This window comes from Mycolicibacterium sichuanense, assembly GCF_033741125.1.
GTDB lineage: Bacteria > Actinomycetota > Actinomycetes > Mycobacteriales > Mycobacteriaceae > Mycobacterium.
Window position 1 is genome coordinate 804,193 of the sequence record NZ_JAWQPU010000001.1, and the last position, 456,865, is coordinate 1,261,057.

General features: G+C 67.7%; 439 protein-coding genes, 3 tRNA genes, 1 other RNA gene, 4 pseudogenes and 1 riboswitch (2 of these 448 running past the window's edge). Of the genes and pseudogenes, 251 read left to right on the forward strand and 196 right to left on the reverse strand.

Annotation, left to right across the window (positions count from 1 at the left end):
- The 8 genes in view from SBI80_RS03870 to SBI80_RS03905 are tightly spaced (at most 51 nt apart) and all read right to left on the reverse strand, a layout consistent with a single transcriptional unit that may run on beyond the window.
- Positions 1–847: the 5' portion of a vWA domain-containing protein gene (locus tag SBI80_RS03870; protein ID WP_318973087.1), read on the reverse strand. The gene continues 128 nt to the left of window position 1, outside the view; 847 of the gene's 975 nt are visible here — the first part of the coding sequence; its start codon is at positions 845–847; its stop codon lies beyond the left edge, outside the window.
- On the reverse strand, positions 844–1,821 hold the full coding sequence (locus tag SBI80_RS03875; RefSeq protein WP_318973088.1) for a hypothetical protein: 978 nt from the start codon (positions 1,819–1,821) through the stop codon (positions 844–846). Before SBI80_RS03875 ends, SBI80_RS03870 begins: the two co-directional genes overlap by 4 nt.
- Entirely contained in the window at positions 1,812–2,288 is a 477-nt protein-coding gene (locus SBI80_RS03880) for a hypothetical protein (RefSeq protein ID WP_318973089.1), read from the reverse strand. The genes SBI80_RS03875 and SBI80_RS03880 overlap by 10 nt, the downstream gene beginning before the upstream one ends.
- Positions 2,278–3,180, reverse strand: coding sequence for a DUF58 domain-containing protein (locus tag SBI80_RS03885; RefSeq protein ID WP_318973090.1), 903 nt, complete (start codon positions 3,178–3,180; stop codon positions 2,278–2,280). Before SBI80_RS03885 ends, SBI80_RS03880 begins: the two co-directional genes overlap by 11 nt.
- Positions 3,181–3,193: 13 nt before the next feature.
- Positions 3,194–4,195, reverse strand: coding sequence for an AAA family ATPase (locus tag SBI80_RS03890; RefSeq protein WP_318973091.1), 1,002 nt, complete (start codon positions 4,193–4,195; stop codon positions 3,194–3,196).
- Positions 4,196–4,246: 51 nt separating this feature from the next.
- The gene (locus tag SBI80_RS03895) at positions 4,247–5,353 is read right to left on the reverse strand and encodes a galactokinase (protein ID WP_318973092.1); all 1,107 of its coding nucleotides are present in this window, start codon (positions 5,351–5,353) and stop codon (positions 4,247–4,249) included.
- On the reverse strand, positions 5,350–6,444 hold the full coding sequence (gene galT, locus SBI80_RS03900) for a galactose-1-phosphate uridylyltransferase (RefSeq protein WP_318973093.1): 1,095 nt from the start codon (positions 6,442–6,444) through the stop codon (positions 5,350–5,352). Before galT ends, SBI80_RS03895 begins: the two co-directional genes overlap by 4 nt.
- Positions 6,441–7,229 carry a DeoR/GlpR family DNA-binding transcription regulator gene (locus SBI80_RS03905; protein ID WP_318973094.1) on the reverse strand — a complete coding sequence of 263 codons (789 nt, stop codon included), beginning with the start codon at positions 7,227–7,229 and terminating at the stop codon, positions 6,441–6,443. Before SBI80_RS03905 ends, galT begins: the two co-directional genes overlap by 4 nt.
- Before the next feature lie 154 nt (positions 7,230–7,383).
- Here SBI80_RS03905 and SBI80_RS03910 point away from each other — a divergent pair, with 154 nt between their 5' ends.
- Together SBI80_RS03910 and SBI80_RS03915 are read left to right on the forward strand one after the other, a co-directional pair.
- On the forward strand, positions 7,384–9,099 hold the full coding sequence (locus SBI80_RS03910) for a sodium:solute symporter family protein (protein WP_413232624.1): 1,716 nt from the start codon (positions 7,384–7,386) through the stop codon (positions 9,097–9,099).
- Between the two features lie 21 nt (positions 9,100–9,120).
- Complete coding sequence (locus SBI80_RS03915) at positions 9,121–9,417, forward strand: hypothetical protein (RefSeq protein WP_318973096.1); 297 nt, start codon at positions 9,121–9,123, stop codon at positions 9,415–9,417.
- A gap of 4 nt (positions 9,418–9,421) precedes the next feature.
- On the opposite strand, the gene SBI80_RS03920 is transcribed toward SBI80_RS03915, so the two are convergent.
- Genes SBI80_RS03920 through SBI80_RS03930 form a run of 3 tightly spaced genes read right to left on the reverse strand, consistent with a single transcriptional unit; the run spans position 9,422 to position 12,731 of the window.
- Positions 9,422–10,765, reverse strand: coding sequence for a glycosyltransferase (locus SBI80_RS03920; RefSeq protein WP_318973097.1), 1,344 nt, complete (start codon positions 10,763–10,765; stop codon positions 9,422–9,424).
- Positions 10,762–11,775 carry a glycosyltransferase family protein gene (locus tag SBI80_RS03925; RefSeq protein WP_318973098.1) on the reverse strand — a complete coding sequence of 338 codons (1,014 nt, stop codon included), beginning with the start codon at positions 11,773–11,775 and terminating at the stop codon, positions 10,762–10,764. The genes SBI80_RS03920 and SBI80_RS03925 overlap by 4 nt, the downstream gene beginning before the upstream one ends.
- Positions 11,772–12,731: a WcbI family polysaccharide biosynthesis putative acetyltransferase gene (locus SBI80_RS03930; RefSeq protein WP_318973099.1), complete on the reverse strand. Its 960-nt coding sequence runs from the start codon at positions 12,729–12,731 to the stop codon at positions 11,772–11,774. The genes SBI80_RS03925 and SBI80_RS03930 overlap by 4 nt, the downstream gene beginning before the upstream one ends.
- Before the next feature lie 99 nt (positions 12,732–12,830).
- Between SBI80_RS03930 and SBI80_RS03935 the strand changes: the two genes are divergently transcribed.
- The 3 genes from SBI80_RS03935 (at position 12,831) to SBI80_RS03945 (ending at position 16,011) form a co-directional block, all read left to right on the forward strand.
- Positions 12,831–13,922, forward strand: coding sequence for a glycosyltransferase family protein (locus SBI80_RS03935; RefSeq protein ID WP_318973100.1), 1,092 nt, complete (start codon positions 12,831–12,833; stop codon positions 13,920–13,922).
- Between the two features lie 103 nt (positions 13,923–14,025).
- Positions 14,026–14,640 (forward strand): class I SAM-dependent methyltransferase, encoded by a 615-nt coding sequence (locus SBI80_RS03940; RefSeq protein WP_318973101.1) that lies wholly within the window; start codon positions 14,026–14,028, stop codon positions 14,638–14,640.
- 216 nt (positions 14,641–14,856) lie between these two features.
- The gene (locus SBI80_RS03945) at positions 14,857–16,011 is read left to right on the forward strand and encodes an alpha/beta hydrolase fold domain-containing protein (protein ID WP_318973102.1); all 1,155 of its coding nucleotides are present in this window, start codon (positions 14,857–14,859) and stop codon (positions 16,009–16,011) included.
- A 51-nt stretch (positions 16,012–16,062) separates the two neighbouring features.
- On the opposite strand, the gene SBI80_RS03950 is transcribed toward SBI80_RS03945, so the two are convergent.
- Complete coding sequence (locus tag SBI80_RS03950) at positions 16,063–17,019, reverse strand: TIGR03557 family F420-dependent LLM class oxidoreductase (RefSeq protein ID WP_318973103.1); 957 nt, start codon at positions 17,017–17,019, stop codon at positions 16,063–16,065.
- Between the two features lie 155 nt (positions 17,020–17,174).
- Here SBI80_RS03950 and mbp1 point away from each other — a divergent pair, with 155 nt between their 5' ends.
- The 3 genes from mbp1 (at position 17,175) to SBI80_RS03965 (ending at position 20,366) form a co-directional block, all read left to right on the forward strand.
- Positions 17,175–17,411 carry a microaggregate-binding protein 1 gene (gene mbp1, locus SBI80_RS03955; RefSeq protein ID WP_318973104.1) on the forward strand — a complete coding sequence of 79 codons (237 nt, stop codon included), beginning with the start codon at positions 17,175–17,177 and terminating at the stop codon, positions 17,409–17,411.
- Between the two features lie 97 nt (positions 17,412–17,508).
- The gene (locus tag SBI80_RS03960) at positions 17,509–18,687 is read left to right on the forward strand and encodes an NAD(P)/FAD-dependent oxidoreductase (RefSeq protein WP_318973105.1); all 1,179 of its coding nucleotides are present in this window, start codon (positions 17,509–17,511) and stop codon (positions 18,685–18,687) included.
- A 191-nt stretch (positions 18,688–18,878) separates the two neighbouring features.
- Complete coding sequence (locus tag SBI80_RS03965) at positions 18,879–20,366, forward strand: hypothetical protein (RefSeq protein ID WP_318973106.1); 1,488 nt, start codon at positions 18,879–18,881, stop codon at positions 20,364–20,366.
- Positions 20,367–20,371: 5 nt separating this feature from the next.
- On the opposite strand, the gene SBI80_RS03970 is transcribed toward SBI80_RS03965, so the two are convergent.
- From SBI80_RS03970 to SBI80_RS03985, 4 genes are all read right to left on the reverse strand, one after another.
- A complete protein-coding gene (locus SBI80_RS03970) occupies positions 20,372–21,118 on the reverse strand; it encodes an amino acid ABC transporter ATP-binding protein (RefSeq protein WP_318973107.1) in 747 nt (248 codons plus the stop codon).
- Positions 21,115–21,942, reverse strand: a complete 828-nt coding sequence (locus SBI80_RS03975) for an amino acid ABC transporter permease (protein WP_318973108.1) — start codon at positions 21,940–21,942, stop codon at positions 21,115–21,117. Before SBI80_RS03975 ends, SBI80_RS03970 begins: the two co-directional genes overlap by 4 nt.
- Positions 21,939–22,799 (reverse strand): ABC transporter substrate-binding protein, encoded by an 861-nt coding sequence (locus tag SBI80_RS03980; RefSeq protein ID WP_318973109.1) that lies wholly within the window; start codon positions 22,797–22,799, stop codon positions 21,939–21,941. Before SBI80_RS03980 ends, SBI80_RS03975 begins: the two co-directional genes overlap by 4 nt.
- A 68-nt stretch (positions 22,800–22,867) precedes the next feature.
- Positions 22,868–23,839 carry an NADPH:quinone oxidoreductase family protein gene (locus SBI80_RS03985; RefSeq protein WP_318973673.1) on the reverse strand — a complete coding sequence of 324 codons (972 nt, stop codon included), beginning with the start codon at positions 23,837–23,839 and terminating at the stop codon, positions 22,868–22,870.
- Between the two features lie 25 nt (positions 23,840–23,864).
- Between SBI80_RS03985 and SBI80_RS03990 the strand changes: the two genes are divergently transcribed.
- Together SBI80_RS03990 and SBI80_RS03995 are read left to right on the forward strand one after the other, a co-directional pair.
- Positions 23,865–24,959 carry an NAD(P)-dependent alcohol dehydrogenase gene (locus SBI80_RS03990; protein WP_318973674.1) on the forward strand — a complete coding sequence of 365 codons (1,095 nt, stop codon included), beginning with the start codon at positions 23,865–23,867 and terminating at the stop codon, positions 24,957–24,959.
- Positions 24,960–25,021: 62 nt separating this feature from the next.
- Complete coding sequence (locus SBI80_RS03995; protein ID WP_413232625.1) at positions 25,022–25,972, forward strand: alpha/beta fold hydrolase; 951 nt, start codon at positions 25,022–25,024, stop codon at positions 25,970–25,972.
- On the opposite strand, the gene SBI80_RS04000 is transcribed toward SBI80_RS03995, so the two are convergent.
- Entirely contained in the window at positions 25,962–27,317 is a 1,356-nt protein-coding gene (locus SBI80_RS04000) for a flavin monoamine oxidase family protein (protein WP_318973110.1), read from the reverse strand. The genes SBI80_RS03995 and SBI80_RS04000 overlap by 11 nt on opposite strands.
- Positions 27,318–27,344: 27 nt before the next feature.
- Here SBI80_RS04000 and SBI80_RS04005 point away from each other — a divergent pair, with 27 nt between their 5' ends.
- Entirely contained in the window at positions 27,345–28,325 is a 981-nt protein-coding gene (locus SBI80_RS04005; RefSeq protein ID WP_318973676.1) for a TIGR03617 family F420-dependent LLM class oxidoreductase, read from the forward strand.
- Between the two features lie 46 nt (positions 28,326–28,371).
- Entirely contained in the window at positions 28,372–29,883 is a 1,512-nt protein-coding gene (locus tag SBI80_RS04010) for a flavin-containing monooxygenase (protein ID WP_318973111.1), read from the forward strand.
- On the opposite strand, the gene SBI80_RS04015 is transcribed toward SBI80_RS04010, so the two are convergent.
- Positions 29,880–30,629, reverse strand: coding sequence for a class I SAM-dependent methyltransferase (locus SBI80_RS04015; protein WP_318973112.1), 750 nt, complete (start codon positions 30,627–30,629; stop codon positions 29,880–29,882). The two genes, SBI80_RS04010 and SBI80_RS04015, sit on opposite strands and share 4 nt — an antisense overlap.
- A gap of 118 nt (positions 30,630–30,747) precedes the next feature.
- Between SBI80_RS04015 and SBI80_RS04020 the strand changes: the two genes are divergently transcribed.
- Positions 30,748–30,915 (forward strand): hypothetical protein, encoded by a 168-nt coding sequence (locus SBI80_RS04020; protein ID WP_318973113.1) that lies wholly within the window; start codon positions 30,748–30,750, stop codon positions 30,913–30,915.
- A 138-nt stretch (positions 30,916–31,053) separates the two neighbouring features.
- Here SBI80_RS04020 and SBI80_RS04025 read toward each other — a convergent pair whose 3' ends face one another.
- Together SBI80_RS04025 and SBI80_RS04030 are read right to left on the reverse strand one after the other, a co-directional pair.
- The gene (locus SBI80_RS04025; RefSeq protein WP_318973114.1) at positions 31,054–32,169 is read right to left on the reverse strand and encodes an Rv3169 family protein; all 1,116 of its coding nucleotides are present in this window, start codon (positions 32,167–32,169) and stop codon (positions 31,054–31,056) included.
- Positions 32,169–33,305, reverse strand: a complete 1,137-nt coding sequence (locus SBI80_RS04030) for a phosphotransferase family protein (protein ID WP_318973115.1) — start codon at positions 33,303–33,305, stop codon at positions 32,169–32,171. Before SBI80_RS04030 ends, SBI80_RS04025 begins: the two co-directional genes overlap by 1 nt.
- Positions 33,306–33,347: 42 nt before the next feature.
- Here SBI80_RS04030 and SBI80_RS04035 point away from each other — a divergent pair, with 42 nt between their 5' ends.
- Both SBI80_RS04035 and SBI80_RS04040 read left to right on the forward strand, forming a co-directional pair.
- Positions 33,348–33,950, forward strand: coding sequence for a TetR/AcrR family transcriptional regulator (locus tag SBI80_RS04035; RefSeq protein WP_318973116.1), 603 nt, complete (start codon positions 33,348–33,350; stop codon positions 33,948–33,950).
- 18 nt (positions 33,951–33,968) lie between these two features.
- Positions 33,969–34,310, forward strand: a complete 342-nt coding sequence (locus tag SBI80_RS04040) for a hypothetical protein (RefSeq protein ID WP_318973117.1) — start codon at positions 33,969–33,971, stop codon at positions 34,308–34,310.
- On the opposite strand, the gene SBI80_RS04045 is transcribed toward SBI80_RS04040, so the two are convergent.
- The 6 genes from SBI80_RS04045 to SBI80_RS04070 all read right to left on the reverse strand — a co-directional run bounded on the left by SBI80_RS04045 (position 34,307) and on the right by SBI80_RS04070 (position 40,852).
- Positions 34,307–34,711, reverse strand: coding sequence for a VOC family protein (locus tag SBI80_RS04045; RefSeq protein ID WP_318973118.1), 405 nt, complete (start codon positions 34,709–34,711; stop codon positions 34,307–34,309). The two genes, SBI80_RS04040 and SBI80_RS04045, sit on opposite strands and share 4 nt — an antisense overlap.
- A 163-nt stretch (positions 34,712–34,874) precedes the next feature.
- Entirely contained in the window at positions 34,875–36,359 is a 1,485-nt protein-coding gene (locus SBI80_RS04050) for an APC family permease (protein ID WP_318973119.1), read from the reverse strand.
- Positions 36,360–36,381: 22 nt separating this feature from the next.
- Positions 36,382–38,115, reverse strand: coding sequence for a phytoene desaturase family protein (locus SBI80_RS04055; RefSeq protein WP_318973120.1), 1,734 nt, complete (start codon positions 38,113–38,115; stop codon positions 36,382–36,384).
- Complete coding sequence (locus tag SBI80_RS04060) at positions 38,112–38,456, reverse strand: RedY/HapK family protein (RefSeq protein WP_318973121.1); 345 nt, start codon at positions 38,454–38,456, stop codon at positions 38,112–38,114. Before SBI80_RS04060 ends, SBI80_RS04055 begins: the two co-directional genes overlap by 4 nt.
- A gap of 29 nt (positions 38,457–38,485) precedes the next feature.
- Entirely contained in the window at positions 38,486–39,919 is a 1,434-nt protein-coding gene (locus SBI80_RS04065) for a gamma-aminobutyraldehyde dehydrogenase (RefSeq protein ID WP_318973122.1), read from the reverse strand.
- A gap of 255 nt (positions 39,920–40,174) precedes the next feature.
- Positions 40,175–40,852: a GntR family transcriptional regulator gene (locus tag SBI80_RS04070; protein WP_318973123.1), complete on the reverse strand. Its 678-nt coding sequence runs from the start codon at positions 40,850–40,852 to the stop codon at positions 40,175–40,177.
- Positions 40,853–41,125: 273 nt separating this feature from the next.
- Between SBI80_RS04070 and SBI80_RS04075 the strand changes: the two genes are divergently transcribed.
- From SBI80_RS04075 to SBI80_RS04090, 4 genes are read left to right on the forward strand one after another with little or no spacing between them, the layout of a single operon-like run.
- Positions 41,126–42,214, forward strand: a complete 1,089-nt coding sequence (locus SBI80_RS04075) for a phosphotransferase (RefSeq protein WP_318973124.1) — start codon at positions 41,126–41,128, stop codon at positions 42,212–42,214.
- 38 nt (positions 42,215–42,252) lie between these two features.
- Positions 42,253–43,566, forward strand: coding sequence for an aspartate aminotransferase family protein (locus tag SBI80_RS04080; protein WP_413232658.1), 1,314 nt, complete (start codon positions 42,253–42,255; stop codon positions 43,564–43,566).
- Positions 43,567–43,612: 46 nt separating this feature from the next.
- On the forward strand, positions 43,613–46,519 hold the full coding sequence (locus tag SBI80_RS04085) for an FAD-binding and (Fe-S)-binding domain-containing protein (RefSeq protein WP_318973126.1): 2,907 nt from the start codon (positions 43,613–43,615) through the stop codon (positions 46,517–46,519).
- Positions 46,516–48,000 carry an NAD-dependent succinate-semialdehyde dehydrogenase gene (locus SBI80_RS04090; RefSeq protein ID WP_318973127.1) on the forward strand — a complete coding sequence of 495 codons (1,485 nt, stop codon included), beginning with the start codon at positions 46,516–46,518 and terminating at the stop codon, positions 47,998–48,000. The genes SBI80_RS04085 and SBI80_RS04090 overlap by 4 nt, the downstream gene beginning before the upstream one ends.
- A gap of 22 nt (positions 48,001–48,022) precedes the next feature.
- On the opposite strand, the gene nuoN is transcribed toward SBI80_RS04090, so the two are convergent.
- The 26 genes from nuoN to SBI80_RS04220 all read right to left on the reverse strand — a co-directional run bounded on the left by nuoN (position 48,023) and on the right by SBI80_RS04220 (position 74,049).
- Positions 48,023–49,600: an NADH-quinone oxidoreductase subunit NuoN gene (gene nuoN / locus SBI80_RS04095; protein ID WP_318973128.1), complete on the reverse strand. Its 1,578-nt coding sequence runs from the start codon at positions 49,598–49,600 to the stop codon at positions 48,023–48,025.
- Positions 49,597–51,144 (reverse strand): NADH-quinone oxidoreductase subunit M, encoded by a 1,548-nt coding sequence (locus SBI80_RS04100; RefSeq protein ID WP_318973677.1) that lies wholly within the window; start codon positions 51,142–51,144, stop codon positions 49,597–49,599. Before SBI80_RS04100 ends, nuoN begins: the two co-directional genes overlap by 4 nt.
- Before the next feature lie 5 nt (positions 51,145–51,149).
- Positions 51,150–53,066 carry an NADH-quinone oxidoreductase subunit L gene (gene nuoL / locus SBI80_RS04105; RefSeq protein WP_318973129.1) on the reverse strand — a complete coding sequence of 639 codons (1,917 nt, stop codon included), beginning with the start codon at positions 53,064–53,066 and terminating at the stop codon, positions 51,150–51,152.
- The gene (gene nuoK / locus SBI80_RS04110; protein WP_318973130.1) at positions 53,066–53,365 is read right to left on the reverse strand and encodes an NADH-quinone oxidoreductase subunit NuoK; all 300 of its coding nucleotides are present in this window, start codon (positions 53,363–53,365) and stop codon (positions 53,066–53,068) included. Before nuoK ends, nuoL begins: the two co-directional genes overlap by 1 nt.
- A gap of 22 nt (positions 53,366–53,387) precedes the next feature.
- The gene (locus tag SBI80_RS04115; RefSeq protein WP_318973131.1) at positions 53,388–54,152 is read right to left on the reverse strand and encodes an NADH-quinone oxidoreductase subunit J; all 765 of its coding nucleotides are present in this window, start codon (positions 54,150–54,152) and stop codon (positions 53,388–53,390) included.
- Positions 54,149–54,745, reverse strand: coding sequence for an NADH-quinone oxidoreductase subunit NuoI (gene nuoI / locus SBI80_RS04120; RefSeq protein ID WP_318973132.1), 597 nt, complete (start codon positions 54,743–54,745; stop codon positions 54,149–54,151). Before nuoI ends, SBI80_RS04115 begins: the two co-directional genes overlap by 4 nt.
- Positions 54,738–55,970 (reverse strand): NADH-quinone oxidoreductase subunit NuoH, encoded by a 1,233-nt coding sequence (gene nuoH / locus SBI80_RS04125; RefSeq protein ID WP_318973133.1) that lies wholly within the window; start codon positions 55,968–55,970, stop codon positions 54,738–54,740. The genes nuoI and nuoH overlap by 8 nt, the downstream gene beginning before the upstream one ends.
- A complete protein-coding gene (locus SBI80_RS04130; protein ID WP_318973134.1) occupies positions 55,967–58,354 on the reverse strand; it encodes an NADH-quinone oxidoreductase subunit G in 2,388 nt (795 codons plus the stop codon). The genes nuoH and SBI80_RS04130 overlap by 4 nt, the downstream gene beginning before the upstream one ends.
- Positions 58,355–58,433: 79 nt before the next feature.
- Positions 58,434–59,762 carry an NADH-quinone oxidoreductase subunit NuoF gene (gene nuoF / locus SBI80_RS04135; protein WP_318973135.1) on the reverse strand — a complete coding sequence of 443 codons (1,329 nt, stop codon included), beginning with the start codon at positions 59,760–59,762 and terminating at the stop codon, positions 58,434–58,436.
- Entirely contained in the window at positions 59,759–60,604 is an 846-nt protein-coding gene (nuoE, locus tag SBI80_RS04140; RefSeq protein ID WP_318973136.1) for an NADH-quinone oxidoreductase subunit NuoE, read from the reverse strand. Before nuoE ends, nuoF begins: the two co-directional genes overlap by 4 nt.
- Complete coding sequence (gene nuoD / locus SBI80_RS04145) at positions 60,601–61,917, reverse strand: NADH dehydrogenase (quinone) subunit D (RefSeq protein WP_318973137.1); 1,317 nt, start codon at positions 61,915–61,917, stop codon at positions 60,601–60,603. Before nuoD ends, nuoE begins: the two co-directional genes overlap by 4 nt.
- On the reverse strand, positions 61,917–62,600 hold the full coding sequence (locus SBI80_RS04150; protein WP_318973138.1) for an NADH-quinone oxidoreductase subunit C: 684 nt from the start codon (positions 62,598–62,600) through the stop codon (positions 61,917–61,919). Before SBI80_RS04150 ends, nuoD begins: the two co-directional genes overlap by 1 nt.
- A complete protein-coding gene (locus tag SBI80_RS04155) occupies positions 62,597–63,154 on the reverse strand; it encodes a NuoB/complex I 20 kDa subunit family protein (protein ID WP_318973139.1) in 558 nt (185 codons plus the stop codon). The genes SBI80_RS04150 and SBI80_RS04155 overlap by 4 nt, the downstream gene beginning before the upstream one ends.
- A 9-nt stretch (positions 63,155–63,163) precedes the next feature.
- Positions 63,164–63,538, reverse strand: coding sequence for an NADH-quinone oxidoreductase subunit A (locus tag SBI80_RS04160; protein WP_318973140.1), 375 nt, complete (start codon positions 63,536–63,538; stop codon positions 63,164–63,166).
- 172 nt (positions 63,539–63,710) lie between these two features.
- Positions 63,711–64,106 carry an Rv3143 family two-component system response regulator gene (locus SBI80_RS04165; RefSeq protein WP_318973141.1) on the reverse strand — a complete coding sequence of 132 codons (396 nt, stop codon included), beginning with the start codon at positions 64,104–64,106 and terminating at the stop codon, positions 63,711–63,713.
- Positions 64,107–64,178: 72 nt separating this feature from the next.
- Positions 64,179–64,556, reverse strand: coding sequence for a nuclear transport factor 2 family protein (locus tag SBI80_RS04170; RefSeq protein ID WP_318973142.1), 378 nt, complete (start codon positions 64,554–64,556; stop codon positions 64,179–64,181).
- Between the two features lie 11 nt (positions 64,557–64,567).
- A complete protein-coding gene (locus SBI80_RS04175) occupies positions 64,568–64,891 on the reverse strand; it encodes a DUF6285 domain-containing protein (RefSeq protein ID WP_318973143.1) in 324 nt (107 codons plus the stop codon).
- Entirely contained in the window at positions 64,888–65,859 is a 972-nt protein-coding gene (locus SBI80_RS04180) for a phosphotransferase family protein (protein ID WP_318973144.1), read from the reverse strand. Before SBI80_RS04180 ends, SBI80_RS04175 begins: the two co-directional genes overlap by 4 nt.
- Positions 65,856–67,121, reverse strand: coding sequence for an acyl-CoA dehydrogenase family protein (locus tag SBI80_RS04185; protein ID WP_318973145.1), 1,266 nt, complete (start codon positions 67,119–67,121; stop codon positions 65,856–65,858). The genes SBI80_RS04180 and SBI80_RS04185 overlap by 4 nt, the downstream gene beginning before the upstream one ends.
- A gap of 27 nt (positions 67,122–67,148) precedes the next feature.
- Positions 67,149–67,766 (reverse strand): TetR/AcrR family transcriptional regulator, encoded by a 618-nt coding sequence (locus SBI80_RS04190; RefSeq protein ID WP_318973146.1) that lies wholly within the window; start codon positions 67,764–67,766, stop codon positions 67,149–67,151.
- 8 nt (positions 67,767–67,774) lie between these two features.
- Positions 67,775–68,692 carry a hydroxymethylglutaryl-CoA lyase gene (locus tag SBI80_RS04195; protein WP_318973147.1) on the reverse strand — a complete coding sequence of 306 codons (918 nt, stop codon included), beginning with the start codon at positions 68,690–68,692 and terminating at the stop codon, positions 67,775–67,777.
- Positions 68,689–69,894, reverse strand: a complete 1,206-nt coding sequence (locus tag SBI80_RS04200) for a CaiB/BaiF CoA transferase family protein (RefSeq protein ID WP_318973148.1) — start codon at positions 69,892–69,894, stop codon at positions 68,689–68,691. The genes SBI80_RS04195 and SBI80_RS04200 overlap by 4 nt, the downstream gene beginning before the upstream one ends.
- A complete protein-coding gene (locus SBI80_RS04205; protein ID WP_318973149.1) occupies positions 69,891–71,081 on the reverse strand; it encodes an alpha/beta hydrolase family protein in 1,191 nt (396 codons plus the stop codon). Before SBI80_RS04205 ends, SBI80_RS04200 begins: the two co-directional genes overlap by 4 nt.
- Positions 71,078–72,196, reverse strand: a complete 1,119-nt coding sequence (locus SBI80_RS04210; protein WP_318973150.1) for a homogentisate 1,2-dioxygenase — start codon at positions 72,194–72,196, stop codon at positions 71,078–71,080. The genes SBI80_RS04205 and SBI80_RS04210 overlap by 4 nt, the downstream gene beginning before the upstream one ends.
- 91 nt (positions 72,197–72,287) lie before the next feature.
- Positions 72,288–73,442 (reverse strand): acyl-CoA dehydrogenase family protein, encoded by a 1,155-nt coding sequence (locus tag SBI80_RS04215; RefSeq protein WP_318973151.1) that lies wholly within the window; start codon positions 73,440–73,442, stop codon positions 72,288–72,290.
- Positions 73,443–73,482: 40 nt separating this feature from the next.
- A complete protein-coding gene (locus tag SBI80_RS04220) occupies positions 73,483–74,049 on the reverse strand; it encodes a TetR/AcrR family transcriptional regulator (RefSeq protein WP_318973152.1) in 567 nt (188 codons plus the stop codon).
- A 242-nt stretch (positions 74,050–74,291) separates the two neighbouring features.
- Here SBI80_RS04220 and SBI80_RS04225 point away from each other — a divergent pair, with 242 nt between their 5' ends.
- Positions 74,292–75,266 (forward strand): esterase family protein, encoded by a 975-nt coding sequence (locus SBI80_RS04225; protein WP_318973153.1) that lies wholly within the window; start codon positions 74,292–74,294, stop codon positions 75,264–75,266.
- A gap of 22 nt (positions 75,267–75,288) precedes the next feature.
- On the opposite strand, the gene SBI80_RS04230 is transcribed toward SBI80_RS04225, so the two are convergent.
- The 5 genes from SBI80_RS04230 to hisN all read right to left on the reverse strand — a co-directional run bounded on the left by SBI80_RS04230 (position 75,289) and on the right by hisN (position 80,105).
- On the reverse strand, positions 75,289–76,287 hold the full coding sequence (locus SBI80_RS04230) for an acrylyl-CoA reductase family protein (protein WP_318973154.1): 999 nt from the start codon (positions 76,285–76,287) through the stop codon (positions 75,289–75,291).
- 36 nt (positions 76,288–76,323) lie between these two features.
- Positions 76,324–77,532, reverse strand: coding sequence for an acyl-CoA dehydrogenase family protein (locus SBI80_RS04235; protein ID WP_318973155.1), 1,209 nt, complete (start codon positions 77,530–77,532; stop codon positions 76,324–76,326).
- A 33-nt stretch (positions 77,533–77,565) separates the two neighbouring features.
- Positions 77,566–78,975: an acyl-CoA dehydrogenase family protein gene (locus SBI80_RS04240; protein ID WP_318973156.1), complete on the reverse strand. Its 1,410-nt coding sequence runs from the start codon at positions 78,973–78,975 to the stop codon at positions 77,566–77,568.
- A gap of 112 nt (positions 78,976–79,087) precedes the next feature.
- Entirely contained in the window at positions 79,088–79,234 is a 147-nt protein-coding gene (locus SBI80_RS04245) for a hypothetical protein (protein WP_318973157.1), read from the reverse strand.
- 91 nt (positions 79,235–79,325) lie between these two features.
- Positions 79,326–80,105: a histidinol-phosphatase gene (hisN, locus tag SBI80_RS04250; protein WP_318973158.1), complete on the reverse strand. Its 780-nt coding sequence runs from the start codon at positions 80,103–80,105 to the stop codon at positions 79,326–79,328.
- Between the two features lie 24 nt (positions 80,106–80,129).
- Between hisN and SBI80_RS04255 the strand changes: the two genes are divergently transcribed.
- Together SBI80_RS04255 and SBI80_RS04260 are read left to right on the forward strand one after the other, a co-directional pair.
- On the forward strand, positions 80,130–80,513 hold the full coding sequence (locus SBI80_RS04255) for a hypothetical protein (RefSeq protein WP_318973159.1): 384 nt from the start codon (positions 80,130–80,132) through the stop codon (positions 80,511–80,513).
- A gap of 19 nt (positions 80,514–80,532) precedes the next feature.
- Positions 80,533–80,940 (forward strand): PPOX class F420-dependent oxidoreductase, encoded by a 408-nt coding sequence (locus SBI80_RS04260; RefSeq protein ID WP_318973160.1) that lies wholly within the window; start codon positions 80,533–80,535, stop codon positions 80,938–80,940.
- A 28-nt stretch (positions 80,941–80,968) separates the two neighbouring features.
- Here SBI80_RS04260 and SBI80_RS04265 read toward each other — a convergent pair whose 3' ends face one another.
- Positions 80,969–82,333, reverse strand: a complete 1,365-nt coding sequence (locus SBI80_RS04265) for an FAD-dependent oxidoreductase (protein WP_318973161.1) — start codon at positions 82,331–82,333, stop codon at positions 80,969–80,971.
- 123 nt (positions 82,334–82,456) lie between these two features.
- Between SBI80_RS04265 and prfB the strand changes: the two genes are divergently transcribed.
- From prfB to ssrA, 9 genes are all read left to right on the forward strand, one after another.
- Positions 82,457–83,572 (forward strand): peptide chain release factor 2, encoded by a 1,116-nt coding sequence (gene prfB / locus SBI80_RS04270; RefSeq protein WP_318973162.1) that lies wholly within the window; start codon positions 82,457–82,459, stop codon positions 83,570–83,572.
- Positions 83,562–84,548: a mechanosensitive ion channel family protein gene (locus SBI80_RS04275; protein ID WP_318973163.1), complete on the forward strand. Its 987-nt coding sequence runs from the start codon at positions 83,562–83,564 to the stop codon at positions 84,546–84,548. The genes prfB and SBI80_RS04275 overlap by 11 nt, the downstream gene beginning before the upstream one ends.
- Entirely contained in the window at positions 84,545–85,099 is a 555-nt protein-coding gene (locus SBI80_RS04280) for an Rv3103c family proline-rich protein (protein ID WP_318973164.1), read from the forward strand. Before SBI80_RS04275 ends, SBI80_RS04280 begins: the two co-directional genes overlap by 4 nt.
- 41 nt (positions 85,100–85,140) lie before the next feature.
- Positions 85,141–85,830 carry a cell division ATP-binding protein FtsE gene (gene ftsE / locus SBI80_RS04285; RefSeq protein WP_318973678.1) on the forward strand — a complete coding sequence of 230 codons (690 nt, stop codon included), beginning with the start codon at positions 85,141–85,143 and terminating at the stop codon, positions 85,828–85,830.
- Positions 85,831–86,724, forward strand: coding sequence for a permease-like cell division protein FtsX (gene ftsX, locus SBI80_RS04290; RefSeq protein ID WP_318973165.1), 894 nt, complete (start codon positions 85,831–85,833; stop codon positions 86,722–86,724).
- Position 86,725: 1 nt separating this feature from the next.
- The gene (gene smpB, locus SBI80_RS04295; RefSeq protein WP_318973166.1) at positions 86,726–87,226 is read left to right on the forward strand and encodes an SsrA-binding protein SmpB; all 501 of its coding nucleotides are present in this window, start codon (positions 86,726–86,728) and stop codon (positions 87,224–87,226) included.
- Positions 87,227–87,234: 8 nt separating this feature from the next.
- Positions 87,235–88,083, forward strand: coding sequence for an EamA family transporter (locus tag SBI80_RS04300; protein ID WP_413232659.1), 849 nt, complete (start codon positions 87,235–87,237; stop codon positions 88,081–88,083).
- 60 nt (positions 88,084–88,143) lie between these two features.
- Positions 88,144–88,521 (forward strand): YidH family protein, encoded by a 378-nt coding sequence (locus tag SBI80_RS04305; protein WP_318973168.1) that lies wholly within the window; start codon positions 88,144–88,146, stop codon positions 88,519–88,521.
- 63 nt (positions 88,522–88,584) lie between these two features.
- Positions 88,585–88,952: a transfer-messenger RNA gene (gene ssrA / locus SBI80_RS04310) on the forward strand.
- 111 nt (positions 88,953–89,063) lie between these two features.
- Here the strand turns inward: ssrA and SBI80_RS04315 are convergent.
- From SBI80_RS04315 to SBI80_RS04385, 16 genes and pseudogenes are all read right to left on the reverse strand, one after another.
- On the reverse strand, positions 89,064–90,740 hold the full coding sequence (locus SBI80_RS04315) for an FAD-dependent oxidoreductase (RefSeq protein ID WP_318973169.1): 1,677 nt from the start codon (positions 90,738–90,740) through the stop codon (positions 89,064–89,066).
- 4 nt (positions 90,741–90,744) lie between these two features.
- Positions 90,745–91,008 (reverse strand): UBP-type zinc finger domain-containing protein, encoded by a 264-nt coding sequence (locus tag SBI80_RS04320; RefSeq protein WP_318973170.1) that lies wholly within the window; start codon positions 91,006–91,008, stop codon positions 90,745–90,747.
- Positions 91,005–91,457: a thioredoxin gene (trxA, locus tag SBI80_RS04325; RefSeq protein ID WP_318973171.1), complete on the reverse strand. Its 453-nt coding sequence runs from the start codon at positions 91,455–91,457 to the stop codon at positions 91,005–91,007. Before trxA ends, SBI80_RS04320 begins: the two co-directional genes overlap by 4 nt.
- Positions 91,458–91,469: 12 nt before the next feature.
- Positions 91,470–94,094 carry an ATP-dependent chaperone ClpB gene (gene clpB / locus SBI80_RS04330; RefSeq protein ID WP_318973172.1) on the reverse strand — a complete coding sequence of 875 codons (2,625 nt, stop codon included), beginning with the start codon at positions 94,092–94,094 and terminating at the stop codon, positions 91,470–91,472.
- A complete protein-coding gene (locus tag SBI80_RS04335; protein ID WP_318973173.1) occupies positions 94,076–94,393 on the reverse strand; it encodes a chaperone modulator CbpM in 318 nt (105 codons plus the stop codon). The genes clpB and SBI80_RS04335 overlap by 19 nt, the downstream gene beginning before the upstream one ends.
- A complete protein-coding gene (locus SBI80_RS04340) occupies positions 94,390–95,307 on the reverse strand; it encodes a DnaJ C-terminal domain-containing protein (RefSeq protein WP_318973174.1) in 918 nt (305 codons plus the stop codon). The genes SBI80_RS04335 and SBI80_RS04340 overlap by 4 nt, the downstream gene beginning before the upstream one ends.
- 6 nt (positions 95,308–95,313) lie before the next feature.
- Positions 95,314–95,838 carry a nucleotide exchange factor GrpE gene (locus SBI80_RS04345; protein ID WP_318973175.1) on the reverse strand — a complete coding sequence of 175 codons (525 nt, stop codon included), beginning with the start codon at positions 95,836–95,838 and terminating at the stop codon, positions 95,314–95,316.
- Between the two features lie 6 nt (positions 95,839–95,844).
- Positions 95,845–97,734, reverse strand: a complete 1,890-nt coding sequence (dnaK, locus tag SBI80_RS04350; RefSeq protein WP_318973176.1) for a molecular chaperone DnaK — start codon at positions 97,732–97,734, stop codon at positions 95,845–95,847.
- Positions 97,735–97,737: 3 nt separating this feature from the next.
- Positions 97,738–98,238: a YflT domain-containing protein gene (locus SBI80_RS04355; RefSeq protein WP_318973177.1), complete on the reverse strand. Its 501-nt coding sequence runs from the start codon at positions 98,236–98,238 to the stop codon at positions 97,738–97,740.
- A gap of 8 nt (positions 98,239–98,246) precedes the next feature.
- Positions 98,247–98,705 carry an Hsp20/alpha crystallin family protein gene (locus tag SBI80_RS04360; RefSeq protein WP_318973178.1) on the reverse strand — a complete coding sequence of 153 codons (459 nt, stop codon included), beginning with the start codon at positions 98,703–98,705 and terminating at the stop codon, positions 98,247–98,249.
- A 385-nt stretch (positions 98,706–99,090) separates the two neighbouring features.
- A pseudogene (locus SBI80_RS28205) lies at positions 99,091–99,900 on the reverse strand (ferritin family protein); the annotation flags it as partial.
- A complete protein-coding gene (locus tag SBI80_RS04365) occupies positions 99,897–100,187 on the reverse strand; it encodes an MmoB/DmpM family protein (protein ID WP_318973179.1) in 291 nt (96 codons plus the stop codon). The pseudogene SBI80_RS28205 and the gene SBI80_RS04365, both read right to left, overlap by 4 nt.
- On the reverse strand, positions 100,184–100,540 hold the full coding sequence (locus tag SBI80_RS04370) for a Rieske 2Fe-2S domain-containing protein (RefSeq protein ID WP_318973180.1): 357 nt from the start codon (positions 100,538–100,540) through the stop codon (positions 100,184–100,186). Before SBI80_RS04370 ends, SBI80_RS04365 begins: the two co-directional genes overlap by 4 nt.
- Positions 100,509–100,745, reverse strand: a complete 237-nt coding sequence (locus tag SBI80_RS04375; RefSeq protein WP_318973181.1) for a hypothetical protein — start codon at positions 100,743–100,745, stop codon at positions 100,509–100,511. Before SBI80_RS04375 ends, SBI80_RS04370 begins: the two co-directional genes overlap by 32 nt.
- A gap of 11 nt (positions 100,746–100,756) precedes the next feature.
- Positions 100,757–102,238, reverse strand: coding sequence for a ferritin family protein (locus SBI80_RS04380; RefSeq protein ID WP_318973182.1), 1,482 nt, complete (start codon positions 102,236–102,238; stop codon positions 100,757–100,759).
- A gap of 24 nt (positions 102,239–102,262) precedes the next feature.
- Positions 102,263–102,892 carry an MEDS domain-containing protein gene (locus SBI80_RS04385; protein ID WP_318973183.1) on the reverse strand — a complete coding sequence of 210 codons (630 nt, stop codon included), beginning with the start codon at positions 102,890–102,892 and terminating at the stop codon, positions 102,263–102,265.
- 296 nt (positions 102,893–103,188) lie between these two features.
- On the opposite strand from SBI80_RS04385, the gene SBI80_RS04390 reads away from it, so the two are divergent.
- Together SBI80_RS04390 and SBI80_RS04395 are read left to right on the forward strand one after the other, a co-directional pair.
- A complete protein-coding gene (locus tag SBI80_RS04390; RefSeq protein ID WP_318973680.1) occupies positions 103,189–104,658 on the forward strand; it encodes a PucR family transcriptional regulator in 1,470 nt (489 codons plus the stop codon).
- Positions 104,643–104,930, forward strand: a complete 288-nt coding sequence (locus SBI80_RS04395; protein ID WP_318973184.1) for a PucR family transcriptional regulator — start codon at positions 104,643–104,645, stop codon at positions 104,928–104,930. The genes SBI80_RS04390 and SBI80_RS04395 overlap by 16 nt, the downstream gene beginning before the upstream one ends.
- A 14-nt stretch (positions 104,931–104,944) precedes the next feature.
- Here SBI80_RS04395 and SBI80_RS04400 read toward each other — a convergent pair whose 3' ends face one another.
- On the reverse strand, positions 104,945–105,787 hold the full coding sequence (locus SBI80_RS04400; RefSeq protein ID WP_318973185.1) for an aldo/keto reductase: 843 nt from the start codon (positions 105,785–105,787) through the stop codon (positions 104,945–104,947).
- 321 nt (positions 105,788–106,108) lie between these two features.
- Here SBI80_RS04400 and SBI80_RS04405 point away from each other — a divergent pair, with 321 nt between their 5' ends.
- The gene (locus tag SBI80_RS04405; protein ID WP_318973186.1) at positions 106,109–106,831 is read left to right on the forward strand and encodes a GAF and ANTAR domain-containing protein; all 723 of its coding nucleotides are present in this window, start codon (positions 106,109–106,111) and stop codon (positions 106,829–106,831) included.
- A 27-nt stretch (positions 106,832–106,858) separates the two neighbouring features.
- Here SBI80_RS04405 and SBI80_RS04410 read toward each other — a convergent pair whose 3' ends face one another.
- The 4 genes from SBI80_RS04410 to SBI80_RS04425 form a co-directional block, all read right to left on the reverse strand.
- Complete coding sequence (locus SBI80_RS04410; protein WP_318973681.1) at positions 106,859–109,018, reverse strand: amylo-alpha-1,6-glucosidase; 2,160 nt, start codon at positions 109,016–109,018, stop codon at positions 106,859–106,861.
- Positions 109,019–109,020: 2 nt separating this feature from the next.
- Entirely contained in the window at positions 109,021–110,049 is a 1,029-nt protein-coding gene (locus SBI80_RS04415; RefSeq protein WP_318973187.1) for a glycosyltransferase family 4 protein, read from the reverse strand.
- Between the two features lie 277 nt (positions 110,050–110,326).
- Positions 110,327–110,623: a putative quinol monooxygenase gene (locus tag SBI80_RS04420; protein ID WP_318973188.1), complete on the reverse strand. Its 297-nt coding sequence runs from the start codon at positions 110,621–110,623 to the stop codon at positions 110,327–110,329.
- A 28-nt stretch (positions 110,624–110,651) separates the two neighbouring features.
- Entirely contained in the window at positions 110,652–111,218 is a 567-nt protein-coding gene (locus SBI80_RS04425) for a type 1 glutamine amidotransferase domain-containing protein (RefSeq protein WP_318973189.1), read from the reverse strand.
- A 336-nt stretch (positions 111,219–111,554) separates the two neighbouring features.
- Between SBI80_RS04425 and SBI80_RS04430 the strand changes: the two genes are divergently transcribed.
- Together SBI80_RS04430 and SBI80_RS04435 are read left to right on the forward strand one after the other, a co-directional pair.
- Positions 111,555–112,694, forward strand: coding sequence for a glutathione-independent formaldehyde dehydrogenase (locus SBI80_RS04430; RefSeq protein ID WP_318973190.1), 1,140 nt, complete (start codon positions 111,555–111,557; stop codon positions 112,692–112,694).
- Between the two features lie 79 nt (positions 112,695–112,773).
- On the forward strand, positions 112,774–113,973 hold the full coding sequence (locus SBI80_RS04435; RefSeq protein ID WP_318973191.1) for a low temperature requirement protein A: 1,200 nt from the start codon (positions 112,774–112,776) through the stop codon (positions 113,971–113,973).
- A 43-nt stretch (positions 113,974–114,016) separates the two neighbouring features.
- Here the strand turns inward: SBI80_RS04435 and SBI80_RS04440 are convergent, their stop codons facing one another.
- The 3 genes from SBI80_RS04440 to SBI80_RS04450 all read right to left on the reverse strand — a co-directional run bounded on the left by SBI80_RS04440 (position 114,017) and on the right by SBI80_RS04450 (position 115,794).
- Entirely contained in the window at positions 114,017–114,349 is a 333-nt protein-coding gene (locus SBI80_RS04440) for an Hsp20/alpha crystallin family protein (RefSeq protein WP_318973192.1), read from the reverse strand.
- 205 nt (positions 114,350–114,554) lie between these two features.
- Positions 114,555–115,007: a DUF1931 family protein gene (locus tag SBI80_RS04445; RefSeq protein ID WP_318973193.1), complete on the reverse strand. Its 453-nt coding sequence runs from the start codon at positions 115,005–115,007 to the stop codon at positions 114,555–114,557.
- A gap of 175 nt (positions 115,008–115,182) precedes the next feature.
- Positions 115,183–115,794 carry an Rv1733c family protein gene (locus tag SBI80_RS04450; RefSeq protein ID WP_318973194.1) on the reverse strand — a complete coding sequence of 204 codons (612 nt, stop codon included), beginning with the start codon at positions 115,792–115,794 and terminating at the stop codon, positions 115,183–115,185.
- 261 nt (positions 115,795–116,055) lie between these two features.
- On the opposite strand from SBI80_RS04450, the gene SBI80_RS04455 reads away from it, so the two are divergent.
- From SBI80_RS04455 to SBI80_RS04470, 4 genes are all read left to right on the forward strand, one after another.
- Positions 116,056–116,895, forward strand: a complete 840-nt coding sequence (locus SBI80_RS04455; protein ID WP_318973195.1) for an SH3-like domain-containing protein — start codon at positions 116,056–116,058, stop codon at positions 116,893–116,895.
- Positions 116,896–116,915: 20 nt separating this feature from the next.
- Positions 116,916–117,623 (forward strand): thiocyanate hydrolase subunit gamma, encoded by a 708-nt coding sequence (gene scnC / locus SBI80_RS04460; RefSeq protein ID WP_318973196.1) that lies wholly within the window; start codon positions 116,916–116,918, stop codon positions 117,621–117,623.
- Positions 117,624–117,672: 49 nt separating this feature from the next.
- Entirely contained in the window at positions 117,673–118,008 is a 336-nt protein-coding gene (locus SBI80_RS04465) for a thiocyanate hydrolase (RefSeq protein WP_318973682.1), read from the forward strand.
- 83 nt (positions 118,009–118,091) lie between these two features.
- Positions 118,092–119,444 (forward strand): FAD-dependent oxidoreductase, encoded by a 1,353-nt coding sequence (locus SBI80_RS04470; RefSeq protein WP_318973197.1) that lies wholly within the window; start codon positions 118,092–118,094, stop codon positions 119,442–119,444.
- Here the strand turns inward: SBI80_RS04470 and SBI80_RS04475 are convergent.
- The 4 genes from SBI80_RS04475 to SBI80_RS04490 all read right to left on the reverse strand — a co-directional run bounded on the left by SBI80_RS04475 (position 119,437) and on the right by SBI80_RS04490 (position 122,543).
- Positions 119,437–120,558 carry an ABC transporter substrate-binding protein gene (locus SBI80_RS04475; RefSeq protein WP_318973198.1) on the reverse strand — a complete coding sequence of 374 codons (1,122 nt, stop codon included), beginning with the start codon at positions 120,556–120,558 and terminating at the stop codon, positions 119,437–119,439. The genes SBI80_RS04470 and SBI80_RS04475 overlap by 8 nt on opposite strands.
- 140 nt (positions 120,559–120,698) lie before the next feature.
- Positions 120,699–121,547, reverse strand: coding sequence for an aminoglycoside phosphotransferase family protein (locus SBI80_RS04480; protein ID WP_318973199.1), 849 nt, complete (start codon positions 121,545–121,547; stop codon positions 120,699–120,701).
- A 38-nt stretch (positions 121,548–121,585) separates the two neighbouring features.
- Positions 121,586–121,990, reverse strand: a complete 405-nt coding sequence (locus tag SBI80_RS04485) for a DoxX family protein (RefSeq protein ID WP_318973200.1) — start codon at positions 121,988–121,990, stop codon at positions 121,586–121,588.
- Positions 121,991–122,012: 22 nt separating this feature from the next.
- Positions 122,013–122,543, reverse strand: coding sequence for a VOC family protein (locus SBI80_RS04490; RefSeq protein ID WP_318973201.1), 531 nt, complete (start codon positions 122,541–122,543; stop codon positions 122,013–122,015).
- A gap of 119 nt (positions 122,544–122,662) precedes the next feature.
- Between SBI80_RS04490 and SBI80_RS04495 the strand changes: the two genes are divergently transcribed.
- Positions 122,663–123,163 (forward strand): MarR family winged helix-turn-helix transcriptional regulator, encoded by a 501-nt coding sequence (locus SBI80_RS04495; protein WP_318973202.1) that lies wholly within the window; start codon positions 122,663–122,665, stop codon positions 123,161–123,163.
- Here SBI80_RS04495 and SBI80_RS04500 read toward each other — a convergent pair.
- Complete coding sequence (locus SBI80_RS04500; RefSeq protein WP_318973203.1) at positions 123,160–124,326, reverse strand: LLM class flavin-dependent oxidoreductase; 1,167 nt, start codon at positions 124,324–124,326, stop codon at positions 123,160–123,162. The genes SBI80_RS04495 and SBI80_RS04500 overlap by 4 nt on opposite strands.
- Before the next feature lie 119 nt (positions 124,327–124,445).
- On the opposite strand from SBI80_RS04500, the gene SBI80_RS04505 reads away from it, so the two are divergent.
- Together SBI80_RS04505 and SBI80_RS04510 are read left to right on the forward strand one after the other, a co-directional pair.
- A complete protein-coding gene (locus SBI80_RS04505; protein WP_318973204.1) occupies positions 124,446–124,928 on the forward strand; it encodes a MarR family winged helix-turn-helix transcriptional regulator in 483 nt (160 codons plus the stop codon).
- Between the two features lie 26 nt (positions 124,929–124,954).
- Positions 124,955–125,371: a DUF5313 domain-containing protein gene (locus SBI80_RS04510; protein ID WP_318973205.1), complete on the forward strand. Its 417-nt coding sequence runs from the start codon at positions 124,955–124,957 to the stop codon at positions 125,369–125,371.
- Here SBI80_RS04510 and SBI80_RS04515 read toward each other — a convergent pair.
- Complete coding sequence (locus SBI80_RS04515; RefSeq protein WP_318973206.1) at positions 125,368–125,766, reverse strand: VOC family protein; 399 nt, start codon at positions 125,764–125,766, stop codon at positions 125,368–125,370. The genes SBI80_RS04510 and SBI80_RS04515 overlap by 4 nt on opposite strands.
- Before the next feature lie 71 nt (positions 125,767–125,837).
- On the opposite strand from SBI80_RS04515, the gene SBI80_RS04520 reads away from it, so the two are divergent.
- Entirely contained in the window at positions 125,838–126,410 is a 573-nt protein-coding gene (locus SBI80_RS04520) for a TetR/AcrR family transcriptional regulator (RefSeq protein ID WP_318973207.1), read from the forward strand.
- A gap of 148 nt (positions 126,411–126,558) precedes the next feature.
- Complete coding sequence (locus SBI80_RS04525) at positions 126,559–127,485, forward strand: extracellular catalytic domain type 1 short-chain-length polyhydroxyalkanoate depolymerase (RefSeq protein ID WP_318973208.1); 927 nt, start codon at positions 126,559–126,561, stop codon at positions 127,483–127,485.
- A 4-nt stretch (positions 127,486–127,489) separates the two neighbouring features.
- Here the strand turns inward: SBI80_RS04525 and SBI80_RS04530 are convergent, their stop codons facing one another.
- Both SBI80_RS04530 and SBI80_RS04540 read right to left on the reverse strand, forming a co-directional pair.
- Entirely contained in the window at positions 127,490–128,881 is a 1,392-nt protein-coding gene (locus SBI80_RS04530; RefSeq protein ID WP_318973209.1) for an L-serine ammonia-lyase, read from the reverse strand.
- Between the two features lie 248 nt (positions 128,882–129,129).
- A riboswitch (glycine riboswitch) is annotated at positions 129,130–129,219 on the reverse strand.
- A gap of 105 nt (positions 129,220–129,324) precedes the next feature.
- Positions 129,325–130,917, reverse strand: a complete 1,593-nt coding sequence (locus SBI80_RS04540; protein ID WP_413232626.1) for a PTS transporter subunit EIIC — start codon at positions 130,915–130,917, stop codon at positions 129,325–129,327.
- Between the two features lie 136 nt (positions 130,918–131,053).
- On the opposite strand from SBI80_RS04540, the gene SBI80_RS04545 reads away from it, so the two are divergent.
- From SBI80_RS04545 to SBI80_RS04560, 4 genes are all read left to right on the forward strand, one after another.
- Entirely contained in the window at positions 131,054–131,539 is a 486-nt protein-coding gene (locus tag SBI80_RS04545; protein ID WP_318973210.1) for a PTS sugar transporter subunit IIA, read from the forward strand.
- Positions 131,540–132,325: a glucosamine-6-phosphate deaminase gene (nagB, locus tag SBI80_RS04550; RefSeq protein ID WP_318973211.1), complete on the forward strand. Its 786-nt coding sequence runs from the start codon at positions 131,540–131,542 to the stop codon at positions 132,323–132,325.
- 8 nt (positions 132,326–132,333) lie between these two features.
- Positions 132,334–133,482, forward strand: a complete 1,149-nt coding sequence (gene nagA, locus SBI80_RS04555) for an N-acetylglucosamine-6-phosphate deacetylase (RefSeq protein WP_318973212.1) — start codon at positions 132,334–132,336, stop codon at positions 133,480–133,482.
- 140 nt (positions 133,483–133,622) lie between these two features.
- Complete coding sequence (locus SBI80_RS04560) at positions 133,623–134,987, forward strand: sensor histidine kinase (RefSeq protein ID WP_318973213.1); 1,365 nt, start codon at positions 133,623–133,625, stop codon at positions 134,985–134,987.
- Between the two features lie 94 nt (positions 134,988–135,081).
- On the opposite strand, the gene SBI80_RS04565 is transcribed toward SBI80_RS04560, so the two are convergent.
- Positions 135,082–135,615 (reverse strand): hypothetical protein, encoded by a 534-nt coding sequence (locus SBI80_RS04565; protein WP_318973214.1) that lies wholly within the window; start codon positions 135,613–135,615, stop codon positions 135,082–135,084.
- Between the two features lie 14 nt (positions 135,616–135,629).
- Entirely contained in the window at positions 135,630–135,869 is a 240-nt protein-coding gene (locus SBI80_RS04570) for a hypothetical protein (protein WP_318973215.1), read from the reverse strand.
- Positions 135,870–136,126: 257 nt separating this feature from the next.
- Between SBI80_RS04570 and SBI80_RS04575 the strand changes: the two genes are divergently transcribed.
- Positions 136,127–136,297: a hypothetical protein gene (locus SBI80_RS04575; RefSeq protein WP_318973216.1), complete on the forward strand. Its 171-nt coding sequence runs from the start codon at positions 136,127–136,129 to the stop codon at positions 136,295–136,297.
- 4 nt (positions 136,298–136,301) lie between these two features.
- Here SBI80_RS04575 and SBI80_RS04580 read toward each other — a convergent pair whose 3' ends face one another.
- Positions 136,302–137,627 carry a carboxylesterase family protein gene (locus SBI80_RS04580; RefSeq protein ID WP_318973217.1) on the reverse strand — a complete coding sequence of 442 codons (1,326 nt, stop codon included), beginning with the start codon at positions 137,625–137,627 and terminating at the stop codon, positions 136,302–136,304.
- 66 nt (positions 137,628–137,693) lie between these two features.
- On the opposite strand from SBI80_RS04580, the gene SBI80_RS04585 reads away from it, so the two are divergent.
- The 3 genes from SBI80_RS04585 (at position 137,694) to SBI80_RS04595 (ending at position 140,624) form a co-directional block, all read left to right on the forward strand.
- Entirely contained in the window at positions 137,694–139,115 is a 1,422-nt protein-coding gene (locus SBI80_RS04585) for a DUF2252 domain-containing protein (protein ID WP_318973218.1), read from the forward strand.
- Positions 139,116–139,215: 100 nt separating this feature from the next.
- Complete coding sequence (locus SBI80_RS04590; protein ID WP_318973219.1) at positions 139,216–139,638, forward strand: pyridoxamine 5'-phosphate oxidase family protein; 423 nt, start codon at positions 139,216–139,218, stop codon at positions 139,636–139,638.
- Positions 139,635–140,624: an Acg family FMN-binding oxidoreductase gene (locus SBI80_RS04595; RefSeq protein ID WP_318973220.1), complete on the forward strand. Its 990-nt coding sequence runs from the start codon at positions 139,635–139,637 to the stop codon at positions 140,622–140,624. The genes SBI80_RS04590 and SBI80_RS04595 overlap by 4 nt, the downstream gene beginning before the upstream one ends.
- Positions 140,625–140,646: 22 nt before the next feature.
- On the opposite strand, the gene SBI80_RS04600 is transcribed toward SBI80_RS04595, so the two are convergent.
- On the reverse strand, positions 140,647–141,654 hold the full coding sequence (locus SBI80_RS04600; protein ID WP_318973221.1) for an Acg family FMN-binding oxidoreductase: 1,008 nt from the start codon (positions 141,652–141,654) through the stop codon (positions 140,647–140,649).
- A gap of 152 nt (positions 141,655–141,806) precedes the next feature.
- Between SBI80_RS04600 and fdxA the strand changes: the two genes are divergently transcribed.
- Positions 141,807–142,163 (forward strand): ferredoxin, encoded by a 357-nt coding sequence (gene fdxA, locus SBI80_RS04605; RefSeq protein WP_318973222.1) that lies wholly within the window; start codon positions 141,807–141,809, stop codon positions 142,161–142,163.
- Positions 142,164–142,181: 18 nt separating this feature from the next.
- On the opposite strand, the gene SBI80_RS04610 is transcribed toward fdxA, so the two are convergent.
- From SBI80_RS04610 to SBI80_RS04620, 3 genes are all read right to left on the reverse strand, one after another.
- Complete coding sequence (locus SBI80_RS04610) at positions 142,182–142,481, reverse strand: DUF4193 domain-containing protein (protein ID WP_318973223.1); 300 nt, start codon at positions 142,479–142,481, stop codon at positions 142,182–142,184.
- A gap of 479 nt (positions 142,482–142,960) precedes the next feature.
- On the reverse strand, positions 142,961–143,602 hold the full coding sequence (locus SBI80_RS04615; protein WP_318973224.1) for a 3'-5' exonuclease: 642 nt from the start codon (positions 143,600–143,602) through the stop codon (positions 142,961–142,963).
- Between the two features lie 2 nt (positions 143,603–143,604).
- Complete coding sequence (locus SBI80_RS04620) at positions 143,605–145,437, reverse strand: putative nucleotidyltransferase substrate binding domain-containing protein (protein ID WP_318973225.1); 1,833 nt, start codon at positions 145,435–145,437, stop codon at positions 143,605–143,607.
- A gap of 231 nt (positions 145,438–145,668) precedes the next feature.
- On the opposite strand from SBI80_RS04620, the gene treS reads away from it, so the two are divergent.
- Positions 145,669–147,897 (forward strand): maltose alpha-D-glucosyltransferase, encoded by a 2,229-nt coding sequence (gene treS / locus SBI80_RS04625; protein ID WP_318973226.1) that lies wholly within the window; start codon positions 145,669–145,671, stop codon positions 147,895–147,897.
- Positions 147,898–147,899: 2 nt separating this feature from the next.
- Here treS and SBI80_RS04630 read toward each other — a convergent pair whose 3' ends face one another.
- Both SBI80_RS04630 and SBI80_RS04635 read right to left on the reverse strand, forming a co-directional pair.
- A complete protein-coding gene (locus SBI80_RS04630; RefSeq protein ID WP_413232660.1) occupies positions 147,900–148,418 on the reverse strand; it encodes a hypothetical protein in 519 nt (172 codons plus the stop codon).
- 2 nt (positions 148,419–148,420) lie between these two features.
- On the reverse strand, positions 148,421–149,110 hold the full coding sequence (locus SBI80_RS04635; RefSeq protein ID WP_318973228.1) for a hypothetical protein: 690 nt from the start codon (positions 149,108–149,110) through the stop codon (positions 148,421–148,423).
- A 36-nt stretch (positions 149,111–149,146) separates the two neighbouring features.
- Between SBI80_RS04635 and SBI80_RS04640 the strand changes: the two genes are divergently transcribed.
- The 8 genes from SBI80_RS04640 (at position 149,147) to SBI80_RS04675 (ending at position 155,400) form a co-directional block, all read left to right on the forward strand.
- Positions 149,147–149,572 (forward strand): hypothetical protein, encoded by a 426-nt coding sequence (locus tag SBI80_RS04640; RefSeq protein WP_413232627.1) that lies wholly within the window; start codon positions 149,147–149,149, stop codon positions 149,570–149,572.
- A gap of 4 nt (positions 149,573–149,576) precedes the next feature.
- Positions 149,577–150,062, forward strand: coding sequence for a fluoride efflux transporter CrcB (gene crcB, locus SBI80_RS04645; RefSeq protein WP_318973229.1), 486 nt, complete (start codon positions 149,577–149,579; stop codon positions 150,060–150,062).
- Positions 150,059–150,427, forward strand: a complete 369-nt coding sequence (gene crcB, locus SBI80_RS04650; protein WP_318973230.1) for a fluoride efflux transporter CrcB — start codon at positions 150,059–150,061, stop codon at positions 150,425–150,427. The genes crcB (SBI80_RS04645) and crcB (SBI80_RS04650) overlap by 4 nt, the downstream gene beginning before the upstream one ends.
- Positions 150,428–150,494: 67 nt before the next feature.
- Positions 150,495–152,129 carry a phosphoglucomutase (alpha-D-glucose-1,6-bisphosphate-dependent) gene (pgm, locus tag SBI80_RS04655; RefSeq protein ID WP_318973231.1) on the forward strand — a complete coding sequence of 545 codons (1,635 nt, stop codon included), beginning with the start codon at positions 150,495–150,497 and terminating at the stop codon, positions 152,127–152,129.
- Positions 152,126–153,391, forward strand: coding sequence for an MFS transporter (locus tag SBI80_RS04660; protein WP_318973232.1), 1,266 nt, complete (start codon positions 152,126–152,128; stop codon positions 153,389–153,391). The genes pgm and SBI80_RS04660 overlap by 4 nt, the downstream gene beginning before the upstream one ends.
- 53 nt (positions 153,392–153,444) lie before the next feature.
- Positions 153,445–153,517, forward strand: a tRNA-Ala gene (locus SBI80_RS04665).
- Positions 153,518–153,626: 109 nt separating this feature from the next.
- Positions 153,627–154,121 (forward strand): hypothetical protein, encoded by a 495-nt coding sequence (locus SBI80_RS04670; protein ID WP_318973233.1) that lies wholly within the window; start codon positions 153,627–153,629, stop codon positions 154,119–154,121.
- Between the two features lie 154 nt (positions 154,122–154,275).
- Entirely contained in the window at positions 154,276–155,400 is a 1,125-nt protein-coding gene (locus SBI80_RS04675; protein ID WP_318973234.1) for a tyrosine-type recombinase/integrase, read from the forward strand.
- Positions 155,401–155,416: 16 nt separating this feature from the next.
- Here the strand turns inward: SBI80_RS04675 and SBI80_RS04680 are convergent, their stop codons facing one another.
- The 8 genes from SBI80_RS04680 to SBI80_RS04715 all read right to left on the reverse strand — a co-directional run bounded on the left by SBI80_RS04680 (position 155,417) and on the right by SBI80_RS04715 (position 161,156).
- The gene (locus SBI80_RS04680) at positions 155,417–156,337 is read right to left on the reverse strand and encodes a hypothetical protein (protein WP_318973235.1); all 921 of its coding nucleotides are present in this window, start codon (positions 156,335–156,337) and stop codon (positions 155,417–155,419) included.
- Positions 156,338–156,339: 2 nt separating this feature from the next.
- The gene (locus tag SBI80_RS04685; protein WP_318973236.1) at positions 156,340–156,828 is read right to left on the reverse strand and encodes a DUF2510 domain-containing protein; all 489 of its coding nucleotides are present in this window, start codon (positions 156,826–156,828) and stop codon (positions 156,340–156,342) included.
- Between the two features lie 779 nt (positions 156,829–157,607).
- Positions 157,608–158,018, reverse strand: a complete 411-nt coding sequence (locus tag SBI80_RS04690; RefSeq protein WP_318973237.1) for a nuclear transport factor 2 family protein — start codon at positions 158,016–158,018, stop codon at positions 157,608–157,610.
- Positions 158,019–158,044: 26 nt separating this feature from the next.
- Positions 158,045–158,764, reverse strand: a complete 720-nt coding sequence (locus tag SBI80_RS04695; protein ID WP_318973238.1) for a hypothetical protein — start codon at positions 158,762–158,764, stop codon at positions 158,045–158,047.
- Positions 158,757–159,494 (reverse strand): alpha/beta fold hydrolase, encoded by a 738-nt coding sequence (locus tag SBI80_RS04700; RefSeq protein ID WP_318973239.1) that lies wholly within the window; start codon positions 159,492–159,494, stop codon positions 158,757–158,759. The genes SBI80_RS04695 and SBI80_RS04700 overlap by 8 nt, the downstream gene beginning before the upstream one ends.
- A gap of 92 nt (positions 159,495–159,586) precedes the next feature.
- Positions 159,587–160,141: a TIGR03086 family metal-binding protein gene (locus tag SBI80_RS04705; protein ID WP_318973240.1), complete on the reverse strand. Its 555-nt coding sequence runs from the start codon at positions 160,139–160,141 to the stop codon at positions 159,587–159,589.
- Positions 160,138–160,683, reverse strand: coding sequence for a TetR/AcrR family transcriptional regulator (locus SBI80_RS04710; RefSeq protein ID WP_318973241.1), 546 nt, complete (start codon positions 160,681–160,683; stop codon positions 160,138–160,140). The genes SBI80_RS04705 and SBI80_RS04710 overlap by 4 nt, the downstream gene beginning before the upstream one ends.
- A 38-nt stretch (positions 160,684–160,721) precedes the next feature.
- Positions 160,722–161,156 (reverse strand): nitroreductase family deazaflavin-dependent oxidoreductase, encoded by a 435-nt coding sequence (locus SBI80_RS04715; protein ID WP_318973242.1) that lies wholly within the window; start codon positions 161,154–161,156, stop codon positions 160,722–160,724.
- An 81-nt stretch (positions 161,157–161,237) separates the two neighbouring features.
- Here SBI80_RS04715 and SBI80_RS04720 point away from each other — a divergent pair, with 81 nt between their 5' ends.
- Positions 161,238–162,383 carry an alkene reductase gene (locus SBI80_RS04720; RefSeq protein WP_318973243.1) on the forward strand — a complete coding sequence of 382 codons (1,146 nt, stop codon included), beginning with the start codon at positions 161,238–161,240 and terminating at the stop codon, positions 162,381–162,383.
- A 256-nt stretch (positions 162,384–162,639) separates the two neighbouring features.
- Here SBI80_RS04720 and SBI80_RS04725 read toward each other — a convergent pair whose 3' ends face one another.
- The 3 genes from SBI80_RS04725 to SBI80_RS04735 all read right to left on the reverse strand — a co-directional run bounded on the left by SBI80_RS04725 (position 162,640) and on the right by SBI80_RS04735 (position 164,414).
- Complete coding sequence (locus SBI80_RS04725) at positions 162,640–162,843, reverse strand: DUF3263 domain-containing protein (protein ID WP_318973684.1); 204 nt, start codon at positions 162,841–162,843, stop codon at positions 162,640–162,642.
- Positions 162,844–162,891: 48 nt separating this feature from the next.
- Positions 162,892–163,263, reverse strand: a complete 372-nt coding sequence (locus SBI80_RS04730; protein ID WP_318973244.1) for a hypothetical protein — start codon at positions 163,261–163,263, stop codon at positions 162,892–162,894.
- A 251-nt stretch (positions 163,264–163,514) separates the two neighbouring features.
- Positions 163,515–164,414 carry a LysR family transcriptional regulator gene (locus tag SBI80_RS04735; protein ID WP_318973245.1) on the reverse strand — a complete coding sequence of 300 codons (900 nt, stop codon included), beginning with the start codon at positions 164,412–164,414 and terminating at the stop codon, positions 163,515–163,517.
- A gap of 84 nt (positions 164,415–164,498) precedes the next feature.
- On the opposite strand from SBI80_RS04735, the gene SBI80_RS04740 reads away from it, so the two are divergent.
- From SBI80_RS04740 to SBI80_RS04760, 5 genes are read left to right on the forward strand one after another with little or no spacing between them, the layout of a single operon-like run.
- The gene (locus tag SBI80_RS04740; RefSeq protein WP_318973246.1) at positions 164,499–166,058 is read left to right on the forward strand and encodes a GMC family oxidoreductase; all 1,560 of its coding nucleotides are present in this window, start codon (positions 164,499–164,501) and stop codon (positions 166,056–166,058) included.
- The gene (locus SBI80_RS04745; protein ID WP_413232628.1) at positions 166,055–167,083 is read left to right on the forward strand and encodes an alpha/beta fold hydrolase; all 1,029 of its coding nucleotides are present in this window, start codon (positions 166,055–166,057) and stop codon (positions 167,081–167,083) included. The genes SBI80_RS04740 and SBI80_RS04745 overlap by 4 nt, the downstream gene beginning before the upstream one ends.
- A complete protein-coding gene (locus SBI80_RS04750) occupies positions 167,083–167,841 on the forward strand; it encodes an SDR family NAD(P)-dependent oxidoreductase (RefSeq protein WP_413232629.1) in 759 nt (252 codons plus the stop codon). Before SBI80_RS04745 ends, SBI80_RS04750 begins: the two co-directional genes overlap by 1 nt.
- A gap of 40 nt (positions 167,842–167,881) precedes the next feature.
- The gene (locus tag SBI80_RS04755) at positions 167,882–168,310 is read left to right on the forward strand and encodes a hypothetical protein (protein ID WP_318973248.1); all 429 of its coding nucleotides are present in this window, start codon (positions 167,882–167,884) and stop codon (positions 168,308–168,310) included.
- A 27-nt stretch (positions 168,311–168,337) separates the two neighbouring features.
- On the forward strand, positions 168,338–168,607 hold the full coding sequence (locus tag SBI80_RS04760) for a hypothetical protein (RefSeq protein ID WP_318973249.1): 270 nt from the start codon (positions 168,338–168,340) through the stop codon (positions 168,605–168,607).
- 69 nt (positions 168,608–168,676) lie between these two features.
- Here SBI80_RS04760 and SBI80_RS04765 read toward each other — a convergent pair whose 3' ends face one another.
- Positions 168,677–169,561 carry a LysR family transcriptional regulator gene (locus tag SBI80_RS04765; protein WP_318973686.1) on the reverse strand — a complete coding sequence of 295 codons (885 nt, stop codon included), beginning with the start codon at positions 169,559–169,561 and terminating at the stop codon, positions 168,677–168,679.
- A gap of 76 nt (positions 169,562–169,637) precedes the next feature.
- On the opposite strand from SBI80_RS04765, the gene SBI80_RS04770 reads away from it, so the two are divergent.
- On the forward strand, positions 169,638–170,852 hold the full coding sequence (locus SBI80_RS04770) for an acetyl-CoA C-acetyltransferase (protein WP_318973250.1): 1,215 nt from the start codon (positions 169,638–169,640) through the stop codon (positions 170,850–170,852).
- Positions 170,853–170,895: 43 nt separating this feature from the next.
- Here SBI80_RS04770 and SBI80_RS04775 read toward each other — a convergent pair whose 3' ends face one another.
- The gene (locus tag SBI80_RS04775) at positions 170,896–171,897 is read right to left on the reverse strand and encodes a LysR family transcriptional regulator (protein WP_318973251.1); all 1,002 of its coding nucleotides are present in this window, start codon (positions 171,895–171,897) and stop codon (positions 170,896–170,898) included.
- A 186-nt stretch (positions 171,898–172,083) separates the two neighbouring features.
- On the opposite strand from SBI80_RS04775, the gene SBI80_RS04780 reads away from it, so the two are divergent.
- Positions 172,084–172,491 carry a hypothetical protein gene (locus SBI80_RS04780; protein ID WP_318973252.1) on the forward strand — a complete coding sequence of 136 codons (408 nt, stop codon included), beginning with the start codon at positions 172,084–172,086 and terminating at the stop codon, positions 172,489–172,491.
- Between the two features lie 46 nt (positions 172,492–172,537).
- Positions 172,538–173,404 carry an alpha/beta fold hydrolase gene (locus tag SBI80_RS04785; protein WP_318973253.1) on the forward strand — a complete coding sequence of 289 codons (867 nt, stop codon included), beginning with the start codon at positions 172,538–172,540 and terminating at the stop codon, positions 173,402–173,404.
- Between the two features lie 81 nt (positions 173,405–173,485).
- Here SBI80_RS04785 and SBI80_RS04790 read toward each other — a convergent pair whose 3' ends face one another.
- Both SBI80_RS04790 and SBI80_RS04795 read right to left on the reverse strand, forming a co-directional pair.
- Positions 173,486–175,105 carry a GGDEF domain-containing protein gene (locus tag SBI80_RS04790; protein ID WP_318973254.1) on the reverse strand — a complete coding sequence of 540 codons (1,620 nt, stop codon included), beginning with the start codon at positions 175,103–175,105 and terminating at the stop codon, positions 173,486–173,488.
- Between the two features lie 220 nt (positions 175,106–175,325).
- The gene (locus SBI80_RS04795; RefSeq protein ID WP_318973255.1) at positions 175,326–176,189 is read right to left on the reverse strand and encodes a lysophospholipid acyltransferase family protein; all 864 of its coding nucleotides are present in this window, start codon (positions 176,187–176,189) and stop codon (positions 175,326–175,328) included.
- Positions 176,190–176,399: 210 nt separating this feature from the next.
- Between SBI80_RS04795 and SBI80_RS04800 the strand changes: the two genes are divergently transcribed.
- The gene (locus tag SBI80_RS04800) at positions 176,400–176,825 is read left to right on the forward strand and encodes a hypothetical protein (protein WP_318973687.1); all 426 of its coding nucleotides are present in this window, start codon (positions 176,400–176,402) and stop codon (positions 176,823–176,825) included.
- Here the strand turns inward: SBI80_RS04800 and SBI80_RS04805 are convergent.
- Together SBI80_RS04805 and pknB are read right to left on the reverse strand one after the other, a co-directional pair.
- The gene (locus SBI80_RS04805) at positions 176,822–179,734 is read right to left on the reverse strand and encodes an MMPL/RND family transporter (protein ID WP_318973688.1); all 2,913 of its coding nucleotides are present in this window, start codon (positions 179,732–179,734) and stop codon (positions 176,822–176,824) included. The two genes, SBI80_RS04800 and SBI80_RS04805, sit on opposite strands and share 4 nt — an antisense overlap.
- A 257-nt stretch (positions 179,735–179,991) precedes the next feature.
- Entirely contained in the window at positions 179,992–181,854 is a 1,863-nt protein-coding gene (gene pknB / locus SBI80_RS04810) for a Stk1 family PASTA domain-containing Ser/Thr kinase (RefSeq protein WP_318973256.1), read from the reverse strand.
- A gap of 544 nt (positions 181,855–182,398) precedes the next feature.
- Here pknB and SBI80_RS04815 point away from each other — a divergent pair.
- The 5 genes from SBI80_RS04815 to SBI80_RS04835 are packed head-to-tail and all read left to right on the forward strand — an operon-like array spanning position 182,399 to position 188,502.
- Positions 182,399–183,514, forward strand: coding sequence for a polyprenyl synthetase family protein (locus SBI80_RS04815; RefSeq protein ID WP_413232661.1), 1,116 nt, complete (start codon positions 182,399–182,401; stop codon positions 183,512–183,514).
- The gene (gene crtI, locus SBI80_RS04820) at positions 183,514–185,022 is read left to right on the forward strand and encodes a phytoene desaturase family protein (protein WP_318973257.1); all 1,509 of its coding nucleotides are present in this window, start codon (positions 183,514–183,516) and stop codon (positions 185,020–185,022) included. The genes SBI80_RS04815 and crtI overlap by 1 nt, the downstream gene beginning before the upstream one ends.
- A complete protein-coding gene (locus SBI80_RS04825; protein ID WP_318973258.1) occupies positions 185,019–185,972 on the forward strand; it encodes a phytoene/squalene synthase family protein in 954 nt (317 codons plus the stop codon). Before crtI ends, SBI80_RS04825 begins: the two co-directional genes overlap by 4 nt.
- A complete protein-coding gene (locus SBI80_RS04830; protein WP_413232630.1) occupies positions 185,969–187,501 on the forward strand; it encodes an FAD-dependent oxidoreductase in 1,533 nt (510 codons plus the stop codon). The genes SBI80_RS04825 and SBI80_RS04830 overlap by 4 nt, the downstream gene beginning before the upstream one ends.
- Positions 187,501–188,502, forward strand: coding sequence for a DUF5914 domain-containing protein (locus tag SBI80_RS04835; protein ID WP_318973259.1), 1,002 nt, complete (start codon positions 187,501–187,503; stop codon positions 188,500–188,502). Before SBI80_RS04830 ends, SBI80_RS04835 begins: the two co-directional genes overlap by 1 nt.
- Here SBI80_RS04835 and idi read toward each other — a convergent pair.
- From idi to SBI80_RS04850, 3 genes are all read right to left on the reverse strand, one after another.
- The gene (gene idi / locus SBI80_RS04840; RefSeq protein ID WP_318973693.1) at positions 188,499–189,044 is read right to left on the reverse strand and encodes an isopentenyl-diphosphate Delta-isomerase; all 546 of its coding nucleotides are present in this window, start codon (positions 189,042–189,044) and stop codon (positions 188,499–188,501) included. The genes SBI80_RS04835 and idi overlap by 4 nt on opposite strands.
- A gap of 174 nt (positions 189,045–189,218) precedes the next feature.
- Positions 189,219–189,779, reverse strand: coding sequence for a DUF4334 domain-containing protein (locus SBI80_RS04845; RefSeq protein WP_318973260.1), 561 nt, complete (start codon positions 189,777–189,779; stop codon positions 189,219–189,221).
- A 55-nt stretch (positions 189,780–189,834) separates the two neighbouring features.
- Positions 189,835–190,875, reverse strand: a complete 1,041-nt coding sequence (locus SBI80_RS04850; RefSeq protein ID WP_318973261.1) for an MBL fold metallo-hydrolase — start codon at positions 190,873–190,875, stop codon at positions 189,835–189,837.
- Positions 190,876–191,139: 264 nt separating this feature from the next.
- On the opposite strand from SBI80_RS04850, the gene fabG (SBI80_RS04855) reads away from it, so the two are divergent.
- From fabG (SBI80_RS04855) to SBI80_RS04905, 11 genes are all read left to right on the forward strand, one after another.
- Positions 191,140–191,874, forward strand: coding sequence for a 3-oxoacyl-ACP reductase FabG (gene fabG / locus SBI80_RS04855; protein WP_318973262.1), 735 nt, complete (start codon positions 191,140–191,142; stop codon positions 191,872–191,874).
- Positions 191,871–192,638, forward strand: coding sequence for an enoyl-CoA hydratase/isomerase family protein (locus tag SBI80_RS04860; RefSeq protein ID WP_318973263.1), 768 nt, complete (start codon positions 191,871–191,873; stop codon positions 192,636–192,638). Before fabG (SBI80_RS04855) ends, SBI80_RS04860 begins: the two co-directional genes overlap by 4 nt.
- Positions 192,635–193,435 carry an enoyl-CoA hydratase/isomerase family protein gene (locus SBI80_RS04865; protein WP_318973264.1) on the forward strand — a complete coding sequence of 267 codons (801 nt, stop codon included), beginning with the start codon at positions 192,635–192,637 and terminating at the stop codon, positions 193,433–193,435. Before SBI80_RS04860 ends, SBI80_RS04865 begins: the two co-directional genes overlap by 4 nt.
- 32 nt (positions 193,436–193,467) lie before the next feature.
- Entirely contained in the window at positions 193,468–194,235 is a 768-nt protein-coding gene (locus SBI80_RS04870; RefSeq protein WP_318973694.1) for an enoyl-CoA hydratase/isomerase family protein, read from the forward strand.
- A complete protein-coding gene (locus SBI80_RS04875; RefSeq protein ID WP_413232631.1) occupies positions 194,232–195,518 on the forward strand; it encodes an aromatic ring-hydroxylating oxygenase subunit alpha in 1,287 nt (428 codons plus the stop codon). The genes SBI80_RS04870 and SBI80_RS04875 overlap by 4 nt, the downstream gene beginning before the upstream one ends.
- A complete protein-coding gene (locus tag SBI80_RS04880; protein ID WP_318973265.1) occupies positions 195,515–196,048 on the forward strand; it encodes an aromatic-ring-hydroxylating dioxygenase subunit beta in 534 nt (177 codons plus the stop codon). Before SBI80_RS04875 ends, SBI80_RS04880 begins: the two co-directional genes overlap by 4 nt.
- Positions 196,048–196,299, forward strand: coding sequence for a hypothetical protein (locus SBI80_RS04885; RefSeq protein WP_318973266.1), 252 nt, complete (start codon positions 196,048–196,050; stop codon positions 196,297–196,299). Before SBI80_RS04880 ends, SBI80_RS04885 begins: the two co-directional genes overlap by 1 nt.
- Entirely contained in the window at positions 196,296–197,507 is a 1,212-nt protein-coding gene (locus tag SBI80_RS04890; RefSeq protein WP_318973267.1) for an acetyl-CoA C-acetyltransferase, read from the forward strand. The genes SBI80_RS04885 and SBI80_RS04890 overlap by 4 nt, the downstream gene beginning before the upstream one ends.
- Complete coding sequence (locus SBI80_RS04895) at positions 197,504–198,877, forward strand: OB-fold domain-containing protein (protein ID WP_318973268.1); 1,374 nt, start codon at positions 197,504–197,506, stop codon at positions 198,875–198,877. The genes SBI80_RS04890 and SBI80_RS04895 overlap by 4 nt, the downstream gene beginning before the upstream one ends.
- Positions 198,870–200,066: an acetyl-CoA acetyltransferase gene (locus tag SBI80_RS04900; protein WP_318973269.1), complete on the forward strand. Its 1,197-nt coding sequence runs from the start codon at positions 198,870–198,872 to the stop codon at positions 200,064–200,066. Before SBI80_RS04895 ends, SBI80_RS04900 begins: the two co-directional genes overlap by 8 nt.
- An 82-nt stretch (positions 200,067–200,148) precedes the next feature.
- Positions 200,149–200,880, forward strand: a complete 732-nt coding sequence (locus SBI80_RS04905; protein ID WP_318973270.1) for a nitroreductase — start codon at positions 200,149–200,151, stop codon at positions 200,878–200,880.
- Between the two features lie 74 nt (positions 200,881–200,954).
- On the opposite strand, the gene SBI80_RS04910 is transcribed toward SBI80_RS04905, so the two are convergent.
- Positions 200,955–201,392 carry a nuclear transport factor 2 family protein gene (locus tag SBI80_RS04910; protein WP_318973271.1) on the reverse strand — a complete coding sequence of 146 codons (438 nt, stop codon included), beginning with the start codon at positions 201,390–201,392 and terminating at the stop codon, positions 200,955–200,957.
- Positions 201,393–201,736: 344 nt separating this feature from the next.
- Here SBI80_RS04910 and SBI80_RS04915 point away from each other — a divergent pair, with 344 nt between their 5' ends.
- Both SBI80_RS04915 and SBI80_RS04920 read left to right on the forward strand, forming a co-directional pair.
- Positions 201,737–203,368 carry a class I adenylate-forming enzyme family protein gene (locus SBI80_RS04915; protein ID WP_318973272.1) on the forward strand — a complete coding sequence of 544 codons (1,632 nt, stop codon included), beginning with the start codon at positions 201,737–201,739 and terminating at the stop codon, positions 203,366–203,368.
- A gap of 13 nt (positions 203,369–203,381) precedes the next feature.
- A complete protein-coding gene (locus tag SBI80_RS04920; protein WP_318973696.1) occupies positions 203,382–205,109 on the forward strand; it encodes a class I adenylate-forming enzyme family protein in 1,728 nt (575 codons plus the stop codon).
- Here the strand turns inward: SBI80_RS04920 and SBI80_RS04925 are convergent.
- Positions 205,106–206,159, reverse strand: a pseudogene (locus SBI80_RS04925) (LLM class F420-dependent oxidoreductase). The gene SBI80_RS04920 and the pseudogene SBI80_RS04925 sit on opposite strands and share 4 nt — an antisense overlap.
- A gap of 164 nt (positions 206,160–206,323) precedes the next feature.
- Here SBI80_RS04925 and SBI80_RS04930 point away from each other — a divergent pair.
- The 17 genes and pseudogenes from SBI80_RS04930 to SBI80_RS05010 form a co-directional block, all read left to right on the forward strand.
- Positions 206,324–207,382, forward strand: coding sequence for a phosphotransferase family protein (locus tag SBI80_RS04930; RefSeq protein ID WP_318973273.1), 1,059 nt, complete (start codon positions 206,324–206,326; stop codon positions 207,380–207,382).
- Positions 207,379–208,356: a DUF7064 domain-containing protein gene (locus tag SBI80_RS04935; protein ID WP_318973274.1), complete on the forward strand. Its 978-nt coding sequence runs from the start codon at positions 207,379–207,381 to the stop codon at positions 208,354–208,356. Before SBI80_RS04930 ends, SBI80_RS04935 begins: the two co-directional genes overlap by 4 nt.
- A gap of 10 nt (positions 208,357–208,366) precedes the next feature.
- The gene (locus tag SBI80_RS04940; protein ID WP_318973275.1) at positions 208,367–208,846 is read left to right on the forward strand and encodes a MaoC family dehydratase; all 480 of its coding nucleotides are present in this window, start codon (positions 208,367–208,369) and stop codon (positions 208,844–208,846) included.
- Position 208,847: 1 nt separating this feature from the next.
- A complete protein-coding gene (locus tag SBI80_RS04945) occupies positions 208,848–210,056 on the forward strand; it encodes an enoyl-CoA hydratase-related protein (RefSeq protein WP_318973276.1) in 1,209 nt (402 codons plus the stop codon).
- A 3-nt stretch (positions 210,057–210,059) separates the two neighbouring features.
- Positions 210,060–211,220 carry an acyl-CoA dehydrogenase family protein gene (locus tag SBI80_RS04950; RefSeq protein ID WP_318973277.1) on the forward strand — a complete coding sequence of 387 codons (1,161 nt, stop codon included), beginning with the start codon at positions 210,060–210,062 and terminating at the stop codon, positions 211,218–211,220.
- 30 nt (positions 211,221–211,250) lie between these two features.
- The gene (locus SBI80_RS04955; protein WP_318973278.1) at positions 211,251–212,567 is read left to right on the forward strand and encodes a phytoene desaturase family protein; all 1,317 of its coding nucleotides are present in this window, start codon (positions 211,251–211,253) and stop codon (positions 212,565–212,567) included.
- Between the two features lie 189 nt (positions 212,568–212,756).
- The gene (locus tag SBI80_RS04960) at positions 212,757–213,164 is read left to right on the forward strand and encodes an SCP2 sterol-binding domain-containing protein (protein ID WP_318973279.1); all 408 of its coding nucleotides are present in this window, start codon (positions 212,757–212,759) and stop codon (positions 213,162–213,164) included.
- A 7-nt stretch (positions 213,165–213,171) separates the two neighbouring features.
- Complete coding sequence (locus tag SBI80_RS04965) at positions 213,172–214,710, forward strand: acyl-CoA synthetase (protein ID WP_318973280.1); 1,539 nt, start codon at positions 213,172–213,174, stop codon at positions 214,708–214,710.
- Complete coding sequence (locus SBI80_RS04970; RefSeq protein WP_318973281.1) at positions 214,707–215,963, forward strand: cytochrome P450; 1,257 nt, start codon at positions 214,707–214,709, stop codon at positions 215,961–215,963. Before SBI80_RS04965 ends, SBI80_RS04970 begins: the two co-directional genes overlap by 4 nt.
- A gap of 8 nt (positions 215,964–215,971) precedes the next feature.
- Positions 215,972–216,763, forward strand: a complete 792-nt coding sequence (locus SBI80_RS04975) for a coniferyl-alcohol dehydrogenase (protein ID WP_318973282.1) — start codon at positions 215,972–215,974, stop codon at positions 216,761–216,763.
- Between the two features lie 14 nt (positions 216,764–216,777).
- The gene (locus SBI80_RS04980; RefSeq protein ID WP_413232662.1) at positions 216,778–218,178 is read left to right on the forward strand and encodes an aldehyde dehydrogenase family protein; all 1,401 of its coding nucleotides are present in this window, start codon (positions 216,778–216,780) and stop codon (positions 218,176–218,178) included.
- Between the two features lie 73 nt (positions 218,179–218,251).
- Positions 218,252–219,115: an SDR family oxidoreductase gene (locus tag SBI80_RS04985; RefSeq protein WP_318973283.1), complete on the forward strand. Its 864-nt coding sequence runs from the start codon at positions 218,252–218,254 to the stop codon at positions 219,113–219,115.
- Between the two features lie 57 nt (positions 219,116–219,172).
- Positions 219,173–219,880, forward strand: coding sequence for a hypothetical protein (locus tag SBI80_RS04990; RefSeq protein ID WP_318973284.1), 708 nt, complete (start codon positions 219,173–219,175; stop codon positions 219,878–219,880).
- Positions 219,877–220,542: a cytochrome c oxidase subunit 3 gene (locus SBI80_RS04995; RefSeq protein WP_318973285.1), complete on the forward strand. Its 666-nt coding sequence runs from the start codon at positions 219,877–219,879 to the stop codon at positions 220,540–220,542. The genes SBI80_RS04990 and SBI80_RS04995 overlap by 4 nt, the downstream gene beginning before the upstream one ends.
- Positions 220,539–220,811, forward strand: a complete 273-nt coding sequence (locus tag SBI80_RS05000; protein WP_318973286.1) for a cytochrome C oxidase subunit IV family protein — start codon at positions 220,539–220,541, stop codon at positions 220,809–220,811. Before SBI80_RS04995 ends, SBI80_RS05000 begins: the two co-directional genes overlap by 4 nt.
- Positions 220,812–220,821: 10 nt before the next feature.
- Complete coding sequence (locus tag SBI80_RS05005) at positions 220,822–221,688, forward strand: HpcH/HpaI aldolase/citrate lyase family protein (RefSeq protein WP_318973287.1); 867 nt, start codon at positions 220,822–220,824, stop codon at positions 221,686–221,688.
- A gap of 20 nt (positions 221,689–221,708) precedes the next feature.
- Positions 221,709–222,191 (forward strand): annotated as a pseudogene (locus SBI80_RS05010) (CAP domain-containing protein); the annotation flags it as partial.
- A 43-nt stretch (positions 222,192–222,234) separates the two neighbouring features.
- Here SBI80_RS05010 and SBI80_RS05015 read toward each other — a convergent pair.
- The 4 genes from SBI80_RS05015 to SBI80_RS05030 all read right to left on the reverse strand — a co-directional run bounded on the left by SBI80_RS05015 (position 222,235) and on the right by SBI80_RS05030 (position 226,142).
- Complete coding sequence (locus SBI80_RS05015; protein ID WP_318973289.1) at positions 222,235–223,389, reverse strand: acyl-CoA dehydrogenase family protein; 1,155 nt, start codon at positions 223,387–223,389, stop codon at positions 222,235–222,237.
- 2 nt (positions 223,390–223,391) lie between these two features.
- Positions 223,392–224,543 (reverse strand): acetyl-CoA C-acetyltransferase, encoded by a 1,152-nt coding sequence (locus SBI80_RS05020; protein ID WP_318973290.1) that lies wholly within the window; start codon positions 224,541–224,543, stop codon positions 223,392–223,394.
- Positions 224,544–224,628: 85 nt separating this feature from the next.
- Entirely contained in the window at positions 224,629–225,309 is a 681-nt protein-coding gene (locus SBI80_RS05025; protein WP_413232632.1) for a TetR/AcrR family transcriptional regulator, read from the reverse strand.
- Between the two features lie 35 nt (positions 225,310–225,344).
- Positions 225,345–226,142, reverse strand: coding sequence for an SDR family NAD(P)-dependent oxidoreductase (locus tag SBI80_RS05030; RefSeq protein WP_318973291.1), 798 nt, complete (start codon positions 226,140–226,142; stop codon positions 225,345–225,347).
- Between the two features lie 236 nt (positions 226,143–226,378).
- Between SBI80_RS05030 and SBI80_RS05035 the strand changes: the two genes are divergently transcribed.
- On the forward strand, positions 226,379–226,570 hold the full coding sequence (locus tag SBI80_RS05035; RefSeq protein WP_318973292.1) for a ferredoxin: 192 nt from the start codon (positions 226,379–226,381) through the stop codon (positions 226,568–226,570).
- A gap of 26 nt (positions 226,571–226,596) precedes the next feature.
- On the forward strand, positions 226,597–227,853 hold the full coding sequence (locus tag SBI80_RS05040) for an NAD(P)/FAD-dependent oxidoreductase (protein ID WP_318973293.1): 1,257 nt from the start codon (positions 226,597–226,599) through the stop codon (positions 227,851–227,853).
- A gap of 30 nt (positions 227,854–227,883) precedes the next feature.
- Here the strand turns inward: SBI80_RS05040 and SBI80_RS05045 are convergent, their stop codons facing one another.
- The 3 genes from SBI80_RS05045 to SBI80_RS05055 all read right to left on the reverse strand — a co-directional run bounded on the left by SBI80_RS05045 (position 227,884) and on the right by SBI80_RS05055 (position 231,221).
- The gene (locus SBI80_RS05045; RefSeq protein ID WP_318973294.1) at positions 227,884–229,041 is read right to left on the reverse strand and encodes an acyl-CoA dehydrogenase family protein; all 1,158 of its coding nucleotides are present in this window, start codon (positions 229,039–229,041) and stop codon (positions 227,884–227,886) included.
- Between the two features lie 210 nt (positions 229,042–229,251).
- Positions 229,252–229,917 carry a TetR/AcrR family transcriptional regulator gene (locus tag SBI80_RS05050; protein ID WP_318973295.1) on the reverse strand — a complete coding sequence of 222 codons (666 nt, stop codon included), beginning with the start codon at positions 229,915–229,917 and terminating at the stop codon, positions 229,252–229,254.
- Positions 229,918–229,997: 80 nt separating this feature from the next.
- A complete protein-coding gene (locus SBI80_RS05055; RefSeq protein WP_318973296.1) occupies positions 229,998–231,221 on the reverse strand; it encodes a CoA transferase in 1,224 nt (407 codons plus the stop codon).
- A 1,046-nt stretch (positions 231,222–232,267) separates the two neighbouring features.
- Between SBI80_RS05055 and SBI80_RS05060 the strand changes: the two genes are divergently transcribed.
- The 14 genes and pseudogenes from SBI80_RS05060 to SBI80_RS05125 all read left to right on the forward strand — a co-directional run bounded on the left by SBI80_RS05060 (position 232,268) and on the right by SBI80_RS05125 (position 245,728).
- On the forward strand, positions 232,268–232,972 hold the full coding sequence (locus tag SBI80_RS05060; protein ID WP_413232663.1) for an MlaE family ABC transporter permease: 705 nt from the start codon (positions 232,268–232,270) through the stop codon (positions 232,970–232,972).
- Positions 232,969–233,826 carry an ABC transporter permease gene (locus tag SBI80_RS05065; protein WP_318973298.1) on the forward strand — a complete coding sequence of 286 codons (858 nt, stop codon included), beginning with the start codon at positions 232,969–232,971 and terminating at the stop codon, positions 233,824–233,826. Before SBI80_RS05060 ends, SBI80_RS05065 begins: the two co-directional genes overlap by 4 nt.
- Positions 233,827–233,828: 2 nt before the next feature.
- Positions 233,829–235,292, forward strand: a complete 1,464-nt coding sequence (locus SBI80_RS05070; protein ID WP_318973299.1) for an MCE family protein — start codon at positions 233,829–233,831, stop codon at positions 235,290–235,292.
- A gap of 43 nt (positions 235,293–235,335) precedes the next feature.
- Positions 235,336–236,364: an MCE family protein gene (locus SBI80_RS05075; protein WP_318973300.1), complete on the forward strand. Its 1,029-nt coding sequence runs from the start codon at positions 235,336–235,338 to the stop codon at positions 236,362–236,364.
- 14 nt (positions 236,365–236,378) lie between these two features.
- A complete protein-coding gene (locus SBI80_RS05080; RefSeq protein WP_318973301.1) occupies positions 236,379–237,764 on the forward strand; it encodes a virulence factor Mce family protein in 1,386 nt (461 codons plus the stop codon).
- Positions 237,761–239,068, forward strand: a complete 1,308-nt coding sequence (locus SBI80_RS05085; protein WP_318973302.1) for an MCE family protein — start codon at positions 237,761–237,763, stop codon at positions 239,066–239,068. The genes SBI80_RS05080 and SBI80_RS05085 overlap by 4 nt, the downstream gene beginning before the upstream one ends.
- Before the next feature lie 44 nt (positions 239,069–239,112).
- Positions 239,113–240,204 carry an MCE family protein gene (locus SBI80_RS05090; protein WP_318973701.1) on the forward strand — a complete coding sequence of 364 codons (1,092 nt, stop codon included), beginning with the start codon at positions 239,113–239,115 and terminating at the stop codon, positions 240,202–240,204.
- A gap of 2 nt (positions 240,205–240,206) precedes the next feature.
- Positions 240,207–241,670: an MCE family protein gene (locus SBI80_RS05095; protein WP_318973303.1), complete on the forward strand. Its 1,464-nt coding sequence runs from the start codon at positions 240,207–240,209 to the stop codon at positions 241,668–241,670.
- A 4-nt stretch (positions 241,671–241,674) separates the two neighbouring features.
- Positions 241,675–242,343: an Rv1363c family protein gene (locus SBI80_RS05100; RefSeq protein ID WP_318973304.1), complete on the forward strand. Its 669-nt coding sequence runs from the start codon at positions 241,675–241,677 to the stop codon at positions 242,341–242,343.
- Positions 242,340–243,008, forward strand: coding sequence for an Rv1363c family protein (locus SBI80_RS05105; RefSeq protein ID WP_318973305.1), 669 nt, complete (start codon positions 242,340–242,342; stop codon positions 243,006–243,008). Before SBI80_RS05100 ends, SBI80_RS05105 begins: the two co-directional genes overlap by 4 nt.
- 192 nt (positions 243,009–243,200) lie before the next feature.
- Positions 243,201–243,486 (forward strand): annotated as a pseudogene (locus SBI80_RS05110) (alpha/beta hydrolase-fold protein); the annotation flags it as partial.
- A 449-nt stretch (positions 243,487–243,935) separates the two neighbouring features.
- Positions 243,936–244,280, forward strand: coding sequence for a hypothetical protein (locus tag SBI80_RS05115; protein ID WP_318973306.1), 345 nt, complete (start codon positions 243,936–243,938; stop codon positions 244,278–244,280).
- Between the two features lie 104 nt (positions 244,281–244,384).
- Positions 244,385–245,251 carry an HTD2 family dehydratase gene (locus SBI80_RS05120; protein ID WP_318973307.1) on the forward strand — a complete coding sequence of 289 codons (867 nt, stop codon included), beginning with the start codon at positions 244,385–244,387 and terminating at the stop codon, positions 245,249–245,251.
- A gap of 111 nt (positions 245,252–245,362) precedes the next feature.
- Positions 245,363–245,728, forward strand: coding sequence for a DUF732 domain-containing protein (locus tag SBI80_RS05125; protein WP_318973308.1), 366 nt, complete (start codon positions 245,363–245,365; stop codon positions 245,726–245,728).
- Positions 245,729–245,952: 224 nt separating this feature from the next.
- On the opposite strand, the gene SBI80_RS05130 is transcribed toward SBI80_RS05125, so the two are convergent.
- A complete protein-coding gene (locus SBI80_RS05130) occupies positions 245,953–246,099 on the reverse strand; it encodes a hypothetical protein (RefSeq protein ID WP_318973309.1) in 147 nt (48 codons plus the stop codon).
- 340 nt (positions 246,100–246,439) lie between these two features.
- Between SBI80_RS05130 and SBI80_RS05135 the strand changes: the two genes are divergently transcribed.
- The 3 genes from SBI80_RS05135 to SBI80_RS05145 all read left to right on the forward strand — a co-directional run bounded on the left by SBI80_RS05135 (position 246,440) and on the right by SBI80_RS05145 (position 248,380).
- Complete coding sequence (locus SBI80_RS05135; RefSeq protein ID WP_318973310.1) at positions 246,440–247,003, forward strand: hypothetical protein; 564 nt, start codon at positions 246,440–246,442, stop codon at positions 247,001–247,003.
- A gap of 115 nt (positions 247,004–247,118) precedes the next feature.
- Positions 247,119–247,676, forward strand: a complete 558-nt coding sequence (locus tag SBI80_RS05140; protein WP_318973311.1) for a CsbD family protein — start codon at positions 247,119–247,121, stop codon at positions 247,674–247,676.
- On the forward strand, positions 247,673–248,380 hold the full coding sequence (locus tag SBI80_RS05145; protein WP_318973312.1) for an IF2 family translation initiation factor: 708 nt from the start codon (positions 247,673–247,675) through the stop codon (positions 248,378–248,380). Before SBI80_RS05140 ends, SBI80_RS05145 begins: the two co-directional genes overlap by 4 nt.
- Before the next feature lie 155 nt (positions 248,381–248,535).
- Here the strand turns inward: SBI80_RS05145 and SBI80_RS05150 are convergent, their stop codons facing one another.
- The gene (locus SBI80_RS05150) at positions 248,536–250,416 is read right to left on the reverse strand and encodes a hypothetical protein (protein ID WP_318973313.1); all 1,881 of its coding nucleotides are present in this window, start codon (positions 250,414–250,416) and stop codon (positions 248,536–248,538) included.
- Between the two features lie 278 nt (positions 250,417–250,694).
- Between SBI80_RS05150 and SBI80_RS05155 the strand changes: the two genes are divergently transcribed.
- Positions 250,695–252,326, forward strand: coding sequence for a metallophosphoesterase (locus SBI80_RS05155; RefSeq protein WP_318973702.1), 1,632 nt, complete (start codon positions 250,695–250,697; stop codon positions 252,324–252,326).
- Between the two features lie 15 nt (positions 252,327–252,341).
- Here SBI80_RS05155 and SBI80_RS05160 read toward each other — a convergent pair whose 3' ends face one another.
- Positions 252,342–253,448, reverse strand: a complete 1,107-nt coding sequence (locus SBI80_RS05160) for an acyl-CoA dehydrogenase family protein (protein ID WP_318973314.1) — start codon at positions 253,446–253,448, stop codon at positions 252,342–252,344.
- A 7-nt stretch (positions 253,449–253,455) separates the two neighbouring features.
- Positions 253,456–254,631 (reverse strand): acyl-CoA dehydrogenase family protein, encoded by a 1,176-nt coding sequence (locus tag SBI80_RS05165; RefSeq protein WP_318973315.1) that lies wholly within the window; start codon positions 254,629–254,631, stop codon positions 253,456–253,458.
- Between the two features lie 408 nt (positions 254,632–255,039).
- On the opposite strand from SBI80_RS05165, the gene SBI80_RS05170 reads away from it, so the two are divergent.
- Positions 255,040–255,480 carry a hypothetical protein gene (locus tag SBI80_RS05170; protein WP_318973316.1) on the forward strand — a complete coding sequence of 147 codons (441 nt, stop codon included), beginning with the start codon at positions 255,040–255,042 and terminating at the stop codon, positions 255,478–255,480.
- A 3-nt stretch (positions 255,481–255,483) separates the two neighbouring features.
- On the opposite strand, the gene SBI80_RS05175 is transcribed toward SBI80_RS05170, so the two are convergent.
- Genes SBI80_RS05175 through SBI80_RS05185 form a run of 3 tightly spaced genes read right to left on the reverse strand, consistent with a single transcriptional unit; the run spans position 255,484 to position 259,267 of the window.
- Positions 255,484–255,924, reverse strand: a complete 441-nt coding sequence (locus SBI80_RS05175) for a hypothetical protein (protein ID WP_413232664.1) — start codon at positions 255,922–255,924, stop codon at positions 255,484–255,486.
- 44 nt (positions 255,925–255,968) lie between these two features.
- Complete coding sequence (locus tag SBI80_RS05180; protein WP_318973318.1) at positions 255,969–258,788, reverse strand: MMPL/RND family transporter; 2,820 nt, start codon at positions 258,786–258,788, stop codon at positions 255,969–255,971.
- A gap of 35 nt (positions 258,789–258,823) precedes the next feature.
- Positions 258,824–259,267 carry an MmpS family transport accessory protein gene (locus SBI80_RS05185; RefSeq protein WP_318973319.1) on the reverse strand — a complete coding sequence of 148 codons (444 nt, stop codon included), beginning with the start codon at positions 259,265–259,267 and terminating at the stop codon, positions 258,824–258,826.
- Between the two features lie 239 nt (positions 259,268–259,506).
- On the opposite strand from SBI80_RS05185, the gene SBI80_RS05190 reads away from it, so the two are divergent.
- Together SBI80_RS05190 and SBI80_RS05195 are read left to right on the forward strand one after the other, a co-directional pair.
- Positions 259,507–259,980: a MarR family winged helix-turn-helix transcriptional regulator gene (locus SBI80_RS05190; protein WP_318973320.1), complete on the forward strand. Its 474-nt coding sequence runs from the start codon at positions 259,507–259,509 to the stop codon at positions 259,978–259,980.
- 57 nt (positions 259,981–260,037) lie between these two features.
- A complete protein-coding gene (locus tag SBI80_RS05195) occupies positions 260,038–260,292 on the forward strand; it encodes a hypothetical protein (protein ID WP_318973321.1) in 255 nt (84 codons plus the stop codon).
- A gap of 6 nt (positions 260,293–260,298) precedes the next feature.
- Here SBI80_RS05195 and SBI80_RS05200 read toward each other — a convergent pair whose 3' ends face one another.
- Positions 260,299–260,850, reverse strand: a complete 552-nt coding sequence (locus SBI80_RS05200; RefSeq protein ID WP_318973322.1) for a M15 family metallopeptidase — start codon at positions 260,848–260,850, stop codon at positions 260,299–260,301.
- A gap of 93 nt (positions 260,851–260,943) precedes the next feature.
- Positions 260,944–263,028 (reverse strand): FUSC family protein, encoded by a 2,085-nt coding sequence (locus SBI80_RS05205; protein WP_318973323.1) that lies wholly within the window; start codon positions 263,026–263,028, stop codon positions 260,944–260,946.
- Positions 263,029–263,128: 100 nt separating this feature from the next.
- Between SBI80_RS05205 and SBI80_RS05210 the strand changes: the two genes are divergently transcribed.
- Positions 263,129–264,157, forward strand: a complete 1,029-nt coding sequence (locus SBI80_RS05210) for a YihY/virulence factor BrkB family protein (protein ID WP_318973324.1) — start codon at positions 263,129–263,131, stop codon at positions 264,155–264,157.
- Here SBI80_RS05210 and SBI80_RS05215 read toward each other — a convergent pair.
- Both SBI80_RS05215 and SBI80_RS05220 read right to left on the reverse strand, forming a co-directional pair.
- Complete coding sequence (locus SBI80_RS05215) at positions 264,154–264,843, reverse strand: helix-turn-helix domain-containing protein (protein ID WP_318973325.1); 690 nt, start codon at positions 264,841–264,843, stop codon at positions 264,154–264,156. The genes SBI80_RS05210 and SBI80_RS05215 overlap by 4 nt on opposite strands.
- Positions 264,840–265,964 carry a substrate-binding domain-containing protein gene (locus SBI80_RS05220; protein WP_318973326.1) on the reverse strand — a complete coding sequence of 375 codons (1,125 nt, stop codon included), beginning with the start codon at positions 265,962–265,964 and terminating at the stop codon, positions 264,840–264,842. Before SBI80_RS05220 ends, SBI80_RS05215 begins: the two co-directional genes overlap by 4 nt.
- A 209-nt stretch (positions 265,965–266,173) precedes the next feature.
- Here SBI80_RS05220 and SBI80_RS05225 point away from each other — a divergent pair, with 209 nt between their 5' ends.
- The 5 genes from SBI80_RS05225 (at position 266,174) to SBI80_RS05245 (ending at position 271,813) form a co-directional block, all read left to right on the forward strand.
- Entirely contained in the window at positions 266,174–267,331 is a 1,158-nt protein-coding gene (locus SBI80_RS05225; RefSeq protein ID WP_318973327.1) for an autoinducer 2 ABC transporter substrate-binding protein, read from the forward strand.
- A 71-nt stretch (positions 267,332–267,402) separates the two neighbouring features.
- Positions 267,403–268,914: a sugar ABC transporter ATP-binding protein gene (locus tag SBI80_RS05230; protein WP_318973328.1), complete on the forward strand. Its 1,512-nt coding sequence runs from the start codon at positions 267,403–267,405 to the stop codon at positions 268,912–268,914.
- Positions 268,911–269,933 (forward strand): ABC transporter permease, encoded by a 1,023-nt coding sequence (locus SBI80_RS05235; RefSeq protein WP_318973329.1) that lies wholly within the window; start codon positions 268,911–268,913, stop codon positions 269,931–269,933. Before SBI80_RS05230 ends, SBI80_RS05235 begins: the two co-directional genes overlap by 4 nt.
- On the forward strand, positions 269,930–271,012 hold the full coding sequence (locus SBI80_RS05240) for an ABC transporter permease (protein WP_318973330.1): 1,083 nt from the start codon (positions 269,930–269,932) through the stop codon (positions 271,010–271,012). Before SBI80_RS05235 ends, SBI80_RS05240 begins: the two co-directional genes overlap by 4 nt.
- Positions 271,013–271,045: 33 nt before the next feature.
- Positions 271,046–271,813, forward strand: coding sequence for an SDR family NAD(P)-dependent oxidoreductase (locus SBI80_RS05245; protein ID WP_318973331.1), 768 nt, complete (start codon positions 271,046–271,048; stop codon positions 271,811–271,813).
- A 6-nt stretch (positions 271,814–271,819) separates the two neighbouring features.
- On the opposite strand, the gene SBI80_RS05250 is transcribed toward SBI80_RS05245, so the two are convergent.
- Positions 271,820–272,245, reverse strand: coding sequence for a nitroreductase family deazaflavin-dependent oxidoreductase (locus SBI80_RS05250; protein ID WP_318973332.1), 426 nt, complete (start codon positions 272,243–272,245; stop codon positions 271,820–271,822).
- A 167-nt stretch (positions 272,246–272,412) separates the two neighbouring features.
- Between SBI80_RS05250 and SBI80_RS05255 the strand changes: the two genes are divergently transcribed.
- Positions 272,413–272,649, forward strand: coding sequence for a hypothetical protein (locus tag SBI80_RS05255; RefSeq protein WP_318973333.1), 237 nt, complete (start codon positions 272,413–272,415; stop codon positions 272,647–272,649).
- 48 nt (positions 272,650–272,697) lie between these two features.
- Here the strand turns inward: SBI80_RS05255 and SBI80_RS05260 are convergent, their stop codons facing one another.
- Positions 272,698–273,603: a hypothetical protein gene (locus tag SBI80_RS05260; protein ID WP_318973334.1), complete on the reverse strand. Its 906-nt coding sequence runs from the start codon at positions 273,601–273,603 to the stop codon at positions 272,698–272,700.
- A gap of 293 nt (positions 273,604–273,896) precedes the next feature.
- On the opposite strand from SBI80_RS05260, the gene SBI80_RS05265 reads away from it, so the two are divergent.
- Positions 273,897–274,706 carry an adenylate/guanylate cyclase domain-containing protein gene (locus tag SBI80_RS05265; protein ID WP_318973335.1) on the forward strand — a complete coding sequence of 270 codons (810 nt, stop codon included), beginning with the start codon at positions 273,897–273,899 and terminating at the stop codon, positions 274,704–274,706.
- Between the two features lie 7 nt (positions 274,707–274,713).
- Here SBI80_RS05265 and SBI80_RS05270 read toward each other — a convergent pair whose 3' ends face one another.
- On the reverse strand, positions 274,714–276,213 hold the full coding sequence (locus tag SBI80_RS05270; RefSeq protein WP_318973336.1) for an AMP-binding protein: 1,500 nt from the start codon (positions 276,211–276,213) through the stop codon (positions 274,714–274,716).
- A 130-nt stretch (positions 276,214–276,343) separates the two neighbouring features.
- On the opposite strand from SBI80_RS05270, the gene SBI80_RS05275 reads away from it, so the two are divergent.
- Positions 276,344–276,757 carry a phytanoyl-CoA dioxygenase family protein gene (locus SBI80_RS05275; RefSeq protein WP_318973337.1) on the forward strand — a complete coding sequence of 138 codons (414 nt, stop codon included), beginning with the start codon at positions 276,344–276,346 and terminating at the stop codon, positions 276,755–276,757.
- Positions 276,758–276,787: 30 nt separating this feature from the next.
- Here SBI80_RS05275 and SBI80_RS05280 read toward each other — a convergent pair whose 3' ends face one another.
- From SBI80_RS05280 to SBI80_RS05300, 5 genes are all read right to left on the reverse strand, one after another.
- On the reverse strand, positions 276,788–277,675 hold the full coding sequence (locus SBI80_RS05280; protein ID WP_318973338.1) for a DMT family transporter: 888 nt from the start codon (positions 277,673–277,675) through the stop codon (positions 276,788–276,790).
- Positions 277,672–278,796 carry an acyl-CoA dehydrogenase family protein gene (locus tag SBI80_RS05285; RefSeq protein WP_318973339.1) on the reverse strand — a complete coding sequence of 375 codons (1,125 nt, stop codon included), beginning with the start codon at positions 278,794–278,796 and terminating at the stop codon, positions 277,672–277,674. Before SBI80_RS05285 ends, SBI80_RS05280 begins: the two co-directional genes overlap by 4 nt.
- Entirely contained in the window at positions 278,796–280,028 is a 1,233-nt protein-coding gene (locus SBI80_RS05290) for an acyl-CoA dehydrogenase family protein (RefSeq protein WP_318973340.1), read from the reverse strand. The genes SBI80_RS05285 and SBI80_RS05290 overlap by 1 nt, the downstream gene beginning before the upstream one ends.
- 79 nt (positions 280,029–280,107) lie before the next feature.
- On the reverse strand, positions 280,108–280,761 hold the full coding sequence (locus tag SBI80_RS05295; protein WP_318973341.1) for a ScbR family autoregulator-binding transcription factor: 654 nt from the start codon (positions 280,759–280,761) through the stop codon (positions 280,108–280,110).
- Positions 280,762–280,809: 48 nt separating this feature from the next.
- Positions 280,810–281,487 carry a TetR family transcriptional regulator gene (locus tag SBI80_RS05300; protein WP_318973342.1) on the reverse strand — a complete coding sequence of 226 codons (678 nt, stop codon included), beginning with the start codon at positions 281,485–281,487 and terminating at the stop codon, positions 280,810–280,812.
- Between the two features lie 406 nt (positions 281,488–281,893).
- Between SBI80_RS05300 and SBI80_RS05305 the strand changes: the two genes are divergently transcribed.
- Positions 281,894–282,832: an FAD-binding protein gene (locus tag SBI80_RS05305; protein WP_318973343.1), complete on the forward strand. Its 939-nt coding sequence runs from the start codon at positions 281,894–281,896 to the stop codon at positions 282,830–282,832.
- On the opposite strand, the gene SBI80_RS05310 is transcribed toward SBI80_RS05305, so the two are convergent.
- The 3 genes from SBI80_RS05310 to SBI80_RS05320 all read right to left on the reverse strand — a co-directional run bounded on the left by SBI80_RS05310 (position 282,779) and on the right by SBI80_RS05320 (position 287,524).
- Positions 282,779–284,572 (reverse strand): bifunctional diguanylate cyclase/phosphodiesterase, encoded by a 1,794-nt coding sequence (locus tag SBI80_RS05310; RefSeq protein ID WP_318973704.1) that lies wholly within the window; start codon positions 284,570–284,572, stop codon positions 282,779–282,781. The genes SBI80_RS05305 and SBI80_RS05310 overlap by 54 nt on opposite strands.
- A 67-nt stretch (positions 284,573–284,639) precedes the next feature.
- Positions 284,640–286,790, reverse strand: a complete 2,151-nt coding sequence (locus SBI80_RS05315; RefSeq protein WP_318973344.1) for an Rv1355c family protein — start codon at positions 286,788–286,790, stop codon at positions 284,640–284,642.
- Positions 286,787–287,524 (reverse strand): hypothetical protein, encoded by a 738-nt coding sequence (locus SBI80_RS05320; protein WP_318973345.1) that lies wholly within the window; start codon positions 287,522–287,524, stop codon positions 286,787–286,789. The genes SBI80_RS05315 and SBI80_RS05320 overlap by 4 nt, the downstream gene beginning before the upstream one ends.
- Before the next feature lie 365 nt (positions 287,525–287,889).
- Here SBI80_RS05320 and SBI80_RS05325 point away from each other — a divergent pair, with 365 nt between their 5' ends.
- A complete protein-coding gene (locus tag SBI80_RS05325; RefSeq protein WP_318973346.1) occupies positions 287,890–288,342 on the forward strand; it encodes a MaoC family dehydratase in 453 nt (150 codons plus the stop codon).
- 15 nt (positions 288,343–288,357) lie between these two features.
- Here the strand turns inward: SBI80_RS05325 and SBI80_RS05330 are convergent, their stop codons facing one another.
- Positions 288,358–289,527 (reverse strand): acyl-CoA dehydrogenase family protein, encoded by a 1,170-nt coding sequence (locus SBI80_RS05330; RefSeq protein ID WP_318973347.1) that lies wholly within the window; start codon positions 289,525–289,527, stop codon positions 288,358–288,360.
- Between the two features lie 92 nt (positions 289,528–289,619).
- Between SBI80_RS05330 and fabG (SBI80_RS05335) the strand changes: the two genes are divergently transcribed.
- The 5 genes from fabG (SBI80_RS05335) to SBI80_RS05355 all read left to right on the forward strand — a co-directional run bounded on the left by fabG (SBI80_RS05335) (position 289,620) and on the right by SBI80_RS05355 (position 294,240).
- The gene (gene fabG / locus SBI80_RS05335) at positions 289,620–290,360 is read left to right on the forward strand and encodes a 3-oxoacyl-ACP reductase FabG (RefSeq protein ID WP_318973348.1); all 741 of its coding nucleotides are present in this window, start codon (positions 289,620–289,622) and stop codon (positions 290,358–290,360) included.
- A 30-nt stretch (positions 290,361–290,390) separates the two neighbouring features.
- The gene (locus SBI80_RS05340; protein WP_318973349.1) at positions 290,391–291,584 is read left to right on the forward strand and encodes an acyl-CoA dehydrogenase family protein; all 1,194 of its coding nucleotides are present in this window, start codon (positions 290,391–290,393) and stop codon (positions 291,582–291,584) included.
- A gap of 4 nt (positions 291,585–291,588) precedes the next feature.
- The gene (locus SBI80_RS05345; protein WP_318973706.1) at positions 291,589–292,281 is read left to right on the forward strand and encodes a GntR family transcriptional regulator; all 693 of its coding nucleotides are present in this window, start codon (positions 291,589–291,591) and stop codon (positions 292,279–292,281) included.
- Positions 292,282–292,380: 99 nt separating this feature from the next.
- Positions 292,381–293,142: a crotonase/enoyl-CoA hydratase family protein gene (locus SBI80_RS05350; RefSeq protein WP_318973350.1), complete on the forward strand. Its 762-nt coding sequence runs from the start codon at positions 292,381–292,383 to the stop codon at positions 293,140–293,142.
- 45 nt (positions 293,143–293,187) lie between these two features.
- Positions 293,188–294,240 (forward strand): TIGR03857 family LLM class F420-dependent oxidoreductase, encoded by a 1,053-nt coding sequence (locus SBI80_RS05355; RefSeq protein WP_318973351.1) that lies wholly within the window; start codon positions 293,188–293,190, stop codon positions 294,238–294,240.
- Here SBI80_RS05355 and SBI80_RS05360 read toward each other — a convergent pair whose 3' ends face one another.
- From SBI80_RS05360 to SBI80_RS05380, 5 genes are all read right to left on the reverse strand, one after another.
- Complete coding sequence (locus SBI80_RS05360) at positions 294,241–294,741, reverse strand: isoprenylcysteine carboxyl methyltransferase family protein (RefSeq protein WP_318973352.1); 501 nt, start codon at positions 294,739–294,741, stop codon at positions 294,241–294,243.
- Between the two features lie 7 nt (positions 294,742–294,748).
- Positions 294,749–295,852, reverse strand: coding sequence for a type III polyketide synthase (locus SBI80_RS05365; protein ID WP_318973353.1), 1,104 nt, complete (start codon positions 295,850–295,852; stop codon positions 294,749–294,751).
- Positions 295,853–296,149: 297 nt separating this feature from the next.
- Positions 296,150–296,287: a CstA-like transporter-associated (seleno)protein gene (locus SBI80_RS05370; RefSeq protein ID WP_318973354.1), complete on the reverse strand. Its 138-nt coding sequence runs from the start codon at positions 296,285–296,287 to the stop codon at positions 296,150–296,152.
- A complete protein-coding gene (locus SBI80_RS05375) occupies positions 296,287–298,575 on the reverse strand; it encodes a carbon starvation CstA family protein (protein ID WP_318973355.1) in 2,289 nt (762 codons plus the stop codon). The genes SBI80_RS05370 and SBI80_RS05375 overlap by 1 nt, the downstream gene beginning before the upstream one ends.
- A 54-nt stretch (positions 298,576–298,629) precedes the next feature.
- Positions 298,630–300,198: an ATP-dependent DNA ligase gene (locus SBI80_RS05380; protein WP_318973356.1), complete on the reverse strand. Its 1,569-nt coding sequence runs from the start codon at positions 300,196–300,198 to the stop codon at positions 298,630–298,632.
- Positions 300,199–300,364: 166 nt separating this feature from the next.
- Here SBI80_RS05380 and SBI80_RS05385 point away from each other — a divergent pair, with 166 nt between their 5' ends.
- The 5 genes from SBI80_RS05385 to SBI80_RS05405 all read left to right on the forward strand — a co-directional run bounded on the left by SBI80_RS05385 (position 300,365) and on the right by SBI80_RS05405 (position 304,961).
- Positions 300,365–300,607: a BatC protein gene (locus tag SBI80_RS05385; protein ID WP_318973357.1), complete on the forward strand. Its 243-nt coding sequence runs from the start codon at positions 300,365–300,367 to the stop codon at positions 300,605–300,607.
- A 10-nt stretch (positions 300,608–300,617) separates the two neighbouring features.
- The gene (locus SBI80_RS05390; protein ID WP_318973358.1) at positions 300,618–301,871 is read left to right on the forward strand and encodes a cupin domain-containing protein; all 1,254 of its coding nucleotides are present in this window, start codon (positions 300,618–300,620) and stop codon (positions 301,869–301,871) included.
- 2 nt (positions 301,872–301,873) lie between these two features.
- Entirely contained in the window at positions 301,874–302,755 is an 882-nt protein-coding gene (locus SBI80_RS05395) for a ferredoxin family protein (RefSeq protein WP_318973707.1), read from the forward strand.
- Positions 302,756–302,940: 185 nt separating this feature from the next.
- A complete protein-coding gene (locus tag SBI80_RS05400; protein WP_318973359.1) occupies positions 302,941–303,954 on the forward strand; it encodes a VWA domain-containing protein in 1,014 nt (337 codons plus the stop codon).
- On the forward strand, positions 303,951–304,961 hold the full coding sequence (locus SBI80_RS05405; RefSeq protein WP_318973360.1) for a VWA domain-containing protein: 1,011 nt from the start codon (positions 303,951–303,953) through the stop codon (positions 304,959–304,961). Before SBI80_RS05400 ends, SBI80_RS05405 begins: the two co-directional genes overlap by 4 nt.
- Positions 304,962–304,977: 16 nt before the next feature.
- Here SBI80_RS05405 and SBI80_RS05410 read toward each other — a convergent pair whose 3' ends face one another.
- Positions 304,978–306,513 (reverse strand): molybdopterin-dependent oxidoreductase, encoded by a 1,536-nt coding sequence (locus SBI80_RS05410; RefSeq protein ID WP_318973361.1) that lies wholly within the window; start codon positions 306,511–306,513, stop codon positions 304,978–304,980.
- A gap of 137 nt (positions 306,514–306,650) precedes the next feature.
- Between SBI80_RS05410 and poxB the strand changes: the two genes are divergently transcribed.
- Positions 306,651–308,387, forward strand: a complete 1,737-nt coding sequence (gene poxB / locus SBI80_RS05415; protein WP_318973362.1) for a ubiquinone-dependent pyruvate dehydrogenase — start codon at positions 306,651–306,653, stop codon at positions 308,385–308,387.
- On the opposite strand, the gene SBI80_RS05420 is transcribed toward poxB, so the two are convergent.
- The gene (locus SBI80_RS05420) at positions 308,388–309,065 is read right to left on the reverse strand and encodes a winged helix-turn-helix transcriptional regulator (protein WP_318973363.1); all 678 of its coding nucleotides are present in this window, start codon (positions 309,063–309,065) and stop codon (positions 308,388–308,390) included.
- 137 nt (positions 309,066–309,202) lie between these two features.
- Between SBI80_RS05420 and SBI80_RS05425 the strand changes: the two genes are divergently transcribed.
- Both SBI80_RS05425 and SBI80_RS05430 read left to right on the forward strand, forming a co-directional pair.
- Entirely contained in the window at positions 309,203–310,021 is an 819-nt protein-coding gene (locus SBI80_RS05425; RefSeq protein ID WP_318973364.1) for a class I SAM-dependent methyltransferase, read from the forward strand.
- Between the two features lie 61 nt (positions 310,022–310,082).
- Entirely contained in the window at positions 310,083–311,141 is a 1,059-nt protein-coding gene (locus tag SBI80_RS05430; protein WP_318973365.1) for a phosphotransferase family protein, read from the forward strand.
- Positions 311,142–311,152: 11 nt separating this feature from the next.
- Here SBI80_RS05430 and SBI80_RS05435 read toward each other — a convergent pair whose 3' ends face one another.
- Positions 311,153–311,905 carry a sulfite exporter TauE/SafE family protein gene (locus SBI80_RS05435; RefSeq protein ID WP_318973366.1) on the reverse strand — a complete coding sequence of 251 codons (753 nt, stop codon included), beginning with the start codon at positions 311,903–311,905 and terminating at the stop codon, positions 311,153–311,155.
- 185 nt (positions 311,906–312,090) lie between these two features.
- Here SBI80_RS05435 and SBI80_RS05440 point away from each other — a divergent pair, with 185 nt between their 5' ends.
- Positions 312,091–312,591 carry a homocitrate synthase gene (locus tag SBI80_RS05440; RefSeq protein WP_318973367.1) on the forward strand — a complete coding sequence of 167 codons (501 nt, stop codon included), beginning with the start codon at positions 312,091–312,093 and terminating at the stop codon, positions 312,589–312,591.
- 12 nt (positions 312,592–312,603) lie between these two features.
- On the opposite strand, the gene SBI80_RS05445 is transcribed toward SBI80_RS05440, so the two are convergent.
- Positions 312,604–313,569 (reverse strand): alpha/beta hydrolase, encoded by a 966-nt coding sequence (locus SBI80_RS05445; protein ID WP_318973368.1) that lies wholly within the window; start codon positions 313,567–313,569, stop codon positions 312,604–312,606.
- A 168-nt stretch (positions 313,570–313,737) separates the two neighbouring features.
- Between SBI80_RS05445 and SBI80_RS05450 the strand changes: the two genes are divergently transcribed.
- Positions 313,738–314,316 (forward strand): TetR/AcrR family transcriptional regulator, encoded by a 579-nt coding sequence (locus tag SBI80_RS05450; RefSeq protein WP_318973369.1) that lies wholly within the window; start codon positions 313,738–313,740, stop codon positions 314,314–314,316.
- A gap of 105 nt (positions 314,317–314,421) precedes the next feature.
- Entirely contained in the window at positions 314,422–315,015 is a 594-nt protein-coding gene (locus SBI80_RS05455; RefSeq protein WP_318973370.1) for a DUF308 domain-containing protein, read from the forward strand.
- Here SBI80_RS05455 and SBI80_RS05460 read toward each other — a convergent pair.
- Positions 314,993–316,474, reverse strand: coding sequence for a cytochrome P450 (locus tag SBI80_RS05460; protein WP_318973371.1), 1,482 nt, complete (start codon positions 316,472–316,474; stop codon positions 314,993–314,995). The genes SBI80_RS05455 and SBI80_RS05460 overlap by 23 nt on opposite strands.
- A 120-nt stretch (positions 316,475–316,594) precedes the next feature.
- Between SBI80_RS05460 and SBI80_RS05465 the strand changes: the two genes are divergently transcribed.
- Positions 316,595–317,230: a TetR/AcrR family transcriptional regulator gene (locus tag SBI80_RS05465; protein ID WP_318973372.1), complete on the forward strand. Its 636-nt coding sequence runs from the start codon at positions 316,595–316,597 to the stop codon at positions 317,228–317,230.
- Positions 317,231–317,253: 23 nt separating this feature from the next.
- On the forward strand, positions 317,254–318,108 hold the full coding sequence (locus SBI80_RS05470; protein WP_318973373.1) for an SDR family oxidoreductase: 855 nt from the start codon (positions 317,254–317,256) through the stop codon (positions 318,106–318,108).
- Between the two features lie 10 nt (positions 318,109–318,118).
- Here the strand turns inward: SBI80_RS05470 and SBI80_RS05475 are convergent, their stop codons facing one another.
- Positions 318,119–319,279 carry an AAA family ATPase gene (locus tag SBI80_RS05475; RefSeq protein WP_318973374.1) on the reverse strand — a complete coding sequence of 387 codons (1,161 nt, stop codon included), beginning with the start codon at positions 319,277–319,279 and terminating at the stop codon, positions 318,119–318,121.
- Between the two features lie 165 nt (positions 319,280–319,444).
- Between SBI80_RS05475 and SBI80_RS05480 the strand changes: the two genes are divergently transcribed.
- From SBI80_RS05480 to SBI80_RS05515, 8 genes are all read left to right on the forward strand, one after another.
- Complete coding sequence (locus SBI80_RS05480) at positions 319,445–320,815, forward strand: O-antigen ligase family protein (RefSeq protein WP_413232665.1); 1,371 nt, start codon at positions 319,445–319,447, stop codon at positions 320,813–320,815.
- Positions 320,725–321,780 carry a glycosyltransferase family 4 protein gene (locus tag SBI80_RS05485; protein ID WP_318973376.1) on the forward strand — a complete coding sequence of 352 codons (1,056 nt, stop codon included), beginning with the start codon at positions 320,725–320,727 and terminating at the stop codon, positions 321,778–321,780. The genes SBI80_RS05480 and SBI80_RS05485 overlap by 91 nt, the downstream gene beginning before the upstream one ends.
- Positions 321,777–323,279 (forward strand): oligosaccharide flippase family protein, encoded by a 1,503-nt coding sequence (locus SBI80_RS05490; RefSeq protein WP_318973377.1) that lies wholly within the window; start codon positions 321,777–321,779, stop codon positions 323,277–323,279. The genes SBI80_RS05485 and SBI80_RS05490 overlap by 4 nt, the downstream gene beginning before the upstream one ends.
- The gene (locus SBI80_RS05495) at positions 323,276–324,355 is read left to right on the forward strand and encodes a glycosyltransferase family 4 protein (RefSeq protein ID WP_318973378.1); all 1,080 of its coding nucleotides are present in this window, start codon (positions 323,276–323,278) and stop codon (positions 324,353–324,355) included. Before SBI80_RS05490 ends, SBI80_RS05495 begins: the two co-directional genes overlap by 4 nt.
- A gap of 3 nt (positions 324,356–324,358) precedes the next feature.
- The gene (locus SBI80_RS05500; RefSeq protein ID WP_318973379.1) at positions 324,359–325,444 is read left to right on the forward strand and encodes a glycoside hydrolase 5 family protein; all 1,086 of its coding nucleotides are present in this window, start codon (positions 324,359–324,361) and stop codon (positions 325,442–325,444) included.
- Positions 325,445–325,576: 132 nt separating this feature from the next.
- Positions 325,577–326,902 (forward strand): YveK family protein, encoded by a 1,326-nt coding sequence (locus SBI80_RS05505; RefSeq protein ID WP_318973380.1) that lies wholly within the window; start codon positions 325,577–325,579, stop codon positions 326,900–326,902.
- A gap of 65 nt (positions 326,903–326,967) precedes the next feature.
- Positions 326,968–328,224 (forward strand): hypothetical protein, encoded by a 1,257-nt coding sequence (locus tag SBI80_RS05510; RefSeq protein WP_318973381.1) that lies wholly within the window; start codon positions 326,968–326,970, stop codon positions 328,222–328,224.
- 5 nt (positions 328,225–328,229) lie between these two features.
- Positions 328,230–329,444 carry a lipase family protein gene (locus SBI80_RS05515; protein WP_318973382.1) on the forward strand — a complete coding sequence of 405 codons (1,215 nt, stop codon included), beginning with the start codon at positions 328,230–328,232 and terminating at the stop codon, positions 329,442–329,444.
- On the opposite strand, the gene SBI80_RS05520 is transcribed toward SBI80_RS05515, so the two are convergent.
- On the reverse strand, positions 329,435–330,532 hold the full coding sequence (locus SBI80_RS05520) for a DNA polymerase IV (protein ID WP_318973383.1): 1,098 nt from the start codon (positions 330,530–330,532) through the stop codon (positions 329,435–329,437). The genes SBI80_RS05515 and SBI80_RS05520 overlap by 10 nt on opposite strands.
- An 18-nt stretch (positions 330,533–330,550) precedes the next feature.
- Positions 330,551–331,159: a TetR/AcrR family transcriptional regulator gene (locus tag SBI80_RS05525; protein WP_318973384.1), complete on the reverse strand. Its 609-nt coding sequence runs from the start codon at positions 331,157–331,159 to the stop codon at positions 330,551–330,553.
- Between the two features lie 93 nt (positions 331,160–331,252).
- On the opposite strand from SBI80_RS05525, the gene SBI80_RS05530 reads away from it, so the two are divergent.
- The 4 genes from SBI80_RS05530 to nrdE all read left to right on the forward strand — a co-directional run bounded on the left by SBI80_RS05530 (position 331,253) and on the right by nrdE (position 335,172).
- Positions 331,253–331,795 carry an NADPH-dependent FMN reductase gene (locus SBI80_RS05530; protein ID WP_318973385.1) on the forward strand — a complete coding sequence of 181 codons (543 nt, stop codon included), beginning with the start codon at positions 331,253–331,255 and terminating at the stop codon, positions 331,793–331,795.
- Between the two features lie 493 nt (positions 331,796–332,288).
- Positions 332,289–332,531: a redoxin NrdH gene (locus SBI80_RS05535; RefSeq protein WP_318973386.1), complete on the forward strand. Its 243-nt coding sequence runs from the start codon at positions 332,289–332,291 to the stop codon at positions 332,529–332,531.
- A 44-nt stretch (positions 332,532–332,575) separates the two neighbouring features.
- Positions 332,576–333,037 carry a class Ib ribonucleoside-diphosphate reductase assembly flavoprotein NrdI gene (gene nrdI / locus SBI80_RS05540; protein WP_318973387.1) on the forward strand — a complete coding sequence of 154 codons (462 nt, stop codon included), beginning with the start codon at positions 332,576–332,578 and terminating at the stop codon, positions 333,035–333,037.
- Complete coding sequence (nrdE, locus tag SBI80_RS05545) at positions 333,007–335,172, forward strand: class 1b ribonucleoside-diphosphate reductase subunit alpha (RefSeq protein ID WP_318973388.1); 2,166 nt, start codon at positions 333,007–333,009, stop codon at positions 335,170–335,172. The genes nrdI and nrdE overlap by 31 nt, the downstream gene beginning before the upstream one ends.
- Positions 335,173–335,262: 90 nt before the next feature.
- On the opposite strand, the gene SBI80_RS05550 is transcribed toward nrdE, so the two are convergent.
- Positions 335,263–335,649: a DUF5997 family protein gene (locus SBI80_RS05550; RefSeq protein ID WP_318973389.1), complete on the reverse strand. Its 387-nt coding sequence runs from the start codon at positions 335,647–335,649 to the stop codon at positions 335,263–335,265.
- Between the two features lie 28 nt (positions 335,650–335,677).
- Here SBI80_RS05550 and SBI80_RS05555 point away from each other — a divergent pair, with 28 nt between their 5' ends.
- Positions 335,678–336,406, forward strand: coding sequence for a LysR family substrate-binding domain-containing protein (locus tag SBI80_RS05555; RefSeq protein ID WP_318973390.1), 729 nt, complete (start codon positions 335,678–335,680; stop codon positions 336,404–336,406).
- A gap of 118 nt (positions 336,407–336,524) precedes the next feature.
- Positions 336,525–337,358, forward strand: coding sequence for a GNAT family N-acetyltransferase (locus tag SBI80_RS05560; protein WP_318973391.1), 834 nt, complete (start codon positions 336,525–336,527; stop codon positions 337,356–337,358).
- Here SBI80_RS05560 and SBI80_RS05565 read toward each other — a convergent pair.
- Together SBI80_RS05565 and SBI80_RS05570 are read right to left on the reverse strand one after the other, a co-directional pair.
- Positions 337,348–337,605 (reverse strand): hypothetical protein, encoded by a 258-nt coding sequence (locus SBI80_RS05565; RefSeq protein WP_318973392.1) that lies wholly within the window; start codon positions 337,603–337,605, stop codon positions 337,348–337,350. The genes SBI80_RS05560 and SBI80_RS05565 overlap by 11 nt on opposite strands.
- A gap of 247 nt (positions 337,606–337,852) precedes the next feature.
- Positions 337,853–339,037: an NAD(P)/FAD-dependent oxidoreductase gene (locus SBI80_RS05570; RefSeq protein WP_318973393.1), complete on the reverse strand. Its 1,185-nt coding sequence runs from the start codon at positions 339,035–339,037 to the stop codon at positions 337,853–337,855.
- 166 nt (positions 339,038–339,203) lie between these two features.
- Here SBI80_RS05570 and SBI80_RS05575 point away from each other — a divergent pair, with 166 nt between their 5' ends.
- The 3 genes from SBI80_RS05575 (at position 339,204) to nrdF (ending at position 342,570) form a co-directional block, all read left to right on the forward strand.
- A complete protein-coding gene (locus SBI80_RS05575; RefSeq protein WP_318973394.1) occupies positions 339,204–339,944 on the forward strand; it encodes a TetR/AcrR family transcriptional regulator in 741 nt (246 codons plus the stop codon).
- A 35-nt stretch (positions 339,945–339,979) separates the two neighbouring features.
- A complete protein-coding gene (locus tag SBI80_RS05580; RefSeq protein ID WP_318973395.1) occupies positions 339,980–341,485 on the forward strand; it encodes a flavin-containing monooxygenase in 1,506 nt (501 codons plus the stop codon).
- 122 nt (positions 341,486–341,607) lie between these two features.
- Positions 341,608–342,570, forward strand: a complete 963-nt coding sequence (nrdF, locus tag SBI80_RS05585) for a class 1b ribonucleoside-diphosphate reductase subunit beta (RefSeq protein ID WP_413232633.1) — start codon at positions 341,608–341,610, stop codon at positions 342,568–342,570.
- Position 342,571: 1 nt separating this feature from the next.
- On the opposite strand, the gene speB is transcribed toward nrdF, so the two are convergent.
- Complete coding sequence (speB, locus tag SBI80_RS05590; protein ID WP_318973709.1) at positions 342,572–343,531, reverse strand: agmatinase; 960 nt, start codon at positions 343,529–343,531, stop codon at positions 342,572–342,574.
- A gap of 44 nt (positions 343,532–343,575) precedes the next feature.
- On the reverse strand, positions 343,576–344,196 hold the full coding sequence (locus SBI80_RS05595; RefSeq protein ID WP_318973397.1) for a TetR/AcrR family transcriptional regulator: 621 nt from the start codon (positions 344,194–344,196) through the stop codon (positions 343,576–343,578).
- 72 nt (positions 344,197–344,268) lie between these two features.
- Between SBI80_RS05595 and SBI80_RS05600 the strand changes: the two genes are divergently transcribed.
- Both SBI80_RS05600 and SBI80_RS05605 read left to right on the forward strand, forming a co-directional pair.
- Complete coding sequence (locus SBI80_RS05600; protein WP_318973398.1) at positions 344,269–345,369, forward strand: FAD-dependent monooxygenase; 1,101 nt, start codon at positions 344,269–344,271, stop codon at positions 345,367–345,369.
- Positions 345,370–345,456: 87 nt separating this feature from the next.
- Positions 345,457–345,741: a hypothetical protein gene (locus SBI80_RS05605; RefSeq protein WP_318973399.1), complete on the forward strand. Its 285-nt coding sequence runs from the start codon at positions 345,457–345,459 to the stop codon at positions 345,739–345,741.
- Positions 345,742–345,745: 4 nt separating this feature from the next.
- Here the strand turns inward: SBI80_RS05605 and SBI80_RS05610 are convergent, their stop codons facing one another.
- The 3 genes from SBI80_RS05610 to SBI80_RS05620 all read right to left on the reverse strand — a co-directional run bounded on the left by SBI80_RS05610 (position 345,746) and on the right by SBI80_RS05620 (position 349,036).
- Complete coding sequence (locus tag SBI80_RS05610; protein ID WP_318973400.1) at positions 345,746–347,347, reverse strand: APC family permease; 1,602 nt, start codon at positions 347,345–347,347, stop codon at positions 345,746–345,748.
- A 217-nt stretch (positions 347,348–347,564) separates the two neighbouring features.
- Entirely contained in the window at positions 347,565–348,614 is a 1,050-nt protein-coding gene (locus tag SBI80_RS05615; RefSeq protein WP_318973401.1) for an NAD(P)-dependent alcohol dehydrogenase, read from the reverse strand.
- Between the two features lie 146 nt (positions 348,615–348,760).
- Positions 348,761–349,036 (reverse strand): YciI family protein, encoded by a 276-nt coding sequence (locus tag SBI80_RS05620; RefSeq protein ID WP_318973402.1) that lies wholly within the window; start codon positions 349,034–349,036, stop codon positions 348,761–348,763.
- Positions 349,037–349,223: 187 nt separating this feature from the next.
- Here SBI80_RS05620 and SBI80_RS05625 point away from each other — a divergent pair, with 187 nt between their 5' ends.
- Genes SBI80_RS05625 through atzF form a run of 4 tightly spaced genes read left to right on the forward strand, consistent with a single transcriptional unit; the run spans position 349,224 to position 356,213 of the window.
- A complete protein-coding gene (locus SBI80_RS05625; RefSeq protein ID WP_318973403.1) occupies positions 349,224–350,138 on the forward strand; it encodes an urea amidolyase associated protein UAAP1 in 915 nt (304 codons plus the stop codon).
- Between the two features lie 23 nt (positions 350,139–350,161).
- On the forward strand, positions 350,162–350,794 hold the full coding sequence (locus SBI80_RS05630) for an urea amidolyase associated protein UAAP2 (RefSeq protein ID WP_318973710.1): 633 nt from the start codon (positions 350,162–350,164) through the stop codon (positions 350,792–350,794).
- Positions 350,791–354,462: an urea carboxylase gene (gene uca, locus SBI80_RS05635; protein ID WP_318973404.1), complete on the forward strand. Its 3,672-nt coding sequence runs from the start codon at positions 350,791–350,793 to the stop codon at positions 354,460–354,462. The genes SBI80_RS05630 and uca overlap by 4 nt, the downstream gene beginning before the upstream one ends.
- Complete coding sequence (gene atzF / locus SBI80_RS05640) at positions 354,459–356,213, forward strand: allophanate hydrolase (protein ID WP_318973405.1); 1,755 nt, start codon at positions 354,459–354,461, stop codon at positions 356,211–356,213. The genes uca and atzF overlap by 4 nt, the downstream gene beginning before the upstream one ends.
- Here the strand turns inward: atzF and SBI80_RS05645 are convergent.
- Complete coding sequence (locus tag SBI80_RS05645; protein WP_318973406.1) at positions 356,174–356,872, reverse strand: TetR/AcrR family transcriptional regulator; 699 nt, start codon at positions 356,870–356,872, stop codon at positions 356,174–356,176. The genes atzF and SBI80_RS05645 overlap by 40 nt on opposite strands.
- Before the next feature lie 236 nt (positions 356,873–357,108).
- Between SBI80_RS05645 and SBI80_RS05650 the strand changes: the two genes are divergently transcribed.
- The 8 genes from SBI80_RS05650 to SBI80_RS05685 are packed head-to-tail and all read left to right on the forward strand — an operon-like array spanning position 357,109 to position 365,641.
- Positions 357,109–359,115, forward strand: coding sequence for a dipeptide ABC transporter ATP-binding protein (locus tag SBI80_RS05650; RefSeq protein WP_318973407.1), 2,007 nt, complete (start codon positions 357,109–357,111; stop codon positions 359,113–359,115).
- Complete coding sequence (locus tag SBI80_RS05655) at positions 359,115–359,984, forward strand: ABC transporter permease (protein ID WP_318973408.1); 870 nt, start codon at positions 359,115–359,117, stop codon at positions 359,982–359,984. The genes SBI80_RS05650 and SBI80_RS05655 overlap by 1 nt, the downstream gene beginning before the upstream one ends.
- 12 nt (positions 359,985–359,996) lie before the next feature.
- Positions 359,997–361,001, forward strand: a complete 1,005-nt coding sequence (locus SBI80_RS05660) for an ABC transporter permease (protein WP_318973409.1) — start codon at positions 359,997–359,999, stop codon at positions 360,999–361,001.
- Entirely contained in the window at positions 361,002–361,640 is a 639-nt protein-coding gene (locus tag SBI80_RS05665) for a cysteine hydrolase family protein (protein ID WP_318973410.1), read from the forward strand.
- On the forward strand, positions 361,637–363,217 hold the full coding sequence (locus SBI80_RS05670) for an ABC transporter substrate-binding protein (protein WP_318973411.1): 1,581 nt from the start codon (positions 361,637–361,639) through the stop codon (positions 363,215–363,217). Before SBI80_RS05665 ends, SBI80_RS05670 begins: the two co-directional genes overlap by 4 nt.
- Positions 363,217–364,068: an N-acyl homoserine lactonase family protein gene (locus tag SBI80_RS05675; RefSeq protein ID WP_318973412.1), complete on the forward strand. Its 852-nt coding sequence runs from the start codon at positions 363,217–363,219 to the stop codon at positions 364,066–364,068. The genes SBI80_RS05670 and SBI80_RS05675 overlap by 1 nt, the downstream gene beginning before the upstream one ends.
- On the forward strand, positions 364,065–364,598 hold the full coding sequence (locus SBI80_RS05680) for a hypothetical protein (RefSeq protein ID WP_318973413.1): 534 nt from the start codon (positions 364,065–364,067) through the stop codon (positions 364,596–364,598). The genes SBI80_RS05675 and SBI80_RS05680 overlap by 4 nt, the downstream gene beginning before the upstream one ends.
- On the forward strand, positions 364,595–365,641 hold the full coding sequence (locus tag SBI80_RS05685; protein ID WP_318973414.1) for an isopenicillin N synthase family dioxygenase: 1,047 nt from the start codon (positions 364,595–364,597) through the stop codon (positions 365,639–365,641). Before SBI80_RS05680 ends, SBI80_RS05685 begins: the two co-directional genes overlap by 4 nt.
- 16 nt (positions 365,642–365,657) lie before the next feature.
- Here SBI80_RS05685 and SBI80_RS05690 read toward each other — a convergent pair whose 3' ends face one another.
- Complete coding sequence (locus SBI80_RS05690; RefSeq protein ID WP_413232634.1) at positions 365,658–366,755, reverse strand: iron-siderophore ABC transporter substrate-binding protein; 1,098 nt, start codon at positions 366,753–366,755, stop codon at positions 365,658–365,660.
- A 203-nt stretch (positions 366,756–366,958) separates the two neighbouring features.
- Between SBI80_RS05690 and ctaD the strand changes: the two genes are divergently transcribed.
- Positions 366,959–368,704 carry an aa3-type cytochrome oxidase subunit I gene (gene ctaD, locus SBI80_RS05695; protein WP_318973415.1) on the forward strand — a complete coding sequence of 582 codons (1,746 nt, stop codon included), beginning with the start codon at positions 366,959–366,961 and terminating at the stop codon, positions 368,702–368,704.
- Positions 368,705–368,743: 39 nt separating this feature from the next.
- Positions 368,744–369,988, forward strand: coding sequence for a phosphoserine phosphatase SerB (serB, locus tag SBI80_RS05700; protein WP_318973416.1), 1,245 nt, complete (start codon positions 368,744–368,746; stop codon positions 369,986–369,988).
- A 20-nt stretch (positions 369,989–370,008) separates the two neighbouring features.
- Here serB and yczR read toward each other — a convergent pair whose 3' ends face one another.
- Complete coding sequence (gene yczR / locus SBI80_RS05705) at positions 370,009–371,463, reverse strand: MocR-like transcription factor YczR (protein WP_318973417.1); 1,455 nt, start codon at positions 371,461–371,463, stop codon at positions 370,009–370,011.
- Positions 371,464–371,526: 63 nt separating this feature from the next.
- Here yczR and SBI80_RS05710 point away from each other — a divergent pair, with 63 nt between their 5' ends.
- From SBI80_RS05710 to SBI80_RS05745, 8 genes are all read left to right on the forward strand, one after another.
- The gene (locus tag SBI80_RS05710; RefSeq protein WP_318973418.1) at positions 371,527–371,691 is read left to right on the forward strand and encodes a hypothetical protein; all 165 of its coding nucleotides are present in this window, start codon (positions 371,527–371,529) and stop codon (positions 371,689–371,691) included.
- Between the two features lie 38 nt (positions 371,692–371,729).
- Entirely contained in the window at positions 371,730–372,431 is a 702-nt protein-coding gene (gene yczE, locus SBI80_RS05715) for a membrane protein YczE (protein WP_489685599.1), read from the forward strand.
- The gene (locus SBI80_RS05720; protein WP_413232635.1) at positions 372,356–373,231 is read left to right on the forward strand and encodes an ABC transporter ATP-binding protein; all 876 of its coding nucleotides are present in this window, start codon (positions 372,356–372,358) and stop codon (positions 373,229–373,231) included. Before yczE ends, SBI80_RS05720 begins: the two co-directional genes overlap by 76 nt.
- A gap of 47 nt (positions 373,232–373,278) precedes the next feature.
- Positions 373,279–374,061 carry an NUDIX hydrolase gene (locus SBI80_RS05725; RefSeq protein WP_318973714.1) on the forward strand — a complete coding sequence of 261 codons (783 nt, stop codon included), beginning with the start codon at positions 373,279–373,281 and terminating at the stop codon, positions 374,059–374,061.
- Positions 374,058–374,705 carry an enoyl-CoA hydratase gene (locus SBI80_RS05730; protein ID WP_318973419.1) on the forward strand — a complete coding sequence of 216 codons (648 nt, stop codon included), beginning with the start codon at positions 374,058–374,060 and terminating at the stop codon, positions 374,703–374,705. Before SBI80_RS05725 ends, SBI80_RS05730 begins: the two co-directional genes overlap by 4 nt.
- A 56-nt stretch (positions 374,706–374,761) precedes the next feature.
- Positions 374,762–375,835, forward strand: coding sequence for a class I SAM-dependent methyltransferase (locus SBI80_RS05735; protein ID WP_318973420.1), 1,074 nt, complete (start codon positions 374,762–374,764; stop codon positions 375,833–375,835).
- 51 nt (positions 375,836–375,886) lie between these two features.
- On the forward strand, positions 375,887–377,014 hold the full coding sequence (locus SBI80_RS05740; protein WP_318973715.1) for a THUMP-like domain-containing protein: 1,128 nt from the start codon (positions 375,887–375,889) through the stop codon (positions 377,012–377,014).
- A gap of 62 nt (positions 377,015–377,076) precedes the next feature.
- Complete coding sequence (locus SBI80_RS05745) at positions 377,077–377,778, forward strand: esterase (protein ID WP_318973421.1); 702 nt, start codon at positions 377,077–377,079, stop codon at positions 377,776–377,778.
- 1 nt (position 377,779) lies between these two features.
- Here SBI80_RS05745 and SBI80_RS05750 read toward each other — a convergent pair whose 3' ends face one another.
- The gene (locus SBI80_RS05750; protein ID WP_318973422.1) at positions 377,780–379,081 is read right to left on the reverse strand and encodes a BamB-related PQQ repeat family beta-propellar protein; all 1,302 of its coding nucleotides are present in this window, start codon (positions 379,079–379,081) and stop codon (positions 377,780–377,782) included.
- A gap of 91 nt (positions 379,082–379,172) precedes the next feature.
- Here SBI80_RS05750 and SBI80_RS05755 point away from each other — a divergent pair, with 91 nt between their 5' ends.
- Positions 379,173–379,910, forward strand: a complete 738-nt coding sequence (locus SBI80_RS05755; RefSeq protein ID WP_318973423.1) for an acyltransferase — start codon at positions 379,173–379,175, stop codon at positions 379,908–379,910.
- 113 nt (positions 379,911–380,023) lie between these two features.
- Here the strand turns inward: SBI80_RS05755 and SBI80_RS05760 are convergent, their stop codons facing one another.
- The 3 genes from SBI80_RS05760 to SBI80_RS05770 form a co-directional block, all read right to left on the reverse strand.
- Entirely contained in the window at positions 380,024–381,271 is a 1,248-nt protein-coding gene (locus tag SBI80_RS05760; RefSeq protein WP_318973424.1) for a glycosyltransferase family 4 protein, read from the reverse strand.
- A 99-nt stretch (positions 381,272–381,370) separates the two neighbouring features.
- Complete coding sequence (locus SBI80_RS05765; protein ID WP_318973425.1) at positions 381,371–382,942, reverse strand: 1,4-alpha-glucan branching protein domain-containing protein; 1,572 nt, start codon at positions 382,940–382,942, stop codon at positions 381,371–381,373.
- Positions 382,939–383,727, reverse strand: a complete 789-nt coding sequence (locus SBI80_RS05770; RefSeq protein WP_318973426.1) for a class I SAM-dependent methyltransferase — start codon at positions 383,725–383,727, stop codon at positions 382,939–382,941. The genes SBI80_RS05765 and SBI80_RS05770 overlap by 4 nt, the downstream gene beginning before the upstream one ends.
- 208 nt (positions 383,728–383,935) lie before the next feature.
- On the opposite strand from SBI80_RS05770, the gene SBI80_RS05775 reads away from it, so the two are divergent.
- Both SBI80_RS05775 and SBI80_RS05780 read left to right on the forward strand, forming a co-directional pair.
- Positions 383,936–384,730 (forward strand): electron transfer flavoprotein subunit beta/FixA family protein, encoded by a 795-nt coding sequence (locus tag SBI80_RS05775; RefSeq protein WP_318973427.1) that lies wholly within the window; start codon positions 383,936–383,938, stop codon positions 384,728–384,730.
- A gap of 62 nt (positions 384,731–384,792) precedes the next feature.
- Positions 384,793–385,749 (forward strand): electron transfer flavoprotein subunit alpha/FixB family protein, encoded by a 957-nt coding sequence (locus tag SBI80_RS05780; RefSeq protein WP_318973428.1) that lies wholly within the window; start codon positions 384,793–384,795, stop codon positions 385,747–385,749.
- A gap of 80 nt (positions 385,750–385,829) precedes the next feature.
- On the opposite strand, the gene SBI80_RS05785 is transcribed toward SBI80_RS05780, so the two are convergent.
- On the reverse strand, positions 385,830–386,198 hold the full coding sequence (locus SBI80_RS05785; protein WP_318973429.1) for a histone-like nucleoid-structuring protein Lsr2: 369 nt from the start codon (positions 386,196–386,198) through the stop codon (positions 385,830–385,832).
- A gap of 428 nt (positions 386,199–386,626) precedes the next feature.
- Between SBI80_RS05785 and SBI80_RS05790 the strand changes: the two genes are divergently transcribed.
- Both SBI80_RS05790 and SBI80_RS05795 read left to right on the forward strand, forming a co-directional pair.
- Positions 386,627–388,111: an FGGY-family carbohydrate kinase gene (locus tag SBI80_RS05790; RefSeq protein ID WP_318973430.1), complete on the forward strand. Its 1,485-nt coding sequence runs from the start codon at positions 386,627–386,629 to the stop codon at positions 388,109–388,111.
- Between the two features lie 47 nt (positions 388,112–388,158).
- On the forward strand, positions 388,159–389,577 hold the full coding sequence (locus SBI80_RS05795) for an HNH endonuclease signature motif containing protein (protein ID WP_318973431.1): 1,419 nt from the start codon (positions 388,159–388,161) through the stop codon (positions 389,575–389,577).
- Here the strand turns inward: SBI80_RS05795 and SBI80_RS05800 are convergent.
- On the reverse strand, positions 389,493–390,485 hold the full coding sequence (locus SBI80_RS05800; protein WP_318973432.1) for an Lrp/AsnC family transcriptional regulator: 993 nt from the start codon (positions 390,483–390,485) through the stop codon (positions 389,493–389,495). The genes SBI80_RS05795 and SBI80_RS05800 overlap by 85 nt on opposite strands.
- Positions 390,486–390,650: 165 nt before the next feature.
- Here SBI80_RS05800 and SBI80_RS05805 point away from each other — a divergent pair, with 165 nt between their 5' ends.
- Positions 390,651–391,508 (forward strand): LLM class flavin-dependent oxidoreductase, encoded by an 858-nt coding sequence (locus SBI80_RS05805; RefSeq protein ID WP_318973433.1) that lies wholly within the window; start codon positions 390,651–390,653, stop codon positions 391,506–391,508.
- 4 nt (positions 391,509–391,512) lie between these two features.
- Here the strand turns inward: SBI80_RS05805 and SBI80_RS05810 are convergent, their stop codons facing one another.
- Positions 391,513–392,541 carry a sugar-binding transcriptional regulator gene (locus SBI80_RS05810; protein WP_318973434.1) on the reverse strand — a complete coding sequence of 343 codons (1,029 nt, stop codon included), beginning with the start codon at positions 392,539–392,541 and terminating at the stop codon, positions 391,513–391,515.
- A gap of 129 nt (positions 392,542–392,670) precedes the next feature.
- Between SBI80_RS05810 and eltD the strand changes: the two genes are divergently transcribed.
- From eltD to mnmA, 13 genes are all read left to right on the forward strand, one after another.
- Positions 392,671–393,759 (forward strand): erythritol/L-threitol dehyrogenase, encoded by a 1,089-nt coding sequence (gene eltD, locus SBI80_RS05815; RefSeq protein WP_318973435.1) that lies wholly within the window; start codon positions 392,671–392,673, stop codon positions 393,757–393,759.
- Positions 393,760–393,838: 79 nt separating this feature from the next.
- Complete coding sequence (locus tag SBI80_RS05820; protein WP_318973716.1) at positions 393,839–395,218, forward strand: extracellular solute-binding protein; 1,380 nt, start codon at positions 393,839–393,841, stop codon at positions 395,216–395,218.
- A gap of 14 nt (positions 395,219–395,232) precedes the next feature.
- Positions 395,233–396,192 carry a carbohydrate ABC transporter permease gene (locus SBI80_RS05825; RefSeq protein WP_318973436.1) on the forward strand — a complete coding sequence of 320 codons (960 nt, stop codon included), beginning with the start codon at positions 395,233–395,235 and terminating at the stop codon, positions 396,190–396,192.
- Positions 396,193–396,194: 2 nt separating this feature from the next.
- A complete protein-coding gene (locus SBI80_RS05830) occupies positions 396,195–397,085 on the forward strand; it encodes a carbohydrate ABC transporter permease (RefSeq protein ID WP_318973437.1) in 891 nt (296 codons plus the stop codon).
- A complete protein-coding gene (locus SBI80_RS05835; RefSeq protein ID WP_318973438.1) occupies positions 397,085–398,218 on the forward strand; it encodes an ABC transporter ATP-binding protein in 1,134 nt (377 codons plus the stop codon). Before SBI80_RS05830 ends, SBI80_RS05835 begins: the two co-directional genes overlap by 1 nt.
- On the forward strand, positions 398,215–399,351 hold the full coding sequence (locus SBI80_RS05840) for an ABC transporter ATP-binding protein (RefSeq protein WP_318973439.1): 1,137 nt from the start codon (positions 398,215–398,217) through the stop codon (positions 399,349–399,351). The genes SBI80_RS05835 and SBI80_RS05840 overlap by 4 nt, the downstream gene beginning before the upstream one ends.
- Positions 399,348–401,093 carry a D-erythrulose 4-kinase gene (gene derK, locus SBI80_RS05845; RefSeq protein WP_318973440.1) on the forward strand — a complete coding sequence of 582 codons (1,746 nt, stop codon included), beginning with the start codon at positions 399,348–399,350 and terminating at the stop codon, positions 401,091–401,093. Before SBI80_RS05840 ends, derK begins: the two co-directional genes overlap by 4 nt.
- Positions 401,090–401,554, forward strand: coding sequence for a ribose-5-phosphate isomerase (locus SBI80_RS05850; protein ID WP_318973441.1), 465 nt, complete (start codon positions 401,090–401,092; stop codon positions 401,552–401,554). Before derK ends, SBI80_RS05850 begins: the two co-directional genes overlap by 4 nt.
- Before the next feature lie 403 nt (positions 401,555–401,957).
- A complete protein-coding gene (locus SBI80_RS05855) occupies positions 401,958–403,358 on the forward strand; it encodes a hypothetical protein (protein ID WP_318973442.1) in 1,401 nt (466 codons plus the stop codon).
- Between the two features lie 92 nt (positions 403,359–403,450).
- Complete coding sequence (locus SBI80_RS05860) at positions 403,451–404,281, forward strand: GNAT family N-acetyltransferase (RefSeq protein ID WP_318973443.1); 831 nt, start codon at positions 403,451–403,453, stop codon at positions 404,279–404,281.
- Positions 404,278–405,189: a lysophospholipid acyltransferase family protein gene (locus SBI80_RS05865; RefSeq protein WP_318973444.1), complete on the forward strand. Its 912-nt coding sequence runs from the start codon at positions 404,278–404,280 to the stop codon at positions 405,187–405,189. The genes SBI80_RS05860 and SBI80_RS05865 overlap by 4 nt, the downstream gene beginning before the upstream one ends.
- A gap of 32 nt (positions 405,190–405,221) precedes the next feature.
- Positions 405,222–406,406: a cysteine desulfurase family protein gene (locus tag SBI80_RS05870; protein ID WP_318973445.1), complete on the forward strand. Its 1,185-nt coding sequence runs from the start codon at positions 405,222–405,224 to the stop codon at positions 406,404–406,406.
- A 27-nt stretch (positions 406,407–406,433) separates the two neighbouring features.
- Positions 406,434–407,510 carry a tRNA 2-thiouridine(34) synthase MnmA gene (gene mnmA / locus SBI80_RS05875; RefSeq protein WP_318973717.1) on the forward strand — a complete coding sequence of 359 codons (1,077 nt, stop codon included), beginning with the start codon at positions 406,434–406,436 and terminating at the stop codon, positions 407,508–407,510.
- Here mnmA and SBI80_RS05880 read toward each other — a convergent pair.
- Positions 407,507–408,145, reverse strand: coding sequence for a sensor domain-containing protein (locus SBI80_RS05880; RefSeq protein ID WP_318973446.1), 639 nt, complete (start codon positions 408,143–408,145; stop codon positions 407,507–407,509). The two genes, mnmA and SBI80_RS05880, sit on opposite strands and share 4 nt — an antisense overlap.
- A 46-nt stretch (positions 408,146–408,191) precedes the next feature.
- Here SBI80_RS05880 and SBI80_RS05885 point away from each other — a divergent pair, with 46 nt between their 5' ends.
- Genes SBI80_RS05885 through SBI80_RS05900 form a run of 4 tightly spaced genes read left to right on the forward strand, consistent with a single transcriptional unit; the run spans position 408,192 to position 411,160 of the window.
- Entirely contained in the window at positions 408,192–409,202 is a 1,011-nt protein-coding gene (locus SBI80_RS05885; RefSeq protein ID WP_318973447.1) for a uroporphyrinogen decarboxylase/cobalamine-independent methonine synthase family protein, read from the forward strand.
- A gap of 34 nt (positions 409,203–409,236) precedes the next feature.
- Positions 409,237–410,286: a hypothetical protein gene (locus SBI80_RS05890; protein WP_318973448.1), complete on the forward strand. Its 1,050-nt coding sequence runs from the start codon at positions 409,237–409,239 to the stop codon at positions 410,284–410,286.
- 53 nt (positions 410,287–410,339) lie between these two features.
- Complete coding sequence (locus SBI80_RS05895) at positions 410,340–410,816, forward strand: hypothetical protein (protein WP_318973449.1); 477 nt, start codon at positions 410,340–410,342, stop codon at positions 410,814–410,816.
- The gene (locus SBI80_RS05900) at positions 410,813–411,160 is read left to right on the forward strand and encodes a transcriptional regulator (RefSeq protein WP_318973450.1); all 348 of its coding nucleotides are present in this window, start codon (positions 410,813–410,815) and stop codon (positions 411,158–411,160) included. The genes SBI80_RS05895 and SBI80_RS05900 overlap by 4 nt, the downstream gene beginning before the upstream one ends.
- Here SBI80_RS05900 and SBI80_RS05905 read toward each other — a convergent pair.
- Both SBI80_RS05905 and SBI80_RS05910 read right to left on the reverse strand, forming a co-directional pair.
- Positions 411,157–412,758, reverse strand: a complete 1,602-nt coding sequence (locus SBI80_RS05905; RefSeq protein ID WP_318973451.1) for a 4-coumarate--CoA ligase family protein — start codon at positions 412,756–412,758, stop codon at positions 411,157–411,159. The two genes, SBI80_RS05900 and SBI80_RS05905, sit on opposite strands and share 4 nt — an antisense overlap.
- A 132-nt stretch (positions 412,759–412,890) precedes the next feature.
- Entirely contained in the window at positions 412,891–415,341 is a 2,451-nt protein-coding gene (locus SBI80_RS05910; protein WP_318973452.1) for a beta strand repeat-containing protein, read from the reverse strand.
- A gap of 972 nt (positions 415,342–416,313) precedes the next feature.
- Between SBI80_RS05910 and ligA the strand changes: the two genes are divergently transcribed.
- Positions 416,314–418,371, forward strand: a complete 2,058-nt coding sequence (gene ligA, locus SBI80_RS05915; protein WP_318973453.1) for an NAD-dependent DNA ligase LigA — start codon at positions 416,314–416,316, stop codon at positions 418,369–418,371.
- A 4-nt stretch (positions 418,372–418,375) separates the two neighbouring features.
- Here ligA and SBI80_RS05920 read toward each other — a convergent pair whose 3' ends face one another.
- A complete protein-coding gene (locus SBI80_RS05920; protein ID WP_318973454.1) occupies positions 418,376–419,044 on the reverse strand; it encodes an ACT domain-containing protein in 669 nt (222 codons plus the stop codon).
- Positions 419,045–419,144: 100 nt separating this feature from the next.
- On the opposite strand from SBI80_RS05920, the gene gatC reads away from it, so the two are divergent.
- The 4 genes from gatC to gatB all read left to right on the forward strand — a co-directional run bounded on the left by gatC (position 419,145) and on the right by gatB (position 423,577).
- Positions 419,145–419,444: an Asp-tRNA(Asn)/Glu-tRNA(Gln) amidotransferase subunit GatC gene (gene gatC, locus SBI80_RS05925; protein WP_318973455.1), complete on the forward strand. Its 300-nt coding sequence runs from the start codon at positions 419,145–419,147 to the stop codon at positions 419,442–419,444.
- Positions 419,441–420,925: an Asp-tRNA(Asn)/Glu-tRNA(Gln) amidotransferase subunit GatA gene (gene gatA / locus SBI80_RS05930; protein ID WP_318973456.1), complete on the forward strand. Its 1,485-nt coding sequence runs from the start codon at positions 419,441–419,443 to the stop codon at positions 420,923–420,925. Before gatC ends, gatA begins: the two co-directional genes overlap by 4 nt.
- 18 nt (positions 420,926–420,943) lie before the next feature.
- Positions 420,944–421,975: an ATP-dependent 6-phosphofructokinase gene (locus SBI80_RS05935; protein WP_318973457.1), complete on the forward strand. Its 1,032-nt coding sequence runs from the start codon at positions 420,944–420,946 to the stop codon at positions 421,973–421,975.
- A gap of 90 nt (positions 421,976–422,065) precedes the next feature.
- Positions 422,066–423,577, forward strand: a complete 1,512-nt coding sequence (gatB, locus tag SBI80_RS05940; protein ID WP_318973458.1) for an Asp-tRNA(Asn)/Glu-tRNA(Gln) amidotransferase subunit GatB — start codon at positions 422,066–422,068, stop codon at positions 423,575–423,577.
- 9 nt (positions 423,578–423,586) lie between these two features.
- Here gatB and SBI80_RS05945 read toward each other — a convergent pair whose 3' ends face one another.
- Positions 423,587–424,465 carry a glycosyltransferase family A protein gene (locus tag SBI80_RS05945; protein ID WP_318973459.1) on the reverse strand — a complete coding sequence of 293 codons (879 nt, stop codon included), beginning with the start codon at positions 424,463–424,465 and terminating at the stop codon, positions 423,587–423,589.
- A gap of 258 nt (positions 424,466–424,723) precedes the next feature.
- Here SBI80_RS05945 and SBI80_RS05950 point away from each other — a divergent pair, with 258 nt between their 5' ends.
- Entirely contained in the window at positions 424,724–425,554 is an 831-nt protein-coding gene (locus SBI80_RS05950; protein ID WP_318973460.1) for a glycosyltransferase family 2 protein, read from the forward strand.
- A 27-nt stretch (positions 425,555–425,581) separates the two neighbouring features.
- Here the strand turns inward: SBI80_RS05950 and SBI80_RS05955 are convergent, their stop codons facing one another.
- Positions 425,582–426,703, reverse strand: coding sequence for a PQQ-dependent sugar dehydrogenase (locus tag SBI80_RS05955; protein ID WP_318973461.1), 1,122 nt, complete (start codon positions 426,701–426,703; stop codon positions 425,582–425,584).
- Between the two features lie 127 nt (positions 426,704–426,830).
- Between SBI80_RS05955 and SBI80_RS05960 the strand changes: the two genes are divergently transcribed.
- Positions 426,831–427,673 (forward strand): DoxX family protein, encoded by an 843-nt coding sequence (locus tag SBI80_RS05960; protein ID WP_318973462.1) that lies wholly within the window; start codon positions 426,831–426,833, stop codon positions 427,671–427,673.
- 4 nt (positions 427,674–427,677) lie between these two features.
- Here the strand turns inward: SBI80_RS05960 and SBI80_RS05965 are convergent, their stop codons facing one another.
- Entirely contained in the window at positions 427,678–428,019 is a 342-nt protein-coding gene (locus SBI80_RS05965) for a PH domain-containing protein (RefSeq protein ID WP_318973718.1), read from the reverse strand.
- Positions 428,020–428,327: 308 nt separating this feature from the next.
- Here SBI80_RS05965 and SBI80_RS05970 point away from each other — a divergent pair, with 308 nt between their 5' ends.
- Genes SBI80_RS05970 through ilvC form a run of 3 tightly spaced genes read left to right on the forward strand, consistent with a single transcriptional unit; the run spans position 428,328 to position 431,738 of the window.
- Positions 428,328–430,178: an acetolactate synthase large subunit gene (locus SBI80_RS05970; RefSeq protein ID WP_318973463.1), complete on the forward strand. Its 1,851-nt coding sequence runs from the start codon at positions 428,328–428,330 to the stop codon at positions 430,176–430,178.
- On the forward strand, positions 430,178–430,684 hold the full coding sequence (ilvN, locus tag SBI80_RS05975) for an acetolactate synthase small subunit (protein WP_318973464.1): 507 nt from the start codon (positions 430,178–430,180) through the stop codon (positions 430,682–430,684). Before SBI80_RS05970 ends, ilvN begins: the two co-directional genes overlap by 1 nt.
- A gap of 52 nt (positions 430,685–430,736) precedes the next feature.
- On the forward strand, positions 430,737–431,738 hold the full coding sequence (ilvC, locus tag SBI80_RS05980) for a ketol-acid reductoisomerase (RefSeq protein ID WP_318973719.1): 1,002 nt from the start codon (positions 430,737–430,739) through the stop codon (positions 431,736–431,738).
- A gap of 43 nt (positions 431,739–431,781) precedes the next feature.
- Here ilvC and SBI80_RS05985 read toward each other — a convergent pair whose 3' ends face one another.
- Complete coding sequence (locus tag SBI80_RS05985; protein WP_318973720.1) at positions 431,782–433,230, reverse strand: phytoene desaturase family protein; 1,449 nt, start codon at positions 433,228–433,230, stop codon at positions 431,782–431,784.
- A 73-nt stretch (positions 433,231–433,303) separates the two neighbouring features.
- On the opposite strand from SBI80_RS05985, the gene serA reads away from it, so the two are divergent.
- The 7 genes from serA (at position 433,304) to SBI80_RS06020 (ending at position 440,175) form a co-directional block, all read left to right on the forward strand.
- Positions 433,304–434,890 carry a phosphoglycerate dehydrogenase gene (gene serA, locus SBI80_RS05990; protein WP_318973465.1) on the forward strand — a complete coding sequence of 529 codons (1,587 nt, stop codon included), beginning with the start codon at positions 433,304–433,306 and terminating at the stop codon, positions 434,888–434,890.
- Positions 434,887–435,894 (forward strand): 3-isopropylmalate dehydrogenase, encoded by a 1,008-nt coding sequence (locus SBI80_RS05995; protein ID WP_318973466.1) that lies wholly within the window; start codon positions 434,887–434,889, stop codon positions 435,892–435,894. The genes serA and SBI80_RS05995 overlap by 4 nt, the downstream gene beginning before the upstream one ends.
- 106 nt (positions 435,895–436,000) lie before the next feature.
- Entirely contained in the window at positions 436,001–436,729 is a 729-nt protein-coding gene (locus SBI80_RS06000; protein ID WP_318973467.1) for a GNAT family N-acetyltransferase, read from the forward strand.
- A complete protein-coding gene (locus SBI80_RS06005) occupies positions 436,726–437,694 on the forward strand; it encodes an amino acid ABC transporter permease (RefSeq protein ID WP_318973468.1) in 969 nt (322 codons plus the stop codon). The genes SBI80_RS06000 and SBI80_RS06005 overlap by 4 nt, the downstream gene beginning before the upstream one ends.
- Complete coding sequence (locus SBI80_RS06010) at positions 437,691–438,482, forward strand: amino acid ABC transporter ATP-binding protein (RefSeq protein WP_318973469.1); 792 nt, start codon at positions 437,691–437,693, stop codon at positions 438,480–438,482. The genes SBI80_RS06005 and SBI80_RS06010 overlap by 4 nt, the downstream gene beginning before the upstream one ends.
- Before the next feature lie 30 nt (positions 438,483–438,512).
- Positions 438,513–439,481 carry an ABC transporter substrate-binding protein gene (locus SBI80_RS06015; RefSeq protein ID WP_413232636.1) on the forward strand — a complete coding sequence of 323 codons (969 nt, stop codon included), beginning with the start codon at positions 438,513–438,515 and terminating at the stop codon, positions 439,479–439,481.
- Positions 439,482–439,542: 61 nt separating this feature from the next.
- The gene (locus tag SBI80_RS06020; protein WP_318973470.1) at positions 439,543–440,175 is read left to right on the forward strand and encodes a hypothetical protein; all 633 of its coding nucleotides are present in this window, start codon (positions 439,543–439,545) and stop codon (positions 440,173–440,175) included.
- A gap of 64 nt (positions 440,176–440,239) precedes the next feature.
- Here SBI80_RS06020 and SBI80_RS06025 read toward each other — a convergent pair whose 3' ends face one another.
- Positions 440,240–441,451 carry an MFS transporter gene (locus tag SBI80_RS06025; RefSeq protein ID WP_318973471.1) on the reverse strand — a complete coding sequence of 404 codons (1,212 nt, stop codon included), beginning with the start codon at positions 441,449–441,451 and terminating at the stop codon, positions 440,240–440,242.
- A 130-nt stretch (positions 441,452–441,581) separates the two neighbouring features.
- A complete protein-coding gene (locus SBI80_RS06030; protein WP_318973472.1) occupies positions 441,582–443,000 on the reverse strand; it encodes a hypothetical protein in 1,419 nt (472 codons plus the stop codon).
- 490 nt (positions 443,001–443,490) lie between these two features.
- Between SBI80_RS06030 and SBI80_RS06035 the strand changes: the two genes are divergently transcribed.
- From SBI80_RS06035 to SBI80_RS06050, 4 genes are all read left to right on the forward strand, one after another.
- Positions 443,491–444,273, forward strand: a complete 783-nt coding sequence (locus tag SBI80_RS06035; RefSeq protein WP_318973473.1) for a fumarylacetoacetate hydrolase family protein — start codon at positions 443,491–443,493, stop codon at positions 444,271–444,273.
- On the forward strand, positions 444,270–445,742 hold the full coding sequence (gene gltX / locus SBI80_RS06040) for a glutamate--tRNA ligase (protein WP_318973474.1): 1,473 nt from the start codon (positions 444,270–444,272) through the stop codon (positions 445,740–445,742). The genes SBI80_RS06035 and gltX overlap by 4 nt, the downstream gene beginning before the upstream one ends.
- Positions 445,743–445,859: 117 nt before the next feature.
- Positions 445,860–445,934 (forward strand) — tRNA-Gln (locus SBI80_RS06045).
- Between the two features lie 73 nt (positions 445,935–446,007).
- Positions 446,008–446,080: transfer RNA gene (locus SBI80_RS06050), tRNA-Glu, on the forward strand.
- 62 nt (positions 446,081–446,142) lie between these two features.
- Here the strand turns inward: SBI80_RS06050 and SBI80_RS06055 are convergent.
- Positions 446,143–446,844, reverse strand: a complete 702-nt coding sequence (locus SBI80_RS06055; RefSeq protein ID WP_318973475.1) for an IclR family transcriptional regulator — start codon at positions 446,842–446,844, stop codon at positions 446,143–446,145.
- Between the two features lie 86 nt (positions 446,845–446,930).
- Between SBI80_RS06055 and leuC the strand changes: the two genes are divergently transcribed.
- The 3 genes from leuC (at position 446,931) to SBI80_RS06070 (ending at position 449,898) form a co-directional block, all read left to right on the forward strand.
- Positions 446,931–448,364, forward strand: coding sequence for a 3-isopropylmalate dehydratase large subunit (leuC, locus tag SBI80_RS06060; RefSeq protein ID WP_318973476.1), 1,434 nt, complete (start codon positions 446,931–446,933; stop codon positions 448,362–448,364).
- Between the two features lie 9 nt (positions 448,365–448,373).
- Positions 448,374–448,967 carry a 3-isopropylmalate dehydratase small subunit gene (leuD, locus tag SBI80_RS06065; protein WP_318973477.1) on the forward strand — a complete coding sequence of 198 codons (594 nt, stop codon included), beginning with the start codon at positions 448,374–448,376 and terminating at the stop codon, positions 448,965–448,967.
- Between the two features lie 202 nt (positions 448,968–449,169).
- On the forward strand, positions 449,170–449,898 hold the full coding sequence (locus SBI80_RS06070; protein ID WP_318973478.1) for an HU family DNA-binding protein: 729 nt from the start codon (positions 449,170–449,172) through the stop codon (positions 449,896–449,898).
- Between the two features lie 75 nt (positions 449,899–449,973).
- On the opposite strand, the gene mutT1 is transcribed toward SBI80_RS06070, so the two are convergent.
- The 3 genes from mutT1 to cofC form a co-directional block, all read right to left on the reverse strand.
- A complete protein-coding gene (gene mutT1 / locus SBI80_RS06075) occupies positions 449,974–450,906 on the reverse strand; it encodes an 8-oxo-(d)GTP phosphatase MutT1 (protein ID WP_318973479.1) in 933 nt (310 codons plus the stop codon).
- Positions 450,907–450,972: 66 nt separating this feature from the next.
- Positions 450,973–453,147, reverse strand: a complete 2,175-nt coding sequence (locus tag SBI80_RS06080) for an RNA degradosome polyphosphate kinase (protein WP_318973480.1) — start codon at positions 453,145–453,147, stop codon at positions 450,973–450,975.
- Between the two features lie 22 nt (positions 453,148–453,169).
- A complete protein-coding gene (gene cofC, locus SBI80_RS06085; RefSeq protein ID WP_318973481.1) occupies positions 453,170–453,883 on the reverse strand; it encodes a 2-phospho-L-lactate guanylyltransferase in 714 nt (237 codons plus the stop codon).
- A 45-nt stretch (positions 453,884–453,928) separates the two neighbouring features.
- On the opposite strand from cofC, the gene SBI80_RS06090 reads away from it, so the two are divergent.
- From SBI80_RS06090 to SBI80_RS06100, 3 genes are all read left to right on the forward strand, one after another.
- The gene (locus SBI80_RS06090) at positions 453,929–454,927 is read left to right on the forward strand and encodes an NAD(P)H-dependent glycerol-3-phosphate dehydrogenase (RefSeq protein ID WP_318973482.1); all 999 of its coding nucleotides are present in this window, start codon (positions 453,929–453,931) and stop codon (positions 454,925–454,927) included.
- 4 nt (positions 454,928–454,931) lie between these two features.
- Entirely contained in the window at positions 454,932–456,035 is a 1,104-nt protein-coding gene (locus SBI80_RS06095) for a cystathionine gamma-lyase (protein ID WP_318973483.1), read from the forward strand.
- Between the two features lie 76 nt (positions 456,036–456,111).
- Positions 456,112–456,865, forward strand: partial view of a D-alanine--D-alanine ligase family protein gene (locus SBI80_RS06100; protein ID WP_318973484.1) — the 5' portion only. 386 nt of this gene lie beyond the right edge of the window; the window shows 754 of its 1,140 coding nt (coding positions 1–754); its start codon is at positions 456,112–456,114; its stop codon lies beyond the right edge, outside the window.

Below are 456,865 nucleotides of genomic sequence, written 5' to 3' on the forward strand. Positions count from 1 at the left end.
CGGGCCCGGTGGTCGCGACGGGCCGGGGCGCGGCAGCGCCGTTCGCGGGGATGGCGTCGGTGAGCGGCTGCTCGGGCGCGCGAGTGGCGTACGGCAGGTTCAACTCGGCGGCGATGCCTTGCAAGGCCGGCTCGTCGAGCGCCGAACGGGTGACGTCGGTCCCGGGCACCGGTCCGCCCTGCGCGCTGCCGTAGCCCAGCACCGCGCCGCCATCGATGGCGCCGGCCGGTGGGTTGAACTCGCGGGGCGGGGTCAGCGCCTCGGGGGTTCCTGAGCCGAGATAGAACACCAGGTTCTTCGCCTGCGGATACTGCTGCCGGGCGCCGATCAATTGATACCGCAACGTGTTCGACGCCGCACCGGCGTTGGCCTGGGTCACCGCGTCGGGTGCGGGGGCGTACGGGGTGAGCGCGGAGACCAGCGGCCGAAGACTCCATGTGTCCGCCGACAGCGGCCATTCCACGGTCGCACGCGAGGAGAACGAGACGACCGCGAAGCGGGCGCCGGGATACCGGTCGATCAGCGCGCCGACGTCCGAGCGCGCCAACGACATCCGTGACTGACCGTCGGTTTGGTCGCGCACCTGCATGTCGGGGGAGCGGTCGAGCACCACGAAGACATTCGGTGCCTCCCGGTCGGCAACCGCGGTGACGTCTTGATCGCGCGGCACCAGCACGGGGCGGGCGGCGGCGAGCACCACCAGCAGGATCACCGCGGTCTGGGCACCCCACCGCCACCTCGAGCCGCGGGTCGTCCGCGCCCGGCGCAGCGTGGCCAGGCGCGCCGCCAGCAGGATGACCGCGATCGCCGCCAGAGCCAGGGGCGGCACCACCGGTTCGAAGATCATCGGCGGGCCACCAGCGGCCAGAGTGCCAGCACCGCGGCCGCCAGCAGGGCGACCAGCAGTGGTACGTCGGGAGAGTCGACCGAGCCCGCCGAAGCGGACGCCCCTGCATCGACCCGGCTCGCGGGCGGGTGGTCGCGGATCGCCGCCAGATTCGGCGTCGCGTTGACCCCCACCGGGACCGACCGGCCACCGGTGGCGGCCGTCAGCGCGTCGAGTGTGGCCGACGGGGGACCGGTGACCAGCGCGTTGAGCTGGACGTCGGCCGTCGTCGCAAGCTCGCGCACCCGGTCGGCGGTGAACAGTGCCGGGCGCAGGTCGCCTGGCCGGCGCAGTTGCCCGGGTCCGACGTAGACGACCGAACGGCGTTGCGCGGTCCGCTGGTCGAAGTCGGGGAACCCGGTGAGGCACAACGCAAGCAGGTCCTCGACGGTCGGGGCATAGTCGACGTAGGAGACCTGCGGCGCGAACGCCGGCAGGTCGGTGCCCCCGGCGGGCCTGGCGTAGTCCGACAGCGTCTGGGCGGCGTACTGGTAGTCCCGGGTCAGTGGGATGACGCGTCGGTTCTTCGAGGTCAGCCCCACTCGTTCGGTGCCGAAGGCGCGGACCTGCTGGGCGAAGGTTCCCAGCACCGCAGCCGCCGCGGGGTCCGATGGCGGAGTGCCCACGCACAGCATGATGTCCTCGGGCTGGGCGCTACCCGATTGCCTTGCCGCCGTTGGCAAGCCAGTTGGCCGGGAGGCGGCGATGACTGCCCCGGTGAAGACGGCGAGCAGCAGGGCGACCGTCACGACGGTCGCCACGGTGCGGGCGCGCTTGGCGCGGATGTACTCCGGCAGCCGGGTCAGTCGCTCGGTGTGGGCCAGCGGGCGCAGACGGCGGCGTTCGGCATCGGTCGGCCACAGCAGGGCCGCCGCGATGCACAGCGCCAGCGCGACGCAGCCGATGATCGCGACCGGGATCCAGGTCAGGTCCACGTCGTGATCAGCTCCTCGATCGCGCTGCCGGTGCGTGCGACGTCAACCGTCGACGAGGTGTTGAACTGGGCGTCGCCGAGCTGCTCCAGCAACTCGGTGCCGGCGATGCCGCGGCGGGCGAGATCGCCGACCTGCAGATACTCGGCGGGCAAGCCGGTGGCGTACCGCAGGAAGCGGCGCAGTTCGGCGTTGAGGGCGGCCCCGGCCTGCGCCGTGGTCAGCTCGCCGCGGCGGTGGCGCTCGGCGATGGCGTGCACCGCCCGGGCGTGGCGGCGGCGCAGCAGATGGTCCCGCGCCCTGCCGAGCAGGCCGCTTCCGTCGACCCCCTCACCGGCGGGGCGGGTGGCGAGCACGACGCCGACGAACCAGAGGATGAGTAGCGCGGCGATGGCACCGGCCAGCCACCACCACAGCGGGGACGGGGCCGTCGGCGGGACCAGGTGGCGCAGCAGATCGTCATCTGGCACGGGAGTAGACCCCGGTGATGGCGGTCAGCGCAGCGCGGATGGTGGCACTGCCGCGGACGAAGCCGTGTGGCACGCCGCTGACGGTCAGGAACTCCGAGAGATGCTGGCGCCGTTGCGCTTCGGCTCGGTGGTAGGCAGCGACGACCTTCGCCCCGACGGTCGCCCCGCCAAGGACGACGCGGCCGTCGGCCACGTCGTAGCCATCCCCATCGCCATCCCCATCCCCGTTGCCGTTGCCGTCGACGTCGGCAGCACCCACCGCCGGCTGGTCGGCCACCATCGCCCACATCACGTCGTGGCGGGCGGTGAGCCGGGTCAGCACGTCGGTCAACCGGTCGTCGACGCCGGGTTCGTCGGACACCACGAAGATCAATAGTGGACGGCGGTGATGCTCGGCGACCCACTCCAGCTGGGTGACGACGCGGCTGGCGCCGGGATTCGAGGTGACGTGGTCGTGGAACCGGTGCAGGAGGTATTCGACGTGGGTCTCGCCGCGCCGCAACCGGACGTCGACGCTGCCGCGGACGTCGCCGAAGACCATGCCGATCTCGTCGGAGCGCCGCAGCGTGATCAACCCCATTGCCCCGACGAGGTGGGCGGCCACGTCGTACTTGCGCTCACCGGACGAGGCCGCGGCGGTCATGTCGCGGCCGGCGTCGGCCACCACCAGGATCCTGTGGTGCTTCTCGGTGACGAAGCGCTTGATGAGCACCTGGCCCGAGCGGGCGGTGGCCTTCCAGTCGATGTCGCGGACGTCGTCTCCGGGCACGTAGGGGCGCAGGTCGTCGAACTCCAGGCTGCGGGTGTGCACCAGCGAATACCGGCCACCGTCGAGCAGGCCGGTGGTGTCACGGCCGAAGTGTGCCCTGGCCTGGTTCAGATGGGTGCCCACGCGCCGGCCGATCTCACGGCACCCGCACGGCGCGCAGCACCGCGTCGACGACGACGTCGGGCGTGACGCGTGCGCTGGCCGCCTCGAAGCCAAGGACCAACCGATGCCGCAGCACGCGGTGGGCCAGGTGTGCGACGTCGTCGGGCAGCACGTGGTTGCGCCCGCGCAGCATCGCCACCGCCCGCGCGCTGCGGCAGAACGCGATGGTCGCGCGGGGACTGGCGCCGTATTCGACGAGCCGGGCGATCTGGGCGGGCAGATGCTGGTGCGGGTCGCGCGTCACCGCGACCAGGGTGCTGGCGTAGCGGATCAGCGCCGGATCCATGTGCACCGCACCGGCCAGGGCCTGGATGCGACGCACGTCGGCCAGGCTGACCACCGGTGAACTCTGGTGATCGCGGTCGTACAGACCGGCGTCCATCCGCGAGATCACTTCGACTTCCTCGTCGGTGGAGGGATAGTCGACGACGTCCTTGAGCATGAAGCGGTCGGTTTGCGCCTCCGAGAGCGGGTAGGTGCCCTCCTGGTCGACCGGGTTCTGCGTCGCGATCACCAGGAATGGCTCTGGAATCGGATGTTCGACCCCGGCGATGGTGGTCTGGCGCTCCTCCATGGCCTCGAGCATCGCCGACTGGGTCTTGGCGCTGGACCGGTTGATCTCGTCGAGCAGCACGATGTTGGCGTGCACGGGTCCTAGCCGGGTGGCGAACGAGTTCGTCGCGGCCTCGTAGATTTGGGTCCCGATGATGTCGCTGGGCAGCAGGTCGGGGGTGCACTGGATGCGCCGGAACGCCCCGTCGATGGACTCGGCGACGACGCGGGCAGCGGTGGTCTTGGCCAGCCCGGGGACGCTCTCCACCAGGACGTGCCCCCCGGCCAGCAGGGCGACGAGCATGGATTCGCGCAATGCGTGCTGGCCGACGACCTTGGCCGTGAAGGCCGAGCTCACCGCGGTCACGATGCGCTGCGCCTCGGCCAGGTCGTGGTGGTCGAGTGGCGATCGTGCTGAGCTCATGGGTCCTTCCGGAGACGGGTCAACGGTGTGGGTTACCCAGAACCCTCCGGATCATGCCTGCTGCGACACCGCACCGGCGCCCGCGCCGGCCTCGGTCGGGGTGATCGTCGGCGGGTGCAACCCGGCGTCGCCGACCGCTCGGCGTACGGCGTCCGCCACGTCCGGCCATCCGTCGGCGTGGGTCAGCGCGATCACGCAGCCGCCGAAGCCGCCGCCGGTCATCCGCGCCCCGAGCGCCCCCGCGCGTACGCAGGTGTCGGCGATCAGGTCGATGTGGTCGGTGGTGATCTCGAAGTCGTCGCGCATCGACGCATGCGAGGCGGTGAAGATGTGACCGACTTCGGCGAAGTCGGCGTGTTCCAGCGCGGTGACGACGTCGGCGACGCGGCGGTTCTCGGTGAGGATGTGTCGAGCCCGTCGCGCGTCGACGGGGTCGCTGATCGCGCCGAGCGCCGCCTCGCCGCGGTCCTGCACCTCGCGCAGCGATCCGACGCCAAGAGCGGCGGCCGCCCGCTCGCAGGAGGCGCGCCGAGAGGCGTACTCGCCACCGGCATGACGGTGTGGCGCATGGGAATTGATCAGCAGCAACATCACACCGGAGGCGGCGGGGTCGAAGGGAACCGGGCGGACGCTGGCGTCGAGGAAGTCGATCATCATCGCGTGCTGCCGCTGCCCGCACAGGGAGGCCAACTGGTCCATCAATCCCGTTGGCGCACCGACGTAGTCGTTCTCGGCGCGCTGGGCGAGCCTGGCCCGTTCGACCGCGCCGATCCGCAGGTCGGTGGCGGCAGCCAGGGCTCCGAGCGCCGCGCACTCCAGCGCAGCAGAGGACGCGAGGCCCGAGCCCATCTCGACGCCGCTGCTGACTGACATCGCGCCGCCACCGACACGGTGTCCGGCGCCGCGCAGCGCCCACACCACGCCGGCCACGTATGCGGCCCAGCCGGTGACGTCACCGGGCGCGGTGTCCAGGGCGATGGCGACCTCGCCGTCCTCGCGGTCACTGGAGACCACGACGACGTCGCCGCCGTCCGGCCGGAAGACGACCTCGGTACGGTCGGGCAGCGCGATCGGCAGTGCGAAACCCTGGTTGTAGTCGGTGTGTTCACCGATCAGGTTGATGCGCCCCGGTGCGGCGTAACGGATGTCGGAGGTCACGACGGATCCCGCAGCCGCTCGGCGACCGCCTCCGGGGTGACGTCGGAGATGAACGCGTCCATCGCCGATTCGGATCCGGCCAGGAACTTGAGCTTGGTGGCGCTGCGCCGCACCGACATCAATTCCACGTGAAAGTAGCCCTCCCGCTGCGTCTCGGTGTCCCGGTATTGGTGAAGTGCCGAAATGTAGGGCAGCGGGCTGGGATACAGCCGATCGAACCGGCGCAGCACCTCGCGGTAGATGGTGGCGAACGCATCGACTTCGGCAGCGTCGAGCTCGACGAGGTTGCGCACGAAGCGGTTCGGGTAGATGTGCACCTCGACCGGCCAGCGCGCCGCGAATGGCACGAAGGCGGTGAACAGCTCGTTGCGGGCGATGACGCGGACCCCGTCGGCCACCTCGCGGGCGAGGATGTCGGCGAAGAGGTTGCTGCCGTGGCGCTCGGCGTGCGCCCGCGCCTGGGCGAGCATGTGCGCCGTGCGCGGGGCCAGGTAGGGATAACCGTAGATCTGGCCGTGCGGGTGGGTCAGCGTCACCCCGATCTCCTCGCCCCGGTTCTCGAAGCAGAACACCTGCTCGATGCCGGGTCGGGCCATCATGTCGGTGGTGCGGTGGCGCCAGGCGTCGACGACGAGCCTGGCGTGGGCGGGTTCGAGCTCGGCGAACGAGGCGGTGTGGCTGCTGGAGAACGAGATCACCTCGCAGCGGCCATGTCCCGGGGCGCTGACGAAGTTCGTGCCGTCCACGGGGGGCAGGCTGAACGCTCGGCCGTCTGCCCCGGACAGGCTGGGGAAGCGGTTCTCGAAGACGACGACGTCGTAGTCGGGTGCGGGCACCTCACCACCGTCGCCCGAGGCGCTGGGGCACAGCGGGCACTGATCGGCGCTGGGCTTGTAGGTGCGGTCCTGTCGCAGCGCGGCGATGGCCACCCATTGCCCGGTCTGGCGGTCGAACCGCAACTGCGACTGGTGATCTCCGCGCGGTGGCAGCGGACGCCGGTCGGGGACCGGTGCGGCGACGTGGCCGGGCAGTGCGAAGAACAGGATGTCGCGACCGTCGGCCAGCTGCCAGCGCAGGGGCTCCGCGCTCATCGTGTCTCCACCGGTGCGATCACCAGGTCGCCGACGTGCTCCTCGACCCGCGCGCGGTCGGCGGGGACCAGGCCGTCGTCGACGATCAGGGTCTGCACGCGCGACAGTCGGGCGAAGACGCAGGCGCCGACCTCCCCGTACTTGGTGTGGTCGGCCAGCACCACGAGGCGTCCTCCAATGTCGATCAACGTCCGATTCGTTTGTGCTTCAGCGATGTTCGGCGACGTAAGTCCCGCGTCCACGTCGAATCCGTGTACGCCGAGATAGGTGGCGTCGACACGGAACGAACCGATCGCGACGTCGGCGACCGGCCCGACGAGGGCATCCGACGGCGTGCGAACACCGCCGCTGAGATAGACCGGCGGAGCATCCGAACCGTCGGTCGCCGGGTCGGTGAGCTCCTGGAAGATGGTGATGGAGTTCGTGACGACCGTGATGGACCGGCGGCCGCGCAGGTGCCTGGCGAGTTCGGTGGTGGTGGTGCCCGCGCCGATCGCGATGGTCATGCCGTCCTCGACGGTCGTGGCTGCCACGCTCGCGATGGCGGCCTTCTCGGCCCGCTGCTGAGCCGCCTTCTGCGCCGAGCGCGGTTCTTCACCGCGGTTCTGCCGCGCCACCGCCCCGCCGTGCACCTTGCGCAGCAGATTCTGCGCATCGAGGGTGTCGAGATCCCGTCGCACCGTCATCTCCGAGACGTCCAGCTCGGCGGCGAGATCGGCGACGCGAACAGACCCCACGGACCGCAACGCGCGCAGTATCGCGTCTCGACGTTCGGCGGCAAGCATCGGCGTCGACACTCCCTTCGGTGATCCCGATCGAACAGTAACAAACATGATCAACCGTTCGGAGCCGCTTCGGCCCAGATCGAAACGACGGATGTTGCGTGTTTCTGTTAGAACATGTTAGGACAGTGGTCGGGATCACTCAACGAAGGAGTTGATGGGCACGATGACCACGTTCGTGGCAGACGACGTCTTGCGGCTGAACGTCGGCGGGGTGGACTACGCGTTGATCGCGGTGTACTTCGTCTTCGTGCTCGGCATCGGCTATCTGGCCCGCAGCCAGGTCTCGACGAGCCTGGACTTCTTCCTGTCCGGCCGGCGCCTGCCGGCCTGGGTCACCGGCATCGCGTTCGTCTCGGCGAATTTGGGCGCCGTGGAGATCATGGGCATGGCCGCCAACGGCGCCCAGATCGGCCTGGCGACCATGCACTACTACTGGATCGGCGCCGTCCCGGCGATGATCTTCCTTGGCATCGTGATGATGCCGTTCTACTACGGCTCCAAGGTCCGCAGCGTGCCCGAGTTCATGCGCCGCCGCTTTGGAACCGGTGCCCACCTGGTCAACGCCATCAGCTTCGCGGTCGCCCAGGTGCTCATCGCGGGGGTCAACCTCTTCCTGCTGGCGACGGTCATCAACGTGCTCTTGGGTTGGGCCACTTGGGTTTCGCTGCTCGTCGCGGCGGCGATCGTGCTGACCTACACCGCACTCGGCGGGCTGTCGGCCGCCATCTACAACGAAGTGCTGCAATTCTTCGTCATCCTGGCCGCGCTGGTGCCGCTGACCGTCTTCGGGCTCATCAAGGTCGGCGGCTGGACGGGATTGAAGGACAGGGTCGTCGACACCGTCGGGGCGGGTGAGAAGGTGACCGCGACCGTGCACGAGCAGCTGACGACGTGGCCCGGCCAGGCGCTCAGCGGTTTCGACAGCCCGTTCTGGTCCGTGGTCGGCATCGTCTTCGGCTTGGGCTTCGTACTCTCCTTTGGCTATTGGACGACGAACTTCGTCGAGGTGCAGCGCGCGATGGCGTCGAACTCGATGTCGGCGGCGCGGCGCGCGCCGATCATCGCCTCGTTCCCGAAGTTGCTGATTCCGTTCGTGGTGGTGGTCCCGGGCATGATCGCCGCTGCCTCGATCGGCGACATGATCAAGCTCAAGTCCACCGGCGCCGGCGACGTCACCTACAACGACGCCATGCTGCTGATGATCCGCGACATCCTGCCCAACGGTCTGCTCGGCGTGGCGATCGCCGGTCTCATCGCCTCGTTCATGGCAGGCATGGCGGCGAACATCTCGGCGTTCAACAGCGTCTTCAGCTATGACATCTGGCAGCAGTACGTGGTCAAGGACCGCTCCGACGACTACTACATCGCGGTCGGCAGATACGCGACCGTGGCCGCGACGATCCTGGCGATCTTCACAGCGCTGATCGCGTCCGGCTACTCGAACATCATGGACTACCTGCAGACGCTGTTCGGGTTCTTCAACGCCCCGCTGTTCGCCACCTTCATCCTCGGCATGTTCTGGAAGCGGATGACGGCCACCGCGGGTTGGGTCGGCCTGGTCGCGGGCACCCTGTCGGCGATCTTCGTGTTCATCCTGTCCAAGGTCGGCGTGATCGACCTGCCGGGGCAGGGCATGCCCTTCCTGGCGGCCGCCACCGCCTTCATCGTCGACATCCTGGTCAGCGTCGCGGTCAGCATGGTCACCACTCCGAAACCGCGGGAGGAGCTGGTCGGCTTCGTCTACTCCGAGACGCAGGTGGACATCATGTCCGACCCCGACGAGGCGGGCCGGCCGTGGTATCAGCGCGCGGTCCCGCTCGGCGCGGTGATGCTCGTCCTGGCCATCGTGTTCAACGTCGTCTTCCACTAGCGAACAGGATCGGAGCCGAGAATGGCCGTCCCGCATACCAACAGGGTGCTGTCGCACCTGTTCGACATCCGCAACGTCATCGGTGCGTTGCTCGCCATCTACGGCGTGGTGCTGACCGTCGCCGGGTTCGTGCCCGCGGTGCTGCCCGATCACGCCGATCCGGCCGCGGCATCCAACCGGTCGGACCTCTACGTCGGCACGGACGCCAACTGGTGGGTGGGGCTGATCCTGCTCGCCGTCGCCGTGGCGTTCTTCGTCTGGGCGCTGGTGCGCCCCCTGCGCGGCGACGAGGTGCGCACCTCCGAGCCGCCGCGCTGACGGGTTACCAGGACAGGTCGGCGTCGGGGTCGGCCGCCACCAGCCCGACCTCGTCGGCAGGAGCGGTCAGCACCGTGGCGACGTCGGCGACCTCGATCGACCACCGCCGGCAACGGTGCAGGGCCCAGTTCGCCTCGACCACCAAATCCGCTGCCGCGCCGGTGGTCTGGACCCGACCCACCTCTGGCGCGCTGCAGCGCCTGAGCAGTTCGGTGAACGACGCCCTGGGTAGGACGGGACGCCCGGTCGTCTCCACCCGCAGCTGGCAGCGCCGGGCGATCGCGTCCGGCACCGGTCCGACGTGCACGCGCGGATCGTCGATGCCCAGCAGCTCGAGCAGGGTCGCGGCAGTCGCGCCGCAGAGCCAGATGCCGACGTCCTCGTGCAGCAGACAACCCATCGTCGCGACGAGGGAGCCGGCACCGTGCGCGTCGGTGTCGATCCGTACGCACACCCGGGGGATCCCGTAGCGCAATCCCGCCCGGCGGGCGACGGGATCGGGGATGAGCCGCGCCATCGCCAGCGCCTCGCGGTTCTTGGCCGTGGCCCGTTCGGAGACGTCGCGGTCACCCCAGTCGGGGCCGTCGTGCCAGGCGACCGCGTCGCGGGCATGCTGAACCACCGCGCCACCCACCATCGCGCGGTGCGCGAATTCCCAGTCCTCGCCGCCGTATTCGTGGAAGGACTCGTCGAAACCGCCGACCTCGTCGAACAACGCATGGCTGCAACACATCACGGCGCTGATGACGTAGCGGTAGGACCGGTAATCGGCCGCCAGCAGGTCGTGGCTGTCGCGGTAGGCCTCGACGAGCCAGTCCGGTTCGGACAGGATCGGTGGGCTCGACCGACCGGCCCACCAGTCCGCAAGCATGTCTGGCGTCCAACCGGTCAGGTCGGCGTGCCGTCGCCTTCCGACCGATACGGCGTCGGGTACCAGCGACGGCAAGCGCGTGACGTGCCGCAGGTATCCGGGCTCGGGAACGGTGTCGGCGTCCAGGAAGCACAGCAGCTCGGCCGAGGTCGCGGCCGCGCCGAGATTGCGCGCGGCCGCGGCGCGGAAACCCTGGTCGTCCTGGCGAACGACGGTGACCCGCAGCGTCGACGAGGTGACCTCGGGCGGGGTCGCGGACCCGTCGTCGGCGACCACCACGTCGATCAGCTCGGCCGGATGATCCTGAAGTTCGAGAGCCCGCAGCACCAGGGCCAGCCGCTCCGGCTGCTCGTAGTGGGGTACCACCACGCCCACCCTCGCGGGCCGAGACGGCATGTCGTCCAGCAGGTCCCAGCGATTGGCCGGAACGGCGAAGCGGCCGTCGGGCAGGGGCACCGGCCGCGGCGCCGAACTCACCGGTGTACCTCGGCCAGCAGACGCCGGTATCCGTCGGCAGCCTGCCTCGGCGTGGGCGAGCACACGGTGCCGGGCGCGATCCAGGTCGAGGATGGGTCGTCCAGTGCGGCACGGATCGCGGCCGACAGTGCTCCCGGTTCGTCGGCGAAGAGGTTGAGCGCACCGGGATTCCGGTCGGTCATCTCGCATGCGTACCGCGTGGCCGGCACCAGTGGTCGGCGGCCCGCCGAGATCCAGGAGTTCAGCGAGCCCGATGCCGACACGTGCCGGTGGTGCACGACCGGCACCGTCACGGCCTGCAACTGGCCCACCACCTGGTCATCGGGGACGTGCCCGGTGACGACGAAGGGCCGGTCCTGCGCGTTGGCGAGACGGGCCAGCCCGTCGATCAGGTCGTCGTGCCCGGCCGACGCTTCACCGATGGCCATCATCCGGACCTGCGGTGGTAGTCCGCGCATCGCCTCCAGGACGTCGGAGTGTCCCTTGTCGGGGTAGACGAAGCCGAACACCGCCACCGACGGAGGAGCCGGAGGCGTGCTGCGGTCGACCGCCGGCGCGGCAATGGGCAGTGGGACGACGGTGACCGGTACGTCGATCCCGATGTCGCGCAACAGCAGTCGTTCGTGGTCGCTACTGACGACGATGCCGTCGAGCAGCTCGGACAGTGCGGCGTAGGCCTGCGACCGGACGGCGTAGTTGGCGCGGTCGGTGGGCTGGGGGAGGTCGTGCAGCGTCGCGGTGACCCGGCCGCCACCCCGGTGCACGCCTGCGGTCAGGGTGCGCACGGCGTCCACCGCCTGGCGGGCGTCGGCGCCGAACAGTCGATCGGTGAACTGCAGATGCACCCCGAGGCCCGCTGGGATCGCGTCGAGGACTCCGGCGGCGTCGGAGGCGCGATGCGGCACGGTCACCACACCGCCTGCGTCGAGCGCGGCTTGCAGTTCGACGCCGAAGCGCACGACACCGTGCTGCCCCGGACCGACGATGAGGTGCACCACGGAAGGGGTCAAGGAGCGACCCCACCGGTGGGAAGGCCAAGTAGGTCGAAGGTGGTGCGGTGCCGTTCGACGGCGAGTCCGAGGAAGTCGGGGTTGTCCTGATACCAAGTCATTTGCACTCGATGTACCCACTCGGGGTCGATCGACTCCCCCTGGAACAGCCATCGGGTGCGGGTCGTGCCGGCGAGGCCGAGAGCGTCGAGCACCCGCCGTTCGAGCGGGACGAACACCGAACCCAGCAGGGGAGCGCTGCCGAGGTTCGAATCGGCAAGTCGTGCAGGCACGTCCAGCTCGCCCAGGATCCGGCGGGCCAGCTCTGCGAAGACGGTGTTGCCCGGATGGTTGATGGCGTGCGCGGCGTCGACGCCCGCCGGGCCCAGCGCGTCGGAGACGCCCACGTCGGTGTCGCGGCGTTCCCGCTCGGCGAGGGTGGCGATGCTGGCCGCGGCAACCGCGCGCAGGCGTTCCGGTTCGACGTGGACGTCCCACGGATCGTCGGGGCCGCGCCCGTCCAGGGCGGCCACGATGGTGCGCAGATCGTGATAGGGCACCGCTGGCGGGACGATCGATCGGTCCGCTGGCCGTCGCACGATGACCTGGAACGGGTAGAGACCGGCGTAGCGGATCACCGGCCAGCGCAACAGGGTCGCGGACGTGGGCAGCTCCGCGGCCAGCTGCGCCGTCCCGAGCGGCAGGTCGCGGTAGTCGGCCCGGATGGGCTGAGACAGCAGCACCGCGGTCCGTCGCAGCAGCTCGCGCAGGTGCGGTAGATCCTCGGCGGCGAGTTCGTGCACCGGTGGCACCCGCACCGTCCGGTATGGGCGGTCGGGCACTGCGTCGAGGGCGTGCCGCAGGGCTTCGGCCTGGCAGTTGCCCATCACGACCCACAGCGGCCCGGCGGCGTCGGGCGAGCCATCGGACAGGCCGTAGAAGTCGCCGTAGTGGCGGATACGGCCCAGGTCGGTCACCGTCGCGAGCGTAGCCGCTGCCGAAGGCGGGTATGGCCTCGTTGCGCGCCCCGCCGGTCCCTCGGCGATGGGCGAACCCCACCAGCTGATTGGCAAGCCGTGCTGACCGTAGCGTCGATCCCCGCCGCGCATCCCTACGTGCGCTCGGTCGTCGACCCCGCCCAGCTCAGGCTGCTCGACGACCCGGTGCCGCCGGGCGCCACCGAACCGGGCCAGTGGTGGCCGCCGCAGCTGCTCGACCCCGGTCACCTGCGCCGCTACCTCGACGGCCCAGCCCCCGGCCCGGATGTCCTGCACGTGCACTTCGGCTTCGACACCGACGGTCCGGACCGGCTGAGCGAGGTCGTCGACCTACTGGGAGCCCGGCGCATTCCCCTCGTCATGACCGTGCACGATCTGCAGAATCCGCACTTCGTCGCACAGGAGGCTCACGTCGAGCGGCTCGACGTCCTGGTGCCGGCGGCCGCCGCAGTCATCACCCTCACCGACGGCGCCGCCGCGGAGATCGCCCGCCGCTGGGGCCGCGAGGCCACGGTGTTGCCCCATCCGCACGTGCTGCCCATCGCCGCGGTCGGCGCCGCGCGCCAGGCGCGGCGGCGCCAGGTCATCGGCATTCACGCGAAGAACTTGCGCGCCAACGTCGATCCGTGGCCGCTGCTGGACCGCCTGGTCGAACGACGGGCCGACGACTGGCAGGTGCGGCTGGACCTCGACGAGGAGGCGCTTGGCGCGCCGCGGGCCGGTGAGGCCGGCAGGGTGCGCCTCGACGGGTACCGGCGCGCCGGTGTCGACGTGCGGACGCATCGCCGGTTCAGCGATCAGGAGATGATCGACTATCTCGCCGATCTGGACGTGCTGGTGCTGCCCTACCGCCACGGCACGCACTCGGGCTGGATCGAGGCCTGTCACGACGCCGGTGTGCAGGCGGTGGTCCCGGACTGCGGTCACTTCCATCGTCAGCACCCGAATCCCGTATTCGGCTACGGGATCGGCAGATTCGATGCCGAGGGGTTCGACGAGGCGGTGCGCCAGGCCGTCCTCGGGGCGCGCGCGGCGCCAACCATCGTGGACGAGGCACGCCGCGTCCATCGTGCCGAGCAGCGGCGTCGGGTCAGGGAGGCCACGGTCCGGCTCTACCACCAGGTGGTGGCCGGGGCGTGCGACGAGGTCTTGCGCCCGGGTGTCGCCTGATTGCATTCTGCGGTCGCGGGTAACTGGTTCACGCGCGCCGCGCAGTTCATCGGTGCCTCGACCGGCAGGCGGGGCGGACACCCGCTAGGAGGACGCCCCCGTCATGGGTCATCCCGCACAGGATTCATTCGCCCTCGAGGTCACCCAGTGGTCGGACATTCCCGGCTGGTTCCACTGGCGCGAGGGGCAGCAGGGCGCCGTGGCCGAATTTCCGGAGGGCAGCACGTTCGTCGAGGTGGGCTGCTATCTGGGGCGCAGCCTCTGCTCGCTGGCGGACGTGGTGCGCAGTTCGGGGCGGCAGTACACGGTCATCGGCATCGACACCTGCCGCGGCAGCGGCCAGGAGGGCCAGGGCAACCACGACGCTCACGCGCCAGCCGTCGAGCACGGCGGCGGCACGCTGGCCGGGCTACTGCACCGCAACATCATCGCCTGTGGTTTCGCCGACACCGTCGACGTGATGATCAGCTCATCGCCGCGGGCGGCGAACTTCTTCGCCGACGGATCCCTGACCTGGGTCCACCTCGACGCCAGGCACGACTACGACAGCGTCGTCGCCGACATCACCGCGTGGGCACCCAAGGTGGCCCCCGGTGGCTGGCTCTCCGGGGACGACTACGACGAGCAGTTCTGGCCGGGGGTCGTCGGCGCGGTGCGCGACACCCTGCCCGACGCCCGCCCATGGCTCACCGCGCAGTGGCACTGGCACAAGCCCTAAGCGCGAACGCGTGAACGTGGCGGACCAAACGGTTTGATCGCGCTGACGGATGGGTACGGACCCCCCAGCGCTGCAGCCAGGTCGGCGCCCGTTCTCGTTGACAGGGAGCTTCCTTGCTCGATTTCATCTGCCCCACGTGCGGTCGATTCGATTTCGACGACGCCGTTTGCTCGCCGTGCCGCACCTCCACCGACCCCGCCGGTCGGGACTGACCTCATGTCGCCAACGCGCAACGATGCGCCGGCGAGTGCCACCCGATGGATGCGACGGGCCGTCGCCGGAGCCAATCCGGTCGAGTTGGTGCTGGCCTCCACCCGGCTCTACTCCTCACTGCCGGTGATTGGCAAGCGGCTCGAGCCGTTCGCCGGCTTGACCGCATTGGCGCTGTGGGGTGGGCACTACGCTCCGGCGACGCTGCAGGCCGCGGTCGGCCGGCGCACCGCTCAGTTGAGCAATCGCGCCGCGGCCGAACTGGAACGCAACGGCGTCCGCAAGGTCCCGCCGTTCGCCAAGGCCCGTGCGCAGCGACGGGCCTTCCTGCACCGTGACTCGATTCGCTACGGCGACGACGCGGCCCAGGTCCTCGACGTGTGGCGGCTACCCGAGCTGCCGCCGGGTCCGGCGCCGGTGCTGCTCTTCGTCCCCGGCGGCGCGTGGGTGCAGGGCACCCGGGTGATGCAGGGGCACACGCTGCTGGCGCACCTGGTGCGGCGTGGCTGGGTGTGTCTGACGATGGATTACCGGGTGTCACCGAGGCACCGGTGGCCGCGACAGATCGCCGACGTCAACGCCGCCATCGCGTGGGCGCGGGCCAATGCCGCCGAGTACGGCGGCGACTCCGACTTCCTCGCCATCGCAGGCTGTTCGGCGGGTGGCCACCTGGCCGCGCTGGCCGGGTTGACGCCCGGTGACCCGGCGTTTCGCGGCGAACTCGCCGAGGACGCCGACACCACGGTCGACGCGGTGGTCGGCATCTACGGTCGATACGACTGGGAGGACAGGTCCACCCCGACCCGCAGGAACTTCCAGGACTTCCTCGAACGGGTCGTCGTGCGGCGCAGTCAATCTCGCCACCCCGAGATCTATCGGGCCGCATCGCCGCTGGCGCGCATCCACGAGGGCGCCCCGCCGTTCTTCCTCATCCACGGGGAGAAGGACACGCTCATCCCCGTCGGCGAGGCGCGCAACTTCCACGAAGCGCTATCGGCGGTGTCGCGGGAAACCGTGCGCTACAGCGAGATTCCGTGGGCGGGGCACGCATTCGACCTGGTCGACGGCGCGCACGCCAGGCGCTGCGCCGAGGAGACGACCGCGTTCCTCACCGACGTGCGCGACCGCCACCTTGCGACCCGAACGTCCACAGCTGTGTAAGAAGCCTGTGCATCAACGGAATCCGCTCCGCCCCCCGCGGAGCGCATCCCGCTATCCCTTGACTTGGGGGAGCACGTCGCGCTGCCAGGCGCTGAAGAATCCCGCCTTGTCGGGTCCGATCTGCTGGACGTAGAGCTCGTCGACTCCGGCGTCGAGGTAGGCCTTGGCGCGCTCGACGTGAAGGTCGACATCTGGGCCGCAGGCGATCGTCGACGCCACCGCATCCTCGGGCACCAGTGACATCGCCGCCTCGAAATCCATGGGCCGGGGCAGGATCTGGGCCAACTGCCCGGGCAGGCTGTCGTTGGCCCAGAGCCGGTGCGCGACCTCCAGTGCCGTGCTCGGGTCGGCGTCCCAATTGGCCTTCATACCGGCTTGCACGGGCTTGTCCCCTCCACCGGCGCCGCGGAACGCCTTCACCAGGTCCGCATCGGGTGTGACCATGCAGAACCCGTCGCCGACACGACCCGCGAACTCGGCGGCCTGCGGTCCGAACCCGGACACGTAGATCGGCACCGGCTGGTCCGGCAGCGTGTAGATGCGCGCCTCCTGCACCTCGTAGTGCACCCCGTGGTGGCTGACCTCTTCACCGCGATGGAGCAACCGGATCACCTCGATGGCCTCCTCGAGCATCTCCAGCCGCAGGCCTACCGACGGCCAGGGGTCACCGAGGACGTGCTCGTTGAGCGCCTCGCCGCTGCCGACACCGAGCACGAAGCGGCCGTCGAGCTGCACGGCGGCGGTGGCGGCGGCCTGGGCCAGGATCGCGGGGTGGATCCGGATGGTCGGGCAGGTGACCGCAGTGGAGACGGGCAGTGAGGTCGCCTCGGACAGCGCGCCGATGACACCCCAGACGAACGGGCTCTGACCCTGCTCGTCGTTCCACGGATGGAAGTGGTCGGAGATCCACAGTGCTTGGAAGCCAGCGTCTTCGGCGCGCTTGGCCTGGTCGATCAATTCCTTGGGACCGTACTGTTCGCAGGAGAGGAAGTAGCCGATTCGAGTCATGCCCGGGCACGTACCCGGTTCGGCGACGTCTACGCGCACAGGTTTGGTGCCAGAGGTTGCGGGCAACGAACTAGGCGTGGGGCGACGGGCTCCGCACCATCGAAGGCGTTCAGCCGGCAGCGCCCCGACACCGTCGAATGAAGGGAAGATCTGAAATGGCTGACGACAAGAGCGGACCGGCAGAAGGCATCAGTGGCGTCGTGGAAGGCGTCAAGGGCAAGGCCAAGGAGGCCGTCGGCGCCGTCACCGGACGCGACGATCTGCGCCGCGAGGGCGAGGCTCAGAGCGACAAGGCCGACGCGCAGCGTGAGGTGGCGAAGAAGGAAGCCGAAGCGGACAGCGCCCGCGCCGCGGCCGAGGCCAACGAGGCGCGCCAGAAGGCCGAGCAGTAGCGGATCGACCTGCCGACGCCCGGACTCCCGGTCTGCAGTGGAGTTCGGGCGCCGTGGGACGCGCACCACGCCGGGACATACGAGAACGGAAGAGACCGTGGCTGAGCCGGATCGCAAGGGATTGCTCGTCGTCGGCAGCGGCCCGGGCGGGGTGAGCGCGGCAGACGCCTTTCGGCGCCACGACCGTGACGCGCCGGTGCGCATCCTGACCGCAGACTCCGAACGACCGTACGCGCGCCCGCCGCTGAGCAAGGACTACCTGCGCGGTGACACCGACGACGTCTTCTTGCACCCCGCGGACTGGTACGACCAGCGCGCCATCGAACTACACCTCGCCACCGAGGTCGACGCGATCGATCCCACGGCGCACACCGTCACGGTCGGATCCGACGTGTACGGCTACGACGCGCTCGTCCTTGCCTGTGGGGCGGCCCCCAAGCCGCTGTCCGTGCCGGGCGGTGACCTCGCACTACCGCTGCGTTCACTCGCCGACGCTGCGCGGTTGTGTCGGTACGTCGACGACGCCGCGTCGGCGGTCATCATCGGCGCCGGCTTCATCGGCTGCGAGGTGGCTGCCTCCCTGGCGCTGCGTGGGTTGGACGTCACCGTGGTGGCGCCCGGCGACGTCCCCCAGCTCGAGCGGCTCGGTCGCGCAGCCGGTGAACGCGTGCGACGGATGGTGACCGACGCCGGGGCCCGCTACCTGGGCGGGGTCTCGGTACGCGCGGTCGAACCGGGCGTCGTGCACCTCGACGACGGGACCGGCCTGTCCTGCGACCTCGTCGTCGCCGCGACGGGTGTGACGCCGCGTGTCCGGTTGGCCGCCGACGCCGGCCTCGACGTCCGGGATGGCCGCGTCGTGGTGGGCGCCGACATGCGCACGTCGCATCGGGACGTCTACGCGGTGGGCGACGTCGCATTGGCGTTCAACGCCACCGCCGGCCGGCACATCGCCGTCGAACATTGGCAGGATGCCGACGACCACGGTGCCGTCGCCGGCGCTTCGGCGGCCGGCTCGGCAGCGGAATGGCAAGCCGTGCCCGGGTTTTGGAGCTCCATCGGCGAGGCGACGCTGAAGCAGCACGCCTGGGGGGATGGTTACCAGCGCGATCGGCTGATCGACCACGGCGACGGGTTCACCGTGTGGTACGAGTCGGCCGGCGCCACCGTTGGCGTGTTGACGTGCAACGCCGACGAGGACTACGACGACGGTGCGGACCGCGTCGCCGGGGGACTGCCGCCGCCGACTTTGCCGTCGTCGGCCGAATTGGACTGACGGGCCAAGGACCGGGCTGAGCCCAGCCGGCCGATGGTAGTGCCGCAGCTCGGACACCAAGATCATCGGCGCAGTTGGCGGGTAGTCGTGACGAGTTCACCGCGACCTCGTCCTGCGCGCTGCCGCTACCGGCCCGCGCCTGATACATTCACCCGCGGTTCCTTTGCTCTGGGGCCGTCAAGGGGGTGGTCATGGGACGGCACGCTGCGACCCGCGTCGGCGCCATGGCGTTCGCCCTCGGGGTGGGTGCCGCCGTGGTCGGTGGTGCCGGGCCTGCGGTTGCCGACGACACCGCCGGGGCCGGCGCGAGCAGCTCGAGCCAGTCGGCGCCAGAGTCGACGTCCGGGGCCAGTGCGGTTGCCGATCCGAGTACGGCGACGCCCGGTTCCGCCGGCACCGCGACCCATGCGTCGAACGTGCCGGACGTGCCCAAGATGGTCATCGGCGGTGGTACGCCAACGCGTCACGCGAGCGATCCGCCGGACGAGGACGTCGTTGAGGTTCCCAAGCAGGTCGACACGTCGCGCGACGACCCGGCCCCGGTCGTCACCCCGCCGTCCGGGCAGGCGGTCGCCGCGCGCGAGGCCGGTCCACGGGCGAGCGAGCACTCCGGCGCGGCCACCCAGCCCACGACGTCCGCTCGACCCGGCGCCGAACCGGTGGTGCCGGTGGTTCGCGCCAAGACCGACGACGCCACGGCGACCGTCCGCGCGGCGGCCCGGGCCGCCACGGTCGTGTCGTCGACACCAGCCGAGCAGCGGGTCACCGAATCACCCTCGCCGGCAACGACATCGGTGAGCGCCGCCGCGGCAACGCCGACGCAGGTCATCGTGACCCGTCCCGCCCCGAACCCGATCGACGTCGTCGCCGCAGTCGTCACCACGTTCCTGGACGCCGTCGGCTACTCGCTGGCAGCGGTGGCCAGCGGTTCCCCGATCACGCCGGTGCAGTTCGTGCTGGGCGTCCTGCAGCTGGTCAGCCGGGAACTCGACTACGCCTTCGCGCCGCACACGCTGCCCGCTGGCGTGTACACCTCGGCGCAGCCGGCACCGAACCCGGCGACGTCCGCCACCGTGCCCGACCCCGCCGACGAGGCCGCCACCCCCTACGGCGAGATCGGAAAGTGGATGCTGCTGCCCACCGGGCAGATCTCCAACTACGGGGGACTGCCGTCGGGTGGCAAGCAGGTCCTGGAGGCGGTGAACGTGATCATCCTCGACCCGGTGTCGACGACTCCCGCCCAGGCGACCCAGCGGCTGGACACCGCGATGTTCTGGTCCGGCTTCGCCGCGCAGCCCGTCCACAGCACCGGTTTCGCCGGCATCATCGACGACGTCACCTATGGCCAGCAGCCCGCGATCCCGCTGCTGGGCTTCTCCGACAACTTCTTCCTCGTGCCCAACGACCACGGCCGGATCTTCGGGCCCGACCCGGTGCAGACCAGCACTGGGTACGTGTGGAGCGGCGCGTTCAGCACCGAGACGCTGGTCCTGAACAACTGGCTACCCGCCCATGCCTACGTCTCCTCTGAGATGGCCCGCACCGCGCTGGTCACCCGGCTGCTCTCGAGCGGCCAAGCGACGTTCGTCGGCATGGTTCCCCTCGACAATGCCCATGACTCCGCGACTGCGACCACCGGCGACCACGACGGCTATGCCGTGGTGCTCCAGCTGACGTAGTCCGGTTACGACGGGTCGAGCCCGGTGAACCGCCGCAGGAACCGACGGGTCCGGTCCTGCCGCGGCTCGGTGAGAACCTGTTTGGCAGGGCCGGATTCGACGATCGTGCCGCCGTCGAGGAAGCACACCAGGTCGGCGACGTCACGGGCGAATGCCATTTCGTGGGTCGCCATCACGATGGTGCGGCCGGCGGCGGCCAACTCGCCCACCAGCGTCAGGACCTCGCCGACGAGTTCGGGGTCGAGGGCACTGGTGATCTCGTCGAGCAGCAGCAACCGGGGGTCGTGGGCCAGGGCGCGGGCGATGGCCACTCGTTGCTGCTGCCCACCGGAGAGCTTGTCCGGGTAGGCATCCGCGTGCGCGGCCAACCCGACCCGCGCCAGCAGGTCCCGGCCGCGCTCGTTGGCCTCCCGGCGGCTGGACCCGTGCACCACCCGCGGTGCCAGTGCGACGTTGGCGAGCGCGGTCATGTGCGGAAAGAGGTTGTAGGACTGGAAGACCATGCCCATGGCCTGCCTGGCCTCGTCGGCGTCGATGCGGGGATCGCTGATGTCGCGGCCGTCGAGCAGGATCTGACCGTCGTCGATCTCCTCGAGCAGGTCGACGCACCGCAATAGCGTCGACTTTCCCGAACCGGATGCTCCGATGAGTACGACGACCTGGTGCTCGGCCACGTCCAGGTCGATCCCGTCGAGTACGGGCCGATCGTGGTAGGCCTTGGTCAGCCCCCGGATGCGCAGCACCGGTGTCATACGGCGCCCTGCCGGACCGCGGAGCGCCGGGCGGCCCAATCGGCCAGTCGCGCGGATGGTACGGCCAGTGCGACGAACAGCAGACCCGCCACGACGTAGGGGGTGAAGTTGTAGGACGTCGCCGCCTGGATCTGTGCGGCACGCACCGCATCGACGGCGCCGAGCACCGAGATCAGTCCGCAGTCCTTCTGCAGTGCCACGAAGTCATTGAGCAGAGCGGGGGTCACCCGGCGCGTCGCCTGCGGCAGCACCACCAGGCGCAGGGTCCGCCGATAGTTCAGGCCAAGGGATTTCGCGGCGGCCAGCTGGGACGGGTGCACCGACTCGATGCCGGCCCGGAACACCTCGGCAACGTAGGCGGAGTAGATCAGGACCAGCGCGATGCCCCCGAGCACCACCGGATTGGACGGCATGCCGGACAGTCGCAGACCCGGCAGGCCGAACCCGACGAGGTACAGGCAGATCAGCAGTGGCAGGCCACGAAACAGATCGACATAGCCAGTTGCCAACGCCCGCAAGGGAAACCACACGGGACCGCGCAAAGTGCGGATCGCGGCAAGGCCCAGTCCGAAGATCAGGATCAGCACCTGACAGACGATCAGCACGCGGACGTTGAGCCACAACCCCTCGAGCAACGCCGGCAGGCTCTCCCACCCGACCCGAAGGTTGAAGAACGACTCCCGCACGCGCGGCCAGCCGGGCGAGGAGGTGACCGCCACCAGCAGGACCGCCGCGAACACCACGGTCGACACCAGGGCGATCAGCGTGGACCGGCGGGCCCGCGACTGCCGATAGGCCACCCGGTCCAGGGCGGCCGTGGTCACGACAGGACCGGAGCGTTGCCGGCGCCGGTGAGCCAAACCTTCTGCAACTTGAACAGCTCACCGTCGGTACCGAGGTCGTCGACGGCCTTGGACACGCAGGCCGTCAGGGGGCTGCCCTTGTCCAGCACGATGCCGAACTGCTCCTCCTTCTCCTTGCCCGGGGGCAGCTGGCCGACGATCACGCCGTCGGTCAGCTCGCTCTGCACCTCGAAGGCGGTCGGAAGGTCGAGCACTAGGGCGTCGATCTGCCCGTTGCTCAGCGCCGCCTTCGCGTCGTCGTTGTTGTCGAACACCGCGACGCCGGGATCGATGGCCTGTGCGGCGGTATAGCTGGTGGTGCCGACTTGCGCGCCGAGCTTGAGACCCTTGAGCCCGGCCAGGTCCTTGACACCGGCGGCCGGCGAGGACTTCACCGCGACGACGGCCTGGGTGACGTTGAAGTAGGGCGACGAGAAGTCGACGGCCTGCTTGCGTTCGTCGGTGATCGAGAACTCGTTGAGGTTGGCGTCGAACGTCTTCGGGCCCGGTGCGATGGCGGCATTGAAGGGCACCCGTACCCACTTCACGTCCTGGGGGGAGTACCCGAGCTTGCCGGCAACGGCGTAGGCGACGGCGGATTCGAAGCCCTTGCCGTTGGCGGGGTCGTCATCGACGAACCACGGCGGGTAGGCCGGCTGGTCGGTGCCGAAGGTGATGGTGCCCTTCGCGAGGGTGGCCAGGGAGTCCTTGGTGCACTGCTGGGCGGCCGGGGAGGACGACGACCCCGCCGACGGTTGCTCGTCGGCAGGGGCACAGGCCGTTGCGGCGGCCAGGCCAACGAGCGCCAGCATGGACATCAGACTCGAGAGGTTGCGCATGTGCGGCATCATTGCGCACCTACTCACCGGCCGCCATCGTTCCGATCAACGTGGTCGCCGATCGCGGGTCAGCGGACCTTGACCACGACCTTGCCCCGTGCGGTGCGGTCCTCCAGCGACGCGATGGCCTCACCTGCGCGCTCGAGCGGGTAGACGACGGGCTGCGGAGCAGGCACCGCGCCGGAGGCCAGCAACGGCTCTAGTTCTGCCCACTGCTCGGCGAGGTAACCCGGGTGGGTCATCGCCCAGGCGCCCCATCCGACGCCGACGGCGTCGACGTTGTTGAGCAGCAGTCGATTCACCTTCACCGTCGGGATCTCCCCGCCGGTGAACCCCACCACCAGGAGGCGGCCGCCGGGGGCGAGCGACCGCAGGGAGTCGGTGAAGCGGTCGCCGCCGACGGGATCGACCACGACGTCGACCCCGCGGCCACCGGTCAGCTCCTGCACGGCGTCCTTGAACCCGTCGGCGAGCACCACGTCGGTGGCGCCGGCCGCGCGGGCGACGTCGCCCTTGTCGGCGGTGCTGACGACGGCGATCGCGCGCGAGGCCCCCCAGGCCGTGGCCAGTCGTAGCGTCGAGGTGCCGATGCCGCCCGCTGCACCGTGCACCAGGACCGACTCACCGGCGGCGAGCCTGCCGCGGGTACGTAGGGCGCAGTGCACCGTCAAGTCGTTGAACAGCAGCCCGGCGCCCGCCTCGAACGACACCGAGTCGGGTAGCTTGAACACCCGATCTGCCGGCAGCGCAACGACTTCGGCCATCGCCCCGGTGAGCATCGTGAGCCCGGCGACGCGGTCACCGGCACGCACGTGGGCGTCGGCGGGTGCGCTGCGGACCACGCCGGCGATCTCGGCGCCCGGCACGTACGGCAGCTCCGGCCGGTGCTGGTACAGCCCGCGGCTCTGCAGGGCGTCGGGAAATGCGACCCCGGCGGCGTACACGTCGATCAGGACGCCGTCATCGGGGTCGGGTTCGTCGATGTCGACCACTTCGGCCGCGGTCGGGCCGTCGAGCCGGGGTATCTGGATGGCGCGCATCGTCACCATTTAACATCCCCCGGTGATGGATGCACGTGCCGCGGTGCTGCTCGCCGAGCGGGCCGATCCGCAGTTGGTCAACGTCCAGGTTCGCCCGCCGGTCGACGACGAGCTGCTCGTCCGCATCGACGCGGTGGGCATCTGCCACACCGACGTGAGCGTCGCGGCGCGGTGGCCCGCCCGCAAACTTCCGATGGTGTTCGGTCACGAGGGCGTCGGCACCGTGTTGGAGGCCGGGCCCCTGGCCAGGGTCGAGCCGGGCCGCCAGGTCGTCCTGACCTTCGACAGCTGTGGCGGGTGCGCCTCGTGCGGCGCCGGGCGGCCGGCGTATTGCGAGCGGTCGACGGTGCTGAACCTGCGGGGGGACGCCGCCGACGAGACGAGCGCGTTCAGCCTGGGCGGGGTGGCACTGCGAGGTGGGTTCTTCGGCCAATCCAGCTTCGCCACCCACGCGATCGTGGGACCCGCCAACGCCGTCGTGCTGGCCGAACCCCTCGACCCCGCCCTGGCGGCGCCACTTGGCTGCAGCGTGCAGACCGGCGTCGGCACCGTCCTCGGGGCCATGTCGGCAGGGGCGGACGACGCCCTGGCCGTGTTCGGGGCCGGTGCCGTCGGGATCTCGGCGGTGATGGCCGCCGGGATCGCGGGCTGCCGCGCCATCGTCGTCGTCGATCCGATCGTCGAACGGCGTTCGCTGGCAATGGAATTGGGTGCGACGGCCGCGTTGGACCCGACCGTCGACGACGTCGCCGTCCAGTTGCCGGAGCTGACCGGCGGTGGGCCCACCCTTGCCGTGGACACCACGGCGCTGCCCGCCGTCATCGCGACGGCGCTGGCGGTGCTGCGGTCGTGCGGCACGTTGGCGCTGGTGGGGTTGGGCGCCCTCAACGCGGACCTGCCGGTCGGGCTGATCATGGCCAAGGGACTGCGGGTGCGCGGCGTGGTCGAGGGGGACAGCGACCCGCAGGTGTTCATCCCGCGGCTCGCGGAGCTGGTCCGGTGTGGAGAGTTGCCACTGGAGAAGGTGGTGACGCGGTTCGTCCTCGACGACTTCGGCGACGCGTGGACCGCGGCAAAGACCGGAGCGGCCGTCAAGCCCGTGGTCGTGATGCCTGGCTGAGCGCGGCGTGGTTATGATTTCGCAGCCGCTGGCAAGGGCGCCGCGGCGGATCGGAGCATGACATGGCGACGAGGTCGAGACGGTTACCGGTGCTGGATGAGATGCCCGCGGGGCGGCCGCTGGCCGTCCAATCGGCGGACGGCACCAGGATCCACACCGAGGTGTTCGGTCCCGAGGATGGCTACCCGATCGTGCTGGCGCACGGCATCACCTGCGCAATTCGAGTGTGGGCCAATCAAATCGCCGAGCTGGCTCGCGACCACCGGGTCATCGCCTACGACCACCGGGGCCACGGCCGCAGCGGTGTGCCGCGCCGCCGCGGCAGCTACGGCCTGAACTTCCTGGCCGCCGATCTCGACGCCGTGCTGGCCGCCGCGCTGGCGCCCGGTGAGCGTGCGGTGATCGCGGGGCATTCCATGGGCGGCATCGCCATCACGTCGTGGTCGCAGCGCTACCCGCTGCGGGTGCAGCGGTGCGCCGACGCCGTCGCGCTGATCAACACCACCACGGGTGACCTGCTGCGCAACGTCAACTTCCTGCCCGTGCCCCGTCCGCTGGTCGGTGGTCGGGTGCGCGCGGCGGGTTCGCTGCTCAAGACCTTCGGGGCCGCGCCGCTGGTCCCCGGGTCGGTGCAGCAGAGCAGGCGATTGGTAGCCGCCCTGGCGGTTGGTCGCGACGCCGACCCCGCCATCGCCGACTTCGTCTACGACCTGTTCGCCGCGACGCCGCCGGCGGGCCGGGGCGGATGGGCCAGGGTGTTGGTCGATTCCCTTGGCCCCAGGCACATCTCGTTGCGCAACCTGACGGTGCCCACGCTGGTGATCGGCAGCCGCGACGACCGGCTGCTGCCCATCGGTTCGTCGCGACGGATCGCCGCGGACGCACCGAACCTGGCGAATTTCGTCGAGCTGGCCGGCGGACACTGCGCGATCCTCGAACGGCCCGACGAGGTCAACCGCCAGCTCCGCGACCTGGCCGCATCGGTGCGCGAGAACCGGCGGCTCAGCTCGTAGGCCCCAGTTCGGCGGCGATCTCGGCGGCGACTCGCCGGCCGGAGCGCACCGCGCCTTCGAGGAAACCCGTCCATTCGGTGGCGGTCTCGGTGCCCGCCCAATGGATCCGGCCCGCCGGCTCGCGCAACCACCGCCCATAGCCCGTCCACGACCCCGGCGGAACCGCCGCGGTGGGTCCGCCCGGCGCGAAGGGCTCTGCGCCCCAGCGATGGTCGACGTAGTCGATCGGGTGCCGCGCGTCCTCGCCGAAGAGTTTGGCGAAGCAGTCCAGCGCCCGCGCCCGGCGGGTCTCGGCATCCAGCGGATCGAACGTGCGCGCGTCGGTGAAGCCGAGTAGGACGCCGGGACCGTCATCACCGGGGCTGACGTCGAAGGTGATGAACACCGGCCCGTCGTCGGACAGCGCCTCGCCCGACTGGCCGGCACTGCGCCAGAACGGCATCTCGTAGGCGGCGTATGCCTTGCTCAACTGGCCCAGCGGCCAGCTCCGGGCCAGTCCGGTGTGCTCGACGGGCAACGCCGGGGTGAACGTGATGCCGGCCCGCTGTTCGGGAGCGATGGCCACGACGGCGGCGCGTGCCCGCAGCACGCCGGCACCGGTGTGCACCGCCACGCCGTCGGGGCCGTCGTCGATGCGGTCGACCACGCTGTTCAGCCGCACCGCTTCACCCAGCTCGTCGGCCATGCGCAGCGCGATCTGCTGGGTGCCGCCGGGGAAGCGATCCTGCTGCGCACCGCCCTCGACGTCGAGCATGGGTCCGATGCCACCGGCCGCCTTGACGTAGCGCACGGCGTGCAGCAGCGACACCTCGGCGGGCTCGCAGCCCCACGTCACCCGGGCCATGATCGCCATCAGGTCGCGGGTGCTCGCGCCCGCGTGCATCGAGCGCAGCCAGCCTCCCATCGTCTGCTGGTCCAGCTGGTGTGCCGTCGGCGCCGTCCACGGGTGCTCGACCGACACCTGCTTGGCCAACCGTTCGAAGCGCCACTGGATGCGGGAGACGTCGAGCAGTTCGAGGATGGACAGCTTCGGGATGGTGCTGCGGTAGGACCTCACCTTGCCGCGCCACCGGATCAGGTTCTTGCCGCGGTTGTAGGTCGGCACGGTCGGGCAACCGAGCTCGGCCGCCAGACGTCCCACCTCGGTCTGCGTCGGCCCGATGAAGGTGGCGCCGAGGTCGACGGGCACACCGGCCAGCGTGGTCGTGTGGGAGCGGCCGCCGACGCGGTCACGGCCCTCGAGAACGGTTACCTCGTAACCGAGTCCGACGAGACTGCGTGCGGCGGTCAGCCCGGCGAACCCGGCGCCCACGACGATCACGTCGGGGCCGGCTGGGATGGTCACGTGACTAGGCTCTCACGGGTGAAGGTCATGACAGCGTTGTTCGGGCCGACGGATGCGATCGAACGGGCGCACGCCCTGCGCGAGGCGGGCGCCAGTGGAGTGTTCACCTTCGAGGGGCCGCACGACGTCTTCGCGCCGTTGACGTTGGCCTCGACGGTCGGTGGGCTCGACCTGATGACCAACGTGGCGATCGCGTTCCCGCGCAACCCGATTCACCTCGCGCACCAGGCCATCGATCACCAATTGCTTGCCGACGGCCGGTTCGTGCTCGGCCTCGGGACGCAGATTCGCACCCAGATCGAGAAGCGGTTCGGCACCGACTTCGACAAGCCGGTTGCCAGGATGACCGAGCTCGTCGCGGCCCTGCGCGCGATCTTCGCGGCGTGGACCACCGGGGAGCGGCTCACCTTCCACGGCGAGTTCTACCGGCACACGCTGATGACGCCGAACTTCACGCCGAAGTCCATCCCGCACGGACCTCCGCCGATCTACGTCGGGGCGCTCGGACCGCGCCTGACCCGGGCCACCGCCGAGGTCGCCGACGGGCTGCTGGTGATGCCGTTCGGTTCGAAGCGATTCCTCCACGACGTCACCATGAAGATGGTCGACGAGGGACTCGCGGCATCGGGCCGCACTCGCGAGGACTTCGTCGTCGTCCCCGAGGTCATCGTCTCGATCGCCGACGAGGACCCGCAGCACCGCTCGGCCCGCCAGCTGCTGGCGTTCTACGGGTCGACGCCCGCCTACCGGCCGGTGCTGGAGGCCCACGGCTGGGGCGAGCTGCAGCCGGAGCTGCACGCCCTGTCCAAGCAGGGCCGCTGGGAGGAGATGGGCGGACTCATCGATGACGACGTGCTGCACACCATCGCCGCATGTGGGACGCCGGCGCAGGTCGCCGCGCACATCCGCGACCGGGTGGCGGGGGTGGGCGACCGGGTGTGCGTCTACCAACCGGCGCCCATGCGCGTTGACTCGTTGGCGGGGATTGTCGACGCATTGCGGGCCTGACGCCCTATCGTGGTCTGGTACGCGGCAGGACCAAGGGAGGTTCTCGATGGCTGAGCAGGCAGAATACTCGGACGTGCTGATCGTCGGCGCGGGCATTTCGGGTCTTGGAGCGGCATACCGGATCCACCAGCGCAACCCCCGGTCGAGCTACACGCTCCTGGAGCGGCGAGAGCGCATCGGTGGCACCTGGGACCTCTTCCGGTACCCGGGCATCCGCTCCGACAGCGACATCTTCACGCTCAGCCTGCCCTTCGAGCCGTGGACGCGGCCCGAGAACGTGGCCGACGGCGGTGACATCCGTGACTACCTGACCGACGCCGCCCGCCATCACGGCATCGACCGGCACATCCGGTTCGGCACCCACGTCAAGACCGCCGAGTGGGACTCGGCCACCGACACCTGGACCCTGCGGACGGTGGGTGCCGACGGGGAGGGGGAGAAGCTCTACCGCGGGCGCTTCCTGTTCTGCGGCACGGGCTACTACGACTACGACGAGCCGTACCTGCCGCACTTCCCGGGCATCGAGGACTTCACCGGTGAGGTGGTGCACCCGCAGTTCTGGCCGGAGTCGCTGGACTACACGGGTAAGCGGGTCGTGGTGATCGGCAGCGGTGCGACGGCCATCAGTCTGGTGCCGGCACTGGCGAAGAAGGCCGCCCACGTCACCATGCTGCAGCGCTCGCCGACGTACATGATGTCGATGGCGCGGATCGATCCGATGGTGCAGGCGATCCGGAAGGTGCTGCCGGACAAGCTGTCCCACGCCGTGGTTCGTGCGCGCAACGCTGCCTTCTCCGTGCTGTCGTACTTCCTGTTCCGCGCGGCCCCGAAGTTCGGCCGGTGGCTGATCAGGAACCGGACCATCGCGGCTCTTCCCGAGGGCTACGACGTCGACCTGCACTTCAAGCCGCGCTACGACCCGTGGGATCAGCGCATGTGCCTGGTCCTCGATCACGACCTGTTCGACCACATCGGCGACGGCCGGGCCGAAGTCGTCACCGACCACATCGATCACGTCGATGCCACCGGCATCGCGCTCGAGTCCGGCAAGCGCATCGAGGCCGACGTCATCGTGACGGCCACCGGTCTGCAGCTACAGGCACTGGGTGGCATCGAGATCCTCGTCGACGGCGTCAAGATCGATCCGGCCGACCGCTTCGTCTACAAGGAGTACCTGCTCGAGGACGTTCCCAACATGGCGTGGTGCATCGGCTACACCAACGCGTCATGGACGCTGCGCGCCGACATGACGGCCCGCGCGTTCGCGAAGTTGTTGGCGTACATGGATGATCGCGGTTATACGCACGCCTACCCGCATCTCGGCAACGTGGCGATGCCCGAGAAGCCGACGCTCGACCTCAAGGCGGGGTACATCCAGCGCGCTCCGCACGCGTTGCCGAAGTCCGGTATCCGCCGGCCGTGGAACGTCCGGCACAACTACGTACTCGACCTGATCGAGCACCGCTTCGACCGCATCGAGGAGTCGATGGTGTTCGGGCGCGCTCCAGCCGCGGTGGCCAACCAGCCCGAGGCAGTGCAGAAGGCTCAGACCGCCTAGCCGCCGGCCGTCCGCGACGGGCGCCGCGGATCGGGCACCGCCCGGATGGCGAGGAAGCCGCTGGGCTCCCGGTTGAGCCGGTCGAAGTGCTCGCGGTCGATGGAGGCCGCCCGTGCCGTGGGGCGGGGTTCTCGAAGCCGCTCGATGAGGAAGCCGGCCTCGTGCAGTTCCTCGCTGGTTTGCTCCAACGGTGAGAGCCAATACCGGACGTGCCATCCGCGGCTCCAGGTCTCCTCGATGACCCGGGCCTGGAAGTAATTGCCGCCGTGGCGGAGCCAGTCACCGGTGGGATGCATCCGCGACAGGACTAGGGCACCGTCGGGCCGCAGCACGCGCCGAAACTCGCGCAGCGCGGCGACCCGGTCGTCGACGTACTCCAGGGCCAGCGCGAACAGCACGGCGTCCACGGAGTGGTCGGCCAGCCAGCCGAGCGGTTCGGCCAGGTCGTGCACGCGAAACCGGCCCGTCGGCACACGCTGGCGGGCCAGCTCGGTCATCCGCGGGCTTTGATCGAACCCGATCACGCTGGCACCGCGGGCCGTCAGCTCGTCGGCGTAGAGCCCGGGTCCGCACGCCGCGTCGAGCACGGTGGCGCCGGTCACGTCACCGAGCAGGGCGAGGCACGCCGGACGGTCGTAGTGCGCGTTGAACAGGCCGTCGCGGGCATGCTCGGCGAATTCGTCGGCGAAGACGTCGTACTGAGGATCGGGCCCAACGGTGTCGCGCATCACGTCATTCTGCGGCATCGCCGGACGATTGCTGCCACCCGTCGTTCAATTTCTGCCATCGGAACTAAAACCCTTGACGCACACCGTTACACCCCTCAGTCCGGCCGGAACGTCGGCCCGAAGGAGAGGGATCATCATGAAGAAGTTCAGCATCGCGAGCATCGTCGTCTCTGGTTTCGCCGCCGCCCTGTTCGGCTTGGCCGCCCCCGCCAGCGCGGACATCGACCACCACCAGTGGATCAACGACATCCAGCAGCGTGCCACCGTGGGCACGGTCACCTCGACCGTCGGCAACGGCCGCTGACCCAAGCGCAGAAGAAGGGGCATCCGGAAGCGGATGCCCCTTCTTCATGCCCCCTGGGCATGCGGGAGCACCTCATCGCGACCACGGTGCAGAAAGTGGCCGTCGTGCGCCGACGGTCGATCGCCGGCGATTCCCCGTTCAGTCGGCGACGGTGAGCCAGTCCTTGAAGCCGGACGGGTCGTGACGGCCAAGCGCGCCGTGCTCGAACAGCCCCCAGCCCTCGACGGGGGCCCCGTTGGCCTCGGTGCACACCGCGCGACCGACGTGGTCGATCACGCCGAAGCCGGCGCGCCCCACGATCGCGGGATCGGTCATGTCGTAGGTCAGGCGTTCGGTGAACTCGTCGCCCTTCCACACGCCGTGAATCCAGTCGGAGTCACCGCCATAGCCGCCGCCGACGTGAATCGGGACCGGCAGTTTCGACTCCACCTCGAAGCGCACCGGTACGCCGTTCTGCGCGGTGGCGTCGATGGTCGCACCGGTGGGGATGCGCGTGCCCGACGTGTAGTGGATCTTGACCCGCGGCCAGCCCAACTGCTCGACCCGACCGTCCTTCCAGATCCGCGTGCAGTCGTTCAGCGAGCGGAAGCCGCTGGGGTCCTCCTGGATGATCAGCACGATCGAGAAGTCGTCGAACGCCATCGGCACGTACAGCCACCACATGCCCTCGAACGGCGGATCCGCAGGGCGCCCAGCGGGTTCCGACTCGCCGATCGGCCGGATGCCCCAGGACCGGTCCCTGGACCCGATCCACACCGACGCGTCGACGCGAATGTCGGTGCCGTCGATCGCGATCGAGCCGCTCCAGGAGCCGAGCTGCGCGAAGCGTTGCGCGTCGAGCGTGACCCGGGTACCCGCCCGCAAGACGTGTCGTTGTTCCTGCACCACGTCGAAGAGCCCGTTCCACGTCAGATCGAGTGCGACGCCCTGGGTTTCGTCCATGACGATGCGCAGCGAGCGCAGCGGGTCGGTGACCTCGACCCGGTAGTTCAGCACGTGCTGGTTGAGCCGATCCTGGTCGATGGCCCCCGAGAGGTGCACCGCGGTCTGCTCGTCACCGCGCCTGATCAACACGAACGCGTCCTTGACGCCGAGGTTCGGGTAGTAACCGATGCCCGTGATCAGGAAGACGTCCCCGGTGCGGTCATGGGCGTTGAAGTAGGACCGGTCGTAGAAGTTGCGGTCCGACGATCCCGGCCACGCGATCGGTTGCGGTAGCTGGTGGACCGGGAATTCGTCCATTGGCCCGAGCATCATTCGTCTCCGATCAGCCGGCGCAGCAGTGAGGCGTGATAGAACAGCGACTCGACGTCCTCGGGTTTCTCGATCTCCCCGAAGTGCACCCGCCGAGCGCTGGTCCGCATGAACACGCAGCACCAGATCACCCCGGAGTAGAGGTAGAACCACTTCAGGTCGCCCAGTTCGATGTCGGTCAGTGCACGGTAGGTGGAACGGACGTCCTCCTCGCGCATCACGTCGGGCAGGCCGGGGAGGCCCGCCAGTCCGGCAAGCTCTTGAAAGACCATATGCGCAAATATGATCCACGACACGTCGAGCTCGCGCGGTCCGACGGTGGCCATCTCCCAGTCGAGTACCGCGACCGGACGGAAGTCCTGGTAGAGCACGTTGCCGACGCGTGAGTCACCCCACGCCAACACCGGCGGTGAGGCCGCGACGTCGGCCGGGAAGTTGTCCTCCAGCCACGACAGCACGCGTTCGACCAGAGGCGAGCGTCCGATGTCGGGCACGGCGAACTCGTACCAGTCCTTGAGCCAGCCGAAGTGCCTGCGCAGCGGGGAGTCGCCAGGGGGATCGACCTCGGACAGGAAGCCAAAGGTCTTCTCCGCGTCGGGAATCGAGTGCAGCTTGGCCAGCACCTCGACCGTGGCGTCCTGTAGTTCGCGTCGTCGCTCCGGCGGCGCGTCGGCGAACCAATTGCCGCCGAACGTGTAGGGCATCACGTCGGGCGGCACGATCCCATCGACGTGGTCCATCAGGAAGAACGGGGTGCCGAGGACCTCGCCCGTGTCCTCCATCCAGCGGACCCGGGGGACCGGCACGTCGGTCAGCTCGCCGACCAGCCGGATGACGTCGAACTGGTGATCCAGCCGGTAGGTCGGAAACACTGGCACGTCGGCGGCGCTGGGGGCCACCCGGGCCACCCACTTCTGCTCGGCGGGCCGGCCGTCCTGCTCCCACTTGCCGGTCAGGACGATCGTCTCCGAGGACATGCCGTTCGCGTCGATGCCGCTCTCGACGGTCACCTCGGGCGTCGGGCCGCCCGGCATCACGGTGGCGAGCCACTGCGACATCACCGACGGCAGCGTGGTGATGTCCCGTGCGGAGCGTTGGAGGCGGCTGACGTCTTCGACAGCCGGTTCGTTGGCCACGAGCTACCCCTTCGGCGCAATTACGATACGGTGAGTAGCGTTATGAAAGCAGAACCGCACCAGCTTGTCGAGACCCCTTCCGCCGGCCGTCCGCGCGACCCGCGCATCGACGCGGCCATCCTCGGTGCGACGGCGGATCTGCTCGTCCGCGTCGGCTACGCGAACCTCACGATGGCCGCCGTGGCCGAACGCGCGGGAACCACCAAGACGGCCCTGTATCGCCGGTGGTCCAGCAAGGCCGAACTCGTCCACGAAGCCGCCTTCCCGACGGCCCCCACCGCGCTGAGCACCCCCGAGGGGGACATCGCCGGTGACGTGCGGGCCATGGTGGCGGCCGCCCGTGACGTGTTCACCAGCCCTGTCGTGCGGGCCGCGCTACCCGGGCTGATCGCCGACATGGCCGCCGACCCGGATCTGAACGCCAGGGTGATGGGCCGCTTCACCAACCTGTTCGCCGTCGTCGGCGAGCGCCTGGTGCACGGCGTCGGGCGCGGCGAGGTGCGCGCCGACGTCGACCCCGAACGGCTCATCGAGATCATCGGCGGGGCAACGCTTCTGCGACTGCTCCTCGACCCCGAGGGCGAGCTGGACGAGGCCTGGGTGCAGCAGACCGCCGCCATCATCAGTCACGGTGTCACCGCGTGAGCAGCTAACGTTGACCCCATGTACGTGCAGCTGACCGTGAACGACGAGGACGGGGTGCCCGAGGTCTACTCCACTCCACCCTGGACGGACGACGCCGACGGGCGGGCCGAGACCGCCAGAATCGTCGTCGACCCGGTGGGCCGGCCGGATGGCGACCGGGCAGGTGTCCTGCTCACGATGACCATCGGCGAGGCGCTGGTGCTCGGCAGGCGCATCACCGAGATCGCCGAGCTGGCCGCCGAGGGCACGTTCAGCCAGCGCGGCACCCAGTGGCGCAAGGAGGTCCAGGACCGCAGGCGCCGCGAGGCGTGGAACGTCCTGATGGCCGGCTCGGACGACGACTCGGCGGGCGAGGCCTAACCCTCCGCAGGCGGCGCGAAGAACTCCAGAGCCGACCCGTCGGGGTCGCGGAAGCTCAGGCCCGACCCGTAATGCGCATCGACGACGCCGCCGTGCTCGATGCCCAGCTCGTCGAGGCGGGCCGCCCACTCCTCCAACTCGGCGCGGGATGCACACGCGAAGGCGACGTGGTCGAGGCCGACGCGGAACTCGCTGAAGTCCCCGTCCGGCGCGGACCGGTCGTGCTGGTGGATCCCGAACAGCGTGTCACCGGGCAACGCCCAGACGACGTGGCGGAAACCCGCGTCGGTGTCCTCGTCGAGCACCGGGTCGAGGCCGATGAGCTCGCGATACCAGGGCCCGCTGACGGACAGGTCCCGGACGGTGAGCGCGACATGGGTAAGGGCGGGGAATGTGGGCATGAGAACCTCCTCGTTCACCAGATCAGTCTCGATGAATACGCGTTTCTGGTCCAGATGGTTCGAAGGTGTGGCTCAGGTTCTGTCCCCGCACCCACCGATCGGGCTGGTCCGCAGGAGTACCAACCAGCAGGTTTCACACCTTTCACCGACGGTTCCGGCCAATCTAGACGCGGTCACCTAGTGTCGAGTTCAGCTGCTCGTAGCGTTGCGGTGACCGGGCTTTGATGATGTACGCGCCGACGATGCCGACAGCGAGAGATGCGAACAGCATGACCGTGAAGGTGAACTGCAGCCAACCGCCGCCACCAAGGAGTACGTCCATCCCCGTTACCGCGTACCAGAGGAACGGCATCAGGCCTGCGATGCCGAGCAGAGGTGCGATGAAGGTGTTCCAGGGTCGTTTGTCGACATTGGAACGGCGGAAGAAGACGAAGATGGCGACGCTGGCGATGGTCTGCAGCAGGATGATCCCCGCGGCGCCGACACCGGTCCACCAGGTGAACAGTGTGGTGTAGGGATCCAGTCCGAGAATGGCGAAGATGGCCACCACGGCTGCGACCATGCCGATTTGGACGTAGCACGCAATCGCGGGTGACTGGCGGATCGGGTGGGTGGTGCCCAATCGCGACCAGATGACGCCCTGGCGCCCAAGCGAATACAGGTAGCGGGCGACGTTGTTGTGGAAGGTGAGTATCGCCGCGAATAGGCTGGTGATCACCAGCAGTTGGAAGGCCTCCGTTCCCGCGCGACCGAGCACGCTGTCGCTGACCGCGAAGACCAGATTGCCGCCTTCGGTCTCGGCGAGGCCGGCGATGTTGCCGACGCCGACGGCGTTGACGATGAGGAAGGCGGTGACGGCGTAGAAGACACCCATGAAGATCACCGACGCGTAGGTGGCGCGGGGGATGGTGCGCTTGGGGTCCTTGGCTTCTTCACCGTAGATGGCGGTGCCTTCGAATCCGATGAATGAAGCGTGGGCGAACATCAGCGCGACACCGATCGCGCCGGCGAATATCGCGGACGGAGCGAAGGGTTCGAATGAGTAATCACTGATCGGTGTCGGCGAATTGACCAGGATGCCGACGTTGAGGATCAGGATGATCGCGGTCTCCAAGGTGAGCAGGACGGCGAGCACCCGGGCGCCGGCGTGGATCTGCCGAACGCCCAGGAACAGCGACGCCCCCATGGCGATGAAGGAGAACACCCACCACGGAATGTCGATACCGGTGTGCGTGGAGGCGAATTCGGCTGCGTAGTATCCGAACCCGCCGATGACGCCAAGTTGGATTGCGTTGTAAGCAAAGATTGCCAGCGAAGCAGACCCGAGTCCCAGGGGCCGGCCGAGGCCTCGGGTGATGAAGGCGTAGAAGGCTCCGGCGTTGGTGATGTGCTTGCTCATGGCGACGTAGCCGACTGCGAAGACGGTGAGCACCAGAGCGACGACGACGAATGTGCCGGCGATGCCAATTCCGTTGCCAGAGCCGATGATGACCGGAAAGAGTGCCACTACCACCGTTAGCGGTGCTGCGGCGGCGACGACGAAGAACACGATGCCGAGCACACCGATCTGGTTGCGCGCCAATCCCGCTGAACCGTCCGGTGCGTCCTTGGCGGTGGCCAGCGATTGGGGTTCGTCTCGATGGAGCATGGCGGGTCCTCTTTCGATGAGGTCAGCGGGTGGATTTGCTTCGGGCGGCGAACTTGACGACCTTGCGAAGCGCGGGGCTACTTGCGACGGTGTAGCCGAGTTTCTTGCCGGTCTTGGTGCTCATCACGGTCTCCATCGCCCGGTCGACGACACCCGCCTTCGGTGCCGGCCCGACGCGTTGCGCAGTGGGAGCGGGCGTGCCATCGAGGTCGGCGATGACGACCTGAGCGGCGTTGTGGCCGTTTGCTCCCATCACACCGCCACCGGGGTGGGTGCCTGAGCCGCAGAGGTAGTAGTTGCCGACGGTGGTGCGGTAGTCGGCCAGCTCCGGGGTGGGCCGATTGTTGAATAGCTGGTCGAAGAACATGGCGCCGTGGAAGATGTTGCCGCCAGTCAGGCCATAGTCGCGCTCGAGGTCCTTCGGGGTGATGATCACTCGCTCGAGGATGTGCCCGCGTAGGTTCGGGGCGTAGCGGAACAGCACCTCCAGCACGCGATCGGCCCATTCATCACGGAACGAATCCCAATCGGTACCAGCCAGTTCAAACGGAAGCTGTTGTACGCCAAGGGTCATGGTGTGCTTGCCCCTGGGTGCGAGGGTGTCGTCGTGGGTCGATTGAATGACGGCTTCGATGACGAAGTCCTCGGGAATCTCGCCGCGGCGTTCCGCTTCCCAAGCGCGCTCGAAGTTCTCGATCGAGGCGCCCATGATCGCCTGCGCCTGATGTTGTGGGCCGAACTCGCCGGCCGGGAATCCAATGTAGTCGGGTAGCTCGTCGATCAGCAGGTGAATACGGGCCATCGAGCCGCGGGCGTCGTAGTCCTGCAGTGTCGTCTTGAGCTTCGCGTCGATGGCGCCCTCGGGCAGCAGTTGCAGCATGGAACGTTGGGGGTCGGCATTGGAGATGATCGCGCGCGCGGAGATGATCTCGCCGCTGGTGAGTCGAACCCCAGTGGCCTCGCCCTTGGTGAGTACGACCCGTTCGACCGGTGACTTGAGTCGGATCTCGGCGCCGTGGGCCTCGGCGCTGCGGGCCATCGCCTGAGTGATGCCGCCCATTCCGCCCTTCACGAACCCCCACTGCCCGAGAGTGCCCTTGAACTCACCGACGGAGTGGTGGCCGTAGACATAGCCGGTGCCGGGCGTGGACGGCCCGCCCCAGACCGAGATCATCCCGAAGAAGGTGAAGAGACCCTTGATGTGTTCGTTCTCGAAGTAGCGGTCCAACAGGTCCTTGGTGGACAACAGCACCATTTCGTTGAACAGGTCCTCGGCGCCGGCAGCCTCGAACGCGGCGAGCACCTGCGAGCGACTCGGTGCCGGGGACATCAGGAAGGGCGTCAGGATGGAGGCGAACTTCTTCACCCGCAAGCCGAAGTCCAGGAAGGCGCCGGCGTCGCTCTTGGAGAACTTCTCGATCTCCTTGAGGGTCTTGTCCATGTCCTTCCACACGAACAAGTGACTGCCATCGGGGAAGATGCTGACCTCGTTGGCCTCGGTCTGGTACATCTGCAGGCCGAAGCGCTCGAGTTCGAGGTCGGCGATGATCTCGGGGCGCAGCAGGCTGGCGATGAAGGCACACGACGACCAGGTGGCGCCGGGGATCAGTTCCTCGCTGGTACACGCGCCGCCCACCACGTCGCGGGCTTCGACGACCAGGACCTTCTTACCCGCGCGGGCTAGGTATCCAGCGGTGATCAGACCGTTGTGACCGGCGCCGATGATGATCGCGTCGTAGGTGGTGCCGTTGCTCATTGGGACTCTCCAGGGATGACGTGGGTGAAGTAGGTGCGCACGGTAGCCGGATCGACGAGTGCGTTGAAGCCGTCGGTGACGGGTTTCATCGAGGGGTGGTCGTCTCGCAGTTGCTCCCACGCCACCCAGTCGCTGACCACCATGACTTCCAGGATGTCCGCCGGGGCCCCGTCGGGTGCCTCGTCGACGCGAAATGCTTCGAACCGCGTAACGATGTCGGTGTGGGCCAGGCATGTCGGCCGGTCCACGTCGGTGGAGAATCGTTCGAAGTCGGCCGGGTCGACACCGGGCAGCATCGAGAAAAGGTTCACCGCTACGACGGAGCGGCTTGGTGCGGTCATCGTGGAGGCTCCAAAGGTGGTCGGGATCTTCAGGATTCGAGGTTGATCATGATGTGTTTGATCTTGGTGTATTCCTCGACGGAGTAGATCGACATGTCGTTGCCGTGGCCGGATTGCTTGAAGCCGCCGTGCGGCATTTCGGAGACGATCGGCAAGTGGTCGTTGATCCACACCGTGCCGAACTGGAGCTTGCGGGCCGCCCGCATCGCGCGGCCGACGTCCCTGGTGAACACCGATGCGGCCAAGCCGTATTCGACGTCGTTGGCCCATGCGAAGGCCTGTGCCTCGTCGCTGAATCGGGTGGTGGTGACGACTGGACCGAAGACTTCCCTCTGCACGATCTCGGAGTCTTGTGCGGCATCGACCACCAGCGATGGCTGGTACCAGAAGCCGGGTCCGTTGCCGGGTCCGCCGACGGCGAGGGTGGCCGGTCCGCCTGCGACCGCCCGCTCCACGAAGCCCGCCACCCGGTCGCGTTGGCGTTCGGAGATCACCGGGCCCATCTCGGTGGACTCCAGCGCTGGATCACCCATCGCGACCTTCGAGACGGCGCGGCTGAGTTCGGTGACGAATTCGTCGTAGATTCCGTCGGCGATGTACACCCGCGATGCGGCCATGCAGTCTTGCCCGGAGTTGCCGTAGCCGCCTTCGCAGATCTTGGTGATGGCGAGTTCGGCATCGCAGTCGTCGAACACCAGAACCGGTGCCTTGCCGCCCAATTCGAGGTGCAGCCGCTTGAGGTTGCCGGCGGCGGCGCGGGCGACGACCTTGCCCGTGGCAGTGTCACCGGTCAGCGAGCTCATCCGCACTCGCGGGTGCGACGTCAAGGCAGCGCCGACGGTGTCACCGTGGCCGGTGACGACGTTGAAGACTCCGGGTGGAAACAGATCCGCCGCGAGTTCGGCCAACCGCAGTGTGGTCAACGGAGTCTGCTCACTGGGTTTGAGCACCAACGTGTTTCCCGTCACGAGCGCTGGGCAAATCTTCCAGATGGCCATGACGAGTGGGAAGTTCCAGGGCGCGACGCTACCCACGACCCCGAGCGGATCTCGTCGGATGATGCTGGTGTGGGTGGGGGAGTATTCACCGGCGGCGCGACCCTCCAGCACGCGAGCGGCGCCGGCGAAGAATCGCATGTTGTCGACGCCGAAGGGCACCTCGTCGCGGGCCACCGCGATGGGCTTGCCGACGTTCTGGGACTCCAACTGCGCGAATTCTTCGGCGTGGGCCTCCAACCGGTCGGCGAGCTTCAGTAGCAACTCGGCACGTTTGCCGGGCGTAGTGGCAGCCCAGTCGTCGAACGCGCGCTCTGCCGCGGTGACGGCACGATCCACGTCGGTCGCGTCGCCGAGGGGAACCGTTGCAATCTCCGTGTCGTCGGCGGGGTTGATGACCGCTTCGGTCGCTCCGCTGGCGGCGGGCACGTGCTCGCCCGCGATGTACATGAGATGGCCGTCTGCCATGTGAGATTCTCCCGACTGGAACCGCCACGATCTAGGCGGTGCATCATGTCCTAGTGTTGAACAGTTGACATGATGGACTTAAGCATAGGTAGATAGTGGGCGCAAGATGAGACGCTGAATTCCCGTCGGAACACGTTCCGGATGGCTGGGGGCACCCGCCTCGGGTCATCGTGCGATTTCGCACCGAGGGCGCGCGACGACGCGCCTCGAGAGACCGCAACGGAGCTGGGCCAACGGAAGGGCGGGCGCGGCGCGTCAGCCGGCGGCGCGAGCGGCCAGGATCTTGCGCACCTCGTCGCGGTTCTCGGTGATGATCTCGGCGATCGTGGAGCGCGCCAGTTCGGGATCGCGAGAGGCAAAGGCCGAGACGATCCGCTGATGCTCTTCCTCCAGAGTCGAGCCGCTTTCGTACTCGTGGTGATCCAGGGAGAGGATGAGGAGGAAGTATCGAAGGTCGCCGAGTAGCTCGTCGTAGAACTTGTTCAACCGAGGGCTGTTCATCAGTCCCACGATGGCACGGTGGATATCGAGGTCTTTCTCGACGATCAAGCGCGGATCCTCGGTCGACATCGCCGCCTTGAGGGCGTCCATCGCGGCGTTCAGGGGCGTGAGGTCGGTGTCGTATCCCACCGAGGCCGCGGCGGCCGTCTCCAGATGGAGCCGTGCGCGGTAGATGTCCAGGACCTCCTCGTCGGAGGGGTCCCAGACTGCCAGGCCGCGGTTGAAGACGTAGCGAACCAGTCCCGTGCCCTGCAGAAGTCGCACGGCCTCGCGAACCGTGTTGCGTGATATTCCCAACTGATCGGCGATGACGCTTTCCCTGATGCGCTCGCCCGGCTTGAGTTCTCCCTCGAGGATCATGTCCATCAAGCCGTCGGCGATCTGTTGCGAAGTGCTGCGCCCGACGATCTGGATGCGATCTGCTACCGACATGTCGCCAGCGTACAACTGTTCAACACCGTCGATGTCACGGACGCTCAACCGTAACGCAACTAGACTCGTCTGCTCTAATGTTCTACAGTTGTTTCACCCAGTCGCAGCCTCGATCGCCCCGATCGAGGCCCAGCTCGACATCACGCATCGATAGCCGTTTGGCGTGTCCTCAGCGCAAAGGAACAGATCTCGGATGCTCAACGTCACCGGCGACTGCCGCGCCGCCCTGCAGCCGCACTGCACGCGGCTGGGTCCGTACCAGGAGGCGACGCCGTGATCGCCGGCTCGGACGTCCTCGCGCAGATCGCGCAGGAGAGTGGGCTCGAGTCCAGTGCCCACGCGTTCCCCGAGCAGCAGCTCGCAGGCGAACTGCACCGGCTCTATGACCTGACGGGCCGGTTGACTCGCATTCCCACCGAGAAGGACGACACGTTTCGCCTCGACGGCGCCAGCGGTCGATTCCTCGTCAAGATCGCGCCAGCGTCGGAGAGCCCCAAGATCGTCAATCTGCAGTCCGCGGTCATGCGGCATCTGGAGAACTACGCAGGGCCGATCCCCGTCCAGCGGTTGATTCGCGGGGTGCACGGCCAAGTCGAATTCACCATCGTCGATCCAGTCGGAGACGACCGCATCCTGCGTGTGCTGAGCTACCTCGACGGCAGTCTTCTTGCGACGGTCGATCCGACGCCTGCCCAATTCGCAGGTGTCGGTGCGATGTTGGCCCGATTGGATTGCGCACTCAGCGACTTCGCGCACCCCGACGAGTCCAGGCTATTGATCTGGGATCTCAAGAACTTCTCCCACACGAGACCGCTGCTCGAGTGGGTCACCGATCGCGACGACATGAAGATGGCGACTCGGATCTTCGATCAGTTCGACGCAGTCGTCACCCCCCGGATCGCCGCCCTCGAGACCCAGATGATCCACGGTGACTTCAGCCCCTTCAACGTCGTCGTCGATCCGACGAGTGAGCAGTTCGTCACGGGGATAATCGATTTCGGTGATGTGGTCCGCAGCCCGACCGTGTTCGAACTCAGCGTCGCGGTGGCCAACCAGATCGGCATCCACGCACGACGACCATGGGCCAGCGCGCTGGACGTCGTGCGAGGCTACCGGGCGGTGCGACCATTGGCCGACAGTGATGTCGCACTGCTGGCCATCACCGGCCCCGCGCGACTTCTCCTGCGCGCGTTGGTCTACGGCTGGCGCGCCGCCACCCATCCGCACACCCGAGACTACGGACTATCACACTCGGCGCTCGATTGGGCCAGGCTGCGCTGCGCGGTGTCGGTTGCCACACCCACCGTCGAAGCCATGTTGGCAGCCACCGCCCACCCAGTGCATCCAACAGAAGGGGAATGACCGTGACCAAGGCCTTCACGCCCAAAGCCTCCGAGCCGATGGTGAACGGCTTCGACTCGTCACACATCGACCGGCTGCCCCCTCGAACACGTCAGCAGGTCGGCGAACGGGAACGTCTCCTCGGGCCCGGATATCGACTCTTCTACGAGGAGCCGGTCGAAATCGTGCGCGGCGCGGGCACATTGCTCTACGACGCCGACGGCAACGACTACCTCGACGTCTACAACAACGTCACCAGCGTCGGGCACTGCCACCCCTACGTCGTCGAGGCCGTACACCGACAGCTCTCGACGCTGAACACCAACACCCGGTACATCCAGCAGTCGATCCTTAGCTACAGCCAGCAGTTCCTGGGCACGATGCCGGTCGAACTCGGGCACGTCATGTTCACGTGCACGGGTTCTGAAGCCAACGATCTCGCCATGCGGGTGGCCCGGTACTACACCGGGAACCAGGGCATCATCGTTACGGCCGGGGCGTACCACGGTCTCACCTCCGATGTGTCGGCCTTCTCACCGTCCCTGGGCGTCGGCGTCCCGCTGGGGCCGCACGTGCGCACGATCAGCGCACCCGATCGTCTCCGGCGTGGCGACGACGTGGCTGCCGGCATGCGCCTAGAGATCCGAGAAGCCATCTCCGACCTGCATCGCCACGGTTTCGGGGTGGCTGCATTCATCGCCGATACGATCTTCTCCTCGGACGGTATCTACGCCGATCCCGCCGGATTCCTGCGACCAATCCTCGAAGAGGTGCACGATGCTGGCGGGCTGTTCATCGCCGACGAGGTCCAACCAGGTTTTGGGCGCACTGGCCGGCACTGGTGGGGTTTTCAGCGACACGGTGTGGTCCCCGACATCATGACGACCGGCAAGCCCATGGGCAACGGCATTCCCATCGCCGCAGCCGCGTTTCGCCCGGAACTGCTCGTGGAGTTCGGCCGCAACATCCGGTACTTCAACACCTTCGGCGGCAATTCGGTATCCATCGCAGCCGCCCAGGCAGTACTCGACGTGATCGACGACGAGGGTCTCATCGACAACGCCGACACAGTCGGCGACCACATCCAGTCCGAGATCACCAAACTGGCCGCCGACTACGAACAGATCGCCGAGGTGCGTGGTGCGGGATTGTTCGTCGGCGTGGACATCGTGACCGACCGTGACTCGCTCACTCCGGACGGGGAGGCAACGCTCCGCGTGGTCAACCACATGCGCCGTCGTCGCATCCTGATCTCCGCGTCAGGACCACGCGGCAGCGTACTCAAAGTCCGCCCGCCGTTGACTTTCTCGATCAGCGATGCGGATCGGATGCTGGAGAATCTCGCGGTCGTCCTCGCCGAGGAACTTCATTGAGCGGTGAACGCCCGACCCGCTTCGACTCGGCCGGGCGGGGTAGCCGATGACGGCGCTACGAGACGGCGCCGAAGTCATCGACCTGCTCACGGCCAGCGGCGTCGAGATCGACACCAGCGGTAGGCGTCTCTCCGAGTACAGCTACGACGCATCGAATTACCGCGTCACACCGCTAGCCGTCGCGTTTCCCCGCGGCGCCAGTGAGGTCAGTCGTCTCGTGGCGACGTGTCATCGGGCGGGTGTGCCCGTCATCGCCCGAGGTGGTGGGACGTCGATGGCCGGCAACGCAATTGGCGGTGGAGTGGTGCTCGACCTATCGCGCTACATGAACGCCATCGTGTCGATCGACCCCGCGAGCCGAACCGCCGTCGTCGAACCGGGGGTCATCCTGGCCGATCTCACCGAGGCGGTTCAGCGCGGCACGGGGAACCGGTTGACCTTTGCGCCGGATCCCTCCAGCAAGAACCGCGCCACCGTCGGAGGAGCGATCGGCAACGACGCCTGTGGCAATCACTCCGTTCGCTACGGCCGTACCGGTGACCACGTGGTGTCCCTCGACCTGGTTCTTGCCGATGGGACCCGACTCACCGCTACCCAAACCGGCTTGCGAGCAACCGATCCCGAAGATGGCGCCGCCACTGAGCGCGCCAACCAGCTGACTGCCGGGCTGAAGGCGCTTGCCGCCGAATACCTGTCGCAGTTCCGCCTGGAACTGGGTCGGATTCCGCGGCAGGTGTCGGGCTTCCACCTTTCGAATCTTCTGCCGGAGAATGGCTTCGATGTCGCACGCGCGCTCGTCGGCAGCGAGGGAACGTGTGCGATCGTGGTGGGTGCAACCATGCGGCTGGTCGACGTGCCGCCATCGGCGTTGTTGCTGATCGTGGCCTATGACGACATCGTGGACGCCGCGCGCGACGTCATGACGATCCTGCAGTACTCGCCCGCGGCCATCGAGGGCATCGACGAGCAGATCGTGGCGACGATGAAGGCGCGGTGCGGTCAGGACTCGGTGTCCGCACTACCCGCCGGGCGTGCCTGGCTCTACGTCGATCTCGATGGAGACGACGACGTCGTCGCGGCACGGGCGAAGAAGCTGCTGGGTGACCTGCAGGCAAACGGGCGAGCGCTCGACTGCCGTGAAGTCCACGACCCCGCGGAGCGGAATAAACTGTGGCGTGTTCGTGAGGATGGCGCCGGGCTCTCGTCGCGACTGGAACGGCCCGACGGTTCGAGCGTCACGTCGTGGCCGGGCTGGGAGGACTCTGCCGTCGCGCCGGAGGATCTCGCCGACTACCTTGCCGACTTTCGGCTCCTGCTGGATCAGTTTCACCTGATCGGCGTGATGTACGGCCACTTCGGAGCCGGCTGCATGCACATTCGAATCACGTTCGACCAAAGGACCTCTGAGGGCAGGCTCGTGATGTCGAGCTTCCTCACCGCCGCCGCACGCCTGGTGGTCCAGCACGGCGGAACTCTTTCGGGAGAACACGGTGACGGCAGGGCCCGATCTCAACTCCTGCCGGAGATGTACTCCCCGGCCATCATGGCGGCCTTTTCCAAGTTCAAACGCCTCTTCGATCCGACCAACGTACTGAACCCGGGCATGATCGTCGATCCGGCGCCGGTCACGGAACGACTGGCACTGGCCGACATTCCGGTGCTGCCCTGGAAGACGACGTTCGTTCTACGCGACGCGAACGGCAGTGGAACCGGAGGGTTCGCCGAGGCGGTCCAGCGCTGTATCGGCGTGGGCCGGTGCCGTTCCCACGGCAGTGGCGTCATGTGCCCCAGCTATCGCGCGACCGGTGATGAGAAGGACTCCACTCGCGGCCGCGCCCGTGTGCTCCAGGACATGGTTCGCGGCGCACGCAGCGTCGAACGGGGCTGGGCGTCTGAGGAGGTTCGCGAGGCACTGGACTTGTGCCTGTCGTGCAAGGCCTGTTCGTCGGACTGTCCGACCGGTGTCGACATGGCGACCTACAAGTCCGAGTTCTTCGATCACCATTACCGCGGACGGATACGCCCGGCATCGCACTACTCGTTGGGCTGGCTGCCTCGCTGGCTGTCCTTGACGACACGGGTCGCGCCGCTCGTCAACGGTGTGCTGGCGAGTCCTCTGCGTTCGGTCGGACTGCGCCTCGGTGGCCTGACCACCGAGCGGCCGCTGCCCAGCTTCGCCTCCAAGCGTCGGCTCCGCCACGAACTTCAGCACGAGCGCACGGGGCACGGCGACGTGGTCCTCGTGGTGGATTCCTTCACCAAGGGATTCCGGCCCGAAGTCGCCGGGTCAGCGCTTCGGGTGGTCGAGGACGCCGGGCACCGTGCCGAGGTTCGCACCGATGTTTGTTGTGGATTGACCTGGACTTCTACCGGACAACTGCGACAGGCTCGAAAACGGCTGGCCCACAGCGCCACTGCTCTCGACGACGGAACGGACCGTCCTATCGTCCTACCTGAGCCGAGTTGTGCGGCAGCTCTGCGCAAGGACTTGCCCGAACTCGTCGACACGCCTGCCGCGCACCGGGTGGCGCGCCGCGTCCGCAGCTTCGCCGAACAGATCAGCGCACAATGCGGCCGCGGCTGGGCACCAGGCGTGACGTTGCCGTCCTCGGTCACCCTGCAAACCCACTGCCACGAGTACGCAGTGTTCGGTGCAGCGACGCAACGCCGGGCATTGGAGGCTGTCGGAATCGGAACCATCCGTGAGGCGACGGGTTGCTGCGGCGTGGCCGGCAACTTCGGCTTCGAGCGCCAGCACTATGACGTCAGCATGGCCGTGGCCGAGCAGGCGCTCGCGCCTGCGTTGAGGGCCGACCCGAACGCCGTCGTACTCACCGACGGGTTCAGTTGCCACATCCAGGCTCGACAACTCACCGGTAATCCTTCGCCGAGCGCTTCCCTACACCTGGCGCAGATCCTCGATCCCCGCACCCGACAGGAGTTGCACCGATGACCAGTCTCAGCTCGATCACTTCCCGATCGGCGGTGGCCCCGATTCCCACCGGACTACTGATCGGTGGGCAGTGGCGTGGTGCCATCGGCGGGAAGGTCTTCGACGTGGAGAATCCCGCGACGGGCGAAGTGCTCGCAGCCGTTGCCGACGCCGGGCCGAGCGACGGGGACGACGCGCTCGCGGCTGCAGTCGACGCGCGAGCATCCTGGGCTGCTACCGCACCGCGGTACCGCAGTGAAATCTTGCGCCGTGCCTACGATTTGGTGATGGCGCGGCAAGATTGGCTGGCCGAGGTAATGACATTGGAAATGGGCAAGCCGCTCGCCGAGGCCAAGGGTGAAGTGGCCTATGCCGCCGAGTTCCTGCGGTGGTTCTCCGAGGAGGCAGTCCGCGTCTGCGGTGATCACGGCACCACCGGGGATGGGGCGAACCGGATCATCGTGGCGCGCGAACCCGTCGGCCCGTGTGTCCTCATCACCCCGTGGAACTTCCCACTGGCCATGGGAACACGCAAGATTGCACCCGCGGTCGCGGCCGGATGCACCATGGTGCTCAAGCCAGCTCCCCAGACTCCGTTGAGCTCGTTGGCATTGGCCGCGATCCTGCAGGAAAGCGGCCTGCCCGCTGGCGTTCTCAACGTCGTGAACACCACGGATGCGGCGACCGTGGTGCACCGCTGGATGAGCAGCGGGAAGGCCCGCAAGGTGAGTTTCACCGGCTCCACCGGGGTGGGCAAGCTCCTGCTTCGACAAGCGGCCGAGACGGTGATGCGCTCGTCGATGGAACTGGGCGGGAACGCCCCGTTCATCGTCTGCGCGGACGCCGACATCGACGCCGCCGTAGATGGTGCGATGGCAGCCAAGATGCGCAACATGGGTGAAGCCTGTACGGCTGCCAACCGCATGTACGTCCACCGTGACATCGCGGCGACGTTCGCCGAACGGCTCGCTTCGCGGATGGCGGCATTGAAGGTGGGCAACGGACTCGACGACGAGACCGACGTCGGGCCGCTGATCGACGCGGCCGGACGTGCGAAGGTTCATCGACTCGTCGACGATGCGTTGCAGCGCGGGGCGACGGCGCTGACGGGTGGTCAGCTGCCTGAGGGGCCGGGCTACTTCTATCCGCCAACCGTCCTGGTGGACGTGTCCGTCGATTCCGAGCTGATGACCACCGAGGTCTTCGGACCCGTGGCTCCGATCATTCCATTCGACGACGAAGATGACGTGATCGACTGCGCCAACGACACCGACTGGGGGTTGGTGGGCTACCTCTTCACCCAGGACGTCGACCGCGCATTCGACCTGAGTGAGCGTCTCGAAGTCGGCATGGTGGGCGTGAACACCGGCCTGGTGTCCAACCCGGCCGCTCCGTTCGGCGGGGTGAAGCAGTCCGGTCTGGGACGCGAAGGCGGCAGAGTCGGCATCGACGAGTTCCTGGAGTACAAGTACCTTGCGGTGCCGCGACGCAAGGGCCGTTGAGCGGCACCCATCGGTTCGTCGGTCAACGCACGAACTGATTGGCGGTGTTCACCAGGTCCAGGATCGGCTGCGGCAGCGCACCCAGCGCCAAGGTGATCGCGGCGGTCAGCGTGACCGTCGCCGTGCTGAGCGCACTGGGCACCACCACGGTCGGGGCGTCGTCCGGGGGATCGGTGAAGAACAGCAGCACGATCACGCGGACGTAGAAGTACGCCGCCACCGCGCTGGCGCACACGCCGACGATCACCAGCGGAGCGGCGCCTCCCTCGGCGGCGGCCTTGAAGACCGCGAACTTGCTGACGAAGCCGCTCGTCAGGGGGATGCCGGCGAAGGCGAGTAGGAACAGCGAGAACACCACCCCGACCAGGGGGTTGCTGCGGCCAAGGCCCGCCCACCTGGACATGTCGGTCTCCTCCTCGCCGGCCGCGTTGCGGACCACGCTGACCACGGCGAAGGCTCCGAGGGTGCTGAAGCCGTAGGCGAACAGGTAGAACAGGGTCGCGGCAACACCGCTGTCGTTCAACGCGATGACGCCGGTCAGGATGAAACCGGCGTGCGCCACCGAGGAGTAGGCGAGCATCCGCTTGACGTCGGTCTGCGACACCGCCGTCACCGTGCCGACCACCATCGTGAGGATCGCGATGCCCCACATCAGCGGCCGCCAGTCGTCCTCGAACCCCGGCAGTGCGACCGAGAAGATCCTCAGCATCGCCCCGAACGCGGCGATCTTGGTGGCTGCCGCCATGAACGCCGTCACGGGGGTGGGGGCGCCCTGGTAGACGTCGGGAATCCACGAATGAAACGGCACCGCACCGACTTTGAACAACACTCCCACCGACAGCAGGCCGATGCCGACGAGGGCCAGCGTGGTGTCGTCGCCGTTCGACGCGATCGTCTCGCGGATGCCGCCCAGGGTCAGTCCGCCGGAGTAGCCATACAGCAGTGCGATGCCGTACAGGAAGAACGCCGACGAGAACGCGCCCAGCAGGAAGTACTTGAGGGCCGCCTCCTGCGACAGCAACCGCCGTTGCCGGGCCAGCCCGCACATCAGGTAGAGCGGCAGCGAGAACACCTCGAGCGCAACGAACATCGTCAGCAGATCATTGGAGGCGCCGAAGAGCATCATCCCCGCGAGCGCGAACATCGTCAGTGGGAAGATCTCCGTTTGCGCGATCCCGGCCTTGGTGGCCAGCTTCTCGGCGACGCTGCCCGGCACCGTCGACGCCATCGGGGTGAACGCGTCGAGGCCGCCGGCACCCTCTTCGGCGTCGACCTCGGAGGCGATGCGGCGCTCGGCGATCAGCAGGGTGCCGAGGATGCCGACCAGCAGCAGGGTGCCCTGCAGGAACAGCGCGGGCTTGTCGAGGACGACCGCGCCCATCACGGCAGTCTGGCCGGGTGACGAACCGAGACCGACCCATTCGACGACGACCGCGGCCAGCGCGGCGATCTGACCGGCGACGGCCATCGTCGACTGCACCCGGTAGCGCAGGCCGCGGGGCAGGAACGCCTCGGCGAGCACGCCTAGCACGGCCGCGCCCAGCACGATCAGCATCGGCGAGAGCAATCCGTACTCGACCGACGGTGGGGTGAGGGTCATTTCGCGGGTCCCCCTTCGGCGAGTCGGGGTGCGGGGTCCTGCTGGCCGATCGTGCCAAGGGTGTGGCCGACGGCGGGGTCGATGACGTCCAGCACGGGTTTGGGGTACGTCCCGAGCACCAGCAGGATCGCGATGAGCGGTGTGACGACCACGAGCTCGCGCGGCACCAGATCACGCAACTTCTCGTTGTCGGGGGCGACCGGCCCGGTCATCATGCGCTGGTACGTCCAGAGGATGTAGATCGCCGACAGCACCAGTGCCGACGCCGCGAACACCGCCATGGCGGGGTACCTGGTGAACGTGCCGATGAGCACCAGGAACTCGCTGATGAACGGCGCCAGACCCGGTAGCGACAGGGTGGCAAGCGCGGCGACCAGGAACGTGCCCGCCAATACCGGTGCCACCCGTTGCACCCCGCCGAACGAGGCGATGGCGCGACTTCCCCTGCGCGACACCAGGAATCCCGCGATCAGGAATAGCGCCGCGGTGGAGATGCCGTGGTTGACCATGTACAGCGTCGACCCGGACTGGCCCTGGCTGGTCATCACGAAGATGCCGAGGATGATGAAGCCGAAGTGCGAGATCGAGGTGTAGGCGATCAGCCGCATGACGTCGGTCTGCCCGATGGCCACGACCGCGCCGTAGACGATCCCGATGACGGCGAGCGTGATGATCAGCGGCCGGAACGTCATCGACGCATCGGGAAACAGCTGCAGGCAATAGCGCAGCATGCCGAACGTGCCGACCTTGTCGACGACGGCCATCATCAGTACCGCGGTCGCCGGGGTGGCCTCGACCGCGGCGTCGGGCAGCCAGCGGTGGAATGGCCACAGCGGTGCCTTCACCGCGAACGCGAACATGAAGCCGAGGAACAACGCGTCGAGCACCGCCGGGTCGATGTGCAGCGACCCGTTGGCGACGGCCGCGACGATCGCCCGGAAGTCGAACGTACCACCGGCGAACGCCGAACTGCCGGCCGTCGCCACGTACAGTCCGATCACCGCGGCGAGCATGATGAGTCCCCCGAAGAGGTTGTACAGCAGGAACTTCACTGCCGCCTTGGATCTGTTGGCCCCGCCGAACCCGCCGATGAGGAAGTACATCGGGATCAGCATCGCCTCGAAGAAGACGTAGAACAGCAGCACGTCCAGCGCGGTCAGCGAGATCAGCACCATGCCCTCGACGGCCAGCGTCAGCGCCATGTACGTGTGCGCCGAGCGGGCCTGGTCGCTGCCATCGTTCCAGCCTGCGACGATCAGCAACGGCACCAGCACGGCCGTCAGGGCCACCAGCGCCAGCGCGATGCCGTCGAGGCCGAGGATGTAGCCCGTGCCGAAGGACGGAATCCAGGCGTGGTCCTCGACGAATTGATATTGCGCCGCACCGGGTTCGAAGGTCACGGCGAGGAACACCGCGATGCCGAGCACCACCAGCGAGACGGCCAGGGCGGCATACTTCGCGAGATGCCGTGCCGCCGAGGGCAGCAGGATCACCACGACGGCACCCAGCATCGGCACGGCCCACAGGATCGTCAACCACGGCATCGTGCTCACCAGACCCTCACCGCCAGGATGGCGGCGATCACCAGCGCCGCGCCACCCAGTATCGATAGCGCGTAGGAGCGGGCGAAACCGGTTTGGAACTGGCGCAACCATTCCGAGGTCGACCCGACCAGCGCGCCGAGCCCACTCGACACCCCGTCGATGCCCTCGTCGTCGATCTCGACGAACCCCGCCGTGATCCGCTGTCCAGGCCGCATCAGCACGTCCTCGTTGACGGCGTCGCCGTACAAATCCCGGCGGGCGGCCACGGTCAACGCCGAGACCTCTTGCGGTGCCGTCACCGGCACCGGCCTCGTCGCGTACATCCGGTAGGCGATGCCGATGCCGATCGCGACGACGGCAAGGGTGACGACGGTGATCACCCACACCGGAATGGCGTGCGGCGCCTCCGGGTGGGCGCCGACGACGGGTTCGAGCCAGTGCTCCAGGGTGCCGCCCACGGCGAGTAAGCCGCCGGCGCCCACCGAACCGATGGCGAGCACGATCATCGGCACCGTCATGCTGGCCGGTGACTCGTGCGGATTCGGCTCGGTCACCTCTCCCGACGCTTGGCTCACCGTGGCCCGCCAGCGTCGCTCTCCGAAGAACGTCATCAGCATCACCCGCGTCATGTAGAACGCGGTGATACCCGCACCGAGCAGCGCGGTGCCACCCAGCGCCACCCCCTTGACTCCGCCTGCGGCAAAGGCGGTTTCGATGATGGCGTCCTTGGAGAAGAAGCCGGCGAATGGTGGCACCCCGATGATGGCGAGATAGCCGAGCCCGAACGTGACGAACGTGATGGGCATGACCGTGCGCAGACCGCCGAATCGGCGCATGTCGGTCTCGTCGTCCATGCCGTGCATCACCGATCCGGCCCCGAGGAACAGCCCGGCCTTGAAGAAGCCGTGGGTCAGCAGGTGCATGATAGCGATGGCGTAACCCGCCGGGCCGAGGCCGGCAGCCAGCACCATGTAGCCGATCTGGCTCATCGTCGACGCGGCGAGCGCCTTCTTGATGTCGTCCTTGGCACACCCGATGACCGCGCCGAAGAGCAGGGTTACGGCCCCGACGATCACGACGCCTAGACGGGCCTCGGGGGCCAGGTCGTACACGGGCCCGGACCGCACGATGAGGTACACGCCCGCGGTCACCATCGTCGCGGCGTGGATGAGCGCCGACACCGGCGTCGGGCCCTCCATCGCGTCGCCGAGCCACGATTGCAGCGGCACCTGGGCGGACTTGCCGCACGCGGCGAGCAGGAGGAGCAGACCGATCGCGGTGAGCGTGCCGTGGTCCATCTGCCCGGCCGCTCCGAAGACGCCTTCGTACGAGATGGTCCCGACACTGGCGAACATCACCATCAGTGCAAGGGCCAGCCCGACGTCACCGACGCGGTTGACCACGAAGGCTTTCTTGGCTGCGGTAGCGGCCGAGGGCTTGTACTGCCAGAAGCCAATCAGCAGGTACGAGGCCAGGCCGACGCCCTCCCAGCCCACGTACAGGCCGAGATAGTTGTCGGCGAGCACCAGCAGCAACATGGCCGCCACGAAGAGGTTGAGGTAGCCGAAGAACCGCCGCCGTTCGGGATCGTGTGCCATGTAGCCGACCGAGTAGACGTGGATCAGCGATCCCACCCCGGTGATCAGCAGGACGAAACAGATGGACAGCTGGTCGATCTGGAGCCCGAAGTCGACGTGCAGCCGACCGACCGGGACCCAGGTGAACAGGTGCTGGTGATACCCGCGGTCGTCGGGCCGCTGGCCCAGCATGCGGGAGAACAGCACCACGCCGACGGCGAAGGAGGCCAGCACCGCCGCGCAGCCCAGCAGGTGGCCCCATGCGTTGGTGGCCCTGCCGCCCAGCAGCAGGACGACCGCGCCGAGGAGTGGCAGGGCGATCAACAGCCACACGGGAAGGTCCACTAGTGCCTCAGCAGGTTCGCCGCGTCGACCGAGGCCGATTGTCTGGCCCGGAAGATCGTCATGATTATCGCCAGCCCGACCACTACCTCGCAGGCGGCGACGACCATGGTGAAGAACGCCACCACCTGGCCGTCGAGATGGCCGTGCATCCGGGAGAACGTGACGAAGGCGAGGTTGGCGGCATTGAGCATCAGCTCGACGCACATGAACATGACGATCGCGTTGCGCCGCAACAGCACTCCCGCCGCACCAATGGTGAACAGCAGCGCCGACAGATACAGGTAGTTCGCGGGGTTCATATCGCCCCTCGCGTCCGCGGGTTCACTTGGGCGCTCCCTCCTTCGAGACGGCCATGCTGCGCGCCGGCAGGATGCCGCTCACCGACGTCACGGCATCGGAGCCGTCGGGTAGCCGGGCTGCCATGTCGACGGCGTTGTTGCGGGCGTAGACCCCGGGGTTGGGCATCGGCGTGGCATGTCCGCCGGCGGCGAACCGTTCGACCGAGAGCTCGCGTTGGGACTTGCGGCGGTCGATGCGTTCCCGGTGCGTCAGCACCATCGCGCCGAGGACGGCCGTGATGAGCAGGGCGCTGGTCAGTTCGAACGCCCACAGGTAGCGGACGAAGATGAGTGCCGCCAGGCCGTCGACGTTGCCGCCCGCGTTGGCCTGCGCCAGACCGGTGAAACCCGCCACCGACACGTTGCCGATGCCCGCGATGAGCAGCACGCCGAAGGCCAACCCGGCACCGATGGCCGCATAGCGTTGTCCGCGAATGGTTTCCACCAGTGAATCGGCCGAATCCACCCCGATGAGCATCAGGACGAACAGGAACAGCATCATCACCGCACCGGTGTAGACCACGACCTGCACGACCCCCAGGAACAGTGCATCCTGAGCGATGTAGAGAATCGCCAGGCTGATCATCGTCAGCGCCAGGAAGATCGCCGAGTAGACGGCCTTGGGGGCGGCGACGACGGCGATGGCACCCAGCACGGCCAGGGTGCCCAGCACCCAGAACGTCACCGCCTCCATCGTCGACGTGCGCTGAATGGTGTCGGCCGCCAGGACCGCGAATTGGCCGGTCACGGTGCGACTTCCGTGGCGACTTCCCGTGGAACGGCCTTGGCCTTCACGCTGGGCGTGCCCAGCGGGGTGGCGAGACCGTCGGCCCTGACGTTGCCCCGGTAGTAGTCCTCGTCGGTGCTGCCCGGGGCCATCGCATGGGGTGGAGCGATCATCCCCGGCTGCAACGGGGCCAGTAGCTTGTCCTTGCCGTAGATCAGGTCGGCCCGGTTGTCGTCGGCGAGCTCGTAGTCGTTGGTCATGGTCAGCGCGCGCGTCGGGCAGGCCTCGATGCACAGGCCGCAGCCGATGCATCGCAGGTAGTTGATCTGGTACACCCGCCCATACCGCTCACCTGGGGAGAAGCGTTCCGCCTCGGTGTTGTCGGCGCCCTCGACGAAGATCGCGTCCGCCGGGCACGCCCAGGCGCAGAGCTCACAGCCGATGCACTTCTCCAGACCGTCCTCGTACCGGTTCAGTTGGTGGCGGCCGTGATAACGCTTGGCCACCGGTCCCGGTTTCTCCGGATACTCCTCGGTGATCGGCTTCTTGAACATCGTCTTGAACGTCACGCCGAAGCCGGCGATGGCGTCGACGAGGTGCGGCCGCTTAGGCATCGGCGGGCTCCTTCGCGGGGATGGGTGGCACCGGGAACGCCCCGTATGCCGTCGAGGGTCGATCGGCGAGGCGGTCGGGTCGGGTCTGCGCGTGCCGCAGCACTCGCCAGAGGTAGACCAGCAGTAGCAGGGCGAGGAACGCGCCGGTGGCGACGAGCACCACCGTCAGCCCGTCTTGACCCCGGGTACGCAGCGTCCGGACGACGGCGACCGTCACGATCCAGCCCAGCGAGATCGGAATGAGGATCTTCCAGCCCAATCCCATGAACTGGTCGTAACGCAGACGCGGCAGGGTGGCCCGCAACCAGATGAAGCCGAACAGGAACGTCCACACCTTGAGCACGAACCACAGCAGAGGCCACCAGCCGGAATTGGCACCGCCGATCATGTTGAACGGCCACGGCGCCTGCCAACCCCCCAGGAACAGGGTGGTCGCCAACGCGGCGACGGTCGTCATGTTGACGTACTCGGCGAGCATGAACATGGCGAACTTCAGCGACGAGTACTCGGTGTGGAATCCGCCGACGAGCTCACCCTCGGCTTCTGGCAGATCGAAGGGCGCGCGGTTGGTCTCGCCCACCATCGAGGTCACGTAGATGACGAACGACGGGAGCAGCAGGAACACGTACCACAGCCCCTGCTGCTTGGCGACGATCTCCGAGGTGGACATCGTGCCCGAATACAGGAACACCGCCGCGAAGCACAGCGCCATCGCGATCTCGTAGGAGATCACCTGGGCGCTCGAGCGCAGGCCGCCGAGTAGGGGATAGGTGGAGCCGGATGCCCAGCCCGCCAACACGATTCCGTACACCCCGATGGACGTCACCGCCAGCACGTACAGCACGCCGACGGAGAGGTCGGTCAACTGTAGCGGCGTCTGGTGGCCGAAGACGCTCACCATGCCGCCCATCGGAATGACGGCGAACGCCAGGATCGCCGGGATGACGGCGATGACCGGAGCTGCGAGGTAGATCGGCTTGTCGACGCCGGCCGGGATGAGCCCCTCCTTCAGCGCGAGCTTGACCCCGTCGACGAGGCTCTGCAGCAGACCGAACGGCCCGACTCGGTTCGGGCCGAAGCGCATCTGCATCCTGCCGAGCACCTTGCGTTCGACGAGGATCGCCACCAGTACCGTCAGCAGGCAGAATACGAAGACGAATAGCGCCTTGGCCAGCATCAGCCACCAGGGATCGTGGCCGAACGACCCGAGATTGGGGTACGTCACGAGGGCTCGCCTTCCGTCGCGATGGTGACCACCGCGCCGGGCGATACGCCGAGCGCGAGATGGGTCCGCGAACCCGGCGAGTCCAGTGGTACCCATACCACCCGCTCGGGCATCTCGGTGATCGTCAGCGGCAGGGTGATGGCGCCCCGCGGCGTGCCGACGGTGACCGGATCACCCTCACGCGCACCGATTTCGGCGGCCGTGTCGGGCGAGAGCCGGGCCATCGGGGGCCGGGCCGTGCCCGCCAGATGCGGTTCACCGTCCTGCAGACGTCCCGCGTCCAGCAGCATGCGCCATCCGGCCAGGACCGCGGTCCCCGGGGCCAGGTCGCGAACCGGTGCGGGCGGCACGTCCGGCATCGCGGGGCGGTTGCCCCGCCAGGTACCGAGGCCGCGCAACTCCGCGCGGGCGGCGGCGGCGTCGCGCAACCCAAGGTCGACGCCGACCTCCTCGGCGAGCGCCGCGAGCACGCGAGCATCGGAGGTGGCGTTCGGCGGCAGCGCGGCTTCGAAGGAACGCTGTCGCCCTTCCCAATTGACGAACGAACCGGACTTCTCGGTGACGGGTGCGACGGGGAACACGACGTCTGCACGCGCGGTCACCGCACCGTGCCGCAACTCCAGGCTGACGACGAAGGGCGCGGCGTCGACGGCCGCCACGGCGGTGACCGGATCGGGAAGGTCGTCGACGTCGACGCCGCCGATGAGCAGCGCCCCAAGCGTGCCGTCGGTGGCCGCCGCGAGGATGCCCGCCGCGTCGCGTCCCGGCGCACTGGGAACGTCGTCGACGTGCCACGCCGCGGCGACCTCGGCGCGGGCGGCGGCATCCCCGAGTGGCCGGCCGCCCGGCAGCAGGCCCGGCGCTGCACCGGCTTCCAGCGCTCCGCGGTCCCCGGCGCGTCGCGGAACCCAGCCCACCCGGGCACCGGTGCGTTCGGCCAGGCGCAGCACCGCCGAGTACGCCCCTGGTGACGTCGCCAGCCGCTCGCCGACCAGGACGATCGTGGTCGCGTCCACCTCGCCATCGAGGGCGTCGAGGGCGGCGGCCTCCGCTCCCGGTGCGGCCGCGACGAGGGTGCCACCCATCTTCTCCAGCCCGCGCGTCGCGAAGGGGGCGATCGACGTGACCTTGAGACCCCGCTTGCGAAACGCCTTGCGCAGGCGCAGGTAGACGATCGGCGACTCCTCCTCCGGTTCGAACCCGACCAGCAGCACCGCGGGTGCCGCTTCGAGGTCGGTGAACGTGACGGCCATCGGTCGGCCCGCCACCGCAGCTGCCAGGAACTGCGCCTCCTCCGCGGAGTGGGCTCGGCTGCGGAAGTCGATGTCGTTGGTGCCAAGCACGATCCGGGCGAACTTGGCGTAGGCATAGGCGTCCTCGAGTGTGGCGCGGCCGCCGACCAGCACGCCAACGTCGGCCCCCGCGGCGCCCAGCCCGCGGATCGCCACCGCGACCGCCTCCGACCAGGACGCCGGGCGCTGACTGCCGTCGGCGTCGCGCACCAGCGGTGTCTGGATGCGGTCACCCTGCGTCGGGTAGGTGAACGCCCACCGGCCCTTGTCGCAGTTCCACTCCTCGTTGACTTCGGGATCGTCACCGGCCAAGCGCCGCAGGACCCTGCCGCGGCGGTGGTCGGTGCGCTGGGCGCAGCCCGAGGCGCAGTGTTCGCAGACGCTGGGGGTGGACACCAGGTCGAACGGCCTGGCGCGGAATCGGTAGGCCGTGCCCGTCAGGGCGCCAACCGGGCAGATCTGCACGGTGTTGCCGGAGAAGTACGAGTCGAACGGGGTGTCGTTCGCGATGCCGACCTGCTGCAGTGCGCCGCGCTCGACCAGTTCGATGAACGGGTCCCCGGCGATCTGATTGGAGAAGCGCGTGCACCTAGCGCACAGGACGCAGCGCTCGCGGTCCAGCAGCACCTGCGCGGACAGGTTGATCGGCTTCGGGAACGTGCGCTTGACGTCGTCGAAGCGCGTGTCCGCCTGACCGTTCGACATGGCCTGGTTCTGCAGTGGGCACTCACCGCCCTTGTCGCAGACGGGACAGTCGAGCGGATGGTTGATCAGCAGCAGCTCCATCACGCCGTGTTGCGCCTTGTCGGCCGCGGCGGAAGTCAGCTGTGTGCGCACCACCATGTCCGGGGTGACGGTTATGGTGCACGACGCCATGGGCTTGCGCTGGCCCTCGACCTCGACGAGGCACTGCCGGCACGCGCCGACGGGTTCGAGCAGCGGGTGATCGCAGAACCGGGGGATCTGGATGCCCATCAGCTCGGCGGCGCGAATCACCAAGGTGCCCTTGGGCACGCTCATCGGATGGTCGTCGATGGTCAGCGACACCATCTCGGTCTCGGCCGTGTCCTTCTTCGGCTCGGTCGTCGTCACGCACCCACCCCCTTTCCCGCGAGCAGTCGCAAATGGCCCTCGATTGCCCTGAAAGAGGGCCCTTTGCGTCTGCTCGCGGTCATGACAGCGCCCCTTCCGGTGTGGCCAGCATCGAAGCGTGCGGGTCGAACGGGCACCCACCCCCGAGGTGGGCCTCGTACTCATCGCGGAAGAACTTGATCGAAGACAGGATTGGGCTCGCCGCGCCGTCGCCGAGCGCGCAGAACGACTTGCCGAAGATGGCGTCGGCGATGTCGAGCAACTTGTCCACGTCCTCGCGTCGGCCGGTGCCGTCCTCGAGGCGGGCGTAGATCTGTGCCAGCCAGTAGGTGCCCTCGCGACACGGCGTGCACTTGCCGCACGATTCGTGGGCGTAGAACTGCGTCCATCGGCGGACGGCCCGCACCACGCACGTCGTCTCGTCGAAGATCTGCAGCGCCTTGGTGCCGAGCATCGAGCCGACGCCCGCCATGCCCTCGTAATCCAGTGGCACGTCCAGGTGTTCGGCGGTCAGCAGCGGAGTCGACGAACCACCGGGGGTCCAGAACTTCAACTGGTGGCCGGCGCGCACCCCGCCCGCGTAGTCGAGCAGCTCGCGCAGCGTGATGCCAAGCGGCGCCTCGTACTGCCCCGGGGTGGTGACGTGACCCGACAGCGAGTAGAGCGTGAACCCGGGTGACTTCTCCGACCCCATCGACTTGAACCAGTCGACTCCGCCGCGGATGACGGCGGGCACACTGGCGATCGACTCGACGTTGTTGACCACCGTCGGACAGGCGTAGAGACCGGCGACCGCGGGAAAGGGCGGACGCAGGCGGGGCTGACCGCGGCGGCCCTCGAGCGAGTCGAGCAGTGCGGTCTCCTCACCGCAGATGTAGGCGCCCGCCCCGGCGTGCACGATCAGGTCCAGATCGAAGCCGGATCCGAGGATGTCGCTGCCGAGGAAGCCTGCCTCGTAGGCCTCGGCGACGGCGGTCTGCAGCCTGCGCAGCACCGGCAGGACCTCGCCACGGACGTAGATGAACGCATGGCGCGCCCGGATCGCGTACGCCGCGATGATCGCGCCCTCGACGAGGACGTGCGGGGTGGCCAGCAGCAGAGGCATGTCCTTGCAGGTGCCCGGCTCCGACTCGTCGGCGTTGATCACCAGATAGTGCGGCTTGGCGGCGGCGCCCCCGGTCTTCTGGTCACCCCGCTCCTGGGGAATGAACGACCACTTCTGACCGGTCGGGAACCCTGCCCCGCCCCGGCCGCGCAGCCCGGAGTCCTTGACGGTGTCGATCACCGCGTCGGGATCCATCGCAAGCGCGGTCCGCAGTGCCTCGTAGCCGTGATGTCGCTGGTAGCAGTCCAAGGTCCACGAGGACGGCTCGTCCCAGTAGCTGCTCAGCACCGGCGTCAACGTCATTCGGGGGCTCCGTCCTTCGCGGGCACCTCGGCCGACGGGCCTGGGGCGGGCTCCTCGCGCTTGGCCTCCCTGGTCAGCTGCTCGTCGTCGGGTCCGCTTGCGGTAGTGCCGGATTCGCCGACCTCGGGTGCCGTCATGCCGCGCTCGCGGGCTATTCGCAGCCCGGCCAGCGTGGCGTCACCGGCGGGGGCGTCGTTGGCACCGGGCCGCTGGTCGGCGAAACCGGCCAGGATCATGGCCGTTTCGCGAAACGTGCACACCGGCGCACCGCGCGTCGGGGTGACGGGTCCCCCCGAACGCAGTTCGTCGACGAGATCCCGTGCCGAGGTGGGTGTCTGGTTGTCGAAGAACTCCCAGTTGACCATGACCACCGGCGCGTAGTCACAGGCGGCGTTGCACTCGACGTGCTCCAGGGTGATCTTGCCGTCGTCGGTGGTCTGCCCGGCGTGAAGGCCCAGATGGTCTTCGAGCACCTCGAGGATCGCGTCGCCTCCCATCACCGCGCACAGCGTGTTGGTGCACACGCCGACCAGGTAGTCCCCGGTGGGGGTACGCCGGTACATCGAGTAGAACGTCGCGACCGCGGTCACCTCGGCGGGCGTGAGATCGAGTCGGTCGGCGCAGAACGCGACACCCGCGGGCGTGAGGTATCCGTCCTCGGCCTGTACCAGGTGCAGCAGGGGCAGCAGAGCCGACCGAGGGTGGGGATACCTGGCGATGACGAGTGCCGCGTCGGCCGCCAGCCGACTGGTCACCTCGGCCGTATAGTGCCGTGGCCCAGCCGATATCGGTGGCCCCGGCTCGTCGGGTCGCGGCCCGAGCTGCAGATCGACGACGCTCACCTGTCCACTCCGCCCATCACCGGGTCGATCGACGCCACCGCCGCGATCGCATCTGCCACCATGCCGCCCTCGCACATCGCCGCCACCGCTTGAAGATTGGTGAACGACGGGTCGCGGTAGTGCACGCGATACGGCCGGGTGCCACCGTCGGAGACCATGTGCACGCCGAGTTCGCCCCGCGGTGACTCGACCGCGACGTAGACCTGACCGGCGGGCACGCGAATGCCCTCGGTGACGAGTTTGAAGTGGTGGATCAGGGCTTCCATCGAACCGCCCATGATCTTGGCGATGTGTTCGGGCGAGTTGCCGAGGCCGTCGGGCCCGAGCTTCAGATCCGCGGGCCAGGCCAGCTTCTTGTCGGTGATCATCACCGGTCCAGGCTTCAGCTTGTCCAGGCACTGCTCCACGATCTTGATCGACTCGCGCATCTCGCGCACCCGGATCATGTAACGGCCGTAGGCATCGCACTCGTCGGTCGTGATGACGTCGAATTCGTAGTCCGCGTAGCCGCAGTACGGCTGGGCGCGTCGCAGATCGTGGGGCAACCCGGTCGACCGCAGGCAGGGGCCGGTGATGCCCAGCGCCATGCAACCGGTCAGGTCGAGGTAGCCGACCCCCTGGGTGCGGGCCTTCCAGATGTAGTTCTCGTTGAGCAGATTCTCCATGTCCCGCAGCCGCTTTGGCAGCAGCGTCAACAGTTCCTTGAGCTGGGGGATTGCCTCGTCGGGCAGGTCGGCGGCCAGGCCGCCGGGCCGGATGTAGGCGTGGTTCATCCGAAGTCCGGTGATGGTCTCGAAGATCGACAGCACCAGCTCGCGTTCGCGGAACCCGAAGAACATGGCCGACATGGACCCGAGTTCCATGCCGCCGGTGGCCAGCGCCACCAGATGGCTGGAGATTCTGTTGAGCTCCATCAGCATCACGCGTATGACGCTGGCGCGTTCGGGAATCACGTCGGTGACGTCGAGCAGCTTCTCGACGCCCAGGCAGTAGACCGTTTCGTTGAAGAACGGTGACAGGTAGTCCATTCGGGTGACGAAGGTGACGCCCTGGGTCCAGTTGCGGAACTCGAGGTTCTTCTCGATCCCGGTGTGCAGGTAGCCAATTCCGCAGCGGATCTCGGTGATCGTCTCGCCTTCGATCTCCAGGATCAGGCGCAGGACGCCGTGGGTGGACGGGTGCTGCGGGCCCATGTTGACGATGATGCGTTCCCCGGCGACGGCGTTGTCACGGGCCGCTTCGACCACGTGGTGCCAGTCTTCACCGCCCACCGTGACCACGAGCTCTTCGGGCGGGTTGTTGGAGGCGGTCATCAGTTGTAGGACCTCCGGGCGTCCGGCGGTTGAATCTCGGCCCCGTGGTACTCCACGGGAATGCCACCCAGCGGGTAGTCCTTGCGCTGCGGGTGGCCCACCCAGTCGTCCGGCATCTCGATGCGCGTCAGGGACGGGTGCCCGTCGAAGACGATCCCGAAGAAGTCATAGGTCTCGCGCTCGTGCCAATCGGTGGTCGGATAGACCGAGAAGAGGGACGGCACGTGGGGATCTGCGTCGGGGGCGGCCACCTCGAGACGGATCCTGCGATTGTGGGTGATGGACATCAGCGGGTAGACGGCGTGCAATTCGCGGCCGGCGTCACCGGGGTAGTGCACGCCGGAGACGCCAAGGCAGAGTTCGAATCTCAGGGCGGGGTCATCGCGCACGGCCTGAGCGACGGCCACCAGGTGCTCACGCCGCACCTCGAGGGTGAGCTCGTCGCGAAACACCACCACGCGCTCGATCGCCCCGCCGAATACGTCATCGCCCAGCGCGTCCGCCAGCGCGTCGACGACCTCGTCGAAGTAGCCGCCGTAGGGCCTCGGCGAACTGCCGGGTAGCGAGACGTCGCGGACCAGCCGGCCGTAACCCGAGGTGTCGCCGCTGCCCTCTACGCCGAACATGCCGCGACGTCGGCCGATCACCTCAGCAGCGTCACCGTTGCCGTTGGTCCCCGTCATGAGCGCAGCAGTCCCTTGAGCTCGATCGTCGGACGCGAGGCGAGCGCGGCCTCCTCGGCCGCGGCGATGGCCTCGGCCCGGTTGACGCCCAGCGGCATGTCCTGAATCTTGGCGTGCAACATCAGGATTGCATTGAGCAACATCTCGGGGCGTGGCGGGCAACCCGGCAGGTAGATGTCGACCGGCACGATGTGGTCGACGCCCTGGACGATCGCGTAGTTGTTGAACATCCCGCCCGACGATGCGCACACCCCCATGGCGAGAACCCATTTGGGCTCGGCCATCTGGTCATACACCTGGCGCAGTACCGGGGCCATCTTCTGGCTCACCCGTCCGGCGACGATCATCAGATCGGCCTGTCGCGGGGTCGCGGAGAAGCGTTCCATCCCGAACCGGGCGATGTCGAAACGCGGACCGGCCGTGGCCATCATCTCGATGGCGCAGCATGCCAGTCCGAACGTCGCGGGCCACAACGACCCCTTGCGCACGTATCCGGCGACCTTCTCCAGCGTCGACAGCAGGATGCCGCCGGGCAGCTGTTCCTCTAGTCCCATGCGTCGGCCTCAGTTCCAGCTGAGTCCGCCGCGCCGCCACACGTATGCGTAGGCGACGAACACGGTGAGCATGAACAGCAGCATCTCCACGACGGCGAACAGCCCAAGCGAGTCGAATGCCACTGCCCACGGGTAGAGGAACACGATCTCGATGTCGAAGACGATGAACAGCATCGCGGTGAGGTAGTACTTCACCGGGAAGCGCTGGCCGGTCTGCAGGTCACCCGGCGACCCTGGTGCAATGGGTTCGATGCCGCACTCGTATGCCTCGAGTTTGGCCCGGTTGTAGCGCCGCGGGCCGATCAGGACCGCGATGCCGACCGAACCAATCGCGAATGCCGCCGCGATCGCTCCAAGAACCAGGATGGGTAGATAGGCGTTCATACCGCTGTGTCGCTCCCTCGTTGGGCCATCGATGTGAGCTACGACACAGCTTAGTCTCGTTAACGGTCGCCTTGAAGCATTTTGGCTAGGATCGAATCAAGCAGCTGCGCGCCGACGCATAGTCGCCCGCTCGTCGCGAGAAGCGAACGGCGTCAGGCTATTTCATGCTGGTTCAGGGCGTCCTTGGGCGCAGCAGCGCAGCCACGGCCTCGCCGAGCCGGATCGGGTCGATGGGGTGCGGGACGGCTGCCTCGGCCCGCGACCAGGAGGCCAGCCACGCGTCGTCGGGGCGTCCGGTGAGCACCAGGATCGGCGGGCAGTCCGCCACTTCGTCCTTCAGCTGCTTGGCCAAGCCCATCCCGCCGGCTGGAGTGGCCTCGCCGTCCAGGATCGCGAGGTCGATGCCGCCGCGGTCGAGGTTCGCCACGACGACCGGTGCGGTCGCGACGTCCAGGTACTCCAGTTCCGGCAGGTCGGGATGAACCCGCTTGCCGAGCGCGCTGCGGACCCGTTCGCGGGTGCGGGCGTCATCGCTGTAGACCAGGATCTTCAGGGATGGCTGGGGCACGCAGCCGATGCTACGACGGCGGACGCGCCGATGACATCGGGTTCGGGGTTACCGGACCGAGACCGGCACCGATCATCGCAGGAGCGGGGCGACGTCGGCCGGGTCGAAGTACTCGTCGATTCGAGTGATCGAGCCCTCGGCGCCGATCTTGACCACGATGCAGACGCGCAGCGCAATCGACGTGCCGTTCACCCCGTCGGCGTGCAGGACGTGCTGCTGGACGAAGCCGCCGTCGAAGACTTGCCGGTCCAGCACCTCGTAGCGCCGCGTCGTGGTGGACCGGATGAACCAGCCGATCACCTTGAGGGCGCGGGTTCGGTCGTCGTCGGCGGTGTCGCCGCTGTGCCACACCGAGACGTCGGCGGCCCAGAGTTCCCCGACGGCGGATTGGTCACCGCGTTCGATGGCGCCGAAGAGCGCGTTCGCGACGTCGGTCGGCGAGGCAGGCATCGTGGTTGCTCCTACGGTTGGTCGTATCCGGGATGGGAGACGGCGAGCCGCCGGCCCACCAGGGTGCGCAGCGTCGCCATGACCTCGGCACCGCGGTCGTCGAGCTCGCCGCGGCGAATGGCGCTCGCGAGGGCGCGTTCATCGTCGAACCCAAGCAGATCTGGTGGCGGGCCCTCGGCGAGCAGTTCGCGCTCCACGGTGCGCAGTGCGTTGGCGGCCACCCTCGCGTGGAAGTTGACGGCCCCCGTCGTCGCGTCCCGGACGTCGGATTCCAGGAACTCGGCCACCGCGGCCACCAGTTCGGCGGCCGACGGACGGCCGTAAAGCTCAGTCATCGCGCCTCCAGAAGGGTGAGCAGGTCGAACTCGGTCTCGCAGACGCGACGTCCGATGGCCGCGAGCTCGACCGATCGAGTCTGCCCCGAGAGGTGGCGCTCGGCCTGATAGCGGCAGATCACGCCCCAGCGCAGTGTCGAGAGCACCAGCCACCAGTGCATCGCTACGCGGTCCAGCGCCATGCCGGCGGTGGATTCGTAGGCGCGCAGGAAGTCCTCGATGCTCCCGAGCCCGCCTGCCCCGAGTGCCACTGGAGCGCCGAAGCGCCACGCCCGGATGCAGAACCAGGCCAGGTCCTCGTAGATCTCCCCGCGGTGGACGAGCTCCCAGTCCAGCACCGCCGCCATTCGGGCCGGGCGCACACCGGTGTCGACGATGAGGTTGCCCATCCGAAAGTCGCCGTGCACCAGGACGTTCGACGAGGGTGGCGGTCGATTGGCGGCCAACCACCGGAACGCCCACTCGAAGGTGGCCGTGGTATCACCCATCTCGTCGAGCTGAGCGTGCGATTCCTCGAGCGGATCGGAGTCTTCGAGACCGATGCCTGCGGGGTCCGCCCGGTGGATCTCGGCCAGCGCCACCGCGCACTGCCGCAGCAGGTCGGCCCGGGAGACGTCGTCGAGCGCTCGCTGGATTCGCCGTACGATGGTCTCCCCGCCGACGAAGTCACACACCAGAAACGGGTTGCCAAGTGCGGCAGCGGAATTGCTGGCCACCACCACGTGGGGAACGGGAGCACCCCGAACGGCGGCCCGCCTCAGTGCCGCGGCCTCCAGTTCCATGCTCGCGTGAATCTCGTCCGGCGGCCCGATGCGCAGGATCAAGGTGCGTGGACCATCCGCACCGTCGACGTCGAACGCCAACGTGGTGCGGCTCGCGCCACCGGTGAGCATGCGCAGGTTCGCGACCCGAACGTCACCGAGCTCCGGTGCCAGGACGCTCTCGAGGGCGGTGGCATCGACGCTCACGCGCTCGGTTCCTCGCGTGGGCGGGCCGAGCGGCCGAACCCGAACAGCCGCTGCGCTACCCGGCGGATCTGGATCTCCTCCGCGCCCTCGGTGATCCGATAGCGACGATGATGCCGGTAGATGTGCTCGAACGGCTCATGGCGGCTGTAGCCGATGCCGCCGTGCACCTGCATGGCGCGGTCGGCGGCCTCGCACACCAGGCGGTTGGCGCGGTAGTTGGCCATCGACACCTTGTCGCTGACCTCCATGTGGTGGTCGCGGTCCAGGTGCCAGGCGGCATAGTAGACCAGCAGACGCACCATCTGCGCCTCGGTCTGCAGCTCCACCAGTGGCCACTGCACCGCTTGGTTCACCGACAGCGGCTTGCCGAACACGATGCGCTCGGAGGCGTAGCCGGCAGCGCGGTCGATGCAGTACTGGGCCGCGCCGAGGCTGCTGGCGGCTTGCCGAATCCTGTTCTCGTGCAGAAAGGTCTGGCCCACCTCCAGACCGTGGTCCACCTCGCCGAGGACCGCGTCGAGCGGCACCCGGACGTCCTTGAGTTCCACCTCGGCGTGGTCGGTTGGCATGTTGAACGTCCACCAGTAGAACGGCACGGTGAAACCGGGCGCGTCGCATGGCACCAGGAACGCCGTGATCCCGGTTGCCTGTCCGGCCCGTCCGGACGTTCGCGCGAAGACCAGGTCGTGGGTGGCCCGATGCACACCGGTGTTCCACCGCTTGGCCCCGTTGATCACCCACTCGTCGCCGACGAGTTCGGCGGTGGTCTCCATCCAGGTGGCATCGGAACCGTGGTTCGGCTCGGTGAGTCCGAACGCCATCGACCGCGAGCCCGTCAGCAGCGCCTCGACCCAGTCCCGCTTCTGCGCGTCGGTGCCGAACCGGTCCATCATGATGACCTGCGGGAAGTTGCCGACGATCGACGACTCGTCCTGAAGGTCGTTGTGCAGGCCCAGCCCTCGGTGCGCCAGATGCTCGCGGATGACGGCCATGTCCAGGTTGGTGCCGTCGCGGCCGCCGAACTGGGCGGGCAGTCCATAGCGCAGCCAGCCCGCTGCGTCGGCGCGGAGGCGCATCTCGTCGAGGAGGTCCTCCCAGGCCCGCTGGGGGATGCCGCCGTGCTCCCAGTCGGTACGGGCATGCTCCCGCCGCTGATCGAAGTACTGCATGTGTTCGCGCTCCAGCGGCACGATCTGCGAGTCGATGAACGCGTCCATCTCGGCGAGCAGGCCCGGAAGATGTTCTGGCAAGGCGAAATCCACACTGATTCCCTTCTCGAGGTGCAACCATCAAGACCCGTAGAGCGTCTTCATCCAAATCGTCGACAGGGTGCGCACGGCGTTCTCGTCGGTGTTCGTCACCCCAAGCCTGGCGGTGTCCTCGCGCAGGTACACCGTGGTGAACCGCTCGAAGAGCAGGGAGATCGCCAGCGCGGTGTGCTCGGGATCGAGATCGGCTCCGTAGCCCTGTTCCTGGGCGCGCAGCACCGAGGCGCGCACGATATCGATACCGAAACGCCGAAATTCGTTCTGCAGTATGGTGAATCGCGGCTGCACCGATGCCAGCTGGTCGACGGCGACCATGATCCCGATGTTCTGCTTGAACATGTTCCAGTAGCCCGTCACCGCAGACGTGAAGAACTCGGTGTCCTCCGCGGAGTCGGGCAGGTGCACCTGAGCGCCCAGCGGGGCGACCACGTCCCGCAGGAACGAGTCGGCCAGCACGGCGAGCAGGTCTTCCTTGTCGCTGTAGTACCGGTAGAAGGCGGCGGGGGACCTGCCCGCCGCCGAGGTGATCTCGGTCAGCGTGGTCCCGTGGAAGCCACGCTCGGCGAACAGTTTTCGCGCAGCCGACTCGATGGCGTCCCGGGTCTGGCGGCCCTTGGGGGTGAGCGAGGTGGCGGGCATGCGCGCGCTCAGTTCAGGATTCGGTCGCCGGCGCGCAGCAGCGCGCTCGGCAGCTCGTGACCGACGGCCGCCCTGGCGACCTCGGCGGCGTGGATCGCCGAGCGAAGATCGACGTCGACGCCGATACCGCTGTCGCGCAACAGGTAGACCAGGTCCTCGGTGGCGATGTTGCCGCTGGCGCCAGGGGCGAAGGGACAACCGCCGAGCCCGCCGACGGAGGCGTCGAGTCGCCGGACCCCCGCGATGACGGCGGCGTACGCGCTTGCCAGTCCCGCGCCGCGGGTGTCGTGGAAGTGCGCGCCGAGCGGCAGGGTGCCGATGATCGGCTGGATCAGCGCGACGAGGTCGGTGACCCGTCGCGGCGTTGCGGTGCCGATCGTGTCGGCGATCGCGATCCTGTCGACCCCGATCTCGACGGCCGCGGTGGCCACGTCCAGCACCCGTCGCGGGTCGGTCGGGCCGTCGAAGGGACAGTCCCACGCGGTCGCGACGATCACCTCGATCGTCGCGCCGCTCTCGTGGGCGATCCGCGCGATGTCGGCGATCATGTCGGTGGACTCGGCAGTGGAGCGGCCGACGTTGGCGCGGCTGTGACCGTCGGCCGCGGACACCACGTACTCGATCGACTCCATGCCTGCGGCGATCGCCCGGCCGGCCCCGCCGGTGCCGGCGACCAGCGCCGAGAACTGGACTCCGTGGGCTTCCCGGAAGCGGGGCAATTCGGCGGCCAGGGCGGCGGCGTCGGCGAGCGCGGGCACCTTCGACGGTGAGACGAACGCCGTCGCCTCGACCTCGCGCACCCCGGTCGCCACGACGGCCTCGAGCAGTTCGAGCTTGGCGGACAACGGGATCGGGGTCTCGATCTGCAGTCCATCGCGCAGGCAGACCTCGCGGATGGTGACGTGGTCTGCGAGTGTGTCCGTCACAGCACTCCCTCCGACCGCAGGGTCTCGAGTTCGTCGGCGCACCTGCCCAGCAGATCGCCGTACACCTCGGTGTTGTGCTGGCCCGGCGCGAGCGAACCCGCAGTGCGGATGGTTCCTGGTGACTCGGACAGTACCGGCACCACCCCGGGCCCCTTAACGTTGCGTCCGATCCGTTCGTCGTAGTGGTCGGCGATCATGCCCCTGGACAGCAGTTGGGGGTCGGTCACGACCTCGGCGACGGTGTTGATCGGCCCGCTGATCACCCCGGCCGCGCCCAGCGTCTCGATGATGTCACCGGGCTGGCGCCGCCCGGCCCAGTCACCGATGATCTGGTCGAGCTCGTCCTGGTTGCGACCGCGCGCGACGTGGTCCCGGAACCTGGCATCGTCGGCTAGCTCGGGTTGGCTCATCGCCGCGCACAGTCGGCGGAACACCGTGTCCTGGTTGGCCGCGATCACCACCCAGCTGCCGTCGGCGCTGCGGTAGATGTTCGAGGGCGCGATGCCTTCCAGCCGGGTGCCCGACGGCCCCCGCACCACGCCGCCGACGTCGTAGTCGGGGATGGTGGATTCCTGCACGGCCAAACAGGATTCGGTCAACGCCGTGTCGACGACCTGACCCTCACCGGTGACGGTGCGGCGGTACAGGGCAGCCAATGCGCCCTGCGCGGCGAACATCCCGGCAAGGCTGTCGCCAAGGGACAAGGCCAGGCGCGGGGGCGGCCCGCCCGGGAAGCCGTTCATGTGGCGCAGCCCGCTGGCCGCCTCGGCGACCGAGGCGTAACCGGCCTTGAGCGCCTCTGGACCGGTCTGCCCGTAACCCGAGACGCGCACCAGGATGATCCCCCGGTTGCGTTGCCGCAGAACGTCGTAACCCAAGTCCCACTTCTCCAGGGTGCCCGGCCGGAAGTTCTCCACGATGACGTCGGAGCGCTCGACCAGATCCAGGAACAACTCGCGGCCCCTGGGCGTGCGGAGGTTGAGGGTGACGGCCTTCTTGTTGCGGGCATGGACCGTCCAGAAGAAGTGGTGTCCGTCGACCTCGGCCTGCCCCCAGGTGCGCAGCGGGTCGGGAGCGCCCGGCGGCTCGATCTTGATGACCTCGGCACCCATGTCGCCAAGCAGTCGCCCGGCGAAGGGCCCCGAGATCAGTGTGCCGACCTCGATGACCCGGATGCCGTCCAGTGGGCCCGTGGGAGTCATGGCGCGAACCCATGGCGCCGCAGCCAGTCGGTGACGACGCCGACGGCCTCACGCAGCGTGCCGCGCTGATCCTGGCCCGCGTAGTAGTGGTTGGCGCCTGCGATCTCGTACATCTCCTTGTCCGGGTGCCCGATCGCCTCGAAGAGCCGCCGGGTGTGGCTGGGCGTACACGCATCGTCGGCGAGGTTGCCGATCACCAGGGTGGGCACCGCGACGTCGGGTCCGGCCTTCAAGGCATCGCCGTTGGCGTCGTCGTAACTCCACTGCGAGAGCCAGCTGCGCAGCGTGCAGAAGCGCGCCAACCCGACGGGGGAGTTGTTCACCACCCGTGGGTCGCCCAGGTAGCAGGTGCCGGGCGTGCGGTCGTTGGGGTCGACCGTCGGATCCAGCCACCGCGGGTCGGCCATGGTGCCGTGCACGACGAAGGCGAACTCGTCGTCGGGACGCCCCGCGTTCTTCAGCTCGGCCAGTTTGTCCTTGACCCAGGCCGTGATTCGGCGATTCCTGGCGATCTGCGCCGCGTGGTAGCGCTCCAGGAATTCCTGGGTGTACGGCGGTTGATTGGGGTTGGCCGGGTCGTACAGGTCCAGTTCGGGATCGCGCCTGGACGGATCGGACTCGTCGAGGATGGAGGCGTCCATCCACTCGGTCATGGTGCCGTGCCTGCTGATGTGGGCAGCCAGCAGCATGATGCCGTCGGCGGGGATGAGGTCGAGCTTGGTCAGATCCGGGCCGTCACCGGACGGGCTGGCGGTGATCGTCGGATGCTGCGCCTGCTGCTGGTAGAAGACCGACAGCGAGCCACCGCCACTCCAGCCGGCGAGCACCACCTTGGCGTAACCGAGCCGGTTCTTGGCGTCGGAGATGCACTGCCCGAGGTCCTCGACGACCTTCTCCATCAGCAGCGCCGAGTCGGTGCCACGGAAGCGGCTGTTGCAGTAGATGACGTGATTGCCGGCGCGGGCCAGGGCATTGATCATGGGTAGGTACGCGCCACCGCCGATCGGATGCATGAACACCAGCACGGTGTCCGAAGGCCTGTCCTTGGGCTTGAGCAGGTAGCTCTCCAGCACGACGAGATCGGCGACGCCGCCATAGACGTCGCGAACCGCCGAATCATTCTGGTAGGCAATCAGATACGGGATGCGCTCGTAGTCGAACGCGACCGGCTTCGCCGTCGTCGTCACTGGTGCTGTCCAAGATCGTTGGCCAGCACCTCGGCCGAGGGGACCAGGCGACGGCGGGTGTCGATGGCGATCACCGACCAGTCCACCCGGTCGTACTCGTCGAACTTGCGACGGGCGCGCTCGCGGGCCTTCTCCGGCGCGCCGTGGTGAACGCCCTGCGGCGCATGCGAGATCAGTCCCGGTGGCATGGGGATCCCGTACAGCGAGCCGCTGTGGAAGAACGCGATCTCGTCGAAGTCCACATTGCGGTGATACCACGGCGTGCGCTCGGTTCCCGGTACGGACTCGGCCCGCTTGGGCAGGAAGTTCATCACGTACACGCCGGTGGCCTGCATGAACAGGTGCACGGTCGGGGGGAGGTGCACACTGTCCGAGGTCACGACGTTGTAGTCGGCGATGTTGAAGGTGAACGCGAAGTTGTCCCCGCGCCAGCCTTCGACGTCGAGTGGATGGTGTTGGTAGAACAGCGACGTCGGGCCACCCTCGTGGATCAACCGGACCTCGTACTCGCCGTCGTGGTGCGGCCCGTCGCCGTCGTCGATCGGTGCGGGCTCCGGAATGACGGCTTGCGAGGGGTCGAAGGGGAAGTGCCGGCCCAGCTGTGCGGGCGGCGGCACCCGGAACTCGTCGGTGGCCTGGATCATCAGCAGCGTCGTCGCTCCGGCCTCGCCGGGGTCGGGCACCTGCCGCCACGTGCATGCCTTCGGCACGTAGACCCAGTCGCCGGGGCGGTAGCGCAGCGGACCGAATTCGGTCTCGAGCAGTCCGGCACCCTGATGCACGAAGAACAGGACGTCGCCGTCGACGTAGCGCACGAAATGGGGCATGGGCTCGGTGCGCGCCGACAGCAGTACCAGGCAGTCGGCGTTGGAGAACATCAGAAGGGGACCGCCGTTGGCGTCGGTGGCGTCACTGGGTTTGAGCTCGGTGGACAGCACGTCGACGGGGCGCAACGGTCCAACCGTTCGAAATGCCGTCGGATCGTGGCGCCGGTAGATGTTGGCGGTTCGGCCGGTGAATCCGCCGCGACCGAGTTCGTCGTCCTTGAGCCCGTCGAGGTCGGCGTGCAGGCGCCGTGGCGTCCTGCCCTTGCGGAGGTGGACGAACGATTCCATGACTGTCTCCCCTGTCATCGGTGACGGTGCAAACTGAAACTGACGTTACTTTTATGTTCGTGCCGGAGCAAGGCCTCGACGAGGCCGGGTCTCAGACCATCGCCGTCGGCGGGACGCTCATCCCGAGGTTTAGCGCTCCGGCGAGTTCGCGGCTGGTGTCGTAGTCGAAGACGACGTGACCGGAGATCACGTCGACGTCGCGTTTGAAGCGTTGCAGGGGACTGTCGAGGAAGTGGGCGCTCGCTCCGGAGGCTTCGGTCAACGCCGCGATCACCGCGCGCGACTCGTGCACGAGGTGAGCGGCCGCCAGCCGGGCGTCGCCGCGTACCGCCATGGGTACCGCATCACCCGCCTCGACGATGTCCCCGATGGTGCCGACGGTGTCGGCGAGCAGTGCCCGCAGGGCCCGCAGACGCACGGCCGCCTCGCCCAGATGGGCCTGGGCGATCGGCTTGTCGCGCTGCTTGACCCCCTCGTAGGCCAATGTTCGCCCCGCCAGCCGCTCGGCATAAAGCTCGAGCACCCGCTCGGCGCTGCCGAGCGCGGGCATCGCCGCCAGCAGTGCGAGGGCGGGCACCAGCGGCCAGCGATAGGTCGCCGAGTCGTGCAGGCCCGCACCGGGCGCGGTGCCGCGGTAGACGTCGATCACGCGGACGAGTCGGTGCTCCGGCACGAAGGCGTCCGTGACCACGACGTCGTTGGAGCCGGTGCCCCGCATCCCGTCGGTGTGCCAGACGTCCTCCACGACGAAGTCGCCGGCGGGCAGCAGGGCCATGGCGGGGTAGATGGCGTCGTCTGGTCCGCACAGGGCGCCCACCATCAGCCAGTTGCCCGCCATCACCCCCGTTGCCCACGACCACCGCCCGGACAGCCGGATGCCCCCGTTGGCGGGCAGGCCGCGGCCGCTGGGTGCCAGCGGAGCGGGCGCCAGGAACGGCCGGGTCGCGAAGGCCTCGGCCTGCGCCTGTTCGTCGAACAGCGCCAGCATCCAGTTGTGCAGGGCGTAGAAACCGATGGTCCACGCGCTGGAGGTGCAGCCGTGAGCCATCCGCCGGACGGGATCGAGCAGCGCGGGGAAGTCGGCCTGCTGGCCGCCGAAGCGATGGGGCACCAGGAGATCTGTCAGGCCGCAGGCGCGCACCTCGGCGAGCGTGGCGTCGGGCAGGCGGCGCAACTGCTCCGCCTCGCGGGCGCGGTCGGCCAGACGATCGACGAATTCATCGGTGATGCCGTCGGTGGGCTGCATGCCGCGCGACGCTACCATACTAAAAAGTATGGAGAGCGGATCACGGAGTCAGCATGAGGTCCAGGAAGCGCTCGCTACGGGCTGCTTGACGTGCATCGGGGGTCGGCCCGGACAGGTGCAGGAACCCGATCCCGGCGGCAAAGGTGGCGTTGGCCCGCAGGTCGGCCTCGTCATCGTCGAAGCCGTGGTCCAGGAAGGCCTGACGCACGGCCCGTAGCAACCGCCGGTCCGCCGCACGCACGCTCTGGGCGACCGCTTCGTCCGAGCGCGCCCACTCCCGCATCGCCCGCTCCAGCGTCCAGTGCCGGGGGCTGACCAGAGCCGACATCATCGCCGACAGGCGCTCCCGAGGCGCCATCCGGTCCAGCTCGTCGACCGTCGTACGGTCGTCGTCACGCAGGGTTCCCCAGGATGCGACGAGCGCGGCGCGGTAGCTCGGCATGCCGTCGAAGTGCCAGTAGAAGCTGCCCTTGGTCACGCCGAGGCGGTCGCACAACCGGTCGATCTTGAGTGCCACTAGGCCTTCCTCGGCCACGATTTCGTAGCCCGCGCGAATCCAGTCGTCGAGTCCGAGACGGTTGCCAGCTGGACTGGAGGAACGGGCCATGACCTGCAGCTTACGGCGCTGAGACGCCGGTCGGCTGACGCTCGCGTCAGTCGACTCGCCCCCGGACTGGGTGGCTGGTGATGCTTGCCACATGTTTTACTTCGTGTCGACAAATCAATACAGAGGTCCGCCCGCTCACGCGGCGCGGGCGCGGCTGTCGGGTGATCCCGCCGCCGCTTTGGGCGATCTAGCATCGCAGGAGTCGACGGTTGACCCGTAACAGGAACTGGATGGATTCGTAGATGTTCGTTGACGGAATTCTCGGGCGCTGGGCGCGCCGACTACTGATGGCGACCATGGCGGTTGTTCTGCTGCCGGGCATGATCGGCGCGGTAGGGGGCAGTGCGACGGCGGGGGCGTTCTCCCGTCCCGGTCTTCCCGTGGAGTACCTGATGGTGCCGTCGGCGGGGATGGGCCGCGACATCAAGGTGCAATTCCAGAGCGGCGGCCCGAATTCGCCCGCGGTCTACCTGCTGGACGGTCTGCGCGCGCAGGACGACTTCAACGGCTGGGACATCAACACCCAGGCCTTCGAGTGGTACCTCGACTCCGGGCTGTCGATCGTGATGCCGGTCGGTGGCCAGTCCAGCTTCTACAGCGACTGGTACCAGCCGGCGTGCGGCAAGTCCGGCTGCCAGACCTACAAGTGGGAGACGTTCCTGACCTCGGAGCTGCCGAATTACCTGGCCTCCGAGAAGCAGGTCAAGCCCACGGGCAGCGCGGCCATCGGTCTGTCGATGGCCGGCTCGGCATCGATGACCCTGGCGATCTATCACCCCCAGCAGTTCATCTACGCCGGTTCGCTGTCGGGCTTCTTGAACCCGTCCGAGGGATCGTGGCCGTTCCTGATCAACATCTCGATGGGTGACGCCGGTGGCTACAAGGCCAACGACATGTGGGGCGCCACGGAGGACCCGAACAGCGCCTGGAAGCGCAACGACCCGATGGTGAACATCCAGCAGCTGGTCAACAACAACACCCGGCTCTGGGTCTACTGCGGCAACGGCACCCCCAGCGATCTCGGTGGCAACAACGTGCCCGCCAAGTTCCTCGAGGGTCTGACCATCCGCACCAACAGGACGTTCCAGGACACCTACATCGCCGACGGCGGCAAGAACGCGGTCTTCAACTTCCCGGACAACGGTACGCACGACTGGCCGTATTGGGGATCGCAGCTGCAGCAGATGAAACCCGACCTCATCAGCCACCTGCTCTGAGTGGTCCGGGTGGCGGGCGCGCTCAGAACCCGCCCGCCACCCGCACCACCGCTCGACCCGAGAACTTGCCCTCCCGCACCCGATCGATCACCTCGACGACGTCCTTCACGTCGACGTCCTGGGTGATCTGGGGGAGCCGCCGCGGCTTGAGCGAACCACCGAGTAGCGCCCACAGCTCGCGACGCGGGCCGATGGGCATCATCACCGAATCCATGCCCAGTAGCGCGATGCCGCGCAGGATGAACGGCAGCACGGTGGTGTGCAGGGCCGACCCACCCGTGAGCCCGCTGGCAGCCACTGCACCGCCGTAGGAGACCGTGCTGAGGACGTCGGCGAGGGTCGCACCCCCGACGCAATCGACGGCACCCGCCCAGCGGGTCTTGCCCAGCGGCCGTGGCTTGGCGTCGGGGTCGGCGGGCAGCCGGGGGATGACGTCGGCGGCGCCGAGGTCCTTGAGCCGATCGGTGGCCTCGGGTTTGCCGGTCGACGCCACCACCTCGTAGCCCGCTGCCGACAGCAGGTCCACCGCGACCGATCCCACACCGCCCGTGGCACCGGTCACGACGATCGGCCCGTCCGAGGGGTCGATTCCGCGGGCGATCAGCGCCTGCACGCTCATGGCCGCCGTGAAGCCTGCGGTGCCGATTGCGGCCCCCTCGTGGGGCGTCAGCGGGCCCAGCGCCACGATCTGGTCGGCTGGCACCCTGGCGTACTCGGCGTAGCCACCGTGGCGGCCGGTGCCGATCTCGTAACCATGGGCCAAGACCAGATCGCCGACGGCGAACTGGTCGGAGGACGACTGCACGACCTCGCCGGTGAGGTCGATGCCGGGCACGATCGGATAATCGCGCACCACGCCGCCGTTGGGCGTCAGCGCCAACGCGTCCTTGAAGTTGACGCTGGAGTAGGCGACCCGGATCGTCACGTCGCCCGGTGGCAGGTCCGATTCGCCGAGGGCCTCCACCGTCGCAGTGATGCCGTCCTCGCCCTGGCGGGCGACCAATGCCTGAAAGTCATCCATGCAGCCGACGTTAGCGTCTCGGCCGCCGGAGGTCCGCTACTTCAGTTGAGCCGACGAGAGGCCGAGCAGCCGGCGCGCGACGACGAGCTGCTGAATCTGCTGGGTGCCCTCGAAGATGTCGAGGATCTTGGAATCCCTGGCCCACTTCTCCAGCAGCGTCTCCTCGGAATAGCCGGTGGTGCCGGCCATTTCGACGGCCTTGAGGGTGACGTCGCTGGCCACGCGGGCGGCCTTGGCCTTGCCCATCGAGGCTTCCTTCGAGTTCGGGATCTTGTTGTCGGCCTGCCACGCCGAGCGCAGGGTCAGCAGGTAGCCGGCCTCCCATTCGGCCTCCATGCGCAGGAACTCCGCGGCGGGGGCGCTCTGGGCGTGGGCGGGCTTGTCGTAGGAGATCTCCACGCCCGCGTCGGTCAGGATCTTGCGGAGCTGCTCGAGCGAGGCGCGCGCGACGCCGACGGCCATCGCGGCCACGATCGGCCTGGTGTTGTCGAAGGTCTCCATGACCCCCGCAAAACCCTTGTCCACCTGGATCTCTGGGCTCCCCAGCAGGTTCTCCTTGGGGATCCGGGCGTTGTCGAACCGGATCGCGGCGGTGTCGGAGGCCTTGATGCCGAGCTTGTGTTCGAGGCGCTCGACGGTGACACCGGGATGCTCGCGCGGCACGATGAAGGACTTGATGGCCGCGCGGCCCTTGGTCTTGTCCAAGGTGGCCCACACCACGATGTGGCTGGCCCTCGAACCCGCGGTGACGTAGATCTTCTCACCGTTGATCACGTACTCGTCGCCGTCGAGCTTGGCGGTCGTGGTCACCGCCGCGGAGTCGGAGCCGAACCCGGGCTCGGTGATCGCCATCGCGGCCCACACCTTGCCGAGCCGTTCGAGCTGTTCCTCGGTGGCGACACTGGAGATTGCCGCGTTGCCGAGCCCCTGATAGGGGACCGAGAGCAGCAGTGCGACGTCGCCCCAGCTAATTTCGATGGCGTTGACGAGCGCGGACATATTGGCGCCGTTGACGTTCTCCTTCGGACCGTCGGCGCCGCGGAAGGCCTCGGCACCCGCGAACGAGATGGTGTTGGCCTCGGACATGCCCTCGAACAGGTCCGCGAGGGTGTCGAGTTCGATCGGGTAGGCGTGCTCGGAGAGGTCGTACTTGCGCGAGATCGGACGCAGCATCTCGGCGGCGCCGTCGTGCGCCATGTCGATGACTGCCTGAAGCTTCTTCGGCATTTCCAGATTGATTGCCATGACTGGTCTTCCGTTCCTGGTCTGATTCGGCCGTTAGAGGACGACGACACCCTCGGCGACGCCGAGTGCGCGCAGATCGCGGTACCACCGTTCGACGGGGTGCTCCTTGGTGAAGCCGTGGCCGCCGAGCAGCTGCACGCCGTCGAGGCCGATCTGCATGCCCTTGTCGGTGGCGATGCGCTTGGCCAGCGCGGCCTCGCGGGCGAACGGCAGACCCTGTTCGGCGCGGGAGGCGCCCCGCCAGGTCACCAGTCGCAGCCCGTCGAGCTCGATGGCGATGTTGGCGCACATGAAGGCCACCGACTGCCGGTGGGCGATGGGTTCGCCGAACGCCTCGCGCTCCTTGACGTAGGGCACGACGTAGTCGAGCACGGCATGAGACGTGCCGACCGCCAGTGCGGCCCAACCCAATCGGGCCAGGGCGATGGCGTCGGCGTAGTTCTGGGCGTGGTCGGCCTCGGTGGCGTCGTCACCGCCGAGGCGGTTGTGCAGGGGCACGGCCACGTCGTGGAGTTCGACGAGGCCGAGGGCTGCCGCCCGCACCCCCATGCTGGGATCGGCCTTGACCGAGAGTCCCTCGGAGGCCGACTCGACGAGGAACAGTGCCGGCTTGCCGTTCAGCTGAGCACCGATGATGAACAGCTCTGCGTCGGCGGCGGCCGGTACGAGCGACTTGACCCCGGTGAGCCGGTACCCGCCGGGGGTGCGGACGGCGACGGTCTTGAGTGCGGTCGGGTCGAACAGCGGCTGCGGCTCGGCGATCGCGACGCACGCCTGCGGCACATTCTCGCCGGCGAACTCGGGCAGGTAGGTGGCCTGCTGGTCGGCCGAACCCCAGTGGGTCAGCGCCGAGGCCACACCCCCCGGCGCCAGGATCGGCAGTGCCAGACCCATGTCGCCGTAGGCGAGCGCCTCGGCGACCAGCGCGTTGGTGACCGTGCTGCGGTGAGCCGCGATGCCGTCGAAGTCCTCGGGGATGTTGATCGCGGTGACGCCGATCTCGGTTGCCTTGGCGACCAGCCCGGCCGGATGGGCCGCGGCGGCGTCGGCATCGTGAGCGGCCGGCCGCAGGAGCTCTTCGGCGAACTCCGCCACGGTCTCGACGATCATCTTCTGCTCGTCGTCGGGGGTGAGGTCGAAGTAGTCCGCGCCGCTGGTCTTGAGGCGGGTCGGCGGCTTGCCGCCACTCTGCACCCGCTTGAAGGTGCGGGTGGTGGCTCCCAGGGTCGAGAACGTGGTCTTGACGCCGTAGCGCAGCCCGCGGTTGAGGGGGTCACGCAGGCCGTACTTGTCCAGGAACTCCTGCCCGAGAAGTGGCGTCAGCACCGCTAGGGCGACGGACGTCGGCGAGCGCTTGTGCTTCTGCAGGCCCACGGAACTCTCGGAACCGGTCCGCGGGGGGCGCTTCTTGGAACCGTTGGTCGAAGGGAGGGTGTTGGTCATGTTGGCAGCCTCGCGTCAGTTGGGCAGTGCTATACGACCGTATCTTACTCCTGAGTAAGGTACGGCGGATCTGTAACCAACGTCACGCGCGAGGAGGCGCCGAGCCGCGTCGTCAGTCGTCGCCGGGGGGCGGTCCCATCGGCACGAGGACGGGCGTGAACGGCACGCTGATCCGCGGGTCGGCCACTGCGGCCGGTGCGACGAGCGCAGCGCCCAGTCCAGTCAGGGCGGCCGCGGCGAGGATCGTGGACTTCTTCATCCAGCTGACCGTAGGGAAGCCGGGTTGCCCGGGGAATAGGGGAATTCCCTATTCTTTCGGCATTCCTGCCGCGCTTCGGCTCGTCACCGGATCAGCGCGGGGTGATGCCGGCGAGGACCTGGTCATGGAGCAGCCCGTTGGTGGCGACGGCGCTTCCGCCGTGCGGACCCGGCTGGCCCTCCACGTTGGTGAAGCGGCCGCCCGCCTCGCGAACGACGATGTCCAGCGGGGCCAGGTCCCAGAGCTTGACCTCGGGCTCGGCGACGACGTCCACCGCCCCCTCGGCGAGCAGGCAGTACGACCAGAAGTCGCCGTATCCGCGGACCCGCCACACCGCGTCCGTGAGCTCGAGGAAGCGGGGGCGCCGCTCCTCCCACCCGACGAGGTCGGAGAACGACAGGCTGGCCGCGTCGAGGGCCGAGACGCCGGAGACCGAGATGCGCCGGGTGGCGCCGTTGAAGGACGCGAATGCCCCTTCGCCGGAACCCGCCCACCACCGGCGGGCCAGGGCCGGCGCACTGACCACGCCGACGGTGGGCACGCCGTCCTCGAGTAGCGCGATCAGCGTCGACCAGACGGGTACGCCGCGAACGAAGTTCTTGGTGCCGTCGATCGGGTCGAGCACCCACTGCCGACCGGCGAACACCGCGGTGCCACCGAACTCCTCACCGAGGACGGCGTCCTCGGGTCGGTTCGCGGCGAGCAGTCCACGCAGCAGTTCCTCCGCCGATTCGTCGGCGTCGGTCACCGGCGTCAGGTCCGGCTTGGTGTCCACGCGGAGGTCGAGCGCACCGAACCTGTCCAAGGTGAGGGCGTCGGCCTCGTCGGCCATCCGGAGGGCGAGCTCGAGGTCGTCGGAGATGGTGCTCATGGGAGCAGTCCTACCATGGGCGGTGTGTTCGAAATCCTGGTGATCCTGCTCATCGTCGGTGCCATCGTTCTGCTGTTGGCACCGCGGATCATGCGGGGCCGCGGCCCGGCTGGCGTCGGCAGGCCCGGCGCCGAGCTCGCGCAGGGCACGTTGCTGGTCACGGGCGTCAGCGCGGGGCCCGATTCGGACGGCTCCCAGAACGTGACGATCACCGGGGTGATCAACGGTCCCACGGTCCGCGAACACGAGGTCTACACGCGCATGGTCATGAACGTCGGTGCCTCGCCGACCATGGGACAGCTGATCCCCGTCCTCTATTCGCCGAAGAATCCCGACAAGTGGGGATTCGCTCCGACTCAGGCTCCCGACGTGCCCGACGCGCCGACCGGACCGACCGAACTTCGCTGACCGGGTGTAAGACGGGACCATGCCGCAATCACTGCCCGAGGGCCTGCTCGACCTCCTGCGCCGTCCGAGCCCGTGTTTCATCGCCACCCTGATGCCAGACGGATCCCCGCAGCTGACCGAGACCTGGGTGAGCACCGACGGTGAGAACGTCGTCATCAACATCGTCGACGGCATGCAAAAGGCCCGCAACATCGCGAGGGATCCGCGGGTCGCCGTGAACGTCGTCGATCCGGACGACGTCCGGCGGTTCTATGCGGTCCGCGGCCGGGTGGTGAAGGTGACCTCCGAGGGCGGCCGCGAGAGCATCCACGAGATCTCGCACAAGTACACGGGCGCGCCGTACGCGTTCTACAGCGGCAATCCCGACGAGACGCGGTTGCTGATCACCATCGAGGCCGATCGGGTGACGCCACCAGCTGGGGAGTGATCTCCTCACCCATACTCGGCGCGTCTCCTCAGCCGTGCCCGATCCGCAGTAGGTCCGCCACGCTGGTCAGCTTCACCCGAGGCCGACCGTGTGGCTCACCGGCGCCCCGCTCGTGGGCGTCGATCAACTTCCAGTGGTCGTCCGTGACCAGCTGCGGTTGGCGCGACAGCAGCCACTCGACGGCGTCCTCGCCGGAGCCCGACGGCTCTCTGCCCACGAGATCGGCCACCAGGGTGTCCACCGTGGCGGCCGAGTCCTTCTTGTTGCTGCCGATCACCCCCGATGGGCCGCGCTTGATCCAGCCCACGACGTATTCGTTGCGGCTGCCCTCGATTCGACCGTCGGTGTGCGGGATGGTGCCCGAGCGTGCGTCGAACGGCAGTCCCGGCGTCGGTATGCCCCGGTAACCGACCGCGCGCACCACCAGCTCGGCGGGGAGGTCTTCGCGAAAACCGGTGTCCTTGGCCACCATTCGGCCGCCGTCGTTCACCAGCTCGTTGCGGCCGAGCACGATCGAGGAGACCGCGTCGGTTCCCCGGATCTCGATGGGGGAGGTGTGGAACCGAAACACGATGCGGCGCTTGGCGCCCCGCGGCTCGCGATCGGCGTATCCACGCAACACCTTGATGTTTTGCTTGGCCGTCTTGCCCGCCGCCTCGATCTCCTCGTCGGTGAGGTCGGCGACGTCGGCCGGATCGACGATCACGTCGACGTCGGCCATCGCCTCCAGGTCGCCCAGCTCCCGCAACTCCAGCGTCGTGAAGGTGGCCTGCAGCGGGCCGCGGCGCCCGAGCACCACCACCTCCTGAACGCCCTTGGCGTGCAGGGACTCCAAGGCGTGGTCGGCGATGTCTGTGTTGGCCAGGGCGGTGGGATCGCTTACCAGGATCCGGGCCACGTCGAGAGCCACGTTGCCGTTGCCGATCACCACGGCGCGTCCGGACGTCAGCTTCGGTGCCATCTCCACGAAGTGCGGATGGGCGTTGTACCAACCGACGAAGTCGACGGCGGCCACGCTGCCGGGCAGATCCTCGCCGAGGATGCCCAGCGGGCGGTCGGACTGGGCACCCACCGCGTAGATGACCGCGTCGTAGCGCTCGGCGAGTTCGGCGGCCTGCACGTGGTCACCGACCCTGATGTTGCCGAAGAAGCGAAAGCGCGGGTCGTTGGCGGTCTTCTCGAACTGGGCGCTGATGGTCTTGATCTTCGGGTGGTCGGGTGCGACGCCGGACCGCACCAGCCCCCACGGGGTCGGCAGCATCTCCAGCATGTCGACGCGGACGTCTTTGGGCTGCTCGGAGCCCTGCGTGGAGTCGGCGAACTTCAACAGTGATGCGGCCGCGAAGTAGCCGGATGGACCGGCACCGACGATCGCCACACGGTATGGGCGCAAGGGATGAGCCTTCCCGAGGAAGCGTGTTCGAGCCGGTGATGCGCAAGGGGGCTGTCGCGACGTCACCGGCCTGGTTACCAAGCCGATGCTAGACCCGCAGAGCGGTCGGTACCCTGAACTCCCGTGGATCCCGACCGGCAAGAAGACATCGCAGCGCTCGACACCACTTTGACGACGGTGGAGCGGGTGCTCGACGTCGACGGGCTACGCGGCCGCATCAAGACCCTCGAGGACGCCGCGTCCGACCCCAAGCTGTGGGACGACCAGTCGCGGGCCCAGAAGGTGACCAGCGAGCTGTCGCACGCCCAGAGTGAACTGCGGCGCGTCGAGGAGCTCCGGCAGCGACTCGAGGACCTCCCGGTGATGTACGAACTCGCCGCCGAGGAAGAGGGCGCCAGCAGCGCCGAGGCGCTCGCCGACGCCGACGCCGAACTCGCCAAGCTCCGCGAGGACATCGAGGCCATGGAGGTCCGCACCCTGCTGTCGGGGGAGTACGACGAGCGCGAGGCCGTCGTGACGATCCGTTCGGGTGCCGGTGGCGTCGACGCCGCGGACTGGGCTGAGATGCTGATGCGGATGTACATCCGCTGGGCGGAGAAGCACGACTACGGCGTCGAGGTGTTCGACACCTCCTACGCCGAGGAGGCCGGCATCAAGAGCGCGACCTTCGCCGTGCACGCCCCGTACGCCTACGGCACGCTCTCGGTCGAGCAGGGCACGCACCGGCTGGTGCGCATCAGCCCGTTCGACAACCAGAGCCGGCGTCAGACGTCCTTCGCGGACGTCGAGGTGCTGCCGGTGGTGGACACCGCCGATCACATCGACATCCCCGATGGTGACGTGCGCGTCGACGTCTACCGGTCCAGTGGGCCGGGTGGGCAGTCGGTGAACACCACCGACTCGGCGGTACGCCTGACTCACATTCCGACCGGTATCGTGGTGACCTGCCAGAACGAGAAGTCGCAGCTGCAGAACAAGGTTTCCGCGATGCGCGTTCTGCAGGCGAAGTTGTTGGAGCGCAAGCGCTTGGAGGAGCGCGCCGAGATGGACGCGCTCAAGGGTGACGGTGGCAGTTCGTGGGGCAACCAGATGCGGTCCTACGTCTTGCACCCGTACCAAATGGTCAAGGACTTGCGTAACGATTACGAAGTCGGAAATCCCGCAGCGGTACTCGACGGCGACATCGACGGATTCCTGGAAGCGGGCATCCGTTGGCGCAATAGGAAAGATGACGACTAGGTATTCAGCGATCGGTTGGTCGCAGACGTGGCACGACTTCTGGCGCGGTGGCATCGGGGAGTGGATCCTCACGCGGGGTCTGAAGATCGCGCTGTTGGTCATCTTCGCGATGCTGGCGGCGCGCTTCATCAGCTGGGTCGCCCAGAAGGTCACCCGCCGCATCGACGCGGACTTCCAGGAGACCGATCAGCTGGTGCGCACCGAGAGCGCCAAGCACCGGCAGGCGGTCGCATCCGTCATCTCCTGGGTGTCGATCGCCGTGCTCTTCGTCGTCGTCGCGGTGGACATCACCGACGTACTGGCAATTCCGGTGGGTTCGCTGGTCGCCCCCGCGGCGGTACTTGGTGCGGCGCTGGGCTTCGGTGCCCAGCGCGTCGTGCAGGACCTGCTGTCGGGCTTCTTCATCATCACCGAGAAGCAGTACGGGTTCGGTGACCTCGTCGCGTTGACCGTCGCGGGCATCGCCGCGCCGGCCGAGGGCACGGTGGAGGACGTCACGCTGCGCGTCACCAAGCTTCGCTCCACCGAGGGCGAGGTCTTCACCATCCCCAACGGTCAGATCGTCAAGACCATGAACCTGTCCAAGGACTGGGCGCGCGCGGTGATCGACATTCCGGTGCCGACCAGTGCCGATCTGACCCGCGTCGACGAGGTGTTGCACGGAGTCAGTGAAACCGCCATGAAGAACGCCAGCCTGCGCAAGCTGCTGCTGGATCCGCCGCAGGTGATGGGCGTGGAGAGCATCGAAGTCGACACCGTGAACTTGCGTATGGTCGCGCGTACGTTGCCGGGCAAGCAGTTCGAAGTCGGCCGCCAGCTTCGGGTGCTGGTGATCGCCGGCCTGATCCGGGCCGGCATCGTCACCTCGGCGGACACCTCGCCCTCGGTGAACACGATCCCCAGTCCCGCCACCGTCACCCCGTCACCGTCCCAGGGTGGCCAGGCCGAGGCGCAGACCGCGGAGGATGCGCGATGAGCCTCTGGGATTGGGTCACGCGCCGGCGCACCGACCGCGGTTGGCCGGGTTACATGATCAACGGCCGCATCCGAACCTCGACCGCTGCCCTCGTCGTGGCCTTCATCGTGATCTCGTGGGTGCACAACGCCTACCAGCCGCCCGCGTCGACGCCCAGCACGCCCGAGACCGCCCAGGTGGTGCCGCCGGGGTTCATGCCCGACCCGGAGTACACCTGGGTGCCGCGAACCAATGTCCAGACCCAGCCCAGGACGACGACGTACCGGCCCACGCCGACGACGACGGAGACGACGACCGAGACCACCACGACGAGCGAGCCGACGGAGTCCGTTGCGCCCACCAGCCCGACCACGAGTGGCTCGGAGAACCCGACGACAGTCGTCGACCCCGACGGTCCCGGCCCGCTGCCCCCGACGACCGTCACCGGAACCGCCCCGTCGAGTACCGCGCTGCTGCCGGTGCCGAACAGATCGGGCACGTCGACGACCACCACCACGACCGTCGCGCCCGGCGCGGGAGTGCTCTTCCCACCCCCCGCGCCCCCCGGGTAGTCCGGTTGCCGGACGCGACCCGGCTACACTGGCGTGCCGTGATGATCACCCTCGACCACGTGAGCAAGCAGTACAAATCCTCGGCACGCCCAGCTCTGGACAACGTCTCGCTCAAGATCGACAAGGGGGAGTTCGTCTTTCTCATCGGGCCCTCCGGTTCGGGCAAGTCGACCTTCATGCGGCTGCTCCTCGCCGAGGACACCCCGACCCACGGCGACATCCAGGTCTCGAAGTTCCACGTCAACAAGTTGCCCAGCCGACACATCCCCGGCCTGCGGCAGGTGCTTGGTTGCGTGTTTCAGGACTTCCGTCTGCTGCAGCAGAAGACCGTGTTCGAGAACGTGGCGTTCGCCCTCGAGGTGATCGGGAAGCGGTCCGACGTGATCAACCGGGTGGTGCCCGACGTCTTGGAGATGGTGGGCCTGTCCGGCAAGGCGAACCGACTCCCCAGCGAGCTGTCCGGCGGTGAGCAGCAGCGCGTCGCCATCGCGCGGGCGTTCGTGAATCGGCCGCTGGTGCTGCTGGCCGACGAGCCGACGGGCAACCTCGACCCCGAGACCAGCAAGGACATCATGGATCTGCTCGAGCGGATCAACCGCACCGGTACGACGGTGTTGATGGCGACCCACGACCATCACATCGTCGACTCGATGCGCCAGCGAGTCATCGAACTGGAGCTGGGACGACTGATCCGCGACGAACAGCGCGGTGTCTATGGAATGGATCGCTAAGTGCGCTTCGGCTTTCTCGTCAACGAAGTCCTCACCGGGCTTCGTCGCAACGTCACGATGACGGTCGCCATGATCTTGACGACCGCCATCTCGATCGGCCTGTTCGGCGGCGGCTTGCTCGTCGTGCGTCTGGCCGACAGTTCCCGCAACATCTATCTGGACCGCGTCGAGAGTCAGGTGTTCCTCACCAACGACGTCTCGGCCAACGATCCGACCTGCGACTCCGATCCGTGCAAGGCGCTGCGCAAGCAGATCGAGGATCGCGACGACGTCAGATCCGTCCGCTTCCTGAACCAGCAGGACGCCTACGACGACGCGATCAAGAAGTTCCCGCAGTACAAGGACGTCGCAGGCAAGGACGCATTCCCCGCATCCTTCGTGGTCAAGCTCGACGACCCCGAGCAGCACAAGCAGTTCGACGAGGCGCTCAAGGGTCAGCCCGGTGTGCTGAACGTGCTGAATCAGAAGGACCTGATCGACCGGCTCTTCGCGGTGCTCGACGGGTTGAGTGCGGCGGCGTTCGCGGTGGCGCTGGTGCAGGCGGTCGGCGCGATCCTGCTCATCGCGAACATGGTTCAGGTCGCCGCCTACACCCGAAGAACGGAGGTGGGCATCATGCGATTGGTCGGCGCGAGCCGGTGGTATACCCAGCTGCCGTTCCTCGTCGAGGCGATGCTGGCGGCCTTCATCGGTGTGGTGATCTCGATCGTGGGCCTGATCCTGGTGCGGGCGCTGTTCCTGGAGAGGGCGCTCAACCAGTTCTATCAAGCCAATTTGATCGCCCGAATCGATTACGCGGACATCCTCTACATCTCGCCGATCCTGCTGCTGGTCGGCGTGGCGATGGCAGGTGTCACGGGCTACGTCACCCTGCGGCTGTACGTGCGGCGTTAGCGTGGTCAACAAGAAGAAGGTCGACGAGGCGACGCGCCGCAACAACCAGGTGGTGGCCACCAACCGCAGGGCGCGGCACAACTATTCGATCCTGGAGACCTTCGAGGCCGGGGTGGCGTTGATGGGTACCGAGGTCAAGGCCCTGCGCGATGGCCAGGCCTCCCTCGCCGACGCCTTCGCCACCGTCGACGACGGTGAGATCTGGCTGCGCAACGTGCACATCCCGGAGTATCACCACGGGTCGTGGACCAACCACGCACCGCGCCGCAATCGCAAGCTGCTGTTGCACCGCAGCCAGATCGACACGCTGATCGGCAAGATCCGCGACGGCAACCTGTCGCTGGTACCGCTGTCGCTGTACTTCACCGAGGGCAAGGTCAAGGTCGAGCTGGCCCTCGCGCGCGGCAAGCAGGCGCATGACAAGCGTCAAGATCTGGCCAAACGCGACGCCGACCGCGAGATCACCCGGGAATTGGGCAGGCGCTCCAAGGGCATGCGCTGATCGGCTCCCTGCAGGGGCCAGCTCTGGCCCTGATGTCCGGAATGGGCTACGGGGTGAGCGACTTCGTCGGTGGGTTGGCGTCGCGACGGGTCGCGGCGCTGCGGGTCGTGCTGGTGTCCTACCCCGTGGCCTTGCTGTTGCTGACCGTCGCCGCCAGCGTCGTCGGCGGCCACGTGTCGACCCCGGCCGTCGGGTGGGGTTCGCTGTGCGGGTTCAGTCAGGCGTTCGGGGTGTGGTGGTTCTACGCTGCGCTCGCCAAAGGGCCGATGTCGCTGGTGTCCCCGCTGGCCGCGATCCTGGTCTCGGGTGTGCCGGTCGTTGCGGGTGTCGTGGTGCTGGGGGAGCGGCCTGGCGCGGCCGCCATCGTCGGGATCGGTTTGGCGCTGGTCGCGGTGGTGCTGGTGAGCCGGGAGTTGCGCGACGGGGATTCGACACCGCATCGCTTCACGGTCAAGGTCGCCTGGCTGACCCTGGGCGCGGGTTTGGCGTTCGGGCTGAACTTCGTGCTGATCGATCAGGCGCCGGTTCAGGCGGGGCTGTGGCCGCTGGTCTTCGCACGTCTGACGGCGAGCCTGGTCGTCGTCGTCATCGCCGCGGTGTCGGGCAACCTGGCCGCCCCAGCTGGGGTGCCGCTGCGGTTGGCGGTGGCCGCCGGCGTGCTGGACACCATCTCCAACGTGGCGATGCTGCTGGCGCTGCACGCCTCGCTGTTGTCGCTGACCAGCGTGCTGATCTCGCTGTACCCGGCGGGCACCGTCGGCCTGGCTCTGGTGGTGCTCAAGGAGAGGGTGACCCGCTGGCAGGTTGCCGGCATGGCGCTGGCGTTGGTGTCGGTCGGGTTGATCGCGGTCGGCTGACGAAAGCCGGGGTCCGTCGTACGCTGAACCTCCTCGTCGACCAACCGCGCGGAGGGATGCATGCCGGCCGAGCCCCTGGACGCCTCCACCCGACTGGCCCTGGAACGCACCCGGCTGGCCAACGAGCGAACCCTGATGGCCTGGATCCGCACGTGCACCTCGCTGATCGCCTTCGGCTTCACGATCTTCAACTTCTTTCAGTTCCTCGACACGAAGGAAGGGGTGCGGCAAGGCATCGTCAGTCCGTGGGTCGTCGGGGTGTTGATGATCGTCGTGGGGCTGACCGGGCTCGTCCTGGCCTCACTTCAGCACCGCCAGGCGATGAAGGCGCTCGAGGCGGAGGCCGGCCCGATGCCGTACTCCGTCTCCGGGGTCATGGCTGGTCTCATCGCCGTCCTGGGCATCGTGGCATTGGCCGCCGTGGGGTGGCGGATGTAGGGTCGTCCGGCGCTGCGACCGCGCTATGATGGATCATCCCGCTGAAAGTCGGCGGGGATGCGAGGGGCTGAACGGTTTCGACTTCGCGCATCGAATCGAGGGAAGCGTGCCGGTGCAGGCAAGAGACCACCGTAAGCGTCGTTGCAACCAATTAAGCGCCGATTCCAATCAGCGCGACTACGCCCTCGCTGCCTAAGCGATAGCGTGTCCGTCAGACCGGGAGAGCCCTCGACCCGGACCCTGGCGTCATCTAGAGGGATCAACCGATGAGTTCGGTCGCGGGACTCATCGGGACACTTGCAGCGACTGGGATCGTCATCTCGGCTCGTCCGCGTGACCGAGAGATCCAAGTAGAGACATAGCGGACTGCGCACGGAGAAGCCTCGAGGGAATGCCGTAGGACCCGGGTTCGATTCCCGGCAGCTCCACCAGGAAACGCCCCGGTCAGAGAATTTCTGACCGGGGCGCTCGGTTGTCCGCCGGTTCCTTCCGGACGTCGGCAGGGTTGAGCGACCCACCCCCTGTGCCGTCGACCTCGGCGATTACGTCCCGAAGTACTCGTGGATCTGCCGGACGGCCATGGAGCCCTCTCCGACTGCAGACGACACCCGCTTCACCGAGCCGCTGCGCACGTCTCCCACGGCGAACACGCCGGGTCGGCTGGTCTCCAACGTGTTCGGCCGGCGCCCCGCGGGCGTCTGATTGCCGTCGGCGCCCGAGTAGAGCGCGGCCGGGCCGGTCGGGATGAACCCGTAGTCGTCGAGCTGGACGGCACCGTCGAGCCACGCGGTGGGAGGGTCCGCGCCGATGAAGACGAACAGTGCCCTGGTTGGGATCGAGTGGCGCTGGCGCGTGCGGTTGTCCTCGATCACCACCACGCGAAGCTTGTCGTCCCCGTGCACCTCGCGGACCTCGGTGCGCGACTGGATCGTCACGCGCGGATGCCGTTCGATCTGGTCGATGAGATACCGGGACATCGTCGCGGCCAGGCCCTCCCCCCGAATCACCACGTAGACGTGCGAGACCCGTTCGGCGAGGAAGACCGCGGCCTGTCCCGCGGAGTTTCCGCCCCCGACGATGACCACCGGCCCCGTGCCGCACAGCAGTGCCTCCTGGACGGTGGCGGCGTAGTACACGCCGTTGCCCTCGAACGCGTCCAGGCCGGGGACCGCGAGCTTGCGGTGCCTGGCCCCCATCGCCAGGACGACCGCTCGGGCCACCACCGTCGCACCGTCGGCCAGTGTCAGCTGATGTTGCCCTTCACCGGAGACGAGCCCAACGACGTCCGCGGACAACGAGATTCGCGCGCCGAACTTCGCGGCCTGCAGGCAAGCGCGTTCGGCGAGATCGCCGCCGGAGATGCCGCCGGGGAAACCGAGATAGTTCTCGATCCTCGACGACGTCCCGGCCTGTCCGCCGGTCGCGATCCGCTCCATGGCCGCGATGGTCAGTCCGTCCGACGCCGCGTAGACCGCGGCGCCGAGTCCCGCCGGTCCCGCTCCCACCACGATGACGTCGGCCTCGCTCGGCAACGCGTCCGGCACCGGCAGGCCCACCCGCCGCGCGAGTTCTGCGTTGGACGGATTGCGCAGCACCGCACCGCCCCAGATCACCACCGGGGTGTCCTGGGCGGTCACCCCGAACCGCTGGAGCAGGCGCTCGGCCTGCGGGTCGCGCTCGAGGTCGAACCAGCGATGCGGCAACCGATTTCGCGCGGCGAATTCGCGCAGCCGAACGGTATCCGGTGAAAAGCAGGAACCGATGATGCGGAACCCGGATCCCTCCTGGATGAGCAGGCAGCGTCGCCACAGGTACGCGCGAAGGATTAGATCGCTGAGTGCCGGATCGTGAGCCACCAGGTCGCGTACCCGCTCGGTCGGGACCACCAGCACTTCACCGGATTCGACCACCTCGGCGGTGTAGAACGCGGCCTGCCCCTCGAGGTCACCCAGCTCGCCGAGGAACCGCCCGGGGCCGTGGACCCGCGTCACGCGCTGCTCGCCCTCTTCGTCGGTGGTGCTGATGGCCACCTTGCCGGACAGGATCACGAAGAAGTAGTCGGCACGCTCGCCTTCGCGCACCAGCGTCTCGCCCACGACGACGGGTCGCCGGGCCCCACCCCGCTCGAGCATGGCCACCTGGTCGTCGGACAGCCGCGGGTAAGCGCCGTAGACATCGGGGGTTTCGGCCGGCGGAGGTGATCGACGTTCGTCGACCACGGCCTCAGACATAGTATTCGTGGACATAGCACCACCGCCAATTCTCGCCGGGTTCGAAGGACTGCACGATCGGATGTCCGATGGTGTGGGCGTGGGCCCGGGCGTGCCGCATGGGCGACGAATCACAACAGCCGACGTGTCCGCAGGTAAGGCACAGCCGCAGGTGCAGCCAGGGCGTACCGAGCCGCAGACAATCCTCGCACCCGCTCGAGTGTGGGTGTACCGGGCGGATCGCCGCCACGTGCGGATCCATGGATACCGACGTCATGATCGTGCCTCCTTCGATTCATCTTCCATGAGAGCCTCATCTAGCCAATGACGCAGTGCCGCAACGGGAGCAGCACCCGACTGTCGCCGTAGGACCCGGCCCTGATCGAGCACCAGCAGGGTAGGGACCGCCTGCACGGAGAATCGCCGAGAGGTCTCCGGCGCCGTGTCCACGTCGACCTTGACGAGCTTGAGCTGGCCGGCGCGTTCGGTGGCCAGCTGTTCGAGTGCCGGGCTCACCATGCGGCACGGTCCGCACCAGGGTGCCCACAGGTCGACCAGCACGGGAACCGAGGAGTTCTCGGCGATGTCGGCGAAGTCCCCGTCTCCGGCTGCGGCGATCCACGGCAGCCACTGGTGGCAGTTCGCGCATCGGGGCTTGCCGATGGCCGCCGGGGGCACGCGGTTGCGGGTACTGCAGTGCGGACACGTCACGATCTCCGATTCCATGGTGTTCCTCCGTCAAACCGTCAGGGCCGGCTCGGAATAGTCCACGGTCAGTGCGCCATCCTTAGCGGTGATGCGGATCGTTCCGCTGCCCTCGATGTCTCCGCGCAGCAGGGCCCGGCCGATCTTGGTCTCCAACTCGTGGGCGATGTAGCGGCGCAACGGCCGCGCTCCGTACACCGGGTCGTAGCCGTGTTCGGCGATCATCCTGCGCGCTTCGGGGGTGACGTCGAGCTCGATCTGCCGCTGCGCCAGTCGATCTCGCAGCTCGGACAGCTGAAGTTCGACGATCCTCTCCAGTTGCGACATCGACAGCGGGGTGAACAACACGATGTCGTCGATGCGATTGAGGAACTCGGGCCGGAAGTGGTCACGCAACTCGGCCATCACCCGGTCGTGCGCGTCGGGTTTGATCTCGCCGTCCGCGGTCACCCCGTCGAGCAGGTGGTGCGACCCGATGTTGGACGTCATGATCACCACCGTGTTGCGGAAGTCGACCTGGCGCCCTTGGGAATCGGTGAGCCTGCCGTCGTCGAGTACCTGCAGCAGGGTGTTGAAGACGTCGGTGTGGGCCTTCTCGATCTCGTCGAGCAGCACGACGGAATAGGGCTTGCGCCGCACCGCCTCGGTGAGCTGGCCGCCCTCCTCGTATCCGACGTATCCCGGTGGTGCGCCGACCAATCGGCTCACCGTGTGGCGCTCCTGGTATTCGCTCATGTCCAGCCGGACCGTGTTGTCCTCGCTGTCGAACAACGCGGCGGCCAGCGTCTTGGCCAGCTCGGTCTTGCCGACCCCGGTCGGTCCGAGGAAGATGAACGAGCCGATCGGGCGGCGCGGATCGCGGATCCCGGAGCGGGCCCGGATCACCGCGTCGGCGACGAGTTGAACCGCCTCGTCCTGACCGATCACCCTCTCGTGCAGGATTTCGTCGAGCCGCAGCAGCTTCTCCCGTTCGCCCTCCTGCAGGCGGGCGACGGGTATCCCGGTCCAGGCGGCCACGATCTCGGCGATCTCGTCTTCGGTGACGACCTCGCGCAGCAGGCGCTTCTCACCCTGCTTGGAGGTCAGTTGCTCCTCGGCGGCGGCGAGCTTGCGTTCCACCTCGGTGATCTGGCCGTACCGCAGTTCGGCGGCGCGGTTGAGGTCATAGGCGCGCTCGGCCGCTTCGGCCTCCTGCCGCAGCTGCTCGAGTTGAGCGCGCAACTCCTGGACCCGCTTGATTGCCCGTCGTTCGGCGTCCCACTGCGCGTGCCGGGCATCGGCGTCGGCGCGCAGATCGGCGAGCTCCTTGCGCAGTTCGGCCAGTCGGGACTTGCTGGCCGCGTCGGTCTCCTTGGCCAGTGCCGCCTCCTCGATCTCGAGTCGGGTGACCCGACGGGTGAGCTCGTCGAGTTCGGCTGGCATCGAATCGATTTCGGTGCGCAACCGGGCGCACGCCTCGTCCACCAGGTCGATGGCCTTGTCGGGCAGGAAGCGATCGGTGATGTAGCGGTGCGACAGCGTGGCCGCAGCCACCAGTGCGGCATCCTGAATCTTCACCCCGTGGAACACTTCCAGGCGTTCACGCAGGCCGCGCAGGATCGACACGGCGTCCTCCAGGTCGGGTTCGTCGACCAACACGGTTTGGAACCGGCGCTCCAACGCGGCGTCCTTCTCGATGTGCTTGCGGTATTCGTCGAGGGTGGTGGCACCGATCATGTGCAGTTCACCGCGCGCGAGCATCGGTTTGAGCATGTTGCCGGCGTCCAGCGATCCCTCGGTCGCGCCGGCCCCCACCACGGTGTGGAGTTCGTCGACGAACAACAGGATCCGTCCGTCGGCCGCCTTCACCTCCGAAAGTACTGCCTGCAGCCGTTCCTCGAACTCGCCCCGGTACTTCGCGCCGGCCACCAGTGAACCCATGTCGAGGGAGAAGACCGTCCTGTCGCGCAAGCCCTCCGGCACGTCGGCACGGACGATCCGCTGAGCCAGCCCCTCGATGATCGCGGTCTTGCCGACACCGGGGTCGCCGATGAGCACCGGATTGTTCTTCGTCTTGCGGCTGAGGATCTGGATGACCCGGCGGATCTCGGCGTCTCGGCCGATCACCGGATCCAGCTTGCCGGCACGGCCTTCGGCGACCAGGTCGCGGCCGTACTTCTCCAGCGACTCGTAGGCCCCCTCGGGTGACGCGGACGTGACCCGTTGATTGCCGCGCACCGTGGACAGCGCGCCGAGGAATGCCTCCCGTGTGACGCCGTGGGCGGTGAGGATCCGCCCCGCGGCGCTCGTCGAACCGTCCTCGGCGAGGGCGATGACGAGGTGTTCGACCGACACGTAGTCGTCCTTGAGCCGCTTGGCCTCCCGCTCAGCGGTCTCCAGCACGGCGGCCAGATGCCTGGTCACCGAGACCTGCCCCGGTGTAGCGCCAGGGCCGCTCACCTTGGGACGCCTGTTCAGCTCGCGTTCCAGGTCGGCCCGCAGCGCCGCGGTGTCGGTGCCCGCCTGCAGGAGCAGTCGCGGCACCAGACCCTCGGGCTGATCGATGAGCGCCATCAACAGGTGTTCACCGTCGACCTCGACGTGCCCCATGCGGGTGGCGATGCTCTGCGCCTCCGCCAACGCCTCCTGCGACTTCTGCGTCAGCTTGTCGATGTCCACCGTGGTGACCTTCCTTGGCGAGAAGCGGATTCCAGCGCGTCGATGTGGTCGAGCAGGTCGAGCACCAGTCCAATGGCCGCATAGTTCAGCCCGAGACCGGTCCGCAGCCGCTGGATGCGGGCGACCGTCGTCACCACCGACGGTTCGAATCGCAGATCGCCGCGGACGTCCCACCGGCACGCGACGAGGCCAAGGGCCGCAAACCGGCGCACCATGTCGGGATGCAGCCCGCAGCGCGCGGCGAATTCATCCAGCGGCATGCCGGGTCGGCGGGCCAGGGTGTGGCGTGGCGCGGTCATCGTCCCCTCCTCGGGTCGAACGTGGACACCGTCGCCAATCGTTCGAACAGATCACGTTCCTGGGCAGTGGGTTTCGGCGGGACCATGACCTTGATCTCGGCGTAGAGGTCACCGGCTGCACCGTGAGGGTTGGGCATGCCTTCGCCCCGCAGCCGCAGCCGCCTGCCAGTGGAGGATCCCGCGGGGACCTTGACCTTCGCTTCGCCCCCCGGCGTGCGGATCGCGACGGTGGTCCCCAGTGCCGCCTCCCACGGGGACACCGGCAGATCGGTGGTGACGTCGCGACCGTCGAGCCGGAAGTTCGAATCTGCCTTGATGCGCACCCGCAGATAGAGATCCCCGGCCGGCCCGTCACCGCTGCCCCGGCCTCCCTCACCGGCCAGCCGTATCCGCTGTCCGTCGACGACTCCGGCGGGGATGGTGACGCCGTAGCTGCGGCCGTCCAGTGAGATCTGGCGTTTGCCGCCGCGGTAGGCCTCCTCGACGGTCAACTCCAGCACCGCCTCCTGGTCGGCGCCCGGAATCGGCCCGAAGCCGCCACCGCCGCCGAACATGTCGCCGAAGAGGTCCTCGATGTTGATGCCGCCCGCTGCCCCGCCAAACCCTTGGCCGTAGCGCGCCTGCCCGCCGGATTGCCGTGCGCGGCCGAAGCCTCCGGCGCCGGCAGTTGCACGCTGCTCCCAGTCCTCGGGAACCTGCCGGAAGTCCTCGCCGAAGCGGTCGTAACGCTTGCGGGTGTCGGGATCGGCCAGCACGTGATAGGCCTCATTGACCTCCTTGAACCGGTCCTCGGCCGCCGGATCCTTGTTGACGTCCGGGTGGTACTTGCGGGCCAGTGTGCGGAATGCCTGCTGGATCTGGTCGGCGGTCGCATCCCGCGACACCCCGAGGACGTCGTAGTAGTCGCGCGCCACCCGAGCTCACTCCCCGCGTCGGCTGACGACCACGGCCGCCGGCCGCAACTGGTCCGAGCCCCGCCCATACCCCGGACGCACCACCTCCAGGACCGTCCCCGGTGCGCTGTCCGCGTGTTCGACGACGCCGACCACCTCGTGGCGTTGCGGGTCGAACGGCACGCCGGACTCCTCGTCGCGCGGATAGCCGAGGTGATCCAGCACCTGAAGCGCCTCGCCCAGAATGCTTCTCACACCCTCGATGACGGCGTCGGACTGCTCGCCCGCGTGCGCGATCGCGCGCTCCAGGTTGTCCACGACGGGCAGCCAAGCCGCGGCCACCTTGGAGCGTGCCGCCGTGCGCTCTCGATCCAGTTCGCGGGCGTAACGCTTGCGCAGGTTGTCCAGGTCGGCCACCGCCCGTCTTGCCCGATCCTCGGCCTTGGCCAGTTCGGCGTCCGAATCGGGCTGGGCGACAACCGCTTCGGTTGAGCTCGGCACGTGCGCTTCGCGTTCCTCGTCCGTCGACGTGTGCTCCGTCGAGCTGACCATCTCGGCTCAGCTCCGATCGAACTCGGCGTCGACCACGTCGTCGTCGCCGACGGGCGCGCCGTGGCCGTTGGCCGAGTGCGCCTGTTGGCCGTTGCTGCCGGCAGCCGGGGCGGCCTGCAGTCCGTAGAGAACCTGCTGGAGTTCGGAGGTCAGTGCCTGCACGCGCTCCAGCGGGGCCTCGTCCTTGATGGCTTGGCGGGCATCGGTGATCAGCATCTCGGCGCGCGCCCGATCGTGTGGCGCTGCCGAGTCGCCCAACTCGGCCAGCCGGCGTTCGACGAGGTAGGCCGCCGAGTCCAATTCGTTTCTGGCATCGACCTGTTTGCGCAGCTGCTCGTCTTCACGGCGGTGCGCCTCGGCCTCGGCCAGCATGCGCTCGACCTCGTGCTCGTCGAGGTTGGACTGCTCACTGATGGTGATGCTCTGCTCGGCGCCGGTGTCCTTGTCGCGCGCGGTGACGTGCAGGATGCCGTTGGCGTCCACGTCGAAGGTGACCTCGATCTGGGGCTCACCGCGCGGGGCCGGCCGGATGTTCTCCAGTTTGAATCTGCCGAGGACGCGGTTGTCGCTGGCCATCTCGCGTTCGCCCTGCAGCACGACGATGTCCACGGCCGGCTGATTGTCGGCCGCCGTGCTGAACACCTCGCTGCGGCGTGCCGGGATGGTGGTGTTGCGTTCCAGGATCTTGGTCATCACACCACCGGCGGTCTCGACGCCGAGCGAGAGGGGAGTGACGTCGAGCAGTAGGACGTCGGAGACCTCGCCGGTCAGTACCCCCGCCTGGATGGCGGCACCCATCGCCACCACCTCGTCGGGGTTGACGGTCATGTTCGGGTCCTTGCCGCCGGTGAGCCGACGAACGAGGGCCTGGACGGCGGGGATGCGAGTCGACCCGCCGACCAGGATGACCTCGTCGATGTCGTTGGCCGTCACCTTGGCATCGTCCATCGCCTGCTTGACCGGACCCATGCAGCGTTCGACGAGATCGTGGACCAATTCCTCGAACTTGGAACGGTTGATGGTCGTGGTGAGGTGCTTGGGGCCGTTGGCGTCGGCGGTGACGAAGGGCAGGTTGACCTGTGTCTGGGACACCGATGACAACTCCACCTTCGCCTTCTCCGCCGCCTCGAACAGCCGCTGCAGCGCCTGGGAATCCTTGCGCAGGTCGATGTTGTTCTCGCGCTGGAACTCCTCGGCCAGATAGTCCACCAATCGGCGGTCGAAGTCGTCGCCGCCGAGGTGTGAATCACCCGCCGTGGAGCGCACTTCCACGACGCCATCGCCGACGTCGAGGAGGCTGACGTCGAACGTGCCGCCGCCGAGGTCGAAGACCAGGACCGTCTCGTGGCCCTTCTTGTCCAGTCCGTAGGCCAACGCTGCGGCCGTGGGTTCGTTGATGATGCGCAACACCTCCAGCCCGGCGATGCGGCCGGCATCCTTGGTGGCATTGCGCTGGGCGTCGTTGAAATAGGCCGGAACGGTGATGACCGCCTGCTTGACGCGCTCCCCGAGGAATTTGCTGGCGTCGTCGACGAGCTTGCGCAGCACCTGCGCGCTGATCTCCTCGGGCGAGTACTGCCGTCCGCGCACGTCGAACCGCGCCGCACCGCCGTCGCCCTCGACGACGTCGAAGCTGACCGCCTTGGCCTCCTCCGATATCTCGTCGAAGCGGCGACCGATGAAGCGTTTGGCCGAGTAGATGGTGCCCTTCGGGTTCATGATGGACTGGCGCCTGGCCAGTTGCCCGACGAGACGTTCGCCGCTCTCGGTGAAGGCCACCACCGAGGGCGTCGTTCGTGCTCCCTCGGTGTTGGGGATGACGATCGGCTCACCGCCCTGCCAGGCGGCGATCACCGAGTTGGTGGTGCCGAGGTCGATGCCTACCGCTGTTGCCATCGTCTAATCCCTTCGATTGCCGCTGATGAGTTGCACTGCACGATCGGCGACTTCGACGTCTGCGACGACGTCGTAGGACCTGGGGCGAAGCCCGCCGACCGACCGGAAGTCGCGCTGGCCCCGCTGCAACGCGTGGGTGAGTAGACCGAACAGCGCACCCACGATGGCACCGAAGATCAGGCCGTAACCGGCCAGGACCAACGCCGAGACGAGCGGCGCGATCCAGCTGAACAGCCCGAAGATCCAGCCGATGAGCGCGCCGACCAGGGCACCCGAACCGGCCCCTCGCAAGGCCGCCCCGCCGTAGCTCAGTCGGCCCAGGACCTGTTCGACGTACTCGAGATCGCGACCCACGATCGCCACCCGGTGTACCTCGAAGCCCTGATCGGCCAGGAAGTCGACCGCACGTTCGGCGTCGGCGTAGTCGTCGAAGGTGGCGATCACCTGGCGGGCAGGCTCATTGGGTCGGACCGCGGAGGTCTGCACCGTTGTATGCACGGCCATGACTGCTCCTATGCGTCCACGGTCTGTCGCGGCGCGGACGCGGTCGCGGTGGTTTCGTGCGCCTCGCCGGCGGTGCCGATTGCCACCTTGCGGGGCTTGTTCTGCGCCGAGACCGGGACGGTCAACGTCAGCACGCCGTCGGCGACTGCCGCGCTCAGCTGATTTGCATCGAGGTTGTCGCCCAGGAACAGTTGGCGTCGGAATTCGCCCTGGGGCCGTTCGTCGACGATCAGTTGGTCGCCGTCCTGGCGCAGCGGACGGCGGCGCGCGGTGATCTCGATGACGTTGCGCTCGATGGTGACGTCGATGTCCTCGGACGTGATGCCGGGGACGTCGAGGGCGATGATGAATTGGTCGCCGCGTCGCAGCGCCTCCATGGGCAGCGAGCGCGCGGTGCGAGCGCCGGCCAGCGCCTGCTCGGCCAGGCGGTCGATGTCGCGGAACGGATCGAATCGCATCAGGGCCATGTCTTCTCCTATGGTCACGGGGGTGCTCGGACGGAGGCTTCGGCAGCCGATGGTCCGTCCGCACCGCCCGCCGAGGCCTTCGAACAATGAGTCTGGCAATCGAATTCGGCCGTCGCGTGCTCCCCACGAGCCGGAATTGACGATCGAAATTGGTCCTGGCAGCACGAGGGAGCGCGCTGCGCGCGCCCGGCTCAGCTGCGAGCGCTGCGTCCACGTCCCGTGACACCTCATCGGTGATGCGACGCGCCTGCTCCGTCGGGTCCAACGGGACCGGCGCATGTGCGATGGCGCCGGCGAGGGCCTCCAGCGCCTCGGAGGCCAGCGGATTCCACTTCTCGAGCCACCCCGAGACCACCTCGACGTTCGCGATGCCCTGGTCGACGATGTGCCGCAGCAATGCAGAGGTCCATTCACGATGCCAACGCGCGTCCTCGTCGAGCGAGAAGTGGACACTCGCGAGGATCGGATCGCCGTTGGCGGTCGCGAGCGTGCCCGCGATGACCTGATCGACCAGACGATCGAACCTCGGCTTGATGATCGCATTGGTCACGACGAAGCATTCGTCCCAGTCGTAGGCGACCAGTGCACGTTCGACGAGTTCGCGCAGTGGTTGAAACGCCGCGGCTTGCTCCCACGCCGCTCGCTGTCGCGCCGCGGCGTCCGCGCCGAATGATGGACCGGCCAATTGCACGGTGCGGTAAGCGATCCGCTGGACCCGGCGCATCTCGTCACCGGCCTGGAAGGCGGCACAGTTGGTGATCCGCGACGACGGCGCCATTTGTGCGACGTAGGCGGCCAGCATCTGCAACCCGTGCACCGGAAAGCGCAGGGGGGTGTACCACTGCTCGAGGAACGTCACCCACCCGTCGTCGAGCCGGGCGTCGTAGCCCGTGTCGTCGATCTCCCGGAGCAGGCCATCCACGACGTCTTCGCGTCCGTCCCGCAGCTGGGTGTAGCTCTGGTAGGTGGTGCTGCGCGGGTCGGCGAACTGGTCCCAGTCGCGCGACACCAGAGCGCAGTCCTCGCGGTGACGGTGATACCAGTCGACGACCGGGTTGCCGGGCGGCAGTTCGAAGCGATGGGGATAGTTGTAGTGCAGGTCCGTGCTCGTCAGCTCGTAGTCGGTCGGGATGCGCCGACCCGTCGCGAGTCGGGTGTAGGTCTTGCGTCCCGGCGGCCGACCCTGCTTGGTCACGACGGTTCGCCCGCAAGCCGCCAGACCACGTCGTCTTCGGTCATTCGCATGACGCCCGTGAACGACGACATCACCACCTCCAACTCGCCGGGGAATCGAACGGTCGAGCCGGTCACCGCCTCCAGCCCCGCCCGCGACAGCCGGCAGATCCGCGGGACGTTCACCCGTAGGTAGGCACCCTCGTCCTGAACGGCCACGTGTTCGTTCTCGTCCCGAATGGCCGCGATGACCGCCCGCGCGAACGGCGTCGCCTGCAGAACGGGGCCCACGCCATCGGCCGTCGTCATTCGAGCTGCTCGAGGAGGACCAAGATGTGGTCTCCGTCGATGCGAATCGGAATGCGCCGCAAGAGAGCAACTTTGGGGTTGATGCCGGCGCCCGTGCTGGCGTCGAACACCCACTGGTGGGCACGGCAGGTGAGAACACTGCCCCGGAGTTCGCCGTCGGACAGCGGGTTGGCCAGATGCGGGCACCGGTCGTGGTATGCGTGCACTTCGCCATCGACGTTGCACAGTACGACGTCGACGTCGCCCAGGCTCACGGCGAACATCTCACCTTCCCAGACATCGTCGAGCGTGCCGGCGTTCATCCATTGCGCCACGGCGCCGTCACCCTCGCTCGACGGTGAAGACGTCACCATTGCCCAGTCCTGCCGCGGCGATCGTCGACGTGGGATCGAGCAGGTTGCCCCCCTCGTCGCGTACGGCCAGGGACGTGACCCGCTCGGGTTCCCAGCCCCAGGCGACGAGCTGCTCGGCCAACTGTGTCACCGTGCGGTCGTCGGGGGTGACCAGGACTCGTGCCAGGAAGTCATCGCTGGCATAGCCGAACAGGTAGATCCGCACCGCCGCTGCTCCTACACCGTGGGGATGGGGTCGAGGCGCCACGGATCCAGGCCGCGCCGCAGGTCCTTGCCCGTCTCGACGGGCGCCTGCAGTCCCATCCACTCGTGCAGGGCCGTCAGCTTCCCCGGCGCCTCGCCGACGACGATGCGGTCCACCACGCTCTTGTGGTCGGCGAACCGGGCACTCTCCTGACCAAAGATCCAGCGGCAGGGTTCGGAGCAGAAGAGGTACTTCCGGCCGTTGAGCTCCAGAGTGCAGGCGGTGTTTCTTCCGGGTCTGATGAACAGCGCCGGAAGCTGACACAGGTTGCACAGGGCGGGCAACCCGTAGGACAGTGTATTGCTCTCACCGCCCGCCTCCCAGTTGTGCGCCAACCGATCCCACAGTGGCCCATAGGTCGATTCCCAGTGTGGGTACTTTGCGTCCAACCATTCCCGCTCGGCGCGGTCGGGCATGGCGACGTCGAACCACAGCGTGGTTCGGTAGGTGTACAGACCCAGCTGGAAGCCGTGGTGGGCGTGGTCGAGTTCTTCGATGAACAGATCCCAGAACCACGGCTTCGCGAGGTCGAATTCGGCGAGGTTCTTCATGAATTGTTCGGTCACCCACTCGTTCATGAATTCCTTGAACGACCGGGTCCGCGCGTCGAGTGGGGTGAGGTACTCCATGGCGGTTCCCGTCAGCGCCAGGAACAACCGCCAGCACCGCCACCACATCTTGTCGACGAGATACTGGGCCCTGTCCCGAGATCCGTTCTCCAGCAGCGTCCGCATCACCGGGTAGCCGATCTGGGCGTGCCGGGCCTCGTCGGTCTGAATGCTTGCCAGCGTCTTTTCGAACAGGTGATGGTGGGCACGGTCGGCCATTGCCGCCATGGCCATGAACTGCAGATTGGTGAAGCCGGTCTCGAAGACGAAGTTGAGCTGGATCGGACTGTCGATGGCATCGGCGGCGAGGAACATGTCGTCGAACAAGTGGCGGGCGGCGAGAATGACCCACTCGTCGGTGTGGAATGCCTTGTGCGTCCAGTCGAAGTTGCCGTCGTAAGCCAGCATGTCGTGGCCCACGAGCAACGGAATCTGGGTGTGCCGGATCTCGTCGAGTCCGCCGAGGGTCGACATCATCCGCCACGCGCTGTCGCGGCCGAAGCGCGCCATCCGCAATTCTGCGATCGCGCCGGCATATTCCACCAGGGCGACCGCTCCGTTGTGGAACTTGACCAGCTGCACCCAGCCGGCATCGAGGCCGTCGAACAGGTGTGGTTTGTCCAACGCCGCCCGCACCCCCAGCACCGCGGCATCCTTCTCCCGTTGATTCGCAACGTATTCGCGGTAGGTGGTGCGGTAAGCCTCGTCCCAGCCTTGCCACGCCTCGTGTGGCAACCAGGGGCGGCCGCTCATCGCTTCGGGAAAAATCTCCCGCTCGTCGACATAGCGGGGCGTCCAGTCGACCTTGCGTGCCAGGTCTAGCCAATCGTCTCGTCGAAGTACCATCTGGCCACCTCCTCGATCTCGTCATCACGGGTATCGAAATCGACGGCCTCCGACGGGTGACGGAGTCGATCGGGCGATGTGTAATACGGGTTTTCGATTAAACATGCTGCCGATCAGCATGCGCGGGTGCGTCTTCAGCAGATCGATGATGATGCCGCTGCCGAATCTCTCGACGTCGTAGAGGCACACGAGCACCTGAGGGAAGAGCGGCAGGAATCGATTCATCTCGGACTCCAGCAGCATGAGTTCGTCGATGTCCGGCACGACCTCCCGGCGGGACCACGTCTCGACCGCTCGCACGACGTCGAACCGGCCGTCATACATGACGTCGGACATGGCCGCCTTCCAGCTGCCGATCACCTCGTCGGCCGAGAAGCTGCCGGACCGAAGGTACATGTCAGGCGCCCGCATGACCTCGAGTTGCCTGGTGGCCACGCAATTGACGGCGTCGGCCTGGGTGCCAAGGGCCGCGACCACCTCCCTGGGGTCGGTTCCGTCGACGACGCAGATGCACTTGTCACCGGCCGACAGCCCCGCTTCGAGAAAGGGGAGCAGGATCTGATCGCGCTGGGCGTGGGTGGAGTACAGCCCGCAGATGTGATCGCCCAGCGCCGCTTCGATGCCGGTGACACCCAGATTCAGGGCATCGGACACGGCACCACCTCATTGGCTGAAGTTGCTCGGCATGATCATTCTACTGGCAAAAGGGATTTGGCGAGGGGGCACGGGGCGAGGACGGTCGACGGCGCGACGCGTTCGACCGCTCGGCGAGGGCGCCTTCGCCCTGATGAGTCGAACCGTACGCAGGGCGACGACCATCCGATTGCTCGGTCAGGACCAACATCGGGAGCAAAGCTGTCCTGTTGGACCGAAGATTGCGCCTCCGTCTCGTGCGAACGTTGACAGCGATTGCTCATTGCATACGGGGCGAAGGCGGGATCTAATTGTCTGTGGAACGCCCGAACGCCGACTTCTTCCCCTCCGGGCGGGTTGCGGTGCGCTCACCCGACGACGCCCGCGCCCAGCTGTCGCGCCTGTACGGCGTCCTCGTCCTTTCGGCCGTGATGTTCGACGGTCGTGACGCCGAGTCGATCCTCGAGTTGGCGGCCAATGCGGTGGCATCGCTTGGCGCGTTCCAGATCGATGCGACCTACCGGGTCGCAAACGGGAAGTTGGCCGACGGTCGCGACTCCGACCGCAAGCTCGACCGCCGCATGGACGGTCTGGTGGCGGCCAACCTGGGGTCCGACGTGCCCATCGATCTGCCCGACGGCAAGTGCCGGTATGCCATCGCGCTACAGGCGGTGGAGGGAACCAAGGGGGCGCTCGTCATTCGGGCTGAGCATCCCCCGTCCGCCGAGGAACTCTTCCGGCTGCGGGCGCTAGCCCAGCAGACGGCGGTGGCCATGCAGAGCGCCGACCAGCTCGACAAGGAACGCGCCCTCATCGAGGAACGCGAGCAGGTCATCAAACGCCTGTCGGACACCGTCTCAGAGCTCCGGCGGCAGGATCGGATTCACGCGACGCTGACGGCCGTGTCGGGCTCGGGCGCCGGCATGCAGGGAATCGCCGATGCGTTACAGCGGCTGACGTCTCTGGACGTCGTCGTGGAGGACGTGTTCGGAAATCCGCGGGCGTGGTCCGGGGGAGTGCTTCCGAGTCCTTATCGGCCGGTCGGCGGCAACAACCGCGAGGAATCGCTTCGTCGCGCGGCCGCTCACGGCACTCCGCAGCGCGACGGCGCACAGGTGTTCTGGCTCATCCGGCAGAAGGCGAACATCCTCGGGGTGGTCCTTCTGCACGATCCCAAACGCGTCGGCGATCGTCTCGACATCGTCGCGCTGGAGCACGCCGCGACGGTGTTGGCGCTGGAGTTCGCTCACCAGCGAGTGCTGGCGGAGACGGAGCTGAGGCTGCGCCGCGATCTCGTGGAGGACCTGCTGGCCGGCACCGACGACGAGAGCGCGGACTCCCGTGCGGAGGCGCTCGGCCACAACCTGCGAGTGCCGAACACCGTGACGGTGCTGCGCTGGCAGCACGACGTTCCTGGCGACGTCATCGCCGCGGCCGCACGACGATGGGCCACTCACGCGCGAATGCACGCCCTGGCGGTGCGCAGGCCGGGGATGACCGTCCTGCTCACCGACGGCGTCCCCGATCCGATGTCGTTGTATCGCGCGGTGGCTTCCGAGACCGGAAGTGATCAGGGCTCGATTGGCGTCGGTTCGGCGGCGCGCACACCGTCGGAGCTGCCGCGATCGTTCTCCGAGGCACAGCGGGCGCTACAGGTCCAGACGCAGTCGATGACGCCCTACGGTGGCCGACGATTCGAAGACCTGGGCCTGTACCGCATCCTCGACCCGGCCAGCGGATTGCCGGAACTCCAGGAATTCGTGCAGAGTGGTTGGGTCCGCTGCTGAGCTACGACCGCAGGAAGAACGCCGATCTGGTCACGACGCTCACCCACTACCTCGATTGCGGCGGGAACTACGACGATGCGGCGCAGTCGCTCACCATCCATCGAAGTACGTTGCGATACCGGCTCGGCCGCATACGGGAGATCTCCGGGCGGGATCTGCAGGACGTCGAGGATCGGTTGAACCTGCACTTGGCGACGCGCATCGTCCTTACCACCGGAATTCCGTTGCCGGTCAACGATACTGGTCATGGAGGCGCCCGGGACGGCGATTGATCCGGGATGCCCGGTCAGAGCATCTCCAGCGGGCGTGGCCGGGTCGGCGGCGGGAACGCGCGGTCGAGGGCATGCAAGTCTTCGCCATTCAGTTCGATGTCCCGGGCGGCGGCGTTCTGCCGAACGTGCGACGGCGTTCCAGCGCGCGGGATTTCATTGACGGCTTCGTGGTTAAGCACCCAGGCCAAGGCGATCTGTGCCGCAGTGGCACCGTGTCTGCGCGCAATCGGTTGCAGCGCACGGTGTTCGAGCAGTCGACCCTGCTCGACGGGTGAGTAGGCCATCACGGGGATGCCATGCTGGGCCAGCCACGGCAGTAGCGCGTACTCCGGGCCGCGGTGGGCCAGGTTGAACAGGATCTGATTGGTCTGGACCCCGTCACCGCCGGGGATGCTCGTGAGCTCGATCATGTCGTCCATGTCGAGATTGCTGACGCCCCAGTGCCGGATCATCCCCTTCTGCTTCAACTCGGTGAAGCCCGCCACCGTCTCCGCCAGCGGGATGCGACCCCGCCAGTGCAGGAGGTAGAGGTCGATGTAGTCCACGCCGAGCCTGGCGAGGCTCGCCTCGCAAGCACGCCGGGTGCCCTGCCGGGTCGCGTGGTGCGGGAGCACCTTGTCGACGAGGAATACCTCGCTGCGCCGCCCCGCGATCGCCTTGCCGACCAGGGCTTCCGCCGCGCCGCCGCCGTACATCTCGGCGGTGTCGATCACCGTCAGGCCTAGGTCGATCCCCAGCCGGAGCGAGGCGATCTCGTCGGCCCGCCAGGTAGGACTCTCGGCGAAATGCCACGTGCCCTGGCCGACGGCGGCCATCTTCTCGCCCGAGCGCAGGGATACCGACCGAGCTGTGTTCATCGTCTGGCCGCCTTTCGAAGGATCCGCCGAGCAGTGAGGTCACCGTCGCTCTGACTAGTCGATCTTGCGGGTGCCGCCGCCGTCGTGCATCGGCCCGACGGCGCACACCTGCGGGATCCACGTGGCCCTCTCGGGCCGGGCGTAGCCGACGTACGGCGGACGGTACCGGCAGGCGTCGCCTCGGACCGCCGACCCCGTGGTGACTCCGGGAGGTCTAGGACCTCGGCGACTCATTGATCTGCCGGGTCGACGCCCTAACTTCGATTGCTTGGCATAGTCACCCCCGCAACCACATTCAGCTACGGCGACCTAGGGGCAGCAATGCACACTTCGACAACTGCCCTGGGGCGGGACGAGGGTGAGTCCCTCCAGTCGACGATCGCCGACCTGGCGGGCGCGCTGGCGCGGGGCACGAGCACCGACGAGGTGCTCGTGAGGCTGACCGCGGCGTCGTTGACGTTGGTACCGAGTGCCGACTTCGCCAAGATCTCGACGGTGAGCGACCGCGGTCTGGTCTCCCTCGCAGCGACCTCACGGGTCACGATGATGCTCGACTGCGCTCAGCAGGCGTCGCGCCAGGGTCCATGCCTGGACGCGATGCGTGCGCGCAGGACGATCCGCTGCGACGACCTCGAATCCGATGTCCGGTGGCCACGATTCGCTGCTCGCGCGGCGACCGCTGGGGTGCACAGCGTGTTGTCCTCGCCCATCAGCGTTCCCGGCGACATGCGCGTGGCGTTGAGTCTCTTCGGTTCTCGGACCGGAGCCTTCGGTGTCGAGTCGGAGACCGTGGGCGCGGTGCTCGCCAACCACGCCGCCATTGCGCTGGCCCACCGGGAACGCGAACGCCAGTTCAAGGCCGCCCTGGCCACTCGCGACGTCATCGGACAAGCCAAGGGAATGGTCATGGAGCGCTTCGGTGTCGACGCCACCCAGGCCTTCGGCATGTTGGTCGCAATTTCGCGGGACACCAACACGCCGGTGCGGGACCTGGCCGCCAGGGCCGTCGACGCCCGGTCGCGCGGAGGCCGCCGAGCGCGCTGATCGGCGGTGGTCCATGGTCGCGCGGCATCACGGCCCCGCAGGCGTCGTGACGACGCGGATGCCCGCAGGGAGGTCGCTCGTCACGGCGCGGTTGTCCACGTCCACCGAGATGCCCACCCGCGTCCCCGCCATGGGAAGGTTCTCCAGGCGCAGGGGCAGCAGCCGATCCGGCAGCATCGGGCGCAGTTCGATTCGACCGTGCGGAACGTCGGGGTGAAAGCGCAGCAGGCTGCGCAAGATCAGGCGGGTCGAGGCCGCAGCCCACGCCTGGGGCGAGCACGAGGTCGGGTAGGGCACCGGGCAGGTGAAGTCCGTACGAGGGAACCCGCAGAACAGCTCGGGCAACCTGCCACCGAAATGTTCGGACGCATCGAGAAGGCCCAGCGCAACCCGTTGCGCCTCCTCGGCGAAGCCGTAGTTGGCCAATCCGGCGACGGCGATCGCGGTGTCGTGCGGCCACACCGAGCCGTTGTGATAGCTCATCGGATTGAAGGCGTTCATGTCGGTGGCCAGCGTGCGTATCCCGAAGCCCGAGTTGAGTGCCGGACCGGCGAGATGTGCAGCGACCGCGGCGGCCTTGTCCTCGTCGACGATGCCGGTCCACAGGCAGTGGCCCATGTTCGATGACAGGGAGTCGACCTGGCGTTTGGCTCCGTCGAGGGCGATCGCGAACGCTTGCTGCTCTGGCATCCAGAAGGCGCGGTTGAACGCCGCCTTCAGCTGAGCCGACCGGCTTCGAAATCGCCGAGCGAGCGCCGTGTCGCCGTCCACGTCGGCGAGGAACGCCCGCGCCTGGAACGCCGCGTAGACATAACCCTGCACCTCGCACAACGCAATCGGCGGAGCGGCCAAATGTCCGTCGGCGTGGTTGATTCCGTCGAAGGAATCCTTCCAGCCCTGATTGATCAGGCCGCGGTCGGTGTGCCGGCGGTATTCTACGAAGCCATCGCCATCGGCATCGCCGTAGTCGAGGATCCACGCCACGGCGCGGTCGGCCGCTGCCACCAGCGATGGACGATCGTCGTCGGGAAGGCCGCCCCACCGGTCTAGTTCGGCGAGGAGCATGACGAACAAGGGTGTGGCGTCGACGGTTCCGTAGTACGCGGTGCCCCCGCCCAGCGCCAGGGCTGCCTCCGTACCAAGACGAACCTCGTGCAGGACGCGCCCCGGTTCCTCCTCCGTCAGCGCATCCACCCGAGTTCCCTGCAGCCTGGCCAGGGTGCGCAACGTGTTGAGCGCCAGGCTTGGGTCCAGGCCCAGACTCATCCACGCGGTCAGTAGCGAGTCGCGGCCGAACAACGCCATGAACCATGGGGCCCCGGCGGCTAGTATCGGGCGGCCCGGCTGCTTCGGATCCTCGATCTGCAGTGAACCCAGGTCGCGGGTGCCGACGTCGAGCGATCGATCGAATGCCGAATCCCCGGTGACGATCCGCGGATTCGACAGCCGCCAGGCCCGGAGTCGCCGCGCGGGATCGCTGACGTCGACCGGTTCGCCGCAGCGGTGCCTGAGCTGGATTCGTTCGCCTCCGGTCGAGGCCTCTACGGCGAAGCAGGTCGACCACTGCGACCGCTCGGGGACGATGATCCGGAACGTGAATCTGCCGGGTGTGACGAGCGGGTCTCCGGTGCTGGCCGTGATCTGCACGCCGCGGGTGTCGTCCCTGCCGGCGAAGGTGAAGGCCATCGACGCGGTGCCGATGTCGACGGCCAGACCGAGCGGCCGCGCAACCCTGCCCTCCTTCACGGCGAAGAGATCCGCGAAGTCCGCGTCGACGGCCAAGGACACGGTGACCCCGACGGGTTCGGCGCCCAGGTTTCGCAAGACGAGGTCCTCGCGCATTCCGTCGCCCACGAACCTGTCCCGCAGGACGAGCATCGTGCTGTCCGCCAACCATTGACGCGGCGGGGTCCGGCCGACGAAGGTAGCCCGGAAGGGCTCACCCGGCTCCTCGATCGTGGTCAGGCTCTGCACCGGCGCGCCGTCGATGGCAAGCCTCCAGCATGACAGCAGGCGGGTATCGGAGACGAACAGGCCCTGTGGTCTGTCGCGATGGACGTCACCCGAGTTGGCGCAGATGCAGAACGTCGAACCCTCCAGCAGCGTGACGTCACCGCCGTCACCGGTCACGGGTGGGCCGGTGCCCGACGCCCAGGCGCCCGCCGCTCCTTCCGCACCGTCGACCATGCTCACCGACTGACCATGTCCGCATAGAGAGCGAGGTGGTCGGTGACCATCCGGGTCGTCGAGAAGCGCTGGAGGACCGCGGCGCGGCACGCGGCGCGGCTCAACCGTTCGACGGAGTGGATCGCGGCGACCAGTTCGGCGGCGTCGGCGCACAGATAACCGGTACTGCCGTGGTCCACGATCTCGGGTGCGGCCCCGTTCGGGCACGTGATGACCGGTGTGCCGCAGGCCATCGCCTCGATCATCACCAGCCCGAACGGTTCTGCCCATTGAATCGGATTGAGGAGGGCCTTGGCGTGACCCAGTAGCGCCAGTTTGGCGGCGCCTGCGACTTCGCCCACGAACGTCACGTCGTCGGTCAGTAGCGGCAGTATCCGTTCGGCGAAGTAGGCTCGTTCCAAGGGTTCCCGATTCTTCGCGGCGATCACGAGCGGCTGGCCCGCGGCCCGTGCAGCCAGAATCGCCTCGCGCACTCCCTTGTCCGGGGTCATCCGGCCGAGGAACAACAGGTAACCCCCGTCGCCCCTACCCACGGGATACCCGGCGGGGTCCAGGCCGTGGTGAATGACTCGGTCGACGGCAATCTCCGGTGCGTGTGCCGCCTGATCGTGTGAAATCGCCACGACGGGCAGCCGCTTGCCGTAACGGCGGTAGATCGCCCGCAGCTCACCGCTGAACGGGCCGTGGCAGGTGGTGACCACTCGGTCGTACCCCGACGCCATCGCCCACGCCGGCCCCAACAGGGTGTGGTCATGAATGACGTCGCAGCCGGCCAGCGCTTCGTAACCACCCATGACGTGCGGCATCTCGACCTCGCCGCGACCGACGCGAGCCCAATCCGCGGTCGCCATGGTGTAGGCGATCGGGACGCGGGCGGTGCTGTCGCCGGTGGCGTAGAGCACCACCTCGTGCCCGGTCGCGGCCAGGCCCTGCGCCAGTTGACACACCACCGACTCGGTGCCACCGTACCCTGGCGGGGGAGTGGCCGCCCAGGGCGGTGCCAACAGACCAATCTTCAACGGCTCGTTCATCATTGGTCCACCGTGGTCGACGGCCGCCACGGCCGCACCGGCCTCGCGGAGCGGAAGGCGCTGATGACGCTCGTCATCCCGGGCGTAGTGAGTCGAATCGTGCGCATTGCCGATTGGCGATCATCCCGCGCGTGGCGCGACGCGACCTGCGGGGCAACGACTCGTCGTTCGATCTGACCTTCATGCTTACTCCGATACGTGGACGTACGGCGTGCACGGTGTTCGTGGTGCCGCCGAATGACCACCAAGTGGTGATGGTGATTCACCAATTACGGCGTCAGACCTTGTCTGCCAGGACGTCGAGGTAGCTGATGTCGGGTGATACCGCGAAGAGCTCATCGGCCCTCTGCGCGAGCGCCTTTCCTACGGGGCCACCCAGATGCGTCTCGCGCGCCGCCTCGTCCGGGAAGGCGTCGATGATGCCGAACGTGGTCGGACCGAACTGGACCGCCAACCACGGCTTGGTGCCGGGTTCTTGCTCGACGAGCGGGAGCGCCGAGAGGAGGAATTCCCTGACGGCATCCTCCTTGCCGGGCTTGGCCTCGAGCCGTACGTACAGTGCCTTGGTCGTCATGCTGATTCTCCTCGTTGTCTTTGGGTGGCTACGGAACGATCGAGCCGGCCGGGGATTGGGCGAACGCATCCACTATCGCGTGGCAGAACGCGGGCAGGTCGTCGGGCGATCGACTGGAGATCAGATTGCCGTCGATGACGATCTTCTCGTCGACGACGGTGGCACCCGCGTTTCGCAGGTCGGTGCGCACACTCGGATACGACGTCAGTGTCCGACCCCCGACCACGCCGGCCTCCACCAGCGTCCAGGGTCCGTGGCAGATCGTGGCCACGGGCTTTCCCGAATCGACGAAGGCCCGCACGAATTGCACGGCGGTGTCATCGATGCGCAGTTTGTCCGGATTGACGGTTCCACCCGGAAGCAGTAACGCGTCGTAGTCATCGACCGACGCCTCGGCGACCACCCGGTCGACGGTGAAGGTGCCCGCCGGCTCCAGATCGTGGTTGCGGGCCTGGATCTCACCGTCTGCCAACGACACCAGCTCGGTCTCCCCGCCGGCGTCCTGCACTGCTTCTCGTGGTCGCTCCAGTTCGACGCGTTCCACGCCGTCTGCGGCCAGAATCGCAATCCTTTTGCCCTGCAACCTATTCGCCATGGTGAGGTTCCTCCCCTTCTAGAGTGCATGCCGTGGGTGCGCCGGTCCGTCCTAGACTCGGCCATCGGAACTCCGATCTCCTGATCCCAACGGCGTAAAGGTGCGGCCGGGTTTTCGTCACGGTGTGCCGAGTCGACGTTCGATGGCGGCGGCTGTCGAACCCGCATCGCATGGGCCCGGTTCGCTGCTCACTGCTGGTCACGACCCTGACTAGTGCTCGTGGGTCGAATTTCACCTCGAGTATTGGCCTTGTCGGCCCGCTCCGCAGACTCCCTCGGGCATCGCACACTACGAGTTGGAAGCACCATTCACAAACGATGGTTGAGGAGATCGAACATGAAGGCAGTCGTCTACGACGGACCGCGCGACGTCGTCGTCAAGGAGGTCCCGGATGCCAGGATCGAGCATCCCACCGACGTGCTGGTGAAGATCACCACCACCAACATCTGCGGGTCGGACCTACACATGTACGAGGGCCGCACCGATCTCGAGCCGGGGATGGTGCTCGGCCACGAGAATCTCGGGATCGTCGCCGAGGTCGGCAAGGCAGTCGTCAAGGTGTCGCCGGGGGACCGGGTGTGCCTTCCGTTCAACATCGGCTGCGGCTTCTGCCGCAATTGCGAAGAGGGGCTGACGGCGTACTGCTTGACCGTGCACCCGGACCCGAAGATGGCCGGTGCCGCCTACGGATTCGCCGGAATGGGACCGTTCTGGGGCGGGCAGGCCGAGTACCTCCGGGTGCCCTTCGGTGACTTCAACTGTTTGCGCCTCCCCGAGGACGCGCAGGAGAGGGAAGCCGACTACGTGATGCTGTCGGACATCTTCCCGACCGGTTGGCATTGCACCCGCCTGGCCGACATGCAGCCGGGTGATTCCGTGGTCGTGTACGGGGCCGGCCCGGTCGGGTTGATGGCCGCCTACTCGGCGATGATCCAGGGCGCCAGCAAGGTGATGATCGTCGATCGTCACCCCGACCGACTGCGACTCGCCGAGGAGATCGGTGTCATCCCGATCGACGACTCCAAGGGCGATCCGGTCGAGCAGGTGCTCGACCAGACCCAGGGGCGGGGCGCCGACAAGGGGTGTGAATGCGTCGGCTATCAGGCCCACGACCCTCAGGGGCACGAGGATTCGGCCATGACCATGAACCGGCTCGTCGATTCGGTGCGCTTCACCGGGCACATCGGCGTCGTGGGCATCTTCCTGCCGCAGGACCCCAACGCGCCCGACGAACTGGAGCAGAAGGGCAAGATCGCCTTCGACATGGGCAAGTTCTGGTTCAAGGGCCAGAAGATCGGCACCGGCCAGGCCAACGTCAAGCACTACAACCGCCAACTGCGCGACCTGATCCACGAGGGCCGGGCCAAGCCGTCGTGGATCGTCTCCCACCAACTGTCCCTAGAGGAGGCGCCATCGGGCTACCAGCACTTCGATGCCCGCGACGACGGCTGGACCAAGGTCGTCCTGCATCCGTGATGCGGCAGCGGAGAGCAGGTCGAGACCGGGAATTCGTCAGTGCCAGAACCACACCGACGGCCATGAGCATCGGTAGACGATGACGGCGTCCGAAGGCGACGCCGCCGGAGGGACTGCTGGCAGCGAGTCCCCGGCCGACGATGCGCCGGAGGGGGACGGGCGGTCGGTGGGAAATCTGGAGCTGTTCTTCGATCTGACGTTCGTATACGCCATGTCGCAGGTCACCCACCTCATGCTCGCCGACGTCTCCTGGCAGGGATTCGGCCGGGGCGTGCTCGCTCTGTTGGCCCTGTGGTGGGCGTGGGTCTGCTACGCCTGGTTGACGAACTCGTTCGAGATGGCGCGAATCGTGCACACGATGCTGATCGTCGCGGCGATGGCGGGGATGCTCGTCGCGGTGATCGCACTACCGGATGCATTCAACACCGGGGCCCTCGTCTTCGGGCTGGCGCTGTTCGCCGTCCGCCTGATCAACGCCGGCATGTTCGTCGCCTCGTCGCTTCACGACGAGGCGGAGCTGGCGTCGGCCATTCGCCGACTGGTGCCGGGTCTGCTCATCGGCCCGTGCCTGATCGTCGGCGCCGCCTTCGTGGACCACCCATGTCGTGAAGCACTGTGGATCGCTGCGGCGCTGGTCGACTTCGGCAGTCCCCTGCTCGTGGGAACCGACGGTCTTCGGGTCGTACCGTCCTATTTCATCGAGCGGCACGGGTCGGTCATCATCATCGCGCTCGGTGAGGCGATCGTCGCGCTGGGAGCGGTGACGTCCCAGGACCTGCGCCACCCCGGCGTCCTGGTCGTCGTGGTGTGCGGGGTCGTGATTTCGGCCACCCTGTGGTGGACCTACTTCGGCCTCACCGGCGGGGCCGAAGAGCGCATGCGGCGAACGCCGCTTGCTGAGCGGCCGCGCTTGGCGCTGGACGCCTACAGCTATCTGCACTTGCCTCTGATTGCGGGGATCGTCTTCTTCGCCGTAGGGACCAGGGTTGCGGTGGAAGACGTCGGTGGGCCGCTGGCCCCGCTGCCCGCTCTCGCCCTGACCGGAGGGGTCGCGTCCTTCTACGCCGCCGAGGTGGCCTACCGGTGGCGCGACCACCATCAGCTCACGGTCGATCGACTCCTCGCCGCAGCCGCGTCTCTGCTGGTCCTTCCCCTAGCGATGGTCGTTCCTGCGGTCGGCTCGCTGGCCGTTCTCACCACGATCGGCGTTCTGCGGCTCGGCTGGGAACTCTGGCGACGCCCTCAGATCGGCACTGCCACACCAGGATTGGTGCGCTGATGTCAGTCGTTCGGGCGGTGCGCTGGTTCTCGCCTACCTCAGGTCAGGGCCGGCCGTCGCTCGCCTCGCGGACGGTGATCCGGTTGGTCGTGGTGCCTTCGGCCTTCGGCACGTAGACCCTCAGCACGCCATAGGCCAGGGACGCCTCGGCGCCGGCCTCCTCGAGATGGCCCGGCAGTGTGACGCGCAATTCGAACTCGCCGACGCGGCGGGTTCGGTGGCGAAAGAGGCCCTCCCGCTGCCGTTCCTTCACCTCGCCGGTGACCACCAGTTCGTTGCCGTTCAGGTCGACGTCGACGTCGTCACGTCTTACCCCGGGCAGTTCGATCTCGACGGTGTAGGCCCCGGCAGTCTCGATGACGTCTGCTGCCGGCATCCAAGCGCCCTGACCAGCCTTCCCGCCGAATACCGACTGCGCCAATCGATTCAGCTCTGCCTGGACACTCTCGGCATCGTGTAACGGGTGCCGTTGCGACCGACCAGCTGAACCCTTCACGGACAGAGTCATGTCAGCTCCTGTCTTCCTCGTCTAGGCTCGCGCCGAGACCTGTTCCCCGTTGCGGCTGCGTCGCACCGCGACGTCAGAACACCAGCCGGAACAGCGCGAACACCCGGTCCCAGTGTTCGGTAGACGGTTTGGTGACCGTCGGGTCCACCAGGCGAAACGACCTTGCCAGCGCAATGCTCAAGCCGCCGAACAACTCCGGCAGCAGATCCTCCGTCTCGTCGGCGAAGGTGACGTCAGCCGGTGGTTGGCGTACCACCTCGCGCAGGAGGCGGCGGATCTCGTCAGCCTCGTCTAGCTCGTCGAATTCGCGCATCCGTTCCTGTATGCCCCTGGTGATGGGAAGGTCCTGCGCGACGATGACGTCCCGTCTGTTCCATCTCGCCGTGTTGCGCCCGGAGATGGCGATGTCGTCGATCTCCTCGTCGATGAACGCCCGGTAGCGCTTGATGTCGTTCTTCTCGATCTTGATGCTGGCGACCGAGCGGAAGAATCGCTGGAACACCGGTATTCCCGACGGATGTGTCACGTCACCTCCCGCCTCGTGTCCAAGCTGGCCCGGTCGAACCACTCCTCAACGTACGGACGACGGGGATCGTGCGAATCGGACCGGCAGGTGCAATCTCAGCACTGCGGTTCGGCCTAGCAGGTCGACGCGAGCAGGCCCGCGCGGCAGCCTGGCGGGCCGAGACGAGTGCGTTTGATCAGGCGCCGTCGTCGGGGGTGCGGGTGGTCGGACCGCCGCCATTCTCGACCAACAACCAGTGCAGGCCGCGATCCCAGGAGCGATAACGCAGGCGGTCGAGGAGCCACCGCAGCAGCGCCACGGCACCGAAGGCCAGGCCGGCCGCCAATGCCAACGACAGCGCGACCGCCCCCATTGCATCGGCGCGCGCATCGGCGTCGGTGCGCGGCGGGGTGCTGGCGTTGCCGTGCTCGTCGAGCCAGACGGGTACGTGGTCGCCGGCCTTGACTGGCTGAGCCAGCTTCACCACCTTGTCGCGCGAGGTGTTCTGCGCGAACCACCGGATCTGAGTGCTATATCTCTGCGCCGACTGCTGGGTGGTCTTGGCGTCGGCGGTGCTATCGGTGACGACGGTCGCCTCGACCTGGTGACGGGTTGCAGCCTCCGCGGCGATGGTCCGCGAGCGCGAGGCGTACACCGAGTCGGAGATGCTGGAGCACTGCAGGCCGACCATGGCGACGAGGAGGACGCCCGCGAGGACGGCCAGCGCCTCCACGCGATCGACGGCGCGGACCATGTGATTGCGGCCCAGGGCTCGGACGAGCCACCAGCGGCGGGGGTTGAGGGTCATCGGCGCGGCCCATTTGTTACGCGCATGTTTCCATGGTCCCCCAGGGAGCCCGTCGAGGCCAGTCCACCAGGGGCGATGTCGGTCACATCGGCTCCTCGCCCCGCCACCGCGGCCAGTCTGGCCGGGGTTCCCGATGCCGTCGACGAATTTGCTGCTGACCTCCCACCGCGGTGCTAACTTGACCTGGGGCGGGGCAACGGCAGGTATCCGCGTGAACTGGTCCTCTCCCATCCGGCATGCCCGCCGAGGATCGGAGCCGTCATGAGTACCGCCGCCGAACGTGCCGCGCAGCTCGATCTGGTGGCGCGACTGAAGTCCTCCTATCCAGAGCTGCCCGACGCCCCAACCCCGGATCTGCTCGACCACGGTCGCATCAAGGCCTACCTCAAGCCCGTGCACGACGTCGGTGGGGAGCCCGACGCGCCCATGAAGTTCGAGAACAAGCAGTACGAGTACTGGGAGGAGATGACCTACGTCATCTGCGAAGTCCTTGCTTGGCGCGGGATCTGGTTGTCGGAGGAGCGACGCCGGATGGGCAACGTCGACGTCGGGCGCGCGGAATACCTCGGTCTGCCGTACTACGGCCGCTGGTTGCTGTCCGTCGCACGTGTTCTGGTCGAGAAGCATCACATCAGCCTGGGGGAGCTCAGCGAACGGATGGCCGAGGTGGCGGCCAGGTACCCGAACGGCCTCGACGGGCAGAAGCTCGAAGCCCGGCCGAAGTCCGAGGGTGACGGGTCCGGCGTCAAGCGCAATGCCCACCACCTGCACGCGGTCGGCAAGGGTGACCCCGGTGTGTACGCCGGGCTCGCTGGCGAGCCGAAGTTCGCCGTCGGCGACCCGGTGGTGGTGCGCGACCTGCCCGTCGTCTTCTACACCAGAACCCCGGAGTACGTGCGGGGTGCGGCGGGCGTGATCCACGCCATCGCCTACGAGAGCCCTGCCGCCGAGGACGAGACCTGGGACCGCCCCGACGCCACGCCGGAATGGTTCTACGTGGTCGAGTTCGCCATGTCCGAGCTGTGGCACGGCTACACCGGCACGGCCGCGGACACGCTGCGCACCGAACTGCCCGAACGCTGGCTCGAGGTGCCCACCTAGTCCGAGGAGAGGAAGCCGCCATGTCCCACGACCATGACCATGACCACGACCGGACGGTCAAGCCAATGGTGGACGAGGTCACCGACTTCGAGGTGCTCGAGATCGCGCTGCGCGAATTGTGCATCGAGAAGGGGATTTTCACCGCCGAGGAGCACCGCCACTTCACCGAGTTCGCCGAACAGATCGGTCCGACGCCCGCAGCGAGGCTGGTGGCCAGGGCCTGGCTCGAGCCGGAGTTCAAGGCTCTCGCCCTCGCCGATCCGATGGGCGCCAGCAAGGAGGTCGGGGTCGACTGGATGGAGCCGACGGGCTTCGGAACCCCCAGTGACTTCACCGCGTTCCAGATCCTGGCCGACAGTCCCGGCGTGCACCACGTGATCGTCTGCGCGCTCTGTTCGTGCTACCCGCGGCCGATCCTCGGGAACTCGCCCGAGTGGTATCGCACGCCCAACTACCGCAGGCGTCTGGTCCGCTGGCCGCGTCAGGTGCTTGCCGAATTCGGGCTGTATCTTCCCGATGACGTCGAGGTCCGCGTCCAGGACTCCAATCAAAAGCATCGCTTCATGGTCATGCCGATGCGCCCCGACGGCACCGACGGGTGGACCGAGGACCAACTCGCCGAGATCGTCACCAGGGACTGCCTGATCGGCGTGGCACTGCCGAAGGCCAGTGTCACGACCAACGTCGTCGTCGACACCCGTCCCGCCGTCCACCCGATCACCGACTGAGGGGAGCGGTCTGGTGAATGCCGAATCGGAGTGGAGTGCGATCGAGGGCATGCGGTTCGCGGCACTGGATCAGATCGTCGACCGCAATCAGGTGTGGCCGAGGATGGCCGCCAAGTGGGGTGTCGAGAATCCGGTGCCACCGTGGAAGACCAGCCTGGACGGCCTGTGCGACGCGCTCGATCACGCTGCCTGCGGTACCGATGTGCCGACTTTCAAGGAGCGCCGTGACGAGGAGGACGAATTGTCCGCCACCCTGTACGCCGGTGTGCCCTATCCGGAGAACCAATTGGTGGCGCTGGCGCACTCCCTGGTGGCCCGCGGCATCATCGACGAGGCCGAGTTGCGCGAGCGCCTCGACCTCGTCCGGGCCCGGCTGGAGGCGTAGGCGAGCACCGCATCATCGAGCGACGATTTGGAGTTCACCCTGGCGGGCTAGGATTCCGCACCATGCCGGCGCATCCCCGAACCGTGACCGAACCCAGTCGCGAGATCGACGTCATTCACGAAACCGACGTCCTCGTCGTCGGTTCGGGTCCAGGGGGTCTCGCGGCTGCGCTCGCGGCGGCCCGCGCCGGCGTCCGGGTAGCCCTCGTCGAGCGGTTCGGCTGCTTCGGCGGCAACATCACGACCGTCGGTGTCGAGGGCTTTGCCTGGTACCGCCGCGAGCAGACCGTCGAGGCCGGCGGCATTGGGTGGGAGTTCGAGCAGCGGGCCAAGGAGATGGGTGCTGCCGTACCCGAAAGTCAGTCGCTGTCATACGAATTGGATTCCGAGGGCTTCAAGCTGGTCGCAGACCGGCTGGTCGAGGAGGCGGGCATCCATCCGATGCTGCACCGCCAGTTCGTCGCACCGCTGATGGCCGGTGACACCGTCATCGGCATCGTCACCGAGTCGAAGGCTGGCCGCGAGGCGATCCTGGCGCACCGCATCGTGGACGCGACGGGTGATGCCGACGTGGCGACCCGTGCAGGTGCACCGGTGCACGAGACGCCGGTCGAGGAGATGATGGCCGCCTCGGTGATGTTCCATCTGGCTGGCGTAGACAAGGCGAAGTTCCTCGCGGGGGTGGCCGACGATCCGCAGACGTATCGTGACTGGGCGGCAGGCGAATTCGCGGCCGAGACCGATGAGAAGGACGCCGACCTCTACTCGCCATACCTGGGCAAGCCCTTCGAGAAGGCGATCGCCGACGGCATTCTTCCCGTGCATCTCAACACCATCGGCGGCACCTGGGGCGCGATGCACGACACCGGCGAACTGACCTACATGAATCTGGTCCACCTCGCCGGGTGTGACGGCACCGATCCCGACAGCCTGACCCGATACGAGATCGAGGGCCGCAAGCAGGCCATGCTTGCGATCGAGGCATTGCGCCGATACACCCCAGGTTGCGAGTCGGCGCGGCTGCGCAACTTCGGAATGACGATCGGGATCCGCGACACCCGCAAGATCGACGCCGTCTACAACCTCACCGAGTCCGACGTTCGCGAGCAGGGCCGCTTCGACGACAGCATCGGCATCTACCCCGAATTCATCGACGGCTACGGCGTATTGGTGCTTCCGACCACGGGACGCTATCTGCAGATTCCGTACCGGTCGTTGTTGCCACGCGGGGTCGGCAACCTCATCGTCGCCGGGCGCGCGACCGGTGGCGACCGCATCGCGCACGCCGCGACCAGGAACATGTCGTGCTGCGCCGTCACCGGCCAGGGGGCGGGAGTGGCTGCGGCCCTGTCGATCCGCTCCGGTCGACCCCTGGACGACGTCGAAGTCTCGGCCGTTCAGGCGGAGCTGGTCCGCCAGGACGTCCGGATCAGCTGACGGCCTTGGCCCAGTTGGCGCCGAGGTACTCCGACATCTTCTTGCTCTGAGCGTCGGTCGGGAGCACCGGGGTGCCCTGCACCGTAGGCAGCGCCGCCAGCAGTGCCTTGTCCACGGTGCCCGCCTTCTCCATCGAATCCGCGCGCACCGGGCGGGCCAGCCCCTTCAGGAAGAGGTTCTGCCCCTCGTCGCTGTACAGGAACTCCTGCCAGAGCCGCGCGGCCGCCGGGTGCGGGCCGTCCTTGTTGATCGCCTGGAAGTAGTACCCGCCGACGAGCGCATTGGACGGCACGAAGACCTTCCAGCTGGGCAGCTTCTTGGTCTCGGCGGAGTTCAGGTAGTCCCAGTCGATGACGACCGGAGTTTGACCGGACTCGATGGTCGCGGGGGTCGGGTCGACCGGCAGGAAGTTGCCGGCGGCCTTGAGACGCCTGAAGAAGTCGACGCCCTTGGCGATGTCGTCCACCGAACCGCCATTGGCAATGGCGGCCATCAGCACTCCGTTGGCCGCGGCGCTGGCGGTCGTGGGATCACCGTTGAGTGCCACCTTGCCGTTGAACTCGGGACGTAGCAGGTCGTTGACGCCGGTGATCTCCGGAAGCTTGGCCGAGTCGTAGCCGACCGACATGTAGCCGCCGTAGTCGTTGACCCAGGTGCCGTTGGGATCCTTGAACTGCGCCGGAATGTCGTCGAAGGTCGAAACCTTGTACGGCGCGAACATGGCGGTGTTGGCCAGGGCGATCGCTTGGCCCAGGTCGAACACGTCGGGAGCGGTGCTCTTGCCCTGCTGCTGGTTGGCGGCGTTGATCTCGTCCTGGCTGTTGGCATCGGGCTGCGCCGAGTTGACCTTGATGCCGTACTTCGCCGAGAACGTGTCGATGATCTCCTTGTAGTTGGCCCAATCCGGTGGCAGCGCAATGACATTGAGCGCACCCTCGTCCTTGGCTGCCTTGACCAGGCCGTCCATTCCGCCAAAGTCGGCAGCAGACTTCGCGTCCTTGGCGTTGACACCGGACTGGGTCTGGGCCTCCTGCTTCGCCGGAGGCGCACATGCCACCAACCCGATGACGACGAATGCGGACGCAGCGGCTGCGAGGAGCCGTTTTGTGGTCATGCCTAACCTTCCGATGGGCAGGTGAACTCCGCGGTGACTCGGCGGTCACCGGATCTGGCGCCGCGATGAACGGGCGATCGAACACTATCGCGCCGCCGGCGCGTTGGCAGCGGATTCCCAGCAGAGCCCGAACGGTCGCCTCAATCCTGCAGAGCCTTGGCGATTGCCACGTAGCGGGTCAGCGCCGGCGAGTCCACCGCTGCGCCACCGTCGAGCGCGCGGCTGGCCGCGTCGATCACCCTGACGAAGGTCCATGCGCGGGCCAGGTCCTCGTCGAGGCCGCAGGCGTCGACCAGGAGGTGAAAGCGGGTCCGCACACCGTCGCGGACGTGCTCGCCGAAGTCGTTCCAGCGGCGCCAGAGCATGGATGCGAGTTCGGCGTGGGGGTCACCGTTGACCGGCCGTGGCGATATCGCCAGCCACGGCTCGCGGCTGCCCTCGAGGACGTTGCCGTAGTGCAGGTCACCGTGAAGGAGGACTTCCGCGTTGGCCGACTGCGCCGCCAGGTCGCGGGTGGAGGCGACGGCCTGTTCGATCAGCCTGCGGGGTAGCGCCGCGCTCCGAGGCAGATCGTCGAACCGTCGTGCCCATGGGTCGAGATCGGCTGTGAGGGAGCGTAGTTGGGGCAGAGCGGGAACGTGCAGGCGCCGTACCAGGTCGCCGATCACCCGGCACGCCTCGTCATCGGCGATGTCGTGCAGGCTTCGCGGCCGAAGTCGTTCGAGGAGCACGGCGTGTCGGCGGGGGTCGGCGCGGAGCAGGCGAACGGCTCCCGCGCCTCCCCAGCGTCGCAGGGCGAGGTGTTCGAACTCGGATTCGGCGTCGGATGAACCGATCTTGAGGGTGGCGGGGGCGCCGTCGGAGGTACGTACCGGCAGAACCAGGGAACCGTGACCGCGGTGGCCGGTGCCGTCCTGGGTCAGCTGCCACTGTTGGAGTCGATCCCGTGCGACGCGGGCCAGGTCCTCACCGGCTGACGGTTCTGCCACCGAGAGATCTTGTCACGGTGGCAGAACCGTCGGGTCGGCTAGCGCCGCCGCGCGTCGAGGGCGAAGGCGCCACCACCGGTGAAGATCAGCAGCAGGAAGGCGAAGCAGTACAGCACCGCGAGTTCTCCTCCGTTGTTGATCGGGAAGAAGTCCTTGGGCAGGTGCTGGGTGAAGTACGCGAACGCCATGGTGCCCGCGCCGAAGAACGCGGCGATGCGGGTGAACAGGCCGACCGTGACGAGCACGCTGACGGCGAGTTCGATGCAACCGGCGTAGAAGTAGGGCCACAGACCGACGGGGGCCGCCGGGCCGGAGGGCCAGCCGAAGACGTGCGAGAGGCCGTGGCACAGGAACAGCAACCCGATGATGATGCGAAACACGCTCAGCGCGGTGGGTGCATGCGGGTCGAGTCGGGCATCGATGTTGCGGGTGGCGTTGGTCACGGGACGGATCTCCATTCGTCGGTCATTCGGCGGGTCGAGCAGTGTTCTCGGAGGTTTGGTATTGCAGTTCGCCGGCCGTACGGACCCCCGACCAGGCGGCGAATTCAGTTGCCAGATCGAGCGGTTCGACCACGGCGGCGCGATCGTATCGTCCCCACTCGCTGCGGGGGAGCATCCACATGATCTCGAATTGGTTGCCGTCCGGGTCGGCCCCGTAGACGCTCTTGGTCGCGCCGTGGTTCGACTCTCCGGTGAATGCCCCTGCCTGCTGCAGGGTCCGGCGGACGTCGATCAGCTCGTCGATGGTCTCGAGTTGCCAGGCCAGGTGGTAGAGACCAACCGAGCGGCGCGGCTGCGGGATCGCGCCTGGCACTTCGAACAACCCGAGATCGTGGTGATTGCCTGAGCGGGGCAGCCGCAGGAAGGCCGCGTTCAGACCAGTCTCGCGACTGACCAGTTCCATGCCGAACACCTCGGTGTAGAAGCGCACCGCGCGGTCCACGTCTGCGACGAAGAGCACCGCGTGGTTCAAGCGAACTGGCGCAACGGCCATGGGCTGAGCTCCCCTCGGTGGACGGGCCGTCGTGGCGACGGCCATTTCGTTGTAGCTACAAGCATGACGGTAGCAGACTTCTGGTTGTACCTACAACTACTCATGGCAGAATGAGGTTGATGAATGCCGATGGGCTCGACCGCGCCGAGATGGCCGCCTGGGTACGTCTTGCCTCGGTGTTGGAACTGCTACCCGGCGTCCTCGATGCGCAGTTGCGACGCGACGCCAATCTGATGCATTTCGAGTACTTCGCCCTGGCGATGCTCTCCGAGGCTCCGAAGCGGACGCTTCGCATGAGTGCCCTTGCACTGCAGACGAATTCGACATTGCCGAGGTTGTCGCACGTGATCAAGCGGCTCGAAGACCGAGGTCTGGTCGAGCGGCTTCCCTGCCCGGAGGATGCGCGTGCCACCAATGCGCGCCTGACGACGGCGGGCTGGCGCAAGGTGCGCGAGGCGGCACCGGGGCACGTGGCCAACGTGAGGTACAACGTCATCGACGCCCTGACCCCCGAGCAGATTCGTCAGCTGGCCGACATCGGCGAGGCCATCCTGAATCGGGTCGACCCGGACGGTTCCATGTCGGCGACCTATCACCGCTACGACCAGAAGTCGGACTAGGAACTCGTCGGGGTGTGCGCCGAGCGCCGCTCGGCGGCGTGGTCCTCGATCGCCTTGCCGATGGCGTGGGTGGCCCGGTCGACGAATTCGGAACCGCTGCCGGTCACCCAGTCGCGGGAGGCGATCGGGCCGGCGAGTTGGCCGGTGAAGTGCGGTATCACGTACTGGGCGAAGAGCTCGTAGCTGCGCAGCTTGGCCGCCGGGGCCGCCCAGTCATGGTCGAACAGCAGGAATGCTCCGAACCCACCGTCACTGGCCTCGATAAGCTCCTCGATCTTGGCCACGGCGTCGTCGGGTGTGCCGATCACCGCGAAGCCGGACTCCCGGTTGTTGGCGATGATCTCGGCCGTCGTCTCGCCCCGCACGGGCCCGGACGGCAGGATGTGGGCGAAGTAGCGGGAGAACTCGGCGATCCCGTAATCGACATCGCGCTCGGCCTGTTCCCGGGTCTCGGCCAGGTGCATCGGCCCTACCAGGCGCCACTTCGATCTGTCGGCGACGTGCCCGTGCTCGTGGGCCACCTCTTCCCACGTATTCCAGTGTTGGGCAAGCAGATCCATGCCCTGTCTGGCCGTTGCGGCAATCGAGAGCATGCCAATGCCGTGCTTGCCCGCGCCGCGCGGCCCGGTGGGTGAGAACGAGGCGGCCACCGCGATGTCGAAACAGGGGTCGCTGTACGGTTTTAGTTGCAGGCGGGCGTCCTGCAGGGTGAAACCGTCGGTGTGCACCGTGACCGTCTCCCCGCGCAGGAGCCGCACGATCGCATCGAGGCACTGTTCCATGCGGGGTCGCTGCGCATCGGCAGGAATCCCCAGCATGTGGGCGTCGGAGGTGAGCTGACCGGGTCCGCAGCCGAGCATCACGCGGCCGCGCGTCAGGTGATCCAGCAGCACCATGCGATCGGCAAGCAGCAGCGGGTGGTGGTACGGCAACGAGCTGACCCCGGTGCCGAGCTTGATGTGCTTGGTCCGTTCGGCGGCCACGCCGATGAAGACCTCGGGGGAGGAGATGATCTCGAAACCGGCGGAGTGATGCTCGCCGACCCATGCCTCGTGGAACCCGAGGCGGTCCATCGCCACGATCAGCTCGAGGTCCCGCTCGATGGCCAACGTCGGGTTCTGCCCGGCGGGGTGAAACGGGGCCATGAAGTTTCCGAAGCGCATCGGGTCATTCTGACTCGCCCGCTGGGTTGGCTCCGGCGTTTCGGCGAGGGCGGATGCGACGGAACGTGCGACCCGCGGCACATTGATAGTGCACTAACTATTAGCGTACGATCTATCTTGTGTCCGCTTCCGTCCAGTCCGAGATCGATCCGCTCGCGCTCGAGCGTCAGGTGTGCTTTGCGTTGGCAGTGACCAACCGTGCCGTGTTGGCGGTGTATCGCCCCCTGCTGGAGCCCTTGGGTCTGACTCATCCGCAGTATCTGGTGATGTTGGCGCTCTGGGATCATCGGCGCGCGACCGCGGCTGGCCGGCCGGCGCTCACGGTCAAGGAGATCGCCGCTGCCTTGCAGCTCGACTCGGCCACGCTGTCTCCCATGCTCAAGCGCCTCGAGGCGCTCGGGTTCGTCACGCGCAGTCGCAGTGCGATCGACGAGCGCGCCACCGCCGTCGAGCTCACCGACCGGGGCCTCGAGCTGCGCACCCAGGCGTTGCAGATTCCGCCGGCCGTGGTGGCCCGGCTCGGCGTCGACCTCGCCGAGCTCGAGGAGCTGCACCGCGTGCTCACCCGCATCAATTCCGCTGCGCTGACGGCCCTGCCGTGAGCGACGTCCACCCCAAGGAGGGCAGCATGTCCCACGAGAAGCCATCCCCGCTGCAGTACGTCGCCTATTCGTATGGGCGGCGCCTGCCCGACTCGATGCGGGACTGGGTCGCCCATGATCTGGCCGACCACGGGGCGGTGCGCCGCCACCTGATTCGCATGGCGATTCCACCGCTCATCGTGCTGGCGCCCTTCTGGCTGCTGCCTGCGTCGCTGTACGTGCACATGGAGATGACGGTGCCGATCTACGCCTGGGCGGTGCTGATGTCATTGGCGCTCAACAAGGTCTGGCGCCGCCACCGGCTGGCTCAGCACGGTCTGGACCCCAACCTGGTCGACGTCATCCGTCGCAAGCGGGACGCCCGTCTGCACGCGGACTACATCGAGCGTTTCGGCCCGCGTCCAGAGTCGGCGCGCAGACAGGCCAACAGCAGTCCGTTCTAGCGGCGGGCCCTGGCGATGGCGTCCGCGCTCACCGGGGTGAACAGGTTGACCAGATTGCCGTCCGGATCCCGGAACAGCGTCGAGCGGTTGCCCCAGGGCATGGTGGTCGGCGGTTGCACCCAGTCTGCGACCGCAGAACCCAGGCGCTCCCACTCGGCGTCGACGTCGGCAACCTCGAATTCGACGATGGCGCTGTGGTTCTCACCGGCGCGCAAGTCGTCCACGTCGAACAGGGCCGTGGTCTGGGTGTGTCCTATCGCCAGTGCGAAGGGCGGCATCACGAGCTCGGCGAACAGCGGCGTGTGTCGTACGCCCGCGACGCCGGTGACGTGTTCGTAGAACTCGACGAGCCGCTCGACGTCGTCGGTGATGATGCGGATGGAGGCGAACTGCATGGTCGTGGATCCCGTCCTCGAAGTCAGAAACGATACGACACCGTAGCGTAGCGTTGTGACAAGATGGCTCCATGGCAGATGCAGTGGACGGGCGGATCGCGCGATCTCGCGATCGCGTGTTGAGCGCCACCTTGGAGCTGCTCAGCCAGAGCGGGGTGAGCGGTTTCAGCGTCGACGAGGTGGTACGCCGCTCGGGCGTCGCCAAGACCACGATCTACCGACACTGGCCCTCGCGGGAGGCGTTGGTGCTCGAGGCGGCGGTTCGGATCAGTGCCGAGCATCCGGTCCCGGATACCGGCGCCCTGGAGACCGACCTGGTCGAACTCCTCGTCGCCATCGGCGGACTCCTCGTGACGGCCCGGTGGTCGTCGGTCGTCCCGTCGCTCGTCGACGTCGCCGAGCGCGATCCGGCCTTCGCCGAGGTGCACGCATCGATCCAGCGAGGGCACGCGGCGTCACTGCGCGAAGTGCTCGACAGGGCCGCGGCCAGGGGGGAGATCGCCGAAGCCACGGATCGGGCGTTCGTCGTCTCGGCGCTGATGGGGCCGCTGTACTACCGGCGCTGGTTTGCCCGCGAAGTGATCGATGCCGCGTTCGTCACATCGCTGGTCAGGAGTGTGGTCGGCGGTCTGGTCGGGGCGTAGGGGTTTTGCGCGGGGCGCGGCCGTCAATGCACGCGGCATGCGCAAATCTCGTCGGGCACCTGCCGTTCACCCGCCGTCAAGCTCGGCTGCGTTCAATGACCCGCGTGTCGACACCGATGAGAGCATTGCTTCGAGAAGTGGGCGCCGCATGTTGACGGTTGCCGGGCGCGCATGGGTGGCGGGCCTGGTCACTGCGCTCGGCTGCGCGCTGATCGGCCTCAGCGGGTCCGCGGCGGCAGGTCCTCCCGGCAACACGCGCGGGGAGCTGTCGTTCGGTGGTTTGCAACGCACGTACCTGGTGCACGCCCCGGCCGGCAATGACCAGCCCGCGGGCCTGGTGATCAACCTGCACGGCGCTGGCGCGACGGGTCAGGCGCAGGAGGCGATCTCGAACTACGATTCTGCCGCCGACGCGCTTGGCTTGGTCGTGGCCTACCCCGACGGCATCGACCAGAGCTGGGCCGACGGACGCGGCGCCTCGACACCAGACCGGCAAGGCGTCGACGACGTCGGCTTCCTAGTCGCGCTGGTCGATCGACTCGTCCGTGACTACGGCATCCCGCCGGGCCGGGTCTTCGCCACCGGCATGTCGGCCGGGGGTTTCATGGCCAATCGATTGGCCTGCGATCGCGCCGACGTCGTCGCGGCCGTCGCGCCGGTGGCGGGCACGCTCGGCTCGGGGGTTCCGTGCGCGCCGTCGCGGCCGGTGTCGGTCCTGCAGTTCCACGGCACCGCCGACGGTGTGGTGCCGTTCGGTGGCGGCGGCATGGTGGGTCGGGGTGGCGCCAGCGACATCCTCTCGGCGCCGGCGCTGGCGGCCCGATGGCGCGCCGCGGACGGCTGCTCGGACGCCCCGGTGGAGGAGGCCCTGCCCTCGGTCGGCGACGGTACCGGTCTGCGGCGCTACACCTCGGTGGGCTGCGCCGGTGGCACGTCGGCGGTGTTCATCCAGATCGACGGCGGCGGACACACCTGGCCCAGCGGCAACTTCGCCCTGCCCGACGCCGGGCCCACCACGGGGGCGACGAACGCGTCGCTGGCCAGCGCGCAATTCTTCACCGCCCACGGTAGGTGAGGTCTCAGCACTCCACCCGGTTGACCGGAACGTGCATGGCCAGTCCGCCGGTCGAGGTCTCCTTGTACTTGGAGTTCATGTCCAGCCCGGTGGCGCGCATCGTCTCGATCACCTGGTCGAGGCTGACGCGGTGAAAACCGTCCCCGCGCAGTGCCATCCGCGCGGCGTTGATGGCCTTGCCGGCCGAGATCGCATTGCGCTCGATGCACGGGATCTGCACCAGGCCGGCGATCGGGTCGCACGTCAGGCCCAGGCTGTGCTCCATGGCGATCTCGGCGGCGTTCTCGACCTGCTGCGCGGTGCCGCCGAGGATCTCGGCCAGCGCTCCCGCCGCCATCGCGGCTGCCGAACCAACCTCGCCCTGGCAGCCGACCTCGGCGCCCGAGATGGACGCCCGCTGCTTGAACAGTGAACCGATGGCGCCCGCAGTGAGCAGGAACCGCACCACCACGTCGTCGGGGTCGGCGTCGCCCGCGCGGGTGTAGTGCAGCGCATAGTGCAATACGGCGGGAATGATGCCCGCGGCCCCGTTCGTCGGGGCCGTGACCACGCGTCCGCCGGACGCGTTCTCCTCGTTGACCGCGAGTGCGACCAGGTTCACCCAGTCCTCGGCGAAGGCGACGTCGCGGTCGGGATCGTCGCGGTCGAGACGCTCGTACCAATCGTGGGCCCGCCGTCGCACGCCGAGGGTGCCCGGCAGATTGCCGGTGCGTTCGATGCCCTTGCGCTGGCACTGCAGCATCACCTGGTGGATGTGCAGCAGGCCGGTGCGCACCTCGTCCTCTGAGCGGGTGGCGCACTCGTTGGCGAGCATGACCTGGCTGATCGCGAGACCTTGGGCGTCGGCGAGCTGGAGCAGCCGGGCGGCACTGTCGAAGGCGAGGGGAGCGTCGACGGGTGAAGGTCGATCGCCATCCGGGAGCTCGTCGTCGGCGCTGACGATGAAGCCGCCGCCGACCGAGAAGTACGTCTGCCGGTGCAGCTCGGTGCCGTCCGCATCGAACGCGGCGAGCGTCATCGCGTTGGCGTGCCGCTCGTGAACGGTCAAGGGCCGCAACACCATCGCATCCTCGGTCAGTGCCACTTGCTGGGCGCCGCCGAATAGGATCCAACCCTGCTCCCGCAGGGTGGACAACCGACTCTCCATCTCGTCGGTGTCGATGGTCTCGGGCGCGAAACCCTCCAACCCGAGCAGGATCGCGGCCATCGTGCCGTGACCCGCACCGGTGGCGGCCAGCGATCCGTACAGGTCCACGCGCACGTCCGCCGTCGCATCGAGCAACCCGCGCTGGCTGACCTCGCCGGCGAAGCGCGCCGCGGCGCGCATCGGGCCGACGGTGTGCGAACTCGATGGGCCGATGCCGACGGAGAACAGCTCGAAGACGCTGATGGTCATCGGGTGGCGAGGGACTGGGTGGGAATTGGCGGGGTGGGAAGAGGCTGGGTGGGAAGAGGCTGGGTGGGAATTTGCAGGGTGGAAATGGACTGGGCTGGGATGGACATGATGAACCTCTGGTCGGCATGTGACGGTGCAGGTCGCCTCCCCGCTCTGTCCTGAGACCTGAGAGATTGAGCGACGCCACGGGCGTGCCATTCACCTTCGGTAAGTGCCGCTGTCGTGCCCGGCGCTTTCTCCAGAGTTGCCTCGGCGCGGCGGTACTGGGCCTGAGAGATTCCTGGGGAGGATGTTGCTCCTACGGCACCCCGAGAACGGGGATCTCCCGCTGCGCGTCGACAGCGTATTGAGTTGTGGACGGAAACTTACTCGCGATCAAGCGCCCTTGCCATGAAAGCGGTCAGGCGGCCAGCGTCGCGGGGGTCGTTTCGGCGCCCGGCGTCCTAGAGGACGTCGATGATGTCGTTCTTCAAGACCTCCGCCTGGGTCCCGAAGACCGCCTGGACGTTGTTGCCGACCTCGATGACACCGGCAGCGCCGAGGCTCTTGAGTCGAGCCTGGTCGACCTTGCCGGTGTCGGCCACCTCCATGCGCAGGCGCGTGATGCAGGCGTCGACGTTGACGAGGTTGGCCCGACCACCGAAGGCGGCGATGAGTTGCTCGGCGGTGCTCTCCGCGACCTGCGCGGGCGCGGGGGCGGTGCGGGTCTCGGTCGCGGTGCCTGGCGCACCCGGCATCACCGCGGTGGCTGCATCGGCGCCCTCGCCGAGGTTGGCCCGCTCTTCGGCCTCGAACTCGTCGTCGGGTTCCCGGCCGGGGGTCCGCATGTTCCACTTCGTGATCGCGAAGCGGAACAGCAGGTAGTAGACGACGAAGAACACCACGCCCATGCCGATGAGCAGCGGGATGTTCTTCGCGGCCGGCGCGGTGCCGTACAGGAGCAGATCGATGAGGCCGGCGGAGAACGAGAAGCCGAGGTGGATGTCGAGCAGGTAGGCAATCGCCAGGGACAGCCCGGTGAGCACGGCGTGGATGACGTAGAGAGGGAAGGCCACGAACATGAACGCGAACTCGAGCGGCTCGGTGACACCGGTGAGGAAGGCGGTCAGTGCGGCCGCCGACAGGATGCCGACTGCCACCTTGCGCTGCTTCTTGTTGGCGACGTGGATCATCGCCAGCGCGGCGGCCGGCAGACCGAACATCAGGATCGGATAGAAGCCCGAGGTCAGCAGACCCGCGGAGGGATCACCCGCGGCGAAGCGGGTGAGCTCACCGGTGACCACCTTGCCGTCGGGGGCCTGATAGTCGCCGTAGATGAACCACACGAAGGAATTCACGATGTGGTGCAGACCGAGCGGGATCAGCATGCGGTTGGCGAATCCATAGACGAACGCGCCAATTGCTCCCGAGCCGCCGATGAACTTGCCGAGGCCGGTCAAGCCCGCGTCGAAGAGCGGGTAGCAGTAGCTCATCGCGAACGACAGGAAGAGGCACGCCAGGGAGACCACGATCGGCACGAAGCGCCGACCCCCGAAAAAGCCGAGATACGAGGGTAATTGAATGGTGTGATAGCGATCGAAGAGCCACGCGGTGAGCAGACCGACCACGATTCCAGCGAACACGCTGTAGTTGATCTGGGCCTGCTCGCCCGCCTTGTCGACCTGACCGGCCAGGACGATCGGCGACATCGTCTTGAACACCGCCTGAACCACCAGATAGCCGACGACGGCGGCCAGCGCCGTCGAACCGTCTGCCTTCTTGGCGAATCCGATGGCGACGCCGACGGCGAAGAGCAGCGGGAGATTGCTGAAGATCGCGTCGCCCGCCGCGCTCATCGCTTGGAAGAACGGCCCGATGACCGGTGCCTTGATGCGCCCGAGCAGATCGTCTTGGCCCAGCCGCAGCAGGATTCCGGCCGCCGGCAGCACTGCGATCGGCAGCATGAGGCTCTTGCCAAGCCGCTGCAGCTGCGCGAACCCCGGAATGCGCAGCCCCGACTTCGGTTGCGGCCCTTGATTTTCGATGGTCTCGCTCATCGTCGGTCACCCTCCTCGTGCGCACCCGTCGCCCCCGCCCACGCTGTGCGGAAGCTTAGACGAGAACCCCGGACCACGAGACCCTGTTGCGGGGCGCTCGTATTGTTGGGCACACAGTCGCCACGAAGGAGCCGCAGTGAGCACCACATCAGTCCTCGCCCCGATCTCGGGACGTGCGATACCGCTTCGCGACGTCTCCGATCCGGTCTTCTCGCAGGGCATGGTCGGCTACGGCGCGGCGGTCGAACCCCCCAGCGCTGTCGTAGAGGCCGTCGCGCCGGTGAGCGGACGACTGCTGAAACTGCTTCCGCATGCCTACGTAGTCCTCACCCCGGACGGCGTCGGCGTGTTGGTGCACCTGGGGCTGGACACCGTCGCGCTGAAGGGTGAGGGCTTCACGACCCACGTCAGTCAGGGCGACGAGGTCACGGCGGGTCAACTGGTCATCACCTACGACGTACCCGCGATCGTGGCCAAGGGGCTCGATCCCATCGTTCCCGTGGTCGTGATGGACGAGCGCGAGCCAGGAAACGTCGTCGCCTCCGACGCGGTGACGTCGGGTGCCGAGATAGCGACCGGGGAAACTCTCTTCACCGCGACCAAGCCGACGGCGGCCACCTAGATGGAAGTCGTCATCTGCCGCGACGCCGGCGAGATCGGCGGGATCGCCGCCGACGCGATCACTCTGCTGCTGCAGCGCAAGGCCACGGCGGTGCTCGGTCTGGCCACCGGGTCCTCGCCGCTGGCGATCTACGACGAACTGGTGGCACGCCACGAGGCCGGCGAGATCTCGTTCCGGCAAGCCCGCGGCTTCACCCTCGACGAATACGTCGGGCTGCCGGTCGACCACCCCGAGCGGTACCGGACGGTGATCGACACGGTGTTCGTCTCGCGGGTGGACTTCGCCCCCGGCGCCGTGCAGGGTCCCGATGGCGCAGCGGCCGCCATCCCCGCGGCGTGCGAGGCCTACGAGGACGCCATCCGCGCTGCCGGTGGCGTCGACCTGCAGATCCTCGGGATCGGCACCGACGGGCACATCGCGTTCAACGAGCCGGGCTCGTCCCTGGCCTCGCGGACGCGGATCAAGACGCTGACGCGGCAGACGCGAATCGACAACGCCCGCTTCTTCGGCGACGACGTCGACGCGGTGCCGACGCACTGCCTGACCCAGGGGCTTGGAACGATCATGCAGGCTCGGCACGTCATCCTGGTGGCCACGGGCCGCAGCAAGGCGGAGGCGGTTCACCACCTGGTGGAGGGTCCGGTCAGTGCGATGTGGCCTGCGACCGTCCTGCAGCACCATCCGCACGTGACGGTCCTGCTCGACGACGCCGCCGCCCGACGGCTGCAACTGGTCGACTACTACCGTGAGACCTACCAGTCCAAGCCGGCCTGGCAAGGCATCTGAACTCGGTCATGCTCCTCACCGCAGCTACCGTATTGACCGGCCGAGAGTCGTTGCGCCCCGGCTGGATCGAGATGTCCGACGGTGGGGTGACCGCGGTGGGCGCGGGTGCTCCGCCGCGGGCGCCCGACCACGCGCTCGGCGCGGCGACGGTGGTCCCCGGGTTCGTCGACACCCACCTGCACGGCGGCGCCGGAGCCAACTTCTCGACCGCCGTCCACTCCGAGACCGTCACTGCCGTCGGGTTGCACCGACGCCACGGCAGTACCGGGCTCGTCGCGTCGCTGGTCACCGCTGACCCCGACGAATTGCTCAGGCAGGTGGGTGAATTGGCGGGCGACGTCCGCGCCGGTCTGATCGACGGCATCCACCTCGAAGGTCCGTGGCTGTCCACATCGAGGTGTGGTGCGCACCGACCCGACCTGATGCGCGACCCGGATCCCGACGAGATCGACCGCCTCCTGGACGCCGCGAGCGGCGCGATCCGCATGGTCACCATCGCACCGGAACGCGACGGCGCGCTCGCGGCCATCCGCCAGCTGGTGGCCGCCGGTGTAGTGGTGGCGGTGGGGCACACCGAGGCCACCTACGCCCAGGCCGCAGCGGCGATCGAGGCCGGTGCCACCGTGGCCACGCACCTGTTCAACGCCATGCGCCCGATCGATCGCCGCGAGCCGGGGCCCATCGTCGCGCTGCTGGAGGATTCGCGCGTGACCGTCGAGGTGATCACCGACGGCGTTCACGTTCATCCCGCGGTCTATCGGCACGTCACGGCGACGGTGGGACCCGACCGGGTGTCGCTCGTGACCGATGCGATGGCCGCCACCGGGATGACCGACGGACGCTACCTGCTCGGCCCCCTGGCCGTGGACGTGGTCGACGGGGTGGCCAGGGTTGCGGGCACGGACACCATCGCAGGCAGTACCGCGACGATGGACCGGGTGTTCGCGTTCGCCGTGGAACACAGCGGCCTGCCCAGAGACGAGGCGCTGCACCTGGCGGTCCGGCAGGCGTCGCTGAATCCCGCTCGCGCACTCGGGCTTCCCCATGCGGGCCTGGTGGCCGGGGCCCCCGCGGACGCGGTAGTACTCGACGGCGACCTCGTCGTGACGGGCGCGTTGCGCCGTGGCGGGTGGGTCGCCGACCCCGCACCCGCATGAGGGTCGCGCGAGACCGGCCGCGTGCAGCACGGCCCACGTACCCTCAGTAGCGTGTCAGGGGTGTTGATCACGGCCGCCAGAGGCCCAGGGCTCCCTCGGCGATTCCGATAGTGGAAATCAACGATCGGGTGTACCGATTGATGTCACCACTGACCCGGGTCCTGTCCCTGCGGGCCATCGTGGTGGTCTCCGCGCTCGCAGTGATCTTGCTGGTCATCGTCCTCGGCACGTGGGTGTGGGTGGGTGTCACCGACGACCAGTACAGCCAGCTCGATCGCCGGCTCGATTCGGTGAGCAGCCTCGGTGACGTCAGCACGCTGCTGAACAGCTCGCCCAACACCGACGCCCAGCAGCCGATGCCCGACGGCAACGTGGTGCGGACCGCCCGCATCGGCGGCATCACGGTGTCGGTGCCGACGAACATAGTCCTGCCCGAGTTGCCCAACGGGTACGCCACCACCTCGATCGACGGTGTGCAGTACCGCGTGCGCACGTTTGCCGCTGGAATGGGATCGATCGCGCTTGGTGCCCCGTTGGCCGAGACGCAACACCGGATCGACGAGCTGCACATGCGGGTGTTGCTGATCTGCAGCGGCGTGATCGCGGGAACGGTGATCGTCGGGTGGGTGATCTCGTTGCTGATGATCAATCCCTTCCGCCTGCTCGCGCAGCAGGCACGCGCCATCAACGCCCAGTCCATGCCCGACGAGGTCCAGGTGCGCGGCGTGCGGGAGGCGGTGGAGATCGCCGAGGCCGTCGAGGGCATGCTGGCCCGCATCGGCACCGAGCAGCAGCGCACCAAGGCCGCGCTGGAGTCCGCGCGCGACTTCGCCGCGGTTGCCTCGCACGAACTGCGAACACCGCTGACTGCCATGCGCACCAACCTGGAGGTGCTGTCGACGCTCGACCTGGCCCCTGAACAGCGCGACGAGGTGATCGGTGACGTCGTCCGCACCCAGGGCCGGATCGAGGCGACGCTGACGGCGCTGGAGCGGCTGGCTCAGGGTGAGTTGACCACCACCGACGACTTCGTCACCTTCGACGTCACCGAACTCCTCGACCGCGCGGCGCACGACGCCCTTCGCGTCTATCCCGGTCTGCGCGTGACGCTTTCGTCGTCGTCGTCCAAGCTGATCGTCGGGCTCCCGGCCGGTCTTCGGCTGGTGATCGACAACGCCATCGCCAACGCGGTCAAACACGGTGGTGCCTCGGAGATCCGGTTGAGTGTCGTCAGTTCGGTCGAGGGGGTCGAGATCGCCGTCGACGACAACGGCACCGGTGTCCCCGAGGAGGAGCGCGCCGCTGTCTTCGAGCGGTTTGCGCGCGGCACCACCGCGTCCCGGTCGGGCTCGGGCCTGGGCCTGGCGCTGGTGGCCCAGCAGGCCGAATTGCACGGTGGCACAGCCCACTTGGACGTCAGCCCGCTGGGTGGTGCACGCCTGCTGCTGCGGCTGCCCGGACCGGAGTTCAAGTCCGAGGGTGCCAACCCGTCATCGGGTGCCTAGCCACCAGAGCCCCCGACCCGCGCCGAGTGTGGAGTTTCGGCACGCCTCGGGCCTCGAGGGCGCGCATCGTCTCCACACTCGGCGCAGGGTTGGGTTAGGCGTTGAGGGCCGCGAGGATGTTGGCGTCCTGCTGCTTGCCGTACCCGGTGACCAGATCGAGCGGCACGGGATCGCCGGCGGCGCCGTTGAACCGCACGGCAGCAACGGCGGGCCCCTCCGTGAAGATCAGGACACTGGCGGCTTGACCGTTGGTCGCCCGGCCGGTGATCAGCGTCCCGTTCTGACCGATGGCGATCGGGCGGGACGAAGCTCCGGGGATGTCGGCGAGCACGTCACCACGGCTGACGTCGAGCGCCACGGTGGCTGCCTGGGGATCGGGCAGGACGAAGACCATGTCGGTGATGGCCCTCGTCCCGTCCCGGTGCGTGTAGACGACCTCGATGCCTGACTTGCCTTCAGGATTCAGCAGCGGTGGATCCGCATGATAGGCAACGGAGTCGGTGATCACGTTGGGGTCGACGGGCAAGGTGGTGTAGTCGATGGGCGCCGCCAGGGCGGTAGCCGGAAATGCCAGTGCGGCGGCTGCCATGGCCGCGGTCGTGGCGACGGTGCATCGCGAAGACGGCATCAGGACTCTGCGACTCAGCATGGGTAGCAACCGAAGCCGTGCCAGCCGTCGCGCCAGAAGAAGCCAGCGCCGCAACCGTGGTCACCCGTCGAGCCCTGGCAGTCGAACATCTGCACCACCGGTTGCGGCGCAGGTGCGGGTGCGGGAATCCGCGGCTCGTTGACGACTTGTCCGGCATGGGCGGCCGGTGCGCTCAACATCGCGCCCCCCACCAGCATGATCCCCGCGGCGAAGCCGCGCACCCGAGATGTCATGAAACCCCCTTCGAAGAAATTATCGCGTGCGTCATATCTTGCATCGTCAAGGTCTAGTGCACAAGCGTTGCTGGCAAAGTCCGTCAGTGGCGTGGCGGGGACCGCCGCGAGAACCCGGCCGGTGTCCACATTCGGGTTCGCCGCGGGAATGCTGCCAACTCGCTGAAATCCTGCTTCTGCGGAATCCCACGGGGCGGCAATCAGTTTCAGCTCTCGGGACCGCAAAGCGATCCCAGACGAAGTGAGAAGGCATCATCATGAAGAAGTTTGGAGTCGTCGGCGTCCTCGTCGGCGTTTTGACGGCAGGCGTCGTGAGTCTGGCTGCACCCGCTCAGGCGGATCTGAGTCACGACATCTGGGCCAATCAGCAGAACCAATCGAGCGCGTCGGTGCCGCAGGTGGACACCAGCGTGCACCAGAGTCCGTAGCGGCTCACGACGGAGCCAACGCCCCCGGCAGCTGCAGGTGGGCGTCGGCTTCGTCGAACATCCCGTGGGCGAACTCGTACCAGAGCTGGCGCATCCTTGGCCCGAGTTCGTCGAGAGCCGGCCGGGACTGCGGTCCGAGCATCGGCGCCGTCGCCCAGTCGGCGAATGAGCCCATCAGAAAGGGAAGTTCGATGCAGTGGCATGCCCGCAGCGAGCTGTTGGCGGGGTGCCAGTCGAAGACGTAGGTCACGGCATGGCCGCCGCCTCGCCGGTGTCGCTTGGCGTAGGCCGATGAGGGACGGCCGAAGAGTCGTCTGGTGACAACCGAGCTCAGGAGCCGCCGCACGGGCGGGCCGAGGACGGGAAGACCGAAGGCGCGCGCCAGCCGTGGGTCGAGACTCAGGAATGGCAAGGCGTCGTCGGACGTCGTGCCAATCATGACCGGGAGGCGACGGGCGACGTCGAGCTGGCGCGCCTCGACCTCGTCGTCCTCGGGTAGCGGATGCTGGCCCGACTGCGGGCCGAAGGGCATCTGCGCGACGGTTCCGAACGGCGCGGCTGCGGCGGCTGCCGCGGACTGAGCAACCAGCAGGTCCGCGGTGGATGCCGCTTCCGGGTTGGCGCCCAATACTTCCCGCGCGGCGACGGCCATCGCCCGGCTCATGGCCGCGCGCCCCCGCTGCACCCCAAGCGGAGCGCTCTGGAGGATGGCGCGCCGGAAGAGGCCCTCGGTGCCGTCGGCAACCAGGAGGTAGGACACGCTGTCCGCGCCGGCGGACTGGCCGAAGATGGTGACGGCGTCAGGATCGCCGCCGAACCCGCCGATGTTCTCCCTGACCCACCGCAGCGCGGCGATCTGGTCCAGCAGGCCGAGATTCGCGGGGGAGAGGCCGTCGATCGCGAGATACCCGAAGATGCCAAGGCGATAGTTCACCGTCACCGTGACGACCCCGCCCTCCGCGGCCATCGCCGAGAGGTCGTAGGCGGCCGGCTGCCCACTCCCGGTGACGTATGCCCCGCCGTGGAGGAACACCATCACCGGGCGGGCCCTGCCATCGGGAACGGGGGCGACGACGGTCAGCGCCAGGCAGTCCTCGTCCTGATCGAGGCCCGCCATGACGGGCCCGACCACGAACTCCAGGCGCGATGGCAGCTGCGGGCAGACGGGCCCGGGTGTCGTCGCGTCGACGAGGTCGTCGGTGACGGGCACCGGCTCGCACGGTTGGAAGCGCCGCGCCATCGCGTACCGCAGCCCCAACGCGCGAATCACCTTGCCGTCTCGGCGGACCCGAATCCGGCCGCTGGGGAGCTGCATCACCTCGTCGTCCATGGTGATGTCCGAGACTACGTGGCAACCTCCCACTTCCCGAGCGTCGCGGCCGTAACATCGCGACTCGTGCATGGCAACGCGGGTCCGGACGGGCACACCGTCATAGCGGAGGCCGACGGACGGGCCTACCGGTCGCTGCGTCAGCGACCCGTCACCCGGGCCGAGCGTTATGCCCTCGGCAAGAGTCTGCGCAAGCGGGTGCCCCGCAGGACGCTGGCCGACTGGACGCCGCCGGCGGACCGCCCCAACCCCGTCGACCTGATCAATGCCAGCCACCGCGGCCGGCTGGACCGGTTGATCCCGATTCGGGTGGGGCGCATGGTGGATTCGCCCTACGGCTTCCTGCGCGGCACCGCCGTCGTGATGGCCGAGGACGTAGCACACCTACCGTCCACCGGCATCACGCCGGTGGTGTGCGGCGATTCGCACCTTGGCAACTTCGGCTTCTACGCCTCACCCGAGCGCGATCTGGTGATCGACCTCAACGACTTCGACGAGGCTCACCCCGGCGGCTGGGAATGGGACCTGCGCCGGCTGGTGGCCAGCATCTGGGTCGCCGGCCGGTACAACGGCACCTCCGAGAAGCACTGCGCGGCCTCGGTGCTGTCCTGCGTCGAGTCCTACCGTCACGAGTTGCGCCGGCTGGCCGACCTGCCGCTGTTCACGCGGTCGTTCCTGCGCATGGACGTCGACCGGTTGACGGAGGAGACCGCTGGGCCCCTGCAGCGACAGGTGGCACGGGCGGCCGAGCGGGCGCGTCACCGGACGGGGGATCGCGCGCTGCCCCGTTTCACCCACGAGGTGGACGGCTTGCGCAGAATCGTCGAGGAACCGCCGCTGATCACCCGTCCCGATGCACGCGAGGCCGACGCGCTCGCCGAGGCTCTCGATGAATACCTGACCACGCTGCCGTCGTACTGGCGGCGAGTCCTCGGCGGCTACACCCTCGTCGACGTCGCCCACAAGGTCGTCGGGGTTGGCAGCGTCGGGCTGCGCGCCTACGTCGCACTGCTGGAGGGATCCTCGGCCGAGGACGTGGTGTTCCTGCAACTCAAACAGGCCCGCCGCTCGGTGCTGGCGCGGTACGTGCACGGTGATCAGGCGTGGCACCGGCATCAGGGGCAGCGGGTGGTCGAGTACCAGCAGTCGTTGCAGACGGTCAGCGACCCGCTGCTCGGCTGGACCACGATGGACGGTTTGCAGTACTACGTCCGGCAGTTTCGCAACATGAAGGGCCGCATTCCACTGGATTCGATGGACGCCGCAGCGCTGACCGACTACGCGGGTGTGGTCGGAAGACTCCTCGCCAAGGGACACGCGCGGACCAGCGGCGCCTCGATGATCGCCGGGTACATGGGTGGTTCGGATCGGGTCGACCAGGCGCTCTGTACGTTTGCGCGGCGCTACGCCGATCAAACCGAGGCCGACCACGCCGCCCTAATCGTCGCCGTGGAGCGTGGATTGCTGCCGGTGGAGCGGGGCGTCTAGGTCCGGGACTGCGGCGGGGACTGCGGCGGGGACTTTGTGCCCTCCCCTCGGTGACCGACGCCTCACCACACCGGCGCGGTGGACGGGCATGGTCGATGGAATGACGACGCACCTTGAATCCGGTTCCGAACTCGGACTGTCCGATCACCAGAGTTGGGCGTTGCTCGCCGGGACGTCGCTGGGGCGACTAGTCACCAGCTTCGACGGTCAGCCGGACGTGTTTCCCGTCAACTACGTCGTGCAGCGCCAGACGATCGTGCTTCGCACTGCCGCAGGCGCCAAGCTAGCCGGTGTCGCCCATAACGATCGCGTCGCCTTCGAAGCCGACGACCACGGTGTCGAGGAGGCGTGGAGCGTCGTGGTGAAGGGCCGCGCGCAGGTCCTGTCAGACGCGGCCGACGTCTCCGATGCCGAACGCGCCCAGGTGCTTCCGTGGATCACGACGACCAAGCAGTACTTCATCCGGATCGTTCCCAACGAGATCACGGGTCGGCGGTTTCGCTTCGGCGGGGTGCCACGATGAGCAAGCTCCCCGGCGCCGAGACACTGCGCACCGCACTGGCGCTGGCCACCCGAGCGCCATCGGTCCACAACACCCAACCGTGGCGGTGGCGTGTCGGCAGGTCCAGCCTGCACCTTCACGCAGACACCTCGTTGCAATTGCCCCATACCGACCCCGATAGTCGCGACCTGATCATCAGTTGTGGTGCCGCACTGCACCACTGCGTGGTGGCGTTCGCTGCGCTGGGCTGGCAGAGTAAGGTCCGTCGATTCCCCAACCCGGCCGACGCCGGTCATCTTGCCTCGATCGAAGTGCACCGGTCTCGTCCTGTCGAGCTCGACGTCGCACTGGCTGCGGCGATTCCGAGGCGACGGACCGATCGTCGGCTCTATAGCTCTTGGCCCGTGGCCCACGGCGACATCGCGCTGATGGGTGCTCGAGTGGCGCGCATGGGCGTCACCATGCGGCGGGTCGAGGACAGCGTCGACCTCAGGGACGCGTTGGACCGGGCCACCCACGAACACGTGGACGACGAGGAGTACCTGGCGGAGCTGGCGATGTGGAGTGGCCGCCACGCCGCCATGGCAGGTGTGCCCGCGCACAGCACGCCCGTCCCGGAACCCGCCGCCCGGGTACCCGGCCGCTTGTTCGCAGCTTCGTCTCTGTCACAACCGCCCGAGGCCGAGGCCGAGGCCGACAACGGCGTCATGCTGGCCCTCGGGACCGCCGAGGACGACGAACTCGCGCGGCTGCGGGCGGGCGAGGCGACGAGCCTTCTGTTGCTCACCGCCACGGCACTGGGCATGGCGACGTGCCCGTTGACCGAGGTCCTCGAGATCAAGGCGACCCGTGACGACGTGCGGGCCGAAGTCTTTGGCGTAGAGGCATTCCCGCAGATGCTGATACGTGTGGGCTGGGCACCGATCAATGCCGATCCACTGCCAGCCACCCCGCGGCGTCCCGTCCAGGACGTGGCGACCAGGCTGGACGGCGCGCCGCTGTGGTGACCGAGCGCGCGGGGGGTTGACCCTACGCGAACGTCTCGGCGGGCTGGCCGCGGAATTCGAGGACGTCGGTGACCGGACGGCGCGGCGTGGGCGGTGGCACGTCGTCCAGGGCCGGGGCGGTCCCGATGCGGACCAGTGCCTGCGGAAACGGCTGCCCGGTCAACGACGCGACGATCTCCCGGCTGGTGTGGACCTCGGTCACGTGCGTCAGCGTGCACGTCGCCAGACCGACGAGGGTGCACTCCAGTAGCAGCGCCGAAAGAGCCTCCCCGCAACGAAGTACGTCCTCACGCGAATCACCGCGCGCCGAGAGGACGACGAGCTGCGATCGATCCTCGGGCACCTGCATGCGGCGCTCGGCATGGTGGGTGATCGGGAAGGCGCGGCCCACGTCGACACGATCGCTCTCGGCCGCGGATATCAGGGCACTCTGGGGGATCCCATCGCTGACGTCGAACGGCGAAGTCCACCAGTTCAATTCGGCATGATAGGCCGAGTCGTATAGGCGTAACGACTCGGAGTACTGGGAGGCCTCGGCAAGGCGCGGCCTGGCGTCGTCGGTCAGCACGCTCACCACCGCTCTCGTGGCGACGGCGTCGTGCAGCAGTCCCTCCGTCGATTGGTGGTCCGGTACCGCGCCGAACGGCAGCCGGTCGGTCCGTCGAGCCAGGACGGCGTCGGCGCGGCGACGTTGGGCGTCGGTGACGAGCGGCGCCTCGGTGAACTCGAGCGACGCCAGGTGGGCGACGTCGTCGGGATCGGGGCAGTACCGGACGTCGGTGGTCCACCCGGCCGCCGCCATCACGACGCGAAGGTGGTCCAGGACGACGCCACAGCTGATCAGCGCCTGACGTCCGGACTGGTCCGTCGCCACCAGGCGATCGCGGTCGGCGTACAGGTGGAGTCGGCCCGCTTCGGCCACCCACCGCCAAGGCTGACTGTTGTGGTACGACGGGGCGCGGCAGGCCACTCGCACGGCGTCCTCGACGACTTCGCGTGGGACAGCGGATTTCGGCCGGGATGGCGGCATCGATGATCCTCCTCGGATTCTCGAGTCCCACCGTTGCCGTCGCGGCGATGGGCGAGAAGGGTCTTTGGTCCCCGGCGCAAAGGCCCACGGCCCCGGCGACGGTGCCCTTTCGGCCCCTGCACACCAGTCGGGTACGTCGATACCGTGCGCACATGACCTATGTGATTGGGCGCGAGTGCGTCGACGTGATGGACAAGTCCTGCGTGCAGGAGTGCCCGGTCGACTGCATCTACGAAGGTGGGAGGGTCCTCTACATCAATCCGGAGGAGTGCGTCGATTGCGGTGCGTGCAAACTCATCTGCCGCGTCGACGCGATCTACTACGAAACCGATCTACCGGATGACCAACTCGAACATCTCGCCGACAATGCCGCGTTCTTCACCGAGGTCCTCCCCGGACGCGCCGCCCCGCTCGGCTCACCGGGCGGAGCCGAGCGGCTCGGTCGCGTCGGAGTGGACACCCCGCTCGTGTCCGCTCTTACCGTTCGGACGGACGCGCCGCACCCGTGAACCGGGTGCCGGCGGCCGTCAGGCGCAGTCGGTGCAGATCATCCGGTCGCCAACCTGCTTGGCGAGCCGGTGGCTGTGGTGCACCAGGAAGCAGCTCGAGCAGGTGAACTCGTCCTTCTGCTTGGGCACCACGCGAACGGTGAATTCCTCACCGGAGAGATCGGCCCCCGGCAGCTCGAAGTCCTCGAGTTCGTCGCCGTCGTCGACGTCGAGCACGGCGGTCGCGGCGTCGTTTCGACGTCCGGCCAGCTGCTCGAGCGATTCGTCGACGACGTCATCGGATTCCTTTTGGCGTGGGGCGTCGTAATCGGTGGCCATGTTCGTCCTCTCGAGTTCAGTGCCGGCGTCACGACAACGTGAACGATGCGCAGCTTGTTCCCGCCCGCACCGGGGCTGAAACGCACAGTTCGATCGACGCGTCGACGCACGTCGGCGTCCGGCCGAACGTCGGTACGGCTCCAGGCGGATGCCAGGTCGCCGACGTCGATTCGAGGCAAGAGTACGGTCCGCTGGGGCGTACGGCCGTATGCCGCGCTTCGGCGCGTTCTCCACGAGGTACGGGGCCGCCGCGGATGCACCGGCACCAAGTCCTACCGACTCCGCACCGGCAAGACCACCACCCGAGACGAACGAGTCTTCGAAGACGTGGTCCCAGATCTCAGCAGCACGAATCTGTTCGCGCAGGATGTCGGCGTGACCGCAGTGTGAGCCAGTTCGCGCGGAAGGACTCGACGACACACATCCGCTCGTGCCCGAGCCCTGAGACGACGGGCATCCTCGTCGTCGCCGGATCGGCGTCACTCCGACAGCCGCACCAGCTTCGACGTCGTCAGGGTGGTGCCGCGTTCCAGTCGACTGGCCAGTGCGAGGAACAGGGTCGCGGTGGTGAGGGCGTCGCCGAGGGCGTGATGCGGTGAGTGCACGGGTAACTCGAGTTCGGTCGCGGCGTACTCCAGCGAAATTGCTTGATCGGGAGCGAGGTTCACGTCGAGCACCAGGCGCGCGAGGACCGCGGTGTCGATCATCGGACTGGCGAACGTCAGGTACGACCGCCGGAAGGCCCTGTGCAGGAACGACCGCTCGATCCAGGCGCAGTGCGCGATGACCGGGTGAGCGCCGATGAGCGCGTCTAGGGTGGTGACGCAGTCCGACAGCGGGGGCGCATCGTCGAGGTCCTGGGTGCGCAGCGCGTGGAACTTCGTCGAACTGCCCGGTACGTCCCCTGGCACGTGGACCAGGCCGTACACCGATTCGGCCATCTTGATCCGGCCATCGCGGATGGGTACCGCGCCGTAGGAGACGATGTGATCGCGGCGGGGGTCCAGACCCGTGGTCTCCAGGTCGATCGCCACGAATGCGTCGGTGCGCCAGTCGACGTCTGCGGCAGCTGGTCGGTGCGACCTCCGGGCGCCGAGCCGTCGTCGCCATCCGCGTCCCATGCTCACAGTCCTTCGTAGCTGAACCACTTGCGGCTCAAGCGCTCCTGGATCGCGCTGATGGCCTTGAAGGCGCTGCGCAGGTGTCGCCGCTCGAGTGGGTCGAGGGCGGCGGGATCGATGGCCGAGGCCAACGGTTTACCGGCCTTGATCGCGGTGATCTGGCTGTCGAACACGAGGTGGTAGCAGAGGCTGAAGGCACCCGCCAGCGCGTCGGCCTCGTCGGTGGTGAGCAGGCCGCTGCGGTGTGCCCGCTCCAGACGCTGCGGGGTGGAGCCCGTGGGGTCGCCCGTGCGCTGGGCCAGGGCGCGAGCCAGCGACGCGACGGGACGCAGGCCTGACTTCTTGAGGTTTAGGTGGCCTTTTTGCTCACCGAAGTGCTCGACGACGAATCCTCGGACGAACCCGCTCGGCGGCCGGTCACTCATCGAGAAGCGACTCAGCGCGCGGGTGAAGGCATCGCGTCCGATGCCGCCGACCAGTGCGGTGCGCATCGGCTGGATCAGCGCGGGGCGGGTGATCGGCCGGGCGTCGAGCATCGTCGAGGCCATTAGCAGGTAGTCGATGTCGTCGGGGTTGGCGCGCCAGGCATCGGCGACCTCCCGCCACTGCCGCTGCGATCGGTTGAACAGGGGTGACGAGGCGTTCAGGCCTTGCGGGCACGGTGCCAGCCCGCACCGAGCCAGGGCGGTGATCAGGGGTTCGGTGGCCGCGGCGACCTGGTCACGTGTCAGCACGACGTCGGTGGGTTCCCGAACCGCCCACGCAAGCGCGGTGTCGACGTCGGAGTTGGGCAGCGGTTCGCGTCGACCCAGGGAGCCCATCAGCAGCCAAGAGCAGTCCAGCTCGCTCAACGGTGGTGTCGTGACGTGTAATTCGATGATCTTGCGGTAGATGGACTCCACCATTGCCGACAGCAGTGCCCCGACGTGTTCGACGGGCAGGCCGGCATCCCAAAGCTCCACCGTGGTGGGCGTCAACAACCGGCAGGCGTCGACGAGTTCGTCCATGGTGGTCGCCGCGGCTGCCGCGGAGCGGATCACCAGGGGGTTGCGGACCTCGGCGGCCGCCATGTCGACCACCCGCACGACGCCGACGGCTGCGCCGAGCGCATCGACGACGACGAGGTGGTGGATGCCCTGTTCGACCATGAACAGGTACGCCGTGCTGACGGTGCGGTCGACGCTCATGGAGATCGCAGGAGCGCTGGCGATCGCCGAGATGGGCGCGTCGACGCCGACCTCCCCGGTCGCGACACGGCGCCGGAAGTCGTCGTCGGTGACGATGCCGATTTGGCCGTGCCGCAGGAACAGGGCGCAGGATCGGCCCGCATCGGTCATCAGTGCGGCGACGCTGCGAATCGGATCGTCGGCGTCGCACCAGGTGATCGGGTGTGCCACGTCGCCAATCGGCCGTTCGAGCCGGGCGAAGGATTCACTCGAACTGATCAGCCGCTCCCGGGCCACCAGTCCGCCGTAGTGCGCGAACCGCAGCCGCTCGGGGTGAGTCAGGATCGTGCGAGGGTCGGGCAACCGATAGCAGAGGGTGTCCTCGGCCGCGCGGACCTGCAAGGGGGGCGGCAGCCCGGACAGTACCGAGATGTGGCCGAAGGTCTCACCCGGGCCCAGCACGTCGGTGACGCGGCCCCGGTCGATCACGTCCACGGCTCCCACCCGGACGACGTACAGGCAATTCAACGGTGTCGCGTCGGCTTCGACGATGACCGTGCCCGCCGTGAAGTACTCGACCTCGACGGCCCTCGCCAGCCGGTTGAGGTCGTCGTCGTCGAGGCGGTCATAGGGCGACTGGGCACCGAGGAACTCGAGGAACTCCTTCACGGCACCCGATTCAGATCGAGTTCCACGATGCGGTCACGGTCAGATCGTCGCACGGCATCGCCGTGGGTGAGCCGTGGTGAGCCGGTCCGCCTACATTGGGGGACGCGTACCCGTCGCGGCGCCCGAGTTTCAACACCACGCCAGCGGCTATACGGCGCGGAAGCGGGTCGCGCAGGGTTGGGCGTCGCGTAGACCGGAACTAATCGAGCGGTACCGAGGGTGAGGACGTAGATGACGGACACGGTCGGCGACGAGCAGGCGCGAGAGCCCACCGACATCACCTATGCCGAGCATCTTCATCCGGCCCGCCCGAGGACGCTGCGATTCCGGCCACGGGTGAAGGCGCCGTTCGCGCGCCGGTCCGTCGCGCAGGACGGGTCGGCGACCGGAGACAACCCGGCGTACGTGTCGTGGCTGCTGGCCCAGTCGATGCTGTCCGACGCCAACGAGATCAGCCAGCAGTTCTCCGGCCAGGGCTCGATGTGGCAGAACCCGTTCGCGAACCCGAACCCCCGAGCCGCCGTCACCGCGGCCTCGGTGTGGTTCACGGCCTACCCGTTGTCGCTGATCACCCGCCCCGACGAGTCCTTCCTGACGGCGATGGCCGACGAGGACATGTGGAAGGCCTTCGCCGAGATCGGCATCGAGGGCATTCACACCGGGCCGGTGAAGCGGGCGGGCGGCATCTCGGGCTGGCAGTACACCCCCAGCGTCGACGGTCACTTCGACCGGATCAGCACGCAGATCGATCCTGCGTTCGGCACCGAGGACGAATTCCGCAAGATGTGTGCCACCGCCAACTGGTACGGCGGCACCATCATCGACGACGTCGTGCCGGGTCACACCGGCAAGGGCGCGGACTTCCGGCTGGCCGAGATGAAGTACGCCGACTACCCGGGCATCTATCACATGGTCGAGATCGATCCCAGAGACTGGCACGAGCTGCCCGAGACCCCGCCCGGAGTGGATTCGGTCAACATCGACGCGACCACCGAGGAGTGGCTGGACAAGGCCGGTTACATCATCGGCCGGCTGCAGCGGGTGATCTTCTACGCCGAGGGCGTCAAGGAGACCAACTGGAGTGTCACCCGTCCCGTCCTAGGAGTCGACGGCGTCGAGCGGCGGTGGGTGTACCTGCACTACTTCAAGGACGGGCAGCCCTCCATCAACTGGCTCGACCCCACCTTCGCCGGGATGCGGATGGTCATGGGCGACGCGCTGCACTCGCTGACCGACCTCGGCACCGGAGCGCTGCGGCTGGACGCCAATGGTTTCCTCGGGGTGGAGAAGAGCACCGCGGAGGGCAACCCCGCCTGGTCGGAGGGGCACCCGCTGTCCGAGGCGGCCAACCACCTGATCGCCAGCATGGTGCGCAAGGTCGGCGGGTTCACCTTCCAGGAGCTGAACCTGACCATCGACGACATCCGCGAGACCGGTGAAGCCGGCGCCGACCTGTCCTACGACTTCATCAACCGGCCGGCCTATCAGCACGCCCTGGCCACCGGCGACACCGAGTTCCTTCGGCTGACGCTGAACACCTCGAACGAACTCGGCGTCGACCCGGCATCGCTGGTGCACGCCCTGCAGAACCACGACGAGCTGACCTACGAGCTGGTCCACTGGTCGACCGGGCACCGCGACGACGTCTACACCTACAAGGGCGAGGAGATGACGGGCGAGGAACTCGGCGAGTCGGTCCGGCAGGATCTGCTGACCAAGCTCACCGGGCCGCAGGCACCGTACAACCTGGTCTTCACCACCAATGGGATTGCCTCGACCACGGCGACCGTCGTCGCCGCGGCGCTTGGCATCACCGACCTGGACCTGATCGACGACGTCGACCCGATCCGGCGTGCGCATCTCCTGCTGGCGATGTTCAACGCCCTGCAGCCAGGCGTGTTCGCGTTGTCCGGCTGGGACATGTGCGGCATGTTGACGTTGCCGCCCAGCGAGGTGACCGAGTTGCTGCGCGGGGGTGACACCCGGTGGATCCACCGCGCGGGGCACGACCTGATGGGCGTCAACGAACGCGCGACCCGGTCGATGGCAGGAATGCCACGGGGCCGCAGTCTCTACGGGTCGATCCCCGAGCAGATGGCCGACGACACCAGCTTCCTGCGCCAGTTGCAGGCAATCCTGCGGGTCCGCTCGCACTACGGCATCGCCACCAGCCGTCAGGTCGACATCCCCGAGGTGTCACACCGCGGCATGCTGGTGATGGTGCATCAGCTCGAAGACCCCAGCCAGCATCAGCTCACGCTGCTCAACTTCGCCAACGAGGAGATCGCCGGAACGGTTCGCTCCGAGCACCTTCCGCCCGGGGGACACGTCATGGACATGTTCACTGGCAAGACGGTCGGCACGGTCGACGACCTGCACAGTTTCGCGGTCGAGATGCCCAACCACCACGGCATGTCCCTGCTCGTCGAGGCGCCCGTGGCGGATGGCGCCGCCCAGTAGCGCTACCTGCGCGCCGGCACGGTCAGGGGTGCGCCGTCGACGGCTTCCAGCATGCAGATCACGGTGCTGGGATTCGGATTCGACGACGTCCGGTTCTGGTTGGAGTCGATGAGATAGGTGATCGTGAACGTGCCGCTGCCGACGGGTTCTCCGGTGTAGGCGGTGAACCCGTCGTCGCACACGGCGGTGGCGACGTCGGCGATGGCGGTGCCGACTGCCAGTGGCGCGCGGCGGAACACCTCCGCGTGATGCGGTGTGGCGCAATCGACCACCGAGACGGCGATGACGTTCGGATCGGTCGGCGGTGGGTCGGCCAGGCACTCACCGACGTCGAGGTCGAACCAGTCGACCGGCCGCGCGGCCGGGGCTTGGACGGGAGCGGCCGTCGTCGAAGTCGGCTGTGCCGCAAACGAGCTGGATGACGTGCCGGGGGAGGGCACGGTTGGCGAGGTGCACGACGTGGCGACGAGGATCGTGGCGGTCGCAGCGAGCACCCGCCGCCGAGGCCAACGCAGATGCACTCTCACCGCGACCCCTTCCGCACGTTGCGAGACGCGAGAATGGCTGCGGCCGAGGCGGTCTGGATTCCGCACGCCGCAGCGAACTCGGCGGGCGCCAGTCCGTCGGCCGAGTTCATGTCGCATGGCCCGAACGGTGGAGTACCGTCGGGCAGGGTGGCCCCGGCTCCGTATCCATTGCCGTACCCGGAGCCGTCGGTGTACTGATGGGCGACCTTGCCGGGGTAGGCGGGGTTGTGCCCGTAGGCCGCGACCACCACGCGCAAGCCCGCCGGTTTGACCGGCCAGAGCCGGTTCAGGTCGTCGACGTTGCCGTAGCCGATCACCCGGCGCCGGTCGCCGAGCCAGTCGGCGATCGCCCAGTAGGCGCGGTTGATCCCGTCGGACTGGTTGCCCGCGATCTGCGTTCCCCAGCTCTCGACGTCGATCATCACCGCCATCCGGGGGTGCGGGTCGCCCACCATGGCGATCAGCGTATCGACCGTCTCGTGCCAGTTCTGCCGCCACACGAAGTAGACGATGAAGAAGTCCAATGCCCCCTCGTCGCAACGACGCTTGCACCACCCATGATTGGCGTCCCAGTTCTGGTCGCGGTGATCGCCGTCGTTGGATCGGATGCACAGCACCCGGTGCGGATAGCGGTCGTCGACGGGAACCTGCCACTCGGAGACGTCGGCGTAGATCGTGTCCGTCACTCCTCCACGATGCCATTGCTGCCGTAGGCTGCCGCGGTGGACACCAGCATCCGGATTGCGGCGGCCGCCGCGTTCGTCTGGCTCGGCATGGTGCTCGCGATCTCCTTCGTCGAGGCACCGCTGAAGTTTCGCGCACCGGGTGTCACCGTGAAGATCGGCCTAGGCATCGGTCGACTGGTCTTTCGAGCCCTCAACGTCTTCGAGTACGTGTTCGCCGTCGTGATCGCGTTCGCACTCTTCACCCATGAGACGTCTGCAGCGGTGAACGTCGCGATCTGCGTCGCGGTAGGCGCACTTCTCACCCAGACCATCGTGATTCGCCCCCTACTCGCGGGTCGGACCTCCGCCGTCCTCGAGGGCGACGAAGGTCGACGGTCGCGGGCCCACTTCGCCTACGTCGCCCTGGAACTCGTCAAGGTGGTAGCCCTGGTGTGGGCCGGCGTACTACTCGTGGGTAGCTAGGACCATGACTCAGCCAGGTTCCGCGGACTCCCATCGCGAACTGCCCTCCGATCCCGACGCCGGCCCCGACCGCCCGCTGCACCTGCACCCGTCCGCACTGGCGTGGGTCTTCCTCGGTGGCGTAGTCGGAACGGCATTGCGCTACGTCGGCGAGCTCGTGCTGCCGCACGACGCCGCGGGCTGGCCCTGGGCGACGTTCCTGATCAACCTCGTCGGCGCGTTCGTCCTCGGCGCGCTGCTGGAGGGATTGGCCCGCCTCGGTACCGACTCGGGCTGGCGGCAACGCGTCCGGCTCCTGGCCGGCACGGGTGTGTGCGGTGCCTTCACCACCTACAGCACGCTGGCGCTGGAGACGGTTCTGCTGCAGCGACACGGCCAGGTCGGGACGGCGGTGGCCTACGGTGTCGTGAGCGTCGTCGGGGGTGTGGTGACCGCTTGGCTCGGGATCGTGGTCGCGGCGGGCGTGCACCGACGCAGGGCCCGGTCGTGATCGCCGCGCTGACCGTGCTCGCCGGTGCCTGCGGCGCCGTCGCGCGCTTCCTGGTCGACTCGTCGGTCAAGGCGCGCTGGCGAACGGCGTTCCCCTGGGCGACGGTCGCCATCAACGTCACGGGTTCGCTACTGCTCGGCATCTTGGCGGGACTGGTGCTCTTTCAGGGTCAGGCCGCGGCGTGGCAGACCGTGGCGGGCACCGGATTCTGCGGCGGATACACGACTTTCAGCACGGCCAGCTTCGAGACCGTCCGGTTGGTCCAGCAGAACCGGCGGTTGCTGGCTGTGCTCAACGCCGGTGGTTCGCTGGTGCTGTCGGCCGCCGCGTGCGCCGGTGGATTCGCGATGGCATGGGCGTTGTAGGGCCTAGCTGGCTGAATTCTTGGTGACGGGCGCGTGCGGCGCCCGGCGAGGGAGCAGAATCGTCCCCATGGCTGCCAACCCACGTGCCGGACAACCGGCTCTTCCCGAAGACCTCATCGACGTGGCCCAGGTGGTCACTGCCTATTACTCGGTGGAGCCCGACCCCGAAGACGTGAACCAGCAGGTGGCGTTCGGAACGTCGGGGCACCGCGGGTCTAGCCTCGACGCGGCGTTCAACGAGGCGCACATCCTGGCGACGACCCAGGCCATCGCGGAGTACCGCGCGGCGCAGGGCACCACCGGTCCGTTGTTCATCGGCCGTGATACCCACGCGCTGTCCGAACCGGCCTGGGCGTCCGCATTGGAGGTGCTCGCCGCCAACGGCGTAGAAGCGATGATCGACGGCGCAGATCGATACACGCCGACGCCGGCGGTCAGCCACGCGATCCTGTCGTTCAACCGCGGCCGGGACAATGATCTCGCCGACGGCATCGTCGTCACCCCGTCGCACAACCCGCCGCGTGACGGCGGTTTCAAGTACAACCCGCCCAACGGTGGCCCCGCCGACACCGACGCCACGGGTGTGATCGCCAAGCGCGCCAACGAGATTCTGCGTGACGGGCTCAAGGAGGTGAAGCGCATTCCGCTGGCGCGGGCACTGCAGCTGGCGCAGCGGCACGACTACCTCAACGCCTTCATCGAGGATCTGCCCAACGTCGTCGACGTGCACGCGATCCGCGCCCAGGGCATCCGCATCGGTGCCGATCCGCTGGGCGGGGCCAGTGTCGACTACTGGGGTGCCATCGCCGAGCGGCACGGCCTGAACCTCGAGGTGGTCAATCCGCTGGTCGATGCGACGTGGCGGTTCATGACGCTGGACACCGACGGCAAGATCCGGATGGACTGCAGCTCGCCGAACGCCATGGCGTCGCTGATCGGCAAGATCGGCAACTACCAGATCGCCACCGGCAACGACGCCGACTCCGACCGCCACGGCATCGTCACCCCCGACTCCGGGCTGATGAACCCCAACCACTACCTGGCCGTGGCCATCGACTACCTCTACTCGCACCGGCCCAACTGGCCGGGATCGACCGCGGTCGGCAAGACGGCGGTCAGCAGCTCGATCATCGACCGGGTGGTGGCCGGGCTGGGCCGCAAGCTCATCGAGGTACCCGTCGGGTTCAAGTGGTTCGTCGACGGATTGATCAGCGGGACAATCGGATTCGGAGGCGAGGAGAGCGCGGGCGCGTCGTTCCTGCGGACCGACGGGTCGGTGTGGACCACCGACAAGGACGGCATCATCCTGGCGCTGCTGGCCTCGGAGATCCTGGCCGTCACCGGCAAGTCCCCGTCGCAGCGGTACGCCGAACTCGCCGAGCAGTACGGTGCCCCCACCTACGCGCGCATCGACGCCCCCGCCGACCGGGACCAGAAGGCGCGCTTGGCCAAGCTCTCCCCGGAACAGGTCAGCGCCACCGAACTGGCGGGCGAGCCGATCACCGCGAAGCTGACGACCGCGCCGGGCAACGGCGCGCCGCTCGGCGGGCTGAAGGTGACGACCGAGAACGCCTGGTTCGCCGCACGCCCGTCGGGCACCGAGGACGTCTACAAGATCTACGCCGAGTCGTTCAAGGGGGCCGAGCACTTGGCCGAGGTCCAGCAGGCGGCCAAGGAGCTGGTGAATACAGTGATAGGGTGAGTTCCGTCGCGGAGGGTGACTGTTCGGCGCCCCAGAAGCCCAAGCTGCCCAACGAGGTCTGGGTCCTCGTCACCGCAAACGCGGTCATCGCGCTGGGTTATGGCGTGGTCGCGCCGGTACTGCCGCAGTACGCCCGCAACTTCGGGGTAAGCATCGCCGCCGCGACGTTCGTCATCACGGCCTTTGCGCTGATGCGGCTGTGCGCGGCGCCGGTGAGCGGCGTGCTGGTGCAGCGGCTGGGGGAGCGCCGGATCTATCTGACGGGCCTGCTGATCGTGGCCCTGTCGACGGGGGCGTGCGCGTTCGCGCAGACCTACTGGCAGCTGCTGGTGTTCCGGTCACTCGGTGGCCTCGGCTCGGCGATGTTCACGGTGTCCTCGCTCGGTCTGATGATCAGGATCTCCCCGCCGGATGCCCGCGGCCGGGTGGCCGGGCTGTTCTCGAGTGCGTTCCTGGTCGGGTCGGTGGGCGGGCCCGTGTTGGGCAGCCTCACCGTCGGGCTCGGGCTCTCGGCGCCGTTCGTGATCTACGGCGTGGCACTGCTGATCGCGGTGGCCGTGGTGTTCGTCCAGCTGCGGCACTCGTCGCTGGCGGCGCTGGACGTGCAGAGCGAGCCGGCCATCTCGGTGCGGACCGCGTTGCGCAACCAGGCGTACCGGGCCGCGCTGCTGTCGAACTTCGCGACGGGATGGTCGGCGTTCGGGTTGCGCATCGCGCTGGTGCCGTTGTTCGTCGTCGAGGTGCTCGGCCGCAGCGCGGGGATGGCGGGGCTGGCGTTGGCCACGTTCGCGATCGGCAACGTCTCGGCGGTGATCCCAAGCGGGCATCTGTCCGACCGCATCGGACGACGCCTGTTGCTCATCGGCGGGCTGACGGTGTCGGCGGTCTCCACGGTCCTGGTCGGCTTCACCACCTCGCTGCCGCTGTTCCTGGTGGCGGCCTACGTGACCGGTGCGGCGACGGGCATGTTCATCTCGCCGCAGCAGGCCGCCGTGGCCGACATCATCGGCAGCAAGGCCCGTGGCGGTACCGCGGTGGCGACGTTCCAGATGATGTCGGACTTCGGCGCGATCCTCGGCTCGCTGGCCGTCGGGCAGATCGCCGAGCACCTGACGTTCGGCTCGGCGTTCGTGATCAGCGGGGTGATCCTGCTGTTCGCCGCGGTGGGCTGGATCTTCGCGCCCGAGACGCGGCCGCGGACCACCACCGAGCACACCCCGGCCCGACCCCTGGGCCCAGAGGCCGGTGGCGAGGTGCCCTGACCAGTGGTTTTGAACCGCGGGAGTGGTTGGTGTACCGTCGACCAGCACGACGAGGGGCTATGGCGCAGTTGGTAGCGCACCACACTGGCAGTGTGGGGGTCAGGGGTTCGAATCCCCTTAGCTCCACCCACATAGGGCGGAAAACGCCTGGTAGGCGGCTTGACCACAAGTCGAGTATGCCACGTCATCAAGACACCGTCATCAAAATGTCTGTTTGGCGTGCTCAAATGGGCTCATGCCAGAAGAACCAGTCATCGCTGCACCCACATATTTCACGCAGACCCGGTACGGCGGACTGCCCGATCCAGCTGAGACGCTGCCAGAGCCGCTGCGCTCTGAATACCAGCGGCTGAAGGGTCTAGCCGACCAACGCATTCCGACCGCGGCCGACGCTGTCACCGCGGCGACGAACCGCATCCTTGAGGCCAAGCACGTGGTGCGCGAGGCAGCCGCCCGAGACGCACTGACCGAGAAGGTGCGAGTGGAAATCGGCCGACATCTCGAGGGGCACCGCGGCGTAGCGCACAGGCCCAGTGGGCTCCAAGCAGACGTCTACGCGACGGCAGCGCGTGTCGCCGTCGAAGTGTTCGAGGAATTCGTTCGCAACCCGCCGATCCTTGAGCACCGCGCCGACGGTGAGGAACTGCTCCGCTGGCCCGGCGGCGATGACGACGTCATCGCGCGCTTCCCGGCCGACGTCGGTCCTCTCGACGAATACCGGGGACAGTGATGGGAAGCCCATGGGTTCCGCTCGACCACCCCATTGACGTGTCGCCGGGTGAGACGGTTGGCATCGCCTTCATGGTGGTGGACGGCGTGGCAATCGTGCGAGGCGTGGAGCGAGTCGCGGGCAAGGAGCACCAGCACGGGACAGACGGCCGCTGATGGCGTGGGTGAAGGCGCGGCAGCGCAAGGACGGCTCGGTCTACTTCTGCGTCTACTTCCGCGAGCTCAACCACACGACCGGTCAGACGGCGCAGACCAGCCTGTCGTGGGATAACCCGAACGACGCCGAGCACTGCCGCAGCCTGATCGACCAGGTGGGCCCTGAGAAGGCGCGCGAGATCCTTCGCATTGTCCAGACCCCCGGGCAGGTGCAGACCGTCCGCCAGTTCCTGCTCAAGCACATCGACCACCTCACCGGCGTCGAGCAAGGCACCCTCGCGCGGTACCGGTCCTACGTCCGCAACGACATCGGGCCCGCGCTCGGCGACATTCCTCTGACCGCGCTCACCCGTGACCACGTCGCCCGCTGGATCGCCGCCATGGCCGCCGACGGCAAGTCCGGGAAGACCGTCGCCAACAAGCACGGCTTCCTCGCCGGCGCGCTGAACGTCGCTGTCCGCGACGGCCACCTCAAGTCCAACCCGTGCGACGGGAACCGGCTGCCGCGGTGGGACCGCGAAGACATGACCTTCCTCGAGCCCACCGAGTTCCAACTACTCCTCGCTCACGTCACCGAGTACTGGCGGCCGCTCGTCGAGTTCCTCGTCGCCTCCGGCGCCCGCTGGTCGGAAGCCACCGCGCTGAAGCCCGCCGACGTCGACAGAGTCGCCGGCACCGTCCGGATCCGCCGCGCGTGGAAGACCGGCGCCGGCGGATACACCCTCGGGGTCCCCAAGACGAAGAAATCAGTTCGCACCATCAACGTCGCCGCAGCCACCCTCGAGCACCTCGACTACACGGGCGAGTGGCTGTTCACCAACTCCGGGCGTGGCCGCCACGGCGACGTCAACGCACCGGTCCGGATCCACTCATTCAACCCGAACGTCTGGACACCCGCGGTCGCGCGGGCCCGCGCCGCCGGCCTCACGAAGAAGCCACGCGTGCACGACCTTCGGCACACCTGCGCGTCGTGGCTCATCCAGTCCGGCCGCCCACTACCCGCGGTGCAACAGCACCTCGGCCATGAGTCGATTCAGACCACCGTCGGCGTCTACGGCCACCTGGACCGCTCCAGCGGACGGGACAACGCCGACGTCATCGGTCGAATGCTAGGCCGCAGCTAGGCGGGATGCGCACCCGCTACGTCTTAACTTGGGGCTTCTTCTCATTCGTCCAGCGTCCGTCTCCGGGTCTCGGACCGCGGTACTCCGCAAAGCTTTGCGAGCCACGGTATCCGTCGTCGTCCGGTGTAACGATCTCTGGCAGGCGTTGGGTTGCGCGTAGTGCAGTCAGCTCTGACCACACACCATCGACGCTTGCGGGGTAGCTGTCGTCGACGACACTCCACCGGCCCTTCAACGTTGGGTCCTCCAGAACGGGCAGATCCATGCGCGACCGCTCGAATGTCCAGCCGAGGCGAAATCCGTCAGAATCGACGAATGAGACAAGCGCGAACGTAGACCACTGATACCTGGGTCCTGAACCGACAGCCGGACGAGCACGAACTGTGAAGAACATGTCGCCGCTCCCCAATTTGGGTAGTACCGGAACGGCGAAGTCCTCAATTCTGCGATAACCGCCGCCACTGTAGGACTGACCCACCGTCGCGGCCATGGATCCCAACCCAGTGCCGACAGCATTGCCATCGGTGTAGTACACAACGATGGGACGATGCCACTGCACATCGTAGACGTCAGCGTCACCCGTATTACTTAAAGCAATTTTGCTTTCGCATATGATGTCTCTATCTGAAAAGTGGTGTCTAGTATCGTCATTGAGCGCAATAACCATTATTCGTGTAGCGCGGCGGCGAGCTCTATCTTCGGCAGCTCTCGCCGAGCGGTTTAGTTCGTCGGCGTGCTTTTTATTGTCGAGAATTGCGATGCCGACGGCGGCTATCGCAGCGAGCAACGCGCCTGCACCGTTTACCCACCCACTAACGTCACCCCACTCCAGAGCTGGCCAAGATCGCAGTGCGAATGCACTGCCGATCATGACAACAAGGCCCACTGCACAGGCTGCTATCGCTACGACAAGGAGCAGTCGATCGAGCGCCTTCACGTCTAGCCGGATGCCGTCGGTCGGTCATCGCTCGATGGCGGGAATTGCATCCACGGGGCGGAGCCGAATGCCCCAGGGCCGCCAGCGTCACCGCCCATAAACGAACCGTGCTGCTGGTCAGCCCGAGCGATCAGACCCTCGCGGTATGCGCGTTGCTCCGCGCGGATCTGGCGGGACTGCCGGGTCCGGCGCACCATCAGCAGCACCAGGAGGACAGGGGCTGCGACGAACACGCCGAGGACCAAGACACCGCCCACGGCCTCCCACTTCCCGGCGATCGCGAAGAGGACCGCAAGGCCGGCGAACACAACGGCCAGGGGGAGCAGGATGATTTTCTCCCACGACATGACCTTCTTCGGTGCCGGCGGGGGTGGGGGCACCTGCGCGGCCGGCGGTGCCAGCGGCGCCCACTCCGTCCCGGTCCAGTACCGCTGCCGCGGTGCCCCGGTCGGGTCTGGGTACCAGCCCGGTTTGGGCAGCGGTCCGGTCAATTCGGTGCTCCTGACAACGCTTTCCATTCGTCGTAGCTCATCGATCGCCACGCCCATTGGCCCGACGCCGCGCACACGAACGCGCCACCGTTCAGCCCTGAGTAGTGGTCGACAGCGGGCTGCGCGCAAGAGCCAGCAGGCGGCATGGAGCATTCGGCCATGGCTTCACTGGACCGCGGGTTGCAGTCCGGCCATACGCCCGGCTCAGCCGACGCGGTTGGAGCCGCGCTCAGGAGGCCAGCGGCTATCAGCATTGCCCCCGGGGCCAGCCGTCTCAAGTCGAGCGTCATCGCGATATCCCCCTCATGAGGGCAGAATATTAGCCTGTCTCCAAGATCGCTGTGGATTCGCTGACTGGATGCGCTGCAGCCGGTTCACGGTCACGGCTGCGTAGCTGAGAGCGGCTGTGGCTTCTCAAGTTTCATGTCCAATTCTCAAGTGAAATGTCCACCTGATGTCCAATTGGACATGGAAGTGAGAATTCGGCTGGCCGACAGCTGAGGATGAGCCCATATTCCTGCTGCTGTTGGAGAGGGCTGGCGTAAGTCCGTCCGGTTCGCCCGCCGGTTGCGCCCAGACGTGGCGATCAGGGTTTGGGCATCGCCGTCGTAATCCGTTGTGAGCCCAATTGTTTTGGGGTGATTTCACCGAGTGACTGCGCAGTGTCTGGCGTGTGCCACGAAGTCCGGGGACACGTCGTAGGTGAACTGGCGGGCCCCGACGGCGACTGCAGAGTCGGGCAGTCCGAAACGTGCGGCGAACGTGTCGTCGGGGGTGGTTCACGAAGGACCCCCGACTCTAGGAAAGGCGTCGCCGAACATGGGTAGCCCGCTCATGGACTGGGCCTGGGTGGCTTCGTCCTGCAACACGTCCCAGTGTTCGGCCAGCAAGCCACCGTCGATGCGCACGATGTCGGCAGCGATCCAGTTGGGTTGGTCCCCGCGGCCGGAGAATCTGCCATGCAGGAAGACGAAGCCCCCGTCGGCGACGACGAGTTGCTGTTCGTATCGAAGGGTGCTGGGGGCGGATTTGATGAGGTCGAACAGCCCGTCGCGGCCTGGGCCTATGTGCGCACTGTGCTGAACGTAGTCCGGGGACCAAAAGGCTTCGGCGGCCATGTAGTCACGTTGGTTGAACAGGGTGTCGAACGCCTCGACGACTAGTGCCTTGTTCTCTTCGTTCTCGTTCATCTGCGCGTGTTCCGTTCGGGGGGCTGTTACTGAAATCGAAGCTCGCCGATGTCGAGAGACACCAGGACGGGTTCGGCGATCTTCTGCCCATCGTCGTCGTAGCCGTAGATGCGCCGGGCCATGGGCACGGCGATGCCGTCGATGGTCTTCCACTCAGTCGGGTAGTTCGCGCCGGTGGCGCCGTCGAGGATGTCGACGGTGTAGGTGTGCCGGAACAGCAGGCCGGTGTCGTGGAAGTGGAAGAACTGTTCTGCCGTGTGGCTGTCGACGCCGTCGGGGAAGGCGACTTTCAGTGTCCGGTAGCTGACGCCGGCTTCGATGAAAGGTTCCACCTCTTCGGTGTGAAACCCGGGGTAGGTGAATAGGAATGGTGCCGTCAGGTAGGTCCACCAGGCTTCACTGGCGAAGTAGGCGGCGTCCATTGCGGTCCACGGCGTGTCGTAGGACAGGCGCGCCATCGCGTCCTTCGGGTCGTCGACCGCCTCGACCAACTCGTCCGACGACGATCGCAGTTCTAAACGACCGTCGGCGAACACGGTGTGGGTGTCGGCGCCGCCGACCGGAGCGAGAGTGACCCGCTCGGTGCGCAGATCCAGGTCGACGGTGATGTCGGCCAGCACGTCGGGCACACCCTTGAAGCCCCAGATGGCACCCCCGATGGCGAAGTGACCCGTCACCGCCGTCAACTGATTCCAGCGCGTCAGGCCGCCATGGGCGTCGATCGCCAGCGCCAGCAGGTCAGACATCGTCGTGACCGCGCACGTGGTCGACGGCCTCGAGGATGAACGCGGTTGCGGCGACCGGTTGGGCGATGAACGCGGTGTGCGAACCGCCGATTGTCTCCGTGGTGGCCCCGATGCGTTCGGCCATTGCGCGTTGCGCGTCGGGGTTGATGGCGTTGTCGTGGGCCGACACCAGGTACCACGACGGAACGGTCTTCCACGCCGCGCCAGTGCACGCTTCGCCCAGGGTGGCTGCCGCGACGGGTCGTTGCGTCGCGGCTAGGACGGTGGCGACGTCGACGGGGACGTCGGCGCAGAAGGTTTCCCGGAAGCCCTCGGCGCTGATGAACAAATCTGGGCCTTCGGCCGCGCCGGCACCGGCCGGGTAGCCGGTCGGGCGGGCGTTGCTGGCGAGCAGCGGTTCGGCGAACGGCGCCTGAACGCTGCCCGCGCTCTCGCCTTCGTCGAGTGCGAACGCCGCCAGATAGACGAGGGCCTTGACGTTGTCCAGACCGACGGCGGCCTGGGTGATGACCGCGCCGCCGTAGGAATGGCCGACCAGTACGACGGGCCCGTCGACGGCGCCGACGAAGGCGCGCACGGAGTCGGCGTCGAAGGCGAGTCCTCGCAACGGGTTTGGCGGTGCGACGCTGGTGATTCCCTTGGCCTGCAGTTCGAGAATGACGCCGGCGTACCCGGAGGCGTCGGCGAACGCGCCGTGGACGAGCACGACGGTCGGGGTGGTGGTGCTCATTGAGCTTCTTTCGATGGTGGGTTGGCTGCCAGGAGGCTCACAGTTTTAATGCAAAATATGTTGCATTAACAGACGCTAGGTGACGGGCGGCGTCAGCGCAAGGGGATCCTTGCCGCGGGATTGCGGCCGGTGAAGGCAAGCAGTCGGTCGAGTGCGCTGGCGTCTGGGCCGATCATGACGGGTTCGTCGAATCCCGCGTGCCGCCGGCTCTGCGAAGTCACCGTCCGGTAGCCGAGGTGCAGGATGTCGTCGGCCAGCGTGTCGGGCACTGTCAGCGTGTCCCCGACCGCGGTGGCGAAATCCCAACCGTGGACGACGAATTCGAGGCCGATGACACCCAGGAGGTCTCGAGCGGCCATCGTGCGGCCGGCGAACGGCACATCGCCGTCGATTCCCCGGCGTCCCCAGCCCGCGACGGCGTTTCGTCCTGTGTCGATGAGCCCACTGATCGCGCCGCCAGTCGGCGCACTGACGACGACCCCTGCTGCGCCGCTGATGCGGGTGAGGCTGTCGACGAGGTGTCCGGCCAGGGCGGCGACGTCGTAGTCCCGGCACGGGGTGGGGTTCGCGAGTTGCTGGTCGCCGACGGAACTCACCGCGCGTTCCAGAACGTTCAGAGCCGCATTCGCGTTGGCCAGTTCGTTCACGAGAACAGCTTGTCGGTGAGCCGTTCCGCGTAGTCGTCGGTGAGGCTCGACGGGATGAAGATGATCCGATACATCACCGGTGCGAGCACCCCGTCGACCACCTCCTGCGCGGTCACCGGAGCCGCGTCTCCTACCTGCTCGACGAGACGGGTCACCTCGTCGAGCAGGCCACGCAAGCAATCAGATTGAGCCTCACCAGCGTTCGCCGAACCCGCCCGCAACAGGGCTGCGTTGACCGGTTTGCGGTAGTGCAGCATGACCTCGGTGGCCCAGGCCGTGACGTCCGTGCGCAGGTCGCCGGTGTCGGGAAGGGGTCGCGACGGGTCGAGCTGGTAGGTCGCGATGTCGTTGATCATCGCGCCGGCGTCGGGCCACCGGCGGTAGATGGTGGTGGCGTTGACCCCGGAGCGTTCGGCGACCATGGGGATGGTCACCTTGTCGCGTCCCTTCTCGCTCACCAGGTCCTCGACGGCCGATCGGATGGCGTTGGTCACCGCTGCCGTGCGTCCGCCGGGTCTCTTGACCGGTCGGCGCGTACTCATGAAACGACTGTAAACGAGGCGACCGTGCCGCGGCGACGTCACGCCGGCTCGAGCACGTACAGCGGCACGTCGCGGCCTGCCGCCTTGCGGTATTCGGCGAACGGCGCAAATGTCTCGTACGCCCGAAGCCACCACTGTTCTTGCTCCTCGCCGAATGCCCGGCGTGCGCGCAGGTCGTGGACGGTCGCACCGTCCTGGATGCGTACTGCGGGGTTGGCGGCGATGTTGCCCGCCCACAGCGGATCTCGGGCGGAGCCGCCGTTCGACGCGATGACGGCGTAGCTGCCGTCATGCTCGATGCGCATCAACGGGGACTTGCGCACCAACCCGGACTTGGCGCCGATGTGGGTCAAGATGACCACCGGTCGGCCCTCCAGGGTGTCTCCCATGGTTCCGTCGGTGGCTTCGTAGAGCGCTACTTGTGCGCGTTCCCGCGCTAGGGGGCTCGGCTCGTAGGGTGCATCGGTGTTCACGTGGTGGATCCTCTCGTGGTGGTGATGACCTTAACGCAGTGATAATTGCATTAATTCCGCGTCGTGACTACCGTCGGTGAGATGACCACAGCGGTGAACTCCGGCCAACCACTTCTGACGCCCTACCGAATGGGAGACCTCGACTTGGCCAACCGGGTGGTGATGGCGCCCTTGACGCGGTGCCGTGCGACCAACCCCGACTTCGTCCCAACTGAGTTGCATGCCGAGTACTACGCGCAACGCGCGTCGGCTGGGCTCATCGTCACCGAGGGCATCTGGGTCAGCCGGAATGCCGTCGGATGGCGGGACGTGCCAGGGCTTTTCACCGATCAGCAAGTGCGTGCCTGGTCGGCGGTGACCGACGCGGTGCACCAACGCGGCGGCGTCATCTTCGCTCAGCTTTGGCACGCCGGTTCGATCTCACACCCCGACTTCTTCAACGGCGCCCCAACGCTTGCCCCCGCGGCGATCAATCCCGACATGCGCGCCCCTACGCCCACGGGAAGCAAACCAACCACCACGCCCCGCGCCATGACCAAGCGCGACATCGCCAACACCATCGACGATTTCGCTACCGCAGCAGCCAACGCCATCCGTGCTGGCTTCGACGGCGTCCAACTGCAGGCCGGCTACTCCTACCTCATCAGTCAGTTCCTCAACCCGGCCACCAATAATCGCACCGACGCCTACGGCGGCAGCATCGCCAACCGCGCACGAATACTGTTCGACATCCTCGACGCCGTCGGCACCCACGTCGACATCGGCCGCGTCGGCGTCAAGGCTGGACCCGCCTGGGCCGAATCTGGCCAATTCCAATCAACCGCTGACACTCTCGCGACAGCCGAACACGTCGCCGACCGGATGAACGACTACCCAATCTCACACTGGCTGCTGATGGGCCCCATGGCCGACCTCACCGCCACCCCGCTTCGTGAACTCGGCGGCGATGGCATGTTCACCCACTTCCGAACCACGAACCCTGGCACCCTGATGGTCAACGTCGACATGACTCAAGCGCGGGGCAACCATCTAATCGCGAGCGGCACCGCCGATCTGGTGGCCTTCGGTCAAGCCTTCATCTCCAACCCCGACCTCCCCCAGCGATTCGGCGCGGGCGCACCGCTAGCAGCCCCCGACCACACCACGTACTACACCCCAGGCCCGCACGGATACACCGACTACCCCTCACAGGAGCCCCGCACCCATCAGTCCCTTCCTACGAGGTAACCGGTTCGAACCAGCTCGAAGCGATCAAGCCGACGTCGACAAATTCGAATCAACCCGGGACTGTGGCCGATCACGTTTGTTTCTCGGCACTAGCCTTCCGATTCCCGTCATCGCGTCCCTGTGACAACTCAAAGCCCTCTGCTCGGGCCGTTCGGATGACGGCCTCCTGGCTTGCATTCACGGCGTTGGTGCTGTGGACACGAATGTGAGAAATCCTGGGGTGGACACCGACTAGGAACGTCGACGTCGGTGCAGGTCAGCAAGCCGACTGTGGACATGAACTTTGAGAGGCCACAGCGGCTTCGGTCGCCAGCAACTGTTGGAGCCGTTGGTAATAGCGGATCGGTGTCATCCCGAACTGCTCTCGGATGGCGCGTTCCTTGCCGCCGGCGGTCTGCCACCACTGTGCCTCGAGATCGAGCATCGCGCGCTCTTGGTCAGTCAGGGTATCCAGAGCCAGGAGCGCCGATCGCGGCGACGGCTAGGGCGGCCGTGGCGAGTAGTCGTCTCACCGGTACTGCAGCGGCGTGGTGCGCTGCTCCATCCGCGCTGGCGCCGCCGGCGGATGGGCGGGCGCCGGCTGGAGGAGGCGGATCGGCTGCGGCGTCGAGCGGGCCATCAGCCGCGCGTGCTCGTAGTCGGCGCGGGCGGCGAGAGCTGCACGCCGCTGTTTGTCCCGGCCCGCAGCCCGCAGACGCCACCCGATCGCTCCCAGTGCGGTCATGGCGGTCGCGGCGATGGGGTAGACGCTGAACATCATGCCCATGAACGTCAGCGTGAACAGCGCGCCGATCGTCGCCAGGGCGGGGTGACGATCGGGCCAGGTGCCGTACCCGCAGGAATCCTCGTGTCCGCACCGTGGACAGATGTGCTGTGTCATGACTCTCCTTTGATGACGGCGTCATCGCGCCAAGGGGTTTCCCCTGCTCGCGAGTGCCGGTGTCTGCCGTCGCCTGTCGGCCTGAGCGCAGGTCGCAGGGCATAACGGCACGACACGCAGGGGTTCGAATCCCCTTATCCCCTTATCGGACACATTGGCGTCCTTGCTCGAACTCAATCGGCTGTTATCTCGTGTTGCTTCAGCGCAGTCCGTGTGTTGATGCCGCTCCGCGAAGACTTGCAGACACGTGGTCATCGTCCCCGGGCCCGCACCGCCGCATCCAGCAGTAGGTCAGCCAATGCGGCGGTCGCTGGTGCCATCCGGGCTGCCGGTGGCGACGCGAGGAACACTTGCCATGTCACCGGATCGCTCAGCTTCACCGACGGCAGGTCGGGAAACCTTCGCGCCTCCGATACGGGCATGAAGGCGGTGCCCAATCCGTTGCCGACGAGTTCGGCGATCGCCGCGAATCCCGCAGGTACTTCGTAGCGCGTGTGGGGGTCGGCGCCCACGGTGCGCAACGCGTCGTCGACGAGGCGTCGCAGCCCGAACCCGGGTGGGAAGCCGACGAGCTCTTCGTCGGCGAGGTCGGCGATGCTCACGATCTTTCGCTTCGCCATGGTGTGATCCCGACAGCAGACGAACACCATCGGCTCTTCGAACAGCAACCGCATGTCGAGTTGCGGTGGGAAGCGGTCGGGTACCGATACCAACGCCAGATCCAACGCGCCTTCGATGAGCGCCGCTAGGTAGGCTGATGCACCGGACTGGCTTAGCCGAAGTCGCAGGCGCACGTATGGGTGCAGGCGGTGAAAGTCCCCGAGGGCGCCGGCGACGTCCATTGGGCCGAACGAGATCAGTGATCCGAATTCAACTGTGCCGGAAAGTGTTCCGCGAAATTCATCGACCGAGCCAGCGGCCCTGCGAACACTGCGCCGGACCTCTTGGGCATGGACGCGGAACCGTAGGCCCGCCGGTGTCAGCGTGATCTGCTGCCGCGTCCGATCGAAGAGGGCGGTGCCGAGCTCGCGTTCCAGTTTTGCGATCGAGGTCGACAGCGCCGATTGCACGACGTGGACGCGGGCAGCGGCGCGGGTGAAGTTCAGTTCGTCGGCAACGGCAACGAAGTGATCGAGCTGGCGCAGTTCCATACCTCAACGGTATCGAATTCATAGATGACAATCATCAATAATGATCGTTGGACTTGATGACAACGCGGGCGTCTGATGGGACCCATGAACGCGATCGACTCCCTCCGGCCGCACTACGACTTCATCGTCTGTGGGTCTGGAAGTTCCGGCTCGGTGGTCGCTCGGCGGCTCGCCGAAAATCCCTCTGCATCAGTGCTTCTGGTAGAGGCGGGCAGTAGCGACCAGGTGCCGAGCGTTGCCGCTGCCGAACAGTGGCCGCTCAACCTGGGCACCGAACGGGACTGGGGATTCACTGCGGTGCCCAGTGCCGATGTAAACGGCCGTTCGGTGCCGTTGTCGATGGGCAGGGTGCTCGGCGGTGGCTCCAGCATCAACCTGATGGTCTGGGCCCGTGGCCACCAGGACGACTGGGACCACTTCGCCTTCGAATCCGGCGACGCGGCCTGGGGCTACGAGGCAGTGCTCGACATCTACCGCCGCATCGAGGACTTCCACGGAGCGCCCGATCCCGACTACCGCGGCATCGGTGGTCTCGTCTACGTCGAGCCCGCTCCCGATCCCAGCCCGTTGGCGCCCGCCACGGTAGCGGCCGCTCACGCAGCCGGCATCCCGGTATTCGAAAACCAGAACGGACGGATGATGGAGCACCGCGCCGGCGTCGCCGTCACCGACATCCGCGCACGGGCAGGGCGCCGCCAGTCGGTGTTCGACTCCTACGTCCGACCGGTCCTGGGACGTCCCAACATCGACGTCATCACCGACACGCTGGTCACCAGGATCACCATCGACGGCAACCGCGCCGCCGGCGTCGAACTGTTCCAGGCCGGTTCGACCCGGCGGATCGCCGCAGACACCGAAGTGATTCTATCCCTCGGTGCCGTCAACACACCGAAAGTGTTGATGCACTCGGGTATTGGGCCGCGAGAAGAGCTGCACCGCCTCGGCATCACCCTGAAGGAACACCTACCCGGTGTGGGCCAGAACCTGCAGGACCATCCTGGCTTCGATTGTGTCTGGGAGCACCGCGAACCGTTGGCGCCGCGCAACAACGCCTCGGAGGTCACGTACTTCGCCACCAGTCGCACCGACCTGGACGCGCCGGATCTGCAGACCTGCCAGGCCGAGGTGCCCAAGTCCAGCGCCGAGAACATCGCCCGCTTCGGGCTCCCCGAGCACGGTTGGACGCTCTTCGCCGGAGTGGTTCGTCCACACAGCCGGGGGCACATCCGGTTGCGCTCGGCGTATCCGCTCGACCCGGTCGACATTCACGCCAACATGCTCTCCGATCCCGACGACGTCAAAGCTGCCGTCGCCGCCGTCGAACTGTGCCGCGAGATCGGCAACTCGGAACCGCTGCGGCCCTTCACGAAACGCGAGGTCATGCCGGGCAGCCTCCGAGGCGTCGAGCTCGAGCGGTTCGTTCGTGACGCCGCGTCGAGCTACTGGCACCAGACATGCACCGCCAAGATGGGCCGCGACGCGATGTCGGTGGTGGACGCGCGTCTCAAGGTCTACGGCATCGACGGCTTGCGAATTGCCGACGGGTCGATCATGCCGCGCGTCACGACCGGTAACACGATGGCGCCATGCGTGGTCATCGGTGAACGCGCCGCTGACATGATTCGGCAGGAGCAATCGCTGTGAATGGTTTGAATAGACGATCTTTCGGCCAGTTGGCGGCTGTGGGGGCGGGTATCGCCACCCTGGCCGCCTGTGCACCCACCTCGGCGCCGGCCACCACGAAGCCCCCGGCCGCGCCGACGCACGACCTTGGACCCATCAGACACGTGGATGCGGGCGAACTCAATGTCGGCTACGTCGACACCGGATCACCAGATGGTCCGCCCGTCATCCTTCTGCACGGGTGGCCGTATGACATCCGCAGCTACGCTGATGTGGCAGCGATATTGGTCGACAACGGGTTTCGAGTCATCGTCCCGCATCTGCGCGGGTTCGGGTCGACGCGCTTCCGGTCGGCCGACACCGTTCGCAACGGTCAACAGGCCGCCCTTGGACACGATGTGGTGAATCTGATGGATGCTCTGCGAATCCCGACTGCGATCCTGGGTGGGTACGACTGGGGCGGCCGGACTGCCAACGTAGTCGCCGCACTTTGGCCGCAACGTTGCTCGGGCCTGGTTGCGGTCAGCGGATACCTCATCGTCGACCTGGCCGCCAATCTCGAACCGTTGGCTCCGGCCGCCGAGCGCGGATGGTGGTACCAGTACTACTTCGCCACCCCACGCGGCGAAGAGGGGTATCGCCGCAACACCCGTGAGTTCAACAAGCTGATCTGGCAGCTGGCCTCTCCCGACTGGCATTTCGCTGACCACACCTACGACCAGTCCGCGGCATCCTTCGTCAATCCCGACCACGTCGACATCGTCGTGCACAACTACCGCTGGCGTCAGAGTCTCGCAGCTGGCGAAACCCGTTACGACGCCGACGAACGACGGCTGGCAGCCAAACCCGCGATCACGGCGCCGACCGTCACCATCGCCAGCGACTTCGATGGCGCGGCCAAGGACGGCGCCACCTACCGGGGCCGCTACACGGGCTGGCACGAGCACCGCGTGCTCGACGGCATCGGCCACAACGTGCCCCAGGAGGCACCGCAACACTTCGCGTCGGCGATCGCCGACGTGTACCGACAGAAGGGAACACGATGATGACCGATGACACCCTGACCGGCCGCACCGCGCTGGTGACCGGATCTACGTCCGGGCTCGGCGCCGGAATCGCCACCGCCCTGGCCGCCGCCGGCGCGCACGTCGTCGTCACCGGCCGTACTCGGGCGCGTGGGAAGGAGGTCGTTGCGCAGATCGAATCAGACGGAGGGCGAGCAACCTACATTCAGGTGGACTTCTCCGCCGGTCCCGACGGCATCGCCGAGCTGGCAGCTTCGGCCACCGAGTCCGTCGGGGGTCGAATGGACATCCTGGTCAACAACGTCGCGACGCTGATCGACCCGGCGCCCACGGCCGAGGTCACCGCCGAGCAGATCAAAGCTGCATTGGGGGTCAGTGTGGTTACGCCCTTCCTGCTGACCGGACTGCTGGCTCCAGCGATGGCACAACGAGGCGACGGCGCCGTCGTCAACATCGGCTCGATCGCCGGCCTCGTCGGAGCCAGTGGATCGGCCCTATATGGCGCGACCAAGGCCTCTGTCCATCAGCTGACCAGGGCCTGGGCGGCCGAGTACGGGCCTAGTGGGGTCCGCGTCAACACCGTGGCGCCCGGCCCGATCGCGACCGAACGGAGTCAGGAGTACGCCGAAGCGGTAGCGCCCGTGCTGGCACAACTGCCCTCGGGTCGGATGAGCAGCGTCGCTGAAGTCGCGGCGGCAGTGGTGTTCCTGGCCGGTTCGGCCGCCGCCAACATCCACGGCTCGCTCCTGTCCATCGATGGCGGCTGGGCCGCGATCTGAGGACCACCTCATCCCGCACCATCAACGAAAGGCTTTCGCCATGCCACTCATCCGCTTGAACATGACCTCAACGCTCACGCCACCGGAACTGATGGCGGTGCTCACCGACTTCGGACCGTCGCGTCCCAGACGGTGGCCGACCATCGACGCCGCACACTTCCAGGTCCACGCCATAGGCGACACCTGGGCGGAAGTCACCGAGGGGACCGCTTCGGCGTGGGAGCGCGCTCGCTACGACTGGGATCCCGGAGTCGGCCGCGTCACACTCACCACCCATGACTCGAAGGTATTCGGGCCCGGTGGCGGATGGACGTTTCAGTTCGAACCGGTGGCCGAAGGCACGCGCATCGACATCGAGCTCACCCGAAGTCCGCGGGGAATCAGACGCAAGGTCCTTGCCGCCCTACTGCCGATCTTTGCGACCCGGTCGCTGAGAAAGTCATTCTCTGCACCGCTGCATGCCCACTGATTGCGAACGAGATCCAAGGGTCGACGGATGTCGATGGCGTTTGACCATCCGCGGCGCCGGCTAAATGCAAGCATGCGAAATCTCCTAAGCCGTTCGGCGATCGTCGTCGCGCCCGTCGTCGCCTTCTCCATGCTCAGCGCAGGCACCGGTTCGGCGGACCCCCTCAACTGTGTGAATGGGCAGTTCTGGGATCCCATCACCAACACCTGCCAGACGCCGAGGCCGGCGGAAGACTGTGCGCCCGGTCAGTATTGGAACGCGTTGTCCAACGTGTGCCGGCCGCTTGGTCAGCTCTGATCCGACCACTTCTTCGTTCACGGTTCGGTCCGCTCGTCGCGCCGCCGGTGGTCACGTCGCCCGCGCCGACTATCCCGTGATCTTGCGCAGCACCTCGAGTGCGCGTTCGACGGTTGGGGACTGGGCGCCGACGAGCCGGGCCGCCACCAAGTCGATGCCCAACGACGACGGCTCGAGCGGGCGGTAGGTCACCCCCACGACGTCGAGATCGGCGGTGGGTGCGGGTACCACCGCCACCCCGAGACCGGCGGCGACGAGGGTGACCAGGGTCGACGTCTCGGAGACTTCGTGGCGCACGCGCGGCGCGAACCCGGCGTCGGCGCACACGGCGGCCAGCAGATCGCCCATCACCGAGCGTCCCCGGCCCGTGTGGGCGATGAAGTCCTCGTCGCGCAGGTCGCCGACGGTCATTGCATCGCGTTCGACGAGGCGATGACCCGACGGCACGGCCACGATCAACCGGTCGCGGCGCAACGTCTCCGATCGGATCGAGACGTCGTCGACGGGCGGACGCAGCAGGGCGATGTCGATCTCACCGGCCCGCAGGGCGTCGAGTTGCGCCGGTGCGAGCATTTCGCCCCGGATGCCGATCTCGACGAGCGGCAATTCCTCCCGCAGTGCGCGCACCAGCTGCGGCAACACCGAGTAGGTCGCCGAGCCCACGCACCCGATGGACAGGTGTCCCTCGGTGCCCGCCGCGATCCGCCGCGCCTGCTGTGCGGCGTCGTCGGCCGCATCCAAGATGGCGATCGCACGCTTGAGATACGCGGTTCCCGCGGGCGTGAGCTCGACCCGGCGGGTGCTCCTGGTGAACAACGCGACGTCGAGTTCGCGCTCGAGCTGTCGAATCTGTTGCGACAGTGGGGGTTGCGCGATGTGCAGGCGTTCCGCTGCGCGGCCGAAGTGCAGTTCCTCGGCGACGGCCCGAAAGTACCGCAGATGACGTAGCTCGATGATTGGGACCCGCAGACTCTCAATGGAATCGAAATGAGTATTTCAGAATATCGACCGGCGCCCATACCGTCTAGACATGTCCGACGTGGTGATCTGCAACCCAGTACGTACGCCGGTGGGTCGAATGGGCGGGGTCCTGGCCTCGCTCACCGCGACCGACTTGGCCACCCTCACCTTGCGGGAACTGATCCAGCGCACCGGCCTCGGTGAGGCTGACGTCGACGACGTCATCCTGGGCAACGGCTATGCCAACGGTGAGGCACCCGCGATCGGCCGCATCGCAGCCCTCGACGCGGGCCTCGGGACCCGGGTGCCCGGCCTGCAGATCGATCGGCGCTGCGGATCTGGACTGCAGGCAGTGCTCCATGCGGCGGGCCAGATCGCCACCGGTGCCGCCAACGTCGTCGTGGCCGGTGGCGCCGAATCGATGTCCAACGTCGAGCACTACGCCCTCGGTCTGCGGACCGGTGTGCGCCAGGGCGGAATAGCCCTGCTCGACCGCCTCGATCGAGCACGTGAAACAGCCGGTGGATCAACGCATCCCATTGCGGGTGGGATGATCGAGACCGCGGAGAACCTGCGTCGTGAATACCGCATCACCCGCGCCGAGCAGGACGAGTTGTCCGTCCGGTCGCACCAGCGCGCCGTGGCTGCTCACGACGAGGGTCGGTTCGCCGACGAGCTCGTCTCGGTCACCGTGCCGGGTCGGCGTGGTAAACCCGACATCGTCGTCGACCGCGACGAGCACCCCCGCCCGGACATCACCGTCGAGAAGCTGACCGCGCTGCGTCCCATTCGCCTCGAGGTCGACGAGGAATCCACCGTGACGGCGGGCAATGCCTCGGGCCAGAACGACGGTGCGGCTATGTGTGTCGTCACGACCCGCGCCGAGGCCGACGCGCGTGGTCTGACCCCGATGCTAGCGCTGCGGTCGTGGGCGGTCACCGGCTGTGCGCCCGAGACGATGGGCATCGGCCCGGTTGGCGCCAGCGCGGCAGCCCTGCAGCGAGCGAAACTGACGCTCGGTGACATCGATCTGATCGAACTCAACGAGGCCTTCGCGGCGCAGGTGCTGGCCGTGCTGTCCGAGTGGAAGATCGATCCACTCGATGAGCGGTTGAACCCGAACGGATCTGGCATCTCGCTCGGCCATCCCATCGGTGCGACGGGTGCCCGCATCCTCGCCACCGCGGCCTACGAGGCGCGTCGCCGCGAGGCCCGCTTCGTCCTGGAGACCATGTGCATCGGCGGCGGGCAAGGACTGGCCGCGGTGTTCGAGGTGGTCCGCTGAGCGCAGGCGCTGCCACGGCCGTCACGCGAGCCGGTCGCCGACGCTACTGGACCCGTCGAAGCGGCGCCGCCGGCGCCCATACGTCGGCCTCCACAGGAGCGGCCGCGTTCGTGGCAAACCGTCTCGGAACCCACGCATCTGGGATATGGCTTAGTGAGGCAACGGCTTTGGCGGTCTCCACGAAGTCGTTCACGACAGGGGAGTCGACGTCGGTGCGCCACGCGATCGACAGCATGGTGGGAGGAATGTCGCTGACCGGAACGAACGCCAGCCCCGGGCGGTCGTAGAAGCGCCGGGTCGAGGCCTGGGAGAACGCCACGCCGCGCTCGGAGAGGATGGCCTCGAAGCATTCGTCGACGGTCGACACCTCGGCGCCGAGGTGGACGGGCGCGCCCTGGCGGTGGTCGGCGGCCAGCCAGAACGTCCGCCAGGTCTCGGGGGACTTGCGGGCGACGAAGGGCTGATCGAGAAGTTGTTCGACGCTGACCTCGTCGAGGCCGGCCAACGGGGACGTCGCCGAGACCACCAGGACGCGCGGTTCCACGAAGAGCGTGTCGATACCCAGCCAGTCCTGAACGAGGACCGGCGGGCGCAGGAAGGCGACGTCGACCGAACCGTCGGCGAGTCCGACGTAGGGATCGCTGAAGTCGTGCGAGCGCATCTCGACGTCGACCTGTGGATGCAGGTCGTGGAACGCGTTGAGGATTCTCGGTGTCAACTCTGCTGCGGCGTTGGCCTGGAATCCGACGACCAGTCGGCGCTCCGACCCCCCGCGTCCGGCGTCCTGGATCTGCCAGGCCAGCCGTTCGGCCTCGGTGAGAAGTCGTCTGCTGCCGTCCAGGAGCAGTTCACCGGCCGGTGTCAGCTCGACGTGACGACTCGTCCTGACGAACAGGGGAGTGTTCAGCGAGTGCTCGAGTTTTCGGATCTGAACGCTCAGCGATGGCTGCGCGATGTGCAACCGTGCCGCGGCGTGACCGAAGTGCAGTTCCTCGGCGACGGCGACGAAGTACGTCAGAAGTCGCAGGTCCAAGGAGGGAAGCACGGGTCAACGGTAGTTGAGTGGCCCGCAGACCACCATTAGTTCTTGCCTATCGGTCGGTTGCCAATGGGTATTGGACGTCACAGCACCTCGCGAGTGTGATTGCCGTCATGCAGGGCGGTTCGCTGAAGCCGGTCTGCATGGATGCACGAATCCTGCCTCCGTCGATCACCCGCAAAGGACCCCACCATGACTGTCACGACGTCGGCGACGACTCCCGCCGATTGGGCCGACGCGTTCACCCGCGTCAGCAACGAAGACCCCGAAATCCAGGCACATGGGAAGTACTTCACGTGTTCCTACCTGCTCGACATGGCCGATCGGACGTTCGTCGTCGAGGTCAGCCGGGGCAAGGTCGTCAACGTCGCCATCGACCCCGGCCCCCTGGACGTGGCCTATGAGTTCGCGCTGCGCGCCAGCGCCGACACCTGGCGCAACTTCGGAGTGCCCGTTCCAGCGCCGATGTACCACGGCATCTGGTCGGCGAGCTTTCAGCGCGACCTGAAGCTCGAGGGCGACATCCTGGTGCTGATGCAGAACCTGAGGTGCTTCACCCGCCAGTTCGAACTGCTGCGCGCCGTCGGCGTACCCGTCTAGATCTCCCATCCACCAACGACTTCCAACTCCGATCGAAGGACGAACCATGAGCAAGATCTCTCCCGTCACCGGGCACTACGTCGACGTCGACGTCGACGGCCTCCTCTACAAGGTCTTCTACCTGGAGAACGGGCAGGGCCAACCGTTGGTCTGCCAGCACACCGCCGGATGTCACAACCACCAGTGGCGCGGTCTCCTCGAAGACGAGGAGATCACCAAGGACTACCGCGTCATCGCCTACGACCTGCCGCGGCACGGCAAGTCCGATCCGCCGGAGAACACGCAGTGGTGGACCGAGGAGTACCAACTTTCGGCCGACCACTACGCGAACTTCATCGTGGCGTTGGTGGATGCGCTGGAGTTGGAGAACCCGATCTTCATGGGCTCGTCGTTCGGCGGCAACATCGCCCTCCAGTTGGCCCTGCGCCGGCCGGATCGATTCGCCGGCGTAATTCCCGTCGAAGGCGCCGATTACTCACCAGGGTTCTACCTCGACTGGTGGCAGCATCCGCATGCCAATGCCGCGCAGGTGTGCGCCAGTGGCGTGTGGGATCTGATGGCTCCGCAGTCGCCGGAGGCGGATCGCTGGAAGACGTGGTTCTACTACAGCCAGGGTTCCGAGTCGTTCAAGGGCGACCTGTACTTCTACTCCGTCGACCACGACCTGCGGGAGCGCCTCGGTGACATCGACGGTGACCAGTGCCCGGTGGTGATGCTGACCGGTGACTACGACTACCTGACGACCCCCGAGGACAGCGCACGAACCGCCAAGCGAATCAAGGGTGGGGAGTTCATCGAGATGAAGGACATCGGCCACTTCCCGATGAGTGAGAATCACCCCGTGTTCCGCACGTATCTCCTGCAGGCGCTCGACCTGATCCAGAAGAAGGCCTCGTCCGTCGCGGCGGTCTGACGGCCTCGCCCTAGTCCGATCGACGTCACCTGCCCGCAGACAATGCACTGCGGGCAGGGAGACGTGCTGCGTCGAGCGCGCTCAACCGGCCGATGGACCGTATACGCAGTAGGTCGAAAGTACCTGCAGCAGTGGGCCAATCGGTTCGAGGTGGCGGTACCCCTCGTGGGAGTAGATCTCCAGCAGATACCGGTGGGTGGGGGCGTGGATTCCCACGCCGAGAACCGCCCGGTAGCCGAGGTCAGCCAGCAGCGCGGTCTCGGTGGGCTCCGATCCTTCCAGATCGAGGGCGGCGAGGAAGGTCGAGCCGTCCTCCAGCGCGCGTGCCGTGGCCGGGTAGTCGGCGAGCTGGGCGCCGTACAGGCCGAGATCGGTCAACACGGTGAGACCGGATTCGGGCGTCTTCACGCTGTCCATCTTGCGCGGCGTATGGACGCCCGTGCCGTCGTCGGTGACTACGGAGATCGCCCAGCCCGCCGAACCGATGGCCGCCTGAACCTGCGTGGCCAGGAGCTCCAGGGCGTCGACGTCGGACAGCGGCGCGTTCTCCCGAAGGAGTTGCACCATCACCGCGGCGAGACGATCGGTGCCGCGGTGAGCCTGCGGGTGAAGTCCACGCCGATCGAGACCACCGACGACCGGACGGGTGTAGGCCGTCGTGCTGAAGCGCGCCGGGCCTTGACGCTTGGACTCGAGCAGCGCCGCGTCGGCGGCTGTCAGGAGATCGCGTCCGTTCGTGGTATCGGGACCCGCGGCGGCGGCTCCCCAACAGACACTGACCATGGGCTGCAATGCGTTTCGCATCGTTCGGGTCGCATGATCGGCGAAGTCCTGCGCGGCGGCCAGGGTCGAGTCGGGCAGCAACACGCAGAATTCGTCACCGCCCAACCTGGCGGCGATGGCACCGTCGACCATCTCGGCCTGGCGCTGCAACACCTCGGCGACGTGGCGCAGGAGTTCATCTCCCGCTGGGTGACCGGCGTGGTCGTTGTAGTGTTTGAACCCGTCGAGGTCGCACACCAGCGCCACCAATTTGGTTCCGGTCCAATCGATCTCGGCGAAGTGCTGATCGATGGCACGTCGGTTGGCGACGCCGGTCAACGGATCGCAGAACGCATACTTCCACACCGTGCTCAACAATTCGGAGCGACCGATGGCGACGGCGGTGTGCGCGGCGATGGCCTGCAGCAGCTGCGCGTCGCCGCGGTCGAACCGACGGCCATTCGTCCCGCTGGCCCAGATCTCACCCCACATCGCGTTACCGCACATCACGGGCGCGGCGACTTCGCTCTCCCTGTTCCACGCGCGCAGCAGGTCCCGGCATCGAGCCGGGGCGTTCTCGTCATCGATGGCGTTGGCGTAGGAGCGCCCGTGCTGAAGCAGTTCGGTGACCGTGGGGTCGTCTGCCACCGGGTAACACTCATCCTGTGGCCAGCGATGCTGTCCCGCAGCGAGTTCGCCGACGTTGATCAAGGCGCGCAAGACGCCGTTGTCTCGTTCCCACCGACTGATGGTCAGCGATGACGCATCGAGGGCGATCAGCGCCTGCTCGGCGATGACTTCGAGGACCTCGTCGAAGAACGCCGCGCGGGAGACGGCGCCGGAGATGATGAGCATGGCCTGGAGCACCGGCAGATCCGCGGTCAGATCGGGGACCAGGGACGGATCCGGATCGCCGGGCGGTGGCAGGGCGGTATGCATGCGCGACTCGTATCGCACGCCGCCGTCCGTGCCATCCTGCACCCGATCCCGCCCCACGAAATCCACGGCCGACGACTCGGCCAACGGCCTCCGAGACTACCTGCCCATCCGCGTCGCGCCAGTTGTGAGCTGGGTTGTCTGCTTAACGCCCTTGGCGTCGTCGGTGGGAGCTCAGGACGTGTCGCCGCGGCGCGCACGCGGTTGCTGAACGGCGCGGGGGTTACCCGAGCAGTGGGGTGCGGTCGGCCGTCATCGCGTCGAGCGTTCGTTGCATGGCGTCGTGGACACGGTCGGCGAAGTGGGCGGCATCTTCACCGTCGGCTGCGCGCAGGGGTGCCAGGACACGGGTCACCAGCTTGGAGGGCAGCGGCAGGTAGGGCAGCATGCCGACGGCACCGACGCTGAGTCCCCACGGCAGCGACACGCTGATCGGCGCTGCCTTGACCCGCAGCAGCTTGTCCAGACGAAGCGCGCGGGCCAGGCGTTCTCCGCTGGAGACGACGAAGAGCGACTCTCCCGCGCCGGCGGTGACCATCGGCACGACGGGTACGCCGTTGTCGATGGCCAGGCGGGCGAAGCCGACGCGACCGCCGAACACGATGCGGTTGCGGTCCTCCCACGACTTCGCGGCATCGACGTCACCCCCCGGGAACACCGCGACGTGCTCGCCTCTCGCGAAGGCCTCCTCGGCGGACTGCCGACTGGCCGGTCGCGCTCCGAGGGGCTCGATGAGGGGACCGACACCCAGTGTCCAGGCCAGCTGGTGGGTCAGGATGGTCACCGGCCGGTCGAGCTGCAGGTGGTCCAGGGCGGCCCCCACCGCGAAGACGTTCAGGTCGAAGATGCCACCGAAGCCGTGGTTGGCGACGAACAGCACGGGCTCGGTCAGGGAGCCCTGCTGCGCCATGATCTCGAGGCGGTTGTAGCGACGTACGAATTCGATGCCCAGCTTGCGAAAGGCGAACGCCGCACTCCGCAGGACGTCGGGGGCGGCGTCACCGCCGATGTCGTCTTCGATGGCATCCATGAGCGCGTCCGCGAACTGCTCGACGTCGGCCTGATCCCGCGACTCGGACGTACCCACGAACCCCCCCAGGCGTGCGTTGACTGACGATCGGCTGCGCACCGATGATGCCGCAACCGGGTATCCGGCGAGGCGCTTCCGGGGAATCGTCAGGCCATGCCGACTTCGACGTGCGGTACCGTCTCCGGTAGTCGAGCAGAACGAGGGAGCGGCCAGGTGAAACTCGTCAATCTTGCACCGTGGGGATTCCTCACTGCACTCGCCGCGGTGATGGAATTGTTCTTCGCCGCTTGCGTATTCGTCTACCTCACGCGCCTGGAACGCCGCACCCCGGCCCCGCTGGGCGAGGTGGTGGGTGCGCACAAGGCAGTGCTCGCCAAGCTGCGCAAGCGCGAACCGATGTCGGACGCAGAGGTGGAGTACGCGGCGGAGTTGGTCGCCGACGCCCGCTCGCCGCTCGCGTACGCGATCCCTGCAGCGCTGTTCACCACGGGCTTCTTCTACGTCGTCGGCTGCCTCTACATGCTGCACCGCGACGGTGGTGATCCGTCGTTCCGAACGTTCATCGGGGGCATTCCGATGCTGACGTCGATGAACATCGCCGCGCAGCTGCGCCGGGTGGCGCGGCTCGAGGGCCCACTGCAGCAGGTGGCTTCGCGAACGCCAGACACCGCAGCCGAGCTCGCGACGGCCTAGGCCGGGGCCGGCCGCTCCGGGGTGACGGCGGAGTCCCCGTCCTCCCAGAGCGGTAGTTGCCGCGTCCCTCGATCGATGGATGCGAACGACTTGGGCACCGGGCGGTTGCGCACCCTCAGTGGCCACCAGAACCAGCGTCCGAGCACGGCGGCGATGGCGGGTGTCATGAACGACCGCACGATCAACGTGTCGAACAACAGGCCCAGGGCGATCGTCGTGCCGATCTGCCCCAGGATTCGCAGGTCGGCGAAGACGAACGAGGCCATGGTCGCCGCGAACACCAGCCCGGCGGCCGTCACGACGGCGCCCGAGCCGGCCATCGCGCGGATGATGCCAGTCTTCATGCCCGCGCCGATCTCCTCCTGGAAGCGGGAGATCAGCAGCAGGTTGTAGTCCGATCCCACGGCCAACAGCAGGATGACGGCCAACGCCAGGACGATCCAGTACAAATCGACGCCGAGGATGTCCTGCCAGATCAGCACCGACAGCCCGAACGACGCGCCAAGCGAGAGCGCAACCGTGCCTACGATCACGACCGCGGCCACGATGCTCCTGGTGATGAACATCATGACGAGCAGGATCAGGGTCAGCGCGGCGATGCCGGCGATCAACAGGTCGTAGGTGGCGCCGTCCTGAATGTCCTTGTAGGTGGCGGCCGTTCCAGCGAGGTAGATCTTCGACCCGGCCAGCGGTGTGCCCTTGACCGCCTCCTGGGCCGCGTGCCGGATCCCGTCGATGTGGGAGATGCCCTCCGGCGTCGCGGGATCGCCGTCGTGGGTGATGATCATCTGCGCGGCCTTGCCGTCCGGTGAGAGGAACAGCTTGAGCCCGCGGACGAACTCCGGGTTCGTGAATGCCTCCGGCGGCAGGTAGAAGGAGTCGTCGGTCTTCGACGCGTCGTAGGCCTGACCGAGTGCGGTGGCGTTGTTCAGTGCCGCCTGCGTCTGCTCGTCGATGCCCGCCGTGGTGGCGTAGTTCGTCATGGTCAGGTCGCGGTTGGTCTGCTGATTGGCCAGCTGCGGCGGAATCAGCGCCAGCAGCTTGGGTTGCAGCGCGTCGAGCTTGGCGATGCTGCCCGCCACGTCACCGAGTTGATCGGTCAGCGCGTCGATGCCGTCGAGCGCATCGAAGATCGACCGCAGCGCAGCGCACGCCGGGATGTCGAAACAGTGCGGCTCCCAATAGAAGTAACTGCGCAGCGGCCGGAAGAAGTCGTCGAAGTTGGCGATCTTGTCGCGCAGGTCCTGCGCCGTGGCGACGGTGTCTTGGAACGCCTTGGCCTGCTCGTCGGTGATGGCGCCGGATTGTCGTTGCAACGCATACTGCTGCCGCAGTACGTCGATGCCATCGTTGATCACGTCGACCTGTTTGAGTAGATCGGCAGCGCGGGCCTGCTGGAAGGGCAGGTTGTTGATCTGCGCCGAACTACCCGCGCTGATCTGGAACGGGATCGACGTGTGGTCCAGGGGAGTTCCCAGCGGCCGGGTGATCGACTGCACCTGGGCGATGCCGTCCGTGTGGAAGATCGCCTTCGCGACGCGTTCGAGCAGGATCATGTCCGTGGAATTGCGCAGGTCGTGATCGGTCTCGATCATCAGTAGTTCCGGGTTGAGCCGGGCTTGGGAGAAATGGCGCTCGGCCGCCGCGTAACCCACGTTCGCCGGAGCGGTGGCCGGCATGTAGGGGCGGGCGTCGTAGCTGGTCTCGTATCCGGGCAGGGCCAGCAGGCCGATGAGAGCGACGCCGATGGTGGTGAGCAGGATCGGCACCGGCCAGCGCACGATCGCGGTCCCGATGCGCCGCCAGCCCCTAGTGCGCATCGGGCGAGCCGGCTCGAACAGGCCGAAGTGGCGGCCGATGCTCAGCAGCGCCGGAGCGAGGCTCAGCGCAGCCACCACCGCGACGAGCACGCCGGCCGCCGCGGGAACGCCAAGGCTGTTGAAGTACGGCAGTCGGGTGAAGGTCAGGCAGAACACCGCGCCGGCGATCGTCAGGCCCGAGCCGAGGATGATGTGGGCGGTGCCGCGGTACATCGTCCCGAACGCAGTCACACGATCCTCGCCGACATGGCGAGCCTCGTGGAAGCGGCCAAGCAGGAAGATCGCATAGTCCGTCCCGGCGGCGATCACCAGCAACGTCAGCAGATTGGTCGAATACGTCGAGAGCTGGATGATCCCGGCATTCGCCAGCACGGCGACCACGCCGCGCGACGCGGTCAACTCGATCATCACCGTGAAGATGACGAGGAACACCGTCGTCAACCGCCGGTACAGGGAGAACAGCATCACCGCGATGACCCCGATGGTGATCAGGGTCGTCTTCAGCGTGCCCTGCCTGCCCACCTCGAATTGGTCGGTGACCAGCGGCGCCGCCCCGGTGACGTAGGCCTTTACCCCCGGGGGCGGGGTCGAATCGTTGACGATCCTTCGGATGGAGTCGACGGATTGGTTGGACAGCGACTCGCCCTGATTGCCGGCGAGATACACCTGCAGCAAGGCGGCCTTGCCGTCGTTGCTCTGTGACCCGGCCGCCGTCAGTGGGTCGCCCCAGAAGTCCTGGATGTGCTCGACGTGGGTGGTGTCCTTGGCGAGGGCTTGGACCAGACCGTCGTAGTAGTGGTGCGCGTCGGCGCCGAGGGGTTTCTGACCCTCCAGCACGATCATCGCCGCGCTATCGGAGTCGAATTGCTGAAACACCTTGCCGATGCGCTTGCTGGCCTGAAGGGAGGGCGCGTCCTGGGGGCTCAGCGACACGTTGTGTTCCTCGGCGACGTGCTCCAGCTGCGGGACGAACACGTTCGTCACCACGGCGAGGCCCAGCCAGAACAAGGCGATCAACACCGAGAAGCGACGGATGGCATCGGCGATGCGATCGGTGAGCGTGGGGCGGCCGGCGTGGTTCGCGCTCATCGGGACCAGCCCGAGACGGGTGGCATCGCGAAGTGCCCAGGTGGCAGGCGAGAAGACCACCGCGGCATCCGTGACCCCTTCGGCGAGTTGCGACGGGCAGCGGGGCGATGTCCGGTCCCGATGGCAAACCACCCCATGTCAATTTGGTTGACAGTACGATACGACACCGGACATCGCAACGAGTGCACCCGGTCACCTGTGATGTTGCTGGACAACGCCATTGGCGCCGGCCGAGACGGCGAGTTCGGCGATCGCGGTCAGGACCCGTAGCCCAGCACGATGGTGCCGTCACGGTTGACGGTCGTGCCTGCCGGCGGGGTCTGACGCACGACGCGGTTGCGGTCCGCGTCGCCTCCTGGCACGTCACCGCCGTTCAGCAGTGGCCCCACGTGGCCGAGGCCCTGCAGGTAGGGAACGACGTCGACGTAGGTCATCCCCGCCAGGTTCGGCACCACGATCTGGTTGCCCTCGGACACCCGCAGCGTGACAGCGGATCGAATCGAAACGTCCACTCCAGCAGGAGGATCGGTCGATATGACGTCACCGCGTGGATGGGTGCTGTCCACCGATGTCCGCAGGACCACCCGGAATCCGGCGGCGTACAGACTTCGTGAGGCTTGATCGGCCGGCTGGTCGGACACGTCCGGGATCCGCCGGCGCTCTGGGCCCGTGCTGACTTCGACGGTGACGTCGGCCTCGAGCGGCCAGGGTCGGCCGGCCGAGGGAATGGTGGCGACCACCATGCTGCGAGGCACCGTCGCCGAGGCGACCGGCAGCTGGGTGACGTGTCCGAACCGGCCGTCGGTGAGCCTGCGTACGCAGTCGTCGGCGGTCAGGTTGGAGCAGTCCGGCACCTCTCCCTGCTCGGGCCCGGAGGACACGTTCAGCGTGATCATGTCACCGCCTGCCAACGCCGTGTTGGCTCCGGGGCTGGTGTCGATGACGTGCCCACTCGGCACGTCGGCATCGGGTTCGACCATGGGACCGCGGATCTCGAAACCCAGGGTCTGAAGCGCTGCGACCGCGTCCTGCTGGCTTCGTCCGCGAAGGTCGGGAACTCGCACCGCACGGTTGCCGTTGCCGAAGGCGCCCATGGCGGCAGTGACCGCGAACGCCAGCACTCCCACCAGGGCCGCCGCCGACAACCATCGAAGCGCCGGCACCGCGCGACGGGACTTCGTCACCGACCGGCTCGCGCCCTTGGTCTGCCAGTCGAGCCGTGACGAGGCCAGCAGATCGGTGCGTTCGGCGTCGGTGAACACCTTGGGTGCCTCGGGCACCTCGCCCCGGATGATCCGAAGCAGGTCCGCTCGCAATTGAGCGGCGCTCTGGTATCGGTTCTCGGGATTCTTCGCCAGCCCCTTCAGTACGACCGCGTCCAACTCCGGCGAGATGTCGCCGTGGCATCGCGACGGTGGTCGAGGATCCTCGCGCACGTGCTGGTAGATGACGGCGACGGGGGAGTCGCCCTCGAAGGGCGGCTGGCCGGTGAGTGCCTCGTAGAGCACGCAGCTCAGGGAGTAGACGTCGGAGCGGGCGTCCACGTTCTCACCGCGGGCCTGCTCCGGGGACAGATAGTGGGCCGTGCCGAGGATGGCCGCCGTTTGGGTCAGCCGCTGGCCGGTGTCGGTCAGGGTGCGGGCGATGCCGAAGTCCATCACCTTGATTGCCCCCGACGTGTCGATCATGATGTTGGCGGGTTTGACGTCCCGGTGGATGGTGCCGTGCTGGTGGCTGAATTCCAGTGCCTGACAGACGTCGGCGACGATTTCGACGGCGCGGTGCGCGACGATGGGTCCGTCGTGTTGCACCACGTGTCGCAGGGTGACGCCGTCGACGTACTCCATGACGATGTAGGGCAGGGGCCCGCTGACGGTGTCCTTCGTGCCGGTGTCGTAGACCGCGACGATGGCGGGGTGGTTCAGCGCTGCGGCGTGCTGTGCTTCGCGGCGGAACCTTAGGTAGCAGTCGGGGTCCCTGGCCCAGTCCGCGCGCAACACCTTGACGGCGACGTCGCGGTGCAGACGCAGGTCGCGCGCGAGGTAGACCTCCGACATCCCGCCGAAGCCAAGGACGTCCCCGAGCTCATAGCGGTCGGAGAGGTGCCGAGGAATCGTCATCGCGCCGAGGCCGAGAGCGTCTCCGTGGTGTTGGGGGCGCTCGTCGCCGTCGTGGTCCTCGTGGTCCTCGTGGTCATGGTGCAGTTCCCATCCGTCTACGTCGCGGACCCGGCACCGAACGGGAGGGCATCGTGGTCGAGCCGCATCCCGGGCCCGGCGATCCGCGCGTACTGCCCGTTCGCGTCGCGTACGCCAACTCGTGTGCTCGGTCGGCGGGGACGACGCGTTGAGCCCGCACCAAGGGGCAGCGCAGCCTCTCCTGGCGCACGAACGCCAGTTCAGGGCTGATCGCCAGCCCCTCGGGCAGGTACCAACTTCGTGGTATTCATCGCGCCAACTCGCCCGATCGTTACTTCGAGCGCGGGTCGAATGAATCTTCGCCGCCGTCAACCCAACCAACGGCACCTCGGCTCCGAATGACAGACGGAAGTTTGGGACACCTTCCTGGAAGGAAGGTGTGCCCTGACGAGACGGACTGGACAGAGTGCACCGAGGAGCGTGAATGGCGATACCGGAGACCATGCCGCCTGGGATGCCGCCTGGGATGCCGACCGTGACCACGCATCGCCGTCCCCTGGGGCACCGAGGTCAACCGCGCGTCGGGGCGGCGTCGCACTGGCTGGTCGACGTGCGGACGGCCATTCGCGCGCATCTCACCGAGTGCGTCGCCCAGCAGTGCGTCGTGGACCTGCAGGGCACCGGGGTCGACGTCGCGGGCGAGGTGTTGTCGGGCTTCCTGGACGGCGGCAAGTACGTGCGCTCGACCTTCATGTATCTGGGCTGGTCATGCGGGGCGCAGGAGGACGAAGCAGCGCTTCGTGCCTCGGCGAGCCTGGAACTCCTGCACGCGTTCGCGCTGCTGCAGGACGACGTGATGGACGAGGCGGCCATGCGCCGGGGTCGGCCATCGGCTCACGTGGCGTTCGCCCGGTGGCATCGGGAGCGCGGGCTGAGGGGATCGTCGGATAGGTTCGGTGAGTCGGCGGCGACACTGCTGGGGGACCTGTGCCTGGTGTGGGCCGCGAAGATGCTGAGGGAGAGCGGCGTCGGTGAGGGGGCTCTGGCACGGACATGGCCTCGCTACGACCAAATGCGCATCGAATTGGCCGTCGGTCAATTCGCGGACCTGGTGAACGACTCCGGAACATTTCCGACCTTCGACGAAGTGCTCGACGTGCTCAGGCGGAAATCGGGTAACTACACCGTACGGCGGCCGTTGGAGATCGGAGGGGTGATGGCGGGGTGCGAACAACGGGTGATCGACGCCCTCGGCGGCTATGGCACTGCCATCGGTGAGGCGTTCCAGCTGCGCGACGATCTGCTTGGCATCTCTGGTTCGCCGACGGTCACCGGCAAGTCCGTCGGCATCGACCTGACCGCGCGCAAGGCCACCAGCGTGGTCGTCGCCGCGCATCGGCTCGCCGAACCCCGTCTCCGCCGGCAACTCGACGACCTGATGCGGGCGCCCACGCTGGAACCCGCCGACGCCGAGCTCTGGCGGTCGCTGATCTTCGCCACCGGAGCGGTGCAGTGGATCGAGGAACGCATCGCCGACCGGTTGGCGCGGGCGATGCGCTGCCTGGACGGAATCGAGATTTCGCACGACACCCACGCGGCACTGCGAGACATGGCCGTCGTCTGTACCGAAAGGGCCGCGTGATGCGCACCGTCAAGGGAAGAACCGATCGGGTCGTCGTCGTGGGCGCCGGACTGTCCGGATTGTCGGCGGCGATGCAACTCGCCGGCCGCGGGCTGAACGTCACCGTCGTCGAGCGGGGCGACGATCCCGGTGGCCGGGTCGGGCGGGCAGACGTGGCCGGCTACCGGCTCGATACCGGGCCCACCGTGCTGACCATGCCCGACATCATCGACGATGCGTTCGCCGCGCTCGGGGAGAAGCTGACCGACCGCCTCGAACTGCTGCCGGTGCACCCGGCCTACAACGCAAGGTTCGCCGATGGGGCGACCTTGCGGGTGCACACCGAGCCCGCAGCGATGGTCGCCGAGATCGAGGCGTTCGCGGGACGCCAGGAGGCCGAGGCCTACCTGAGGTTGCGGGACTGGTTGACCAAGCTCTACCGCACCGAGTTCGACGGCTTCATCGGAGCCAACTTCGACTCGCCGTTGTCATTGCTGACCCCACAGCTTGCGCAGCTGGTGGCCTTGGGCGGATTCCGGCGCTGGGAGAACGTGATTCGGCGTTTCCTCAGTGACGAGCGGCTGCTGCGGGTGTTCACCTTCCAGGCCCTCTACGCCGGCGTCCCACCGCAGAGCGCGCTGGCCGTCTATGCGGTCATCGCCTACATGGACACCGTCGCGGGCGTCTACTTCCCCAAGGGCGGCATGCGCGCGCTACCCGACGCGATGGCTGCCGCCGCATCGGACGCTGGAGTCGAGTTCGTCTACGGGGCAACCGTTTCCGAGCTCGTCCGGAGCGGATCGCGGGTGACCGCGGTGGCCACGACACAGGGCCACCGCATTCCGACCGATGCCGTCATCCTCACCACCGAGCTTCCGGACACCTATCGCCTCCTGGGCCGCACGCCACGGCGCCCGCTGCGGCTGCGGCCGGCTCCCTCGGCGGTCGTCGCGCACGTTGGTTGCCCGGCCGTCGACGCCGCCGTCGGGCATCACACCATCCTGTTCGGCGATGCTTGGGAGCAGACCTTCACCGACATCATCGACGACGGACGCGTGATGGGAGACCCGTCACTTCTGGTGACCCGTCCGACGGCAGGTGATCGCAGCCTCGCGCCGCCTGGCCGCGACCTGCTCTACGTATTGGCACCTGCCCCCAACACGGAGGTGGGTACCGTGGACTGGGACGCCGCCGGGCCGACCTACGTCGAGCAGATGCTCGGCACCGTCACCAAACGGCTGCCCGCGCTCGGTGACGACCTGGAGGTGTTGTCCGTGGTGACACCTGCCGACTGGGGCCGCCAGGGCATGGCGGCCGGCACCCCCTTCGCCCTTGCGCACACCTTCGGCCAGACCGGGCCGTTCCGGCCCGCGAACACGGTGCGCGGTATCGACAACGTGGTCCTGGCTGGTTCATCGACGGTGCCGGGGGTCGGTGTGCCCACCGCGATCATGTCCGGCAGGCTCGCCGCGGATCGGATCACCGGGGTCACGGTGAGCCGGCCCGCGCGGGAGGTGTTGCCGCGATGATCGGATCGGAACTCGATGCCGCCGGTGTCCGCGATCCGTCGCTGCGGGAGGCATACCGGCGTTGCCGCGAGATCAATGCGCGCGACGGCAAGACGTTCTATGCGGCGACACGGTTGTTGGCGCCCAGTCAGCGACCCGCCGTGCACGCGCTCTACGGGTTCGCCCGCCGCGCCGACGACATCCTCGACGAGTTCGACGACACCCGTGGCAACGAGCAGCGTGCCGAGCAGCTCCAACGGTTCTCCACCCATCTGTTCGATAGTCTGCGGGCGAACGAGCCCTGTGCCGACGACCCGACGTTGACCGCGGTGGTGCATACGGCACGGCGCTACGACATCGAGTGGGATCTGTTCGACGACTTCCTCGCGTCGATGCGAATGGATCTGACCGTCTCGGACTACCCGAATCGTGCCGCGCTGGAGCGTTACATGTATGGCTCGGCGGAAGTCATTGGGCTGCAACTGCTTCCGATTCTCGGTACGGTGGGTCCCCGCGAGGATGCCGCGCCGCACGCCGCTGCTCTTGGAAAGGCCTTCCAGCTCACCAACTTCCTGCGCGACGTCGACGAGGACCTGCGTCGTGGCCGGGTCTACCTGCCGGCCGACGAACTCGCCGCCCACGACGTGGACCGCGACCTGCTGACCTGGTGTCAGGACAACCGGCGGACCGAACCACGCGTGCGCCGCGCTCTGGCGGAGCAGCACGCCATCGCACGTCGGGTGTATGCCCAGGCGTGGCCCGGCATCGAGCTGCTCGAGCCCATCTCTCGTCCGTGCGTCACCGCCGCGTTGACGCTGTACTCGGAGATTCTGGACCGGATCGAGGACGTGGACTTCGAGATCTTCGGCCGCCGCGCCTCCGTCGGACGGGTCAGGCGACTTACGGTCGCCGGAACGGGTCTGGCCAAGGCGTGGGCTGCGCGCATGCGCCACGGAAGACGGCGCGTGTGAGCATCCAGCCCGACCGCCTGCGTGCGTCGATACCACCGACCGGGGGAGCCGACGATGCCCGCGCTCTCGAACGGGTCCCGCGGGTCGTCGTCGTGGGTGGTGGCATCGCCGGTCTGGCCGCTGCCGCGGGGTTGAGCGAGCGGGGTGTCGGCGTCGACGTCGTCGAAGCCTGCGATTACCTCGGTGGTCGCGTTGGCGGTTGGTCCGACACCCTCGTCGACGGCTCCGAGACGGCGATGAACCGGGGTTTCCACGCCTTCTTCCGTCAGTACTACAACCTTAGGGCGTTGCTGCGCCGTGCAGACCCGCACCTGTCCGCGCTGACCCCGGTCGACGACTATCCTCTGATCGACGCCCTTGGCCGGCACGACACGTTCCGCGGACTGCCTCGCACGCCACCGCTGAACGCGCTGGCATTCGCATTGCGCAGCCCCACCTTTCGGCTGCGTGACTTGGTCAGGCTCAACGCCAAGGCCGCCGCGCCGCTGGCCGCCGCGTCGGTGCCCGGCACGTACGCCGACCTCGACGACACGGACGCCGAGTCGTTCCTGCAGGACATCAACTTCCCCGCAGCGGCGCGGCATCTCGCGTTCGAGGTATTCGCTCGCAGCTTCTTCGCCAAGCCCCGGTATCTCTCGGCGGCCGAACTCGTCACGATGTTCCACATCTACTTCCTCGGCTCGAGCGAGGGGCTGATCTTCGACGTCGCGAACGCCAACTTCGACGTCGCACTGTGGAATCCGCTGCGAAGGTATCTGGAGGGCAACGGTGTTCGATTCCACACCGGAACGTCGGTCGAGGGCTTGACGATGGGCTCCTACATCGGGGTCGCATGCGGGTCGGGTGCGGATCTGGTGGCGGACGCCGTGGTGCTGGCCACCGACGTCGCCGGCTTGCGGGACGTCGTGGCCGGCTCACCCGGCCTCGGGGACGCCGCCTGGCGCGAGCGGATCGCCGGCCTAGGCACCGCGTCGCCCTTCGTCGTGCTGAGGCTCTGGCTCGACCGTCCGGTGCTCGACGAGCGCGCCGCGTTCGTCGGTACGGGGGGCCGTTCTCCGTTGGACAATGTCAGCGTGTTGGAACGGTACGAGCGTGAAGCGGCCCTGTGGGCTGCGCGTACGGGAGGTTCGGTGGTGGAACTGCATGCCTATTCGGTGACCGAGGCCGACGACGTCGTGCGTGATGCGCTGGTGGCGCGGATGCACGAGCTGTATCCCGAGACGGCAGACGCGAAGATCGTGGACGAACGCCTGGTGCGCCGCGGCGACTGTCCGCGTTTCGCGCCGGGTGACTTCGCCCGACGCCCCACCGTCCGCACCCCCGATCCGCGAGTGATGCTGGCCGGCGACGGGATTCGCATCGATCTGCCCGTCGCGCTGATGGAACGCGCCGCCACCACCGGGTGGACCGCGGCCAACGAATTGCTCGGCGGTTTCGGACTGCGCGGGCATGAACTGCACACCGTGCCCAATCATGGAAGGTCGTCGGTGCTGCGCAAGCTGGCAACGCGCGCCGGGGGTGAGCGCTGATGAGCCCGTTGTCCGAGATCCGGGCCAAAGCGGCCAAGGCCTGGCCGTTCACCGTCCTACCGCGCGAGGATTGGGCCGCCCAGAAGCCCAGCTATGGGCAGGCCAACCCGGCGGTGATTCGAGCCGCCCTCGAGCGGGCCCAGCGTCGCCCGACGGGCAACTGGTATCCCTTCGCGGAGAGCTCGACGATCACCACCGACAGCGTGGGTACCTCGGTCGCCGGGGTGCCGATCGTCGCGTGGCGGGGTGACCGTGGGCAACTGCTGACCGCGCCGCGCGCGTGTCCCCATCTGGGCGCGGACCTCGCCACCGCCCCCGTCGAGTGCGGGGCGCTGGTGTGCCCGTGGCATGGCCTGCGGTTGTCGACTCGGCGCCACGGCGCCTGGCAACCCTTCCCGAGCCACGACGACGGCGTGCTGTGCTGGGTCCGGTTGGATGCCGCAGGCGGGGAGACGCCGACGGATGCCCCCATCGGGTCCGTGCGTCCGGGGCAACCACAGCTGGCGGCGGTCACCAGGCTCGAAGGAATCTGCGAGCCGTGCGACGTCGTGGCCAACAGGCTGGATCCCTGGCACGGCGCGTGGTTTCACCCGCATTCGTTCACCAAGCTCGAAGTGCTGAGCGCGCCACCGGCAGACGCGGACTTGCCCGAGGACCAGGACCGCTTCCTGGTGGCGGTGACCTTCCGGATGGGTCGGCTCGGCGTGCCGGTCATCGCCGAGTTCACCGCGCCGGGTCCCCGCACGGTCGTGATGCACATCATCGAGGGCGAAGGTCAGGGTAGTGTCGTCGAAACTCACGCCACGCCAATCGGATTGGGTCGTGACGGACTACCAAGGACGGCTGTCGTCGAGGCCACGATCGCACATTCGAATCGACCGAACTTCGGCAAGGGTCTGGTCGCGGCCCCGCTGATCAGACCGTTGATGAGACGATCGGCGACCCGCCTGTGGCGCGAAGACCTCGCCTACGCCGAGCGACTGTACGAGCTGAGGTCCTAGCTGCGTCGTCCGAGGCCTGCGGCTTGCAGAAGCGGGATCTGCTCGACGGCCCACGGGCTGATCGCCCAGCCCGATTGCGCCACCGCGCACAGCTCGTCCCAGGGCACCCACGCGGAGTCCATCACCTCGGACGGGTCGGCGTCGACGGTCCCGACGGCGCGACCGAAGAACACCGGGCAGACCTCGTTCTCCACCACGCCGTCAGAGGCGACGGCGTGGTAGCGGAACCGAGGAAGCGCACACTGCAGGTCGATGATCTCGACGCCCAGTTCCTGTCGGCCGCGGCGCACGACGGCGTCGTCGACGGATTCGTGCGGGCTGGGGTGACCGCAGAACGAATTGCTCCAAACCCCCGGGAAGGTGCGCTTGTCCAACGCCCGCCGGGTCACCAGGACTCGGCCCGCATCGTCGAACAGGTAGCAGGAGAAGGCCAGGTGCAGCGGGGTGTCACGGTGGTGCACGGTTGACTTGGGCGCCGAGCCGATGTTGCGACCGTCGTCGTCGAGGAGGACGACGAGCTCGGGATCGGACTGCGGGTTCATTGGCACCACCAGGACTGTTGCGGAGACGGACGGGACGACGTTGACCTCATGCTAGGTAGCGATTCGGAACCGCGGCGGGTTTGGATGGTCCCGGGTCCAGTTTCGTTACCCGTCGTCTTCCCTGCCGAGCCGCACTGAAACGCGCGAGGTCGACCCAGGTGGGTGGGAGACCGGCTACCGGACGGGCAATGAATCGTCGCGGCGCAAGACGAAGAAGTACGGCCGGCTGATGCCCCGCAGATCCATTGCCCCCAACACCGTCTCGTCATCGACTCGATGGAAGACGTCGTTGATGGGGAGTTGGTCGTAGATCATCGTCGCGCTGTCCACGCCCCGGTAGCGCGTCGTACGCAAGCGGGCCTTGGGTCCGCGGGCGCGCAGCACCGGCGCGAGCCGGCTGATGACGCCGGCGAGGTTGCGGTTTCGCAGGGCCGGGATCCTGGTGCTCGCGCCGAGCCCGGCGAAGCCGAGCACGGGGTTCAGCGGCCACAGGGCACGGCCGTCGGAGGTGGGGAACAACAGCGGATGGACGGTCTCGGCGTCCACGAAGGCCTTGCCCCACCAGCCGCTGACCGACAGCAAACCGTCGAGGGGATGACCCGTCGGCAGTTCGGTGCCATGCCAGGTGCCGATCATGGATTCTGGCTGCACCGCAGACAGCGCGTCGAAGTACGCCAGGGCGTCGGTGGTCGTGGTAGGGGCGTCGTGAGGCAGGACGTCTTCGAGCGCGAGCATGCCACGACCATACTTGACACCTGTCAAGTCTGGCTAGTGCGCCGTTGCCAAATGGTCAGACCGCGTTCGCGGCGACGACGTAGCGGTTGATCGTCGAGGACTGCGCGCGCTGTAGCACTCCGCGCGTCACCAGGAGTTCCAGGTGCGCCAACATCTCGAGGACGGCCGTCATACCGTGCACGGGCCCGAGTTCGTCGACGGTGCGTTCGTGCCGGGTCCACCGCATCTGGCGGGCGACCTCGTGGGCGGTGGAGCTGCCCGCCGCCACCAGATCACGCGCCTGGTCGAGGCGCTGGCCGTGGTGCTCGAGCAGAGCCTTGGCTCGCGTCTTGACACTGGCGGCGACATCGCCGTGGGAGGGCAGCATCGAGGAGTCCGGGAGGCCCAGGAAGAGTCGCAGCGACGCGAGATAGGACCGCAGCGGAAACGCCTCGGGCGCCCGCTCCAGGGCGATCGACGGGGTGATCCGGGGCAGGATGTGGTCACCGGTGAACGTCAGACCGGCGGCCCGGTCTTCGTAGACGACGTGACCCCGAGTGTGGCCCGGCGTCGACCGGGCGACCAGATCGATGCCTCCGCAATCGATGTGCTGTCCGTCTTCGACCCATGCATCGGGGTGGCCGAACGGAACGTCTCGTTCGACGGCGTCGAGAGGCAGCTTGGCGATGATCTGCGCGAGCTCGGCGGCTCCGGCCGCGACCAGCAGCCGTGCCTGCGCGGGATAGACGACGTCGTGCTCGTCGAACGCCTCGATCGAGTGCCGCTCTCCGTGGCCGATCATGACTGTGGTGCCATATTGGCGCTGCCACTGGATGGCCCGCGAGTAGTGATCCCAGTGATGGTGGGTGACGACGATTCTCTTGACGTCCCAGGGGGTGAAGCCGAGGTCGCCGAGGGCATCCACGAGCACCGTCTCACTTGGCTCGTCGGCCCAGCCCGAGTCGACCAGCGTGACCCCGTCATCACCCAGGATGGCGTAGACGTTCACCGCCTGCAGATCCCGAAGCGGCAGGGGCAGCTGGATTCTCGCGACATGCGGTGGCAGATCATCCGCCTTCGGAGCATCGCGGTCGTCGGCCAGACGGTGCTTCGACATCTTCGCCAATCCCCAGCCTCGACGGTAAAGCCGCAATTTAACACATGCTAAAAACTCCCAGACGCCGCCGGGTGCCGTGCACAGGTGCGGGACTTGCCGATCGCCGGGCGGAATCCGGCAGTGGGTTGGGACGGTGCGATCCGGTGGAAGTCTGCGAGCCGGCTGACCGGCGATCTGCCCACGTCGGAGGCGGTTGAATCGATCGATGCGGTAGTTTAATATTGATTAGAATTTACTCCCGTCTCGGTTGGAGCTCAGAGCCCAATGGTAGAAACCTTGCTTGCCGATCGCGTCGCCATCGTCACCGGGGCCGGTCGAGGCATCGGCCTGGAGATCGCCAGGACGCTGCACGCGCACGGCGCACGGGTGGTCCTGGTCGATCTCGACGGTGACGCGGCCAAGGCTGCCGCCGACGAGGTCGATGGCCTCGGTTTGGCGTGTGACGTCACGTCCGAGGAACAGATGAAGGCGGTCGTCCGCGACACCGTGGGCCAGTTCGGTCGCCTCGACGTGTTCGTCAACAACGCCGGCATCACCAGGGACGCCTCGCTGAAGAAGATGACGGTCGACCAGTTCGACGCGGTCATCACCGTGCATCTGCGCGGCACGTGGCTCGGGGTGCGCGAGGCGTCGGCGGTGATGCGCGAAGCGCAGACGGGAAGCATCGTCAACATCTCGTCCCTGTCGGGCAAGTCCGGCAATCCCGGCCAGACCAACTACAGCGCCGCCAAGGCCGGCATCGTCGGACTGACCAAGGCCGCCGCCAAGGAACTGGCCCACCACAACGTCAGGGTGAATGCGGTGCAACCCGGTTTGATCCGCACCCCGATGACCGAGGCCATGCCCCCGGAGGTGTTCGCCGAGCGTGAGGCCAACGTTCCGATGAAGCGCGCCGGGGAACCGGAGGAGGTGGCCGGTGCGGTCGTCTTCCTGGCTTCGGATCTGTCGAGCTACGTCACCGGCACGGTCATCGAGGTCGGCGGAGGCCGATACATATGACACCGGTAGCGGTCCGCGCTGAAGCCGGCATCGGTCGCATCACCCTCGACCGCCCGGACCAGCTCAACGCCATCGACGTCGAACTGGGTACGGAACTGCAGCGGGCAATCCGGCGACTGGGCGATGACCCAACGGTCAATGTCATCCTCATTCGGGGAGCAGGCGGAAACTTTTGTGCAGGAGGAGACTTCGGTGAGGTCGAGCGGCTTCGCGAGCAGGGTCCCGATGCGCTGCGCACGTTGTTCGTGGCCTTCCGCGGCGCCTGCGACGCGATCGCCGACGTCGAGGTTCCCGTCGTGGTCGCGGTGGAGGGCGTCGCGGCGGCCGGTGGTTTCGAGCTCGTGCAGGCCGCCGACATCGTGCTCGTCAGCGACGACGCGCGGATCGCGGACAACCACGTCCGATTCGGCATGATCCCCGGTGGCGGCAGCACCCAACGATTGCCACGGCTGGTCGGTTCTCAGCAGGCCATGGGGTTGTTGCTCAGTGGTGACCGCCTCTCCGGTGCCGATGCCGTCCGGTTGGGTCTTGCCTACCGCAGCTTCCCGCAAGCCGAATTCAACCGCGCCACCGAACGATTCGTCACCACCATGGCCGGTCGTGAGCGTAGTGCCCTGGTGGCGATCAAGCGACTGGTCGGCACCGGTGTGCACAAGTCGCTCGCTGCCGGACTGGACGACGAACTCGACGCGGTCGTGAGTCACATCAGCCACGGAGCCGGGCGCAACGGCGCATCGGCGTTCAGCAGACGAGGAGCACAGTGACGACCTTCAGTGCCACCACACCCATCGCGCTCGACGTGGATGGAGGTGTCGCCCGGCTAAGGCTGAACCGTCCCGAAGTGTCCAACGGACTGAACGTCGAGCTGCTCAAGTCCCTGCACGACGCCATCCTGGCCTGCCATGCAGATCCGAGGGTTCGCGTCGTCCTGCTCACGGGTGAGGGCCGAAACTTCTGCGCCGGCGGAGACATTCACACATTCGAGTCCAAGGGCGCCGGTCTGCCCGACTATCTGCGCGAGGCGACGGCGTGGCTGCAGCTGGCTTCCGCGGCGCTGATCCAGCTGCGGGTGCCCGTGGTCACCGCGGTACAGGGTTTCGCCGCCGGCGGTGGGGGATTGGGCCTCGTGTGCGCCTCCGACATCGTCATCGCGGCCGAATCGGCGAAGTTCTTCTCCGGCGCGGTCCGGGTGGGCATGGCCCCCGACGGCGGGGTGTCGGTGACGCTCACCCAACTGGTCGGGTTGCGGCAGGCGCTGCGGATCGTCTTGACCAACCCGACGCTGACCGCCGCGGATGCGATGCAGATCGGACTCGTCACCGAGGTGGCTGCCGACGAGGCGCTGCTGGCCCGTGCCGACGAGGTGGCTGCCCAGCTCGTCGAGCTGCCCGCCCAGGCGCTCTCGGCCAGCAAGCGACTGGTGTGGAACGGCGTCGGTGCATCGGTGGAGCAACGGCTGGCCGAGGAAGCTCGCACCGTCTCCGAACTCTCCGGCACCCCCGATGCGCTCGAGGGGTTGCGTGCCGTCATCGAGCGCCGGGCGCCAAGGTTCCAGAAGTGACGACCACGTCGGCCCCCCTGGTGCTGACCGAGATGGTCGGTGCCGTTGCGATGGTGACGCTCAATCGCCCCGACAAGCTGAACGCGATCGACATCCCGCTGCGGTTGGCCTTGGCCGATGCGATCGTGGCCGTCAACGCGGACCCGAGCGTGCGCGCGATCGTCCTGACCGGTGCCGGCCGGGCATTCTGCTCGGGCGGGGACATCGAATCGATGCAGCGGATGGGCACCGAGGAGGCGTTGGAACGCGCGAACCTGGCACAGCGGGTCATCCGGGCGATCTGGAGCACCGGCAAGCCCGTCGTCGCGGCCGTCGAAGGAGCCGCATTCGGCGCCGGGACTGCGCTTGCGGCAGCGTGCGACCGTGTGGTGGCAGCGCGGGACGCCCGGTTCGCGACGACGTTCACCAAGGTTGGGCTCGCCGGGGACATGGGTGCCTACGTGTCACTGCCGACTCGGGTCGGGATCGCGCGGGCTCGCCAGATGTTGCTGCTGCCCAGCACGATCGGAGCGCAGGAGGCACTGGACATCGGCCTCGTCGACGCGGTCGTGGAGACCGGAACGGCGCGGGCCGCAGCGCTGGACGATGCGACGCGACTGGCCACTGGTCCCGCCGAAGCGCTTGCCGTCGTGAAGTCGCTGCTTGCGCAGGCATCGGTTTCGTCGCCGTTCACCATGCTCGACCGGGAAGCCGCCGAGCAGGCCGTGCTCTTCGGCAGCGACGACTTCGTCGAGGGAATCACCGCGTTTCGGGAACGGCGTCCCGCCGTCTTCGGCACCAAGGAAGGAGTTGAGGAATGACTTCAGGACTCACGGGGATCATCCCCCAAGACGTTGGTGCGCGGGGCGTTAGCCGGGTGGCGCCACTGATTCAACGAGACAAGGTGCACGCATCGCTGTACACCGACCCGGCGATCTTCGCCGAGGAGCTGACCAAGATCTGGTATCGCACCTGGGTCTTCGTCGGGCACCAGAGTGAAGTCAGTCAGCCCGGCGACTACGTGCGCAAGAAGCTGGGTCTGCAGGACGTGATCATGACCCGCGATCGCGACGGCGAGATCCACCTGCTGCTGAATCGGTGCGCACACCGCGGCAACCAGGTGTGCGACGACGCCAAGGGCAACTCGTCGACCTTCCGCTGCCCGCTGCACGGGTGGACTTTCCGCAACACCGGTGAGCTCATCGGCTTCCCCTTCTACAAGGGTTACGGCACCCGCAAGCTCGAACTCTCGATGGGTCGCGTCCCGCGGGTCCAGTCCTACCAGGGCTTCGTCTTCGGCAGCTTCGCCGAGGACGGCCCGTCGCTGGTGGAGCATCTCGGCGCGGCCGCCGGCGAGATCGATCGGTTGGTGCGTCTCTCACCGGAGGGGCGCGTCGAATTGACGGCGGGCTGGCTCGGCCACGAGACATCCGCGAACTGGAAGCTGTTGGCGGAGAACGAGACCGATGGCTATCACCCACAGTTCGTGCACGGGTCGATCTTCGGCGTCACCGGCAGCACCATCGCACCGCTGTACAGCGACGCCTCGACCGCCGTCACCCGCGACCTGGGCAACGGCCATAGCGAGAACGACCTGCGGCCGGAGTTCCGGAAGTTCGGCGAGCCGATGCGCTGGTTCGGCACCACCGAGGCACGGGTGCCGGACTACGTCGCGGCGATGCGGGCACTGCACGGTCAAGCCGCCGAGCAGATCCTCATCGAGGGTGCACCGCACGTCATGGTCTTCCCCAACCTGTTCATCGCCGAGATCCAGGTGTTCAACATCCAGCCCGTTGCCTTCAACCAGTGCACGCAGTACTCCACTGCGGTCCAGCTGGTGGGCGCGCCCGAGCTGAACAAGCGGATGGTGTCCCAGTGCGTCGGCTCGGTAGGGCCCGCCGGCATGCTGCTGGCCGACGACACCGAGATGTACGAGCGCAATCAGCTGGGTCTGCAAGCGCGCCAACCGGAATGGCTGGAGATACGCCGCGGCTTGCAGCGCGAACGGACCGACGACGACGGCTACACCATCGGTGGAGCAACGGACGAAACCGGCATGCGCGGCTTCTGGTCGCACTACGCATCGTTGATGGAGGTGCAATGACCAGCGCAGTAGACACGACCGACGAGCTGACGGCGGTACCCGAGGAATTCGACGTCCGCGAGGTGGAGCAGTTCCTGTTCCGGGAGGCGCGCTTCGCCGACGAGAGCGACTACGACTCGTGGGAGGCATTGTGGACCGACGACGCGCTGTATTGGGTCCCGGCCGGTAACGACGGTCCGGATCCGCTGCAGGTCATGTCGGTCTACTACGACAACCGCAGCCGAATCTCGACGCGGCTCAAGCAATTACGGACCGGTCGACGGTATGCGCAGGCGCCGCCATCGAACCTCCGACGCCTGATTTCGAATGTCGAACTGCTCGGTGGACGGGCGGTCGCCGGTGGTGGGGTTGACTTGGAAGTGGGAGCCAATTTCGTGGTCTTCGAATCCCACGAACGCGCCGACCGCGCGTGGGCCGGACGGGTAACCTACCGACTGCGCCGGGTCGACGGAGCACTCCGGTTGTCGTACAAGAAGGTGGTCCTGGTGAACAAGGACAAGCCGATCCCGACGCTGGGGTTCTTGATCTGATGTCCATCGAGTTCAGCGGTGAGGCTCCCCTCGAGGTGCCGGGTGTCGGACCCGTGGTGGAAAGCGAATTCGCCCAGGTATCGGTCAACGTCGACGATGCGGGCAACTCGCCGCGGCTTCGACTCGAAGACCTCCGGACCGGGCGGGTGCGCTATCTGGATGCCCTGGAACTGGAGACCATCGTCTGGCTGCCCGAGGGCAAGATGACGCAGCTGCTCGACCCCTCCTCCGACCGTTGGCGCGGCGAATGAGGCGCGCAGCGATCGTCGCCCCGGTGCGCACCGCCGTCGGCACCTTCGGCGGTAGCCTACGACCGCTGCGTGCCGAGGACCTCGCCGCCAAGGTGGTCGAGGCCACGGTGCAACGCAGTGGGGTCGATCCGGAACGCATCGAGGACGTGGTCTTCGCACAGTCCTACGCCAATTCCGAGGCCCCGTGCATTGGACGCTGGGTGGCGCTGCACGCCAACCTTCCGGTGACGGTGCCGGGTCTGCAGATCGACCGCCGCTGCGGCGGCGGGTTGCAGGCGGTCATCACCGCGGCGATGACGGTGCAGACGGGCGCTGCCGACGTCGTGATCGCCGGCGGCGTTGAGTCGATGAGCAACATCGAACACTACACCACCACCGCCCGCTGGGGTGCCCGCTCGGGCAACCAGATGCTCTACGACCGACTCGATCGCGGCCGCGAAAGGTCGCAACCAGCATGGCGTTTCGGTGAGATCAGCGGGATGATCGAAACCGCCGAGAATCTGGCCGGCGACTACGGCATCGACCGTGAGGCCGCCGACGCCTTCGCCGCGCGCAGCCACCAGCGGGCAGCTGCTGCCGCGGCCGCGGGCGCCTTCGATGCCGAACTCGTCGCCGTCGAGGTTCCGCAGCGCAAGGGTGAGCCCGTCGTCTTCGACCGAGACGAGGGCATCCGCCCCGACACCACGGCGGAGTCGTTGGCGGAGTTACGCACGATCATGCCCGGGGGCACGGTCACAGCTGGCAACTCCAGCCAGCAGAACGATGCCGCCGCCGCATGTCTCGTCGTGGCGGAGGACAAGCTCGACGAGTTCGGCCTGGAGCCCATCGGGTACCTGGAGGGCTGGGCCGCAATGGGTTGCGAGCCGTCGCGGATGGGTATCGGTCCGGTCGGCGCGGTGGAGAAGCTGTTCGGCAAGACGGGATTTGGCTTCGACGATCTGTCCCTGATCGAGCTCAACGAAGCCTTCGCGGTGCAGGTGCTCGCGGTGCTGTCCGGCTGGGGCGTCAAGCTCGCCGACGTCGACGACCGGCTCAACGTCAACGGTTCCGGCATCTCCCTTGGTCATCCGATCGGAGCCACCGGGGTTCGGATCCTCACCACGATGCTGCACGAACTGCAGACCCGAGGCGGGGGATTGGCCTTGGAGACCATGTGCATCGGCGGCGGACAGGGTATCGCTGCCCTGTTCCGGGGGGTGGGCCGGTGACGGCGTCCCTGCTTTCCTACGCCTCCTACCTTCCTCGGCACCGGTTGAGCGGACCTGAGATCGGGCTGCGTCGTGGTGATCGGGTGGTGGCCGGCTACGACGAGGACAGCACGACGATGGCCGTCGCTGCGGCGGCCCGGGCCCTTCGTGGCCAGGCACCACCGTTCGACCTGTACTTCGCCACCAGCAGTCCGGCGTATGCCGACAAGACGAACGCCTCGACCATTCACGCCGCCCTCGGGTTACCACCGGCGGTGTTCGCGGCCGATCTGGGCGGTACGGGCCGCAGTGGGATCGCCGCGTGGCGTGCGGCCGCCGCCTCCGGGGGGCTCGCCGTGACCGCCGACGTTCGCGTTGGGCGGCCCGGGTCACCCGACGAACGTCTCGGTGGTGACGGTGCCGCGGCCCTGTTGTTCGGTGAGGGACCTGGAATCGCCAACATTCTGGCGAGAACGTCGCACACCGCCGAATTCCTCGATCGGTGGCGATCGCCACGGTCGGTCACCGGTGAGCTGTGGGAGGAGCGCTTCGGAGCGGACAGGTACGCCGCGCTGATCCGCACCTCGGTCGATGCGATCCTCGACGAGAGTGGGGTGGCCGACGTCGATCACGTCGTGATGGCCTGCCCCAACAGTGCAATCCTCAAGCGGGTTGCCACACTGGTCAAGGCGCAGAAGAGCGCCAGCACCTCGCTGGCCGGCTTCTCCGGAACCGCAGACGCCGGAATCGGGCTGGCGGCGGTGCTCGACGTCGCCGAACCGAACGAGACGATCCTGGTCATCTCGGCATTCGACGGCTGCGACGCGGTGTTGCTGCGCACGACCGCCGAGCTGCCAGGCAATCGCCAGGCCACCCCGGTCGCCGAACAGCGTTCCGGGGGGACCGTGGTCCCACACCTGACCTACCTGTCCTGGCACGGACTCGTCGAGCTGGAGCCACCGCGCCGTCCCGAGCCGGATCGCCCGGCCGCGCCGCCCTCTGCCCGCGCTGGCGACTGGAAGTTCGGACTCACGGGAAGTGTTTGCCGGCGCTGTGGTTTCGTGCATCTCCCGCCGCTGCGGGTGTGCCGCGCCTGTGGAGCCACCGACGAGATGGACGCAGCGCCCGTCGGGGCAATGAACGCCACCGTCGTGACCTACACCGTGGACCACCTCGCCTATTCGCCCTCACCGCCCATGATTCAAGCGGTGCTCGACGTCGATGGCGGGGGCCGATGCACCGTCGAAGTCACCGACAGCGAGCCAGGGGAACCGCGTGTCGGGGCCCGGGTCGCGTTCACGTTCCGACGCCTGTTCACCTCGGGGGGCGTGCACGACTACTTCTGGAAGTCGCAACTGCTCGACGACGACGAATCGGGGAACGATGGCTAGCCGCGGGATCACCGACAAGGTCGCAGTCGTGAGCATGGGATGCACGCGATTCGGCGAACGCTGGGATAGTTCGACCGAGGACTTGATCCTCGAGGCGTTCGGCGAGTGCATGGCAGCGACGCCGAACATCGACAAGAGCGACATCGATGCGTACTGGCTGGGAACGCTGGGTTCCGGACAATCCGGCCTCACACTGAGCCGCGCGATCTCGACCGACGACAAACCCGTGACACGGGTCGAGAATTACTGCGCCACGGGTTCGGAGGCCTTCCGCAACGCCTGTTACGGGGTGGCCTCGGGTGCCTACGACGTGGTGATGGCCGTCGGCGTAGAGAAGCTCAAGGACTCGGGCTTCTCGGGTTTGATGCGCAGCGATCCGCCCGGCGACGGCACGTCACCGGACTTGTCCATGACGGCGCCCGCGGCGTTTTCGCTGCTGGATCCCGCGTACTGCGCCAAGCACGGCGTGCATCCCGACGAGATGCGGGCGGCCATGACACACGTGGCCTGGAAGAACCACGACAATGGTTCGCATAATCCCAAGGCGCAGTTTCGTTCACGGGTCGAACCGGAGACGATCGAGAACGCTGCCAAGGTTGCCGGCCGGCTCGGCGTGTTCGACTGCTCCGGGGTGTCCGATGGAGCGGCATGTGCCCTCATCGTTCCCGCTGAGCGGGCGCTGGATTACACCGACACGCCGATGTACGTCAAGGGTCTGTCGCTGGTGGCCGGGTCGACGCGCGGTTCGATGGATCCTGGATTCGACTACACCACCTTTCCCGAGGTGGTGCGTGCTGCGCGAGATGCATACGGCCAAGCAGGAATCGACGATCCGCGTTCCGAACTCTCGATGGCCGAGGTGCACGATTGCTTCACGCCCACCGAGATCGTGCTGATGGAGGACCTCGGATTCTCCGATGACGGCCAAGGATGGAAGGACGTGCTAGGCGGCGACTTCGACGCCGGGGGGCGCCTGCCCGTCAACCCAGACGGTGGCCTGAAGTCCTTCGGACATCCCGTTGGTGCCAGCGGTCTTCGTATGCTCTACGAGGCATGGCTGCAGTTCCGCGGCGCCGCAGGGGACCGCCAACTGCCCGATCCACGTACTGCATTGACGCACAACCTCGGAGGTCGTCCGGGTGGTTGCGTGTCCTTCGTGTCGATCGTGGGGCGCGAACTTGGTCGCTGACGGGCCGCCCTTGCGAGGTGTCACCGGTTCCCATTCGTATGACTCAGTGGAGTACGGGGCACCGAGCGCTACGCCAACCGCATTGACCACCGACATTCGTTCCGTCATCGAGACTCGCAGGTCCGAGAACCGGCCTGCGGATGCGGCCGAGACGCTCGCACACCTGCTCGCCGTCCGGGTGAGCTGTCGTGCCTTCAGGCCGGAACCCGTTGCCGAACAAACCATCCGGGCGATCCTGACGACCGCACAACTGACGGCCTCCTGGTGCAACAGCCAGTCCTGGCAGGTGGCCGTCACTAGCGGAGCGGGCACCGAGCGGCTTCGCGACGCGCTGTTCGGCGCCGCCTCGAGCGGTCACACCGAATCCTCCGACATCCCATTTCCTCGCGAGTATCGCGGCGTTCATCGCGACCGTCGACGGGAGAGTGGCTACCAGCTCTACACCGCGCTGGGCATAGAACGCGGTGATCGCGAGCGCCAGATGGCGCAAATGCTGCAGAACTTCGCCTTCTTCGGCGCCCCGCACGTGGCGATCATCCACACGGATGAGGCGTTGGGCCCCTACGGCGCGGTCGACTGCGGTGGATACGTCAGCAACTTCCTGCTCGCGGCGACTGCGCACGGTGTGGGCAGCATCGCCCAAGCCGCGCTCGCCATGTATCCCAACGTGCTTCGCGAGCAACTCGGTCTGACGACGGAACGCACCATCGTGTGCGGCGTCTCCTTCGGATACCCCGACCTCGGCCACCCGTCCGACAGCTACCGCACCACCCGAGCGCCAATCGACGACATCGTCGATTGGGTCGACGGCTGACCGAAATGTCGGCCGGATGCTGAAGGGGTGCGGCTAGGTGGTCTGCCACCGTTCTTCGGCCACGATGTCGACGCTCATGGGGCGCCCAGCTGGGTGATCATCTGACCGACGTCCCAGAAGTCGCGATGGCTGATGAGCTTGCCGTCGGTTCCGACGTGGCAGGCGGCGATCCCGGGAACGCTGAACCGCTGCCCATTCGACGGAATCAGTGAGCCGTCGACGAGCCGGAGTGCGCCTTCGAAGGATCCGCCCCACACCCACTCGAGGTAGAGCACACCGCCGCGTACCGCTGGTGCGAGGAATTCGATGACGGAGTCCGGGGCGAACTTCAACATCCACCGATGGAATCGCGTGATGCCGTCATGGCCCTCGTAGGTCGTGCCAATGGCCATGTCGGAGTAGGTGCCGGCCGGATCGAAGAAATCGAGAAGGAGGGCAGGATCTTTCGTCCACGCGGTGGAATAGTCGCCTGCAAAGGCGTCGAGGTCGGCGATGGGCTCGGGAGTGCTCATGGCGGCGTCCGTTCTCTCTAGTGAAGAAGATCGACGTGACCACGGCCGTCGGGCAGTCGCCGTCACCGCGACAGTGTGACCATCGATCCTGGACGTGGTGTGCACGACTCTCTCGAGAAGATGATTGCAATCGCTCACTGTGGACGTAGCAGGAACCTCCGACGCGAGTCGAGAGATTAGCCGTCAAATTCTATTGAGAACTCAGAAGTATCGATATGCGCAGATCATGGCTCCGTGACGCCCTGGTCGACCTCGCGTGCTGCAGTGAACGGCTTCATTTTTAATATAGATTCAGATACCGTCTGTGAGGTACGTCATGCCCCACGGACGACGAGGAGGAGTCGGTGACGGCGGCTATCAGCGATGGGCCGGTACTTCGGCACGCCCACCTGCCCGCAGACGACAGTGTGGAGCTCATCGACCTCACGGTCGGCCAACTGTTGGCGTGGCGGGCGCGGACCCACGCCGACCAACCTGCGTTCGTGGGGGTCCGCCACGATGGTTCACCCGCCCGACTGACCTACGCGCAGCTCTACGACGAGGCCGCACGGGTCGCGACGGCCTTGACTGCGGTGACCGAGCGCGGTGACCATGTGGCACTTTGGGCTCCAAATGTTCTGGAATGGCCGATCATTCAATACGGGGCAGCGCTGGCGGGCGTAGTGCTCGTCGCGCTCAACCCGTCGCTTAGAGCCGAGGAACTCCAGTACGCGCTCACGCACTCTCGCGCCACGGTCCTCATCCATGCCGACACCAACCGGGAGGACGACCTCGGCGAGGTGGTGGCGAGCATCGCCCCCGGCCTGCCGGGCCTCGTGTGCATCTCCCTGTCCGAGGGCTGGAGGTGGCGGGCGGCTGAGATCAGTGCCGCCGCGCTGAGTGTCGCACCGACCAATGCCGACGACGTGGTGATGCTGCAGTACACCTCGGGCACGACGGGCCGGCCGAAGGGCGTCGTGCTCAGACACCGGTCCCTGGTCAATGTCGCCAAGCTGACGCTCGAGGCGGTAGGGGTCGAGCATGGTTCGGTGTGCCTGAACCCGTTGCCGATGTTCCACACCGCGGGTTGCGTGATCGCCACCCTCGGACCTCTCTGGATCGGCGGCACGGTGGTCCTCGTCGAACGGTTTCGACCGGTCCCAGTGCTCGATGCGCTGCGCCGCGAGCAGGTCTCCGTGCTGTTCTACGTACCGGCGATCCTCGGCGCGCTGCTCGAATGTCAACGCTCCGAGGAGACTTCGGCACCGAGATTGACGGTGATCATGGGAGGTGCTGCGAACGTTCCGGCGACGATGATCGAAACGGCCGAGGAGGTCTTTGGTGCTTCGGTGATCAACCTGTTCGGGCAGACCGAACTCGCTCCCGTGCTGTCGGCGACTAGGCCGTCGGATTCTCGCCGAGACCAGTTGACCACCGTCGGTAGGCCATTGGCCAGGGTCGAATGCAAGATCGTCGATCCAGCGTCCGGCGAGACCATTGCACTGGGTCAGCCAGGTGAGATTTGCGCCAGGGGATACCAGCAATTCGTCGAGTACCTCCACGATCCCGATGCAACGGCGAGCACGGTGGATGCGGATGGCTTCGTGCACACCGGCGATCTCGGCATCCTCGACGAACGCGGATACCTCACGGTGACCGGGCGACTGAAGGACTTGATCATCAGGGGCGGTGAGAACATCGCGCCGGGCGAGATCGAAACGGTCCTCGTCGGGCACGACGCCATCGACGATGCCGTCGTCGTCGGTCTGCCCGACGGGCGATGGGGTGAGGTCGTCGCCGCGGTGATTCGACCTCGCGTGGAGGCATCACGGCTGACCAAGACAGACATCGTCGACCACGTGGCCCGGCGACTCGCGCCCTACAAGATGCCCGCCCGCTGGTTCGTCGTCGACAGCTTTCCGGTCACCCCGACCGGAAAGGTGCGCAAGTTCGTGCTGCGTGACGCCATCGAGTCCGGACACCTGCAGGAGATGTGACATGACGGGCCTGATGGGCACGACGCAGGACATCGACGCCAGGAGGCAGGCTCTGCGCGACGCCCTTCCCGAGTGGAGGCCGACTACCCTGCACGGCCGGCTCGACGCGAGCTCGGCTACCCATGGGGACCGACCACTGGTCATCTCCGATGAGGCGACATTGACCTACCGGGACGTGGTTCGCCAATCACGATGCCTTGCTCGGGGGTTGCGCGGGCTGGGTGTCGAACCGGGAGACCGGGTCGGCCTGGTCATGGCCAATCATCCGGAGTTCGTGACGTTGAAGTTCGCGATCTCGCGAGCGGGTGCGATCGCGGTGCCCTTCAACTACCTCTATGGGCGAGACGAACTCGCCTTCGTGCTAGCCGATTCGGGCTGCCGGGTGGTGATCACGATGACCGGATTCGCCAACCTGGACTATCAGGGCATGTTCGACTGCTTCGCGCCCGGTTGGGACCGGCCCGGCTTCGCGAACCGCGCGGGTCAGGACCGCGACGTGGTGCCCCTGCTGCGTCACGTGGTCGTGTTGGATACCGACGGACGCGTCCGCCCCGGTGTTCGGACGGTGGCCGACGTGGCGGCCCTGGGTGCGGCAGCCAGCGGGGCGGACGAGGTCGATCCGACGTCGCCCGAGGATGCGGCCGACATGCTCTACACCAGCGGAACCACCGGCACCCCGAAGGGGGTCGTCACCACGCACGACGCGGTGCTGCGGACGGCGTATGCGTCGGCGCTGACTCGTGCCTACGAAGACGGGCGCCGAATCTTGTTCTCGCTGCCCTGTTATCACATGTTCGGATACGTCGAGGGACTGCTTTCGGTGCTCTACGTCGGCGGGGCGATCATTCCGCTCACCTCATTCGACCCCGAACTGTACTTCGCCAGCATCGAACGCCACCGGGCGACCGACATGTTGTGCGTGCCGACGATGGCCGTCGCGATGGTCGAAAGCCCGTCGAGGCCCTCGTACGACTTGTCGTCGCTGACGGCTCTGCTGTGTGGTTCCGCTCCCGCGCCGGGATGGCTCTGGCCTCGAATCGCCGAGGACTTCGGTGTGTGCGAGATCGTCACCGGTTACGGAATGACCGAGTGCGGCGGGGCCATGACCCTGACCCGGCCCGAAGATCCCCTCCACATGACCACCGAGACCGCAGGCCGGCCGAAGATGGCTGGGGCGGCGGCGGTTTCGGGGTCCGACGAGCTCGTCGTCTACAAGACGGTCGACCCGGTGACGGGAGCAGACCTGCCTGCGGGCGAAGAAGGTGAGCTGGTCTCTTGGGGTCCGACCATCATGCGGGGCTTTTGGAACAGACCTGAGCAGACTGCGGCCGCGCTTCGCGACCAATGGCTGCATTCCGGTGACCTCGGTGTCGTGCGCTCGGATGGATACGTGCGCATCACGGGTCGCAGCAAGGAGCTCTACAAGAGCGGTGGCGAGCTAGTCATGCCCAGGGAGATCGAGGACTTGTTGGCCCGCCACGACGAGATCAGTCAGGTGTTCGTGATAGGGCTGGTCGACGATCGATGGGGTGAAATCGGTTGCGCCGTCGTCGTGCGCGCGCCAGGCTCCACACTCACCGAGATGGACGTCATGACGCTGTGCCGGGAGAACCTCGCGAAGTTCAAGGTGCCCAAGCGGGTCGTATTCGTCGACGCCGACGATCTTCCCAAGACGCCGACGGGCAAGGTTCAGAAGTTCAGGCTCGTCGAGCTGGTAGCGGAAGCGTCGGCCGGCGATTAGCCGGCCAGGTTCTTCAGCTGGCCCAGCTGCTCGACCCGGTCGGCATGTTCTCGGGCGAGCGGCTCGGCGATGAGGCACGTCACGCCCGCGCCGCGGTACGCCGACAGCCGCTCTTCGAGATGCTCCTTGGGGCCGATGAGCGCGATCGACCGGGCGAATTCCTGAGGTACGGCAGCAGCGGCCTGCTCCTTCTTGCCCTCCAGGTACAGCGTCTGAATGACCTCGGCTTCGGCGCTGTATCCGTAGCGGCGGAGCAAGGTGTTGTAGAAGTTCTTGCCCTTCGCCCCCATGCCGCCGACATAGAGGGCGACGTGGTGGCGCACCCCCTGCAATGCGGCTGATTCGGCCGCCTCGTCATCGGTGATCAACAGAAAGGTCTGCACGGCGATGCCGAGGGCGCCTAGTTCCGGATCGCGTTTGGCACGGCCCGCGGCGAGCGCCTCGCCAAAGGCGAGTTCGGCGAGTTCGGGCTGGAAGAGGAACGGCTGCCATTCGTCGAAGATCTCGGCAGCCAGGGCGACGTTCTTGGGCCCGATCGCCGCCAACAGCATGGGGGATCCGCTCGCGCAGAGGCTTGTTCATCATGCGCAGCGGCTTGCCAAGCCCACTTCCACCGCCCTCTTCGGTCAGCGGTAGCTGGTAGTGCTGCCCGTGGTAGTCGGTCTTCTCGCGACGCCAGATCTTGCGACAGATGTCGACGTGCTCGCGAGCTCGGCCGAGGGGAGCGTCGTACTTGATGCCGTGGAATCCCTCGATGACTTGGGGGCCCGACGCGCCCAAGCCCAGGATGCACCGCCCATTGCTCACGTAGTCCAATCCCGCGGCGGTCATGGCGAGGTTGGTGGGACTGCGCGAATACATCGGCAGGATGCCAAAGGCCAGCTCGACTCGCTCGGTCGTCGCGGCGGCGAATCCCAGCTGCGTGACGGCGTCGAACCCGTAGGCCTCGGGCACCATCACGCGATCGAGGCCGACGGACTCGAAGTCGCGCAGCCGGGCGATCGTGGCCCGAAAGTCGCTTGCGTAGGTAATGGGCATCCCGATCTTCATCTGCAGCTCCCGTCTTTGTCGACGCCCGGCCCGCGGCGAAGAATATAATCAGTGTTAAGAAACCATAGCGGCTTGATCGAGCGCTGACATTGAAGACCGGAACTGAATGTTCTAATCTAGATTAAATTGCTCCGGACGGGGCGATCGAACGCGAGAGGTGGACGGTGTCGACGCCAACTGAACTGCGCCCACCGTCGGGCCTGATGTGCGACGAGCCCGCCAGGATCGCCGACTGGCTCCGCGCTCACGGGGAAGTCGTCTCGGGTGTCGTGGTCGTGGCGCGGGTCGGCGTTGGACAGTCGAACATCACCACCCTCGTCAGCGACGAAGTCGGAGGCGAGTGGGTGCTGCGCGAGCCCCCGCCGGGAAATCACGCACAGTCGACCCACGACCTCACCCGCGAGGCGCGAATCGTGGCGTGTCTAGCCGACAGTGCGATCCCGGTCCCTCGGATCATCGGCACGGGAGTGGCGCCCGGCGGAAATTGCTTCTACGCCATGGAACGAGTCGCGGGCCAGCCGCTTGAGAGCGAAGCCGACGCCGCGGCATTGAGCGCGGCCCAACGGCGCGAGTTGGGACTGCGTGTCATCGAGACGATGGCGCGACTGCACACGATCGATCCCGAGACGGTCGGCCTGTCCGATCTGGCGCGCAAGAGCCAAACGCCCTACGTGGGGCGCCAGATCCGCCGATTGACGTCTTCGTGGGACCGTACGGGTGGTCGGAGTGTCCACGATCGGACGTGGCGTGCGGTGCGGACCCGACTCGATGCCGCGCTTCCCCCGCGAGCGCCGACGGTCCTGGTGCACGGTGACTTTCGGCTGTCGAATCTCTTGGTGCAGGGGGCCGACGTCACGGCGGTTCTCGACTGGGAACTCAGCACGCTCGGGGATCCGCTCGCCGATCTTGCCTGGCTGCTGGATGACTGGCGCCAGCCTGACGAACCGGCGACCGCGATGCCGAGTCCCACGCGCGCCGGACACTTCCCCGATCGTCCCGAGATCATCGACGTCTACCGTCGGATGACCGGGTTCGACGTCGGCCACCTGGGCTACTACCGGGGATTCACCCAGTGGCGTGCGGCGACGCTGTTGCAAGGCGTTGCCGTCAGGCGGGCGTCGGGTTCGCTTGGGGCGCACGGTGACCTGGATCTCGACGAGCTCGACGACACGATCGCGGCGCTTCTTGCCGCGGCGGAATCCAACATGAAGGCGGCGATGTGATCCTCGACCCCTCGGACGACGGCACCCACGTCGTCGGCCCCGAGTCCAATTGGAACGAATCGATGTACTTCTCGTTCCAAGATCCGATCGCACGGGTGGGCGGATTTCTGCGCCTCGCCAAGCGGCCCAACGAGGGCCGCGGTGAGCGCACGGTGTGCCTATACCTACCCGATGGCTCGGTGGCCTTCGGATTCACCAGGCCGGTGGCCGAACCCGCCGAGGCATTCCGCGGTGGGGGGCTGACGGTCGAGGTGATCGAGCCCTTCGAGCGGATCCGAGTCACCTTCGATGGACCCGTCAACCTGTTGCCCGATCCCATCGCGCTGAGCGACCCGAAGACGGCCTTGGCCGCTACGGCGGTGACCCGGTGCGTCACCACCCTCGACGTACGAGCTACGGCGCCCCCCTACGCGGAGACGTTCGACGGTGACGGCGAATCCTTCGCTCCCAACCACTATGAACAATTGACGAGAGTCGTTGGCTCGCTCTCGCTCGGCGATACGTCGTTCGACATCGACGGCCATGGCCTGCGCGACCACTCATGGGGTCCGCGCTCGTGGCAAGCGCCCTACTTCTATCGGTGGGTACATGGCTCCAGCCGAGGGCGGGGGTTCATGGGTGCGTACTTCGGCGGTGCGGACGATGCCGATCGCTCTGGGGGATTCGTCTGGGACGACGGGGAATTGCACGTGTGCGATCGCGTCGTGGTGTCCACCGAGCGTGACGACGAATTGCATCCCCGCGTGGTGTCCATCGTGCTGTCGGCAGCGCACCGGCAGTGGGCGTTTCGCGGCGACGTGAGCACGGTCGTTCCGCTGCGTCATCGACGCCACGGAGATGCCGGCGCGCTCGATGCCACCAGGATCGCGGAGGCCGCGACAGTCTGGACAGCTGAGGACGGAGCGGTTCTGCATGGGATGTCGGAGTACCTGGACCAAGTCCACGATGGCCATCCCGTTGGCCTCAGAGTGTGAGGAGATTCGAATGACTGCAAGCGAAGTGCACGCTCAGACGACCGTGTTCGGCAATCTTGCCGAACTCGCCGCGGCCGAAGGGGCCGAACTCGGTCCGACCGAGTGGCTCGTCGTCGATCAGCCGAGAATCGATCGGTTCGCCCAGGCGACCGACGATCACCAGTGGATTCACGTCGATCCTGAACGTGCGGCCGATGGCCCCTACGGCCGCACCATCGCCCACGGATTGCTCACGCTGTCGCTACTGCCGTACTTCATGCACGACCTCTACCGCGTCGAGAACGTCACGATGGCCATCAATTACGGGTTCGACAAGGTGCGATTCATCACCCCGGTTCCGGTCGGATCGCGGTTGCGCGCAGCTTCCAAGATCACCGGCATCCTCGAACTCGGCGGGGGAGTGCAGGCCACTCTCACCACGACCATGGAAGTGGAGGGGTCGGAGAAGCCGGCTGCCGTCATCGAATCCATCGTGAGATACCTGGCGTGAGATGACCGTCGAAACGCGCAGCGACACGACCTCCACCGCCAAGGCGCTCTACCAGGCGCTGGCGGCGGGTGACCGCAACCGGCTCGCCGAGCTGCTCAGCGAAGACTTCGTCGGACATGCCGCCGAGGGGCTGCCGCTGGGCATGGGTGGCGAACACCGCGGCCGGGAGGCCATGCAGCGCAACCTCTGGTGGACGATTGGCAAGCACTTCGACGTCGAGGCGCAGCCCGACGAATATCGCGTCCTCGACCACGGTGGTCTGCTGGTGGCGGGCCACTACCGGGGCAGGGCCCGTCGGTCGGGCCGGCCACTGGATGCCGAGTTCACCCACATGCTGGCGTTCGACGCGGCGGGACGCATCACCTCGTTACGGCAACTCACCGACACCGCGGCCTGGATCGAGGCACTTGGAGAGGGCGCCCCGCTACAGCGCATCGACTATTCGGTCACCGATGGTGTCGCCACGATGTGTCTGAATCGGCCGGACGCGCGCAACGCCATCGACATGAAGATGGCGGAGGAAACCCTCGTCGTCGCCCGCAGGATCGCTGCCGATCCCACGGTTCGCGCGGTGCTGATCTGTGGCAACGGCCCGTCGTTGACCGTCGGTGGTGACATCGCCTACTTCCGTGAGACACCAGCGAGGGAATACGGAAACCTGTTGGTACGCATGACGGACCCGTTCCACGAAGCCTTCCGGATCCTCAGCCGGATCGATGCCCCCATCGTCACTGCCGCCCACGGATCCATCGCCGGGGGCGGGATCGGATACGCGTACGCTGCCGACATCGTGCTGGCGGCCGAAGGGACGAGGTTCGTCACGGCCTTCGCCGCGATCGGGCTCTCCGGAGACGGTGGTGGAACGTGGCACCTGCCGCGCCTCATCGGGCCCGCTCGTGCGGCGCGCGCCTACCTGGAGAACCGTCCCATCACCGCCGAGGATGCCTTGGCGTGGGGCATGATCGGCGAAATCGTGCCGTCAGCGGAACTACGGGAACGCGCAACGGATTTGGCCAAATCGCTGGCACAGGGTCCGACCCGGGCCTTCGGTCGGATGCGGACGCTGCTGCGAGACAGCTGGAACAACGACCTGTCCCAGCAACTGCTGGCTGAGTCGGAAGGCATCAGGGCCACCGGTGACACCGTCGACGCCACCAACGCCGTCGTGAGCTTCATCGCACGGCAAACCCCACAGTTCGAAGGAAGGTAGAGCGTGTCGAATCTGGTCCAAGACACCGCGGAGCACGAGGCAATTCGCGAGAGCGTGGCGGGGATCGTGTCCCGCTACGGGCAGGAGTACTTCCTCGAGCGTGGCCGCAGCGGACAAGGCATCGAAGAGCTATGGAAGGACCTGGGTGCCTCGGGCCTGTTGGGGGTGCATCTTCCGGAGGAGTACGGCGGTGGGGGCGGCGGCATGGCGGAGGCCGTCGTCGTCGTCGAGGAGCTGGCGGCCCACGGCATGCCCATGCTCATCTGGGTGATCTCACCGGCGATTTGCGGCAGCATCCTGGCCCACCACGGTTCTGAGGCGATGAAGCGGGAGTGGCTGCCCAGCATCGCCGATGGATCGCGCAAGATGGCCTTCGGTCTGACCGAGCCCGATGCCGGATCCAACAGTCACCGGGTCTCGACCACGGCACGGCGCACGGACACCGGGTGGAAGATCTCCGGCTCGAAGTACTACATCTCGGCCATCGACCAGTCCGACGCGGTCCTGCTGGTCACCAAGGACGCCGACCACTCCACGCCGGAGAAGAGCGCCCTGTCGCTGTTCGTGGTCCCGACCAACAGCCCAGGTCTGAGCACTCAGGAGATCCCGACCTCGATCGTCTCGCCCGACAAGCAGTTCACGGTGTTCCTCGATGACGTCGAGGTGGGCGAGGACGCCCTCATCGGCACGGCGGGCCAAGGGCTCAAGCAGGTGTTCTCGGGACTCAACCCCGAGCGGATCCTGGTCGGCGCGATCTGCAGCGGCGTCGGACGGTTCGCGATCGACAAGGCCGCCGAATACGCCAAGCAGCGCCAGGTGTGGTCCACCCCGATCGGCGCCCATCAGGGCATCGCCCATCCACTTGCCGAAGCGCACATCGCGGTCGAGCTCGGTCGGATGGCCACCATGCGCAGCGCGGAACTCTTCGATGCGGACGAATCAGCCGGCGAGGCCGCCAACATCGCGAAGTTCGCCGCATCCGACGCCGCACTGCAGGCGCTCGACCAGGCCATCCAGACCCATGGCGGCAACGGCTTGGCGCAAGAGTACGGCCTCTCCGAGCTGTGGTTCATCACCCGTCTGATGCGCACCGCCCCGGTGAGCCGGGAGATGGTTCTCAACTTCGTCGCCCAGACCTCGCTGGGTCTGCCGCGCTCGTACTGACCGAATACTCGAAAAGCATAGGAGAACAGGGTGACTGAACAACGCGAGTTCGACGCCATCGTCATCGGAGCCGGCGCGGGTGGATTGTTCACCGCGGCCTGCCTCGCCCATCGCGGCTATCGCACGCTCGTGGTCGAGCGCCTCGACAAGGTGGGTGGGCGCGCGTCCACCGACGACATCGACGGTTTCAAGGTGAACAACGGGGCGATCGTGATCGAGGTCGGCGGCATCACCCAGCAGACCTGCGAAGAGGTCGGCGCACCCTTCGAAATCCGAGAGCCGAGCCCGCCGATCCTGTATCGAATTGGCGGCAAGGACGTGGACGTCACCGGCGGCGGCTGGGGGCTACTGCTCGGCAAGCTCACCCGTCAAGGAGCGAAGTTGGTCAAGGGCATCGGCGCGGCGCGGTCGGATTCCGGGTTGCCCGAGGACGAGCTCACCACCGCCGAGTGGGTATCGAAGTACACCAAGAACGAAGGCGTGCACGGCATCTTCCGCAATATGTGCGCTTCGGTGTTCGCGGTCGGATCGGAAGATCTGCCGGCCAGGGTCTTCCTGACGTACTTCACCCGCAAGAGCGCCTTCAAGCGCTTCGGCTTCCACCCCGAGGGCACCATCGGCATCTGGCGCGCACTGGCGAACGCGGTGACCGCCAAGGGCGGCGAGGTCTGGTTGTCGACCGAGGTCACCAAGATCTTGGTGGAGGGGTCGAGGGTCACCGGTGTGCATGCCGAACGCGACGGCACCTCCTTCGAGATCTCCGCACCGATCGTGGTCAGTGACGTCGGCCCCGCGGCGACCGTCGGGTTGGTCGGCGCCGACGACGTGCCCGAGGACTACCGCGAACTGGTGCGCAAGGGTGATCGGCCGACGGCGATGATCTCGGTGAACTTCGCCAGCCAGGAACGCCTGGTCGAAGCGCCGGGCATGCTCAGCTTCGCCAAGTCACGCCGGCTGGCCTATGTCGCCAACTTCACCGACGTCTGCCCCGAGATGGCACCGCCGGGATGGCATCTCTACGTTGGCACCTCGGTACCCAAGCCGTCCGTCGGTGACTTCGACGAGCAGGCCGAGACCGAGTTGCTGTTGGAAGACCTTCGCGACACCATCGACGGATTCGACACCCGCGCGACGATCCTCAACGTGGCGATCACCCGCGATGGCTGGCCTCCGCAGCGAGCGGTGGCCGGCTTCGACCTGCCGCGTGACACTCCGTTCCTAGGCTTGTGGAACGTCGGAGACGCGGTCAAGGAGTACGCCAACGGCGGTACCACCGCGTGCGCCGAAACGGCGCAACTCGTCGTCGACGAGATCGCGACGACGTTCTCGCTGACCAAGAGCGGCTAGCCTCGGCCCCTCGCCCCACCGCCGGATTCGACGGCGCCGTCGGTAGTTTGCCGATGGCGCCGTCATTCGCGCGCTCTGGCCGCCTGTGGCACGGGCAACATCGGCACCTTGACTGTGCCCTGGCCCATACGTACTATCTTTTTTAATCCGAAATAAGTTTCATTCGGAGCTCGCAATGGAGAGGGAACGATGGGGTTCAACAACTCTGAAGAAGTGACCAAGTACATCGGCGGCATCTTCGAAGATGCCTTCGGCGATCCCGAAATCGGGCCGAAGTTGGTGGACACCGGCCTGGTCGTCGCCTTCGACTTCACCGATCCGAACGCCCTGGTCGTCGTCGACCTGCCCAACAAGTCAGTCAGCGCCGGTGGGCCGGGTACCCCCGCGCCGTCGGCCACCATGTCCATGACAGCCGATCTCGGCAACGCCTACTGGCAGGGGAAGGTCAACCTGCCGATGGCGATGGCCAAGCGCAAGATCAAAGTCGACGGCAATGTGGCGAGTTTGCTCAAGCTGGCACCGCTCGGCAAGAAGCTCTATGGCGAGTACATCCAGCGGCTCAAGGACGACGGTCGCGACGACCTGATCGTCGTCTAGTCCGAGCATGTATCCGGGAACGCACGCCGCCGCCGCGCCTGAGCGCGCGGCGGTCATCATGGCACAGTCGGGGCAGATCCTGACATACGGTCAGCTCGACGAGAACTCCGCTCGCACCGCTGCCGCTCTGCACCGCTTGGGCCTCCGTGCCGGCGACGTCGTTGCCGTGCTCTCGGACAACGTGCCGGAAGCCTTCGAAATCTATTGGGCAGCCGTACGTTCGGGCCTCTACGTCACCTTCGTGAATTGGCACTTGTCGCCAGCCGAAGCTGCCTACATCGCAGAGGACAGTGGCGCACGGGTGGTCTTCGCATCCGCGGGGGTCGCCTCGCTTGGCCAGGAGGTCGCCCGCCTCGTGCCCCAGATCGAGCGCTGGTACGCATTCGGCGGTGCGATCGACGGCTACGCAACGTATTCCGAGCTGCTGAGACAGTCAGGCCAGCGGCTGACCGACCAGCCCCGGGGATCGGAGATGCTCTACTCCTCGGGCACGACGGGCAGACCGAAGGGCATCAAGCCGAGACTGCTGCCCATTCAGGTCGACCAGCCGGGTGACGGGGTGACCGCGCTTCTTCAGCACGGCTTCGGTTTCACCGCCGACGACGTATACCTGTCGCCGGCGCCCGTCTATCACGCGGCACCCTTGAAGTGGTGCACGGCCGTGCAGGCGCTGGGTGGAACCGTCGTGTTGATGGACCGGTTCGACGCCGAGGCTTCGCTTGCCGCAATCCAGCGGTATCGAGTCACCGCGCTGCAGATGGTGCCAACCATGTTCATACGTCTGCTGCAACTGCCCAACGAGACTCGAGAGGCATACGACACGTCGTCGCTCCGACTGGCCGTGCACGCTGCGGCACCGTGCCCGCCTGAGGTCAAGGACGCGATGATCGATTGGTGGGGGCCGATACTCGCCGAGTACTACGGCGCTACCGAAGGTCATGGCGTGACGATGATCAGCACGCCGGAGTGGCGCACGAAGCGGGGATCAGTGGGCAAGGCCGCGCTTGGTGTCGTGCACATCTGTGACGACGACGGCATCGAACTTCCCGCCGGACAACCCGGGGTCATCTACTTCGAGCGTGACGAACCGGCGTTCATCTACCACAACGATCCCGAGAAGACCACCGAGTCAAGGCATCCCGCGCACGACAACTGGGCCACCGTCGGCGACATCGGCTACCTCGACGAGGACGGCTATCTCTTCCTCACCGATCGCAAGGCGTTCATGATCATCTCCGGGGGTGTCAACATCTATCCGCAAGAGGTCGAGAACGTGTTGGCGATGCACCCGCAGATCTATGACGTCGCCGTGATCGGCGTACCCCATCCCGAGATGGGCCAGGAGGTCAAGGCGGTCGTCCAGCTGCGAGACGACGAGTCGCCATCCGACGAACTGGCCTCCGAGATCATCGATTACGTCCGAGAACGGCTGGCGCGCTTCAAGGCGCCGCGTTCGGTGGACTTCGTCGACGAACTGCCCCGCTCGGCCACGGGAAAGCTCGTCAAACGCAAACTGCAAGAACGATACGTGGAGGTAGGAAGATGACCGTCGGAGTAGCCGCCCCCCGTGCGTACGATCCGGTCAGCGTCTCACCCCTGAGCTTCTGGGCCGGCACCGCCGAGGAGCGCGAGGCGTCGTTCAAGATTCTGCGGGACGAGCGTCCGCTGAGTTGGCATCCGCCGCTGGCCGGCGCGCTGATGGCACCCGAGATCGACGGGATCTGGGTGGTGACTCGCCACGAGGACGTCGCCTACGTGAGCAAGCATCCCGAATTGTTCTGCTCGGGTAGGGGGGTGCAGAGCGAATCGGTGCCGGAGGAGATGCTGGAGGCCGCCGAGTCCTTCCTCGGCATGGACGGGGTCAGCCACTCGAGTCTGCGCAAGCTGGTGAGCTCGGTGTTCACCCCCCGCCAGGTGGCCAAGATTCAGGACCAGATCAAGAACCAGGCGGTCACGATCGTCGATGAACTGCTGCAGACCAAGGACGGCGACTTCGTCCAGCAGGTCTCCAAGCGGCTCCCCATGTGGACCATCTACGAGATGATGGGTCTGCCGGAGGAGATGCGCGACGAAGCCGCACACAACGCCGACGGGATGGTGTCGTGGGCCGACGAGGACGTCGCCGCCGGGCGCGAGTCCGGAGAGGTGCTCAGCGATTCGCTCGTCGGCCTACTCACGGCTGGTCTGGAACTGGCCGAGCTGCGCCGGTCGCACCCCACGTCGGACCTCATGTCGCAGCTAGTGCAGGCTGAAGTCGACGGCCGCAAGCTCACCGACGAGGAGCTCGGTGCGTTCTTCGTCTTGCTGTCGGTGGCCGGCAACGACACCACCCGCAACACGATCACCCTCACGACCCATGCACTACAACGGTTTCCCGACCAACGCGACCTGCTGGTGCAGGACTACGACGGGCTCATCAGGCCGGCCATCGAGGAGTTCGTGCGCTGGGTGACCCCCGTGATGACCTTCCGGCGAACCGTGACCCAGGACACGGAGCTGCACGGGCAGGAGATCAAGGAGGGCGAGTGGGTGATGATGATGTACTCCTCGGCCAACCGCGACGATCGCGTGTTCACCAATCCGCATACCTTCGACATCCGGCGAAAGCCCAACAATCACCTCGGCTTTGGCGGTGGCGGGCCGCACTTCTGCATGGGTAGCTTCCTGGCCAAGATGCAGCTGGAGGCGTTCTTCCGGGAGCTGATCTTCCGGGCGCCCAATCTGCGCGTCGGCGAACCGGAATATCTCGTCGGCAATTTCGTGCGCGCCGCAAAGTCCATGCCGTACACCCTCGATTAGGAGTGAAGATGACTGGCTTCCAAGGAAAGCGCTTCGTGGTCACGGGTGCCGCCTCCGGCATCGGCAACGCCGTCGCCGAGCGTCTGTTCGCCGCGGGTGCGGACGTGACCTCGTTGGACCGCAATACCCCCACCGCCGCCGTGACACGGCACCTCGAGGTCGACTTGGCCAACCCCCGCAGCATCGATGCCGCCCTCGAACAGCTCGAGGGGACGTATGACGGGTTGTTGAACGTCGCCGGCATTCCGGGCACGGCACCGGCTGATCTGGTGTTGGCGGTGAACACCCTTGCCGTGCGTCATCTGACGGAGGCATTCTTCGAGCGCCTCAACCCGGGAGGCTCGGTGGTGATCGTCTCCTCGACCGCCGGTTTCGGTTGGCCCGCCCGGCTGGAGACGATTCGGGATCTTCTCGCCACCGACACGTTCGAAGACGGTGCGGCCTGGTTCAAGGCCAACCCGCAACAGGGCAATGCGTACAACTTCTCGAAGGAGGCCACCACCGTCTACACGATGACGATGGGTCTGGCCGTCATCGAGATGGGTCTGCGGATCAATGCGGTGCTACCCGGTCCGGTGGAGACGCCGATCCTCGTCGACTTCGAGGAGTCGATGGGCAAGGACAACCTCGACGGTGTCAAGGAGCTGCTTGGCCGGCACGCGAGGCCGGACGACATCGCCTCTGCCGTGCTGTTCCTCGCCTCCGACGAGGCTCGGTGGATCAACGGTGAGGCGCTGATCGTCGATGGCGGAATCAGCGGAGCGGTCCTGTCCGGTGTCGTTCCCGCGCCCGAGATCTGAGCCCGGACGTGTCGATCCAGGCGCCCTCGGAGCGCAGTTCGCAGCACCGAGACGACGCAGCGAACTTCGAGCTCTCCAAGCTGCGGCACGTCTTCGGCACCGGCCGCACGCGAGAGGTGGCGTGGCGCATCGAGCAGCTCGAGGCCATCGAGCGCTTGTGCGACGAGAGGGAATCGGAGATTGCCGCAGCGCTGCATGCCGATCTCGGCCGGCCGTCCGTCGAGGCATGGCTCGGTGACATCGCCTCGACCAAGGGCGAAGCCGCCTACGCGCGAAAGCACCTGAAGTCCTGGATGCGCCCCCATCGGCAATCGCTTCCCATGGCCCAGCTGCCGGGGCGGAGTTGGGTGCAGCACGACCCGCTGGGTGTCGTCCTGATCATCGGACCGTGGAACTACCCGGTGTACCTGAGCCTCGGCCCGCTGGTCGCCGCCGTGGCCGCGGGCAACTGCGCGGTGATCAAGCCGTCGGAGCTGGCGCCCGCCACTTCGACGCTGCTGGCCACGCTGATCCCGCAGTACCTGGACGGCGAGGCCATCCGGGTGGTCGAGGGCGACGGCCAGACGACGCAGGACCTCATGGCGCAGGGCTTCGATCACGCCCTGTTCACCGGCGGCACCGAGATCGGGAAGAAGATCATGGCCGCTGCCGCGCCGACGTTGACTCCGGTCACCTTGGAACTCGGTGGCAAGAGCCCGGTCATCGTCACCTCCGACGCCGACCTGGACGTCGCCGCCCGGCGCATCGCCTGGGTCAAGCTGCTGAACTCCGGTCAGACCTGCATCGCGCCGGACTACGTCCTGGCCGAGCGGTCGGTCGCCAAGACGTTGACCGACAAGATCGTGACGAACATCAAGGCCTTCCGGTCCGCGGACGATGGTGGGATGCGGATCGTCAACGCCCGCCAATTCGACCGCCTGGCCTCGTTGATCGACTCGACCACGGGCGCGATCGTCACCGGTGGTGGTCACGTGCGCGACAGCCTGACGATCGAGCCCACCGTCATCTTCGATCCCTCTGCCGCCGACCCCGTGATGGCCGATGAGATCTTCGGGCCGATACTGCCCGTGCTCACGATCGAATCGACGAAGGCCGCCATCGACTTCGTCAATCGAAGGCCGAAGCCTCTGGCGCTCTACGTCTTCACGGCTTCACGGCGGTCGGCGAAGGGCTTGATCGACGCCATTCCATCCGGTGGTGCCGTGGTGAACCACGTCGCGATGCACTGTCTGGTTCCGCAGTTGCCCTTCGGCGGCGTGGGTGCCAGCGGGATGGGGGACTATCACGGTCGGTGGGGCTTCGAGACGTTTAGCCATCGCCGCGCGGTGCTGGCGAAGACGACCCGACCGGACCCGCTGCTGGTGTACCCGCCGTATACCGAACGGGCCGTCAAGGTCATGCGCAAGCTATTCTGACGGCCTGTTTTGATCAATTCTGTTGATTGACAGCATCATTGGATTCATCACGACTGAATGGATGGGACGGATCATGGCAGGACTTGACGGCAGGGTGGTCGTGATCACCGGCGCGGGCGGTGGGCTGGGTCGTGAGTATGCGTTACTCGCCGCCGACGAAGGCGCCCAGGTCGTGGTCAACGATCTCGGGGGAGCCCGCGACGGATCGGGATCCGGGCAGGCGATGGCGGACACCGTCGTCGACGAGATCCGTCAGCGCGGTGGCAGGGCTCTGGCGAACTACGACGACATCGCAACCGAGGATGGCGCGCAATCACTGGTGAACGCGGCGGTCACCGAGTTCGGCACGGTCGATGGCGTGGTCAACAACGCCGGCATCCTCCGCGATGGCGCATTCCACAAGATGAGCTCGGAGAACTGGAACGCGGTTCTCAAGGTGCATCTCTACGGCGGGTACTACGTCACCCGGGCAGCGTGGCCGCACATGCGCGAGAAGAAGTTCGGCAGGATCGTCATGGCCACCTCGACCAGCGGCCTGTTCGGCAACTTCGGCCAGGCAAACTACGGAGCGGCCAAGCTTGGCTTGGTCGGGTTGGTGAACACCCTGGCCATCGAAGGCGCGAAGTACGGCATCCTGGCGAATGCCGTTGCGCCAATGGCGGCTACGCGGATGACCACCGACATCGCCCCACCGGAATTACTCGAGAAGCTGCCTGCGGCGCAGGTGGCCCCCGTCGTCGGCTACCTCCTGAGTGAACAGTGCACCGACACGGCCAGCGTCTACGTAGTCGGTGGCGGAAACATCCAGCGCGTCGCCCAGTTCCAGAACAAGGGCGTGACGTTCGCGGAGACGCCGACGGTGGACGAACTCAGCGCGCGGTGGTCGGAGATCTCGGATCTGTCCAACGTCGAGCTGGGCCGCAATCCGCTCGGCTGACCGAGCCATGCATCGGCCGCCGGCCAAGGCGCCGAACTCGAGATCGTAGGAGTGACTGTGACGAAGCGAATTCTCTCGCTATGTGCCTTGGCGGGTCCGGCGACCGTGGTGATCGCGCTGATCGGTTGGCTCGTCGCCGGCGTGCTACCCATCCCGCTGGGCCCGGAGAGCTCGGTGCAGCAGGTCGTCGACTTCTACGGCCAGACCAGGGTTCTCGTCGGCATGTCGATTGCGTCGCTGGGCATCTGTCTGGTGTTTCCGTTGGTCGCGGTGATCGGCGTCCACATGGTGCGCATGGAGGGCCGCACCCCCATCCTCACCTTCCTGCAGCTGATCACGGGCGCGGCGACGGGCGTGCTGTTGCTGCTGCCGATGCTGTTGATGGCGGTGATCGGTTTCCGGCCCGACCGCAACCCCGAGTTGACCGTCACCCTCAACGACATCGCCTGGCTGCTGTTCATCACACCGATTGCGCCGTTCATCATCCAGAACGTCGCCATCGGGATCGCGATCCTCAACGACAAGCGTCGGACACTGCCGCGGTGGGTGGCCTTCGTCAACTTCTGGGTGGCATTCTCGTTCCTTCCCGATCCTTTGGCCTTCTTCTTCCACAGTGGTCCGTTCGCGTGGCGCGGCATCTTCATCTTCTGGTTGGCATTGACGACCTACACGATCTTCCTCGTCGTGATGGGAGTCATGCTGCACCAGGCGGTCGAGGAGTCGGCTGACGACGACGCGAGTTCATCGTCGGTGGCAACCCGATGACGCATCCCGAGCTGAGCCACGAGACGGCGCTGCCCGAATTCCTCGGCGGAGGAGTCGAAGTCGACCCACCGGATGCTCCTCGGACGCGTAAGGCGGCCCCGGCCGGACACATCCCCGGCGAGGCGGGGTTGTGGATCTTCCTGCTCGGGGACATGACGCTGTTCGCGGCCATCATGCTGGTCTTCCTCTGGGACCGGCGGGCGCAGCCGGAGGCCTTCACCGAGTCGGCGCATCAACTGCTTCGGCCGGTCGGCGCAGTCAACACGCTCGTCCTGCTGCTGAGCTCCTACCTCGTGGTCCGGGCCCTTGCTGCCCATCGAACCGCGGACCTCATCCGCGCGAGACGGCTGGTGGTTGGCGCCACCGGCTGCGCAGCGGTGTTCGTTGCGCTCAAGGCGGTCGAATACACCAGCGAGATCTCAGCCGGCCACACGCCGGCATCGGGGACGTTCTTCACCTTCTACTTCGTTCTCACCGGACTCCATCTGCTCCACGTCGTGATTGGTTCGGCCCTCCTGCTGGGATGGCGCGGAGTGCTCGCGCGTCAGCGCCCATGGGCGAAGGCTCAGGGACTGGCCGAGGGGATCGCCTGCTACTGGCACATGGTCGATCTGCTGTGGGTTGCGATCTTCGCGATCGTGTACCTGGTGAGTGCCGAATGAGTGCGCACGTGCCATCGCGGGTCACCGTCGTGTTCGCCGGTCTGGTCCTGGCGACGTGCATCACCTGGGCGCTCGGCAGTACGGCACGGCTGACGGGTGCCGGATTCGACGTCGCCGCGACCCTCACCATCGTGATCGCCGGCGCAAAGATCTTCTTCATCGGAACCGATTTCATGGAGCTGCGGGCGGCTCCGGTCGTCCTGCGGGCGGTGTTCGTCATGTGGATCCTCGGATTCGCCTGCACGGCAATCGGGTTGGTCGTCTTCTGAAATGTCCACGGTGTCGAGACAACGGTCTGTCGGGGATGCGGTCACGCTGGCGCGCACCCTGTTGTTCGTGCCGGGGGACCGGCCCGGTCGGTTCGCGAAGGCGATCGCGTCGGGCGCGGACGGCATCGTCCTCGACCTCGAAGACGCGGTTGCGGTTCGGGCGAAGGACGACGCTCGGACGCACGTCACCGACTGGCTCACCGGCCGTCCCGCCGCCGTGGTACGCATCAATGCCGTTGGTACGCCGTGGTTCGACGCCGACGTGGCAGCGCTTCGAACCGTGGGCGGCGACCCGGGGGTGACGGTCATGCTGCCGAAGGCATCGGTCGACGGCGTCGCGGCGGTCGTATCCGCCCTCGGTGAGCAGGCGCGGGTGCTGGCGCTGGTCGAGACGGCGGCAGGCGTCATGCAGGCAGCATCGATCTGCGCTCTGCCCCAGGTGATTCGACTCGCGTTCGGCAGCATCGACTTCAGCACCGAAGTCGGGGTGGACCCCGATGATCGCGAGGCGCTCCTGCAGGCGCGGTGCGGCCTCGTCCTGGCATCGGTGGCGGCTGGCATCGCCGCGCCCCTCGATGGCGTGACCACCGATCTGACGAGCGGTGCCCCCGCCGGTGCGGACGCCGGCTACGCCTCGCGGCTGGGCTTCACCGGAAAGCTCTGCATTCATCCGAGTCAGGTGGATCCGGTGCACGCGGCGTTGGAACCCGACCCAGCGCAACTCGACTGGGCCAGAAGCATCATCGCGGGTTCAGCGGGTGGCGCAGCCCGAGTCGACGGCCACATGGTCGACGCCCCGGTCGTGGAACGGGCCCGCCGGCTACTCGACCGTCGCGAGATACGCGCGGCATCGACGATCCACGGCTCGAATCAATGAAGGCGACGGAGGGTTAGCACATGACACGGGCAACGTCACGCGCAGCGCTGGGGACCGTGTTCGTCGTTGGGTCAGTGATCCTGACGAACGCCCCCGCGGCTCACGCGGACAACAAGCGCCTGAACAACGCGGTTGCACAGAACGTCTATACGATTCAGCACCAAGCCGGCTGCACCACCGATCTCAAGGTCAATCCTCAGTTGCAGCTCGCGGCGCAGTGGCACACCGACGATGTCCTCGACAATCGCAACCTCGACGGAGACATCGGCTCCGACGGCACGTCGGCGCAGGATCGGGCGAATGCGGCTGGCTTTCACGGCAAGGTCGCCGAGACCGTCGCCATCAACCCGGCTCTGGCGATCAGCGGCATCGAGTTGATCAATCAGTGGTACTACAACCCGGCATACCTGGCGATCATGCAGGACTGCGCAAACAGCATGATCGGGGTCTGGTCGGAGAACTCCCTCGGTCGCACCGTGGTGGTCGCCGTCTACGGTCGACCAGGCTGACGCCGCGTCGACCGTAGACGGCCGGAGAATCGGATCATCAGATTCCAGAGGCGATTTCGCGACCGATGATCTCCTTCATGATCTCGGTCGTACCACCGTAGATCGTCTGGATCCGGGTGTCGACGTACGCGCGAGCCACCGCATACTCGGCCATGTAGCCGTACCCGCCGTGTAGCTGCAGGCACCGGTCGATGACGCGCTTCTGCAACTCGCTGACGAACCACTTGCCCTTGGCGGCGTCAGTCGGGGTCAACTCGCCGGCGTTGTACGCCAGCACCGACTTGTCGACGTACGCCTCGGCGACGTCGATCTCGGTGGCCATGTCGGCGAGCTCGAAGCGAACGTGCTGATTCGCCGTCAGCGGCTTGCCGAAGGCGTTGCGCTGGCGGCAGTACTCGGCGGTGATCTCGAAGATCGCCCGCGTGGTGGCGATCGCCTTCGCCGACACTCCGAGACGTTCGCGGGGGAGGTGGCTCATGAGGTACTGCAAGCCGCGGCCTTCCTCGCCGAGCATGTTCTCGGCCGGTACGACGGCGTCGTTGAAGAACAGTTCGGAGGTGTCCTGGGCGGGCAGCCCGATCTTCTCGAGCTGACGGCCGCGTTCGAAGCCCGGGGTGTCCCGCTCGATCACGAAGAGGCTGAGATCCCCTGAGGCGCCTTCGTCACCGGTCCGCGCCGCCAGGACGACGACATCGGACATGATGCCGCTGGAGATGAACGTCTTCTGACCGTTGATGACGTAGTCGTTGCCGTCCCGCTTGGCGGCCGTACGGATACCCCGCAGGTCACTTCCCGTACCGGGCTCGGTCATCGCCAGTGCGCCGATGATCTCACCGGAGGCGAAGCCAGGCAGCCAGCGTTGCTTCTGCTCGTCGTTGGTCAGGTCGAGCAGGTAGTGCAACACCAGGTCGTCCTGCAGGCTGACGGTCAGCCCGAAGGACAGCGCGTTGATTCGGGCGACCTCCTCGCACACGATCATTCGGTAGCGATAGTCCGATTCACCGGCGCCACCGTAGGCCTCATCGACCTGCAGTGCGTAGATGCCTGCCTTGGCGGCCCTGGCGAAGACCTCGCGGTCGATCCAGTGCTGGCGGTCCCATTCGTCCTTGTTGGGCTCGACCTCGCGGGCCAAGAACTCCCGCACCGTCTCACGATAGGCCTCGTGATCGGGGCCGTAGAGAGCGCGCTTCATGCTCAGAGGCGTTCGATGATGGTGACGTTGGCCTGCCCGCCGCCCTCGCACATGGTCTGCAACCCGTACCGGCCACCGGTGCGTTCGAGTTCGTGCAGCAGCGAGGTCATGAGCCGAGCGCCGGTGCAACCGATCGGGTGGCCCAGGGCGATCGCGCCACCGTTGGGGTTGACTCGCTCGGGGTCGGCTCCGAGCTCGGCGATCCAGGCCAGCACGACGGGCGCGAACGCCTCGTTGATCTCCACGGCGTCGATGTCGTCGATCGACATGCCGACGCGCTTGAGTGCATGCTGGGTCGCGGGGATCGGTGCCGACAGCATCATCACCGGATCGGCACCCCGCACCGACATGTGGTGGATACGGGCGCGTGGAGTGAGGCCGAATCGGTCGACGGCGTCCTGCGAGGCGATCAGCAGGGCTGCGGCACCATCGGAGATCTGGCTGGCGACCGCAGCGGTCAGCACGCCACCCTCGGTGAGCGTGGCCAGCGTGGCCATCTTCTCCAGGGAGGTGTTCGCCCGCGGGCCCTCGTCGACGGAAATACCTGCGTAGGGCGATATTTCGCGCTCGAAGTACCCGTTGGCGATGGCGGTGAGCGCGCGCTGATGACTCTTCAGGGCGAAGCTTTCGTTGTCCTCGCGGCTCAGGTTCCACTGGCTGGCGATCATCTCGGCACCACGGAACTGCGAGATCTCCTGGTCGCCGAAGCGCTCCTGCCAGCCGCGGCACCCGGTCCACGGGTCGGTGCTGCCGAAGGGTTCACCTGCGCCGAAGGCGCTGAGGATGGGGTATTGGCTCATCTTCTGGACACCGCCGGCCACGACGAGATCCGACGTGCCGCTCATGACGGCCTGCGCCGCGAAATGCACGGCCTGCTGGGCAGATCCGCACTGCCGATCGATGGTGACCCCGGGTACGGACTCGGGGAGTCCGGCGGCCAGGGCGGCGGTCCGGGCGATGTCGCCGGCTTGGGAGCCGATGTTGTCCAGGCAGCCGAGGATGACGTCGTCGATCGCGGCGGGGTCGACGTCGTGTCGGCCGACGACGGTCTTGATGACATGGGCCGCCATGTCGGCGGGATGTTCGGCGGCGAAACCGCCGTTTCTCTTGCCGACGGCGGTGCGGACGGCATCAACGATGAAGGCTTCGGGCATGGCCTTAATCTAACATAGATTTGAAAATCGTCGAGGTGGTTGCCGCGAGAAGTCGGGGGCGGCAAGGCTGGGCTCGTCGGAGCGCCTAGGTGTGATCGGGGAGTAGTGCGCTCCTCACCAGACGCTGCGCGGAATCGACGATGGCATCCAGAGGGGTTCGGCGCGGATCCCACCACTCCGCAGCCCAGTTGAGTGCGCCCATGACCAACATCTGGGAGATGCGGGGGTCGACGTCGGTGCGAAGCGCCCCGGCTCGGGTGGCGTCGTCGAAGAGCTGGCGCCAGATCGCGCCGTAGTCGTCACCCGCTCCGTCGGCGCGGGCACGCAATCGCTCTGGGATCTGCCCGTGATTGCGAATCGAAGCCGTGGTGTAGTCGGAGATCTCCAACTCGTGGCGCAGGTGGGCCTCCACCGCGGCCAGGATGCGGTCGATGGCTGACGTGCCGGCAGGCAGGGCGGCCAACGTCGACACGAGGTGCTCTCGCATGTCGGCCAGCCCGCACGCCATGACCTCTCCGATGAGGTCGTCGCGACACGCGAAGTAGTAGTAGATGGCCGGTGTCTGGATCTTGGCGACCCGGGCCACGTCCGACAGCCGGGTGCCGGCGTAGCCCTTCTGACTCAGGAGGTGAGCGGTGGCGTCGAGGATCCGTCCGCGCGTGCGGTCGTACTTCGTCGTGCCCGCGCGCGGCTTGGCCGTCGATCCGATCATCGGCGCCGGCCGCGGCTCGCTGTGCTCCTCGACGCTGGTCTGTTTGCGGGTCATCGGTCAGCGATGCCGCATCCACGTTTGGAACTCCATCACGGCATGGTGTACCCGCCGCTGACCGAGATCAGCTGGCCGGTCACCTGGCGTGCCGCAGTGGGCGAGGAGAACCAGAGGACGGCGCGGCCGACGTCGTCGGCCGTCGTCAGTTGACGGGTCGGCGTGTCCTTGAGCATGAACTCGATCTGCTTGGGATTGAACACTTCGTCCTGGCCGACGGACCAAAGGCTCGCCGCTCCAACGGCGTCTGGACCGTCGGGCATGACCAATCCGGGACAGACGACGTTCGACCGGATGCCGTGCCGGCCGTGTTCGCGGGCGGTCGTGCGGGCCAGCGCCACCATCGCGGCCTTGGAGGCGCCGTAGATGCCCTGCCGGATTTGGCCGAACGCTGCGTCGCTGGCGATGAACACGATGGATCCACCCCCTGCCTCCCTCATCGAGCCGATCGCCGCCTGAGTGGCCGCCACGGCCGAGAAGAAGTTGACTTCGATGGTGCGCTGCCACTTGTCGCGATCGGTATCGGTGGCGATGAAGCCGGGGACGGACCACCCGGCGTTGTTGACCAGGACGTCGATTCCGCCCCACGCCCCGACGGCCCGGTCGATCGCCTCGTCGGCGCCGTCGGAGGTGGTGAGGTCGGCGATCGCGAGTTCGACGGCCGCGGCGCCCCGTTCGAGCGCCTCGGCCCTTACCTTCTCGGCCTGGGGTTCGTCGATGTCGTTGATGACGATTCGCGAACCCTCGGTGGCGAATTGGTGCACGATGCCGCGCCCGATGTTCGATGCGCCTCCGGTGACGACGACGCGGGCATTGGCCAGTCCCAGGTCCATTGGTCTCCCATCTCGTGATGCCGGTGAAGGTGAACGTTCACGCGGCCCGGCAGCTCATCCATGGACTTTAACGCCTATTAGAAATAGGGCGTGCCGATTCCCCGCCCGAATCGCCACGGTTCGACCGCCTTGACAGTGCCGAGTCATTATTTTAATATGAATTAGATAATTTGGCAGGGCCGAACTTCGACCTGGCTGGCACGCAATGGCCGAACATCACGGCACGAGGAGGGCACATGAAGGTCGTCGTCGATTTCGCGAAGTGCACGGGACTTGGCATCTGTGAGTCCATGGCACCCGAATTCTTCGAGGTGAACGACAGCGGTGATCTCGTCCTGCTGAAGGAGGACATCACCGACGACGAGCTGCAGTCCGTCGAGGAGGCCGTCGGCGGTTGCCCGACCGAGGCTCTCCGAATCCAACGCTAACCGCGCCAATGGAACGGGAGCAGTTCATGGGTATCGAAAGATTGGTGGTCGTCGGCGGTTCGCTCGCCGGCTTGCGAGCCGTCGAGGCCGCGCGCAAGGCGGGTTTCGCGGGCAGCATCACCTTGATCGGTGCCGAGCCGCACCTTCCGTACGATCGTCCTCCGCTGTCCAAGGACTTCCTCGATGCGACCGAACCCGGTGTGGCAGCCCCTGTTCCGTTCTTCCGCAGCGACGAGGTCTTCGCCGAGGAGCTTCGCGTCGAATTGCTACTCGACTCTCCGGCAACGGGGTTGGACGTCGAACGCAACATCGTTCAGGTCGGTGACCGCCAAGTGGGTTACGACGCGTTGGTCATTGCCACGGGGTCCAAGTTGCGGACGCTCCCCGGCACCGACCAGCTCGACGGCGTGCACGGTCTGCGCACGGTCGACGACTCACTCGCAATACGCGCCGCCCTTGACGCGGGCGCCCGAACCGTGGTCATCGGCGCAGGGTTCATCGGTTCGGAGGTCGCGGCCAGCGCGCAGAAGCGCGGACTTCCCGTCACCGTGGTGGAAGCCTTGCCGACGCCTCTGGTGAGGGCCACGGGTAGCGAGATGGGCGCAGCCATCGCGTCCCTGCACGAGCGCAACGGGACCACCCTGCTGTGCGGCACCGGAGTGAAGGCCGTCGAAGGCGAAGGCCGCGTCGAGCGGGTCGTCCTGAGTGACGGAACCACGCTCGATGCCGAGCTCGTGGTCGTGGGGATCGGCGTATCGCCGAACACGGACTGGCTCGAGGGATCGGGACTCGCGCTCGACAACGGCGTCGTCTGCGACGAGACCCTCTGGACGGGCGTCCCCGGGGTGTACGCGGCCGGTGACGTCGCCAACTGGATGAATCCCATGTTCGGGGTGCGACAGCGCATGGAGAATTGGACCGCCGCGGCCGAACAGGGTGCGGCGGCCGCGCGAAACGCGCTCGATCCCGACAATGCCAAGCCCTACGAGACGGTGCCGTACTTCTGGTCGGACTGGTACGGCTCCAGAATCCAATTCGTCGGCGTTCCAGAGTGCGACGAGGTGCTCCTCGTCGACGGCGACGTCGACGCCGATGATCGATGGACCGCGCTCTACCGGCAGGGGGATCGTCTCGTCGGTGCGCTCACGGTCAACGGTCAGACCGTCATCATGAAGTACCGCCGTTTGATTGCGCAGAAGGCCTCGTGGGGGGACGCGCTGGAGTTCGCCGAGAAGCGAAGGGTCGCCGCCAAGCCGAAGGCCGCCGCACTGCGGGTCCGGTGACGCCTCCGTAGGCCGCCGGGGCGGCCTACGTCAGATACCGCCGCGTGCGACGAGCTGGCTGGCGATCACGTTGCGCTGGATCTCATTGGTGCCCTCGCCGACGATCATCAGGGGAGCGTCGCGGAAGTAGCGTTCGACGTCGTACTCGGTGGAGTAGCCGTAACCGCCATGGATGCGAACGGCGTTCAGCGCGATCTCCATTGCCGCTTCGGAGGCGAACAACTTGGCCATTCCGGCCTCCATGTCGCAGCGTTCCCCGCTGTCGTAGCGCTCGGCCGCGTAATGTGTGAGCTGGCGCGCAGCGGTGAGCTTGGTGGCCATGTCGGCCAGGTAGTGCCCGATGGCCTGGTGCTTCCAAATGGGTTGGCCGAAGCTCTGTCTCGTCTGCGCGTAGGCCAGGGCGTCCTCCAACGCCGCGGTTGCCACACCGAGAGCCCGAGAGGCCACCTGAATTCGTCCCGTCTCGAGGCCCTTCATCATCTGGGCGAAGCCGCGACCAGGTTCGCCGCCGAGTATCGACGATGCCGGCACCCGGCAGTCGTCGAATGCGAGTTCGCAGCTCTCCACGCCCTTGTATCCGAGCTTGGGTAGGTCCCGTGATATCAGCAGGCCCTTGGCATCCCGCTCGACTAGGAGCACAGAGATGCCCTCGTGCTTGGGATTCGCGCTGGGGTCCGTCTTGCAAAGCAGAGCGATGAGGCCGGATCGGCGTGCGTTGCTGATCCACGTCTTGGATCCGTTGATCACCAGGTCGTCGCCGTCGGCGCGGGCCACCGTGGTCATCGCCTGCAGATCCGAACCGCCACCGGGCTCGGTGAGTGCCATCGTCGCGCGGAGTTCGCCGGTGGCCATGGTTGGGAGATAGGCCTGCTTCTGTTCCTCGGTGCCGAACAGGCCGATGAGCTTGGCGACGACGGTGTGGCCGCCCATGGCGCCGGCCAGGCTCATCCACCCACGAGCCAGCTCCTGGGTGACGTCGACGTAACAGGGCATCGATACCGGGGTGCCGCCATACTCCTCGGCAATGGCCAACCCATAGATCCCGATGCGCTTCATTTGTTCGATCCACGCTTCGGGGTATTCGTTGGCGTGCTCGATCTCGCGCACGGTCGGCTTGACGTCCCGGTCGATGAATTCTCGGACGGTCTCGACCAGCATGGATTCCTCGACGCCCAATGCTGTTGTCATGTCGCCCTTTCTGGCGTCGTGTCGGCAGTGCGGTCGGTCGACGGGGGATTCCGGGATCGGCCGCGCCGCTGGGACCTACCCGCGGCAATTGCGCACTGCTCCCTGTTTTTAACACAAATTAAATGCTCGATCAACGTGGGAGCGGCGCCATGCGGAAGACGTCGCCGAGCGCGATGCGGATCGAGCTGACGGGTCCACCTCGTGCGAGGACTACTTCTCGCGGCGGCCGGCGACCGGCGAGAGTCCATGGCGAACCAGGGATTGGGCGTTGGCGACGACTGCGTCGACGGAACCGCGACGAGAGTCCCACCATTCGACCGTCCAGTTGAGTGCGCCGAGGACGAGCATCTGAGCGATGTAGAGGTCGAGGTCGAGGCGCAGTCCGCCAGAACGCGCGAGGTCGTTGATCAACCCGCGCCAAATCTCGCCGTAGCGTTCTTCTTCTCGGATCTGGCGTTTGCGAATGACCTCGGGCACCTGTCCCGCGTTGCGGATGGAGGCAGTCGTGTAATCGGAGATCTCCAGCGCGTGCCGCAGATGGGCCTCTACCGCCGCCAGCAGGCGGTCCAACGCCGACGTACTCGGGGGTAGCGCGTCGAGGATCGCGATTAGGTGCTCGCGCATGTCGGCGATGCCCGACCACATCACCTCTTCGATGAGGTCTTCACGCGACGAGAAGTAGTAGTAGATGGCGGGCGCCTGAATGTCGGCCTGGGCTGCCACCTCGGTGAGTCGCAGGCCGCCGTAACCCTTCACGCTGAGCACGTAGGCGGCCGCGTCCAGGATCCGACGTCGAGTCATGGCCGACTTGGAGTCCGGGTCACGCTCGTGGTCGGACGAGGCGGTAGCGCTGCTCGTATCCCTCGCCCTGGCCATGTGTCGATGCTACCCAGCGCACGCCCAGACGTCCCGCAGGCGCCGCGGGGGATATGGGGCACGGGGGTGTGCGCGTCCGCCTAGCTGCCCGCGACGACGCCGGATTCGCGAAGCCGGTGCACGTCGTCGTGGGTCATCGCCAGGCGCTCGGTGAGTACTTCCACCGTGTCATCGCCCAGTGCCGGTGCGGGTACCGCTGCGGCGTGTGCGCCATCGACGGACATTGGGAGACCGGCAGCGAGATAATCGCCGACGTGGGGCTGTCGCACCGTCGTGAACAGCGGGCTCTCGGTCACCCGGGGATCGATCGCGGTTTCGGAGAAGGTTCGGTACCGCTCCCACAACACCGAGGCGGACGCCAGCTCCGTGGAGATCTCGTCGGCGGTATGGCCCTGGAACCAGGGCGCGAACAGTTCGCTCAACGCGTCGCGATGTCGGTACCGATCACCCTCGTCGGCGAAGTCGGCGCGACGTGTCTCGGCCAACGCGGCGACGGCGTCGGTCGTGCCGGTCACCATCGCGAGATCACGGATGTGACGGCCGGTGAGTGCCACGACCATGAAGGAGACACCGTCCCGGCTGACGAAGTCCTGGCCGTACTGACCGTAGATCGCATTGCCCAAGCGTTCGCGCTGCGTTCCGTTGACCATCGGCTCGGTGAGGAGACCCAGGTTGCTCGCGGTCGCAAGGGCGACGTGCTCCAGCGGCAGGCGAATTCGGCTGCCCCGTCCGGTGGCATCCCGGTGGTGCACCGCGGCGGTGACGGCCAACGCGGCATACAGGCCACAGCTGACGTCCCATGCCGGCAATACGTGGTTGACGGGCCCCGGTGCCGAGGGATGACCGGTGACGAGCGGAAAGCCGATCCCGGCGTTGACGGTGTAGTCCACTCCGGTGCCACCGTCGCCACGTCCGGACACCTCGAGGTGGATCAGGTCGGGTCGCAGGGCCTGGAGTGTGTCGTACGAATGCCAGTCGCGCCCCACTGCGTTGGTGATCACGATGCCGCCGCGCGGCCCGCTCTCGGTGATCAATCGCTGTACGAGTCGCTGACCCTCGGATGAACGCAGGTCCACGGCCACGGAACGCTTGCCCTTGTTCAGCCCGGCCCAATAGATGCTTGACCCGTCTTGGGCAACCGGCCATCGCCGATAGTCGGCGGCCCCACCGATTGGGTCGACCCGAACGACCTCACAGCCGAGCTGCGCCAGGGTCATGCCTGCGAGCGGGACGGCGACGAAGCTCGAGAGCTCGACTACCCGCATGCCGTCCAGTGGCGTGGTCGCAGATGGTGTGGGGGACATCGGTCGGTTCCTGTCTTGGGGGTGTCTCGTTCAGGTGAGTGCCAAGGGCATCGACTTGGCTCGGCCCGTCCCACGGAGCGCTCGGTTTGCGTTCCCAGAAGACGATTGGCAGCGGTCGTACGTCGCAAAGACCCTTGACGTGGGATGGAGACGGCGATAGCCTACCATCGTTTTTATTTCAAGTTAAATTCACGATCGGCCCCGGCGTGACACCAACGCGTCCCCGACCGGTCGGTCCGCGGCAGCCGGGTCTCGACGTATCTCGACAGGCAGGTGACCGAATGGCGCAGAGGATCGGACTGGGCCAACTCCGCAACAGCGCAGCGTATTACTTCGACCGAGTCGCTGCGGGCGAGTCGTTCGACGTCGTTCGGAGTGGTCGGATGGTCGCTCAGATCGTTCCGGTGGGCGCTGCGTTGGCTGATCGGACCGGTGGCGACGGAGTGGATCGAGGCGTCGGCGGTGAGGAAGGCGTCCGCTCGTCCGGCGTGACGATCGCCTCCGAGGCGTTCGAGGCCGGAGGTCCAGTCCTGCTTCGCCCAGCTAATCAATCACCGTAGCGGAGGAGCTGCCAACGGCGGGTTGGCGCCCTTGGCCGGAATTACCCTGGATCCTGCCGAAAACATTCGGCGACAATCACATTCGACGTCATCGTGGCTCTTCGTCCGGATGCCGCGAGCTGACGCGACCGTCAATCGTGGCGTTGCCAGGTCGCCTTCGATCGGTCGCGACGAGTTTCGTCGTCCACTTGCCATTCCGAACATTTTTTAGTTTACTTTCGATTCGACAAGTGAGCCGGATCACTAGATCGACGGCCGTGTGACACATGACCGGAGAGGAACACAGGTCGATTGATGCCCATCGAAACGGTCTCGGCGGTTCGCGAGGTCGGCGGCCAACCCGTCGCCCGCCCAACTGAAGCTGGCGGGTTTGCGATGAGTGCCGTTCGGTCCTCGTCGTCGATCCGGCGGACGGTGCGCTAAGTGGCATCGACGACCCTTCTCGCGAAGCCGTTCAAGGGTTTCGGCGGGTTCGTCGCCCTGGCGATGGACACCTTCGTATGCATGTTCCGCCGTCCGTTCGCCTGGCGCGAGTACCTCCTGCAGACGTGGTTCGTCGCGCGGGTCTCGTTGGTGCCCACGCTGATGCTGTCGATTCCGTTCACCGTGCTGACGGTGTTCACCTTCAACGTCCTGCTGGTGGAGTTCGGGGCGGCGGACTTCTCGGGTACGGGTGCCTCGCTGGGGACGGTGAATCAAACGGGGCCGATCGTGACGGTCCTGGTGGTCGCCGGCGCCGGCGCCACCTCGATGTGCGCGGACCTGGGCGCGCGCACGATCCGTGAGGAACTCGACGCGCTACGGGTGATGGGGGTCAATCCGATCCAGACGCTGGTGGTGCCGCGGGTACTCGCAGCGACGACGGTCGCACTGTTGTTGTCGTCGTTGGTCATCCTCGTCGGCCTGGCCGGCGGGTTCTTCTTCTCGGTGTACTTCCAGCACGTGACCCCGGGCGCATTCGTTGCGGGCATGACGCTGATCACCGGCCTGTCCGACGTCTTGGTCGCACTGGTCAAGGCGACCCTGTTCGGGCTGACGGCTGGCTTGATCGCCTGCTACATGGGTGTTTCGGTGGGTGGCGGTCCCGCGGGAGTCGGCAATGCGGTCAACGAGACCGTGGTCTTCTCCTTCGTCGCCTTGTTCGTGATCAACGTGATCGTCACCGCGGTCGGCTTCCAGGTGACGCCATGAGTGCCGGATCGACCGTGGCGCAGCGGCTTCCTCGGGTAGCGCGAGCCGGCCGAGGAGTCGTGGACGGTATCGAACGGATTGGTTCGCAGGCGCAGTTCTACGCCAGGACGGTGGGGTCGATCGGCGATGCAATCACCCGGTACACCGCTGAACTGATTCGGTTGATCGCCCAAATGAGTTTGGGCACGGGTGCTCTGGTCATGATCGGCGGCACCACCGCGATCGTGGGGTTCTTGACGTTGTCGACCGGTGCATTGGTGGCGGTGCAGGGTTACAACCAGTTCTCCCAGGTCGGTGTGGAGGCGCTGATCGGGTTCGCCTCGGCCTTCTTCAACGTGCGATTGATCGCGCCGCTGACCGCCGGCATCGCCATGGCAGCCACCATCGGTGCCGGGGCGACCGCGCAGCTCGGCGCCATGCGGATCAGTGAGGAGATCGACGCGCTGGAGGTGATGGGCATCCGCTCGGTGGCCTACCTGGCCTCGACCCGGGTCGCGGCGGGCGTGGTGGTGGTCATTCCGGTGTATTGCGTGGCGGTGATGGCGTCGTTCTTCGCTGCCCGGTTCGGCACCACGGCCTACTACGGCCAGTCCTCGGGTGTCTACGACCACTACTTCTATACCTTCCTGTCCACCACGGATCTGCTGTGGTCCTTCGTATTGGCGCTGGTGATGGCGGTGGTGATCATGCTGGTGCACACCTATTACGGCTATACGGCATCGGGCGGTCCGGCAGGGGTCGGTGAAGCCGTCGGTCGCGCCGTTCGGACCTCCATGATCACCGCGTCGGTCGTGGTGTTGTTCGTCTCCCTGGCCATCTACGGCCAGACCGGCCACTTCAATTTGGCGGGTTGAGCATGGCATCGAGGGGATGGACGGACAGTCGCGCGTCGCGCCTGTGGTCGGCGCTCGCCCTGATCGTCGCGATCGTGGTGTTCGTCTACGTAACCATGGGCGCATTCAACAAGAGCTTCACGTCCTTCGTCCCGGTCACCCTGGTCTCCGATCGGGCGGGCCTCGTGATGGAGGTGGGCGCGAAGGTCAAGCTGCGCGGCGTTCAGGTCGGTGAGGTAGGCACCATCGCCGGCGGCAACGAGCCAGTCAAGTTGAAGCTCAACCTGTTTCCCGACCAGTTGAGGTTCATTCCCGCCAACGTGCAGGCCCGCATTCAGGCCACGACGATCTTCGGCGCCAAGTACGTCGAGCTGGTGTATCCCACCGACCCCAGCGCGAAGCGACTCGCCGCGGGTGCGGTCCTGCAGTCCAGCAACGTCAGCGTGGAAGTGAACACGGTCTTCGAGAATTTGGTCAACCTGCTCGACCAGGTCGATCCCGCCAAGCTCAACGCCATTCTGTCCGCCCTCGCCCAGGGCGTGCGTGGACAGGGTGAACGCATGGGTGAGGCCACGACTGCGCTCAATGACGTTCTTCTGCAACTGAATCCGCGATCCGAGACCATCAGGGCCGACTTCCGCTCCCTGAAGGGGTTCGCCGATACCTACGGTGCGGCCGCGCAGAACATCCTGAGCACCCTCGATTCGGCCAGTGCCACCAGTGCGACCGTGAACCGGCAGTCCAAGCAATTGGATGCCCTGCTGCTCAATCTCACCGGCTTCGCCAACAGCGGTATCAACCTCCTGGCGCCCAACCAGGACGCCTTCGTGCGCGCCATCAACGATCTGCAGCCGACGACGGCGCTGCTGGCCAAGTACAACCCCTCCTACACCTGCCTGCTACTGGGAGCGAAGACCCTGTTGGACACCGGATACCCCGGCATCACCGGCGGTGACAACGGCAAGTCTCTGGTCGTCGATGCGGCACTGCTGTTCGGCAAGGACCAGTACCGGTACCCCGACAACCTCCCTATCGTGGGAGCCAAGGGCGGACCGGGCGGACGGCCGGGTTGCGGCTCGCTGCCGGATGTGGCGAAGAACTTCCCCGTGCGTGATCTCATCACCAACACCGGGTGGGGCACCGGGGTCGACATCAGGCCCAACCCCGGAATCGGACGCCCGTTCTACACCGACTTCCTTCCCAGCACCCGGGGCATCCCGCAGCCGCCGACCCTGCGCGGGCAGGACCGAGGGCCCGCACCCGGCCCGATCCCGTACCCCGGCGCACCACCGTATGGTGCCCCAATGTATGCCGCGGACGGCACCCCGCTGTATCCGGGGGAGCCGCCGGCCCCACCCCCCGGCTTGCCGCGCGAACCTGGTCCGCCGCCACCCGGCTCGGAACCGTTCGTAGTGCCGAATCCGGCTGACATGCAGCCCTTCCCACCGGCGACTGCGGTGCCGGTACCTGCGGCACCGGCACCGTGAGTGCGTCACGACCCTCTGACCGCCCGAAGCTAGGAGGGATTCGATGAGAGACAACCTGTCTGGCGCCGTCGCACGCCTGATCGTCTTCGTCGTGGTGTGCCTTCTGGGAACCTTCGCGCTGCTGGCGATCTACGCCCAGTTCCGTTTCGAGGACGGCAAGACCTACACCGCCGTGTTCGACAACGTCAGCGGACTGGCCGAGGGCAACTTCGTTCGCGTCGCGGGCGTCGAGGTCGGCAAGGTCGCCAAGATTTCGGTCAACGCCGACGACACGGCGTCGGTTCGATTCACCGCCAATGACCGGGTGATCCTGACCGACGGCAGCCGAGCTGCCATCCGCTACGACAACCTGATCGGCGGGCGATATCTCGAGCTGCTCGAAGGCGCTGGTGGGACCAAGCCATTGCCCGCGAACGCCACCATCGGGTTGAATCACACCGCCCCGGCGCTGGACCTGGATGCCTTGATCGGCGGTTTCCGGCCGCTGTTTCGTGCCTTGGATCCACAGCAGGTCAACGCGCTGTCGGGTGAACTCATCTCCGCCTTCCAGGGACAGGGCGCCTCGATTGGCTCGTTTCTGACCCAGACAGCCGCCTTGACCAGCACGCTGGCCGATCGCGATCAACTGATCGGTCAGGTCGTGGTCAACCTGAACACCGTGCTGGGCTCGCTTGCCGGGCAGGGGGATCAGTTCGCGAAGGCCGTCGACTCGTTGTCGTCGCTCGTTGCCGGGTTGGCAGCCCGCAAGCAAGACCTCGCCAACGGGCTGGCCTACGCCAGCACCGCCTCGGCCTCGATCGCCGACCTCCTCGTACGAGCTCGACCGCCGCTGAAGGACACCGTGACCCAGACCGACCGGGTGGCCACGACGGTGCTGAACGACAAGGACTACTTCGACGACTTGCTGAACACCCTGCCCGACGCCTACAAGGTGCTCGGCCGGCAGGCGCTGACCGGCGACTACTTCAGCTTCTACATCTGTGACCTGGTCCTCAAGGTCAACGGAAAGGGCGGGCAACCCGTGTACGTCAAACTGGCCGGTCAAGATTCGGGCCGGTGCACGCCGCGATGAAACCGTTGGCCAAGATGAAACCCCTCGCCATGCGCGGTGAGGTAAAGCCGTTCTCCGAGCGCAACCCCGTCGTCCTCGGTGTCATCGGTGCCGTCGTGCTCGCCGCGCTGGTGATCGGTGCACTCCAGTTCAGGGACCTGATGTCCTTCACCAGTGGACGCACCTACACGGCGTACTTCGCCGACGCCGGTGGGCTGAAGACTGGTGCGGCAGTGCAGGTTGCGGGATACAAGGTCGGTGAGGTCAAGAGCATCTCGCTGGCCGAGTCCCACGCGCTCGTCACCTTCGACGTCAGCGACGACATTCGCGTCGGCGACCGTTCGGAGGCCGCGATCAAGACCAAGGCACTTCTGGGATCGAAGGTCCTGGAGGTGACCCCGCGGGGGGACGGCACCCAGGCCGGCACCATTCCGCTGGAGCGAACCACCTCGCCCTACCAGCTTCCCGACGCCCTAGGCGATCTCTCGGCGACCATCAGTGGCCTCGACACCAATCAGCTGTCGAACTCACTGACCGTGTTGTCACAGACCTTCGCGGACACCCCGCCCCAGTTGCGGGCCGCGTTGGACGGAGTTGCGAGGTTCTCCCAGACGCTCGACGAGCGTGACGCACAACTGCGTTCGCTGCTGGGTAACGCCAACAAGGCCACCGGCATCCTGGCCCAACGCAGCGACCAAATCGTAAGCCTGGTCGCCAACACCAACGCTCTGCTGGTACAGCTGGAGACCCAAAGCGCTGCGCTGGATCAGCTCTCGTCGAACTTCTCGACGCTAAGCAAGCAGCTGACCGGTTTGATCGCCGACAACCGCACAACCCTCAAACCCGCACTGGACCGGCTCAACGGCGTGCTGACCATCGTGGACGACCGCAAGGCCAAGGTCCAGGAAGCGCTCAAGGGATTGCGCGACTACGCAACGTCTCTCGGAGAGTCGGTGGGATCGGGGCCGTTCTTCAAGGCCTATCTGGCCAACCTGCTGCCGGGTCAGTTCGTGCAACCGTTCGTCGACGCCGCGTTCTCCGATCTGGGAGTCGACCCCAACACGTTGCTTCCCTCGCAGCGCGTCGATCCTCAGGTCGGACAACCGGGTACGCCGCCGCTGCCGGTGCCCTACCCGCGGACCGGCCAGGGCGGTGACCCGAAGCTCAACCTCCCCGACGCGATCACCGGCAATCCCGGCGACCCGGGTTGCGGCCCACCCGGATTGCCGCTACCCGGCCCGACCGGTTGCTATCCCTACCGAGAACCCGTGCCCCCGGGACCCCCGGGCGGCCCGCCCCCTGGCCCGCCCGCCGACGTCGCGCCGGCGCCCACCCCGACGCCGGTGTTGCAGTTGGCTCCCGGCGAGGAGCCCAGCGGGTCCGGCTCGACGAGTGCGAAACCAGTGGAGGGAGGACAGTGAGAGTCAGAGCACCAAAGCGACGCACCTCGCTGGCCGTGGTCCTGGTCGTGTGTCTGGTGGCCGGTGTCGCCCTGATCGTGGGTCGGTCTTCGGACGTCGGTCGCATCCATCTGGTGGCGTACTTCGACAACAGCAATGGCATCTTCGTCGGAGACGAGGTGCGTATCGTCGGTGTGCCCGTCGGATTGATCGACAAGATCGAGCCCCAGCCCTTGCAGGTGAAGATCAGCTTCTGGCTCGACGACGAGTACAAGGTCCCGGCCAACGCCAAGGCAGTGATCGTGTCGCCGTCATTGGTGACCTCGCGCGCCATCCAGTTGACCCCGGCCTACACATCCGGGCCAGTGATGGCCAACGGCACGGTGATCGGCCGGGACCGTACGGCGGTGCCGGTGGAGTTCGACGACTTTCGTCAGCAATTGCAGAAGCTCAACGAGGCCCTGCAGCCGACCCAGCCGGGTGGCATCAGCCCCCTCGGCGCGCTCGTCGACACCACCGCCGGCAATCTCCGTGGCCAGGGCGCGACCATCCGGGACACGATCGTCAAGCTCTCGCAAGCGATCTCGGCGCTGGGCGATCACAGTGACGACCTCTTCACCACCCTGAAGAACCTGTCCCTCCTGGTGTCGGCGCTGCATGGTTCCAGTGATTTGCTTGCCCAGCTCAACCAGAATCTCGCCGCCGTGACGAACCTGGTCGCCAATGATCCCAACGAAGTCGCCGACGCGGTCCGCGACGTCGGCGATCTGGCCGGTCAGTTGACCGGCTTCGTCAAGGAGAATCGCGAGTCCCTGGGCATCACCGCGGACAAGCTGGCCTCGGTATCCCAGGCGCTGCACGACAGCATCCCCGACATCAAGGAGGTGCTACACGTCGCGCCGCCGACGCTGCAGAACTTCTTGAACATCTACCAGCCCGCGCAGGGCACCCTGACCGGTGCGCTGTCGGTCAACAACTTCCAGAATCCGATCACCTTCCTGTGTGGGGCCATTCAGGCCGCCTCGCGTCTCGGTGCCGAACAATCGGCAAAGCTGTGCGCGCAGTACCTCGCACCGATCATCAAGAACCGGCAGTACAACTTCCCCCCAATCGGACTCAACCCCATCGTCGGAACGATCGCTCGCCCCAATGAGGTGACCTACAGCGAGGATTGGATGCGTCCGGACTACATCCCGCCCCAGGTCCCGCCCCAGACGTCCAACGCGGCCGCCGGGGAGCCCTTACCCGCGGAGGCGCCCGCGACCCCCACCGACCCCTCGGCGGGTTTGACCGGGATGATGGTTCCGCCAGGGGGTGGCCAGTGAGGATCCCTCGCCTGCGCACGAAGATCACCGGCGTGACGATCGCCATGGCGCTCACCGCCTCCTCGGGGTGCGGTTGGCATGGCCTGAACTCTCTGCCATTGCCGGGCACTGCCGGTGGTGGGCCCGGGTCGTTCACCATCGAGGCCGAGCTGCCCAACGTCGTCAACCTGCAGCCCAATTCCCGTGTCCGGGTGGGGGACGTGACGGTCGGGAACGTCACCAAGGTCGACATGCAGGGGTGGCATGCCCTGCTGACGATGTCGATCGACGGTGACGTAGACCTGCCGGCCAACGCCACCGTCACGCTGGGCCAAACCAGTCTCTTTGGTTCGCTGCACGTCGAACTGGCGCCGCCGACGCAGTCCGCTCCGGAGGGCAGATTGCACGAGGGGTCGCTGATTCCGCTGTCGAGCGCCGGAATGTACCCCAGCACCGAGCAGACTCTGGCGGCGATCTCCCTCGTCCTCAACGGCGGCGGAGTCGGCCAGATTCAGGACATCACCGAAGCGCTGAGTACCGCGTTCAACGGTCGCGCCGACGATCTGCGGAGCTTGATCGGACAACTCGACACCTACGTCGGATACCTCGACGATCAGAAGGACGACATCATCGCCGCAGCCGACAGCCTGAACAACCTGGTGGGCCAGATCGCGGCGCAGAAGCCGGTCGTCGACAAGGCGCTCGATACCATCCCCGATGCCCTCGCCGTGCTGAACGACCAACGCGAGACGATCGCCAACGCCGTGACGCAACTGGGTCAGTTCTCCGCGCTCGCCCGTAGCTCGGTCGACCAGACCAAGACTGCCTTGGTTCGCGAACTGTCCGACGTCGCTCCGGTTCTCAAGTCGTTGGCAGACGCGGGCCCAGCCATGACACGGGCGCTGAGCGTGCTGCCCACCTATCCGTTCCCCAAGGAGCAACTGACCAAGTGGATCCGCGGTGACTACGCCAACCTGACCGCGGTCATCGACCTGACGCTGAGCCGGCTGGATTCGTCGTTCTTCACCGGAACGCGGTTCGAAGGCAACCTCACCGAACTGGAATTGCAGTGGGGTCGCACGATCGGGCAGCTGCCCAGCCCCTACACCGCGGCCAATCCTCTGGTGGTTCCCTACCGCAACGATCAGGGGGCCTAGGCGTGTACTTGCCACGACGCGTCATCACCCAGATGGCGATCTTCACGACCGGCACGCTGGTCGCGGTCTCCGTGATGGCCTTTCACTACATGGGGCTGCCCAACTATCTGTTCGGGGTCGGCCACTATCGGGTCACTCTGCAGCTGCCCACCGCCGCGGGGCTCTATTCGAGCGGCAACGTGACCTACCGGGGCACCGAGGTCGGCCGCGTCGAAAGCGTTCAGCTGACGAACACGGGCGTCGACGCAACCCTGTCGTTGACCTCGGACGTTCCCATCCCCGCCGACCTGAAGGCCGAAGTGCACAGTCAGACGGCGGTCGGCGAACAGTTCGTCGCGCTGCTGCCGCGAAGCGCCAACGGGCCGGTCCTCAAGGACGGGGACGTGATCGCCGAGAACCAGGCTTCGGTACCACCCGACATCAATTCACTCCTGGCAGCGACCAACCGGGGTATTCAGGCGATTCCGCACGACAGCTTGAAGACCGTCATCGACGAGGGTTACACCGCCGTCGGCGGACTCGGCCCAGAGTTGTCCCGATTGGTCAAGGGAACCACTTCGCTGGCCATCGACGCCCGCAAGAACCTCGACGCGCTGATCACCTTGACCGACCAATCCCAGCCAGTGCTGGACTCGCTGACCGAGACCGCGGATTCCATCGCGGCTTGGGCAGCCAACATCGCCACCGTCACCGGGGAGCTCGAGAACCAGGATCCGGCGGTGTCCAAGATCTTGACCGATGGCCCAGTGACCGCCGACGCGACCCGCGCGCTGCTCGACCGACTTCAGCCGTCGCTGCCCATCCTGCTGAGGAACCTGGTGGGCCTCGACGATGTCGGCATCGCCTACAACGACGATCTCGAACAGACCCTCGTACTGCTGCCGCAGGGCATCTCGATTTTGCAGGGCGCGGGTCTGGCCAACCGAAACACCAAGCAGGCCTACAAGGGTGGCTTCCTGTCGTTCAACTTGAACCTCAACCTGCCGCCCGCCTGCCTCACCGGCTTCCTGCCGCCGCAGCAGCAGCGGGTACCCACCGACGTGGACTATCCGCCCCGGCCCGCTGGAAACCTCTACTGCCGGGTGCCCCAGGACTCGCCGTTCAACGTCCGCGGTGCCCGCAACATCCCGTGTGAGACGAAGCCCGGGAAGCGGGCACCCACCGCCGCCATGTGTGAGAGCGACGAGAACTACGTTCCGCTCAACGACGGCTACGACTGGAAGGGCGACCCGAACGCCACGCTTTCCGGCCAGGCCGTTCCCCAATTGCCGCCTGGGGCAGCGGAGGCCGCGCCGGCGCCACCCCCGGCCGCGGCGCCGCCGCCGACCGCGGTTGCCTCGTATGACCCCAACACCGGCGAGTACATCGGTCCCGACGGCCGGACTTACCGGCAGACCGATCTGGGGCGAGATACCCACGAAGACCAATCGTGGCAGGACATGTTGCTGCCACCGAAGGGACGGTGATCGAGTGACGATTTCCATCGCAACCACCCAAGTCACGCCGAACTCGGAGCCGCCGGTGTCGGGTGACGGGGCAGCCGACGCCGACGCGGCTGCTGCCATCGATTCGGCGGTCGGGGATGCTCGCACCGGTGCATCCGACACCGTCGACGAGAACGGCGCCGTCGGTACGCGGTCGCGGTGGCGACCGCGCGCGACGCCACCGCGGATCGCACTCGTGCTGGGTTTGACCGCCGCGGTGGCACTGGCCGTCGTGATCGGGCTCCTGGGAGTTCGGGAACACCACGCGCAGCAGTCGGCCGACCTTCGTGCGCAGTACCTTCAGGTGGGTCGCCAAGGCGCGGTCAACCTCACCACGATCGACTGGCACCATGCCGAGGCGGACGTGCAACGCATCCTCGACGTGGCCACCGGCCCCTTCTACGACGACTTCTCCCAGAGATCCCAGCCATTCGTCGACGTGGTCAAGAAGGTGCAGTCGGTGTCCACCGGAACGGTGACCGTCGCGGGGCTGGAGTCGGTGACCGACGACGGGGCACGGGTGCTCGTCGCGGTGAACGTTCAGACCACCACCAACGAGGCGCCGCAGGAATCGTCGCGCTCCTGGCGGATGCGCATCTCCGTCCAACGAACCGGCAACGACGTGAAGGTGTCCAACGTGGAGTTCGTCCCATGAGCCACGCGCAAGAGTCCATCAGTGCGACCGAGGCGGCCGAATCCGGCACCGGCGAGGCCGAAATCGTGAAGGTCGACGTGGCGTCGTCGACCGACTCATCGAGCGAGGACACCGCAGACGCGTCGGACGGAGAAGCCGGGCTCGACCGGGACCCGACCACCGCGGCCTCACCCCCCGCCGCGCCCAAGCGTCGGCATCTCGTCGCATACGTCATCGTCCCGTTGCTGGTGATGTGTTTGGCCGCGGGCGCCGGCTACCTGAAGTTCAAGGGTGGTTCGCTCACCGAAGAATCACGGGCGGCCCAGACTTCGGTGCAGGCGGCCACCGATGGCACCATCGCCCTGCTGTCCTACCGCCCCGACACGGCAGAGGCGACGCTGGGCGCCGCCCGGGATCGTCTCATCGGTACCTTCCGAGACTCCTACACGTCGTTGACCAACGACGTCGTCATTCCAGGCTCCAAGGAGAAGAAGATCTCGGCGACCGCGACCGTTCCCGCCGCCGCATCGGTGTCGGCGAGCGAGAACCACGCCGTGGTGCTGGTCTTCGTCGACCAGTCTGTGATCGTTGGTGACGGCGCGCCCTCGGCGACGGCCTCCGCCGTCCAGGTCACCCTGGACAAGGTGGGAAGTCGTTGGCTCATATCGGGATTCGACCCGAAGTGAGCAGCCGCTCATGTGATCGGCACCAGCAGGGAGGTGATCCAACGTGCGACCAGCCATCGTCGCTCTGCGACTCGCGCTAGCGGTGGCACTGGGGGTATGCCTGTGGGCTGCCGCCGAGGCCAAGGCAGCTGCGGTGGAGTATCTGATGGTGCCGTCGGCTGCGATGGGTCGCGACACTCCGGTGGCGTTTCAGGGCGGTGGCCCGCATGACCCGAGCGTGCACGCCGGGTTGTTGGTGAACAACGGCACCCGGGTATGGGTGTTCAGTCCGTCGACCGTGACGTGCAGTGATCCGGCGGCGATGATCGGCTATTGCGATCAAGCCCAAGGCAGCAATCGCAGCTTCTTCGCGCAGTATCGGGCGGTCGGCGGCAGCAACGCCCATGTCGACATTCCCGTCGGCGGAAGACATGACTGGTCCAGCTGGGGTCCCCAGCTTGTGGCGATGTCTGGTGATCTGACGGCGACCTTGCGATGAGGACTGTCAAGGCGCCGGTTCGCCGACTCTCCCGCCCGAGGCCTCGAGGTCGGTGGGGCCGGTTGGCCGTGGCGACCATCGTGGTCTGTGCTGGCATCGCGGCCACTGAATGGTCCCCTTCTAGTGTGGCGGTGGCCGACCCAGGGCCATCGTGCCCGTTGGCGCTGGTGTTGATGTGCCGGATGCTGCCCGTGGCACCAGATCTCGACGAGGACGTCGACTTGACCCAGCCGACGCCCCCACCGCCGGTTGGCGACGTGGTGGAGCCACCAGCAGACCCGAATTCATCGTGACGGTGCACACCCTGCCGCCCGCCGCCCAGGAAGCCATCCGTACCGACCTCGACGGCACCAATCAGCACCGCGCCGTGGCGGAGCACTGATGGCGAGTACATCCATGCGACGTTCGCACTGCATCGAGGACATCGACCCGGGAATCGAGGGAATCAGATGAATCGCGCAGACGAACGTGTCCTCGCATGGTCACTGGTCGATGCCGCCTCGCCGCATCTGTCGGTCGAGACACGAACGGGTCTCAACATGAAGATCGGTGCCGGCGAACTGGACGGTGCCATCGTCGAGTTGTTGACGTTCTACGGGAATACCAAGACGGCAATCGCCCGCGATCTCGTCCTCGAGTTGGACGCCTGGATCTTCGGCTACACCGGCACTCCCACCGAGAGGCGACTCCGCGAATTGCTCGATCGGATTCCCCTGCAGCAGAATGCTGCTCAGGGAGCGACATCCGCCGAGCTCCGGCCTCGACTCGTGACGTCGGACATTCGGGTCTCGTGAGGTCCATCCTGCGGGTCACGCGGTGACGGCGTCCCCCGCACGCACAGCCGAAGTGCGGCCCGCCAACGGCGGCGACGAGCCGCCACGACACGAATGGACGTGATGTGAGCGCGACACCCCAGGACGGTCTGGAGGCACTCAGTGCTGATTGGTCGCCGTCGCCGGTCGAACGGCACGAGGTCGTGTCCGCGCCAGTGGCACGGAACCTGGCGGCAACCCTGGACGCCGGGTTGCCCATCGTCGACGGTGATGCGCTTCCACCGCTGTGGCAGTGGTCGTACTTCCTGGACTGGGTGCCAACCCGGGAACTGGGGGAGGACGGGCACCCCCGGGACGGGCACTTCCTACCGCCTTTGCCGAGCCGGCGCCGGATGTTCGCCGGCGGCCGGGTGCAGGTCGTGGCGCCGCTGATCATTGGTGAGCTGGCGACGCGCACGTCGACGCTCGTCGGCAAGGCGGTGAAGCGTGGGCGTTCGGGGGAGATGCTGTTCGTCACCTTGCGTCACGACTATCGCCAGGGTGGTGAACTGCGACTCACCGAGGAGCAGGATCTCGTCTACCGATCCGAGGCAGGCACGCCGGTGCCCCAGTCGCCGGTGACCCGGCCACTCGGCGAGCCGACGGCCCCCTGGGTGATGGTCCCGGAGCTGCACCCGGCCTTGCTGTTTCGCTTCAGTGCCCTGACCGCCAACGCGCATCGCATTCACTACGACCAGGGGTACACCACCGGGGTCGAGGGCTTTCCCGCGCTGGTAGTCCATGGGCCGCTGTTGGCGATCTACATGGCCGACTTGGCGCGAGCCCACGGAGGAAACCTGCGGACGTTCGACTTTCGCTTGCAGCGTCCGGTCTTCGTGACCGACCCGATCCGGGTGCAGGGCACCCCGGGGGAGGTCGGCGGGTCGGCAGAGCTGGCGGTCGTCTCCGGCGACGGTGACGTGCATGCGACGGCCTCGGCCTCATTCGACTGATGCCGCCACGGAAACGATTGAACGGCAACGCCTATGGCCGGTGCGCAGAACGCGCGGACGATTCGTGAGAAGTCAGTGCCCGAGCGGGGGCCGGGGAATAGGATGGAAGCCATGATGCGTCGTCGGATGGTCGTACCGTCGCTCGTCAGCGCGTCGGTCTTCGGCCTCGTCGCAGCGGTCCAGGCTCCGGCAGCCAGTGCGGTCCCAGCGCCGGAGGTGGAGTACACCTACGACGTGATGTTTCGGCGGCACTACGACTTTCCGGGCAACGATGCACTCGGCTATGGCTATCAGTTGTGCGACAAGGTGACTCAGGGCCAGTCCTATGCCGACGTCATGCGTGACGTCAAGGCGGACGTCACGCCCAACGACGAGGCATCGGCCAACTACCTGGTCTCCAATGCGGTGGGCATTCTGTGCCCGGCGCAGATCTGGCAGTTACGGAATTCGGCGGCGAACTACCGCCCGCCGGCGTAGCGGGATCCCACCGAACCCGACACCGTTCTCAGGGTCGGCATGGTGATGATTGCTCACGGCCGTCTTCACGCTGGTTCCCCGACGATCTGGCTGACGGCAGGGTTCCGTCGATGAGGGCCCGGGGTCGCCGCGACGGCGGGGTTCGTCGAGCTCCAGACGCACCCGTGGCCGAATCCGGTGCGAGGCGGAGTCGGCCATGGGTGCGGCCTCGATCATGCGGTGCGTCAGCTGGGTGACTCGGTGGCGGCGTTATCCGCCGCCTGTTCCTCGCCGGCCGGATGGTCGGTGTCGCGGGGGTTGACGTCCTTGGCTGATCCTGCGTCGGCCGTCGGTGCGTCCGGTGTGGTCGTGTCGTGTGCGTCGTTCGTCATGGTTCTGTTCTCCTGGGTGATCGAGTCGGTGATCGACTGGGTCGCGGCATCGGTCTCGTCGATGCCGGTGAGACGACCTAGTCGTTGGCGGCGATCTCGACTTCGCGGTGGCCTGGATCAGTACTCGGGGGTCTGGCGAGTGGACCGGCTTTCAGGCGCTTACCCGGTGGCTTCGGTCGCAAACGTCCTTCCCGTGGCCGCTGCACGAATCGAGGCTTGGCGCAATGTGATTTAGCGCGAACGTCGAGGAGGGCGTTTGAGATGCGTCGCACCGAGCATCCCTGGCACAGGGCGTCCTGACACACCACGACGACTCTCTCGCCAATTCGAAGGATTGTTCATGTCTTCACGCAACACGGTTGTTCGTTCTCTGCACGACCTGGGTGCCGCGGGCTGGTTCGGCGGCTCACTCATGGGGGCCGTTGGGGTGAACGGTGCCGCAGACGCGGTGCGAGACCCCCAGGATCGCGCTCGGGTTGCGGCCATGGGTTGGGCGAAGTGGGCTCCCGTCAACGCGATCGCGGTCGGTGCACACCTCATAGGTGGCGGCGTGGTGCTCTACGCCAATCGCGGGCGCGCCAAGCATCAGTCCGGTGTCACGTCCAACACCGTCGCCAAGCTCGTGGTCACGGCCGCAGCCCTGGGTGCCACCGTCTACAGCGGCATCCTCGGGGCCAAGACGGCCAAGGGCGACGGCCACTCGGTCGACGGGGCAACCGACCCGTCGGCCAGCACCCCTGACGACGTCGCAGCCGCACAGCGTCAGCTGCGGTATCTGCAGTGGGCGTTGCCGGTGCTGACGGGCGCGATCGTCGTTCTCGGAGCCCAGCAGGGCGAGCAGCAGCGTCCCAGCCAAATTCTGACCGGAGTCGGCAGCACACTGGCTCGCCGTGTTCAAAACTGATTGCCGCCAGCGCTTCTCGCGTATCGCAGCTGCGTAGCGCGTCCACTCAACTCTCGACGATCAAACGCGTGACGGAACCGCGCCCGTGGCGCTTTCCCCGCAGAAGGAGTACCAGATGACCGAGCACGACAAGGCCGACCAGGCGCGCAAGGGCCTGATCGATTCGATCAAGGGCAAGGCCAAGGAGGTCACCGGTGCGGTGATCGGCAATGACTCGCTGGCCGCCGAGGGTCAGCTCGAGCAGGCGCAGGCCCAGGAACGCAAGGACGCCAGTAGCGCGGAAGCCGTCGCCGACGCCGAGGCGGCGCGTGCCAACGCCGAGGCGACCGATGCCAGGCTCGCCGCAGCCAAGGAGCGAAATGCAGAGGCGGCGAGGATTTCTGCGATGGAGGACACCATCGAAGCTCAACGCGATGCGCGCGCCGACGTCGCCGAGCTGAACGCCCGACGAGAGGCTGCCCAGAACGAGATGCAGGCCGAGAAGGACGCTCGGCGCGAACTCGACCGCGCTGCTGCCCAGGAGCGCGTGGATGTTCGCGCCGCCGTCGGTGAGGTCGTAGACGCCGCCGACGACCATCGGGCCGAGATGGAAGAGGCCGCCGAGGCCAAGGCCCAAGCCGATCAAGCCAGGGCACGTGCAGCCGCTTTGACCAACCAAGCCGACCTGCCTTGAGCACCGGCAAGACCCAGGAGTCCACGATGATGATCACCAAGGTTTCGCGTTCGATCTTGCGCTTCCAGTACCAGTTCGTCCGCGTCCCACTAGCGGTGATCGAGCAGCGACTCGTCTCGCGCCTCGACATGGAGGCTCCCGCCCGGTTGATCTACGAGCGTTCCCTCGGCGTGCTGGACGCAACCGTCGGAAGCGCGTTGGGTGATCCGCGGCTCGAACGGCGCGGCGCGGCTCTCGCCGAGCGCAGTGAGGCGCTCGGGCGCGCAGCTGCGCTCGATGCAGAGGCCCTCCAGCGCGCGTCGCGTGCCGATGCCGATCTGAAGACCCGACGTCGCGATGCGGCCGAGGATCAGGAGAAGGCCCGCACCGCCAAGGAGCAGGCCGTCGAGAACGCCTCTGAGAAGGCTGCCGAGCGCAAGCGCAGCGCCGAGTCCAACGCCGCAAAGCGCGCTGCCGACGCCAAACACAAGGCTGACGAAGTCGCTGCCCGCCAACGTGAATCAGTGGCGGCCGTCAAGCAGCGCGAGGAAGATCGGATCAAGGCTGCCGAGAAGAAGGCGATCGATGCCGCCGAGGCCAAGCGCGAGGATGCCCAGTCGCAGCGCGACGAGGCGGAGCGGCAGCGCACGCAGGCCGACCGCTTGGAGGAACTCGCCGACGCAGAGAAGCAGAAGCGTCAGGCCAGCAGGTCCGCCAAGGCCTGACGGTACTGCCGCCCCGGTGCATGACCGAGGCGCGTGTACGTGATCGGTGGTGAGGGCCGCAAGGAACCGCTCCGCCGATGGCGGGCATGGGAATGACGGTGTTGAGCACACAGCACCGCCCCATGTTCGCGTTGGGAAGGATCTGGCGGGGGAGGCTAGGGTCTGACCAGCGTTCCCGCTGCCGATGCGGCGTATCGAAGCTGTGGGATGGTCAGATCGCCGTAGCCCATCTCGACTGGACCCATGATGGACCCTAGCCACGGCACCGCGTCTGGATCCGGGGCGATGCCAAGGTTGTGGGCCTGCATGCCCGGCAGGTGATGCTCGAAGAAGTTGCCGAGCACGTCGATCGCGAAGATCAGATCGCCGAGAATGCTGGTACCCCACAGTGATGCCGCGTTGAACAGCGGGACCACCGCACCGGGGTCACCGATCATGACGATGGAGCCGTAGTGCGGCTTGCTGCCACCGCCGGCGACGTAGGCCGGTAGGAACGGTTGCAACGCCGGCAGATCGGTCGCCAGGTAGGCCGCGGTGTCGCCGTAGGTCTCCACGTTGACGAAGCCCGAATCGGCACCATTGGCCGGCACGACGGTGTTGATGCCGGGGCTCTCGAATCCGATGCCGCCGAGGCCGGTCTGTTGTGCGACGTATTCGGCTTCCCACCCGCCCAGCGAATGCCCGGTGACGAAGACGTCGCCGGCGGAGTAACCCTGCCCGGCGGCGGCTGCCTGAACCTGCCTGGCGAAGGCCAGCGAATCGAGGAACGCCTGCGGCGTGGAATCGGTGAAGATCACCTGCGCGTCGGTGATGATCTGGGAGATGGCGATCAGCGGGTTGAACAGCAGATTCGTGCCGCCGGTCGTGCCCTGATAGGCAATGATGACCTGCTGCTGCGGTGTCACCCACACCTGAGCCGACTCACCCGACAGGATGTTGGTGGACGTCATCGGCAGGCCGTCGACCGTGAACGGCTGCAATCCACCTGGGGTGCCACCGAGCACGTACTCCGCGGCGGCGGCGTCAAGGAACTGGGAGACCGTGGGCGTCACCGCGCTAGTGGGCCCGGTGTAGGTCAGGCTCGGTACGACGGGTTGAATCACGGGGCGCCGGTCCAAGCCGAGCACGTCCTCCACCCGACGGAAGACGGCGAACAGCGCCTCGTCGATGGGGGAGAAGTCGAACGGGCTGCTGGGGCCGCCCACGGCGACGGTGAGGTCCAGAGCTTGGAGCAGGGTGTTGATGATCTTGCCCGGCAATGCGATGAGCTGCGCAATGGGGGACGGCGGGCCGGGTGGTGATGGCGTCACGGCGACGTTCGTCGTGGCCGGCGTGGGCGCCACCGTGGCGATTGCGGCCTGGTGGGCGGGGGCGACGCCCGAGGCCGTCGCCGTAACCGTCGCAGCTGTCGGAGTAACCGTGGTCGTCGTCGCAGCCGTCGCAGTAGTCGCCGTCGTCGTGGCGGTCGTCGTCGGTTCCGGCTGAGATGACGTCGGTGAGGGCGTGGCACGGACGGCCTTGCGCGCGGTGGTCGTCGGGGCCCGCTGCGCTGCGGTGAGATCGGGTTGGTCCGAGACGACCGGTGCCGTCGTGTCCGTCGGGATGGTGGGTGGAGGCGGCGTTCGGACGGCCGAGCTGGCAGTGGCGATCGACGTCGAAGTCGATGAGTCATGCTGCGTTACTGGGGATTTCGATGGCAGGCTGGCCGCGGTCGTCGCCGCCTCGAGCTCTTCGGCCGTCGGTCCGGCGGCGGACTGGGTCTTGGGTGACCGGCTCTCCGAAGCCTTCGGGGATGTGGTGCCCGTCGCCGGCGCGCCCTGGTGTGGGGCGTCGGCATCCGCGTGATCGTCGGGTCCACCGTGGTTCGAGCTGCTGGAACTAGTGCTGCCGTCGGAGTCGGCGTGCGGGGTGTCGGCCCACGCCACGCCGTGCGCCGACGTGGCTGCCAACCCCACGCTCACGGCGATCGCGGCGAGCAGATGGCCACCGGGCGGCCAGTCGTGGGTCTTCGCGCCGCGTCGTGGGTGCGCCGTCATCGAGGTCTCCTTCGACATCCCGTCACCCGTGCGGCACCTACGGCCCGCGGCGAGGGTTCCACCGGCCCCGGTCAGACTATGACAGCGGTCGATGTCAGTCTCGGTTTTGGCGCAGAGGCGGGGGAGCCGAGTGTTAACCAAGACTTCAACGGCAGTTTCATGACCCGGCGCGGCGTGCAGGGACGCGCTGGACGAGCATGGTCGGAGTGCGTGTCAATCGCCCGGCGGGCCAGCAGGACATTCCCGACACCGGCATACCCACGGCGGTCGCCGTGAACATGACCATGGCCGAGCAGTACGAATGGCATCGAGCCTTCCTGCGCAGGCACCCCGTGAGCCGACGTCAGTTCCTGGGTGGGTCGGCCGCCGCAGCCGCCGTCGCCGCCATCGGCGTCTCGCCGTTCGGGGCGCGGGCCTACGCGCAGGACGCCCCGCTATCGGTGGCGAACCGGCGCGTGGGATTCGGCACGGACGCCTCCAGTCAGCTGCGGCTGGCCGCCCAGCTGTCTCGAAACCCCAAGGGCAACAAGGTATACGTCGACCACGGTCCGACCCCCGCGCTCGGCGCGACGACCGAGGCGGAGATCCGCAATCTCGTCACGCAGATCCCCGCCAGTGACGGCGGGGTGCTGGCCGCCGAGCAGTTCTACGCCCACGTGCCCGTGGACGGACTGCCCGGGAGGGCGCCGCACTACTACCGGTGGCGGACCGACGACGGCTTCGTGACCGACGTCCGGTCCGCGTCGACGGCAATGCCCCGCGGACGCGCCGCCCTCGCTCCGTTCCGCTTCACGATGATTGGTGACCAGGGCACCGACGAAACCCCAACGCTGCCCGCCGGTCTGGCTCGCGGTGACTACGACGACGCCTACTACAAGGCCGACGACGATCCGGACGTGCCGCACACCGCCAACGTGCTGAGGCAGATCATCGCGGCCAATCCCGACTTCCACGTGCTCGCCGGCGACATCGCCTATGCCGATCCCTCGGGGGCGGGCAAGCCGCCGACGTTCGTCCCTTCCGGCGGACGTCTCGCCTCCGGCTTCGACAAGTTCAACCCGTTCGTGTGGGACGTCTACCTCGGCTCCATCGAAGCCAGCGCGTCGGTGACGCCCTGGATGTTCGCCACCGGCAATCACGACATGGAGGCCGCCTACCCCGTCCACGGCTACGGGGGTCATCTGGCCCGCCTGGACTTCCCGGACGACGGTCCGGCCGGATGCCCGTCGGTGTACTCCTTCGTCTACGGCAACGTCGCCGTCCTCTCCCTGGACGCCAACGATGCGAGCTATGAGATCACCGCCAACACGGGGTATTCCGGCGGCGCCCAGAACCGTTGGGTGGAGCGCACTCTGGCGGCCCACCGGGCCAATCCCGACGTCGACTTCGTCGTCTGCTTCTTTCACCACTGCGCGTACTCCACCACCGCGACCCACGCCAGCGACGGAGGGGTGCGCGCAGCCTGGACCGATCTGTTCGACCGTCACGGGGTCGACCTGGTGCTGCAGGGACACAACCACGTCTTCGAGCGGACCGACCCGATCCGGGCCAACCGGGCGACGACCGTGGCGGGGGACGGCGGCGTGGTCCACCCCGAGACCGACGGCACCGTCTACTACACGGTGGGTTGCGGTGGGCGCCCGCGCTACGACTTTCAGCCCGGGGAGCCGGAGAGCTACCGCGGCAACGAGGCACCGGACACGTTCGTCCCCAACAGCTACGTGTGGACGGCAGACGGCGGCAAGCAGGCCGAGGCGGTCGGCTGGTCACGCGTTCGTTACCGCGGCTACGCCTTCGTGCGCGTCGACGTACGGCCCGGCACGCTGGTCAGCGAGATGGACGTGGTGGCCGTCGACGAATATGGGCGCGAGCTCGACAAGCTGACTTACCGACGCCCCGTCCGGAGCTGACGGGTCGTCGGCAGGTCAGAGGGTGACCGTGGAGTAGGACCCGATGCCGCCGATCAGCGCGCGTAGTTGATCATCGGCGGAGCCGAGCGTCTGGTCGATCGCGGTGAGTCGAGCCGCGTAGTGACCCACGGGGTACTCCGAGGTGACGCCGATGCCGCCGTGCAACTGGATCGCTTCCTGGGCGATGTGCCGACCCGATCGACTGACTTGCAGCTTGGCGCGGGCGGCGATGACGGGATCGAAGTCTCCGTCCGCGATCGACACGGCGGCATAGAGGCTCATGCTGCGGGCCAGCTCCAGTGAGACGTACATGTCGGCGGCCCGTTGGGTCAGCGCCTGGAATTTACTCAGCGGAACGCCGAACTGCTTGCGGGTCGTCAGGTACTCGGTGGTCAGTCGCAACGCCTCGTCCATCGCGCCGACGGCCTCGGCGCACAGTGCGGACTGGTGCCGGATCAGTGCGTTGCGCAACGGCTGACTCGCGTCGGCGTCGGCTCCAAGCCGTTGCGCGGCAACGGCTTCGAACGTGACCTGAGCACCCCGCTGGCCGTCGAAGGTGCGGAATGCCCGCCGGGTGACGGCAGCGGCGTCGACGAGGAAGAGCCCGGTGCCGCCGTCGGGGAGCGCCGCGCTGACCACGAACGCGTCGGCGCAATCGCCGGAGAGCACCGGGTTCTTGACACCGGTGACCGTCCACGAGTCGGCCGATCCCTCGGCCCGGGTGGTGACCGCCACCGAGGCGCCGCGCGTCCCGGGTTCCTGATGGGCCAGCGCGAGCAGAGTGTTGCCCTGGCCCACCCCCTCGAGCAGCGACCGCTGCGCGTCGCCATCCAGCTCGGCGAGCAACCCGCCGGGAATGAGGGCGGCCTGAGCGACGGGTTCGGGTGCCAGCCTGCGGCCGATCTCGGTCATCACGACCATCAGCTCGATCTGACCGGCCTCGCCGGGCTCCAAGCCCAATCCGAGGATGCCCGTCTCGGCCAACTGCGCCCAAACGTCGCGGCTCCACCCCAGGTCGGTGTCGGTGACCGCGAGACGGGTCTCGATGTCGTAGGTGCGCGAGAAGATCTCGCTGGTGATCTCGCCAAGCAGCTTCTGTTCGTCGGTCAGGTCGAAGTTCATGGCGTCCTCACAGTCCGAGAATGGTCGAAGCGATGATGTTGCGCTGCACCTCGTTGGTGCCACCGTAGATCGAGGTCTTGCGGTAGTTGAGGTACTTGGGTGCGGCGAGGCGGGCCCACGCCGGCGATTCGAGGTCCTCGGCGGTGCCGAAGGGCAGGGCATCCGGGCCCGCGACGTCGACGAGCAGCTCGGTGACGGCCTGCTGGAGTTGGCTGCCCTTGAGCTTGAGGATCGACGACGCCGGGTTGGGTTTGCCGTCGGCCTCCGAACCGCTGACCCTCAGCTGTGTGAGCTCTAGCGCCAGCAGCTCGTTCTCGAGTTCCACGACGCGGCTGGCGAACAGCGGATCCTCGAGCAGCGAACCGGATCCGGCGGGCGTGCTCGCAGCGCGTTCCTTGACCTGGGCGAGCCAGACCTTGGTGGTGCCGATCCGGGCGATGCCGGTGCGTTCGTTGCTGAGCAGGAACTTGGCGTAGGCCCAGCCGGCGTTCTCCTCGCCGACGAGTTGATCGGCCGGCACCCGGACGTCTTCGAAGAAGACCTCGTTGACCTCGTAACCACCGTCGATCAGCTTGATCGGCCGCAACGTGATACCCGGCGTCGACATCTCGGCCAGCAGGAAGGAGATGCCGGCCTGCCGCTTGGGTGCGGCCGGATCGGTGCGGGCGAGCAGGAATATCCAGTCGGCGTACTGGCCAAGCGTGGTCCACGTCTTCTGGCCATTCACCACGTAGGAATCACCGTCGCGCACCGCCGTGGTGCGCAGTGACGCCAGATCCGAGCCGGCTTCCGGCTCCGAGAAACCCTGGCACCACCAGATGTCGAGATTGGCCGTCTTGGGCAGGAAGCGTTCCTTGAGGGCCGGTGAGCCGAACCGGGCGATGACGGGGCCGACCATGCTGGCGTTGAACGCCAGCGGCTCGGGCACGCAGGCCAATCGCAGCTCGTCGGCCCAGATCTGGCGTTGCAGCGGCGTCCAGTCCTGACCGCCCCATTCGACCGGCCAGTTCGGGACGGCTATCCCGCGCTCGTTCAAGATGCGCTGAGCGGTCACCACGTCATCGGGCATGCGAAGCTCGCCGTTGCTTGCCCGGTCCCGGACGTCCTGCGGAACGCGGGTGGTGAAGAACTCGCGCAATTCGTCGCGAAAGGCGACTTCGGCGTCGCTGAGCGCCAACTTCACTGTCGAACCTCCGATTCGTCATGGCCCACGTCGTGACCGCTACCGGGAGTACCCGGTACCGGTGAGACTATCCACCCGGCCGGGATCGGCCGCGCCGGCGTGCCGTGGTGCGGTTCGGGTGGTCCGCCGATGCCCGAGGCGTGGGTGCGACGTTTGCCCTCGCGATGTGAATACCGTTGCTGCGCAGACCCGATCGGCCCGATACCGCGATGTCGGCGGTTCGTCACGCCGGTCGCGCGTCCCGCGGATCACCCTCGCCTGCTCGACGGGGAGCCACCGTCGACGATGCTGGCAGACGGGTCGCGCGACCCGCGCCGCCGACCTGACCCGTCCTCCCGCGGCGGACTCCAGACCATCCATCTCGGCAATCGCAGCCCGGACGTGGGAGCGGCGATCTAGACTTTGCCCATGGAGCGGTCGGTGCTCGTCGGGCAGATGGTGGGTGCCGTGGCGCCCCGGCTCGGCGCGGGCGGCGCGTCGGCCGCGGGGGCCGGTGGCATCGCCCACTGGGTGCTGCCGCTGGCGTCGCTTCTGGCCGTGTTCGCCGTCGGCGGCGCCGCCGCCAGGGTAGCTCGGCGGCTGACCCGCAGATCGGCACCGGAACTCTTGGCACTCCTCGATCGGTCGGCGGACTTCTACAGCCGATGGCCAGAGGACCGGCTCGCGGCCGCGCCCCGCGGCGAGCTGGTGACCGAAGAGGCCAGGTGTCGTCGGATCGTCGAGTTGCTGGGCTCCTCGGGTGGGCCCGCCTCGCGAGGGCCCATCGATGGCCTGCAAGCCTGGATGACGTTGCTGCGTCAGGGGATCGGCAATCATCCGAGCACGCCGACGGGGCCGGTCTACGCCTAGGGTCTAACTCGACCCGGAGGCGATCGGAACGTCTGGGCCGGGGCTGACCGACACCTTCGACAGGCGCTTCTTCAGTCGGGAGCTCTTGCGCATTTGGATGATCAGGTTGGTGGACGTGAACATGGGAATGATGCCCAGGAACGTGCGCTCCGACGGTGTCGCGCCGTGCAAGTACTCCAGGCTCCCAAGGATGTAGAAGATTCCCAACGTCATGAAGGCGGCGGGGACCGAGTAGGCCATTGGAGACCTGCGGACGTCGATGATGCGCTCCGCGAGGTTCAGCTCGTCCTGGGTCATGGGTTCGCCCTTGCGCAGTTTGCGCAGAGCGCGCTGATATCCGTTGAGGTCGTCACTCATCGGGATGGCGTGCAGTCGCAACAATCGCTGGGTGTAGACGAAGGCGATGGTGGCGAAGACCACTTCCAGGGCGAGGGCGACGAACATCAGGACGCCCCAGAGGCCGAGGCCCGTCGTGTGCGTGCTGAGATTCACCGGGTCACCCCGGCGAAGTCGGCGGGTTGCCTTGGCGGCAGTGGACGTGAGCGCACCAGCGTCGGCCACCAAAACCAGGGCCCGAGCAGTCTGATGAGCGACGGCACGATGAACGAGCGCACGACGAGGGTGTCCAGGAGTAGACCGATGCAGACGGTGGAGCCCACCTGGGCGATGGTCTTCAGATCGCTGGCCAGCATCGCCAGCATCGTGAAGGCGAAGACCAGGCCCGCCGAGGTCACCACCCCGCCGGTGCTGCCGAGCGCGCGAATCAATCCGGTGTGCAATCCGGTCGTCTGGAATCCGACGCCGATCTCCTCCTTGACCCTGGCGATCAACAGCAGGTTGTAGTCCGAGCCGACTGCCACCAGGATCACGAACGTGATCGGCAGCACGAGCCAATGCAGGTGTAGCCCAATGAGGTGTTGCCACAACAGAATGGACAGTCCAAAGGCGCCGGCGAACGAAAAGGCCACCGTCCCGGGAATCACGATGGCTGCCATCAGGGAACGGGTGAGCACCAGCATGATGAGGAAGATCAACACGAAGGCGGCGATGGCCACGATCTTCAGATCCGACAGCGCATACTCCTGGATGTCCTTGTTGTTCGACGCCGCTCCGCCGATGTAGATCCGCGACCCGGCCAACGACGTCTCCTTCAACGCCGCCTTCACCGCGTCGGGGAAGGCGTTGACATGGTCGATGCCCTCCGGGGCCATCGCATTGCCCTCGTGGGTGATGACGAATCGAGCAGCCTTGCCGTCGGGGGACATCATCAACTGCTCGCCGGTCTTGACGTCCTCGTTGTCGAAGCCCTCGCGTGGCATGTAGAAGTAGTCGTCACTGCGCGACTTGTCGAAGTCGTTGCCGACGTTGATCTGGTCGTCGAAGGTCTGATCGGTCTGGGTGGCCTGCAGGTGTGACGGACCGTAACTGTTGACGATCACGCTCTGCAGTGCCTGAGTCTCGTCGCGCATCACCTTCAACTGGCTGACCATCTGCGGCATCAGGGCATCGACGGCCTGGAAGTCGGTGACGGCGTTGTGAATCTGCTCGTCCAGGGCGTCGATGCCGTCGAGCCCGTCGAACAGCGACCGGAACGAATAGCAGACTGGAATGTCGAAACAGTGCGGCTCCCAGTAGAAGTAGCTCTTCAGGGGCCGCATGAAGTCGTCGAGGTTCGAGATGTCCTCATTGACCTCGTCGGTGACCGCCTGCAAATTCTCGAGCGTCAACACCGTGGTGTGCAGATCGTCGGCCAACTTCTGGGTCAGGTCGATGGTCTTGCCCAGCGTCGCAACGGTTTCGGCCTGGATCTTGGCCTGCTCGTCGGTGTTGTCGTTGGCGTGTTCGTTGAACGGCAACTGCTGACCGGCGGCACCGCCCTGCACGGTGAACAGGTAGGGCACGTTGGCATGGTCCAACGGGCGGCCCAGGGGCCGGGTGATGCTCTGCACCATGGCCACCCCTGGCAGCCGGACCAACTCCTTGGCTACGCGGTCCAGCGAGATGAAGTCTGCGGAATTGCGCATGTCGTGGTCGGATTCGACCATCATCATCTCGGTGAACAGCTTGCTGGGCGGGAAGTGCCTATCCGAGGCCGTGAAACCCTGATTGGCCGCACCGCCGGCGGGCTGGTAGGCCCGATCGTCGTAGCTCACTTGATAACTCGGCACGAAGATCGCGCCCAGAGCCACCACCGCGGTGCTGGCGGCGAGGATCGGCACCGGCCAGCGCACGACGCTCGCCCCGATGCGCCGGTACAGCCGCCCGCGGGTCGGCTGCTTGGGATCGAAGAGTCCGAACAGGCTGCCCACGGTCAGCAGAGCCGGGGCCAGTGTCAGAGCCGCGGCGATGGTGAACAGCATGCTGATCGCCACCGCGGGGCCCATGGTGTGGAAGTAGTCCAGCCGCGCGAAGGTCAGGCAGAAGCACGAACCCGCGATCGTCAGACCCGAGCCGATGATGATGGGCGCGACGCCGCGGTAGGCGGTGTAGTAGGCCTCCTCTCGGGTTTCGCCCAACTGTCTGGCCTCGTGATAGCGGCCCAGCAGGAAGATGCCGTAGTCCGTGCCGGCGCCCAGCGTCAACGAGACGACGATGTTCACCGCGAACGATGACATCGGGATGATGCCGTAGTGCCCCAGGGTCGATACCACGCCCTTGGCGATGAGGATCTCGAACAGCACGCTGTACATGGGCACGGCGACGTTGGTCAGTGAGCGGTACACCAGCAGCAGCATCACCAGGATCAAGATGATGGTGACGATGGTGATGTTGTTCAGACTGCTGTTGGCGATCGACAGGGTGTCCGAAGCCATTGGCGCCGAACCGCTCACGTAGACCTTGAGGCCGGGCGGTGGCGCGTCCCCGGCGACGATGTGCCGCACGGCGTCCACGGATGCGTTGGCCTGGATCTGGCCCACGTTGCCGGCCAGGCGGAGCAGAACGTAGGTCGCCTTGCCGTCGATGCTCTGGGCTCCGGCGGCGGTGATCGGCTTGCCCCACAGGTCCATCGCGTACTGCACGTGCGTGGTGTCGGCCTTTAGGCGTTGCACCAGACCGTCGTAATACCGGTGGTCTTGGTCGTCGAGGGGATGGTCAGCCTCCAGCACGACCATCGTGAGGCTGGTGGAGTTGGACTCCTTGAACACGTCACCGATGTGCAGAAGCGCGAATTGGGACGGCGCGTAGGTCGGAATCTCCGGCCCGGCCAGCTCGGTCGCCACGTCCTCCACCTTCGGCACGAAGGTGTTGGTCGTGATCCCGACCAGCGCCCAGAAGATGATGATTGGAATCGCCAGCAGGCGAACCATTCTCGGAAGGAACGGCCGCTTCGCCTGATGCGCGCTCACGCGGACTTGACCCGGCAGGTGACGTCGGCGTCCTGGCGCGTCGCCGACTGTTCGTCGCGGACCACGTCGTCGACCAGCATGCGGCAGCCGACCTGACCTCCGCGCACCTGAGCCGAGATGCTGCCGGACACCACGGTGAGCGTGGTCGTCTCGGTGTGCGACCACGGCAGGTCCGTGATCTGGACTTCGTGGGGATGCCCGTCGATGTCGATGTAGTCCAGCATCCCGCCGGTGCCCACCTCGCCGAAGAGCTCATAGGTGAGTCGTTTGGGGGTGAACTCCTCGGGCGCTTGCGGAGGATTGACGGCCAGCACCGGCCCGGGTGCCGAAGACTGGTGGACCTTGAACATGGACAAGCCGCCCACGCCGAGTGCCACGACTATCACCAACGGCAGCCAGCTCCGCGCCAGGACGGTCCTGCTGCGGGAACGGGAGCTCACCCAACGTCCAATGCCACTGCCGGTTTATATCCCACATGCGATGAATACCTCAATCGCAGCGCTGCCGCAGGCCGTGATTGACAGCTCTGTCACAGAATTACGACAGGAAACTGGCAGGTGTAAGAAACCGTATTTCACCAAGATTGAACCGCTGAGCTGCGGTTCATTCGGTCGACCCAACAGGTGGCGCGCGGCGAACAACTATCGCCTTTGCATTATTCCAGTGATATAAATCTGCCATGGAGCGACCGGACGCGGACAACGCCGATGCCATCTCGGAGATGGTCGAGTTGAGCACCGATCTGTTGTGGAGATACCTGGTCGATCGTGATGGGCTGAGTGCGAGCGCCACCTTGGTCATGAACCGGGTCAACCGCGAGGGCCCCATGCGATTGACGGCTCTCGCCGAGGCCGAGGGCGCGAGCCAGTCGGGGATGACGCAGCTGGTGCAACGCATGGAGCGCCAGGGTCTGCTGGAGCGATGGAGCGATCCCGACGACGGCCGGGCATCCTTGGTCATGCTGGGTGAAGCGGGACGGCAGTTCTGGCAGTCGCGAGCCGAGGTCCGCCGGCAACGCATCGCCGACCTGTTGCTCGCGGTGTCCGACGACGATCAGGTGGCGCTGTGGCTGGCTTCTCGCGTGGTGGTGCGCGTGCTTGGCCAGATGCGAGAGGCCGCGGCCAAGAATCAGGGGGCCGAGGTCTCGAGCTGACGGCACGGCCCGGGCGGGCGTAGAGTCGAGCCGACCACGATCCGTGAAGAGTCCATCATGCCCGTGCCGATCCCGGTGCGATCGCCCGCCCTCCTGGCGATCGGATGGGTACTGGCCGCCGCCTTCGTCTCCGCGCCGGTCGCGGGGGCCGAACCGACCGACGGTCCCGCGGCGTGCCGGCCGAGTGTGGAAGCTGGCGTCGAGGTCGATACCTGCACCGGCACAACCGATTACGGCGACAATGCCGGTCAGCGGGTCAGGGTGGTGCCACAGTTCTGCATCGGTCTGGGCATCGGCGGATGTGACGACTGAGCGCGGCTAGCTGGCCGCATTCGCACGCAGCGGGGGACAGCTGCCCTGCGGGTCGGTCGCCAGCTCGAAGTGCCACGCCTCGTTGGCGTAGATCTGGCAGAGTCCGAACTGGGCCCCGTTGGCACTGAGCCACTGATCGGCGCCCGTGCCGCCGACGTCGACCGCCTCGCCGAGGACGTGCTTGGAACCCTCCGGGGTTTGAACGAACTGGCGGGCGGCCGCCAAGCCGCCGTAGGTCTGCACCGCGTCGTCGAGCAGACGCTGCTGGAATTCCGGCGACCGCCACCCCGATGAGATGGTCATCGTAATGCCGTCCGCGCTCGCCGCGGTCGCCGCGTGTTGGATGGCGCTCAGCAGCTGCGGGTCCAGGCGGCCGACCGACGGATCGCCGACGTCGAACGGAGTCGGCGGACCGCCGGCGCGCAGCGAACCGTCCGCGGGATCGGCCGGCGGGTCGACGGCGGTGGTCTGGTCCACCAGCTCGATCGATGGCGAGGGCGGAGCCGGGAGCAGCCCGACGGTGATCGCCGCGGCGGTCACGGCCAGTGCGACTCGCATCGGTTGGTCCTCCTCGCCGGGGAGCCACGATGGCTCCGGTGTCGGTGCTCGACCTTAACCGTTCGACCAGTGGCGAGAGGCTCCCGACGGGTCTCACACGTGCGTGGTGACCTCGAGCAGGGCCCGTTCCATCGAGTTGAGTGCGCGAACGGCGCCGCGGACGGGACCGGGGGGCACGTCCGAGGACTGCATGACCTTCAGGATCATCGTCTCCGCAGTCTTCTCCGGCGCCTGGACGTCGTCGCCCGCCACGACCCTGCGGAAGGTCTCGATGATGTCGCCGACGTGTTGGGCGGCGTCGCGCAGGGCGTCGGCGGTCGGGTCGGGCGGTCCCGTACCGGTATCGGCGCGCGCGGCGTTGACCCCGGCCCTGGCCAGCGCGTGGGCCGAGCGGTTGGCAGCCTGCAGGGCACGGAGCAGGCGCTTGACGCCGCGACGACTGCGCGCCGTGAAACCCATCTGCAGGGGCCGCCCGGCTGCCACGGCGTCCTGCAGCGTGTTGTCCAGCCGGCGGGTAGCGGCGACGAGATCGGTGTCGGCGCCTGGAGAGATCACCGACTCCGTTGCAGTGCGGACGATTTCGGAAAGCAAATTCAGGTAGTCGTCCACCTTCTCGACGAAGGTCGCCCGGGTTCCCGTGCTGAACACGAAGTAGGCCGACGCGATGCCGACCGCCCCGCCGACGACGGTTTCGGCGATGCGCAGTTCGAGCACCTGGACGCTGAAGTTGCCGAGCAGCCCGTAGAGCATGGCGAGGAGGACGGTGGTGAAGAACGTCAGCCATGCGTAGGCGACCGTGACGAGATAGAAGGCGCAGAACACGCAAACCACCAGCAGGACGATCTGCACCGGCGTGTTCTGCCCGACGGCCGCCGCCAGGAGCACACCTGCGGCCACCCCGGCGACGGTGCCGACGATGCGGTGACCCGCCTTGGTGAGGATCTCACCGCGGGTCGACACGCCGGTGAAGACGAGGAACGCGGTCAATACCGCCCAGTACCAGCGGTCGGGCGAGATGAGCTCGCCAAGGACGGTGGCGGCGCTGGTGGCGACGGCGACCTGGATGGCGGCCTTGGTACTCGGATCGAGCCCGGCAGCCGGTTCCTCGGCCGCCGGTTCCTCGGCCTCCGGCTCGTGGGTCGGTGCTGGTGCGTCGGTGACACCGAGCGCGCGGGTGGTGATGTGATGAATCGCCAGATGCGCCTGCACGGTTCGGTAGGCGATGACGGTCGCGATGCCGCTGGTGGTCGACGGGTCCGCCCGGTCGGCGGCGGCCGCCGCCCGTCGTCGCGCCGCCCGAAGTTCCTCCTCGGAGGGATGGTTCTGCAGACAGGCCCGCAGCCCGGCGATCGCGTCGCCGAGCCCGACGGACCACTCCTCGGCGGGCTCCAGGCTCCACAGCAGACGGGCCAGCTGTTCGAGGGCGATCTGGGCGTCGAAGACCCGTAGTGCCAGATCTTGGCTGGTGACGCTGAGTACCTCGGCGGCGTCGTGACGGTCGAGCCAGTCATCGATCATCAATGCCGTCTCACCCAGCTGATCCAGCCGCCTCCGGAGCACGCTCGCGTCGTACTCGCCGCGATCGACCGCAACGTCCAGGACGGTGATCGAGGCGGCCCGGAGCGCGCGGACCAGACGCTGAACCTCCACACGGGGACGATCGGGGAACACCAGCACCCGCACCAGCAGCGAGGCACTCAGACCCACCGCAACGGCGACCGCCAGCACCGGCAGCTGACCCGGTGTCGCGCGCAGGAACAGCGCGAAGAAGTAGGAGATGAACGCGACCATCCCCATGGCGTTGCCCCGGGGACCGAACCGGCGTACCCACACCGCGCCGAAGAGCACGACGATGAATCCGACGTCGGCGATCTTGCCCAGCGGCGCCAGCAGGGCGGCCAGCCCCACTGCACCGACGGCTGGAATGAACAGCAGCAGGGTGGTGATGACCCGGTCGCGTTGATGTTTGTCCTTGACCGCTGCCGAGGACTGCATCGCCACGATCGTGCCAAGCATGGCCACCGTCACGGGTTGCTGGGTCAGGCGGGTGAACCCCAGCAGCGCCACCATCGCCAGGACGAGCGACAGCGTGGTCGCCGCGGCGCTGCGCAGTCGTAGCCGACCGGGATCGGCGATGACCAGCAATCGTGTCGTCGCCGCCAGCGATGCCCGGTGCATCGGTCGATTGTCCGTCACCGGGCCGAGGAGATTGGCATCGGTCGTCTCCGGGTATCTCCGCAGCGCAGCAGTGTGCCGTACTCGACACGTGGAGACCCCGATGATGGCTTGGCTGGATGGGTTTCAGCGCCGTCACCCCGCCGTGGGTTTCCTCGTCGCCGTCATCTACAAGTACGTCGACGATCAGGGAGGCTATCTCGCCGCCCTGATCACCTATTACGCCTTCGTCTCATTGTTCCCTGCGCTGCTGCTGTTGACGACCGTGCTCGGCGTCGTCCTGGTAGGTCATCCCGAACTGCAGCAGCAGGTCGTGCACTCCGCGGTGGCTCAATTCCCGGTCATCGGTGATCAATTGGGCCGGCCGCAGGGACTCAGCGGTGGCCCCATCGGCGTGACGATCGGCATCGTCGTCGCGGTGTACGGCGGACTGGGGGTCGGTCAGGCGGTGCAGAACGGAATGGACACGCTGTGGGCCGTCCCGCGCAACGAGCGACCCGACCCCCTGCGGTCGCGGCTGCGCAGCCTGCTGTTGCTGCTGCTGTTGGGCGGCGGGTTGGTCGCGACCACGGCGCTGTCCGCGGTGGCGCATGCCTCGCAGTCGTTCGGGGTGCTCGGCACGGTGGCCACGGTCGTCGCGGCGGTGGCATTGAACTCCGGTGTCTGCCTCGTCGCGTTCCGCGTGGCGACGGCACGGGCCGTGTCCTACCGGCAGATCGCTCCCGGTGCGGTGGCCGCGGCGATCGTGTGGCAGCTGCTGCAATGGTTCGGCGCCGTCTACGTCTCGCACGTGGTCAAGAGTGCGAGCGCCACCAACGGTGTGTTCGCTCTGGTGCTCGGCCTGCTGGCGTTCCTGTACCTGATCGCGACGGCACTGTTGCTGTGCGCGACCGCCAACGTCGTGGCCGCCGATCGTCTCCATCCGCGCGCTCTGCTGACGCCGTTCACCGACGACGTCGAACTGACCGGAGGGGACCGCCGAACATATACCGGCCAAGCGAAGGCGCAGCGTGCCAAGAGCTTTCAGCGAATCGAGGTCGCCTTCGACGGGCCAACCGGTCACGACGCCGAGTCCTCCGATGGGCAGCCACCGTTGGTCGAACCGGCGCCGGAAGGATCGAAGGGGAGCTAGTCGTCGTTCGCGGCGGCATGTAGGGCGTTGGCGGCCTTGCGGATCGCCGAGTCCGCCCACCGGTCCGGCACGTGCAGGGTGAGCGCCAGCCGAGTTCCGCTGACCGCGCACGCCAGTTGGTGGCCGACGCGTGCGGAGTGGGTCGCGTAGACCCGACGTCGACGTGGGAGTCGCACGGCGAGGCAGCGCGCGACGTCCTCCTCGGTGAGCCCGAGATGAGCGGTGGCCGATCGGAGTGCCTCGGCTGCCTCGGCGGCCGTCATCGTCGAGAGGATGGCCACGGCGCCCGCGCACGCCAGGGCGCTGGCCCGCTGTCCGGGGCGCGGTGTCAGCGGCAGCGGGTGGCGGCCGGGGCGAACGTCGACGAAGACGACCTGATTGCCGAACACGCGAGTGAGGGAGACGGTGTGCCCGTCCAGATCAGTGGTGGCACAAGCACGGAAGACGCGGTGTGCGACGGCGTCGGGATCTGACAACTCGGCCCAGCGCGGACCCGCGTGCAGTCCGCCGTCCCGGTCCCGACCAATGAGGCTTACGTCCTCCATCGTGCTTAGGAGGTCGGCGACCGAACTCTTGGGCAGTCCGATCACACCGCTCAGGGCTGCGGGGGTGGTGGCGACACCTGAGGTGATCGCGTCGAGGATGCGAGCCCCGCGATGAACGGCCGGACTCCGCGGTCCGCTCATCCCCACGGCTGATACTCCGCCGCGTTGCGGGCATCGATCAGACGGGGGACCAGGTAGCGCGACGGCCGGGCCAGGCGTGCGCCGCCGTGCAGGGCACTGCCGATGTCCATCGCCGCGCGGACGAGGGCGGCCGGGTCCTGGGTGGCGGTGGCGATGATCGGTCCCCCCGCGCGAATCTGCTCGACCGCACCCTTGGCGCCGTCGACCCCGACGATGGGCGCCACCAGCCCTCGGGTGGCGAGCACGTGGGAGATGCCGATTGCGATCTGGTCGTTGCTGGCGAAGAAGCCGTCGATGTGGGAGTGGGTGGCCAGGATCTCCTCGGCCGCACGTTCCCCTGAGGGCGCGTCGAGTTCGCCGTAACTGATGGCGATCACCGTCAACTCGGGATGCGGGGCCAGCGCGGCCAGGAAGCCCGCGATTCGATCGGAGTTCGCGGTGATCGGGATGCCGCCGACGACGGCCACCCGCCCCCGTCCGGCGAGTGCCGCGGCGAGGGCGGACCCCGCTAGTGAACCTGCCTTCGTATTGTCCGTCGCGACGACGGCGTCGGCGCCGCTGACGGCAGACCCGATGGCGACCACCGGAATTCGCGCGGCATGGGCGCGCGCGCACGCTTCCTCCAGGCCCTCGGTGGCCACGGGTTCGACGAGGATGAGGTCGAGGCCGGCCTCGACGAATTCCAGGATCTGCCGGGACTGGCTCTCCTTGTCCTCCTTGGCGGCATGCACGCGCAGCCGGGCCCCGAGCCGGCCGGCCTCTGCACGCAGGGCCTCGATCTCGGCGAGGAAGAAGCTCTCGTCGAGTGGATAGCTGAATCCGATGTCGTGGACCGGTCCGCGTTGCGCCCGGGCCACCGAGCCCAATTCGTATGCGCGCGAGCCCAGTACGTAGGTGCCGTCGACGCCGCGCGAGAGCAAGCTCTCCGAGGTCATGGCATGGCAGATGCCCATCACGCTGCTCTTGGGATGGCCGGTGCGGGTCGTCAACTCGGCGAGGGTCATGGGCCGGCCCGCGTCGCAGACGATGCGCAGGATCTCCGCCGCACGCGTCAGCGCGGGGACACGTCCCCGAACGTGGCTCTCGGGAAGTTCATTGGTCCCGGCCCCTGGGTCCGACACCGGCTCAGCGTAGACGATCGACGAGCGCTGATCGTGGTGGTTGGCGCGTCGCGGTTCCGTCGAGCCCCGGCAGGCGGGGTCGACGTGAAATCGCAACGGAGCCAAACGCACTGCGGCCGAGGTGGATCGGCGTTGTTGACAACGTCACAACCGAATGCCTAGTGTGTGTTTCATCACTCGACGGCTGGTTCGAAATTTGAAACGCATCCGTGAGTGTTCGCCTCGCTGCGTGGGTCTCGGACGGGGTGCACGTAGTCGACGTCGACGGGGCGTGGGCGCGTGATCAGCCCAGGCCCGAGGAGAAGTCGATGGCGATTTCCCACCGTCTCGTCGGTGCGATCAGTGTCGTGTTGGCCGTGGCCATGGTTACCGGCGGGTGCACCAAGAAGGATTCGAACGGTCCCTCGACGTCCGGTGGTGCCGGTTCGTCACAGGCCAGCGGTGCTTCCGAGGGCAAGGTCAAGGTGGCGTTCGTGCCAAAGCTGCAGGGGTCGCCGTACTTCGAGGCCATGGACACCGGCGCCAAGCAGGCAGCCGGCGACCTGGGTGACGTCGAGTGGCTCTACCAGGGGCCGACGTCCGCCGACGCCGCCGCGCAGGCCCAGATCGTTCGGTCCTTCATCCAGCAGAAGGTCGACGCGTTGGTGATCGCTCCGAACGATCCCGATTCGATGGCGCCGCTGATGAAGCAGGCTCAGGACGCCGGCATCAAGGTGCTGACCGCCGACACCGACGCTCCGAACTCCGTGCGTCAGGCGTTCGTCAATCAGGCCACCGCCGAGGGGATCGGCAACACCACCGCCGAGACGCTGATGAAGGCGATGGGCGGAAAGGGCAAGTGGGCCATCGTGTCCTGCGGCGAGACCGCGGAGAACCTGAACTCGTGGATCGCGGCCGAGAAGGCCTACGTCTCCGCCAAGTATCCCGAGGCCGAGCTCGTCGACGTGGTGTACTCCGGTGAGGATCAGGCCAAGGGCACCCAGATGGCGACCGACCTGATGAGCGCGCACCCCGACCTGAAGGGCCTGCTCGGGCAATGCACCACCTCGGCCGTGGGCGTCGCCCAGGCGGTCAAGGACGCCAACAAGATCGGCCAGGTATTCACGGTCGGCATCGGCACGCCGAAGTCGATGAAGCCGTACCTGGCCGACGGTTCGTCGTCGGGCTCGATCCTGTGGAACGTGCAGAACCTGGGTTACCTGACGGCATGGGCGGGCGAGCAACTCGCGAAGGGCAAGACGTTCGAGGCGACGAACAAGGTCAACGACCAGATGCCCGCAGTGAAGTGGGACGAGGCCAGCAAGACCCTGGTCCTCGGTGACCCCCTGCTGATCACCACCGAGAACGTCGACCAGTTCAACTACTGACCGTCGGCCCGGCTGCGCGCCAAGGCTTCGTCGCGCAGCCGGGTCGCGGATTCGCTGCCATGGGAGACGTCATGCCGGAGGCCTCACGGCTGACCCTTGCCGGGGTCGCCAAGAATTACGGCGCGGTCAAGGCGATCAAGCACGCCGACATCGAACTGCAACCGGGGCAGGTTCACGCCCTGGTGGGGGAGAATGGTGCCGGCAAGTCGACGCTGATCAAGATCATTTCCGGGGCCACCACGCCCGATGCTGGTGCCATGAGCTACGACGGGCAGCCGGTGTCGATCGCCTCGACGCTCGATGCCATCACGCTCGGTATCGCCACGGTGTACCAGGAACCGCAGCTGTTCGCCGAGCTGACCGTCGCCGAGAACGTCTTCATGGGGCGGGAGATCGTCACGGGTGGCCGGGTCGACTGGGCGGTCCAGAACGAGCGGGTCGTCGGGCTCCTCGAGGCGCTGGACCTGCCCGCGAAACTGGCCACGGCAACCGTCGGCAGCCTGTCGGTGGCGACGCAGCAGCAGGTGTCGATTGCCAAGGCCCTGGCGGGCAAGTGCGGCATCCTCATCCTCGACGAGCCTTCGGCCATCCTGACCGACGCCGAGATCGAGGTGCTGTTCGGCATCATCCGGCGGCTCGCCGACGACGGCGTCGCGATCGTGTACATCTCGCACCGGCTCGACGAAGTGGTCAAGATCGCCGACCAGGTCACCGTCATGCGCGACGGCAGCACCATCGGCACGTATCCGATCGCCGACGTGTCGGTGCGCCGGATGGCCGAATTGATGGTGGGAGAAGCGCTTTCCGAACAATCGGGACCCCGTGCCGTCCCGGCCGGCAAGCCCGTCCTCGAACTCAAGTCCCTCGCCAGGGCGGGTTCCTTCCACGACGTCAGCCTGCGACTGGGTGCCGGTGAGATCCTGGGCCTGTACGGACTGGTCGGATCCGGTGTCGCCGAGATCGCCGAGTGCATCCACGGCCTGGCCAGAGTCAGTTCCGGTGAGATCCTGCTCGAGGGGCGCGCCATCGCGCCGCGCTCGCCGCGGCAGGCTGAGCGCGCCGGCATTGCGCTGCTGCCCGCCAACCGCAAGACCGAAGGGATGTTCTCCTTTCAGTCCATTGCGTTCAACGTCTCCATCGGGCACCTCCGAAAGCTCTCCTGGGGAGGGACATTCGTCGATCGCCGGCGGGAGCGCACGGTGGTCAAGGACCTGATGAAGCGGCTGTCGGTGCGCGCGGCGAACGAGGATCAGGCCGTCGGAACGCTGTCCGGTGGCAACGCTCAGAAGGTGATGCTCGCCCGGCAGCTCGTCGAGCGGCCCAAGCTCCTGCTGCTGGCCGAGCCCACCCAGGGCGTCGACATCGGCGCCAAGGAGGAGATCCACCGCATCATCACCGAGCTCGCCGACAATGGGACGGCGGTGCTGGTCGTCACCTCCGATCTACAGGAGGCGCTGCGGATCACCGATCGACTCCTGGTAGTGCGCGCCGGCACGCTCGCCGCGGAGTTCGGTCCCGACGCCCGGCAGGTCGACGTCCTCGCCGCTGCCGCCGGTGACCGCGAAGGAGCCGCGAATCCGTGAGTACCGCAATCGATCCCAACGCCGCGCCGAGTGCCGAGCCGGTGCGCACCCAGGGCCGCGTCCTGCCCGCACCGGTGACGGCTGCCGAACTCGCCCTGATCGCCGTGCTGGTGGTGTTGTGGATCGGCCTGGCGTTCGCGACGCCCGCCTTCCTCAGCGCGGGTTCGGTCATACCGCTGCTCGTCGAGGTGGCGCCGGTGGCCCTCATCGGCATCGGCATGACGTTCGTGATCATCACGGGCGGCATCGACGTCTCCGTCGGCGGCGCCATCATGGTCTGTTCGGTGGTGACGGCGAAGCTCATGCGTGACCAATCGCTGCCGCTGCTGGGGTGTCTGGTGGTAGCGGTGGCCACGGGTGCGGTCCTCGGACTCGTCAACGGGGCCCTGATCGCCTACGGCCGCGTGCACGCCATCATCATCACCTTCGGTACGGCGAACCTCTTCCTGTTCATCGGTCTGCAGATCTTCGCCTCGCAACCGGTCAGCGGCATGCCCAATACGCTTGCCTGGTTCGGTCGCGGCGTCGACGGCCGCACCCTGTCGGTGCCGCACAGTTTCGCGATCACAGTCGTCATCGCCGCGGTGGCGTGGTGGTATCTGCGCCACACGCCCGGTGGGCGGCACTTCTTCGCCGTCGGCGGTGACCCGGTCGCCGCGCGCCTGGCCGGCATCAGGGTGCAACGCCGGATTCTCGTCGCCTACGTCGTCACCGGGTTGCTCGTCGGGCTCGGGTCCATCTTCACCCTGGCCAAGGGCACCTCCAGCCTCGACCAGTCCGTCGGCTCCGGGCAGGAGCTCGCCGTGATCGCCGCGGTGGTAATCGGCGGCACCTCGATCATGGGCGGGCGCGGTTCGGTGCTCGGCACCGTACTCGGTGCGCTCCTCGTCCAGACGGTCAAATCCGGTGTCACGCAACTTGGTTGGCCGTCTCAGCTGTCCGATCTGTTCGTGGGCATCTTCATCGTCGTTGCCGTGGGAACGGATCTGCTGCGCCGTCGCACCAGGAGGGTTCAGTGAGCGTCGACACCGCAACCCCCGCCGCCGAGAAGTCGACCGGCCGGCGCTGGCCCGACCGCCTCTGGGAGGCGATCCTGACCCAGCGGATCGTTCTGCTCGGCGGGCTCATCGTGGTGGTCGTGGCGTGGTTGTCGTACCTGAGTGCCAACGGATACCTCAGCGGGGACTACGACTTCGACTACATGTCGGCCAGCCTCATCGACGCGGTGCCGCTGGCGCTGCTTGGGTTCGCCGAACTCGTCGTGATCGTCTCTGGGCGGGGTGGCATCGACCTGTCGGTCGGGGCGATGGTTTCGCTCGTCGGAATGATCTTCGGGTTCGCCTACGGCAAGTGGGGATGGCCGTTGTTGGCAGCCGTCGCACTGGCGATCGTCGTCGGTGCGGCGCTGGGAGCGATCAACGGGTTCCTGGTGGCGCGCATCGGCTTCCCCGCGCTCATCGCGACGTTGGCCACCTACTACGCCTATAAGTCCATCGCCTTGGTCATCAACGGGCAAAAGCCCATCAACAGCGCCCAGATCCAGGATCTCTACCCGCTGACCGGTTCGGTGAGCGTCCCGGTCATCGGTGACTACATCCCCGACGTGCCGCTGGGCGTGTTCACCTTCCTGGCCCCGGCGCTGATCGTGCTGTGGCTCGCTCTGGGCCGTGGCACCTTTGGGCGCCGGCTCTACGCCGTCGGGACCAACGACGTGGCGGCACGGTGGGCCGGCGTGAACGTCGGAGGCACCCGGATGCGGGCCTACGTGTCGTCGGGCGTGCTCTCCGGCCTGGTCGCGGTGTACATCACCGCCGAGTTCGCTTCGGCCCGGCCAGATTCCGGCACCTCCGGCAACGGCTTGGCGCTGCCCGCGATCACCATCGCAGTCCTCGGGGGCGTCGCAATCACCGGCGGCATCGGTCGGCTGGCCGGCGTGCTGCTCGCCACGTTGCTCATCGTCTGGCTCAACGCGGGCATCATCCTGTACTTCGAGGGCAACACCGGCACGCAGTTCCAGCTGCTCGCCCTCGGCGTCGTGTTGATCTCGTCGGCTCTGCTCAACGGGTTCACCTCCCGCAGATTCCGCGGCGCCGACTAGCGCCGACCTGGCTGTACGGAAACGGAGACATTCATGACAGTCCTCGATGCGTTCGCGCTGACCGGGAAGCGCGCATTGGTGACCGGTGGCAACCGCGGCCTCGGCTTGGCCTTCGTCAGGGGACTCGCCGAGGCGGGAGCCGACGTCGTGTTCGTCTCCCGCGACGCCGAGCGCAATGAGGCCGCCGTCGCCACCCTTGCCGAGGAAGGGTTGTCGGTCCGGGCGTTCGAGGTCGACATCACCGCCACCGACGGACCCGACGCGGCGATCCGCGGGGCCGTCGAACGGCTGGGCGGGCTGGACCTGCTGCTCAACAACGCCGGGCTGGCGATCCACAAGCCGGCCTTGGAGATCACCGACGAGGAATGGGACCGCGTCTTCGACGTCAACACGCGATCCCTCTGGCGGTTGAGCCGAAGTGCGGGCGCGTACATGAAGGAGCACGGCGGCGGCAACATCCTCAATGTCGGGTCGATCAGCTCCATCATCGTCAACCGGCCACAGTGGCAGCCGTCCTACAACGCGTCCAAGGCCGCCGTGCACCAGCTGACGAAATCCCTTGCGGCCGAGTGGGCGCCGTATGGCATTCGGGTCAACGCGATTGCCCCGGGTTACGTCAAGACCGAGATGGCGCCGGTGGATCGACCCGAGTTCCGCCGGCACTGGATCGAGGACGCGCCGATGCAGCGCTATGCCCTACCCGAGGAAATCGCACCCACCGTGGTCTACATGGCGTCGGACGCATCGGCTTTCATGACCGGTTCGGTGGTCGTCATCGACGGTGGTTACACCGTCTACTGAGTCGAGTCAGCCGGCGCGCTGCAACTCGATGACGGGGATGACGCGCGTCGTCTTGCGCTGGTAGTCCCCGAACTGTGGCTCGACGGCAACCTGTTTGGCGTACACGTCGTCGCGCTCCTGGCCGGTCAGCACGCGCGCGGTGACGGGCAAGGTCTCGGTACCCAGTTCGATGACGGTGTCCGGGTTGGCCACCAGGTTGTGATACCAGTCGGGGTTGGTGTCCGCGCCGCCCTTGCTCGCGAAGACGTAGACACGGTCTCCCTCCACCAAGGGGACCAGAGGAGCGATGCGCTCCACGCCCGACTTCGCTCCGACGTGGTGGACGAGGACCAGTGGCTTGCCCTCGAAGATGCCACCCGCCGTGCCGCCGGTCTCGCGAAATTCGCTGATGACCCGGCGGTTCATCTCGTCGAAGTCGATGCCTTCGGTCATGGAGATCTCCCGTTCGCGCGCTGTCGTGTGATCTTCGTCGTCAGCGGACGCGGGGCCGTGAATATTCCCGGCCGGCGATCGGGGTTGTTTGGGATCGCAACGAACGTGGAATAAGCTTACCTAGGGTAACGATGCGTTGCCTCCATACGCTTGAGGAGACGAGGATCATGAAGGTCAAGGACGTCAAGCTCTTCGCCGTCGTCGGCGGCAGTGCCGCGGTCACGGCAGCCGCCCTCGGGGTGGCAGTCCTGCAGGGACCGGCGAGTTCGGTCGCAGGCGACATGCAGACGGGGGCCACCATCACCCAGAGCGCCGCCCCGAGCACCGCGCCGCAGGAGGTGGCCACGCCTCAGATCAAGGGGCCCGCGCCGCTACCGTCCGAGGAGCAGGGCCTGCCTGGCTGACGTCGACCAACCTCATCGGACCGCCACCGTCCGCTCGCAGCCTCCTGGTCAGCGAGCGGACGGCGCTGTCTCGGCAGCCACCGGCGAGTGATTTGCGGCGCCGAACGCCGCCACCGCGATGGCCCCGCCGACCGCGGCGATGAAGGCGAGCACGACCAACCAGCCCAGCCCGGGCGCCGAGGTGTCGCCGAGCAGCAGCACGCCGACGATTCCCGGCACCACCGTCTCGCCGGCGACCAGAGCCGCCGAAGCCCCGGTGACCGATCCGATCTGAAGCGCGACGGTGAACAGGTAGAAACCGCCGACTCCGGCGACCACCACGGCCCACGCCGCGGGGTCGGTGAGCAGCACCGCGGGCCGCAGCGGATCGACACCGTCGACGATGCGCACCGCGACGGCCAAGGCGCCGAACAGCACGCCCGCAACGAGCCCGGCGGCGACGGCGCCCCGCGCGCCGAGTAGCCGCAGCAGCATCACCCCGGCAAGCGCGAACACCACCGAGAACGCCAACACGCCCCAGTGCACCGCGTCCGTCGTCACGTCGCCACCGACGTGGCCGGCGGTCAGCCCGAGCACGCATAGGGCGACGACGACGGTCACGATGGCCAACCAGTCCCGCAGGTGCAGGCGCACCCCAAGGACGACGACCCCGAGAACGGCCGTCACCACCAGGTTGGCGCTCATGATCGTCTGGGACAGGAACAGCGGTATCAGTCTGGCCGAGACGATGCTTCCCACGAAGCCGACGGCGTCGAGCGCCATGCCGGCGAGGAAGGCCGGCGTCAGCGCCGCCCGGATCGTCGCGGCAAACGACGGCGCACCCGTCGTGCCGACGGTGCCCGGCGTCAGGGCGGCATCCTTGGCGGCCGCGCTGCGCGCACCGTAGGCCTGCAGCACCGATGCGGTGCCATACCCGAAACAGGCCAGAAGGGCCGCAACGATCCCGATCAGCACGGGTCGCCGCCATTCGATGATCGGCGAGTCAGTGCGCCGGTGTAGACAGTCATTGGTTGCCAGTATCGCCGGTCGACTCGTGACACCGTCGCCAATCCGGTGAACGGAATCCGTACCGCTGCGGCTTCCGGCACCCCCGCGCCGTGGCCGATGGCCAACGGCGGCGACTCGCAATGGGATTCGTGAGTGACGAAGGTGTTGGTGCTGCGCCGAGATGCGCGGTGGTGACTGCGTCGAGGTGGACCGCGGAAGCTGCGCCGTCTCGTCCTAGGGGCTGTCGCTACCATCACTCGGTGACGACACTGGTTCTGTCGGTTCTGCTCGCGCTCGCGGTCATCATCGCCGTCACCCTGGGGGTCCTGCTCATCGTCACGTCCCGGCGGCTCGCCGATGCGCGGCGCCGGCTCGAGCGAGCCAGTCGACCGCAGTCGGGCCGGCGCCGCAGACGACGAGGGCTCGCACCGTTCGCCATCCGCAAGACGTGGAAGACCGCCGAGATGTTGCGCGTCAAGGGCATTGGGGCAACCGTTCGCAATTCCATCGAAGATCTGGCCGGCTGGGCCAGCGTCGAGCGACCCGATCTCGCCCGGTTGACCGCAGACGGCAACGTGGTCGTGGTGTTCTCCGACATCGAGGGCTCCACCGAGCGCAACGAGGAGCTCGGCGATCGCGAGTGGGTGAAGGTGCTCCAGCGCCACGAGCAGCTCGTCAGGTCCTCGGTCGATGGCCACGCCGGCCACGTCGTGAAGAACCAGGGCGACGGGTTCATGCTCGCCTTCGGCGATCCCCGTGACGCGCTTCGATGTTGCGTCGAGGTGCAGCAGGCTCTGCGCCAACGCCCGCAACGCTGGCAGAACATCAAGGTGCGCATGGGAATTCACATGGGACCCTCGGTGCGTCGGGGTGACGATCTGTTCGGCCTCAACGTCGCGATGGCCGCCCGGATAGCCGGCCACGCCGAGGGCGGTGAGATCCTGATCAGCGACGCCGTGCGCGCGGCGATGGGTCGGCTCGACGGAATCACGGTGACCGAAGCCGAGCTCGTCGAGTTCAAGGGCATCACCGGGGCCTACCAGGTCTACCCGGTCGCCCTCGAGGCGTGACGGTGGGCTACTCCGTCCCCACCCGTTCGCGGGCGTAGCGCCGCACGGCGTCCTTGGCGACCTTGCCGTTGCTGGTCATGGGCAGCGTGTCGACGAACAGGACGTGCCGCGGCCGCTTGAACGCCGTGAGGCTCGAGCGGACGTGCCCGATCAGCGACTCGGCCGAGGGCCGCGCGCCCGCACGCGCAACGACGACCGCGCAGATCGCCTCACCCCAGTACTCATCGGGCACGCCGACCACCGCGACCGCCTCGACGCCCGCGTGGGTCGAGAGCACGTCTTCGACCTCGCGCGAGGAGACGTTCTCGCCACCGGTGATGATGACGTCCTTGCACCGGTCCACGACCACCAGCCGACCCGCGGCGTCGATCCGCCCGAGATCGCCCGTGCGCAGCCAGCCGTTGGTGGTGGTCGCGCCGTCGGGCCAGTAGGCCGTGGCGACCTGGGCGCCGCGCACCAGGATCTCACCCACGTCGTCGGCATCCGCGTCGATGCGGATCTCGACGCCGGCATGGGGCCGGCCCGCGGTGGCGAGCACGTCGGCGTCACCCGCGGCGCCGGCACGGTGCTCGGCCGGCCCGAGGAACGCCACGTTGCCACCGGTCTCGGTCATGCCGTAACCCTGGTGGAAGTCCACGTCGAGCCGGACGAGCGCCCGGCGCAGCAGATCGGCGGGTATCGCGGCCGAGCCGTAGGCCACGTCGCGCAGCGTCGGCAGCGCGATTCCCGTCTGCTCGAGATGCGTCAACAGCGCATGCAGCATGGTCGGCGCGAGCGAACACGACGTCACGCCGTGTTCGGTCACGGCGTCGACGAACGCGTCGGGTCGGAACGCCGCCATCGGGATGACGGTGGAGCCCGCGGAGTGGTGCACCAGCATGTTGTAACCCGCGACGTGGCACATCGGGAAGGGCAGCAGATACACCCCGCCGGTGCGCACCGATCGACCGGCCACGGTGCCCCGCACCGCGGCGACGATGGACCGGTGAGTGTGCACGACACCCTTCGGCGTCCCGGTCGAACCGCTGGTGAACAGGAGCCAGGCGAACGCATCGGGATCGACCTCGGACTGGTATTCGGCCGAATCCCGTTCCAGGCGTAGCCATCGCGGGTCGTCGAAGGTGACCACACGCTCAAGCGAGGGGATCTGCTGCACGACGTCGGGCACTTCGGTGAGGTACCGCTCCTCGCCGAGGAGCACCGTTGGTGCCGCCGCGGCGAGCTGCCCGAGTCGCTCACCGGGGCTCAGCCGTTGATTGATCAACGCCAGGATGCGGCCACTGCGGGGCACGGCGTAGTAGAGCCGGGCGTAGGAGACGCGGTTGTCGGCGATGACCGCCACTCGGTCGCCGGGCGCGGTGTGGGCGTCGACCCAGGCCGCGACGGCGCCGATCTGGCGGTCGAACTCCGCGAACGTCACCGCGGTGCCATCGGCATCGACGAGAGCGGCGCGGTGGGGCGCCGTGGCCGCCGCCGACGCGAGCAGTCCGTGGATGAGGTCGCTCACGAAGGCCGAGGGTACTATCCGGTCGGAGTCCTCGGCCGGGCGCACGAGCGGTGAGCGACCCTGCCGCTCGTTACGGCCCGTTTACGCCGCGACCCCGATTGGAAAGACCCTCGGGGCAAAGTGATTCGTCGTGACGACTCTGAATCACCTGCCTGCCACGGCCTCCGTCGACCAGGTGGTCGACGCGCTGCGCCGCGACGACGACGTCATCATCGACCAGTTGGTCTCCGAACGCCTGATGGACGAACTCGAAGCCGAGCTGGACCCGTTCATCGACGCTAGCCCGGTCGGTAGCGAGGACCACCTCGGCGAGACCACCCGACGCACGGGTGCGCTCGTCGCACGATCGCCGCTGTCGCACAGACTCATTCGACATCCGACGATCCTCGGTGCGGTCGGGTCGTTCCTCGATCACGCGAGTGCGTTCCAGTTGATGCTGACGCAGGTGATCTCGATGTATCCCGGGGAGAAGGCACAGGGGCTGCACCAGGACGAGAATGCCTGGGACTACTTTCCACGGCGAAGGCCGCTGTGGACGAGTTGATCGCCGCGAAGACGGGGTAACGCGGTGACGTCACGCGCCAGGCGCGCCGGCGGCCGCTGACGGCACGGGCGGCGTCCTGGTGGCCAGTACCAGGCCGACGAGGATCAAGGCAAGGCCGGCCACGTTCCACCCGGTGAGGGGTTCGTCGAGCACGATCACCCCAGCGGCGAGGGCGACTGCGGGGTTGACGTAGGTGAACACCAGGGCACGGGCCGCGCCCACCTCGCGAATGAGCGCGAAGAACACCAGGAACGCCAGGGCCGTGCAGATGACTGCGAGACCTCCCAGCGCCAGCAGCACGCGCGGGGACGGCATCTGCGTCGGCCATGTCGCGGCCGCCGGGCCCACGTAGACGACGGCGGCGATGCCGAGGCAGGCGGCCGTCATCGGAAGGGCGGGTACGTCGGCCAGATACCTGGCGGCGACCAGTGGCGCGATCGCGTAACACGTCGCGACCACCAGAACCTCCGAGACGGGCCACGCACTACCGCCCGTCATCTCCGGGCCCGCGAGCACGGCGACACCGGTGATCCCGACGACCAGACCGGCGATGCGCCGGCCGCCAAGCCGGTGCTCGCCACCGGTCACCCTGTCGAGCACCGCGGCGATGATCGGCGCTGCGGCGATGAGTAGCCCCGTCAGTGAACTCGACAGGTGTCGTTCGGCATCCGAGAGCAACAGCCACGCCGCGATGATCTCGAAGAAGGCGAACACCAGCAGCGGTCTCCAGTGCCGCAGCACCGACCCCCATGCCGTTCGGGACAGGGCAAGGGGCAGGAGCACGGCGGCGCCGACAGCCGTACGCGCGAAGACCAGCACGGGTGCCGAAACACCCTCCACCGCAACCTTGATCAGAAGGTAGGGGATGCCCCAGATGATGCTCATCGCCGCGAACAGCAGCCATCCGCGTGGACTCAATCGCGCATCGAATCGGCGTATCGCGTGACGTGGTGATCGGTCGAGCCGTACTCGTACTGCACGGTGGTGAGCCGCTTGAAGTAGTGCCCGATCGCCAATTCCTCGGTCATGCCCATTCCACCGTGAAGCTGCACCGCGTTCTGTCCGACGAAGCGCGCCGCCCTGCCGATGGTCGCCTTGGCTGCCGACACGGCGCGGGACCGTACCGTGTCATCGGCATCCAGGTTGAGCGTGGCGAGGTACACGGCCGCCACCGACTGCTCGACCTCCATGTGCATGTCGACCATGCGGTGCTGCAGCACCTGGAAGTTCCCGATCGGCTGGCCGAACTGCCGGCGCTGCTTGCAGTAGTCGACGGTGTCCGCCAGCACGCGTCGCATCGCACCGACCGCCTCCGCACACACTGCGGCGGCACCATCGTCGCGCGCCCTCGCCAGCGACGGCCAGGCCCCGCCCTCGTCGCCGAGGAGCGCATCGGCGGGCAGTCGGAGCTCGGACAGGACGAGGTCGGCGGCCCGCCGGTCGTCCACGGTGCGATAGCCGTGCATCGTCAATCCCTCGCGGGCGTCGGCGATGTCGACGGTGAAGAGCGAGATCCCGTTCGGCGATCGTGCGGTGATCAGCAGATGCGTGGCGATCGGGCCGGCGACCACCATGATCTTCGAACCCGAGAGCACCCAGTCGGATCCGTCGCGGCGGGCGGTCGTCTGCACGTCACCCCAGCGGTCACCCGACTGCTCCTCGGCTGCCGCGATGGCGATGATCGCGTTGCCCCCGGCGATGCCATGGAGTAGCGCGTCCGCACGGTCAGCACCGGCTCGCAGCAACAAGCCCGCGGCGACGACGGCGGTGTCCACGTAGGGCTCGATGACCAGTGCCTGCCCGAGTGCCTCGGCGATCACCATGATCTCGACCGGTCCGCCACCACTGCCACCCACGCGCTCTGGAAGTGCCGCACCGAGGATGCCGAGCTCGTCGGCGAATGCCCGCCACACGTCGGGCTGCCAGCCGGCGCCGGTCTTGGCCGCCGCCCGGCTGCCCTCCAGCCCATAGCGGGTGGCAAGGAACCTGGTGAGACCACTGCGAAGCAGCTCTTGTTCGTCGGAGAGTCGGAAGTCCATCAGAGCCCCAACGCCGCCTTGGCCAGGATGTTGCGCTGAATCTCGTTGCTACCCGCGTAGATCGAACCGGCGCGGTCGTTGAGGTAGCGCAGGGGGGCGACGGCCTGCCACGGTTCTCCGCTGACGTAGCCGTCGGGTGGTGGCTCGTACTCGGCGACCGGACCGCCGGGCCGGGTGGCGTGCGGTTGGTAGGCGCGGCCCCGCGGGCCCGCTGCCTCCATCGCCAGTTCGGTCAGCGTCTGGCTGAGCTCGGTGGTCAGCACCTTGAGCATCGACGACGCCGGTCCGGGATGACCACCACCGGCCAGTGCGGCGAGCACGCGGTACTCCAGGATCTCGAGCACGTCGGTCCGGATCCGGGCGTCGGCGAGCTTGCGGGAGAAGGCCGGATCGTCTATCAGGACACCCCGTTGCGGCCCCGGTTGAGTCGCGGCGGCGGCCGTCACCTGCTCCGCCATCACCTGCAGGGCGGGTGCGCTGGCACCGCCGCCGCGTTCGAACTCCAGCAGATACTTGGCCACCGTCCAACCGTCGTCCACGTCGCCGACGACGTTGGCCTTCGGCACGCGGACCTCGTCGAAGAAGACCTGGTTCTGGATCTCCTCGCCCGACGTCATGACCAGTGGCCTGATCCTCACGCCGGGTGAGGTCATGTCGATGAGCACGAACGTGATGCCCTGCTGCTTCTTGGCGACCCGGGACGTCCGTACCAAACCGAACATCCAATTCGCTTCTCGCGCATGGGTGGTCCAGATCTTGCTGCCCGTACACACCAGGTCGTCGCCGTCGTCGACCGCGGCCATCGTCAGAGCGGCCAGGTCGGATCCCGCCTCGGGTTCGGAGTAACCCTGGCAGAAGAACACCTCACCGGTGAGGATGCGGGGCAGGAAGAAATCCTTCTGCGCCGGCGTCCCGTACGCGATGATCGCGTGCGCCACCATGCGAATCCCCATGGGCGACAACGACGGTGCGCCAGCCAGGATCGATTCCTTGCTGAACACGTAGTGCTGGGTCAGACTCCAGTCGCATCCGCCGTGCTCGACGGGCCACGCCGGCGCCGCCCAGCCGCGCTCGTGCAGGATCCGTTGCCACTGCAGGCTCGCCTCGTGATCGCTGTACACGCTGGTCATCGAGCGGCCGGAGCGGCGCAGCTCGGGTGTCAGCCGTTCCTCGAGGAAGCTGCGCACCTCGTCGCGGAACGCGAGGTCGGTGGCCGACCAGAGAAGATCCATCGTCGTGCCCCTCGCTAGATGACCGTTGTCCCCTCAGCAGTAAACCTAGTTACCTACGTGGGCATGACGGCGGGGTGCGCTACTCCGGGTCGGGGTTCTGGTGCAACGCCTGCCGGGCCAGGAACTCGCGGTAGTAGCTCAACGATTCGTCGGCGATGACGGCCGGCAGAACCAGCTCCCACCACCGCGCGAACCGGTTCCGGAGATCGGCACCGTCGGCGAGTGCACTGGAGAGCACTTCGGCACCCAGCATGCCGGCGACTATCGACGAGCTGGTGGCATCGACGTCGACGGTGGCGCGAAGGTCACCCTCGGCGACGCCGGTCTTGACCTGCTCGGTGAGCTCGTCGACCAAGACCTGAAAGGTGCTCTTGGCCGCGGGATTGAAGCCACCGAAGGTTCGGATCAGGCGGGCACCCGCCCGGGCCACCCGGTCGTTCTTCAGCACGTCGGTGACCACGAAGGAGCCGTGGATCACGTTCTCCATGGCCGGCGAGCTGGACCGGCCGGCCGATCGGAACGCACTGAGCACGCTCTCGGTGCCCTCTTCGATGATCGCGGTCGCCAGGGCTTCCTTGGAGTCGAAGTGGTAATACAGTGCGCCCTTGGTCAAGTCGGCCCGGTCGATGATGTCGCCCAAGCCGGCCGCCGGATAACCGATCTCGTTGATCAGATCGACTGCCGAGTCGATGATCTTCCTGCGGGTCGCCTCGGATCGAGCCTGGCGCACCATTTTCCAGCACCTCCGTCGAGCCATCGTGGTGGCGGTCGTTGGACGGGATCATAGATCGTCGGCCCCGAGAGGCGCGGCATTCCTGATCGCGAGTGCCGATCTCCGTCTGATGGACCCCATGAAGTAGGGAAGGCGGTCCGGACTCGCGAAGCCCGGGAGGGCTAGCAATAGGACCGCCTCGAAATCCGCGAAGAACCGCTCGGCGTCGTCGAGATTACTCGTCTGCCTCACCCCTAGGTAAAGGGAGGTCATCAGGCGCGCTACCTGCGCGGTGTCGCACTCGGGTCGGATGTCGCCGTTCACGACTCCGCGCTCGAGGATCTCGGTTAGACCCCGAATCCAGTTCTCCGACGTCTTGGCCTGCATCCCGTCGAATCGGCCAATGGACTCGAAGAGGTTGATCGCTGCGCGGGTCAGCGGATCGCCGACGTCGGCAGCGGCGATCAGGAACACGTAGTCGATCAACGCCTCGAGCCCGCCGAGCCCGAGGGCGATCCGATTGGATCCGACCGCACAGGACGGTTCGCGGTGGTGTTCGACGATGGCGGTCGCCAGCGCCATCTTGGAGCGGAACTGGGTATAGAGCACGCTCTTGGTGACCTCGGCAGCCGCGACGATGTCCTCCAGGTTCACCTGGCTGTAGGGCCTGACGGCGAATTGCCGCGCCGCGGCACGCAGGATGTGGGATCGCGTGCGGTCACCGCCGTCGTCGACGGGCTTGGTCACCGCCGGCCCCCGTCCTGGTCGAGGAGACGTTCGGCGTCCCCACACGTGCGTGGACCAGCCGCCGTGTACGGCCGGTCCGCGATCATTGGTCGTCAGTGTCGCAGATGGGTGCCTGCCGGCCCCGCACGACGAACCGAGTCGTGAAATTCGTGCTGCAGTTCATTCCAAAAGTATGTAAAGTAGCCGTTGTGGCAACTTCCGGTCTGAAGTCGGCGCCCAGGTCTGGTCGCGTCGATCCCGGCGTGGGGCCCGTACGCCGTCTCGAGCCAGCGGACTACACCGGTGAGGTGACGAGGCGCGAGGCCGTCACGTGCGCACCATCCCTGGCCTCGCCGCGCAGCCAACGCATCGTGGACCTTGGCTACGTATCCGACAATCGACCAGCTAATTCGGAGTGACAAGGCCTATGTGGGACGAAGAAGTGGACGTCGCGGTCATCGGCGCGGGCATCGGCGGGTTGGCCACTGCCCTCGCAACGGTCGAGGCCGGCGGTGAGGTGTTGGTGGTGGACCCGTACTCGGAAGTCCGCGAACACGCCCCCGCCGGGGTACTCCGAGAGCGCGTCGGCGCGCTGCGCCGGTCGTTGCTGCCCGATACCGCGGACTTCGAGACCAACGAATACCTCGCCGCCGTCACCGATGGCGTGCTGAAACCCGTGGAACCCGCAGTCGGCGCAGCCGTGCCCCGACGCGAAGCCAGGAACCTGACGAGCGACGAGGCCTACGGCCGCTTCGTCGAACCGTTCTTCGGATCCCGGCTCAACGCCTGGGCGTCGCAGTGCATTTCCTCGCCCTACGGCTTGCTCTACACGAGCATGCGCAACTGGCCCACGACCAGCATGCGGTCGGCGGGCGGTGAATCCATCGAGGTCTTCTCCGTCGGATCGATGCCGTGGGCCGACGACCTCGGGGAGGTCGCGCTACGCGGGTGGCTGACCGCTCAGGCCAAGGACCGCGAGGTCGAGATTCGGACGAATTGCCCCCTGGAGCGGATCGTGTTCGAAGAAGGACTCATCGTTGGGGTGGTCGTGTCGACCCCGGACGGGCCACGCGCGGTGCGGACGCGGGCCGGCATCACCTTCGCCCCCGCCGATCAAGCCGACGACGACGTCGACGGCGACCTCGCCCCGGCCGCGGCGGATCGCCTGCAAGTGTGCATCGTCGGTCGCACGGCCAGTCGCTACGCCCGCGTGGAGCTTCTCGATACGGAGCCGGCAAACCCGAGCCGGCCCACCTGCACGGGGTCCCGCAAACAGCTACGCGATGGCTTGCACGACACGCACCGACCGTCCCTAGACGGATGGCGATGCGGAAAAATGTACGGGTACCCGCCGCTTGGCGAGTAGCGAGGCCATCTCGTCACCGCCAAGCGGTCGCGACAGCAGGAAGCCCTGGGCGCGGTGACAGCCGTGGTGCAGCAACGTCAGCGCCGCCGCTTCGGTCTCCACGCCCTCGGCCACCAACTCGAGTTCGAACGCCTCGGCGAGGGCGATCACGGCACGCACGATCGCCAGGTCATCCGGGTTGGACCCGAGGTCGGTGACGAAGCTGCGGTCGATCTTGAGCACGTCGACCGGTAGCGACTTGAGGTGGGACAGCACGCTGTAACCGGTCCCGAAGTCGTCGATCGCGATCTGAACTCCGGCGTCCCGCAGACCTGCGAGCGTGACGCTGGTGGTCTCCAGGTCCTGCACGACGACGCTCTCGGTGATCTCCAGGCAAACCGACCCTCGCTCCAGCCCGAAGTCGCGTAGGACGTTGGCGACCGTCTCGACGAACCCGTCGGTGACGAGTTGCACGGGGGAGACGTTGACCCGCAGGACCACGTCGTCGGCGACACCGAGGGCACGCCATCTGGCGAACTCCGCGCACGCCGTCCGCAACACCCAGCGGCCGAGGTCGCCGGCCAGGTTGATCGACTCGGCGACGGCGATGAAGGCGGCCGGAGCGAGCAGCCCCCGGGTGGGGTGGTTCCACCGGACCAGCGCCTCCGTCGCGAGCACCTCACCGGTGCGCATGTCGACTTCGGGAAGGTATTGCAGGAAGAGTGCGCCATTCTCGATGACGTCCTGAAGATGGAGCTCGATGTCGTTGCGATAGTCGGTGCGCAGCGACATCTCGTCGGAGAACACGGCCACCTGGTTGCCGCCGGCCGCCTTGGCGGCCAAGACTGCCTGGTCGGCGCGGCGGAGCAGATCCGACGCATTGTCCTGGCCGGGCGCACCGAAGGCGACGCCGATGCTCACCGTCCTGGTGAGCATCTCTCCGTCGATGGCGACCCGTTCGCGCAGTCCCGATAGCAGCCGGTCGGCGAGGTGCTCCACGTCGGCAGCCGAGGTCGCCGAGGGCGGCACGACGACGAATTCGTCGCCACCGAGGCGCGCGATGACGCTGGCTTCTCCTGAGGTCTGCTGAAGGCGCTCGGCGAGCACCCGGATGAACCAATCGCCAGCGCTGTGACCCAGGTAGTCGTTGACCGTCTTCAGCCGGTCCAGGTCGATGTAGAGCACCGACACGGGGCCGGGGAGGCCCCCGTTCAATCGGGAGTTGAGGTGGTCGATGAGTGCGCGGCGGTTCTGCAGTCCGGTCAGATCGTCGTGCTCGGCCAGGTAGCGCAACCGCTCCTCGGCCTTGACGCGGGCCTGTGCCTGGGCGAACAGCGAGGCGATCGCTTCGAGGGCATTGAGCTCCTCGGGCTTCCACTCCCGGTCGCCGAACTTGACGAACCCGAGCACACCCGTCGTCAGGTCACCCGAAACCAGGGGGGCCGCCGCCATCGACGTCTCGGGGACGCTGCGTCCCTCCTCGATCCGCTTCTGGTAGTCGTCGTTGTCCGGGCGGAAGACGGTCGGAGTCTTGCTGTGCTCGGCGAGCGCGAACACCGGATCGGCATCGGCGAAGTAGACGACCTTCAGGGGGTCCGGATCTGGCACGCCGGGCCGCGGGGGCCATTCGGCGACGAGGATCGAGGCTCTGATGGTGTGGTCGTTGTAACGCAGGAAACTGACGTCCACGTCGAAGTATTCGACGAGGACCGCGAGAACTTCCTGGGAAACCGTCGCAGAGGTGGCCGCGTTCAAGGCCATGAGACGGACGGCGACGGTGGTCACCAGCCTGTCCAGGCTCAGGCGCGGAGTATCTGCGGACACCGGTTTAGCGTAACCGGGGCGCGTCGATATCGAGGGCTCGCCGCCGGCTGCGGATCGTCGTCGGCGGTGCCAGGGCCAACCGGAGCATGAGCGCGGGCGTCTCCCGGGCGTCCGCTTCGATGCCCACCACATCGAGGTACCGGGATCGCAATGTGGTCAACTCGGCCGCATGTCCGGGTGCAACGGCCACGACGTCCTCGTCGTCCCTGACATAGAAGAAGGACGGCGAGATGGGTTGCACCGCGAGTCCGCGTTCCTGTGCGGCGATCCAGACGGCCTCGACTGCCGACCCGCCCCGTGCGTAGTCGGAAAGGCGATCCCCGTCGACGCACACCACCGCCAGGGCTGAACTGCTCTCGATCCGCGCGGTGGTCTCGGCGCCGAGGATGCCGCCGCCGTCCCAGGCCGCGAGTTCCGCCATGACTTCGGGCCGACGCAGTATCTCCAGGGCCAGGTCAGCGCCGGGTGCCAACTCGAGGCTCCTGACGTCGATGCCGGAGTCCTCGTCGGGGTCCCCCGGCCAGCGCAGCTCCGACACCATCTCGGCGTGCATGCGCGGAGTGAGGTAGCGGATGCGGTCGGCGGCACCACAGATGCCGGCGACGTCGTCGATGGCAGTGCGGGAGGTGAGCAGGTGCAGTCGAGCGCCTTCCCGGCCCGCGACGTCGGCCAGCTCGTCGGCCAAGAACTTCGGAAGCGGCGCACCCGTCCCATGGTGGCGATTGGTCTCCCGGCGCAACACCGCCGCGTGAAGCGCCGCCCGGTCGGCGTCGGTGCCCTGGACCAACCGGATCCTGGCGGTCAGCGGGGACACCTCGTGCTCCGTGGTCGCGGGCTCGGCGTAGTCGACCTCGCCGACGAAGCCGTGGGCCGCCGCCGCCGAGCGCGCGTTGTACACCGCAGCGCCGACCGCGACCGCGCTGCCGCGGAATCGGACGTCGATGGCGGTCGTGCGCTCGGGTGCCAGGCGGATGGTCACCGTGCCGGCCGAGGCGGTGATGGTCCACGGCTGCACGTTGCCCCCGGACGGGGCGCGATTGGCCGCCACCAGGATGGCGTGCACCGGATCGGTCGGAAGATCGTGTTCCGTTGCATCCGGTCTCGATTCGACCACCGTGGCCGTTGGCGAGGTGATCTGGTCGAATGCCGAGCCGACGTCGAGGCTGATCCGGCCGGACGAAAGCGGTTCGCCAAGGCCGATTCTGCGCACCGCCTCCGCGACCGCTCCGGCGCCCAGTGTCACGTCCCCGGCCAGCTGGGGCCACGTGGACAGCGAGTGCCCCACCTCGAGCAGCGAGGCGGCTCCCCGGGGCGTCAGGCTGCCCACCTCGATGAGCCGCATGACGTACGGCACCTTCTCGGGACCACTCAACCCTTCGAGCACCGCGAGGTCGACGTCACCGAGCAGGCCGTGAAAGATCGGCCGCCCCGGCTCGGCGTCGAACCGCTCGACGTCGACCATGCCGCGATCGCTGGTCGCCATGAGGACCGGCAGCCCGCGTTCCCGAGCCTCCAGGCGCACCAGTGTCTTGACGTCGAGGGAGTCGCACTCCTCGACGACGACGTCGAGTCCGTCGAGGAAGGCGCCGATGTCGTCGGCGCTCACCCCGGCTGGCATCGTCCGCACCGCCAGATAGGGGTCCAGTTCGGCGATCCTGCGCGCGGCCGCGACCGTCTTGTTGAGCCCGAGATCGAAGACGCCCGCCGGCACCCGGTTGAGGTTCGACACCTCCAGGTCGTCGAAGTCCGCGAGCCGCAACTCACCAACGAGGCCCTCCATGGCCAGGGTATGGGCGATGACGTGACCGGAGCTGAGCCCGATCACTCCGATGCGAACCCGGCTCAGCCGGTCCTGTTCCGCGGTCGTGATGAGATTTCGGTTGCGGTCCAGTCGAAGTCGTCGATACGAGCGCGGCCCCAGGATCTTCACGACGGCACGACGCCACGGATAGTAGGCGAAGCTGGGCCGTTCCCCGACGTGGCCGGACTCGAGCGTGGGGCCCAGGCGCCGCAGCGCGGCATCCTGCTGCGCCCACGAGTCGACGAAGTCGATGGAGGGGTCCGCGCGAAGTCGATCCAAGGTCAGCGCGTCGTCTTCGACGTCGGCGTCCAACAACCGAGCCGCGCTGATCGGGACGTCGTTTGGCCCGGTCACCGTGCCATGGCCTGGCTCGCGGTCGGGTCGAGTTGAGCCGATACCGTCGCCATCTCCGAGAGGATCTTCGAGACCTGTTCCGGATCTGCGTGATTGGCGAATGTGCGCCGGTCCCACCACATCATCTTCGTACGGTATCGCTCGTCGGGGTACGGTGTCGCGGCGATCGGTGCCACCACCCCTCCGGACGTGCGCCAGCTCTCCAGGATGTACGGGGCGGAGGTCGCCATGCAGAACTGGATGCCCATGATCGCCATCGCATGGAATCCGCTGCGCGCCAACGCTTTGGATAGCCGTCGCGCCGTCTCACGGTCGTCACTGATCCATGCGGCCTTCATCTCCAGGACACCGAATGGAACGCGGTCGTCGATCATCTTGCGGACGGCGTGAAGTCCGGGTTGGCCGGTCCACTCGACCGTGGCGTGCGAGTCGTCGGCGCAGGTGAGTGGCCCCTTGGCGCGTACCCCGCCGATCATGCGTCCCGCCGTGTCGATGGTGGCCCAAAACAGCGCCGTGTCCGAGCCGTCGCGGATGGCATCGACGTCCAAGGCGCACTCGACACCGTGATTTCGGTAGCTGCGCTCTGCGCCGCGGAGGTATTCCTCCCACAATTCTCGGTCGATGTCCGGCCGGGTGACTACGGTGGTGCATTCGGAGTCGGCGTCCCACCAGCTGATGTTCTCGGTGAATGGGAAGTCGTCGACGGATCGCAATTCGAGGGGGCGGGGGAACATTAATCTCTCTTTCGTGTGGTGGTGGCGAAGTCGCCGCTGACTGCGGTCTTTCGCATATTCCGTGCGGCAAATGCCGATTAAGTATCAGTGCCAGGATGACGCCACGGCACTCTAAGATTGGCGATTTTTGGATATGCATCGACGCCCCGCCCGGAACGGCAATTGCTCGCTAATTCGTCCTGATTTGAGGTGTTTGCAAGTTAGCGACGACGACCTACGTGGCCGCCATGAAAGCACTCCCAAGGGGATAGCTGAGACATCCGCGGCAAATTAGGCACCCACTGCCATTGTGCTCGCGTACCCCGGGCGGCTATGAGTAATACGGGCCGCGTTACCTCATCCGGCCCCCGGCAGAGGAGTAGAGCGTGAAGGTGTTCCAGGATTTGCACGAGTTTGCGGCGGCCCTCGGCAGCCAATTCGGGCCCACCGACTGGATGGAGATCGACCAGGATCGGGTGAATCTGTTCGCCGATGCCACCGACGACCACCAGTGGATCCACGTCGATCCCGAGCGTGCGGCAAACGGACCGTTCGGTGGCACGATCGCGCACGGCTTGCTCACGCTCTCGCTGCTCCCGCACTTCTCGCATCAGCTCTACCGCGTTGAGGGCGTGGCTCTCGCCGTCAACTACGGCTACGACAAGGTGCGGTTCATCACGCCGGTCAAGGTCGGCGCGAAGATCAGAGCGCGCGGTGAGGTCATCGCGATCAACCGGCTCGACGGTGCCGTACAGGCAACCACGAAGATCACCATCGAGATCGAGGACGCCACCAAGCCTGCGGCGGTAGTGGAGTCGATCGTGCGCTATCTGGCCTGACCGCAGGCCGCCCGGTCAGGTGGTGCGCTGCGCCGCCTTGACGAGACCGCCCCCGATGATGAGTCGCTGGATTTCGCTGGTGCCCTCGTAGAGACGCAACAGGCGGACGTCGCGGTAGATGCGCTCGACGGGGACGTCGTGCATGTACCCGGCACCGCCGTGGACCTGAACCGCGAGATCGGCCACCCTGCCCACCATCTCGGTGCAGAACAGCTTCGCGGTGGACGGCGCGATTCGCCGGTCCACGTCGTCCACCCACATCCGGGCGGCGTCGCGAACCAGCGCGCGGCCAGCCATGACCCCGGTCTGCATGTCCGCCAGCATGGCCTGGACGAGTTGGAACTGGCCGATGGGCGTGCCGCCCTGCGTCGCCGTCGCGGCGTAACCGACCGATTCGTCCAGGGCGCGCTGAGCCGTGCCGACCGACAGCGCGGCGATGTGGATGCGACCGCGGGCCAGCGAGGTCAGCGCGGCCCGGTAACCAATGTCCTCGGCGCCCCCGATGAGCGCATCGTCACCGACTCGGACGTCGTCGAAGGTGACGTCGGAGGTCCATGCGCCCTCCTGGCCCATCTTGGCGTCCTTGGCCCCTACCGTGACGCCCGCGGCGTCGGCCGGTACCAGGAACACGGCGATGCCCGCCCCTGCTGCATCCGCTGGCCGTGTCCTGGCGAAGACGATGAAGAGGTCGGCGGTGGGGGCGTTGGTGATGTATTGCTTGCGGCCGTTGATCACCCAGCTCCCGTCGTCGCGAACGGCCTTGGTGCGCAAGCCGGCTGGATTGGATCCCGCACCCGGTTCGGTGAGTGCGAACGACGCGACGACTTCCCCCGACGCGATGCCCTCCAGCCAGCGCCCCTTCTGCTCGTCGGTGCCAAACCCGACCAGTACCTGGCCAGCGATCCCGTTGTTGGTGCCGAACATCGACCGCAGCGCCAGCGTCGTGTAGCCGAACTCCATGGCCATCTCCACGTCCTGGACGAGATCGAGGCCGAGGCCACCCCAGTCCTGCGGGATGGCGTACCCGAACAGGCCCATCTGCCTGGCCTGTTGCCGGATGTCGTCGGGCACCCGGTCGCCGTTGGCGATCTCCAGCTCGCGCGGCATCACGACCGACCGGACGAAGTCGCGGGTGGCCCCGAGGATGTCCCGGAAGTCCTGCTCGCTGACCGTGGAATCTGGCATGCGTCGCTACTCCTGACGGCGGGGCTGCTTTGATGGGCGGAAATATCATATTTTATGTATCGAGGATCTCGGCCAGGAAGGGATGGGTTCACATGCCGTTGCTCGAGGGACGGACCGCAGTGGTCACGGGTGGAGCGCAGGGGATTGGCTTGGCAATCGCCGAGCGCTACGTCGCCGAGGGAGGGCGCGTGGTGCTCGGTGATCTCGATCCGGTGGCGACCGCAGCGGCGGTGCAAAGACTCGGCGGACCCGACGTCGCCGCGGCCGTGCGATGCGACGTGACGAACGCGGGCGACGTCGAGGCGCTCATCGCCGCCGCCGTCGAGACCTTCGGCGGGCTCGACGTGATGGTCAACAACGCGGGCATCACCCGTGATGCCACGATGCGCAAGATGACCGAGGAGCAGTTCGATCAGGTCATCGCCGTCCACCTCAAGGGCACCTGGAACGGAACCCGCATGGCGGCGGGTGTGATGCGTGAGAACGGCCGCGGGGCGATCGTCAACATCTCCTCCATCTCCGGCAAGGTGGGCCTGATCGGTCAGACGAACTACTCGGCCGCCAAGGCGGGAATCGTCGGTCTCACCAAGGCCGCCGCCAAGGAAGTCGCCCACCTGGGAGTGCGGATCAACGCCATCCAGCCCGGGCTCATCCGCTCGGCGATGACCGAGGCCATGCCGCAACGCATCTGGGATGCCAAACTCGCGGAGATCCCGATGGCGCGCGCCGGTGAGCCCGACGAGGTGGCAAAGGTGGCGCTCTTCCTGGCTTCCGACCTGTCGTCCTACATGACGGGAACCGTGCTGGAAGTCACTGGCGGACGGCATATTTGATGGCTGCTACTGGCTCTCGACGGTGACGGCATGACGAAACTGGCACAGACCCCCGGACTGACCGACGTGCAGACCGAGATCGTCGGCGCGGTGCGACGATTCGTGGACCGCGAGATCATCCCCAACGCTCAGCGGCTCGAGCACGCCGACGCCTATCCGCAGGAGATCGTGGACGGGATGGCCGAGCTGGGGCTCTTCGGGCTGATGATTCCCGAGGAGTACGGCGGGCTGGGGGAGTCGCTGCTCACCTACGCGCTGTGCGTCGAGGAGCTGGCCCGCGGCTGGATGAGCGTGTCCGGGGTGATCAACACGCACTTCATCGTCGCGTACATGATCCGCCAGCACGGCACCGACGAGCAGAGGCGACGGCTGCTGCCCAGGATGGCCACCGGTGAGGTGCGCGGCGCGTTCTCGATGTCCGAGCCCGAACTGGGTTCCGACGTCGCGGCCATCAGGACCAAGGCGGTACGCGATGGTGACGGTGGCTACACGATCACCGGGCAGAAGATGTGGCTCACCAACGGTGGCAGCTCGACGCTGGTCGCCGTCCTGGTGAAGACCGACGAGGGCGCCGACAGGCCGCACCGCAACCTCACCGCGTTCCTGATCGAGAAGCCGGCGGGTTTCGGCGAGGTGCTTCGCGGGCTGACGATCCCGGGCAAGATCGACAAGCTGGGGTACAAGGGCATCGACACGACCGAGCTGGTCTTCGATGGTTACCGGGCCGCGGCCGCCGACGTGCTCGGCGAAGTGCCCGGCCAGGGCTTCTTCCAGATGATGGACGGCGTGGAAATTGGTCGGGTCAATGTCTCCGCGCGGGCCTGCGGTGTCGGCCTGCGTGCATTCGAACTCGCGATCCGGTATGCCCAGCAGCGCAGCACCTTCGGCCAGCCCATCGCCGAACATCAGGCGATCGCCTTCCAACTGGCCGAGATGGCCACCAAGGTGGAGGCGGCTCACCTGATGATGGTCAACGCGGCGCGTCTGAAGGACACCGGTGAACGCAACGACGTCGCCGCCGGGATGGCGAAATACCTTGCCAGCGAGTTTTGTTCGGAGGTCACCGAGCAAAGCTTCCGCATTCACGGCGGGTACGGCTACTCCAAGGAGTACGAGATCGAGAGACTGATGCGTGACGCACCGTTCCTGTTGATCGGCGAGGGAACCAGTGAGATCCAGAAGACCATCATCAGCAAGAGTCTGTTGCGTGAGTACCAGCTCTGAGCCGATGTTCGCCGGCCGTCCGCAGCTGTCCGACGACGTCGCGCGCTATGTGCGGCGTCGGATCTTCGACGGAACGTTCCGGTCCGGTGAGTATCTGCGCCTCGAACAGCTGGCCGCCGACCTGGGCATCAGCGTCACCCCGGTGCGCGAGGCCCTCCTGACCCTGCGCGCCGAGGGATTGCTGAACCAGCTGCCGCGCCGGGGTTTCGTGGTGCTCGAGGTGACCGCGCGCGATGTCGCCGACGTCGCCAACGTCCAGGCCTTCGTCGGTGGTGAGCTCGCGGCCCGGGCGGCGGCCAACATCACCGATGACCAGCTGGCCCGGCTGCAAGCCATCCAGGCGGAGCTGGAGCGTGCCTACGGCAGCAGCGACGTCGATTCGATGGTGCGGCTGAACCACGAGTTCCACCGCTTGGTCAACGTGGTGGCCGACTCACCCAAGCTGACGCAGTTCATGTCGGGCATCACGCGGTATGCGCCCGAATCGGTGTTCCCCACGCTGCCAGGCTGGTCCCAGCAGTCGACCGAGGACCACCGCCGCGTCATCGACGCGTTGAAGCGGCGCGACAGCTCCCGGGCGAGAACCGCGATGGCCGAGCACTTCACCGTGGGCGTCGAGCCCCTCACCGGGCACCTCGTCGAGATCGGCGTCATCGCCGAACCCGGCGCGGCAACCGTGCCCGACCCGGGTTCGTGATCGAATTATGGCCCCATCAAGCGGAATTCGCCTTCTTGGTTGCCCGCCGATGATAGGTTCCACTAGATACTCAGCAGTCGAGCGGGCAAGAGGGGCAACGTGGCCGATGAAGTTCTGATCGAGCGCCGGGACCGGACGCTCGTCATCACCATCAACCGGCCGGAGGCGCGCAACGCCTTCAACCTGGCCGTCGCCAAGGGGCTGGCGGACGCGATGGACGAACTCGACGACACCCCTGAGCTGTCGGTGGCGATCGTGACCGGTGCCGGTGGAACCTTCTGCGCCGGGATGGATCTCAAGGCATTCGTGGCCGGTGAGGTCCCCTCGATCCCAGGCCGCGGGATCGGCTTCACCGAACGTCCACCGCGCAAGCCGGTGATCGCCGCCGTGGAGGGTTACGCCCTCGCCGGCGGCACGGAACTCGTGCTCGCGACCGATCTGGTGGTGGCGTCCAGAACGGCCAAGTTCGGCATTCCCGAGGTCAAGCGAGGCTTGGTGGCCGCCGGTGGTGGCCTATTGCGGCTGCCGCACCGACTTCCCTATCAGAAGGCCCTCGAACTGGCGCTCACCGGTGACAGCTTCACGGCCGAGCAGGGGGAGCAGTGGGGTTTCGTCAACGTCGTGACCGAACCGGGTGAGGCGCTCGAGGGCGCCCTTGCCCTCGCCGATCGGATCTCGGCCAACGGTCCGCTGGCGGTGGCGGTGACCAAGGAGGTCATCGTCAAGTCCGCCGGCTGGAGTGAAGACGAGATGTGGCGCAAGCAACGCGATCTCATCACTCCGGTGTTCGCCTCCAAGGATGCGATCGAGGGCGCCACCGCATTCGCCGAGAAACGGGCACCCCGCTGGACGGGGACCTGACGCGGTTGCAGTCCAACGACCCGACCACCGGCGAGGAGCGCAGGTGTGAGTGAGCGGATGCTCGACGAGTTGGGTTTCTACCTGCTCGCCGGCGCCGGCGGGGACGGTCCGGCCGGGCTGATGGCCGAGGCGCGACGCGGGGAGGAGCTCGGGTTCGGCACCGCCTTCGTCTCCGAGCGGTGGAACGTCAAGGAAGCCTCCTCGCTGACCGGTGCGGCCTGCGCCGTCACCAGCCGCATGCAGATCGCCACCGCCGCAACCAATCACAACACCCGTCACCCGTTGATCACGGGGTCGTGGGCCACGACGATGCACCGGTTGTCCGGGGGCCGGTTCACCCTAGGCATCGGACGCGGGATCGGTGCCATCTACGGTGCCTTCGGCGTCCCCGCGGTGACGACCGCCCAGATGGCGGACTTCGCGCGGGTGATGCGCCGGCTGTGGCACGGCGAGCTCATCGTCGATCACGACGGACCGATCGGCACGTACCCGGTGCTCTTCCTCGACGGCGCCTTCGACGAGGACATCCGGCTGGCGATCGTGGCATTCGGTCCGCGGACGCTCGCCCTCGGCGGTCGCGAATTCGACGACGTCATCCTGCACACCTACTTCACGCCCGAGACGCTGCAGCGCGCCGTGAAGACGGTCAAGGACGCCGCGGAGGAGGCGGGCCGTGATCCGGGAGCGGTCCGGGTGTGGTCGTGCTTGGCGACCGTCGGCGATCACCTGCCAGAGCAGCTGCGGCTGAAGAAGACCGTCGCCCGGCTGGCCACCTATCTGCAGGGGTATGGCGATCTACTGGTGTCCACCAACGGGTGGGATCCGGCCGTGTTGAGCCGATTTCGGGACGATCCGGTGGTGCAGTCGGTGCCGGGCGGCATCGATCATCGTGCGACCCCCGAACAGATCGAGCACATCGCCACGCTCATTCCCGACGAGTGGCTCGAGCCCGCGGCCACCGGGTCGGCACGGCAGTGCGTCGACCGCATCCGCAAGGAGTTCGACTACGGCGCCGACGCGTTGATCATGCACGGTGCCACCCCGGACGAACTGGAGCCGATCGTCAGGGCATACCGGGCTGGCGACCGACGACGATGATCACGTGTATCCCAGGGCACTGTTCTCGATCTTGATCCTGGTGTGCAACATCAGCGCGTTGGCTGCGCTGAAGACGATGGCGGTCAGCCACGCGGAATGAACCAGGGGCAGCGCCGCTACCTCTGCCACGACGGCCGCGTAGTTGGGATGGTGCATCCACCGATACGGTCCGCTCGTCACCAGCGGCGCGTTCGGGATGACGATCACGCGGGGGTTCCATCGCTTGCCAAGGACGATCGCACACCACCAGCGCGTGATGGTGCTCAGGACGACCACCGCCACCATCGGCCATCCGAGCCACGGGAGGAACGGACGGTGCAGACCCCAGACCTCGGTGATGCACCCGAAGAGCAGGAGCCCATGCATGGCGGTCATCACGGGGTAGTGGCCACGGCCGAATTCTCGGCCTCCCTGGGCGAGTGACCACGTGGCGTTGCGGCGGGAGACGGCGAGTTCGACCAGACGCTCGATTGCGACGGCCAGGATGAAGGCGTAGTACACGGTCGCCCTACCAGCCCAGCAGCAGCAGTTCGAAGCTGAAACCGGGGCCCATCGCGAGCATCACGCCAAGCGAGCCCCTCGGCGGTGGTGCGTCGAGGGTGCGGTTCAGGACGTCCAGCACCGAGGCCGAGGAGATGTTTCCGTGTTCGCGCATCGACTCCCAGCTGTGGCGAAGGGCCTCGAGCGGCATGCCGACCGCCTGCTCGATCGCCTCGAGCACCCGCGGCCCGCCCGGATGGCAGATCCAGGTGGAGACCTCGTCGATGCACAGCCCGTGGTCACCTAGAAAGCGCTCGACTTCGTCGTGCAGGTACCGCTCGGCCATCTTGGGTACGTCCTTGGACATCACCAGCCCAAACCCCGTGGAGCCGACATTCCAGCCCATCACGTCCACCGTGTCGGGGAACAACCGGCTCCTGGTCGCCAGAATCGTGGCCGCCGGGGCATCGATCGGACCGTCTGACGCCCTGGTGGCTCCGGTCGCGATCACGGCCGCCGCGCCGTCGCCAAACAAGCACACTCCGATCAGCGCCGGGATGGACGAGTCGTCGTGTTGCAAGGTGAGCGAACACAATTCGACGGACACCAGGGCGGCGACGTGGCTGGGGAAGCCGCGCAGGTAGTCGTGGACGCGGGCCATCCCGGCGGCCCCCGCGACGCACCCGAGCCCGAACAACGGGATCCGCTTGACGTCTTGTCGCAGTCCCACGATCGAGGCAATGCGCGCGTCGATGGTGGGCACCGCGATCCCCGTGCTGGACACCAGCACGATCGCGTCGACCTCGTCGGGTCGAACGTTCGCGGCGACGAGCGCCGACGAGAGGGCCTGTGCCGCCAGGTCCGTCGCGACGTCGACGTACGCATCGTTCGCCTCGGTGAAGCCCGACAGGGTGGGGTACCGATCGAGCGGAAGTGCGAGGTTGCGGTAGTCGACTCCGCTCGTCCGTGCGAACCGCATGAACTCCGGGCCGCCCACCTTGGTGAGCTCGCGCGTGACGTCGTCCTGGTCATGGCGATGAGGCCCGAACGCGACGCCGATTCCCGCAAGGGTGGGTGCGCCGATTCTGCTGATGCCGAGTTGATCTGCTTCGAACTGCGTTTCGTTGGTCATACCGTGCTCGACGGTGCGCGACACTGCGCGGTTCGACGCCGGCGCCGTTTTGTGAGCCTAAACACCATCGGTCGCAGCGGGAATGTCGACGGGCCATGCCAGCCCATTACCAGGACGAATCCGGCTGATGCACAGCGACTTTCGGCTGAACCGTCGATTATCTGCCAGGGCGGTTCCCGGTCGCGTGACTCGGCAGGATAGGACCGTTTCCGGGGAATCGGCCGTCGGTGCGCTGCCGTCGTGGTCGGAGTCGCCTGGGACTTGGCTGGTCGCCGGACGCACGTTCACCAGCCGGGGTCAGCAGCAGCGGCTTTGCGGATTGCGCTCCGTCACGTCGTGGCGCATGCGCCAGTACTCCCGTTCGGAGCACACGGGTTCACCGGGATGCGTCCGCGCACGGTGCGCGACGTAGCGCCGGTAGTGGTTGTCGCCCATCAATGAGCTCCAGTACCAACCGAACCGCGCGATGCCGCTGGTAAGGCGTCCCACTGCTTCTGCACCTCCTTCTCGGCTGAGGTCGGGAGCAGCCCCGAGGGTGCGAAGATTCGCGACGGGACGGCGTCGTCGGTGCTCAACGGGCGGCCGGAACCTCGGCTGGCCTTGACCGCCACCATCGTCCCGGCGACGAATACGATGACGACGAGCACCGCGAAGATCACCGACAGCGTGCCCTGGATGAACGTGTTGCGAATGACCGCGTCGATCTGGCCGGCGTTCTTGGCGGCCCCGAAGGCGGTCTTACCCGCCTCCTTGGCGGCGACGTACTGGGCGTGCTGGCTCCAGTAGCCCACCTTGGGATCGGCGGAGAAGATCTTCTGCCAGGACGCCGTCATCGTCACGACGAGATCCCACATCAGCGGAACACCCGGAATCCAGGCCCACTTCAGCAAGCCGCGCTTGACCACGACGACGGTCACCACGGTCAGCGCGATCGCGGCGAGCAACTGATTGGCGATGCCGAACAGCGGGAAGAGCGTGTTGATGCCGCCGAGCGGATCTGTGACGCCCATCAGCAGGATGCTGCCCCAGGCGGCCACCACGATGATGCTGCACGCCCAGGCGCCGATCCGCCAACTGGGATTGCGCAGCTTCTTCAGCGGCCCACCGAGATTGGCCAATCCGTCCGACAGCATGAAGCGCGCGACGCGAGTGCCGGCATCGACGGTGGTCAGGATGAACAGCGCCTCGAACATGATCGCGAAGTGGTACCAGAACGCCTTGAGACCCGCGCCCCCGAACACCTGATGCAGCACCTCGGACATGCCGAACGCCAGGGTCGGCGCACCACCGGTGCGCGACACGATGGTGTCCTCGCCGACGCTGGCTGCCGCGGCGCTGATCTCCTCGCCGGTCATCGGCGGCCCGGACAGCCCGAGCCCGTTGACGTAGGTCGCGGCCGTCTCCGCGGTGGTCCCGGTCTGCGCGGCGGGAGCGTTGATGGCGAAGTACAGGTGTTGGTTGAGGATGGCCGCGGTGATGAGCGCCATGATCGCGACGAACGACTCGGTGAGCATGCCGCCGTAGCCGATCAGGCGCATCTGGCTCTCCTTCTCCAACAGCTTGGGCGTCGTGCCCGAGGAGATGAGGGAGTGAAAGCCCGACAGTGCACCACAGGCGATCGTGATGAACAGGAACGGGAACAGCGAGCCGGCGAAAACCGGACCGGTGCCGCTGCTGGCGAACGACGAGATCGCCGGCGCCGCCATGACGGGGCGGGCCAGCAGGATTCCGATGGCGAGCAGGATGATGGTGCCCACCTTCATGAAGGTCGACAGATAGTCGCGCGGCGCCAGTAGCAGCCACACGGGCAGCACCGAGGCGGCCAGCCCGTAGACGATGATCGCCCAGCACAGCGTGACCTTCGACAGCGTGAACCAGTCTGCCCCCCAGGAGGTTTCGGCCACCCACCCGCCGGAGACGACGGCGAGCAGCAGGAGCGCGACCCCGATGAGCGACACCTCCGAAACCCGGCCAGGGCGCAGGAACCGGAGGTAGAGGCCCATGAACAGCGCGATCGGGACGGTCATGGCGATCGAGAACACGCCCCACGGACTCTCGGCGAGGGCGTTGACCACCACCAGCGCGAGGACGGCCAGCAGGATCACCATGATCACCAGCACGCCGACGATCGCCGCGACGCCTCCGACCACGCCGAGTTCGTCGCGGGCCATCTGCCCCAGCGATCGTCCGCGCCGGCGCACCGAGATGGACAGCACCAGGTAGTCCTGCACGCAGCCGGCGAACACTGCGCCAACGATGATCCAGATGGTGCCCGGCAGATACCCCATCTGCATCGCCAGCACCGGCCCGACCAGCGGACCGGCGCCCGCGATGGCGGCGAAGTGATGGCCGAACAGAACCCTGCGGTCGGTGGGCATGTAGTCGGTGCCGTTCTCGAACACCTCGGCCGGGGTGGCGTCGTCGTCGCGCGGCGTGACGAGCTTCATCTCGATCAGCCGTGCATAGAACCGGTATCCGAGGACGTAGGTGCAGACCGCCGCCACCACGAACCACACCGCATTGACCGTCTCACCGCGGAAGAACGCGATCACCGCCCAGGCGACGGCACCGAGGAGGGCGATGACGGCGAAGACGACCTTGTGCCTGGTGGTGATCGGGGACCGGTCGATGATCGCGACGGGCGGAAGGTCGGCCTCGGTCCTGACGTAGGTGATGTCACCGTCGGTCTGCTCGATGCGGTCCGACGTGGTGGGGTTGGCCATGGGCCGATCCTTTCACCGCCGACAGTGCCGATTGGCGGAAACGCGCCCTTTCGTTCAGCGGTCGTACAGGGTGCGCACGGTGTCGATGGTGTCGGCCTCCTCGGGGCCCTTGTCGTCGCGGTAGCGCAACACCCGGGCGAAGCGCAGCGCCATGCCGCCCGGATACCGGGTCGAGGTCTGCACCCCGTCGAGCGCGATCTCGACGACCTGTTCGGGGCGCAGCCGCACCGTGTAGCCGTCGGTGGGTCCGGCTGCGAGCTCGAGGAACCGGGCGGTCTGCCAGTCCAGCGTCGCATCGGTCATGCCCTTGAACGTCTTGCCAAGCATCACGAATCCGCCCGTCGCGGGGTCACGGGCACCGAGGTGGATGTTGGACAGCTTGCCCGTGCGCCGGCCCGAACCCCACTCCACCGCGAGCACGACGAGGTCGAGGGTGTGCACCGGCTTGACCTTGAGCCAGCCCGCCCCGCGACGTCCCGCCTCGTATGCAGCGGTGGGCGACTTGGCCATCACCCCTTCGTGCCCGGCGTCGAGGGTCGCGGTCAGGAAGGCTGCGGCGGCGGCGGCGTCGGAGGAGGCCAACCGGTCGACGCGCTGGCTCGGCGGCACGATTGCATCGAGGGCGGCGAGGCGTTCGGTGGTGGGCAGGTCCAGCAGATCGGTGCCGTCGAGGTGCAGCACGTCGAAGAAGAACACCGACAGCGGTTGCGCGGCACGCGCGGCGGCCACGTCGGCGGTGCGGTCCCTGGCACCCCGACCGCCCCCACGGCCGAAGCGCGAGGCCGTCACCTGGAACCGGTGCGGTCTGCCGTCGGCGCGCAGCGCGATGGCCTCGGCGTCGGCGATCATCGAGGTGACCGGCAACGCGAGGGCCGCATCCACCACCTCGGGCAGCCGCGCAGTGACGTCGTCGAGGCTGCGGGTGTAGACGGACACGGCGTCCCCGGCGCGGTGGATCTGCACCCTCGCGCCGTCGAGCTTGGCCTCGAAGATGGCCGTCCCACCGAGCTTTTCGAGTGCGTCCTCGACCCCCGTCGCGGTCTGCGCGAGCATGGGACCGACGGGCCGCCCGACCTGTAGGGCGAACTGGGCGAGTGCGGCGCCCCCGTCGGTCAATGCCGCCGCGGCCACCGTCGAAAGGTCGCCGCCCAGCATCGCAGCCCGCCGAACGTCGGCCGCGGACACGCCGGCTGCCCTGGCGACGGCATCTGCCATCACGCCGAGGAGGGCGCCTTGGCGCAACTCGCCGCCGAGCAGGCGGCGCAGGAAGGTCTGCTCCGGCTCGGTGCACGCGGCGAACACCGCACCGAGCAGCTCCGAACGCCGGCCCTGGGCACCCTTGCCCGCCACCGACCCGATCTCGGTGAACGCCGCGTGCACCTGCGACACCGTCCACGATGCCTCGGCGGCCGCGGAGGGCAGCTCCCGCAGGGCCGCCCACCCCACGCCGATCTGCCGCTGTGGGAGTTCTCCCGAGAGCCAGGCGACTACGACGGCGATGAGTTGGCGGTCGGCCTCGGTGGCGGCCGCGGCCAGTAGCTCGGCGATGCGGCCGATCTTCGCCGACCGTGCCGAGACGGCACCGACCTGGGCTGACGTGGTCGCGACGTCGAGAAGGAGCACGACGTCAGCTTGGCACGGGAGTCCGACATTCCCCGGTCGTTTGACATCGCCGCGCAACGGGCACGCCGCCAAGGCATGGCCGCCCAGCGCGGACGTGACCAGCGCGGAGACCCACGGCCAACGCTCTGCCGCTGCACTTCGGGGTCGCAACAGAAGGAGAAGCATCATGGCGCTCAACGACGAGGACATCTCCACCTCCGGCACCGGCGGCGAGGGCCCGGCCGATGGCGGTTCGAACCCCGGTGGTCATGACGGTGGTGCCGACGGCAGCGCGGGTGAGGGTCCGGCCGATGGCGGTTCGAACCCCGGTGGTCATGACGGTGGTGCCGACGGCAGCGCGGGTGAGGGTCCGGCCGATGGCGGTTCGAACCCCGATGGTCATGACGGCGGCGCCGACGGAACGGCCTGACCGAACCTCGATGCTGAATCGCTGCGTTGCCACCGATACTGGGTCGTTCGCGGCCCAGTATTGGGGGCGCCGCCCGCTGTTGAGCCGGGCGGACGCGCTACCGCGTGACTACACCGACCTGCTGTCGGAGGCGACGGTAGACGAGCTGATCGCCGAGCGCGGGGTGCGGGCGCCCTTCATCCGGATGGCCGCCGAGGGTGCGCTAGTGCCTCGCGACTGCTATCTGGGTTCGGCTGGTTTCGGTGCCGAGATGCCCGACCAGGTCGACTCGGCCAAGGTGCTGGCTCGATTCGCCGGTGGCGCAACGATAGTGCTGCAGGGGCTGCACCGGCTGTGGCCCCCGCTCATCGACTTCGTCCGGGGGATCGTCGACGACCTCGGCCATCCGGCCCAGGCCAACGCCTACGTCACCCCGCCCAACAGCCGGGGGTTCGACCCGCACTACGACGTGCACGACGTGTTCGTCCTGCAGGCCGCCGGCCGCAAGCGGTGGATCGTCCACGAACCCGTGCACGCCGATCCGCTGCCGTCGCAACCGTGGACCGAGCACCGCGCGGCCATCGCCGCGCGCAGCGGCGAGGCACCGGTGCTCGAGGCGGTCCTCTCACCCGGTGATGCGCTGTACCTGCCGCGCGGCTGGATCCACTCCGCAGAGGCGCTCGAGGGCACGTCGATCCACCTCACCATCGGAGTCTCCCCGGTCACGGCGATCGACGTCGCGCACGCCGTCGTCGACACCCTGGCCCAGTCCGAGGACTTCCGGCGCTCGTTGCCGATGGGCGTCGACGGGGCCGATCGTGGTGCGTTGGCCGCCATGGCGACCAAGATCATGACCGAGATGGTCGATGCCATGCGGATACGCGCGGCCGAGGTTGGCGACGGTGCGGCAGAACGATTGTCGCGACGTCACGCCGAGCGCACCCGGCCCGTCGCGGTGCGGCCGCTCGCCACGCTGGAGGCCGCGGCCAGTGCCGAGACCACCGCGGTCTCGTGGCGGCGGGGGCTCGTCACGGAGCTCGAGATGCTCGCCGAACGCGTCGTGCTCCGGCTGCCCGATCGCACGATCACCTTCCCGCCGTCGTGTGGGCCCGCCGTCGAGGCGCTGCGCCATGGTCTGGTCGTCGACGCGGAGTCGACGCCGGGGCTCGACCGCGCCGACGCCACGGTCCTCATCCGACGGTTGCTCCGGGAGGCCGTCGTCGTTCCCGCCGTGGCACATCCCAACGGCCAAGGGGGAGAACCGGTCTCGCGAGGTCATGGGTGACGATCCCCAACTCGCCGCCCTGCAGCGTCGAGTCGCTGGCCCGCAACGATCCGCTCTACGGCACGGCATCGGCTGGGCGGGCGTGGTTCTTGTTGGAGCTCGACGGGCCCTGGGGGCCCTCCGCGTTACTGGACTCGGCTACCGTCCTGGACCCGAACCTCGGACGCACCATCGCCCGCCGCTTCGAGAAGGCGGGATTTCGCACCGCGGCGATCCGCCGGCCTGGCCGCCGGCCCCCGACGCCCCGGTGGCGCTGGTTCATCGCCCAATCCGGTGAGGGCCTGGAGGCGCTGCACCGGGGTGAGGTCGACGGCCCCGACGGTTATCTCGACATCGCACTCGATGGGTCCGACGGCGATCCGTGCGACGGGCCCCTGGTAGTCGTCTGCGCGCACGGACGTCACGACCAGTGCTGCGCGGTCCGCGGTCGTCGCGCGGCCGCTGCGATCGCGCAGCGGTATCCCGACATCACCTGGGAGTGTTCGCATCTTGGTGGTGACCGGTTCGCCGCGACCATGCTGGTTCTCCCCGAGGGTCTGTGCTACGGGCGCGTCGACTCCACCGATGCCGCCGAGTTGGTGAGGCGCTACCTCGACGGGCGACTGGACAACGAATTCCTGCGCGGTCGCACGTCCCTGCCGAACCCAGTTCAGGCCGCGCAGTACTTCGCGCGCGCTCACACCGGTGAGGATCGGATCGACGCGCTGTCGGCACTGGACGTCGAGCACCGCGGACCCGAGATCCGCGTGGTGCTGGCAGCCGAGGCCGGCCCGTTGCTGGTGGTGCTGGCCGAGCAGTTGTCCGAACCCCTGCGCTCGACCTGTCGCTCATCGATCGCCGGTCCGGTGCGGACGTACGCGCTGGTCTCGATCGATCGGGTCTAGGGCTGGCCGTCGCGGAAGGGAGGCTCGTGGTGGTCCCAGCAAGATCGCAGCAGACCGTCAGGTCCTACGGCCACACTCGCTGCTACGCAACGGCAGCAGCACCGACCGGAAGGGCCCATCGGCGACGCAATGGTGACGGCATTCCTGACGACCCCCCGTGATCTTCGCGCCGGGGGTCCGCCGTGGTGACCGTGCCTGGACTGGGCGAGCTCACCTGGACCGGCTTCGAGCACCGCTGGTTGTTCCTGTTCGGGCTGATCCCGTTGGTGGCACTGGCGTTCTACGTGCTGACGCAGATTCGGCGCCGCCGGCGCGTGCAGCGATTCGTCGGTGCCGGGCCCCAGGGCGCCGCTGCACTCACCGCCGCCGTGCGGTGGCGCCACGTCCCGATCGCGGCCGCGCTGGTGGCCCTGGTCTTGCTGACCGTCGCGCTCGCCGGACCGACGCGTGACATCCGGATTCCGCGCAACCGAGCCGTCATCATGCTCGTCGTCGACGTATCGCAGTCGATGCGCGCCACCGACGTGGATCCGACCCGGCTGGCCGCTGCGCAGGCGGCCGCCAAGCAGTTCGCCGGGAACCTCACGCCGGGGATCAATCTCGGTCTCGTCGCGTTCGCGGGCAATGCGAATCTGCTGGTGGCACCGAATCCCAACCACCAGGCCACGATTGACGCGCTCGGGAAGTTGCAGACCGCCGACAAGACGGCGACGGGTGAGGCGATCTTCACCGCGCTGCAGTCGATCGCAACCGTCGGGGCGGTGCTCAGCAGTGATGGGAACACGCCACCGCCGCCGGCACGCATCGTGCTGCTCTCCGACGGAGACGAGAACGTGCCGGGCAATCCCGACAATCCGCGGGGTGCGTACACCGCAGCACGATCGGCGAAGGACCAGGGCGTGCCCATCTCCACGATCGCGTTCGGCACCAGGAGCGGTTACGTCGACCTGGCCAACCAGCGGGTGCCGGTGCCGGTCGGTTCCGACACCATGACCAAGATCGCCGAGCTGTCGGGCGGGCAGACGTTCACCGCCACCAACGTCGACGAGCTGAACCGCAGCTACCAGTCGGTCCAGCAGCAGATCGGCTATGAGGTGATGCCCGGACCGGCCAGCGATGGCTGGCTGCGGTTGGCCGTGTGCGCCGCGACCGTCGCCGCCGCGCTGGGTCTCGCCATCAATCGGAGGCTGCCGGCATGACGGTTCCGCTGCTGGGTCCGCTGGCCTTGTCCGGCTTCACCCACGCCTGGTTCTTCCTCTACCTGCTAATCGTCGTGGCGCTGGCCGCGGTCTACGTCGTCGTCCAGTTCGCGCGGCACCGCCGCGTGCTGCGGTTCGCCAACATGGAGCTGCTGGCGAAGGTCGCTCCGATCGCCAACCGCCACCGCTGGCGCCACGTTCCGGCGATCCTGCTGGTGATCGCGCTGGTGATGCTCGCGGTCGCGCTCGCCGCCCCGACGCACGACGTCCGCATCCCACGCAACCGCGCGGTGGTGATGCTGGTGATCGACGTGTCCGAGTCGATGGTGTCCACCGACGTCGCCCCCAGTCGGCTGGAGGCGGCGAAGGAGGCGGGCAAGGAGTTCACCGATGAGCTGACTCCGGGAATCAATCTGGGACTGGTTGCCTTCGGAGGAAGCGCAACGCTGCTGGTATCCCCGACGACCAACCGCGCGGCGATGAAGTCCGCCATCGACGGCCTCAAGGCGCAGGAGCGCACCGCCACCGGTGAGGGAATCTTCACCGCGCTGCAGGCGATCGCCAGCGTCGGAGCGGTGATGGGCGGCGGTTCCACTCCCGCTCCGTCGCACATCGTCCTCGAGTCCGATGGCGCGGAGACCGTGCCGCGCAATCCCGACGACCCGCGTGGCGCGTATACCGCGGCGCGTGCGGCGAAGGACCAGGGCGTCGCGATCTCCACGATCTCGTTCGGCACGCCGGATGGTGTCGTCGACATCAACGGTCAGCAGATCGCGGTGCCGGTCGACGACGCCACCCTGCAGCACATCACCGACATCACGGGGGGTCAGACCTTCCACGCCGGAAGCCTCGCCCAGCTGAAGCAGGTGTATTCGACGCTGCAGCAGCAGATCGGCTACGAGACCATCCGCGGGGATGCCAGCGCAGCGTGGACCCGGCTCGGTGCGGTGCTCATGGCCGCTGCCGTGCTGGTCTCGGTGCTCACCAACCGCAGGGTGCCGGTCTGATCCAACGCCCCGTGACTCAGGCGACGTCGAACGACACCGTGTGCCAGCCCGTGGCCCCGTCGGGCACCACGTCGGCCTCGTCGGAGGTTTGGACTGCCCCGGTTCCGTCGGTCGCGCGCACGGTGATCCGGTGCGGGCCGGGCTCGGCTGCCTGCCACGGGAAGCTCCACAACCGCCAGGTGTCGTTGGAGTAACTGGCGCCGAGTTCGGCCTGCTGCCAGGGTCCTTCGTCGATGCGCACCTCGACGGCCTCGATGCCGCGCTGCTGTGCCCACGCGACCCCGCCGAACGTCGTGCTGCCCCGGGGGATCTCGGCACCACTGCGCGGCACGTCGATGCGGGACTCGGTCTTGATCGGTCCGCGGGCCGCCCACCCGAGCTTGGTCCAGTACGCCTCGGCCCGGTCGAAGCGGGTGAGTTCGAGGTCGACGAGCCACTTGGTCGCCGAGACGTAGCCGTACAACCCTGGCACCACCAGGCGGGCGGGATAGCCGTGCTCGGTGGGCAGCGGCGCGTCGTTCATGCCGATCGCGAGCAGCGACCCCCGCTGATCGGTGAGCGCCTCGACCGGCGTTCCCGCGGTGAACCCGTCGATCGACGTCGACAGCACCATGTCGGCGTCGGAGTGAATCCCCGCCCCGGCCAACAGATCCCGAACGCGGTAGCCCGTCCACTTGGCATTCGAGATGAGGTCTCCGCCGACCGGATTGGACACGCACGTCAGCGTGACCACCTCCTCGACGACGTCGAAGCGCTGCAGATCGTCGAAGGTCAGGGTGACCTCGCGATCGACCATGCCGTGGATCCGCAGACGCCAGTCACCGCGGCTGACCTGCGGCACGCTCAACGCGGTGTCGATGCGATAGAAGTCGGCGTTCGGGGTGATGAACGGCGTCTTGGTGAATCCGGGTGGCGCAACGGCAGCCGGCGGCGGGGGCGGGGCGCCGTCGCGAGCGGTGGGAAGTGTGAAGGCCGTCCGGTCGCCGGCCACCGACGAGTGCAACCGGTTGAGCAGCGCCCCCGCGACTCCCGCGACCACGCCCGTCGCCAGCAATCCCAGCGCCACCATGGACCGGCGTCGGCCGGCGTCGGGAGCCGGCTGCTCGGACGTTGGTGTCGGACCAACGCGGTCGGAGACGAGCAACCGCAGGGTCAGCACGCCGCACACGGTGCCAATCACGGTGGGTACCAAGTCGATTCCGGTTGCTCCGGCGCGGCTGAGCACCGCAGCGCAGCCGAGGATGCCGGCCACCACGATCGCGATGCTGCCGACTGGCCGGCTGCGGGTCTCCCGCTGTCCGGTCAAGGCGGCGATCACGCCGATGACGACCAGCACCAGGATCGACAGCGCGAGTTTGTCGGAGGTGCCGAATAGCCGGATCGCGGTTTCCTTGACGGGGCCGGGCGTCAGGTCGATCACCGCGGATCCGACGGCATTGCGCGAATCGGCATGCGGGCCGAAGGGCACCGCGCTCAGCTGTGCGACGCCGAGCGCGACCGCAGCGGCGGCGACGCCGATCAGTCCGCTGGGGCGTGCCGCGGTTTCGACCATGGCGCCAAACTACCGACAACCTGGGCCGAAGGGCCTTACCGCTAGGTGACGTCGCCGAAATCAGTAGAGTGACCTCGGCGCGGAGATTCGCGCCGAACGCAGCTTCTCGCGCGAGAATCCCCAGGGGAGGGCACTCGATGGCCACCATCGCAACCCAGATCGTCGGCGCACTGACCCGGAGCGGGGTGCGACGGGTCTACGGGTTGCCCGGGGACAGTCTCAACGGGTTCACCGACGCGATCCGTCGCTCGGCGGAGCTCACCTGGGAACACGTCCGGCACGAGGAGACGGCGGCCTTCGCCGCGGCGGCAGACGCCGCGCTCACCGGGCGGCTCGCCGTCTGCGCGGGCAGCTGCGGTCCGGGCAACCTACATCTGATCAACGGGCTGTTCGACGCTCAGCGCAGCCGGGTGCCGGTGCTGGCCATCGCCGCGCACATCCCGCGCAGCGAGATCGGTTCGGAGTACTTCCAGGAAACCCACCCGCAGGACCTCTTCCGTGAGTGCAGCGTGTACTGCGAACTGGTCAGCACTCCCGAGATGGCGCCCAGGATCATCGAGATGGCGATGCGGGCCGCGATCGAGGAGAACGGGGTGGCGGTGGTCGTCGTGCCCGGGGAGATCTTCCTCGCCGCCGCCGTCGAGAACGGCTGGCTGACGAAGCCGATCCTGCCAACGCAGTCCGTGCTGCGTCCCGACGAGGAGGGACTGCGGCAGGCGGCGGAGATCCTCAACGCCGGTGAGCGGGTCACCATCCTCGGTGGGGCCGGCGTACAGGGCGCGCATGACGCCCTCGTCCGGCTGGCGGGCACGCTCAACGCCCCGATCGTGCATGCGCTGCGGGGCAAGGAGTTCATCGAATACGACAATCCGTTCGACGTCGGGATGACCGGGCTGCTGGGCTTCGCCTCCGGGTACAAGGCCATCAAGGAGGCCGACACCCTGCTGATGCTTGGCACCGACTTCCCCTATCAGCAGTTCTATCCGCAGAACGCCCGCATCGTGCAGGTCGACGTCCGCGGCCGAAACCTCGGGCGCCGCAGCCCGATCGACCTCGGGTTGGTCGGTACCGTGGCCGACACGTTGGCGGCCCTGCAACCCCTGCTGGTTCAGAAGCAGTCCAGCGAGCACCTAGACCGGTCGCTGCGGCACTACGCCAAGACCCGCAAGACGATGGACGGATTGGCCGTCAACGACCGCGACAAGACGCCCATTCGTCCGGAATACGTTGCGGGACTTGCTGATCGACTTGCCTCCGACGATGCCGTGTTCACCGTCGACGTCGGCTCGCCCGTCGTGTGGGCGGCCAGGTACCTGCACATGAACGGCAGGCGCCGGCTCGTCGGCTCGTTCAACCACGGAACCATGGCCTGCGCGCTTCCGCATGCCATCGGCGCCCAGACCGCCTTTCCCGGCCGGCAGGTGGTGGCGCTCGCCGGTGACGGCGGGCTGACGATGCTGTTCGGGGAACTCATCACGCTGCTGCAGAACGAGCTGCCGGTCAAGGTGATCGTGTTCAACAACTCGTCGTTGAACTTCGTCGAGCTCGAGATGAAGGCTGCCGGCATCGTCAACTTCGGCACCGATCTGGTCAACCCCGACTTCGCCGCCGTCGGCCGCGCCATGGGCGCGTTCGGCCGCCGCGTCGAGCATCCCGGTGAATTGGAGCAGGCGCTGATCGACGCGTTCGCGCACGACGGTCCCGCCATCGTCGACGTCGTGACGGCCCGCCAAGAGCTCTCGATCCCGCCGGCCATCAGCGCCGAACAGGCAAAGGGCTTCTCGCTGTATGCAATTCGGACCATCATGGCCGGCCGGGCAGACGAGCTGCTCGACCTGGTGACCACCAACGTGTCTCGGCGAATCCTGGACTGATCACCGGGTGGGGCGGGGCACCGCCGCCTTCGCTCCCTGCCCGATCCACGTCGGGATGGCGCGGCGTACCTCGGTGGGCCCGGAGACCGCCACGCTGCCGTCGAGCAGGGCGCGGGTCCAGTCGACGTCACCACGCCAGATCCGGGTCAGCGTTCGCAGGCTCGTCTCCACCGTGCCGCTGACCTCGTAACCGGGATCGAAGTCGCACACGTCCGGTGTTCCCTCCGACACGACCAACCACCACCGGGATGCCTTCGCCGAGACCCCGTCGAGATGGATGGCGACGGTGGTGCGTGAGGGCGGCCATTCCCGCACCGGGACGTTGCGACGGATGTCCCACATCAGCAGGTGCGGGTCGAGGTCTGCCTCGCCCAGCTCGCCGATCCAGCGCAACCCCCACCGTCCGAGGGCGTCGACGACCTCGCCGAGTTCCTCCCCGCACGGTGTCAACGAGTAACTGGCACGGCCGTCGACCTCCGTGCGAGCCACGACGCCGGCCCGGGCGAGCGACTTCAGCCGCTTGGACAGCAGCGCCGGTGACATCTTCGGCACGCCCCGCCGGATGTCGTTGAAATGCCGGCTGCCCAGCAGCAGTTCACGGACGACCAGCATCGTCCAGCGTTCGTCGAGGAGTTCCATCGCCTTCGACACCGGGCAGAACTGGCCGTATCCCGACACGTCCTCACCGCCTTCATTCACTACCGATGCACACGACCATGCAACCAGTGCCAGTACAGATTCGTGACTAGTTCGGACACATCCGACGGGGTGACGATGTCGGCACGTCGGATAAGTCGAGAACGAGGAGAGAACCGATGAACACCGCCATCGAGCCCAGCCAACTGGAAGCCGCCCACCGCGCGCTCTGGGCGCTGGGTGATTACCGGGCGATTGCCGACGAGCTTGTCGCTCCCTTGGGGCCGGCCCTGGTCACCGCCGCGGGTATCGGCACCGGCGACCGCGTGCTGGACGTGGCCGCGGGTACCGGAAACGCGGCCATTGCCGCCGCACTCGCTGGAGCCACCGTCATCGCGAGCGACCCATGCCCTCGGCTGCTCGACGAGGGCCGCGCCGCCGCCGAGCGGCGGGGGATCGACCTCCAGTGGCGAGAGGCGAACGCCGAGGCCCTGCCCTTCGCCGACGGCGAGTTCGACGCGGTGACGTCGTGCATCGGGGTCATGTTCGCCCCGCACCATCAGCGGGCGGCCGACGAACTGATCCGCGTCTGCCGACCAGGCGGGACGATCGCGGTCGCCAGCTGGACACCCGAGGGATTCATCGGACGGCTGTTCGCGACCATGAAGCCGTACGTGGCACCGCCGTCGCCAGGGGTGTCGGCACCCCCGCTGTGGGGCAATGAGGAGCACGTCGGCGAACTGCTCGGCGCGCGGGTGACCGACGCGAGGACCGAACGCCGGCGTCTGCGCGTCGACCTGTTCGAGACCGGCTCTCGGTTCCGGGAGTACTTCAAGGCGAACTACGGACCGACGATCGCGGCCTACCGCGGCCTGGGTGCCGACGCCAGGCGCGTCGCCGAACTGGACGCCGACATCGCCCGGCTCGCCGACGACGCCATCGCAGGATCCGCCACGATGGACTGGGAGTACCTGATGGTGGTGGCCAAGAGGCGTTGACCCACAGCCACTTCGGTTGAACCGGGGGCATTCGGCGGGTGATGACGCAACCATGTCAGCCATGGCCGATGACGACCCACCCGTACTGTCCGGGGAGGACCTGGCGGCGCTGCAACGCTGGACCCGGGCCGAGGGCCTTGGCGCGCGGGTGAGCGACGTCGCACCGCTGACCGGTGGCAGCCAGAACATCGTGCTGCGCCTGCGCGTCGACGGCCGGCCGATGGTGTTGCGTCGTCCGCCAGCCCATCCCCGACCCACCAGCGACAAGACGATGCTGCGTGAGATCGCGGTCCTGACCACGCTGGCCGGCAGTTCGGTGCCGCATCCGGAGTTCGTCGCGGGCTGTGCGGACCTGGACGTACTCGGCGTCGTCTTCTACCTCATGGAGGAGGTCGACGGTTTCAACCCCGGCAACGAGATGGCCCGGCCCTACGTCGACGATCCGGTGCTGCGGCACGACGTCGGCCTGGCATACGCCGCCAGCCTGGCGCGGCTGGGCCGCGCCAGTTGGGAGGGCACGCCGCTGGCGGAGATTCGCCGGCCGGGATCCTTCCTGGGACGCCAGGTTCCACAGTTCCTCGGCTTACTGGACAGTCATCGCCACGAGGCCTACGACCCGGCCTCGCTGCCCTCGGTCACCGTCCTCGCGCGCTGGCTCGACGAGAATCGGCCGCCCGACGGCGAACCCGGCATCATGCACGGTGACGCGCACCTGAACAACGTGCTGCTGCGGCGCGAGCGTCCCGAGGTGGCGGCCCTCATCGACTGGGAGATGTGCACCATCGGGGATCCGCTGCTGGACCTGGGTTGGATGCTGGTGTGCTGGCCCGCCGAGCCCAACACCATCGACGCCGGATCCGAGCTGGCGGCCCTCGGTGGCCTGGCGACCCGCGGTGAGCTGCTCCAGGCGTACCGGGACGCCGGTGGCCGCGTCACGTCGCAGCTGGATTGGTACGTCGCCCTGGCCTGCTTCAAGCTCGGCATCGTCATCGAGGGCACCTGGTCGCGCTACCTGGCGGGCCAGGCCAGCCGTGACGCCGGTGAGCGCTTGCACGCGTCGGCAACGTCGCTGATCGAGCTGGGCACTCGAGTTAGCAAGGGCGACAGCCCCTTTTCATGACGCCACGCCGGTCAACGGTAGGTGTCGAACCCGAGCTTCACCGCGAGCGCCAGGCCCGCCGCGGCGATCAGCAACCGCAGCGGCGCCGGGGGCGCGCGCCGCACGATGCTCGGACCGATGCGGGAGCCGAGTAGACATCCGGCGCCGAGGGGCAGCACCGCCAGCCAGTGGATGGGGGCGAAGGCGATGAAGATCAGCGCCGCAACGCCGTTGGCGACACCGAGGACGACGTTCTTCGTGGCGTTGGCGTGGGCCAGCGAGTCGCTGCCGGTGCGCAGGAACAGGGCAAGCATCAGCACGCCCGCCGCGGCGCCGAAGAATCCGCCGTAGACGCAGATCGCCAGCACGGCGACACCTTGAAGCACGGTCCTCGCGACCGTGCGACGGACCGGGACGAGCCGGTCACGCTGGGGCAGTGCAATCGCCACGGCGGACGCCGCGAGCAGTATCGGCACGACGTCCTCGAAACCCTCGGCCGGTATCGCCAGCAGCAGCGCCGCTCCCGCGGCCCCGCCGAGAATCCCTGCGGGGACCAACCGAAGCAGAACCGATCGCTGGCCGCGCAACTCGGGAAGCGAGGCCGATACCGATCCAACCCCGTTGAACACCAGCGCCACGGTGTTCGTCACGTTCGCCGCGACCGGCGGCAAACCCACCAGCAGCAAGGCCGGATAGGTCGTCAGGGACGCGAGGCCCGCGATGCTACCGACGAGGCCGCCACCGATTCCGGCGACGAAGAGCAGTACTGCGTCCCACCAACTCATATCGGCGTCGAACCTAGTGGAACCCGGAATGGGGTTGCGCCGCGCGGTGCGGCGGACCTAGCATCGCCTACGTGCCGAAGCGACTCGTAGTAGCAACCCGCAGCGGGGTCTGATCCAGACCGACCCCTCGCTGTGGGTCGTTGCCATTCCGTCGGTCGATTCCTCCTCTCAGAGAAGACCGGCACATGCTCACCAAGTCCACGTCCAAGTTCACGTCCCGCCCCGGCGCGGCCCCCTGCTTCGCAGCCCAGTTCCAGCATCCGCTGCCGAGGGCGCTGCGCGCCGAGGCGGCGTCGATGTCGACCGAGGCATTCCTGACCAGATACGCGCCGTCGTCGGGCCCACTGCGCCTGGGCGCCTGGCAGTGCACCGACGCCGCCCGGCCCGCCAGCAACCGGGGCCCGCAGCCGTGCACCTACCAAGCCACCCTCGCCGTCGGCGATCGCATCGGCACGGTGACGGCGGCGGCCAGCGGCCCGATCGGCGCGCTCACCGCAATGCTGCACGACCGTGGTGTCGCCGTCGAGATCGCGGCCTTCCACCAACTGCCCTCCGACACGGGCACGGCGACCTTCATCCGCGGCACCGACGGCGTCCGGACGCAGTGGGCGACGGGCCTGGCGGAGGACGCCGACGATTCGGCGCTGCGCGCGGTGATCGCCTGCGCCAACATGCTGCTGGCCTAACCGACTTCGGACTCAGAGCGCCGCCAGGCGCCGCACCCGGTCGTCGATGGCTCGGCGCGACACCTCGAGGTCACCGGCGACCACTTCGAAGCCGTGCGGACAGCCGGGGTAGACGTGCAGTTCAGTCGGCACGCCCGCCGCGAGCAGGCGGCGGGCGTAGTCGACGTCCTCGTCGCGGAAGACGTCGAGATCGCCGACGTCGATGTAGGCCGGCGGCAGACCGGCCAGGTCCGCCGCCCGCGCCGGCGCAGCGTATGGGGAGACGTCGGCGCCTCCGGCAGCGGCGCCGAGCAGAGCGCCCCACCCCGTCACGTTGTCGTCGTAGGTCCACACCAGGAACTCGGGCCGAAGCTGCGGATCGGGTATCACGGTGCGGTCGTCCAGCATCGGATAGATCAGTAGCTGCAGGGCGAGCCGGGGGCCGCCGCGGTCGCGGGCCAGCAGCGCGACCCCTGCCGCCAGGCCGCCGCCCGCGCTGTCACCGGCGACGGCCAGGCGCGTCGGGTCGACGTCGAGCTCGGCGGCGTGCTCGTGCAGCCACTGCAGCGCGGCGTAGCAGTCCTCCACCGGGGTGGGGTGGGGATGTTCGGGCGCGACGCGGTAGTCCACCACCAGGGCCGGCACGCCCGACCGCGACACGTATTGGCGCACGGCGATGTCGTAGACCGGAGCCGTCTGCTCGAGGCTCGCTATCATGCCGCCGCCGTGGAGGTAGAGCATCGCGGCGCCGGCGGTCCGCTCGCCGATCGGCTGATACCAGGTGAGCGGCAGCACCTGGCCGTCGGCGGCGGTGAGGTCGTGACGGCGCACCTCGACGTCGGGGGGCACCTCCATCGACGACGCCAGGGCGGTGAACATCGCCGCGGTGTTGGTTCGGCGCGTGATCACGTCTCCGACCGCGGGTCCGGGGTCAGAATCCGGGGGCGGCGCCGCCGCCTGAAGGACGGCGGCGATCTCGGGAAGCGGTTCCAATGGCACGTCGCGAGACTATCGCGTGGCCACGGGGCCGGCGCCAAGTCGACACCGGGGCGCCGCGGGGCGACGGCGACGCAGCGTCGGTCGACGGGAGCAGGGAGACGGACATCGCGGTGACCTTCCGAGACGGCGCGTTCCTCAATCTACCTACTAGAAGGTAGATTGGCATTCATGGCCCCGACGACCGAGGACGACATCATCAGCTGCGCGCGGACACTGCTCGCCAACGGCGGCTACAACGGCTTCAGCTACGCCGACATCGCGCAGGTGATCGGCATCCGCAAGGCGAGCATCCACTACTACTTCCCGACCAAGGTCGACCTCGTTCGCACCCTGGTGGCCCGCTATCGCGCCGAGGCCGCTGCCGGGTTCGCCGAGATGTCCCGCCGCCGTCCCGACCCGGTGGATCGGCTGCGGAGCTACGTCGACTTCTGGGCCCTCTGCATCCGTGACGGCACCAACCCGTTCTGTCTCTGCGCGTTGCTCGCCACACAGATCCCCGTTCTGCCGCCCGAGGTGGTCGCCGAGGTGAAGGCGTACTTCGAGGTGCTGTCCACCTGGCTGGCCGGCGTCCTCGAAAGTGGTTGCGAACAAGGCAGATTCACCCTGACCGGCACCGCACAGGTCGAAGCCGAGAAGTTCATGGCCTCGGTCCACGGAGCCATGCTCTCCGCCCGCGCATACGGCGACCCGACGGTGTTCACCACGATCACCGACCCGCTGCTGGCAGGTGTGATGGCGCCCGCCTAGGGCGCGTCCCACCCCGCTACCCGCATACCCCGGCCCGACGGACGTTCCGGGGCGATGACTCCTGCGCCGATCGATTCGGCTCCAGGCCAACCACATCGAGAGAGGATGACGATGACCGAAGGCGTGTTCGACGAGGTCGAGGTCCGAGGACGACGTTGGATCCGAACGTACTACTTCACCAGGGCGGCATTCTCGGTCGCGTGGGTCGTCCTGGCGTTCACCGTCGCACGGGATCTCCCCGCCGTGGCGGCAGCGATGCTCGTCGGATACCCCGCCTGGGACGCGGTGGCCAACGTGGTCGACGCCCAGCGCAGCGGGGGATGGCGACGCAACCCCGCTCAGGCCATCAACGCCGTCGTCAGCGCCGTGACGACGGCGGCCGTGGCCGTCGCTCTCGGCGTCGACATGTTCGCGGTCATCGGGGTGTTCGGGGTGTGGGCCAGCTCGTCGGGTCTGCTTCAGCTCGCCGCGGCCATCCGCCGGTGGCGCACCGTCGGCGCCCAGTGGGCGATGGCGCTCAGCGGCGCGCAGTCCGCCCTCGTCGGGATCACGTTCCTGGTCAAGGCGAACGGCTCCGTGCCGCCCGGCATCACCGACATCGCCCCGTACGCGGCGTTCGGCGCCTTCTACTTCCTGGTGTCGGCACTGTGGCTGGTCGTGTCCGACCGCAGGCGCGTCAGCGCAGCGGACGCAGGATGACCGGCATGCCGTCCATCGGCACCGGCATGCCGCCGTAGTCCAGTCGTGCGGTGTAGCCGGCGTGCGGCGGCTCGAGCCGGTACTTGCGCAGCAGGCGGTGCATCACCGTCTTGATCTCCAGCTGCCCGAAGACCATGCCGATGCACTTGTGCGCGCCACCGCCGAACGGTGCGAAGGCGTAGCGGTGCTTCTTGTGTTCGTTGCGTGGTTCGGCGAACCTAGCGGGGTCGAACTTCTCCGGGTCGGTCCACAGCTCGGGCAGATGGTGATTGACCGACGGCCACAGCACCACGTCGGTCCCGGCGGGGAGGAAGTGCCCCAGCAGGTCCGTGTCGCGCACTGCCCGGCGAACGTTGAACGGCAGCGGGGTCACCATGCGCAGCGCTTCGTTGATCACCAGGTCGAGGGTCTCCAGTTTGTCGAGCGCCTCGATGTCCAGCGGTCCGTCACCCAGCCGGTCGGATTCGTCGCGGCAGCGGTCCTGCCACTCCTGGTTGGCGGCCAGGTGGTAGACCATCGTCGTCAGCGTCGACGTCGAGGTGTCGTGGGCGGCCATCATCAGGAAGATCATGTGGTTGACGATGTCCTGGTCGGAGAAGCTGTTGCCGTCGTCGTCGGTGGTGTGGCACAGCACCGTCAGCATGTCGGTGCCCTCGGCGCGCCGCCGCTCCTGGACCCGAGCCTCGAAGTAGTCGTCGAGCACCTTGCGAGCCTGCAGGCCGCGCCACCACTTGAACGGCGGGACGCTGGTCCGCACGATCGCGCCGCCGGCCCGGGTCGTCATCGTGAAGGCATCGTTGACCTTGGTGACGAGTTCCTTGTCGGTGCCGGGTTCGTGGCCCATGAACACCACCGACGCGATGTCGAGGGTGAGTTCCTTGACCGCGGGATAGAACAGGAAGCGGGGGTCGTTCTCCACCCAGTCGTTCGCGATCACCTGCGAGGCCACCCGGTCGATGTGCTCGACGTAGCCGCTCAGCCGCGAACGGGTGAACGCCTCCTGCATGATCCGGCGGTGGAACATGTGCTCTTCGAAGTCGAGCATCATCAGCCCGCGGTTGAAGAACGGTCCGATCACCGGTTGCCATCCCGCCTGCGAGTAGTCCTTGTTCCGGTTGGAGAACACGGTCTGGGTGGCGTCGGGTCCCAGTGCGATGACCGCCGGGAGGGCAGGGGAGTAGGCGTAGTGCACGGGTCCGTGCTTGCGGTAGACCTCGAGGACGTACTCGGGGCCGCTGCGGAACGTCTCGATCATGTGGCCGAGGACGGGAACCCCCGAGTCGCCGAGGATCGGCTTGAGGTCGCTGCCCGCGGGCGGCTCGGCGAGGACGAACTGCTTGAAGTCGCGGGCCCGCAGCCGCTTCTCGATGGCGCCCATGCCTGGGATGTTGTTCAGCGTGGGGACGAGACGCCGCTTGGCCTGGTCGAGCAAATACTCGGAGGTACTGATCGTCGCCATTGGCACGCTCCTGGGCTGGGTCTGATGTGGGCGAACTCACTCGCTGCTCCATCCTGAACGGCCCACTTGACGCATGTCAAGTTTTGATCGAGCGCGGCGCGAATGCGAAGGTTGACGGCGATGACTGCCGAATCCGTCCCCAGCGAGGCCCGTCGCAGCCGCGGCGACCGCCAACGCGAGGCAATCGTGGGCGCGGTCCGGGAGCTGCTCGAGGCCAAACCCTTCGCCGATCTGTCGGTGAGCTCGATCAGCGAGCGCGCCGGCGTCGCCCGGTCGGGCTTCTACTTCTACTTCGACTCCAAGTACGCCGTGCTCGCGGTGATCGTCTCCGACGCCCTGGAGGAGTTGGACAAGCTCACCCATGACTTCGCCCCCCGTGAGCCGGAGGAGACCCCGTCGGAATTCGCCAAGCGAATGGTCGGCAGCGCAGCCACGGTCTTCGCGAGCAATGACCCGGTCATGCGGGCCTGCACGCTGGCGCAGAACACCGACGCCCAGATCCGCGAGATCATGAACGACTTCGAGGACGGCGTGATCGAGAAGATCGTCGGACTGATCAAGCAGGATGCCGGAGCTCGCCCGATCACCGACGATCTACCCGCCCTCGTGCGCATGCTCACGGCGACCTCGGCCATGACGCTGTCGCAGGATCCGGGCTTCGTTGGTCGCGGCACCGATCCCGTACGGGCTCTCGAGGTGCTCGAGCGGTTGTGGCTCAACGCCCTATGGGGCGGCGGGAGCACGTCGGGCGACTGAGCCAGGCCGGTACTGTCACCATCATGGCGCAGGGATTTGCAGGCAAGCGGTGCTTCCTGACCGGTGCCGCCAGTGGTATCGGTCGTTCCACGGCGCTGAGGCTGGCTGCCGAGGGCGCTGAACTCTTCCTCACCGACCGCAACGCAGAGGGGTTGGCCGAGACGGTAGCCGAGGCGCGGGCCCTCGGCGGGCTGGTCTCCGCACACCGCGTGCTGGACATCGCCGATTACGACGAGGTGGCGGCCTTCGGCGCCGACATCCACGGTGCGCACCCGGCCATGGACGTCGTGATGAACATCGCCGGGGTGTCCGCGTGGGGAACCGTCAGTCACCTCACCCACCGGCACTGGGAGTCGATGGTCGCGGTCAACCTCATGGGTCCCATCCACGTCATCGAAACCTTCGTTCCGCCAATGGTATTCGCAGGAAACGGTGGGCACATCGTCAACGTGTCATCCGCCGCCGGACTGGTGGCGCTGCCGTGGCACGCCGCCTACAGCGCCAGCAAGTTCGGGCTGCTCGGGGTCAGCGAGGTGCTGCGCTTCGATCTCGCCCGCCATGGGATCGGGGTGTCGGTGGTGGTGCCGGGGGCGGTGCGCACACCGCTGGTCGACACCGTCGAGATCGCCGGCGTCGACCGCGAGCATCCGCAGGTGCGCAAGTGGGTGGACCGGTTCAGTGGTCATGCCGTCACCCCGGAGTTGGTGGCCGACAAGATGCTTCGCGGCATCGAGCGCAACCGCTTCCTGATCTACACCTCACACGACATCCGAGCGCTGTACGCATTCAAGCGGCTGGCCTGGTGGCCCTACAGCGTGGCCATGCGGCGGGTGAACGTGATCTTCACCAGGGCGCTGCGGCCCACCAAGACGGGCTGACCCTCGGCCCTCAGCGCTTGCCCCAGTCCCACGGCGGCGCAGTGAGCATCGTCTGGCCGGCGACCATGGTCTCGCCCCACTCCTTGTACAGCTCGATCTCGGAGGAGTCGTCGGTGTCGAGATGCTCGCGCATGACCTGCGAATGGGTGACGACGACGACCTGGGTGGTGGCCGCGGCGGCACGGATCATCGCCGCGAGTGGTGGTACCAGATCCGGGTGAAGCGACGTCTCTGGTTCGTTGAGGACCATCAGCGACGGGGGACTCGGGGTCAGCAGGGCCGCCCCCCAGAGCAAGAAACGCAGTGTGCCATCGGATAATTCGGGTGCCCGCAGTGGCCGCAGCATGCCGCGCTGGCGCAATTGCAGCTCGAAGAGACCGTCGTGCACGGCCACCGCCACCTCGGCCCCGTCGAAGGCGGCGGCGACGGCCTTGGGCAGATCGTCGAAACCCGCCTCGACGATCGTCTGAATCGCCGCTGCGAGGTCGCCACCGTCGTCGGAGAGCACCGCGGTGCGGGTACCGATGCGGGGCCGGCGCGCCGGAGCGTCGGCGTCGACTCGAAATCCGTCGTAGAACCGCCAGCCGCGCAACCGATCTCGGACGGCGGCGAGTTCGGGCAGGGCGCCCCGATGGGCGTACTCGGCGAGCACGCTGCGATACGCGGGCAACGACCTGGTCAACTCGTCGAACCCGCGACCGGACTGGGCGGCGACCTCGGCATGTTCGCGGACCCGGCTGACCAGCGTCGAACTGGGGCGTAACCGTGGGCCGGCGAAGACCGCCTCGCGCTTGATCTCCGGATCGAGGGCGAACAGCGAACCCAAGCCGGCGTCCTGGGGCATGCCAAGATCGATCAGGTAGCCGAAGTCGGCTGAGGCGTAACCGAGTTCGAGGGCGACCGGACGGGTGCGGGTGGTGCCCTCACTGCGCCCGGTTCGGCGCGCGCCGCTGGTGTTCTCCGGACCGGCCCACAGCACCGACGGCAAGCCGCCCTCGCGTGCCAGCGAGCCGATGACCTCCCCGCGACCGCAGTCGGCCATCAACCGCAATGCCCGGTAGACCGACGACTTGCCCGTGCCGTTGGCGCCGGTCACCACGGTGAGCCCGGTCAGGGGCAGTACGACCTGCCGCATCGAACGGTAACCGCGGATCGCGACGGTGTGCAGCATGGCCAGAGACTAGTGCCCGGCCCGGACATCGGGCCTGCGCGCAGAACCCGGGAATGCCTGCTCGACGGGCGGCTCGGCGGTACAGTACGGGCTGGCAAATAGCGGATTCGCCCTTGGCAAACCGATGGCGGACTAAGACTTCGACGTGAGGGACTGCGTGGTGCCCTGATGAGGCTGGCGGGATTGGCAGCGGCTGCGGTGCTCGTCGGCGCCCTCGCGTTCGCCACCGCGTGGTACGTCCTTCGCCGACCGCAGCGCGGGTTGCTCATCCTCGCTGCGGCCACCCCCTTGCACGGACTGCTCGCGCTCGCTCCGGTGCCGGGCGTGGCCTCGGCGTGGAAGGAGGGCCTGGTCCTGTTCACCGCGGCATGCGCCTGGCTGCGGCGGAGCAGACGGCCCGACCCGTGCCGGCCCACCGTGCATGCTCCCTGGTGGCCAGCGGCGTTGGCCTTCCTGGCATTCGGCTCCGTCTCCGCCGTCGCGACGTACGGACTGCTCGGCTTCGTCGCGGTCAAGGTGACGTTCTTCTACCTCGCGATCGTCGTAATCCTGCGGTGGGCACCCTTCGATGCGCGTGACCGCGACCATCTGGTCACCGTCCTGATGACGCTCACGGTGTTCACCTCCCTGGTCGGCATCGCCCAGTTGATCGCTGGCCCAGGGGCTCTCGTCGCCCTCGGTTACCAATACGGCACCCAGGTCCGCACGGCGGGCGGCCTGTTGCGTACCTTCAGCACGTTCAACCAGCCGTTCCCCTTCGGTCTCTACGTGATGCTGGGACTGCTCGTCGCCGGGGCGGTCGCGTTGGCCGAGCCTCGCCGACCGCGCAATCTGGCCTTCATCGCGATGTCTCCGGTGATGGTCGTCGCCATGACGTCGTCGGTGGTCCGGGCGGCCATCCTGGGGCTGGCGGTGGGGCTGGTCTGGTTGTCACTGAGGCGTTTTCGGCAACTGGGAGTCGCACTGGTCGCCATTGGCACGCTCTCGGCGGTCGCACTGCCGCTGTTGCCGGCGAGCATCACCGGCACCTTCCTCTCGGCGAACAGTCTCGGCGAGCGGGGCGCCGGCTGGAGCGGCATCATCAGCAGCGTCGTGGTGCACCCCTTCGGACTGGGGCTCGGTGCCAGCGGTTCGGCGGCGGACCGCATGTCGATCGCCTCGGGTGTGCAGTTCAAGGGGCTCTCCACCAACTATCAGCCGGACGACTACTACGTGAAGATTTTGCTGGAACTCGGCCCGCTGGGCTTGTGGCTATTCCTGGCGATGATCGTCACGGCCCTGGTGTGGACCACGCGTCTGGCCAGTTCGCTGCCGGGCCGCGACGGGGCACTGGCACTCGGCGTGAGCGCCTCGATCGTCGCGGCCATGTTCGCCAGCGTGGTGGCGACCTACTTCGAGATCTTCCCGATCGACGTCTACTTCTGGCTACTTCTGGGGGTGATCGGATGCGCGGCGGCGCAACACGAGTCACGTTCGGTGCGCTCGCGCTCCGGCCTGGCGGCAGCGGAGTCCAGACCTACATTCGCGAACTCTTGAAGGAGCTGGCCGGTCTGCTGTCCGGCGCGCAGCTCACCGCGATGGTGCAGCGCGATGCGGTGGCCGAGCTTCCCCCGGAGGTCACGCCGATCGTCCGGCCGGTCTCGGGTGGCGTGGTCAGGACGGCTCTGGGTGCGGTGCCGGATGCGTCGTCGGACGTCTTCCACGGTCTGGACGTCGACCTCCCGGTGCTCACTCGCGGCATGACCGTGGCGACGGTGCACGACACGTCGGTGATCGACATGCCCTCGGCGTCGAGCTGGTTCAGGGCGCGGGGCGAGCAGCAACTCGTCCGGCGTGCCCTCCGCAAAGCCGACCTCCTGCTGACGGTGTCGCAGTTCACCGCGGAGCGGATCGCGGCGATCAGCGGCCGCGACGCCGTCGTCACCGAGCTGGCGCCGGCGTCGTGGGCGCACGCCCCCACCGCGGCCGACGTCGACCGCGTCCGTGTGAAGTACTCCCTCCCGGGAAATTTCGTCCTGCAGGTCGGCACCGTCGAGCCTCGCAAGAACGTGGCGCTGGTGGCCGACGTTGCTGCACGGTTGGGACTGCCGTGTGTTCTGGCGGGAGCGGGATCGACGGGACCGTCGGCGCCGAGGACGGCCGTCGGTCTGGGATACGTCGACACCGCCGATCTTCCCGCGCTCTACGCCACCGCGACCATCACCGCGTACGCCTCGAGGTACGAGGGCTACGGACTGCCGCCCGTGGAGGCGATGGCATGCGGTGGCGCCGTGGTGGCGAGTGCGGTGGGCGCGCTGCCACAGGTCGTCGGCGATGGCGCCGTGCTCGTGGGTTCGGACCGCGTCGAGGACTGGATCAAGGCGATGCGTCCCCTCGCATCCGACGCCGACGCCCGCGCGGCGCTGGTATCGGCCGGGCTGGCCGTTGCAGGAAAACTCAGCTGGCGTCGGACCGCGGAACGAACCATGCAGGCATACCGGGGTGCGGGGGTGACCGTGTGAGCGAGGACGCCTCGGTCGACGGCGTCGATCCACGGACCGACTTTCGGGAGGTCGCCGCAGATTCCCGAGCCGCGGCCAGGGCGACGCTCGCGGTCGTCGCCAGTCGCGTCGTCGTCGCGGGTCTGGGGTGGGCGGGAAGCGTCATCGTCGCGCGGTCGCTGAACCCGACCGAGTGGGGTCAGTTCAGCTTCGTCTTCGCGCTACTCGGCGTGATGTCGATCGTCACCGACCTCGGGGTCGGCCGCGTCGTGCTGGCACGGCTGATCGACGGTGATCCCGAGGAGATCGCCAGGACCGCGTCGTCGTTCATCGCGCTGCGCACCGTACTCGGCGCGATCGGCTATGCCCTTGCCATCGGGTACGTCGTGGTCCTCGGATATCCGGGCGAGGTGATCGCCGCGACGGCGGTGGGTGGCCTCGTCGTGGTGCTCGCGACGCCGAGCCACGCCTTGTCGGTGCTCTACCAGAGCAGACACCGATTGCTCGTGGTCTCGGTCGCCGAGAGCCTCGGCCAGGGGGTGCAGCTGCTCCTCGTCGTCGTCGCGGCGATGACCGCCCCGGTCCTGCTCGTCTTCGTCATCCCTCCGGTCGTCAACGAACTGTTCAAGCTCGGGGTGAAGGCTGCCGGCCTTCGCAACCGCGCGTTGGGGTTGCGTCCCTCCCGTCGTATCGAGATCGACCGCTGGCGCCCCATGCTGGCCGAGGCGGTACCGCTGGCGATCGGCTTCGCGCTCACCATCGCGATGATGAAGGTGGACATCGTCATGCTGAGCCTGCTCGACACCTTCGAGGCGGTCGGCCAGTATTCGATCGGGTACAAGTTCTCCGACGTGATCGACACGATCGTGCTCGCCGCGGTGGCACCGGTCAGCACCCTGCTGGTGGCGGCCTGGCCCCTCCAGCCCGAGGTGTTCCGTGCCAGGTCCCGCGCCGCGGCGACGTCGTTCGCCCTGGCGGGCGGCGTCTGCGTCGTCGCCTTCTGGCCGTCGGCCAGGCAGGTCATCAGCCTGCTCTACGGTCAACGGTTCGGCGAGTCCGCGCCCGCCGCACGGCTCTTGGTGGTCGGGGCGGCGTTGATGGCCCTGATCATCCTCGGCATCTTCCTGCTCACCGCCGCGGAGCGGCAACGACGCTACCCGGTGGTCGCACTGTTCGGTCTCGCGCTCAACGTCGGCCTGAACCTGATCCTCATCCCACGGCTGTCCTACTACGGGTCGGCGATCGCGACCGTCGTGACGTGGGCGGTGACGCTGGTGCTGCTGTGGATCGTGGTGGCGCGATCGGTGCCCATTCGCGGGCTGCTGCCGGTTCGCGAACTCGTCGTACTGAGCGTCCTGGTCGCCGCCGTCGCGGCCCTCGGCGATTACCTGGTGCAGCAGGCGCCTGCGTGGTGGCCGGCCGTGTCGGTGGTGGGGGTCTTGGTGTTCGTCGGCGGCGCCGTGCTCCTCGGACTCACCGCGGGCGTCGGTCCGGCCCGGTCGCGATCGGCAGCGCGATGACCAGGCAGATCGTGTTCGTGTCCTACACCGGCCAGGTCTCTGGTGCCGAGAAGCTGATGCTCGGCGTGGTCGAGGAGGCGCTGCGCTCGGGCAACCGCGTGGCGGTGGCGTGCCCGCCGGGCCCGCTGCCCGAAGCGCTGCCGCAAGGGTGCACCCACGTGAGGGTTCCCGAGCTCGGGCTCGGCGGTGCGCGCGGACTCGCTCGGCTCGCTGCCGCCGCACGGTTGATGGTGCGCTGGACCTCTGCGGCACGGATCTTGCGCCCGATCGTGCGGTCCGCGGACACCGCCACCGTGGTCAACTCCGTCTTCGCGCTTCCTGCCCTGCGCCTCGCCCGACCGCGCGACGGTGTCGGATGGCTGGTGCACGACGCGATGACGACGGGCGTACAACGCGTGGTGATCACGGCCAGCAGGGCGGTGGTCCGGGTCGCGGTCGCGTGCACCCAGGCGGCCGCCACACCCGTGCGCAGTCTCGGCCTCGACGTCACGATGGTGCCCTACGGGGTACGTTGGCCCGCGCCCGTCCTCGCCGGGCCGCTCCACCAGCCACCGGTGGTGGGCATGCTGGCGCTCCTCACGCCATGGAAGGGACACCGGGTGATGTTGTCGGCGCTGACGGAATTGCCTGGCGTGGCAGTCGAATTCGCGGGTGGAAGCTTTCCCGGCGATGCCGCGTACGTCGAGGAACTCGAGCAGCGCGCCGCGCGCCCCGACCTCGCGGGGCGCGTGCGCTTCCTCGGTCACGTCGATGCGGAGTCGGCGATGTCGCGGTGGGACGTCCTGGTCTCGGCCAGCCTGTCGCCCGAAGCAGGACCGCTGGCGGCGCTCGAGGCGATGTCGCACGGACTGCCGGTGGTGGCGACCGACCACGGTGGTCCCACCGAGTTCCTTCGCGGCGGGGTCGGCGTACTGGTGCCGCCGGACGACCCCTCGGCGCTGGCCTCGGCGCTCAGGTCGCTGCTGGCCGATGACGTTCGGCGGCAACGTATGTCGGAGGAGGGGCGCCGTCGCATCGCCGAGGAGCACGACATCGCCGTCACCCTTCCCGCTCTGTTGCGGGCACTGACGGACTGACCCGTGGCCGTTCCCTTGAGATGGGCCGTCGTCATGGCGCTCGCGGTGGTCACCGCGGTGACGGTTGCGCTGCTGGTCGCCGGCGAGACGCAGGGACCGGCCTGCGACGCCGCTCGCGGCAAGGGGCGGATCGGTGGCGCCGATGGTGCGGACATGTCGACGATGTCCGATGACGACCTCGCCAGGGTGCTCGACGCCGCGAGAACCGCAGGCATGTGGTCGGTCCGGGTCGACGTCGACTGGTCCCGCGTCGAACCGGTGCAGGGCCGGCGCGACTGGACCGACGTCGACAGGGTGATGCGCGCCGTGGTCGCGCATGGCATGTGCCCGTTGGGCCTGGTGACCTACGCACCTGCCTGGGCGGCCGATCCGGCACTGCGTCCCACCGGAACCCACTTCGCTCCAACGGATCCCCGGCTGTTCGCCGACTTCGCGGCGGCTGCCGCGCGGCGCTACCGCGACGATGTCATGGTGTGGGAGGTGTGGAACGAGCCGAACACGATCCAGTTCTTCCAGCCGCGACCGGACCCGGCCGCCTACGGGCGGCTCCTGGCCGCCACCCATGGCGCCGTGAAGGCCGTCGATCCTCACATCACGGTCGTCTCCGGCGGACTCGCGCCTGCCGAGGACGACGGCGGGGACATCGCCCCGACGACGTTCCTGGCCGGCCTGTACGCCGGTGGCTTCAACGAGTTCTTCGATGCCTTCGCGATCCATCCGTACTCGTATCCGGCGTTGCCGAACGCACCGGGCACCGAGGCGTGGAACACCGCGCTGCGAGTCGCGATCATGCACGAGGAGATGGTGGCGGGGGGTGACGCCGGAAAGCAGATCTGGATCACCGAGTGTGGGGCGCCGACGGGTACCGCCGCCGTCGCCGTATCCGAGGACGTTCAGGCCCAGACCCTCGACATCGTCCTGGGATATGCCAGGAAGACTCCCTGGATCGGGCCCGCCTTCGTCTACAGCATCCGCGACGGTGGGTCCGATGCCGCCGACGCCGAACAGAACTTCGGCGTCCTGCGGCGCGACTTCTCGCCCAAGCCCGCGTACGCGGTGGTCAGTGCCTTCGGCAGGGGCGGGCCGTGAACGATTCGAGAACGCCGTGATTCGGCGAGTTGGCCGTCGCCGGGCCGGGGGATCGTTAGCATTGGGCGCGCGCGGCGTTTGCCGAAGCCGCGTGCGCGGCCAGTCGACGATCGTCACCGAGGAGAGGTCCCAGTGAGCACCGACGATCCGACGCACCGTGGGGTGGCTCCCCCGCCCGTGGACCTGGTGGGCCACTTCCGGGAATTCGGCCGCGCCCTGCCCGCGGCGCTCGTCGTGGCGCTCATCGTTGCGGGGACCGTCTTCGGCCTCCGCACGGCGTTGGCCGAGAAGCTGTACGCGGCGACGATCGTCGCCCAGATCACGCCGGCTCAGACACCGTTGCCCGGAGACGCGTTCATCGAGCAGATGCGGGCACCCTTCATGGGGCTGGCCCGCGACACCAACGTCCTGAATCAGGTGCTGGCACAGGTGGATACCGGATGGGACGCAGCCACCCTCGACTCGCACGTGCAGCTCGCCCCGGGTCCGTCCCCCCAGCTGCTGATCTTCACGGTGAGCGCACCCTCACCCGAACTCGCCAGGCAACTCGTGCAGACCGTCGTCGTCACGGTCGCCCAGGCGTCCTTCGCCAACCACACCCGAGACCTCGGCAAGCAACTCGAGGAGGTCCAGGCCGGCGTCGCGGCCGAGGAGGCGACCAACGCCTCGCTGGCACCCGATGACCCGGCCCGGGCGGCCTCGGACGCCCGGCTCGCCGACCTGCGTGGCCAGCTCGCGGCGCTGCAGAACAGCGGGGGAGACAAGCTGACGGTGCTCTCCACACCAGAACAGGACCGGAGCCCGGTGTCGCCGCAGCCGATCTCGGAGGCGCTCGTCGCCGGGCTGGCCGCGCTGATCGTCGCCGCCGAGTCGATCGTGCTGTGGCGTAGCCGGATTGGGGCGCACCCCAACCGGACGTGGGCTCGCCGGATGGCACACACCTACCAGGTCGACTTCGACGCCGGTGCCGATTCCGGCGGTCAGGTCCCCGAGTTGCTCGCCGCCGAGATCGCCCGTTGTCAACGCGAAGGTCGCGACGTCCTGGTGCTGAACGGCAAGGATGCGGCACTCCCGCGATCGGCGGGGTTGCCGCCGGCTCCGGTGACCGACGGTGCACGTCGGCTCCCCAGGTCGGCTCCGCTGGAGGCGAAGTGGTGGCGCGAGATCGACGCGAGCACGGTCGCCCTGGGCGTAGTGATCGTTCAGACGCGGTCGACCGACCGCGCAGCCGCCGAACGGGCGTTGCGCCAATTGAGGGGTCTCGGTGTGCCGGCGTGGCTGGTGCTGCAGCGACCCGTCGCGACCAAACGTCGCCGGGGGAGGGACGACGCGGGTGATGAATCCGCCGCGGCTCGGCATGTGGCGCAGCCCCGCCGAAACGGACACGTGGCAACCGAATCCGATCACCTGCGTGCCGGCGGCAGCGAGCACGCGGTGGCCGATGACCATGTGGGCTGAGGCATTCGCGGACGTCGACCGGCTCTCGCGCAACGAGTTACACGGTCAGTTGCGGGACGCCGTCGATGCCTCGCACTAGGTCGGGGGTGCGGTACCGCTCCACCGCGCTGGACCGCGCTCTCGCGCCCGCACGGACCGTGGCGACCGTCGGCCCGATCGAGGGATTGTCCGCGGACCGCCTCGGGACGATCCTCGACGCCGTCGCGCGGTGTTCGCCGGCGCCGCGTTCGACGCTGATACCCGAAGGGGGCCGGCGTCGGTGGGACTACGACACGACGACCTCCGACCACGTGGTGACGTCTCGTCCGGATCTCGACACCGACGATCAAGCCGCTCTGGTGACCGCCGTGCGCAATCGGCCCGGGCCGCGTCGTCCGCTCGAGGTGATCGTCTGCGGTGACCACCTGGTGCTCGACTATTCGCACGGCGTGGGCGACGGACAGCTGGGGATCCTGGGATTGGCGATCCTCGCCGGCGGCGACGAGTCGCGGGCCCCGATCCTTGCGGCGGGTCTACCGTCGACCGCGGTGTGGACCGCCGCGTGGCGGCACTATCGATCCAGGCCGTCGGCCTTGGCGGACGTCGTGCGATTGCGCAAGCAGCACAAGCAGTTCGACGTCGGCGGGGACGGCGAACCACTGCGCCGCATCGACCACTGGCAGTCGGCGAAGTGCAGTGTCGGCGCGTACCTCGATGCGTCCCGGGTCGAGGATCTGCGTGCCTGGACCAAGCGGTGCCGGCCGGGCGCGACCACGGCATCGGTGACGGTGGCCCTCTGGATGGCGGCGTTGCGGGCCGAGGGGGTCCGCATCGACGACCGGGTGATGATCCTGATCAACTGTCGGCGCTACCTCGGCGACGCATACCGCACCGCCCAGGGCAACTTCGCCGTGGGGATCCCAATCGTCATGCCGCCCTCTGGATCCCCCGAGGACATCGCCCGGCTGACCCGCCGGGTGATCGACTCGGGGTGGCCGCTGGCGATCCTGGGGATGGCCGAGCTGACGTCTGCCCTGCACCGTCCCCAGGCATCGGAGGCCACCGACGTGGTGGACGTTCCCGACCGTCTCAGATTGGCCGTCAGCGACCTCGGCAGGCTCACCGCGTTCGACGGGGTCACGTGGAAACCCGGCCGCCCACCGCAATTCTCGGCGTATCTCGAGCCCGACGGCCCAGATGCCCTCACGCTGCTGGCCGACGACCTCTCGGGCGGACGTACCTTCACGGCCTCGTTCTGCAGTGAGATGATCGCGCCGTCGGTCGTGTCCGGAGCACTGCAGCGCATGTGTGCCGATCCCATCGGCCTCCTCACCGAGAGGTGAGCTCGATGATCCGCCCGTCGACCCTGCGATGGGGGCGTGCCGTGTGCCACGTCATGCTGGCCGCCGTGATGCTGGCGGCCGTGATGCTGGCGGCGACGGCGTGCGGGCCGCCTCGTCGCGACGCGTCCGCCGTAGCGGGTGGTGACGGCGCGCCCGGTCGACTGTTGGCCGCGCCCGCGGACTTTCGCGGTTACCCGGTGCTGCAGGAAATGGTTCAGACGTCGGTGCGGATTCTGTACCGGTCGACGTCGGGGGTCGACGGTTCCCGCACCGCCGTCTCCGGCACCGTCTTCGTCCCGAACGGACGTCCTCCCGCCGGTGGCTGGCCCGTCGCCGCCATCGGTCACCCGACGAGCGGACTGAGTTCACCGTGCGCACCTTCGGCCTATCCCGGTCTGATGGGCAACCTCACCTCGATCATTCCCTTCCTGGAGCTCGGTTTCGTCGTCGTGCTGCCGGACTATCAGGGTCTGGGCACGCCGGGGCGTCACGCGTATTTGGATTCGACGACGGAGGCGTACAACGTGATCGACGCGGTGCGCGCTGCACGCGAAGTGGTCTCCGCGGCGTCCGACGCGTGGATCTCCTACGGGGTATCGCAAGGCGGACAAGCAGTGTGGGCGGCCAACGAGCTGGCGGCCGACTACGGCCGCGGGCTGCGGTTGGAGGGGTCGATCAGCATTGCGGCGCCGACCGACCTGCGTCCCCTGGTCGACGAGATGGTCGCCGGGACCCTGACGACACCGCAGAAGGTGTTGCTCCCGATGCTGCTGAGGGGGCTGCAGGTCCTCCATCCCGAATTGCGCCTCGCGGACTATCTGCACGGAACGATGCTGAGCCGGATAGACGTCTTCCTGTCGTGCGCCGGCGAGCAGGAGGGCTTGAAGTCCATGGTGGCCGATGCGGCTCCACCGTCGGAGACCACGCCGATCGATGCGGCCGCGGCGGACCGGTTGCGCGGCTGGCTGGGCCGGTCCGCGCTGCCGCAGCGTCCCGCCTCCGCGCCCATGCTGGTGGCCTACGGCGACGCCGACCAGGTGGTGCTCCCGGCGTGGACTCGGGAGGGGGTGCGCCGCGCGTGCGCGATCGGTGACGTGATCGACCTTCAGGTGGCTCCGGGCCAGGGACACGGCATGCTGGACCTCGGCACGACACCCGTGACGTGGGTCAAGGACCGGTTGGCGGGGGTGCCCCCGCCGAACACCTGCCCTCAGCCCTGACCCGTGGCGCGGGCGTCGGGCCGCCGTGGCGTCGGCTCCGCGGGCGCATTCAGCTCCAGCCGCACCCCCAGCAGGCGCACCGGCCGGTCCAGTTCGAACCGGTCGAGCACCTCCAGTGCCGTCTCGACGATGGCGTCACCGTCGACGGTGGGGGCGGCGAGCTTGCGGATCTTGGTCCTGGTGAAGAAGGTGCTGGTGCGAACCGTGACGGCGACGCGCACGACGGTGCGTCCCTGCGCGACGACTTCGTCGAGCGTGGTTCGGGCAAGTCTGGTCACCGCGGCGGCCATCTCGTCACGGTCGGTCATGTCCTTGGGAAAGGTGACGACGTGGCTGCGCGAGCGTGGCACCCACGGCTGCGCGCTCACCGTGGCGTCGCCGCCACCCTTGGCCAGGAGCAGGATCCACAACCCCGTGGTCGGTCCGAACGTCGCGGTGAGCACCTCGGCGTCGGTGGCAGCCAGGTCGCCGACCGTCGTGATACCCAGTGCCGCAAGTCGTTTGGTGGTCTTGGGCCCCACGCCCCAGAGTGCGTCGACGCCGCGGTCGCCCATCACGGCCATCCAGTTCTCGTCGGTGAGCTGGTACACCCCCCGGCCCTCGGCTCCCGCTGCGCTGCGCGACGGCTTGCCAAGGCCCGTCGCCACCTTGGCCCGCTGCTTGTTGTCGCTGACGCCCACCGAGCAGGACAGTCCGGTCTGGGCCTCGACGAGGTCGCGGATGCGCTGGGCAAGGGCGAGGGGATCGGCGACCTCGGCACCGAGATAGGCCTCGTCCCAACCCCACACCTCGAGGGGGTGGCCGAGGTCCCGCAGCAGGCCCATCACCTCCTCGGACGCCTCGTCGTATGCGGCGGGGTCCGACGGCAGGAACGTGGCGTCCGGACACTTGCGGACGGCCGCCCGCAGCGGCATCCCAGCCCGCACCCCGAAGGCCCGCGCCTCGTAGGACGCACACGTCACCACCTTGCGCGGTTCGGTCGGGTCACCGTTGCCACCGACGATGACCGGGAGACCGATGAGTTCGGGACGCCGCCGCAGTTCGACCGAGGCGAGGAACTGGTCGAGGTCGACGTGCAGGACCCACATGGTCCTAGCCGCGCTTCCTCATCGGCCGCACAGCTTGCGCGCCAAGCCCTCCCACGCCGCACCCTGCTCGTCGAGGCTGCGCCCCAGATCTTCGACCTGATGGGTGACGTAGTCGGCGTCGAGCAACGCCAGCAGCGCCTCGGTCTGCGCGTCGAGATCGCCGGTCGTGCCCGCAAACTCCAGCAGCATCCGGACGTGGCTGCGGTGCAGTGTCGCGGGCGCGTTGAACCGGGTCTGCGGGTCGCGGCCGGCGTCGGAGAGCAGCACCCGGTGATCCCAGGTGAACCGCAGTCGTTCGCGGCCGTAGGCGAGGAGCCGCTCCAGGGGCGGCGCGCCGGGTCCCAGCGGCGGCGGACCGAACATGAACGCTTGCTGTTCGACCTTCTCGTCCTCGTCGAGCAGTACGATCATCAGCCCGGCGCGGCTGCCGAAGCGGCGGAACAGTGTGCCCTTGCCAACGCCTGCCGCCGCCGCGACGTCGTCCATCGTCACCGTGTCGGCGCCGCGCTCGGCGATCAGCCGGCGCGCCGCGGCCAGCAGCAGGGCCCGGTTGCGGGCGGCGTCACCGCGCTCGGTCGGGCCGGAGTCGGTGACCGGCAAGGCGGCCAACTCGTCACCGATGCTCATCTCTGCACCCTAGCGCAGTGGAAATGAATCGGACCGCAGTCCGGTTAAGCTATGGGAGGATCACGACAATCGATCGAAGGGAAGCCAAGGGACATGGCGGACGTGAAGATACTGGTACTGGTGGGCAGTCTGCGGGCGGGCTCGCTGAATCGGCAGCTGGCCGAGGCGGCCACCGAATCGGCCCCGGCCGGGGTATCGCTGCAGCTGTTCGACCGGTTGGGCGAGCTGCCGTTCTACGACGAGGACGTCGACGGCGACGAAGTGGCCGAGTCGGTGCAGGCGCTGCGCCTGGCCGCCGCCGAGGCGGACGCCGCACTCGTCGTCACGCCGGAGTACAACGGCAGCATTCCCGGAGTGCTGAAGAACGCGATCGACTGGTTGTCGCGGCCCTACGGTGACGGTGCGCTCAAGGGCAAGCCGATGGTGGTCATCGGCACCGCGCTGGGGCAGTACGGCGGGGTGTGGGCGCACGACGAGACGCGCAAGTCGTTCGGCATCGCGGGCGCTCGGGTGATCGAGGACGTCAAGCTCTCGGTGCCGGCCGCCACGTTCGACGGCAAGCACCCTCGCGAGAATGCGGACGTGGTCCAGCAGCTCCGCGAGGCGGTCGGCAAGCTGGTCGCCGAGGTCGGCTGAGCCCACTCGACACCGGGCCGCCGGCGAGCTCCCAAGGGGGTTCGCCGGCGGCTTCGACGCATGAAGGCCGCTCGACCGTGTTGCGGCTTTGCTCCGTCGAGTACGCGACACGGCGCCTCGCGGTACGTCGGCTGGCGCACCGAAGCGCGGCGCTGGCCAGGGGAAAGCCAGGTCGTCGCGATCTGGAGGCTGTGAATGACACGCCGGAAATCACCCGACACACCGCAACTACCAGGCGAAATTTCATTTGTGTGATTAAGTCCATCTTGTATGTGCTCTACTAGTCGGACACAACATCTAGTGCCAAGCGGGAAGCGTCACCGGCTCGATCCGTGACTCGTTCGAACGCTCCAACCGGGAAGCCATGCCTCCGGTAAAGCGTTGAGCAGGGTAACGAACGAGCCAAGAAGGAAGCTTGTCGGTGCCGTGCGAGAGGCTTGTGTAGGAAACACCACGAATGCTTGATCAATGTTTCGCTGAGGGGAGCCCATCGATGACCGTCACCGTCTACACCAAGCCTGCTTGCGTCCAGTGCAATGCCACCTACAAGGCCCTCGACAAGCAAGGGGTCGCCTACGACGTCGTCGACATCACCGAGGTCCCCGAGGCGCGTGACTACGTCATGGCGCTGGGCTACCTGCAGGCCCCCGTCGTGGTTGCGGGCAGCGAGCACTGGTCGGGCTTCCGCCCCGATCGCATCAAGTCGCTGTCCGGCGCGGTCGCCGTCACGGCCTGACGCCCACGACGGGCCGCCGACGAGACGAGAGGAGAAACCGCGAGATGACCGACACGTCGCCGACGGGTTCTCTCGTCTACTTCTCCAGCGTCTCGGAGAACACCCATCGCTTCGTCACCAAGCTCGGGCTGCCCGCCACCCGGATTCCGCTGCACGGGCGCATCCAGGTCACGGAGCCCTACGTGCTGGTGCTTCCCACCTACGGCGGCGGACACGCCAACGGGCCCGATCCAGACGCCGGGGGCTACGTCCCCAAGCAGGTGATCGCGTTCCTCAACGACGAGCACAACCGGTCGTTGATCCGCGGTGTGATCGCCGCGGGCAACACCAACTTCGGCGCCGAATTCGGCTACGCCGGTGACGTCGTCTCACGCAAGTGCGGCGTCCCCTACCTCTATCGCTTCGAACTCATGGGCACCACGGACGACGTCTTCGCCGTCCGCGCGGGGCTCGACGACTTCTGGAAGGACCAGACGTGTCACCAACCGTCACTGCAGAACCTTTGACCACCGGAGTGCACGCGCTCCCGGGGGAGACGGACTACCACGCGCTCAACGCGATGCTCAACCTGTACGACAAAGACGGCAAGATCCAGTTCGACAAGGACCGGGAAGCCGCCAACCAGTACTTCCTGCAGCACGTCAATCAGAACACGGTCTTCTTCCACAATCAGGACGAGAAGCTCGACTACCTGGTGCAGAAGGAGTACTACGAGCGCGAGGTGCTCGACCAGTACTCACGCAACTTCGTCAAGTCGCTGCTCGACCGGGCCTATGCCAAGAAGTTCCGCTTCCCGACGTTCCTCGGTGCCTTCAAGTACTACACCTCCTACACGCTGAAGACCTTCGACGGGAAGCGCTATCTCGAGCGCTTCGAGGACCGCGTCGTCATGGTGTCGCTCACCCTGGCCGCCGGTGACACCATGCTGGCCGAGAAGCTCGTCGACGAGATCATCGACGGTCGGTTCCAGCCGGCCACCCCGACGTTCCTCAACTCGGGCAAGAAGCAGCGCGGCGAGCCCGTCAGCTGCTTCCTGCTGCGCATCGAGGACAACATGGAGTCGATCGGACGCTCCATCAACTCGGCGCTGCAGCTGTCCAAGCGCGGTGGCGGAGTCGCCTTGCTGCTGAGCAACATTCGCGAACACGGCGCGCCGATCAAGAACATCGAGAACCAGAGCTCCGGCGTCATCCCCATCATGAAGTTGCTGGAGGACTCGTTCTCCTACGCCAACCAGTTGGGCGCCCGCCAGGGTGCCGGCGCGGTGTACCTGCACGCGCACCACCCCGACATCTACCGGTTCCTCGACACCAAGCGCGAGAACGCCGACGAGAAGATCCGCATCAAGACGCTGTCCCTCGGCGTGGTCATCCCGGACATCACCTTCGAGCTGGCCAAGAAGAACGAGGACATGTACCTGTTCTCGCCTTACGACGTCGAGCGCGTGTACGGCGTGCCGTTCGCCGACGTCTCGGTGACCGAGAAGTACTACGAGATGGTCGACGACGCCCGGATCCGCAAGACGAAGATCAAGGCGCGCGAGTTCTTCCAGACCCTGGCCGAGCTGCAGTTCGAGTCGGGCTACCCGTACATCATGTACGAGGACACCGTGAACCGGGCCAACCCGATCGAGGGCAAGATCACCCACAGCAACCTGTGCTCGGAGATCCTGCAGGTGTCGACGCCGTCGCTGTTCAACGAGGACCTGAGCTACGCCAAGGTGGGCAAGGACATCTCGTGCAACCTCGGTTCGCTGAACATCGCCAAGGCGATGGACTCGCCGGACTTCGCGCAGACCATCGAGGTGTCGATCCGGGCGCTGACCGCGGTCAGTGACCAGACCCACATCTGGTCGGTGCCATCGATCGAGCAGGGCAACAACGACTCTCACGCCATCGGCCTCGGCCAGATGAACTTGCACGGGTACCTGGCGCGCGAGCGCATCCTCTACGGCTCCGAAGAGGGCGTCGACTTCACCAACATGTACTTCTACACGGTGCTCCACCACGCGCTGCGGGCCAGCAACCGCATCGCGATCGAGCGGGGCAAGGCCTTCGGCGGCTTCGAGCGCTCGAAGTACGCCTCTGGCGAGTTCTTCGACAAGTACACCGAGCAGACGTGGGAGCCGGCCACCGAGCGGGTGCGTGAGTTGTTCGCCGATGCGGGCATTCGCATTCCGACGCAAGAGGATTGGCTGCGGCTCAAGGAGTCGGTGCAACAGCACGGCATCTACAACCAGAACCTGCAGGCCGTCCCGCCGACGGGGTCGATCAGCTACATCAACCACTCGACCAGCTCGATCCACCCGGTCGCCAGCAAGATCGAGATCCGCAAGGAAGGCAAGATCGGTCGCGTCTACTACCCGGCGCCGTACCTGACCAACGACAACCTGGAGTACTACCAGGACGCGTACGAGATCGGCTACGAGAAGATCATCGACACCTATGCCGCGGCCACCCAGCACGTGGACCAGGGACTGAGCCTGACGCTGTTCTTCAAGGACACCGCCACCACGCGCGACGTGAACAAGGCCCAGATCTACGCGTGGCGCAAGGGCATCAAGACGCTGTACTACATCCGGCTGCGCCAGATGGCGTTGGAGGGCACCGAGGTCGAGGGTTGCGTCAGCTGCATGCTGTAGGCGTTCTCGGCCGCACTCGAATGTGAACGTGGCGACGCATCTCGCGAGGGATGCGTCGTCATCTTCACGCCGGAGGCCAGAAGGGGGAGCTCAGCTCTCGCGAGCCCGATCCGCATGCAGCGTCTTCAACCGGCGCTCCTCGCGCAGCACGCCCTGATAGCTCTCGCGTTCGGCGACCAGCCATTCGGGCTTGTCCTCGAGCAGCTGATTGATCTGCTCGGTGGTCAGCGCCTCGGTGACACCGCCGCGCGCGAGGCCGGCAATCGAGACGCCGAGCTTGGCCGCCACCAGGTTCTTCGGGTGTGGCCCGTTCTTGCGGAGGTCCTCGAGCCACTGCGGCGGGTCGGCCTGCAACGCGGCCAGCTCGGCGCGGGTGATCGCATTCTCCTGAAACTCCGCCGGCGTCGCCGGCAGGTACACGTCCAGTTTCCTGGCCGCCGTGGCGGGTTTCATGGACTGCGCGTTCGGCCTGCTCATGGGATGAGCGTATCGGTAGCCTGAGGCAGTGGCTTCATCCTCGCTGCCCTCGCTCTCAGTGGGATACGTCCCCGGGGTGACCCCGGCGAAGTGGGCAAGGACCTGGGCGCAGCGCCATCCCGAGGTTCCGTTGCAACTGCAGACCGTCGCCGCGGCGGAGGCGGCCGACGCCGTGCGGGCCGGCACCGTCGACGTGGCGCTGCTGCGGCCGTCGGCCGACGCGGACGGGCTGGCCGTCATCCCGCTCTACGACGAGACCACGGTGGTGGTGGTGCCGACCGATCACCTGTTCGGTGCCGCCGACGCGATCACCGCCGCCGATCTGGACGGCGAACCGATCCTGACCCCACTCGACGACGTCGTCGCCTGGGCCGCCGTGCCCGGTGTCCCAGTCGAGCACCGCCCCGAGACCACGGCCGACGCAATGGAACTCGTCGCGGCGGGAATGGGTGCGCTGGTCGTCCCGCAGTCGCTGGCCCGGCTGCATCACCGAAGGGACCTCACCTACCGGCCGATCACAGACGCGCCAACCTGCCCGGTGGCGCTCGCCGCCGCGGCGGGCCAACAGCCGCCGCTGATCGAGGAGTTCATCGGCATCGTGCGCGGCCGCAAACCCAGCTCGTCGCGAGGGCGGGCCGAGCCGGCACCCAAGCGCACCGCGCGGGAGAAGACCCTCGCCAAGCAGGCCGCCCGCATCGCGGCGGGAAAGGTCGCCAGCAAGCCGGGCCGGGCAGGGCGCGGCCGACGCCGAGGGTGAATCCTGCGACGGCGCACCGGCATTCTGCGTCGCCACGTTCACACTCGCTGGCCGAGACGGCTTTCGCGGCCGATTAAATCAGTGGAGATTCGCCTCGCGGTGGCTCACTCTCGAAGGCGTGAACGTTCAGCTGTACTCCTCACCGGACGGCTTCGGTCCGGCGGCGCGCTGGGTCTACCGCAGAGACCCCGTGCGGTACACGACTGAGCTCACCACGCTGCGAACGGCGTCATGGCCGGCCGAGAACGTCCTACTGTCGATCGTCGACTGCGACGGCACCGTGGGTGCGGCGCTGCAGATGCGTGCCGGCGTCCTGCTGGTCAACGGGCTCCCGCCCACCCTGGCCAAGGAGGCGGCGGCCGCGTTGGCCACGGTGCGCCCCGAGCTGCCCGCAGTGCGCGGAACGCCGGACACCGCAACGGGTTTCAGTCAGGCATGGGTCGAAGTCGCCGGCGTGACCGCGACACCGTCGTTCGCCGACACGCTGTACCGGCTCGGTGAGCTCACCGAGGCCAGGGGTGTCGTCGGCGCACCACGTGCCGCCAGTGACGCGGACGCCGAGCTGCTCGTCGAGTGGCTGGACGGATTCTTCGTCGAGGCCTTCGGTTCGGTCTCGGACCCGCAGGCCTGCAGGGGAGTGCTGACTGACATCGCCACGGCCGGTGGACAGGTGGTGCTGTGGACCGTCGACGGTGAGCCCGTCGCGATGGCTCGGGTCCACGGCTGCCTGCTGGGGATGTCGCGGATCGGTCCGGTGTACACCCCGCCGGCGCACCGAGGCCACGGTTACGGTGCTGCGGTCACCGCCGAGGCGGTGCGGCATGCGCAGCGGACCGGCGCGCGGGACGTCGTCCTGTTCGCCGACGTCGAGAACCCGGTGTCGAACGGGATCTATCGGCGGCTGGGTTTCGTGCCCGTGGCCGAGAACGTGCAGTTCGCGTTCACGGCGTGACGGTGGCGGCGGTGGGGGAGCCGCCGCTACCGCTCACGGCGCTGGTGATGGGAGCGTCCGGGCCGTGGGCGGGCCACATCACGGCGGCGGCCGCGATGCCGAGCGTCACCACGACGGGCCGGACGATGAGCGCGAACGTGTCGACGTAGGTCGTCCAGGCGATCCCTTGCCGCACCACCAACGCGTTGCGCAGCGTTGGCGCGGTCCACGATCCGGCCCATGGTCGGTACGAGGTCATCGACGTCATCTGAACTCCCGGTTCGCCGCGCGAGAATGCCTCGGTGCACTCATTTCACTTCGGTAACACTGGGGTACAGAGGTCACAGGAATGACACGGACCGGTCAAGGTTGAGAACGACGGCGTTTTCTTACCGTTGCCTCAAGGGGGCCGATGCGACACTTCGCGGTTTCGATCTTGATCTGAGACGACCGTGCGGTCCCCTCCGCACCCACGAGGGGCGCCGAGGGGACCGCACGGGTCGAACGCGGGTCGGCTACTTCACCCGGTGCTGCGGGCCCTGCTCCTTCTTGTAGAGCGCCTTGAGCATCCGGTCGCGGAAGAACGCGTTGTCGATGAGCTTGATGCCGTTGTTCGCGACGGCCGGGATGCCGGCGAGCTTGTGGAAGTAGCGGCCGCGCCGGTACTCCTTGCCCCAAGCGGCCTCCATGCGCAGCGCATAGTTGGTGAAGTCGTCGGGTCCGCCGTTGGTCAGCGCGGCGATCGCGCATTCGCCTGCGGCCAAACCTGATTCGAGTGCCTTGGAGATACCAGCGCCCGAGGCAGGCTTGCCCGCGCCGAGCGAGTCGCCGGTGAACAACACGCCGGGACGCCACGGCGGCCACGCGGTGAAGCCCATCGGCAACCGCCAGGCCCGCACCAGCTTGTCCTTCTTGAGCTCCTCGATCGGCGGCAGCTCCCACTCGGGCGGCAGCGTCCGCATGAACTCGCCCATGAACTGGGTGGCGTTGATCTGCTGCCAATTCTTGTAGCTGTTGACGTAACCCAGGCCGATGTTGATGCGGCCGCCGCCGAACGGAAAGACCCACGCATAGCCCGGCAGCTGGTCACCCTTGAACTTCAGGTTCAGGTAGATGTCGAGCGAGTCGGAGTCCGGCTTGTTGGCCGGCATCTCCGCGCGGATCGCGATAGCCGAGTAGCCGTTGTACTCCGAGTCGATCTTCAGTGCCCGCTTGATCGGGGAGTAGGCGCCGTCCGCCGCGATGACGGCATCGCCGTACACCTTCTCGCCGCTCTTGAGGACGACGCCGACGACGCGACCGCTCGCGTCGAGCTCGGGGCCCGTCACCTCGCAGGACTGCCGGATCTCGGCACCGGCTGCCTCGGCGTGCTTGAGCAGCAGGGTGTCGAGCTGCGGGCGCGGGGCGACGTAACCGTGATTCGGCATCCCCGGGCGGGTCGGGAACGATAGCTCCCACTGAGATGGGCTGAAGACCGTCACCCGGTTGACCCGGTGGAACTTGTCCACCTCCTCGGCCAGGCCCATCTTCTGCAGATAGCTGACGGCGCGGGCCGTCAGGCCGTCACCGCACGGCTTGTCGCGGGGGAACTCGGCCTTGTCCAGGACGACCACCTTGGCGCCGGTTTGCGCTGCCTGCCACGCCGCGGCGGCGCCCGATGGCCCTCCTCCGGCGATGACTAGGTCGTATCGCTGCGTCATGAGTCTCGTCTCGTCTAGCGGGATGTATTCGCAGCGATCGTACCCGGGGTGAGCCGGCCAGATCGCCCCGACGGCGGTGACCGAAGGCTGACTCCCGCGGGCGCCCCGCCGGCCGGTCCGGCGCGGTCTTGGCAGGTCAACGCCGCTCAGCCGGTACAGTGAGTCCGTGCGCAGACCGTCCCGACCCTCTCCTGGGGCCCAACCCGGGGTCAAGGTCGACGCCCGTAGCGAACGTTGGCGGGAACATCGCAAGAAGGTCCGCGCCGAGATCGTCGATGCCGCGTTCCGAGCCATCGACAAGCTGGGACCCGAGCTGTCGCTGCGCGAGATCGCCGAAGAGGCGGGGACCGCCAAGCCCAAGATCTACCGGCACTTCACCGACAAGTCGGACCTGTTCCAGGCGATCGGCGAGCGGTTGCGGGACATGTTGTGGGCAGCCATCTTTCCGTCCATCAACATCTCCACCGACCCCGCCCGCGAGGTGATCCGGCGCAGCGTCGAGCAATACGTCCGGCTGGTCGACGAGCACCCCAACGTGTGCCGATTCCTGATTCAGGGCCGCTTCGCCGAGCAGAGCGAGTCGACGATGCGGGCCCTCAACGAGGGCCGTGACATCACGCTGGCGATGGCAGCGATGTTCAACGACGAGCTCCGCGAGATGGAATTGGACGGCGCGGCCATCGAGCTGGCGGCGTTCACGACGTTCGGTTCCGCGGCCGCCGCCACGGAGTGGTGGTTGGGCCCAAGCACCGACAGCACCCGGCGGATGCCGCCGGAGGATTTCATGGTGCACATGACCACGATCATGCTGAGTTCGATCTACGGCACCTGCGAGCTGCTCGGCATCAAGATCGATCCGGACCTCCCGCTGCACGAGGGCGTCCGGCGTCGCGAGTCGGTCGCCTAAATACGGTACCGGCGTTCCCAGGTACTGTTGGCGGCATGACCATTGCCGAGCAGGCCGGCGAGGCCGCAGTTCGCCAGACCCCGATCCGTACCCGTGCCGTCATCATCGGCACCGGGTTCTCCGGCCTCGGCATGGGCATCGCCCTGCAGAAGCAGGGGGTCGACTTCGTCATCCTGGAGAAGGCCGACGAGATCGGTGGCACCTGGCGCGACAACACCTACCCCGGGTGCGCCTGCGACATTCCATCGCACATGTATTCGTTCTCCTTCGAGCCCAAGCCCGACTGGACCCACATGTGGTCGCTGCAGCCGGAGATCCTCGACTACCTCAAGGGCGTGACCGACAAGTACGGACTGCGCCGCTACGTGCACTTCGGCTCGCACGTCGACCGGGCGCACTGGGACGACGCCGAAATGCGCTGGCACGTGTTCACCACCGCGGGCCAGGAGTACGTGGCCCAGTTCCTGATCTCCGGGGCCGGCGCACTGCACATCCCGCTGGTGCCCGACATCGAGGGGCGCGACGACTTCGCCGGAGTGGCCTTCCACTCCGCACAGTGGGATCACACCGTCGACCTCACCGGCAAGCGCGTCGCCGTCATCGGTACCGGAGCCAGCGCCATTCAGCTGGTGCCCGCGATCGTCGACGACGTGGCCGAGCTGCAGGTCTACCAGCGCACGCCTCCGTGGGTGATGCCGCGTCCCAACAACGCCCTGCCCGAATGGGTCCGCACGGTCTTCACCGACGTGCCGGGCGCGCGGGCACTGGCACGGGTGGCGATCTATTGGCTGCACGAGGTGGTGGGCTTCGGCATGACCAAGCAGCCGTGGCTACTCAGAGTCGGTGCGTGGCTTGGCAAGTGGAACATTCGGCGGTCGGTCCAGGACAAGGCCTTGCGGCGCAAGCTGACTCCGGACTACCGCGCGGGCTGCAAGCGAATCCTCAACTCCGACACGTACTACCGCGGCATCGCCAATCCCAAGACCCAGGTCATCACCGAACGCATCACCAGGATCACGCGGGACGGCATCGAGACGTCGGACGGCGCCGAGCACCCGGTCGACGTGCTGGTGTTCGCTACCGGTTTCCACGTCACCGACTCGTACTCCTACGTCGACATCAAGGGCCCCGGCGGCGAGGACCTGGTAGACCGGTGGACTCGCGACGGCGTCGAGGCCCACCGCGGCGTCGCCGTCGCCGACATGCCGAACCTGTTCTTCCTCCTGGGGCCCAATACGGGGCTCGGCCACAACTCGGTGGTGTTCATGATCGAGGCGCAGATCCGCTACGTCGCGCAGGCGATCGCGGCGGTCGATGCGACGGGCGCTCAGGCTGCGGCGCCGACCCGGGCCGCGCAGGACGAGTTCAACGCTCAGCTGCAGGGCGAGCTGGCCAAGACGGTGTGGAATACCGGAGGTTGCCGGAGCTGGTACATGGACGCCAAGGGCGTCAACCGGACCCTGTGGAGCGGCATGACCTGGCAGTACTGGCTGGCGACCCGTCGGTTCAAGCGATCCGAGTACCGGTTCAGCCGCCGCTGAGCGTGTCGCGACGCGACACGCCAACACAAGTGGTTGTGTTGCGGTCCGTTGTCGGACCCCAGTTGTAGTGTCGTGACAGCTACTCACCACGTTTTGAATTGGGGTCCAAGGTGTCCGATGGAATGAAGCTGATCGACCGCGTCTCGGCCATCAACTGGAACCGCGTTCACGACGAGAAGGATGCGGAGGTGTGGGACCGCCTGACCGGCAACTTCTGGTTGCCGGAGAAGGTGCCGGTGTCCAACGACATCCCGTCGTGGGGCACGCTGAACGCCCACGAGAAGCAGCTGACCATGCGCGTGTTCACGGGTCTGACGCTGCTGGACACCATCCAGGGCACCGTCGGCGCCGTGAGCCTGATCCCCGATGCGCTCACCCCCCACGAGGAAGCGGTGTACACCAACATCGCGTTCATGGAGTCGGTGCACGCCAAGAGCTACAGCAACATCTTCTCAACGCTGTGTTCGACGGTGGAGATCGACGAGGCCTTCCGCTGGTCGGAGGAGAACGTCAACCTCCAGCGCAAGGCCGAGATCGTGATGAATTTCTACAAGGGTGATGACCCGCTCAAGCGCAAGGTGGCCTCCACGCTGCTGGAGAGCTTCCTGTTCTACTCCGGCTTCTACCTGCCGATGTACTGGAGCAGCCGCGCGAAGCTGACCAACACCGCCGACATGATCCGGTTGATCATCCGCGACGAGGCCGTGCACGGGTACTACATCGGCTACAAGTTCCAGAAGGGGCTGGCCCAGGCCGACGAGGCGCGCAAGACCGAGCTCAAGGACTACACCTACGAGCTGCTCTTCGAGCTCTACGACAACGAGGTCGAGTACACCCAGGACCTCTACGACGGGGTGGGGCTCACCGAGGACGTCAAGAAGTTCCTGCGGTACAACGCCAACAAGGCGCTGATGAACCTCGGCTACGAGGCGTTGTTCCCCAAGGACGAGACCGACGTCAACCCGGCGATCCTGTCGGCGCTGTCGCCCAACGCCGACGAGAACCACGACTTCTTCTCCGGCTCCGGGTCGAGCTACGTCATCGGCAAGGCCGTCAACACCACCGACGAGGACTGGGACTTCTAGTTCAACCGTTGACGACCAGCAGGCCGAGCAGGTCGTAGACCACCGTTGCTGCGGCGAGACAGGTGATCTCGGCGTGGTCGTAGGCGGGCGCCACCTCGACGACGTCGGCGCCGACGACGTTGAGCCCGGTCAACGACCGCAGCATGCGCAGGAGTTCGCGGGCAGTGAGCCCACCCGACTCGGGAGTTCCCGTTCCGGGGGCGAAGGCCGGGTCCAGGACGTCGATGTCGACCGACAGGTAGACGGGCACGTCGCCGACGCGCCGACGAACGACGTCGACGGCCGCCGGGATGCCCATCACGTCGAGGTCGCCGGCCCGGATGATCCGGAAGCCCATGCGGGCGTCGTCGTCGAGGTCCATCCGGTCATAGATCGGCCCGCGGATGCCGACGTGGATGGAATGGTCCTCGACCAGCAGGCCCTCCTCGAAGGCGCGCCGGAAGATGGTGCCGTGGGTGACCGGCGCCTTGAAGTAGGTGTCCCAGGTGTCCAGGTGAGCGTCGAAGTGCACCAATGCAATTGGTCCGTGGACCGCATGCAGGGCCCGCAGATTCGGCAGCGCGATGGTGTGGTCGCCGCCGATCGAGACCAGCTTGCGTCGGCCGTCGCCGACGAGCTCCGCGACGCGATCCTGGATCTGGGTGCACGCCTCCGCGATGTCGTACGGCGTCACCGCGACGTCACCGGCGTCGACGATCTGGACCTCTTGCACGGGGGCCACGCCCAACTCGACGTGAAAGCCGGGCCTCAGCGCCCGAGCGGCCTGACGGACGCCGAGGGGGCCGGAGCGAGCGCCGGGCCGATACGACGTCCCACCGTCGAACGGCACGCCGAGGATCGCGATGTCGAAGTCGCTCACCTCGTGGATGTCGGCGATCCGGGCGAACGTGCCCTTTCCGGCATAGCGCGGCACCTCGGTGGACGGGGTCGCTCCGATGATCGTGTCGTCGGTGCCGGGCATGGCGGCCTCTCGCTGGGTGGACGATTCCTCGTCGAGTATGACGATCAACTCGTCGATGCGCCGGGCCGGTACTTCTCCAGCAGCGGCAGGAAGATCAGGTCGACGATCTCCAGGATCGCCTCGTCGGGAACCGGCCTGAGCGTCATCATGACCTCGTACCGAAAGAGGTCGACGGCCACGCTCGCGACGCGATCCGGGATGCCCTCGGACTCCAGCTCGCCACGGTCGATGGCCCGGTGGATCACGACCATCAGTTGCCCGTTGCGGCCGCCCTGGATCTCGGCGCCGAGGTTCGCGAGGCTGGAGCCCGTGTCCCGGTAGAAGTCGCCGAGGCGGGTGAGCAGCTGGGTTGCCAGGCGCACGCGTTTGCGATTGGCCTGTCGAAGAAGCTCGATCATGTCGGTGCGCAGGCTGCCCGTATCCGGCGTCCGCACGGGGTCCTTCGTGACCGCTCGCGTCAGCGCGGCGTGCACCAGTTGCGGCTTGCTGGGCCAGCGTCGGTACAGCACGGCGCGACTGGTGCCCGAGCGAACGGCAACGGCGTCGATGGTGAAGTCGTCGTAACCACGTTCGGAGAGCTCCGACCACGCGGCGTCGAGGATCGCCTCCTCGAGCGCGGCGCCACGTCGGCGCCGGGGCACGCCATCACCCACCTTAAGAGACATTGTGTTTCCTAATCGTTGACTCTATGGTCTATTGGGTACAGACCGTATCTTAACTACGAAGGGAGATCGCCGATGCGCATCCTCGTGTCCGGCGCCGGAATCGCCGGGCTCAGTGCCGGAATCACGCTCGGCGCCGCGGGTCACGACGTGACTCTGGCGGAGCGCGCCTCGCACCTGCGGGTGAACGGTTCACCGATCGACATCCGAGGCGACGCGGTTCACATCGCCTCCAAGATGGGTCTGCTCGACGCGATCCACGAGCATCGCGTCGACATGTCCGACCGCGTGTGCTTCGTCGACGAGCACGGTGAGGTGGTGGCCGAGTTGCCGTCCGCCGAGATCGGCGACTCGACCGACGACGTCGAAATTCCGCGGGAAGACCTCACGTGCATCCTGCGTAGCGCCCTGCCGGGGTCGGCGATGCTGACGTTCGACGCGTCCATCGCCGAGCTACATGACGACGGCGACGGCGTCGACGTCACGTTTGCGTCTGGCGCGCGGGATCGCTTCGATCTGGTGGTCGGGGCCGACGGCATGCACTCGACCGTGCGGGGGCTGGCCTTCGGGCCCGAGCGTGAGTTCCTGCGGCACCTCGGGTTCTACGTCGCCATCACCGAACTGCCGGACTACGACGGTGCCAACGGGCCCAATCCGATGTTCAGTATCCCCGGCCGCACGATCGGCGTCGCCACCTATCGCGATGAGGCGTTGGGACTGTTCATGTTTCGGTCGCCGTGGCTGGACTACGACTATCACGATCTCGATCAGCAGAAGGCGATCCTCACCGAGGCCTATGCCGGCCATGACGAGTGGCGGATCCCGGAACTGATCGCGTCGGCGCGCCGCGATCCCGAGTTGTACTTCGATTCGGTCAGCCAGATCCTGATGCCGCAATGGCACCGGGGCCGGGTCGTCCTGGTCGGCGATGCCGCATACTGCGCATCCGGCCTGTCCGGCCGGGGGACCAGCCTGGCCCTCACCGGCACCTGGTTGCTGGCCGAGGCGATGCAACGTCATGCCGGTGATCTGCCGCAGGCGTTCGCCGTGTACGAGCGTCACCAGCGCCCCCGCGTGATGCGGGCGCAAGCCACCGCCGGCCCCGGTGGTGATCTCTTGGTACCACCCACCCAGGACGCCATCGACGCGCGCAACCGGCGTTTGCAACGGGTCTGACGCAGGCGGGTCGAGTGCCGTGGTGGCCGCGGCCGACGTCGAGGCGCATGCTGGTATCGGGGAGCAAGCCGGCATTTAGGAGGACCGATGGCGCGTCGAGTCAGGAGTCGCATCGCCGCGATGTTGGCCGCGTCGGTCCTGACCGCCCTCGCCACGGCGCCGAGTGCGAGTGCGGACGGCGCCGACGCAGTCATCGCCGAGCTGAAGGCCCAGGGTTACACCGTTGCGCTCAACTGGCCTAGCGGGTACGACACCGTGCCCCTGTGGGCGTGCACCGTGACCAATGTGCACAACCCCGACAGCTCGCCCCAGCCTCCGGCGGCGACCACCCTCTACGTCGACGTGTACTGCCCGAACCATCAGGACGACTGAGGGATCAGGCGTCGCTGCGCTCGTGCGCATCCTCCATGACCGTCCTGCCGATCTCCGCGTAGATCTCGGGCTTGGCCGTGCGCAGCCACACCGCGTACACCAGCCCAATCAGGAACACCGCCAGAATCATGTACGGCGCCACCTTGAACACGTCGGACTTCGCGGCCAATCCAGCGGCGAACTCCCGGTTGTCCCACAGCAGCCACACCACGTACAGCATCGCCAGGCCACCGATCGCCGGGCAGATCAGCGTGGTGATCACGTTGCCGCGATGGGTCTTCTTGACCCAGAAGAACCAGATCACCGCCGCCGAGCAAATGGCCTGCACCAAGAGGATCGCCGCGGTGCCGATCAGCGCCAGCAGGCCGTAGACGTTGACGTAGGGCACCAGGGCCGGGGTGTCGACGGGCGCACCGCCATTGGCGTCGGGCACCTGGACCGCGGTGAAGAACGCGAAGGCCAACACGATGATCAGCGTGATGACGCTCTGCACCGTCGAGGCGATGTAGGGCGAACCGTGCGTGGGATGCGTGCCACCGAGGGTGTTCTTGACCTTGTCCGACGGCACCTCACGGCCCAGTGCGTACAGGTAGCGCGACGCCGCGTTGTGGAAGGCCAGCGCGCAGGCGAACGAGCCAATCACCAAGAGTCCCTTGTAGACGTCGAGCAGGACGCCGCCGAGGTTGCTCGACACCAGGTTGAAGAACAGGTCCAGTGGAGAGGCGCTGATCGATGCCTCCACCGAGGCCTTTGCGCCGTTGCCGGCGATCACCATTGCCGAGATGAACGTGTAGAACAGACCCAATCCGACGACCGCGATGATGGTCGCCCGCGGGATGATCTTCTTGGGGTTGCGCGACTCCTCGCCGTAGACGGCGGTGGTCTCGAAGCCGACCCATGACCAGAAGGCGAAGAACAGGCCGATGGCCATCGAACCCGCGGCGGCGGCCGTGCCGAAGGCGCCCGCAGGCAGACCCTCGAAGGCGTTGTTCAGCAACACCGTCTGGTCGAGCATCAGGCCGTCGGGGCCGCCGCCGGAGAAGATCACCGAGAACGCGAGTGCTAGCAGGATGAGCACCTCGGCGGTCAGCGTGACCCCGAGGATGGCGGCGGTCAGGCTGATGTCGAAGTAGCAGAGCACGGCGATGGCGACGATCGCGACGACGGCGATCGCCAGCCAGGGGACGTCGACGCCGAAGATGGTGTTGAGCGCGTCGTTGGCGAAGTAGGCGCATCCGCCAATCAGCGATCCCTCGAACACCACGTAGGCGAACGTGGCGAGCATGCCGCTGGCCATTCCCCAGGTCTGGCCGAGGCCGTGCGAGATGAAGCCGTAGAACGCGCCGGTCGTGGTGATGTGGCGCGCCATGGCCACGTACCCGAGGGCGAACAGGGTCAGGATGATCGTCGCGAAGAGGAAGCCGGCCGGCGCCCCCAGTCCGTTGCCAAATCCAACGGCGATGGGGACGTTGCCCGTCATCGCCGTGATCGGGGCGGCGTTTGCGATGGCCATGAAGATGACCGCGACGATGCCGATGGACCCCTTCTTCAGTCCATTGGCCCGCGCGGATGACTTGTCGTCGGTTGTTGCGGATTCGGCACTCACGAGGGCCTCCCAGCTTCGGATTCAGGCATGAACGAGACCCGCGACGATGCGGGTCCGTTCCAGAGCGTCGCACCCGCACCCGCTTCCGACAACTCGAACGGAGAACTTGGGGTCCGGAGGAATCCGGTTCGACCGAGCCGGCCAAGGCGGCACCAATGACCAGGCCGAAAACGCAAGACGGCCCAGACCCGTGCGGGTCTGGGCCGTTGCGTCTTTGCTACAGCGTCGAAGTGTCGATCACGAAGCGGTAGCGTACGTCGCTGGCGAGCACGCGCTCGTAGGCCTCGTTGACGTAGTCGGCCGAGATGACCTCGATCTCGGCGGCGATGTCGTGCTCAGCACAGAAGTCCAGCATCTCCTGGGTCTCCGGGATGCCGCCGATCATCGAACCGGCCAGGCTGCGACGCTGCGCGCCGAGCGGGAAGAACGGCACCTCCATCGGCTTCTCGGGCGCGCCGACCTCGACGAGCGTGCCGTCGGTCTTCAGCAAACCCATGTAGGCGGCGAGGTCGAGATTGGCCGAGACGGTGTTGACGATGAGGTCGAACGTGCCGGCCAGTTTCTTGAACGTGTCGGGGTCGCTGGTGGCGTAGTACTCGTCGGCACCGAGGCGCAGGCCGTCCTCCATCTTCTTGAGCGACTGGCTGAGCACCGTCACCTCGGCGCCCATGGCGTGGGCGATCTTGACGCCCATGTGGCCGAGGCCGCCGAGGCCGATGATGGCGACCTTCTTGCCCGGGCCCGCGCCCCAGTGGTGCAGCGGGGAGAACAGCGTGATGCCGGCGCACAGCAGCGGGGCGGCCTGGTCGAGCGGGATGCTGTCGGGAATGCGCAGCACGTAGTTCTCGTCGACGACGATCGCCTGGCTGTAGCCGCCGTAGGTGGGGGTGCCGTCCTTGCCGGTGGCGTTGTAGGTGCCGACCATGCCGCCCTTGCCCGTGCAGTACTGCTGCAGACCGGCCTTGCAGTTGTCGCACTCACGGCAGGAGTCGACGAAGCAACCAACGCCGACGTGATCGCCGACCTTGTACTTGGTGACCTCGGAGCCGACCTCGGTGACGACACCGGCGATCTCGTGGCCTGCGACGACGGGGTAGTTCGGCTCGCCCCACTCCGCCTTGACGGTGTGGATGTCGGAGTGACAGATGCCGGCGAACTTGATGTCGAATGCGACGTCGTGCGGGCCAACGTCCCGGCGTTCGATGGTGGTCTTGGTCAGTGGTGCGGTGGCCGACGTGGCGGCGATGGCGGAAACGGTCTTGGTCATCTTTTGGTCGTACCCTCTTGGTCGTCTCGTCATGCGGGACCTCGCTCACAGTGGGCGAGGCGGAGATCTGGGCGCGCCATTGCGCCCCCGGGCAATCGCAACCCGGTTGAGCGCCAGATTAGTCCCGTCTGCCGTCGGAGGCCTGGTCAGAGACCGGGTGCGCGACGGCCGGCGGTGAACCCGACGCGCTCGTAGCGCACCAGGCCCTGCACGGTGTAGGGGTCGCGGGCGATGACGTCCTCGGCCTCGGCGGTGGCCAGGTCCGAGGTGATCAGGACACCCCCGTCCGCCGACTCCAGGCGGCCGGTCAGGATCAGGCGCCCGGCGGCGACCTCCTCCTCGAGCCACTCCAGGTGGGCGGGCCTGGCCCGATCGATCGCGTCGGCGGGCCGTACGTAGGTCAGGGTCAGGATGTGGAACACGCGACGACCGTATCGGGTGGGGTGTGACACTGGCGCGTCGTCGTATCTGTCATGTGACAGAAATACGCATCACGCGTTGTTAACGAGCGACCTGCGATCCGTTACGTGGCGGCAACCACCTCCCGGGCGGCAGCGCGAAAACTATCGGGTGACAGAAAAGGGCCAGCGACAGAAACGAGTAGGCGCAATGCGTGCCGCAAGCCCGGGGGTTTCCGTGACGAGCGATGTATCCAAGGCCGAGTCATCCAGCGACGACCGGTCGACGACGGCCACCACCGCGGGGGCCAAGGCCCACGCGCGAGCGCAGCACGGCCGGACCGCCGACTTCATGCGTCACGTGCCCGCCTCGAGCAGTCCGACGGCTCCCGAGGGAATCCCGGCGGGGAACTTGATCTGGTCGGAAACCGTTGCACCGGGCGGCTATACGACCGCGGTCCTGGCTCGCGGCAGTCGGATCCGGCTCACCGACGTCGACGGCGAAGCCTGCGCGCACCTGCTCGTCCACCGCGCCGACGCCCCCCACGAGCGCCTCAACGTCGCCGACACGGTCAAGGTTCCGTGGCAGGCCTACCTGACGACCGGGCATCCGCTGCTCAGTGGGTTCGGGCGGGTGTTGGCCACCGTCGTCGCGGACACCTCGGGCGCGCACGATGCGCTCACCGGCACCACCACGCTGGCGGGCAACGAGAAGCGTTACGGGTCAGGCGCTCCCGAGTCACCGTCACCGGCGGGTCGCGAGTTGCTGTTGCTCGCGGCGCTCAAGCATGGCCTCGGCCCGCGGGACCTGCCCCCCTCGGTGTCGTTCTTCAAGGGCGTGGCGGTCGACGCCGAGGGCGCGTTCACCTGGCAGGGTTCGGCGGGGCCGGGTGCCACCGTCGACCTGCTACTGCACGTCGACGCGATCGTCTCGCTCGCCAACACCGCCCATCCGCTGGACCCGCGGCCCGCGTTCACCTGCTCCCCGCTGCGGGTGCACGCCTGGGGGGCCGCCGACGAACTGGATTCGCTGGCCGCCGGTGAACTGGTCGGTCCGCTGCGGCCGGAACATCACCAGGCCATCGCCAACACCGACGCCGACCTGATTGCCAGAGGAGTGCTGTGAATGCCCCTGCGGACCACGCGGCCATGGTCCACGGCCGCGTCATCCTCGACGAGTTCGTGCCAGCGCGGGCGGCCTGGTCGGCCGTCGTGGTCGCCGGTGACGTGCTGACGATCGTCGACCTCGAGGGCAACCAGGCGGTGGACTGCCTGCTGTACTTCGCCGCCGACACCAGCGTGCGCTACTCCGCGTCGGAAACCATTGCCCGCCAGGGCCATATCGTGCTGACCGCGGGATCGGTGCTCAGGGCCGACACCGGCGTCGCGCTCATGACCGTCGTCGGTGACGAGGTCGGGGTGCACGACACCCTGGGTGGGGCCTGCTCGAAGGAATCGAACACGCTGCGCTACGGCCAGCACACCCGGGCCCAGCACGGCTGCATGGAGAACTTCCTCATCGAGGGCTCCCGGCACGGCCTCGGCGCGCGGGATCTCGCCAGCAACATCAACTGGTTCATGAACGTGCCGGTGGATCCCGACGGCGCCCTCGGCATCGTCGACGGACTGTCGGCACCGGGCAAGCGGGTAGCGCTGCGCGCCGAGGTCGACACGCTGGTGCTGGTCTCCAATTGCCCGCAGGTCAACAATCCGTGCAACGCCTTCAATCCCACCCCGGTTCGCATGATCGTCACCCGACCGGACGAGGCGGGTTCGGCGTGACGGACACCGTGCTGATCGCCAACCGCGGGGAGATCGCCGTCCGCCTGGTGCGGGCGGCGCAGACGCTCGGCCTGCGCACGGTGGCGGTGTTCTCCGACGCCGATCGCGGCGCACCGCACGTACGGCTCGCCGACGCCGCCGTCCGGCTGGGACCCGCCGCGCCCAGCGAGAGCTACCTGCGATCGGACGCGCTCCTGGAGGCGGCCTCGTCCAGTGGCGCGACGATGATCCATCCCGGGTACGGATTCCTCTCCGAGGACGCGGATTTCGCCGAGGCGGTCGAGGCGTCCGGCATCGCGTTCGTCGGCCCGACACCGCATCAGCTCCGGGTCTTCGGCACCAAGCACACCGCCCGGGCAGCAGCCCGCGCCGCCGGGGTTCCCGTCTTCCCGGGATCCGAACTGCTCGACGACGCCGCCGCGGCCAAGGCCGCCGCCGCGGACATCGGCTACCCCGTGATGCTCAAGGCGACGGGCGGCGGGGGCGGCATCGGCATGCAGGTGTGCCGCGACGCCGCCGAACTGCAGGCGGCCTTCGACCGGGTGTCGCGCCTGGCCGAGCGCAGCTTCGGATCCGCAGGGGTGTTCGTCGAACGCTTCGTCGACGAGGCCCGACACGTCGAGGTCCAGATCTTCGGCGACGGCAGCGGCCGGGTGGTCTCCTTGGGGGACCGCGACTGCTCGCTGCAGCGCCGCAACCAGAAGGTGATCGAGGAGGCCCCGGCGCCCAACCTTCCCGAAGCCGTGCGGGCCCAATTGCATTCGTCCTCGCGGGCGCTGGCGGCAGCGGTCTCCTACCGTTCCGCGGGCACGGTCGAGTTCGTCTACGACCCGCGTCGGCAGGAGGCGTCCTTCCTGGAGGTCAACGCCCGGCTGCAGGTCGAGCACCCCGTCACCGAAGCGGTGACCGGCGTGGACCTGGCCGCGTGGATGTTCCGGCTCGCCGGCGGTGAAACCCAATTCCTGGCGCCGTATCTCGCGCCGGGAACGACCCTCGGATCGGTGCCGGTGGCCGGCAACGCCGTCGAGGCGCGCGTCTATGCCGAGGACCCCTCGCGCAACTACCGGCCCAGTACCGGGACGCTGGTGGCGGTCGAGTTCCCCACGGTGATCGGCGACGATCCCGCACCGCGGATCGACACCTGGGTGGAGGCGGGCACCGAGGTCTCGGCCTCCTATGATCCGTTGCTGGCCAAGGTGATCACCACCGGTGACGATCGCGACCAGGCCCTGGCCCGCCTCGGCAGGGCGCTGGACGCCACGGTGCTGCACGGCATCGAGGTCAACGTGGGGCTGCTGCGCGCCGCGGTCGGCCTCGACGAGGTCCTGGCGGCGCGGCACAGCACCGCCACCCTGGCCGAGGTCGTCGATCCTCGCCCCCGCATCACCGTCGAACGACCGGGTCTGCTGACGACCGTGCAGGACTTGCCGGGCCGCGTCGGGTTGTGGAACGTGGGCGTGCCACCGAGTGGACCGATGGACGACCTGTCGTTCCGGCTCGGCAACCGCGCTCTCGGAAACGCCGAGGGCGCACCCGGATTGGAGTGCACGGCCTCGGGACCCGCACTGCGCGTGACGCATCGCACCACCTTCTGCGTGACCGGAGCGGACTGCCTGGTCACCGTCGACGGGACACCGGCGCCGATGTGGGAACCCGTCGTGGTGCCCGCCGGTGGCGAGCTGGCGATCGGAGCTGCCGAGACGGCGGGTCTGCGGACCTACGTCCTCGTCGAGGGCGGATTCGAAGTGCCGACCTATCTCGGCAGCGCGTCGACGTTCACCCTCGGGCGCTTCGGCGGGCATGGCGGCCGACCGCTCGTCGTCGGTGACGTCCTGCGGGCCGTCGCGGCGCCGGGAACCCCGATGGCTGCGGTGCCCGTCGAGTGCCGGCCCGCCATGCCGTCGGACTGGGAGCTGGCCGTTACCGAGGGGCCGCACGGTGCGCCGGAGTTCTTCACCCGCGACGACGTCGACACACTGTTCTCGGCGCGCTACGTCGTGCACTTCAACTCGGCCCGAACCGGCGTGCGCCTCGAGGGACCCCGGCCGAGGTGGGCAAGGCCAGACGGTGGTGAGGCGGGCCTGCATCCGTCGAACATCCACGACAACGCCTACTCGGTGGGGGCTCTGGACTTCACCGGTGACACCCCGATCCTGCTCGGACCCGACGGACCGAGCCTCGGCGGATTCGTCTGTCCGGTCACGGTGGTGGCGGCCGACCGGTGGAAGCTGGGCCAGTTGCGACCCGGGGACACCGTCCGCTTCGTGCCCATCCGAGCGGCCGACGCGCCGTCGCGAAGGGAGCTGGGCCTTGCCCGGCTGGCCGCCTTGCCATTGGTCCGGCGCGGTGATCGCGACGGGGACGACGGTGTGCTGGGCCGTCGCGAGGCCGCCGGTGGTGCGCCGGCGGTCACCTACCGGCGCAGCGGCGACGACAACGTCCTGATCGAGTACGGCGAGATGGTGCTCGACCTCGCGCTGCGGGCCAGGGTGCATGCGCTCTACGAGCGGCTCGACGCGCTGCGGGCACCCGGAATCCTGGATCTCACACCGGGAATCAGGTCGCTGCAGGTGCACGTCGACCCCGACGTGCTGTCCATCGACCGGTTGCTGGGTCTGCTTGCCGAACTCGAGGACGACCTGCCAGCCACCTCCGAGCTGGTGGTGCCGAGCCGTTCGGTGCGGCTGCCGCTGTCCTGGGACGATCCGGCGACGCGGGAAGCGATCGCGCGCTACACGTCCGGCGTGCGCGACGACGCGCCGTGGTGCCCGTCCAACATCGAATTCATCCGCCGCATCAACGGACTCGCCAGCCAGGACGACGTCATGGCCACGGTGTTCTCGGCGGAGTACCTGACCCTCGGGCTCGGTGACGTGTATCTCGGGGCGCCGGTGGCCACCCCGCTGGATCCGCGGCACCGGTTGGTCACCACCAAGTACAACCCCGCCCGGACGTGGACCGCGGAGAACTCCGTCGGCATCGGGGGCGCCTACCTGTGCATCTACGGCATGGAGGGCCCGGGTGGCTACCAGTTCGTCGGCCGGACCACGCAGGTGTGGAGCCGATACCGGCATACCGCCCCGTTCGAACCGGGGAGCCCATGGCTGCTGCGCTTCTTCGACCGCATCTCCTGGTATCCGGTGACGGCTGAGGAACTACTGGACCTGCGTGCGGACATGGCCGCCGGCCGGGGATCGGTCGAGATCACTCCCGGCACCTTCTCGCTCGCCGAGCACGAACGCTTCCTTGCCGACAACGCCGAGTCGATCGCCGACTTCCGCGCCACCCAGGCGGCGGCCTTTGGCGCCGAGCGCGCTGCGTGGGCCGCGGCGGGCGAGTTCGATCGCGCCGAGCGGGCCGAATCGCGGGTGACCGCCACGACGACGGACCTGGTGCTCGACGACGATCAACAACGGGTGGACGCGCCGTTCTCGTCGAGCGTGTGGAAGGTCGACGTCGAGGTCGGCGAGCAGGTGGTCCGGGGTCAAGCGCTGCTGGCGCTGGAGGCCATGAAGATGGAGACGGTACTCACCGCGCCCGCCGACGGCGTCGTCACGCACGTCCTGGTGGAGGCGGGCAACCAGGTCGACCCGGGGACGCCGCTGGTCGTCGTCGGGCCGAGGACCCCGCCACCGGAGACGATCGACGTGGAAGGGGTACCGGCATGACCGCGGTCGAACGGGTGCTGGCGACCTACGCCGCGATCGAACGGGCCCGCCGGCCCGAGATCTGGATCTTCCTGCGGCCCAAGGACGATGTACTCGCCGACGCCGAGGCCGTCGATGCGGCCGTGGCTGCCGGGGCGGAGCTGCCGTTGGCCGGGCTGACCGTGGCGGTCAAGAACAACGTCGACGTGGCGGGTCTGCCCACCACCGCGGCCTGTCCGGCCTTCGCCACCGCGCCGGCGACCGCCGACGCAGAGGTGGTGGCCAGGCTGCGTGCCGCAGGTGCGGTCATCGTCGGCGCCACGAACCTCGACCAGTTCGCGACGGGCCTCGTCGGAACCCGCAGTCCGCATGGCGCCGTGCGCGATTCGCGCCGACCCGAGTACGTCTCGGGCGGATCCAGCGCGGGATCCGCCGTTGCCGTGGCCCTGGGTCTCGTCGACGTCGCAGTCGGGACCGACACCGCCGGGTCCGGCCGCGTTCCCGCCGCCCTGCAGGGCATCGTCGGCATCAAGCCCACCTACGGTGTGGTGCCCACCGACGGGGTGGTGCCGGCCTGCCGGTCCTACGACTGCGTGACGGTGTTCGCCCGCGACCTGGACACCGCCGACGCCGCGATGGGGGTGATGGCCGGTGGCACCGGAGCCCGCCCGTTCCCGCCCGATGCGCCGCTGGCTGCGCCCGACGTCCCCAAAGTGGCCGTCCCGGAGGATCTCTCGGCATTGACGCAGCCATGGCAGGAGGCCTTCGCGGCCGCCTGTGAACGACTCGCGGCCCACGGCGCGGTGCTGGTCGAGATCGACGTGTCGGCCTTCCTCGCCGCGGCTCGGTTGTTGTACGACGGCGGCCTGGTCGCCGAACGGCACGACGCCGTTGGTGACTTCGTCGACGCCCACCGCGCCGAGGTGGACCCCACCGTCGGAACGATCATCTCGGCGGCCGGCGACGTGTCGGCGACGGCCCTGCTTCGGGATCGGCGCCGCCTCGGCGAGCTCACCGCGACCGCGATGGCCGAGTTCGACGGCTGCGATGCGCTGTTGATCCCCACCACCACCGAACACCCGACCATCGCCGAGGTGGCGGCCGATCCGGTTGGCGTGAACTCCCGGCTCGGGACCTTCACCAACTTCTGCAACCTGATGGACATGTGCGCCGTGGCGGTGCCGTCGGGCACCGCGGGCCACGACCAGTTCGGCGTCACGGTGGTGGCGCGGTCCGGGGCCGACGCCGTCGCGATCGACGTCGCCCGGCTGGTGATCGCCACCACCGAATCGGTGGCGCTGCCCGGCGCCGCATCGCTGCAGGGGCGTTCCATCCTGCCGCCGTGGCCGACGCGGGCCGGGGTCGAGACGGCTCTGCTGATGGTCGTCGGCGCCCACCTTCGTGGACAGCCGCTGGCCTTCCAGCTCGAGGAGCGGGGCGCCCGCTGGGCGGGACCGGCCGTCACCGCGCCGGTGTACCGGCTGGCCCGGCTCGACACCACGCCTCCCAAACCGGGCCTGGTCCGGGTGGGTGCCGAGGAGGGTTCCGCCATCGGCGGCGAGCTGTGGCTGGTAGGCACGGCGAGGCTCGGCGACTTCCTCGCGATGCTGCCCGCTCCGATGATGCTGGGCCGCGTCACCCTCGCCGACGGCAGTGAGGTCGTCGGGTTCGGCTGCGCGCTGGACGCGTGGCGGGCCGGCGAGGACATCACCGGGTTCGGTGACTGGCCGACCTATCTGAGCAGCGTCTCGTCGGACTCGACCCGGGTGTAGCGCTCGATCTCCGAGCGGGTGCGCTCGCGCAGCTCGGGTGTCTCGGCGTCGGGAATCCCCAGCACCCGCAGGCAGGCGTCGGCCACGTGGATCGGCAACTCGTCGCGCTCGGGACCCGGGGGCACCGACCACATGTTGACCAGCGACTCCACCAGCCGGAAGGGCAGGTCCGCGGCGGCGGCGTGCACACCGGTCTGGTCTACGACGGCCTGGCTCAGGGCCAGATAATGCAGCCGCAGGCGTTCACGGTCGGACCAGAACGGCTCGAGCCGGGCGTCGCGCAGTTCGGGCAGCAGGTACAGCGCGCCAAGGTTCCACCGGCCGGCCAGCAGCTGGCCACCGTCGAACGCGGCAAGGGCGTGCAGGTGCTCGGCAGCGCTCAACGCAGGCTCGGCGCCAAGGAGGTTGGGGATGAACGCCAGCGTCGGGCTGACGGTCTGCCCCAGCAGCGCGCACAGGATGTCGTCCTTGGTCTTGAAGTAGTGATACAGCGATGCCTGGCGAATGCCGACCGATTCCGCGATGGACCGGGTGGAGGTGCCGGTGTACCCCAGCGTGGTGAAGAGTTCACCTGCAGCATCCAGGATTTCGTCGCGGGCGGTGACGCCCGGTCGCCTCTGGTCGTGGTGGCGGGGTCGTCCGGCCCTGGTGAGCGGCATGACCCCATCGTGGACCATGGCGGGTGAAAAGTGGTCATGTCCGTTGGTTTCTGTCACACGACAGAAACGCGCGATACGCATCGGTTACGTGTGCCGTCAATTGGTTACGCCAGCGACACCCATCGGGCCGACGCGACCGCAAAACTGTCAACTGACAGGCGGAGGCACACGGACGTGCCTCCGCCCTCCTCAACCGAACTCGATGCCGAAACTCGACACTTCCGGGAGCGTTCTCTATGGGTATCGCGGTTTCCCACGCCGTCTCCGAAGTCGCGGGCCCGTCCGTGCCGCCCGCCGACGGTACCGTGGCGACCGCCGGCGATCTGCGAGTGACGTTCCGTCGCAACGGTCGCGACGTCCACGCGCTGCGTGGGGTGTCGCTGACCATCGGGCCGGGGGAGATCCTCGGTCTGGTCGGTGAATCCGGTTCCGGCAAGAGCGTTCTCGGGTTCAGTATGCTCGGTCTGCTCCCCGCGAGCGCCAGGGTGGATGGCACGATTACCGTCGCCGGTTCGGACATGGTCTCCGGCAGCGCCAAGGACCTGCGCAAGGTCCGACGTCTCGACCTGGGTGCGGTGTTCCAGGATCCGATGACGTCCCTGAATCCGACCATGCGGATCGGCAAGCAGGTAGCCGAGGCGGCCGGCAGTGACGAGGAGGCCCTGCGGCTGCTCACGGCGGTCGGCATCCCCGAGCCCAAGCGCCGGATGCGGGCCTACCCGCACGAACTCTCCGGCGGTTTGCGCCAACGGGTGATGATCGCCATCGCGATCGCCGGTAACCCCGAGTTGATCATCGCCGACGAACCAACGACGGCGCTCGACGTCACCGTGCAAGCCCAGGTATTGCGCCTGCTGCGCAGCCTGCGCGACGAAATCGGTTGCAGCATCGTGTTCATCACGCACGACCTCGGTGTCGCCGCCCAGATCTCCGACCGCATCGCGGTGCTGTACGCGGGGCGGATCGCCGAGATCGGCCCGACCGCCGAGGTGCTGAGCACGCCGGCGCATCCGTACACCCACGGGTTGCTGCGTTCGCGACTCACCCTGCAGACCGCCCGCGATCGCAAGCTGGCCGCGCTGGCGGGTTCGGTGCCCAGCGCGGTGACGCCATTGCCCGGATGCGCGTTCGAACCGCGATGCGCGCTGGCGACCGACGAGTGCACGACGGCACCGCCGGACCCGGTCGCGGTGGCGAGCGACCGCACCAGTGCCTGCATCTTCTCGCCGGACGAGGTCGCCAAGGAGCTCGGCAGCAAGGCGACCAACACCGAGGAACCCTTCCCGGCGGTGTCCGCCGACGGTCCCGCCCACCCGCCGTCGGTGGTGCTGCAGGACGTCACCAAGACGTACTCGGTCGCCAAGCGCTGGCTGGACCGTTCCTCGGCGGGTCACGGCAAACTGCAAGCGCTGCGCGGTGTTTCGCTGCGCGTCGCCCACGGTGAATCGATCGCCCTGGTGGGCGAGAGCGGTTCGGGCAAGTCGACGCTGTTGCGGACGATTGCCGGACTGGAGAAACCGACCACCGGCAGCGTCGAGCTGGTCGAGGGTCAACGGCCTCAGATGGTGTTCCAGGACGCGGGCGCCTCTCTGACACCGTGGCTCTCGGTGGGGGAGCTGATCTCCGAGCGACTGAGCGGGACCGGCATGTCGCGGGCGAGCCGGCGCGAGGCCGTCGTCGAGGTGCTGGCCCGCGTCGGGCTGCCGGCCGAGATCGCCAAGTCGCGGGCCGGGCAGCTCTCGGGTGGTCAGCGCCAGCGAGTTTCCCTGGCACGCGCCACCGTGGTGCCGCCGTCGGTGCTGCTGTGCGACGAGCCGACCAGTGCGCTCGACGTGTCGCTGGCCGCCTCGGTGCTGAACCTCATCGGAGACCTCCGGCGCACGCTCGACATGTCGGTGGTGTTCGTCACCCACGACCTGTCGGTGGCGCGCGTCGTCGCCGACCGCATCGCCGTGATGTACCTGGGCCGCATCGTCGAGATCGGTCCTGCCGAGCGGGTCATCGGCGACCCGGCCCACCCGTACACCCAGGCGCTGGTGGATTCGATCCCCGACCTCGGTCGCGAATCGCGGGTGCTACCAGGCGAACCCGCCAGCCCCCTGTCACCCCCGACGGGATGTGCGTTCCACCCTCGGTGCGCGATCGCGGTCGACACGTGCGGCGACGAGTCGCTCGACGTCCGGCTCGAGGGCTTCCCCGGCAACCCGCATCAGGTTGCCTGCATCGAGAGGCGGGCCGTCTGATGGCGATCGCAGCATCGGCCGGCCCCTTGGTGCGCGGCCGCGGGCGACGCGTGTTGTCCCTGCCGGAGTCGCGGTCGACGATCGTGAACTGGGCCGGGTTCTCACTCATCTTCGTCGTCACGATCATCGCGATAGCGGTGCCGCTGCTGGCGCCGCACGATCCGCTGGTGCCCGTCGGCATGCCGTTGCAGGCGCCCGGCACGCACGGTTTCCTGCTCGGCAGCGACAGCATCGGCCGCGACATCCTCTCCCGGGTGCTCTACGGCGTGCGCTCGAGCTGGTTCGCCGCGCTGGTGGTGGTCGCCGTCGGACTGCTCATCGGTGGAATCGTCGGCCTGATCGCCGGGGCGACGGGCGGCTGGGTCGACTCGATCCTGATGCGGATCACCGACGGGTTCCTCTCGCTCCCCGCGCCGGTGCTGGCGATCGCCGTCGTGGCCGCCCTTGGGCCCGGCTTCGTACACACCCTGATCGCCGTGTCGATCGTGTGGTGGCCGTTCTACGCCCGGCTGGTGCGCGGTGAGGTCGCCCGGCTGGCCGCCCGGCCGCACGTGGAAGCCGCGAAACTGGCTGGGGTGAGCCGGTTTCGGCTGGCCGGACGACACCTGTTGCCGGGGGCTGTGCCCAACGCGCTGGTCGCGGCGAGCCTGGACGTCGGCACCCTGATCCTGACCCTGGCCGCGCTGTCGTTCCTCGGGCTCGGGCAGTCCGCGCCGGCACCCGAGCTGGGTGCCGACTCGGCCCGCAATCTGAGCTACTTCCTGCAGCAGTGGTGGATTCCGGTCATGCCGGGTCTCGGAGTGCTGGTGCTGGCACTGATCGGCAACATCGCGGGCGACTGCCTGCGCAACCTGATGAAGACGAGCTAGGAGGCGGCTCCGGTGAAGACCTTCGTGGCGTCCCGGCTGGGCGCGATGGCGGCGATTCTGATCGCCCTGACCGGTGTGATGTTCCTGCTGCAACACATCTCGCCGATGGACCCCGTCAAGGCCCAACTCGGTGCGCAGGCCTCCGCCGAGGCGGTCGCCGCGCGCCGGCAGGCCCTCGGCTTGAACGATCCCATCCTGGTGCAGTTCTGGCGCTATCTGACCGGGGCCGTCACCGGTGATCTTGGCACGTCGTTTCGCACTCGGCACGGCGTCGCCTCCGACCTGGGCACCTTCTTCCCGGCCACCTTGGAGCTCGCCATCTACGGGCTGGCGATCGCCCTGGTGCTCGCCGTGTTGCTGGCCTTCAGCACCACGCTGAACTGGCGCGGTGCCGGCGTGCTGCGCGCCATCCTGTTCACCGGCTCCTCGGCACCGATGTTCCTGCTCGGCATCCTCGGCTTGATCGTCTTCTACAAGCAGCTGGGCTGGGTGCCGGCCAACGGCCGCATCGGCATACCCAATCCGCCGACCGGGCCGACCGGTCTGCTCACCGTGGACGGCTTGCTACACGGGCGTCCCGACGTCACCCTCGACGCGCTGCACCATCTGATCCTGCCCGCGCTCGTCATCGCGATCGGTCCCGCAGTCGCGATCGGGCGGGTGCTGCGCAGCAGCCTGCTCGGCGACATCGACAGCGACTATGCGCGGACGGCCCGCGCGAAGGGCTTGCCGGAGGGCCAGATCCTGGCGCGGCACGTGCTGCGCAACTCGGTCGGGTCCGCGTTGTCGATGACGGGATTGCAAGTGGGATTGATGTTCTCGGGCGTCCTCGTGGTCGAGCAGGTGTTCGGCTGGCCGGGCATCGGACAGTACATCTCGCAGAGCATTCCCGTCGCCGACTTCCCGGCCATCGCCGGCGTCACGCTGCTGCTTGGCGCGCTCTACGTCTTCATCAACACGGCCGTGGACCTACTGCAGGCCGCCGCAGACCCGCGTATCGCAACAACAGGAGGATAGGTGCCGAAACAACCGCTCATCGTGGGCAACCCGGTGTTCGTCGTCGTCGACATGCAGGAAGCCGGTGACATGCCCGCCGAAGAGGTCGGCATCGAGCACATGCCCGGCTACGACGGACGGATCGAACGCACGCAGCGTCTGCTCGCCGCCGCGCGCGGTGCAGGCATCCCCGTGGTGTTCTTCCAAGAGGTGCACCGGCCCAGCGGAGTCGACTTCGGTCGCGAGCTCGACGGCACCGAGGGCGTGCACTGCGTCGACGGCAACCCCGGCACGCCGCTGCACCCCGCGCTGCTGCCGGAACCCGGTGAGTTCCACATCGTCAAACGGCGCTACTCGGGCTTCATCGGAACGGACTTCGAGATCGTGTTGCGCGGCCTGAAGGCGTCCACGCTGATCCTCGTCGGCGGGCTGACCGACGTGTGCGTGCACTACACCTTCGCCGACGCCCACCAGCGTGACTACTACGTCCGCGTCGTCACCGACTGCGTGGGTGGATCGACGCAATACCGGCACGACGCGGCACTGGACGCGATGGAGTACCTGCAGACGGGTGCCCTGCGCACCACCGAGGAGATCCTCGCCGCCTTCGCAGATCTAGCCTCCGCCTCCGCCCCCGTCCTGGAAGGAGCAGCACGATGACCATCAGGTTCAAGGCCATGCTGGCCGTCGGTGCTGCCGTCGCGCTGACGCTGAGTGCCTGCGGCGGTTCGGATTCGGGCAGCAGCACGCCCAACGCGGCACCGACCGACAAGGTGCTGCACCTGTCCTTCCTGCAGGACCCGGGCCAGCCGCCGGACCCCGACATCTTCTACGCCGGACAGGGTCTGCTGCTGACCACCAACGTCTACGAGGGCCTGCTGCAGTACAAGGCCGGAGTCGACAAGCCGATCCTCGAACCGCTTCTGGCCACCGAGTGGACGGCCTCACCGGACAACAAGGTCTACACGTTCAAGCTCCGCGAGGGCGTGAAGTTCCACGACGGCACCCCGCTGACCTCCGCGGCGGTGAAGGCCTCGTTCGACCGCAGGCTCGCCGTCAACCAGGGACCGGCCTACATGGTCTCCGACGTCGAATCCGTCACCACGCAGGGCGATCTGGGCGTCACGGTCACGCTCAAGGCGCCCAACTCGGCATTCCTCGACTACCTCGCATGCCCCTACGGCCCGCGGATCCTCAGCCCAGAGGGCCTGAAGAAGAACGCGGGCAGCGACAATGCCCAGAACTACCTGACCACCCACGATCTGGGCACCGGGCCGTACACACTGACCGACGCCCAGGTGGGCTCGCACTACGGTCTGGCGTCGTTCCCCGACTACTGGGGACCGAAGCCGTACTTCGAGAAGGTCGACATCCCGGTGATCACCGACGTCTCGGCTCAGCAGCTGCAGTTCAACAACGGCCAGATCGCCGCGATCCTGCACGATCTGCCGTCCTCGGCGGTGCAGTCCTACCTGGACAACAAGTCGTTCGCGAACTACTCGCTGCCGACGATGATGTCGAACTACCTCTACGTCAACCCGCGCAAGGGCATGTTCACCGACGCGAAGAACCGGATGGCGATGCTGCAGGCCATCGACGTCGACCAGCTGGTCAAGCAGACCTACTTCGGCCGCGGGCAAGCGGCAGCGCAGATCTACCCGCCGAACATGATGGACCCGCAGTACGCGAAACAGTCCATCCCGCATGACCCCTCGGTGCTCACCGCGCTCGCCGGCAGCCTGCCCGCCGATCAGAAGGCCATCACCATCGGCTACGACTCCAGCAATCCGGACAACCAGCTGGTGAGCAACCTGCTCCAAACCCAGCTGGCGGCAGCAGGTTTGAACGTCAAGGTGCAGAGCTACCCGACGTCGCAGATCTTCGGTTGGATCGGCACCGACGGGGCGGATGCTCCGGAGATCCTGCTGAACCTCGGTTGGCCCGACGCGCCCTCGCCCTACACCTGGGGACACATCTCCTGGGATGCCGACGGTGGCTTGAACTACCTGGGGTGCTCGGCCCCCCCGGTGACCGCGGCGCTGGCGCAGGGTCTGCCCGACGGATCGCTGCAGGCGTTCTCGCAAGCCGGTGAGGAAGCCATCAAGACCGGTTGCTGGCTGAACGTCGCGGACGTCAACGACTTCATGGTCGCCCAGCCCTGGCTGAAGGGCGTGGAGCAGGGTCACGTGGTGACCAATCCGAACTCCTTGCGGCTGGCCGCATTGTCGGTCGGCTGATGGCCGGACTGGTCCGCAAGAGCGGAGTCCGCCGGATCGTCCTGCTGACGCTCGGCTGGGAGGATCTGCCGAAGGCCGTTTCGGTGCACGGCAGTTCGCCAGAGCTGCGGATGCGTGAACCGGTTCCCGGGGTGCTGCTGCAGACCGACGGCGGCTGGGTGCTGCTGGACACCGGCTTCAACACCGCACTGATCCGCGATCCACACCTGCGGCGGCGTTACTTCCCGTCGATGGAGTACCAGCCGCTGCTGCCCGGCCCCGGCGAGCCCATCGAAGAGGCGCTGTTCGAGATCGGCGTCGACGTCGACGACATCCACGTGGTGGCGCTGTCGCACCTGCACGTGGACCATGCCGGCGGGCTGAAGCTGTTCGCCGGCAAGGTGCCCGTGCACGCGCAGCGCCGCGAGTTGGAGTACGGGCTGTCGAATCACCCGGAACCGGAGCGGCACGCGATCTTCCGGGTGGACTTCGACGACCCGAGCATCGATTGGCAGCTGGCCGACGGGGAGGCCGAGATCGCTCCAGGCATCTCCGCGGTGCCGACCTACGGGCACACACCGGGCCACCAGAGCTTCGTGGTGGAACTCGACGAATCCGTCACGGGCGGGGGTGACCCCGACGGGTACGTGTTCGCCTTCGACGCCGCCGACCTGACCGAGAACATCGACCAGGAGCTGGCCATCGGCGGTTACATCGACGTCGAGCCCGAGGAGACCATCGAACCCATCCGAAGGCTCAAGAAGCTGGCGCAGGACAAGGGGTATCCGCTGATTCCGGGCCACGACCCGCATGCGTGGCCCGAGATGACCGCCCACTTCCACGACCGCTTCGGGTCCGTCTCGCCGACATGACCGCCCCCGTCATCGCGGACTGCGTCGGATCGTGGCGGCGCAGCCTGCTCGTCGATGCCGACGGCGGGCACCATGCCGGTGGTGAGGTGAGGTGGCTGCAGGGCATCACCGCCTACGTCGACTCTCGCGGTTTCGCCGGCCGTCTTCAGCAGAGCGGCAACGTCTTTCAGTGGCATCGTGACGTCGACCTCGAGCCGCCGGGGCCGTTCCCCGATGCCGGGGCGATGCACTGGGACGGCGACGTGCTCATCGAGACCGGAGTGCACCAGGCCTACGTCGAGCATTGGGTGCGCGAGGGCGGATCGACCGATCCGTGCGGTGCGCTCTTCCTGCGCGCATCCGACGGTGCGACCGGGTTGCTGGTGCGGGTCGGCGGGCTGTTCGGCTGGGCGGGCGGCGGCGCCGTCGTCATCGGGACGGTCGGCGACGCGGAGTATGGCCGGCTCGGCATCGCGCCGGCCGGGGAGGAAGTACGCGCCAACGGGATCCGTTGGCGCATCGACCGAAGCGAAGGAACCGTGAATCCATGAGTGCTGCGACGTCGTTCACGTCGGTGCCCATCGTCGACATCAGCGGGTTGCGCTCGAGCGATGACGCCGTGCGCGCGCGGGTGGCCGCCGAGATCGGGACGGCCGCCAGGGAGGTCGGGTTCCTCTACATCAGCGGATCCGGGATCGACGAATCGTGCTTCGACCGGATGTTGGCGGCCACCAAGGAGTTCTTCGCGCTGCCGCTCGAGGAGAAGATGCGCAGCTACATCGGGCTGTCGCGGTGCCATCGCGGTTACGTGCCGATCGGCGAGGAGGGTGTCGAGAGCACCGCGGATTCGGTGCCCGACCTCAAGGAGGCGTTCGACACCGCGCTGGACCTGCCCGCCGACGACCCCGACTACCTGGCGGGCAACCCGATGCTGGGTCCCAACACCTGGCCCGAGCTGCCCGGTTTCGCCGAGGCGGTGACCGAGTACTACCAGGCCGTCCTCGAGGTGGGACACCTGTTGCTGCGGGCGTTCGCCGACGCCCTCGGCGAGGACCCCGACGTGTTCTCGCGGCACGCCACCAAGACACCGAGCCAGCTGCGCCTGGTGCACTACCCGTACAACCCCGACGCCCGCGACGGACTTGGCATCGGCGCCCACACCGACTACGAGTGCTTCACGCTGCTCAAGCCGACGGCGCCCGGGCTGGAGGTGCTCAACGGCGCGGGGGAGTGGATCGACGTGCCCCCGGTGCCCGGCACCTTCGTGGTCAACATCGGTGATCTGCTGGAACTGTGGACCAACGGCGCGTTCGTGGCCACCAGCCACCGTGTCCGCAAGGTGGTCGAGGAGCGGTACTCGTTCCCGCTGTTCTTCAACGTCGACTACGACACCGAGGTCAAGCCGCTGCCGCAGTTCGCGTCCGCGGACGGCAAGGACCGGCCTGCACTGCGGGCCGGCGAGCACCTATTCGCCCAGACCGCACAGAGTTTCGCGTATCTGCGCCAGCGCGTGGCCAGCGGCGAACTGGTGCTGCCCGAGGGATCGCTGGGGCTCAATCAATTCGGGCAGCAGGCGCTGCTGGGCGTGGAGTAGGCGACCCGCCGGCGGGTCAGTTGATCGGCGCGTTGATCAGTCGCAGGTCATCGAGCATGCCGCGGGCGGCGACGATGCCCTCACCGGTCTGCCACACCTCGTCGTTGACGATGAACACCCGGTTGTCGCGAACCGCCGACAACTTCTTCCAAGCGTCACTCTCGAGCACGGTGCGCGCGCGGTCCTTGGCAGCGGCCGAGGCGAACGACAGATAGACGATGTCGCCGTCGGCGGCCGAGAAGTCCGTCGACTTGGATACCTCCGAGGTGCCGACCTCTTCGTAGGGCTTGTCCTTGAACCGCTGGGCGGCGGGCCGGTCCGCGCCGACGGCACCGAGCACACTGGCGGGGAAGTCGTCCGTGCCGAAGATCCGCAAGGTGTTCTCGGTCAGCTGCACCACCGACACCTGGTAGTGGGTGGCGTCGCTGTCGGCGCCGGTCTTGTCGGCGGCTTGCTCGAAACCGTCGATCAACCCGTTGGCGGCGTCCGCCCGCCCGGTCGCCGCACCGACCGTGCGCAGATCGTCCTGCCATCCGGGACCGGGCGCACCGGTGAACACGGTCGGCGCGATCGCCGACAGCTCGCCGTACGCCTCGGGAGTCAACGCCTGTGAGCCGAGGATGAGGTCGGGGTTGGCGGCCTTGATCGCCGCGATGTCGGGTGCCGAGCGCGTGCCGGCGGGTGCAATGGCGTGTACGACCGCGCCGAGGTACGACGGTTGGCTCGACGACCCGTCGGGCAGCGCGGCGGCCACGATGCGCGACTGCAGGCCCAGAGCGCACAGCCCGTCGAGTTGGTCGCCGGAGAGCACGACGATGCGCTGCGGGTCGGCGGGTACCTCGGACGTACCCGCCGCATGGCGAACCTCGCGCGTCGGCGGCCCGTCGTCGAGGCGGGCCGGATCCTGGGCGCAGGATTCGTCGGGACGGCGCTGATTGCCCAGCACGCCGGCGCCCGCGATGCTCGTAGTGCTGGTCACGATGGACTGCTCGGCACCCGGATTGGCCGGCCGGCTCGCCGAACCGCCGCAGCCGGTGGCCAAGGTCACCATCAGGGCGGTGGTGGTCGCCGCCGCGGCAGCGATCGGACCCACCCGCGAGCTAAGAAATGGCACGTCGCCGACGGTACCAATCGGGTGGCCCGCGGCGCGCCCACCCCAAGGCGCGCCAGGCGGTCCGGGGCTGGTGGGACGCCCTGCGCTGGCAGGTTCTTACCAATTACGACAGTTTGTAGGACCCATGGCACTTGACGCCGCGGCGGGGGATAAGATTACCGACGAGCCCGCGGGCCCGTCCCGTCGAACTTTTGGAGGACCTGTTGGTAGCCGAAGCGCCCCCAATCGGAGAACTCGAGGCACGTCGCCCGTTCCCGGCCCGGCTGGGCCCCAAGGGCAACCTCATCTACAAGCTGGTGACCACCACCGATCACAAACTGATCGGCATCATGTACTGCGTCGCCTGCTTCGCGTTCTTCCTCATCGGTGGATTGATGGCGCTGTTGATGCGCGCCGAGCTCGCCCTGCCGGGGCTGCAGTTCCTGTCCAACGAGCAGTACAACCAGCTGTTCACCATGCACGGCACGGTGATGCTGCTGTTCTACGCGACCCCGATCGTGTTCGGCTTCGCCAACCTGGTGCTGCCGCTGCAGATCGGCGCGCCCGACGTGGCCTTCCCGCGTCTGAACGCGTTCTCCTTCTGGCTCTTCCTGTTCGGCGCGCTGATCGCCATCGCCGGCTTCATCACCCCCGGTGGCGCGGCCGACTTCGGCTGGACGGCGTACTCGCCGCTGACCGACGCCATCCACTCGCCCGGCGCGGGTGGTGACCTGTGGATCATGGGCCTGGCGGTCGGCGGTCTCGGCACCATCCTCGGTGGCGTCAACATGATCACCACCGTGGTCTGCATGCGAGCCCCGGGCATGACGATGTTCCGGATGCCGATCTTCACCTGGAACATCCTGGTCACCTCGATCCTGGTGCTGCTGGCGTTCCCGCTGCTGACCGCCGCGCTGTTCGGACTGGCCGCCGACCGGCACCTCGGGGCGCACGTCTACGACCCGGCCAACGGTGGTGTGCTGCTGTGGCAGCACCTGTTCTGGTTCTTCGGTCACCCCGAGGTGTACATCATCGCGCTGCCGTTCTTCGGGATCGTCAGTGAGATCTTCCCGGTGTTCAGCCGCAAGCCGATCTTCGGCTACACCACGCTGATCTACGCCACGCTCTCGATCGCCGCGCTGTCGGTGGCGGTGTGGGCGCACCACATGTACGCCACCGGCGCGGTGCTGCTGCCCTTCTTCAGCTTCATGACGTTCCTCATCGCCGTCCCGACGGGCATCAAGTTCTTCAACTGGATCGGCACGATGTGGAAGGGGCAGTTGACCTTCGAGACGCCGATGCTGTTCTCGGTGGGCTTCCTGGTCACCTTCCTGCTCGGCGGCCTGTCCGGCGTGCTGCTGGCCAGCCCGCCGCTGGACTTCCACGTCACCGACAGCTACTTCGTCATCGCGCACTTCCACTACGTGCTGTTCGGCACCATCGTGTTCGCCACCTACGCGGGCATCTACTTCTGGTTCCCGAAGATGACCGGCCGGCTGCTCGACGAGCGCCTTGGCAAGTTGCACTTCTGGCTGACGTTCATCGGCTTTCACACCACCTTCCTGGTGCAGCACTGGCTGGGTGACGAGGGCATGCCGCGCCGCTACGCCGACTACCTGCCCTCGGATGGGTTCACCACGCTCAACGTGGTGTCGACGATCGGTGCCTTCATCCTCGGCATCTCCACGATCCCGTTCCTGTGGAACGTGTTCAAGAGCTGGCGCTACGGCGAGCCCGTCGTGGTCGACGATCCGTGGGGCTACGGCAACTCGCTGGAGTGGGCGACGTCCTGCCCGCCGCCGCGGCACAACTTCACCGAGCTGCCCCGGATCCGTTCGGAGCGACCGGCGTTCGAGCTGCACTACCCGCACATGGTCGACCGGATGCGCGCCGAGGCCCACGTCGGCCGAGCGCACGGACCCGAAGACGGAGACGTCACTCGGATCGATGGCGAGCACGTCCGCACCTGACCGGCAGTCGTACGGAGTGAACTCCTCAAGGGTGGCGGTGTGACCGACACGTCGCGAGAACGGTCATCGGTGTTGATCACCGTCACCGGAGTCGACCAGCCAGGTGTCACCTCGGCGCTGTTCGAGGTGCTGTCTCGGCACAAGGTCGAGCTGCTCAACGTCGAACAGGTGGTCATCCGCAATCGCCTGACGCTCGGCGTGCTAGTCGCCGGCCCCGATGACGTCGCAGGCGGCACCGCGCTGCGCGACGAGGTCACCGCGGCGATCCACGGCGTCGGGCTCGACGTCACGATCGAACGCAGCGACGACCTACCGGTTCTCGGTGAACCGTCCACGCATTCGATCGTGGTGCTCGGCCGGCCCATCACCGCCGAGGCGTTCGGCGTCGTGGCCAGGGAAGTCGCGGCTCTCGGCGTCAACATCGACTTCATCCGCGGCGTGTCGGACTACCCCGTGACCGGGCTCGAGCTGCGGGTCTCGGTGCCGCCGGGGGCCGCCTACGGTCAGCTGCAGACGGCGTTGGCGAGGGTCGCGGTCGCCGAGGGCGTCGACATCGCACTGGAGGATTACAGCCTGTCGCGACGGGCCAAACGGCTCATCGTGTTCGACGTCGACTCGACCCTGATCCAGGGCGAGGTCATCGAGATGCTGGCCGAGCGGGCCGGCGCGCTGGCCGCGGTCGCCGAGGTCACCGAAGCCGCGATGCGGGGCGAGCTGGACTTCGCCGAGTCGCTGCACAAGCGGGTGGCTACCCTGGCCGGGTTGCCCGCCGACGTGCTCGAAGAGGTCGCCGACCAGATCGAGTTGACGCCGGGTGCGCGGACGACGATCCGGACGCTGCGCCGCCTCGGTTTTCACTGCGGCATCGTCTCCGGCGGCTTCCGCCAGGTGATCGAGCCGCTGGCCCACGAGCTGATGATGGACTTCGTGGCGGCCAACGAGCTGGAGATCGTCGACGGCAAGCTCACCGGCCGCGTGGTTGGCAACGTCGTCGACCGGCCGGGGAAGGCCAAGGCGCTGAGGGACTTCGCGCAGCAGGCCGGGGTGCCGATGGAGCAGACCGTTGCCGTCGGTGACGGTGCCAACGACATCGACATGCTGGCGGCCGCTGGCCTGGGCGTGGCGTTCAACGCCAAACCCGCCCTGCGCGAGGTCGCCGACGCGTCGTTGAACCACCCCTACCTCGACACCGTGTTGTTCATCCTCGGCGTGACTCGCGGGGAGATCGAAGCGGCCGACGCTGTCGACGGCACGTTGCGCCGCGTGGACATCCCCGACGCCTGACCAGCCCCGTCCCAACAGGGTCACACCACCACGGCACCGACCTCTGCCGCCGTGGCGCCGGCCCCGGTGACACTGCGCCAGGCCCTCGCCAGCAATTCGATTGCCTCGGTGAGCCGTTCGTCGGGCAGCGTATAGGGAATCCTGATGAACCGCTCGAGGGTGCCGTCCACGCCGAATCGGGGTCCCGGCGGTATCTCCAGACCCAGTCGGGACGCCGCTGCCGAGAGCGCACTGCTCATCGGTGCCGGCAGCCGCACCCACAGTGACATTCCGCCCTTGCTTGGCGTGGGTTGCCAGTCGGGCAGGTGTTCGTCCAGCAGCGACAGCAGCAACGCTCGCCGCGCTCGCAGGGTTTCCCGGCGGTCGGGCAACAGATCGTCGGCGACGTCGAGAAGCCTTGCCGCAGCCAGCTGTTCCAGGATGGGCGTGCCCATGTCGACGGCAGGGCGCATGGCGCCGATGGTGGTCAGCGCACTGCGCTCGGCGCGGATCCACCCGATGCGCAGCCCACCCCAGAATGACTTGGACATCGAGCCAACCGTCAGCACGAGTTCGCGGCGCGCGGTCATCGAGGCGGCCAGCGGCGGCGGCACCTCTTCGTCGAGCCACATGTCGGTGATCGTCTCGTCGATGATGGTGCGGGTGCGGGTCTCGGCGATGATCTGCGCGAGTCGGCGGCGGCCCGCCGGCGGCAGCGTCATTCCGGTCGGGTTCTGGTTGTCCGGCACGAGGTACGCCAGGCTGGGGGATAGCTGGCGCACCGCCGCGTCGACCGCGTCCAGCTCCCACCCGTCGTGCGTCATCGCGACTGACACTGGTCGAATTCCCTTGGTGGCCATGGCCGCGAGGGCTCCGTGATAGGTGGGCTGCTCGACCAGGACACGGTCCCCGGGCTGGGTGTAGGTGGCGAGGACGAGCCCGATCGCATGCAGCGCGCCCGTCGTCACCACGATCTGCTCGGGTTCGGTCGGAAGTCCACGGGCGCAATATCTTTCGGCGATCGCTTCGCGCAGCGGCGGCACGCCGACGAGCTCGATGCCGATGTCGTGCAGGTAGGGCGTGACCTGTTCGGCTGCCTCGACGAACGCTTGAGAGACCGCGACCGCCGGTGCCGCGAGCGTGGCGGCGGCGAGGTTCGCCGAGGCGGTACCGACCAGGGAGGGGGCGGGAGTGGAGGTGGTGACCGGCAGCGCAGTCGTGCTGCGAGCGCCCCGGCGGGCGCTGAGAAAGCCGTCGTCGCGCAGCTGTGCATAGGCCGAGGTGACGGTGGTGCGTGAGACGTGCAGGGCCTCGGACAGCGCTCGCTCGCTGGGCAGCTGCGCACCGACGGGAAGCCGGCCGTCCACGATCAGCATCCGCAGGCCGTCGGACAACCCCTGGTAGGCCGGCCCACTCCGACTGGACGTCCGCCAGTTGCCCAATTCCTTGGCGAGGAGGTCCACATCGAGTCGTCGCCCCGCCAGTTCTACGCTCATTGGTGCCACTTTGCCTGAACTGGCTATTGATGGCAAGGCCAGTCGGTCGGCACCATCTGAGTCATGGCACAACACTGGACCTCCCGGGTGGCTCGCAAGACGAGCGACCTGGCCCGCGTCTTCCGCAACTCACCCCGGATCGGCGACTTCGTCGCGGAGGACGCCGACGTCCGTCGGACGCGGGCCGAACTGGACGCCATCCGCGCACGCTTCCCGGATCACGCGTGACCCGCGCGACGGCCTACTCCAGGAGGTCCGTCGGTGCGGTGTTCGCCTCAGGCGGTGCACTTCTCGTCGGCCTGGTGGGCTATGGCCTTTCGATGGCCGTCATGGTGCGGGCGGGTCTGGGCCTCGACCCCTGGGACGTGTTCCACCAGGGCCTGGCCGGTCGCACCGGCATGACCATCGGCGTGGCGTCCGGCGTCGTCGGCGCCGTGGTGCTGCTGGCCTGGATCCCGCTGCGCAACCGCCCCGGGATCGGCACCGTCGCCAACGTCGTCGTCATCGCCGTCACGGTGGATGCTGGACTGGCCTTGCTTCCCGAGTCAACTGGACTGCCCGTGCGCATCGCGATGATGCTCGGCGCCGTCCTACTCAACGCGGTGAGCACCGTGCTCTACATCGGGGCGGGCCTCGGGCCCGGCCCGCGCGACGGCCTGATGACCGGACTGGTCGCCCGCACCGGACTGTCGGTCAGGTTGGTGCGCACGTCCATCGAGGGCACCGTGCTGACGGTCGGCTGGCTGCTGGGCGGCAGCGTCGGCGTCGGGACGGTGGTCTACGCCCTTGGCATCGGCCCGCTGGTCCAGCTGATCTTGAAGCTGACCCCGGCGCGATGGCTCGCCGTGAGCGGGTGGGCGTTCACCGAACCCCGCCTGACTACGATGGGCGAGTGCCAGCTGCCGGCCCCACCGATCCAGACGACCGTGTCGACCCGGAATCCGACGGAGTCGACCCAGACCTGCTGATCGACTTCGCCAGGGTCACCCTGCGGCGCGGCGGCAAGACCCTCGTCGGCCCCATCACGTGGGCGGTCGAGCTCGACGAACGCTGGGTCGTCATCGGGCCCAACGGCGCCGGGAAGACGTCGCTGCTGCGCATCGCGGCCGCGATGGAGCACCCGTCATCGGGAACGGCCTACGTCCTCGGCGAACGGCTCGGCAAGACCGACATGGCCGAGCTGCGATCCAGGGTCGGGCTCAGCTCTTCAGCGCTGTCGCAGCGCGTGCCCGAGGGAGAGCTGGTCAAGGACCTGGTGGTCTCGGCGGGGTACGCGGTGCTGGGGCGCTGGCGGGAACGCTACGACGACGTCGACTACGAACAAGCCGTCGACATGCTGGAAAGCGTTGGCGCCGAACACCTCTCGGATCGAACCTACGAGACCCTGTCCGAGGGGGAGCGCAAGCGCGTGCTGATCGCCCGGTCGCTGATGACCGACCCGGAGCTGCTGCTGCTCGACGAACCGGCCGCCGGCCTCGACCTTGGTGGCCGCGAGGAGCTGGTGGCGCGACTGGCCGATCTGGCCGCCGACCCCGACGCGCCGGCGACTGTGCTGGTCACCCACCACGTCGAGGAGATCCCGCCGGGATTCAGCCACTGCCTGATCCTCGCGGAGGGCAAGGTCGTCGACTCGGGTCTGCTCACCGACGTGCTCACATCGGACAATCTGTCCAAGGCGTTTGGTCAATCGATCGCACTGGAGATCATCGACGGGCGCTACTTCGCCCGGCGAACCCGCAGCCGCGCGGCGCACAGGAGGGCCAAGTGACCAACCCCGCCGAGGGACCGTTGACCCCGCGACCGGCCGCCACGGTGATGCTCGTGCGCGACGTGCCCGCCGGTGCGTCGTCGAGCATCGAGGTGTTCCTGATGCGCCGCCATGCCGCCATGGAGTTCGCGGCCGGCGTGATGGTGTTCCCCGGCGGTGGCGTCGACGACCGTGACCGCAACGCCGACATCGGGTGGTTCGGGCCGGAACCGTCGTGGTGGGCGCAGCGGCTCGGCGTCGACACCGACCTCGCCGTCGCACTGGTGTGCGCGGCCGCCCGCGAGACGTTCGAGGAGTCCGGCGTGTTGTTCGCCGGGCCGGCCGACGATCCCGACGGCATCGTCGGCGACGCGTCGATCCATGGCGACGCGCGGGCAGCGCTGGCCAGCGGTTCGCTGTCCTTCGCCGACTTCCTGCGCGACGAGAAGCTGGTGCTGCGGTCGGACCTGCTGCGGCCGTGGGCCAACTGGGTCACGCCCAAGGAGGAACGCACCCGCCGCTACGACACCTACTTCTTCGTCGGCGCGCTTCCCGAGGGCCAGCGGGCCGACGGCGAGAACACCGAGACCGACCGCGCGTTCTGGAGCACGCCGCGACAGGGACTGGACGACTTCGCGCAGGGCCGCACCTTCCTGCTCCCGCCGACCTGGTCGCAGCTGGACTCCCTCGATGGACGCACCGTCGCCGAGGTGCTCGCGCTCGAGCGGGAGATCGTCACCGTCGAACCGAATCTCACCACCGGGGAGGGCCGGTGGGAGATCGAGTTCTTCGACAGCGAGCGCTATAACGCCGCCAGGAGGAGTCGCTCCGCCGAGGGCAGCACTCCTTGAACGAGTTCATCAGCGCGCACGTCGACGGCGGCATCGGCACCCTGGTGCTGTCCCGCCCGCCGACCAACGCGATGACGCGGCAGACCTACCGGGAAATCACCTCGACCGCCGCCGATCTCGGGGCTCGGGACGACGTCGCCGCCGTGATCGTCTTCGGCGGCCACGAGATCTTCTCGGTGGGTGACGACGAGCCCGAGCTGCGCACGCTCGACGCCGCGGGCCTCGCCGTCGCCGCGCAGGTGCGACTGACCGCCGTGGACGCCGTCGCCGCCATCCCCAAGCCCACGGTCGCCGCCGTCACCGGATACGCGCTCGGCAGCGGACTGACGCTGGCGCTGGCCGCGGACTGGCGCATCGGCGGTGACAACGTCAAGTGGGGTGCGACCCAGATCCTCGAGGGGCGGGCTCCTGGCGAACTCGAGGCGCAGCGGCTGGCCCGCACGGTCGGCGACGCCAAGGCCAAGGAGCTCGCGTTCAGCGGCCGGTTCGCCGGTGCCGAGGAAGCGCTGCGATTGGGGCTGGTCGACGAGCTGGTCGCCCCCGATCACGTCTACGACTCGGCGGTGGCCTGGGCCCGGCGATTCGTCGACGTCCCGGCGCCGGCGCTGGCCGCAGCGAAGGCCGCGTTCATCAGCGCGCGATGACCATCGCGGGCCGCTGGCCCGCCGGTGCCGAAACGGCGCCCGTTAGGCTGCCCTTCATGACGAGTACAGACCGCGAGGGGGCTGCCCCTGCATCCGACGTCGCCGCCGGGGCGGCTACCGGACCCGACGTCGCCGCCGGGGCGGCTACCGGACCCGACGTCGCCGCCGGGGCGGCTCCGGTCCCCAACCCGCACGCCACCGCCGAGCAGGTCGAGGCGGCCCGCCACGACACCAAGCTGGCCCAGGTGCTCTATCACGACTGGGAAGCCGAGACCTACGACGACAAGTGGTCCATCTCGTACGACCAGCGCTGCATCGACTACGCCAGGGGCCGCTTCGACGCGATCGTTCCCGACGAGGTCCAGCGTGAGCTGCCCTACGACCGCGCTCTCGAGCTGGGCTGTGGCACCGGGTTCTTCCTGCTCAACCTGATCCAGGCCGGCGTGGCGCGCCGTGGTTCGGTGACCGACCTGTCGCCGGGCATGGTGAAGGTGGCAGTCCGCAACGGTCAGGGCCTCGGCCTGGACGTCGACGGCCGGGTCGCCGACGCCGAGGGCATCCCGTACGACGACGACACCTTCGATCTGGTCGTCGGCCACGCGGTGCTGCACCACATCCCCGACGTCGAACTGTCGCTGCGCGAAGTCGTGCGGGTGCTCAAGCCAGGCGGCCGGTTCGTCTTCGCCGGCGAACCCACGACGACCGGCAACGTCTACGCGCGCAACCTGTCGACCCTGACCTGGCGGGTGGCCACCAACGTCACGAAGCTGCCGGGACTGCAGGACTGGCGGCGTCCGCAGGAGGAACTCGACGAGTCGTCGCGCGCGGCGGCGCTGGAGGCGGTCGTTGATCTGCACACCTTCGAGCCCAGCGACCTGGAGCGGATGGCCACCAATGCGGGTGCGGTCGACGTGCGCACCGCGAGCGAGGAATTCACCGCGGCGATGCTCGGCTGGCCCATCCGGACGTTCGAGGCGTCGGTGCCGCCGGGGCGATTGGGCTGGGGTTGGGCCAAGTTCGCGTTCAACAGCTGGACGACGCTGAGCTGGGTCGACGCCAACGTGTGGCGCAAGGTGGTGCCGAAGGGCTGGTTCTACAACGTGATGGTCACCGGGGTAAAACCGTCCTGAGTGGTGCACTTCACGCTCGACGACGTCGGCTACCTGGGTAGCGCCGATGGCATGCTCGCCCTGGCCGCCGTCGGGCAGCTGACGCTGACCGGTGCCAGCCAAATCGCCGACATCGCTTCGGCCCGTGCCCAATTCGGTGAGCGGGCGCCGGCGTTGATCGAGACGACGCTGTTGCGCCGCCGGGCCGCGGCCAAGCTGCCCGACGCGTCGGGATGGCTGTTCACCCCGGAGGCCCTCGAGCAGGCCACCGCGGCGGAGGTGGCCGCCCACCGTGCCACGCGGTTGGCCGGACGGGCCGTGCACGACGTGACCTGTTCGGTGGGAACCGAACTCGTCGCGCTGCGCGGGCACGCCGACCTGGTCGTCGGCAGCGACGTCGACGAGGTCCGCCTCGCGATGGCGCGGCACAACGTGGCGCGCGAGGACGCCGAGGTGCTGCTCTGCCGGGCAGACGCCCTCGTACCGGTGACCCGCGGCACCACCGTGATCGCCGATCCCGCCCGGCGCAGCGGGGGACGTCGCACGTTCGACCCCCGCGACTACACGCCCGCGCTCGACGATCTGCTCGCGGCGTACGCCGGCCGCGATCTCGTCGTGAAGTGCGCTCCCGGAATCGATTTCGACCAGGTGCGACGACTCGGTTTCGCCGGTGAGATCGAGGTGACGTCGTTGGGCGGCGGCGTCCGCGAAGCCTGCCTGTGGTCCGCCGGCCTGGCCGAGCCGGGCGTGACGCGCCGGGCCAGCATCCTGGACCGGGCCGAACGGATCACCGATGCCGAGCCGGACGACTGCCCCGTTGCGCCCGTCGGCCGGTGGATCGTCGACCCGGATGGCGCCGTGGTCCGGGCCGGGCTGGTGCGCCACTACGGCGCCAGGCACCGGTTGTGGCAGCTCGACCCGGCCATCGCCTATCTCTCCGGTGACGAATTGCCGCCCGGGGTACGGGGTTTCGAGGTCATCGCCGAGCTCGCCTTCGCCGAGCGGACCCTGCGCCGCGAGATGGCGGCACGTGACGTCGGCGCGCTGGAGATCCTGGTGCGCGGCGTGTCGGTCGATCCGGACGCGCTGCGGTCCCGGCTGCGGCTGAAGGGTTCGCAACGACTGTCGCTCGTCATCACCAGGATCGGGGCCGGCGGTGCCAGCCGGTCGGTGGCCTACGTCTGCCGACCGTCCCGGTGACCTCGCGGGTAGTGTGGCGTCGGCGGCGCCGGTGCCGCGTCGACCCGAAGGATGCTCCACAGATGCGCATGTCCAAGCTTGCCGTGGCCGTGTCGGCGGTCGCGACGCTCGGTTGGTCCGGCGTGGGGGTCGCTGCCGCGGCGCCAGCGCCACCCAAGTGCACCGACCTCGGTGGGGTCGTCGACGCCAACCAGATCTGCCAGATCCAGGCCTCCGACCCCGGGTACTCGCTGACCATCGGCTACCCCGTCGACTACCCGGACGCGCAGGCCGTCTTCGACTACGTCAAGGAGACGCGGGACGGATTCCTCAACGTGGCCAAGACGCCGGACTTCCGGACGATGCCCTACGAACTCGACACCACCGAGACCGAGTTCAGCTCGTCGGTCCCGCCGCACGGTACCCAGAGTGTCGTCTTCAAGACCTACCAGGGAGTCGGTGGTGCGCACCCGAGCACGTTCTACAAGGCGTTCAACTGGGATCAGGGCCTGCGCAAGCCCATCACGATCGACACCCTCTTCCGCAAAGGCACCGCGCCGTTCCCCGTCATCTTCCCCCTGGTGCAGGCCGAGGTGAACAAGCAACTGGGACAACCGGTGACGATGACGCAGGAAGCCGGCCTCGATCCCGCGAGCTATCAGAACTTCGCCATCACCAACGACTCCCTGATCTTCTTCTTCAGCCAGGGGGACGTGCTGCCCGAGGCGGCAGGCGCGCTGCAGGTGGCGATCCCGCGCGGGCCCGTCGACGCGATGATCGCCTGAGTCAGGCCGGCGCGAAGCCGAATACCCGGCCGTCGCTGGTCGCGGTGACCACCCGGCGGTCGTGGCCGATCGACACCCCGACCGGATAGCCCGTCGCTCCCGGCAGTGGGTAGGTGTTGAGGGTATGGCCGTCGGTCGGGTCGAACACCAGCAGTTCCATGCCGTCCCCGGCCCGCGTCACGGTGTAGGCCGCCGCACTGCCCGCCAGGCTCGCACTCGACAACGGCTCGACGTCGTCGCGGGTCCACGCGACCTTTGCGTGGTCACCGGCGTCCTCGACCGCGGTCAGCCTGGTGTCCGGTCCGCCGCCGGAGACGATCCGCCCGTCCGGCGTGATCGACGGGGGAGTCTGTGGCTGGAAGTTCAACGGCACCGACCACTTGGGCTTGCCGTCCGCGGTGTTCAGCGCCCACAGGTGACCGTCGCGGCCGTTGACGTAGAGCGTGTTGCCGTCCGCCGACAGCACGGGGCTGCCGATGGGTCCGCCGCCGACCGCCGTGCTCGTCCAGTCCGTCGTCAGCAGCGGCGTCTGGCCGGGCCGGTAGCGCAGACCGACGACCTCGGGAGCTTCGGCGTCGGGCTTCCACAGCGTGGTCACGACGATCCCGGTGGCCGCCGAGAACGCTGGCGCTGCCGCGACCGGGCACCGCGGTCTGCCCTGCTGGCAGTCGGCGAGGCCGCGCTGCGAGTCGGTGGGATCGAGACCCTCCACCAGGTCCAGCGCAGTGCCGACGACGTTGCCGCGGTGGGCGTCGTACACAAGCACCTGACCGAGGTGGGTGATGACGAGCAGTTGGCCCGCCGAGAGCAGGCGAGGGGTCGTCGGCAGACCGATGACCGGGTTGCGCCAGCGAATCCACTGCGTCGACGGGAACGACATGATCGCCCCGGGTTGCCCGACGTAAAGGTTGTCGAAGCCGTCGATGAGCGGACTCGACGTGCCACCGCCCTGCCACAGCCGGCTGCACCACCGCTGGCGGGCTCTGTTGTCGTTCTCCCACACCATCAGCGAGCAACCGCCCGCGGTTTGGGCGTTGACCGCCAGGTAGCTGCCGGAGCCAAGGGCTACCTGCGACTCGACGGTGCCCTTCACCGAGCGGATCCAGTCCAACCGCAGGGTGCGCGCTCCGTCGACGGCGGTGTAGCTGCTGTTGGCCGCATCGCCGTACTGGGCCGACCAGCCGTCCGCAGGGTGGGCGTCCACCCAGGTGTCGGTATTGCCGCAGGCGCTCGCGAAGAACGTGGTGACCACCGCGGCGGTCACCGCTGCCACGCGGCGCAGGGTCATGGCTGGAGCAGGCATCGAGTCCCGAGACTATCCCGAGCCTCCCGTCGCGGGTGTGAGCGCAACGACACGGCAGTTCGACGACCGCGCTGAAGTAGGCTGTCCGGCCATGACCACGATGTGGGGCGCCCCGATTCACCAGCGTTGGCGGGGCTCGAGATTGCGCGACCCGAGGCAGGCCAGGTTCCTGACCAAGGAGTCGTTGAAGTGGGTGCTCGCAAACAAGGCGTACTCGCCGTGGTACCTGGTGCGGTACTTCCGGTTGCTGAAGTTCAAGCTCGCAAACCCGCACATCATCACCCGCGGCATGGTGTTCCTCGGCAAGGGCGTCGAGATCCAGGCGACCCCCGAGCTCTCGACCATGGAGATCGGTCGCTGGGTGCACATCGGCGACAAGAACACCATCCGGTGCCACGAGGGGTCGCTGCGCATCGGTGACAAGGTCGTCCTCGGTCGCGACAACGTCATCAATACCTACCTCGACATCGAGCTGGGGGACTCGGTGTTGATGGCGGACTGGTGCTACGTGTGCGACTTCGACCACAAGATGGACAGCGTCGAGCTGCCCATCAAGGACCAGGGCATCATCAAGGGCCCGGTTCGGATCGGGCCGGACACCTGGGTGGCCGCCAAGGTGACGGTGCTGCGCGGGACCTCGGTTGGGCGTGGTTGCGTGCTTGGTGCCCACGCCGTGGTCAAGGGGGAGATCCCCGATTACTCCATCGCGGTCGGGGCGCCGGCCAAGGTGGTCAAGAACCGCAAGCTCGCCTGGGAGACCTCGGCCGCCGAGCGCGCCGAGCTGGCCGCCGCCCTCGCCGACATCGAACGCAAGAAGGCCTCGCGCTAGCCCCTGCTCTGCCGGCGAGCGTGCCTGTCTTCGGGCGACACGCCGCCGAGGAATCGCACTTCGCGCAGGCTCGTCGCGTCTGCCGTGAAACGTGGCGAAACAGGCCGAGGAGGTCAGCCGCGGTCGGGCAGGGCATGCTCGACGATCGCCCTGCGGGCGTGCGGTTCACGCTCGCGGCGCTTGGCGGCGAGGTAGACCTGCGCGGTCTCGGCGGCGACGGTGTGCCAGTCGAAGTCCGAGTTGAGGCGTTTACGGGCCGCAGTGGCGCGGTGCTGCGCGGCGGCGGGATCATCGAGCACCGCACGCACGGCGGCTGCCAGCGCAACGACGTCCCGCGGCGGAAAGGACGTTCCGGTCTCACCGTCGATCACCGCTTCGCCGAGCCCGCCGACGTTGGAGGTCACCAGCGGGGCGCCGGTAGCGGCGGCCTCCAGCGCGACGATGCCGAATGGTTCGTAGTGGCTGGGCAGCACGGCGGCGTCGCAAGCGTGCAGCAGGGCGACCAGCTGGTCGTGATCGACGCGGCCTGCGAAGCGAACAGCCTTGAACACCTTGTGCTTTCGCGCCTGCTCGACGAGCCAGTCCTGTTGAGTGCCGTCACCGGCGATGGTCAGGGTGGTGCCCGGGTGGGCGCGCCGGATTCGGGGGAGGGCGGCGATCGCGTCGTGCACGCCCTTCTCGTACTCCAGGCGGCCCAGGTAGAGCAATTGGGGTGGACCGGGGTGAGGCTTGCGGCGCGCGTAGGGCCACAGGTGCGAGTCGATGCCGTTGCGGATGACCCTCGACTCGGCCAGCCCGGGGCCGAACAGTTCGGCGATCTCCTCGCCCATCGACGCCGAACACGTGATGAGCGAATCGGATTCGCGCGCTAGCCACGATTCCACGGCGTGCACCTGGCGGCTGATCTTGCCCGAGACCCAGCCCGAGTGCCGGCCGGCCTCGGTCGCGTGCATGGTGCAGACCAGCGGCACGTCGAAGTATTCGGCGAGGGCGATCGCCGGGTGGGCGACCAGCCAGTCGTGGGCGTGCACGACGTCGGGCCGCCACGGCGTGCCCGAGCGCCTGTTCCGCACCGTCAGTCCGGCGCGAATCATGGAGTGCCCCATGGCCAGTGTCCAGGCCATCATGTCGGTGCCGAACTCGAACTCGTGCGGGTCCTGTGCGGCGGCGATCACCCGCACGCCCTCGCTGACGTCGTCGGTGGAGGGGTGTGTGCTCGGGTCGGTGCCGGCCGGACGCCGACTCAGGACGACGACCTCGTGACCCGCCGCCGCGAGCGCGGTGGCCAGATGATGGACGTGCCGTCCGAGTCCGCCGATGACCACCGGCGGGTACTCCCACGACACCATCAGGATCTTCACGTCACGACCGCCTGCAGAGGATCGCGAGCGTGCGCGAAGTGGCATCGATGATTGGCGTGTCGTCTGCAGACACGCCCGCTCGCGGCAGGGGCGAGGCGGTCATCGAGGCAACCGCCTGGCATCCAGCGCGCCGAACAGTCCGTCGGCGCGGTTCCAGTTGCCGGCCAGCTGTTCGGCCTGCTGGCGGCGGCCCGCCGCGAGGGCGCCGGCGATCTCCCGCGTAGCGTGGGCGTGGACGTGGGCCCGGTAGCGGGCGTATTCGGCTGCGGTGTCCTTGCTGACCATGAACGGCCAATCGCTCGACACGGTCAGCAACGCCTCACGCAGGATCTGGTCGGCGACGGTGTCGCGAGGGATCGGTGCCCCGACGCTCACGTGCTGGCCAAGCGCCTTGTCGACGGTGGCGAGTGCGGTGTCGACCACTTCGTTGTTGAGTTGCACCAGATCGGCGACCCGCTCGCCGGACCACACCTGCCAGTCCTTGCCCGAACCCCAAGAGCTAGGCGGCAATTCGACTGCGGAGCCGACGAAGCCGTCGGTGATCGCATCCGAGAGCGTGCCCACCCGGATGCCGGCCTCGGGCAGGGCGCGCAGCACGCGCTCGAGCCATACCGGGCCCTCGTGCCACCAGTGCCCGAACAGTTCGGTGTCGAACGCGGCGACGACGTGGGCCGGACGGCCGAGCCGGTCGGACTCCGAGACCAGCCTGCGACGCACCGTGTCGACGAAGTCGGCGACGTGCAAGTCGACCGCGTGGTCGGCGCGCTCGGGTTCATACGGCGCCTTGTCCTGCGACGGCACGGCCCGCCCGGTCACGCGGGCGGGTTTGAGGCCCGTCAGGTGGTCGTAGGTATGGAAGTCGCGGTAGGCGGCGTGCCCGGGGTAGCCGGACTTCGGGGACCACACCCGGTAGCTGACCTTGAGGTCGCGACCGAAGGCGACGACGCCGGAGTCCGCGACGGGCCTGCCCAGCGCCGTGTCACCGTGCAATGACGGCCCGTCGACCATGAAGTGAGTGACACCCGCTGCGGCATAGTCGTTCTCGAGACCCGGGGCATATGCGCACTCCGGTGCCCAGATCCCGCCGGGGACGTGCGCGAAGCGCTGTCCCGCGTCGGCGAGGCCCTCGCGCAGCGCGAACTCCCGCAGTCGCGGATGTAGCAGCGGCTGGAACGGGTGCGCCAACGGGCCACCCAGTAGTTCGATCGTCTGGGCGTCGATGAGCTGGCGCAACGGGGGGCTGCCACCGTGGCGCCACGTCCCGGTGAACGTCTCGAGTGCCCGTCCGGCCTCTTCGTACTCGCGAATCCCGAAGGCGCGCAACGCCTCGGGTGCGGCGTACCCGGTGCCGGAGCCGCTGCGCTGGACGGCGGCCTCCTGCCCGCGCAGCTGCCAGTTCGCCAGCCAGTGGTGCATGCCGTCGAGGCAGTACGGGTCGTCGAGCTGGGCGGCGACCACCGGTGTCATGCCGAGGGTGAGCAGATGGCTGCGGCCCTCCTCGGACAGCCGCCGGAGCAGGCTCACCAGGGGCAGGTAGGCCGCCGACCACGACTGATACAGCCATTCCTCGCCGACGGGCCAGCGCCCGTGGTGTGCCAGCCAGGGCAGGTGGGTGTGCAGCACCAGGGTGAACAGCCCAGGTACGGGTTCACCGGCCCGCGAGACCGTCACGGCCGCACCGCGATGGCCACCAGATCGAGGCTGTCGTCGATGCTGGGGCCGCCGGTTCCTCCGGTCTGGATGAGGTCGAAGTCGGAGGTGGTGACCGATGCGACGTCGGCCAGCAGGTCACCGGGCCACGGGGCGTCGGCCAGTGCCCGCGCGATCTGCGCCTCGATGATCGAGCCGCCATGCTTGGCGTCCAGCGCCCGCAGGCCGGCGCCGTGGTAGACCCCCAGCATCGCCTCGACCACGAAGCCGGAGTCGGTGAGCAGCTCGGTGAGCTCGGCGGCATTCAATTCGCGGGTGTGGAACGGATTGATCGGGGTATCGCGGCCGGGGGAGAACGTGATGCGGTTGGGCGTCGACATCAGCAACACCCCGGACGGACGCAGCACGCGCGCGCACTCGTCGACGAATTGGCCCTGATCCCAGAGGTGTTCGATCACCTGGAAGTTGACCACGACGTCGACGGACTCGTCCTCGAGCGGGAGTTCGGCCAGGTTTCCCCGAACCATCTCGACCCGGGGATAGCGGGACTGGACGTGGGCCACGGCCGACTCGTCGTAGTCCAGGCCGACGACCCGGTTCGCCACCGTTGCGATGAGGTTGGCGCCGTATCCCTCACCGGCACCTGCCTCGAGCACGTCGCGTCCCGCGCATCGCTGCAGGAGGCGTTCGTAGACCACCTCGTGGCGGCGGAACCAGTAGTTCTCCTCGGCGAGTCCGGGCACCGTACGTTCCCCGGTGAGGGGAAGGACGTCGTCGGACGGTTCGGAACGAGAAAATGTGCTCATTGCCAACGCAGGCTAACCCAGCTATGGCGATTCTCACTCGTTCGGGATCGATTGAGATACCGACGGTGAGGGCAGAAGGTTAGACAAGACCAGCTATGGTGTTGCTGCGTACGGCTCCAAGTTACTGACTGGTAACGTGGAGTCACTTGCTTGAATCGTGATATGGGCAGGCCGGCAGAGGCCTCATCGAGGAGGACGAACCACACTCATGACGAACATCGTGGTCCTGATCAAACAGGTTCCTGACTACGAGGACCGTAAGCTCACCGACGGCGATTGGACGCTGGATCGGGCGGGCAGCGACCCGGTGCTGGACGAGATCAACGAGAAGGCCGTCGAGGTCGCGCTTCAGCTCAAGGAGAAGCACGCGGACGCCGACTACAACGTGGTCGTCCTCACTGCAGGCCCCGCTGGCGCCGAGACGTCGATCCGTCGCGCGCTCTCGATGGGCGCGGACTCGGCCTACCACCTCGCCGACGACGGCTTGGCCGGCTCGGATTTGGTGCAGACGTCGTGGGCGTTGGCCCGCGCGCTCGGCCAGATCGAGGACGTCGGTGTCGTCATCGCGGGCAACGAGACCTCCGACGGCGTCGGTGGCGCGGTGCCGGCCATCCTGGCCCAGTTCCTGGGCCTGCCGCAGCTGACCCACATGCGCAGCATCGACATCGCCGACGGCAAGATCACCGGTGAGCGCGAGACCGACGATGGCGTCTTCGGGCTCGAGGCTTCGCTGCCCGCCATCGTGAGCATCAGCGAGAAGATCGTCGACGACGCTCGGTTCCCGTCGTTCAAGGGCATCATGGCGGCCAAGAAGAAGCCGGTCGAGAGCCTGACTCTGGCCGGCATCGGCGTGGAGGGTGACGAGGTCGGCCTGGCCAACGCCGCCACGACCGCCATCTCGGCAGCGCCCAAGCCGCCGAAGTCGGCCGGCGAGAAGGTCACCGACGAGGGTGAGGGTGGCAAGCAGATCGCCGATTACCTGGTGGCGCAGAAGCTGCTCTGAGCGGTTTCGCGCTGTCTTGATCCTTCCCCATCCACATCTTTCCTAGAGAGCGACTAGAGGCAATGGCAGAAGTACTCGTGCTCGCCGAGCACGCTGAAGGCAAGTTGAAGAACGTGACGGCCGAGCTAATCACCGCGGCTCGCGCCCTTGGTGAGCCGTCCGCCGTCGTGATCGGTGCACCCGGCACGACCGAGAAGCTGGTCGACGGGCTCAAGGCCGCTGGAGCGGCCAAGATCTACTCCGCCGAATCCGACGTCGTGGAGCAGTATCTCGTCACCCCCAAGGTCGACGTGCTCAACGCCCTCGTCGAGCAGGTGTCGCCGGTGGCCGTGATCGTGGTCGCCAGCGCCGAGGGCAAGGAGATCGCCGGCCGGGTGGCCGCCGAGACCGGGTCCGGCCTTCTCGTCGACGTGATCGGCGTGAAGGAGGGCCCCGTCGGGATCCACTCCATCTTCGGTGGCGCCTACACCACCGAGTACAAGGCCGAGGGCGATGCGCCGGCCATCTCGATCCGTCCCGGTGCGGTCGAGGCCGAGCCGGTCGAGGGTGCCGGCGAGCTGGTCACCGTCGAGGTGCCCGCGCCGGCCGAGAACGCCACCAAGATCACCTCGCGTCAGCCCGCGCAGAAGAGCGCGCGTCCGGAGCTGACCGAGGCGAAGATCGTCGTGGCCGGTGGCCGCGGCGTGGGCAGCAAGGAGAACTTCGGCATCGTCGAGGAACTCGCGGATGCCTTCGGTGGCGCCGTCGGTGCCTCCCGGGCCGCCGTGGACTCCGGCTTCTACGAAGGCCAGTTCCAGGTGGGGCAGACGGGCAAGACCGTCTCGCCGCAGCTGTATGTGGCCCTTGGCATCTCGGGCGCGATCCAGCACCGAGCCGGAATGCAGACCTCCAAGACGATCGTGGCGGTCAACAAGGACGAAGAAGCGCCGATCTTCGAGATCTCCGACTACGGCATCGTGGGCGACCTGTTCAAGGTCACCCCGCAGCTCACCGACGCCGTGAAGACCCGCAAGGGCTGAGTCACCCGTCGACGCGAGAGCCCCGGCACACCTGGTGTGCCGGGGCTCTTTCGTGTTGGCGGAGTTCTTCGTTCGCCGGATCAGCGGCCGTTGGCCGACTCGTAGGCGCTGACCACGGAGGCGGGCACTCGGCCACGGGTGTTGACCGGGTGGCCGTTCTCGGTGGCCCACGCGCGGATCGTCGCGGTGTCCGCGGCGCCGGTGGGCTCGTGGCCGCTGGCGCCCCGCTGCCGGCGCGTGCTTGAGGCGGACGCACGTGGGACGGAGATCGTGCTGGCCGCCCCGATGAAGGGTGCCAGCGCCTTCTCGAACTTGGCGATGTTGGCGTCGCGGAGGTCGATGCAGTACTCGGTGCCGCGGAACGCGAACTCCACCGAACCGCCCTTGCCGTCCGCGATCTCGGTATGGTCCAGGTCGTCGATGAGTCGTTCGATGATGCGCTCGGCCATGGCAAATCCTTCGGTGGCGGTAAATTGCCGCAATGCTACAACGTGTTTTCGTCGAACAACGACGTCTTCACCGGAATTCCATATTGACGGTTGCGATGTAATTCGAGGTTTTCCAATCCCGCGGGTTGCTTGGCGTGCTCATTTTGGGCTTTCGGTGCCCAGCCGACGGATTCGGTTGCAGAAGAGGGTATTCGGCATCTCTACGGGCACGTTCAGCGTGCACGATTGCCGTGATGACATCGACCAGGCGGTTTCCTAGCTCGTTTCGCCGATGGTTTTCCCGGGATTCGTCGCGATCCGTTCGAGGGATTCGGGAAATTGGCTTCTGAGGAATTTTCCGGGGGTTCGAACCCATCGCCCGACTGGGTTCGGTCTCGCCATCGCGGTGAACCGTGCCGTCGGTCTCGGCGTGGACGTAGGGTTGCGCCGTGGATCTGCTTCTCGGAATCGACATGGGCACGGGGAGCACCAAGGGCGTCTTGGTGGACACCGCCGGCGTCGTACTCTCAGCGGCGACGATTCCACATTCGATGAGCCTGCCCCGCCCGGGCTGGGCGGAGGTGGACGCCGAGACGACGTGGTGGCGCGAGGTGTGCGAGATCGCCAACCAGCTCGCCGCTCAGGTGCCCGCCGGAGCGCGGATCGCCGCCATGTGCGTCAGCGGTGTCGGTCCATGCCTGGTGTTGTGCGACGACGCGCTGACGCCGCTGCGGCCAGCCATCCTCTACGGCGTCGACACCAGGGCGAAAGCCGAAATCGAGCTGCTAACCCAGGAATTCGGTGCCGAGGCGATCCTCGAGCGGGCGGGCACGCTGCTGTCCAGCCAAGCCGTCGGGCCCAAGCTGGAATGGGTACGCCGCCACGAGCCGGAGGTGTTCGAACGCGCCACCGGATGGTATGGCTCCAACTCCTACATCGCCGCCAAGCTGACCGGTGAGTACGCCATCGACCACCACACCGCCAGCCAGTGCGACCCGCTGTACGCGACGAGCGAGTTTGCGTGGAACATCGAGTGGGCCAAGCGAATCTGCGCCCATCTACCGCTGCCGCGGTTGGTCTGGCCAAGCGAAGTGGTCGGCACCGTGCACGCTGCGGCGGCCGCCGCGACCGGCCTTCCACAGGGCACTCCGGTGGTGGCGGGAACGGTCGATGCCTACGCTGAGGCGTTCTCGGTGGGCGTCCGCCACCCCGGTGACCAGATGCTGATGTACGGCTCGACGATGTTCCTGGTGCAGATCATCGAGGAGTACCACAGCGATCCCGCGCTCTGGACGACGGCGGGCATCGAGCACGGATCGCTGGCGCTGGCGGCCGGCACGTCGACGGCGGGCAGCATGATCGGGTGGCTGCAGACCGTCACCGGCGGCGCCTCGCTCGAGATTCTCAACGCCGAGGCGTCGGCCGTGCCGGCGGGCAGCGAGGGACTCATCGCCCTGCCGTACTTGGCGGGTGAGCGCACGCCGGTGTTCGACCCCGGCGCGCGTGGCCTGTTCGCCGGGCTGACGTTGCGGCACGGCCGGGGGCATCTGGTGCGGGCGGCCTACGAGGGCATCGGGTTCGGCGTCCGGCAGATCCTGGAGATGTTCGACGACGCCCATACGGGACGCCGGACGGTGGCGGTGGGCGGCGGCCTGCGCAGTCCCATCTGGGCCCAGGCGGTCAGCGACATCACCGGCCGCTCGCAACAGGTACCCGAACAGGCCATCGGTGCCAGTTACGGCGATGCGCTGATGGCCGCCATCGGCGTGGGACTGGTTGCACCGGAGACTGATTGGGCCAGAATCGAGCGCGAGATCGAACCCGATGCCGCCAATCGGAAGCTGTACGACGAGCTGTACGGCACCTGGCGCCGGCTCTACCCGGTGACCAGGGACCTGGTGCACGAGCTCGGTGAGATCGGCAGCCGAGACTAGCGAACGTGTGATCCGGGTTTGTCGGACCCGTCTGTGATGATGGTGGCATGTCCACGGCGGCAACGTCTTTGGCTCCGCAGGAGCGGTTGGAGGTGTTGTTCGCCGAGATGGAGGAACTCGCCGGGCAACGCAACGCCATCGACGGGCGGCTGGCGCAGATCGCCGCCGAGATCGACCGCGACGGGATCTGGGGCTCCACCGGCGCCCGCTCGGTGCCGGCGCTGGTGGCCTGGAAGTTGGGCATCTCCCCGCACAATGCGACCACGCTGGTGACGGTGGCGCGGCGACTGCACGAATTCCCCCGCCTGGCCGAAGCCACCGTCGAAGGCCGCCTCTCGCTGGATCAGATCGGGGTGATCGCCGCCGGGGCGGCATCGGGCTCCGACGATCACTACGCGGAGTTGGCGTCGGTGGCCACGGTGACCCAGTTGCGCACCGCGGTGAAACTGGAACCCAAGCCCGAACCCGGACCGCGCCCGAAACCGGAGCCGGAACGTTCCTTCATTCGGAGGGAGGGCGACGCGGGCACCACCTGGAAGATCACCCTGCCACCCGCTGAGGCGGCGGTGTTCGACGCCGCGGTGCAGTCCCACCACGACGCGCTGATCGCGCAATGGAAACGCGACCACGCCGACGGCAGCGACGATGCCGACGACCACGAGGGCGACGACCGCGATGCCGACGACCGCGATGCCGGCGGTGATGACGTTCGGGTGCCGCCGTTCCCGAACCGGGTCGATGCGTTCCTGGGCTTGGTGCAGGCCGGCTGGGACACCGACGTGGCCCAGCGCCCGCACGGGCAGCGGACCACCGTGATCGTGCATCTGGACGTGGAGAGCCGTTCGGCGGCCTGGCATCTGGGTGGCTTGCTCTCCGACGACGAACGCCGCCTGCTGCTGTGTGACACCACGTGTGAGGTCTGGTTCGAACGCCACGGCCGGGTCATCGGTGGGGGACGCGAGACCCGCCAAATCAGCCGCCGGCTACGCCGGGCGTTGGAGCACCGCGACCGCTGTTGTGTGGTCCCCGGGTGCGGTGCCACCCGTGGGTTGCATGCTCATCACGTGCGGCATTGGGAGGACGGCGGACCGACCGAGCTGGAGAATCTCGTTCTCGTCTGCCCGTACCACCACCGCCTGCATCACCGGGGTGGCATCACCATCGCCGGCACCGCCTACGAGCTGGTGGTGACCGACGCCGAGGGCACCCCGCTGACCAACGCCTCGCTGGCCCGGCCACCGACCACACCTCCGCCGGATGTCGCACCATGCCGCGGCCCGCTCGGGGAACGCGCCGACTGGTGGTGGTACGACCCCTACGAACCCACACCACCCGACGATGAGTCATCGCCCCCGGCGCCGCAGTCGGTTAGGCGCGCGGTTCACCCACGTGCGTGTACGAGTCGTCCGCGCAAGACCAGCGAGGCCGTCTGCTTGAGCCGGTGGGCACGGATGCTCAGGTCGTAGCTCCGGATGTGGTCGACTGCGGCGAACTTGCCGGCGAGATACCCGTAGAGGTGGTCGACGTCTCGGCAAATGGCGATGGCCATGAGGTTGTTACGGCCGCTGATCGCGGCCACGGAGGCGATCTCGGTGTGCGCCGCGAGTTGCCGCCCCACCTCGTCGAGGTGCGGAGGCGCAGTGGTGAGCCAAATCATCGCGTTGACGTCGAACCCGAGCCGTTGAGGCAGGACGTCGACGTCGTAGGTGAGGGTGCCAGCGGCCTCGAGGGCGGCGAGACGACGGGTTACCCGAGGGGTTGACCAGCCGGTGTGTTCGGCCAGCCGCGCGTGGGGTGCCCGACCGTCCTCGGCGAGCGCGTCGAAGAGTGGCTGATCAGCAGCAGTGGCGGGGGCGGGCCGAACGGTGGACGGAACGGTGTCCGACAGGTCCAGGATTCGGCGGGTCTGATCGGCATCCAGAGTGTGGCCGTACGCGGTCCACGGTTCGGTGGCCGGCTCGCCGAAGGTACGCAGCACCAGGTCGATGTCGAGATCGATCACCGACGTGGTGCGCGGTAGTCGCTGCAGCAGTCCGTCAGACCCCTCCGCAAGGGGGGCGCTGATGACGCAGACCAGTTCGCTCCAGCCCGACAGGATGTTGGCATGGGTGACTTCCGGCCGCCGGATGAGCGCCTCGGCGAGGCGCGGGATGTCGTCGGGCTTTGCGTGCACGCGGACCACCCACTGTGCACTGCCGTGCACCCGGGGGTCCAGCAAGCCGACGACGCGCAGCGCTCCGTCGCGCCGCAACCGGCGGTAGCGGCGGGCGACCGTTTGTTCCGGTGCTCCGACGGTGTCGGCGATCAACCGGAACGAGGCCCGGGGCGACAACTGCAGCGCGTGAATGACTTGGCCGTCGAGCGCATCGATCATGACGATCACACTACGTATCCGACGTATTGATGAGGATTCATTGCCATTAGCCGTCGATGAGTGGCGAATCGGTACCAGGCCGGGCCAGTCTGGAGGGCAGCCGACCGGCCGTGGTGCCGAGTCCGAAAATGCCTACGCCACAGTCACACCCGAGAAAGGGACGTCATGGAAATTGGAATCGGTTTGCCGAATCACGTCGCCGAGGTCGAGGGACGGGTCATCACCGAGTGGAGTCGTCGGGCCGAGGAGGCGGGTTTCGAGTCGGTGACCACGATCGACCGGCCGATCTACCCGAACATCGACTCGATCATCGCTCTTGCGCTGGCAGCGGGTGTCACCGCGGCGGTGGGTCTGGTCGCCAACGTGCTGTTGGCACCGCTGTACCCGCCGGTGCTGCTCGCCAAGCAGCTTGCCGGCGTGGCAGATGCCTCCGGAGGCCGGCTGACCGTCGGGATGGGTGTGGGATCGCGCGCCGACGATTACGCCGCGATGGGAGTCGACTTCGCCTCGCGCGGAGCGCTTCTCGACGATTCGGTGGCGATCTGCCAGGAAGCCTGGGCCGGTGAGGCGGTCGCCGACTCGACCCCGCTGTGTCCCACGGCGACGACCATACCGCTGCTGTTCGGTGGCAAGTCGCCGGCGACGCTCCGCCGGATCGCCGCCTTCGGCGACGGCTGGGCGGCGGGCGCGGTGCGTGATCTACCGGCGCAGTCGTCCTTCGCCGACCGCGTCCGGGCCGGGTGGCGGGAGGCGGGCCGGACCGGTTCGCCGTTCCTGCAGGCGTCGCTGAACTTCGCGATGGGGGACGAGGCGGTGGTCGACGCGGGCCGCGGGCATCTGAGGCGGTATTACGGATTCGCACCTGAGTACGCCGCGCTGAACGTCACGGACATGGTCGCGACGCCGGAGGATGCGCGTAGTGCGGTGCGGGCCTACCGCGATCTCGGCTTTCACCGCTTGCTGTTTCACCCCGCCGTCGCCACCGGGGACCAGGTCGATCGGCTCGCCGAGGCGGTGCTGTAACCGGTTAGCTCGCCAGGGTGGGGCTCGCCAGGATGTCTCTGGCCGTCAGAGGATCGGTGACGAGGTGGTTGAAGTAACCGCCCCTGGCCCCGGCGACGATGGACTCGACCTTCTCCTTGCCGATGGCCACCGCGATCGTCACCGGAATGTGGCGCAGTGCCTCGAGTTCCACGGCGATCAGCCGCTCGCCGTCCTCGAAGGACACCGGCGCGCCGTCGCGATCGTAGAAGCGCGAGCAGACGTCGCCGACCGCGGCACGCAGCGAGGTGGACCCCGTCGGGACGAAACGCGGAATGTCCAAACGGGTCAATGGCGGTGCGCCGACGCCCATCAGTGCGCAGCGCGCGTGCGGCCACAGGTGCAGCACCTTCTGGATGCTCGGATCGTTCAGCAGCGACTGGTACAGCTCGACCCCGGGAAGCGCCGGCGCGAACAGGTAATTAGCCCGGCCCCCAACGCGATTGGCGACGAGTCGGGTGATCTCGTTGGTCTGGTACCACTCCTCGGGCTGGTCGTTGCCGCCGACGGTGGGGGCCACCACGACGCCGGGTAGCGGCGGCAGCTCGAACTGGGCGACCTCGTAGACCGTGCGGCCCGAGGACACCAGTAGAACGTCACCGGGGAGCAGGCCGGCCTCACCGAGGGCGCGACCGACGGCGGGCGCCAGCGTCCGGCCCATCACGTCGAGGACCGTGCGACCGGGGCCCGGCGCGGGGAGTTGCGGGCTGAGGTACACCGACGTCAGGTTCAGGGCCCGCGCGAGCCGGTCGGCCAGGTCGCCGGGACGAGCCTCGGCGGGCGGCACCACCTCGATCCGGACGATGCCCTGCCGCTTGGCCTCCGATAGCAACCGGCTCACGGTGGCGCGGCTGGTGCCGAGTTGCTCGGCGACCTCTGCCTGGGTGGCCTCGTCCTCGTAGTACAGCCGCGCCGCGGTGTACAGCAGCGATGCCGGAAAGTGGCTGCTCTCGCCGTCCCGTGGCGCGATCTCGCCGAGCGGGTTGGTGGAGGGGTGCTGTGCCGGCCGGGGCATGCGAGCAGTATGGCACCCCCCAAGAGTCGGTGAGCATCCGTTCTGAGAGGAATTTTGCTGAACATTCGTTCTGGACAACTGTGCAGCAGGTCGATACTGTGACCGGAGCCACAGGTGAAGGAGCTATGGATGACCGACCAGATTCCCGAGAAGATGCAGGCCGTCGTCTGCCACGGACCGAACGACTACCGCCTCGAGGAGGTCGCGGTCCCGCAGCGCAAGCCGGGCGAGGCGCTCGTCCGGGTCGAGGCCGTCGGCATCTGCGCCAGCGACCTCAAGTGCTACCACGGCGCCGCCAAGTTCTGGGGCGACGAGAACCGTCCGGCGTGGACCGAGACCATGGTCATCCCCGGTCACGAATTCGTGGGCCGCGTCGTCGAACTCGACGACGAAGCCGCCAGCAGGTGGGGGATCGCCGTCGGCGACCGCGTCACCTCCGAGCAGATCGTGCCGTGCTGGGAGTGTCGCTTCTGCAAGCGCGGGCAGTACCACATGTGCCAGCCGCACGACCTCTACGGTTTCAAGCGCCGCACGCCCGGTGCCATGGCCACCTACATGACCTATCCGGTGGAAGCGTTGGTGCACAAGATCTCCGGTGACCTGCCGCCCGCACACGCGGCGTTCGTCGAACCGCTGTCCTGCTCCCTGCACGCCGTCGAGCGCGCGCAGATCACCTTCGAGGACACCGTCGTGGTCGCCGGCTGCGGGCCGATCGGGCTCGGCATGATCGCCGGTGCCCGCGCCAAGAACCCGATGCACGTCATCGCACTGGACATGGCACCGGAGAAGCTGAAGCTGGCCAAGAAGTGCGGCGCCGACGTCACCATCAACATCGCCGAGGAGGACGTCGAGAAGATCGTCAAGGACCTCACCGGCGGATACGGCGCCGACGTCTACCTCGAGGGCACCGGGCACCCGTCCGCCGTTCCGCAGGGCCTGAACTCGTTGCGCAAACTCGGCCGCTACGTCGAGTACGGCGTCTTCGGCAGCGACGTGACGGTCGACTGGAGCATCATCAGCGACGACAAGGAACTCGATGTCCTTGGTGCTCATCTCGGACCGTACTGCTGGCCGGCGGCCATCAAGATGATCGAGTCCGGCGTGCTCCCGATGGACGAGATCTGCACCCACCAACTGCCGCTGAGTGAATTCCAGAAGGGCCTCGACCTGGTCGGCAGCGGCAAGGAGTCGGTCAAGGTCTCCCTGATCCCGGCGTGATCCCACCGAACCAAGGACACCAGAAAAGATGAGGCGTAATCCGAGCGGCCCTCAGGGTCCGCAGATGTCGCGGCGAAACATGTTGGCTGCGTTGGGCGTTGCAGGAGCGGCCGCGGCCAGCCTGCCCGTGCTCAGCGCGTGTGGGGTTGGCGGCAAGGCCAGTGCCCCCAACGGCGCGGGGGAGGTGAGCGGTGGCTTCGACTGGCGCAAGGCTGCCGGGCAGACCATCAACATCCTGCAGACCCCACACCCCTACCAGCTGTCGTATCAACCGCTGCTCCACGAGTTCACCGATCTGACCGGCATCACGGTCAACGTCGACCTGGTCCCCGAGGCCGACTACTTCACCAAGCTGAACACCGAGCTCGCAGGCGGCTCCGGCAAGCACGACGCCTTCATGCTTGGCGCGTACTTCATCTGGCAGTACGGCCCTCCCGGCTGGGTCGAGGACCTCAAGCCGTGGCTGGAGAACACATCGGCCACCAGCGCCGAGTACGACTTCGAGGACATCTTCGAGGGCTTGCGCACGTCGACGCGATGGGACTTCACGCTCGGCAATCCGCTGGGAACCGGTGGGCAGTGGGCGATTCCGTGGGGCTTCGAGAACAACGTCGTGGCCTACAACAAGCGGATCTTCGACGAGAAGGGCATCACCAAGCTGCCGGACAAGCTGGACGACTTCATCCAGTTGGCCATCGACCTCACCGACCGCTCGCAGAACCGGTACGGGTTGTCGACCCGCGGATCGAAGTCCTGGGCCACCATCCACCCCGGTTTCATGACGCAGTACACCCGCGAGGGCGCAGTGGACTACCACTGGAACGGCTCGGAGCTGATCGCCGAGATGGATAGCGACAAGGCGATCGCGTTCACCAAGAAGTGGATCGACCTCCAGCACCAGGCCGGCCCGACGTCGTGGACCACCTACGACTACCCCAACGCCACCGGCGATCTCGGTGACGGCAAGGCGATGATGGTGTTCGACGCCGACAGTGCGACCTACCCGAAGAACAAGCCCGGCGCCAGCAAGGAGGCGGGCAACCTCGGGTGGTACCCGGGGCCCGCCGGGCCGGACGGCAACTACAAGACCAACCTGTGGACGTGGAGTTGGGCGATGTCGGCCAACAGTCGCAACAAGCTGCCCGCCTGGCTGTTCATCCAGTGGGCCACCGGCAAGGACGCGATGAACAAGGCCGTCGAGGGCGGCACGTACGCCGACCCGGTGCGAAAGTCCGTGTTCGACACCACCTTCAAGCGCGTTGCCGCCGACCAGTTCGGCTACCTCGAGACCTTCGAGACCGTCATCGGCGAATCGAAGATCCAGTTCACCCCGCAGAAGAAGTTCTTCGACACCACCCAGAACTGGGCCGTGGCGCTACAGGACATCTACGGCGGCGACGACGCTGCCTCGCGGTTGCGCAGCCTCGCCAAGACCAACACCTCCAAGGTCAACCTCTAGGAGTTCTGGCACTCATGACCACGCAAACCCCCAAGGCGCCGCCGACGCAACCCGACCGGCCGGCAGCGTCGCAGGCGCACCGCGACCTGCCCGAGATCCCCACGTGGCGACGCAAGCTGCGGCCCTACCTCCTGTCGATACCGGCGCTGGTGATCGTCGTAGGGATCCTCTATCCGTTCGTGGTGGGCGCCTACTACGCCTTCCTGAACTACGCGGCGGTCAACCCCAACCCGCACTTCGTATGGTTCGACAACTTCAAGTCGGTACTGGGCGACCAGGTCTTCTGGCAGAGCGTCAAGGTCACCGCGATCTTCGCGGTGGCGGCGACCGCAGTGGAGACGGTGCTCGGCGTGGGATTGGCTCTGCTGCTCAACCGCTCGAGCATCATCGGCAAGATCTTCGAGAAGGTCTTGATCCTGCCGCTGATGATCGCGCCGGTGATCGCCGGCGTGATCTGGAAGCTGATGTTCAACCCGCAGTTCGGCATCCTCAATCACGTTCTGGGACTGGGCAATACGTTCGACTGGCTGTCCAGCAGCCACGCCCTGTTCTCGGTGGTGCTGGTCGACCTGTGGATCTTCACCCCGTTCGTGGCGATCCTGGTGCTGGCCGGCATCCGGTCGCTGCCCAAGGAGCCCTTCGAGGCCTCCGAGGTGGACGGCGCCAACTGGTTCTACATGTTCCGCAAGCTCATGCTGCCGATGCTGTGGCCCTACATCTTGGTCGCCGTCATCTTCCGGTTCATGGACAACCTCAAGGTCTTCGACCACATCTACGTGCTCACCGCGGGTGGTCCCGGCGTGGCCACCCGCACCCTGCAGATCGGCGCCTTCGAGGACTCGATCATCAATCTCGACTACTCCCGCGGCAGCACCTACATGCTGCTGCTGTGGATCATCGTGTTCATCACGGCGCGCTACCTGGTGAGCGTGCTCGGCAAGGCGCAGCGTCGTGCTGCGGGAGCGGAGTCCTAACCATGGCACTGACCAAGTTCAGGCCGACACGCAGCGAGCTCCTGCCCGGCCAGAAGCGGCTCTCACCCGGATCGGTGGTCGCCGACATCGGCCTCATCGGGTGGTTCGTCTTCTCGCTGTTCCCCATCGCGTGGATGGTCATCCTGGCCCTGAAGAACGCCGAGGAGCAGACCACCACCTACTTCCAGTTCAGTCCGACGTGGTCCAACTTCGCCACCGTGCTGTCCGACAAGGGCACTCAGATGACGAGCGTCGACTTCAAGACGGCGATGCTGACCAGCCTGCTGAATTGCGGTGGCGCCGTGATCGTCTCGCTGGTGATCGGCATCCCCGCGGCCTACGCGGCGGGCCGCTGGAAGTACAAGGGCAGCAATGACCTCATGTTCCAGATGCTGTCGTTTCGGTTCGCTCCGGAGCTGATGGTCATCGTGCCGCTGTTCGTGATCTACAACCAGATCGGGCTTTTCGACACCAAGGTCGGGATGATCTGGGTGCTGCAGCTGGTCACGATGCCGCTGGTGGTGTGGATCCTGCGGTCCTACTTCGAGGACCTGCCGGAGGATCTGGAGCAGGCCGCGCTGTTGGACGGTTACACCCGCACGCGGGCGTTCATCATGGTGGCACTGCCCATCGTGCGCCCCGGCATCGCCGCTGCGGCACTGCTGGCATTCATCTTCGCCTGGAACAACTACGTCTTCCCGCTGATCCTGGCCGACAGCAACGCGGGTACGGTCACCGTGGCCATCACCAAGTTCCTCGGCGGCGGCGGGCAGGCGTACTACAACCTGACCGCGGCGGCGGCGATCATCGCCGCACTGCCACCACTGATACTGGCGCTCACCATCCAGAGATATCTGGTGCGGGGCCTGTCCTTCGGGGCGGTGAAAGCCTGATGGCCACCGTATCGCTCAAGGGTCTGTCCAAGTCCTACGGCAAGATCACCGCAGTGGACGACCTCACCGTCGACATCGCCGACGGGGAGTTCTTCGTCATCCTCGGACCCAGCGGCGCTGGCAAGACGACGACGCTGAAGTCCATCGCCGGTCTGGTCGACGTCGACGGTGGAACCGTCACCATCGGCGGCAACGACGTCACGCTCGTCGAGCCCTATCACCGCAACGTGGCGATGGCGTTCGAGAGCTACGCGCTCTACCCGCAGAAGACGGTCAGCGAGAATCTGGACTCTCCGCTGAAGTCCGGACGCACCGGCAAGTACACCGATGCCCAGCGACGCGAACGCATCGACCAGGTCACCACCACGCTGGGAATCAACCATCTGCTCAACCGCTTTCCGCGCGAGCTGTCCAACGGGCAGCGCCAGCGGGTAGCGCTCGGCCGGGTTTTGATGCGCCCAGCCGACGTGTACCTGCTCGACGAACCGCTGAGTCACCTCGACGCGAAGCTGCGCGCCGCGATGCGCGCCGAGCTCAAGCAACTCGGCGCGATGTCGAAGACCACCACCGTCTACGTCACCCACGACTACCAGGAGGCGCTGGCCCTCGGTGATCGCATCGCGGTGCTGCGGAACGGTTCACTGGTGCAGATCGGTACGCCGGAGGAGATTTGGCGGCACCCGGCGGACACCTTCGTCGCCAAGTCGCTGGGTCAGCCCGAGATCAACCTCCTCGACGGGGTCGTCGACGAGGACCGCATCAATCTGGCGGAGGGCCGACTGCACGTCGCGATTCCGTCGGACGCCGCCGTCGACCGTGGTGATCGGGTGCGAGTCGGCCTGCGGCCGTGCGACATCCACGTCACCAGCGGCGAGGGCTCGCTACGCGGCAGGGTTCTGCTGGCCGAGCGGCTGGGCCGCAACATCGAGCTCACCGTCGACGTCGGGGGAGCGCAGCTGATCGTCCTGACCTCCGGTAGACACGGGGTCGGGGAGGGCGACGACGTGACGATGCGGGTCGCCGACTCCGACGTCCACGTCTTCGCCCCCTCGGAGCAAGACTCCGGAAACGGCACGGGCGACACCCGCCGACTCACCACATCGTCCGACGAGAGGCTGGAGGCCGCGCAATGACGACCACCGCAGAGCGCCCCACCACGACCACCGCTCAGAGCCTGGTACTGAGCGATCTGGTGAAGACCTACGCGTCGCGGGGCCGCGAGAGCGTCACCGCCGTCAAGGGCATCGACCTGTCGATCGAACCGGGTGAACTCGTCGCCCTGCTCGGCCCTTCGGGCTGCGGCAAGACCACGACGCTGCGGATGATCGCCGGGCTGGAGACGGTGACCAGCGGGTCGATCCGCATCGGTGACCGGGAGATCTCGCAGCTGCCGGCGTCCAAGCGCGGGATCGGCGTTGGCTTCGAGAGCTACGCGCTGTACCCGCCGCTGTCGGTTCGCGAGAACCTGCTGTACGGCCTGAAGGCCCGCAAGGTAAGGGGCGCCGAGCAGATGGTGTCCTCGATCAGCACCCGCCTGGAGATGGACGACCTCATGGACCTGCGTCCGGCCGGTCTGTCCAGCGGTCAGAAGCAGCGCGTCGCATTGGCCCGCGCGCTGGTGCGCAACCCGCCCGTGCTGCTACTCGACGAGCCGCTGAGCCACCTCGATGCCTCGGCGCGCCAACGGGTCCGGCGCGAGCTGAAGGTACTGCAGCGCGAGTTCGGCTACACCACCATCGTGGTCACCCACGACCAGGTCGAAGCCCTCTCGCTGGCCGACCGCCTGGCGGTGATGGATGCCGGCGTGGTGCAGCAGTTCGGCACCCCCGACGAGGTGTTCGACGATCCGGCGAACCTGTTCGTCGCCCAGTTCGTCGGCGAGCCGCAGATCAACGTGCTGCCTGGCGTGGTCGAGACCGGCCAGTCGGCCGCCGGCCAGGTCCGAGTCGAGATCGGTTCGGGTGCAGGCACTCTGGAGGCTGCCGCGACGTCGGTGCCCAACGGCACCCGGGTGTCGGTCGGCGTGCGCCCCCAGGACTGCACGATGTCCGCGGGCGACGGCCAGGGGTTGCGCACCACGGTTGCCTACTTCGAGCACCTGCTCGAATTCGGGCTGGCCACCAGTACGGTGGCGGGTGTGCAGGAGGGCATCGTCGTCCAGACGCCCGCCCACGAAAGCTACGAACCAGAGCAACAGGTCGTCGTCAGCGCCCCGCCAGAGCGGGTGTACCTGTTCGACGCCGATACCGGAGAGCGATTGCGATGACCAAGCTGTTCAACGATCCGGCGCGCTTCACCGAGGACATGCTCGTCGGATTCTTGGACGCCAACGCCCGCTACGTGGCTGGAGTGCCGGGCGGGGTGGTGCGGGCGTACGAGACGCCCCCGGGGAAGGTCGCCGTCGTCATCGGTGGAGGGTCGGGCCACTACCCGGCGTTCTGCGGCACTGTTGGTCCCGGCTTCGCCGACGGCGCGGTCGTCGGCAACATCTTCACCTCGCCGTCAGCCGAGGAGGCCGCGTCGGTGGCTCGGGCTGCCCACGGTGACGCCGGCGTGCTACTCACCACCGGCAACTACGCCGGCGACGTGATGAACTTCGGCCTGGCGGTCAACCAGTTGCGCGGTGAAGGCATCGACGCGCACTACTTCGCCGTCACCGACGACATCGCCAGCGCACCCCGGGGCGAGGAGGTCAAGCGACGCGGCATCGCCGGCGACTTCACGGTGTTCAAGTGTGCGTCGGCGGCCGCCGAGGACGGACTGGACATTCAGGGCGTCATTCGGGTCGCCGAGGCCTCCAACGCGGCGACCAGAACTCTCGGCGTCGCGTTCGACGGCTGCACCCTGCCGGGTGCCGACCACCCGCTGTTCACCGTCCCCGACGGGCAGATGGGCGTCGGCCTCGGCATCCACGGCGAGCCTGGCGTGCGCGACGAACCGCTGCCGACGGCGGCCAACCTGGCGCAGACGCTGGTCGATGGCGTCCTCGGCGACAAGCCTGCCACCGAATCCACTCGCATCGCGGTGATCCTCAACGGACTCGGTCAGACGAAGTACGAGGAGCTGTTCGTCGTCTGGGGCACGGCCTCGCGGCTGCTGCGCGAGCGCGGTTACGAGATCGTCGAACCGGAAGTCGGGGAGCTGGTCACTAGCCTGGACATGGCGGGCTGCTCGCTGACCATCATGTGGCTCGACGACGAGCTCGAGAAGTACTGGACCGCGCCCGCCGACACCCCGGCCTACCGCAAGGGTGTTGCAGCGCAAGCTGATTCGGGGGAGCGGCGCGGCGATGCAGCCGCCGATGCCGCGGCCCCGACCCTCGACGTGGCAGCACTGGCCGACGACGAGGGCCGCGCTGGCGGGCGATTCGTCGCCGAGGCGCTCGGCGCCATCGCCGACATGCTGGCCGACGCAGAGGACGAGCTGGGCCGCATCGATGCCGTCGCCGGTGACGGTGATCACGGCCGCGGAATGGTCAAGGGGTCATCGGCGGCGCGGGTGGCCGCGGCCGCCGCCGTCGAGGCCGGCGCCGGTCAAGGTTCCGTCCTGGCAGCAGCGGGTAGGGAATGGGCGGCCAAGGCCGGTGGCACCTCGGGGGTGCTCTGGGGCGCGCTGCTTAATGCCGTGGGCGCCCGGCTCGGCGACACCGGTCGGCCGGACTCGTCCACCGTCGCCGCGGGAATGCGCGACGGCTACGACGCGCTGATTCAGCTCGGTGGCGCGGCACCGGGCGACAAGACCATGCTCGACGCCATGCTGCCGTTCGTCGACACGCTCGAGCGGGGAGTGGCCGACGGACGGTCGTGGCGCGACGCCTGGCGGATTGCCGCCGACGTCGCGGCCGAAGCGGCCCGCGCCACCGCGAAGATGCGTCCGAAGGTCGGACGCGCGCGGCCGCTGGCCGAGCGTAGCGTCGGAACGCCCGACGCCGGTGCGACGTCACTTGCGATGTGCGCCCACACGGTCGCCGACTGCTTCGCACCATCTACCCAGGGAGATGCCTCGTGACTGCGCTACGCATCGTCGTCGGTTGCGACGACGCCGGATACGAATACAAGGAGACGCTGAAGGGCGACCTGCTCGCCGACGATCGGGTGGCCGACGTCGTCGACGTCGGCGTCGGCTCCGACGAGCACACCGCCTACCCGCACGTCGCCGTTGCGGCCGCGCGGATGATCGCCGAGGGCAAGGCCGACCGTGCCCTGCTGGTCTGTGGAACCGGTCTCGGGGTGGCGATCAGTGCCAACAAGGTGCCGGGCATCCGGGCCGTCACCGCGCACGACGGATTCTCGGTCGAGCGTTCGGTGCTGTCGAACAATGCCCAGGTGCTGTGTTTCGGGCAGCGGGTGATCGGCCTGGAACTGGCGCGGCGGCTGGCCCGTGAGTGGCTGGGTTACGAGTTCGACCCCAGCAGCGCGTCCGCCGAGAAGGTCGATGCCATCTGCGGATACGAGTCCGTCGCGCCCTAGGTGAATTTTCCGAGCTTGCTCGGTAGTCGCTTTGCCCGGCTAAATTGGCTGCGCTGAATGGCGTGCGCCACCCCGTCCCGTTCAGCACGGGGTGGCGCGAGACGGCGGGGTCGACGGGACCCGGCGTGGGGTCTGCAGCACCGGTTCGGTCACCGAATTGTCAGCCGCGAGCTGGTCAGTTCGTCGAGGCGGCCCGATTCTGGCGACCGTGGCGCACCGGCAGCCCGTCGTGGCCACATCGAAACGCCCTTGAGCTGCCACTCGGCGACCGATTGCGATACATTTGCTGCACGCGATCTTGATTGGTGAATCGCCCCGAAATGGCGATAGCTGAGTGCCATCGTGTGGAACAATTGGTCCAAATACCTACCGACGGGTTCGCTGGGTGGTGGGAGGAGACGACATGTCGACGAATGCGCGCATCGCAGCGGGCGCCTTCGTGCTGTCCACCGGCCTCCTGCTGGGCAGTGGTGGGGGTGCGATCGCGATCGCCGACACTCCCTCGCCCAGTCCGGGCCAGAGCGCCGACGGCGCCGGCTCCCCATCGTCGTCCGGATCGCCCGCCGGGGGAATCGGGACCATCGCCGACTCCCTGCGCAAGGCGGCCCAGAACAGTTGGCAGGCAACCGTACAGGGAGTCACCGGCACGCTTGCGTCGCTGCCGAAGCCCGGCGGCATCGCCTCGGGCATCCCCTCGTCGCCCAAGACGACGTTCGGTGGCACGCCAACCGTGCACGGCAGCACCGGTCCCGACGGCACGACCGCAACGGATCCCGCCGCGCAGCCAGTCGCGGCCACGCCGCCCGTCGTGGACACGGTGGCGACCACGCCGTCGTCGACGGAGACCGCTCCGGTCGCGAACACGCCGGCCACCGCTCCGGCCACGCCGGCCACCGCTCCGGTCACGGCGGGCGCGACGCAGTCCTCGCCGAGCGCGAACGATGCGCTCTCCGCCGCGTCCCTGGCCGCCTCCAACGCCGCTGCCAATGCCGCTTCGGCCGCGGCGAACGCCACGTCGAACGTCCTGGCCTCGGCCTCGAACACGTTCGCCACCGTCTCAGGTGCCGTGGCGGCATTGCCCGGATCCGCTCCGGTGACCGAGGCCATCGCCCAGGTCCAGAACGTGATCACCGCCGTGGCGAACGCGGGCGCGTCGCTCAGCCAATTGCCGTCCGAGCTCTCCGAGCTGCTCGGCGCGAGCGCCACGGTCCCGACCGCGGTCACGGGGACCACGACGGGTGGTCATCCCGTCATCTCCGCGAAGTCGCTGGCCGACATGGTGCCGGCCGCCTCGCCGCTGCCCTCGATCCTGGCGTTGCCCGGTGTGCAGAGCGTGCCCGCTCCCAACGCGACGTCGACCCCCGTGACGCTGTTGGACTTCGCGACCCCGCAGGTCGACGCCGGCGCCACCACCGCGGCGCCCGCCGCGGCCCCCATACCCAGCGGCACCCACGACATCCTGTCGATCGTCGAGCACGTGATCGGCGCGTTCGTGGCGTCGGTATCGCTGACTGCGCTGCTGGCCGTCGCCCTGCCCGGTATCGGTGGTCTCCTCGCTACGTGCGCCGCGGGCATCCGCGTGGGGTACCGGCAGGCCAAGGCCGGTGCCGAACTGCCGGGAACGGCGATCTCGCGTTTCGTTGGTTCCGGCCCCGTCGGCGTCGTCCGTTCCGGTTCGCAGGTCTCGCTGCGGGGCCGCACGGTGAGCGCAAAGCGTCCCGACGTCCGGACGGCGCGCACGCACACCCTGCGCGCCGTCGAAGCGGCGCCGGCCGAGGCCGACCTGCTCGACGCCGCCGTCTAGTCGTCGGCGCCAGTCAATTCGTCACCTGGCGTGCACGGACACGTCATGCTCTGATTGCTCCCGCGCTGTCCTGCTGAAGCACCGTGCTGGCTATGAGCACTGCTTCCGTACTCATCGCCGCTGATCAACCCACCACGACGGACGACACCCCGCGCTACACGCTGCTGCTTTCGACCGACCCCGCGCTGATCGACGACGCGCAGCGTCTCCGCTACGACGTGTTCACCTCCGAGCCGGGATTCGCGCTCACCGGTGCCGCCGACGGACGCGATGCCGACGAGTTCGACCAGTACTGCGACCACCTGCTCGTCCGGGAGGATCGATCCGGCGACATCGTCGGCTGCTACCGCATGCTGCCTCCACCGGGGGCCATCGCCGCGGGCGGTCTGTACAGCGCCACCGAGTTCGAGGTGTCCGAACTCGATGCGCTGCGGCCCTCCCTGGTCGAAATGGGCCGGGCAGTGGTGCGCCAGGACCACCGCAACGGGGGCGTCGTCCTGTTGATGTGGGCTGGCATCCTGGCCTATCTGGACCGCTGCGGGTACGACTACGTGACCGGTTGCGTGTCGGTGCCCGTCCAGGGTGCGCCCGACGAGATGCCCGGCGCCCAGATTCGAGCCGTGCGGGACTTCGTCCGCCGGCGCCACGCCTCGGAGTACACCGTCGTGCCGTACCGCCCGGTGGTGGTGGACGGCAGGTCCCTCGACGAGATCCCGTCGCCGGGACGCGTGGCGGTCCCAGCGCTGATGCGGGGCTACCTGCGGTTGGGCGCCGAGGTCTGCGGTGAACCCGCCCACGACCCCGCCTTCGGCGTCGGAGACTTCCCGGCACTGCTCGACAAGCGCAAGGCCGACGTCCGATACCTGCACCGCCTGCGTTCGGTGTCGCAAGCCGCCGACCCGTCGGACGGAGTGGCCCGATGACCAGCCTGGGTGGTCTGGAGCAGCACGGTCGGGCTGGTGCGGTGGCATCGCCGCCCAATCCTTGGCTGCCAAGGGCATCCTGCGACGCGTCGTGCGTGCGCCCCGACCCGGTCCACGCGTCGCACCGGGTCGTGGTGGCCGTGCGGACCGCGGCCCGCATCGGCTGCGCCCTGGTGCTGCTTCCGCTGCTGCCACTGCTGGCGGTGCCGCTTCCGGGTCGCGCGCGCGTCCAGCGCATCTACTGCCGGTTGATGCTGCGCTGCCTCGGGGTGCGGATCACGACCTCCGGCGGTCCGATCCGCAACCTGCGCGGAGTGCTGGTGGTGAGCGGGCACGTGTCGTGGGTCGACATCTTCGTGGTCGGCTCGGTGCTGCCCGGATCGTTCGTCGCCCGCGCCGACCTGATCGATTGGCCGGCGCTGGGCTTCGTCGCCCGGCTGCTCAAGGTGATCCCCATCGAGCGGGCCAGTCTGCGCCGGCTCCCGGAGGTGGTGCGCGCCGTCGCCGAGCGGCTGTCCGCAGGTCAGACCGTCGTCGCGTTCCCGGAGGGCACCACCTGGTGTGGGCTGGGCTACGGACGGTTCCGCCCCGCCATGTTCCAGGGCGCCATCGACGCGGGCCGTCCCGTCCAGCCCTTGCGCATGACCTACCACCACCGCGACGGGCAGCTCTCCACGGTTCCCGCGTTCATCGGCGACGATTCACTGCTGCAGTCGGTCCGCCGGGTGATCACGGCCCGGCTGACGGTGTGCCACGTCCAAGTGCAGTCACTCGAGTTGCCCGGCACCGACCGGCGCGACCTCACCGTTAGGTGTGAGGCCGCCGTCCGCGGAGTCACCTCGCTGGACGACGTGCCGCGGGCGGTACTCGGCGCCCATGACGCACACCGGCGCGCGCTGGCCGTCTGAGGACCGCGCGCTGCCGGTATCCTTGACGGGCCATGACCGCCGTCTACCTGGATCACGCCGCCACCACCCCGATGCACCCCGCTGCCATCGAGGCCATGACGGCGGCGCTGGCGACGGTCGGCAATGCGTCGTCGCTGCACACGTCCGGTCGGGCGGCACGCCGCCGGATGGAGGAGGCGCGCGAGACGCTGGCCGGGCTGTTGGGAGCCCGCCCATCGGAGATCATCGTCACCGCCGGCGGCACCGAGAGTGACAACCTGGCCGTCAAGGGCATCTTCTGGGCCCGCCGCGACGTCGACGCCAGGCGCCGCAGGATCATCACCACCCCGGTCGAGCACCACGCCGTCCTGGACGCCGTCGAATGGCTCGTCGAGCACGAGGGCGCCGAGGTGACCTGGCTGCCGGTGCAACGGGACGGGACCGTGGCCACCAGCGCGTTGCGGAAGGCGCTCGAGGACCACGACGACGTCGCGCTGGTCTCCGTGATGTGGGCCAACAACGAGGTCGGCACCATCATGCCGATCGCCGAGCTGGCGGCCATCGCCTCGGAGTTCGACGTGCCCATGCACAGCGACGCCATCCAGGCCGTCGGCCAGCTGCCCGTCGACTTCGCGGCCAGCGGGCTGTCCGCGATGAGCGTGGCTGCGCACAAGTTCGGCGGGCCGACGGGCGTGGGGGCACTGCTACTTCGCCGCGACACCCCGTGCGTGCCGCTGTTGCACGGCGGTGGTCAGGAACGCGACGTGCGTTCTGGCACACCGGATGTCGCGAGCACCGTCGCGATGGCCGCGGCCGCCAGGGTCGCCATCGAGGGCCTCGAGGGGTATCGCACCCGCATCTCGGCGCTGCGCGACAAGCTCATCGACGGGGTGCTGTCCTCGATGGACGACGTCGACCTCAACGGCGCCGAGGGCGAGGCCCGCCTGCCGGGCAACACCCACTTCACGTTTCGCGGTTGCGAGGGCGACGCTCTGCTGATGCTGTTGGACGCCAAGGGAATCGAGTGCTCCACGGGATCGGCGTGTACCGCCGGCGTTGCCCAGCCGTCGCACGTGCTGATCGCGATGGGCGCCGATCCGGCCAGCGCTCGCGGCTCTCTGCGACTGTCGCTCGGACACACCAGCACCGAGGCCGACGTCGACGCCGCCCTCGGGGTGCTGCCCGCCGCGGTGGACCGGGCCAGGCAGGCCGCGTTGGCCAGTGCGGGCCGGGACTGACGTGACGAACCCAAGGGGCGGACGGTGATGAGGGTCCTGGTCGCGATGAGCGGCGGCGTCGACTCCTCGGTGGCTGCTGCGCGCATGGTCGACGCCGGTCACGAGGTGGTCGGCGTGCACCTGGCCCTGTCCTCGGCGCCGGGCACGCTGCGGACGGGTTCGCGCGGCTGCTGTTCGAAGGAGGACGCGGGGGACGCCCGCCGCGTCGCCGACATCCTCGACATCCCGTTCTACGTCTGGGACTTCGCCGACCGCTTCGCCGAGGACGTCATCGACGACTTCGTGGAGTCCTACGCGCGCGGTGAGACCCCGAACCCGTGCGTGCGGTGCAACGAACGGATCAAGTTCTCCGCGATGTCGGCGCGGGCACTGGCGTTGGGCTTCGACGCGCTGGCCACCGGTCACTACGCACGGCTGTCCGACGGCCGGCTGCGGCGTGCCGTCGACCCCGACAAGGACCAGTCCTACGTCCTCGGCGTGCTCGACCAACGCCAACTGGCCACGGCGCTCTTCCCGATCGGTGACACCCCCAAGGCGCGGATTCGCGACGAGGCGGCCCGGCGCGGGCTCGCCGTGGCCGACAAGCCCGACAGCCACGACATCTGCTTCATCCCGTCCGGTGACACCAGGGCCTTCCTCGGCGCGCGCATCGGAGTGCGCCGCGGGTCGGTGGTCGACGCCGGAGGTGCGGTACTTGCCGAGCACGACGGCGTACACGGTTTCACCATCGGACAGCGCAAGGGCCTCGGCATCGCGGGTCCCGGCCCCGATGGCCGACCCAGGTACGTGACGTCGATCGACGCCGAGAGCGGCACCGTTCGGGTGGGCGACGCCGCCGACCTCGAGGTGCGGACGCTGATCGGGGAGCGCCCGGTGTTCACCGCAGGCGCGCCGCTTGCGGGCCCCGTCGAGTGCGACGTCCAGGTCCGCGCCCATGGCGGCATCGCAAGTGCCGTCGTCGAGCATCGGGGCGACCGGCTGGTTGCGACGCTGCGCAGCCCGTTGCGCGGCGTGGCGACCGGTCAGACCATGGTCGTCTACCTGCCGGACCCCGACGGCGACGAGGTCGTCGCCAGCGCGACGATCTCCGCAGCGCGGCCCTAGCCCGGAATGCGGGCCAGGATGGCGCCCATGACGACGTCGGGCACCGCCGGGGGATAGGCGCAGAACGTGACCTCGACGAGCACCACTGACTTGAGCCGGTAGTCGCGACCGCACTCGGGGCTCGTCCTGGTGCGGATGGCGTCCTCGGACCGGGTCCAGTCACCGACGTAACCGGAGGTCGACGAACCACAGGCATCGACCCGGCGGCCCAGCGCCTGGAACGTCGCGCGCGCGGTCGCCACGTCGCGGTACCCCGCGGCGGCCTGCGAGATGAGCGCCCCCTGCGGCGGGTTCTGGTAGGTCGTTGCATGGAATTCCTCGACGTCGGGCCCGAACGTCTGGGTCTCGGCGAAGATCCAGGCGCACTGGGGTGGCACCCGGTCGGCGAACACGTCGAGGTCGACGGGGAATTTGCCGTCCATGCTCGGAATGACCGTCAGGGCGGCACCGGCGCCCGTGATCGCCCGCATCCGTGATTGCGGGAGCAGAACGCGATCGACGTCGACCGGTGACCGCGAGCGCTCGTCGATCCCCGGCGCGGCGCGCACCGGGAGCCCCGTCACCGTCGAGGCGCACGCTGCGGTCAGCACGGCCGCGCAGACCGCCAACGGGGCGCTGATGGACAGTCCGGCCATGCTCGACGGTAACTCTTTTGGCAGGTCATCGAATAGTGTTGGCGGCGTGAGTGTTTTCGCCGCGGCAACCGGCATCGGATCCTGGCCCGGCACGGCGGCGCGGGAAGCCGCCGAAGTGGTGGTCGGGGAGCTGCATGCCCTGGCACATCTCGTCGAATTGCCCGCCAGGGGTGTCGGCGCCGATCTGATCGGGCGGGCCGGCGCGCTTCTGGTCGACATCGGTATGGACACCGTGCCGCGCGGGTACCGCATCGCCGCCGGCCGCAGCTCGGCGGTGCGCCGCGCGGCGAGCCTGCTCGACGAGGACGTCGACGCCCTCGAAGAGGCTTGGGAGCGGGCTGGATTGCGCGGCGGATCGCGCACGGTCAAGGTGCAGGCGCCCGGGCCGATCACCCTTGCGGCACATCTCGAACTCCCCAACGGCCACCGAGCGATCACCGACGCGGGAGCGGTCCGCGACCTGGCGGGCAGCCTCGCCGAGGGACTCGCGCTGCACCGGGCGGAGATCGCGCGTCGGCTCGACGTGGAGGTCGCGGTGCAGTTGGACGAGCCGTCGCTGCCCGCGGCGTTGGCCGGCCGGTTGACCGGGGTGACCAGCTTCTCACCGGTGCACCCGGTGGACGAGGCGCTGGCGCAGGGATTGTTCGACGAGTGCGTCGCAACCGTCGGGGGTGAGGTCGCCTTGCACTGCTGCGCTCCGGATCTTCCCTGGAAACTGTTGCAGCGCACAAAGATTGGGGCCATCTCCGTAGACGTCTCAACCTTGACCGCGGCTGATCTCGACGGCGTTGGTGAATTCATCGAGACCGGTCGCGTGGTGTTGCTGGGGGTGGTCCCGGTGCACGCGCCGGACCGTCGTCTCGCGCCGGAGGAGGTGGCGACGGCGGCCGCATCGATCACCGACAGGTTGGGCTTCCCCCGCGGGGTGTTGCGCGACCGCGTCGGCATCACCCCGGCGTGTGGGTTGGCGGGGACGACGGCGGCCTGGGCGCGCACGGCGATCGAACTGGCGCAGAAGGTTGCCGATGGGATCACCGAGGATCCGACTTCGGCGTAGGGTTGCCTTAGCACTCAATCGGTCAGGGAGGACCGTGGCGAAGTCGATGAAGGGCGTGGCAGCCGGGGCGGCGGCCTTCGCAGCCATCTCCATGGCAGGCGTACCTGGCATGGCGATCACGTCTGCCGACCCCGGGGGATCGCATTCGGCTCGGGATGGTGGTCATTCCCGCGCCGGTGATGACGGACCGGGCCGTCGTGGACCCGCCCCGCGCGACGGTGGACGTGATGGCAGTCGCGGTGGTTTCGACCGAAGTGGTGTAGATCGAAGTGGTGTCGGTCGTCGTGACGGCGGCCGGCCGGGCCCTGATTCTCGCGGCCCTCGCGACGGCAACGGCGCTCGCGACGGCGGCGGCAATCGCGACGGCAACGGCAATCGGGATGGCAACGGCAACCGGGACGGCAACGTTCGCGGCCAATGGCCCGGTTCCGCCGGCTGGACCGACCGGACCGGTGACCCGGTCTCCGACGGTTCCTCCGGGCAGGGCGCCTCCGACGTCGCGGTGAACCAACGCGCGACCGCATCCCGGACGGTCGCGGTGCAGTCGGTGACTCCTAGTGCCGACACTGCCGTCTCGGTCGAGTCGGTCAACCCGGCGGTCGCCGCCGACACCGCCGTGCCCGCGCCCGCCGGCAGCGCGGCGGCCGCCGCCGGGGGTTCCGGTTCGGGAGGCGGCGGTGCCATCCCGACGCCGGTGGTGATCATCGTGCCGTCGGTGACCTTTGGGGATGGCCGCTCGCCGGCGCCCGCCGGCGTGCTCGCCGAGGAGGCCGGTGCGCTGCAGGCAGTGGCGTCGACCGTGCTGCGGGTGTCACCCGTCGAGCCGGCGATCAGCGAGCCGGTAGTCGAGCTTCCCACGACGGCCGCGGGGGTGATGCCCGCACCACTGGCGGCCGAACCCAGGCCTTGGCCGCTGTCCCGGCCCCCGGTGACGGCGGTGTGGGGCGGACATGCCGAGTCGAGCTGGCCCGCGGGCCTGCTCTTCGGCATCGCCGGACTGCTGCTGGCACCTCTCGGCGGAATCTGGTTGGGCCAGCGGCAGGCGCGGGCTGCGAAGGCGGCCTCGCATCTGGTCAGTCGGTAGCCGCGCTGGTCTGCCCTTGACTTTCCGGTCTGGAAACTGGGATCCTACTTTCCATGTGGGAAAGTGAAGATGACGTCACGGCGGCCGACGCGCGCGCCGCGCTGGCGGCCGTCGACGTCGCCAAGGCGCGCGTCGCCGAGGAAGTCGGTCTGCCCGAGTGGTACTGGTGGCTGCTGGCGGCGGCCTGGGTAGTCCTTGGCGCCGTCAACGACTCTGGGCCGCAATGGCTTGCCGTCAGCGCCACCCTTGGATTCGGCATCGTGCACTCCGTGGTCGCGTCGCGCCGGCTGAACGGTCGCCGCAGGACCGATCGCCTCCAGGTGAGTGCCGAGACGGCCGGGCGCCGCGTTCCGCTGGTGATCATCGGCATGTTGCTGGCGTTGGTGGCGCTGACCATCGCGACGGGATTCGCGCTGCACGCCGACGGCGTGGGTCATGCCGGTACCGCCGCGGGCGTATTCGTCGGCGCGATCGTCGGCTTCGGTGGACCGCGGATCCTGCGCACGCTGCGCGACTGGACCCGGGCATGACGGCGGCGCCGCGCTTCGACGAGCTCATCCATCCCAGCACGCGCCTGACGTTGGTGGCGTCGTTGGCGGCCGTCGACTGGGCCGAGTTCGGCTATCTCAAGGAGGCGCTGAAACTCTCGGATTCAGCTCTGTCGAAACAACTCTCGACACTGGAGCAAGCGGGCTACGTCGGGACCGAACGTCGGCTCGAGGCAAGCCGTCGCAAGGTCTACGCCCGGCTCACCGACGTCGGGCGCGAGGCGTTCGCGGGTCACGTGGCCGCGTTGCGAGCGATCGTCGACGGCGTGACGGGACCGGCTGCCCCCGAACGGGTCTCGACGCCGTCCGCGCCGGCGGCTGGCTAGCGTAGATCCTTGCGCAGGATCTTGCCGGACGCAGATTTGGGGATCGCGTCGATGAATGCCACCTGGCGCACCTTCTTGTATGGGGCCACCTGGCCGGCGACGAACTCCATCACCTCGGCCTCGGTGAGCTCGCTGCCTGATGTCTTGACCACGAATGCCTTTGGTATCTCCTCGCCGGATTCGGCGTCCGTGACCCCGATGACGGCGGTGTCGGCGATGCCGGGGTGGGTGAGCAGCACCGCTTCCAGTTCGGCCGGCGGCACCTGGTAACCCTTGTACTTGATGAGTTCCTTGAGCCGATCGACGATGTAGACGCAGCCCGTCGAATCCACCCGCGCCACGTCACCGGTGTGCAGGAAGCCGTCGGCGTCGACGGTCTCACGGGTGGCCTCATCGTTGTTCAGATAGCCCGCCATCACGTTGGGGCCCTTGAACCAGAGCTCGCCGGTCGTGCTGAGACCCGATGCCGGGGGATCGATCTCGACACCGTTCTCGTCGACGATCTTGCTGACCGCGTTGGGGACGGTCCAGCCGCACGAGCTCAGCGGGGCGACCGAGCCGATGAGGCTGCGCCCGCCGTCGGGCGGCGTGATGTGGCTGACCGGGCTCAGTTCACTCATGCCGTAGCCCTGCACCACCTGGCACCCCAGCCGGGACGAGACCGCCTTACCGAGTTCCTCGTCGAGCGGCGCCGCACCGGACATGATGCTGCGCAGGCTGGACAGGTCGTAGGAGTCGACCATCGGATGCTTGGCAAGCGCCACTGCCACCGGTGGTGCGATGAAGGCGAAGGTGCAGCCGTGAGCCTGAATGTTGGAGAGGAATTCCTCGAGATCGAAGCTCGGCATGATGACCAGACGCGCGCGGGCGTGCAGGGCGGCATTGAGCAGCACCGTCATGCCGTAGATGTGGAAGAACGGCAGCACGGCCAGGATGCGGTCCTCGGGCTGCATGCCCTGCAGCGGCCGGATCTGCGCGACGTTGGCCGTCAAATTTTGGTGCGTGAGCATCACGCCCTTCGGGTTGCCGGTCGTTCCCGAGCTGTAGGGCAACGCCGCCAAGTGTGTGGCGGGGTCGAACGTCACCTCGGGGGCGGGCAGGGCCGGCCCCAGCAGATCGGCGGCGTTGGGGTGACCGTCGACCGATTCGCCTGGACCGTCGAGCACCACCACGGCGTCGGTGGCCAGCCCGACGGCCGCAGCCCCATCGGCGGCCTGGGCCAGCAGGGCGCTGACCGTGACGAGCATCCTGGCTCGGGAGTCGACGAGCTGCTTGGCGATGTCCTTGGCCGTGAACAGCGCATTGATGGTGGTGGCGGTCGCGCCCGCGCGCAAGATGCCGTGGAACGCGATGGCGAACGCAGAACTGTTGGGCGCCAACAGTCCAACGACATCACCGACACCGATCCCACGCGCCGCGAGCGCACCGGCGAACGCGTCGATGCGGGCGATCAGCTCGGCGTAACTGGTCTCCGCACCGGTCTTCGCGTCGACCAGGGCAATCCGGTCGGCTTCGGCGTCACCGGCGTCACCGAAGAGATAGTCGTAGACGCTGACGGTGGGAATCTGGACCTGGGGGAAGGGGCTAGTGAAACTCATCGTGCCTCCGATCGAACCATGCCCGGGCTCGCCCCGGCCGGCATCCCCATGCCTACCGTGCCGACTCGACTCCAAGAAACCACGATGGGCCCTCCTCGCGGAGGGCCCATCATGGCTTGGAGGCGTCTGGAGCTACTTGGCGCTGCTCGCCGAACCTGCGCCCGCCGAACCGCTGCTGCCGGACTCCGAACCCGCCGACGAGGCGGTGGACGCCGACCCGGACTCCGTGCCGCCCGCCGAGGACGCGCTGCCCGAACCACCGGTCGAACCGGCGGAGCTACCCGCCTTGGTGGTGGGCTCGGACTTGTTGCCGTCCTTGACGGTCGAGCTGGAACCCGAGGTCGTGCTCGAACCCGAGGTCGTGCTCGAACCGGTGCTGGAACCCGAGGTCGTGCTCGAACCCGAGGTCGTGCTCGAACCGGTGCTCGAACCCGAGGTGCTCTCGCTCGAGCCCGAACCGGAGGTCGCGCCGGTGCTGGTCTCGGTACCGGTCGTGCTGGACGAGCCAGTGCTCGCCTCGGTCACCGGGGCGGCGGTCGAGGCCTTCTTGGCGGCGGTGACGGGTGCGACGGTGGACGCGCTGGTCTCCGTCTGGACCGCGGGGGCTTCGACGGTCGTCGCCGCGACGGTGGGTCCGGTGATGATCCCGGTTGCGGTACCCACCGCGTTGACGAGCGTGTTCCCGACGTCACCGGCGGTCTGGCCGGCGGTGTTGCCCGCGGTGCCCACGGCGTTGATGGCGGTGTTGCCAGCCGTGCCGAGGGTGGCGCCGGTGGTGTTGCCGACGTCGCCGATCGTGCCGATCACCGTGTTGCCCACGTTGCCGACCGTCTGGATGGCCGTGTTGCCGAACGCGCCAATGCCCTGGACGGCGAGCGTGCCCGCCGCGCCGAGGCCGGCCACCCCGATGTTCAGGGCGGTGGACCCGCCGTTCACCAGCGTGTTGACCGCCGCGACGTAGCTCGCGAAGTCCAACGGGTTGGCCAGGATCGAACCCAGGGCGGCGCCGCCGCTGTTGATCAGCGTGGTGCCGATGCCGCCGAGAGTCAGCAGACCGATGTTGCCGAGCCCACCGACGGTGGCCAGGGCCGTGGCTCCGAGCGCACCGATGCCGCCGATGGCCTGCAGACCCGCGTTGCCGAATCCGACGATCGCCTGCGTGCCTGCCGTGCCAAGGCCCGTGACGAGCTGAGCGCCTGCGGTGCCGAGACCACCTAGGAGTTGGCCGCCTGCGGTGCCGAAGCCGGTGATGGCCTGGGATCCCGCGGTCCCGACTCCGTTGAGGAGGACGCCGATCGCCGAGCCGATGTCGTTCGGGGTCAGCGCCTGCACCGAGACGTCGGCGGTCGACGCGGCCAGCAGCCGGGCCTGCGCCACCTGCGTGGTGGCCGCCGCCGGCGTTTCGTTCAGGAATCCGAGCGCGCTGGCCACGGCGTTGGACAGGGTGGTGCCGATGCCGCCGAGCGTGGCGAGTGTCAGGTTGCCGATGGCACCGGCAGTTGCGATGCCGGTGCTGAGCGGGTCGCCGATGGTTGCGAGGGCGGCGTTGCCGACCCCGCCGACCGTCGCCAGCGCCGTGCTGACGATCGTCCCGAGGCCCGCCACCGCCTGGTTGCCGGCGGTGCCAAGGCCCTGCAGCCCGAGATTGAACGCGGCACCCCCGCCGGCCAGCAGCGTGCCGATCGCCGCGGCGTAGCTGTTGGGATCCAGCGGGCTGGCGAGGATTGCACCGAGTGCACTGCCGCCGGAGGCGAGCAGGGTGTTGCCGATGGCGCCGATCGTCTGGATACCGGTATTCCCAAGTGCGCCAAGGGTTGCCACGCCGGCGACGCCGGTCGCGCCGGCGCCCAGGACCGCGGTTCCGCCGATCGCGCCGAGGCCGGCGACGAACTGAACGCCTGCGGCGCCGACGCCGCCCACCAGCGCGGTGCCACCGGCACCGGCGGCGAGGAACGCCTGGTTGAGCGCGCTAGCCGCGCCCGCGGCGAGTGCCGCGACGGCGTCGACCACGTTCTGCGGGGTCGGCAGCGCCAGCAGTGAGTTGCCCACCCCGGTGATCAGGGTGTTGCCGATCGAGCCGACCGTCGACAGTGCCGTGTTGCCAAGGGCGCCGAGGGTGGCGAGGGCCTGAGTGCCCGCGACGCCAGCTCCCACCAGGCCCTGGCCAAGGGCGCTACCGCCGCCGGCCAGGAGCAGCGCGAGCGCTGCCGGGTAGGCACCGGGGTTCGCCGGGTTGGCGGCGATGGCCGCCAGGGCGGCGGCGCCGGTCGCGTTGAGGGTGTTGCCAACGGTGCCGACGGTCTGAACGGTGGTGTTGCCGATGTCGCCCAAGCCCGTGATCGCTTGGTTGCCTGCGGTCCCGAGGCCCGTCAGGCCCTGGTTTCCTGCGGTCCCCACCGCGTCGAGGATGTCCTGGATCGCGGAGGCGAGGCCGGTCGGGACGTAGTTGGCCGAGACCGACGGCAGATGCGGCGCACTGATCGAGATGTTGGGCGGCGGCACGACCAGCGGACTTAGTGCGATGGCGGTTGCTCCGACCATTGCGATACCGGTGTTGAGCGGAGAACGAATGGCCAGGTGCATGGCAACCCCCTAATAGAAACCGAACTGATCAGCAAAAGTTACCTGAGGATTCTTTGTGTAACCAAGACTTTTCTCCAATCACTTTTTAATGAGTTTCGGTGATCTTGAATTGGGTTTGCTGTCTTCAGTGACGCAAAATTCGCCAGCAGCATCGATGGCGGTAATCCGGCAATGCTCGAGGCGCCGGCGGGTCACCCCGGGCAGGCGGAGCGGGTCGGCTGACCGCCGAACGTCGACACGCGCTCGTCGACGTGTACTGACGATCCGAATTCGTCGCCGTTTCCGCCGGATGCGGGCGTAGCGATGGTCCGCGCGCCCTTTGCCGCCGGCGCCGTGGGGACGATGTCGAAGGCGGTGTGAATCGTGACTGCCGTCAATTTGGCGTGGCGTCCCGTTCTTGTGCCGTTGACTTGCGGCGACGGCTACATAGATGAGGCAACGGTTGCTATGGCGCCCCGGTGCGGGCAGATGCCTTCAGGCGGATCCGGAGACACCGACGGCGTGTCGTCCGGGGCGGTGACGCGACGGCCGCTCCTCGGCCCCGCCGGGGGTGGTGCTGGCGGAGGACCACGGGAGTGCCTGGGGGCGCGGGCATTCTGGCGCCGAGGGCGGTGCCGGTGGTCGGACGCCCGCTGGTCGACGCGTCGTGCGGCCCGAGTTCGGCACCGGGCAGACCTGGCCGAATGGGAAATTCGAGTTCACTGATTTGGCGTTGCTGAGGCACGTTCGACGTTTGACATGCGCGGGGGCGGGAATGGTGTCTGATTGGTCTAGAGGCGGGGCGGTCGCCATTCATTCAGCTAATTGACGTATGTGCAAGTTCGAGCGGCGGGCGAGCACTGACGGGCACCGGCGTGCACCGGCGGGTCGAATGCGGAGGCGTGTTTGCGAGCCGCTGCCGCCTGCCATACGGAGTTGGGTTTCGTCATCGCGTGCCGAGGCGCTGTCGCCACCCTCCGCTAGCCTGCCAACGTGAGCTCACCTGACGCCGACGTTCGTCGCGAGTGGCAGCGGCTGGCCGACGAGGTACGCGATCACCAATTCCGCTACTACGTGCGGGATGCGCCGATCGTCTCCGATGCCGAGTTCGACCGGCTCCTTCAGGAGCTGACGGCGCTGGAGGAGCGCTATCCCGAGCTCCGGACCCCGGACTCGCCGACCCAGCTGGTCGGTGGGGCGGGGTTCGCGACGGACTTCAGCTCGGCCGACCACCTCGAGCGGATGCTGAGCCTGGACAACGTGTTCAACTCCGACGAGTTGTCAGCCTGGGCAGCACGATTGACGAGCGAGATCGGAGCCGACCCTGAGTTCCTGTGCGAGCTGAAGATCGATGGTGTGGCCCTTGCCCTGGTCTACCGCGACGGCCTCCTGGTCCGCGCCGCTACGCGGGGCGACGGCCGTACCGGTGAGGACGTGACGCTCAACGCGCGCACCATCGACGACATCCCCCAGCGACTGGTGCACAGCGACGACTACCCGGTTCCCCGCGTGCTCGAGGTGCGCGGCGAGGTCTTCTTCCGGCTCGCCGACTTCGAGGTGCTCAACGCCAACCTCGTCGAGGAGGGCAAGGCACCCTTCGCCAACCCCCGCAACAGTGCCGCGGGTTCGCTTCGACAGAAGAACCCGGCCGTCACCGCTCGTCGCAAGCTGCACATGATCTGCCACGGTCTCGGTCACGCCGAGGGCTTCAGCCCCGCCACCCTGCACGAGGCCTACCTGGCGCTCAAGGCGTGGGGCCTGCCAGTGTCCGATCACACCACCCGGGTCACCGGCATCGCCGCCGTCGGCGAGCGGGTCGTGTACTGGGGGGAGCACCGCCATGACGTCGAGCACGAGATCGACGGAGTGGTGGTCAAGGTCGACGACGTCTCCCTGCAGCGTCGACTTGGTTCGACCTCACGTGCTCCGCGCTGGGCGATCGCCTACAAGTACCCGCCCGAGGAGGCGACCACCAAGCTGCTGGACATCCGGGTCAACGTCGGTCGCACCGGCCGCGTCACGCCGTTCGCCTACATGGAGCCGGTCAAGATCGCGGGGTCCACGGTCGGACTCGCGACGCTGCACAACGCGTCGGAGGTCAAGCGCAAGGGTGTGCTGATCGGTGACACGGTGGTCATCCGCAAGGCGGGCGACGTCATCCCCGAGGTGCTGGGCCCCGTGGTCGACCTGCGCGACGGCACCGAGCGCGAATTCCACATGCCCACGACGTGTCCCGAATGTGGCACCACCCTGGCGCCCGCCAAGGAGGGGGACGCCGACATCCGCTGCCCCAACTCGCGAACGTGCCCCGCTCAACTGCGTGAGCGCGTGTTCCACGTCGCCGGGCGTGGCGCGTTCGACATCGAAGGACTCGGATACGAGGCGGCGATCGCGCTGTTGCAGGCCGGGGTGATCAGCGACGAAGGTGACCTCTTCGACCTCACCGAGGCCGACCTGCTGCGCACCGAGCTGTTCACCACCAAGGGTGGTGATCTGTCGGCCAACGGCAAGCGGTTGCTCGCCAACCTCGGCAGGGCCAAGCAGCAGGCGCTGTGGCGGGTACTGGTCGCGCTGTCGATCCGGCACGTAGGACCGACGGCAGCCAGGGCCCTGGCGAGTGAGTTCGGCAGCCTCGACGCCATCGAGGCCGCGACCGAGGATCAATTGGCTGCTAGCGAGGGCGTCGGCCCGACCATCGCCGCCGCCGTGAAGGAATGGTTCACCGTCGACTGGCATCGCGCCATCGTCGACAAGTGGCGGGCGGCCGGCGTGCGGATGCACGACGAGCGCGACGCGAGCGTGCCGCGAAATCTCGAGGGATTGTCGATCGTCGTGACCGGATCACTGACGGGTTTCTCGCGTGACGAGGCCAAGGAGGCGATCCTCGCGCGGGGCGGCAAGGCCGCGGGCTCGGTGTCGAAGAAGACCGCCTACGTCGTGGCGGGTGATGCGCCGGGATCGAAGTACGACAAGGCGATCGAGCTGGGCGTGCCCGTGCTCGACGAGGACGGCTTCCGCAACCTGCTCGAGAACGGCCCCGAGCCGAGCTGAGCGGTCAGCGCAGGATGGTCGCCACGATGCCGGCGAGGTAGCCCAGGCGCGCGACCTCGGACGGACGGAACGCCGGGCCGCCCGGTCGGCCGAGGATCACCGCGGTGTGGTGATCGCCGAGTGGGGCAGCTGCCAGCGTGGTGTCGAAGTCGCGCCACACCTGCGGAATCCAGTCCGCCGCACCGTCGAGGGCCTCGGCGTGCTCCAGCGGCAGCCAGGGCGCGGATTCCGCCGCGGTCTCGGGGGCGCCGTGACTACCCGCGACCACGTCGAGCCCGGTGTCGTCGAGCCGCAGCACCATGCACCAGCCGACGCGCAGCACCTTCGGCGCCTCGTCAGCGAGCACCTGGAGCTTGCCCTGCTTGTCCGCCGCGGCCGCGATGTGGTCTATCAGCTCCAGTTCGCGGTGCGCCTCGAGCAGCCCGGTGTGCGGGCGGATGCTGTCGACGTAGACCCCGTTGAGCTTCTCGGCGGCGGTGATCAGCATGTCGGGCATCGCGCCGGGCGGGAGATCGACCACCAGGTCGTCGACGGCGTAACCGGCCGAGCGCTCGACGACGTCGAGGGAGAGGATGTCGGCGCCAACCGACCCCAGCGCGACGGCCAGTGACCCGAGGCTGCCGGGCCGGTCCTCCAGCTCGACCCGCAGCAGATATGACGGCACGGGCAACACTGTTTCACGGAGGGTGGGAACGGAGCGACTCGACGGCGGCACCGAGCTCACCGGCGGGCACGGACGGACGGGCTCGCGGCGATGACTAGGCTTCGTGGTCGTGTCACAGATCTCGCGGGACGACGTAGCCCACCTGGCGCGTCTGGCCCGGCTCACCCTGACCGACGGCGAGCTCGACAGCTTCGCCGGCCAGCTCGACGCCATCCTGGCGCACGTCGGTGCCATCCAGGCCGTCGACGTGACGGGTGTCGAGGCCACCGACAACCCCCTCAAGAGCGTGAACGTGACGCGGCCCGACGAGGTCGCGCGCAGCCTGACGCAGGAGGAGGCGCTGGCCGCCGCGCCGAACGCCGTCGACGGTCGCTTCGCCGTACCGCGCATCCTGGGGGAGGCGGAATGAGCGAGCTCGTCCGCCTCGACGCGGCCACCCTCGGCGCCAAGATCGCCGCCAAGGAGACCAGTTCCACCGAGGTGACCCAGGCGCACCTCGATCAGATCGCGGCCACCGACTCCGATTACCACGCGTTCCTGCACGTCGCGGGCGAGGCGGCGCTGGCCGCGGCCGGCCGGATCGACGCCTCCATCGCCGCAGGTGAGGAGCTGCCGTCCCCGCTGGCCGGCGTCCCGCTGGCACTCAAGGACGTCTTCACCACGACCGACATGCCCACCACCTGCGGGTCGAAGATCCTCGAGGGGTGGCGGTCCCCGTACGACGCGACGGTGACCGCGCGACTGCGGGCCGCGGGCATCCCGATCCTTGGCAAGACCAACATGGACGAGTTCGCGATGGGCAGCTCGACCGAGAACTCGGCCTACGGTCCGACCCGCAACCCGTGGGACGTCGAGCGCGTGCCCGGCGGGTCCGGTGGTGGAAGTGCCGCAGCGCTGGCGGCGTTCCAGGCTCCGCTGGCCATCGGTTCCGACACGGGCGGGTCGATCCGCCAGCCGGCCGCGCTGACGGCCACCGTCGGTGTCAAGCCCACCTACGGCACGGTCTCGCGGTACGGGCTCATCGCCTGTGCGTCGTCCCTGGATCAGGGTGGTCCGTGCGCGCGCACGGTGCTCGACACCGCGCTGCTGCACCAGGTCATCGCGGGCCACGACCCGCGCGACTCCACCTCGGTGGACGCCGACGTGCCAGACGTCGTGGCGGCTGCCAAGGCCGGTGCCGTGGGTGACCTCACGGGTGTGCGGGTCGGCATCGTCAAGCAGTTGCGCAGCGGCGAGGGCTACCAGCCGGGCGTGCTGGCGTCGTTCACCGCCGCGGTCGACCAGCTCACCGCCCTGGGGGCGCAGGTCACCGAGGTGGACTGTCCCAATCTGGACCATTCGATGGCTGCCTACTACCTGATCCTGCCGTCGGAGGTGTCGAGCAACCTGGCCCGATTCGACGCCATGCGCTACGGCCTGCGGGTGGGTGACGACGGCACGCACGGTGCCGAAGAGGTGATGGCGATGACGCGGGCCGCCGGATTCGGCCCGGAAGTCAAGCGCCGCATCATGATTGGCACCTACGCGCTGTCGGCGGGTTATTACGACGCGTACTACAACCAGGCGCAGAAGGTGCGGACGCTGATCGCTCGGGACCTGGAGCGGGCCTACCAGAGTGTCGACGTACTGATCTCGCCCGCGACCCCCACCACGGCGTTCCCGCTGGGGGAGAAGGTCGACGATCCGCTGGCGATGTACCTGTTCGACCTGTGCACGCTGCCGCTGAACCTGGCGGGTCACTCCGGAATGTCGGTGCCGTCGGGGTTGTCCGACGACGACGGTCTGCCCGTTGGCCTGCAGATCATGGCTCCCGCGTTGGCCGACGACAGGCTCTATCGCGTGGGTGCCGCCTATGAGGTAGCGCGCGGTCCGCTGCCGACCGCGATCTGACGGGGGAAGATACAACTCATGCGGATTGGAGTTCTCACCGGCGGCGGCGACTGCCCAGGCCTGAATGCGGTCATTCGTGCGGTCGTGCGGACGTGCGACATGCGCTACAAGTCCTCGGTCGTCGGGTTCCTGGACGGCTGGCGGGGGTTGTTGGAGGACCGTCGCATCCAACTGGCGAACGACGATCGCAACGACCGGTTGCTCGGCAAGGGCGGCACGATCCTCGGGACCGCGCGCGTCAACCCGGACAAGCTGCGGGCCGGCCTCGACCAGATCAAGCAGACGATGGAGGACAACGGCATCGACGTGCTGATCCCCATCGGGGGTGAGGGCACGCTCACCGCGGCGCACTGGCTGTCCGAGGAGAACGTCCCCGTCATCGGCGTGCCGAAGACCATCGACAACGACATCGATTGCACCGACGTCACATTCGGCCACGACACGGCCCTGCAGGTGGCCAGCGACGCGATCGACCGGTTGCACAGCACGGCCGAGTCGCATCAGCGGGTGATGCTGGTCGAGGTGATGGGCCGCCATGCCGGATGGATCGCGCTCAACGCCGGGCTGGCCTCGGGTGCCCACATGACACTGATCCCCGAGCAGCCCTTCGACGTCGAAGAGGTCTGCCGGCTGATCAAGCAGCGGTTCGTCCGCGGTGACTCGCACTTCATCTGCGTGGTCGCCGAGGGCGCCCGGCCCGCCGAGGGTTCGATGCAGTTGCGCGACGGCGGCATCGACGAGTTCGGGCACGTGCGGTTCACCGGCGTGGCACACCAACTCGGGGTGGAGATCGAGAAGCGGATCAAGAAGGAAGTGCGCACCACGGTGCTGGGTCACGTGCAGCGCGGTGGCACGCCGACGGCCTACGACCGGGTGCTCGCGACGCGGTTCGGCGTCAACGCCGCCGACGCCGCGCACTCCGGCGAGTACGGGATGATGGTCTCGCTGCGCGGCCAGGAGATCGGCCGGGTGCCGCTGGCCGAGGCGGTCAAGCAGCTCAAGCTGGTGCCTCAGGGCCGCTACGACGACGCCGCGGAGTTCTTCGGCTGACCCCTTCTCCGCGAGCAGTCGTAAACGGTCCTGAAATCGGGGTATCGAGGGCCGTTTACGTCTGCTCGCGGGGGAAACTAGGATCGACTCATGACCCTTGCCTCCGCTGAGCTGCTCGACTACGACGAGGTCATCGCCCGCTACGACCCCGTGATGGGCATGGAGGTGCACGTCGAACTCTCGACGGCGACCAAGATGTTCTGCGGCTGTGCCAACCAGTTCGGTGCCGAACCCAACACCAACGTGTGCCCGGTGTGCCTGGGCCTGCCCGGCTCGCTGCCGGTGGTCAACGGCGCCGCCGTCGAGTCGGCCATCCGCATCGGCCTCGCACTCAACTGCGACATCGCGCCCTGGGGCCGCTTCGCCCGCAAGAACTACTTCTATCCGGACCAGCCGAAGAACTACCAGATCAGTCAGTACGACGAGCCCATCGCGGTCAACGGCTACCTGGACGCTCCGCTCGACGACGGCACGACGTGGCGGGTCGAGATCGAGCGCGCGCACATGGAGGAGGACACCGGCAAGCTGACTCACCTCGGCAGCGCCACCGGCCGCATCGAGGGCGCCACCACGTCACTGCTGGACTTCAACCGGGCCGGCGTACCGCTGGTCGAGATCGTCACCAGGCCCATCGAGGGTGCCGGTGCGCGGGCCCCGGAGATCGCCCGCGCCTACGTCACCGCGCTGCGAGACCTGTTGCGCGGACTCGACGTGTCCGACGTCCGGATGGACCAGGGTTCGATGCGCTGCGATGCCAACGTCTCGCTGCGGCCGATCGGACGGGCCGAGTTCGGCACCCGCACCGAGACCAAGAACGTCAACTCGCTCAAGAGCGTCGAGGTGGCCGTCCGCTACGAGATGTGCCGTCAGGCCGCCATCCTGGAGGCCGGTGGCGAGATCGTCCAGGAGACCAGGCACTTCCACGAGGACGGCTACACCAGCGCCGGCCGCCGCAAGGAGACCGCGGAGGACTACCGCTACTTCCCCGAGCCCGACCTCGAGCCCATCGCCCCCAGCGCCGAGCTGGTCGAACAGCTGCGCGCCACCATCCCCGAGCTTCCGTGGTTGCAGCGCAACAGGATTCAACAGGAGTGGGGCATCTCCGACGAGGTCATGCGCGACCTGGTCAACAACGGCGTCATCGACCTGGTCACCGCGACGGTCGCCGCAGGCGCTTCCAGTGAGGCCGCCCGCGCCTGGTGGGGCAACTTCCTGGTGCAGAAGGCCAACGAGGCGGGGGTGTCCGCCGCCGAGCTCGCCATCACGCCGGCCCAGGTCGCCGCGGTGGTGCGGCTGGTCGACGACGGCAAGCTGTCGAACAAGCTGGCGCGCCAGGTGATCGAGGGCGTGCTGGCCGGCGAGGGCGAACCCGAGCAGGTGATGAGCGACCGTGGGTTGGCCGTCGTGCGCGACGACTCGGTGATCCAGGCCGCCGTGGACGAGGCGCTGGCCGCGCAACCCGACATCGCCGACAAGATCCGCGGTGGCAAGGTGCAAGCCGCGGGGGCCGTCGTCGGCGCCGTCATGAAGGCCACCAGGGGTCAGGCCGACGCGGCCAGGGTCAGGGAACTGGTGCTGGCCGCCTGCGGCGTCACGGGCTGACCGCAGCGCTCAGCGCGACGGTGGCAGCTGCGACGCGCGCGGCTTCAGGAAGAACGGTCGTCGCGGTCGCAGGTCTGGTCGCCACGCCGGTGCGCCGAACGCCGACCACCATGTCGCCAGCGGCGGCTTGGACGACGGCACCCCGAACTCGTCGTGCATGCGCCGTCCGTGCGGCCACGCCGGGCCGAGAAGCCGGTTGCCCGAATGGTTCTCGCCGGTGTCCAGGTGATAGACCACGCCGGCGAAGGGCAGCGTCTGCAGGTGGCGCCCGCGCCGCCGCCACCAGTCCAGCGCATAGCGATGGCCGGCCAGCACCTGCTCCAATACGTCGTCTCCGAATGCGTCGGCGACGGCCTCCGCCGTGGCGTCGACGCGCAGGGACGGTGGGACGCCAAGGGCGGCAAAGGGAAGGATGAACGAGGTGCCGCAGATGCGGTCCAGCCGTCGACGCCATGCGTAGACGTTGCGGCGGCGCGAGTAGGCGTAACCCCGTTTCACGACCCAACCGGGGCTGGTCGGATGGCGGTGGACGTAGGCCACGAGGTCGCGATGGATGAAGTCGTCGGCGTCCAAGAGCATGACGTAGTCGGGCGGCGATGCCCGCAACCAGGCAAGTGCGACACCAGTCTTCGTGCCCTTGTCCCACACGCAGGCAGTGGCGCCGGTGTGCGGCCCGCGCTGCAGGGAGGGCGGATCGAAGTCCACCTCGACGAAGTGCGTTCGCGGCGGCAGCGCGAACCGGGGGGCCTGGTTGCCGACGATCACGACGACGTAGTCGTCATGGGTCTGTCGGGTGATCGAACGCAAGCTCTCCCGTAGCAGTCGTTCGACGTGGGCATAGTCCCGCGAATTGTGCGGATGGCGCAACGTGGTGACGAACGCGAGCAATGCCCCATCCCTGGAAAGTCGGGTCGATGTCAGTGTCACCGGCCGGCCCGGCACCGGTAACGTACCGTCCGCTCCAGGGGCGTGCAACCGACACGCGGACGTCGCTCGACCCGATCGATCGCGTGGTCTGGGGTGTTCAGCGACCACCTGACGCGACCGGTACGCTTTGCCGCGATGTGATCGTGGCGTTCGGCATCGGACCGGGCCGACGACGACCGTCCTCTCGATCTACCTGCAACCAGGGATGTGAACAGCAAAGTGGCGAGTCAGCGAACCGTCGTCGCAGCGGTGCCGAACTACAACATGGCCGAACACCTCGATCGGCTGCTGCCGCAGCTCCTGCGCCAGGGATATGACCACGTCTTCGTTCTCGACGATGCCTCGACCGACGGCAGCATGGAGGTCGCGGCGAAGTACGGCCCTTGGGTCACGACGGTGCGTCACGCGGTCAACCGGGGTGCTGCGGCGAATCGCAATCAGATACTGACGTGCGTCGGCGGGGACACCCTGATCCACTTCGTGGACGCCGACATGGACGTGCACACCGACGAGGTCGCGGCGACGGCGAGAAAGCTTGCCGCCCAGTACGAGACGTTCGGGGTCGGCGTGATCGGCGGCCTGGTCTGCCGCAGCGACGGATGGCAGGAGCCGTTCAACTACGGTCCGGTGTTCGGGCTGCGGTCACATCTGACCGGAGGCTTTCCGATGCTGATCGACTGGGCGCGCAGGCGCGAACGGCTGGCCCGCGTCCTCGCCTCACTGACCGCCCGTGGCATGCGTGAGTGGCCGCAGATCTTGACCGACCCGACGGCCACGCCGGCCTACTGGGTGCACGAGGGCAACATGCTCGTCGCGGCCGAGACCTTCCGCGTCGTCGGTGGATACGACCCGAGGATGCGGGAGCACGAGACCCAGGACCTCGGCATCAGACTGAGACGTGCCGGCGTGGCGAGCTACTTCGACCCGAGCATCAAGCTCGTGCATCACCGTGCCGACGTCAGGGGCCGGACGCGACCGTGGCAATCTTCGAGGGCCGCACTTCACCTGGTACGCAAGCACGGTCTTCGGCGATACCTCGTTGCGCGCTGACACCCATGGCCCCCCGGGTGGCGACCGCTAGGTGTTCTCGGCGTTGGTCCTCGGGAAGCCGCCGCCCTGCGGGAACAGCGGAAAGACGACGTCGTCGAGCTTGTCGGCGTCGCCGGAGGTCTTGTTGACGGTGCCGCCCCAGACGTTGCCGTCGGGGGATAGCTGCAGGGCCCAGGCGTGCCCGTGGGTGTCCTGGCGAACGACCTCCGGGTTGCCCGTGACGGCGCCCGTGTCGGGGGCCATCCGCACGGCGACGGTCTGCTTGGTGTTGACCATGTTGACCAAGACGGTGCCATCGGTGACGGCGCAGCCGGCGATGCCCGGCTTGTCGGGCCAGGTCCAGACCGTGGACACCACGGAGTCCTTGGTGATGCGCTGCAGACGGTCACCGGTTGGTGTCCGGTCGGTCACGTAGAGGGAACCATCCGAGCCGTCGAGGCAGAGACCGCCGGCCTCGCCGACTCCGCTCAGCGCAGTCGTCGGCGGTGCCTGGTTGACCGTCGTCGGCTGCTCGATGCGGATCAACTTGCCGGCCAGCGAACCCGGATCGGAGGCTTGGGCGGGGTTGCCGGCATCACCGGTTAGCACCTGCAGCGTCGTCGGGCTGGTGAAGATCAGCGCCCCCATGTTGCCGGTCGCGCCCTTGGGGATACCGGTGAGGATCGGCTTGGGCACGTCACCGTCGGCGATCCTGACGACGCGGTTGTCGGTCGGAGTGCTGACGTAGGCGTACATCAGTCGGTCCTGTGAATAGGTGGGGGACAGCACGATGTCCATCAGGCCGCCGTCACCGGACGGATCCACCGGAATGACCACCTTGACCTTGGGCTCTGCGTTGGTGGCGATCTCCTTGACCGCACCGGTGACGCGTTCGGCGACCAGCGCCGACTTGCTGTCGGGACCCATGATCAGACCGCTGGTGCTCTCCAGGCAGCCTTGCATGACGCCCTTGGCGTCACAGGCCTTCGGGAAGGGCTGCGCGGGCAGCGGAGGTGGCGGGGGCGGCTCGCTGCTCGGCGGCGGAGCCATCTGTGGTTCGGTCGTGAACGGCTGGCTCTGATTGTCGTCGAACCGAGCGCAGCCCGGCACCACCAGCAACGCTGCGCACGACAGCACCAGCACACCCCGCAACGGCCGGCGCAGACTCATGCCCGCCAGATTACGGATCGCTCGGCGGTGCGCGCCACGCCGGTGGTCCGCCACCCCGGGAAGGCGACCTGCGACAGGACCGCGCCAATCCACGATTAGCACCTCTTTACCACTTACGCTGGATGACGTGACCAGTACTTCTCACGATCCGCGGGCGTGGCAGAGGCCCGAAGGCCAGGAGGCCTCGGCCGCGCGGCCCACGTCGGCGCGCCTGGTCGATCCCGAGGACGACGTGCCATCGTCGCCGTATGCGGGGGACTTCGAGACCACCGCCATTCCACGCTACGACTCGGGCACGCCCAGTCAGCAGAGCTCGGGTTACGCCCTGCTGGGTGACCCGGAGCCACTGCCGTACGTCCAGCCGCCTGCGGCTCGGCCGCCCACCTACTCGGTCGAACCGACCGAGATCGAGCCCGATGGTGGGTTCGGTACCAGGGAGGCAGGACGCCGGGGCACCCAGGATCTCGGTCTGCTCGTCCTGCGGGTCGCACTGGGCGCGGTGCTGGTGGGACACGGGCTGCAGAAGGCGTTCGGGCTGTGGGGAGGGCATGGGCTCGGTGCCTTCCGGCAGTCCCTGACTGACATGGGCTACCAGCACGCGGACATCCTGACCTACGTCGCGGCGGGCGGGCAGATCGCGGCGGGCGTGCTGCTGATCCTCGGTCTGTTCACCCCGGTCGCCGCAGCGGGTGCGGTCGCCTACCTGGTCAACGCACTGCTGGCCGCCGTGGCCGCGCAGTCCGACCGCTCGATCTTCGCGTTCCTGCAGCCCGACGGCCACGAGTACCTCGTCATGCTGCTGGTGCTGGCCGCGGGTCTGACCCTGACCGGGCCGGGCAGGTACGGATTCGACGCTGGACGCGGCTGGGCGCGACGCCCATTCGTCGGGTCGGCGGTCGCGCTGGTGCTAGGCATCGGTGCCGGTGTCGGCGTGTGGGTGCTGCTGAACGGCGCCAACCCGCTGGCCTGAGCGGCTACTCGTACGGGTTGGGCACCCGGCCGTCGGTCACGGCGGTCAGGATGGGCAGCGTCGCGAAGGTCACCGCGGGCAGCCGGACGTCCGAACCGTCCTTGAGATGAGCCGAGGCCCAGGAGCCACGGTCGAAGCGAAGGCCGTCGACGTCCTCCCATTCGATGGTTCGGCTGCCCACCAGCGAGCGCGCGGTGATGGTGTCGCGGTTCGCCGTCGTACGGAACCGGACGATCGCGATCGAGGCCGCCAGCGGCAGGATCAGCAACGCCGTGAACCAGGCGGGATTGGCGAGGATCAGCGTGAGCAGGCCGAGGGTGAAGAAGCCGACCGCGAAGTGGGCCATCGGGGAGATCTTGATGACGACGGGGGCCGACGGTGCCGAGGCGGATGCGGAGCTCACCCCGTCATCCTCCCATCGTCGCGCTCGGGGAAGGAATTTGACCTTCGACCAGTACGGAGGCTACCGTCGACGGTTATGCAGACCGTCTCGATTCTCGTAGTACTTGGTTCGCGCGTTGGTGCGTAACCCGACTGATTGACAGTCAGAGCCTACGAGCACCGACGCGCAACCCTCGTACAGCATCCGCTGACGGGGGTTTTTTGTTGCCCGAGAACACCACCGTCAGACCCAACCAGGACGTAGAGGACATCGTGAGCGCACCGACCACGCGACCACCGGAGACACCACAGCGCGCCAACGGCACGCCGGCCGTCTCGAGCCCGCCCGAAGCGCAGCCGAGAAAGGTTGCGCCGCAACAGATGACGGGCGCTCAGGCCGTCATTCGTTCGCTGGAGGAGCTCGACGTCGACACCATCTTCGGCATCCCCGGCGGCGCCGTGCTGCCCGTGTACGACCCGCTGTTCGACTCGCAGAAGCTGCGGCACGTGCTGGTGCGCCACGAACAGGGTGCCGGGCACGCGGCCAGCGGCTACGCGCACGCCACCGGCAAGGTCGGCGTGATGATGGCCACGTCGGGTCCCGGCGCGACCAACCTCGTCACACCCCTGGCCGATGCCCAGATGGACTCCATCCCCGTCGTCGCCATCACCGGTCAGGTCGGCCGAGCGCTGATCGGGACCGACGCGTTCCAGGAAGCCGACATCTCCGGCATCACCATGCCGATCACCAAGCACAACTTCCTGGTTCGCAGCGGTGACGAGATCGCCCAGGTGATCGCCGAGGCGTTTCACATCGCGCGGTCGGGGCGTCCCGGCGCCGTCCTGGTGGACATCCCCAAGGACGTGCTGCAGGCCCAGTGCACCTTCAGCTGGCCGCCGAAGTTCGACCTGCCCGGCTACAAGCCGAACACCAAGCCGCACAGCAGGCAGGTGCGCGAGGCCGCCAAGCTGATCGCGGCCGCGCGCCGGCCGGTGCTCTACGTGGGCGGCGGTGTCATCCGCGGCGAGGCCACCGAGCAGCTGCTGGACCTGGCCGAGCTGACCGGCATTCCCGTCGTCACGACGCTGATGGCCCGCGGCGCCTTCCCCGACAGCCACCCGCAGAACCTGGGCATGCCAGGCATGCACGGCACGGTGGCGGCGGTTGGGGCACTGCAGCGCAGCGATCTGCTGATCGCCCTCGGAACCCGATTCGACGACCGCGTCACGGGCAAGCTCGACTCGTTCGCCCCCGAGGCCAAGGTGATCCACGCCGACATCGACCCCGCGGAGATCGGCAAGAACCGCAACGCCGACGTGCCGATCGTCGGTGACGTCAAGAACGTCATCACCGATCTGTTGGAGGCGCTGCGCCGCGACGGGCTCACCCTGCAGCTCGACGACTGGTGGGAGTACCTGCGCGGCGTGCAGTCGACCTACCCGCTGAGCTACGGCCCGCAGAGCGACGGCAGCCTCAGCCCCGAGTACGTCATCGAGACGCTGGGCCGCATCGCCGGACCGGACGCGGTGTACGTGGCAGGCGTTGGGCAGCACCAGATGTGGGCGGCGCAGTTCATCAAGTATGAGAAGCCCAAGACGTGGCTGAACTCCGGTGGTCTTGGCACGATGGGCTACGCCGTGCCTGCGGCCATGGGTGCCAAGTTCGGCCGTCCCGAGGCCGAGGTGTGGGCCATCGACGGTGACGGTTGCTTCCAGATGACCAACCAGGAGCTGGCCACCTGCGCGGTGGAGGGGGCGCCGATCAAGGTCGCCGTCATCAACAACGGCAACCTCGGCATGGTGCGCCAGTGGCAGACGCTGTTCTACGAGGAGCGCTACAGCCAGACCAACCTGTCCACCCACAGCCACCGCATCCCGGACTTCCTGAAGTTGGCCGAGGCGCTGGGTTGCGTCGGATTGCGTTGTGAGCGTGCCGAAGACGTCGAGGACGTCATCAACCAGGCGCGTGCGATCAACGACCGTCCCGTCGTGATCGACTTCATCGTCGGTGCCGATGCCCAGGTGTGGCCGATGGTGGCGGCCGGCATGAGCAACGACGAGATCCAGGCGGCCAGGGGTATCCGGCCGCTGTTCGACGACCAGGGCAACGAAGGACACGCTTGATGACCATCCAGACCCACACCCTCTCGGTGCTCGTCGAGGACAAGCCGGGCGTGCTGGCCCGCGTGGCGTCCCTGTTCTCGCGGCGCGGCTTCAACATTCAGTCGCTGGCCGTCGGTGCCACCGAGCAGAAGAACCTGTCCCGGATGACGATCGTCGTCTCGGTGGAGGACTTCCCACTCGAACAGATCACCAAGCAGCTCAACAAGCTGATCAACGTGATCAAGATCGTCGAGCAGGACGAGGACAACTCGGTCTCTCGCGAGCTGGCCCTGATCAAGGTCCGCGCCGATGCCACCACCCGGGGGCAGATCATCGAGGCGGTCAACCTGTTCCGTGCCAAGGTCGTCGACGTCTCCGCCGAGTCGCTGGTGGTCGAGGCCACTGGCACGCCCGGCAAGTTGACGGCACTGCTGAACCTCCTCGAGCCCTATGGCATCAGGGAGATCGCACAGTCCGGCATGGTGACGCTCTCGCGCGGCCCGCGCGGCATCGTCACCACCAAGTAACGCAGTTTCGACGAAATACGAACGAAGAGAAGGTAATCAAGTGGCAGTTGAGATGTTCTACGACGACGACGCAGACCTGTCGATCATCCAGGGACGCAAGGTCGGCGTCATCGGGTACGGCAGCCAGGGGCATGCGCACTCGCTGTCGCTGCGCGACTCCGGCGTCGAGGTGAAGGTCGGCCTCAAGGAGGGCTCCAAGTCCCGCGAGAAGGTCACCGAGCAGGGCCTGGAGGTCGACACTCCCGCCGAGGTCGCCAAGTGGGCCGACGTGATCATGCTGCTGGCGCCGGACACCGCGCAGGCCGAGATCTTCAAGAACGACATCGAGCCGAACCTGGTGGCTGGCAACGCCCTGTTCTTCGGGCACGGCCTGAACATCCACTTCGACCTGATCGAGCCCGCCGACGACATCACCGTCGGCATGGTCGCCCCCAAGGGACCCGGCCACCTGGTGCGCCGCCAGTTCGTCGACGGCAAGGGCGTGCCCTGCCTGATCGCCGTCGACCAGGACCCCACCGGTGAGGGGCAGGCCCTGGCGCTGTCCTACGCCAAGGCCATCGGTGGCGCCCGCGCCGGCGTCATCAAGACGACGTTCAAGGAAGAGACCGAGACCGACCTCTTCGGTGAGCAGGCCGTGTTGTGCGGTGGCACCGAGGAATTGGTCAAGGTCGGTTTCGAGGTCATGGTCGAGGCGGGTTACGCGCCGGAGATGGCCTACTTCGAGGTGCTGCACGAGCTCAAGCTGATCGTCGACCTGATGTACGAGGGTGGCATTGCGCGGATGAACTACTCGGTGTCCGACACCGCGGAGTTCGGTGGCTACCTGTCCGGCCCGCGGGTCATCGACGCCGACACCAAGGAGCGCATGCGCGGCATCCTCAAGGACATCCAGGACGGCACCTTCGTCAAGGAGCTCGTCGCCAACGTCGAGGGCGGCAACAAGCGACTGGAGAAGCTGCGCAAGGAGAACGCCGAGCACCCGATCGAGGTCACCGGCAAGAAGCTGCGCGACCTGATGAGCTGGGTCGACCGGCCGATCACCGAAACGGCCTAGGCTCCATCCGAATTCGGCGCGTAGACGTTCGCAGAGCGATCGTCTACGCGCCGAATTCGTTTCTAGGGGCGAGGTTCGGCAGCGCCGTGATGCCGAACTCGCGCCGCAGCATGGCGCGAGCGGCGTAGTAGCCGGCCATGCCGTGCACCCCGCCACCGGGCGGTGCTGCCGACGAGCACAGGTAGGCCTTGGGGATCGGCGTGGACCACGGGTTCAGCCGAAGGGCCGGCCCGGTCAGCGCACTGAACAGGTTGTTGCCGCCAACGCCGATGTCACCGCCCACCAGGTTCGCGTTGTGCTCGGCCAGCCGGGACGCCGGCACGCTGCGAGCCGCCACCACGACGTCCCGGAAGCCCGGCGCGAAGCGTTCGAACACCTTGGTCACGGTCTCGGTGACGTCGGTCTGCGCGCCGGCGGGCACGTGCGCATAGGTCCACAGCGGGCGGCGCCCCTTGGCATCGATGCGACCGGGATCGGCGAGATGTGGCAGCGCGGCGAGCACCATCGGCCAGTCGGCGAGCCGGCCCCTGGCGATCTCCCGCTCGGCCAGCGCCATCTGCGGTCGGGTGCCTCCGAGGTGCAGCGTCGGCGCGAGCGCCAGCCGCGAATCACTCCATGGGATCTCGTCGGAGAGCACGAAGTCGACCTTCGCGACACCCGGGCCGAACCGATAGCGTCGCAACGACTTCGCATAGCGAGACGGGAGTGCGTCGCCATAGATCCGCAGCAGCGCGGTCGGTGCGGTGTCGTAGAGCACGACCCCCGCGGGTGGGCGGGTGATCTCCTCGTCGAGCACCAGCTCACCGCCGTGGGACAGGAAGTCGGCGATGAGCGCGTCGGGGATGGCCTGTGAACCGCCGACGGGTATCGGCCAGCCCACCCCGTGGGCGAGCGTGCTCAACATCAGCCCCGCGCCAGCGGACACCAGCGAGGGCATCTGCGAAATCGTATGTGCGGCAACACCGCTGAACAATGCGCGAGCGTCCTCGCCGACCAGGGTCCGCCACAGCGGGGTGCCCTGGGCCAGGATTCGCGGGGCGACGTGCACGGCGGCCGGGATCGACGGTGGGATGGAGCGCTTGTCGCCGAGTAGCAGGCCCACCACGCCGTCGCAGTCGGCGGCCAGCGGGCCAAGCAGCCGCCGCCAGGACGCGCCGTGCTCGAGTTCGTCGCAGGTGCGGTCGATGTCGGTGTAGCCGATCGCGGCGGGCCGTCCTGGCAGCGGGTTGGCGTAGGCGATGTCGGGAACGTTCAACTGGACGCCGCGCGCCCGCAGATCGAACCGGGTGAAGAACGGCGACGCCAGGGCCAGCGGGTGCACGGCCGAGCAGATGTCGTGGAGCACCCCCGGGTACTCGGGATCGGCCTGCGTCCTGGCGCCGCCGCCGGCGGTCGGCTGGGCCTCGATGACGCGCACCCGCAGGCCGGCCCTGGCGCAGATGACGGCGGCGCTGAGGCCGTTGGGTCCACTGCCGACGACGGTGACGTCCACGTAGTACCTCTCCCCGGGTCGCTTCGCTCCCACCCTTCGGAGCCCCTCCATTACAGCCCACTACTCTGTTCGCGTGAGCCTGCCCGTTGTCTTGATCGCCGACAAACTCGCCGAATCGACCGTCGCCGCCCTGGGAGACCAGGTCGAGGTGCGCTGGGTCGACGGCCCCGACCGGGAGAAACTGCTGGCCGCGGTCCCCGAGGCCGATGCGCTCCTGGTGCGCTCGGCCACCACCGTGGACGCCGAGGTGATCGCCGCGGCACCCAAGCTCAAGATCGTCGCCAGGGCCGGCGTCGGCCTGGACAACGTCGACGTCGACGCGGCGACCGCTCGCGGCGTGCTGGTGGTCAACGCCCCCACGTCGAACATCCACAGTGCCGCCGAGCACGCGCTGGCCCTGCTGCTGGCCACGGCCCGCCAGATTCCGGCCGCCGACGCGACGCTGCGCGAGCACACGTGGAAGCGGTCGAAGTTCTCCGGCACCGAGATCTTCGACAAGACCGTCGGGGTGGTTGGCCTCGGGCGGATCGGGCAGTTGGTGGCGTCGCGGCTGGCGGCGTTCGGCGCCCACATCGTGGCCTACGACCCCTACGTGTCCCAGGCCCGCGCCGCGCAGCTGGGCATCGAGCTGCTGACGCTCGACGATCTGCTCGGCCGCGCCGACTTCATCTCGGTGCACCTGCCCAAGACCAAGGAGACCGCCGGTCTCATCGGCAAGGAAGCGCTGGCCAAGACCAAGCCGGGTGTCATCATCGTCAACGCCGCCCGCGGTGGGCTGATCGACGAGCAGGCGCTCGCCGACGCCATCACCAGCGGCCACGTGCGCGGCGCCGGCCTGGACGTGTTCTCCACCGAACCGTGCACCGACAGCCCGCTGTTCGAGCTGCCCGAGGTCGTCGTCACGCCGCACCTGGGGGCCTCCACCGCCGAGGCGCAGGACCGGGCTGGCACCGACGTCGCGGCCAGCGTGAAGTTGGCACTGGCCGGCGAGTTCGTTCCCGACGCCGTCAACGTCGGTGGTGGGCACGTCGGGGAAGAGGTCGCCCCGTGGCTCGATCTGGTGCGCAAGCTCGGCGTGCTGGTAGGCGCCCTCTCGGCCGAGCTGCCGACCAACCTGTCGGTGCAGGTGCGCGGCGAGCTGGCCTCCGAAGAGGTCGACGTACTGCGGCTCTCGGCGCTGCGCGGACTGTTCTCCGCGGTGATCGAGGATCCGGTCACCTTCGTCAACGCCCCGTCGCTGGCGTCGGAGCGCGGCGTCGAGGCGTCCATCGCGACGGCGTCGGAGAGCCCCAACCACCGCAGCGTCGTCGACGTGCGCGCCGTCGCGGCCGACGGGTCGACCGTCAACGTCGCGGGGACGCTGTCCGGCCCTCAGCAGGTGGAGAAGATCGTCCAGATCAACGGGCGCAACCTCGACCTGCGCGCCGAGGGCGTCAACCTGATCATCAACTACACCGACCAGCCGGGAGCACTCGGCACGATCGGTACGCGCCTCGGCGGTGCGGGGGTGAACATCCTCGCCGCCCAGCTCAGCCAGGACGCCGACGGCGACGGCGCGACGATCATGCTGCGCCTGGATCGGCTGGTGCCCGGGGACGTGCTGGCGACGCTGGGCGCCGACGTCGCGGCCGTGACGCTGGAACAGGTGGACCTGTCGTGAAGCTCGCCGTCATCGCCGGCGACGGCATCGGTCCCGAGGTCATCGCCGAGGCGATCAAGGTGCTCGACGTCGTCAAGCCCGGTGTCGAGAAGACCACTTACGACGTGGGCGCGCGGCGCTACCACGCGACGGGCGAGGTGATGCCCGACGGTCTGGTCGACGAGCTGCGCACGCACGACGCCATCCTGCTCGGCGCGATCGGTGATCCGTCGGTGCCCAGCGGCGTGCTCGAGCGGGGTCTGCTGCTGCGCATGCGCTTCGAGCTCGACCACCACGTCAACCTCCGGCCGTCGAAGCTGTACCCCGGCGTCACCAGCCCGCTCGGTGACGTCGACATCGACTTCGTCGTCGTCCGCGAGGGCACCGAGGGGCCCTACACCGGCACCGGCGGCGCCATCCGCGCCGGCACGCCGCACGAGGTGGCCACCGAGGTCAGCCTCAACACCGCGTTCGGCGTCGAACGCGTGGTGCGCGACGCGTTCGCGCGGGCAGCCAAGCGCCGCAAGCACCTGACGCTGGTGCACAAGACCAACGTGCTGACGTTCGCGGGCACGCTGTGGTCGCGCATCGTCGCCGAGGTCGGGGCCGAGTTCCCCGACGTCGAGGTGGCCTATCAGCACATCGACGCGGCCACGATCCACATGGTCACCGACCCGGGTCGGTTCGACGTCATCGTCACCGACAACCTGTTCGGTGACATCATCACCGATCTGGCGGCGGCGGTGTCCGGCGGCATCGGCCTGGCGGCCAGCGGCAACATCGACGCGACGCGGACCAACCCGTCGATGTTCGAGCCGGTGCACGGCAGCGCGCCGGACATCGCAGGCAAGGGGATCGCCGATCCCACCGCGGCCGTGATGTCGGTTGCGCTGCTGCTGGCTCACGTCGGCGACGACGCCGCCGCGGCGCGGGTCGACCGGGCCGTCGAGCAGCACCTCGCGACGCTGGGTGACGAGACGCCGTCGACGTCGCAGATCGGTGACCGCATCGTCGGGCTGCTCTGACCCCGGGCCGCAGGCCGCCCTCGGCCAGACACTCAGGCTGATCCAAAGGATGGTTGGCGGCGGTCACCGCTCCTAACGTCGTGTCCAGCGACGCGAGGAGTATCGATTGACGACGGAAACCGTTCGCCTACCCGGCGATTCGGCGATCCATCCGCTGGACGACCCGATCCGGTCGTCCTTGCGCGGGGTGCACGCGACGTTCGCCGTCTGGTCCGGGCGGATCGCCCGTTACGACACGGCCGTCGCGGGCTTCGTGGGCCATCCCAACGAACTGGACGGGCAGGACTGGTCCGATCTCGCCGCGCTGGTGGGTCCCTCGACGGAGGTGTCGCTACGCGGCCGCCACGATCCGCCCGCCGGCTGGGAGCATCGCGGTGAGATGGGTTCGGTCCAGCTCGAGGGATCGGGGTTCGAGGTGGCGGCCGACCCCGACGTGGTGGTCCTCGACGCCGACGACGTGCCACGGATGACCGACCTGGTCGAGCGGACCAAGCCGGGACCGTTCCGGGCCCGCACCATCGAGATGGGCACCTACCTCGGGTTCCTGGACCGCGGTGCTCTGGTGGCGATGGCCGGTGAGCGGATGCACCCCGCCGGGTGGACCGAGATCAGCGCGGTGTGTACCGACCCGCGCTACCGCAGGCGCGGCCTGAGCACCCGCCTGGTGCGGGCGGTCGGCGCCGGGATCCGGGCCAGGGGCGAGATCCCCTTCCTGCACGCGCGCGCCGACAACGTCTCGGCGATCAGGCTCTACCGCTCGTTGGGGTTTCGGCTCCGAAAGCGCTCGGTGCTCACGCTGGTCCGCACGCCGGGCGCAGCGGAGAGGGGCGAATGACCGCGTCGACCACAGCCGCGTCGTCGGTTCCGGGGGCGACCGTCGACGACGACGTCCCGGTCGACGAACTGACCGTCGCGCGCACCTGGCACCCCTGGCGGTGGGTGATCAGCATCGTGGCGCTGGTGCTCGTCGCGCAATTCGTGCACGGCCTCGCGACCAACCCCGGGTGGGACTGGGCCACGTTCGCCCAGTACGTCACCGCCAAGTCGGTCATGGCCGCCCTCTGGCTGACCATCCAACTCACCTTCTGGGGCACGCTGATCGGATTCGCGCTCGGCATCGCGCTGGCCGCGGCGCGATTGTCGAACAATCCAGTTCTGCAAATCATTTCGTGGTTCTACGTCTGGGCCTTCCGGTCCATCCCGCTGATCGTCCAACTGCTGTTCTGGTTCAACATCGCCTACCTGTACCAAACGCTGGCCGTTGGCATCCCCTTCGGACCCGCGTTCTTCAGCTTCGACGTGAACGGCGTCATCAGCGGTTCGATGGCGGCCATCATCGGACTCGCCCTGCACCAGGCCGCCTACTCGGCCGAGATCGTCCGCGCCGGGATCATCTCCGTGGATCAGGGTCAGCTGGAAGCTGCTGCAGCACTTGGCATTCCGAGGCGCCGCGAATTCTTCAGGATCATCCTGCCGCAGGCGATGCGGGGCATCCTGCCCAACGCGGCCAACGAGGTGATCTCGCTGTTCAAGGGCACGTCCATCGTATCGGTGATGGCGATCGCCGAGCTGTTCTATCAGGTCCAGGTGATCTACGGCCGCAGTGGGCGGGTGGTACCGATGCTCATGGTGGCCACCGTCTGGTACATCGTCCTGACCTCGCTGCTGTCGGTCGTGCAGTTCTACGTCGAGCGCCACTACGCCAAGGGCGCGTTGCGCACGGTACCTCCGACACCCATCCAGCGGATTCGCACGACGCTTGCCGCACTGCCACTCTCACCGCGGGGGGCGAGCCGATGACCGCGATCACCTCGGCGATCCGACACTCCGAGTACGCCGTCGAAGCCAGAGGCGTGCACAAGTCCTACGGATCGTTGAAGGTGCTCAGGGGCATCGACCTCGTGGTCCGCCCCGGTGAGGTCACCACGATCCTCGGCCCGTCCGGATCGGGGAAGTCGACGCTGCTGCGGGTGCTCAACCACCTCGAGAAGGTCGACGCGGGCCTGGTGAGAGTCGACGGTGAACTCGTCGGCTACCGGCTCAAGGGACGCAAGCTGCACGAGCTCAAACCCCGCGAGATCCTGCGCCAGCGCTCCCAGATCGGCTTCGTCTTCCAAAACTTCAACCTCTTTCCCCATCTCACCGTCCTCGAGAACGTCGTCGAGGCCCCGGTGTCCGCGCAGGGACGCAACCGGCGCGAGGTCGAAGCCGAGGCGCTCGAGCTGCTCGAACGGGTCGGCGTCGCCGACAAGGCCGACGACCATCCCCGCCGGCTCTCCGGCGGCCAGCAGCAGCGCGTCGCCATCGCCCGCGCATTGGCGTTGCGGCCCAAGGTGATCCTGTTCGACGAACCCACCTCGGCGCTCGACCCGGAGCTGGTCGGCGAGGTCCTCGAGGTGATCCGCCAACTGGCCGCCGACGGGGCCACGCTCGTCATCGTCACCCACGAGGTGGGATTCGCCCGCGAGGTCGCCGACACGGTCGTCTTCATGGATGCGGGAGTCATCGTCGAACAGGGTTCACCCACCGCCGTCTTCGACCAGACGGCACACGACAGGACCAGGGAGTTCCTGGCCCACGTTCTCTGACATCGGGAACGCACCAACGAAAGAGCACCTGTGATACAACTTCGCGTCGCCACGTCCATCCTCGCCACCGCGGGCGCCGTTGCGCTGCTCCTCACGTCGTGCAGCGAGCCGACCGTTGGCAACACCGTGACCGCCGGCGACGGCCAGACCTTCGATCTGTCGCCCGAACAGAGCGGGCGCATCCGCGCGGCGAAGGTCGATGCGATCGCCGCGCTGGTGCCCCAGACGATCCGCGATCGCGGGACGCTGCGGGTGACCAGCAACGTGGGTTCGACGCCGCCGCTGGACTTCTACGCCACCGACAACAAGACCGTCGTCGGCAGCGAGGTGGACATCGCCCACCTCATCGGCGACGTCCTCGGGCTGACGGTGGACGACTCCAACGCCGACTGGGCGCAGAACTTCGTCAGGATCGACGCCGGTCAGGCCGACGCCTTCATCTCCAACGTCACGGTCACCGAGGAGCGCAAGGAGAAGTACGACTTCGCGACCTACCGCCTGGACAACCTGGCGCTCGAGGCGCCCGTCGATTCGACCTGGGTCTACCACGATCGCAAGGACATCGCGGGCAAGCGGATCGGTGTCGGGTCCGGCACCAATCAGGAGGAGTTGCTGGTCGCCTGGAACGCGCAGAACGTCCGAGACGGTCTCAAGCCCGCCGAGATCGTCTACTACCAGAACGCCGCCGACTACTACCTGGCGTTGGCGTCCAAGCGAATCGACGGGTACCTGGGCCCCAACCCGTCGGCGGTCTACCACTCGGCCACCGCCAAGGAGACCAAGATCCTGGCCACCTACTCCGGTGCCGGTGACGCGCTGCAGGGCGAGATCGCCGTCCTGACCAAGAAGGACGACGGATTGATCCAGGCGATCAACCAGGCCCTCAACCATGCGATCGAGGACGGCACCTATCGCAAGGTCCTCGATCGGTGGGGTCTGGGGAACGAGGCGGTGCCGCGATCGGAGATCAATCCACCTGGGCTGCCCAAGAAGTCGTGACCGAAGTCCGCATTCCGGGAGTTGCCGCGCGAGTCCGACGGCTCGATGTACGGTTCCCGTCATGTCGGGACCAGACCTCGCCAGTCTGCGGGCGCGACTGCCGCAGACGGTGACACTGGGACATCAGTGCTGGCTGTTCGTCGTCGGATCGTCACTGTTCGCCCTGGCCACGGTGCCCGGCTTCGCGACGGCCGCGGGCGTCGGCGCGTCCAACGTGCTCTGCTTCGTCGGGTCCTGGTTCTTCACCAGCGCGGCGTGGGTTCAGCTGGTGCGCGCCGGGCCCGAGGGCACTCTCGAGTGGTATTCGGCCGCAGTGCAATTCGGTGGCACGGTGCTCTTCAACGTCAGCACCGGCGCGGCGGTCTGGGCCCACGCGGTCATGTCGGAACGACGGCTGGTGTGGGCGCCGGACGCGACCGGGTCGCTCGCCTTCCTCGTCAGCGCCGTCCTCGGCGTCCTCGCGGTGTCGGCGAGCATCGGCGCGTGGGCTCCGGAGGCGCGCGACTGGCACGCGGGGTGGGTCAACATGATCGGCTGCATCGCGTTCGGCGCCAGCGCCGTCGGTGCGTTCGTCTACCGCTCCGGCGGCATCGCCGACCAGGCGTTGGCCAACCTGGGCACGTTCCTTGGCGCCCTGTGCTTCCTCGTGGCGGCCCTGCTGCTGGTTCCGCGATCCGGGCGCGCCACGCCATGACCCCGAGATCGACGTTTCGCAGCAGACGTGCGAGAGGACGGCTGCCGAACGTGGATCTCGTGGTCTAGGACGACGGAGTCGACGCGGCGTTGCGCAGGGGATCGGCGTCGACCGGCACCAGCGGCAGCGCCACCAGGGGAAACAGCGCGCACACCGCGAAGGCCAGGGGGAAGCCCGCGGCGGTGATCAGCGCGCCGAACACGGGCGGCACGATGCCGGCGGTGAACAGCTGGCTGGTGTTCTGCGTCCCGAGTGCGCGTCCGCTCCAGAACGGCCCGGCCAGCTCGGCGATGGCGGTGAACGCCAAGCCGTTGTCGGACACGGTGACGACCGACGCGACGACCATCAGGGCGACCGATACCGGCGAGTGCAGCAGATCGGTCAGCGCCAGCAGACCCATCGCCAGCGCGGCGGCGATGGCGATGGTGCGGATCGGGTGCAGCCGCGAACCCGTCTTGTCCGACCATCTTCCGGCGGCGATCCGGCCCGCCGCACCGAGGAGTTGGGCGAGGGTGACCACCGCGCCGGCGGATGCGGCCGACCAGCCGCGGTCGGTCATCAGCCACACCAGCGTGAACGTCCACACCAGGCACTGCGGGACCACTAGCAGCACCGAGACGGCGTGGATGCGCCACAGCGTCGAGGAGCCGCGGTACGGGTTGGCCAGATCGTCGGCGGGCGCCTGGGCGCGGGGCGGCCGGGGCGGGTCGAGCACGCCGACCACGCTGACGACGGCGGCCACCGCGCAGGCGATCGCGGGGAACAGCAGCGCTTCGGTGACGCCGCCGGCCTCGGCGAGCTGGGGGATCACCAGCGCGCCGAGCCCGACGCCGAGGGGCTGGGCGGTCTGCCGGATGCCCATGACCAGGCCGCGCTGGTGCGGCGGGAACCACCCCACGACGAGCCGGCCACTGGCCGAATTGCTGCTCGCGGCGGCCATCCCGCCGAGGAAGAGGAACACGCCGACGACGACCAGCGAGTCCGCCGACGCGGCGGCGAACGCGGCCGCCGCGGTCAGCGCGGATCCGACGGTCAGCACCACTCGTTCACCGAATCTGTCGACCGCGTACCCCCAGGCGATCAGGGTCGCCACCATGCCGAAGCTGGGCAGCGCCGAGACCAACCCGGCCTGGGCGAGATCGAGGCCGCGGTCGCGGTGCAGCGTGGGGATGAGGAAGGCCACCCCGTTGATGAACACATTGGCGCACAGCGTCGTCGAGAGCGCGATCACCAGCATCGACCACCGACGTACGGTGCCGATGGTGGAGGTGGGCATGCCTCCATGGTGGCACGGTCATCTCACCATGCCGAATCGTCATCTCGTGATCCGGGATGACGCAGCTGGAGCCGGGTAGCCGAATGCCCCTCCGTCACGGGATGGCGACGAAGGGGCATCCGGTTGGGGACTACCCGGCGTCGGAACCCGAGGAGCCCGAGCCCGTGTCCTTCTTGGACTCGGCGGACTTCGCGGCGCCGCCGGTCGACGACGACGACGCCGGCTTGCCGGCATCGGTCGACGTGCTCGCCGCGCCCGCAGACGTCGACGACGTGCCGGCGGCCGACGACGTGCCGGCGGCCGACGACGTGCTCGACGGCTTCGAGCTGGACGCACCGTCGGTGCCGGTGGACGTACCGCCGGTCGACGGAGCGCCGATCGACGCGTGCGTGGTCGACGTACTTCCGGTCGACGTGTGCGTGGTCAACGAGGAGCTCGCATCGGGGGACGTGGGCTTCGCCTCCTCGGTGGAGGTCGCGGTCGACGGCGCCCCGGCGCCGGTCGTGGCGGATTCCGCAGGCCCGGTTGAGGCCTCGGTCGCCGGCTCGGTGACGGTGTCGGCCGTCGCGCCATCAGCTGCCGTCTCGGTGGCCGGTGTGGTGGCCGCCGATCCTGCGGCGGCGCTACCCGTGCTGGTCTTGGACTCCGTCACCGCCGGTGCGGCCGTCAGGCTGACGAGCTTCGAGGCCGACGGCAGCTGCGCCACGTCCGCCGTCGCCGTCACTGGGGCGGCCGCGCCAAGCGCCTGGGCGATGGTGTCGCGGGCGTTGAGTAGCGCGGCGACCAGGCCGCCGGCGAATCCCGCACCGGGGCTGAGGATGCCGACCGTGTTCTGGGCCGCGTATCCGTTGAGGAACGCGTCGGCGAGCGCGGCGGGCGCGTTGACCAGCGCGCTCACCGCACCGGCCAGATCCCCGGCGCGCAGCGAGTCGATGACGGCCTGCCCGGTGTCGCCGAACGAGTACACGACGCCGGCCAACGGCGAAATGGCGGCGAGGCCAACGGGCAACAGGATGTTCGGAATCGCGGCGACCACGTTCGCGAAGTTCTGCACCGTGTTGGTGACGATGTTCGGTAGCGAGAGCAGGGAGATGGTGGGTGCCAAGATCAGTCCGATCCCAGCTTGGAAGAGCGTGCTGACAGCCGTACTGAACTGGCCGGCGGCCAACTGCTGGGCTGCCGTGAGGGTGGCAGCCGGCAGCGCGGTGAGCTGGCCGACGAGGCCGCCCGCCGCACCGGTCAATGCGTCCGAGAGGGTGGTGGCGTTCGCCAGCTGGTTCTTCAGGATCTGCTGCAGGATGGGCGCCGGATCATTCTGGAATTGCTGACCCAGGGCGGCCACGTTGGTGAACGTGTTCTGGATGACGTTGACCCACTCGGCGATCGGGTTCGCCAGCGCCGCAAGCTCAACGGTGGCCGACGATGCGTGGATCGCCGGCAGGTGAATCTCTTGCGGTGGCACCGCAACCGGTGCGGCGATGACCGCGGTTGCGCCGATCATCGCGACGCCGGTCGAGACGTACGAGCGGACAGCTACGTGCACTGGCATGGATCTTCCTTCGTTGGTTTCGTTTTCTTAGCCCCCCACGTCAACGCAAGCTAGCTGACCTTACCGATGGGTAAGTACGAATTCGAGAAACTCATCGACACCATTTTCAATGGCGCCGTGATCGTCCCGTGATGGCAACTAAAGAGCGGTAATAGCTGTTCAGAGCGCAACAAAGCTCCGCTAGCTGCTGTATTTCCAGCAGATTAACGCGGTCAGCAGGTGGTCGAATGAGTTCACAACTTACTCATGAGTCACCTAGCTTTGTTTGCTAGTGGGTATCGGTAGCGTCAATATTGCCCGTGTGCATACCGTGGGGTTTTGGCGAAGTTTGCGATGCCGGTCTGCCGGACGGGTTGCGCGGATCGCGGCACTCGCCAGCGCACGTGCGGGTCGGCAATGTCCGTGCATCGCCTGTCAGAAGTCGTCCAGCCGTGGCCTCGGCGGTCGCGGCGGTGCAGACGGTGAGCGCGGTTGTCCTAGGCTGTGAAAAATGCGCCTTGGTCGAATTGCCAGCCCGGATGGGGTCGCCTTCGTCAGCATCGAAGGTGATCCCGCTACGGATGCCGTTGCCCGCGAAATTGCCGAGCATCCGTTCGGCAATCCCACCTTCACCGGCCGGTCGTGGCCACTGGCGGACGTTCGCCTGCTCGCCCCGATCCTGGCGAGCAAGGTGGTCTGCATGGGCAAGAACTACGCGGCTCACGCCGCCGAGATGGGTGGCGAGGCGCCGGAGGACCCGGTGATCTTCCTCAAGCCCAACACCGCGATCATCGGCCCCAACGTGCCGATCCAACTGCCGGCCGACGCCAACCCCGTCCACCACGAGGGTGAACTGGCCGTCGTGATCGGCAGGCCGTGCAAGGACGTGCCCGCCGCCAAGGCCGCGGAGAACATCCTCGGCTACACCATCGCCAACGACGTCTCGGCTCGGGATCAGCAGCGCAAGGACGGACAGTGGATGCGCGCCAAGGGGCACGACACGTTCTGCCCCGTAGGGCCATGGATCGACACCACGGTCAACCCGCACGACCTGGACCTGCGTACCGAGGTCAACGGACAGGTGCGCCAAAGCAGCAACACGTCGCTGATGATTCACGACGTCGGCGCCATCGTCGAGTGGGTGTCGGCCGTGATGACCTTGCTGCCGGGCGACCTGATCCTGACCGGCACGCCCGAGGGCGTCGGCCCCATCGAAGACGGGGACACCGTCAGCATCACCATCGAGGGTATTGGCACCTTGTCCAATCCCGTTGTGCGCAAGGGGAAGTCATGACCAACCCGGCCATCAGAGTTCGGTTCTGTCCCTCGCCGACGGGCACGCCGCACGTCGGGCTGGTGCGCACGGCCCTGTTCAACTGGGCCTACGCCCGGCACACCGGCGGCACGTTCGTGTTCCGCATCGAGGACACCGATTCGGCCAGGGACAGCGCGGAGAGCTACGCCGCCATCCTCGACGCGCTGCGCTGGCTGGGGCTGGACTGGGACGAGGGCCCGGAGGTCGGCGGTCCGCATGCGCCCTACCGGCAGTCCGAACGCAGCGAGATCTACCGCGACGTCGTGGCCAAGCTCCTCGCCGCGGGCGAGGTCTACGAGGCCTACTCCACCCCGGAGGAGGTCGAGGCCCGACACGTCGCGGCGGGCCGCAATCCCAAGCTGGGCTACGACAACTACGACCGGACGCTGACCGACGCCGAGCGGGCTCGGTTCGTCGCAGACGGGCGCAAACCCGTTTTGCGGTTGCGGATGCCCGACGAGGACATCACGTGGAACGACCTGGTGCGGGGGCCGACGACCTTTGCCGCTGGTGTCGTTCCCGACTTCGCGATCACCCGTGGTAGCGGGGATCCCTTGTACACCTTGGTCAATCCCGTCGACGACGCCTTGATGAGGATCACCCACGTACTTCGCGGTGAAGACATCCTGCCGTCGACTCCACGCCAGATCGCGCTGTACCAGGCGTTGATGCGTATCGGCGTCGCCGAGCGAATACCGGAATTCGCCCATCTGCCAAGCGTTCTCGGCGAGGGCAACAAGAAGTTGAGCAAGCGCGATCCGCAGTCGAATCTGTTCCTGCACCGCGACCGGGGCTTCATTCCCGAGGGGCTGCTGAACTATCTCGCGCTGCTGGGCTGGGGGATCGCCGACGATCACGATCTCTTCGGTCTCGACGAGATGGTGGCGGCCTTCGACGTCGAGGACGTCAACTCCAATCCGGCCCGGTTCGACCAGAAGAAGGCCGACGCGATCAACGCCGAGCACATCAGGCTGCTCGATCCGGCGGAGTTCACCGCCCGGCTGCGGGACTACTTCACGGCCCGTGGTCACGACACCGGTCTGGACGACGCCGGCTTCGCGGTGGCTGCCGATCTCGTGCAGACCCGCATCGTGGTGCTTGGCGACGCGTGGGGGCTGCTCAAGTTCTTGGACGAGGGTTCGTACACCCTCGACGAGAAGTCGGCGGCCAAGGAGCTGCGGGCCGAGGCGGTGCCCGTGCTCGATGCAGCGATCACCGCACTGGAGACGAACGCGGATTGGACCACGGCGAGCATCGAGGCCGCGCTGAAGACCGCGCTGCTGGAGAACCTCGAGCTCAAGCCGCGCAAGGCGTTCGGTCCGATCCGGGTCGCGGTGACGGGCGCGACGGTCAGCCCGCCACTGTTCGAGTCGATGGAGCTGCTTGGCCGGGATCGCAGCATGGACCGATTGCGTCGGGGCCGCGACCACGCCGCGGCCCAGGGGTGAAATCGGGCGCCGAAATCTTTGGTAGTGTGCTCGTCGGTCAGTGATTGCACACGATGGTTCGCGCCAGCGGGTGTCTGACCGAATTGGTGCCCATGACCAGCGGTGATGGGTGGCCAGTGGGGTATGGTGTAATTGGCAACACAGCGGTTTCTGGTACCGCCATTCTAGGTTCGAGTCCTGGTACCCCAGCCAATTCCAGTAGCTGCGTAGCGATTAGGTCGGCCCCGGTTGACTGAGCTATGCTGTCCAACCGGAATCAGTTCTAGCCCCCGTCGTCTAGCGGCCTAGGACGCCGCCCTCTCACGGCGGTAGCGTGGGTTCGAATCCCATCGGGGGTACGAGATGCAGGGCGTCCGTCATCGAGACGGGCGCCCTTCGTCATGTCTGGGGCCGGCCGGCTTCAGAGGCGCCGGGTGAGGGCTTCCGAGGCAGCCAGGAGATCCGCCGCCCAGCGCGCTCCGGGCCGGCGGCCCATCCGGTCGATCGGCCCGGATACCGACACCGCGGCGATCACGGCGCCACGAGCGTCACGCACGGGTGCCGACACACTGGCCACGCCCGGTTCCCGTTCCGCGGCGCTCTGCGCCCAACCGCGCTTGCGGACCTCTGCCAGGGTGCGGTCGGAGAACTTGGCGGTCGGCAGCACGGCCTGCTGGGTGGCGGCGTCGCTGTAGGCCAGCAGCACCTTGGCGCCCGAACCGGCGGTCATCGGCAGCCGCGTGCCGACGGGGACGGTGTCGCGCAGGCCGGCGGGTGGTTCGAGCGCCACCACGCAGACGCGTGACATGCCCTCCCGTCGATACAGTTGCACGCTCTCCCCGGTGATCTCGCGCAGCCGCGGCAGTACCGCGGCGCTCGCGGCGAGCAGTGGGTCGTCGACCTTCCCGGCGAGCTCGTTGAGTGCTGGGCCCAGGCACCACCGGCCCTCGGCGTCCCTGGCCAGTAGCCGGTGTACCTCGAGGCCGGCCGCCAGTCGGTGGGCCGTGGCGCGTGGCAGTCCCGTCCGTTCGCAGAGTTCGGCGAGCCCACAGGGTGACTCGGCCACGGTGTGCAGCACGCCCACCGCTTTGTCGAGCACGCCGATGCCGCTATCCTGTCTCATAGGGAGATACTAGCGTCCCGCATGCTGAGATTCAGCCTGATGCCCGCAGCGCCCTCTGCGGCTGGCCCGAAGGAACGAACACGGTGATGACCGAGACACCACGCACCCTTGCAGAGAAGGTTTGGGCCGACCACGTCGTCGTCCACGGTTCCGGGGAGGGGGCCGCGCGCGAGCCGGACCTCATCTACATCGACCTGCACCTCGTCCACGAGGTCACCAGCCCGCAGGCATTCGACGGACTTCGCTTGGCGGGGCGCCCGGTTCGGCGCACGGATCTGACGATCGCCACCGAGGACCACAACGTCCCGACGATCGACATCGACGAGCCGATCGCGGACCCCGTATCGCGAACGCAGGTGGAGACGCTGCGGCGCAACTGCGAGGAGTTCGGTGTCCGCCTGTACCCGATGGGTGACGTCGAACAGGGGATCGTGCACATCATCGGTCCGCAGTTGGGGCTGACGCAGCCGGGAATGACGGTGGTGTGCGGAGACAGCCACACCTCGACCCACGGCGCGTTCGGGGCCCTGGCGATGGGCATCGGCACCTCGGAGGTCGAGCACGTGCTGGCCACGCAGACCTTGCCGCTGCGGCCCTTCAAGACGATGGCGGTCAACGTCGACGGCGTCCTGCCCGAGGGCGCCAGCGCCAAGGACGTCATCCTCGCGGTAATCGCGAAGATCGGCACCGGCGGCGGACAGGGCTATGTCATCGAATATCGCGGCAGCGCCATCGAAGCCCTGTCGATGGAGGGCCGGATGACGATCTGCAACATGAGCATCGAGGCCGGTGCCCGCGCCGGCATGGTGGCCCCCGACGAGACCACCTTCGAGTACTTGCGCGGGCGACCGCACGCCCCCAGCGGTGCTGATTGGGACACCGCGGTCGAGGCGTGGCGCCGGTTGCGCACCGATGCGGGAGCCGAATTCGACGCCGAGGTCTACATCGACGCCGCGACGGTGAGCCCGTTCGTCACGTGGGGCACCAACCCGGGGCAGGGCGTTCCGCTGAGCGCCGCGGTGCCCGATCCCGAGCTGATCGTCGACGAGGGAGAGCGCCAGGCGGCCGAGAAGGCGTTGGCCTACATGGACCTTCGCCCGGGCACGGCGATGCGGGACATCCCCATCGACACGGTCTTCGTGGGGTCGTGCACCAACGGGCGCATCGAGGATCTGCGGGTCGTGGCGGAGGTACTGCGCGGCAGGAAGATCGCCGACGGGATGCGGATGCTGGTGGTGCCGGGGTCGATGCGGGTCCGGGCACAGGCCGAATCCGAGGGCCTCGGCGAGGTGTTCACCGCCGCGGGGGCGCAGTGGCGACAGGCCGGATGTTCGATGTGCCTGGGCATGAATCCCGATCAGCTCGCGCCGGGGGAGCGCTGCGCCGCTACGTCCAACCGAAACTTCGAGGGGCGCCAGGGCAAGGGGGGTCGCACCCACCTCGTCTCGCCCGCCGTTGCCGCTGCCACCGCGGTGCGCGGCCGCCTGTCCTCGCCCGCCGACCTGACCGAGAATCGCTAGGAGACAGTCATGGAAGCCTTCAGCACCCACACCGGGATCGGTGTGCCGCTGCGCCGGTCCAACGTCGACACCGACCAGATCATCCCCGCGGTCTATCTGAAGCGGGTCACCCGAACGGGTTTCGAGGACGGTCTGTTCGCCGCTTGGCGCAACGACCCGTCCTTCGTCCTGAACCTCCCGCCGTTCGACCGGGGTTCGGTTCTGGTGGCCGGTCCCGACTTCGGCACCGGGTCCTCTCGCGAGCACGCGGTGTGGGCGCTCATGGACTTCGGTTTCCGGGTCGTCATCTCGTCGCGGTTCGCCGACATCTTCCGGGGGAATTCCGGAAAGGCCGGACTCCTGGCGGCGGAAGTGACCCAGGACGATGTGGAACTGCTGTGGAAATTGATCGAGCAGCAGCCGGGTCTGGAAATCACTGTGAATCTGAAGGATCGAACCATCGTCGCGGGAACGGTCATGGTGCCGTTCACGATTGACGACTACACCGCGTGGCGCCTGCTCGAGGGACTCGACGACATAGGCCTTACGCTGCGGAAACAGGACGAGATCACCGCCTATGAGCAGCGCCGACCGAGCTGGAAGCCGACCACCCTTCCCGTCTAAGGAGGCCCGATTCGGAGCCGAAATCGCCCCCAGCAAGGACGGTTTGGGACCCGCGTACCACCGCCGGTGTGGGGCAACCTGATTGCCGAATTGATTGCCAGCTATCCCTGAAATTGGGCGTGGCTCTTGGAAATCAGCCGTGTAAAGGTTTACCGTAGCTTTCAGTTGGCTCAAGGTGGGCCACTGGCTTCGGAGGTTTTGCATGAACAAGGCAGAGCTCATCGACGTCCTCACGGACAAGTTGGGCACCGATCGTCGGCAGGCGACCGCCGCCGTGGAGAACGTCGTCGACACCATCGTGCGTGCCGTCCACAAGGGCGACAGCGTCACCATCACCGGCTTCGGCGTGTTCGAGCAGCGTCGCCGTGCCGCCCGTGTTGCGCGCAACCCGCGCACCGGTGAGACCGTCAAGGTCAAGCCGACGTCCGTCCCGGCATTCCGTCCCGGGGCTCAATTCAAGGCGGTTGTGTCTGGCGCACAGCGTCTCCCATCGGAGGGTCCCGCCGTCAAGCGCGGTGCCACCGCCGCCCCGGCCAAGCGGAACGCGGCCAAGAAGGCAGTGAAGAAGGCTGCCACCAAGGCGCCGGCCAAGAAGGCGACGCCGGCCAAGAAGGCCACGGCCACCAAGGCGACGCCGGCCAAGAAGGCCACGGCCACCAAGGCGACGCCGGCCAAGAAGGCCACGGCCACCAAGGCGACGCCGGCCAAGAAGACCACGGCCACCAAGGCAACGCCGGCCAAGAAGGCCACGGCCACCAAGGCAACGCCGGCCAAGAAGGCCACGGCCACCAAGGCAACGCCGGCCAAGAAGACGACCGCCGCCAAGGCCGCCCCGGCCAAGAAGGTCACCGCGACCAAGGCGCCGGCCAAGAAGACGACCGCCACCAAGGCGCCCGCCAAGAAGGCTCCCGTCAAGCGCGGTCGCAAGTAGCAGCAGCCCCGGAGGTCACCTCCGGATCGAGACACGCCGTGAATCATCGTGATTCACGGCGTGTCTTCGTTCGAACTACCGGTCGGCCGCCAGCGGAGAGCCGATGTGGTCGGCGGCGATGAGCTTGTCTCCGACCAGCGACAGCACCCACGTGCTGCCCTTCCGGTTGCGGGACCTGTCCGGTCGCACACCGTCGCGGTCGCACCACCAGGCGATGAGATCGGGAATCACCTTGCCCTGCGAGCAGATCACCGGCGTGCCATCGGTCGTCGCTGCGATCTCGAGCAGCCGTCGTCTCGCCGGGCCGTGAGCGTCGGCGTAGGCCTCCTCGGTGAGGGTTGGCTCGTCGTGGATGGGGACACCCAGCTCCTCGGCGAGCGGGCCCACCGTCTGTTGACACCTCAGCCTGGGCGCGGCGAACACCTCGGTGGCGCCGAAGGCCAACAGCTGCCCCACCAGTGATTCGGCCTGCGCCCGGCCGTGCTTGTCGAGCGGCCGCTGGCGGTCGTCGCCCTTGTACCTAGCCTTGCTTCCCGCCGTGCCATGCCGGACGACGAGGACCGTCCTGGTGTCGGCCGGTTGTTTGGCGAAGCGTCGCAGCACCTTCCGGTCATCCGGATATTGGAGCCGTTTGAGTGCCTCCTTCGGGGGCAGCCACAGCAGTTCGTCGACTTCCTCGTTGGCGGTGAATTCACCGCCAAGTGCCCGGGCCGCCCAATAGCGCACGTGCTTGACGTCACCTTCGACCGGATAGCTGACGGCCGCCAGCCGACGGCCAAGCACCGCCGCGAAACCCGTCTCCTCGAACACCTCGCGGACCGCGGTCACCGGCTCGGTCTCGCCAGGGTCGACCTTGCCCTTCGGCAGCGACCAGTCGTCGTACCGGGGTCGGTGCACGACGGCCACCAGTGGTTCGGCGGCAGCATCGGAGTCGGCCGCGCGCCAGAGCACTGCCCCGGCCGCAAGGATCACCCGGCCCGCCGTGGACGGCGGGCTTTGCTTCGTCAACTCAACTCCTGCAGATCATTTGGAGGTCGACCGGCCATCCGACAGCCGCCGCCCCCGAGGAGCGCGTCACGGATGCCGGTGACGTTCCATCAGAGATACCTGATGGTCGCGGACGGTCTGACCCTCGTGGGGTGAGGCAGTCCAGTGACCGTCGGAACCGAGCTCCCAGCACCTGGTCGTCGGATCCAGGGCCGACTCGAACACGTCGTTGAGCTGGTCGACCAACCGTGGATCCTTGACCTGTGCCATCACCTCGACGCGACGGTCGAGATTACGATGCATCATGTCCGCACTGCCGATCCAGAACTCGTCGATGGCGCGGAAGTGAATGATTCGCGAGTGCTCCAGGAAACGCCCGAGAATCGACCGCACGGTGACGTTCTCCGAGAAGCCGGGGGCGCCGGGGCGTAGGGCGCAGATGCCCCGCACGACCACCTCGACCCGGACGCCGGCCTGCGACGCCCGGTACAGCGCGTCGATGACCTGCTCGTCGACCAAGGCGTTGGCCTTGAGGCGGATCCGTGCGTCCGCGCCGTCGCGGTGCGCGGCGATCTCCCGCTCGATGCGCTCGACGATGCCGCGGCGAACGCCATACGGTGCCACCAGCAGGTTGCGGTAGGACACCTTTCGCGAGTAGCCCGTCAGCGAGTTGAACAGATCCGTCAGGTCCGCGCCGATGTCGGGGGAGGCCGTCAGCAACCCCACGTCCTCGTACAGCCGAGACGTCTTCGGGTTGTAGTTGCCCGTACCGATGTGGCAGTAGCGCCGGATCGTCGAACCCTCGCGGCGCACGACGAGGCATGTCTTGCAGTGCGTCTTGAGCCCGATCAACCCGTACACCACGTGCACGCCCGCCTGCTCGAGGGCGCGGGCCCACTTGATGTTGGCCTGTTCGTCGAAGCGGGCCTTGATCTCCACCAGGGCCACGACCTGCTTGCCCGCCTCGGCGGCATCGATGAGGGCGCTGACGATCGGCGAGTCGCCGGAGGTCCGGTACAGCGTCTGCTTGATGGCCAACACATTCGGGTCGGCGGCAGCCTGCTCGATGAACCTCTGCACCGTGGTGGAGAAGGAATCGTAGGGATGGTGGACGAGGACGTCACCGTCGCGCAGGGTGGCGAAGATGCTCTTGGGCGTCTCGCGCTCACCGAACGCCGGCGGGGTGGCCGGAACGAACGGCGGATCCTTCAAGTCGGGTCGGTCGACGCCGTAGATCTGCCACAGCGACGAGAGATCGAGCAGCCCGGGAACCTCGATGACGTCGCCGGGATGGACGTCCAGTTCGCGCAGGAGGAGCTCCAGCATGTTCTCGGTCATGTCGTCGGCGACCTCGAGCCGAACCGGAGAGCCGAAGCGGCGGCGGGCGAGTTCGCGTTCCAGCGCCTGCAACAGGTCCTCGTCGCGGTCCTCCTCGACCTGGAAGTCCGCGTTGCGCGTGATCCGGAAGGCGTGGTGCTCCACGACCTCCATGCCAGGGAACAACACCGACAGGAATGCCGCGATCAGTTCCTCCATCGGCAGGAACCGAATTGCCGCACCCCCTTCGCGTGGGCCCAGCTCGACGAAGCGGTCGACGTTGTCGGGCACCTTGACGCGGGCGAAGTGCTGCGTGCCGTCCTCGGGTTGGCGCACGGTGATGGCGAGGTTCAGGCTCAGCCCGCTGACGAACGGGAAGGGATGCGCCGGGTCGACCGCAAGCGGGGTGAGCACCGGGAAGACTTGTTCGTGGAAGTAGGTCGACAACCGTCCGCGTTCGTCGTCGTCGAGCTGCGCCCAGGTCACCACGATGATGCCCTCGTCGGCCAGCGCGGGCCGCACCGACTCCATGAACTCCTTGGCGTGCCTGCTGGCCAGCTGCTGCGTGCGCTCGCCGATGCGCCGCAGCTGCTCCCGCGGGGACAGCCCGTCCGCCGAGCGCACCGAGAGTCCCATCTCGTCACGGCGCTTCAGGCCGGCCACCCGCACCATGTAGAACTCATCGAGATTGGACGAGAAGATCGCCAGGAACTTGGCCCGCTCCAACAGCGCCAACGACGGGTCGGAGGCGAGCGCCAGCACCCTGGAGTTGAAGTCCAGCCAGCTCAGTTCGCGATTGAGGTAGCGATCGTCGGGCAGCGCCTCGGCGGGGGAGACATCCGTCGCCCCCGGGGTAGTGGCCGGCGGCGCTTCTGGCGTGCTGCCATCCGATACCCAGTCCGTTTCAGCAGGTCGTGTCTCGGCTTCGGTCACACTGGAGATCATTCCCTATCGGCGGATCGCATCGCTAGGTGCGGGCCACCGCCGCGGCGGTCGCCGGACCGACGCCCAACTTCAGCGCGGTGGCGAGGTCGTCTGGGGTGTCGATGTCGCAGCGCATGCCGGGCCAGGGCGCCGTCAGTTCGACCGCGCCCGAATCCGTGTGGCGCTGCGCGGAATCGATACCGAACCGGGGATCCAGCGGCACACCGAAGGCGAACAGCGCCGAGGTGCCGGTGCCGTGCCGGTCGCTGACGAAGCTGCGGGCATGACCGCGGGCCCGACCGATCGCCTCGGCCAGTTCGACCGGTTGCAAGGCCGGCAGATCTCCTTGCAGCACAACGATGTTCGGGGTGTGGGGGCGGACGGCCCGTTCGGCGAGTGAGAGGGCGTTGTTGAGGGGGTCGGTGTGCCCGTGCGGCGTGGAGTCGACCACCACCTCGGCTCCGAGTTCCCGGACCGCGGCCGCCGCCGCGTCGTCGGGGGTGATGACGGTTACCCGGTCGACGGCGGGCACGGCCGAGGCCGCGGTGATGGTGTCGACGAGCATGGCGAGCACCACGCCGGCGCGCGCCCCCGGGGCGAAGGCGGAGGCCAGGCGGGTCTTGGCCGCGTCGAGTCGTTTGACCGCGATGATCAGGCCGACGTCGGCGACGCCCGTCGCTTCGCTCGCCGCCGGCCGATACCCCGTCGCTTCGCTCGCCGCCGGCCGACCCGCGCCTGCGCCGTCGGTGGTCATCACGCCTGCCATCCTGCCAGCAGCGCCACTCAGGCTAGATTTGTTCCCGTGGTCAAGGCTGCGGTGATGGGCGCTGGTGCGTGGGGTACCGCACTGGCGAAGGTTCTTGCCGACGCGGGCAACGAGGTGACGCTCTGGTCGCGGCGTGCCGAGCTGGCCGACGAGATCAACGACACCCACCGCAACACCCGCTACATCGGGGACGTCGAGCTGCCCGCCTCGATCCGCGCCACCGGCGACGCGACGGCGGCGCTGGACGGGGCCTGCACCGTGCTGCTGGCGGTTCCGTCGCAGACGTTGCGCGCCAACCTCGAACCGTGGCGCGACGCCATCGGTGCCGACACCACACTGGTCAGCGTCGCCAAGGGCATCGAGCTGGACACCCTCATGCGGATGAGCCAGGTCATCGTTCAGGTGACCGGGGTCGACCCGTCCCGGGTGGCCGTCGTCACCGGGCCAAACCTCGCCAGCGAGATCCTCGACGAGCAACCCGCCGCGACCGTCGTCGCGTGCACGGACTCCGGGCGCGCGGTGGCGCTGCAACGGGCGTTCTCGACCAAGTACTTTCGCCCGTACACCAACTCCGACGTCGTCGGCGCCGAGATCGGTGGGGCGTGCAAGAACGTGATCGCACTGGCCAGCGGCATGGCCGCGGGAGTGGGGCTGGGGGAGAACACCGCCGCCGCGATCATCACCCGTGGCCTGGCGGAGATCATGCGGCTGGGAATCGCCTTGGGCGCCAAGGGCACCACGCTCGCCGGGCTCGCCGGGGTCGGTGACCTGGTCGCGACCTGCACCTCGCCCCGTTCACGCAACCGCGCCTTCGGCGAGCGGCTCGGCCGCGGCGGCAGCATGGAATCGGCGCTGCGCGAGGCGCAGGGGCACGTCGCCGAGGGCGTCACGTCGTGCCGGTCGGTGCTCGCGCTGGCGCAGAGCTACGACGTCGAGATGCCGCTGACCGAAGCCGTCGATCGGGTGTGCCACCACGGTCTGTCGGTCACCGAGGCGGTCGCCCTGCTGCTCGGACGCACCACGAAGCCGGAGTGAGGCGATGAGCGGACCGTACGGAGACTCCACTCGCAGCGTGAAGGCGACTGCCTCGCAACGAGTTCCAGGCCAACCGGTGGCGCCCCCGCCGATGCCGGTGGCGGCCTACCACCTGTCCGACGACGAATCCGAGCCGCTGGACTCCTACGGCCGCAGCTCCAACCCGACCTGGCGACAGCTCGAGGCGGCCCTCGCCGCGCTCGAGGGGGCCGGCTGGGCACTGTCCTTCGGTTCGGGGATGGCGGCCATCACGTCGGTGTTGCGCGTCCTCGCCAAACCCGGCGCGACGCTCGTCGTTCCGGCCGACGGCTACTACCAGGTGCGCCGGTACGCCGCGGAGTACCTGGCGCCGCTCGGTGTCCAGGTGCGCGAGACCAGCGCCGCGGACATCTGCACGGCCGCGGAGTCCGCCGACGTCGTCGTGGCGGAGACCCCGGTCAACCCGACGCTCGACGTGGTGGACCTGCACCGGCTGGCGATGACGTGCCGCAGCCGCGGTGCCACGCTCGTCGTCGACAACACGACACCGACACCGCTTGGGCAGCAACCTCTTTCGCTCGGGGCCGACCTCGTGGTGGCCAGTGCCACCAAGGCGCTCTCCGGTCACAGTGACCTGCTCGCCGGCTACGTCGCTGGCAGCCACGGTGAGCTGCTGGCTGCCGTCGAACGCGAGCGGCTCCTGTCGGGGGCGATCCTCGGTCCGTTCGAGGCGTGGCTGGCGCTGCGCAGTCTCGGCAGCGCAGGTCTACGGTTCGACCGCCAGTGTCACAACGCACTGGCGATGGCGCTCGTCCTGCGCGATCACCCGGCGGTGCGGTCGGTGCGCTACCCCGGGCTGCCCGCCGATCCGGCCCACGACGTCGCGTGCGCGCAGATGCGCCGGTTCGGCGGCCTCGTCGCCTTCGAACTCGCCGACGCCTCGGCCGTGCACCGACTCGTCGAACGCAGCGATCTGCTCGTCGCCGCGACCAGCTTCGGCGGCATCCACACCTCGGTCGACCGGCGGGCGCGCTGGGGCGATCCGGTCCCGGCCGGTTTCGCCAGGATGTCGCTGGGCATCGAGGACGTCGACGACCTGGTCGCGGACGTCGTTCGAGCGTTGGGGTAGGGCGAAACCCGGCGAACCCCCAGCTCAGCGTGCAGTGCGCTGCGCGAAGGAGGGCAGCCGGTAGCCTCTCTAGGTTGTGAGCGTCACCCAGGGGCCCGATTCCCGATCGTCTCAGCAGGCCCGAACGCGCGTCGCCGTCGTCTACGGCGGACGCAGCTCCGAGCACGCCATCTCCTGCGTCTCCGCCGGAAGCATCCTGCGCAACCTGGATCCCGAGCGCTTCGAGGTCGTGGCCGTCGGCATCACGCCGGACGGATCGTGGGTGCTCACCGACGGCCGGCCGGAGACCCTGGCGATCACCGACGGGCGACTTCCGGAGGTGTCGGACGGCTCCGGTTCCGTGCTGGCGCTGGCGGCCGATCCGCGCCGCCGCGGCGAGCTGCTCTCCCTCGGCGAAGGTGCGGGACAGGTGCTGGCCGCCGTCGACGTCGTCTTCCCGGTACTGCACGGACCGTACGGCGAGGACGGCACCATCCAGGGTCTGCTCGAGCTGGCCGGCGTGCCCTACGTCGGGGCCGGTGTCCTGGCCAGCGCCGCGGGCATGGACAAGGAGTTCACCAAGAAGCTGCTGGCCGCCGAGGGATTGCCGATCGGCGATCAAGTCGTGCTGCGCGCAAACGCCGCCACCCTCGAGCTCGACGACCGTGAACGCCTTGGTCTGCCGGTGTTCGTCAAGCCAGCGCGCGGTGGCTCGTCGATCGGCGTGAGCCGCGTCGACACGTGGGACGGACTGGACGCCGCCATCGCGGTGGCGCGCACCTTCGATCCCAAGGTGATCGTGGAGGCGGCCGTGCACGGCCGCGAGCTCGAGTGCGGGGTGCTCGAATTGC

Coding starts and splice junctions, on each gene's coding strand:
- SBI80_RS03890 (WP_318973091.1), bottom strand. CDS start 4,195: ATGAGCTCAGCACGATCGCCACTCGACCACCACGACCTGGCCGAGGCG.
- galT (WP_318973093.1), bottom strand. CDS start 6,444: ATGAGCGCGGAGCCCCTGCGCTGGCAGCTGGCCGACGGTCGCGACATC.
- SBI80_RS03905 (WP_318973094.1), bottom strand. CDS start 7,229: ATGCTTGCCGCCGAACGTCGAGACGCGATACTGCGCGCGTTGCGGTCC.
- SBI80_RS03910 (WP_413232624.1), top strand. CDS start 7,384: ATGGGCACGATGACCACGTTCGTGGCAGACGACGTCTTGCGGCTGAAC.
- SBI80_RS03915 (WP_318973096.1), top strand. CDS start 9,121: ATGGCCGTCCCGCATACCAACAGGGTGCTGTCGCACCTGTTCGACATC.
- SBI80_RS03940 (WP_318973101.1), top strand. CDS start 14,026: ATGGGTCATCCCGCACAGGATTCATTCGCCCTCGAGGTCACCCAGTGG.
- SBI80_RS03945 (WP_318973102.1), top strand. CDS start 14,857: ATGTCGCCAACGCGCAACGATGCGCCGGCGAGTGCCACCCGATGGATG.
- SBI80_RS03950 (WP_318973103.1), bottom strand. CDS start 17,019: ATGACTCGAATCGGCTACTTCCTCTCCTGCGAACAGTACGGTCCCAAG.
- mbp1 (WP_318973104.1), top strand. CDS start 17,175: ATGGCTGACGACAAGAGCGGACCGGCAGAAGGCATCAGTGGCGTCGTG.
- SBI80_RS03965 (WP_318973106.1), top strand. CDS start 18,879: ATGGGACGGCACGCTGCGACCCGCGTCGGCGCCATGGCGTTCGCCCTC.
- SBI80_RS03970 (WP_318973107.1), bottom strand. CDS start 21,118: ATGACACCGGTGCTGCGCATCCGGGGGCTGACCAAGGCCTACCACGAT.
- SBI80_RS03980 (WP_318973109.1), bottom strand. CDS start 22,799: ATGCGCAACCTCTCGAGTCTGATGTCCATGCTGGCGCTCGTTGGCCTG.
- SBI80_RS03985 (WP_318973673.1), bottom strand. CDS start 23,839: ATGCGCGCCATCCAGATACCCCGGCTCGACGGCCCGACCGCGGCCGAA.
- SBI80_RS03990 (WP_318973674.1), top strand. CDS start 23,865: ATGGATGCACGTGCCGCGGTGCTGCTCGCCGAGCGGGCCGATCCGCAG.
- SBI80_RS03995 (WP_413232625.1), top strand. CDS start 25,022: ATGGCGACGAGGTCGAGACGGTTACCGGTGCTGGATGAGATGCCCGCG.
- SBI80_RS04005 (WP_318973676.1), top strand. CDS start 27,345: ATGACAGCGTTGTTCGGGCCGACGGATGCGATCGAACGGGCGCACGCC.
- SBI80_RS04010 (WP_318973111.1), top strand. CDS start 28,372: ATGGCTGAGCAGGCAGAATACTCGGACGTGCTGATCGTCGGCGCGGGC.
- SBI80_RS04015 (WP_318973112.1), bottom strand. CDS start 30,629: ATGCCGCAGAATGACGTGATGCGCGACACCGTTGGGCCCGATCCTCAG.
- SBI80_RS04020 (WP_318973113.1), top strand. CDS start 30,748: ATGAAGAAGTTCAGCATCGCGAGCATCGTCGTCTCTGGTTTCGCCGCC.
- SBI80_RS04025 (WP_318973114.1), bottom strand. CDS start 32,169: ATGCTCGGGCCAATGGACGAATTCCCGGTCCACCAGCTACCGCAACCG.
- SBI80_RS04035 (WP_318973116.1), top strand. CDS start 33,348: ATGAAAGCAGAACCGCACCAGCTTGTCGAGACCCCTTCCGCCGGCCGT.
- SBI80_RS04040 (WP_318973117.1), top strand. CDS start 33,969: ATGTACGTGCAGCTGACCGTGAACGACGAGGACGGGGTGCCCGAGGTC.
- SBI80_RS04045 (WP_318973118.1), bottom strand. CDS start 34,711: ATGCCCACATTCCCCGCCCTTACCCATGTCGCGCTCACCGTCCGGGAC.
- SBI80_RS04050 (WP_318973119.1), bottom strand. CDS start 36,359: ATGCTCCATCGAGACGAACCCCAATCGCTGGCCACCGCCAAGGACGCA.
- SBI80_RS04055 (WP_318973120.1), bottom strand. CDS start 38,115: ATGAGCAACGGCACCACCTACGACGCGATCATCATCGGCGCCGGTCAC.
- SBI80_RS04060 (WP_318973121.1), bottom strand. CDS start 38,456: ATGACCGCACCAAGCCGCTCCGTCGTAGCGGTGAACCTTTTCTCGATG.
- SBI80_RS04065 (WP_318973122.1), bottom strand. CDS start 39,919: ATGGCAGACGGCCATCTCATGTACATCGCGGGCGAGCACGTGCCCGCC.
- SBI80_RS04070 (WP_318973123.1), bottom strand. CDS start 40,852: ATGTCGGTAGCAGATCGCATCCAGATCGTCGGGCGCAGCACTTCGCAA.
- SBI80_RS04080 (WP_413232658.1), top strand. CDS start 42,253: ATGGTGAACGGCTTCGACTCGTCACACATCGACCGGCTGCCCCCTCGA.
- SBI80_RS04085 (WP_318973126.1), top strand. CDS start 43,613: ATGACGGCGCTACGAGACGGCGCCGAAGTCATCGACCTGCTCACGGCC.
- SBI80_RS04090 (WP_318973127.1), top strand. CDS start 46,516: ATGACCAGTCTCAGCTCGATCACTTCCCGATCGGCGGTGGCCCCGATT.
- nuoN (WP_318973128.1), bottom strand. CDS start 49,600: ATGACCCTCACCCCACCGTCGGTCGAGTACGGATTGCTCTCGCCGATG.
- SBI80_RS04100 (WP_318973677.1), bottom strand. CDS start 51,144: ATGCCGTGGTTGACGATCCTGTGGGCCGTGCCGATGCTGGGTGCCGTC.
- nuoK (WP_318973130.1), bottom strand. CDS start 53,365: ATGAACCCCGCGAACTACCTGTATCTGTCGGCGCTGCTGTTCACCATT.
- nuoI (WP_318973132.1), bottom strand. CDS start 54,745: ATGCCTAAGCGGCCGCACCTCGTCGACGCCATCGCCGGCTTCGGCGTG.
- nuoF (WP_318973135.1), bottom strand. CDS start 59,762: ATGACGTTGACGCCGGTGCTGAGCAGCTACTGGGACGAGCCGTCCTCG.
- nuoD (WP_318973137.1), bottom strand. CDS start 61,917: ATGACCGCCTCCAACAACCCGCCCGAAGAGCTCGTGGTCACGGTGGGC.
- SBI80_RS04150 (WP_318973138.1), bottom strand. CDS start 62,600: ATGACGGGGACCAACGGCAACGGTGACGCTGCTGAGGTGATCGGCCGA.
- SBI80_RS04155 (WP_318973139.1), bottom strand. CDS start 63,154: ATGGGACTAGAGGAACAGCTGCCCGGCGGCATCCTGCTGTCGACGCTG.
- SBI80_RS04160 (WP_318973140.1), bottom strand. CDS start 63,538: ATGAACGCCTATCTACCCATCCTGGTTCTTGGAGCGATCGCGGCGGCA.
- SBI80_RS04170 (WP_318973142.1), bottom strand. CDS start 64,556: ATGCCTGCCTCGCCGACCGACGTCGCGAACGCGCTCTTCGGCGCCATC.
- SBI80_RS04175 (WP_318973143.1), bottom strand. CDS start 64,891: ATGACTGAGCTTTACGGCCGTCCGTCGGCCGCCGAACTGGTGGCCGCG.
- SBI80_RS04190 (WP_318973146.1), bottom strand. CDS start 67,766: ATGCCCGCCACCTCGCTCACCCCCAAGGGCCGCCAGACCCGGGACGCC.
- SBI80_RS04200 (WP_318973148.1), bottom strand. CDS start 69,894: ATGACTCCCACGGGCCCACTGGACGGCATCCGGGTCATCGAGGTCGGC.
- SBI80_RS04210 (WP_318973150.1), bottom strand. CDS start 72,196: ATGGAATCGTTCGTCCACCTCCGCAAGGGCAGGACGCCACGGCGCCTG.
- SBI80_RS04215 (WP_318973151.1), bottom strand. CDS start 73,442: ATGCAGCCCACCGACGGCATCACCGATGAATTCGTCGATCGTCTGGCC.
- SBI80_RS04220 (WP_318973152.1), bottom strand. CDS start 74,049: ATGGCCCGTTCCTCCAGTCCAGCTGGCAACCGTCTCGGACTCGACGAC.
- SBI80_RS04225 (WP_318973153.1), top strand. CDS start 74,292: ATGTTCGTTGACGGAATTCTCGGGCGCTGGGCGCGCCGACTACTGATG.
- SBI80_RS04230 (WP_318973154.1), bottom strand. CDS start 76,287: ATGGATGACTTTCAGGCATTGGTCGCCCGCCAGGGCGAGGACGGCATC.
- SBI80_RS04235 (WP_318973155.1), bottom strand. CDS start 77,532: ATGGCAATCAATCTGGAAATGCCGAAGAAGCTTCAGGCAGTCATCGAC.
- SBI80_RS04240 (WP_318973156.1), bottom strand. CDS start 78,975: ATGACCAACACCCTCCCTTCGACCAACGGTTCCAAGAAGCGCCCCCCG.
- SBI80_RS04245 (WP_318973157.1), bottom strand. CDS start 79,234: ATGAAGAAGTCCACGATCCTCGCCGCGGCCGCCCTGACTGGACTGGGC.
- hisN (WP_318973158.1), bottom strand. CDS start 80,105: ATGAGCACCATCTCCGACGACCTCGAGCTCGCCCTCCGGATGGCCGAC.
- SBI80_RS04260 (WP_318973160.1), top strand. CDS start 80,533: ATGCCGCAATCACTGCCCGAGGGCCTGCTCGACCTCCTGCGCCGTCCG.
- SBI80_RS04275 (WP_318973163.1), top strand. CDS start 83,562: ATGACGACTAGGTATTCAGCGATCGGTTGGTCGCAGACGTGGCACGAC.
- SBI80_RS04280 (WP_318973164.1), top strand. CDS start 84,545: ATGAGCCTCTGGGATTGGGTCACGCGCCGGCGCACCGACCGCGGTTGG.
- ftsE (WP_318973678.1), top strand. CDS start 85,141: ATGATCACCCTCGACCACGTGAGCAAGCAGTACAAATCCTCGGCACGC.
- SBI80_RS04305 (WP_318973168.1), top strand. CDS start 88,144: ATGCCGGCCGAGCCCCTGGACGCCTCCACCCGACTGGCCCTGGAACGC.
- SBI80_RS04320 (WP_318973170.1), bottom strand. CDS start 91,008: ATGACGTCGGTATCCATGGATCCGCACGTGGCGGCGATCCGCCCGGTA.
- trxA (WP_318973171.1), bottom strand. CDS start 91,457: ATGGAATCGGAGATCGTGACGTGTCCGCACTGCAGTACCCGCAACCGC.
- SBI80_RS04335 (WP_318973173.1), bottom strand. CDS start 94,393: ATGACCGCGCCACGCCACACCCTGGCCCGCCGACCCGGCATGCCGCTG.
- SBI80_RS04345 (WP_318973175.1), bottom strand. CDS start 95,838: ATGGTCAGCTCGACGGAGCACACGTCGACGGACGAGGAACGCGAAGCG.
- dnaK (WP_318973176.1), bottom strand. CDS start 97,734: ATGGCAACAGCGGTAGGCATCGACCTCGGCACCACCAACTCGGTGATC.
- SBI80_RS04355 (WP_318973177.1), bottom strand. CDS start 98,238: ATGGCCGTGCATACAACGGTGCAGACCTCCGCGGTCCGACCCAATGAG.
- SBI80_RS04360 (WP_318973178.1), bottom strand. CDS start 98,705: ATGGCCCTGATGCGATTCGATCCGTTCCGCGACATCGACCGCCTGGCC.
- SBI80_RS04365 (WP_318973179.1), bottom strand. CDS start 100,187: ATGACGACGGCCGATGGCGTGGGCCCCGTTCTGCAGGCGACGCCGTTC.
- SBI80_RS04370 (WP_318973180.1), bottom strand. CDS start 100,540: ATGGTGACGTCTTCACCGTCGAGCGAGGGTGACGGCGCCGTGGCGCAA.
- SBI80_RS04380 (WP_318973182.1), bottom strand. CDS start 102,238: ATGGTACTTCGACGAGACGATTGGCTAGACCTGGCACGCAAGGTCGAC.
- SBI80_RS04400 (WP_318973185.1), bottom strand. CDS start 105,787: ATGAACACAGCTCGGTCGGTATCCCTGCGCTCGGGCGAGAAGATGGCC.
- SBI80_RS04405 (WP_318973186.1), top strand. CDS start 106,109: ATGCACACTTCGACAACTGCCCTGGGGCGGGACGAGGGTGAGTCCCTC.
- SBI80_RS04410 (WP_318973681.1), bottom strand. CDS start 109,018: ATGGTCGACGGTGCGGAAGGAGCGGCGGGCGCCTGGGCGTCGGGCACC.
- SBI80_RS04415 (WP_318973187.1), bottom strand. CDS start 110,049: ATGAACGAGCCGTTGAAGATTGGTCTGTTGGCACCGCCCTGGGCGGCC.
- SBI80_RS04420 (WP_318973188.1), bottom strand. CDS start 110,623: ATGACGACCAAGGCACTGTACGTACGGCTCGAGGCCAAGCCCGGCAAG.
- SBI80_RS04425 (WP_318973189.1), bottom strand. CDS start 111,218: ATGGCGAATAGGTTGCAGGGCAAAAGGATTGCGATTCTGGCCGCAGAC.
- SBI80_RS04430 (WP_318973190.1), top strand. CDS start 111,555: ATGAAGGCAGTCGTCTACGACGGACCGCGCGACGTCGTCGTCAAGGAG.
- SBI80_RS04435 (WP_318973191.1), top strand. CDS start 112,774: ATGACGGCGTCCGAAGGCGACGCCGCCGGAGGGACTGCTGGCAGCGAG.
- SBI80_RS04440 (WP_318973192.1), bottom strand. CDS start 114,349: ATGCCGGCAGCAGACGTCATCGAGACTGCCGGGGCCTACACCGTCGAG.
- SBI80_RS04450 (WP_318973194.1), bottom strand. CDS start 115,794: ATGACCCTCAACCCCCGCCGCTGGTGGCTCGTCCGAGCCCTGGGCCGC.
- SBI80_RS04455 (WP_318973195.1), top strand. CDS start 116,056: ATGAGTACCGCCGCCGAACGTGCCGCGCAGCTCGATCTGGTGGCGCGA.
- scnC (WP_318973196.1), top strand. CDS start 116,916: ATGTCCCACGACCATGACCATGACCACGACCGGACGGTCAAGCCAATG.
- SBI80_RS04465 (WP_318973682.1), top strand. CDS start 117,673: ATGCGGTTCGCGGCACTGGATCAGATCGTCGACCGCAATCAGGTGTGG.
- SBI80_RS04475 (WP_318973198.1), bottom strand. CDS start 120,558: ATGACCACAAAACGGCTCCTCGCAGCCGCTGCGTCCGCATTCGTCGTC.
- SBI80_RS04490 (WP_318973201.1), bottom strand. CDS start 122,543: ATGGCCGTTGCGCCAGTTCGCTTGAACCACGCGGTGCTCTTCGTCGCA.
- SBI80_RS04495 (WP_318973202.1), top strand. CDS start 122,663: ATGAATGCCGATGGGCTCGACCGCGCCGAGATGGCCGCCTGGGTACGT.
- SBI80_RS04500 (WP_318973203.1), bottom strand. CDS start 124,326: ATGCGCTTCGGAAACTTCATGGCCCCGTTTCACCCCGCCGGGCAGAAC.
- SBI80_RS04510 (WP_318973205.1), top strand. CDS start 124,955: ATGTCCCACGAGAAGCCATCCCCGCTGCAGTACGTCGCCTATTCGTAT.
- SBI80_RS04515 (WP_318973206.1), bottom strand. CDS start 125,766: ATGCAGTTCGCCTCCATCCGCATCATCACCGACGACGTCGAGCGGCTC.
- SBI80_RS04520 (WP_318973207.1), top strand. CDS start 125,838: ATGGCAGATGCAGTGGACGGGCGGATCGCGCGATCTCGCGATCGCGTG.
- SBI80_RS04525 (WP_318973208.1), top strand. CDS start 126,559: ATGTTGACGGTTGCCGGGCGCGCATGGGTGGCGGGCCTGGTCACTGCG.
- SBI80_RS04530 (WP_318973209.1), bottom strand. CDS start 128,881: ATGACCATCAGCGTCTTCGAGCTGTTCTCCGTCGGCATCGGCCCATCG.
- SBI80_RS04540 (WP_413232626.1), bottom strand. CDS start 130,917: ATGAGCGAGACCATCGAAAATCAAGGGCCGCAACCGAAGTCGGGGCTG.
- nagB (WP_318973211.1), top strand. CDS start 131,540: ATGGAAGTCGTCATCTGCCGCGACGCCGGCGAGATCGGCGGGATCGCC.
- nagA (WP_318973212.1), top strand. CDS start 132,334: ATGCTCCTCACCGCAGCTACCGTATTGACCGGCCGAGAGTCGTTGCGC.
- SBI80_RS04560 (WP_318973213.1), top strand. CDS start 133,623: ATGTCACCACTGACCCGGGTCCTGTCCCTGCGGGCCATCGTGGTGGTC.
- SBI80_RS04565 (WP_318973214.1), bottom strand. CDS start 135,615: ATGCCGTCTTCGCGATGCACCGTCGCCACGACCGCGGCCATGGCAGCC.
- SBI80_RS04570 (WP_318973215.1), bottom strand. CDS start 135,869: ATGACATCTCGGGTGCGCGGCTTCGCCGCGGGGATCATGCTGGTGGGG.
- SBI80_RS04575 (WP_318973216.1), top strand. CDS start 136,127: ATGAAGAAGTTTGGAGTCGTCGGCGTCCTCGTCGGCGTTTTGACGGCA.
- SBI80_RS04580 (WP_318973217.1), bottom strand. CDS start 137,627: ATGGACGACGAGGTGATGCAGCTCCCCAGCGGCCGGATTCGGGTCCGC.
- SBI80_RS04590 (WP_318973219.1), top strand. CDS start 139,216: ATGACGACGCACCTTGAATCCGGTTCCGAACTCGGACTGTCCGATCAC.
- SBI80_RS04595 (WP_318973220.1), top strand. CDS start 139,635: ATGAGCAAGCTCCCCGGCGCCGAGACACTGCGCACCGCACTGGCGCTG.
- SBI80_RS04600 (WP_318973221.1), bottom strand. CDS start 141,654: ATGCCGCCATCCCGGCCGAAATCCGCTGTCCCACGCGAAGTCGTCGAG.
- fdxA (WP_318973222.1), top strand. CDS start 141,807: ATGACCTATGTGATTGGGCGCGAGTGCGTCGACGTGATGGACAAGTCC.
- SBI80_RS04610 (WP_318973223.1), bottom strand. CDS start 142,481: ATGGCCACCGATTACGACGCCCCACGCCAAAAGGAATCCGATGACGTC.
- SBI80_RS04615 (WP_318973224.1), bottom strand. CDS start 143,602: ATGGGACGCGGATGGCGACGACGGCTCGGCGCCCGGAGGTCGCACCGA.
- treS (WP_318973226.1), top strand. CDS start 145,669: ATGACGGACACGGTCGGCGACGAGCAGGCGCGAGAGCCCACCGACATC.
- crcB (WP_318973229.1), top strand. CDS start 149,577: ATGACTCAGCCAGGTTCCGCGGACTCCCATCGCGAACTGCCCTCCGAT.
- pgm (WP_318973231.1), top strand. CDS start 150,495: ATGGCTGCCAACCCACGTGCCGGACAACCGGCTCTTCCCGAAGACCTC.
- SBI80_RS04670 (WP_318973233.1), top strand. CDS start 153,627: ATGCCAGAAGAACCAGTCATCGCTGCACCCACATATTTCACGCAGACC.
- SBI80_RS04675 (WP_318973234.1), top strand. CDS start 154,276: ATGGCGTGGGTGAAGGCGCGGCAGCGCAAGGACGGCTCGGTCTACTTC.
- SBI80_RS04690 (WP_318973237.1), bottom strand. CDS start 158,018: ATGAACGAGAACGAAGAGAACAAGGCACTAGTCGTCGAGGCGTTCGAC.
- SBI80_RS04695 (WP_318973238.1), bottom strand. CDS start 158,764: ATGTCTGACCTGCTGGCGCTGGCGATCGACGCCCATGGCGGCCTGACG.
- SBI80_RS04700 (WP_318973239.1), bottom strand. CDS start 159,494: ATGAGCACCACCACCCCGACCGTCGTGCTCGTCCACGGCGCGTTCGCC.
- SBI80_RS04710 (WP_318973241.1), bottom strand. CDS start 160,683: ATGAGTACGCGCCGACCGGTCAAGAGACCCGGCGGACGCACGGCAGCG.
- SBI80_RS04720 (WP_318973243.1), top strand. CDS start 161,238: ATGACCACAGCGGTGAACTCCGGCCAACCACTTCTGACGCCCTACCGA.
- SBI80_RS04730 (WP_318973244.1), bottom strand. CDS start 163,263: ATGACACAGCACATCTGTCCACGGTGCGGACACGAGGATTCCTGCGGG.
- SBI80_RS04735 (WP_318973245.1), bottom strand. CDS start 164,414: ATGGAACTGCGCCAGCTCGATCACTTCGTTGCCGTTGCCGACGAACTG.
- SBI80_RS04740 (WP_318973246.1), top strand. CDS start 164,499: ATGAACGCGATCGACTCCCTCCGGCCGCACTACGACTTCATCGTCTGT.
- SBI80_RS04750 (WP_413232629.1), top strand. CDS start 167,083: ATGACCGATGACACCCTGACCGGCCGCACCGCGCTGGTGACCGGATCT.
- SBI80_RS04755 (WP_318973248.1), top strand. CDS start 167,882: ATGCCACTCATCCGCTTGAACATGACCTCAACGCTCACGCCACCGGAA.
- SBI80_RS04760 (WP_318973249.1), top strand. CDS start 168,338: ATGTCGATGGCGTTTGACCATCCGCGGCGCCGGCTAAATGCAAGCATG.
- SBI80_RS04770 (WP_318973250.1), top strand. CDS start 169,638: ATGTCCGACGTGGTGATCTGCAACCCAGTACGTACGCCGGTGGGTCGA.
- SBI80_RS04780 (WP_318973252.1), top strand. CDS start 172,084: ATGACTGTCACGACGTCGGCGACGACTCCCGCCGATTGGGCCGACGCG.
- SBI80_RS04785 (WP_318973253.1), top strand. CDS start 172,538: ATGAGCAAGATCTCTCCCGTCACCGGGCACTACGTCGACGTCGACGTC.
- SBI80_RS04790 (WP_318973254.1), bottom strand. CDS start 175,105: ATGCATACCGCCCTGCCACCGCCCGGCGATCCGGATCCGTCCCTGGTC.
- SBI80_RS04800 (WP_318973687.1), top strand. CDS start 176,400: ATGGAATTGTTCTTCGCCGCTTGCGTATTCGTCTACCTCACGCGCCTG.
- SBI80_RS04805 (WP_318973688.1), bottom strand. CDS start 179,734: ATGAGCGCGAACCACGCCGGCCGCCCCACGCTCACCGATCGCATCGCC.
- pknB (WP_318973256.1), bottom strand. CDS start 181,854: ATGACGATTCCTCGGCACCTCTCCGACCGCTATGAGCTCGGGGACGTC.
- SBI80_RS04815 (WP_413232661.1), top strand. CDS start 182,399: ATGCCGACCGTGACCACGCATCGCCGTCCCCTGGGGCACCGAGGTCAA.
- crtI (WP_318973257.1), top strand. CDS start 183,514: ATGCGCACCGTCAAGGGAAGAACCGATCGGGTCGTCGTCGTGGGCGCC.
- SBI80_RS04825 (WP_318973258.1), top strand. CDS start 185,019: ATGATCGGATCGGAACTCGATGCCGCCGGTGTCCGCGATCCGTCGCTG.
- SBI80_RS04835 (WP_318973259.1), top strand. CDS start 187,501: ATGAGCCCGTTGTCCGAGATCCGGGCCAAAGCGGCCAAGGCCTGGCCG.
- idi (WP_318973693.1), bottom strand. CDS start 189,044: ATGAACCCGCAGTCCGATCCCGAGCTCGTCGTCCTCCTCGACGACGAC.
- SBI80_RS04845 (WP_318973260.1), bottom strand. CDS start 189,779: ATGCTCGCGCTCGAAGACGTCCTGCCTCACGACGCCCCTACCACGACC.
- SBI80_RS04850 (WP_318973261.1), bottom strand. CDS start 190,875: ATGTCGAAGCACCGTCTGGCCGACGACCGCGATGCTCCGAAGGCGGAT.
- fabG (WP_318973262.1), top strand. CDS start 191,140: ATGGTAGAAACCTTGCTTGCCGATCGCGTCGCCATCGTCACCGGGGCC.
- SBI80_RS04860 (WP_318973263.1), top strand. CDS start 191,871: ATGACACCGGTAGCGGTCCGCGCTGAAGCCGGCATCGGTCGCATCACC.
- SBI80_RS04870 (WP_318973694.1), top strand. CDS start 193,468: ATGGTCGGTGCCGTTGCGATGGTGACGCTCAATCGCCCCGACAAGCTG.
- SBI80_RS04875 (WP_413232631.1), top strand. CDS start 194,232: ATGACTTCAGGACTCACGGGGATCATCCCCCAAGACGTTGGTGCGCGG.
- SBI80_RS04880 (WP_318973265.1), top strand. CDS start 195,515: ATGACCAGCGCAGTAGACACGACCGACGAGCTGACGGCGGTACCCGAG.
- SBI80_RS04885 (WP_318973266.1), top strand. CDS start 196,048: ATGTCCATCGAGTTCAGCGGTGAGGCTCCCCTCGAGGTGCCGGGTGTC.
- SBI80_RS04890 (WP_318973267.1), top strand. CDS start 196,296: ATGAGGCGCGCAGCGATCGTCGCCCCGGTGCGCACCGCCGTCGGCACC.
- SBI80_RS04900 (WP_318973269.1), top strand. CDS start 198,870: ATGGCTAGCCGCGGGATCACCGACAAGGTCGCAGTCGTGAGCATGGGA.
- SBI80_RS04910 (WP_318973271.1), bottom strand. CDS start 201,392: ATGAGCACTCCCGAGCCCATCGCCGACCTCGACGCCTTTGCAGGCGAC.
- SBI80_RS04920 (WP_318973696.1), top strand. CDS start 203,382: ATGGGCACGACGCAGGACATCGACGCCAGGAGGCAGGCTCTGCGCGAC.
- SBI80_RS04940 (WP_318973275.1), top strand. CDS start 208,367: ATGACTGCAAGCGAAGTGCACGCTCAGACGACCGTGTTCGGCAATCTT.
- SBI80_RS04945 (WP_318973276.1), top strand. CDS start 208,848: ATGACCGTCGAAACGCGCAGCGACACGACCTCCACCGCCAAGGCGCTC.
- SBI80_RS04960 (WP_318973279.1), top strand. CDS start 212,757: ATGGGGTTCAACAACTCTGAAGAAGTGACCAAGTACATCGGCGGCATC.
- SBI80_RS04965 (WP_318973280.1), top strand. CDS start 213,172: ATGTATCCGGGAACGCACGCCGCCGCCGCGCCTGAGCGCGCGGCGGTC.
- SBI80_RS04970 (WP_318973281.1), top strand. CDS start 214,707: ATGACCGTCGGAGTAGCCGCCCCCCGTGCGTACGATCCGGTCAGCGTC.
- SBI80_RS04975 (WP_318973282.1), top strand. CDS start 215,972: ATGACTGGCTTCCAAGGAAAGCGCTTCGTGGTCACGGGTGCCGCCTCC.
- SBI80_RS04985 (WP_318973283.1), top strand. CDS start 218,252: ATGGCAGGACTTGACGGCAGGGTGGTCGTGATCACCGGCGCGGGCGGT.
- SBI80_RS04995 (WP_318973285.1), top strand. CDS start 219,877: ATGACGCATCCCGAGCTGAGCCACGAGACGGCGCTGCCCGAATTCCTC.
- SBI80_RS05000 (WP_318973286.1), top strand. CDS start 220,539: ATGAGTGCGCACGTGCCATCGCGGGTCACCGTCGTGTTCGCCGGTCTG.
- SBI80_RS05015 (WP_318973289.1), bottom strand. CDS start 223,389: ATGAAGCGCGCTCTCTACGGCCCCGATCACGAGGCCTATCGTGAGACG.
- SBI80_RS05020 (WP_318973290.1), bottom strand. CDS start 224,543: ATGCCCGAAGCCTTCATCGTTGATGCCGTCCGCACCGCCGTCGGCAAG.
- SBI80_RS05025 (WP_413232632.1), bottom strand. CDS start 225,309: ATGACCCGCAAACAGACCAGCGTCGAGGAGCACAGCGAGCCGCGGCCG.
- SBI80_RS05030 (WP_318973291.1), bottom strand. CDS start 226,142: ATGGACCTGGGACTGGCCAATGCCCGCGTCGTCGTCACCGGAGGCGCA.
- SBI80_RS05035 (WP_318973292.1), top strand. CDS start 226,379: ATGAAGGTCGTCGTCGATTTCGCGAAGTGCACGGGACTTGGCATCTGT.
- SBI80_RS05040 (WP_318973293.1), top strand. CDS start 226,597: ATGGGTATCGAAAGATTGGTGGTCGTCGGCGGTTCGCTCGCCGGCTTG.
- SBI80_RS05045 (WP_318973294.1), bottom strand. CDS start 229,041: ATGACAACAGCATTGGGCGTCGAGGAATCCATGCTGGTCGAGACCGTC.
- SBI80_RS05050 (WP_318973295.1), bottom strand. CDS start 229,917: ATGGCCAGGGCGAGGGATACGAGCAGCGCTACCGCCTCGTCCGACCAC.
- SBI80_RS05055 (WP_318973296.1), bottom strand. CDS start 231,221: ATGTCCCCCACACCATCTGCGACCACGCCACTGGACGGCATGCGGGTA.
- SBI80_RS05060 (WP_413232663.1), top strand. CDS start 232,268: ATGGACACCTTCGTATGCATGTTCCGCCGTCCGTTCGCCTGGCGCGAG.
- SBI80_RS05065 (WP_318973298.1), top strand. CDS start 232,969: ATGAGTGCCGGATCGACCGTGGCGCAGCGGCTTCCTCGGGTAGCGCGA.
- SBI80_RS05070 (WP_318973299.1), top strand. CDS start 233,829: ATGGCATCGAGGGGATGGACGGACAGTCGCGCGTCGCGCCTGTGGTCG.
- SBI80_RS05075 (WP_318973300.1), top strand. CDS start 235,336: ATGAGAGACAACCTGTCTGGCGCCGTCGCACGCCTGATCGTCTTCGTC.
- SBI80_RS05080 (WP_318973301.1), top strand. CDS start 236,379: ATGAAACCCCTCGCCATGCGCGGTGAGGTAAAGCCGTTCTCCGAGCGC.
- SBI80_RS05090 (WP_318973701.1), top strand. CDS start 239,113: ATGGCGCTCACCGCCTCCTCGGGGTGCGGTTGGCATGGCCTGAACTCT.
- SBI80_RS05105 (WP_318973305.1), top strand. CDS start 242,340: ATGAGCCACGCGCAAGAGTCCATCAGTGCGACCGAGGCGGCCGAATCC.
- SBI80_RS05115 (WP_318973306.1), top strand. CDS start 243,936: ATGAATCGCGCAGACGAACGTGTCCTCGCATGGTCACTGGTCGATGCC.
- SBI80_RS05125 (WP_318973308.1), top strand. CDS start 245,363: ATGATGCGTCGTCGGATGGTCGTACCGTCGCTCGTCAGCGCGTCGGTC.
- SBI80_RS05130 (WP_318973309.1), bottom strand. CDS start 246,099: ATGACGAACGACGCACACGACACGACCACACCGGACGCACCGACGGCC.
- SBI80_RS05135 (WP_318973310.1), top strand. CDS start 246,440: ATGTCTTCACGCAACACGGTTGTTCGTTCTCTGCACGACCTGGGTGCC.
- SBI80_RS05140 (WP_318973311.1), top strand. CDS start 247,119: ATGACCGAGCACGACAAGGCCGACCAGGCGCGCAAGGGCCTGATCGAT.
- SBI80_RS05150 (WP_318973313.1), bottom strand. CDS start 250,416: ATGACGGCGCACCCACGACGCGGCGCGAAGACCCACGACTGGCCGCCC.
- SBI80_RS05155 (WP_318973702.1), top strand. CDS start 250,695: ATGACCATGGCCGAGCAGTACGAATGGCATCGAGCCTTCCTGCGCAGG.
- SBI80_RS05160 (WP_318973314.1), bottom strand. CDS start 253,448: ATGAACTTCGACCTGACCGACGAACAGAAGCTGCTTGGCGAGATCACC.
- SBI80_RS05170 (WP_318973316.1), top strand. CDS start 255,040: ATGGAGCGGTCGGTGCTCGTCGGGCAGATGGTGGGTGCCGTGGCGCCC.
- SBI80_RS05175 (WP_413232664.1), bottom strand. CDS start 255,924: ATGTTCGTCGCCCTCGCCCTGGAAGTGGTCTTCGCCACCATCGCCTTC.
- SBI80_RS05180 (WP_318973318.1), bottom strand. CDS start 258,788: ATGGTTCGCCTGCTGGCGATTCCAATCATCATCTTCTGGGCGCTGGTC.
- SBI80_RS05190 (WP_318973320.1), top strand. CDS start 259,507: ATGGAGCGACCGGACGCGGACAACGCCGATGCCATCTCGGAGATGGTC.
- SBI80_RS05195 (WP_318973321.1), top strand. CDS start 260,038: ATGCCCGTGCCGATCCCGGTGCGATCGCCCGCCCTCCTGGCGATCGGA.
- SBI80_RS05200 (WP_318973322.1), bottom strand. CDS start 260,850: ATGCGAGTCGCACTGGCCGTGACCGCCGCGGCGATCACCGTCGGGCTG.
- SBI80_RS05205 (WP_318973323.1), bottom strand. CDS start 263,028: ATGCACCGGGCATCGCTGGCGGCGACGACACGATTGCTGGTCATCGCC.
- SBI80_RS05210 (WP_318973324.1), top strand. CDS start 263,129: ATGATGGCTTGGCTGGATGGGTTTCAGCGCCGTCACCCCGCCGTGGGT.
- SBI80_RS05215 (WP_318973325.1), bottom strand. CDS start 264,843: ATGAGCGGACCGCGGAGTCCGGCCGTTCATCGCGGGGCTCGCATCCTC.
- SBI80_RS05230 (WP_318973328.1), top strand. CDS start 267,403: ATGCCGGAGGCCTCACGGCTGACCCTTGCCGGGGTCGCCAAGAATTAC.
- SBI80_RS05245 (WP_318973331.1), top strand. CDS start 271,046: ATGACAGTCCTCGATGCGTTCGCGCTGACCGGGAAGCGCGCATTGGTG.
- SBI80_RS05250 (WP_318973332.1), bottom strand. CDS start 272,245: ATGACCGAAGGCATCGACTTCGACGAGATGAACCGCCGGGTCATCAGC.
- SBI80_RS05255 (WP_318973333.1), top strand. CDS start 272,413: ATGAAGGTCAAGGACGTCAAGCTCTTCGCCGTCGTCGGCGGCAGTGCC.
- SBI80_RS05285 (WP_318973339.1), bottom strand. CDS start 278,796: ATGGACTTCCGACTCTCCGACGAACAAGAGCTGCTTCGCAGTGGTCTC.
- SBI80_RS05290 (WP_318973340.1), bottom strand. CDS start 280,028: ATGGATCTTCTCTGGTCGGCCACCGACCTCGCGTTCCGCGACGAGGTG.
- SBI80_RS05295 (WP_318973341.1), bottom strand. CDS start 280,761: ATGGTGCGCCAGGCTCGATCCGAGGCGACCCGCAGGAAGATCATCGAC.
- SBI80_RS05305 (WP_318973343.1), top strand. CDS start 281,894: ATGTGGGACGAAGAAGTGGACGTCGCGGTCATCGGCGCGGGCATCGGC.
- SBI80_RS05310 (WP_318973704.1), bottom strand. CDS start 284,572: ATGGCCTTGAACGCGGCCACCTCTGCGACGGTTTCCCAGGAAGTTCTC.
- SBI80_RS05320 (WP_318973345.1), bottom strand. CDS start 287,524: ATGTTCCCCCGCCCCCTCGAATTGCGATCCGTCGACGACTTCCCATTC.
- SBI80_RS05330 (WP_318973347.1), bottom strand. CDS start 289,527: ATGCCAGATTCCACGGTCAGCGAGCAGGACTTCCGGGACATCCTCGGG.
- fabG (WP_318973348.1), top strand. CDS start 289,620: ATGCCGTTGCTCGAGGGACGGACCGCAGTGGTCACGGGTGGAGCGCAG.
- SBI80_RS05340 (WP_318973349.1), top strand. CDS start 290,391: ATGACGAAACTGGCACAGACCCCCGGACTGACCGACGTGCAGACCGAG.
- SBI80_RS05345 (WP_318973706.1), top strand. CDS start 291,589: ATGTTCGCCGGCCGTCCGCAGCTGTCCGACGACGTCGCGCGCTATGTG.
- SBI80_RS05365 (WP_318973353.1), bottom strand. CDS start 295,852: ATGACCAACGAAACGCAGTTCGAAGCAGATCAACTCGGCATCAGCAGA.
- SBI80_RS05370 (WP_318973354.1), bottom strand. CDS start 296,287: ATGGGCGACAACCACTACCGGCGCTACGTCGCGCACCGTGCGCGGACG.
- SBI80_RS05375 (WP_318973355.1), bottom strand. CDS start 298,575: ATGGCCAACCCCACCACGTCGGACCGCATCGAGCAGACCGACGGTGAC.
- SBI80_RS05385 (WP_318973357.1), top strand. CDS start 300,365: ATGGCGCTCAACGACGAGGACATCTCCACCTCCGGCACCGGCGGCGAG.
- SBI80_RS05390 (WP_318973358.1), top strand. CDS start 300,618: ATGCTGAATCGCTGCGTTGCCACCGATACTGGGTCGTTCGCGGCCCAG.
- SBI80_RS05405 (WP_318973360.1), top strand. CDS start 303,951: ATGACGGTTCCGCTGCTGGGTCCGCTGGCCTTGTCCGGCTTCACCCAC.
- SBI80_RS05410 (WP_318973361.1), bottom strand. CDS start 306,513: ATGGTCGAAACCGCGGCACGCCCCAGCGGACTGATCGGCGTCGCCGCC.
- poxB (WP_318973362.1), top strand. CDS start 306,651: ATGGCCACCATCGCAACCCAGATCGTCGGCGCACTGACCCGGAGCGGG.
- SBI80_RS05425 (WP_318973364.1), top strand. CDS start 309,203: ATGAACACCGCCATCGAGCCCAGCCAACTGGAAGCCGCCCACCGCGCG.
- SBI80_RS05430 (WP_318973365.1), top strand. CDS start 310,083: ATGGCCGATGACGACCCACCCGTACTGTCCGGGGAGGACCTGGCGGCG.
- SBI80_RS05435 (WP_318973366.1), bottom strand. CDS start 311,905: ATGAGTTGGTGGGACGCAGTACTGCTCTTCGTCGCCGGAATCGGTGGC.
- SBI80_RS05440 (WP_318973367.1), top strand. CDS start 312,091: ATGCTCACCAAGTCCACGTCCAAGTTCACGTCCCGCCCCGGCGCGGCC.
- SBI80_RS05450 (WP_318973369.1), top strand. CDS start 313,738: ATGGCCCCGACGACCGAGGACGACATCATCAGCTGCGCGCGGACACTG.
- SBI80_RS05455 (WP_318973370.1), top strand. CDS start 314,422: ATGACGATGACCGAAGGCGTGTTCGACGAGGTCGAGGTCCGAGGACGA.
- SBI80_RS05460 (WP_318973371.1), bottom strand. CDS start 316,474: ATGGCGACGATCAGTACCTCCGAGTATTTGCTCGACCAGGCCAAGCGG.
- SBI80_RS05465 (WP_318973372.1), top strand. CDS start 316,595: ATGACTGCCGAATCCGTCCCCAGCGAGGCCCGTCGCAGCCGCGGCGAC.
- SBI80_RS05470 (WP_318973373.1), top strand. CDS start 317,254: ATGGCGCAGGGATTTGCAGGCAAGCGGTGCTTCCTGACCGGTGCCGCC.
- SBI80_RS05475 (WP_318973374.1), bottom strand. CDS start 319,279: ATGCTGCACACCGTCGCGATCCGCGGTTACCGTTCGATGCGGCAGGTC.
- SBI80_RS05485 (WP_318973376.1), top strand. CDS start 320,725: ATGCGCGGCGGCGCAACACGAGTCACGTTCGGTGCGCTCGCGCTCCGG.
- SBI80_RS05495 (WP_318973378.1), top strand. CDS start 323,276: ATGACCAGGCAGATCGTGTTCGTGTCCTACACCGGCCAGGTCTCTGGT.
- SBI80_RS05510 (WP_318973381.1), top strand. CDS start 326,968: ATGCCTCGCACTAGGTCGGGGGTGCGGTACCGCTCCACCGCGCTGGAC.
- SBI80_RS05515 (WP_318973382.1), top strand. CDS start 328,230: ATGATCCGCCCGTCGACCCTGCGATGGGGGCGTGCCGTGTGCCACGTC.
- SBI80_RS05520 (WP_318973383.1), bottom strand. CDS start 330,532: ATGTGGGTCCTGCACGTCGACCTCGACCAGTTCCTCGCCTCGGTCGAA.
- SBI80_RS05525 (WP_318973384.1), bottom strand. CDS start 331,159: ATGAGCATCGGTGACGAGTTGGCCGCCTTGCCGGTCACCGACTCCGGC.
- SBI80_RS05530 (WP_318973385.1), top strand. CDS start 331,253: ATGGCGGACGTGAAGATACTGGTACTGGTGGGCAGTCTGCGGGCGGGC.
- SBI80_RS05535 (WP_318973386.1), top strand. CDS start 332,289: ATGACCGTCACCGTCTACACCAAGCCTGCTTGCGTCCAGTGCAATGCC.
- nrdI (WP_318973387.1), top strand. CDS start 332,576: ATGACCGACACGTCGCCGACGGGTTCTCTCGTCTACTTCTCCAGCGTC.
- SBI80_RS05550 (WP_318973389.1), bottom strand. CDS start 335,649: ATGAGCAGGCCGAACGCGCAGTCCATGAAACCCGCCACGGCGGCCAGG.
- SBI80_RS05565 (WP_318973392.1), bottom strand. CDS start 337,605: ATGACGTCGATGACCTCGTACCGACCATGGGCCGGATCGTGGACCGCG.
- SBI80_RS05570 (WP_318973393.1), bottom strand. CDS start 339,037: ATGACGCAGCGATACGACCTAGTCATCGCCGGAGGAGGGCCATCGGGC.
- SBI80_RS05580 (WP_318973395.1), top strand. CDS start 339,980: ATGACCATTGCCGAGCAGGCCGGCGAGGCCGCAGTTCGCCAGACCCCG.
- nrdF (WP_413232633.1), top strand. CDS start 341,608: ATGAAGCTGATCGACCGCGTCTCGGCCATCAACTGGAACCGCGTTCAC.
- speB (WP_318973709.1), bottom strand. CDS start 343,531: ATGCCCGGCACCGACGACACGATCATCGGAGCGACCCCGTCCACCGAG.
- SBI80_RS05595 (WP_318973397.1), bottom strand. CDS start 344,196: ATGTCTCTTAAGGTGGGTGATGGCGTGCCCCGGCGCCGACGTGGCGCC.
- SBI80_RS05600 (WP_318973398.1), top strand. CDS start 344,269: ATGCGCATCCTCGTGTCCGGCGCCGGAATCGCCGGGCTCAGTGCCGGA.
- SBI80_RS05605 (WP_318973399.1), top strand. CDS start 345,457: ATGGCGCGTCGAGTCAGGAGTCGCATCGCCGCGATGTTGGCCGCGTCG.
- SBI80_RS05615 (WP_318973401.1), bottom strand. CDS start 348,614: ATGACCAAGACCGTTTCCGCCATCGCCGCCACGTCGGCCACCGCACCA.
- SBI80_RS05625 (WP_318973403.1), top strand. CDS start 349,224: ATGCGTGCCGCAAGCCCGGGGGTTTCCGTGACGAGCGATGTATCCAAG.
- SBI80_RS05630 (WP_318973710.1), top strand. CDS start 350,162: ATGGTCCACGGCCGCGTCATCCTCGACGAGTTCGTGCCAGCGCGGGCG.
- atzF (WP_318973405.1), top strand. CDS start 354,459: ATGACCGCGGTCGAACGGGTGCTGGCGACCTACGCCGCGATCGAACGG.
- SBI80_RS05645 (WP_318973406.1), bottom strand. CDS start 356,872: ATGCCGCTCACCAGGGCCGGACGACCCCGCCACCACGACCAGAGGCGA.
- SBI80_RS05650 (WP_318973407.1), top strand. CDS start 357,109: ATGGGTATCGCGGTTTCCCACGCCGTCTCCGAAGTCGCGGGCCCGTCC.
- SBI80_RS05655 (WP_318973408.1), top strand. CDS start 359,115: ATGGCGATCGCAGCATCGGCCGGCCCCTTGGTGCGCGGCCGCGGGCGA.
- SBI80_RS05670 (WP_318973411.1), top strand. CDS start 361,637: ATGACCATCAGGTTCAAGGCCATGCTGGCCGTCGGTGCTGCCGTCGCG.
- SBI80_RS05675 (WP_318973412.1), top strand. CDS start 363,217: ATGGCCGGACTGGTCCGCAAGAGCGGAGTCCGCCGGATCGTCCTGCTG.
- SBI80_RS05680 (WP_318973413.1), top strand. CDS start 364,065: ATGACCGCCCCCGTCATCGCGGACTGCGTCGGATCGTGGCGGCGCAGC.
- SBI80_RS05685 (WP_318973414.1), top strand. CDS start 364,595: ATGAGTGCTGCGACGTCGTTCACGTCGGTGCCCATCGTCGACATCAGC.
- yczR (WP_318973417.1), bottom strand. CDS start 371,463: ATGAGCGTAGAACTGGCGGGGCGACGACTCGATGTGGACCTCCTCGCC.
- SBI80_RS05710 (WP_318973418.1), top strand. CDS start 371,527: ATGGCACAACACTGGACCTCCCGGGTGGCTCGCAAGACGAGCGACCTG.
- SBI80_RS05725 (WP_318973714.1), top strand. CDS start 373,279: ATGCTCGTGCGCGACGTGCCCGCCGGTGCGTCGTCGAGCATCGAGGTG.
- SBI80_RS05735 (WP_318973420.1), top strand. CDS start 374,762: ATGACGAGTACAGACCGCGAGGGGGCTGCCCCTGCATCCGACGTCGCC.
- SBI80_RS05740 (WP_318973715.1), top strand. CDS start 375,887: ATGCTCGCCCTGGCCGCCGTCGGGCAGCTGACGCTGACCGGTGCCAGC.
- SBI80_RS05745 (WP_318973421.1), top strand. CDS start 377,077: ATGCGCATGTCCAAGCTTGCCGTGGCCGTGTCGGCGGTCGCGACGCTC.
- SBI80_RS05750 (WP_318973422.1), bottom strand. CDS start 379,081: ATGCCTGCTCCAGCCATGACCCTGCGCCGCGTGGCAGCGGTGACCGCC.
- SBI80_RS05755 (WP_318973423.1), top strand. CDS start 379,173: ATGACCACGATGTGGGGCGCCCCGATTCACCAGCGTTGGCGGGGCTCG.
- SBI80_RS05770 (WP_318973426.1), bottom strand. CDS start 383,727: ATGAGCACATTTTCTCGTTCCGAACCGTCCGACGACGTCCTTCCCCTC.
- SBI80_RS05775 (WP_318973427.1), top strand. CDS start 383,936: ATGACGAACATCGTGGTCCTGATCAAACAGGTTCCTGACTACGAGGAC.
- SBI80_RS05780 (WP_318973428.1), top strand. CDS start 384,793: ATGGCAGAAGTACTCGTGCTCGCCGAGCACGCTGAAGGCAAGTTGAAG.
- SBI80_RS05785 (WP_318973429.1), bottom strand. CDS start 386,198: ATGGCCGAGCGCATCATCGAACGACTCATCGACGACCTGGACCATACC.
- SBI80_RS05795 (WP_318973431.1), top strand. CDS start 388,159: ATGTCCACGGCGGCAACGTCTTTGGCTCCGCAGGAGCGGTTGGAGGTG.
- SBI80_RS05800 (WP_318973432.1), bottom strand. CDS start 390,485: ATGATCGATGCGCTCGACGGCCAAGTCATTCACGCGCTGCAGTTGTCG.
- SBI80_RS05805 (WP_318973433.1), top strand. CDS start 390,651: ATGGAAATTGGAATCGGTTTGCCGAATCACGTCGCCGAGGTCGAGGGA.
- SBI80_RS05810 (WP_318973434.1), bottom strand. CDS start 392,541: ATGCCCCGGCCGGCACAGCACCCCTCCACCAACCCGCTCGGCGAGATC.
- eltD (WP_318973435.1), top strand. CDS start 392,671: ATGACCGACCAGATTCCCGAGAAGATGCAGGCCGTCGTCTGCCACGGA.
- SBI80_RS05820 (WP_318973716.1), top strand. CDS start 393,839: ATGTTGGCTGCGTTGGGCGTTGCAGGAGCGGCCGCGGCCAGCCTGCCC.
- SBI80_RS05825 (WP_318973436.1), top strand. CDS start 395,233: ATGACCACGCAAACCCCCAAGGCGCCGCCGACGCAACCCGACCGGCCG.
- SBI80_RS05830 (WP_318973437.1), top strand. CDS start 396,195: ATGGCACTGACCAAGTTCAGGCCGACACGCAGCGAGCTCCTGCCCGGC.
- SBI80_RS05835 (WP_318973438.1), top strand. CDS start 397,085: ATGGCCACCGTATCGCTCAAGGGTCTGTCCAAGTCCTACGGCAAGATC.
- SBI80_RS05840 (WP_318973439.1), top strand. CDS start 398,215: ATGACGACCACCGCAGAGCGCCCCACCACGACCACCGCTCAGAGCCTG.
- derK (WP_318973440.1), top strand. CDS start 399,348: ATGACCAAGCTGTTCAACGATCCGGCGCGCTTCACCGAGGACATGCTC.
- SBI80_RS05855 (WP_318973442.1), top strand. CDS start 401,958: ATGTCGACGAATGCGCGCATCGCAGCGGGCGCCTTCGTGCTGTCCACC.
- SBI80_RS05860 (WP_318973443.1), top strand. CDS start 403,451: ATGAGCACTGCTTCCGTACTCATCGCCGCTGATCAACCCACCACGACG.
- SBI80_RS05865 (WP_318973444.1), top strand. CDS start 404,278: ATGACCAGCCTGGGTGGTCTGGAGCAGCACGGTCGGGCTGGTGCGGTG.
- SBI80_RS05870 (WP_318973445.1), top strand. CDS start 405,222: ATGACCGCCGTCTACCTGGATCACGCCGCCACCACCCCGATGCACCCC.
- mnmA (WP_318973717.1), top strand. CDS start 406,434: ATGAGGGTCCTGGTCGCGATGAGCGGCGGCGTCGACTCCTCGGTGGCT.
- SBI80_RS05880 (WP_318973446.1), bottom strand. CDS start 408,145: ATGGCCGGACTGTCCATCAGCGCCCCGTTGGCGGTCTGCGCGGCCGTG.
- SBI80_RS05895 (WP_318973449.1), top strand. CDS start 410,340: ATGTGGGAAAGTGAAGATGACGTCACGGCGGCCGACGCGCGCGCCGCG.
- SBI80_RS05900 (WP_318973450.1), top strand. CDS start 410,813: ATGACGGCGGCGCCGCGCTTCGACGAGCTCATCCATCCCAGCACGCGC.
- SBI80_RS05905 (WP_318973451.1), bottom strand. CDS start 412,758: ATGAGTTTCACTAGCCCCTTCCCCCAGGTCCAGATTCCCACCGTCAGC.
- SBI80_RS05910 (WP_318973452.1), bottom strand. CDS start 415,341: ATGCACCTGGCCATTCGTTCTCCGCTCAACACCGGTATCGCAATGGTC.
- gatA (WP_318973456.1), top strand. CDS start 419,441: ATGAGCGAGCTCGTCCGCCTCGACGCGGCCACCCTCGGCGCCAAGATC.
- SBI80_RS05935 (WP_318973457.1), top strand. CDS start 420,944: ATGCGGATTGGAGTTCTCACCGGCGGCGGCGACTGCCCAGGCCTGAAT.
- gatB (WP_318973458.1), top strand. CDS start 422,066: ATGACCCTTGCCTCCGCTGAGCTGCTCGACTACGACGAGGTCATCGCC.
- SBI80_RS05955 (WP_318973461.1), bottom strand. CDS start 426,703: ATGAGTCTGCGCCGGCCGTTGCGGGGTGTGCTGGTGCTGTCGTGCGCA.
- SBI80_RS05965 (WP_318973718.1), bottom strand. CDS start 428,019: ATGGCCCACTTCGCGGTCGGCTTCTTCACCCTCGGCCTGCTCACGCTG.
- ilvN (WP_318973464.1), top strand. CDS start 430,178: ATGACCATCCAGACCCACACCCTCTCGGTGCTCGTCGAGGACAAGCCG.
- ilvC (WP_318973719.1), top strand. CDS start 430,737: ATGTTCTACGACGACGACGCAGACCTGTCGATCATCCAGGGACGCAAG.
- SBI80_RS06005 (WP_318973468.1), top strand. CDS start 436,726: ATGACCGCGTCGACCACAGCCGCGTCGTCGGTTCCGGGGGCGACCGTC.
- SBI80_RS06010 (WP_318973469.1), top strand. CDS start 437,691: ATGACCGCGATCACCTCGGCGATCCGACACTCCGAGTACGCCGTCGAA.
- SBI80_RS06020 (WP_318973470.1), top strand. CDS start 439,543: ATGTCGGGACCAGACCTCGCCAGTCTGCGGGCGCGACTGCCGCAGACG.
- SBI80_RS06025 (WP_318973471.1), bottom strand. CDS start 441,451: ATGCCCACCTCCACCATCGGCACCGTACGTCGGTGGTCGATGCTGGTG.
- SBI80_RS06030 (WP_318973472.1), bottom strand. CDS start 443,000: ATGCCAGTGCACGTAGCTGTCCGCTCGTACGTCTCGACCGGCGTCGCG.
- SBI80_RS06035 (WP_318973473.1), top strand. CDS start 443,491: ATGCGCCTTGGTCGAATTGCCAGCCCGGATGGGGTCGCCTTCGTCAGC.
- gltX (WP_318973474.1), top strand. CDS start 444,270: ATGACCAACCCGGCCATCAGAGTTCGGTTCTGTCCCTCGCCGACGGGC.
- SBI80_RS06055 (WP_318973475.1), bottom strand. CDS start 446,844: ATGAGACAGGATAGCGGCATCGGCGTGCTCGACAAAGCGGTGGGCGTG.
- leuC (WP_318973476.1), top strand. CDS start 446,931: ATGACCGAGACACCACGCACCCTTGCAGAGAAGGTTTGGGCCGACCAC.
- leuD (WP_318973477.1), top strand. CDS start 448,374: ATGGAAGCCTTCAGCACCCACACCGGGATCGGTGTGCCGCTGCGCCGG.
- SBI80_RS06070 (WP_318973478.1), top strand. CDS start 449,170: ATGAACAAGGCAGAGCTCATCGACGTCCTCACGGACAAGTTGGGCACC.
- SBI80_RS06080 (WP_318973480.1), bottom strand. CDS start 453,147: ATGATCTCCAGTGTGACCGAAGCCGAGACACGACCTGCTGAAACGGAC.
- SBI80_RS06095 (WP_318973483.1), top strand. CDS start 454,932: ATGAGCGGACCGTACGGAGACTCCACTCGCAGCGTGAAGGCGACTGCC.